This is a genomic window from Bradyrhizobium sp. SZCCHNS1022, assembly GCF_032484835.1.
In the GTDB taxonomy this organism is placed as follows: domain Bacteria; phylum Pseudomonadota; class Alphaproteobacteria; order Rhizobiales; family Xanthobacteraceae; genus Bradyrhizobium.
The window spans coordinates 282,890-744,262 of record NZ_JAUETT010000002.1 but is presented as its reverse complement, the minus strand read 5'-3'; the positions used below and the strand labels follow the sequence as shown (position 1 = coordinate 744,262).

Here is a 461,373-nt window from a genome sequence, read left to right as displayed (position 1 = left end):
TGAGCCGATACCAGGCCGACTTCCGCACCGAACTATTCGATACCGGCCCGGCCGGCTACGACGCGGTGTTCTCGTTGCCGCCCGAGGTCGGCGCGGGTCTGCCGCCGCGCGTCTTCGCCAAGGCGATCGAGGTGCAGATCACCGGCTCGCGCCTCGTCTATGACATTCCCGATCCGCAAGGCGGCAAGGGCGAGCCGGTCAAGGCGCTGGCGGCGCAATATCCCGAACTGCGCCGCTTCATTCGCGAAGGTTACGTCCACTATGCCTTCACGCGTTTCGGCATCGCTTACGTGGTCTCGATCCAATGCCTGGATAGCGTCCCGCGCGCGCGGCGCTTGGCCTGCCGGGAGGCCTACCCGGCCGCCGAGCGCTTTCTGAAGGCGCTGCATGTGGTCGGCGGCCAGCCGATATTGCCACGCCCCGACATCGCGCCGACCGCCGCCGAACATCCAGCAAACCTCTCGGCTGAGTTTACCTACCGTCCGGCGGGAGATCTTCCGGGCCAGCGCAGTCCCACCGGCCCAAGCGGGCCTGCCGATCGCATCGTCTACTCGCAGATCCATTTTCCGCTCGAGGCGCCGGCCTATGTCCATTCGCAATCCTCCGGCAAGGGCCGCTCCGGCGACGCTGCCGACCAACGTCGCGGGCAGTATCCGTGGCGCGACAATTTCTGCGAAGCGCGCAGCTTCAATGTCGGACAATGTGCGAGCGGCTTCGGACATCAGGGCGAAGACATCCGCCCCGGTGCCTGCCCGGCGCGGCGCGACGGCGCAGATGGCTGCGATCCGAAGCGGCAGCGCGTGCTCGCGGTCCGCGACGGCGTCGTGATCCGCAGCCCCAAAGACCAGGCGGCAACGCTGCAGGTCAATAGCGGCGCCGAGCATATCCGTTTTCGCTATATGCACATGCAGCCCACGGCGATGGATGCTGATGGACTGCTGAACGGTCGCGTGTTGCGCGAAGGCCAGCAGATCGGCGTCGTCTCCAACTATCTCGACCATCCCAACGGCACGACGCGCCATCTGCATTTCGACATGCAGGTGTTCACCCGCGACGGCTGGATCTGGGTCAATCCCTACGTCACCTTGATCTCCGCCTATGAGCGCCTGATCGGCGGCCGCGGTCGCGAGATCGGACCTCAGATGGCGTCCTCGCCGGTGATCACAGTCGCACCGGCCGCCGCCGAGCAGGCGGCAAGCGACGCCGGCGCGCATTAGTTCCGCCTCCATGACCTCCGCGGCAGCGGAACCGCAAGCCTGCCGACCTCGTTAACCTCCGAAGGGAGGTGGCGCGAGTGAGCGGCAAACGGCGCGACGGCAAGGCTCCGGTGGCCATTGCATTGGCTGTTGTGATCGTCAGCGTCGCAACATTGACCGTACTCGTACGCGACCGCTGGCAACCGCCCGAAATCAAACCGGCAACTGAGGCGCAGCACTCCGAGACCGGGGACGCGGCGCGGGCCGCCGGCGCGAAGGTGCTTCCGACCGACCGCTCCCTTACCGTCGAGCCTAAGCCGGCCGGTCCGCCACGCGCACAGCCAGCCAATCCTTATTAAGTCTGATCGCCCGGCAGCGGCGAGCGCCCGAACACACCGGACATTCAGGCCGACCATCTGTCTTGTTCACGTAAGGCTTCCTCGGAATTGAGCCGCCCGGCGATGTCGTGGGCCAAGGCGTCGCTGTCGGTCTCTGCGATCGGCGTACCGTCCTGGCGCTTGATCCTGGCCTTGTCGGCCTCGAGCGGGAAATCGTGTGGCTTCAGCTGGTCTGGTGCGCTGGCCATCGTCGCCTCCTCCCCTCGTTCCAAGTTCATCCTCATCAACTCGCGCCCCCGCGCACGCGTTCCCGCCGCCGCGACAGCTACGGCGTCGGATCAAAAGGTGGCCCCGCCCCGGCTCGAAACGCCTTGACCGCGCCCAACTCATCTAGTCATATATATGAGTAGATGACACAGACCAGCTCCGACGCCCGCCTGCCGCTCTATCAACGCCTGCGCGATCACCTCGCCGAGCGCATTGCGAACCATGCCTGGCGTCCGGGCGAAGCGATCCCGACCGAAGCCGAGCTCGCAGCCGCCCATGGGCTCTCCATCGGCACGGTGCGCAAGGCGATCGACTGCCTGGTCGCAGACGGCATTCTGGAGCGCCAGCAGGGCCGCGGCACCTTCGTTCGTCGCGCCCGCTTCAACTCCTCGCTGTTCCGCTTCTTCCGCTTCCAGTCGGAGAGCGGCGAACGGCGGGTGCCGCAGAGCCGCATCATCAGGCGCAAGGAGCTGCCGGCCCCCTCGGCCGCCGCTTCGGCGCTGCGCATTCCGCCGGGCGAGCCGGTGATCCACCTGTCGCGGCTGCGGCTGATCGACGGCGTGCCGCTGCTGGCGGAAGAGATCTGGCTGCAAAAGGCGCGCTTTGCCGCGATCATGGAGATCGAGAGCGGCGAGTTCTCCGACCTGCTCTATCCGCTGTACGAAGAGCGCTGCGGCCAGGTGGTGGTTTCCGCCGACGAGGTGCTCACGGTCGAGACCGCCAACGCGATGCAGGCGCGACTGTTGCGGCTGCAGCCCGGCGCGCCGCTGATCGTGATCGAGCGGCTCGCTTTCGATCTCGAACGGCGGCCGATCGAGTGGCGCCGTTCGCGCGGACCGGCCGACCGCTTCCGTTACCACGCCGAAATCCGCTAGCGCCCAAATTCGCTGCACCAGCGGCGACAACAATAATGACGATCACGAGGGAGGAACAATGTCGAACTGGTATCAGGAATCCACGCCGCTGGAGCGACGCACCTTTTGGGCAAGTTTTGGCGGCTGGGCGCTCGATGCGCTCGACGTCCAGATGTTCAGCCTCGCCATTCCGGCGCTGATCGCGGCATTCAGCATCACCAAGGCGCAAGCCGGCTTTCTCGGATCGATCACGCTGTTCTTCGGCGCGTTCGGCGGCTGGCTCGGCGGCGCGCTGGGCGACCGGTTCGGGCGCGTCAAAGCGCTGCAGATCACGGTGGCGACCTTCGCGCTCGCCACCTTCGCCTGCGCCTTCGTTACCGATTACAACCAGCTGCTCGTGCTGAAGGCGATCCAGGGCCTCGGCTTCGGCGCCGAATGGGCCTGCGGCGCGGTGCTGATGGCCGAGATCATTCGCCCCGATCATCGCGGGCGCGCGCTTGGTACCGTGCAAAGTGCGTGGGCGGTCGGCTGGGGGGCGGCGGTGCTGCTATCGGCCGTCATCTTCACTTACGTCGCGAAGGACATCGCCTGGCGCGTGCTGTTCGCCGCCGGATTGTTGCCGGCGCTGCTGATCCTCTACATCCGCCGCGGCATCGAGGAGCCGAAACGCGCGGTGAAAGCGGCCGATATGCCGTTCCTCGCTACGGTCTCCGGCGTGTTCAAGCCGGAGGTGCTGCGCTCGACCCTGATCGGCGGCTTGTTCGGGATCGGTGCCCATGGCGGCTATGCCGCGCTCACGACCTTCCTGCCGACCTATTTGCGCGAGGTCAGGCAATTGTCGGTGCTGGGCTCGAGCGGCTATCTCGCCGTGATCATCATCGCCTTCTTCTGCGGCTGCATCGCAAGCGGGGTGGTGAGCGACAGAATTGGCCGCCGCGCCAATGTCGCGCTGTTCGCCTCCGCCTGTATCGCCACCGTGCTGGTCTATATCTTCGCGCCGCTGTCCAATTCGCAGATGCTGCTGCTCGGCTTTCCGCTCGGCTTCTTCTCCGCCGGCATTCCCGCTAGCATGGCGGCGCTGTTCAGCGAACTTTATCCGGCCGGCGTGCGCGGCACCGGGGTCGGCTTCTGCTACAATTTCGGCCGCGTCGTCTCGGCCGCCTTCCCGTTCCTCGTCGGCTATCTGTCCGAGCATATCGGCCTCGGACCCGCGATCGGCATCGACGCCGCCTTTGCCTATTCGCTGGTGCTTCTCGCCGTGCTGATGCTGCCCGAGACGCGCGGCAAGGTGTTCGAGCAGCCGATCGACGCACCCTCGCGCGCTTGAGGCATCGATGGTCAGCATCGACGCGCATGCGCATGTCTTTCATCGCGGCCTGGCGCTCGCGGACCTGCGACGCTACGCCCCGGATTATGATGCGCCGGTGGACCAGTATCTCGCGCAGCTCAACGCCGCCGGCATCAGCCATGGCGTGCTGGTGCAGCCGAGCTTTCTCGGCACCGAGAACTGGTATCTGCTCAACTGCATCAGAATTGCTCGGAACCGGCTGCGCGGGATCGCGGTCGTCGATCCCTCCATTTCCAGCGAGGACTTGCAGGCGATGGATCGCGGCGGGATTGCCGGAATCCGGTTGAACCTGGTCGGCTGCCCGCTGCCCGACCTTACGGAGAGCCGTTGGCGGACGTTGCTTGCAGCGGTCGCCGATCTCGGCTGGCAGGTGGAAATCCAGCGGCGCGCCGCTGACTTGCCCGATCTGGTCACGCAGCTCGTCGAATACGATCTCACCGTCGTCATCGACCATTTCGCGCTGCCAGATCCGATCCTCGGGATCGCAGACCCGGCCTTTGCCGCCGTGCTGAAGCTCGGCGGATCGGGCCAAGTCTGGGTCAAACTGTCCGCCCCATATCGGAACGGACCACAGGGCCGCGCCTTCGCCCGGCAGGCCTATCCATTGCTGCGCGATGCGTTCGGCCCCGACCGGCTGATGTGGGGCAGCGACTGGCCCCACACCCAGTTCGAACTCACGCAGGACTACACGACGAACCGCAATTTTCTCGATGAGCTGATCCCGGATGCGAACGAGCGCGCGCGCGTCCTGGCCGCGCCATATGCGCTGTTTCGCTTCTGAGCCGCCATCGCAACCTGTCTAGCGCCCGCGCCTACTGCAGATAGGTCGTGAGCTGCGCCCCCTCGTCGGCGACGAACACGGCGATCAATTCTGCGGGTTCTGTCGCGCTCGCATTGGCCGACACCAGATGCGTCGAGCCCGGCGGCTCGAAGAACGATTGGCCGACCTGGAACACTTCAGGCGGCCCTCCCGCCAGCTGCGAGCGGATCTCGCCCTTGGTGATGTAGGCCGTCACCGAACCGGAATGCCGATGCGCAGGCGAGAAACCGCCCGGGCCATAGGAGACGCGAACGATGGTCACGCGCTTGCCCGGCACATTTGCCAGCGGATAAGAGGCGATCTGTTCGACCTTGTCCTGCGGTGATCCGGCCGCCGCGGTGGTGACACACAGCGGCGCCAGTGCGCCAGAGATCGCGTCCGTCGTCACCGGCAGCGCCCTCGCCGCCGCCAAGGCACAAGCAAGACCCGCCATGAAGGACAACCAAATCGATCGCATGTGCGGCCGCATCGGCCGGAGACAGTGTGCCGTCGCCAGCGAAGTCATGATCGTCCTCCCAAAATTCGCCTTACAGGGGCTCTGTCAGGATCCGGCAATCCGCGCAGCTGGGCGCACCGGCGGCGTCCAGCCATAGGCGACGCCGAAGCGATTCCAGACATTGATCACGCCGATCGCCGAGCTGAGATAGACCAGCTCCTTCTCGGAGAATTCCGCGCTCGCCTGCGCATAAACCGCGTCGCCGACGCCACCGGACAACAAGGTCAGCGCCTCCGTCCACGCCAGCGCAGCGCGCTCGCGGGCCGAGAACTGCGGCGCCTCGCGCCAGACCACGAGGAGATTGAGCTTGTCGGCGGGAACGCCGAGCCGCTCGGCTTCCAGGATGTGGAATTGGACGCAGAACGCGCAGCCGTTGATCTGCGAAGCCCGAACCTTGATCAGCTCCAACAGATCCTTCTCCAGCCCGGCCTTTCCGGCGAGCTGGCTCAGCGCCAGCACCCGCTCGTAGACATCAGGCGCCAGCGCCTTGAAATCCGGATAGTCCTTGCGCGCATGTGGCATCTGTCACTCTCCGTGATATAAGAACACTGTCGAATTATAAGAGCTCTTATATCATGCGCAAGCCGACGCTCAAGCAAACGACCCATGACGAAACCGGGACGCGGCAATCCGGCGGGAAGAGTCGCGGGGCGGCTCCTCGTCCGGCGGTTCCGCCGCTGCCCGGAGAGGGCAAACGCGGCGAACAGGGTTATCTCGCCTATTTGTTGCGGCAGGCGCAGGCGGCGGCGCGGTTGAGCCTCGAACGCGCGCTCGGGGAATTGGGGGTGACGCCACCGCAATTCGTGGTGCTGACGATGCTGAAGGCCTATCCGGGCTTGTCGGGCGCCGACCTCGCGCGCGTCGCGCTGCTGACCCCGCAGACGGTGGGCGTCATCATCCGCAATCTCGAGCGCGACGGCGCGATCGCCAAGACCCCCCACCCGGTCCACGGCCGCATGCTGCAATGGAGCCTGACCGAACGCGGCCTCCATCTGCTGCAGGCCTGCCGGCGGCATGCCATGGCGCTGGAACGGCGTCTGGAGAAGGACATGAATGCTACGGAACTCGCGACCATCCGCCGCTGGCTCGCCAAAATTGCGATCGACCTGCAGGAGGGCTAAAACGCGAGAACTTTCCCGGCACGCCCTCGGAGCGGGGTAAACTCGATCGCATGAGACAGCATGATTCCCTGACCCGCCGCGCGCTGCTTCGCACCGGAGCCGGTGCCGCGGTGCTCCTGGCTGCGCCGCTCACCGCAACCGCCGTCCCTGCGGGCTTCGAGGCCTGGCGCGAGTCGTTCCGCACGCGCGCGCTGGCCAAGGGCATTTCGCCCGCGACCTGGAAGCGCGCAATGGCCGATGTCGAGCCCGACATGAGCGTGTTCAAGGAGCTGCGCAATCAGCCGGAGTTCAAGGAGGAGCTCTGGCAATACATCAACCGCCGCGTCTCCGACTGGCGCATCATCAACGGCAAGATCGCGCTCAAGGAGAACGCGGCGCTATTCGCGCGGATCGAGAAGGATTTCGGCGTCGAGCGCGGCACCTTGCTGGCGCTCTGGGGCGTCGAGTCGGCCTATGGCGATCCCTTGGTGCAGAAGAACCACATGCGCCCGGTGTTTCCTGCACTGGCCGCGCTCGCCTGGAACGAGCCGCGCCGCAAGGCCTATTGGGAAGCCGAACTGATCAATGCGCTGAAAATCGTCGATCGCGGCTGGAGCACGCCGGAGGAGATGCGGGGATCCTGGGCCGGGGCGATGGGCCATACCCAATGGATGCCCGAGGTCTGGCTCAATGTCGGCTTCGACTATGACGGCGACGGCAAGATTTCCCCCTTCGGCAGGCCCGACGATGCCTTGGGCTCGACCGCGCGCTACCTCGTCAATCGCGGCCATTATCGCCGTGGCGAGCACTGGGGCTACGAGGTGCGCGCCCCCGGCAGCATGTCCGGCAGCCGCACCTATGCGGCATGGCAGGCGGCCGGGGTCAGGCGCGCCGATGGCGAAGCCTTCCCGCAGCCGAACGCTTCGGCGCAGCTCTGGAGTCCCGTCGCCGGCGGACCGTCTTTTCTGTTGGGTCCGAACTTCTATTCGGTGAAGAGCTACAATCCGGCGATGAGCTACGCGCTCGCGATCTGCCATCTCGGTGACCGCATCCTCGGCGGACCGCCTTTCATTCAACCGTTCCCGGGATCCGAGCGCGCGCTGACGCTCGCGGAAGTCCAGGAGATGCAGCGGCGCCTTACCCAGGCCGGCTTCGACACCGGCGGCACCGACGGCCGCGTCGGCAACGACACGATGAAGGCCATCCGCGACTTCCAGGTCAAGGCCGGCATTCAGCCGGCCGACGGCTATGGTGGGCTGAAGGTGCTGGCAAAGCTCAGGCAGGGCGGCTGATGCCGACGGCCGGCCGCTACCTCGTCGCCGTGCTTGTGTTCCTATCGGCCTTCGCGCTGGGCGTACTCGGCTTCGCATACCATTTCCACGTCCTGGCAACCCCGGCCGATCTTGCGCAATCGCAGGTCAGGGACGTAGACAACATCATCCTGCCCGCCGACCTCCGCTACAACGCGGCCTTCAAGCTCGCACGCATCGGCCAGGCGCGTCCGGATGTCATCTGTATCGGCACCTCGCGTCCAGGCACGTTCCGCGATTGGATGTTCAAGCCGTACCGCTTCTACAACGCATCCTTCACGGCCTGGACCACGTCTCAGCTCTTGGATGTGTTCGAGCGCTCGACGCGCGAGGTGCGGCCGCGGGTCGTCATCCTCGCAATCGACTATTTCCTGTTCACGGACACCTGGGACAAGGCCAACGGGACCGAACGGACGATGATCTACGAGCCGCTTCGCTACGTCCTGTTCAAGTTCCGCTATCTGACCCATTCGCTGCCCTCGCTCGCCCCATTCCAGGACGATCGGCGCCAGGACGGGTTTCGACGGGACGGGTCCTATGCCTATCCGGCTGGATTCATCGAGGTGGCACGCAAGCAATTTCAGTCGGCCGAGTACTTCCTCAAGTCAACGCCAGGCGCCGCGCATATGTCCGAGCGCCAGATGGCCCCGATCGTCCAGCTTGCATCGCTGGCGCAACAGCGCGGGATCAAGCTGATCGCCATCCAGCTTCCCTATATTCGCAGCGCAGTGGACTACCTGGACTACGAGGAGTCCTATCGGCCCTGGTCCGGCGTCTGGCGCGAGTTCGAGAGCGAGCAGACGGCCAGCTGGCTCCGCGGCCTTGGCATCACCTTCTTCGACATGGCGCATTCGTCGGTCGGGACCGATCCGCTCAACTTCATTGATGCCTACCATCCCTCGGACGACGGCATGGTCAAGATTCTCGATCAATTGTTGGACGAGAAGGAGTTTCGGGCGCAGTTTCCGGACATGAACAAGATCGAATGAGCACGCCGAGCTTGCCCCGGAGGTTGGCGTGCGCTTGCCCTGCGTCCTTTCCTCGCGTCGTTCTCAGGACTCGAGGCTTCGAAGATAAGCGCAGAACATGTCGGCCATCGCTTCGGCATAGGCGTCGATCTCTGCGGGCTTTCGCGGCGCTTGTGAGAAGTGCTCGCCGACCTTGCTGAGCGTGGTCTTGATGAGTTCGCCGGCCAATTTGCGCGTCTGGTCAGAAGCTCTGGGCAGGACCTCCTGCATGAAGGTCCGCATCGTGCGGCCGCTCGAAGCCCGTTGCTGCCGCGCCTCGGGCGCATCACGGTAAAGCGGCGCTGCATCGTGGAGCGCGACGCGTATTGCGGCCTCTTCGCACTCCGAACGGATGAAGGCATGAACGAGCCTGCGCAGCCGCTCCAGCGGCGGTTGCTCCGCGTCCTCGAGAATCTCGCGCAGCAGGTCGCCCGTCTGCCGCCACTCGTCGCTCTGCAGGCGGAACAGGATCGCCGCCTTGTTGGGGAAATACTGATAGAGCGATCCGATGCTGACGCCAGCCTTCTCCGCGACACGCGCGGTGGTGAAACGCTGCGCACCTTCCTTCGCCAAAACCTGAACAGCAGCTTCCAGAATGGCCGTAACGAGCTCGGTCGATCGCGCCTGTTTGGGCTGTTTTCGCGAGGAAACTGAAGCACTTCGGCGAGCGGCCATGATCGCCTCCGGGGAATGCGAATAGGAAACGCGACGAATTAGTCATATTTCTTCTCGCGCGCAACAGCGCCCTCACCTGCCGTGGAGACCTCCATGACCACCCTGACATCACCCCCGCTCGCGCCCCTGTTGGACAGCTTGTTCGAACACGCCGCCCAAAATCGGCCGGAGGCGAGCCCCGTCTTTGCCGATCTCTCCGAGGACGAGGTATCGCAGCTGCTGCAAAGCAGGACCAACTACATCGATCTGTATGCCCGGTTGAAGGATGTTCCGCTGCCGGTTTCGCGTGAGACCGGCGCCCTGCTCTATATGTTGGCGCGGGGCTGCCGCGCGCGCAACATCATCGAGTTCGGGATGTCGTTCGGCATCTCGACCCTCCACCTTGCCGCGGCCTTGCGCGACAATGGCGGCGGCCGCCTGATCACATCCGAGTTCGAGCTGTCCAAAGTGGCGCGGGCGCGCGCCAACCTTGCCGCCGGCGGCGTGATCGATCTTGTCGAGATCCGTCAAGGCGACGCGCTGAAGACGCTGAGCGTCGATCTCCCGGCGATGATCGATCTCGTGCTGCTCGATGGCGCCAAGCCGCTCTATCCTGACATTCTGCGTTTGCTGGAGAACCGCCTGAGACCGGGCGCGTTCATCGTCGCCGACAATGCCGATGACAGTCCCGACTATCTCGCCTACGTGCGTTCGCCGGCGAACGGCTACACATCGGTGCCGTTCGGAGATGACGTCGAGCTGTCGATGCGGATCGGATGAGCACAGCGCGCGGCGCCCGGGTCTCACCAACGATCTCATTCGGTGAGTTGGCGCCAGTCTGGCGGATGGACCCAATGCGGCTCTCAAACGTTGTGTGAGACCCGCACCAGCGAAGACAGGCATGGAGACGATCGAGGCGTACCTCAACCGGAAAGGAGCAGAACTCAGGCTCCTGAATGGCTGCCTGAGAAGCCCTTTGGCGCTGGTGCAGCCGCGCTCCGTGGATCAAGTGATCCTGGACAAGTTCCAGCTTACGGCCAGGCTCAAGGCGGAGCATGCGCTGTCGCATTGGGCGATCACGGAGACGGCTTGGGCGCATCCGGGCCAGCCCCGTAGCGGCCCGTTCGCTTTCGACTACGACTACCAGCGTGCCGATCTCGATGCGCACGGCCCCTCGTTTTACGACCTCGACGCCGATTGCACGAGCGAGACACTCTACACGGCCTCCGGCATGGCCGCGATCTCGGCGCTCCTCTTGGCGGCGGCCAAGGTGATCGGTCAGGCCGACCTCATCGTCCTGCCCGGCACCTATGGTGAGACGCTCGAACTGATTGAAGGCTATGCCCGCCACCTGCATCTGGTGACCGCGAAGCGCTCTCTGGAAGAGACGATTGCTTCGACATCATCTCCCCGCCTGATGTTGCTCGATGCATGCGCCCCGGCAGCCTCGTTCGAAGCAGCGCTTCGTTGCAGGCGTCCTGCCTTCGAGCTCCTGATCTTCGACGGCACCTGTTTTTCCACCGGCTCGGGCCGCATCCGGCGTGTCCTCAATTGGGCTCGTCGGTGGAACATTCCGGTCGTGATGGTGCGAAGCCATACCAAACTGGATTCGCTCGGAGCGGAATATGGCCGTCTCGGCTCTGCCGTTTTCCTTCATCGGAAAAGTGACGGTTCCCTGCCGATCGAATCGAAGCTCGAGCAGCTGAGTGCTGAAATGCGCAATGCTGTTCGGCTCCTAGGTGGTGCGGCGCTGCCGGCGCACTTCCCACCCTATGTCAGCACATCCGCCCACCGCGAACTCACCAACAGGCGGATGGCCGCCATCCTGCGCAACACCCGCCGCGCTGCCCGATATTTCGCCTCGGCACTTCCAGGCTTGACCGAGGAGCTTCGCTTCGCTCACGCTCTTTATGTCACGCTCAGCAGTACGAATCCGCTGGATGAGACGACAGCGCGGCGGGCCGCCGCGTCCATGAGCGATGACTTGACCGCGGCGGGCTTGCCGATTCGCCATGCCGGCAGCTTCGGTTTCGATTTCGCCGCGACGGAATGGTTTCACAGCGCCGCAACCGATCGATACAGCGTCCGTGTCGCCGTTCCCGATCTTCCGACCGCGCTTTGGGATGACCTTACCGAGGCGATCGCGAACTGGTGGTCCGCCCGTCAGGGCACGAAGCGCCCTGCCCGTCGGCCGACTCACGTCGCATGAACTTGCCCGACTGCTCTGATCGCTGGACCGATTTGCGACCGGAAAGGGCATGCGCGCAAACAGTCTTTTCGCGAACCGCTTCAGGCACATCGCTCTCTCGAGGCCGTCCGCCGAAAATTCTTCTCTTTCGTTTTTTCGGAAATCGTGTTCTTATTGCGCCGTCCCGCCCTCATGAGAGGGGCGTATCGCGATCGTCACGACACGTGGAGCGCGGGATGTGGTGGACGTATCGGCTTGCAGCATGACCATTCATGCGGACGAACAGGCTGATGCGTACGGTCAAGTCGCGCGGTCCTGATACCCCGACGCTGGTATCACCGCGCAGCGCGTGTAACGCGTTGTCGCGCAGGCGACGAGGCATTGCCTCGCGCGGAGGTGGCCAAAAAGCCCGGCGCACCGAGGAGAACGCGAAGCAGCCGTTAAGACCATCGCGCAGGGAATGCCGGATGATTTGGCTGATCCTGTGGTGACTGCCGCCTGCTTTTTTTCTGCAGGCGGGCCATGGGTGAGGCCAACACCCGGCCTTCCCCATAGGCGTTAAGTTTATGCTTGAGTGTTGGAATCCGCCGTGATTCGAACAGGGGATGGCAGACGAATCGCTCCTGAACGAGGACTGGACGAGAGTGGTTGCGCAGCTGGGCGGGGCTGCGCAGCTCGAGAAAACTGCGCGCCAGACGAAGGCCTTCGCGCGTCGGCGGCAGATTCCAGATGCGGTGACGTTACTTCGGCTGATGCTGGCCTATTGTTTGGGTGAAAGAGGGCTGAGATCGACAGCCGCATGGGCGGCTTCTGTTGGCCTTGCCGACCTCACCAGCGTGGCGTTGTTCTATCGGCTGCGTCAATGTGGTGATTGGTTTGCGGTGCTGGTGGAGGGCTTGCTCGCTGCGGCAGCTCCGAAGGCGAGCCAAGGCCGCCTGATCCGCATCATCGATGCGACGACAGTGCCTCAGGCGGGACCGGCTGCGCGCAAGAACAGTGAGCTTTGGCGCGTTCATAGCGCATTTGATCTGCCCTATGAGCGCTTTGGTCACTTCGAGCTGACAGATCAGCAAGAGGGCGAAACGTTTGACCGGATACCAGTGGTCAAGAACGAGATCCGCATTGCTGACCGCGCTTATCTGCAACCTGACCGCATTGCGGCCGTCCGCGAAGCCGGGGCCGACGTTTTGATCCGAGCGGGCTGGAAGAACGCACGTTGGCTTGACGCCAAAGGCCTTCCGTTCGATCTGATGGCCCAATTGCGTGCCGCGAAGGCGCGCGGACTGGTCGATCGGGAGATTTGGATCAAGCGCAAGGGCGGCGCGCCTCTGGCTATGCGTCTGGTCGCAATCAAGAAGCCCACCGGTGCGGCTGCTGCTTCTCGGCGTAAAGCCCGGCAAGACGCAAAAGATGAAAACCGCATCATCTCCAAAGAAACTTTGGAGGCTGCGGATTGGGTCATTCTGATCACGTCGCTCGCGCGGGACGAGTTCTCCACCAAAGATGTGCTTGCGCTCTATCGATTGCGATGGCGGATCGAGCTTGGGTTCAAGCGACTGAAGAGTCTGATTGGCCTCAAGACGCCGCCAGGAACCGATCCGCGCTCTGCCAAGCCCTACCTGCTGGCCCACCTCCTGATCATCCTGTTGCTCGAGCCGCTTGCCAGCGACTTCGAGGACTCTCCCCACTGGACGCAGGCCGCTTAACGACGCCTGGCGCTTGGCGGGTCCTGCAGCAGCTCGTTGCATCCTTGCTGCAAGCAATCATTCCACAACCAACCATCCGTTGCTTGCGCCGCAGAAAACGCGCGTTGGGGCGCCACCTTCGCGAGCCTCCTCGAAAACGCAAGTATCAATCGATGCTCGCGCTACCTTAACGCCTATGCGGCATTCCCTGCCCCCTCTTCATTTTAAGAGGGGCACGATCATGGATAGCTCGGACGCAGATGCGCCGCGAGAACACAACGACACGCCATTCAATGAGAGACGCAACGGTCGCCAAACACTCCGCTGTCGTCCCGGCCTCCGAGCCGGGACCCATACGCCGCGGTCGTCGTATGAGGCAAGGTCGGCATCGCATCGTCGCACCATCTGCCTCGGAGTATGGAGCCCGGATCGGCGCATGCCAACCCGCGGCGCGTCGGCAGGCTTGTCCGGGACGACATCAGTGTTGGTCTTGCTACCTGATCACCGCCGGCCCCTGGTCGGGCACCGCGACATCGAGCACGCGCAGCTGCACCCGCTCGACACCCTGGTAGCGATCGACCGCAAGCGTTCCCGCAACATGCAGCACCTGCCCCCGATGCTGCGTCAGGGCGTTGCCGAGCTTCTGCCCGACGGAACGAAAGGCGATGCCGTTCACCGTAGCGCCGTCGCCGGCCTTGAAGCGCAGCCTCAGATGCGCCTGGCCGACTTCATCGGCATAGACCAGCTGATGCGCCGGCAGCGCCACCACCGGCTCGGGATTGCCGCTGCCGAACGGCCCGGCGCGATTGAGCGTCGCAACCAGCTCAGGCGTTGCCGCACGGGCGCTGATCGCGCCGTCGATCAGGATCTCATTGACATGACGCGCATCGGCCACGTCAGGCCCGAGCGTGCTTTCGAGAAAGGCGCGGAACTCCGCGAGCTTCTCCTTGCGCAGGGTGATGCCGGCGGCCATCGCGTGCCCACCACCCTTCATCAGGATGCCCTGCTCCACCGCCTGCCGCACCGCCTTGCCGAGATCGACGCCGAGGATGGAGCGGCCCGAACCGGTGCCGATGCCGCCGGGCTCGAGCGCGATCGCGAAGGCCGGCCGCGCGAACTTCTCTTTCAGCCTGGAAGCGACGAGGCCGACCACGCCGGGATGCCAGCCTTCGGACGCCGTGACGATCACATTGCCCTTGTCCTCGAGGCCGAGCGAGGCCAGCGCCTCGGCCTCGGCTTGCGCCTCCGCCATCTGCTCGATCACGCGCCGTTCGCTGTTGAGCCGGTCGAGTTCGGCCGCGATGCGCGCCGCTTCCGACACGTCGCCTTCGAGCAGCAGTCGCACGCCAAGATCGGCGCGGCCGATGCGGCCGCCGGCGTTGATGCGCGGCCCCAGCATGAAGCCGAGATGCCAGGCCTCCGGCGGACCATTCAGCCGCGCCACGTCCATCAGCGCGGTATGGCCGACATGGTCGCGACGGCGCATTGCGATCAAGCCCTTCGCCACGAAAGCGCGGTTGAGCGCGACCAGCGGCGCGACGTCGGCGACGGTGCCGAGCGCGACGTGATGCAGCATGCCCAGGAGATCAGGCTCCGGCCTTTCGGCCGTCCAGAAGCCGCGCCCGCGCAGCTCGCGATTGACCGCAACCAGCGTCACGAGGGTCAGGCCGACAGCGGCGAGATAGCCGAGGCCGGAGAGATCGTCAGGGCGGTTCGGATTGACCAGCGCATCGACCTCCGGAAGATCTTCGCCGCATTGATGATGGTCGATCACGACCACGGACATGCCGAGCCGCCGCGCTTCGGCCAGCGGCTCCAGGCTGGTGGTGCCGCAATCGACCGTCACCAGCAGCGTGGCCCCCTTGGCGGCGAGCGCCCTGACAGCCTCGACATTGGGGCCGTAGCCTTCGAAAATCCGGTCAGGAATGTGGATCAGCGGATCAAGCCCGCAATGGCGCAGGTGCCAGGCGAGCAGCGCCGCGGATGTCGCGCCGTCGACATCGTAGTCGCCGAAGATCGCGATTTTCTCGCGCTTGACCACGGCATCTGCGATCCGTTTGGCCGCCGCTTCCATCTGCGTGACCGTGAACGGATCGGGCATCAGCTTGCGGATGGTCGGATCGAGGAAATCAGACACCTGGTCGATCTCGACATCGCGGCCGGCCAGCACCCGCGCCAGCATCTCGGGAAGCTGATAGCGCTGCACGATGGCAAGCGCGCGTGCCGCGCCGCGCGCGTCGAGCCGGCTGCGCCAAAGCTTGCCGGTCAACGACAGCCGCACGCCGAGAAATGCCGGCGGGGCTTCGATGGGCAGTGCGGTGGCGGACAGGGGCATGAGGTGCGATTGATTCGATTCGGAAGCCTACCCCGAACCTACACCATCAAGACCGCAGGGGGGCGCACAGGCCGAGATCGCTGTGGGAACTGGCAAAAGATGGGGGGGGGTGCTCAAATTACAGGCAAATCAGCCGCCCTTCCTGCAAGTGGCATTAAGCGCCCGTTAGGCGAAATCCGCGACAAATTTCGTCAAATATTGCTCAATTTCTTTCATCGCGCTCTCCTTGCCGGGATGAGACGCGCGCTGCAACGTGGAGGCTTTTTGCCGATGTTGATTGCGCTTGATTCCAAGAAATCGTCCCCTCTCGCCCCTTCGCAAGCAGCAAACACCGAGGATGAAACCGATATCGCCGCGTTGATCGCGCGGCTGACCGGCGAGGTCAATCAGATCGCCTGCGAGAAGACCAAGTCGATCCAGCAGATCACCAACCAGATGAAGATGCTGGCGCTGAACGCGCTGATCGAGAGTTCGCGGGTCGGCGCGCAAGGCGCGGGCTTTGCCGTCGTCGCACAGGAGGTGCGCGCGGTCGGCCAGCAGGTCGAGACCATCGCACGCGAGCTGGAGAGCCATCTCACCACCCGCACCGGCAACCTGAAAAGCTCGATCGAGCGGATGACCGACCGCGCCCGTGGCGAGCGCATGGTCGATCTGTCGCTGAATGCGATCGAGCTGATCGATCGTAATCTCTATGAGCGCACCTGCGACGTGCGCTGGTGGGCAACGGATTCCGCTGTCGTCGACTGCGCCGCGACCCCGAACGCTGCGACGATGTCCCACGTCTCCGAGCGGCTCGCCGTGATCCTCTCAGCCTACACCGTCTATCTCGATCTCTGGCTGTGCGATCTCGACGGCAAGGTCATCGCCAATGGCCGCGCCGACCGCTTCAAGGTGGTCGGCCAGAGTGTCGCCGACACCAAATGGTATCGCGAAGCACGCGGCCTGCGTTCAGGCGACGACTACGTCGCCGGAGACATCGAATGCCAGCCGCTGCTCGGCAACGCCCAGGTCGCGACCTACTGCGCCAGCGTACGCGAGAACGGCAAGGCGCATGGCAAGCCGCTCGGCGTGCTTGCGATCCATTTCGACTGGGAAGCGCAGGCGCGTGCAATCGTGCAGGGCGTGCGGGTCGGAGCCGACGACAACGCGCGCGTGCTGCTGGTCGATTCGAATTTCCGCATCATCGCCGCATCCGACGGCCAGGGCATCCTGAGCGAGCATCTCGCCCTCAAGCTCGACGGCAAGCCAAGCGGCTTCTATCACGACACCTCTAGCCGGCTGATCGCGTTTCACGCCACACCGGGTTACGAAACGTATAAAGGGCTCGGCTGGTATGGCGTGATCGTATCCGGCGCTTAAGGCTCAGACTCAGCAGCCCAGGCTGTCGGCAAGTTGGCCGAAATCCTTGGCGACGATGTCCCAGGTGCCGGTCGCCTCAAAGTCTCGACTTTGCAGCGGGCCATATTCGGTCGGCCGCGCCACGAACGCCGTCTTCAGGCCGTACCGCTGCGCGGCTTGGAGATCATTGTTGTGCGCGGCCACGATCATCACCTCGCCGGGCGCGAGACCGAGCAGACGCGCGGCACCGAGATAGGTCTCGGGATCCGGCTTGTAGTGGGCGAACAACTCGGCCGACATGATGAGGTCCCAGGGGAGCCCCGCGAACTTCGCCATGTTGGTGAGCAGCGCGACATTGCCGTTCGAGAGCGGCGCGATGATGAACTTGCGCTTCAGCCGCGTCAGCCCGGCGACGCTGTCCGACCACGGGTGCAGCCGGTGCCAGCCCCTGGTGAGATAGTCGAGGTCGGCGTCGGTCAAGCCGACAATGCCGAGCTGTGCGACCAGTTGCTCCAGCGAGCGGCGATGCAGGACATCGAGGATGACGTAGCCACGTTCGGGATGCCTGCGTACCTCGTCCATCGAGCCGACATAGAGGCCACGCCAACCGTCGACCAGCGCCGTCCAGTCGCCCTTGATGCCGCGGCTCTCCGACCATCTGGTGAAATCGGCAATCAGGCTCGTGCGCCAGTCCACGACTGTGCCGAACACGTCGAACACCAGCGCCTTGACGGCGGAGAGATCGGACATCACCGCGCCTCTGGCTTAGTCGAGGTGGAATTTTTCCAGCTGCCGGTGCTCGGCCCTGATATAGCGCACCGTCCCGGTCACCGAGCGCATCACCACGGTCTCGGTTTCGATCACTCCGTCCTTGCGGAATTTGACGCCCGACAGCAGCGAGCCGGTGGTGACGCCGGTTGCCGCGAACAGGCAGTCGCCGCGGGCCATGTCTTCGATGCCGTAGATCATCTTGGGATCCCCGACGCCCATCTTGGCCGCGCGCTCGCGCTTCTCTTCGGTATCGAGGATCAGGCGGCATTGCATCTGGCCGCCGATGCAGCGCAGCGCGACGGCTGCCAGCACGCCTTCCGGCGCGCCACCGGTGCCAAGATACATATCGACGCCGGTATTGTCGGGATCTGCGCAGTGGATCACGCCGGCGACGTCGCCATCGGTGATCAGGCGGACGGCAGCGCCGGTCGAGCGCACGCCTTGAATAATGTCGGCATGGCGCGGACGATCCAGCACCAGCACGGTGATCTGCGAGGGATCGACGCCCTTGGCCTTAGCGAGCCGGCGGACGTTGTCGGCCGGGGTCGCATCGAGGTCGACTACGCCTTTGGCATAGCCCGGGCCCACCGCGAGCTTCTGCATGTAGACGTCGGGCGCATGCAACAGCGTACCGCCGTCGGCCATCGCCATGGTCGCGATCGCGCCCGGCATGTTCTTGGCGCACAGCGTGGTGCCTTCGAGCGGATCGACCGCGATGTCGACCCTTGGCCCTGCGTTCAAGCCGACCTTCTCGCCGATATAGAGCATCGGCGCCTCGTCGCGCTCGCCCTCGCCGATCACGACGGTGCCCTCGATCGGCAGCTTGTTGAGCTCGCGCCGCATCGCATCCACCGCCGCCTGGTCGGCCGGCTTTTCCTGGCCATGGCCGCGCAGACGCGCCGCCGACACCGCGGCACGTTCGGTCACGCGCACGATCTCCAGCGTCAGAATGCGCTCAAGCAACAACTGCTGCGGGACAGAAATCTGCGTCGACATCGGTCAACTCCTCAAGACATCACGGCGGGCACCCAATGCCCGCAAACTCTTCACTTCAACGTCGTCCCCCGGACGCCGCACCCGCTGCGCGATCGGCGCCCGTCGCACCGCCCCGCCCTTCGATCGCCCGGTTTGAGCATGATCTTTCCGCAAACGCCATGTGTTTGTTTAGGCACGGCGAATGCCCTAATTTTTCTCGATCCGGATGACCTGCGGCCGGCCGCTGATCACCTTGTCGTCCTGTACCGCCTGCAGCGCCCGATGCACCGCATCCTCGTGGGTCGCGTAGGTGATCAGAATCACCGGCACCGGCGCGCCCTCACCCGACGAGGCCGGTCCGCCGCCGTCCGGATGGCGCTGCACGATCGATTCGATCGATATCTTCTGCTCGGCCAACCGGGTTGCAATCGCGGCGGCCGTACCGACGTGGTCGCGTGCCATGAGGCGGATGTAGTAGCCGCCCTCGTGGCGCTCCATCGGTGCCTTCTCGGTGGCGCGCAGCGTCTCCACCGGCCGCCCGAAGGGCGCGACCCTTACGCCGCGCGCGACGTCGGCAATATCGGCCACGACCGCAGACGCAGTGGCTGCGCCGCCCGCGCCGGGACCGACCAAGGTGATCGGCGGAATCCCCTCGCCATCGATGGTCACCGCATTGGTCACACCCATCACCTGCGCGATCGAGGACGACTTCGGCACCATGGTCGGGTGCACGCGCTGCTCGATGCCCTTGGCGGTGCGCATGGCGACGCCGAGCAGCTTGACCCGATAGCCGAGTTCGGCTGCGGCACGCAGATCCTCCGGTGCGATCGAGGAGATGCCCTCGACATAGATGGCGTTCTCCGCAACCTCGGTCCCGAAAGCGAGGCTTGCGAGGATGGCGAGTTTCTGCGCGGTATCGTGGCCATCGACGTCGAAGGACGGATCGGCTTCGGCATAGCCGAGGCGCTGCGCATCCTTCAGGCACTCTGCGAAGGAGAGTCCCTCCTGTTCCATGCGGGTCAGGATGTAATTGCAGGTACCGTTGAGGATGCCATAGACGCGATCGATTCCGGTGCCGGTGAGTCCTTCGCGCAAGGTCTTCACCACCGGAATCGCGGCGCCGACGGCCGCCTCGAAATTCAACGCGCCACCATGCGCCTCCGCGGTCCTCGCAAGGCGCAAACCGTGCTTGGCGATCAACGCCTTGTTGGCCGTCACCACCGACTTGCCCGATTTGAGCGCGGTCTCGATCGCCGACAGCGCGGGATCACCGACGCCGCCCATCAATTCGACCAGGCAGTCGACCTCGGGATCACCCGCGAGCGCCACCGGGTCCTCGACCCAGCGGATTCCGGACAGATCGATATCGCGGTTCTTGGCCCTGGAACGCGCGGTCACCGCGACCACGCGAACGCCGCGGCCGGTACGTTCGGCCAGCGCGCGCTCCTGGCGCGCGATCAGGCGGACAACCTCGGCACCCACGGTGCCGAGGCCCGCGATACCCACTCTCAGGGGTGCAACCATCACAAAAAGAACCTGCCGGAAATATTACCGCCGGTTGGCGAGGGGAACCACGTTGTGCAACGTTTCAATGCCGCTTTCAAGGAAGCGACGGACGCCACGAGCGGCTTGCCGGATTCGCTGCTCGTTTTCCACCAGCGCAATACGGACAAAGCCCTCGCCGTACTCGCCGAAGCCGACCCCCGGCGATACCGCAACACCGGACTTCTCGACCATCAAAGTGGCAAACTGCATGCTGCCCAACCCTTTGAAGGCCTCGGGCAACGGCGCCCAGGCGAACATCGAAGCTTCCGGAGCCGGGATCTCCCAGCCGGCGCGACCGAATGCCTCGACCAAGGTGTCGCGGCGCTTGCGGTAGGTTTCGCGCATCTCGCGGATACAGTCGTCAGGCCCGTTCAGGGCGGCGGTCGCCGCCACCTGGATCGGAGTGAATGCACCATAGTCGAGATAGGATTTGACCCGGGCCAGCGCTGCAATGATCCGCTCGTTGCCGACCGCAAAACCCATGCGCCAGCCGGCCATCGAATAGGTTTTCGACATCGAGGTGAACTCGACGGTGACGTCCATCGCGCCCGGCACCTGCAGCACCGATGGCGGCGGGTTCTTGTCGTCGAAATAGACCTCGGCGTAAGCGAGATCGGACAGGATGAAGATCTCATGCTTCTTCGCGAAGGCGACGAGATCGCGATAGAAATCCAGGCTCGCGACATAGGCCGTCGGGTTGGATGGATAGCAGACCACGATCGCCAGCGGCTTCGGGATCGAGTGAACGATCGCCCGTTCGACCGCCTCGAAGAATTGCGGCGTCGGCTCCGACGGCACCGAGCGGATCACGCCGCCCGCCATCAGGAAACCGAAGGCATGGATCGGGTAGCTCGGATTGGGACACAGGATGACGTCGCCCGGCGCGGTGATCGCCTGGGCGACATTGGCAAACCCTTCCTTGGAGCCGAGCGTAGCGACGACCTGGGTCTCCGGATTGAGCTTCACCCCGAAGCGGCGGTCGTAATAGGCCGCTTGCGCCTTACGCAGGCCGCCGATACCGCGGGAGGCCGAATAGCGATCGGTGCGCGGCTTGCCGAGGGTGTCCTTGAGCTTCTCCAGCACATGCGGCGGCGTCGGCAGATCCGGATTGCCCATGCCGAGATCGATGATATCGGCTCCGGCGTTCCGCGCGGCCGCCTTGGCCCGGTTGACCTGTTCGAACACGTAAGGCGGCAGACGGCGGATACGATAGAACTCTTCCATGGGTCTCTAGCTCCGGCAACCGGTGGGCACTCGCCTTCCCTTCGAGGCGGATTTACCTGCGGGCCTGTCTGCCAGAAACACGTGCCAGATCACGATTTTAGCACGGGTTCCGGACCGACGAGCCCGCCTCACCCTCAAAACTTTACGGTTGATTCCAGCCTTTTAGCACGGACACCGCGCCGCGCCAGAAGATTACTGCCCCGGCCAGGGCGATTACTTGCCTGCGTCCTTGGCACTTGCCGAGGCCTGACGGTCGCGCGCCGCCACCAGCTCTTTTTCGATCTTGGCACGTTCTTCCGGGGAGATGATCGCAGTATCCCGCACCGGCGGCGGCTCGTTGACCGGAAGATAGGCGCCCGGCCCACTTGGCCCACTCTGCGGATCGGCAGAGTTGGCCGATGGTTGCATATCGGCGATGGGAGTGGAACAGCCGGAAAGGACGAGCGCGCCGGCGAACAGCGTGACGGCCAGCAACCCATATCTCCGCCTGCCGTAACGCTCCACCGATCTCACCCGCGTTCATCCTCCACGTTCACGATCCCCGCTCTATGCCGCTCCGCAGCGCGGCATATTTTTGCCGCAGCACAACCAAATGTCACCGGAAACATTTACAACCTGAACAGCAATTTTCGCGGGTAGAAGCCCAATATGTCGGAAGCAAGATGCTTTGCGGCAACGCAACAGGGTGCGTTGGAATTAACCGCAAACTCGCGGATTGTTGATCTCGCGCGGTGACGAACCGCGCACGACACGGTAGTGTTGTTGCGCCATGAGCGACGTGCCCACCGAGACCCAGCCGATCAAGACATTCGATTCCGAAGCCTTTGCGAGGAACATCGCAAAGGCACTGGAGAGCAGCGGCAAGGCGCTTGCGGCTTACCTCAAGCCGCGCGAGAGCGGCGAGGTCCAAGACCGGCCGCCGACCGAACTCGCCGAGGTCGTGAGAGCTTTCACCGCGGTGGCCGATTACTGGCTTTCGGACAGCGAGCGCGCCGCGGATATCCAGACCAAGATCGCCAAGGGCTATCTCGATCTGTGGGGTTCTGCATCACGACGGCTCGCCGGCGAAGACGCCCCTCCGGCCATCTCGCCCTCCCCGCGCGACAAGCGGTTTGCCGATCCCGAGTGGAAGTCGAACCAGTTCTTCGATTTCGTGATGCAGGCCTATCTGCTGACGTCGCAATGGGCGCAGGATCTCGTGCACAATGCGGAAGGTCTCGATCCGCAGACCCGCAAGCGGGCCGAGTTCTACGTCAACCAGATCACCAACGCGCTGGCGCCGTCGAACTTTGTCTTCACCAATCCCGAGGTGCTGCGCCACACGGTATCCTCGAGCGGCGAAAATCTGGTACGCGGCATGCAGATGCTGGCCGAGGACATCGAGGCCGGCAAGGGCATGCTGAAGATCCGCCAGTCCGATCCGGCCAATCTCGAGGTCGGCGTCAATATGGCGACCACGCCCGGCAAGGTGGTTTTCGAGAACGACCTGATGCAGCTCATCCAGTATGAGCCGAGCACTGAGAGGGTGCTGCGCACGCCGCTCCTGATCGTGCCGCCCTGGATCAACAAGTTCTACATCCTCGACCTTCGCTCCGAGAAATCCTTCATCAAATGGTGCGTCGATCAGGGCATCACCGTTTTCGTGATCTCCTGGGTCAACCCCGACAAGAAGCTCGGAAGCAAGGGCTGGGAAGACTACATGAAGGAAGGCCCGCTGAAGGCGATGGACGTCATCGAGCGGATCACCGGCGAGATGAAGGTGCACACCCTCGGCTATTGCGTCGGCGGCACCATGCTGGCGACGACGCTTGCCTGGCTTGCGGAGAAGCGGCGACAGCGCGTGACCTCGGCGACCTTCCTCGCCGCACAGGTGGATTTCACCCATGCCGGCGATCTGCTGGTTTTCGTCGACGAGAATCAGATCTCCGCGCTCGAGCGCGACATGCAGGCCTCGGGCGTGCTCGAGGGCAGCAAGATGGCGATGGCCTTCAACATGCTGCGCTCGAACGACCTGATCTGGTCGTATGTCGTCAACAACTACCTGAAGGGCCAGTCGCCGGCGGCCTTCGATCTGTTGCACTGGAATTCCGACGCGACGCGGATGGCGGCCGCCAACCATTCCTACTACTTGCGCAATTGCTATCTCGAGAACCGGCTGACCTCGGGAACCATGGTGCTGGACAACACACTGCTCGATCTCTCCATGGTCAAGGTGCCGGTCTACAATTTGGCGACGCGCGAGGACCACATCGCTCCGGCCGATTCCGTCCTCTACGGCTCGCAATTCTTCGGCGGGCCGGTGAAATACGTGCTGTCCGGCTCCGGCCATATCGCCGGCGTGGTGAATCCGCCCGCGGCGGGCAAATACCAGTATTGGACCAACGATACGATCCGCGACATTTCCCTGAAGGATTGGATCAAGGGCGCGCAGGAGCACAAGGGTTCCTGGTGGCCGGACTGGCGCCAATGGCTCGCCAATCTCGATCCGGAAGAGGTTCCGGCGCGCAGTGTCGGCAGCGAAGGTTTCCCGCCGATCGAGGATGCGCCCGGCTCCTATGTGCGCGTCCGCGCATAGCGCGCTATGCGGCGATCAAATATAACCCTCGGCGTCCCGCCGGGACGGGACGATATCAGTTGAGGGGAAATCGATGACGCGCGAATTGTTCTGGCTGACGCTCACGGTGATTCTGACCGGGCTCTTGTGGATCCCCTACATTCTGAACCGATGCCAGGTGCGCGGGCTCGGCGGAGCCATGGCCAACCCCTCCCGCAACGACAAGCCGCATGCGCCTTGGGCGACGCGGCTGATGTTCGCCCATGACAATGCGGTCGAGAACCTCGTCATCTTCGCGCCCCTGGTCCTGATCCTGAACGCGATCGATTATTCGACCAAATGGACCGTGATCGCCTGTGCGGTCTATTTTTGGACGCGAGTCGCCCACGTCATCGTCTACACGCTGGGCCTGCCAGTGTTCCGGACCATTGCCTTCACGATCGGCTTCCTCGCCCAGGCCGTGCTCGCACTCGCAATCTTCGGCTGGGTGTAAGCCCGCGCCGGACGGTTAGGTGCAACGTGCCTTGAAATTGGCCGCCACCAGCTTTGCCATCACCTCGTCGAGATGCGCCTGGTCACGCGTCTCGATGACGAGCTCGAGCAGCGTTGCCTTCGCCGGCAGATCCGAGAAGGTGCGCTGGTGCGAGACTTCGATGATGTTGGCGCCGGCCTCGGCGAGCAGGGTCGAGACCGCGGCAAGTTGGCCGGGTCGATCGACGATGTCGATCGACAGTTGGGTCAGCCGGCCCTCGCGCGCGAGCTCGCGGGTCAGTACCGAGGCGATCAACCGCGTGTCGATGTTGCCACCGGTGAGGACCAGGCCGACATTGCGGCCGGCACATCGCTCGGGATAAGCAAGCACCGCAGCAAGCCCTGCGGCGCCGGCCCCCTCCACCACCGTCTTCTCGATCGAGATCAGCGTCGCCACTGCGCGCTCGAGCTGCGGCTCGGTAACGAGCACGATGTCGTCGACCAACTGCCGGATGATCTCGGTCGTGATCCTGCCGGGCGCTTTGACCGCGATACCTTCAGCCAGGGTGTCGCCGCGCATCGGCAGATCCTTGCCATAGACTGCATTGTACATCGACGGATACAGTTCGGCCTGCACGCCGATGATGCGCAAGCCCGGTTTTTGCGCGCGCGCGGCGATCGCCATCCCGGAGATCAGGCCGCCACCGCCGATCGGCACCACGAGCGTATCGAGATCCGGGATCGCTTCGAGCATCTCGAGCGCAACCGTGCCCTGGCCGGCGATGATCAACGGATCGTCGTAAGGATGGATCAGGGTCAGCCCCCTTGCCTCGCCATGGCTGCGGGCGAACGCTCCCGCCTCCTCCAGCGTCGCGCCGGAGACCACGACCTCGGCGCCAAGCCTGCGCGTGTTCTCGATCTTCACCATCGGCGTGCCGATCGGCATCACGATCACGGCGGGAATGCCGAGCCGCCTGGCATTGTAGGCGACGCCCTGGGCGTGATTGCCCGCCGACATCGCGATGACACCGCGCTGCCGCTGCTCGGCCGAGAGCGCCTGCAGGCGGTTCAGCGCCCCGCGCTCCTTGAACGAGGCCGTGAACTGCAGGTTCTCGAACTTCAGCCAGATGTTGCAGCCGCAGATGTCGCTGAGTGTCCGGCTTTTGTGGCAGTCGGTCGCCAGCACCGCGCCTTGGATCGCCGCGGCGGCGGCCCTGATGTCTGACGGCTGGACCGGCAGGCGGTTGATATCGAATACGGTGTCATGTCCGCCCATCGGTCGCTCGTATCGTTGATTGGTGACGCATCGCGCTTGCCGGCAGAACCGGCTCGTCCGCGATCGAACGCTCAGCGGCGCTCGCCGCTGAGCGAAGCCGTTTTGTAGTCTCAGCTCGCGAGATCGGGAAGCCCGAGCATCAGCCGCAGGTTCTGGACCGCTGCGCCCGAAGCACCCTTGCCGAGATTGTCGAGGCGGGCCACCAGGACCGCCTGGTGGTGCTTGTCGCTGCCAAACACATAGAGCTCGAGCTGGTTGGTCTCGTTCAGCGCTTCCGGCTCGATCCGACCGCTCTTCGCGGCTTCGTTGTCGAGCGGCACGACAGAGACGTATTTGCTTCCGGCGTAATGCTTGGCGAGCGCTGCCTGCAGGTCGGCTCCGCCAGGCTTGCCCGGCAGCGTGTCCAGTTGCAGCGGCACCGAGACCAGCATGCCCTGCCGGTAGTTGCCGACCGACGGCACGAAGATCGGCCGCCGCGTCAGCTTCGAATAAAGCTGCAGCTCCGGCAGGTGCTTGTGCTCGAAGCCCAGACCGTACAGTTCGAAGGCCGGCGCGGTGCCGTTCTCGAAGGACGCGATCATCGACTTGCCGCCGCCCGAATAGCCGCTGACCGCATTCACAGTCACCGGATAGTCCGCCGGCAGCAGGCCGGCATCGACCAGCGGCCGCAGCAGCGCGATTCCGCCGGTGGGATAGCAGCCGGGATTGGAGACTTTCCGCGCGCTACGGATCTTGTCCGCCTGGTCGGTGGCGAGCTCGGGGAAGCCATAGGTCCAATCGGGCGCGACGCGGAACGCGGTCGAGGCGTCGATCACCTTGGGTGCAGCGTTGCCCATGCTGTCGATCAACGCCGCCGTTTCCTTGGCGGCGTCATCGGGCAGGCAGAGGATGACAAGATCGACCTCCTCCATCAGCGCCCGTTTGGCGCCCGGATCCTTTCGCTTGTCCTCGGCGATGGTCTTCACCGCGATGTCGCTCTGCCGGCTCAGCCGCTCGGCGATGCCGAGGCCTGTCGTCCCCGACCCGCCGTCGACGAAGACGGAGCGCATGGCGGCACCGGCCGCTTGGCCTTTTGGCTGCTTGGTCTCGATCACGGTCATGACACGCTCCTTGTGGACGTCAGAGTTTCACCGGCGAAGGCCTGGGGCCGCGCCTGTCGCATGAGAGTGCAGATGCGTTGCGAACCGATGTCGGGCTGTTCGCCGAGCCTGGCCGCGACCGCCGCGTAGTCAGCTTCGGACTTGTGCTGATTGAGCTTGAAGCTGCCTTCCACCTGCTCGACCGTCATCACCAGGCCAACAATCGCCTTCTTCATCGCCTCGAGCCGTCCTGCCGTCATCTTGTCGGACGTCCACGGCGTCTTCGGCAACAACTGCTGTTCGAACTTTGCGCTCAGGGCATCCACCTGCACAGCGAGTTCGGTCTCCGACAGCAAGCGAACCGGTCCTGTCAGATGCACGGCCTGGTACAGCCAGGTCGGGACTTGATCTGGTGAGACGTACCAGTCGGCGGATACATAGGCATCCGCACCGAGCACCGCGAGCAGCCAGGACGTTGTACTGTCCGCGAACTTCGCGAGCGGATTGCCGCGCGCGACATGGAAGAACGCCTGCGGCGTACCGTCGTCGGTGGAGCTCAGATAGAACGGCAGGGATGATGCGATCGGCTTGTCGCCGTCCCACGCGCAGACCGTGCCGAAGCCGCGCGCATCCGCGAAGCCGAGGCTTGCGGCACGATCAGGCTTGAAGGGCGGTGGCGTGTACATCGAAAGGCTCCTGCGTGGCGAGGAGCCGCCTGATCAGATCACGCTGCATGGAGATTGCCGCGGGATCAGATCCGGCGGCAAGGGCTTTGGTCCAGACTCAGCCGACCGCCCGTACCGCGAATGCGCGACGGCGACGAGCGAACATAATGGTCCGGGCGTTGATCATGGGCGCATGGCTATAAGACCGCCCGGTTCCGCCGTCAAGCGACCGAGCGCAGCTCGCTAAAACGTCGGCCATTATTATTTTGAACGCGCTCAAGCCGACCGCCAGAGCCATTCGACGACGCGTCCGATGCCGTCGCCGAACAGCAGCAGCACCGCGGACCAGACCAGGGCGGAGAGGAAATTGGCGATCTGAAACTGCAGGTACGGCATTTCGAAAATGCCGGCTGCCAGCGGCACCGAAGCACGCAACGGCCCGAAGAAGCGGCCGATGAAGATGCTCGGCACACCCCAGGCGCGGACGAAGGCCTCACCGCGGAGGAGGATATTAGGATAACGGGTCAGCGGCCAAATCTGCGCGACATGGTCCTTGTATCGATAGCCGAACCAATAGGAGACCCAATCACCTAGGGCGGCGCCAAGGCCGCCGGCGAGCCAGACCGGCCAAAAGCTGATTCCGGTCACCCCGATCAGCGCTCCGATCGCGACCAGTGCGCCCCAGGCGGGGATCAGCAGCGAGATGAAGGCCAGCGATTCACCGAAAGCGAGCAGCAGCACGATCGGAGCGGCCCAGGCCTGGTGGTCGCGCACGAAGTCGGCGACCGCGCGCCCAACGTCTTCCATCTCCGATTTGCCTTTCCCGCGCTCCGTAACCTAAGCCATTGAAGGCTATTACGGTTCCCATCGGCGCGACTGGTACGCCGGCAGCCTTCAGGACTTCAAGTCACAAACACCTTCCCGGCGCGTGAAACGAGTTCCAGGGGCGATTTTGGGGTCCGTAGCAGCCCGGAACCTCTGTCCGGTCATTGTTTTACGCCCGTCCATGGCATAGTCAGGCCCAGCGATTCGTTCCGCTTCGCGCACCAAGATTGTCAGATTCCATGGGTAAGCCATTGAAATCCGCTGCAAAACAGAAAGCCAAACCCGCCGACGACATGTTTGCGGCGCAGCAAGCCAAGGGCAAGGCTCCGGCCAAGGCAGCTTCCAAGGCACCTGCCCGCGCGTCGAGCGCGGAGGGCGAATATACCGCCCGTGACATCGAGGTTCTCGAGGGGCTGGAGCCGGTCCGGCGGCGCCCCGGCATGTATATCGGCGGCACCGACGAGAAGGCGTTGCACCACCTGTTCGCCGAGGTCATCGACAACTCGATGGACGAGGCGCTGGCGGGCCATGCCACGTTCATCGAGGTGGAACTGGATACCGACGGATTCCTGACCGTGACCGACAACGGTCGCGGCATCCCGGTCGATCCGCACCCGAAATTCCCGAAGAAGTCCGCGCTCGAGATCATCATGTGCACCCTGCACGCGGGCGGAAAGTTCGACTCGAAGGTCTACGAGACCTCCGGCGGCCTGCACGGCGTCGGCATCTCCGTGGTGAACGCGCTGTCGACCCGGCTCGAGGTCGAGGTCGCCCGCAACCAGAAGCTCTACCGGATGGTGTTCGAGCGCGGTCACCCCAAGGGCAAGCTGGAAGAACTCGGCAAGGTGGCGAACCGCCGTGGCACCAAGGTCCGCTTTCAGCCCGACCCGACCATCTTCGGCGCCAAGGCAGCGTTCAAGCCGCAGCGCCTGTTCAAGATGGCCCGCTCCAAGGCCTACCTGTTCGGTGGCGTCGAGATCCGCTGGAAATGCGATCCGTCGCTGCTCAAGGGCCTCGAGGATGTACCGGCGGAGGCGACCTTCCACTTCCCGGGCGGCCTGAAGGATTATCTGGCCGCCGCGATCCATGCCGACACGCTGGTCCACCCCGACATCTTCGCCGGCAAATCCGGCCGCACCGGCGGCCATGGCGGCTGCGAATGGGCGGTGGCCTGGACCGCGGATGCTGACGGTTTCCTGTCCTCGTACTGCAACACCATTCCGACCCCCGACGGCGGCACCCACGAATCGGGGATCCGCAGCGCCCTGCTGCGTGGCCTGAAGGACCACGCCGAGCGCGCCGGCCAAGGCAAGCGCGCCGCCTCGATCACCTCCGAGGACATCATGGCGGGCGCCGCCATCATGCTGTCGGTGTTCGTGCGCGAACCGGAATTCCAGGGCCAAACCAAGGATCGCCTGGCAACCGCCGAGGCGCAGCGCATCGTCGAGCAGGCCGTGAAGGACCCGTTCGACCATTGGCTGTCCGGCAATCCGCTGCAGGCCAACCGGCTGCTCGATTTCGTGATCGAGCGGGCGGAAGAGCGCATCCGCCGCCGCCAGGAAAAGGAAACACAGCGCAAAACCGCAACCAAGAAGTTGCGGCTGCCGGGCAAGCTGTCCGACTGCTCCGATGCCGGCACTGCCAACTCCGAGCTGTTCATCGTCGAGGGCGATTCGGCCGGCGGCAGCGCCAAGCAGGCGCGCGATCGCAAGACGCAGGCGGTCCTGCCGCTACGCGGCAAGATCCTCAATGTCGCCTCGGCGGGCAAAGACAAGCTGACCGCAAATGCCCAGCTGTCAGACTTGGTCCTAGCGATCGGCGCCGGCACCGGCACCGCCTATCGCGAGGAGGACCTCCGTTATCAGCGCATCATCATCATGACCGACGCCGACGTCGACGGCGCCCATATCGCCTCGCTCCTGATCACCTTCTTCTACCGGCAGATGCGGGGACTGATCGACGAAGGGCATCTCTATCTCGCAGTGCCGCCGCTGTACCGGCTGACGCACGGCAGCAAGACCTTCTACGCCCGCGACGACGCCCATCGGGACGAGCTCTTGAAGCGCGAGTTCAACGCCAACGCCAAGGTCGAGATCGGCCGCTTCAAAGGCCTCGGCGAGATGATGCCGGCGCAGCTCAAGGAAACCACCATGGACCCCGCCAAGCGGACCCTGCTCCGCGTCGTCCTGTTGGCCGACGATCGGGAAGGCACGGCCGATTCGGTGGAGCGGCTGATGGGGACCAAGGCCGAGGCCCGCTTCGCCTTCATTTCGGAAAAGGCGGAATTTGCCAGCGACGAGCTCCTCGACGTCTGACCTCAAAGCGCCTTCGAGCCACAATTGCAAGTTCCACGCAACTCGCCACAGCGGTTTTCTGGCAATTGATTCAATCATTTGCACATTCGACGAACAAGCCGCTCCGTTGTTTTCCGGACGGTGTGCCCGTCAGGCAACAGCTTTTGGGCACCAATCGGCTATAGTTCGGGCACATCAGGCGAGGGAATCGCCGACAGATTGTCTGCCACGGGCGGCACGTCGACTTGGGGATTAGAATTATGAAAAAGCTTTTGCTGGCTTTGACCGCAGTGGTGGCGATGACGGGAGCCGCTTCGGCCGCCGATTTGGCCGCCCGCCCCTATGTGAAGGCCCCGATCGCCCCGGCCGCTCCGAGCTGGACCGGCTTCTACATCTTCGGCGGCGCCGGCGGCGGCATCTGGGATGCCGACTCGCACACCAATTTCCTGGGCGCCCCGGTGACGATCGACCAGCGCGTTGGCGGTGACGGTTGGTTCGGCACCGTCGGTGTCGGCTACGACTGGCAGGTCGCCCCGAGCTGGGTTGTCGGCCTGTTCGGTGACGGCCAGTTCGGCAGCCTCCGCGGCACTGTTCAGGATCAGTTTGCTGCCCTGACCGGCCGGGTCAAGCTGCAGGACTCCTGGGCTGCGGGCGTCCGCGTCGGCTATCTGGTCGCTCCGAATGTGCTGTCCTATGTGAACGGCGGCTACTCTGGATCGCACTGGTCGGGAACGGGTTTGACCACCCTCACCGGCACCGCATCTGGCTTCCACACCGACTCCTTCAATCGTAACGGCTGGTTCATCGGCGGCGGCGTCGAGAACAACCTGAACATCTTCGGCATCACGGCGCCGGGCTGGTTCATGAAGACCGAATATCGCGCTGCCTACTACGACCGGAAGGATATCGCGGTCCGCACCGACGTCGGCAACCTGCTGACCACGGACTCGATCAGCTTCAAGCCTTGGGTGCAGACCATCAGCACCTCGCTGGTCTACCGCTTCAACTGGACCGGCCCGGTGGTTGCGAAGTACTAATCGATCCAAAGGATCGGATGAGAAAAGCCCCGGCTCTGCCGGGGCTTTTTGTTTGTCCGCAGCGTGCCTCCCACGCTGGCCATCATCGCACCCGGCCGCTACGGTCGCGTACCGCGCGTAACAGATCGCGCCAACAAGATGCGGCGGTCGCACATATGGCAGCGTCGGCCGGGAGGGAGGCGGATGCGCAGATTTCTTCTCATCGCGGGCCTGTTGCTGCTCGGCGTCGGCCTGCTCTGGATCGGTCAGGGCACGGGCGTTGTCGCCTGGCCAAGCTCGAGCTTCATGATCAATCAAATTCAATGGGCCGGCTACGGTGCGGGCACCGCTGCGCTTGGCCTGGTCCTGATCTGGCAAGGCAGCTGCTGACAAAAGGGACACGCGCCATGGCTTCACCATTCGATCTCCGCGGCAAGGTCGCGATCGTCACCGGCGGCAACGGCGGCATCGGTCTCGGCATGGCGCGAGGGCTGGCCGATGCGGGCGCCGATATCGCGGTCGTCGGCCGCAATCAGGCCAAGAGCGATGCCGTCGCAGCCGATATGATGGCGCGCGGCGTCCGCGCTGTCGCGGTGACGGCCGATGTCACCGACGAGGCCGCGGTGACGGCAATGATCGCGCGCGTTGGCGACGCGTTCGGCCGCATCGATATTCTCATCAACAACGCCGGCATCAATATCCGCAAACCGCCGCAGGTGTTGGAACTCGATGAATGGAGCGAGGTCATCGAGACCAACCTCACCAGCGCGTTCCTGTGCTCGAAGGCCGCCTACCCTGCGCTCAAGGCGGTAGGCGGCGGCAAGATCATCAATATCGGCTCGATGATGTCGATCTTCGGCGCGAGCTTCGCCCCGGCCTATGCCGCCAGCAAGGGTGGCATCGTGCAATTCACGCGCGCCTGCGCGTGCGCCTGGGCCGTCGACAACATCCAAGTCAATGCGATCCTGCCCGGTTGGATCGATACCGACCTGACCCGCACCGCGCGCCAGCAGGTCGATGGGCTGCATGAACGGGTGCTGGCGCGGACGCCCGCGGCGCGCTGGGGCGAGATCGGCGACTTTGCCGGCATCGCGGTTTTCTTGAGCTCAGCAGCATCCGACTTCTTGACGGGCACGGCCATTCCCGTCGACGGCGGATATTCGGTGTCGGCGTAAGCAATAAGCAATAGGCGATGTTCAGCGCCGAAAGCTCTTGATCTCCGACACGCTGCCGTCGCGATAGGTCAGTTCGACCGACACGAACTGCGTCGAGGGCGGCAGCTTCAGATACGGCGTTGCATTGGAAGGAATCGCGATCGGGTCCTTCATGTCGCAGGCCGGCAGGTTCAGGACCTTGTCAGGCACGGCCGTATCGATGCCGATCCGCACCTGGCGGATCGCACAGCGATACGACATCAGATGCGTGTAGTAGACGAGCAATCCGTTGAACTCGCGAAATGACAACCAGCTCGTCGCAGTCATGTCGAGGATCTTGCGCTGGTCGCGGATCAGCGCAGCTTCCGGCTCGAACCTGATCGGAAACGGGCCCTGCATCTCGCCGCCCGCATCGACATAGCGCACCTGGATCGTCCCGGCCGGCGCGTCAGCGGGCAGTTCGATCGACGGGTTGGGCATGCGCTTGCGGGTGCGCGGATCGAGCACATCCATGAATCCGGTCTCACGAAAGTCGCCGGCGTCTCCCATCCGCCAGGAGATGCCGAGCGTCGGATCGGCAATCGAGAATGTGATGGTCCAGCCGCCATTGTGGCGCGAGAACATCGCGATCGGCGCATTGACGCTCTCATTGGCCGGCGGCAGGTGCGGCGCCGAGACCGGCGGCAGCGCGGCTAGCTTCTGCGGCGGATCGGCAGGTTTGTCCTGTGCTGTGCCCGCGGCAAGGCCGTTGAGGAAGACATCGTCGACCATCTGGTCGAAATAGACCGGGACCTGCTTGTGGTGCACGGTCTCCGCCATCTCGCTGACCACGCGGCGCGTACGTTGCGCGACCTGCACCAGGTTGATGCCGGGCTGGGTCAGCTCCTTGGCAAAGGCGCGTGTGAACACTGAATTCGGATTGGCGTCCTCGTTCGATAATCGATCCAATGCGGTTTGCCGCGGCCCCGCAGAAAAGACCGAGAACACGCCTTCAGGCAGTTGCGTCATCGGTGCCAATCCGCCACCGCCCGCGATGGCGCGTGTCCCTGGCCGTTCGAACGGGTTGTTGCGACAGGCGTCAAACACCAGAATCGAGGTCCGCACCTTCTTGTTCTGCAGCCGCTCGATCACACGGTCCGCCAGAATCGAGGCATCGCGAACCAATTCCTCCTGCCCTTCGGTCGCAGCCGGCACGTCGGTCGGCAGCAGAAAATTCTGGCCGGCAATTTCGAAGCCGTGGCCGGCATAGAAGAAGAACGCAGTGTCGCCGGGCGCGACGGCACTATCGAAGGCAAGCAGCGCCTGGCTGAATTGCTGACGATTCAGATTCTCGGCGACCATGACCTCGAAGCCGAGCTGCTTCAGCGTGTCGCCCATCGTGCGAGCGTCATTGACCGCCTTCTGCAGCTTCGGGACGAATCGGTAGTCGTTGTTACCGATCACCAGCGCGATGCGCTTCTCCGCATGCGCCGGCAGCGCGAGAACCAGAACGGTCGCGGCAAGACTGCAGACCAGAAGGCCCCTCAACAATGTCCGCATCGATCCCCTGTCCCACTTGAGCTGCACCGATCGGCCCAATGCGATCCGCTTCGCCATAGTCGGCCATCGATCGTCACTGGTTCAAGCCCGAGCACCTGCTTCGGGTGGGCCCGGTGCGGCCGTCTTGCGCCCCCCTCCGACCCGAGCAGGGTATCCGGCCACTGCAGGCGAATCTTACCCCAGGGCATAAGCCGATATGCCGCTCAAGGTCGATCGGGGCGGCGACGAAGTGCAACAAGTTTGCGACAGGATGCCTGCAAATAATGCAAAAACATTAGGCTTTTTCGATACTTCGCGCTTCTCCTCCATTGACTTTGGGCAATTTGACCCTATCTTCCCGTGTAACGCGGCTCAGGATCGATCCGATTCCTATATGAGCAACCGCGGGGTCAGCGTAAGTCAGAGAGCCCCCAGCTTATCCAAAGCACGCCGTTTGGGGTTGAACGCGACCACAGCCCGTTCCCCTCGATTCCTAACGGCGGCGTCGAATAGAGGCCTCGTCAGCTAGGGGCCCCGCCAAACAGAGGCTCGATGTCCTTTTCCAATCTCGGTTTATCCGACAAGGTGTTGGCCGCAGTGGCGGCGACCGGTTACACCACACCGACCCCCATTCAAGAACAAGCCATCCCTCACGTCCTGGCCCGCCGCGATGTTCTCGGCATTGCCCAGACCGGCACCGGCAAGACGGCCGCTTTCGTGCTTCCGATGCTGACCATCCTGGAAAAGGGACGCGCCAGGGCACGTATGCCCCGCACCCTGATCCTGGAGCCGACCCGCGAACTCGCCGCACAGGTCAAAGAGAATTTCGATCGCTACGGCGCCGGCCAAAAACTCAACGTCGCGCTTCTGATCGGCGGCGTCTCTTTCGGCGACCAGGACTCCAAGCTGACGCGTGGCGTCGACGTCCTGATCGCAACTCCCGGCCGCCTGCTCGACCATACCGAACGGGGCGGATTGCTGCTCACCGGCGTCGAACTGCTGGTGATCGACGAAGCCGATCGCATGCTCGACATGGGCTTCATCCCGGACATCGAGCGGATCTGCAAGCTGGTCCCCTTCACGCGGCAGACGCTGTTGTTCACTGCCACCATGCCGCCGGAAATCCGGCGCGTCACCGAGGCCTTCCTGCACAATCCGCAGAAGGTCGAAGTCTCCAAGCCTGCTACGACGGCCGTCACGGTGACCCAGTCGCAAGTGCCCTCGGGGCGCGAGGCGCATCAGAAGCGCGAGGTGCTGCGGCGCCTCTTGCGCGAGGCGAAAGACCTCAAGAACGCGATCATCTTCTGCAACCGCAAGCGTGACGTGGCCATCGTCTACAAATCGCTTCAGAAGCACGGGTTCAGCGTTGGCGCGCTGCATGGCGACATGGATCAGTCGGCACGCATGGCCGCGCTCGATCAGTTCCGCAAGGGCGAGTTGCCGCTCCTCGTCGCCTCGGACGTCGCGGCCCGCGGGCTCGACATTCCCGAGGTCAGCCACGTCTTCAATTTCGACGTGCCGCATCATCCCGATGATTATGTCCATCGCATCGGTCGTACGGGACGCGCCGGACGCTCAGGCACTGCGATTTCGATCGTGACGTCACCCGACCAGAAATCCGTCGCGGCCATCGAAAAGCTGATCGGGCAAGGAATCCCCCGCGCTGAAGGCGATTACACCGTTCAGGAGGCTTCGTCGAATCACGAAGACACGCGTGAGCATCGCCCGCGCGACGGCGCTCGGCGCGAGCGCAAGCCTTCACGCGACCGCCACGACCGCAAGCCTCAGCGGGAGCGCGAGACACCGAAGCACGCACATAAAGACGACCGGCCTTCGCACGCTCCCCAACCCCGCGCAGCAACTTCCCAGCCGCGCAGCGAACCGCGGCGCGTGCGCCGCGAGGTCGAGAACGAGCCGGCAGATCATTCTCACCTTCCTGCCTTTCTGCTGCGCCCGGTGCGCGCGCCGGTGGTTTGAGCCGCGCGCGTCCCACATCGACGCATCGCACGCCGACACCGTCCGATGAGACTTGTCCGGATCATCTCCGAGGAGCCAAGCGGCCGAACACCTGAGCGCGTCATCTGACCAGAGGCGCGGACTAACTTATGTTATAGTCGTCAGGTTTCGGCTTCAGCCGCGCTCCGCTCGCTTCCGTTGCAGCTTGAACGTGATAGGCCAACCGCGCTGGCCGCGGCGCCGGTTTGGCGCGCGCCATTCCATCGCGCGATAATGCCTGGAAGCACCCCGGCATCTGTTTACCCCTGATTCACTCTCGTCCACTAACTTGCCTGCATATTTATTGATTGCTCGCGGCAGGCGAATTGTGAGGGACTCGTAGTGGTCAATGTGCTTGACGAATACGAACGCACGCTGGCCTTCGCCGATGTCGCGCTCAGCCAAATCAAGTTGCTGCGCCACACCGCTACGCCGCGCAACTATGAGATCTGGTACGTCTACGCCACCGGCTACAACGCCTCGCTCAACCAGATCATCAACGAGACCTTGGCCCGCAGCGGCAAGCTGGGAGAGCCGGAGCTCGAACAGCTCTACGAGACTTATCTTTCCCAGCAGAAGACCACCGACCGCATCGACAAGGTCGGCGCACGCGTGATCGGTGAGATCGACGATGTGATGAACCTGATCACGGATACGCTCGGGATCACCGCGAGCTATGATGCGAGCCTTGCGGAGGCGGACCAGAAGCTTGCTTCCGTGACCAGTCGCGAGCAGCTGTTCGAGATCGTCGAAGCGCTCGCCCGATCGACGCGCGAAATGCGCGAGACGAACCGGGCGCTCGAACAACGCCTGTCGCTCTCGAAGACCGAGATCAGCGACCTGCAGCAAAGTCTGGAAGCGATCAGGGCCGAGAGCCTGACCGATCCGCTCACCGGTCTCGGCAATCGCAAATATTTCGACCGCATGATCGACATGGCCGTGGAGACGGCGCAGGCGACCTGCCTGCCGCTCTCGCTGCTGATGTTCGACATCGATCATTTCAAGTCGTTCAACGATTCCTACGGCCACCTCACCGGAGATCAGGTGCTTCGCCTGGTCGGCTTGTCGCTGAAACAGGCGATCAAGGGCCAGGACATCACGGCGCGCTATGGCGGCGAGGAATTCGCAGTGGTGCTGCCGAATACAGCCCTCCGGCAGGCCCTCACCGTCGCGGACCAGATTCGCCGCGCGGTCATGGCAAAGGAATTGAAGAAAAAATCGACCGGGGAGGTTCTCGGCCGCGTCACCATCTCGGTCGGCGTGTCCATGCTCAAGCCGGGCGACGACACCGACGCTCTGATCGAACGCGCCGACGCCTGCCTCTATGCCGCCAAGCGCAGTGGCCGCAACCGGGTGATCTGCGAAGTCGATCCGGAATATGTCGCTCAAACGCAGGGCCAAGTCGCCTGTTGAGCAGATGATCGCCTCAAGAAGCGGATTTGCGAGCTCGCTTCGCGGCTTTCGTCGTCGGGGATCGTTTGGCTGACCGCTTTTTTGGTGGCTCGGCCGCCTTTTTCGTCGTGCGTGCCTTGCCGGATCCCGCGCGTCCGGATGCCGCCTTCTTTGCCGGCCGGCTCTTCGCGCTCACCCCATCCTTCTTCGCAGCGGGCCGGCGCGCCCTGCTCCGTTTCTTCAGCGCGGCCCGTTGTGCCGCGGCGAAGGCCGCCTTTGCCCATGTGGCGAATTCCTCGACATCGTCGAACAGATGGGCCGGCACCTCCCAATATGACCCCACGGTCATGGTGCGCGCCCGCGTCTGATATTGGAACGGCTTGGAGCCGGCCGCCTCGAACGCTCCGATGGTCTCTTCGTCCGCGCGCAGATAAAGCCCGCTGCGCAAAGCCAGCGCGAAATTGATGCCATCGGCGGAGATGCCGAAACCTGAAAACATCCGCCGGATCGTCACCGGCCCAAAACTGGCAAACAGATCAGCCAGGAATTCGCGGTCCATCGCGTCCACCGCTCATTGCGCGCCGGGCATGCGATACCGGCCCCTGCTGCGGTTGTCGTCTCCACGATGAGCGATTGTCAATGTCCGAAACACGACAAGGCGGGAATCCGCCCTGACGCGTCACACCTCGGCCGGCTTGAGCTGCACCGACTCGCCGCAGCCGCAGGCGCTGATCTGGTTCGGGTTGTTGAACACGAATTGGGCCTGCATCTTGTCGGCCCTGTAATCCATCTCGGTGCCGAGCAGGAACAGCACCGCCTTCGGATCGACCAGGATCTTGACGCCCTTGTCCTCGACCACCTCGTCGGTGGGCCGGATCTCATGGGCATATTCAACCGTGTAGGACTGTCCGGCGCAGCCGCCGTTCTTGACGCCGACGCGCAGGCCCACGATCTCGGAATCGCTTCGGCTCATCAGTTCGCGAATGCGCGCCGCCGCGGCGTCCGTCAGCCTCATCACCTGCGGGCGGGGCCGCGGCTTCGGCTTCCCGGCAAGGCTCGCTTGTGTGTTCGTCATCGTGTTCATGTGCTCAATCCCGGCGGTCGATCAATCCCGCCTGTTCATTCAAAGTCCGTGCCTGATTACGCCTCACCACATATTGAGGACGAGCCGCGCTTCGTCGCTCATCCGGTCCGGCGTCCATTGCGGCTCCCAGACGATGTTGACGCTCACGATGCCGACCCCCGGCACGCTCGCGATCGCGTTCTCGACCATGGTCGGCAACTCGCCGGCCGCCGGACAATTCGGCGTCGTCAAGGTCATCACCACATCGACGCTGCGGTCGTCCTTGATATCGACCTTGTAGATCAGGCCGAGCTCATAGATGTCGGCCGGAATTTCCGGGTCGAATACCGTCTTCAACGCCGCGATGATCTCGCGCGAGAGCCGCTCGGTCTCTTCCGGCGGCAAGGCCGAATGGGTTTCCACCGACTGGGTTTTGACTTCGGCTGTGTCGCTCATGCAAACAAATCCCGCGCCTTCATCAGGGCCTGCGCCAGTTGATCGACTTCTTCTTTCGTATTGTACATCCCAAACGACGCCCGGCAGGTCGCTGTGACGTTGAATCTCTCCAAAAGCGGCATCACGCAATGCGTGCCCGCACGCACCGCGACGCCCTGGCGGTCGATCACGGTGGCGATGTCGTGCGCATGCGCCCCCTTCATCTCGAACGAGATGACCGGCCCCTTGCCCTTGGCCGTGCCGATCAGCCGCAGCGAATTGATCTCGCGCAGCCGCGCTTCGGCGTAGGTCAACAGATCGTGCTCATGCGCGGCGATGCGGTCCTTACCGATCGAATTGACATAGTCGATCGCAGCGCCCAGCCCGACCGACTCGACGATCGCCGGCGTGCCCGCCTCGAACCTGTGCGGGGGATCGCCATAGGTCACCCAGTCACGCGTGACTTCGCGGATCATCTCGCCGCCGCCGTTATAGGGACGCATCGCGGCGAGCAGATCGTATTTTCCGTACAGCACGCCGATGCCGGTCGGACCGTACAGCTTGTGGCCGGTGAAGACGTAGAAGTCGCAGTCGATGTCCTGTACGTCGATCGCCAGATGCACGGCAGCCTGGCTGCCATCGACCAGCACGGGGATGCCGCGGGCGTGCGCGATTCGGACGACCTCCTTGACCGGCACCAGGGTGCCCAGCATGTTCGACATCTGGGTGATCGCAACCAGCTTGGTGCGATCGGTCAGAAGCTTCTCGAACTCGTCGATCAGGAAATTGCCGTCGTCATCTACAGGTGCCCATTTGATCACCGCCCCCTGCCGCTCCCGCAGGAAGTGCCACGGCACGATATTGGAGTGATGCTCCATGATCGAGAGCACGATCTCGTCGCCTTCGCCGATATTCGGCGCGCCGAAGGACGAGGCGACCAGGTTGATCGCCTCGGTGGCATTGCGGGTGAAGATGATCTCCTCAGGCCGGCGCGAATTGAGGAATTGCGCGACCTTGGCGCGGCCGCCCTCATAGGCTTCGGTCGCCGCATTGGCGAGGTAGTGCAGGCCGCGATGCACATTGGCATATTCGGACGTGTAGGCCTGGGTCATGCGATCGAGCACAGCGGCAGGCTTTTGCGCCGAGGCCGCATTGTCGAGATAGACGAGCTTCTTGCCGTAGACCTGCAGCGACAGCGCCGGGAAATCGGCGCGCACGCGATTCACGTCATAGGCGCCATTGGCGATCGCCGGATGCGTGCTCATGCGCGGGCCTCCAACCAATGTTGCGCGGCATCGATGATACGCTCGCGCAAGCCCTCGTCCTCGATGGCCTCGATCGCCTCGCCGACAAAGGCCTGGACCAGCAGCGCCTGCGCCTGCTTCTCGGGCAGGCCGCGCGCGCGCAAGTAAAACAACAGGCTCTCGTCGAGCGCACCGGAGGTCGCGCCATGGCCGCACGAGACGTCGTCGGCGAAGATCTCGAGCTCCGGCTTGTTGTCGGCCTCGGCTTCGTCGGACAGAAGCAGCGCCCGCGTCATCATCCTGCCGTCGGTCTTCTGCGCATCCGGACGCACGATGATGCGGCCCTGGAACACCGAATGCGCGCGGTCGTCGAGCACGGCGCGGAAGTTCTCCCGGCTGGTGCAGCCGGGCACGGCGTGGTCGACCACGATCGTGGTGTCGCCGTGCTGCTTGTCGCGCAGCAGGTTGACGCCGTTGATCGTGAGCTCGCTGCCCTCGCCTGCCAGCGTGATGAAGGCCTGCAGCCGGCTCACGGCACCGCCGCTGGTCATATTGAACAGGTTCAGCTTGGACTTGGTGCCGACGGTGATCAGTTCCGAACTGATATTGACCGCGTCAGTGGCATCGCGCATCAGCCGGATATGCGACAGCTCCGCCCCGTCGCCGACCCAGATCACGGCCACATCGTTGGCCTGATAGGCGGCGGCGCCTTCGGCCGCCACGCAGGTTTCGACCAGGGTCACGCGTGCGCCCTTGCCGATCTGCAGATGCGAGCGGGTGGAGCGCGACGACTTCGCAGCCGTCGCGACATGGATGATCTGCAACGGCCCCGGCAGCTGTACGCCATCAGCGATTCCAACCACCACGCCGTCGGTCGCCAGCGCCGCATTCAGCGAGATCATCGGATCGGTCGAGGTCGTCAGCAACAGATCGCCGCGGGCCTCGTTGGCTTCGTTCTCCAGCACCTTCTGCAGCGTCCGCAGGCTGACGCCCGCCGCGACGTTGTCGGACAGCTCGGCTGCGAAAACGCCATCGACCAGCACCAACTTGATCGCGCCATCGATCGCAACAGGAGCCAGCGCTGCCTTGGCGCGCGCCAGAGCGGCCGCGTCAGGCGTGGGCGCGAGCGGCAGCAACTCGCGCATCAGCGCGCGCAGATCGGTATATTTCCATTCCTCGACGCGCCGATGCGGCAGGCCCGCGCGTTCGAACGCCGCGAAAGCGTCGCGCCTGAGATCGGCGACCCTGCCCGTCCCGGGCAACCGGCTTTGCGCGGCGGCAAAGATGCCATTCGCCGCACTGCCGGAGTCGTTCTTTACCAAAGCAACGGTCATCACAAACCTATTCGCGCGGTTTACGCCGCGTCCTCGAACTGGGCGTAGCCGGAGGCCTCGAGCTCAAGCGCCAGCTCCTTGCCACCGCTCTTCACCACACGGCCCTTCGACATCACATGCACGACGTCAGGCACGATGTAGTTGAGCAGCCGCTGATAATGCGTGATCACGATCATCGCGCGCTCGGGCGAGCGCAGCGCATTGACGCCGTCGGCGGCGATGCGCAGCGCGTCGATGTCGAGGCCGGAATCCATCTCGTCGAGAATGCAGAGCGAGGGCTGGAACAGCGCCATCTGCAGCACCTCGTTGCGCTTCTTCTCGCCGCCGGAGAAGCCGACATTGACGCCGCGCTTGAGCATGTCCTGCGGAATGCCGAGCGACTTCGCGGTCTCGCGCACCTTCTTCAGGAAATCCGGGGTCGAGAACTCCTCCTCGCCGCGCGCCTTGCGCTGCGCGTTCAGCGCCGTGCGCAGGAAGGTCATGGTGGCAACGCCGGGGATTTCGACCGGGTATTGGAAGGCCAGGAAAACGCCCTTGGCGGCGCGCTCGTCCGGCTCCATCGCAAGCAGATCCTCGCCCTTGAACAGGATCTCGCCGCCGGTAACCTCATAACCGGGCTTACCTGCGATCACATGGCTGAGCGTCGATTTGCCGGAGCCGTTCGGCCCCATGATGGCGTGGATCTCGCCTTCGTTCACGGTCAGCGACAGTCCATGGAGGATTTCACGCTCCTCGACGCGGACTTGCAGGTTCTTGATTTCGAGCAATGGCATCGTTGTCTTCCGTCTGTTCCTCGTCCTGCATGCGCCGGAGGCGGTCTCAAAGGACGAAGGTCGCGAGATCTATGTGAAAGTATGTGCGGGACGGCCGCGCCGTCCTGCAACAAGGTCTATCCGACCGAGCCTTCGAGCGAGATCGAGATCAGCTTCTGCGCCTCGACCGCGAACTCCATCGGGAGCTGCTGCAGCACATCCTTGACGAAGCCGTTGACGACCAGCCCGACCGCCTCCTCCTGGCTCAAGCCGCGCTGGACGCAGTAGAACAGCACGTCCTCGGAGATCTTCGAGGTCGTCGCCTCGTGCTCGAACACGGCAGAGGAGTTCTTGGCTTCGATGTAGGGCACGGTGTGCGCGCCGCATTTGTCGCCGATCAAGAGCGAGTCGCAGGCGGTAAAGTTGCGCGCGCCGCTCGCCTTGCGATGCGCGGTGACGAGGCCGCGATAGGTGTTCTGCGATTTGCCGGCCGCGATGCCCTTGGAGATGATCCGGCTCGTCGTGTTCTTGCCAAGATGGATCATCTTGGTGCCGCTATCGACCTGCTGATAGCCATTGGAGATCGCGATCGAGTAGAATTCACCACGCGAATTATCGCCGCGCAAAATGCAGCTCGGATATTTCCAGGTGATCGCCGATCCCGTCTCGACCTGGGTCCAGGAGATCTTGGAGTTGGCGCCGCGGCAATCGCCACGCTTGGTGACGAAGTTGTAGATGCCGCCCTTGCCTTCCGAATTGCCCGGATACCAGTTCTGCACGGTCGAGTATTTGATCTCGGCGTCATCGAGCGTGACCAGCTCAACCACGGCTGCATGCAGCTGATTCTCGTCGCGCTGCGGCGCGGTGCAACCTTCGAGATAGGAGACGTAGGAGCCCTTGTCGGCGATGATCAGCGTGCGCTCGAACTGGCCGGTGTTGCGCTCGTTGATGCGGAAATAGGTCGACAGCTCCATCGGGCAGCGCACGCCCGGCGGCACGTAGACGAACGAGCCGTCGGAGAACACGGCCGAGTTCAACGTCGCAAAGAAGTTGTCGGAGGTCGGCACCACGCTGCCGAGATATTTCTGCACGAGTTCCGGATGCTCGCGGATCGCCTCGGAGATCGGCATGAAGATCACGCCGGCCTTCTTCAGCTCCTCCTTAAATGTCGTCGCGACCGAGACCGAGTCGAACACGGCATCGACCGCGATCTTGCGACTCTCCGGGCTGCCGGCGCCGGGCACGGGCTCGACCCCCTCGAGGATCGCGACCTCGCGCAGGGGAATGCCGAGCTTCTCATAGGTCTTCAGGATCTCCGGATCGATCTCGTCGATCGAGGAGAGCTGCTTCTTCGGCTTCGGCGCCGAATAATAATAGAGATCCTGGTAATCGATCTTCGGGTAGTCGACGCGCGCCCAGGTCGGCTCGGTCATGGTCAGCCAGCGGCGATACGCCTCCAGCCGCCATTCGAGCATCCAGGCCGGCTCGTTCTTCTTTCCCGAAATGAAGCGGATGGTGTCTTCCGAAAGCCCCTTGGGGGCCTTCTCGGACTCGATCAGGGTCTCAAACCCATAACGATACTGGTCGACGTCGATCCGCCTGACGCGGTCGACCGTCTCTTGCACGGCTGCCATTCATTCCTCCGCTCGCGGTTTCAAGGACCGCGGTGGACATCTTACGGAACCGTCTTACGACGTTTCGCGGGCGAAATCACCTGCCTAGAATCGTTCAAGCTGGGTTTCGCTACTCAGTTTAAGTAAGGTCCCGGCAAGCCTTCGCCAAGCCTCCAGGCACCGATCCACGTCATCGGTTCGCGTGGACCAGCCCAGACTGAGGCGCACCGCTCCCTGTGCCAAAGTGGAACTGATGCCCATGGCTTCCAGGACGTGGGATGGCTGGACCTTGCCGGAGGAGCAGGCCGAGCCGGAAGACACCGCGACGCCGGCGAGGTCGAAGCCAATCACCGCCGTCTCCGCCTTCAGACCAGGGGCCGTGAACAGCGTGGTGTTCGGCAGCCGCGCTGTATCGGACGAAAATACCGTCACGCCAGGCGTCTGCCGCAAGCCGCTTTCGAGGCGATCGCGCAAGGCGCCAATGCGCGCCTGATCCGTTTCGAGCGCCGCCATCGCCGCTTTCGCCGCCGCCCCAAACCCTAAGATTCCACTTACATTTTCGGTTCCGGCCCGGCGCCCGCGCTCCTGGCCGCCGCCGCGCAACAGCGCCGGCGGCCCATCGATCCCGGCCCCCAGCACGAGGGCACCGACGCCCTTCGGCCCGCCGATCTTGTGCGCAGAAACCGTCGCAAGGTCCGCCCCCACATCGTTGATACGAAAAGGAACTTTGCCAAATGCCTGGATCGCATCGACGTGCAGCAGCCCGCCCGCCTCACGAACGAGCTCCGCAACCTGCAAAATCGGTTGAAGCGCGCCGGTCTCGTTGTTGGCGGCCATCACCGAGACCAGAGCCGGCGGCCCATCGGCCAGCATGGCGCGCAGCCGCTCCAGATCGACGACACCGGACGGGACCACCGGGATGGTGCGGATCGCTCCCGGGTCGAACTGGCCGCCAGCCAGGACCGAGGCGTGCTCGATGGCCGACACCAGGAGCCGCTGAACCGGTCCAGCCGGCGCCCGCAAGCCGGGACTGAGCGCCAGCACATTGGCCTCGGTGCCTCCGGAGGTGAAGACCACGTTCCGCGGCAAGCCCCCCACGGCCCGCGCGATCGACTCGCGCGCCTCCTCCACCAGCCGGCGCGCCTGGCGTCCCTCGGCATGCACCGAGGAGGGGTTGCCGACGAGATCGAGCGCCGCCGTGATCGCGGCCCGGGCCTCGGGCCGCAGGGGCGTGGTGGCGTTCCAATCGAAATAGACGCGCTCGGGCATTTCGCATTCCATCTTCCGCTGCGACTCCAACTCACCGGCTCATGCGGCTCGTCGCATTCGACACGCTCTGCCTATTTGGGGAGCTAACGCCTTGAATGCATTGCCGGATGTTGAAAATTCTTGCTTTTGGCCCCTGCCAGCATGCTAGAAGGCGTCCTTCTATTCACGACAGCGCCCTCCGCAATCCGCAACCGGATGGCGCTTCAGTCGCCGCTCTCCTGCAACATTCGTCGGCGGTCGCGCCGGCCGAAGCTAGCACGACGTCGCGCGATATTTGCCAAGGGTTCTCAAGGGTTCACCGATGCCTGAAGTCATCTTTAACGGTCCGGCGGGCCGTCTCGAAGGCCGTTATCATCCGGCCAAGCAGAAGAACGCGCCGATTGCGATGATCCTGCATCCGCATCCGCAGTTCCATGGCACGATGAACCATCAGATCGTGTACCAGTGCTACTACGCCTTCGCTCATCGCGGCTTCTCGGTGCTGCGCTTCAATTTCCGCGGCGTCGGCCGGAGCCAGGGCGCGTTCGACCACGGCACCGGCGAGTTGTCGGATGCCGCCTCGGCGCTGGACTGGGCGCAGACCATCAACCCCGAGGCGCGTGCCTGCTGGGTCGCCGGCTTCTCCTTCGGCGCCTGGATCGGCATGCAGCTTCTGATGCGCCGCCCGGAGGTCGAGGGCTTCATCTCGATCGCCCCGCCCGCCAACCTCTATGACTTCTCCTTCCTGGCGCCCTGCCCCTCGTCGGGCCTGATCGTCCATGGCGAGAAGGACGCCGTGGTGCCGCCGAAGGACGTCAACACGCTGGTGGAGAAGCTGAAGACGCAGAAGGGCATCGTCATCGATCAGCAGATCATTCCCGGCGCCAATCACTTCTTCGACGGCAAGCTCGAGCCGCTGATGGAAACCATCACGGCCTATCTCGACATGCGGCTCGCCAACGTGCGCTGAGCGCGGGCGGAGCGGCGGTCATAATCACGAGCGCCGCATCCTCCGCTCTCATCACCCGCGAAAGCGGTTGATCCAATACGCATCACAGTTGGTCACCGCCGTCTCGGAATAATGGATCGCCTCTGTCAAGCCGGGGATGACAGTTGGGGGTGATCGCCAACACGTCGAGACGCAACGCTGCGTTACGCCGCCCGTTGCAACAGATAGGCGTTGTGGCGAACGAGGAAGGCGCGCAGCAGCGTCGGATAATCGGCGCCGACGGCTGCCTTCACGCTGGGGCGTCGCGCCAGCGCAGCACGCCAAGCCCGCAGCTTCGGCGTATCGGCAAACACGTGAAGATCGCCGAACTCATCGAAGACGTCGAAATAGCGGAAGATCGGCGCGAACACCGCATCGACCAGACTGAAACTTTCACCCGCGAAGAACGGTCCCGCATCTAACGCCGCTTCGACCCGTGCAAATTTCGCAACCAGGGCCTGCCGCTTGGCCTCGAAAATCGCGGCGTCCGTCGTGGTCTCCAATCCCCAGAGATCGGACAGGATCGCCGAGCCGAATTCCATCCAGGCGCGGTGCTGGGCCCGATCGAGTGCGTCAGCCGGGTGCAGCTTCGGTCCCGGCTGCTTCTCCTCGATGTACTCGCAGATCACGTTGCTCTCGAACAGCGCCACCTCGCCAGTCGCGGTCGCCACCGTCAGCACCGGCACCTTGCCGAGCGGCGAGATTTTCAGGAACCAGTCCGGCTTGTCGGCGAGATCGATATCGATCCGCCCGAAGGCGACGCCCTTCTCGGTCAGGGCGATGACCGCCCGTTGCACATAGGGACACAGCTTGTGGCTGATCAGCTTCAGCGCGGCGGCCATTTTGATCCTCGCATTTCATGCAGATGCATCAAATTAAATGCATTCGCATGAAATGGTCAAGAAGGATGCATCGACATCAAAATCACGGCCGTGCGATCACGCCTCCGGTCATCGGCATCGGCACGCCCGTCGTGGCGGGATAGCTGAGCGGCAGGCCTTTCATGCCGCGCGCGGCGAGAAATCCGAAGGCCTGCGCCTCGATCGCATCCGCCGACCAGCCGAACGCGTCGGCGGACTCTACCGTGGCGGGCGCTAGCCGTTCGCGCAGCATCCGCATCATGGTGAAGTTGCGGGCGCCGCCGCCGCAGATGATCCAACTCTGCGGTACCTTCGGCAGCAGCGGCACGACTGCTGCGATCGCCGCGACGGTGAAGGCCGTCAGCGTGGCGGCGCCATCGGCCGGCGACACGTCACCCAGCGTGAGCGCCGCGAAGTCATTGCGGTCGAGCGATTTCGGCGGCGGCAGCCTGAAGAACGGCAGCGCCAGCGCGCGCGCTACCCATGCCTCGTCGGCCGTGCCCTGCGCGGCCATCCGGCCGTCCTGGTCGAAGGCCTGGCTGACGCGCCGGAACATGAAGTCGTCGAGCAGCGCATTGCCCGGCCCCGTATCGCAGGCGATCAGCGTCTGGTCGCCATCGATATAGGTGATGTTGGAGACCCCACCGATATTGACGACGACCGTGGGGCCCTCACGCTGCAGCGACTGCACCAAGGCACGGTGATAGACCGGCACGAATGGTGCGCCCTGCCCGCCCGCCTCGACATCGGCCGCGCGGAAGTCGGACATGACGGGAATATGGATCGCCTTGGCCAGGGCCTGCGCGTCGCCGATCTGCACGGTCAGCCGCCGCTCCGGCCGATGCAGCACGGTCTGGCCATGGAAGCCGACAATGTCGAGGTCCTGGGCGGTCAGGCGGTTCTGCGCAAGGAAGGCGGCCACCGCCTCCGCATGCGCCAGGGTCACGGCATGCTCGGCGGCACGCAGGACACCCGGGCGCGCCTCGCGTCGCTCCAGATGCACGGCCTCGGCCAGCGCCTGCCGCAACAGGCTGCGCTCGCTCCCACTATAGGGCCGGTAGCCGGTTGGGCCGAACGCCTTGATCCGGCGGCCGTCCGTCTCGAGCAGGGCCACGTCGACCCCGTCCAGCGAGGTACCGCTCATCAGACCCAGCGTTGTCAGAATCATCGTCATCAAACCTGAAAAGGCCCACCTTTTGCGCCGAGTACGGCCAAATCGAGGTCGCGGCTTGTGCAAGCCGCCCGCTTCTTATAAGCCCACGGCACGCGCCGCCGCCGCAAATCTCGCCGCGATTTGCGCAGATCAGCGTAAACAACATTCTTCAGAGTCGTCGATAAATGACTGCGTTCAAGTCCGATTTCCTCAACGTGCTGCAGAGCCGCGGCTTCATTCACCAGTGCTCGGATTTCGAGGGCCTCGACGCGCTCGCGGCCAAGGGCGAAGCCACCGCTTACGTCGGCTACGACTGTACCGCGCCGTCGCTGCATATCGGCAACTTCCTGACCATGATGATGCTGTACTGGCTGCAGCAGACCGGGAACAAGCCGATTACCCTGATGGGCGGCGGCACCACCATGGTCGGCGATCCCTCCGGCAAGGACGAGACCCGTGCGATGCGCACAGTCGCGGAGATCGAGGCCAACAAGGCCAGCATCCGCGGCGTGTTCGCCAAGGTGCTGCGCTACGGCGACGGAGCGACCGATGCAGCCATGCTCGACAATGCGGAGTGGCTGACGAAGTTGAATTGGATCGAGATGCTGCGCGACATCGGCCGGCATTTCTCGGTCAACCGCATGCTGACCATGGACTCCGTGCGGCTGCGGCTTGAGCGCGAGCAGGAGATGAGCTTCATCGAGTTCAACTACATGGTCTGCCAGGCCTATGACTTCGTCGAGCTGTCGCGCCGGGTCGGCTGCCGACTGCAGATGGGCGGCTCCGACCAGTGGGGCAACATCGTCAACGGCGTCGAGCTCGGCCGCCGCATGGGCACGCCGCAGCTGTTCGCACTGACCACGCCGCTGCTCACGACGGCCTCGGGCGCCAAGATGGGTAAGACCGCGCAGGGCGCGATCTGGCTGAATGCGGATCAATGCAGCCCGTACGAATTCTGGCAATATTGGCGCAACACCGAGGACGCCGACGTCGCGCGCTTCCTCAAGCTGTTCACGACCTTGCCGCTCGCCGAGATCGACAAGCTCGCCGCGCTGCAGGGCGCCGAGATCAACGAGGCCAAGAAGGCGCTCGCGGACGCCGCCACCGCTCTGCTGCACGGCGAAGAGGCCGCGCGGACCGCGGCGGAGACGGCACGCCGCACCTTCGAGGAAGGCGCGATCGCCGAGAACCTGCCGACGGTCGAGGTTCTGCAAGGCGAATTCGAAGCCGGGCTCGGGGTCCTGGCGGCATTCGTCAAGGCCGGCCTTGTCGCCTCCAACGGCGAAGCGCGGCGCCAAATCAAGGGCGGCGGCCTGCGCGTCAATGACACGCCAGTGACGGACGAGAAGATGGTGCTGACGCCGAAAGAGTTGACCAGCGAGGGCGTGATCAAGCTCTCGCTCGGCAAGAAGCGCCACGTCCTGATCAAGCCTGCATAGGCGCATTCGCTTTTCTCGGCTTGCCAGGGCGCCCAATCTGCGGCCCCCTGGCAGCCATGAAAACAAAAGCTTTTGGGGAGGACGCATCGCCAGCCCCGGCGCAGCCGGCGCGCGTGGGGCTCGTCGTGCTGGCCCTGTGCTTTGCCCTGTCGGTGCTTGGACGTGGGCTCGCCGAGAGCTTCACCGTCTTCCTGAAGCCCATTTCCGAAAGCCTGGGCTGGGACCGCGCCGAAGTGGTCTCGATCTATTCGCTCGCGGCGCTGACCGGCGGGCTGGCTGCGCCGCTGATCGGCCGACTGTTCGATCATTCCGGCCCTCGCGCCGTCTACGCCCTCGGCCTGCTGCTGCTCGGCACGGCCTTCCTGATCGCCGCCTCCGCCTGGCAACTCTGGCAATTCCAGCTCTCGCTCGGCCTCTGCGTCGGCGCCGGTGTCGCGCTGATCGGACTGGTGCCGAACTCGATCCTGCTCGGGCGCTGGTTCGGACCGAAACTGCCGACAGCCATGTCGGTGATCTATTCAGCCACCGGCGCCGGCGTGCTGATCCTGCTGCCTGCGTCGCAGCTCCTGATCGACCACATCGGCTGGCGCAGCGCCTATCACCTGTTTGGCGCCGTCGCGCTCGCCCTGCTCGTGCCGCTGTTGCTGCTGCCGTGGCGAGTGTTCGCCAGGGGCGCCTCGCATATCACGCGTCCGATGAGCATCGAACTGGGCGATGACGGCTGGACCTTGCTGCGGGCGCTGCGTCATCACGCATTCTGGGCGCTGTTCGCGACCTTCTTCTTCACGGCGATCGGAATGTTTTCGATCGCGCCGCAGGTCGTAGCCTATCTGATCGACGCCGGCTTTCCGCCGCTGCACGCCGCGACCGCCTGGGGTTTCTCCGGCGTGGCGCTCTTGTTCGGCATGCTCGGCGTCTCCTGGCTCGACGGCGTGATCGGGCGCAGGCCGTCGGTTCTGTTCTCCTACGCGTTGTCCATCTCCGGCATCCTGATGCTGTGGGCACTGCAATGGGCGCCGAACATCTGGCTGCTGACCGGTTTCGTCATCTGCTTCGGCAGCATGATCGGCTCACGCGGTCCGCTGTTGTCAGCAACTGCAATGAAGATCTTTCGCGGCAAGCGGCTCGGTACGATCTACGGCACCATCACCATCGGTTCGAGTCTCGGTGCAGCACTCGGCTCCTGGGCCGGCGGCGTCATCCACGATGTCACCCACAGCTACAATACGCTGCTCGTGCTCGCATTGGTCAGCGTCGTCATAGGCATGATCCCGTTTCTCGTCGTTCCGGCCTTGCGCAATTAGTTCGGACGACTCACGTGTGAGCCGCACAAGGAATTGCGCGCCGCATCCGCAGTACGGCCCAGCGTCCGTCTAATGGACACGCAAGAAGTGGGCCACATTCACGATTAGTAAGAGGATTGATGGTCGTTCGTTCGTCAAAATAATCTTGACGAGGAAGCCATGGCTCTGCTCAGCCGCATGAAGATCCGCACCAAGCTCGCGAGCATGGTGATCCTCGCTGCCTTGACCGTACTCGCGATCGTTGCCGTCTCGGTCTGGCTCAGCCGCACCCGCATGCTGGAGGATCGCATCACGCAAATGCACACCGCGGTCGGTGCGATCGACGGCATCACCTCGACCATCGAGGAGGTCTCGGCGATCGCCGCCACCATCGGCTCGGCGATCGAGGAACAGGGCGCGGCCACTGCCGAGATCGCCCGCAACGTGACGCAGGCGGCGCAGGCGACGCGCGAGGTCACCGCCAATATCGGCGGCGTTTCGACCGCGGCCAACGAGACCGGCGGTGCCGCCGGTCACGTGCTGAGCGCGGCCACCAATCTGTCCAAACAGGCCGAGCAACTCGCAGCCGAGGTGAACACCTTCCTCGCCGGCGTGCGTGCCGCGTAGCAGCGCGATCAATTGTTCGGCGGGATCTCTGGCGGCGCGTAGGGCTGCTTGCCGGTATCGAACCGGAAGATGTTGCGGAACACGCCGGGGGCGATCGCCGAGATCGGGTTGACGCGCACCACCGGCTTGCCGGGCGTACCGACCACCTCATAGGTCACGCCGAACATACCTTCCCGGTTGCCGTTGCCCAGGAACAACCCGAACAACGGAATCTGGCCGGCGATGTTGTTCAGCCCATAGGCCGGGATGATGGTGCCGTTCATCCGCACCTGGTTGGCGTTGTAGTCGATATTGCCCTCGATCGTGAGGCCGATCGTTGGCCCCTGCACGATGCCGTCCTTGACCAGCAACAGGCCCGGTTGCCGCGTGAACTCGGCACGCGCTGCACTGAAGCCGATGCCCTGCCCGCTGCCGATGCCGCCGCCGGCGACTGCGCGGTCGAGCGCCTGTTCGCCCTTGACGGTGAAGTCGCGCATGTTGATCAGCCCTTCCTTCGGGCTGGTGTCAGCGGTCGGCGGCTCCATCGCGAGCTCCAGCTGTCCACCGATCACTTTGGTATAGGTGTCGGTAAAGTTCAGGAACGCGCCAGCGTCGTTGGTCTGCAGATAGATCACCTCGCGGCCTTGCGCGCGGCCGGCACGCTGACTTGAAACCGGAGCGTCGCGGCCGACGCGCAGATCCGCAGCGACCGGCGTATCGCGCCCGATCTTGCCGGCAAGCGTAAAGCTCTTGAAAGCTCCGCCGCGCCGCGACAGCTTGACGTCGACGCTGCGCAGCGCCTCACCGTTGAAGCCGGCGACCGCGCCGAGCTTCACGTCGGCGTCGATGTCGATGCCCTTGGACTTGGTCTTGTCGGTGTCCTTGCCGGACATGGTCGATTTGATGAAGCCGCGGCCGTCGAACACGTCGCCACGCATCGTCACCTTGAGCACGCCGTCCTGGCCTCGCTCGGCCTTGAGCTGCGCCTTGTCGCCGTCCGAAGGGGCATAGGTCGGGAAATTGGCGTTGGTCACATCGCTGTTCTGGTCGACCTCGATCGAGCCCTTGATCGAGGCGCCACTGCTGTCGATGACGATGTCCTCGAACCGCGTCGATTGCGGCTTGCTCACCACGTTGAAGGTGGCACGGCCGGCCCTGCCCGGCAGCTTCACCCATCCGGGCAGAACGTTGTCGAGCTTGACCTGGGTCAGATCGGCCTCGACAGCGATCTTGCTGTCGTGATCGCTGGAGGAAGCAATCTTGCCATTGAGCTTGAGCGGGATGTTGCCGCTGAGCGCCGATCCGAAATCCATGCCGAGCCGCGCGCGGCCGGCATCGTCGAGCGTCGCCTGCAGCTTGATGTCGGCGTCGCCGTCGGCCGGCTTGCGATAGTCGAGCGAGGCCTGCTGGCCGTTGATCTTGACGTCGCCCTTGACCTGATAGGCCTGGTTGTTGGCGGCGATCTTCAGCGTGCTCGCCTCGAGCTTCTGGCCCATCACCACCTTCTCGGCGGAGAAGTTGGTCAGATCGGCCGTCACCACGTAGCTGGTGTCGGTCTTGGTCAGCTCGCCCTTCACCGGCATCGCGAGATTGATGTTGGCCGAGAAGGTTCCCTTGCTGGTGTTCGGATCGATCGGCGTCGCCGACAAATCGCTCAGCCGGTCGGACGCGAGAATCTCGGCCGCAGCGGCGACCTGGCCGTCGACGCGCATGCGCAGCCGCGACGGCGGCGGCTTCGGCGCCATGTCCGGCACCTCGAACACGACGTCGGAGAAATTGATCTTGCGGCCGGCGGGTGTGTCGGCCACGCCCTGGCCGATAGTGACGGTCGCGGTGCGGCCGGTCACATGCGCCCTCAGATCGGCGTCGTGCACCGGAGGCAGACCGTCGACGGGAAGCACGCTCACGCCGGTGGCGAAGATGTTGATCTCGAGACCGTCGTCGGGAATCGGCGGCCCCTTGCGCGGCAGATTCTTCACCGGCGAGTTGAGGGCGACGTCGATACGTTGCAGCGAGCCGCGCTCGATGCGGTCGATGACCCAGGCCCGAACCTCCGGGACGATCAACGCCGGCCACAGCCGCTTCATCGCGGTCGCCGACATCGGCGTGCCGGCGAAGCCGAGCTTGATCTGCGGCTCGCCCGAATAGTCGATGCTGCCGGTGCCGGCGACCCCGATCTCTCCGTTGGAGATGTCGGCCTGCGTCAGCAATACGCGCTTGCCTTGGGTATCGAAGCGGAAGCCGATCGAGATGCGATTGAAGATCAAAGGCGGCTCGTTCTCGATGCCGCCGAGCAGGATCGTCCCGCCGGAGAGGCCGAGACGCCAGTCGTTGACCGCGCCATCCGGAGGCTCGAGACGGCCGAGCAAGGTGATGCGATTGGCACCGGACACGATCTTGAACGGCGCGACCAGCACCCGGCGGCCAGCATCCCATTCCAGGTTCAGCTCCGCCGAATCGATCGGCATCGGATAATCGGGCGTATCGGTATCGATGACGGTGCCGGCGCCGACCGTCAGCTTGCCGCTCAGATAGGTCGGCAGCCCGTCGCGGCCGAGTTCACCCTTGACCTCGCCGGACAGCGGCAGATCGGCCATGTAGGTGAGGTCCTTCAGCCGCAGCGCCAGCAGGATGTTGCTGCTCGACACCTGGTCGGCTTTGACATCGACCGTGCGCACGCCGTTCGACGGCGCACCGATGGTAACACGCAGCGACCAGGGCTTGGCGCCCTCCTCGCCGACACTGAGCGCGACGCCGCCGCCGGCTGGCCGACGCAGGCTCAGGCTGATGTTCTCGAACGTCCATTTGTTGCCGCGCTGCTGGTCGTCCACGACCAGCACGCCGTTCTTCAGCCCGATCTCGTTGAGGTTCTGCCCGTCGAGCCCGCTGAGACTCAAGCTGTCCAGCCAGTCGAGCCCAGCCAAAATCCCGCTCGGCGCATTGGCCTGCGCAGCGCCTGCCGGTGGCGTGGCGGCCGCCGGTTCGTTCCCGCCTTGCGAGGCCGCCGCAGCCCCGGGTGCGCTCGCCGCGCCGCTGTCCACGCGCGAGAAGGTCGGCGGCAGGCCAGCATCGCGCTTGGAGGCGACGCCGGTCGCCAGCGGCTTGTTGGCGGACCCGGTCGACACCGTAACGGTGCCGTCGGGCGCAATGCGGACCGCCAGCTCGGCGTCGACCAGCTTCAGGCTCTCGGCGCGCAGCTGGCCCATCAGCAGCGCCGCACCGGAGAGCCGCACCTCGGCCTTGGGCGCGCTCGCGACCACGGCATGATCCTGATCGCGCACGACGACATCACGGATCCGCACCGCGATATGGACCCGCCCTGCGCGTTCGATCTGGGTGCCGCCGACTTCGACGGTGTTGCCATGACCGATATTGTCCTCGATCGCGGTTGCGAGCCAGGGCGTGACGATGTCGAGATTGATCGGCCCCATCCCCAAGCGCCACCACAGGCCGGCGAAACTTACGGAGAAAAACACGATCAGCGTGGTGATCGCGGCCAGGAGCCGCCGCCCCCAGCCGCCTTCGCCGGTCCAGCGGCGCAGCGCCGCGGGTCCGCTCGTCAGCAAACGCAGTCGCGAGTTCGAGCCCGCCAGCAGGCGCCGCGCGCGGTGGTGGCGCACGACGTCGTCGTGGTCGCGGTCCTCGACCGGATGATCGTCCGGCGCATGCGCGTGATCCCAGCCGGCATCGTTCCAGTGCCCGGCCTGGGTCTCCGCCTGCAGATGGGGCCGTTGGGGAGACGTATTCCTTGCCATTGCCTCTCGGCGTCGCGTGTCAGTTGAGTCGCAACCAGCCTGGTACGTACCAGATCGGTCGCAGGTTCGGCCTCGCCCGTTGACAGGTAGCGAGGGGTTCTCTGCCGACATCGCCCCCGATCCTTGACTGGTCCTGTTGCTCATTCGCCGGGTGCCGACGGCCCGCTCGACGAGCGCGGCCGGCAAGGCGCCGAAATCCTTGTCACCATACCTCGCCGGCGTCAGATTTGCCCAGCGACTCCTGCCATCGATCCGAAGTTCCCCGGAAGCCCTCACTCGGCTTCACTTGGCTGCGTCGTCCCGGGAACTCCGATCGGTGAGCGGAACGAGATGGTTTAGCGAGACGGTTGTGGGCACCACGACTTAAGGACGACGTTTCTAGGCCGATGTTTTAAGGACGATTTCCAAGGACGACTGTCCCAGGACGACTTTCGAGGGCCACGTTCCAGGTCCACTCTCCGAAGTTCGATTAAAATCCGCGGCAGTGATTCTCGCGAGCTTCGGAAAGCGGGTGCCAATCCGCGCCAGCGCGCCGGACAAGGATTCGCACACGGCCATGATTGATCCGCGGAAAGCGTCGAAAGGAAGGCGTATGTCAAAGCAATCACGTAAGAAATCTTCAAAAACCTCTGGGCCTGCCAGATCCGCCGCCAAGGCGGTTGCCAAGTCCAGCAAGGTCAAGTCCGGCAGCGCTAAGTCCGGAAGCGTCAAGTCTGCCGCGAAGTCCGGCGCATCTTCGAAAACGCCGGCCAAGGCCGGTAACAAGGTCGCCAAGCCGCCCGTCAAGGCCACGGTCAAAAAGACCTCCGCCGCGAAGCCGACCAGCGAATCCGCGCCGAGCACAGCGGGTCTGGCACCCGGCATGAAGGCGCCTGGCTTCAAACTGCCGCGCGATGGCGGCGGAACCGCCTCGCTCGCCGATTATGCCGGCCAGAAGCTGGTGCTGTTCTTCTATCCCAAGGCGAATACGCCCGGCTGTACCAAGGAGGCGATCGACTTCACCCGCCTGGCCCAGGCGTTCGCCGACAGCGGAACAGTGGTGCTTGGCGTCTCCGCCGACAGCGTGAAGGCGCAGGACAATTTCCGCGACAAGCACGCCCTTTCGGTTCCGCTCGTCTCCGACGAACGTCACGAGATGCTCGAGGCCTATGGCGCCTGGGGCGAGAAATCCCTCTACGGCCGCAAATTCCTCGGCATCATCCGGAGCACCGTGCTGATCGGCCGCGACGGCCGCATCGCCAAGGTCTGGCGCAACGTCAAGGTCGACGGCCATGCCGACGCGGTGCTCGCCGCAGCGAAGGAGCTTTAAGACCCGCCCGGTTCCATTGAGATAATATTAACCATGGGTGGGTCAAATCGGCAGCTGTAAAGCCGTAGGACTGCACGATCCGACCGGCGCGGGAGTGCCGATGTCGCATCGTTCCGGCCATCATGCCGAATATCCTCATCATCATGCCCATGATCGCAGTCGCGCCCTGCAAGCGCGGCGCGTTCCGACAAGTCAGCCGGCGTCCGCCCCTGCCGCGTCCAAGAGCGATTACACGCTACTGCATGCTGGCAAGCAGGTTCGCATCGGGCCGGTGGTGTTCTGGATCGTGGTCGGGACCGTCACGCTGCTCGGTCTGTGGTCGGCAGCCACCGCGACCTATTTCGCCTTCCGCGACGACGTGCTGACCCGCCTGATCGCCCGTCAGGCTGAGATGCAATACGCCTATGAGGATCGCATCGCCGACCTGCGCGCCAAGGTCGATCGTGCGACCGGCCGTCAACTGCTCGACCAGGAGCAGTTCGACCAGAAGCTCGACCAGATCCTGAAGCGCCAGGCCGCGCTGGAGAGCCGCGCCGCGACGCTCGGCAGCATTCCCGATATCACCGGCACGATCCGGCCGCAGGCGCGCAGCAGCGCGTCCGAGACGACACCGGCGAACGCGACGCCGAAACCATCGCCGATCAGCGACACCGTGATCTTCAGGGCGCCGCCCGACCGCGAGGCACGGCTCGAATCCCGCACACCATTGATGCCCAACGCGCAGCCGAACCAATTCGCCAAGCTGAACGGCGTCGAGAATGTCCTGACCAAGCTGCAGCGCTCGCTCGACCAGGTCGAGGCGCGGCAGATCGCGATGCTCAACACGGCCGAGGAGAGCATGGAATCGCGGCTGCGACGGATGCGCGGCGTGATCACCGATCTCGGCCTCGACACGGCACAACTCGAAGCCGCCGCTCCCAAGGGCCCACCGATGGGCGGGCCTTTCGTTCCCGTGAAGCTCAACGCAGAGTCCGGCCCGTTCGAGCGCCAGCTCTACCGCATCAACATCACCCGCGCCCAGGTCGAGCGCCTCAACCGCACGCTGTCGCTGGTGCCCTATCGCAAGCCCGTGGTCGGCGAGGTCGAGTTCACTTCGGGCTTCGGCGTTCGCTCAGATCCCTTCCTCGGACGGCCCGCGATGCATACCGGCCTCGACTTCCGCGCCCAGACCGGCGATCCCGTGCGCGTCACCGCCAACGGCAAGGTGGTGTCGGCCGGCTGGGCCGGCGGCTATGGCCGCATGGTCGAGGTCGATCACGGCAACGGCCTGTCCACGCGCTACGGACATCTCTCCGAGATCAACGTGCATATCGGCCAGCAGGTCAGAATCGGCGAAGTGATCGGCGAGGTCGGCTCGACCGGCCGCTCCACCGGCCCGCATCTCCACTACGAGACCCGCATCGACGGCGAGGCGGTCGACCCGCAGAAATTCCTGCGCGCCGGCGTGCGGCTGAGCGCGGGATAGCGGCTCTGCTCCGAACGACCATCCTCAACCATCCAGCTCCGTCTCGTTACGCCGGACTGCACAGCTATACAGCTTTGCGGGGGACGAACGCCTGTGGCGATCCGGCCACAAGCTGCGACCTTCGCCGGTCGAACCTCGCACGCGACGCGTCTCCGCTCCGAGATGTGCTAATCATTCCCGCCAGGGGATTAGGGCTGTGCGTCATCATCATTCACATCAGCGCTTGGGCGCGGGCATCATCGCCTGCGCGATGGCCTATGTGATCGCGCTGCAGCTCACGCTCGCGCTGACCCTGAATGCCTGGCTGCCGCCAGACCTGAACTACGCGTTCGGCGAGATCTGCCACACCCAGGCGCTGGCCGGTGACGGCGCATCCTCCCGCGAACCGGGGCCGGTGAAGGGCGCCGCGCATTGCCCGCTCTGCGTCATGCCGGCCTTTGCGCTGCTGCCACCGCCGGATGCGCCCGCAGTCACGCTCCGCCGCACACTCGGGATCGTCTTCGAGATCGTCGCCGCGCCGCGCATCGAGCTCGCCGAGGTCCACTCCTCGCATCGCGCCCGCGCGCCGCCTGCAAGGGTGCCAGAGCGGGCCTGAGCGGACGGACCGCTCCCGCCATCATCTCACCATCCAGCGTTCGCCTCGCAGCCGACAGCGGCACCCCGCCGGTGCCGCATGCGTCTGCACGCGCCGCAACCCCGTTTCATCCGCCGGACGCGGCCCATCGCGCGCCCGGCCCCGTTCCGATGCGCAAGCACCTTGCGCGACAGGTTTTCAAAGTCCGTCCATGTCACATCCATTTATGTCATATCCATCCACGGGCCATCGCCGCCCGCTCCTGCTCGTCACCGCCGCGCTGTTCGCGCCGGCGCTGCTCACGACCACCGCGCTGGTGCCGCCGCTTGCAATGGCTGCCCGCGCGCAAACCGCCGACCGGTTGCCGACGGTGACCGTCAATGCGCCTCAGCCGCGCCGGGCCAAGCGCAAGCCGCACTCGGCGGCGAACGCGCAGCCCACCACGGCGCCCGCCGCAACCACGGCCACACGGGACGAGCACACCGCGCCGCCGATCGGCGCAACCGCGCTGCCGCCGCAGGCCGGCGTCCAGCGCGCGCTGTCGTCGAGCGATTCCGCGTCCCTGGTCACCGATCTTCCCGGCGGCGCCACCTGGGGCGCCGGCGGTGTCTCCAGCCTGCCCGCGATCAACGGCTTCGGCGCCGACCGTCTGCAGGTCGCGATCAACTCGATGCTGATCAGCCCGGCCTGCCCCAACGAGATGAATCCGCCGCTGTCCTTCGTCAATCCGGCGATGGTCGCGAAGATGCGCGCCTATCTCGGCATCGGTCCGGTCTCGGTCGGTGGCGACTATGTCGGCAGCCGCATCGACGTCACCACAGCGCCACCGGCTTTCGCGCCGGAGACCGCGGGCTGGATCACCAGCACACAGCTGTCGAGCTTCTTCCGTAGCAACGGCAACGCCTACGGCGTCGATGCGAGCGCCACGGTCGCCAACCGCGACACCAGCATCACCTATACCGGCGGCTGGGTCCGCTCCGGCAACTACAAGGCCGGCGACGGTTCGACCATCAAGTCGACGCTGTACGAGACGCAGAACCACGCCATCAGCGTTTCCAAGCAGACCTTCGGCAACCTCTTCACCTTCCAGGTCGGCGGCCAGTTCATCCCGTATCAGGGCTATGTGAACCAGTACATGGACATGGTCTACAACCGAGGCCTGTTCGCCAACGGCCGCTACGAGGGCGTGTTCGACTGGGGCAAGCTCGAGGCCAGCGCCTTCGTGCACCAGATCCGACACACCATGGGCTTCATCGCACCCGACAAGGTGGCGGACATGCCGATGGACACCAAGGGGCTCGACACCGGCTACGCCGTCAAGGTCACGATCCCGGTCTCCGGCCACGACCTGTTGCGGGTCGGCAACGAGCTGGCGCTGAACCGGCTGGATGATTGGTGGAGTCCGGTCGCGGGATCGATGATGATGGGCCCGAACACCTTCATCAACATCAACGGCGGCACCCGTGACCGCGTCGGCACCTTCGTCGAATGGGAGCGGCACTGGGACCGGCAATGGACCTCGATCATCGGCGTGCGCAACGACGTGGTGTGGATGAACACCGGTAACGTGCAGGGCTACAACGCGATGACCTCCGGCGCCGACGCCGCCGCCTTCAACGGCAGCGACCGCGCCCGCACCGACATCCATCTCGACGGCTCCGCGCTGGTCCGTTACGAGCCGAACGACGTCAGCCAGTACGAGCTCGGCTTCGCGCGCAAGACCCGCTCGCCCAACCTCTATGAGCGATACGCTTGGTCGACCGACGCGATGGCGATGCAGATGATCGGCTGGTTCGGCGACGGCAACGGCTATGTCGGCAATCTCGACCTCAAGCCGGAAAAGGCGCACACGGTGAGCTTCACCGCCGGCTGGCACGATCCGGCGCAGAAGATCTGGGACGTCAAGGTGACGCCCTATGCGAGCTACGTGCAGGACTATATCGACGTCGACCGCTGCGGCACCGCAAGCTGTCTTGCCAACAATCCGGCTAATCTGACAGCGAACAACGGCTTCGTCTATCTGCAGTTCGCCAATCATGACGCGACGCTCTATGGCGTCAATGTCGAGGGACGACTGACGGTCTGGGATGACCTCATTTACGGCCAGGGTCAGGTCCGCGGTCTCATCGGCTACGTCCGCGGCAAGCGCACCGACGGCATCGACCTCTATCACATGATGCCGATCAACGCGAAGCTCGCGCTCGACCACCGGCTCGGCAGCTGGACCAGCAGCATCGAGCTGCAGCTCGTCGGCTCCAAGGACGTCGTCAGCCAGGTCCACAATGAGTTGACGACGCCAGGCTACGCCCTGGTCAACCTGCGCACCGGCTACCAGTGGCAGCATGCGCGGATCGACCTCGGCATCGACAACCTGTTCGACCAGAACTACTACCTGCCGCTCGGCGGCGCCGACCTGGTCGACTACAAGGTGGTCTCGATGATGGGCTCGTCGGCGGCCTACGGCTACGCCGTCAAGGGTCCGGGGCGCTCGTTCAATGCCAGGCTGAGCGTGAACTTCTGACAGCCTCCCCGCGGCCCGCGCCGCCGTGATGGCGCGGGCCGCGGGGAGCAGCTCCGTCAGTGGCAAGGAGGTCGGCTCATGCCCTGAAGCTCGGGTCGATCCGGTCGAGTTTGCGCAGCAGAGCGGGCCACACCAGCCGTTCCGCAAGCTGCGACATGCCGCCGGACATGGCGAGCTTGGCATTTTTCTCGATCACCTCCGGCGCGGTCGGATGATCCATGGAGATGTCGCCGAGCATGCGGGTGCGCACTTGCATGGTGCAGGCGCGCTCGAGGAAATACATCCGCAGGAACGCTTCGGCGCACGTGCGCCCGACCGCGAGCGTGCCGTGATTGTGCAGGAGCATCAGGTTCTTGGAGCCGAGATCCCGCTGCAGGCGCGGCCGTTCGTCATGGTCGAGCGCAACCCCCTCGTAGTCGTGATAGGCGAGCTCCGGCAGCACCAGCTGGGCGGTCTGGTTCAGCGGCAGCAGGCGCTCCTTCGAGGTGGAGACCGCCGTGCCATCCGGCGTGTGCAGATGCATGACGCAGCCGGCATCGTCGCGAACTTCGTGGACCGCCGAATGGATCGTGAAGCCCGCGGGATTGACCGGAAACTCGGAATGCCCGACGGGCTTGCCGTCGAGCCCGATCTTCACGAGGCTCGAGGCGGTGATTTCCTCGAACATCATTCCATAGGGGTTGATCAGGAATTGATGATCCGGTCCCGACAGGCGCGCTGAAATATGCGTGAAGATCAGGTCGTCCCAACCGTAGAGGGCAACCAGCCGATAGCAGGCGGCGAGATCGATGCGAATGGCCTTCTCGGCCGCGTATACGGCGTCCTGATTCATTTTCTCTCCCAGGGCAGTCTTGTTGTGCAGTTCGACGAAGCGGCGACTCTAACAGAAAAGCGAGCGGCGTCCCATAGCCCGGAGCTACCGCCATGAGCACGGTCGCGCCGACGCGTTCACCGCATCAGGAAGCGGGTGATCGCTCGACCCAGCTTGGCGCTGTCCAACGGCTCCCTCAGAGACGCCTTTGCCGTCGCGACGACGTCATCGGGCGCGACACCCGCACGCAGTTCACACAGCGCATGAGCATAATCCGCATCGAACTCCGGATGCGGCTGGACGGACAGAGTCGTGCCGCTCTCGTACAGCAGACCGGCATGGGGCGTGAACGGCGATGACAGGATGGTGCGGGCGCTGGATGGCGCCGCGATCACCTGGTCCTGATGCGAGCAAGCGATGGCGAGCTGGGGGTCCGCGACGATCCCGTTCTCCGGAGAGACCTGATAGACGTGCCGACCGAGACCCCAACCTTTGTCCGATTTGCGGACGAGGCCACCCATCGCCTGCGCGATCAGCTGGTGTCCGAAGCAGACGCCGACCATCGGCGTGCCCTTCGCGTCGGCCGCCCGCACGAAATCCTCGAGCGGCGCGATCCAGTCGAGCCCATCGTAGACGCCTGCGGCAGAGCCGGTGATAAGGATCGCCTGCAACGAGCCGGGTTCAGGCAATCGCTCCCCATTCGCGAGACTGACAACCTCGCATTCGATCGAGATATCCTCGGCGCGGAACATCCGTTCGAACATGGCCGGATAAGAGCCGTGGCGCGCGCGATATTGCGCTGGGACCAGCCCGGTTTCGATGATCGTGATGCGAGGCATGAGATTCCCTGAATGGATGGGCAAGGGCCGACAACGTGCAGCATGTGCCCCCCCGCGAGTGACAGCTCCGACGCGATTGAGAGAAGTGATCTTGTCGGCGAACCTGCACCTGAAAACAAGAAGGGCGCGCCGCAGCCCGCCCAATTGATTGCGCATGTCTCACTTGTGACGAGACTGCAATCAGCTGCGCGATTCGCCTCGTTCATGCGCCCCGAAAGCAGGATTCCGGGGGGGGGGGACGCCCCGGAACCCGTGGCTCCGCCCTGACGAGGGCTCACTCCGATAGCGGTGCGTCAGGCAGATGCATCTCATGCCATAGCGCGTTCAGCACGCCGAAACCGACCGCGAGACTGACACCGAGAATCCAGGTGAAGTACCACATCGTGACATCCTCCATCAGTAGAGCTTGTGCCCATCGGCCTCGACCTGCGCGGCCGTCACGGGGCCGCGCAGGACCCGGTAGACGAAGGCCGTGTAGGCCAGAATGATCGGCATGAAGATCAGGGTTGCCAGCAGCATCACGAACAGGGTGAGCTGGCTGGATGACGCATCCCACACCGTGAGACTCGCCTTCGGCTCGATCGAGGACGGCATCAGGAATGGGAACATGCTGACGCCGGCCGTGCTGACGATGCCGAAGATCGAAATCGCGCTGGCGAGAAACGCAGTCAGCCGCAGGCCCGCCCGGCTTGCCACCGCCAAGCCGAGCGCGCCGGCGACGCCGAGCCCCGGCGCTGCCAGCATCCAGGGATGGGCCGCATAGTTCGCCAACCACTGACCGGGTAGCATCACGACGGCCTTGAGCAGCGGATTGGACGGACCTGCGACCGCAGCATCGCCCGTGATGGCAAAGCCGGAAATGCCGAAGGCGATCCACACTCCGGCCAGCACGAACAAGCCGGCAGTCACGATCGGGAGGATCGTTGCGATTCGGCCTGCGCGCGCCGCAACCTCCCCGCTCGTCTTGAGCGCGAGATAGGCGGCCCCATGGGAAGCCAGCATGGACAGCGACACCAGTCCGCACAGTAGCCCGAATGGATTGAGCAGCTCGAACAGCCCTGATCCCTCATAGAAGACCCGGAGATCCTGGTCGATCCTGAACGGCACGCCCTCCAGAAGATTGCCGATGGCGACACCGAACACGAGGCTCGGCACCACCCCACCCGCAAACAGTGCGTAATCCCAGGTCGCGCGCCAGCCTGGGCTTTTCAGCTTGTTGCGGAACTCGAAGCCGACCGGCCGCAGGATCAGCGTTGCCAGCACCAGGAACATCGCGACGTAAAAGCCGGAAAACGCCGTCGCGTAGACCATCGGCCAGGCAGCGAAGATCGCACCGCCGCCGAGGACGAGCCAAACCTGGTTGCCGTCCCAGACCGGCCCGATCGCATTGATCGCGACGCGCCGCTCGGTATCGGTTCGGGCCACGAAGGGCAGCACAGCGGCCGTACCGAGATCGAAGCCATCCATGATGGCAAAGCCGATCAGCAGCACGCCGAGCAGCAACCACCAGATCAAACGGAGATGTTCGTAGTCGAGAGGGATTTGCATGACTCTAGCCTCATTCGGCGGGCGTGGCGGCGGACACTGCGGCGGCGGGATGTTCGGCGGCGGCCGCCGGTGGCGGCGCGAGAGCCTTGACCGGCCCCATGCCGATATATTTGCGCATCAGCATCACATCGATCACGAGCAAGGTTGAATAGAACAGGACGAAGCCTGTCAGCGTGAACAGAACCTGCGGCAGAGATAGCGATGACGACGCCAGGCCGGTCGGCAGCACGCCGTCGATCGCCCAGGGCTGCCGTCCATATTCCGCGACGATCCAGCCGAGTTCTGCGGCGACCCACGGCAACGGCCATGACCACACCGCCGCACGCAAAAGCCAGCGCCGCTCGAAGTTGCGCCCGCTTGCCGACCAGAACGCGGCGCCAAGCAGCGCGATGAAGTAGAAGCCGAGCGCGACCATGACCCGGAACGACCAGAACAGCGGTGCGACATGAGGCACCGTGCTCCAGGCGGCCTTGGCGATGGTGGCCTCGTCGGCCTTGCGAGGATCGCTGACATAGCGCTTCAACAGTAGCGCGTAGCCGAGATCCTTGGCATGCGCCGCAAGCTCCGAGCGCGCGGCCTGGTTGGTCCGGTCAGCGCGCAGGGCATCGAGCGCGTTATAAGCCACGAGCCCGTCGCGAATGCGCCTCTCGTTGTCCCGGACCAGATCGGCGATACCGAGCAGCTTCTGATCGAGCGAACGTGTGGCGATCAGGCCGAGTGCCCACGGCACCTGGATCTCGTAGTGGTTCTGCCTGCTCTCCTGATCGGGAATGGCGAAGACCGTGAAGGCGGCCGGCGTCGGCTCGGTCTGCCACATCGCCTCGATGGCGGCGAGCTTCATGCGCTGGTTCTCACTCACCGTGTAACCGCTTTCGTCGCCGAGCACGACCACCGACAGCGCCGACGCGAGTCCGAAGGAGGCGGCGACGATGAAGGAGCGCCGTGCGAAGGCGATGTGGCGTTTGCGCAGCAGATACCAGGATGAGATCGCCAAAACAAAAATCGAACCGCACACATAACCGGCGCTCACCGTGTGGACGAACTTCGATTGTGCGACCGGATTGAACATCAGATCGTAGAACGATGTCAGCTCCATCCGCATCGTATCGGGATTGAACGCGGCACCGACCGGATTCTGCATCCAGCCATTGGCGATCAAAATCCACAGTGCCGACAGGTTCGACCCGATCGCGACCAGCCAGGTCACTACGAGATGGCCGAGCTTCGACATCCGGTCCCAGCCGAAGAAGAACAGCCCGACAAAGGTGGATTCCAGGAAAAAGGCCATTAGGCCTTCGATCGCCAGCGGCGCGCCGAAGATGTCGCCGACATAATGCGAGTAGTAGGCCCAGTTCGTACCGAACTGGAACTCCATGGTAATTCCGGTCGCAACGCCCATGGCGAAATTGATGCCGAAGAGCTTGCCCCAGAATTTGGTCATGTCGCGCCAGATCTCGCGGCCGGTCATGACATAGCTCGTCTCCATGATCACGAGGATGAAGGACAGGCCGAGCGTGAGAGGAACGAAGAGGAAGTGATAGAGAGCCGTGAGCCCGAACTGAAGTCGGGCGAGACTCGTGGGATCGAGATCCAACATGAGAGCCTTCTCTAGGGTTGAGGTTGCTCGACGCCGATCACGCGCGCGATCGCGCGGTCGGAGCTCGCGGTGCGTGGCCCGTCGAAGGCGACGAAGGCCTGCATCGAGAGCACGACGAGGAGCTTGAGGACGAGCGCGGCAACGATCGTGCGTTGCAGCGGCGTTGTTGGGCGCAGACCCGCGAGTGCGAAGTCGCGCAGGGAGGCGAGCACGGGCCAGGCGCGTGGCGATCGGCGCGACCGGGCCTTCGCTGAGGGTGGAACCCGTCGCCGCTGCCTCACGACAACAGCTTGGGCTTCCGCGTCGGCGCTGGCCGAGATGCGGTTCGATGACATAGACGTGTCTCTTGTCTTTACCGATGGGATGGCGCGGCCCGTCGCACGTGACGTCGCCTCGTCGACGGCGGCAATGCGAGACGGGCTATCCGACAGACAGCTGAGGTGGAGCGCGCGGCCAGGCTGGAGAGGCGGTTGATGTCGCGACGACCACCATCGCGCGAGGCTTCAGATGCAGCGCCAGCGCGTGCCGAAGCGGAGCTGGAAGGCCCGCAGCCGCAGCGAGCGCCGCATGACCGTCGGCGAGCGGAAGACAGAACAGGCAGGAGGGTGCATGTACGGAGGCCTCGCCTGCCCCGTCGTCGGCGATCCGATGGCCGTCGGCATCGACGACGATCGGCCCGGCCGCCGAGCAGATCAGGCTCCAGCCGTTCATCAGCGCGCGAGCCGCGAAGTCCGTGCGCGGACTCCCGAACGGAAGAACGATGCTCAACAGAGTGTTGAACGCCAGGGCGATGGCACAGACAGTCGCCGCCAGTTGCTGGCGCTGCGTCTCGCGGCTCCGATCAATGGATGTGTCGTACCGCCCGCTCAATTCGCGCGCTCCGGAAGCCGCTCGCCCTTGAGCCCGAAACTATAGTTCCCGGCTTTCTTCGGTTTGACAAAGATCAAACCACCTGTGCTGCGAGAGCAGTGCAGATTGTCGTTCAGCGGACGGATCGGTTGCGCGAGCAAAGGTGCAAGTCCCGGTCACGACGATCATGACACCCCGACTCGGGTCTTCTGCACGAGGCGTGACGCGCATACGCCGGCATGCAATCGATGATTGCTCAAACGAGCGCTTGGCTCCAAGGAAAGCCAGTGCCTCACGAAGGCAGGTCAATTCCACAAATTTCTCTTTCGTTTTTTCAGAAATCATGTATACTCTTCCCGTCCCGCCTCACTGAGGGGCGTACGCGTCGTCACGGACGTTGAGCGCGGGATGCGGTGGACGCATTGATGCCGTTGGACGAACGGCTGTCGATGCGGACGGCGAAGTCGCGTGGTCCTGGCATCCCGACGCTGATGCCTGCGCAACGCGCGGAAACGCGCATTGTCGCAATACGGTGGCCAAAAAGCCCGGCGCACCGGGGAGATCGCGTATAAGTCGTAACCCATCGCGCAGGGAATGCCGGATGATCCGGCTGATCCTGTGGTGACTGCCGCCTGCTTTTTTTGCTGCAGGCGGGCCATGGGTGAGGCCTTCACCCGGCATTCCCTGCGCCCTCTCCCCGAGGGCTTCGTTTATAACTCGGGCGCGCGGCGCCGCGGGACGTGTTTTTGCACGCCCATATTGCTCTTGCTCGCCAGTCAAATCGAGTTCCGGCAGATATGCCACGTTTGACCAAGCATGCTCCGATGTCGGCCGCAGCCGTACTCATTCGTCCTTTGAGCTCAGCCCTTAGCCCCGGAGCAAACTCATGAATGGCGCTTCGCAGATCGACCGGAGGCACAGCGTCTCCAGATGCATCAGGGCAAGCGAGGATGCGATCTATGAGGCCTTCATCAAGCCGGAGAGCTTGGTACGCTGGCTTCCGCCCGAGGGGGCAAGAGGCGAGATCAGGCAGTTCGATGTGCGTGAAGGCGGCAGCTTCGAGCTTGTTTTGACCTTTGCTGCCGCTCCGGGCAAATCCTCCTCGCACCAGGACGTCGTCCGGGGTCGTTTCCTGCAGCTCGTGCCGGGAAAGCGGATCGTGCAGGCGATCGATTTTGTCTCCGACCGGCCGGAGTTCGCGGGCACGATGACCATGACCTGGTCGCTTACGCCGGCGGCGGACGGTACGCTCGTCTCGATCCTTGCCGAAAACGTGCCGATCGGAATCGGCCGCACGGACCACGAGCTCGGCATGGCGTCGTCTTTGGAGAATCTGGCGCGTTTCGTCGAATGATGGCTCTGCTCGTCCAAACCGGCTTACCGGCCGCCGCCCACGGTGCGAATCGGGCGGCCCTGGCTGATGAAGGCGTAATGACCGCTGCCGAGGCTGCCGATCATCAAGGCCTCGACCACGGGCTCGGCGATCGGACCGGTCGCAGCCCAGTCGACCACGAAGTTGGCCCCGGTGCCGCCGCGAACGTCCTTGGTGGGGATGAATATCTCGACGGTGGCAAACGGCTTCACTGCAATCGGCTCCTGCAGATAGGCCTGCACCAACGCTCCGGACGTACCGAAATAGCTGATGCGCTTGAGGATGAGCGGCATCGCTTCCGAAGCGTTATGCACGCTCAGGGTCACCGAAAAATCGGCGTTCACCTTGCCCGGCGTCATCGCCACGCTGGAATACACCGGGACATAGAGCGCGCCCGATACGGTCTGCGGCTCCGCTGGAACCTGGGTCAGCGAAGCCGCAAAGGTCTGCTTCAGATCTGCCGTCTGGGCGTGAGCCATCGAAGCCGGCAGCAGAAGCAGGATCAGCCAGAGCTTCATGCGCATGTGACATATTGTCCATTTCAGCGTAATGCGGCCTCGCCTAGTTTGCCGCGGTGAGGCCGGATTCATGCAAGAACTGATTGGGGACATCACGCTCAGCATCCTGTTTGCGTGGGGGCTGGGGCTGGCTGCGCAGTTTTCGCGGCAGCCGTCGATTCTCGCCTATCTGATCGCGGGCTTCGTCATTGGTCCATTTGGAACCGGCTGGGTCAAGTCCCAGGAATCGATCTCCGTCATCTCCGAGCTCGGCCTGATCTTCATGCTGTTCATGATCGGGCTGGAGATCGACCTGAAGAAGATCATCCGCGCCGGCCCGGTGATCCTGCTCGCCGGCGGCGTGCAGATCATCGGCGGCGCCCTGCTTGGACTCCTGTTCTTCATCGCGATCGGCATGGGCCTGGGCGAGGGCCATTACGATGCGCTTTATTTGAGCGTGGCCTGCGCGCTGTCCTCGACGGTGATCATCGTCAAGGTGCTGTACGAGAAGCGTGAGCTCGACACCCTGCCCGGCCGCATCACGCTCGGCGTTCTGGTGCTGCAGGACGTGTTCGCGATCCTGTTCCTGGCGGTGCAGCCGAGCCTCGACAATTTGCAGATCGGCGTGGTCCTGCTGTCATTCGCGCGCGCTGGAACGCTCGTCGCGATCGCGCTGCTGCTCAGCCGCTACGTGCTGCCGCAGCTGTTTCATCGCGTCGCCCGCAGTCCGGAGTTGATCCTGCTTGGCGCGCTGGCCTGGTGCTTCCTGATCGGCGAGATCGCCGAGCGGCTGCACTTGTCGCGCGAGATGGGCTCGCTGGTCGCCGGCGTGTCGCTGTCGACATTCCCTTATGCGCTGGACGTCACCGCCAAAGTGACCACCTTGCGCGACTTCTTCATCACGCTATTCTTTGTCGCGCTCGGCATGACCATCCCCGTTCCCAACATGTCGGTCGTCGGCCTGGCGCTGGTCGTTGCGCTGTTCACTGTCGCAAGTCGGCTGCTCTCGACCTTTGCCCCGCTCTATCTGATGCGCCAGGGCCTGCGCGCGAGCCTGCTGCCGGCGCTCAACCTGGCGCAGATCAGCGAGTTCTCGCTGGTGATCATCCAGACCGGCGTCGCCGCCGGCCATCTGCGCGGCGCGACCTCGAACGCGGCCTCGTTTGCCTTCGTCGTGCTCGCCGTGCTGTCGACCTTCGTGATCGTGCGCTCGGACCCGATCGTCCGCCGGACGATTCCGCTTCTGAAGCGGCTGGGCCTGCGCGATCTGGATCACGCGCAGGATCATGAGACGGGCGACGAAGCCGGCCATGGCAACGGCCGGCCAATCGTGATCCTCGGCTTCTACCGCACGGCCAGCGCGCTCCTGGCCGAGATCGAGCGCAACCAGCCCGCCCTGCTCGAGCAGATCGGCGTGATCGATTTCAATCCCCTGGTCTTCCGGACCTTGTCCGAGCGCGGCATCCAGGTGACCTATGGCGACATCAGCAATGCCGACACGCTGGTTCATGCCGGCGTCGGCAAGGCCGAGCTGATCATCCTGAGCGTGCCGGACTCGCTGCTCAAAGGCGCGAGCAACGAGAAGCTGGTGCGGCACGTCCGCAGCATCAACAGGACCGCCAAGATCGTCGCCACCGCCGACCTGCTCGCCGACGTCAACGACCTCTACGACGCCGGCGCCGATTACGTCGCGCTGCCGCGCCTGAACGACGCGCAGGTGCTGCTCAACCTGATCGAGGCGGCCAGCGCGGGCCTGCTGGCGGATCGCCGCCGCGAGACCGAGGCGCTGCTCGAAGGCCGAAGCGAGGTGCTGCCGTGACGCGGTTGGGCGGGATTTGCCCCGGTAGCGGCACGCTGATTTCAGCCGCAGCCACGCCGCTGGCGCACTTGCGCGAAAGCCGGTAAGTCATATTCCATGACAGCCGCCAATCTCCACGTCGTCGATCACCCGCTGGTCCAGCACAAGCTCTCCTTGATGCGCGAGCGCGACCGCTCGACGAAGGGCTTCCGCGAGCTCCTGAACGAGATCGGCATGCTGCTGGCCTACGAGGTGACGCGCGACCTGCCGCTGGAGCTGGTCGACATCGAAACGCCGCTCGCGCCGATGAAGGCGCCGAAGATCGCGGGCAAGAAATTGACGCTGGCGCCGATCCTGCGCGCCGGGGTCGGCTTCCTCGACGGCATGCTGGCGCTGCTGCCGTCGGCGCGCGTCGCCCATATCGGGCTCTATCGCGATCCCAAGACGCTGGAAGCGGTGGAATACTACTTCAAGGCGCCGCAGGACCTCTCCGACCGCACGGTGATCCTGATGGACCCGATGCTGGCGACCGGCAATTCCGCCTGCGCCGCGGCGGCGCTGCTGAAATCGCGTGGGGCGCGCGACATCCGCTTCGTCTGCCTGCTCGCCGCGCCCGAAGGCATCGCGCAGTTTCAGAGCGAGCACCCGGATATCCCGATCTGGACCGCGGCGATCGACGAGAGACTGAACGACCACGCCTATATCGTGCCCGGTCTCGGCGACGCCGGCGACCGCATGTTCGGCACCAAATGAGCCGACCCGCGTGCCCGTGATGCGGCGGATCGGGCCGAAGCATCCACGGCTCGGTGCCGCTGCGGGACACGCAGCGGAATGGCTGGCCACGAGATTGTTCGCCCGGGCCGGCTTCCACCGGCTCGGCTCGGCCTTCGCGGAGGCCCGTCTTGCCGAGGCGCACGAGCGGCTTACGCGCGGCGAGACGCTTTATCTCGCTGGCCTCGGGCCGGCCGGGACACACAATTCCGGCGTCGCGCTCGTGGAGGTCACACAGGCGAACGGCCCGCGGCTGATCCTCAACAACGAGGAGGAGCGCTTCTCCGGCAACAAGCACACCAGCGAATATCCGCGCGCATCGATCGACGCCATGATCGCGGCGCTGCGCGGCATGGGCCGCGACGTCTCCGACATCTTCGCCTGGCTGACGACGTGGGATTATCCGGCGCTCGCCGGCACCCTGGCCCGCACCATTCTGGAAGAAGCGCCGCAGAGCTTGGGTCTGCTCCGCACCACCGAAGCCGCCGGTTTCGACGCCCGCCGCATGGACCAGATGACACGCACGCCCAAGATCCTGGCCAAGCAGCTCGGCCTTGGCGAACGCGTGCCGCTGATCATGATGCCGCATCATGACAACCACGCCTGGTTCTCCTATGCCGCTTCGCCCTTTGCCGCCGACGACGATCCGGTCGCCATCGCTGTGCTCGACGGCACCGGTGATCGCGGCTCAGTCTCGCTCTATGAGGGGCGGGCCGGCACGATGCGAAAGCTCTATAGCAATGACAGCGTGTTCGACTCGCTCGGCGCCTTCTACAGCGTGATCGCCTCGACCCAGGGCGGCTGGACCTGGCTCTCCTGCGAGGGCCGCTACATGGGCGCTGCCGCCTGGGGCAACATGGATCGCGCCAGCAATCGTTACTATCAGCGGCTCAGGGACGTGCTGGTGCTGGCAGATGGCGGCGAGATCAGGCTCAACCGCGCGCTCGCCAGCTGGTACGCCTCGCCGTTCGAAGCGCCCTATCACCCTGCCCTGACGGAGATCCTCGGTGAGCCGCTGAAGCCGTCGCAGCTGTGGAATCCGGATGCCGTGCTGCGCGTCGAGGACATCCAGCACCGCGCCGATACGCAAGAGCGGCTCGACAAGGCTGCCGCCACGCAGCTCGTGTTCGAGGATGCGATGGTCCACGTCGTGGATCACCTGTTGCGAACGACCGGCGCCCATCGGCTGATCCTGACCGGCGGCGTCGCACTGAACGCGGTCGGCAATATGCGGCTGCTCGAACATTTCGATGCGGTGTGGTTCGCGACGGCACAAGGTCGCGAAGCGCGGCTCCATCTGTGGGTGCCGCCGGTGCCCGGCGATCCCGGCGTGCCGATCGGGGCCGCTTGGCTGTTTGCGCATCTGGCGGGCGCGCCGCGCGGCGCAGCGCTCAGCCATGCTTTCTATTGCGGCCTGCCGCCGGCCCGCGCGGAGATCGAAGCCGCCCTTCGCGCCGATGACGTCACAGCGGAAGAGATCGGCGAAGTCGCAACGCCGGACGGCCGCGCAGCGGTGGCCGACCTCATGGCTTTCGTGGTCGCACAGGGCGGCGTCATCGCGCTCTACCAGGGCGCCGGCGAGACCGGTCCGCGCGCGCTCGGCCACCGCTCGATCCTCGCCAATCCCTGCGATCCCGACGCCCGTGAGCGGCTCAATGCACGGGTCAAGTATCGCGAGGCCATCCGCCCCTTGGCACCGATGGCGACGCTGGAGGCCGCGCGCAACCATTTCGTGCTCGAGGACGGCTGCGCGGACGCCGACTACAATGCCTACAACTACATGGTGCTGACGGCGCATGCGAAACCAAAGGCGCGCGAGAATATCCCGGCTGTGATCCATGCCGACGGTACCGGACGCATCCAGATCGTGCACGAGCGCGACGATCCGCTGACCTACGCCTATCTGAAGGCAATGGGGCGCCATGCCGGCGTCGAGATGTCCGTCAACACGTCTTTCAACGTCGCGGGCCCGATCGCGCAGACGCCGCAACAGGCGGTCGAGACCTTGCGCCGCGCCAAAGGGCTGGATGCCGTGATCATGGTGGCGAGCGATGGCACCACCTTCGCCGTCCGCCACGGCGGCGAACGCGACGGAGGCCGGTTCTCGGATTGGTATGCGCGGTGGAGAGCTCGATGTCCGCGCCGTTAGGCCTTCGGCTGCGAAATGAGTTCGATCATGCGGCCTTCGTCGTCGTCGGGCATCTCCGCAGTCGCGTACGCGTAGGCCTCCACCGCGGCCCGCGTTACGAGTGGCGGTTCGCGCAGCAGCTGCTCGGCGAGCTGCAACGCGTAGGCGGCATCCTTGTGACGAAGCGCAGCGGTGAAGGTCGCGTCGGAAAAGTCCCGCGCTATCATTCGCGGCGCATGGCGGAGGACCTGCGGACTCGCAGTCACGCCGCTCTGAACAGCCTCGAGCACAAGCTTCATGTCGAGGCCGGCCTGTTCGGCGATCGCAAGCCCTTCGGCAAGGCCCGCAATCTGGATCGCCCCCATCAGATTGTTGATGAGCTTGTAGACCGAGCCGGAGCCCACCGGGCCGAAATGCCGGATCGTCGATCCGATCGGCGCGAGAAACGGCCGGGCTCGGTCGAGAGCGACGGCATCGGCGCCCACCAGCAAGGTCAGCTTGCCGCTGGCGGCCGCATCCGGCAGCCCCGTCACCGGGCAGTCGATATAGATTGCACCGCGCCCATTCAGGTCTCGCGACAGCCGCAGGGCATGGTCATAGGAGACCGTGGAGCACTCGATCGCCAGCGTGCCGGGCTTCATCATCGCCGCCGCACCGTTCGGGCCGAGCCAGACCAAGCGCGAAGCCTCGTCATCGGCGACCATGGTCACGACCGCATCGACGTCGGTCGCGGCGTCTGCGGGCGAGCTCGCCCAGCGAGCGCCGCGCGCGATCAGATCCTCTGCCTTGGCCTTGCTGCGATTCCAGACCGCAACATCGAAGCCGGCATCGATGTAACGCCCTGCCATGCCACGACCCATGCGGCCGAGCCCGATGAAGGCGACGCGCGGCATTGCCTAGTCGACGTCCTCGACCGCGGCGCCCGGCGTGGTGCCGAACGCACGTTGCGCCAGGGTCGCGGCCATGAACTCGTCGAGATCGCCGTCGAGCACGCCTGCCGTGTCAGAGGTCTGCACGCCCGTGCGCAGGTCCTTCACCATCTGATAGGGCTGCAGCACGTAGGAGCGGATCTGGTGGCCCCAGCCGATCTCGGTCTTCGCAGCCTGATCGGCCGCGGCCTTCTCTTCGCGCTTCTTCAGCTCGATCTCGTAGAGGCGGGCGCGCAGCATGTCCCACGCCTGGGCGCGGTTCTTGTGCTGGGAACGGCCGGCCTGGCAGACCACCGCGACCCCTGTCGGAATATGAGTCAGCCGCACCGCCGATTCGGTCTTGTTGACGTGCTGGCCACCAGCACCGCCGGACCGCATGGTGTCGGTGCGGACGTCGGATTCCTTGATGTCGATCTTGATGCTGTCATCGATGACCGGAAAGATCTGCACCGACGAGAACGAGGTATGCCGCCGCGCGTTCGAATCGAACGGCGAGATTCGAACCAGCCGATGCACGCCGGCTTCCGTCTTCAACCAGCCATAGGCGTTATGGCCGGAGATCTGGATGGTGGCGGATTTGATTCCGGCCTCTTCACCGGGCGATTCTTCCAGATACTCGATCTTGAAGCCGTGCTTCTCGGCCCAGCGCGCGTACATGCGCAGCAGCATCTGCGCCCAGTCCTGGCTTTCGGTACCGCCGGCGCCGGCATGAACTTCGAGATAGGTGTCGAAGCGGTCGGCCTCGCCGGACAGCAGCGCTTCGAGTTCCCGCCGCGCCACTTCCTTCTTCAGCGCCTTCAACGCCGCCTCGGCCTCCGCGACGACGCCGTCATCATTCTCGGCCTCGCCGAGCTCGATCATGTCGACGTTGTCCTTCAGGTCGCGCTCCACCTTGCCGATACCGTTCAGCGCGTCCTCCAGCGAGGTGCGCTCCTGCATCAGCTTCTGGGCCTTCTGCGGATCGTTCCAGAGATTGGGATCTTCGGCGAGCTTGTTCAGCTCAGCCAGCCTTGCCGTCGATGTTTCGACGTCAAAGATGCCTCCTCAGCAGCCCGACCGACTGCTTGATCTCTTCTACAATTTTCTCGATTTCAGCGCGCATATCGCTCTCTTCAAGCTGCACCTCCACGGGATATCCGAGAGGCGCAGCAACAATTCTTGTGGGGATGTAGCGGTGCGCGGCGCAAAGCGCAATCTCCGTGCGCCGCCGAACGGCGGGTTTCACACGCGCTAATACAGCCCGCCCGTGCCCGGACGCATGAAGAAGTTGCCGGTGTCAGGCTGCCCGCCACTCTGAGACGGCATGCCGCCGCGCTGGTCCGCATCGGCGACGCCGATGACCGAATAGTTATCCGGCGGCGCCGTACCCGGCTTGAACGCTTCCATGATGGTGCGGCCGGTGTCGCCCGGGCCTGCGCGCATACCAGTCTTGGAATCGACGCGGACGAGCTTGATGCCCGCAGGGATCTTGAACGGTGTCGCAGGCTTGTCGGCGAGCGCGAGCTTCATGAAGTCGCGCGCAATCGGTGCCGCCAGATGGCCGCCCGTTGCGGCATTGCCCCGACCGAGCGGGCGCGGCTTGTCGTAGCCCATATAGATTGCGACTGCGAGGTCCGGCGAGAAGCCGACGAACCAGGCATCCTTGGCCTCGTTTGTGGTGCCGGTCTTGCCGGCGATCGGCTTACCGACCTCCTTGAGGGCCGTAGCGGTACCGGCGTTGACCACGCCCTCCAGCATCGAGGTGATCTGGTAGGCGGTCATGGTGTCCAGCACCTGCTCGCGCCGGTCGACGAGCTGCGGCTCGGGCTGATTGTGCCAGCCGTCCGGCGCGTCGCAGCCGCGGCATTCCCGGGTATCGTGCTTGAAGATGGTGTGCCCGTAACGATCCTGGATACGGTCGATCAGGGTCGGCTTCACGCGACGGCCGCCATTGGCGATCATCGAATAGGCCGTCACCATCCGCATCGCGGTCGTCTCGCCCGCGCCGAGCGCATAGGATAGATAGTTCGGCAGCTCGTCATAGACGCCGAAGCGCTTGGCATATTCGGAGATCAGCGGCATGCCGATGTCCTGCGCCAGCCGCACGGTCACCGTGTTCAAGGACAGCCGGAGCGCATTGCGCAGGGTCGTCGGTCCGAGATACTTGCCGGACGAGAAATTCTCCGGCCGCCATATCCCGGCCCCCTGCCCCTGATCGATTTCGATCGGCGCGTCGACCACTTGCGTCGACGGCGTGTAGCCGTTGTCGAGTGCCGCCGAATAGACGATCGGCTTGAACGACGAACCGGGCTGCCGATAGGCCTGGGTCGCACGGTTGAACTGGCTCTGGTCAAAAGAGAAGCCGCCGACCATCGCCAGCACGCGACCGGTGTTCGGATCCATGACGACCATCGCGCCGGATACCTCTGGCAGCTGCTCCAGGCGGTACTGCCCCTCGACCGGATTGCCTTCCTTGTAGAGTGGATCGGCGTAGATCACGTCGCCGGGCTGCAACACCTGCGTGACCGCGGTCGGCGTCCTGCGCGTGCCGGATGCCGCGCGTGCCCACCTCACGCCATCGAGCGTGATCAGCCCGGTCTGCCGTTCCTTGCTGACGGCGCCACCGAGTTCGCGGCCAGGCTGAAAGCCGATTCGCGCCGATTGGTCGCTGGTCTCCAGCACCACCGCCATCCGCCACGGCGAAATATCCGCGAGCGACTTGATGTCGGCGAGCTTCACCCCCCAATCGCCGGAGATGTCGATCTTGCTGACCGGGCCACGCCAGCCCTGCTCCTGGTCATATTTGACGAGGCCTGCGACCATCGCCTTGCGCGCCATGACCTGGACCTTTGGATCCAGCGTGGTGCGCACCGACAGCCCACCCTCGTAGAGCTTCTTCTCGCCATAGCGCTCGAAGATGTCGCGACGGACCTCCTCGGCGAAATATTCGCCGGCAAAGATGTGGGCGCCGGTGTTGCGGCTGGCAATCGTCAGCGGATCCTTGCGCGCCTTGTCGGCGTCGGCCTGTTTGATCCAACCATTCTCGAGGAGGCGATCGATCACGTAGTTGCGACGCTCGATCGCGCGATCATGGTTCCGGATCGGATGCAGGCTGCCCGGCATCTTCGGCAGAGCCGCCAGATAGGCCGCCTCGGCGACGGTGAGTTCGTTGACCGACTTGTCGAAATAGACGAGCGACGCAGCCGCCACGCCATAGGCACCCGACCCCAGGTAGATCTCGTTCAGATACAGCTCGAGGATCTTGTCCTTGGAATAGGTGCGCTCGATGCGCATCGCCAGCAGCGCTTCCTTGATCTTGCGGGTGAACGAGACCTCGTTGGTCAGGAGGAAGTTCTTGGCGACCTGCTGAGTGATGGTGGAGGCGCCCTGGGGACGGCGGTTCGAGCCAAAATTCTGGGCGTAGACGACAGCGGCGCGCGCCATGCCGGTGAAGTCGATGCCGCCATGCTCATAGAAATTCTTGTCCTCGGCGGCGAGGAACGCGTTGATGACCAGCTTGGGAACCGCCTGGATCGGCAGATAGAGCCGGCGCTCCTTCGCGTATTCGCCGACCAGCGAACCATCCACGGCATGGACACGCGTCATGACCGGCGGCTCGTAATCCTGGAGCTGCGAATAATCCGGCAGGTCCTTGGAAAAATGCCAAATCAGTCCGGCGACCGCGGCCACTCCCACCAGAAAAACGACTGTCCCGGCGGCGAACAGGAAGCCCAAAAACCGCACCAGAAAGCGCATCGGCAATATCCGTTTCAACTCTCGTTCGACTCTCGGCTCGAACATGCAGCGCCTCCAAGGGCGCCTTGGTCAGAATCATTCGGCGGCAATGATGCCGCATGAGCCGCGTTCAGGAACCTTGCACGGGCAAGCCTACCATAAGTTCGCCAGCGTGGCGGATCTGGCATTCGCTGCAGTGCTGCCACGCGGCTGAATCTTTCTCGATTCCCACTGCCTCGCGGTACGCTTATAGGGCGGCGGCTGTGGCCAAACTAGGGCTTTGCCCGGGCGGGCGTCTTGGTCTCAGGACGCGGCCCGGCCGCGGTGGCGATGCGCTTGGCCAGGAACGAATCGACCGCGCGGGCCATCGCGTCAGCGGTGCGGGAACGCCAGCTTTCGGAGATCAGATTGCCCATGTCGCTCTTGTTGGAGACATAACCGAGCTCGACCAGCACAGAGGGCACGTCGGGCGCCTTGAGCACTCGGAACCCTGCGGATTTGAGTGGCCTCTTATGCATATGCACCGCAGTTTTCATGTCATTCATCAAAAGGCGGGCGAAACGGTTGGAAAAGGTTCGGGTTTCACGCCGAGCCAGATCTATCAGGATGTCCGCGACATCCGTCGGCTCCTCGGTCAGATTGACGCCGCCGATGGCATCCGCGCGGTTTTCATCTTCCGCCAGCCGCTCGGCTTCGGCGTCCGAGGCCTTGTCGGATAGCGTGTAGATCGTGGCGCCCTGGGCATCACCTTCGCCGCGGGGCAGCGCATCGGCATGAATCGAGACGAACAGGTCGGCCGATTGCTTCTGCGCGATGCGCACCCGGTCCCCTAGCGGAATGAAGGTGTCATCATCGCGGGTCATGACCACGCGGTATTTGCCGGTCTTCTCCAGCCGATCGCGTAGCGCCTGGGCGAAAGCCAGCACCAGGTTCTTCTCCGGGACTTCGCCGGTCTGGGTCCCGTTATCGATGCCGCCGTGGCCGGGATCGATCACGACGACGGGCCTGCCATCGGGCGGCGCGGGAGGTCCGGGCGGCGCGGCCGGCGTCGTGGCCGCAGGGGCCTGAATTGCGGGCGGAGTGCCGGGCGGCAGTGCGGTGGCGGTTGCGCCCGCATCCGCGACATTCGCCCTCGGCTGCGAGCGGCTTTCAGTCCCGATCAACTGTGCGAAACTGGTCTGATCGACTTCCTCCAGTTCCAGCACCAGCCGCGCCGGCTGTCCGTTCGCCGAATCAAGCACGGACGCATTGGCGATTCGGGCCGGACCGGTGAGATCGAAGACGATGCGCGAGCCCCCCGGCAGGACCAAGCCATACCGAAATGCCTTGATCAGACCGCGGCCGGCGGTACCCGAACCGGTCGGAAGATGGAAACTGACCTGAGGGAGATCGACCACGACCCTATAAGGGTCGCCGAGCACAAAGGCTCGAAACGGAACCGCCTTGTCCAAATCGAGCACGAACCGCGTCTGCCGGGAATCGCCCGCCAAACGGGCGTCCGAAACGATCGGAAAGGCCGGAGCCTGGACAGCCGGCAGAGCCGCTTGCATGGGCGGCACAGCCGTCTGCGCCTGTACCCGGGTAGGCACAGCACATAACATTTCCGTGACGCACAGCAATGCGCATCCCAGCCAAAAGGATTGATTTGCCCGGTCAGCCAACGATTCCGTGCCTCCGCGCGATCTCTTTAGCGCAATCAAACCACAGGGTTAAATCGCTACTTCTGTCATTTCCCTTAAATTGAGGCGATTGTTGCGGACCAGCGACGGCTTCCCTTGCACCCACTCGATAATCCACGTAAGAACAAGGGGCTGAAGACCCATATACTTACTGCCGGTTGTGTCGCGTTCAGCCTCCCGGTGCAACGCCGGAGCCTTCGTATTCGACTTGATCGAAATCCGCGAAGCTTCCAGCGACCTTCCGTTCCTCTTCGGAGCCAGCGCGTCCCGCGCGGTTCAGTCGGGGCCGGTGACAAGCCCGAGCGGGGCCGGTTCCCAGGGCCACTCATTCTCGAGCCGCCCGAGGTGCTGCGCCAGACACGGCATAGCCCGATATTGTGCCCCGGACGGGGTCGGTATCGAATTCCAAGGCAAGCGTTTCGGCGCAATCTGGCCTTCAGCAGGAGACCGGCGGCACCCAATGCCGCCCACGTGTTCAGACGGGCCGACGCTTGATGCGCCATACTGTATTGCCGACCAAGACCAGCGGAACAGCCGCTCCGATCCGAGGCCAAGTCCTCGTTCGGCGGACTACTCCGCAGGTTCCGGCTTCGGCACAGCGCAACGTCAGGCGTTTAGGTCTTCCCCTCACCCCCGAATCAGGTGGACCGTCGCGTCATCCGACAGCGCGCCACGCGCTCGCGGCCAACCGCGTCCGTCGCCTTCAAGAGTTCCAATATGCCCAACAAGATGTTGATCGATGCTACCCACCCGGAAGAGACCCGGGTGGTCGTCGTCCGCGGCAACCGCGTCGAGGAGTTTGATTTCGAGACTGCCCAACGCAAGCAGCTGCGCGGCAATATCTATCTCGCCAAGGTCACGCGGGTCGAACCCTCGCTGCAGGCCGCTTTCGTCGAGTATGGCGGCAATCGCCACGGCTTTCTCGCATTCAGCGAAATCCATCCCGATTATTACCAGATCCCGGTCGCCGATCGGCAAGCGCTGATCGAAGCGGAAGAGCGCGCGCATCGCGAGGCCGAGGAGGAAAACGAGAACCGGGCCAGCCGGCGACGCAATCGCCACCGCAGTTCGCGGCGGCGCGGCAGCGGTGAGCGCGTTCAGAGCGAGATCATCGAAGGAGCCGACACCGCGTCAGGGCTGCCGCAGACCGAAGGCCATGATCTCGAATCGCATGCGCACGAGGCCGCGGGATTTGAGCCCGAGGGGTACGAGGCGCAGGGCTCACCTGGCGACTTCGGCACCCATGACGAGAGCTACGGCGACGACGACTCCGATAGCGCGCAGGCTCATGGCTTCAGCGAAGCCCAGCCCCACGAGGCACCCGCGACCGACCATCATGCCGATGACGATCACCATCACGATGATGATCATCCCGATGACGACCGTCATGATGACGATCGTGACGATCTCTCGCCTGTGGCAGCGGCGGACGCCGCCGAACACGCCGAGGCAGAGGCGTCTTCCGAAGTCCCCGTCGTCCCGTCTGAGGACCTTCCGACCGCTCCCGGAACCGAGCATTACGAGGGCGAAACTGAACGCGCGCGCGACGTGGAGCGCACCGACCTTCACGACCATGACGAGCACGCCGATGAGGTCGCTCCGGCCGACGCCGAACTGGTGACCGAGCACGAGGGTAGCGGCGTCACCATCGTTCCGCAGGACGAGAATGGCGCGGCCCATGATCATGACGACGAGGAAGAGGACGGCGAAGAAGCCGAGGAAGAACTCGTCGAGTCCGTCGGCGGCGACGACGTGCTGGAAGAGGTGCCGGAACGCACCTTCCGACCGCGCCGGCAGTACAAGATTCAAGAAGTGATCAAGCGCCGGCAGGTGATGCTGGTCCAGGTGGTCAAGGAAGAGCGTGGCAACAAGGGTGCGGCGCTGACGACATATCTGTCGCTGGCCGGCCGTTACGCGGTGCTGATGCCCAACACCGCGCGGGGCGGCGGCATCAGCCGCAAGATCACCTCGGCGCAGGATCGTTCACGCCTGAAGGAGGTCGTGCAGGATCTCGACGTGCCAGAGGGCATGGGCGTCATCCTGCGCACCGCAGGCGCCAACCGGACCAAGCCGGAGATCAAGCGCGACTTCGAGTACCTGCTGCGGCTATGGGAAACCGTCCGCGACATGACCCTGAAGTCGCAGGCGCCGACGCTGGTCTACGAGGAAGGCTCGCTGATCAAGCGCTCCTTGCGCGATCTCTACAACAAGGACATCGACGACATCCTCGTGGCTGGCGAGGCCGGCTATCACGAGGCGCACGACTTCATGAAGATGCTGATGCCGTCCAATGTGCGGGCGGTGAAGCAGTATCGCGACGGCCAGCCGCTGTTCTCCCGCATGGGAGTCGAAAGCCAGCTGGATGCGATGTTCACGCCGACCGTGCAGCTGCGCTCCGGCGGCTATATCGTCATCAATCAGACCGAGGCGCTGGTCTCGATCGACGTCAACTCCGGCCGCGCCACCCGCGAACATCACATCGAGGATACCGCGCTCAAGACGAATCTCGAGGCCGCCGAGGAAGTCGCCCGGCAGCTGCGGCTGCGCGACCTCGCCGGCCTGATCGTCATCGACTTCATCGACATGGATGAGAAGCGCAACAACCGCGCGGTCGAGCGCAAGCTGTCAGACTGCCTGCGGCAGGACCGAGCGCGAATCCAGGTCGGCCGCATCTCTCATTTCGGCCTGCTGGAAATGTCGCGCCAGCGCATCCGCGCCAGCGTGCTGGAGAGTTCGACCGAGCCCTGCACGCATTGCGGCGGCACCGGCCATGTGCGATCGGTGTCGTCGGTCGCGCTGCAGCTCTTGCGCAGCCTCGAAGAAGCCCTGATGAAGGGCGCGACCCACAATCTGGTGGTCCGCACGCGCACCGAAGTCGCGCTGTATGTGCTGAACCATAAGCGCGGTCATTTGCGCGACCTGGAGAACACCTTCAAGGTCACGCTCTCGATCATCGCGGATCCCACCGTGAGCGGGCAGCAGTCATTCATCATCGATCGTGGCGAGCAGGTGCATACGCTCGAAGCGGCCAAGGCGCTTGTCGCGGCGCAGGCCTCCGCGCCGATGGTCGTGGATGAGGTCTACGATGAGGACGAGCCGTTCGATATCGAGACCGAATCCGAGGTTGAGACGGATGAGACCGAAGGACTGTCCGACGAGGCGGCCGCCGGTGACGCCGCTGCTGGCGAAGGAACGCGGCGCCGTCGGCGCCGGCGCCGGCGTGGCCGCGGAGGCGGCGAGGCGCCGCGCGAAGAGACCCAGTCCGACGAGGGCACCGTCGCGGTGCATCCGCTCGAGGCCGGCCAGACCGCGGAGCTGACGGCCGAAGATTCCGAAGCCGACGACGAGGAAGCCGACGAGCTGCCCGCTTTCGCCCAGGGCGAGGCGCAGGGCGATCAGCCCGGCGGCGAACGTCGGCCGCGGCGCCGCGGACGGCGCGGTGGGCGACGCCGGCGCGGTGGCGACGATGGACTCGCAGCCTCGATTGCCGACGAGCTCAACCCGCCCGTGGCCTCCGAGGTCGAAGGTGCGGTCGCAGATTTCGACGGCAACGGCTCGAGCTTGCCCCAGGGGCCGGGCGCCGAACCGATCTCTGCCGCTGTAACGGCGGAGATCCGCCCGGCCGCGACCGAGCCTGCCGAGCAGCCGGTCGCGTCGGAGCCGGAGAAGGCCGAGCCACAGAAGACCGAATCCGAGAAGGCGCCGCGGCGCTCGACCGTGCGCGAAAAGGTCAGCTTCCTCGCCGAACCGAAGCAGGAGTCCCCTGCTCCGATCGTCGATGCCGGCGCGAGCGCGCCGCCCGAAGCCGCTCCTGCACCTGCCGCGGAGGCGCCGGCACCGGAAGCCGCGACGGAGACACCTGCGCCACGCCGTGTCGGCTGGTGGTCGCGGAGGTTCGGGGGCGGACAGTAACCGAGCGGCCCGACTGAGAATTCCTGACAAGCAAAACGCCCGGCCATTGGCCGGGCGTTTTTTCGTGCAGTCCTGAACAGAGCAGAGTTTAGCCGGTGGTAACCGCAGTCTCGACGTCTGAGGGATCGATCTCCTGGTTCAGACGCTTCAGGAGGCGCTCATGGTCGAGCTCGCCTTCCCACCACGACACGAACACCGCGGCGATGCCGTTGCCGGTGATGTTGGTCAGCGCGCGCACCTCGCTCATGAACTTGTCGATCGAGAACACGATCGCCATGCCCGGAACGAGCGCCGGGCTGACGACGGACAGCGTGGCCGCAAGCGTAATGAACCCCGCACCGGTGACGCCGCTCGCCCCCTTGGACGTGAGCATCGCAACGACCAGGATGGTCAGCTGCTGGCCGAAGCTCAGGTCGACGCCGAGCGCCTGGGCGATGAACAGAGTCGCCAGCGTCATGTAGATGTTGGTGCCGTCGAGGTTGAAGGAATAGCCGGTCGGCACCACCAGGCCGACCACCGGCTTCGAGCAGCCGAGCCGCTCCAGCTTCTCCATCAGCTGCGGCAGCGCGCTTTCGGATGAGCTCGTGCCGAGCACGATCAGGAGCTCGTCCTTGATATAGACGATGAACTTGAAAATGCTGAAACCGATGAAGCGCGCGATCAGCCCAAGCACGATCACCACGAACAAGGCGGCGGTGATATAGAACAGCGCGATCAGGCCGATCAGGTTGCCGAGCGCTGCCGGACCGAATTTGCCGATCGTATAGGCCATCGCACCGAAGGCGCCGAGCGGCGCGGCCTTCATCACGATTGCGATCACGCCGAACACCGCGTGCGCGGCGTCGTCGATCACGTCGCGCAGGCGGTGGCCGCGCTCGCCGAGCGCCATCAGCGCAAAGCCGAATAGGATCGCGAACAACAGCACCTGAAGGATGTCGCCACGGGCAAGCGCGCCGACGACGCTGTCGGGGATGATGTTGAGGATAAAGTCGACGGTCTTCTGGGACTCCGCCTGCGTCACATACTTGGCCACAGCGGCAGCATCCGGCTTGGCGGCAAGGCCGTGCCCGATCGGAGCCAGATTGCCAACGATCAGGCCGAGGACGAGCGCGAAGGTAGAGACGATCTCGAAATAGACCAGCGCCTTGATGCCGACCCGACCGACCTTGCTCGCGCTCTGGATGTGCGCAATACCCGAGACCACCGTACAGAAGATGATCGGCGCGATCACCATCTTGATCAGCTTGATGAAGCCGTCGCCGAGGGCCTTGACCCACTCGTTGGTGGCGACATTAGGCCATAACCAACCGACCACAACACCAATGACAATGGCAATCAAGACCTGGACATAGAGTATCCTGTACCAGGGCTTCTTCGCCGCCAGCTGCGGCGCAGCCTGCGCTGCGGTTCCCGTAACTGCCCCCATAACGCTTCGTTCTCCCTTCCGTGAGCTTCATCCAGGCTGGCTTCCGCCAGCCCTCGTTCATTCCACCTCACGCAAATTGTCAGGCCGGAGTCAATGGCCGAGGAGGTGCAGCGAGCTACCGTCGCTGGAGGGCTAGGCCAGCCAGCGCGCGATCCGCGCCACGGCTTCCCGCATGTCGTCAGCCGATCGTGCATAGGAAAAACGCACGAAGCTGCGGCCATGAATGGGGTCGAAATCGACCCCCGGCGTCGCCGCAACGTGGATTTCCTCCAGCATTCGTTTGGTGAATTCGAAGCTGTCGGAGGTGAAGCCGGAGACGTCGGCATAGAGGTAGAACGCGCCGTCGGCCGGCAGAAACTTCGTCAGTCCCGCCTTCGGAAGCCCCTCGATCAGGATCCGGCGATTCTCCTGATAGCCATGTTTGATGGCGTCCATCTCGGTCCGGCCATCAAACGCGGCTTCGGCCGCGATCTGCGACAGTGTCGGCACGGAAATCGCGAGATTCTGCTGCAACCGCTCGATCGGGCGGACCAGCGTGTCCGGCACCACCATCCAGCCGATCCGCCATCCCGTCATGCAAAAGTACTTCGAGAACGAATTGATGACGAGCGCATCGGGCGAGAGTTCGGCCGCGGTCACCGCGGGAAATGCATAGTCCAACCCGTGATAGATCTCGTCGGAGATGAAGCGGATGCCGGCATCGTGGGCAGCGCCAATCACGCCCCCCAAAGCCTCGCGCGACATCATCGTACCGGTAGGATTGGCCGGACTGGCGACGAGAACGCCTTTCAATGGCGTTTTGCGGTGCGCCGCAAGCAGTGCCTCGCCGGTCAGCGCATGGCGCGTCTCGCTTGTGGTCTCGATCAGCACCGGCTCGCAGCCGAGCGCAGTCAGGATGTGGCGATAGGGCGGATAGCCCGGCACCGTCACCGCGACACGGTCGCCCGGCTCGAACATGGCGAGAAATGCCAGGATGAATGCGGCCGACGATCCCGTGGTGATCACGATCCTGGCCGGATCGACCGCGCAGCCATAGGTCTCGCGATAATGCCGCGCGATCCGCTCCCGCAGCGAACTGATCCCCAGGGCCGAGGTATAGTCGATCCGCGCCGTTTCCAGCGCGGTATGGGCAGCGGCGATCGCTGCCCGGGGCGCCGGTGCGGCCGGCTGGCCGACCTCCATGTGGATGACATGGCCGCCGGCGGCCTCGATCCGCGCGGCCGCCGCCATCACATCCATCACCATGAACGGCGGAACCTCGCTGCGGCGCGAAGGCGTCAGCAAGCCGGCAATCCGCTGTTCCATTTGTCTCGTGAGTGTCGCGTCGCCCATGGATATCTGCTATTGACCCCGGCTGTTCTGACCCGGCTTCTCAACCTGGCGGCGCGTGCCGGGACAGGTGTTTTGCGCCGCAGTTGAGCCGCATTCCGCGGTTTGGTGGGCAATAGCCCGTATCGAGCCCCGCGCCAATTGCAAAGATCGCCTGATGTTGCTCCGTATCGTGCTTCGCAAGAACCTTTCCGGCCTGATCTCCGCCGTGGTCGCCGGCGCGATGGCGCTCGTAACCGTGATGCCTGCCGCCGCCCAGCAGGGCAAGGGCCCGCCGATCCTGCGCGACACCGAGACCGAGGCACTGCTGCGCGAATATACGCGCCCGATTCTTCGCGTTGCGGGGCTTGAGAAGCAGAACATTCAGATGGTCATCATCAACGACGCGTCCTTCAATGCGTTCGTTGCCGACGGCCGCCGCATCTTCGTCAATTACGGCGCGATCATGCAGTCGGAGACGCCGAACCAGCTGATCGGCGTCTTGGCCCACGAAACCGGCCATCTGGCCGGCGGCCATCTTGCCAAGCTGCGCCAGCAACTGGCGAACGCGCAGACCCAGATGATCATCGCCACCGTGCTCGGCGCCGGTGCGCTTGCGATGGGCGCACGCGGCGGTGCCGGCAACGGGCTCGCCAATGCCGGTGCCGCAGCCCTCGCCGGCCCCGGCGAGATGATCCGGCGTTCGCTGCTGTCCTACCAGCGCCAACAGGAGGAAAACGCCGACCGCGCCGGCGTCAAGTTTCTGACCGCGACCGCCCAATCGCCGAAGGGCATGTACGAGACCTTCAAGCGTTTCACCAGCGAGAGCCTGTTCGCAGCGCGAGGCGCCGATCCCTATCTGCAGTCCCACCCGATGCCGGCCGATCGTGTCGAGGCCCTCGAGGGGCTGGCCCGGCAGAGCCCGTATTGGGACAAGAAGGACGATCCCGCGCTCCAGCTCCGCCACGACATGGTCCGCGCCAAGATCTCGGCCTTCATGGAGCGGCCCGACACCGTCGCCCGGCGCTACCCGCAGACCGACAACAGCCTACCGGCGCGCTATGCCCGGGCCATTTCGACCTACCTGCACGGCGACCTGCGCAGCGCCCTCGCCCAGATCGACACCCTGATCCAGGTCCAGCCGAACAATCCCTATTTCTACGAGGTGCGGGGTCAGGCCCTCCTCGAGGGCGGCCGGCCGGCCGAGGCCATCGCGCCGCTGCGCAAGGCGGTCCAGCTCTCGGGCCATGCTCCGCTCATCGAGATGTTACTTGGGCAGGCTTTGGTTGCCACGGATAATAAGGCCTACACCGACGAAGCGATCACGATCCTGCGCGCCGCGGTGTCGCGCGAAACCGAAGCGCCGCTCGGCTACAGCCAGCTCGCGATGGCCTATGGCCGCAAGGGCGATTATGCGGAAGCTGATCTCGCATCGGCACAAGCAGCCTTCCTGCGCGGCGACAACAAGACGGCACGCGAGCTCGCCTCGCGCGCCAAGACGCGGTTTGCAGTCGGCTCGCCCGGCTGGGTGAAGGCCGACGACATCGTTTCGACAAAGCCGCTTCCCGGCCAAAAAGGCGAATAGAAATCTCGGTTACAAATCTCGGTATAGTCTCGCCTTGCAGACCCGACCACGACCAACGATAAGGACACGATCGTTTTGACCCAGAGAGCCACGTACATGTCGTCACTCCGCCCCCTCTTCCCTGCGCTGGTCGCGCTTTCGTTGTGTGCCGCGCCGCAGGCGGTGTCTGCAGAGAGCTTTTCCGACGCTCAGCGCGGCGAGATCGAGACCATCATCAAGAACTATCTGGTTTCGCATCCCGAAGTCCTGGAAGAGTCGATGACCGAACTCGGCAAGCGCCAGGCTGCCGCGGAAGCCGCCAAGCATGAGGCGAGCATCGCCAAGAACGCGGATGCGATCTTCAATTCGCCGCGCGGCGTCGTGCTCGGCAACAAGGACGGCGACGTCACCTTCGTCGAATTCTTCGACTACAATTGCGGCTACTGTAAACGCGCCATGGCCGACATGCTCGACCTCTTGAAGAGCGACAGCAAGTTGAAGGTGGTGCTGAAAGAATTCCCGGTGCTGAGCCAGGGCTCCGTCGAGGCGGCGCAGGTCGCCGTCGCCGTGCGGATGCAGGCGCCGCAGAAATATCTCGACTTCCACCAGAAGCTGTTGGGCGGCCGCGGCCCTGCCGACAAGGCGCACGCGCTCGCGGTGGCCAAGGACCTCGGCCTCGACATGAACAAGATCGAGAAGGACATGGCAGGCCCGGAAGCCAAGGCGACGATCGAGGAGAATTTCAAGCTCGCCGAGGACATGGGGATGAACGGCACGCCGAGCTACGTCATCGGCAACAAGGTCGTGATCGGTGCCGTCGGACTCGAGGGCCTCAAGGAGAAGATCAGCAACGCCCGCTGCGGCAAGGCAACTTGCTGATTGAAGCGCCTGCTATCTCACGTCGAGCCAACTAACACTCGCAAGGGTCGGTTGAAGCAACCGGCCCTTGTTGTTTGTACGGCTGATGATCGTGCGGTCATCTTGTGTTCAGCAAGCTGAGCATCCGTTCAGAAAGCCGCGAGCGACAACAAAATCCTGGAACCAATCGCAGCGTACGGAACATCTCCAATCTCCTGCAGTTGTCGGCGCGGGCAATGCCGATAACACGAGGAGGATTGAGAATGACTAATCGCTTGATGGTATCCGTTGCGGCGATCGCGCTGATCGCCGGTGCCGGATTTGCGCACGCGCAGGGCGCGGGCACCGGTGGCCACGAATCCAGTGGTGCTGCAATGCAGGGCGGCGCGACGGGTGGCACGACGTCGGGCCCCGGCTCGAGTGGCAGCGCTACAATGAACCGCGACGGCACATCCCCGTCCGCGGGCGGCTCCAAGGAGATGAAGTCGAGCCAGTCCGAGCAGAAGGGCAGCGCCAAGGGGCAGCATGCCGAAGACAACATGCGTGGTCAGAAGTCGAAGAGCATGAGCTCGGAGAACGAGACCAAGGGCGGCTCCAAGGAGATGAAGGCTGAAGGCCGCGACAGCAAGACCGGCACCAGCAACGCTGAGAATCGCGAGGGCCGTAGCGGCACCAATATGAACGCGCAAAGCCGAGAGGGCGCCAGCGGCACCAACATGAACGCGCAGAGCCGAGAGGGTGGCAGCGGCGCCAACATGAACGCGCAGACCAAGACCGGCACCGATCGTTCGCAGGTCACCACCGGCCAGGCGGGCGCCGGCGCCAAGCTCTCGACTGAGCAGCGCACCAAGATCTCGAGCGTGATCCGCAGCCAGCACGTCGAGTCGCTGAACAACGTCAACTTCTCGGTCTCCGTCGGCACACGCGTGCCGCGCGACATCCACTTCCGTCCGCTTCCGACGGAAGTCGTGAGCATCTACCCGGAATGGCGCGGATTTGACTTCATCGTGGTCCATGACCGGATCGTCGTCATCGATCCGAACACCTACGAGATCGTCGCGGTTCTGGACGCCTGATTGCGACCCGGCGCGTGAAGAGACAGAGGGCGGGCAGCAATGCCCGCCCATTTTCGTGGCTGGGCTCATCGCTTTTCCGCTGCAGCGCCGTCATGGTGGTTAACCTGCGATTTCCACAGCTTCGGCGCACGTTTTTATAAGCCGGTTGAGCGATCTGGGGTAACATCCTGCCCTGCGAAAGGCTTCCCCTTCGCAGTTTTGTTACATATAACCCCGGCCACCTGCCGCCACATTGCCGGGATTGGGATGGCCGAAGCCCCTCAGCAGACGATCTACGTTCTCAACGGACCCAACCTTAACCTGTTGGGCACCCGCGAGCCGGAAACCTATGGCCATGCAACCCTCGCCGACGTCGAGAAGCTGTGCATCGACACGGCGGCGGCGTACGGCCTGACCGCGGAGTGTCGCCAGTCGAACCATGAGGGTGTGCTGGTCGACTGCATCCACGAGGCCCGGGCCAAGCAGGCGGTCGGCATCATCATCAATGCGGGCGCCTATTCTCACACCTCGATCGCGTTGCACGACGCGTTGATGGCGGTCAAAATCCCCGCCGTGGAGGTGCATATCAGCAACATCCACGCCCGCGAGAGCTTCCGGCACCATTCTTTCACCGCGAAGGCGGCGTTTGCATCCGTTTGCGGGTTCGGCATCGACGGCTATCGATTGGCCATCGCCGGGCTTGCCGAGAGAATTGGCGCCGGAAATACCAACAAGGCAACGGCCTAAGGCCTTTCCGCCCGGCAGAACAGCAAGAAGAGTTTTGGATCACCATCATGGCGCGCCAGCCCAATGACAAGACACCGATGAAATCCGACGACAGCGAGCTGATCCGCGAACTCGCGGCCTTGCTCGACGAAACCAGCCTGACCGAGATCGAGCTTGAACGCGCGGGATTGCGCGTCCGCGTGGCACGCAACGTGACCGTGGCGGCGGCCGTCCCCTCGGCCGTGACCGCCGCTGCGGCCGGCGTGCCGGTCGTCGTCGCGGCGGCTGCGGCCGGCGCCGATCTGTCGAAACATCCCGGTGTGGTTCCGTCGCCGATGGTCGGCACCGCCTATTGGGCACCCGAGCCCGGCGCCAAGCCATTCGTCGAGGTCGGGGCCAAGGTCACGGTCGGCCAGACCTTGATGATCATCGAAGCCATGAAAACGATGAACCAGATCCCCTCCCCGCGCGCGGGGACTGTGACGCAGATCCTGGTCGAGGATGGCCAGCCGGTCGAGTTCGGCGAGCCGCTGGTGATCATTGAATAGGAGCGAAGAGCGAACGGGCGAATAGCGAAGTTGTTCATTCCCTGCTCGCTATTCGCCACTCGCCCATCGAGGCAACATGTTCGACAAGATTCTGATCGCCAATCGCGGCGAAATCGCCCTTCGCATTCTGCGGGCTTGCAAGGAGCTCGGCATCTCCACCGTCGCGGTGCATTCGACCGCCGACGCTGATGCCATGCATGTGCGGCTCGCCGATGAGAGCGTCTGCATCGGACCGCCGCCCTCGAAGGACAGCTATCTCAACGTTCCGGCGCTGCTGGCCGCCTGCGAGATCACCGGCGCCGACGCAGTGCATCCGGGCTACGGCTTCCTGTCCGAAAATGCACGTTTTGCGGAAATTCTCGCCGAGCACAACCTGCACTTCATCGGCCCCAAGGCCGAGCACATCCGCCTGATGGGCGACAAGATCGAGGCCAAGAAGACGGCCAAGCGCCTTGGCATTCCCGTGGTGCCGGGCTCGGACGGCGCGGTCGCGCCCGATCAGGATGCGATGGCGATCGCCAAGGAGATCGGCTTTCCGGTGCTGGTGAAGGCGGCAGCCGGCGGCGGCGGTCGCGGCATGAAGGTCGCGCACACCGAGGCCGATCTTGCGCTCGCGCTGACCACCGCCGCCAACGAGGCCAGATCGGCCTTCGGCGACGCCTCGGTCTATCTGGAAAAATATCTGCAGAAGCCGCGGCATATCGAAATCCAAGTCCTCGGCGATGGCCGCGGTGGTGCCATCCATCTTGGCGAGCGCGACTGCTCGCTGCAGCGCCGCCATCAGAAGGTCTGGGAAGAAGGCCCCTCGCCCGCACTGGACGCGGCAGGCCGAGCCAAGATCGGCGAGACGGTCGCGAAGGCGATGCAGGAGCTGAAATATCTCGGCGTCGGCACCGTCGAATTCCTCTACGAGGACGGCGAATTCTATTTCATCGAGATGAACACCCGCATCCAGGTCGAGCATCCCGTCACCGAGATGATCACCGGAATCGATCTCGTGCTGGAGCAGATTCGCATCGCCGCCGGCGGCGATCTGCCGATGACCCAGGACGAGGTCGTCATCAACGGCCATTCGATCGAATGCCGCGTGAATGCCGAGAACCCGGTCACCTTCCGTCCATCGCCCGGCAAGATCCAGCAATATCACCCACCCGGCGGCCTCGGCGTCCGGATCGATTCCGCCGTCTACCAGGGCTACGTGATCCCGCCCTTCTACGACTCGCTGGTCGGCAAGCTGATCGTGCACGGCAAGACCCGTGTCGAATGCCTGATGCGGTTGCGGCGCGCGCTGGACGAAATGGTCGTCGAAGGCGTCGAGACGACGCTGCCGCTGTTCCGCGCGCTGGTGCGCGAGCCGGCGATCATCGACGGCGACTACCACATCCATTGGCTCGAGCAGTATCTCGCGGGGCAGAAGGCGGATTGAGGCGCTCCGCTCTTTTCTAAAGGCCGCCACGGAACCAAATCAGCACATCAGCGTTTTGGCTCGGGGAACGTTCCCCGCGGGGGCCATCAATTTTTCCGTGGACGATGAGCGTAGATCGTGGCGCCTGAGGTGAGACACAGGCGTACGCTGGGTCAGATCCTGCTGCTGTCGGCGGGCTTCTTGGTGCTGGTCGTGATCAGCACGGCCTCCGTGTTGCTGGTGGACAAGGCCCGCGACGACAGCGGCCGGGTGGTCCACACCATCGAGGTCGAAAACCAGCTGAACACGCTACTGCTCGATGTCCGCCGCGCCGAGAGCAATGCGCGCGGCTACCTTTTGACCCGCGGTGACGAGTTCTTGGCGGCGCACGACGCCGCTGTGGCTGCAATCCACCCCGACCTCGATAAGCTCGCGAGCTTGGTGGCCGACAATCAGCTGCAGGTGACGCATCTGGCTAGGTTGCGGAGGGAGATCGAAACCCGGCTCGGCCAATTCGAGCGTGAGAAGGCGCTGGCTGCACAAGGTGATGCGGCAGGAGCCGCCGCGTTGGTCCGCAGCGCGGCATCGAGCAATACCAACACGAATATCCAAGACACCGCTGGGCAGATGCGCACCGAGGAGGAACGGCTGTTTGCACTGCGGGCGGCCAGCGCCGACTCCAGCCAGAGCCTCGCGACGCTCGTGACCATCACGGGCTCAGGCCTGGTGGTGCTGCTTGCCGGCATTTCGGTTCTCCTGGTCCGCCGTTCCACCCGTGCCCGCGACGAGGCCGAAGCGCGGCTGCGGGAGAACAATCTCAACCTTGAAGCCACCGTCGACGAGCGCACCGCGGACTTGCGCGAGGCCAACGACGAAATCCAGCGCTTTGCCTATATCGTCAGCCACGATTTGCGCTCGCCGCTAGTGAACATCATGGGCTTCACCAGCGAGCTGGAGGAACTGCGCAACGACATCTTCCGGCGGCTCGCCACGCTGGCGCGGGCAGCCTCAGCCTCCCCGCCGCCCCCGGAGGGAGCCGAGCCCGAGCTCGGGGACACCGACAAGCAGCTCTCGGAGGATTTTTCCGAAGCGCTCGGCTTCATCAAATCGTCGATCGCCAAGATGGATCGCCTGATCACGGCGATCCTGAACCTCACCCGCGAAGGCCGCCGCGAATTCGTGCCGACCCGGATCGATCTACGCGAGCTGATAGAGACGATCGTGACGACGCTCGCCCATCAGGCGGCCGAGGCCAATGCGACGATCCGGGTCGAGCCGCTGCCGACCATCGTCAGCGATCGCCTTGCGCTGGAGCAGATCTTCTCCAACCTCATCGACAATGCGATCAAATATCTAAAGCCAGACATGCCCGGCGACATCGCGATCCGGGCGCGCACCAAGCTCGGCTTTGCGATTTTGGAGATCACCGATAACGGCCGGGGGATTGATCCGAAGGATCATCAGCGTATCTTTGAGCTGTTCCGCCGTGCGGGAGCCCAGGACCGGCCTGGACAGGGCATAGGACTTGCCCATGTGCGCGCATTGGTTCGGCGCTTGGGCGGAACCATGTCGGTCGCATCGGACCTCGGGCAAGGCAGCACGTTCACCATCACGCTCCCGATCAACTGGAACGCCAGCAACCGGAACTTAGATCGATGACCATGCCCGTGACGATCATCATGATCGAGGATGACGAGGGACACGCCCGCCTGATCGAGCGGAACATCCGCCGCTCCGGCGTGAACAATGAGATCATCCCGTTCAGCAACGGTACAGATGCCGTGAAGTATCTGTTGGGGGACGACGGCAGCGGTATTGCGCACAAAGGGCGCGCGCTCCTGATCCTGCTCGATCTCAATCTGCCTGATATGACCGGCATCGAGATCCTGCGGACGGTCAAGGAAAACAAGTTCCTGAAGAGCGCGCCGGTCGTGATCCTGACCACGACCGATGACTCGCAGGAGATCAAGCGATGCTACGAACTCGGTTGCAACGTCTACATCACCAAGCCAGTGAACTACGAGAGTTTCGCCAACGCCATTCGCCAGCTCGGCCTGTTCTTCTCGGTCATCCAGGTTCCACCCACGGCATGACGTCACCCTCTCCCACCCTGCTCTACATCGATGACGACGCGGCGCTGGCGCGGCTGGTCGAACGCGGCCTCACGCGCTCGGGCTTCAAGGTGGAACACGCGCCCGGCGGCGCTGAAGGATTGGCGCGCCTCGAACAGGGCGGCATCGACGTGGTGGCGCTGGACCAGTACATGCCAGGGTTCGACGGTTTGGAGACGCTGGAGCGCATTTTGGCGCTGCCCGATCCACCCCCGGTCGTGTTCGTCACCGCCTCGCAAGACTCCAAGATCGCGGTGACGGCGCTGAAGGCCGGCGCCGCCGATTATCTCGTCAAGGACGTTCAGGGCGAGTTCGTTCCGCTCCTGCAGGTGGCTGCCGAAGGCGCGCTGCGCCAAGCGCGCCTGCAGAAGGCTCGCGACGAAGCCGAGGCCGAGGTGCGGGCCTCCCGTGACCGCTATGCCGCGCTCGCTGCCGAGCGCGAGGTGCTGCTCCGCGAGGTCAATCACCGCGTCGGAAACTCGCTGCAGATCATCGCCTCGCTTTTGCATCTGCAGGCCAACAGCAGCGCCCAGGAAGACGTCAAGGCAGCGCTCACCAATGCGATGGGACGCGTCGCGGCCGTGGCACAGGTGCATCGCCGTCTCTACACGTCGCACGACCTGAAGAGCGTGCTACTCAATCAATATCTCGAGGCGTTGCTCGAAGACCTCCGCCGCTCCGCGGAAGGCAACCGGATGTCGCGGCTGACCTTGAAGGCGGAGCCGATCGAGATCGATCCCGATCGCGCGGTCGCGATCGGAATCATTGTCAACGAGTTGGTGATGAACGCGGTCAAATACGCCTATCCGGATTGCCCGGGCCCCATCCATGTGGAGCTGGGCCTCGAAGGCGACGACATCGTCTTGTCGATTGCCGATAACGGCGTGGGCTTGAACGGCGCCGGCAGCGATCCACGCTCGACCGGCATGGGCCAGCGCATCGTCAACGCGATGGCGACCAAGCTCGACGCGACCGTACAGCCCGATCCAAGCCATCAAGGCACCAAGATCGTCGTGCGATTCAGCCGCACCAAGCAGACACCGCGGCCGGCCGCCGCCGCAGTGGGCTGAGAAGCGGCCGGCGCACAAGATGCGGTGATGGCCGGTCGCCTACGCGGCCGCCGCCTGCTATGCTTCAACCATGAATTCGCGCGAGTCTGCTGCGTCCGAAATCACGCCCGAAGTTCTGCTGCGCGCCTATGCCTGCGGCATCTTTCCGATGGCCGAGAGCGCCGACGATCCGAGCCTGTTCTGGGTCGAGCCCGAGCTGCGCGGCATCATCCCGCTCCACGGTTTCCGCGTCGCCTCGCGGCTGGCGCGCACGGTGCGCTCGGACGTCTTCACCGTCACCGTCAACAAGGCGTTCAAGGCGGTAATGGACGGCTGCGCCGAGCCGCAGGTGGGCCGCGAGGACACCTGGATCAACAAGCGCATCCGCGAGCTCTATACCGGCCTCTACGCGATCGGGCACTGCCACAGCGTCGAGTGCTGGCAAAATGACGAATTGGTTGGCGGCCTCTATGGCGTCAGCTTGGGCCGGGCGTTTTTCGGCGAGAGCATGTTTCACCGCGCGCGCGACGCGTCCAAAGTGGCGCTGGTGCACCTGGTGGCCCGGCTGATCGCCGGCGGCTTCGAATTGCTCGACACCCAATATGTCACCGAGCACCTGAAGACCTTTGGCGCGGTCGAGATCCCGCGCCGCCGCTACACCGCGCTGCTCGAGAAGGCGCTGGCGGGACCTGCGGCCAATTTCGCCAGGTTGCCGGTCGACCGCCCCATTTCAGGCGCCGAGGCGCTCGCGATCATCGCCGAGCGTGGATAGCGCGCTTCCATTCGCCGCGATGCAATCGCATCTGGTCGCTTGCGTCCGCAACGACGGCCGAGAACAGAGCTAGCGGAAAATCCCGAACGGGCCGCCGCCCGACTGCGGAGGCGGTGGAGGCGGCGCGGCCTGCTGGGTCTGATATTGCGGCGGCGGAGGCACCGGTGCTTGCGCGCGCGGCTGTGGCTGTCGCTGCGGCCGTCTCTGCGCCGGCTGCGAGGCGGGCGTCGCGGCCGGCTTCGACGGGTCGGGCGCGGCGCTGACCACCGTGGTCTGCGGATCTTTGCAGTCCGTCAGCCAGATATCGTAGATCGGGTGCTCGACGCCGTGGAGGCCCGGGCTCGCCGCGAACATCCAGCCGGAGAAGATCCGCTTCACCTCGCCCTGCAGGGTGATCTCGTCGACCTCGACGAAGGCGTCGGTGTTGGCGGCTTCCGTCGCCGGCCGCGTATAGCAGGCGTCGGTCTTCACCCGCAGCGCACCGAACTGCACGGTCTCGCCGATATCCTCGTCGAAATTGATGATCCGGCCGGTGATCTTGTCGAGCCCCGAGAACGTCGCCTTCTTGTTCACGATCTTCTGTGCCGGCGGCTCGGTCACGACCTCGTCGCCCGGCTGCAGGGTGGCCGGCGTCTGAGGCACGTTGCCGTTCGGCGGCACGGCCGCGTTCTGCGGCGCGCCGGCCGGCGGATTGGCCCTCGGCTGCCGCTGTCCGGGTGGCAGACCCGGCAGGTTCGCGTTGGCGCCCGGAGCCGGCGCAGCACCCGGCTGTCCGTTCGGCGGCACCGCCGCCACGGGCGGGTTAGTCTGCGGCGCGACGGTGCTTCCAGGCGGCGGCGGCAAGGGTTGCGACTGCACCGGACCGGGCAGCGCGGCGCCCTGCCCTGGCGGCAGCCGGGGCGTCGGCGCCGGCAGCACCCGGCCTTGCGGCAGTTCCGGCACCTCTTCCTCCTCGTCCGGAGGCGGCATCGGTTCTCCACGGCGCGGAATATTGCCTGGAGGACGCGGAACAGGGTCAGAAAAGATCGTGCCGATCTGCGCCCGCGCCGGCAGAGGCAGCGCGAGGGAGGTGGCGGCCAGCAAGGCCGCGAGACCGGTGACAGTAATGAATCGATGCATCTCGCGCGGCTTTATCAGGCGAATCGGGGTCTTGGACAGTCTAATGGCGTCATGTCCCATCCGCCGCTCTCGATCGGGTACCCCGTTAACATGCCGAATAAGGCGACGAAAGGGCGACTTCCCGGCGTACCGCGGGCTGGCCGGGCGCCTGCACAGATGAGATAGTCGGCCAAACCGCAAGTTCCACCCGCGGCAACAAGAAGCATCCGGCTCAAGCGGGTGCAGAATGAGGAAACAATGCCCGCTTCCCTTGGCCTTGACGGCAAGGTTGCCGTCGTCACCGGTGCTGCCGGCGTGATCGGCGCCGCAACGATGCGGCTGATGGCCGCGCGCGGCGCCCGCATCGTCGCGGTCGACCGCCGCGAATCCGATCTGCAAGCCGCGATCGCCGAACTGCCGGCGAGCGCCGAAGCTCTCGCGGTCGTCGCCGACGTGACTCGCGAGGAGGATGTAGCCGCTTATGTCCGCGCCGCGTGCGACCGCTTCGGCACGATCGACGTCTTCTACAACAATGCCGGCGTCGAAGGCGAGATCAAGCCGATCACCGACTATCCGCTGGACGCCTTCCGCCGTGTGCTCGACGTCAACGTGGTCGGCGTGTTCCTCGGCTTGAAGCACGTGCTGCCGGTGATGCTGGCGCAGAACCGCGGCGCGATCATAAACACGGCCTCGATTGCGGGGTTGATCGGCTCGCCGCAGATCGCAGTCTACAGCGCCAGCAAACATGCCGTGATCGGCCTGACCAAGAGCGCGGCCTTCGAATGCAGCGGCACCAATGTCCGCGTGAACTGTGTCTGTCCCGGCCTGATCGACAGCCGCATGCTGAGCGCGATCGTCGCAGGCCGCGGTGGCGGATCGGTGCCGCATGACAAGCTCGTCGAGCGAATTCCAGCCCGCCGGCTCGGACAAGCTTCGGAGGTCGCCTCCATCATCGCCTTCCTGGCCTCCGACGAGGCGAGTTACGTCAACGGCTCCGCCTACACTGTCGATGGCGGACGCACCGCCGCGTGACAGCAGCTCATTCAAGAGGTCACTAGCCAATGCCCGTTACGCTCGATGCCGATGCCGCCGCCGTCTACAAGGCCTTCCAGGAGGCTGGCCGGCCCGCATATGAAACGCTCACGCCGGACGAAGCGCGCGCCTATTACTTCGCCGCGCGCGTTGTCACCAATCCGGAACCGCCCGAACTCGCCGAGGTGCAAGAGTTTGCCATCCCTGCTCCCCACGGCGCGATCCCGGCACGGCTGTATCGGCCGATGCGGCTGCCGGATGGGCCCGCGCCAGTCTTGGTGTTCTTCCACGGCGGCGGCTGGGTAATCGGCAATCTCGACACCCACGACATCGTCTGCCGCAAGCTCGCGCATGAAGGCGAACTGATCGTGATCTCGGTCGATTATCGCCTCGCGCCCGAGCACAAATTCCCGGCGGCGGTCGACGATGCGGTGGGAGCCGCGCAGTGGATCGCCGACAACGCAGCTGCAATCGGCATCGACGCGAGGCGGCTCAGCGTCGGTGGCGATTCGGCCGGCGGCAATCTCGCCGCCGTGGTCGCGCTCGCCGCACGCGACGGCAAAGGACCTAAGATTGCGGGCCAGGTGCTGATCTATCCCGCCACCGACTTCACGATGAGCCATCCCTCGCACAGCGAGCCCGAGACCAGCGTGCTGCTGACGCATTCGGTGATCCGCTGGTTTCGCGACCATTATCTCGGCAGCGCCGCCGACGTGCATGATTGGCGCGCATCCCCGGCGCGGGCGGAGACGCTGGTCGGCCTGCCGCCAGCGTATGTACTGACGGCAGGCGCCGATCCCTTGCGGGACGAAGGCAACGATTATGCGTTGCGTTTGCGAGAGGCCGGCGTGGCAGTCACGTACCGGCATTTCCCGGGCCAGTTCCACGGCTTCTTCACCATGGGCAAATTGCTGGATCAGGCGAATGTCGCAGCCGTCGAGATCGGGGCGTGGCTGAGAGCGTTGAACGAGCGGGATGCGTCTTGCCAGACAGGCCGTTCCGTGTGATGTACGCCCTGGTATGCATCATGCCAGAGGCGCAACGACGATCTTTGCGCCGTCCTTTCGGGGCGTCTGACCGAAGACTTCGGGCCGATCCCCGTCGCGGCGTGACTGAAAATTCGAACAAATAGTCTGGGGAAGACCAAGGTATGGCGCGCAACATTCTGATCCTGGGAGCCTCATACGGCTCATTGCTGGCGACCAAGCTCCTGATGGCCGGCCACAACGTCACCCTGGTGTGCCGGAAGAAGACCGCGGATCTCATCAATCGCGACGGCACCGAGGTCCGCATCAAGCTGCGCGACGAGCCGGCCCACCGCTCGATCTTTTCCCGCGACCTGCCGGGGACCTTGGATGCGAAGGCGCCGAACGAGGTCGAGCTCTCCCGCTACGATCTGGTCGCGCTTGCGATGCAGGAGCCGCAATATACCAACCACACGATCCGGGTACTGATGGTCAAGATCGCCGAGGCGAAGCTGCCTTGCCTGTCGATCATGAACATGCCGCCGCTGCCCTACCTCAAGCGCATCCCCGCGCTGGCGAACATGGATTTGGAGGAAGCCTACACCAATGCCCAGGTGTGGGAACGCTTCACCCCGGGCCTGGTGACGCTCTGCTCGCCCGATCCTCAGGCCTTCCGGCCGCCGGAAGAGGGTCCAAACGTGCTGCATGTCGGCCTGCCGACGAACTTCAAGGCCGCGACATTCGCGGATGAGAAACACAACGCACTGCTGCGCGAGCTCGAGGCCGACATCGATGCGGTGACGCTGGAGGGCAAGGACGTTCCGGTCAAGCTCAAGGTGTTCGATTCGCTGTTCGTGCCATTGGCAAAATGGTCGATGCTGCTCACCGGCAATTACCGCTGCATCACGCCGTCTGAGCCGCGGCCGATCCGCGAGGCCGTGCATGGCGACCTGAAGCTCTCGCAATCGATCTATGACCATGTCGACGCGATCGCGCGGCGTCTCGGCGCCGACCCGAAGGATCAGGTGCCGTTCGAGAAATATGCGAAGGCGGCCGAAAGCCTGCTGAAGCCGTCATCGGCGGCTCGCGCCGTCGCCAGCGGCGCGCCCTTCATCGAGCGGGTCGACCTGTTGGTGAAGCTGATCTCGCATCAGCTCGGCATGCCCAGCGCCGAGATCGACCGCACGGTCGAGATCGTCGATCAGAAGCTGAACGAGAAGATCGTGGTGGGCGGCTCCAGCGCCCAGTAGCGCGGGCCACGACGACGTGCGGGCGCGCGCTGAGACCTCGCGCGCCCGGCTAGGCGGACGATCGCTGACATCGTCGGTAACGAGATGTGACTTTGCGCTGAAACCCTGCTGACGCATGGTCGCGCCGTTCCTTCATCTCGTTGCTCCGGACGTTCGAATGTTGTCTCCGCTGTGCGGCGCCCTCGCCCTTCCTCTTCAGGCCCTGACCTGGCTCGGCAACCAGGGCACCCGCGCGATCGCTGCCCTCGTGCTGTTCGGGATCGCGCTGCCGCCGCTTGGCGATCTGCTACGGCCCTACGTCACCAAGGCGATCTTCCTCCTGCTCTGCATCTCCTTCATGCGGGTCGATATCTCGGCTCTGCACGCGCATCTGCGGCGGCCGGCGCTGGTGCTGATGGCGACCGGATGGACGACGGTCGCCGTTCCCGCGCTGGTCGGCCTATCAGCGCATTTCGCCGCAGCCGATACCCACACGCCCGATCTGTTCCTGGCGCTGATGCTGCAGGCCATGGCCTCGCCGATGATGGCATCGCCCGCGCTGGCCGCGCTGATGGGGCTCGATGCGACGCTGGTGCTGATCACGCTCGTAACCTCGACAGCGCTGGTGCCGCTCACCGCTCCGCTGTTCGCCTCCATCTTCCTCCGGCAGATCCTGACCCTGTCACCGCTCGCGCTCGGGCTGAAGCTTGCAGGCATCCTCGCCGGCGCACTTGTCGTCGCCGTCATCATCCGCCTCGTCGCCGGCATCGAGGTGATCCGCCGCCATCGCGCCCCGATCGACGGGCTGAACGTGCTGATCCTGTACGTCTTCGTGGCCGCGGTGATGGGCCATGTCCTCGCCGACGTCATGGCCGATCCCCTACATATGCTGGCACTCGCCGCGCTCGCCTTTGCGATGTTCTTCCTGCTGCTTGGCCTCACCATTCTGCTGTTCCGCACCCGAGGATACGATCGCGCCATGGCGCTGGGGCTGATGGTGTCACAGCGCAACATGGGGCTCATGCTGGCCGCGACCGAAGGCGCGCTGCCCGGCACCACCTGGCTCTATTTCGCGATGAGCCAGTTTCCGATTTATCTGGCACCACAGCTGTTGCAGCCGCTGGCCAATCGGCTGCGCGCCGGCGCGCAGCTGCAGGCCGAAAGCGATCATCGCTTGATCAGCCCTGCATCCGAATGAAGCATCGGCGCGCTACGCGTTACGCTCGCAGGTGGTGACCGATCGCCTCCGCCTTCCTGACGTTGCCGAAACGGCTGACATCCGTGTTGCTGAGGCGCGAGGCCGACGCTAGGCTCCGCTCAGCCGGGGCAGGAGGATTTAAGTGACCACATCCGACGAACAAAAGATTTCCGAAGACCGCCGCGAGGCCTTGCGCTATGCGCTTGCGATCGGCAGCGGCGCAGCGCTTGCGTCCGCGATGACCGCGCCCGCATCGGCGCAGGCCGCAGCCGACAACACGCTCGACCGCGTCCGCGCCAGCAAGGTGCTGCGGATCGCCGTGCTGCCGGGCGAGCTGCCCTACTTCAACAAGGATCTCGCCAGCGGCACCTGGTCGGGCTTCTCGATCGAGATGGCCAACGACATCGCCAAGCTGCTCGACGTCAAGCTCGAATACATCGAGTCGACCTATGGCAATTCGGTGCTCGACCTGCAGGCCAACAAGATCGATCTCGGCTTCGCACTCAATCCGACCCCGCAGCGCGCGCTGGTGGTCGATTTCACCAACACCGTGTTTCCGCATCCGTTCGGCGCCATGCTGAAGAAGGGCATGGAGGCGAAAACCTGGGCCGACATCAACAAGCCGGAGGTGAAAATCGCCGTCGACGTCGGCTCCGCTAACGAGGCGGTGGCCCGGCGCTTTGCGCCCAACGCGACCATCAAATCGTTGAAGTCGCGCGACGAGGTGATGCTGGAGATGTCGTCCGGCCGCGTCGACTGCGTCGTCAATGCGCTGGTGCTGGGACTCACCGCGATCGCCAAGAACCCGAATCTCGGCACCTACAAGATCCTGCAGTCGCCCTCGGTCGCGGTCGCCTCCGCGATGGCGGTGCGACGCGAGCCCGACAAGCGCTGGCGCGACTTCCTCTCGGTGTGGGTGGACTACAATCGCGGCATCGGCCAGATGCGCGAATGGTTCGTCAAAGGCCTGTCACTGTCCGGCGTAAAGCCCGAGGACGTCCCGGTCGAGCTGAGCATCTGATCCCGCTCGCGACCGTCATTGCGAGGAGCGCGAGCAACGAAGCAATCCAGACTATATTCTCGACCCTGGATTGCTTCGCTTCGCTCGCAATGACGCCATGACTAAAGGTGATGTAGCGTGGGCAGAGCGAAGCGTGCCCACCGACAATGCGTCGCCGCTCAACGCGGTGGGCACGGCGCATTCGCGCCTTGCCCACCCTACAAATCCGGGAGTGCGGCTCACGCCTTATCGTACGTCATGCCGCGCTCGAACCGCCGGCCGAGCCAGGTCGCGGGAAACAGGATCGCGAAATAGATCACGGCCACGATCGTGTAGACCTCGAGCGGCCGGTAGGTGTCGGCATTGATCAGGGTCGCGTTGTAGACGAGATCCGGTACGGCGATCACCGACACCAGCGAGGTGTTCTTGAGCTGGGTGACCGACTGGTTGACGTAAGGCGCGAGCATCGGCTTGAGCGCCTGCGGCAGGATGATGAGCCGCATCATGCGCCATGATTTCAGGCCGAGGGCGCGTGCCGCATCCCACTGCCCGCGCGGCACGCTCTCGATGCTGCCGCGTATGATCTCGGCGTAGAAGGCCCCGCCATAGAGCGACAGCACGGAGATCGCCGCGACATGCGCGGGGATGTTGACGCCGATCAGCACCGGGAAAGCATAGTAGAACCAGATGATCTGCACGAGCAGCGGCGTGCAGCGGAACAGCTCGATATAGGCGAGCAGCAACCAGTCGATCACCGGCAGTCGCCGGAGCCTGACCATGCCGACGATCAGCCCGATCATCGTGCCGAGAAAGATCGTGCCGACCGTGTAGGCCATGGTCCAGCCGATTCCGATCCAGAACAGCCGACTATATTTGGTGAGGATCGCGAAATCCCAGACGTAGTTCATGCCCTCTCCGCGGTGGCGCGATCGCGCGCCGATACTGTTTCGGCTCTCACAGGTAGCGGCTCGGGGAAAACGCCGCGGCGTCGATCGCTGGCGTGTCGCCTGCGATCATCGCGGCAATGGCAGCCCCCGTCGCCGGCCCCGTGGTGAAGCCGATATGCTGGTTGCCGAATGCAAACCACAGGCCGGCATGGCGCGGTGCCGGGCCGATCATCGGCAGCGAGTCCGGCAAGGTCGGTCGCGCGCCGCGCCATGGGACGGCCACCGCCTCGCCGAATTCCGCGACGCTACGCGCCAGCGGCACCACCTCTTCGAGCTGGGCAAGGTTCGATGGCGCGTCCCGGTCCGTCAGCTCGACGCCGCTGCTGACGCGGATGCCGTTCTCCATCGGCGTCATCACGAAGCTGCCCTCGGCATCGTGGATCGGACGGCCCAGGCCGCGTGCCGGGTTTGGCTTGAACTCCTGGTGATAGCCGCGCTCGAAGGCCATCGGCACCTTGTAGCCCAGCGGCCTCAGGATATCCGGCGACCACGGTCCGAGCGCGACCACGATGTGGCGGGCCCGGATCGCGCGGTCGGCGAGCACCACGCGCCAGCCCTCGGCATCCGTCAGCAGCGACTTGATCTCGGACATCAGCAATATGCCGCCTCGTCCCTCGTACATCCGCGCATAGGCCTTGGTGACGTTGCCCGGCGAATCGACCGAAGCCGTCTGGCTGTGCAGCAGCCCGACCTTGTAGGCCGGGATGATGCGGGGCTCGAGCGCGGAGATCGCCTGGCGATCCAACAACTCGCTCTTGATGCCGTACTCCGCCAGAAAATCGTGCTCGGCTTTGGCGGCCGCGATGGCATCGCTGCGCCAGACCTTGAGCCAGCCGGTCTCGCGGATGCGCTGCGGCTCCCCCGCTTTCACGATCCAGTCGCGGTGCAGTTTCAGCGAGGCGCCGATCAGGCCATGCAGCGCCGTCGCCCGCGGCTTCACCCGCGACGGCGCCGCGTTGGCGAGGAAGCGCAGCACCCAATCGGGATTGCGCAGCGTCCAGGCCGGATTCCAGCGCAGGGCCGCATTCTGGTTGGTGAGGTAGGACGGCAGCGCCTTGAACAGCGACGGCTTGTTGAGCGGCAGGATCGAGGCGCTCGAGAGGATGCCGGCATTGCCGTAAGAGGTCTCCTCGCCCGGCGGCTTGCGATCGACGAGAACAACGGAGAAGCCGCGTTCGCGGATCGCATAGGCCGTCGATGTGCCGACGATGCCCGCCCCCAATACGACGACATCTGCCGCTTGCTCGTTCGCTTCGCCCGTCATCAGTCCTGCATACCTACATCAAGGTCAGTCCGCCATCGACCGGCAGCACGGCACCGGTGATGTGGCGGGCTTCCGGCGACACCAAGAACGCCACCGTCGCAGCGATATCGACGGGCTCAGCAAGTTGCTGCAGCGGATTGAGCTTGGCCGCTCTCTCCCAGGCGGCCGGATCGAGCGAGCCGAGTCGTCCGGCATCCTTGCGCGTATAGCCGGGTACGACGACATTGGCCGTCGCGCCTGACGGTGCAAGCTCGATGGCGAGGCACTTCACCAGAGCTTCCAGCGCAGCCTTGGCTGCCGCGGAGGCCGGAAAAGTGCCGCCGGGCACGAAACGATGCGCCACGAAACTCGAGATCGCGACGACGCGTCCCTGCGCGCTGCGCGTGAGATCGGGCAATGCGGCGCTCGCAAGTTCATGAAAGGCGCCCGGCATCACGGCAAAGGAGTGATCGAGTCTCTCGCGGGTGAGATCTTGAAAACTGCGGCGATCGGCGAAGCCCGCAGCATGGATGAGCGCGTCGACGGCGCCGAACCTCTCGCGCGTAGCGGCGACCAGTTCGGACGCGGTGCCCGCGACGGCGAGATCCCCGCAGCGCCAGGCAACCTCGGCACCGGCCTGTCGGCATTCGTCGGCCACGGCGGCAAGCCGCTCCAGGCTCGCTTCATCCGCTCCCTGTCCGTGCAGCACGAGATGCTGGCCCGGCGCAGCCAGCCGGCGCGCCACAGCCGCGCCGATGCCGGCACCGCCGCCGGTGACGATGGAAATGCCCATGACCCCCAAATCGCAAACGATCTATCTTGGCCGGACTATAGGTCTCGCGTCCGCGAATGCCAACAATCGCGCCGGCATTGGTCCATGCGCGCCCGGGAAGTTCGAAGAGCGCCCGCACAGCACATCGAAGCACGTGCGGCCTTGAGTTTGAGTGGCGGTCCCGCGGCAAGGAGGAATCCGAACGCCCAATCCGCTGCGCCAGACAGACAGGACTAGACCGACAATCCTCCGCAGGTCACGACGATCCTCGCGGCCTGCCAGAACCAGGTCCCGCCATCATGCGCTGCCTGCAGGCTGAAGAAGCGTTTGTTCCAATGCGGATCATGCGTGAAGCGGATGTTCTCGATCACGAAGGCCTGCTGTTGCCGCTTCCATTCTTTCGCCCAGGCGAAATGCGCTTCGTCCAGTTGCTGCCGCAGCCTGGCGACTTCGACCACATAGGGCGATGGAAACAGAACTCCGAAACTCATGGAGGTGGCCATGTGCGATCTTCTCGACCTCCTGGCGCATCGGCCGCGACTCTATCCCGCCCGCGCGGCGCGGCGCAACGCCTGCGGCGGCTGGCCGAAGGCGCGGATGAAGGCACGGCGCATCCGTTCCGGATCGCGGAAGCCGGTCAATTCGGCCACGCGCTCGATCGGCTCGTGCGAGGCCTGCACGCGCTGTCGCGCCGCCTCGATGCGCAGCCGCTCCACGGCCTTCGACGGCGTGCTGCCGGTCTCCGCGATGAAGGCGCGCGTGAAATGCCGCGCGCTCATCCCGGCGCGCTCGGCGAGATCGTCGACCGTCAGCGGCGCGCCGAGGTTCTCGCGTGCCCAGGTCAGCAACTGACCGAAGCGGCCGTTCGGCGCCTTCAACTCCAGCAGCGATGAGAACTGCGACTGCCCGCCGCTGCGGCGGTGATAGAGCACGAGTTGCCGCGCCGTATCCCGCGCGATGGCATCGCCATGATCCTCCTCGACCATCGCGAGCGCGAGATCGATTCCCGCGGTGATGCCGGCCGATGTCCAGATGTTGCCGTCGCGGATATAGATGCTGTCCGGTTCGAGCTTCACATTGGGGTAAGTGGCCAGGAATTGCCGGGTGCGCTGCCAATGCGTGGTGGCGCGCTTGCCCTCCAGCAGACCGGCTTCGGCGAGGACGAAGGCCCCCGAACAGACGCTGGCGATGCGAACGCCGCGCCTCGCGACCGACTGCACAAAGCGGATCACGCATGGATTGCGGCAGGCGGCATCAACCCCATCGCCGCCCGCAATCAGCAAGGTCGAGAGCGCGGCCGCAGATCCGAACTTGCGCGCCAGCATCTCCACACTCGATGAGGAGCGCACCGGCCCCGGTTGGGCGGCGATCACACGGATCGATGCACGTTTGCGCGCATAGCGTCCGGCGATCTCGAAGGCCGAGATCGGACCAGCCGCGTCCAGCAGTTGGAAATCAGGAAAGATGAGGACGCCGATCATCGGGTCTCCCTCCTATGTCGGAAAACGAGGGATTTTAGACATTTTGGACATCGAGCGGACCACGCATAATTGGCGCGGTCAAGCATCCCGTCGCTCAAATGTCCCGGAGGCCTCTCATGGCTGCGTCGCTTTCGATCGTGTTCGTGCTGTTTCCGCGCGTCACCCAGCTCGACCTCACCGGTCCCCTGCAGGTGTTTTCCAGCATTCCCGGTGCAAGCATCCATCTGGCGTGGAAGCGGATCGAGCCGGTGCCAACGGATTCCGTTCTCACATTGATGCCGACCACGACGTTCGCGGAATGCCCGCAGGCGGACGTCATCTGCGTGCCCGGCGGCTTCGGCGTGGACGAGATCCTCGATGACGCTGAGGTGATCGGCTTCCTGCGCCGGCAGGCCGGCGGCGCCAAATACATTACCTCGGTCTGCACCGGCTCGCTGGCGCTCGGTGCCGCCGGTCTGCTGGACGGCTATCGTGCTGCGACACATTGGAGCGCGCGCGAGTGCCTGCCCCTGTTCGGCGCAACCACCAGCACCGAGCGCGTCTGCATCGACCGCAACCGCGTCACCGGCGGCGGCGTAACCGCAGGCATCGATTTCGCGCTGACCCTGGTCGCGCATCTGGTCGAGCGCCGAATGGCCGAATTGATCCAGCTCCGGCTGGAATATAACCCTGCCCCGCCGTTCAACGCAGGGGGGCCTGATACGGCGCCGGCCGACGTGCTCGCGACGATGCTGGAGCGAATCGCGCCGGCGCGAGAGCGCCGCGTTGCGGTGGCCAGAAGGGCAGCCGAACGGCTGAAGCAGGCCTCGCCGGCCTGATTCGCCGCGTAACGAAAAAGGCCGCCGGATCACCCGAAGGCATCCTGGCGGCCTTTCCTGTTCTTACGGTGGCACCACATCTTGCGGGCGATTGCCGGACGAAGGCGCCGCCGAGGGCTGATCTCCTGGGGGGCGCGAGGTCCTGGCTCGGGTGCCGCTGCATATCGGGGACAGTCGCGATTCTGTGCCCGAACCGACGCAGTGGATGATCCACCTCCGTAAGACGGGAACATTTGGCCACAACTTCAGGTGGTCATCAAGAGATCGCCGGCTCCCGGAGCACACACCATCCCCGTTAGTCCCGCAATTCACAGGCAGGACAACATCCGCGCAAACGGAGAGAGCACCCCGGCGCAAGGTGCCCCGGATCGGACAGGAATCAGTTGCCGGGGGTCCAGGCCTGATAATCGCCGGTCGCTTTCGGCCGGCGGCCGCTGGCGAGCGTCGAACCGGAGGGCCGGTAGGCCAACGGCGTCCCGGTCAGATTCGGCTGATGCGGCTTCTCCCATTCGCGGGGCTGGTAGCCGTCCTGGGTCGGCGGCACGTCGACCGTGTGGTGCATCCAGGCGTGCCAGGACGGCGGAATGCGGCTCGCTTCGGCCAGTCCGTTATAAATCACCCAGCGACGCTCGAAATGCAGCACCGGATCGATCTTGCCACCAGCGGTGCGGTAATAACGGTTGCCCTGCTCGTCCTGCCCGACCAGCTCGCCAAACCGCCAGGTCCACAATTGCGTGCCGAAGGTCTGACCGTTCCACCAGGTGAAGAACTTGAGCAGGAACTGTTTCATGCGCGGGAGCCGAGTTGGGACGGATGGGCCCTGATGCCACCCCGTCACCGACTTGTCCAGTACTGCCCCGCTCGGGAGCCGACGGCGGTTCACTCGCAACGCACGTCAAGGTGTGGGTCCCGATCGGGAACCTCCCTCCCCGGTTGCGGTTAGGTCCTTTTCCCCTGATGGAGTCTCATCAATGACCAGTCTGAAGAAAATGAGCGCCACATTGGCTGTGGCGCTGATTCTGCCGTTGGCGATGTCCACGGCGAGCTTCGCCCAGCGCGGCGCACCTGGGGGTGGCGCTGTTGGGGGTGGTGGCGCAGTCGGTGGCGGTGGAGGCCATGGCGGCGGAATCGGCGGCGGCCCGGGTGTTGGTGGTGGCGGCTTCGCGGGCGGCCATGCTGCTGCGATCGGCGGCGGTGGCTTCGCCGCGCGCGGCGGAATGGGCGGTCCGGGACCGGGCGTTGTGGCAAGCCCCGGCGCCAGGATCGCGGCCGGTCCGACCGTGGGACCTCGCGGCAGCTGGGCCGGTGGCGGCTGGGGCGGCGGTGGTTGGCACGGCGGCCGATGGCACCACCGCGGTGGCGGGTTCTGGCCGGGCGTCGCCGTCGGCGCCGCGCTGGGCTCATATGCCTATTATGGCGGCCCGGACTATTACTGGGATTACGGTCCAGACTATTACACCGACTACTCCTACTATGACGACAGTGCACCGGTTGCGGTGGTCGGCGGCGATGCGAGCTACTGCGCGCGGCGCTATCGCTCCTACGATCCGGCCTCAGGCACCTATCTCGGCTACGACGGTCTGCGGCATCCCTGCCCGTAACCACGCACGCAATACCCGTTCGGTGACCAAAGGCGGCGCCTCCCAGCGCCGCCTTTCTCATGCTGACCTGTCGCGCGCTTTTCGCAGCTGCTCTGATTCACACCGTGCGGGCACGGTCGCTTCCGTCATAGGACGACACCGTGGATACCCGTCCTTGCGGCGCAAGCCGTCTCGGCAGATCATCGATTCATGGACATCGTCTTCCGGATACGCAGCGAGACCAGGGCCGCGGCCGTCGTTCGTCTTGCGATGCGGAATGATCGGGACGGACGATGATCCTACAACGGCTGGGACTCGTATTCGGGCTGGGAACCCTCCTGGCCATCGGAGCTGCATCGACCGCGCTCGACCTGAAGTCGCGGCACGATGCCGAACGGGTCGATCGCACGCTCGAAGTCTTGCAGCAGGCGTCGGATTTGCGTCTGCTCGTCCGTGAAGCCGAAGGCGCCGCGCGCGGCTTCGTGCTGACCGACATCGAGGGCTTTCGCACCGAATTCAGCGAAGCGAGAGCAAAGATCCCCGCGGCGCTTGCCCAACTGAGACGGGCGACCGGCGACAATCCCGGTCAGCTTGCCCTGCTCGGGCAGACCGAACCGCTGATCGCGCATAAGCTGCAGATCAGTGCCCACATGATCGACCTCCACATCGCGCGCGACGATGCAGGGCTCAAGGAGCTGATGAACTCGGCCGAAGGCCGCGCGGCGATGGCGAGGGTTTCGGAGAATCTCGATCGTTTCACCGCGGAGGGACGACGACTGCTCGCATTGCGGTCCGCAACTTCGCAACGGACCGGATCGCTGCTGCTCGGGATCGATCTGGCCGGCGTCGGCCTTGTGCTACTCATCGCCGGCCTGCTGCTGCGCCGCGCCTATGTCACCGACTGCGCCTTGCGCGCCTCGCTGGTTCGTTCCGAGGCCGAAGCGAGCTCGCTGGCCGAGAAGAGCGAACAGCAGCATGCCGATCTCGTTGCGGCGCATGAGAAGCTGCGGCATTCGGCCGAGGTGCTCGCGAACACCTTCAACACGATGGCCGAAGGCGTGCTGGTCGTCGACGCCGCCAACGAGGTGATGTTCTCCAATCCGGCCGTGGAGCACCTGCTCGGTTATCGCCAGGGCAAAAGCCTCGAAGAGGTTCGCAGCCAGATCCAGGTGTTCGAAAGCGACGGGACCACGCCGATCGCGGCCTCGGAGCTGCCGACGCCGCGGGCGCTCCGCGGCGAGTCCTTCGATCGCTGCGAAGTCGTGGTCTATCGCCGCGACAGCCGCGACGCCCTTCGCCTCATGATCAGCGGCCGTCCGTTGCGCAGCGCCGATGGCCGGATCACGGGAGCGGCGATGGTCTATCACGACATCACGGCCGTCCACGAAGCCGAGCGGCTGCTGCACCAGGCGCAGAAGCTGGACGCGATCGGCAAGCTGACCGGCGGCGTCGCGCATGACTTCAACAACATGCTGACCATCATCACCGGCACGATCGAATTGTTGATCGACGAGACCAAGGATCGGCCGGCCGCGGCAGCGACGGCCGGGCTGATCAGCCAGGCGGCCGATCGCTGCACGGAGCTGATCCGCCACCTCCTCGCCTTCGCGCGCAAGCAGCCCCTGCATCCGCGCGACAGCGACGTGAACGTGACCGTGCTCGACATCGCCAAGCTGTTGCGTCCGACGCTCGGCGAGCAGATCGAGATCAACTCCATCATCGAAGACGACGTGCTGCTGGCGCACATCGATTCCGCCCAGCTGGCCAATGCGCTGGTGAATCTCGCGATCAATGCCCGCGACGCGATGCCGAACGGCGGCAAGCTGCTGTTGGAGACGCGAAAGGCGGTGCTCGACGCGGCCTATGCGGCCGCTAATGCCGGCGTCACCGCCGGGCCCTACATCATGGTGGCCGTGAGCGATACCGGGACCGGCATGCCGCCCGAGGTGCGCGACCGCGCCTTCGAGCCCTTCTTCACCACCAAGAAGGCCGGCGAAGGCTCGGGACTGGGCCTCAGCATGGTCTACGGCTTCGTCAAGCAGTCCGGCGGCCACATCAATATCTACAGCGAGGAAGGACGCGGCACGACTGTGCGGATGTATCTGCCGCCGGCCAAGGGCAGCGCGGCGCTCAGCGACGCGATCGAGCCGCCGGTGCCGGGCGGGAGCGAGACCATCCTCGTGGTCGAGGACGACCAGCTGGTGCAGGACTTCGTCGTCGTCCAGCTGAAGACGCTCGGCTATACCACGATCACGGCCTCGACCGGGGCCGAGGCGCTGGCGAAAATCGATTCCGGCGCGCAGTTCGACCTGCTGTTCACCGATATCATCATGCCCGGCGGCATGAACGGCAAGGAGCTCGCCGAGGCGGTCTGCGCCCGCCGGCCGGACACCAAGGTGCTCTACACCTCCGGTTACACCGACAACGTCATGGCCGAACACGGCCGCCTCGAGCATGGCGCCCTGCTCCTGAGCAAGCCCTACCGCAAATCGGAACTGGCGCAGGTGGTGCGGCAGGCGCTGCGCGGGCCCGAGGACGGCGCGGGCAGGACCGCTCCGTGAGTCTCGCCGATGCAAGGGCAAATGCCGTAGTCGGACGGGTGCGGATGGCTGCCCTGTGAACAGCGGGATGAAGGGCTGTGGACGGCGCCCCTCGAAATATTTTCAGGTTTGGAATCCGCTCGGACTCACCGATACTTACCCTGTTCACAAAGCCGGCACGCGGCCTGGTTTTCCCGCACTTTCCCCCATATTTAGTGTTTGATTCAGGAACTCGCACTAGTTCTTGACGGGCGCGACGGAGTCGTCCTAGCTTCCATCCCGTCGGCGCGAGTTCTGTTCGGGTCCCGCCGGCACCTCCCGACGCGTTCCGAGATGATACTCCGCCGGCCATTGGGCTCCGGGTGAAGGGCTTGTCTGCCCTGTTTTCGGGACGGATCTGGAACGCGCTGATGAGGGGCCCGGCACAGGGTCCATGGGGCAGTTGGAGCGTTGAAGAGAGCGGACCGGGTTCACCGGTTCTCACGGTTGCGTTCGCGTCCGGCCCGGCGGGGTGGACAGCGGCGCGGCAAAGGAAAATGATCCGGGTCTCGCGCAAGCGGCAGCCCGGGAACTTGATTGGGGCACGACCGATGCGGATTGAACGGCGACACACCACTGAAGGCCAGTCACCCTATGCCGGGATCGATTTCCGGCTGACCACGTCGGAGATCAAGAATCCCGACGGGTCGGTGGTGTTCCGGCTCGAGAATGTCGAAGTGCCCGAGTTCTGGTCGCAGGTCGCCTCCGATGTGCTGGCGCAGAAATATTTCCGTAAGGCCGGCGTCGCTGCGCGGCTGAAGAAGGTCGAGGAAGAAAGCGTGCCGTCCTGGCTGTGGCGCGCCGTGCCCGACACCGACGCCCTCAATGCGGTCCCCGAGAACGAGCGCTATGGCAGCGAGCGGTCCGCCAAGCAGGTGTTCGACCGCCTCGCCGGCTGCTGGACCTATTGGGGCTGGAAGGGCGGCTACTTCACCGCCGAGGAGGACGCGCAGGCGTTCTATGACGAGCTGCGCTTCATGCTCGCCAGGCAGATGGTGGCGCCGAACTCGCCGCAATGGTTCAACACCGGCCTGCACTGGGCTTACGGCATCGATGGCCCCGGCCAGGGCCACTATTACGTCGACTACAAGACCGGCAAGCTGACCCGCTCGAAATCCTCCTATGAGCATCCGCAGCCGCATGCCTGCTTCATCCAGGGCGTCGACGACGACCTCGTCAACGACGGCGGCATCATGGACCTGTGGGTGCGCGAGGCCCGCCTGTTCAAATACGGCTCCGGCACCGGCTCCAACTTCTCGCGCCTGCGCGGCGAAGGCGAGAGGCTGTCGGGCGGCGGCCGCTCGAGCGGCCTGATGAGCTTTCTCAAGATCGGCGACCGCGCCGCCGGCGCAATCAAGTCGGGCGGCACCACCCGCCGTGCCGCCAAGATGGTCGTGGTCGACGCCGACCATCCGGACATCGAGGCCTATATCGACTGGAAGGTGAAGGAGGAGCAGAAGGTCGCGGCCCTCGTCACCGGCTCCAAGATCAACCAGAAGCACCTCAAGGCGGTGCTGAAGGCCTGCGTCAATTGCGAAGGCTCTGGCGACGACTGCTTCGATCCCGAGAAGAACCCCGCCCTGCGCCGCGAGATCAAGCTGGCGCGCCGCGCGCTGGTGCCCGACAACTTCATCAAGCGCGTCATCCAGTTCGCCAAGCAGGGCTACAAGGACATCGACTTCCCGGTCTACGACACCGACTGGGATTCGGAAGCCTATCTCACCGTCTCCGGCCAGAACTCCAACAACTCGGTGTCGCTGAAGGACGACTTCCTGCGCGCGGTGGAGACCGACGGCGACTGGAACCTCGTGGGCCGCACCACCAAGAAGATCACCAAGACGCTGAAGGCGCGCGACCTCTGGGAGAAGATCGGCTACGCCGCCTGGGCGTCGGCCGATCCCGGCCTGCACTTCAACACCACGATGAACGACTGGCACACCTGCAAGGCGTCCGGCGACATCCGCGCGTCCAATCCGTGCTCGGAATACATGTTCCTGGACGACACGGCGTGCAACCTGGCCTCGGCCAACCTGCTGACGTTCTACAACACCACCACCAAGCATTTCGACGTCGGCGCTTACGAGCATCTGTGCCGGCTCTGGACGCTGGTGCTCGAGATCTCCGTGCTGATGGCGCAGTTCCCGTCCAAGGCGATCGCGGAATTGTCCTACGAGTTCCGCACCCTCGGCCTCGGCTACGCCAATATCGGCGGTCTCTTGATGACCATGGGCCTGCCCTACGACAGCAAGGAAGGCCGCGCGCTGTGCGGCGCGCTGTCGGCCATCATGACCGGCATCGCCTACAAGACCTCGGCGGAGATGGCGGGCGAGCTCGGTACCTTCCCCGGTTACAAGAAGAACACCGCGCACATGCTGCGCGTCATCCGCAACCATCGCCGCGCCGCGCACGGCCAGGCGACCGGCTATGAGGCGCTCTCGGTCAACCCGGTGCCGCTCGACCACGCCTCCTGCCCGCAAGGATCGATCGTCGCCCATGCCACCAAGGCCTGGGACGATGCGCTCGAGCTCGGCGAGAAGAACGGCTTCCGCAACGCCCAGGTCACGGTGGTGGCGCCGACCGGCACCATCGGCCTCGTCATGGATTGCGACACCACCGGCATCGAGCCCGATTTCGCGCTGGTGAAGTTCAAGAAGCTCGCCGGCGGCGGCTACTTCAAGATCATCAACCGCGCCGTGCCGGAGGCGCTGCGCGCGCTCGGCTATCGCGAAAGCGAGATCGCGGAGATCGAGGCCTATGCGGTCGGCCACGGCTCGCTGTCCAACGCGCCCGGCATCAACGCCTCCACCTTGAAGGCCAAGGGCTTCACCGACGAAGCCATTGCAAAAGTCGAGAAGGCGCTGCCGACCGCCTTCGACATCAAGTTCGTCTTCAACAAGTGGACGCTGGGCGAGGACTTCATCCGCGACCAGCTCGGCGTGGCGGCGGAAGCGATCGCAGCCCCTGGATTCGACCTGCTCTCGGCGATCGGCTTCACCAAGCGCGAGATCGAGGCGGCGAACGTCCACATCTGCGGCGCGATGACGGTCGAGGGCGCGCCACACCTCAAGGCCGAGCATTATCCGGTGTTCGATTGTGCCAATCCCTGCGGCAAGGTCGGCAAGCGCTATCTCTCGGTCGAGAGCCACATCCGCATGATGGCGGCGGCGCAGCCCTTCATCTCGGGGGCGATCTCCAAGACCATCAACATGCCGAACGACGCCACGGTCGAGGACTGCAAGGCGGCCTACATGCTGTCCTGGAAGCTGGCGCTGAAGGCCAACGCGCTCTATCGCGACGGCTCCAAGCTGTCGCAGCCGCTGAACTCGCAGCTCATCAGCGACGATGAGGACGAGGACGATGCGGTCGAGGCGCTCTACGAGAAGCCGATGGCGGCGCGCGCGGCGCAGATCTCCGAGCGCGTGGTCGAGAAACTGGTCGAGCGCATCGTGGTGATGCGCGAGCGCGAGAAGATGCCGGACCGCCGCAAGGGCTACACCCAGAAGGCTGTTGTCGGCGGCCACAAGGTCTACTTGCGGACCGGCGAATATGACGACGGCCGTCTCGGCGAGATCTTCATCGACATGCACAAGGAAGGCGCGGCGCTGCGCTCCTTCATCAACAACTTCGCCATCGCGGTGTCGCTGGGCCTCCAGTACGGCGTGCCGCTGGAGGAATATGTCGACGCCTTCACCTTCACCCGCTTCGAGCCGGCGGGCCCCGTGCAGGGCAACGACAGCATCAAGTACGCCACCTCGATCCTGGACTACGTGTTCCGCGAGCTCGCGGTGAGCTACATGTCGCGCTTCGACCTCGCCCATGTCGATCCCTCCGAGAGCAATTTCGACGCCCTCGGCCGCGGTGTCGACGAAGGCAAGCCGTCGGAGGACGGACCGAGCCAGCAGGCCGCGAGATACGTCTCGCGCGGCCTGACCCGCTCCCGCACCGACAACCTCGTCGTCATGCGCGGCGGCACTTCGTCAGGCGGCCACGCTGCCTCCGTCCCCTCCCCCCTTGCGGGGGAGGGTCAGGGAGGGGGGTCCAAGATCACCTCTCTCTCCTCTTCGCGGACCGGCGACACCCTCGAAGGCGCCGTCGCCCTGAAGCAGGACGCGCAACACGACCTCTCCCCCACGGAGAAGCTGGAAGCGCTGCAATGGAGCAAGGCCGGCTCAGCCGCCACGCAGACCGCCACCAAGGCCGAACGCCGCGCCGAAGCCAAGGCCAAAGGCTACGAAGGCGAGATGTGCAGCGAGTGCGGCAACTTCACGCTGGTGCGGAATGGCACGTGTATGAAGTGTGATACGTGCGGAAGCACGACGGGGTGTAGCTAACACTTAACTGTGAGGTGGTGGGAAACTCAAAGTTCTGTACTTATGAGCCAAAGTTCCGAACTAGGTGTCGAGATTTCAATGACTTAGCCCCTGCCGCGACGGGCATAAAACGCCCCCTACTAAAACCTCTACTTTCGTAGCCCCCCAAAACCCCGCCGGCGACGGCGGGGTTTTCGTTTATTGTGGACCGCGTACGTCGCTTACCGGTCGACGGCGGTAGCGAAGGCGACGACACCGGCATTCACCTCGCTGCCGACCGAGAGCAGCGTTGACAGCAAGGCTGCGCCCGCAATCTGCCTCCAATGATTGTCGACCTCGTCCGATAGCCCCGAATGGCCGCCGGCATCGTCGCCCGGCTGCCGTTCGAGCACGATCAAGCGGCCATTTGGCATGATCAGACGGGTCCAGACCAGAAGCACACCCGCGCCGTCGGCGTACAACCCAACAGGACTCTAACTGCGGCTGGATGAAACTTCGGTGGCAGGTCAGGACTCAAATTCAAAATGCCAAGATGAGCTGCTGCTGGTTTGATGAACACCGAGATTAGGTGTTTCATAAAGCCGGAGGTCGGGGATGAAGAGACGGACGTTTAGTCGCGAGTTCAAGGTCGACCGGTCAAGCTGGTCAGGGAGCGCGGGGTATCGGTAGTGCAAGCCGGCCGCGGGGCACCGCTGTTGTCGACGGACCGCGTGCGACCGGCACGATCAGCAGGTTCGCTCTGAATCTGCACCGCGTCCGCGCCGCTCTTGTCGCTCGACGACACATCCTCCAGCGACAGAGTGATGCGATCAACTACGCTTTCGGGCGATCGTCCATACAAGCAAGGCGGTTGTTGATGTCCCAGCGGGCAGATGTCCATCCAGGTCTTGTTGATCCACCAACAATTGCCACACCCAGCGGGCGCGATGTTGATATTCTCGGGGTAGCCAAAATAGTCGATCGGAGTCGGCCCAAACAGCACGGCGGAGGCAGTCCCCACGCTTGCGGCGATGTGCACGAGCCCGCCTTCGTTATCGATGTGCAGAAGCGCCCGCTGCAGAATGGCCACAGCTTCCGGAAGCGTCGTTTTCTCGATCAGGTCGTGGTCTGCTCCAGCAATTGGAACCGAGTTCTTCGAGCCAAGCTGCACGACGGCGATATCCGGAAAGCGGAGTTTGAACAACCGGACCAACTCGTCTCCATGAGGATAGCACTTGGTGGCAGATCGCCCGGTGACGATAAAGCCGGTGTCGAAGCCGTTGTTGATCGTGACAAAACGTGCGGGCAGACCGTGGCGGCTCAAGGCGTCCGGCTCCATCGGCAACGGATAGAGCGCACCGCGATAGGGAATTCTCGCAAGGCTATGAAGGAAGTTATCGCGCCGACGCCCCATGAACACGACTCTGTTGGCAAGATGATGGTCCATGTAGGGATGGCGATCGATGCAAATCTCGAACTCCGCACGCGTTTTCATCAGATGTGCGCATGCCTTTATCAATCGATCGTTGGCGGCCAGCAAGTCCCAACGAGCGACCGAATCGTGGATCCAAACGATCTGGTTCGCCCGCAGGGCCAGGGGATAGTGCGAAAAAAGACGATGAAACAGAAGCTCGTGATAGACCTTGTTCAAGCCTGTCAGCGGAGCGAACGCCCAGCGGCCAATCTCAGGGTTCGGGCAATAGAGGTCAAATCGAAAGTCCTCGACCGCCGCCGCAAGATCGCGCATGAAGCGCGCCACCACGATATAGTCGCCCAGACCGCCTGTAACCAGGACTGCGATGAGCGGCCTCGGAGCAAAGGCGCTCAAATCCGCCGAGATGTGCGGAGCTATCTCGGGTGCTTCCGCTTTCGCTGACGCGCTCGCGCGGAGGCGCCCGTACGCCCGCTTGAGCAACTGCATCGCAAATCTGCCCGTGCGCGGCATGCTTCCGTTCTGCCGGTGAAAAATGCCGATCTGCTGTACTACGCGGACAACCTCTCCGATGAGGCGCGCCCCCGGCATGTACCTCCTCAGCCGCATTGGCATCATGACCTCAACGATCCGTCCCCATTGCCGAGCCGGACCTCGCGTGCATAGCTTTGCGCTCCGGCCCGAATACCCTACCGCCAGCGGGAGGCCGCTCAAGTGCCTCCACAACGTGAGCCACGACGTCTTCCACCGCGTGGGAGCTCATGCATCGAGCTTCTTCGAAGGACCTGACACACTGATCCATCCAGGCCTCACTGATCCACCAGCATCCGCCACAGAAGCGCGGGCGAAGATTGATGTTACTCCTGTAGCCGAAATAGTCGGCATCCGTCGGTCCGAATAGGACAAGCGACTGAACTCCAAAACAAGCGGCGACGTGAACCAGGCCGCTATCTACGTCGATGTGCAGCCGAGAGGCGGAGATGATCGCCGCTGCCTCGGCCAGACTGGTCTTTCCGATCAGGTCAACCTGAGCGCCCGCAATTGCTCTGCTGGTGCGCGGCGATCCGAGCTGAACGAACCTGATTCCTGGGCAGATTTCGGTCAGGCGCGAAACGACGCGATCGAAGCTGCCGTAACATTTTGTGGACGAGTTGCCGCTGACGATGAAGGCCGGATCGAACCCGTTGTGCACCGTTACGAAATTGATTCCACGGAGGCCAAAACGCGTGATGGCATCGGGCTCGGTCCGCAACCTCAACTGATCGCCGCCGTAATCGATGCCCGCCTGTGCATGCAGATAAGTGGCACGCGTCGCGTTGGCGAACACTGCACGCCTGGCGAGATCTCCCCACGTGTAGGGAACTCCTTTCAAGAGCAATTCATTCCGCGTCAACGACGCGGCAATGTTGGCACGGACTTTTCCGAACTTCTCCTCGAACTGCCCGCAACCCACATTTGAAGCAGTCTCCCCCATCACCTGGACCATCTGATCAACCCTGAGCGCATGCGAGAACATATCGACGCTCTTGCCAAACAGACTCGCACTCAAGCACCCCCGAAACCCGGGCACAGCTTCGTATATCCAGGACGATCTCGCTTCGTCATTGCAGGCGATGACGAATTGGAACGCACCGCATGCCGCCCGAAGGTCTCGAACGAACCGCGCCACGACGATGTCGTCCCCGACGCCACCTCCAGCCGTCTGAATTAGCAGCTTCGGCAGCTCCACTGTAAGCCTATTCGTCAGCGCTCGCCGGCTCCCGCGGCGCCTCGCCTTCGCGAAGGCCCACCTTGCGAGCAAGGGCGTTTTACGCAATCCGTATCGCAGCAGGAACCTCGCCGCACGCACGGGACTACCCGACAGTCCGTAAATACCGTTGACGCGCCGCACCAAACGACGGCGCACATCACCAACGAACATTTGCCCATCTCTTGCCGATCCCATTGCTAGCAGCCAACCTTCGCTAGCTGTGAATTGCCCGAATATGCCTCCATGACGGCTTCTGTCGCACCGATCATTCTAACAGCTCCGTTCTCCAGCCAGACGACCTTGTTACAAACACTGCGAATAATGGCTTCGTTGTGCGAGGCGAGAATGAGAAGGTCCGCCTTTCCGAGCAGCTCGGCCATGCGCCTCTGGGCCTTCTCGACAAATGATCGGTCTCCCGTGCCGATCATCTCGTCCATGACAACGACTTCGGGTCGGACCGCGGTTGAGATGGCGAACGCCAGGCGAACAAACATGCCTGCGGAATAGGTACGCACCGGTAGGTGCAAATATTCTCCGAGCTCTGAAAACTCGCCGATGGCCGGGGACAACTCTCTTGCCTCGGCGAACGAAAGACCGAGAAACACGCAGCGAAATATTATGTTCTGCCAGCCGGTCGCCTCCGGCTCCATTCCCAACGTGATATCCGTGAACGACGACACCTTGCCGTTGATCCGGACTTCACCTGACACGGGCGGATAGACTCCCGAGACCACTCGCAAGAACGTCGTCTTCCCAGCTCCGTTGTGGCCAATCACGCCCAGGCGATCGCCATCCGAGAGCTCCAGGGTGACCTGCTGCAATGCCTTGACGACGACCGTATCGTCGTGTGTCGCTAGTCTGCCGCCAAGCCGCGAGAATACAGCGGTTCTGACCGATCTGGTACGCGACGTGAAGACAGGAAAGTCAACGCTCACGTTGTCGAGCCGAACGTTCGCCATCGCTTCAGATCCAAAAGATAATGCGACGCTGAGAGAGCCCTATCAGCGGCAACGCCAGCACAAAGCCGCCGATCGCGAAGACGAGCGCGCCGACCCACTCCGCGGGACCCGGAATATCTCCCATGATCGGATCTCTCACGACCGAGAGGAGATCGGCGAACGGATTGAGAGCCAGAAGGTATTGCGTGTCCGGCGGAAGCTGGCTCGGCTTCCAGAAGATGGGCGTCACGAAGAACGCGATCAACAGCGCGCTTTGAACGACCTGTGTCAGATCGCGAAACCGCACGCATATGATCGCGATCGCGTAGGTCGTCCAGACGAGGCTCAACAGCAGCAGAACAATGCCCGGGATGGCGAGCAGACTGACCATGCCGAATGGCACCGGAAAGGCCACCACCGTCAGGATTGCGATCGGCAGATTGTGGAGAAACACCAGGAAGTGCCGGAACACGAGCGCGTAGATCGCCGTCGAGAAGCTCATTCCCTGGTTGAGGAAGATCGAGCCCGCCGACACAAACGCAGTCGGGGCCTCTCCGATCGCACCTGAGATCAAGGTCCATAGAATCTGCGAGATCGCGATAAATGGCATCAGTTCGCTGATCCGTACTTTCCAGAGCATCGACCACACAACTCCCACCGCGGCCACCAAGACGCCGGTCGAAACCGTCATCCAGAATTGCCCGAGACGCGAGCGCGAGTAACGCCTGCGGATCTCGCCAAGGCCCATCAGATAACTTACGCGCCAATTGGTCAGTCCGGCGCACAAATCCGCGGCTCCAATCAAGCACCAGCGCCACTCTGTGGAAGACCGCGCTATTGCGGATCGTTCAGCAGCACGTGTAGGGACGGGCGAGAAAGTCGGCATGCAAGGTCACCGTGACGCCAGAGGAGCGCGCGAGGGCGCCTCAAGATCAGGCTTCCGCTCGGCCCGCTCGCCGGTCTCAGGCTGCGTTCCCCAGCTTCCGTTCGACATGTCGGTCGCAAGCGAATCCTCTATTCGCTCGCACATATGATGGTAGATGCAGACGTGGAGCTGCTGGACGATGGGGGTCTCCTGTGACGGCATTGCAAGCAGGACGTCGGCCAGGCCCGCAAGTCTGCCGCCGCCGGCGCCCGTCATGGCTATGGTCCCAATGCCTATTTCGCGCGCCATCTCGAAAGCACGCACGACGTTTACAGAATTGCCTGACGTGCTGACGCCAAGAAGCACGCTTCCGGCACTTCCGTAGGCCTCGACCTGCCGCGCGAACACCGTGTCATACGAATAGTCGTTGGCCCAGGCCGTAAGCACCGCGGGATTGGATGCCAAGCAGATGCAGTTGATCGCCCGTCTCTCCCTGAGAAAGCGACCGACGAGTTCGCCGGCGATGTGCATTGCGTCCGCCGCCGATCCGCCGTTGCCGCATACCAGCAGCGCATGACCGCCGCGAAGCGCGGCAGTTATCAATCCGACAGCTCGGCCGACCTCCGACACCACGTCCGAGCTGATGAGGCGATCCATCGCCGCACGTGATGCTTCGAGATGCTGGACAAGCATGTCAGTTCCCTTGATTACGCTATTACGCTGCTCACGCATGCGCGCCGCCTTCTGCAGTGGAGCGACTTTCCGCAGCAATGCGCGTGCTACGTGTCATCCTGGCCCGGTAAGCGCTCGCATACTCGCGCCCCCTTTGACGAAGGGGCATTTCCAGCCAATTATGCGTCATCGCGCCGGCGGCGACCGTGAGTGAATAGGCAAGCGCCAGATAGGCTAGCTTGCCGGGCCACGAATCGTCATAGATATGCAATGCTCGACACAACTCCCGGACTCCCTTGAACACGATCAGGTGTGAGACGTACAGGCTGTATGATCTTTGTCCGGTCCACACGAGGGCCCTGCGCAATCCCGGAGGGCTCGCGATATAGCCCTTGCCGAAAGAGGCTGCCAAGACCAGCAGCGCAGCGATTATCGCCACCAAGCCGAGAAAGAAGCTCTCGCGCCAGAAGTATTGCGCCGTTCCGATCGCAAACAGGCCGCCGAATGTGCAGGCGCATCGCGCAATACCGCCCGAAAGGAAGGTCGGCTCCACGAACCGATAGAACTCGGTGGCGCTCAGTCTCGCAATGAGGATGCCCCATGCGAGTCCGTCCGTTCGGATGAACCAGCCGATGACATCCCCGTTTGCCGGGCGACGCATGGGCAACTGCATTGCGATCAGACCCACCAGGACGCCGACCAGATACTTTCGCGGCAGGACCACGATCAGGGCGGGGAGAATGAGGTAGAACTGCGTCTCGAGCGAGAGGCTCCAATAGTGCGGATACAAAGCTCCGCATTGCCCCTGCCACGCATTGCAAGCGAACCGATGGAAATTCTCAAAATTGAGCAACGAGGCGATCAGGTCACTGATATTCTCATGCCTTGAGCCGATCTCCCGTGGATCGTCAATGACGATGAGAACGATGCCCGCAGCGAGCCAAAACCATCCGGCGGGTGCCAGCCGCCAAAAACGGCGGATCCAGAACATGACCGTCTCCCGCACGGCATCGCGCGCGGGCATGCCATAGCCGACGGTCGAATCGAGCGACCGATAGATGACGAAGCCAGATATCACAAAGAACAGGTCGACACCGGTCCAGCCGCTCCAATGGCTCCTGATCTGCTCGATGTTCGGCAGACCCACAATCGACGTGATATGCTCATACAAAACAGCAAGGACGCTATATGCGCGGAGAAGCTCGATATCCGCGTTCAACTGTTTTGCTGGTGCTTCCACGCTCAACATTGCTATTCCACATGTCAATCTCTGATATGGCGCATCCGAGGCTCAGATAAGTGCGCCGATATACTCCGAGACCCCCCTCTCAAGCGACGTAAGCGACAGCGTGGGTCCGCTCGCGGCCAACTTGGTCATGTCCGCTTCCGTGAAATATTGATACCGCTCGCGAATGGCGGGGGGCATATCGACGTAGCGAATTCGCGGTTCGCGTCCTACCGCTAGACCGACCGCCAGCGCCAGGTCTCGAAATGACCGCGCCCGCCCCGTTCCGACGTTGAACAATCCAGATATCTCGGGATGCTGCAGCAGCCACACGACGATCCTGACGCAATCCTTGACATAGATGAAATCTCGCAATTGGCCGCCGTCCTGATATCGCGGGTCGTGCGACTTGAACAACTCGATCTCCTCGCCAGCCGCGATCTTCGGATAGATCTTATGTACGACTGACCGCATGTCTCCCTTGTGTGCCTCGTTCGGACCGTACACGTTGAAGAACTTCAGCCCGGCCCACTGCGGCGGCCGGAGCCTGCCCGCCTGCGCGTCGGCAACGAACCGCCGATCAATCACATGCTTGCTCCAGCCATATGCATTCAGCGGAACGAGCCGGCTCAGAGCCTCCGGAGATTCGTCGTCAGAGAAGCCTGCAGCTCCATCGCCATAAGTCGCCGCAGAAGACGCGTAAATTAGCGGTACGCCGTACTGGCCAGCAAAATGCCAGAGCCTCAACGACAGCCGGATATTGTTTCGCACGATCTTGTCCACGTCGGACTCGGTGGTGGAGCTTACGGCACCCATGTGCACGATCGCGGCAACGTCTCGTGCGTGATCTCTCATCCAGTAATCGAGCGCTTCCGGAAGAATCAGGTCGTATAGCCGTCCCTTCACGAGATTCCTCCACTTCTCGCCGCTGCGGAGCCGATCGCAGATCACGACGTCGGCCCCTTGCCCAGCCAGTGCCATCGCAATGTTCGAGCCGATGAAGCCGCAACCGCCGGTTACCAGGTACAAGGACTTCATCGGACGACCGCGACGTTCGCACCAATTGCGCTGCGCTGAACCAGACGGGTTGTTGATTGCAGAGGGACGAGCCAGGCACGCACCACCGTGCCACCCCACGACTTGACCATATCGCCCCCCACGATCTCGTGCTCAGGATAATCCGCACCTTTGACGAGCACGTCGGGCTTCAGCATATTTATCAGCTTGGCCGGGGTGTCTTCTCGGAACACAACGACAAGATCGACCTGCCTCATAGAAGCCATTACGGCTGCACGGGCGGCCTCACTCTGCAACGGACGGGACGGACCCTTCAGCCGGCGGACCGACTCGTCACTATTCAATGCGACGACCAGCCGGTCGCAGTTCGCCCTCGCCTGCTGAACCAGCGAAACATGCCCTGGATGGATAAGATCGAAACAGCCATTGGTGAATCCACACGTAAGCCCCTCGTCCCGCCATCTCTCCCGCTGCTCAAGCGCCGCCTCGATATCGACAATGCGACTGTCGCTTCGCCCGAGCGAGACATCCAACGCGCGATCAAGTTCACTCAGTGCAACCGCAGCAGTACCCCTCTTGCCCACCGCGACGCCGGCTGCCACGTTGGCTCGCTTCATCGCGTCAACCACATCGAGGCCCACGGCCAGCGAAACCGCGAGGACGGCCGAGACAGTATCACCGGCGCCAGAGACATCGAACACCTCTTGCGCGGCAGACCGCTGGTGAACCGGCCGTTGACCGGCGCGATAGAGTGACATGCCTTCTTCGGATCGTGTAACGAGTATCATCGCGCCTGTCGATGCAGCCGCCCCATCGGCGGCATGCTCAATTTCCTGATCAGATTCACAGGCCAGCCCAGTTGCAGCTCTTAGTTCATGACGGTTCGGCTTGATGATGGTCGCACCAGCATAGGCCTCCAGGCGGGCCCGTTTCGGGTCGACCAAGACAGTTTTTCCGCTAGCTTTCGTCCGATCGATGACATGCCGCAAGAGCCGATCGGTCAACATGCCCTTTGCATAATCGGAAATGACGACCACGTCGCATCGCGCGATAGTCGCTTCATACGCCTCGATGAGCTTGTTCTCGACGTCGGCGTCGATCGGCGCGCTGCTCTCTCGATCAATACGCACGACTTGTTGGTCGGCACCGAGCACCCGGGTCTTGGTTGTCGTTGGCCGTGTATCATCGACGATGAAATTCGGTGAGATTCCCCCTCCAGCCTTCCGTATGGCAATATCGAGCTCACTGGCTTCGAGATCACGGCCCACAACGCCGATCAAGATCGCCTCGCCTTCCAGCGCCGCAATGTTTGCGGCCACGTTTCCAGCGCATCCAGGCGAGGATCGGAGTTTTAGCTCCCGTACGATCGGGATTGGCGCCTCGGGCGATATCCGGGTCACTTCGCCATAGACATACCGATCGATGGCAACATCCCCGATGACCATCACCCTCGGTACGACCGCCGTTTGTCCGATTGACATTCAGTAGACTCCAGCCATCAATTCAAGAGCCCAGCATGGCGATACGCCGGCACACCAACGCAGGACCAATGTGGAAATTCGGGCAGCTCAACGCGATAACGGTTGAATTTCTCTCTATCGAGTTGATGCCAAAGAGGACCGCTCGGAGACATCGGCTAATGCGGCGGCAGCGAACCGATCGTCATTTTCTCTGGGATACGAGTGCTGTCACGATCATCGCTCCTCCCGAGCGGCACTCGCGCGTACAGCATTTCGAGCTGTGACGCGAATAGCCCTTCATATTTCAGCTGCGTTATCGCTGTCGTACTGGTTTGAAGGACACGCTCGCGAGCACGGCTCCCGAGCGTTCCAAAGCGATGCGGGGCGTTGATCAGGCTTAGGATTGCCTCTTTGAGAGCCGTCTCAGAACCAACGGGCACAGTGTAACCTTCCACGCCGTTCCGTACGAAGTCCTCGCAGCCGGGAACTGCCGTCACGATGGACGCGCGGCCGCATGCGGCCGCCTCCAGGAGCGCTCGCGGCAGACCTTCGCCTCCCCGGCTTGAGAAGATGGCTGCGTGCGAGTTCTCCCAGATCGAGGCGATCTTGTCGCTGAACCCATGGTAATGAATACCGGCAACTCCGCTCAAAGTCTCTGGAGCGAGCGGACGCGGGTTGGCGTAATCCGGCACGCCGTAGATGTGCAGCTCGACTGGATATCCCTCCCGGGCCAATGCCGATACCGCTCCGACGGCGAGATCGACTCCCTTGGACCAGATCAGCCGGGAGACTGTTGCGAACCGAAACGGAGGCGCCCCAGGCAGCTCGCACGCTCGAAATTCGCTCGGATCGACACCGGCGCCCATCAGAATGGATACCTGATGGCCACGACGTGCAATTCCGGTGGATATGGGATCCGACCGGTTCTCGAATACGAAGTGCGTACGCTGACGCGACGTATAGCCCAAGGCACGGAAGACGACCTGTCGCATCAGTCTTGCGCGCAGCCCCCCCGAAATGCCGATGAATCCAATGCCCGTGATCACGAAGATGAACCTGTACGATCGCAACAGCGTCTCGGTGAGAGCAATGACGAGGCACACTCGCAACGAATATGCGACGACGACCGAGGGCCCAATTTTTCTCAATACTGCAGCGAACCACAGAGCTTCCCTGATCATGGACAACAGCGAATTGTCGCCACGACTTGTCGGGCTTGCTATGATTTTGATACCGTCCGCTTGAGAGGCTCGGCCTCTCAGTTGGCTGGGGATGATCGCATAAACTTGCGCGTTCGCGGCCTTCGCCGCCCTGATGGCAGGCGAAAAATGCCTGAACAGGAACTCCGAATCGCTTGCGACGAAACAGATGGTCTTCGTCAGTCCAGCTTCAGTCTTGAGTTCGACGTCCACCACGCGAGATACCTCCAACGCGCGCCCGGTCTCAACCACCTCCGAAAAGGCGGATGACGCCAAAGATGCCGGCGAGAACAAAGGGCCTCACCGCCATGGAGATCGTCGGACTGACTGATCTCCGCGCTCCCTGATTATTCGGTAGAAAATCACAGGTTGCGCGCCGCGCATTGACAGTGCCGGAACAACAATTGGACGAAGGCGCACGTTCCGAACGTCAGGAATGAGTTCTGCCAGCCGGAAGTGCTCGCCGGACCTGAGATCGCGAAAGAGGTGAGTCGGTCCAACACGCAACGCAGGCGCATGCACCTCCATTTGACGGGAGACACTAGGTTAATGCAGCTACTCTCTTTGCCTCGCTCGATGCTGCGCGTCCGAGGATACGGAAACTCACGAACTCTGAATTCGAAACTGCGCACGCACGCCTTTCGCGCTCGCAACCATGGAGACCCATGGTGCGACGACGCGTCTAAACTCTGGTTTAGGCAACTAAAATGTCGTACCCCATGGTCAGGTTTACGGACCGACGCCGGAACTGAGCTGCTGATCGATAAAGATGCCGTTTTCGCCCATTTGAATAATCTTCCTGAACCCACGAGCGTCCAATAGACCTGAAATCCGGTCTTCGTCTCGCCCTGCCGAGCTATATGTCTCGACGCAGATGACGCGCGGGCGCGTTACGAAGCTTGCCGCATGCAAGATATCGTGGTCGAGACCCTCGGCATCCAGGCTGAGCAGGTCGGGACAACGGCCATTGCAATAGGCATCTACAATCTGGTCGAGTGTCATGACTTTGACCAGGATTTGGTCCGTGATGCGGAATCTCGAATCGCTCGCGACGAATTCTTCGGCAGCCTGTCTGGAGAATGTATTTCGACCCGACTGAGCGTCAATCCGGTAAAACGTCATTGTCGAGGCGCTTCCACCGACGCCCGCATTCACGTTAACATCCTCAGGACGCTCTCTGAAGAATGCAGGCATCAAGTCGGGATTTGCGTCCACGTTGACGCCGCGAGAACCGCGTTTATGGAGCAAAGCAGTATTGCTGCAGTCGATGGGATGATGCGCACCGATGTCCAAATAGGTCGGCCTGCCAATGCCCAACTGCTCGAAAAGCGCAACGAGCACGAGATCCTCGCCATGTTGCGAGTAGGTCAGGTGGCCGTACCTCTGATCGGGATGCCCCCGAAACTCCTCTCGGTTGCAGGGCTCTCGTTGGCTGATTGCGTCAATCTTGGATTCGATGTGAATGAGCCGGTCCCGCAGTTCGGAGATCATTTACTGTTTCCTCCATCTCGATGACCGAGCTTCACGCCTGACGCCGATGAAATCCGCTCTATATGAGATCGCGCACGTCATCAAGAGATGGCCCGCAGCAAGAGGAGCTGTGTGGGCGCGGGAGCAGCGAAGCACGCTGCAGTCTTGCTCCCTAACCACAGCTCAACAGGCGCATCAAGGTGACATCTTGATGACTCCTACCCGCCTTCAGCTTCCACAACGCCTCGGTGCGACTTGGTTTATTGATCGTGGGGTCAGCAGATCTCGCGTCCTTCGTCGTCCTAGCATGGACCAGGATCGATCGGCCGGGTCCGGTGCGGGACTACGACACTTGAAGCGACTCCGCGCACAAGGCTGATGATGGGAAGTAACCGGCAGCTTCGCCACTAGAGATAATGTCGCAGACCGAAGATATCGCGGAACTTCCGCCACCGATCGGCGTTAGCGACCTTGGGGATCGCGATCTGATCGCGAACCGTCTCGGTGCCGTTCACGGATTTGCCTGGCTCATGATCCAAGGCAATCGTCACGTCACTTTTCGGGGTGAATGCGACGGCAATGTTGAAGGCAAAGGTGATGCTTCTCGGAGACATGGGTGTCGGGAAGACGTCAATCATGTACCGCCTTGTCTATGATCGGTTTTCAGGAGATTACCGAACGATGTTCGGGGTCGAGATATTGACCCATGATGTGGCGTTGGACATAGATAATTGTCGCAAGATCATGCGATTCGCGCTTTGGGATACCGACGGGGATTTCAGCACGCAGATCTTCGACAGCGTGTACTTGGTTGGCGCCATGTCAGCTATCATCGTCTCGGATGCAACACGGCCGCAGACGATCACCCGCATGATCGAGCTTGCGACAGCCTTCGACACGAAATTTCCGGGCAAACCGTTCAAGGCGGTGATCAACAAGGCTGACCTGCTTCAACCCAGTCGACAGATGTATGGCCTTGCCGATCTGCAGAATGTCAGCTTTGTCAGTGCAAAGACCGGCTGGGGTCTCGCCGAGACCGCCGCGGATCTCGCGGGCGAGCTTTACCGCAAATCACTCTCGTCAACGCCATAGACCTATCGAGGCTGCCCGGCGATTGCCTCTCCGAGATGCCCATCCCCCGGTAACGTTGTCGCGCTCTATTGCGCTGGACCTGGCGAGCGAGTTGAACCGCCAAATGCATGACCCGAAGGCGCTCATCTCATTGGGCGCTCATCTCATTGGGCGGTCGACGACAACTCGCGTGCGTCTGCGTCGATTGATTGACCCATTCCGGAGTGGCTAATGCAGATGTCGACGCGTCAGCCCGCGCATGGGCGAAGGGTAACGGGCCATGAGTGCGAAGCAAGACGGATATCAGGAGACCTCTTTGCGAGCTCTGCTCACGGATGTCCCGGTCGGCGAAGACAATGCCCAATCCTCGCGCGAGATCTGGTTGAAGCACGACTGCTGGACTCAGCCGTCCGTTCGCCGCATGTTGAAATATCTGGCGTGTCGCGGCGCGGTTTCGATCAAAACGGAGACGCATTCCGCAACAGGCTGGCGTTATATGTTCTGGCGAGAGACACCTCACTTCGAGTGAGCCAAAATTGACCCTGGCCTTCAGAGCAGGCCGAACCTCTGGTCGAGTGGTTCGTCCGTCCTTCCGGTCGACGGATATGTCGCCTAGGGAGCCATCAATCTGGCAATGAGACCTGCACGATTCTTGACTTGGCACTTGCTGAGGATGACGCTGACGTAGTTCTTGACCGTTCCCTCGGCAAGGTTGAGACTCAGGCCTATCTCGGCGTTACTCTTACCCTCGACAATTAGATTGAGAATCTCATTTTCACGATCTGTGAGTTCTTCTCGCGTTGAGAGACCGCGTCGAACGCTGGACCGCAGGCGCTTGAACTCCTCTAAAATCCGCGTCGCGATAACCGGCGAGAGCTGCGCTTGACCGGCAAGAACAGCTCTAATAGTCCTCGCGATTTCGTGTATCGGGCTTTCCTTGAGCAGATAGGCGCTTGCCCCGGCGCTGATGGACTCGAAGATCAGATCGTCCAAGGCAAACGTGGTCAGGACGATGACCTTCGTGCCCGGAAGCTCCTGAACGATTTTGCGAATGGCATCGATCCCCGGGGAGCGCGGCATTTCCAGATCCATAAGGACAACGTCCGGGCGATAGTCGCGGGCGAGCTGAACCGCACGCTGTCCGTCCGCCGCCCGATCGACGATCTCGAACCGGGAGTCGTGCTGCGCCAGGAGGATGCCGAGACCATCCCGGAAAATCGGTTGATCGTCGGCAATGAGGATTCTCACGTTGGTCGCTTCCGCTGGATCTATCTCGAACACGGACTGTCCTCGGTCATAGCGCACCAATGCTACCGCAAGGGAATCGTCGGTGTCGGACCTGGAGACCGCTTTATCGGCAGGGACAACCGCACTGATGTGCCCTCGCCCGGCCCGCTATCGATCGAGCAGACGCCACCCGCCAATATCGCGATCTCTTTCATGCCAATCAACCCGTAGTGAAAAGCTGGTAGCGATGTAGCGTCGAAACCGCGACCATCGTCTCGTATCTCGATTTCGAGCATGCCCGAACTTCGGTCGCGGGTCGCTCTTATCCAGACCCGCCCCGCAGCGGAGTGACGTTCGATATTTCTCAGAGCCTCGGTGACGATTCTGTCTATGGTGCTCCCGTGACGGGCGACGTCGTCGCGCAGAGCCCGATCGACGTCAACCTCTATTTCGACCTCGATCCGCCTCGCAAATTCTGCAACGATCAACTCCAGACCGAGCACCTCGTCCGCATCCTTCGTCAGCCGCAGGCCGTCGATTGCCCGGCGCGCCCGCGCGAGGCCCGAAGCTGCCGCTTCCTCGGCAGCCGCCAGGCTGTCGGCCAGCGCGCTTGGGTCTGTCTCAAGAAAGTGACGACTCAACCGGATCTGCATCAGAAGCCCGACGATCGAATGCACCAACGTATCATGCAGGTCCCGGGCCAGCCGCATGCGTTCGCGCGCCAACGAAGCAATCCGCACCTCGATGCTCGCTGCCTCGAGTTGCTGCTCGGCCAGTCGCCGAGCGCGCCGCTCGCTGCCGAGCAGCAACTCCACCTGCCGCGCGGAAAAATCCGGCATCGCGATCAAGAGATAGTGAAGCTTGTCCTCGATCCAGATGATCACAACCGTAACTGGCTCGCTGAGGCCGAGCGAAAGCCCGCGGAGGCCCGGCAGAGCAATGTTACGCCTGCGTCCCTGCGCCAGTGATGCAAGCTCCGCCTCCATTCCCGCGAGCGGCATACTGTTGCAGCAATCTGCACCAAGCGCGGGCAACCACTCTAGAAGCGGTCCAAACTTGCGACTGACAGCCCTATCCGCCTCGATGACTGCGATGCTGATTACGTCGGTTTCGGCTGCGCCGCGCAATTCGGAGTTGAAGTCGATCATTGCGCCTTTCTCATGCAAGCCAAGATCGAATAGGCCGGCGCGCCCTTCGATTGAGCCGCAGGTCGCGCCAGTTCCAGTTCGCTCGCCCGTCACCGGACGAACGGATCTCTGTCGCTTAGTTGTATAACTCGTAATATTCGCCTGTGCTGTCAATCCTAACTTTGGCAAAATCCAGTGGAGCAGATCACCGTCCCTCCACCCGACCGCGAGCGGGCCTGCCGCTGGTCTGAAGATGTGAAAGCGTCGATCGGCACGCGGACAAAACCACTAGGTACCCGGTATCCCACCGGCCGGCGTACGCGGTCCAACCCAGGCGAACACCAGGGGCTTCCTAGACCAAGTGTCAGTCCGGACAAGATCGCGAAGAGGATCACAGCGACCATGACGGCCATCTGCCACGATCGGAGAGGTGCGTCCGTCGTTGGGCTCGCGCGCTCCAGCCGCGTCTCATCGTGTACGGGCGGCATAAAGGTATAGCTGAACACGGGTTGATATCGGCCGACGGGCAACTCGACGCGCACAGGATCGTGTCGCCCGGGACCGAGATAGTATGTGTGCAGGAGCGCTCGGAGGCGCTTCGCCTGAACCCGGACGACGGAGTTTATCTGAGGATCAAAATCGGTGCTTCGTCCCAGCGCCATCGTCGCAATCGTATAGCTCTTCAGGCGCTCGGCCCGACCATCCAGCGCTTCGACAACCACATATTTGAGAAACTGGGACGCGGCTTTGCTCTTCCGAAACTCGCCGTTGTCCAGCAAGCGCGACAATTGCATCTCGATCTCTTGCCTGTCCGGCCCATTCCAAGTGGTCGCGGCAGGGACCTTCCTATGACCTCCCGCCAACTCTTGCCGCGCGTCAATCTCCAACTGACCTTCGAGCATCATCGCTTCGAACTCCACAACCGACGCACCCGATGACCCAAGACGCTCGTTTTGACGGTCGCGGGTATTGGGCACCTCGGGCTAGAGGCTCGGTACACGTACGAGAACCTCGTCATAATTCATCCATCCCTGTTCGTTGACGTGTCGCCCGCCCCCAGCCCTTGCGATGCGAGCGCGTCCACAAAACGGAGCAGATTTTTTGAATCCTGACACGTGGACAAAGTCACGAGACTTCCTGACAAAAGTCATATGACCAAGCCCGATCAGGGATCGAAGCCGCCGCCGAGACAATGCAACTTATGCGCGCAATCAACAACTTCACAGTTCGAAGGCATCGGGACTCCCGACGCGAACCGGGCGCTGCAACGGCAGAATGCGGTTGCTTCCCTCCGGACGAGCCGACTGAACAGACCTCGGAATCTCGTCACCTTCAGTATCGCCAGTGAGATCAAACCGGCGAAGTATCTCCCGCGGGCTCATGCCGAAACGCCGCTTGAACGCCCGATTGAAGTAGGGCTGGTCGGTGAAGCCCGCGTCGTAGGCAATCTTGCCGATCTTGCGGCCCGTGTGCGGGCTATAACTCAGCTCCTGATAAGCCCATCGAAGCCGCGCATCCAATATCCGTTCCGAGAACGAGGCGCCGCTTTCTTGGAATATCGCGTTGACGTACCGGTTGCTCAATCCCGAAAGAGCGCTCAAGCGACGGAGTGAGAACGACGGATCCCGGAAGCGTTCTCGAACGATCTGCAGGAGCAACCTCAAATGCCGCCCCTTGGCGCCGGCTACACGGCGCGCCTCCGCACAGTCGCCCAGCTCGTCGCACGCGGCAACCAGCAATGGGATGGCTGCGCGCGTTAGGACCTTGTTAACCAAATTGAGATGAGAGAGCTCCTTGGTAGATTCGCTCGACGTGCTGAGCTCGCCAACCACGTAACTCGCCATTGTCCCGAGCAGCTCGATCGCCCTCCACGACCTGTTATTGGCGTCGATTCTATGTGGAACATCATCGACGCCCCGGTAGAATGAGCGACACGGAATGGCAACGCAGAGATGTTTTTGCTCCTCTACCCCATTATATCGCGGACGGCCCTTGCCCCCCAGGAGTCCATGAAGAGAATTCGAGACGTAACAGCTGCTGATCCCGTTCTCGAAAACAGCCCATACCATCGGAGCGGAGGTCTTCCGGTCCAGCTCTTTCAAGAAGCCGGCAAATCCCCACGCCCACAAGATGCTGCCACCATCGGCGGCATCGCAAGTCGTCACCGCGACGCCTTCCGGCTCGGTCACGTGAAGCGCCACGCGGATCGACCGATTCCCGGTCTGTTGGAGCTCGCCGCGATGACTGATACCGACCTGGCCAAGAATGCTCATGCTTTCCCCCTGTTTTCAGGAACGAACGGCAACGCCATCGCTTCCAGGTAGAAAGAGAGCCACCTTTGTCGATTTTTGCAGCGTGGTAACGGTTACTTCAGGAAGGGTGAACGCCGCGCGTAACGCCGAATCGGGGAACCTCGCCTTCGCTCGGTCTACCCGACAGGCTCAGGACAACTGCCCCCAATTGGGACGGATGGGCGCTCTGTCATCCACCCGAGTGTACTAAATCGCTGGAATTGAACCGAATGGGTCGCACCAACTCGGGCAGGCCGATGCACACCAGGGTCGATTTCGCTCATTCCTTATAGCCAGACGGCTAGCGTGCGGTCACCTTTCGTGTCGGCATCGCCGAGAGCTCTTCACCCCCCGTACATGCCGATGTAACGTAGTATGCATATCTTCCAAACGTAACCCGTTATCGAAGTTGAGGGCAACGCACGCAAACCCTCCTGCGCTCGGTGGCCAACGCCTGTGTGTTAGGGCTTGTTGATCGAGGCTCTGACCGCTTCAGAGAAGCCGAGACCAGAGATGACCATCTCGCGATCGGCGGCGCCGACCAGAATAGGCGTCGGGCCGGCCATGTTCGCCACCGTCATCGATTTGAACCGTACAATGAGCATTCCACCGGTGATCAAGGCGTTGAGCTGCGCAGTCGTGAGCGGCCAAAGCGTCATGCACCCCTGGGCGTCGCACGTGACGAAAGCCAGCTTGGTGACACGACTGGTCTTTTCACGCCGTGAGCCAGCGATCGCGCCTCCGGAGGCTGCCGCGACCGTGAGTCCCGACCGCAGCGACACGCCGTAAGGAAGATGGAGCATGGCGGCAGGCTGCCCCTCGCGGGTGGTCGTCACCACGATGTCACCAAGCATCTTGCCTTCCGTTTGACCCGCCCCGAACAAGCTGCAGAATCGGCGCCGTTCGGCAGTGACTTCATCGCACACGACACGCCAATTCTGAAAGCTTGCCTCGATCCGCCGTATCGCGCCTTCCTTGAAGACATCGCGATTGATTGCCGGTCCGACGTACAGGGACTCGCGGTCGGTCGTCCCGGCAAGGGACGTCGATACAGGCGGCAGGACGAAGAGCAAGGCTAAGGCCGCGCCGATGAACGCCAAGCTTCTGGACCACACGACGCGATCTCCTTCCCAACGCGGCACTCGTCCACCTGCCGACAACGTCGGTTCACGCCGCTGTCTCGGCGGCGGCCACGATCATTCGCCGAAGGATAGGCCAACTGAGGCGAATCTCTTGTCAGGTGCGGCACCCAGATTGTCATTCCTCGCAGACCTGAATCGACGATCACCCCCATTCCGGTCGACGACCCGTACTGCCCTCGAGCCGCACCTGCGCGAACGGCGTCTGCCCAGGCATCTCGCTCAACGTGGCATCCAGCGCAGCCTTCAGGCTCGACATCCGGAATGGCTTCACGAGGAAGAAGGTGGCGCCCGCCTCGATCGCGAGACGCGGATATTGTTCCGATGTATTGGCGGTCATCATGATAAACCCGAGGAGCGCAAGGCGGCGACTTCTGCGCACCATCCTCAGGAGTTGATAGCCATCGGCAGGCTCCATATTCCAGTCGGAGATGACGACATCAACGGGCGTCGCGTTCAAAAAGGACCAGGCCGACCCGACTTCATGCAGGACCCCAATCTGGCCAACGCCAATGCGGCTGAGCAGGAAGGCAACTGTGGTCGCAAACGTCGGATCATCATCCACGACCAGGACAGATAGCTTCTCGTAAAGCGAATGCATCCACAGCCTCCAATGAACAACGAAGACACCTTGGAGCATCGTGGCGAAGGCCGCCACATCATCGAGAAAGTGATATGAATCGTTCAAGTTTGTTCGACTTGGAATTGTCGAGATCGGTCACTTCATCGTCGCGGACGTCCCTCGCTGCTAATTGCCGTCTCCGTTCGCGACGTCATATTCGCCGGCCTGCATGGCCCTGCTTTCCACGACAAGATCGGCCGGCCCGCCGATCAGCAACAGATGCTCCATGTCTCGGTGGCGAATGAGGACGAGGCGACGGCCGCTTGCGAGCCTCACGACCTGGATCGGTGCAACGCGCCATGGCTGGCCCATCCGAGCCTTCAGCCGGCGTTCCGCAGCGTAGTCGCGAAGCAGCCAGAAGGCGAGACCGACCAGTGCCAGCACCGATGCCAGCATGAGAACGATTGCGAGTTGAACCTGCACCGCTTCCTCCAATCCAATCATGCCGGTACCCGTACAGATCGTCATCTTCCGTGGCCCGGTAGCTTGTTTGTCTACGGCACGATTGTGCGGTCAGGTCCAATTTGCGCACCTTTGGATCCATTTGCTTACCGGCACGCTCTCGTGACAATGGCTTCACGCGAATCGGCATTCAGCATCGGCACAGACGGATGAAGCACGTCAGCGCGAACAGGGACCATTATAGGACGAGCGTCGCGCGCGGCATCATCTATGGACTCGCCTTTTCGGCTGTGCTGTTCACGTTCCTCTTCTGCGTCGCTCGGGCGCTTGATCCACCGGTCTGACAACCAGACATCATGCGTGACATCAGTTGCAGCGGGCAGTCCCGACGATGCGAATTCCGTGTCTCGGCTCAGCAGCCGTCCTCAGCCAAAGACTTTGTCAGCCGGAGCACGATTTCCTGATTCAGCGAGCGCCCCCTCTCCTTAGCGCACTTCTTGAGCTGGTCGCGGAGCTGCTCCGGCACGCTCGGATGGATCTGCACCTTTCGCAGGCGTTGCTTTATCGCGCTCGGCTGATCTACCATTTACTTCCCTGCCGCTACAGCTGACCATCCCATTTGCCCGCGTAAACCATAGTGGCCTCGTACGGCCAGGTATTTTCTCGCAGCGAACCTCGCTTGTCGCCCAACGCGCGATCGGTACCAAGCGCGCTCCGCCCCTGCATAGACGCGCCGCCGCGGCCGTTCAGCCCTCGACCGACGAACGACTCGAAGTGCGAAGGCGGCGGGACAATTGAACGTGCGCATGCAGCGGTAGCGGATCGCGTGTCATCGCACGACACGCGATGCCGACCGATCGCGGGATCCGGGCCTGCGCCCTGTAGGAGCGCCACGTCCGGCTGGAGATGCCGAACAGCTGCGCCACCTCAGAGTTGGTCAGCCGCGTGGCCGCCTGCCAGGCACGCGCATCTTCGTTGGTGAAGGGCCGCTGTTCCTCCGCGAGTTGCCATAGCACGAGCGCGGTCAGCACCGCGCCTTCACAGCAGTCCCAGAACACCGCGTCGCCGGATTGCGAGACGCGCAACAACCGGAGGGACTCCGGCGGGAGCAAGACTGCGCGGCGCGAGCCTCCCGAGCGGATCCACCCGTCCAGTCGTACGGAAGTTGATGAGCTCTGGTGTCTCCAGCGCACCATGATCAGTGCGGAAGCGATCACGTCGATCGTTTCGATGACCGGCCGCATGCTCGTGAGAGACATTCCGTAAGGAGCCAACTCGTCCTGCTGACCGGGTCCGCCAGATTCCTCGGTCGAGTGAGCCGCCTCCGGCCGGAGATCAGTTCGACCGGGGCTCATTGCTCTTCTGCTGCGGCTTGCGCGATGTCTGTGGCGGATTGGACTGGTCGGGCCGGGCAAGGAGCAGCTGCGGCTGACCAGATCTCACAACCGGCCTCGGAGGCGTCGGAGCCGCCGGCGGCGCAGCGCTCGCGGCTGCGCCGGATTCCGGGCCTTCCTTTGGCTTGTCCTGGCCTCCTTGCGAGCCGGCGGAGATCGCCTCCAGCAGCCAGCGCCCACCCACCGACTGATACATCAGATCGAAATGGAACGGGCTCGGCCGTCCCGCGAAGTCGCCCGCGATGTGCAACAGACCGTTGGCCTCGATCCTCGGCTCAAATGCGAACTGCGGCTCGAGAATAGCACCCGGCGAGAGGTCAAACTTCTCGCGACGGAAGTTCGCAAACAGGTCGGTGAGCTGCGCCGGTGTATTCACCTGCTGGAAGCTGGGAGAGGCCAGCGCGTGCAGGACCGTGTAGTTTCCGGATTTGTTGGCCTGATCGAGCGCAATGACGGTCGAGCGGACGAGCAGCAGCGCGAGCATCCGGTCGACTTGCCAAGGCTTGGTGGAAAGCGCGGGCGGCACCGGCGCAGGTGGCGTCGGCGCAGACGGCGTCGGGGTTTGTCCAGCAGCTGCCGGCACAACCTCTGCCCGGGCCCCGGTCGGCGCCAGACAACAGATGAGCAACAGGATCGCTCGGACCTGCGGATTCATGCTCACAACCTTCTCTTAATTGTCATCGAGTCGACCGATGCTGTTCGATCCGGTCGCTTCAGTCGAGCTCGTAAGGGACGTCGCAGGCCATCAGCTCATGTCCGTCCGAGCTCAGCGCGAAGGTGCCATGCAGCGTGCAGGCCTGCTTGTAGGCGAGCAGCACCCGCCCGCTGCCGCCGCGGTCGAATTGCACGATCCGCACCGGACAGACCGTTGCGCTGCTGCATTGCCGATTGATGATCTGCGAGACGACGATGCGTTCACCCCGGCAGCCCCGGTACGCGCCCTCCCAAATGTCGGTCTTGTGCGGGCTATTGACGTTCCACAGCTCGAAGTCTGTCCAGAGGCCGGACGGATCGTGCTCGGTCCGCTGCGCGATGCGGCTCATGGGGATACGCTGGTACTTTCCGCCTTCGTGGCAGGTTGACGCCGGAACGGACATATCAGCCGCCGGTGACGGCCGGGACGTGAACGCAAGCGACAGCAGCAAGCCTGCGGCGCAGATCGTGATCTTGGATGTCATCTGACGATTCCCGATGTTGGTAGCCACGGACGCGCCGGTGGGTCGGCGCGCGATCTAGTTCCAGGTATAGGTGGCGCTCGCGCCGACCGTGAGATCGTCCATGCTCCTACTGGTCGGCGAGAACGCGAGTCCCGCCGAGACCCGCCACAGGCGATCCTCGGTCGTGTAACCCGCACCCATCGCGAAGCCCGCCTGATTGTGATGGTAGGTGACGGCAGCGCCGGTCGACAGCTTGCCCGGGCGATCGTCGTAGCGGACCATGCCCAGAGCGGCCGCCGTGGCGATGCCCGCGTCGGCGCGGCGGGCGTTGGTGTCGATCTGGCTTTGCAGATTGCCGAAGCCCGTGGCGATGTTGTTGATCGCCTGGTTGGTGGCATAAAGCTGCGAGCCGTTCACCGCCTCGGTCGACGTCGGCGAGAGCGTTCCTGGAGCAACATTGCTCAGGGTCACCGGGCCGCCGCCGCCCGCCGGATTGCTCAGCACATACGTATTCGAGGTCGGCGCCTGCCACGAACCCGGCACGTTCGCCTGGGTCGCATAGAGCTGCTTGCCGTTGACCGCGTCGGTCGAGGTCGACGAGACGGCTCCGTCCCCGACGTTGTGCAGCACGACGGGCCCGCTGGAGCCGCCGACCAGGGTGAGGTCGTTGGTCGGCGTGCCGCCGTTTGGCGTCGTCGGCGTCGAGGAGTTCGAGTACTGCACCGGGCCGGCCCCACCCTTGTAGAGCACGTCCACCGCCTGATTGGTGGTGTAAAGCTGGCTGCCGTTGATCGCATCGGTCGAGGTTGCACTGAGCCGGCCCGCGGCGACGTTGGTGATGGTCCGCTCGGCGCCAACCGCCCCGACGCTCACCGTGCTCGTGGGGGATGTTCCCGCAAAGGTGTAGGCTTTGCCGCCGATCTCGGTCCCGGTCGTGGCGACGGCCGCCGATGTTGTCGAGCCCTGACCGAGAGCGACAGCGCCGGCGTTGGATGCGGTCGCGCCGTAGCCGATGGCGGTCGATCCGGCACCTGAGGCGGAGGCGGCAACACCCGCGGCCATCGAATTGGCGCCGGTGGCGCCATCGTTGGCGTAGTTCGCCTGCTGGGCGCCGTTGTCATTGACGCTATAATAACGGGTCTTCGCGCCGGCGACCACGGTGTTCATTTGCGAGACATTGACCGCATCCGTCGCATTGGTACCGGCGGCGACGTTGGTGATCTTGGTTCCTCCAGCGTCGATTCCGGCTGACGTCACGCTCGGTCCGCCGGCAATGGTCAAGCCATTGGTGTCGATCTTGGTGTTGCCGGTGGTGACCGAGGTGAAGCTCGGAGTCATGCTGGTGGCGATCTGGATCTCCGACCCGACCTGGGTGATCGCGATATTGTTGCCGGCGGTGAAGGTCGCGGTCGAGCCGGGCGCGATGTTCTGCACAGTGGTGCCGCTGACCGTGCCGGTGCCGGTGGCCTTGGTGGTGACGTTCCAGCCGGCGCCTGCGAGCTGCTGCACCGCATAGAGCTGCGAGCCGTTCACCGCATCGGTGGAGGTTGAACTCACCGCTCCCGGGGCGACGTTGGTGATCGTGGTGCCGCCGGATCCGGCGAGTGTGATCTTGTTGTAGTTCACCGTGCCGCCGGAGGTATCGTACTTGACGGCGCCCTGACTGAGCGTGTCGATGGCCTGATTGGTCGCATAAAGCTGCGAGCCGTTGATGGCATCGGTGGACGTCGCGCTGATCCGCCCGGCGGCGACGTTGGTGATCTGCCGCTCGGAGCCGGCAGCACCGATGCTGACCACGCTGGTCGGCGAAGCGCCGGCGAAGTTGTAGGTGGTGCCGTTGATCGTGGCGCTCGCGGTCGGATTGGGCGCGGCGGTAGTGCTGCCGGAGCCAAGCGCGACGTCGTTGGCATTGTTCGCTGTCGCGCCGAAGCCGAGTGCGGTCGAGCCGGCACCGGCGGCGGAGGCGGCAACGCCCGCGGCCAGCGAATTGGTGCCGGTCGCGCCATTGTTGGCGTAGTTCGCCTGCTGGGTGCCGCCGTCGTTGACACTGTAATAGTGCGTCTGGACGTTCGTCACCGCCGTCTGCATCTGCGTCAGGTTCACCGCATCTGTCGGATTGGTCGCCGCCGCCACGTTGGTGATCTTGGTGCCGCCCGCATCGATGCCGCTCGAAGTGACGCTCGGCCCGCCATTGATGGTCAGGCCGCTGGAGTTCATCGTGGTGTTGCCGGTCGTCACCGAGGTGAAGCTCGGCGTCATGCTGGTGGCGATCTGCACCTCCGCGCCGTTCTGCGTCACCGCGATGTTGTTGCCCGCGGTGAAGGTCGCGGTCGCCCCCGGCGCGATTTTCTGCACCGTCGTGCCGCTGACCGTACCTGTCCCGGTCGATGACGTCGTGACGTTCCAGCCGGCGTTCGCCACCTGCTGCACGGCCGTGACGGCCTGATTGGTCGCATAAAGCTGCGAGCCGTTGATGGCATCGGTGGACGTCGCGCTGATCCGCCCGGCCGCGACGTTGGTGATCTGGCGCTCGGAGCCCGAGGCGCCGACGCTGACGACGCTGGTCGGCGAGGTGCCGGCAAACGAGTAGAATGTCCCTGCGATCGTGGCTCCACTTGTCGCGTTCGGAGTCGCGGTTACGGAGCCCGCGCCCAGTGCGACATCGTTCTGGTTGGTCGCGGTTGCTCCTGAACCGAGCGCCAGAGCCTTGGTTGTGTTGGCCGCAGCCGTATCACCGAGAGCAATCGCACCGCCGCCGCCCGCGGTCGAGCTGTTGCCCAACGCCACCGCCCCTTGGCCCGTCGCGGTGTTCGCATTGCCCAATGCGACGGCGCCCTGGCCGTTCGAGCTGTTATTGGCGCCCATGGCGACGGCGCCGGTTCCGGCCGCGGTGTTGGGATCGCCGATCGCGACCGCACCATTCCCATTGGCGGTGTTTCCGGCGCCGATCGAGACCGCTTTGCCGCCCAGTGCGGTGGCGCCCGCTCCGATCGCCACCGCACTGGCCGTCTGCGCGCTGGCGCCGTCGCCGACAGCGACTGCGGAAGCCGCGGCGGCCACAGCACGCCGGCCGAGCGCAGTCGAGCCGACGCCCGATGCACTGGCCGAATTACCGAGCGCAGCTGAACCCTCAGCAGATGCGGACGCGGCGCTGCCCAGCGCGATCGAGTTGAGTCCCGCGGCATTGGCCTTAACCCCGATGGCGGTGGCGCTGTTGCCGGACGCGACCGTCGCTCCAGAGCTAGCGCCGTCCGAGGTGCTGGTCTGGGCCGAGCCGATGGCGATGGAATTGGCGCCCGCGGCCGCGTTCATCGTGGCGACACTGCCCATCCTCATAGAGTAGGTGCCGGTGGCGACGTCGGTGACACCAATTTTGCCCGCATTGACAAACAGCAGCCCGCCAAGCGTCAGATTTACTTCTTGTTGGAAAGTTGCGCCTGCGTAGAAAAGACTGCGATTCGTTTGCGTCGAGGCATCTGCAGCACTGCAACCGGACTGATACCCCCCGCCAGCATCCGTGGTAGTGAACGAGCTGGCCATCGTACCTGCGTCTTCAATCCAGGCGCAGGACCTGTCATTGCTATTGCCCGTGTTATTTACGAAAACCTTCGCGCTCGCCGGCCCGGCGAAGCTCAGACCTGCGACCAGCGACAGCCCCGCGATGCGCGGGGCGTGCAGCCCCAGCAGCCCCATACCAAGTCTCTTGCGCCGGATGCCGAGCACGCGGTGAGCCCGCCGCAACACGGCGATCAGCCTGCGCCGGAGCGATCGGCAGTCGCCTGCCGCATGATCAACCCAGTTGGCGACAAAGGCTGCGGCGCTCGATTGCGAATTCATGATCATGGCGATCTTCTCCCAGTTCAACTGCATGCGACCAGTCCAAGGGACCGGAGCAACGCTCCAAGACAGCCATCTTGCCCCTCGCGCGAGACGGCTCCGACACTGCGCCCACGGCGCAAAAGCATCCGCCGCCGTCCTGGCAACGCTGCGCATCCGTCGCCTGCCTTCGCGTGCAGACGACACTCCCTCACGATCAATCCGAACTCACTACGAACGCCAATGTCCGATCTCTCGGCCGCTCGCCCCACAATGCGCGTTCGCGTTCTGCGACACGACCTATGATTGAAATACATCCTTCGATTCACCATGCAGGGAGCCTAGACAGGCGCCGGAGTCGTCGTATTGCTCGTAGCGGCATCAACATTGACTGGCACGGTACGACCGACCAGCAAACCGAACGATCGCGCCAGATCGCGAGCGCAGCGCATGCCGATCAATGTCCGCGGGTTGCCACAGCAAAGCACGGTCGGGATTGCAGCCACCTGCAAGCCGAAGCGTCATCTCGAGAGCGCGGCCGCTTTCACTTGCGGCGAGCGCCGCGCCTGCGTAGCTTTTGAAGCTGTGTCGTCTTCAGTCCAGCATAGCCGAACTCCGCGAACGCGCGCCGCCAGGAGTTGAACTCCGTTTCGCTGATCCGAAGCTTTTCCCAGAGATCGCGCTCCGCGAGCGCGCCGGACTGCACGGCCAGCAGAACCCGTAGCTTCTTCAGCGGCGTCCAGCGGCGGCGCATCCGGTCAGGGGAGCCGGGATCGGCAGCCTCGCCGCCACGGTGCGGCCTCTCCTGATCGCTTGCAAAGGCCTTGGACTGCTGCGACGGCGAACGACACGTTTCTCTGGTCATTGGTTCCTTGGGCTCGACACGAAAGGGCGCGGCGGAGCGTGGTCCTTCGGCTTCGCCAAGCTCAGCTTTGAGCAAGTCGGTCTCCGCCGCCATCGAGCGCCGGCACGACCTGCGTCTCTCGTTGGAGAGGCGCGAAACCCTAAGTAGGAAAGCACGCGCAATCTAGGACCGAACGGAAGTGAACTTGTCCGAAACCGCATTCAGTGCCGACCGGCGCGCAATCGGACAAGCCGTGGGTACCCGACGACAATATTTGCCTCGCGGAGCAGACTAGGTTCGACGCATTCCGGTATTCGAATCGCTGTCTCGCCGTCGTCGAGACAGCCGGCCGATGGCCGGGCATTCCTCGGAGAGGCAAGATGTCATCATTGTCGTATGTCCCCGCACGCTCGTCGTGGCTGATCGCCGTCCTTGCTGTCTTGTTCGCCTTCGCCGCGGCAGCGGTCCTCACCTTCACCTCGTTGGGTGAGCATGTCATGTCCCTCCTTGCCGGGACCAGCGCCGCAGAACCGATCCAGCCGGACGGGAGTCAGCCGGACAAGAGCAAGGTTGCCGCGCTGCAGATCGCGGACAAGGCCGGCGTGCGTGCCTGTGCGCCGCTGCTCGGCCTGGTATCCTCGCAGATCGCCACCGGCCGTCATGTGGCGACTGCGCTCTGGAACAAGGAGGCAGCCGACAAGCACATCTTCTCGGTGACGAATGCGGTTGCCAGCGGCGATCCGGCCTCGCCGCTGCTGCTCAGCTTCGCCGGCGTGACGCCCCTGGCGAGTACGAGTTGCGATGCGAGCTCGCTGGTCGTGCAGCCTTACCCGGTGAGCTGCGACACGGTCGGCGCGGCCCTGGAAACGAAAGGTGCGGCGAAGGGCGATTTCGCCGACAACGTCAAGATGTACAATTACCGCGAGCCCGGTGCGCGGTCTTTCCTGCTCCCCGCCTCCACGTCAATCTGCATCGTGATCACAGCCCAGACGTGGTTCGGCAAATGAGGGCCGGCAGTCCGGTGTGGCGGCTGTGCGCTTGTCGCCCTCGGCTTCTTTTTGTCGCAGACAGCACAATCGCCGAGCCCGGTATTGCATCCGAGAAGCGTTCGGATCAACCTTGGTGACGCAGTGGAATTTGAAGTGACGCAATGAGGCGCGGCAGTAATCGAACCGGTCTGGGAGCACGGATATCCCTCGCCAAGCGCGCGCTGACAAGCGTACCTGATGGTCGGAGAAGGCTGAGCCAACCATATCGCGACGCGCGGGAACCTTGCGCGAGGGCGTCGAGTTCCCACGGATCCTGCGTCGATCGACCGATATGAATGCAGACATCCAAAGCGGCTCCTCGCCGGTCCCGAGCGAGCCCGTCGACGTCGGGGCTGAGCTCGATCGAATTCTACGGGATCCAAGCTTTCGCCGTAATCCTGCTGCGATGCAGTTCCTGCGCTTTGTGGTGCAGGAGACTCTCGAAGGCCGCGGTGACCGGCTGAAGGCCTTCACCATCGCCACCTCCGTCCTCGGACGCGGCAGCGATTTCGATCCGCAGGTCAATTCCGTCGTGCGCGTCCAGGCCAAGCGCCTGCGCGAGCTCTTGGAGAACTACTACAGGGGAACCGGGGCGAAGAATCCGATGCATATCGTGCTGCCCGTCGGCTCGTATCAGCCGCAGTTCCTGCGAGCTGTGCCGGTCGAGGAGGAGGTGCCACCACCTAGGTCCGAAGAAAGCAACGTCGCGCCGAAGTTGCCGCGTCTGCTCTATCCGGGTCATGTCGTGATCTTGCTGGTGACGCTGGTGCTTGGAACGGCCCTGCTCTCGCGCGACGTCGCGCGCCTGTTCGGCGCACAGGTGAGCACACCGGTGCTCGGCCTTCCGAGCGTCCTCGTGCAAACCGATCCTCCGACATCCGACGAACAGACGGGGCTGATCGCCACGTCACTCGAGAGCGCGTTGACCCACTACGACCTGACCGTCATGCACAATCGTGCGGACGCAGACCATCAGAGCGCCGTGGATTATGTCCTTCTGGTCCGGGCCGGAGCGTCGGACAGGTCGCGGCGGGACTTCGTATTCCGGCTGCTCAGCGCGCGCTCCAACGAGATCATCTGGTCTCGCGCATTCCAGGGCATTGACGTGAGCGTCCAGAGCACGGCCGACGACCGCATGGTGAGCACGGTCGCCGCGGACGTCGGCGAACTCTGGATCGGCGCGATCATGACGGATGCACTCCGCCGCTCCAGTTCGACTGCTGCCCGGAACCTTCAGGGCAGGGCCTGCGTTCTGCGGGCGCTCGATACCATCCTTCACTACGCCTATGACCTGCCGGAGTCGCTCGCCTGCCTCGAAGCAGAGGTCAGCCGGCAGCCTGACGATCCACGGCTGCTGTCGCTGCTCTCGGCGGTACTGGTTTCCGAGTATCTCGACGGGACGCCGGGCCGAAACCCCGAGTCAGACATCGCGCGGGCTCGGGAGCTCGCAGAGCGAGCCGCAAGCCGCTCGCCCAAGCTCGGGATCGGTCTTCTCGCGCTGTTCGCAGCGCGTTTTTTTGGAGGCGATCCCGAAAGCGCCTTCGAGCTGACGCCGCAGATCCTCGATGGTCCACCCGTATCCGGCCTCAGCCAGTCCTTGCTGGCGGCAACCAATATCGCACGCGGCCACCACGACGAGGACGTGGCGTTCGGAGCGCAACTACAGGCCGGCGCCATCCAGCCGACTGTTTTCATGCCGCCCTACGCGGCGCTGGCGGCCTACATGCGCAACGATGCCGTCAATGCCCGGCGTATCGTCTTCCGATCGGAGGCCTCGCCGGTGCCGCTCACCTTGCTGCTTCGGATTGCGCTATGCGCAACCAAGCAGGACGAGGAGTGTGCCGTGCGGGCGGCCGAGCGGCTCGCGCACTGCTATCCCGGGGTGGCCAGCGATATTCCCGCAGCACTGGACCGTTATGGCTTAGGCGACGAGCTCAAGAGGAAACTTCTCGCCGATCTCAGACGGGGACGTCCGTTGAACGATGTCGCCGCCCCGTAACATTGTGGAACGTTGCGCGGAACGCCACCGCATCGACGGCCGACGGCAGCGCAGGACGATGCGCAAGTGATGCTGTAGGCGACAACACTCGCGCGCTCCCATCCGTAGACACCGCGGCTCATTCCCAGCATCATCTCGGCACAAAGGCGGATGTATAACCGCTTCCTCCTACCCAGATCCCCAATCCCCACCGGACTTTGCCGCATCGAGGCTTCACTGCTTCGATGCGGCTCTTGTCGGTTCATTGGCGGGCACCGCAGTCGGTTGCGGCCCTTGCAGACGCCCTCAGTGCCGCGGCTGGCAGCGGATTAGGGGAAGCGGGCTGTTCTCCGGACCGAGCGCGCCAAGCAACTGCTCGCGACCGCCGATGGAGAAATAGCGTACGATCTCGGGCAGGAAGCCGAGGTCCAGGTAATAGTGTTCGCTTGACGAGCGCCACCAGGAGACCGACAACCTGCAGCGCGCTAGGGCCTCGTCATCCAACAAGTCCGCCAGACTATCCACCCGTTGCCGGCCTTGCCCGACAATGATTCCGAACTCAGCGAAGTGAGCTCGAACGGCACAAGCCGTCATGGTTCTCTGGCGGACCAGCAAGCCTCTTGCGCGATGAAGCATCAAAAAGCCCTGGCTCTCGACGCTCTTGATTGGGACGAACCTCATATTGGGGCGGGTGACCGCTTCGCAGATCGCGGCCGCATCAGCGGCGTCGTTCTTGGCTCCTCGCCGCACGTAAGGTTTTACATAGGCCGGCGGAATCAATCTCACTTCGTGTCCGAACCGCCGGATCTCGCGTGCCCAGTAGTGAGCAGTAGCGCAGGCCTCGATGCCGACCAGGCACGGCTCGAGTGACGAGAAGAACGACGCGATCTCGCCTCGCCGGAGGCGTTGGCGATTGATCACTTGGCCTTTTCTGTCAACCGCATGGACGTGGAAGACGTGCTTCGAAATGTCCAACCCAATCGTCGCGACTTCCATTGGTGAACTCCTCCTGTTAGCGGGTCCTGTACATCGACAGTATATCCCGGGCTGCGAAAGAGCGGGGCCGTCTTCCCCATCAACGGCCGCATGCGCGACGAGTTCTTGAACGAGACGCTGTTCTTCGGTCTCGACGACGCCAGGCGCAAGCTCGCTTCTTGGGTCGCCGATTACAACGGCGAGCGGCCGCACTCCTCGCTGAAATACGAAACCCCGGTGGCTTACGCTGCCATCCTCACCGCAACGGGCGATCGGCTGCGCAACCCCGACCAACTCCGCCAATCGCCCGTTGCTCCACCCGCGCCAGTCGGCGTACAACCCAACAGGACTCTAACCGCGGCTGGATGAAACTTCGGTGGCAGGTCAATGGGTCGCTCGGGCAGGCCGCTTCTGCGGTCCGGACCCTCAAGCTGACGTTGAAGTAGGCGTTTGGCGAGTCCCAACCGGGCAATGGCGGTCAGAAATGCAGCTGCTTTGAAAAGCGAAGCCGACCGATCATACTCGCATCGCACTGGCATTATGCGGGTAGAACACATTGCGATCGCTTTCCCCGCATCTCTTCAGAAACTTACATAATCTGGGTGGCTGGCGGATCAGCGGTTCAGACGCCGCGTGCTAAGGTTTTCGTGAGGCAACCCGCCGTCCGATCCGCGCCCTCGTCTGCCGGCGCAATCTCAATGACAAGCCAGTCCAAGACCGGGCGCTTAAGTTCGGCCAGACCACGTGGACTTCTCGGCTTTCGTGGTTCCGGATTGCCGGTCCTGCAGTGGCATGATGAAGCCCGATGTAGTGTTCTTCGGCGAAACAGTCCCCCGAGACCGGGTCGCCTTCGGCATCGTCGGCGACGAAATCCTCAAAGCGGATCGGCGGCGTGCGTTTCCAACTTCCGTTGGCAACTCGACATTTCGCCCAGGCATTATTTGTCGTCGTCCTTGGTAGATTTCCGTTCGCAGGGAGAAGCGTGGGCGACGATCTAAAGGATCTCGAGACCGCCCTCGCCTGCGTCGAAGTTTTCGCGTCGGGTGGACGAGTAGGCTTCGCCGTGCTCGCTGCCCTTCCTTGGTTCAATTGGCCGGGGCTCGATTAGACACCTTGCAGTAATTCCGACAAAGTCGTGGTAAGCTTAGATTATGCAGGCGGGATGATCGGGATGAAAGAGATTCTTATTGCAATTCTCGGCGTAGCTTCAGCCATCTTCGGGGCCAAATGGTTCAACCCGGACTTCGACCAATTCCCCTACTTCTGGAGGAATACTGATATAAGGATTTCCAGCGACTTCGTTTACGTGCATTTCGATTTTTTCGCCGATCAGCGGAAAGATCAGCCCGTCGACAGCTTCAACGGCACACCAGTTTTCGACAAAGCTACGTACGTTGAGAACGTCGATATGCACCGGACGAGCGCCGCGTACGCCATACGCCTCACCAGCAGCGGGATCGAGCCCGAAATCAAGGCGATTGAGCCACAGGTCCGGCTCAAGACGAAGCGTGCGCCGACCGAAGACAAGAACACGATTGAGTACACGGTCGAATCAGAGGCGGACCTCGACCAGAATACGGAGTACGCGTTGACCGGCGTGTCCCCCAGCCCGCGCATGATCTACGTTTTCCGAAACGGCTTTCAGGGCGGCAACTCGTTGGGAGGAAAGGACATCAAGTACCCAACAGAGAAACTCACCCTAGTTTACGATTTCACATCGATCCGATGGTCCGAATACGCCGAAACGCCTGCGCCCTCCGCTTGCCTCAAACACGCGAAAGAAGACGATTCACGCACGGTGCCTGTCAATTGGCAGAACGGAATCGCGATCGTGGAAGCGATCAAGCTTCAGCCGGGCGACAAAGTTCGAATCTTTTGGACCTGGCGCGGACAAAACTCGGCCGTTTCCTGCGGCGACGCTCTTTAAGCAATTCCGAGAAGCCTAATGATTTCGACCTGCATCAAGGACGCCAACCGCCTACTTGCTATGCCCCTCCCCGACATCGATCGCATCATGCCGATGATCGCCAAGCAAGTACGGCAGGCGCTGGCTTTACCTACCAAGCGATCACGACCGAGCCGTTCGGCACAGGAATGGCTACCGAGCGCCGCAGCAGCTGCCCGTTCCGCAAACAAGCGCAAGTTGACGATCACCTAAGCAAGGCTTGGCGTATGCTTGAGCGCGAAGGGTTCATCGAGATCTCTCCCGGCATCAATGGCACCCTCGCCGACGGCCAACTCCGATAAAAATGACAGTCCATCGCAGAACGCCTCTCCGAGCACGTCCAAAACGGCCGAACCTGAAGGCTACGAAACCGGTCGCGACGATTTCGCGAAGGCCGAAGGAGAGCTATCCGTCACTGCGCTCGTGGACGATGGCGCAAGTCTTCGAACACTGATCCGCTTGGCAAAAACGACAGCATGGCCGCTGTGGGTATGACTTCCACACTGCCGAATTCCGTTGACTGGATGCGGGATACCCGCAGCGTCCACGTCCGACCGTATCCAGGCTGGCCGGATACGGTCGGAATGCGGACGAACTCAAACCACTCTCTGATGAAGCTGTCCTGCCCGGCGTCGAGGTGGTCGCCACAAATCATAGCTACGTCACCGATGTCGCGTAGCCTGCAGTTGTGCCAAAATGCGACACCTATTTGAAGGTCAGAAGTCTCCGCGGTGTATCTACCATCATCGAACGAATCTGTTCATCCGAGATACCGCGCCTACGCATGAAGGGCAGAATATTGGCATAGATATGCTGATAGCCATGCCCGCCGTATCGCAACAATCTCGTCTTTGAGAAAATGTCGTGGCTGATCACCAACTGGTCGCCATATCCACGGTCGAGGAGGACCTTGATCCACTTTACGCGGAGATTGTCATTTGGCATGTCGATGTCGGCCGGACCGTAGGCGGACTGTTCCCAACCAAAAAGATCGAACTCTAGAATCGCTCCCGTATCCGCTAGGCGCAGCAGCCGCTCTTCATCGAAAATGGTGCGTTCGATGTGACTGACAATCAGCCTCTCTACGATCCCGCCCGTGCTCCGAACGAAATCGGCGACCTTCTTTGGTTGATCGGGATGTCGGCCAGGGTGAACGTTCAGCGAAGCTCCGGTTTCCATTTGTGCGAGAACGGCGCCTTCGAGCACCCGCCTCTCAGCGGCATCCCAAGGCTCCTCGCATCCGATTTCGCCGATGATCCCTGCGCGGATGTTTGTACCCCATGCGCCCTCGCGAATCGCGGCGATCATCTCGGACGCGAAGCTATCAACGCTTCGATCTTTGTTTTCGGGAAAATGGTAGCCGTGAACGTAGTGGCCGCAGCCCATAACTATGTTGATACCAGACTCGCGCGAGATCCGAGCAAGCGTCTCCGGTTCGGGGCCTATTCCGCCGATGGTCAGTTCGACTAGGCTATTTCCTCCCGCGGCCTTCAGTTCCTTCAGTTCGGCAATCGCGACGTCGGGCTCGTCCAGGCGAAAATTGTTCGCAGAGGACAACTGCCCATAGCGGATCTTAAAGGAATTCTCCAAGGTAATGATGTCGTCAGGGGGCAACGGCTTTGCGCGCTGGCTCAGCGGATTGAGATCTACAATGAGATGCTCATGCATCAAAGTGGAGCCGAGCTCCTCTGGGTCGATGAGCCCAGTCACCGTTTGGATCTTACCGCTGAGTTTGGTGTGGTTAGACATGGGTAATCCGCTTCTTGAGCCCTCAAGGCCCCGTGCTACGTAAGAAGCAAGGCATCGTCATCAATGCTCTCGGCCCGGACATCAGAGAATTTCTGGAGAAGGTCTTCGACCGTGAGGCCTTTGCGATCATCTCCGCTGAAATCCAGCACAATGCGCCCTTCGTGCATCATGATGGTGCGAGTGCCGTGATCGAGCGCCTGCCGCATCGAATGCGTGACCATGAGCGTGGTCAAATTACCCCTCCGAACGAGGTCGTCCGTGAGCCGCATGATCGATGCAGCCGTTCTTGGATCGAGTGCGGCCGTGTGTTCGTCCAAGAGAAGCAATTTCATTCCAACAAGCGCCGCCATCAGAAGGCTGACGGTCTGCCGCTGCCCTCCCGAAAGCTGCGACATTTTCTCATGGAGGCGGTTCTCCAGCCCGAGGCCGAGTACGGACAACTCATCCTTGAAACGGGAAACGAGCTGCCGGTTGCTTGCGAGCGCTAAGCCTCGCCGCGTACCTCGTGCCGCCGCTAGCGCCATGTTTTCTTCGATCGTCAACGAACCGCATGTACCGACAAGCGGATCCTGGAACACGCGTCCGACATAGGAAGCACGTCGATTGAGCGGCAAGAACGTTACATCCTGTTCGTCGAACAGGATGCGGCCCTGAGACAGCTTGTTTTCCCCGCTGAGCGTATTGAGCAGGGTGGACTTTCCAGCGCCGTTGCTCCCGATGACAGTGACAAACTCACCGGGCTTCAGCGTAAGCGACACGCCTCGCAACGCGACACGTTCCAAGGGCGTTCCCACGCCGAAGATGACGGTAGCTTTGTCCAGCGCAATCATAGCTCACCTCGTACGGCGCGGGCGTCACGGGTTGTCTGGGACTTCCGTGCGATTCTTTTACGTACCCTTGGCATCAGCAACGCGAATATGACCAGGAGTGCGGTGATCAAGTTCAAATCCTGCGATTGCAGACCGATAGCGTTGAGATTGAGCGCTAAGGCGACGACAACACGGAATACGAGCGCACCCAAAATTGCCCCGAGAACGGAGGGCAGGACCTTAGAGCTCGAGATAAAGCTCTCGCCAAGAATGACGGCCGCGAGCCCAACGACAATCGTTCCGATGCCCATCGCGACATCGGCCGACCCTTGGCTCTGGGCGAATAGCGACCCTGCGAGGCCAACTAGGCCATTGCTGATCGCGAGCCCGACGAAAACGGCAAGCTTGGTATCGACGCCGTTGGCGGCTGCCATGCGGCTGTTGATCCCCGTCGCGCGAATGGCAAGACCGATCTGCGAGGAAAGGAACCGTGAGACGATGGCAATGGATGCGAAAGCGAAGATCAGGAGGGTAGCAACGACAGCCTGCGAGTCAGGCAGCCCAAAGTCTTGAAGGTATGAAAAAATTGTCCGTTCTTGAAGCAGGGCGATGTTGGGTTGCCCCATGATGCGGAGATTGATCGAGTATAGCGCGATCGAAACAAGAATACCCGACAACAGGTGCAAAAAGCCGAGGCTGACGGTCAGCAAAGCGGTAATGCACCCGGCCGCGGCGCCAACGAGTGCGCCAAGCGCCGTAGCGACCAATGGATCTATTCCGTTGACCAGGGAGACCGCCGTCGTCGCTGCGCCGAGAGGAAAGCTCCCTTCGACGGTCAGGTCGGGAAAATCCAAAACGCGAAACGAGATGTAGACCGCGATCGCCACCAAGCCGAAAATCAGACCTGCCTCGATGGCTCCCATCCATGCGAAATATGACATGGCGTGCGCCTCCTCATTTCACGGTCGTCTTGACGGTCTCACGAAACGACGCCGGCGCGGATACACCGAGCTGGCTTGCGATCTTCGCGTTGAAGCCGAGGTCAAGAGAGGAAGGAAGGTCGACGGCGATTTCACCCGGCTTTTCGCCTTTGAGAACCCGCACCACGATTGCGGCAGTCCGCACACCGATCTGCTCGTAGTCGACTCCGGTCGCGGCAAGCGCACCCCTCGGGACACTGCCCAGGTCGGAAGCGAAGATCGGAATTTTCGATTCCAGGCTTACCCGCGTAAGCGCCTCGAAGTTCGACGTGAGCGTTCCATCGTTGGGGGCATAGAAGACGTCTGCTTTCCCCACCAGACTCTGCGCAGCCGGAAGCACATCGCTCGCCTTGGCGATTGATGCCTCCACAGTCGCAAAACCTAGGCTAGCGGCTTCAGTCTTGAAGCGATCGACCGACGCGCGCGAGTTGGCTTCCCCCGCGTTGTAGACGATGCCTATGTTCTTTGCAGCCGGAACGAGTTGTTTGATGGTTGCGAGCAGTTGGCCAAAGGGCGCGCGGTCACTGGTCCCGGTGATGTTGCCGCCGGGATGTTGAAGATCATGGACGACCTTTGCTCCCAGTGGATCAGCGAGCCCGGCGAAGACGATTGGCAGGTCCTTGATCGTCTGGGCCATCGGCTGCGCGACTGGAGTGCCCGTCGCCACGATTACCTCCGGACGGTCACCGGCGAACTTCTTCGCGATCTGGACAGCGGTAACCGTGCTTCCTTGGGCGCTCTGCAGTTCGATCCGGTAGCCGTTCTCCGATGTGATCCCGCCCTTATCCAAACCTTCGCGCAAGCCTTTCAAGAGTAGCTGTACCGAGGGATGCTCGACGAAGGTTGCGACCGCGACAACCTTCTCGGCAGCTTGCGTAGATGTTGCGAGGCCAAATTGCAGTAGCATGCTGGCGGCAAGAAGCATTTTCTTCACGTTCCCACTCCTTTTCTGTTCTTTCGATAGGTATTTGTGCGTCAAGAACCCACTCGGCTCGCCGTTCGCGGCGCCCTCTTTAGCGTCGCTCTGGGATGAGCCCCCCTGGCTTGAAGCGCAACGTCGCGAGGAGGATTACCCCCATAACGATGAGACGCATCTGCGAGGCGTTTCTGATGAGCTGTTCGCGAACCGGATTTCCATCCGAGAGCCACCCAACCGTGTTTTGCAGAAGCCATGTCCCGATGGGGTCGGCTTCGATCCAACAGGTCCAGATGATCAGCGCGCCGAGCACCGCGCCCCAGTTGGTTCCAGCGCCCCCGACGATCACCATCACCCATATGAGGAAGGTGAAACGCAATGGCTGGTACGATCCAGGCGTGAATTGACCATCCAAAGTAACAAGCATGGCTCCGGCTAGCCCGACGACAGCCGCGCCCAGCATGAAAACGCTCAGATGCAAATTTTCGACGTTCTTACCCATCGCGCTCGCGGCAACCTCATTGTCACGAACTGCGTAGATCATTCGGCCCCAAGGGGAATGAAGCGCTCTTTCTGACAACCACAGAAGCACGCCGAGCACGACCGTAAACAGTCCGGCATATCCGAGTTTGACCGCCAGCGACGCGCCGTCCTGCGGAAGAAGGCCGAGATAGTTGCTCAACGTCTGAAGCCACGGTGTCTGCGCGAGCTCGAGTTCGTCCGGCAATGGTCTGGGGAGGCCGACAACGTTCTTGACGCCGCGGCTCAGCCAGTCTTCGTTTTTGAGGATCGCAACGACAATCTCCGATATTCCCAAGCTTGCGATCGCCAAGTAGTCGCCTCGAAGGCCGAGCGCGATCTTGCCGACGAGCCAGGCCGCGGCCGCAGCGAAGACCGCGCCAACGGGCCAGGACAGAAGCACTGGCAATCCGAGACCACCAAGATAACCCTTTGCCGAGGGATCTATCGCCTCAATCGCCTCCTTGGCTGGAACGAAGAAGTGCTCGAGTAGGGCGTAGCCCAGCACGATCAAAACAACGATCACTGCTGATTTAATCCGCCGTGAAAGCGACGACAGCCGAACCGCTCCAAGCACGGCGACGACGACTAGAACGGCGACGACCAATGATGCGATGAGGCCAGCCCCGCCAGCCGTGACGGCCGCAGGGACGCCGGCGGCTGATACCACGACAACAGCTAGGCCGCCGAGCGCAGCGAAGCCCATTACGCCAAGGTTGGGAAGCCCCGCATAACCCCACTGCATGTTGAGCCCGAGAGACATCACTGCGGAAACGAGACAAAGATTTAGGATCGTCAGCGCGACAGAAGCGCTTTGGATTGCCGCGATTATCAAAAGAATAGCGGCGACGGCAGCGAAGAGAGCGATGTTTCTGATAGAGAAGCTCACGCTGACCTCCTGTTGAGAAAACCGGAAGGCCGGACGATTAGAACTACGACGAGAATAACGAAAGAAACGGCATACTTATAGTCGGTCGAAATCAACTGATAGAGGCTGTCAGACGTCCAATCTGCCGGAACTACGTAGCCTAAGAACCTCTTGAACGAGTAGGTAAGCGCCACTTCGGAAAATGCGACTATGAACCCTCCGATAATCGCACCGACAGGGTTGCCAAAGCCCCCGACGATCGCCGCCGCAAAGATTGGCAAGACGAGCTGTTGATACACAAAGGGCCGAAAGCTCTTGTCCAGGCCGTACAAAACTCCCGCAAGAGTCGCCAGCGTCGCAGCCAGGATCCATGTGATGGTCACAACACGCTGCGCACTGATGCCCGAAAGGCCCGCAAGGTCTTCATTGTCAGCGTAGGCACGCATTGCCTTACCAGTCTTCGTATAGTGAAGAAACCAGAAGAGCAGCGCGACGCTTGCGGCTGCTAACACGATTGTCATGATCTGTGTCGCCCGGATGGCAAGTCCTTCCTGCAACCCTGTCAGATCCCTGAAGCCTTTTGCAGAAACGACGAAGCGCACACCGTCATCAAGGGTGCGATCATCGGTTCCGATGATGAACCGGACGATGCCGCTCATAACCAGCATGACGCCGATCGAAACGATCAGCAGAACGATCGGATCGGAGCGCTTCGCCCGGTAGTATCGGTACACACACCGATCTGTCCCGAGCGACACCAAGACTGTGACGAAGATACCGACCGGCAACGCGAGCAATGCCGTCGCCAATGGCTGTATTGTGAGCCCTCTCGCCTGGAGCCACCAAGTCACCAGAAGGGTCGTCATCGTGCCGAACGACATGAGTTCCCCGTGGGCGAAGTTGGAAAACCGCAGAACGCTGAAGAGCAGGCTGACCCCCAAAGCACCCAGTGCAAGCTGGCAGCCATACGTCGTCGCGGGAACGATCAAATAGTTAAGCAAAAGGACGAAAGCATTTGCGAGATCATGCATTGCTCAGCCCCCCAGAAACGTCATGCGTACTTCGTCGTTGGCGAGTAGCGCTGCCCCTGTATCGGTGAATTTGTTTTCTCCCTGCACAAGGACATAACCGACGTCGGCTATCTCGAGTGCGGGCTTGGCATTCTGTTCGACCATCAGAATCGCGATTCCGGTACGAGCAACCTCGATGATGCGGTCGAAGAGTTCGTCCATCACGATGGGCGAAACCCCGGCGGTCGGTTCATCAAGCATGAGTACCTTTGGTTGGGTCATGAGGGCGCGACCAACCGCGACCTGCTGGCGCTGACCACCCGAAAGCTCCCCGGCGAGCTGGCGCCGCTTGGGCTTGAGTGCCGGAAAAAGCTCGAATATTTCTTCGATCGTTCCCCGAATATCGTCTTTGCGCAGGTAACCCCCCATCTCGAGGTTTTCCTGTACCGTCATGGACGGAAACACATTGTTGACTTGCGGGACAAAGCTCATCCCTCGTTCAACGCGGCGCTGAGGTGACAGTGACGTAATATCCTCATCTTCGAGACGCACTGATCCCGAGCGGATCGGCAGCATTCCGAACAAGGCTTTCATCGCTGTTGATTTTCCAGCGCCATTCGGGCCGACGATTACGGTCACCTGCCCCTTTTGCGCGGTGATCGAGCAGGAGCGGAGAATATCGACAGCGCCATAGCCGCCGGTCATGCTGTTTCCTGAGAGGAAAGTCATGAATGAACCTCCCTTTTGTGTTTCGGTCCGTGCCCCAGATAGGCTTCGACCACGTCTTGATTGGCCTTGATCTCCGCCACAGTCCCCTGCGCCATGACGGATCCCTCCGCCATGACGATGACGGGATTACAGAGCTGAGCGATAAAATCCATGTCGTGTTCGACGAGGCAGAACGTATAGCCGCGCTCTTTGTTGAGCCGGATTATTGCATCGCCGATTTCATAGAGGAGTGTCCTGTTGACGCCCGCGCCAACCTCGTCGAGGAAAACGATCTTCGGATCGGCCATCATAGTCCGACCAAGTTCGAGAAGCTTTTTCTGCCCGCCCGAAATGTTGCCGGCCGGCAGATCGGCGACGTGGCTCAACTTCAAAAAGTCCAGCACTTCATCTGCTTTTCGTCGGGCCTGATGATCGAACTGTTGAACCAAGCCGGGCCGCAGCCAGACGTTCACGAGGCGCTCGCCGGGATGACCGGGAGCGACAACCATGAGGTTCTCGCGAACGGTCAACGTCGAAAACTCGTGTGCGACTTGAAAAGTACGAAGTAGCCCTCTCGCAAATAGTTGATGCGGGGGCATGCCGGTGATATCCAAGCCATCCAACAGGACGCGGCCAGATGTTGGCTGGTAACGCCCAGCAATAAGATTAAACAACGTCGACTTTCCGGCGCCATTCGGACCGATCAGTCCCGTTATCTTTCCCGATTGAATGGTAAGCGACACATCGTTTACGGCCACAAGACCGCCGAAGCGCTTAAACAGCTTCTCCACTGTGATCATACTGACGTCTCTTGTGAAGGGGACGGCCGGCCTCAGGGCCGAGCGTCCGTCCGCGGGAATTAGCGGTAGCCGACCGTGGTGATCGCCCCATCCTTGATTAGGATTTCCCGGAAATTGCCCGCGCTTTCACCGGGTGGGACAAGCTTCACGTTAGATGCGCCGACGTAGTCGATCTTTCCGCCTTGGGAGAGAATCTTCAGGCCCTTTGCCAACTCGCCGGGCAGGATCTTCTCTCCAGGGCCGTTGGCGATCTCCATGACCTTGTCTTTGAAAAGCTTACCGTCGCTCGATTTCGCGGCCTGCATTGCCAGCAAAATGATCGCGGCAGCGTCGTATGACTCGGCTGCATATGGGCCAACCTTGAAGCCCGCCTTCGCCGCCATCGCCTTGTAGAGTTCCGTCCCGTTGGAATCGGAGCCGGGGACGTCACCGAACGAGCCATTCAGCTCCGGCCCGATCGCCTTGATGAGGCTGTCGCCGATCATGCCGTCCGGCAACACGAACTTTCCGAATGCACCAGCATCGAGGGCGGCGCGAACGATCCCCTTGCCGCCCTGGTCGAGATAGCCGGCAACAACGAGAACGTCCCCTCCGGCCGAAGCCAATGACGCGACCTCTGCACTGTAGTCGGCCTTTCCGTCTTCATGCGAAGCCGTGATCGTGACCTTTCCACCGAGTTTCTCGAAGTTGGTCTTGATGCTGTCGGCGAGGCCTTTTCCGTAGTCGTTGTTGGTGTACGTGATCGCCGCGGTCTTGATCCCACGATCCTTCATGATCGCCGCGAGAACTTCGCCTTGGCGCGCGTCCGAGGACGCTGTCCGGTAGAAAAAGCCGTTGCTCTTCAGCGTCGAGAGAGCCGGCGAGCTTGCCGAGGGTGACACCATGACAACGCCCTTCGGCATGGCAACATTTGTCAGAACCGCCGCCGATTCTCCCGAGCAGGTAGCGCCGACGATCGCATTCACCTTGTCTGACGAGACAAGGCGTTCCGCCGCCGCGGTTGCTGCGCCAGCGTCAATACAGGTCGAGTCCGCGCGAACGGCCACGACTTTGCTCGCGCCCAGGAAGAGACCACTGTCGCTGACTTCCTTGATCGCGAGCTCGGCACCAGCCGCCATGTCGGGAGCGGTCGATTCAAGCGGGCCTGTGAATCCGAGCAGCACACCGAGTTTGACGTCATTCGCAAATGCCGGGAAGGAAAGGGCCGCCGATACTGCGAGGCATATAAGAGGGCGTTTCATTGCGGGTTCCCCTTGTGTATTTAACGCCGTACAGGAACGGCGTACAAGAGAAACCGGAGATTTGCAATAGCCCGTGCCGGCTGGAGGGGTTTCACGGCGATTGCGAGTTGTTTGGCTGGACAGAGAGAGGCAAAACCTCCGCCGCTATGACGCGCGACAGAACACATGCGCCGCAAACATGTGGCGTCGAATGGCGGGACAGATTTGGGCCTTCGGCCGAGGCAGATTTCTGGCGCCTTCAGAAGCTGATGGATCCCATAGGCGGCTCAGTTGTTGAAACCAGAGGGCGCGTATCGATTGTACTTGTGCAGCAAACTGACCAGGCGGTCATGTGGCAAGGCGTAGATCGTTGAGCCATTGGCGCCGGACATCGTCTCTGATGCGACGAGTTGATTGACGAGGGCCTCCTCTACCGCCTCAACCGTTCCTTTAAACAAAGCATCGAGAACCTGATGCTCGTTGTCGCTGACGAAGACCTTGCCGTTTGGCTTTCCTTTTAGCGGTGTCGTGTTGGTCGTCGAAAAGGCCAGACTGAATTCTCCGGAATTCGTCGCCGCCGTGCTACCTTCGCGGCCGACGCCCAATGCGGCTCGTCGCGCAAGCCGCTGCAATTGATGGGGCTGCAAAGGCGCGTCCGTTGCGATGACAATGAGCAACGAATTCTTGACCTCGCCGTCCGCTGCAGGCCCTTCTCGCAGGAGGGGATTCATATTGGGCATCAGGTCTGTAATTTCGTGGCCTATCGGCATTCCAGCGATCCGCAGATCAGATCGGCGGCCATGGTTTGCCTGCACGAGAACGCCAACTGTATAGCGTTGTCGCTTTACGGCAACCACCCGCGAGGAGGTCCCGGTCCCCCCCTTAAACTGATAGGCCGTCATACCCGTGCCGCCGCCGACATTTCCCTCCGGCACTGGACCGCCACCCGCGTTGTCCATGGCTGCGAAGACATGCTCGAGCTTCAGCGACCGGCCGTGGACGTCGTTGAGCCTGCTATCGAGGGTTTCTCCCACAACTGGAAGCAGCCTTGTGATCAGGTGATCGTCGGCGAGAAATCCCGGCCGGGACGACCAATCAATAAGGCCCTGGTGAACGACACTCAGGTTGCCGGTTCCGGTCAATGCGATCGGGCCAAAGAGCAGGCCGACTTCGTCCACCACATGCAAACCGGTAAATTCTCCGGTGCCATTGATAACGGCACGGCCGGCCGCGACCGCATCTTTGCCGTGCTTGCCCAGCGGAAAGATGATCGTGACGCCGGTACGTACCGGACCTCGCCCTCGCACCAGGAGGCCGTCACCCTGGATAAGGGTAGTCATGCCAACTTCGATCCCAGCAACGTCTGTTATCGTGTTGTTCGGTCCCGGAGTGCCGTCGAAGGGAACGCCCAGTTCGCGAGCTCGCGGTTTCCCTTCACTTGCGAGGTCACAGGCTTTCGAAATTTCCATGGTGTTGTATCCGCTGCACATTGAAATCGCGGGACGCAGCGCAAGCGCATTCGCGACTACGCTGCCTCCGGGCCGTTAAGACAGATATCGCTTGCAATAATGAAGCGCGATCAAGCTGATCAATGCTGCCGCGGCGACGTAGAAGCCAGGCGCCAACAATGACCCGGTCGCACTCAGGAGCCAGGCAATGATGAAAGGAGCAAAGCCCCCGAATATCGCCACGCCGAAGGAGTAGCCCACTGATAGGCCGGTTCCCCGTATTTTTGCAGGGAGGCACATCCACTGTGAAGAACAGCGATGGTATGTGTTGAGAGAATTGTGCGAAATCGTCGAGGGCGAATGGCGGCGCGACGGCAACCACGCCATCAGGTCCGGCGGCGCGCTCGAGGCTGCTGGCGGCAATAGCGCAGAGCTCGATGTCATTTGTCAGTTGTGGATCATAGTGACCCCACTCTACCCGCCCCAGCGCCCCTACTGCGCTCGCCATGCCTTCCACCAGCGAACTCAGCCGGCGTTCCATTTCAGGCATACTGGCTGCGTCCGTCACACGCAGCGCTCCTTCCATGACAGCGACATCGGGGATGACGTTGAACTTTTCGCCACCGCGAAAGCTCCCGATCGAAAGGGTTGCCTGGTTGCGGTAGACGTCTGTGTTCCGGCTGATGATCGTCTGAAGTCCCAGCAAGATTTGCGCCCCGACCACGAGCGGATCGATCGTGCGCCAGGGCATCGACGCATGCCCTCCCTTACCCTCAACAACAATTTTGAACTGCCGCATGGCGTAGCCACCGCAGCCTACATGGTAGTGGATGTGACCGGCGGTGCCTGGCGGTTTTCCTCCGACGACATGGATGCCGTACATCGCCTCCGGTTTTGGACTACTCAAAGCCCCTTCGGCCAACAGGAGCTTGGCCCCATGTAAACCCACCCAACCGGGTGGGGGCCCTTCTTCGGCGGGCTGAAACACAAACAGGACCGTGCCTGGGAGATCGTCTCGTAGAGCCGCCAGGACTTCGGCCGCACCCATCAGAACTGCCGTATGCGCATCGTGCCCGCACGCGTGCATGACAGGGACCTCGACGCCTCCCCAGTCAGCGGTTACTTTCGATGCAAACGGCAGCCCGGTCTCCTCGCGCACAGGAAGCGCGTCCATATCGGCGCGCAGAGCGATGACGGGACCGTCCATTGAACCTCGGAGCACGCCGATCACGCCCGTGCCTCCGCCGAGCCCAGTACGCACCTCATCAAAGCGAAGCGCTCGAAGATGCGCGGCCACTAATGAACTTGTCCGGAACTCCTTGCAGGCAAGTTCAGGGCGCGCATGTATTTCGCGCCGCCACTCGATGACCTTGCTCTCAACAGCCAGCGCCAATTGATCGACAAGGTCGAGCAAATCACTTCGTGGAGCCGGTGGCTCCAAAGTTTCAGGCTGAATTGCCGTCATTGAACCTCCGCTGGGTCGCCGTCATGGCTTTCTGCGTTTATTATGCAGCGTACAAGAACACTGTACATTAATCAGCCCATGTGGCAAGCTCCATCCGGCGCTGCAGCTCTGGCCGACAACAGCCGTTCGAGGGTGTCATCCGTAGATGTCTTCCAACGTCGGAACTGGGTCAGCGTGGGTCGTCGGAGGGGCTTCAACGTTGGAGCGCAGGGCTGCTCAAACCTTGGGCAGGGGTACCACGGAGGAAGCAATAACACTGTACAATGAACCTTGTGCCACCTGTGTTTCTTGAGATACGCCGAGGGTGGTTTTCCCGTACGGCATTCAAACAAGGTCATTCGTTTCGGTCGTAGTTTGGGAGTCGGCCCGAATCACCAACCGATTCTGCCCTGCGAGGCACGGACGACCAGAAATGGAGATCTGAAAATGAGCCACGCAGTGGTGGGTCGACAGAGGCGAGCTCCGCGAAAGTCAACACCTCAGCCGGATCAGCCGGGCCTCACCAGGGAGGCAATCGTCGCGGCCGCCATCAGGCTCATCGACGCCACGGAGCTCGAAAGCTTCAGCATGCGCAATTTGGCGAAGGAACTGGGAGTTTATCCGACCGCGATCTACTGGCATATTCCAAGCCGCAGTGCAGTCATCGCCGAAGTGATCTCAGAAGTGTTGCGAGACATCGCGCCCGCGCTTCCGCTGGATTGGAAGACGTGGCTGAAGTGCCTGTTTCGGAACTTTCGTGAGGCCATCCGTCAGCATCCAAACGTCGCACCGCTTATTGGTGTCCAACTTATCTCCAATGCGAGTGTTGACCTGGATATGATCGAGCGGATCCTCGCTGTCCTGACCCAGGCAGGATGCCCGCCCGAGCAATTGCGCTCGGCGTGCAACGCCGTCATCGTGACCGCCGTGGGTTTGACAACCCAGGAATTTACAGTGGCGCCGAAGGAGGAAGCCGCCGAGTGGGCAATTGGGATGCGTCGGATCCTGACTGTGTTGACCCAAGCGGGTTGTCCGCCCGAACGGTTGCGCGCGGCTTACAACGCCGTTGTCGCGGCCATGGTGGGCTTCACAACCCAGGAATTCGCAATGGTGCCGAAGGAGAAAGCCGCCGAGTGGGCAATCGGAATGCATAGTGTCGTTGCTTCGGTGGAAGCTGACCACCATCCAATCCTCGCGCGTAATATTGACGGCCTCGCCAACAAGAGCTTCATTCTGCGATGGCAAAATGGCGCTGAGACACCGATGGACGATAGCTTCGAGCTGTTTATCGATGCCTTCATCACAGGCCTCGAGACAGTTATAGACAGGCCGCGTCAGACATCGTCCTGAGATTGGTTGCCATCGGACAGCCCCGCGGCGAAACAACTCGACCAGAGCGGGAAATCTAGTGCGTCAGGCCCGGCACATTTTGCCACGTGACGGTCGTAGTCCTTCGCCGTCGTCAAGGGTGGCATGAAGACCGAAAGCAAAATCGCCGGCCCGGACGAGGCTGGCCCGGCGAGATCGCATAGTGCAACTTCCAAGCTGTCTATTTACCTGGGCCGTTCCTCAGCACCGAATGGCTCCGGCCATAGACAAAATAGACCGCGAGTCCGATCGCCAGCCAGACGAAGAGGCGCAGCCAGGTTTCCCAGGGCAGGAAGACCATCAGGCCAAGGCAGCACAGCATTCCCCCGACCGGGACAACCGGCACTGCCGGCGTCCGGAATGGGCGCGGCACATGAGGATCCGTGCGACGCAAATAGACAACGGCACCGCAGACCAGGATGAACGCGAATAGCGTGCCGATGCTCACCATCTCACCGAGGATGTCTATCGGGGTGAGAGCGGCGACCACGGCCACGACGACGCCAATTATCGCAATGCTGAGATGCGGAGTGCCAAGAGTCGGATGTACGCGGGCGAAGAGCGGCGGCAGTAGGCCGTCCTTCGCGATCTGGAAGAAGATGCGGCTCTGGCCGTAGAGCACAACCAGGATCACTGTGGTGATGCCGGCCAGGGCCCCAATTTTGATCAGTATTGAGATCAAGGGCATGCCGATTATATCGACGGCTTTGGCGATTGGATCGGAGACGCCGACGAGGTCGGTATAGTGCACCAAGCCAGTGAGCACGGCCGAGACTAGGATATAGAGGATGGTGCAGATCAGCAGCGAGCCGAGGATACCGACCGGCATGTCGCGCTGCGGGTCTCTCGCCTCCTGAGCCGCGGTGGAGACGGCGTCGAATCCGATGAAGGCGAAGAACACGACGGAGGCGCCGCGCATAATGCCGGACCAGCCGAAATGGCCGAATTCCCCGGTATTGTCTGGAATGAAGGGATGCCAGTTGGCCGGATTCACGAAACCGGAGCCTATGGCAATGAATGCTAGCACCACGGTAAGCTTCACCGCGACCATGATGTTGTTAAGCCGCGCCGATTCCTTTGTGCCTCCGATCAGCACGAAGGTGAGCAGCAGAACAATGAAAGCAGCAGGGAGGTTAACGATACCCGCCACTGTAGTGCCATCGGGCAACTTTGTCTGGGTGTAGGGCGCGGCTGCAAGGGCGGGTGGGATGTCGATGCCAAAATTGTGCAGTAGGCTGACGACATAACTCGACCACCCGACCGCCACGGTAGCGGCGCCCATGGCATATTCGAGCACGAGATCCCAGCCGATGATCCAGGCGAACAATTCGCCAAGTGTGGCGTAGGTGTAGGTGTAGGTGTAGGTGTAGGTGTACGTTAAACCCGAAACGGGTAGGAGGGAAGAGAGTTCGGCATAACATAGGCCAACGAAGGCGCACGCGATGCCACCGACCACGAAGGATAGCATGATGCTGGGACCGGCATAATTTGCAGCAGCCGTTCCCGTGAGAATGAAGATACCGGCGCCGATGATGCAACCGATACCCAAGGCCGTGATGCTCCAGACGCCGAGCGTCTTGGACAGGGCGTGCTTTTCCCCTTCGGCAATGATGTCCGCCACTGGCTTGCGCGACATGAGTCCTTGGTCAGCCATTGTTGATTTCTCCCTCTTCGATGGCGAACTGAGGGTCGGCCGTCAGGTTGAGAGTGGTCGGCGCAAATGGGCTGGTTGAGCCCTGCCAAAGCGAACAGGACAGTCGACATCGCAATGCACACATAGAATGCTTTTCATTCCGGCTTCCCCTTGTTGTACAGTGTACTTGTACACCGTACAACAAGGGTGTGGGATTTGCAAGGCCCCCCTTCCTCCAGCCGCGGCCCGGGCACACATGACAGATATTTCAGACAAATTTCGTGGAAAGGCTGGTCGCAATGATTTCCAATTGTACGATGGACAGTGTACAATCCGAAGGGAGCCTCTGGTCAGCAGTTGGCTTGGCCGGCCGAACAATTGCGGAATGTATGGAGAATTGAAATGAACCAGGCCGTTGTAGGTCGACAGAGGCGAGCGCCGCGAAAGTCGAAACCTCAGCCCGATCAGCCGGGTCTCACCAGGGAGGCAATCGTCGCGGCCGCTATCAAGCTCATCGACGCCACGGAGCTCGAAAGCTTCAGCATGCGCAATTTGGCGAAGGAACTGGGCGTCTATCCCACGGCGATCTACTGGCATATCCCAAGCCGTAACGCAGTCATTGCCGAAGTCATTTCGGAAGTGTTGCGCGGCATCGCACCCGCTCTTCCGCTGGATTGGAAGACGTGGCTGAAGTCCTTGTTTTGGAACTATCGTGAGGCCATCCGCCAACATCCGAACGTTGCGCCGCTCATTGGTGTCCAGCTCGTATCCAACGCCAGTGTGGACCTCGACATGATCGAGCGCATCCTGACTGTCCTGACCCAGGCTGGGTGCCCTCCCGAGCGGTTGCGCGCGGCTTACAACGCCGTGATCGCGGCCATGGTGGGCTTCACAACCCAAGAATTCGCAATGGTGCCGAAGGAAGAAGCCGCCGAGTGGGCGATCGGGATGCGTAGCGTCGTTGCTTCCGTGGAAGCTGACCACCATCCAATCCTCGCGCGCAATATTGAAGGCCTGGCCAACAAGAGCTTCATTTTGCGATGGCAAAATGGCGCTGAGGCCCCAATGGACGACAGCTTCGAGCTGTTTGTTGATGCCTTCATCGCAGGCCTGGAGGCAGTTATGGACAGGCAGCCACAGAGATCATCCTGAGACCGGTTTCCATTGGAGAGGCTGGTGGCTTGTCGTCGGCATAAAATTGCGCCCCAACCGTACTGGTGCCATCAAGAAAATCCCGAATGACGTCATGCACGAATGGGTTCTCCGCGCAGATTGCGTGGAAAAGATCGTCCGAATCGCGGCGAAGCAAGTCGACCATGGCCTTCAAATGGTCAAAGGCGGTGGTGGTCAATGACAGGGTGGGGGAAGGCATCGACAGAAGAATGCGGGAAATCAAATGCGTCAGGCCCTGTACATAGGCCATCTGGCGGTCGTGATCTTCCGCCGTCGTCACCGCGACCTTGAGCTTCAGCCGACTGCGAAGAAAGGCAGCCACCATTCGCCAGGCCGTCCCACGTATCGGGACGATGGCGAGCGGCAGACCGTCTATTCCTGCCTTCCCGCTCTGAGGGCCGAAAAGGGGATGGGTGCCAATAACCTGCACATGGCTCGGCAGCTCCGCCAGAATTGCGGCCGGCTCTGTTTTGACTGAGCAGACGTCAAGGACGATACTTCCCTTTCGCAAGTGCGGCGCGATATCGCGGACGACCTTCTCAAGCATCTGGACGGGCATCGACAACACGACGATGTCGCAACTCGCCGCGTCCCGCAACGTCGCCGAATGGAGTCCGTATTTTGCCGCGAGCGGTCTGAGATCAGCAACCGGATCGAAGCCGACGACACGAAAATATGGCGCGAGATGCTTGACGGCGAAGGCGCCAAAAGCGCCTACGCCGATCATGCCGAGGGACAACTGCCGCGGTTTCCTGTGAACGGGGACAACGGACGCGATCATGGTCTTCCAGCTTTTTCGGCCTTGAACGCGGCAAATGTCGCCTCGAGTAGGCCGACGATCTCGTGCACTTGTTCTCTCGTGACGATCAGAGGCGGGGCGATCATCAGCCACTCGCCGTAGCGACCATATGCGGTACGGCGCGTGTAAAGCAGAAGGCCTCGCTCGATCCCGAGCTGAACCAGGCGGCCGACCGATGGTTCTCCAGATGCGAAAACCGATTTCCGCTCTTTGTTTGACACAACCTCGATCGCGGTAAGCAGACCCTTGCCGCGCACGTCGCCAATGAAATCGCAGCGATCCATCAGCGCAATCAGCTCCGCTTTCAGAAGCTCGCCCATTTCGGCCGCATTGCTCATCAGGTCCCGCTCGACGAGTTCGGTGAGCGCGGCATGAGCGATGGCGCAGGACAGCGGATTGGCGGAATAGGTGTGGCCGTGGACGAACCCCCCCGCGTTGCGCAGGATGTCCGTCATTTCAGCGCTGACCATGACAACGCCGAGGGGCGTGTAGCCCGCAGAAACGCCCTTGGCGAGGGTGCACATGTCGGGCTTAGCGAGCGGCCAATGCTCCGCTGAGAGGAACTTGCCCGTGCGCCCGGCGCCGCTCATCACCTCGTCGTAAATGAGCAGGACGCCATGGCGCGTGCAGATGTCGCGAACAAGGCTGTAGTAGACGTCGTGTGCTACGAGCGCGCCTGTCGCGAGCCCCCCGACTGGCTCCATGATAAAGGCGAGCACGGTCTCGGGTCCTTCCGCAAGAATGGCCTCTTCCAGTGCTCTGGCTGCCGCCTCGGCCGCACCCTTTGCGTCTTGACCTTCGGCAAGCCGATAGGTGAAGGGCGCTGGCACCTTCGGCATGATGCGAGTGACCTCGCCATAGAGGTATTCGCTTTCAGGATCGCCCGTTACCGACACGGCTCCCAATGAAGCGCCGTGGTAGCTCGGCATTCTGGCGAGCGCTTTCCATTTCGTGTCCCGGCCCGTGACGACAGCGTATTGCCGAGCGAACTTGAGCGCCGCCTCCGTGGCTTCGGAACCGCCGGAAACGATAAACGCTCGCTCGAAACCCGGTCCGGACAGCGTCGCCAGCAATTCAGCCAGTTGGATGTTCGGTTCGTTTTCGAAGAGATTCCTGCTCGCGAAGGACACCTTCGACATCTGCGAGACGCCCGCCTCTATCACACGGCGGTTGCCGTGCCCGAGATTGCAGCAAATCGGCCCGGAGGAGGCATCAACGTAACGCTTCCCGGCAGTATCCCACATGTAGATGCCTTCGGCGCGCGAGATGGTTGGAAGTCGTTTCGCGCCGATCGGGGTGTAAAAGAGCTGGATTGGTCCGCCAACTGGCGGGAAACTATCGATCATCTTAGAAATACTCGTCAGCTGTTGAGTTGAGCCAATAGCGGCCGGCGGCGTTCGACGAAGCGCGTGACTGCGCTCTTCAATCGTTCGGTCTCCGCGTCACCGATGGGCAAGGACAGCGCAATCAGGCCACGACGAGCCAGGTAGATGCCTTCCTCGAGCATGTCGAAGAAGAACAACTCCTTAAGCCTCTCATTCTGCCCCCTGAGGTCCCCAGCGTTACGGATTTCCGCCTTGGTGCCATGAACATTCATGACGGATCCAAGCCCCGTGAGGCTCATCGGAAACTCCGCTTTTCGAAGGATCGCGTTCAGGTCGTCCCGGAGGCCGCTTCCCCGATCATTGAATCGCGACACCGCCTCCCGATCGAGTCTTTCTCGCAGGCCGGCCAGCCCCGCCGCCATGGTCAGAGTGTTATTGTTGAAGGTCCCCGGATGCGAAAGGCTGCTCGGTCGCCGCGGATCAAACCGTTCAAGGAGATCAGCACGACCACCATAGGCGCCGAACGAGAGTCCACCGCCAAAGTATTTGCCGATCACAGTAATATCTGGAAGAATCTTCAATTGCGACTGGCGACCTCCGAATGCGAGCCGGGAAGTCATCACCTCATCAAAAATAAGAAGCGCGCCGACTGCATCAGTCGCGTGGCGCAATGCGCCGAGAAACTCCACGTCGCCCGGGATACAACCGCCGGCGCCAAGCATCGGTTCGACAAGCACGGCGGCCAGATCTGGTCCATGCTTCCTGACCAGAGCCGTCGCGGCTTCGGGATCGTTATAAGGGCATATGATAAAGTCGTGTGGCACGTTGATCGGTGACGAGACGCCGCCAAAAAAGCTAATTGCGCTTCCGTGATACGCGCCGTCGAAAACAAGAATTTTGGAGCGTCCGGTCGCGACTTTCGCCAGCGCGATGGCCATCAGATTGGCTTCTGTTCCTGAATTCGTGAATCGCACGAGATCGATCGACGGAATGCGATTGCAGATTTCCGCTGCGAGCTCGGATTCGAGTCTGTTGTGTCCCGAAAGGCTTAGCCCGTCATCCATCGCTTTCTTGATCGCCTGCAGGATGCATTCATCCGAATGCCCATAGAGGCCGGCGGTGTACTCGCCGAGAAAGTCATCGTAGCGATGGCCGTCCATGTCCCACAGAGTGCATCCTTCTCCGCGCACCATGGTGACGGGGAACGGCTTGTAAAAAAGCACCGTACGCGTGTTGCCGCCGGGCATGGAGAGACTGGCTCGCTCGAATTGCTCGGCGCTCGCTGAATTGCGTTGCGCGAATGTGTCCGTAGCCTCGGCCAATGCCAGCGCAAGCGCGTCGCTCGCCGGTTGTTGCAGTGCGCTCTGTCCCATCGTGCCTCTCAATGATATCGTCCTGATAAAATTCTTGGACATCGTACAGGACTTATTGTACGCTGTCTAGGTGAGGACCGCTGGAAGATCAAATGATTCTGGGTTCCGGAGCGACCGGCCGATGCCCCATCGCTACGAGCAGTAACTTAATGTGGGAGGACGAGGCGATATGACTCAACAGGGAGAATTGCTTTGGGAGGGCACCGACGAGTATGTCGCCAGTTCAAACATCTCAAAATTCGTGGATTGGCTCAAAGCGGAGCGCGGCCTTCATTTCGGCGCTTACAATGAGCTCTGGCAGTGGTCGGCCACCGAAGTCGAGGATTTCTGGCAGGCGATATGGGACTATTTTAGAATCCACTCGATCACGCCCCCCGGGGCTTCGCTGGTCAAGCGCACGATGCCGGGAGCCGAATGGTTCCCTGGCGCCCTCGTAAATTTTACGGAGCATGTCCTACGCCACGCGAATGACGGCGACCCCGACCGTCCCTTTCTGTTTCACAAGTCCGAGCTGCGTCCCCTCCAGACCTTGAGCTGGGCGGAAGTTGTGCGCGATGTGCAGAAACTCGCGACCGAGCTGCGCCGTTTGGGCGTTCGTCCGGGCGATCGGGTGGCTGCCTACATGCCGAACATCGCCGAGACCGTGCTCGCCATGCTGGCTACGGCCGCGGTCGGAGGCATTTGGTCGACCGCCGCGCCGGAATTTGGCGCAAGCACGGTGATCGATCGATTCACTCAGACCCGCCCTAAGGTCCTTTTCGTCGCGGATGGCTATCGTTACGGCGGGAAGGATTTCGACCGGACAGAGCAAATTCGCGCGATCGTCGCCTCGCTCGAAAGTGTTGAGACCGTCGTTTGGCTTGACTACCTCACCAGGAAGGAAGAGCTGCCGAACTGTGGACGGCGCCTCGTCCGCTGGCCATCCCTCTTCGCCGGCGAGCCCGTTGCCTCGGGAGAGTTCGAGTACCAATACGTCCCTGGCGATCATCCGTTGTGGATACTTTTCTCTTCGGGCACGACCGGCCTTCCGAAACCCATCGTGCATGGACATCTCGGCATTCTTCTAGAGCACTATAAGTCTGCGGCCTTTCATCTCAACCTGAAACCCGGAAGCGTGATGTGCTTCTACACCACCACTGGCTGGATGATGTGGAACACGTTGATGTGGGCACCTCTCATGAACGGTGCTGCCGTGCTCTATGACGGCCATCCGACCTTCCCCGACGCCGGGATGCTGTTGGGGCTCGCAGCAGAAACGGGCGCGCAGTCGCTGGGAACCAGCCCGACGTCCGTGCAGCTCATGGCAGCCCAGCACATCGTTCCCAAAGACAAGGGCGACTTTAGCCCCTTGGAGAACATCTTCCTTGTCGGATCTCCCGCGACGCCTGAAACGTTTGCCTGGCTCTATGAGCACGTCAAACCGAATCTGTGGGTGACCTCTCAGTCCGGGGGCACGGAGTTCTGCTCAGGGCTCGTTGCCGGCGTGCCGTCACTGCCAGTCTATGCAGGTGAAATCCAGGCGCGCGCACTCGGCGTCGATCTGCACGCTTACGGTGAGAATGGGGAGCCTTTGATAGGGACCCCAGGCGAACTCGTTATCAGGAAACCGATGCCCTCCATGCCCCTTTTCCTGTGGGGTGATGTGGATTCTGAGCGATATCGCGCCTCCTATTTCGACGTCTATCCGGGCGTCTGGTGTCATGGCGACCGCATCACGATCACCGAGAGGGGTAGCTGCATCGTGCATGGCCGGTCGGATGCGACCCTCAATCGATTCGGCGTTCGGATCGGATCGGCCGAGATCTATCGCACGCTTGAACAGATTGAAGGGGTTGCCGATAGCCTCGTGGTCTGCATCGAAGAAGAAAATGGCGGCTACTTCATGCCCCTTTTCGTCCGCCTTGTTGAGCGCCAGGGGCTCGACGAAAAGCTGATCGCACGGATCAAGGCCCGACTGAGGGAGGAGCGAAGCCCTCGTCATGTACCGGACGTGGTGATCGAGGCGCCTGACATCCCTTACACACTTACCGGAAAGAAAATGGAAATCCCCGTTCGCAAGCTGCTGATGGGGCAGTCGGTCGAAGCCTCCGTCAACCTCGGCTCGATGCGAAACCCTGAAGCGATCGACTGGTACGCAAGCTTCTCGAATTCGCGCCGCGAAGCCAAATCCAAGGAGTCTAAGGCATGATCGATCTCACCAAAATCCGGGCAATCGATATTCATACTCATGCGGAAGAACCTTGCGGTTGCCACGCGAACGATGGCTATGACGCGTTGCAAGGGGCACTCACTTCACGTTGCGTGATAATTCCAAGTTGAAGGGAGTACTGGATGTCGGGATGGGAGAGCTCCAAAAGAGCGCCCTTCCCGTAACTATTCTCGACATCCTCACCCCAAGCAGCGAACTTTTGAAGTCGCGCAAATAGCGAGCGCGTTTTATCGTCGTTTTCGTTCTCGATGTTTGACTTGAACTTGCTCAGAAATCGCTTCAGCAGCGAGATGCTGCGTGTCTCTGCACAATTGAGCATCGACAATATCGCATCCGGCGCGATCACTCGCAAAGATTGGCAAGATTGGTCTTCTGCTGATCGTGCCTTGCTTTCCATGACTGGTCTCGATTGAGGTTGGACTAAGAGATCACTCGGATCGGATTGAGGGTATGCACAGCTAATTCTGATATGAAAATCCGCCGGCGGCTAGTGCTGCTGGCGGACAGTTGCTAGTTCACCCAAGTACAGCTTTCTTACGCAGCGAGCGACGTAAGCTCCCGGTAATGGCCGCCTGTCGTACAGGTAGTTCGGCGGGAACAGCCAAGCATTGCCTCGGCTGGCGTGTGGCCTGCACTGCGCGGGGCGATCAAGGACCTGGCGCGAAAGCGATCAAGGAATCGTTATCCCCTTCGGGACAAGTCCGTCGAACAGAAATTCGATGCCTTCTGCCTCGATCGTTCGCTGCAGACTAGCCAGCGTCCCTGAGTATGGCAGGGACTTCCCTGTCTCATAATCCGCAATTGAACTCTTCGAGACCCCAGCTCGCGCAGATAAGTCGTCTTGGCTCCATCTGAGCCATGCCCGCGCCGCTCGCAGTTGCGCCGGTGAGATCTTCCGAACGTCCGCGTTAACCATAACCCCAACCCGATCTACCGGATTTCGCTGATGTGTGGTATATTAACCGTTAAGTTGTTCTCGAATTCAGCCGATACGGCGCTCGCCTACAAGGCGAGTCGTGTCGAAGCTTAGCTTGCAATCCTTGCAAAGGATTTAGTTCATTCTCCGCGCGTCGTCGCAACAGATCTGACAGTAGGATTCGCACATCGACTCCTGCTCCGCCGTGCTTTGGCTTGATGTCGTTCGTCTCGTACATGCTCTCGGGGGAAACAACACATGTCGGCAATCGCTCACAAAATCGCCTCTTCGGAAAACATCCGCCAGCATACAGCGCAACAACAGCAGACGCTAGTAATCCTTCCGCTGCCGACCGAGTCCTTCGGCTCACCCACGAAGTGGTGGCGAACTCGCGAGCCCGGTTCGTACTCATGTGGCGACCTCCGGCACCTAAGAAGAACGTTGATCCGGATCCAAACGATCTCCGACAAGGAATGGTCGGCTGCTATCCGAGGCTACGCGGCCGCCAGCATTGCGGTCTCCATCCGGCAACTCAACAAGCATGTGATCAGCGCTATCGAAGTCGACGTTGCTCTTTCCGCTGTGCTGGCTTGCGCAATCGAGGGTGATATCACCTCGCCGGTCATGCTCTCATCTGCATTGCGCCGCCGGTCCAAGATTGATCCAAAATGCCATCGCCTCGTTGAACTCTGGCTTAACGCAAGACGGTGATGCAAGCGACATCCACTGCAACAGCCTTATTGCGCGGCCTTCGGGAGAGCTCAATGGACACGACACTGCCCCGCGGCTTACCTGATCGGCACTGTATATCAGCGTCCACCCCTGGACGCTCCGAGACATCCACACCTCGGAATTGGTACTGAGCAATCCGAAAAGTAGTCGGCTCGTCCGCGATCGACCGTCTACATCTGGCAAGCGGATGACATCAGGGATAGGCACGTCCGTCCCGAAAACAACTGTCTCGCCGTCTCGTCGACAAAAGCGCGAGGCGCTCATTGCCTCGCACTTACAAGACTAGCAGCGACTTCTTCGCTCCAGTTCTTCCATCCATCGGCATCTGAGCAAGTGCCGAGAACACGAGCCATGTCATGTTCATTGTCAATGATAACACCCCCATTCCGGAGATCTCCTTGGAGATCGAACGGCTGCAGCGGCTCCTGACCGATCTGAACCGCGCACGGGTCGGACAACATCCCGATCGGCAGACGATCGCCAATGCCCCGGTGCTCGACCAGTGGCAAATAGCCTTCCGCCCCGAGCTCTGCATCGTCGGCACGATGGGCGGACACCCGCATGTGCAGGATGGCCATCGCGGAATGACAAGCGGCTTATGGTTACTGGCTCCGGCCCTCGGCTATGCGCGAACGCTGTCTCGCATCTACGCGCTTGGTCGCCCAGCCCTCGAAGGCAGCGTTAATCACTGAATAGTTGCTTCCACATCGCTTCAGCACCGCAGTGGATCCGTCATGCGAAACCGAACGCACATTCGCGAATATGTACAACATGGCACGCCTCCTCGCCATGCCGCAAACCTCATCATCCGAATCTCGATCGTTCGCGCGCTCCGCCGGAGTGGCCTTCACCATGTCCTGCGTGGAAAACCTGCTTTCGTCGCCTTTACCGGTGCGCAACCGGAACTTCTCGAAGTGTACGCCCGGGAAGCTTTGGCACTTCTGGGGGCGGTGGTCGACCATGAAACGACCTACCACGCCTTGTTCTGGCACAGGGAGGATGCAGGGAAATCTCCGGCTGATCGCGATTCGCTCCGCTTGTTGTCGAACCACAGCATCGTGCTCGGATTCGCCTCAGACAAAGAGGACGTGCCAGTTGCGTTTCAACGGATCGCAGACCAAATCGTAGCACTCGACCGAACTGATGAACGCGTGTTGGCAGCGGCCTTCAGGGCAATCTTTCGCGACGTCCCTCCTCCTCAAACTCTTTCTGCGGCGGCCGATGTTCCCATCGAAGTCTTGAACGTCTACCTCAGCAGCGGCCGCACACTGCGCCAGGCGATCGACCTTATCGAGCGGTATCGTTCCGTTTCCCCGGAGGCTCGGAAGGCCGACCTGACGCCACACCCTCGCCTCCAGGAATTGACCGGATTGGGAGATGTCGCAGATTGGGGGATGTCGCTGGCAAGGGATCTTCAGGAGTATCGCGACCAGCGGCTGTCGTGGGCCGACGTTGACCGCGGGGCTCTGGTTAGCGGGCCATCAGGGACCGGCAAGACGCTGTTCGCAAGAGCTTTGGGGAACACTTGCGGCGTTCCGGTGCACGTACACTCGCTCGCCAGGTGGCAAGCGAAGGGACATCTCGGCGAGCTCCTGAAAGCCATGCGCCGCGCTTTCGACGAATCCATCAAGTCCGCCCCTTGCATCCTGTTCATCGATGAAATCGACGCTGTCGGAAATCGGGAAAATTTTCAGGGGGCAAACGAGCAGTACTGCAGGGAGGTGGTAGACGCGCTGCTGGAGTGCCTTGACGGCCTGGAAGGCCGAGAAGGCGTTGTCGTCGTCGCCGCGACAAACTACCCCGAAAAGGTCGACCCCGCCCTCCTCCGACCTGGACGTCTCGACAGGCATTTCTCAATCGCCCCGCCTGATCTGGCCGCACGCTCGAAGATCCTGCGATATCACCTCGGTGACCACCTTGCCGGGTTCGATCTGACCGACATTGCCCGCCGCCTCGAGGGCGCGACGGGCGCCTTGATCGAGAGGGTTGTCCGTGACGCACGCCGACGCGCCCGACGTTCCGGACAGCCGATGCTGCTCGAGGACTTGGAACGGGGTTTCCCGCGTATCCGGCTGTCCGAGGCCGCATTCCAGCGGGCTTGCGTTCACGAAGCCGGGCACGTTCTGGTTGGCCACCTTTTGAGCGCGGAATCCGGCAGCATTCCGACCGCTGCCCGGGTCCTGCGGGAAACCGTCCATTCACAAAGCGACGCCGGCCAGACGGAATTTTATCGAATTCCAGGCTTCGACCGCTCGATCACCGGCCATCTCGCCGAAATGACGACCTTGCTGGCTGGACTTGCGGCCGAAGATGTTGTCCTGGGTGGCCATGCTGGTGGCAGCGGCGGCGCGGAAAACTCAGATCTTCATCTCGCGACCGTCCTCGCAGCGGGCCTGGAATCATCGTTCGGCCTCGGCAACAGCCTCGTGTACCTCGTTCCCAACGATCCCGTCGAAATTCTAGCATTAGTTCGCAGCGATTCCCGCCTGCGTCGACAGGTCCATGCGAAGCTCAAAGCCTGCGCGCAACGCGCTCGTGTGCTGATAGGCCAACATCGCGGCAAGCTGGTCTTGATCGCTGACGCCCTCGCCCAGCACAGCCAACTTACGTCCTCCGATATCACCCGCCTCGTACGAGGAGAGGATTCAAATGATGTTTCTTCAAATTGTGAGGACCGCAATAGGGATCTCGTAACCTCACTCCTACCCGAGCAATAAAAGGTCTCACGGGAGACAATGGCAGGGCGCGCCGGGGAAACCAGCTTCCATCGCACTCCAGGGTTTGACAAGATAAAGGCTAGATACATCGCGAAGGTCACGACCCTACTCGCCGAACTGGCGGCCGAACCGGTCGTGTTGGGCGAATATGCGGACGACGGCAGCGGATCAATCGATTCCGATTTATATCAGGCAACGCTTGTCGCCGCTGCAGTTGAGGCATCCCTCGGATTGGGGCAGACTTTGACCTGCATGACCTCCACTGATCCGGACCAACCGATTGAACGCCTCAAGAATGATCCGGCGCTCGTCAGCGATTGAGAGTCTCCTCGGCGACGTATGAAGGGCGCCCGAGCGCTGGCCCGAGCAGAACCGTCGAGTGCTTCATCTCTTGGCGCGTGAATTCGTCGCTCAGACCGGTATCGATCGGGAGCATTTCTCGGCATCATCTTAAAAATGGCCGCAAGATCGATCCCACCTGGATGAAGTCGCTCCTATCCGGCGACGATCGATTCGAGCCGCCGCGGCTGCTTCACGATCCAGTTACACTTTTCTCGATTTTTGACGCTCAACGTTCAATACGCCATTAAGGCAACGCCAAAAGTGGAGCCATCGAGATGAAGTCGGATCTTGTGGACGACGCGTTGCAACTGTATGCAGCACGTCCTTTCGCATTAGCGAAAGCCCGCAGCCTGATCGTCTTCGCAGATGATCCCAACCAGAGGAGGCTCAAATGTTGAACGCATTCACGCAAGCCTCCGGCTGCATCTCCGCACGCAAATCCTCGGTGCTCGTCAACATATCGGCGTGATCGTTGGCGGCTTGCCGCTTGCACTGTCGCACGCCGATGCGGGCATCGCATGTCCCGAACGACAACGTTCCGACGCATTCTGGCGTCGCCGTGGGGAGATCACGTCCATGATCCCGCTCGCCACACTGACTGACGGCCTGAAAACGCGCTGACCTAGCAGACACGTCCGCAACGTCGCCGCCGAACGCTCGGTATCGCGATCCAACTCGCTCGTCAAAGGCGGTGCGAGGCGCCGGAATCCGCTTGCCGAACGCCATGTTTACCGGAGACCCCACATGTACTCGCACCACACCCTCTACCGCGAAATCATTTCCGCCAACCCCCACGTCATTGCGGGAGCATCGCGCCGGTCTGCGAGGTTTGGTGGCACTGACACCTATAGGGGCTGCCTCATAACACGCCTGTTTGCGAACCGTGCCCTCAAGGCCATGGGCGCGCGGTGGTGATCGAACCCAGCGTCGCTGATCGCATCCCCGTTCCGAAGAGGCTTGGATCGAAGATCGTGGTGCTTATCGACCCGTTCCGGAGGCGCGAAATCTACGCCGAAAGCGGCCTCGAATCCAAGCACGTCACTTCGTTCATTGCCCGATCGGACGTGATCGCGATTCACGAGCAGTTTCTCGTCTCCTACACCCGCGACGGAACGACACACATCCACTACGTGGATGCGGTCGTTGATTTCGCCGATGGAAAGCGCATTGCGCATTTTATCAAGTATGCCGCAGAGGCACACAAGGTGGCGCTTGAGGACCTCGTCCGGATGATCGCCGCAACCGGCGACCACAAATTCGATGAATATCGTGTCTTGACGGAGTTCGACATCAGCCCGACGACAATCGCAAACGCCGAGCTCATCGTTCGATGCGGACGCAACTTCGACATCGACGCCATCGACCTGGTCCGTAATCATCTTCGATCGGCGCCGCCCGTCGTCACGCCTCGAACGATCGCCGGTCAAACCGAACTAGGATCGCGCGGTTCAGACGCCTTGATCGCCATGCTCCAGTCAGAGGATGTGAGCCTTGTGCGCCCATATTCCACAATCACACCCGATACACGGTTCAATAACTTTATTGGCCGTCGCCCATCGTGATCTAGCAAATAACTCTGGATTTTCCGTCCTCGCTTCAGTCATGTCCACGATCAAAGGTGTGCCAATTCGCATTTACGCGTCATTATCTACGTTGCTTCGAAATGAGTGATCGACGTGAGCGCAGCAACAGGTTCGGTCGTCACGACCGCCTGACTCTGGATGGTCAGACCTATCGCGTCTTCCAGAAAGAACGAGATCGCTTCACTCTTCAGCTGGTATCGGACAGCCTGCTCCAGGACTACTTCATCACAAAGTCGGATGCGGAGATAAACGCCCTCAGGCGAACGGGACGGCTGAAGTACGAACGCGATTTTTACTCCAAGACGCTCGCCTACCTCCGTCAACGCAACGACAGCTCTGATCTTTCGGACCTTCCGGAAGATGCACTGCGCACCATCGCCTGGAAGACGGAGTGGTGCGTGCGTTTCCATCGTCGACGGATCGATACGAACTCAGCATGGAGGCCGAGACAGTCCCCAACCGACTTAAAGCGATTCATTGATTCCGAAAAACACGTGATGGACCGATGGTACTTCGACCTGTACGGCGAACGCCGGCGGCCCGGTCGTCGGATCGCGGGACAGCCTCGAAAGGAATTCGATTATCCCGGCCCCTCTGCCCTTCGCGAATGGTTGACTCTGTTTCGAAAACACGACGAGCGGATGGAGGCATTCCGCCCCGGCTACGAGCGTTCCGGAAATCGAAATCAGATCAATCCTCTCGCGCTTCCGATAATCGACCAATGCGTGCCGCGTTACGCGACGAACACCAGACCCTTGATGCGCGACATCTACGAGGACGTCGAGCTCGCATTGGAGGATTTGAACGCCACTCTTCCTGAACGGCAAAAGGTTTACGTAAGCGAGACGGCCGTTCGTCGTCGAATACATAAAATTGACCCGTTCCTGCTCGAAGCGGGGCGGTTCAGTCTCGACCGGGCAATCCGCAAATACACGCCAGTTGGACTCGGCCTATCAGTCCACATGCCCATGGAACGGGTGGAAATGGATGATTGGGAGTTCGACCTCATGAGCCTGGTCATCCGGACAGACACCTGGCGTAAGTTATCCGAGGAACAGAAGGCTGACATTCCTCGAGCGCGATGTACCGCTACCGTAGCCATCGATGTCGCAACCCGGTGCATCGTGGGCTTTCACTTGACTCCCTTGCCGCCAAGCACGCAAGGCGCAAAATCCGCGTTACGCACCGTCATGACCGACAAGTCCGCGATCGCTGGTTTTGCAAACTGCATAAGCGATTGGCCGATGTTCGGCAGACCTGGAGCCATCGTTACGGATGGAGGCCCTGCGTTCAAAGGGGACTTTAGCGACTCCGTTCGATTGAGCGCAACCAACCGCGTGATGCCCGATATGGATCCTCAAATGCGAGGAACCATCGAGGCATTCTTCCGGCTATTCAAGCGCGTGTGTCGGTACTTTGCGGGGCAGACATTCGCAAATGTCGTTGAGAAGGATGACTACCCTGCAAAGGAAATGGCAAGCGCGACGTTCGAAAAGACTTTCCAGGCCGCCGTGCGATACATCGTCGACCGCTATCATCACCGCGGCCATCGCGGCCTCGAGGGACGCACTCCCTATGGCGAATGGACCCGCCTCACCCGGAAGTACGGCCTCGATCAGCCTCCAACACCGCATCAGCTTTTCGTGGCGTTTGGGTATAAGGACGAAAGAGTTATCGATAAGCACGGGATTCAGATCTTCGGCTTGAGTTACAACAGCGACACCCTGGCGCTGCTGCGCGCAAGGCTTGGACGCGGGAAGGTCGATTTCTTCGTCGACCCACGTGACCTCGGCTCCATTCTTGTCGTCGTTCCGCGTGCCTTCCGCGAGGTGCGCGAGATAAAAGCCCAGCTCGACGGCGACTGCCTTCTCGTCGCGTCGGTCGGGGGCATCGCATCCGGCGTGACTTTGGAACAGCATCTGTGGGCACGCAAGGAAGTCCGCGAATTTGCCAAAGCCGAGCAAGCTGCTGGCCGTCCGTTTCGGCTCGGAGCCCATCGCGATCTGTTGTCGGCCGGTGAACAGGCGCGACGAGATGCAGGTCTGGATTTCTTCGGCCTCTCGCAAAAGCAATACAGTTTTCTATCGGCGGCCTTCCGCCAAAAGACCCGGGCGGCGTTCTCGACACCGCAACACCCCGAGTCTCCCCAGCAGGTCGATGAGAAACCCGGCAAGGTAGTCGTAACCATGCCCAGACGACCACCAACGCGGTCGTCGTCCAAACCGAGACCGAAGAAATCGTCCGCCAACTCGTCCGCGACGCCTGCAACCGACCAGCCGTTTAGCAGCAGCATCAATCTGTATGGAGAAGATGAATGACGTCCAGTTCACCGCGGCGCACTAAGAGCGCCCCTCCCCCTGCGCTACCTGAACCACCCAAGGCGGACGACTTCGAGTCCAGGATGCTAGCTAAGCTCTCGAGTAACAGCCGCCGTACCGTGGAGATTCTTCGTCGGGTAAAAGGGGTATACGTTGCGTGTGGTCGCGACGCCGCATTGAGAAATAAGCTTGACCTGTTTCTGGAGCATATCCTCTCGTACAATGGAACCCGCCGCGACGATGGCCGCATTTTCTTCATCACGGGAGAAAGCGGCGCGGGCAAGTCGACAATCGTCAGGCAATTGATCGCAGAGACCCCAGTACTGCAGCCGGAACGACGACTATACGGACTGGTCAGTCCGATCGTATCGGTTTCGTTGACCGGCCCATGCACCTTGAACACTCTCGGGGAAAAAATCCTGGAAAAGGCCGGGTATCCGATAGTTCAGAAAATTGGGCCTAGCCAATTATGGATGTCCCTTCCGGAGCGGCTCGGCCACCGCGAGATCATGCTCGTCCACATCGACGAAACGCAGAACATGCTGAAGAAGACACGACAGAACAAGGATCGCAAAGACCTGGCCAATGCGTTGAAGGGCGCAATGAACGATCAGGACTGGCCGATTAGTTTCATTATGAGCGGGCTACCTCTAACGACCGATCTTGCCCGTCTCGATGAGCAGTTCGAACGTCGCGGCTTTTTTCAAGAGTTGCCTGATATCGATATGGAGAACGAGTCCGAGCGGAAACTCGTCTTAAAGATCATCAAGGACATGACGAGCGCAGCTGATATCAAATGCGATGACGTCTTGAAAACCGACATTCCGGACCGGGTCGCCCATGCCGCCAACTACAGATATGGACGAACAACGCAGGTCGTTCTCGCTACGATCCACGACGCTGTGCGACACAATGCATCATCTCTTCATCGGAACCATTTCGCCAGCGCATATCTGGCTCATTCGAACGCTCAAGGGCATGACGAGATGAACCCGTTCCTCGCCGATGACTGGCGAACGCTCCCTCCGGGATCCTTTATATTTGAAAGCGAGGAGGAGTGACGATGATACGGCGCGCGGTCAGTTGGCGCCATTCTCTTGAGCAGAGAGAGCCAGCGGTCGGCTTCGCGTCGCGATTGGCCGGACTAAATGGCCGATCCATGCGCGTCTTCTTGCGCGAAGTGTGCATCTCGGCCCACGATCTCGATAAGAGCCGGCAAGGCGCCCTTGATGCCGTTGCCGCGCTCGGCAATCTCGATCCGGTACAGCTCACGCAGTTTACGCCGTTTCCCGTCGGGGACGGAAACTACGTCACGATCGGGGCAGAAGCACTCCACCGCCTTTCGGTTCGGCGGACCTACTTTTGCATCTGCCCGCATTGCGTTCGAGACGACATCTTCAGATATGAAGGTCCGATCGCGGCCCGCCCCTGGCTTCGTCTCGAATGGATCGTAACGCACTTCCGATCTTGCGACCGGCACAACGTCCTGTTGATGCCCCAAACCCCTGTCCGACGCCGCTACGAGCCGTTCGACTTTACGGAGTGGATTGGTCGCATCATTCCTGAGCTCGATGGCTTGGCTTCGGACGCCATCCCAACCCGTCCATCCCCGTTTCAGCGATGGCTGACGGACCGTCTTGAAGGGAAGCGCAATTCGGGCAACTGGCTGGATGACATGCAGCTGTACGCGGCCGTGGATTTCTGCGAGATGCTCGGGCTGTCCGCTCTGCACGCTCCCAAGGTTCGCGTGGGATCGCTGACGGAATCGGAACATGCGGCAGCAGCCGACGAAGGATTCAGAATAGCCAACCAAGGCGAGGAAGAGATCGAACGACTATTGGTCCGCCTGGCCGACGCCCAGTCCACGACGCGCGGCTTCTGGGGACTACGGGATACCTTCGGGCACGCCTACGGCCTTCTGAACAAGACGAAAACCAATCCGGATTTCGCCAAGCCGAGAGCCGTATTTCGACGTGTCGCTATCGCAAAAGTCCCGATCGAGGCCGGGACCGACGTCCTCGGGGAGACCCTGGAGAAGCAGGTGGTCCATACAATCCGGTCCGCGTCCAAGGTGTCGGGCGCACACAGCCTTACCATCCGACGCCTGTTCGAAAGGAAACGTCTCCGGGACGAGCAGACCCTCCAACTCATGGATCATCGAGTGACCATCAATTCGGACGAAGTCGAAGAGATGCTGATGGCCCTCAAGACTGCATTGACCACAACACAGGTCCAGAAGACGACCGGCATTCCGCGCAATCATCTATTCTACATGATCAACGCCGGACACCTGCCGACCGTCACGGCCTCCAACGAGAAGGCCTACGCAAAGCACAGATTTACCCAGGCCGCGGTCGACGATACGCTCGAACGCCTGTTTTCCGGCACCGTGCCAGTGGCGAAGCCAACCGGGCGCCAGATGTCCATTCTCAGGGCCCGGCAAGCTTCCGTGTCGGGACTCAACGAAATCATCGACTTTCTGTTCTCTGGCCAAATCTGGAAAGGTCTGCTGGCCAGACGACGCGAATACGGAGCTCTTCTAGTCGATGCGGACGAGATCATTGCCGCAATCCGTCGCGGTCGCTCGAAATCGGGCTTCAGCAAACCTGAGGCGGCCAAGTTCATTGTCGGCATGGCGCGCGATTCCGTGGGAAAATTCGTTGCCTCGGGTCACCTTGAGCTCGTGGAGGAGTTCAGCCCAGAAGCGCGGAGAAACGTTCAGGTCGTGTCCCGGGAGAGCGCGGATGCGTTTCTCCAGAACTACGTTTCGTTGGGTGAGCTATCGCATACTGCTGGCCTTCATCACAAGCAGGTGCGATCGGCCCTTCGAACGGTTGGGATCGAGGCCCACTTTGATCCGGATGACTTCCTAAGCTTCTTCTATGTGAGAGCTGACGTGAATGGTGCACTTCAACGCAATCCTGACCTTTGGTCTTCGGGAGTCAAATGAGGTGGTCCCGGTTGTCTGAACAGGTTTTCCGCGTCGATAAGTAGAGCCTCTGCCGTGGTTAGGCCGCCGCGCGGAGCGGAGGAAGATCGAAGTAGGCTTGATCCGGGGTGCGGTCGTCAAGGCTCGAATGCGGACGGCGGCCATTGTAAAAGTCGAGATACCGGCCGATCGAGTTCCGGGCATCACCGACAGTTTCGTAGGCTCGCAGATAGACCTCCTCGTATTTGATGCTCTTCCACAGCCTCTCGTCCTGTCCAGATTTCCGGGACCAACTCAGAGCACGCTCTTGGTGAGGTCGACACACTCCCCGAATGTCGCTTTCGACACGCAATAGTCCGGCATTAGGTAGCAAACGCCACCAGACGAAAATCTCACTGCTTGTCATAGTAGCCCCATCGATATCGGGGGTTTTGATGGATGTGGTTCGCGAACTGCGTCGCAAGCAGGATGCTTTAAGGAGTGATCGTCCGTTGCTATTCGAGCGTCTGGCAGAGGTCGACAAGCAAGTTGCGGCGCTCGATACGGTTATCCAGATTTGGGAGCCGGATCATTTTCCGACGAAGGCAGTCGCTCGGCGTCGTGGAAAGAGCGAGAAGTTTCTCGACGGACTTTTCGAAGGCGAGAACTTCGCGGCGTTGATTCTCGACACGCTGCGCCTGCGGCTCTATGTGCCGGAGACCGGCCGCATCATGATCGATGGCGTCGACCTCGCTATGGTCGATGTTAGCTGGCTGCGGCGGCAGCTCGGGGTGGTGCTGCAGGAGAACGTACTGTTCAACCGCTCGATCCGCGACAACATTGCGCTGGCAGATTCCGGCATGCCAATGGAGAGTGTCATTGCCGCTGCGCAGCTTGCTGGCGCGCATGACTTCATCCTGGACCAGAATCCGCGCCATGCAGCCGCGCGGCGTATCGAACGAATGCCGTACATGAGATCGACGATCTGAAACCGCTTACGGTTCGTCCAAGAATGAGGATGCCAAAGATCTCGCCGGTACGTAGACATCTGGCGATAGCCTTTCGCAGTTGGGAGGATTGCGCCGAATGACTTCCGGATTCAACATTGTTGATGATGGGGCGCGTCGGTCTTCCCGTCGGGGCGATCGGTGTTGACGGGGAGCGTATGGATGACTTCAAGGATAGCGGCCAAGCAGGTTGCGGATCAAACCGATGAAATCGAATCATCGGGGCGATCACTGACTGCCCAAGCAAAAGTGCTTGTGACCGAGTGGAAGGCAGCCAGGGCATCTAGGGGCCGATTTGCCAGTACCCTCATGCAGAGTCCGCCCGCTTCTGATGATGTTTTGATGGAACGAGCCTTCACGCTCATGACGAAATCCAACACAGAGCAAGTTCGCCTAAAATTCCTTCGCACGTCGATGGAAATCGGTTCTGTGAGATCATTGCGCGCGCGAGTTGCCAGATGGGACGCTTTTTTCTCCGCGTCGCCGAGTGACGCAGTCTTGGAAGAATTCCAAGCCATCAAGGCGACGCTCGACGAGATGTCGGAAGTTGAACGAACTCATGGCATCGGCGCATTGCTCAATCTGAATCACCCGGTCGTCATTGGGCTTTCACAGAGGCCAGGTTCGTGGATAGGCCCTCAAGAAATACAAAATGCTCGTTCCTATCAGCGCTTAAGCGGCGGCGTATCGCTGGGCGTACATTCTTCGACCAATTCATCTATCGAAGCAAACGGTTGACCTTTTTGAACGCCATGTTTATCGAAGTATAGATATCGTTTCTTCACTTTCGCCTTAGTCGAGATCACGACAGACGAGCCGTCCTTTATTAGATTCTCGATGTTCTCGAGAAACTCTTGATATAGCAGATCCTTCAATATTTCTGCATTTTCAATCGCCCCGGCGTCTGCAAGAGCGGATTTGAAAGCATCTGGTCCTGCATGTCCCGGGAAAGATCGGCCGTTCACGACAGCGTAGTAGATCAGTATTCCTTCTACGAACGTCATGCCAATTGCTTTAGTCATTGATTCTCCGATACCGAGGTTGTGAGCGTCACTCGTTTGCTCAGACGACAAGAGAGGTTGCGATTAAGCAGGCGGTTGCTGATCAATTTCAATCTCTCAGCCCCGGTCTATCGCCTAGCAGAGGATTCGCCTACCCGCCCCCTCCCGAGGCGCTGCGTGGCCTGGTATCGGACCTCCGCGCCGGTGGAGGATATTTCGTGATGACCGTGCAATATCGACGCGCCGGGAGATCAGCGCCTCGCCCCGGGTCGGTCTAGTGGATGATACACCTTGGGCTCTTCTTCCAGGGAGCGGCTGGCCTTCACCACCCTGCCCGGACCGCCCCGGGTCGTCCACGGGCACGCGCCTCGTCCACGCGACGATGACGAAGGTCTGCCTATTGTCGCCGTGATGCCTCGATTTTGGTACTTCCAGCTTGTCCTGATGAACAACCGCGATCCAAGCAAGAACGAACGCTTCTTTGACGGCGGTGGTTTTTTCGATTCAAGTCGATACAACTCGACAGGTCAGTTGGTTCATCGTCAGATGATCCGATTGTGGTGGAAAGTTGTGGCGTGGGCTGTGGGATGGGCGCTGGTGCTTGGAGCCGCAGAACCCCACCTGCGCTAGAACAGTCGTCAATGAACAGCTCAGCAGTGGAACGTTGGCTTTCGGTCAAAAATGCACCTCAACTTCGCCGATCGAGAACGTCGGCTTAGGGCCACAAGCGGTCGTCCGCCGCACTATCGAGAATTGCTGTCGATTACGTCCCGGCTTGCTGAAGTGATCGACAACCATCGACGAAGCTCAGGCGTGGGCCGACGAATGCCCTGCTTTCCGCGTCGGCCAATCGCCCTGGCATGCCGAAAGAAGCCATATGCGGAGAGCAGGATTAGAGCGGTCGCGGTGACGATGTTACCAGTCGCGAAAAAGGCAATACAAACGATCCACACGCCAAAAAAGATGGCGTGCCATAGCGCGGCGAACCCGAGATAGGTTTTGCCTGTTGGGATGCCTCTGCTCATGCTGATCACTTATGCATCCTTGCAGCCCGCCGCACCTCCATGTTGATCTTTTCGGCTTGCCGACGACCTCATGGTAAAGACTGCGTTGCGTGTTATCGAAACGGGCGACATCCGCTTGGGTCAAAAGCCGCCTTACAGTCCCGCTGTGGGTTACTTCCGGTTGTGCCCGCGAGCAGACATCGCCTGCGCCGACCGCAAGGGGCGACGCGAGTTCGCCGAACCGCAGTGTTTTTCCGCGTCCGTCGGCGAGCTTTTCGACCGCGTGGTTCCGCACCTCGGGCTATCCGGAGGCGTCTAGTTCACATCTTTGGGTCGCCGGAGACCACAACTTTGGGTCTCTCGATTTGGGACAGTTAGAAAACCCTTATGGATCAGTGACTTCAGGATGACCTAGTTCGGAACTTTGGGTTTCCCACCAAATGGCCCAACGACGATCTTACCTTGAAGATGAAGATATCGAGCTAGTGGCACGAGATGCACGCCGGGTCCTCGGGATAGAATACATCCCGAGGCCTGACATGGTGACCGCCCTCTTTAAGGCGCAGCACCTTGGCATCATTCATAGCTATGTCCGCGTTCCCGATGCGGACATGCACGAAGATCTTGCGGCGTATGACCCCGATCAGCGAATGCTGAAACTACAAGAAAGCACTTTCGTTGCCGCAAACGAAGTGCTCGGACATCCGCCCGAACGGGCTCGCGCCCGCTTCACAATAGCCCACGAATTTGGCCACGTTTTTCTCGGCCACACGAAGACCCGTCATCGCAATATATCAGGCCGACGGATCGAGCAGATCGCACCATCTATCATTAAGGATGAAAAGGATGCAGATCGCTTTGCCGCAGCTTTCTTGGCCCCCTCTCATTTGCTTGAAAATCCACTACTCTCTTCTGCGAAAGAGGTCCGAGATAGATTCGGAATTAGCCTCTCTGCGTCTACTATTCGACTAGAATCACTCCAACGAATGTATCGTCGAGCACACGGAATCCCGCGACCAATTCCGCCGAGCATCTATGAATTCCTATCTGATGCAGCAAAGCGTGGCGCAAAAGTCACTAGCCTGGAAGCCGAGCGTAGCCGCAGGGTTGCGGAAGCTAGGGTACGGGGCTACGAAGGCGAGGCGTGCTCTGAGTGTGGCAACTTCACCCTGGTGCGCAATGGCACTTGTACGAAATGTGATACTTGCGGAAGCAAGACGGGGTGTTCGTGAGGCACCAGCAATTTACCACCGGAAATTGTAATCAGCAAAGGGTGGCTCCGAGCCACCTATTTTTTGAGATTGGTCATATGTCATCGCTTAAGGTCAACCAAATCAAAGCTCGACTTCGAACCCTCTTTGAACCTCATCTCGACCTAAGCGATCTCTCCGAAAAAGACACCGAGAGAGACCAAAAAATTCTAACACGATGCCTGGCTGCTTTTGGCGTATATGCCATAGCGGCATGCAGTCCAGAGCAGGCCGCTGCCGCCGTATGGGACGGTTCCGGCGACAACGGAATAGATGCCGCCTATTTCGATCAATCAGATCTATGCGTCGTATTCGTCCAATCAAAATGGATCAACAAGGGCTCAGGCGAACCAGAAGCCAAGGATCTGGGTCCCTTCATAAATGGAGTAAAAGATGCAATCGAACAGAACCAAGCCAATTTCGGCGCACGGGTTCAAGCTCGATTGGCCGACATCCTCGTCAGAATAAATACGCCAGGAACTTCGATCCATTTAGCACTCGTCACTACGGGAGCGAGCACACTAGCAGCGCCCGGTCAGAGCCTAATCGATAAGTTATTGAAGGAGCTGAATGGTGAAGATCCAGACGAGATCGCTTCCAGCGAGCTGATGGGCCTTTCCGAAGTATACTCTCGGCTGGCGAATGATCCGCTTCAAGGCAACCTGACGCTTGACGCGCAGATTCTTGATTGGTCTCGCGTCAACTCTCCGTATGCAGCTTACTTCGGATTAATCGACGGTTTGCAGCTGAAGACATGGTGGAGAAAACATGGAAAAGGTCTGGTCGCAGCCAACATCCGTCAATCCTTAGGTACCACCGAAGTAAACAACGAGATTCGTCAAACTGCGATAAGTGCGCCAGAGCACTTCTGGTACTTCAACAACGGAATCACCTTGACCGCTGACGAAGCGCTCAAGGCACCTGCTAACGCTGCATCACAATCCGCCGGCCAATTCAAATTTCGTGGAGCATCCATTGTAAATGGCGCCCAGACAGTTAGCTCCCTCAGCAAGGTAGACAACGATGCAAATCTTGGCAAGGTCCGCGTCCCGATACGGGTTATATTGCTAAAATCGACACCAGCAGGATTCGGCAACGCCGTAACACGGACAAACAACCTTCAAAATCGCATAGAGTCCCGAGACTTCGTTGCCCAAGACCCTCAACAAAGAAGAATACGTGAAGAAATGGCGGTCGAGGGTATCGACTATCAGTTTCTCCGAAGCGAAGACGTCGTCGCGACGTCCACTTCTTGTGAATTGATCGAAGTGACGACAGCGCTAGCTTGCGCCTCTGGCGATCCGAATTTAGCCGTACAAGTTAAGACTGGTATAGGCCGCTTCTTCAACGACCTCGCCAAGCCCCCGTATAAGGCGGTATTCAACCCCGCGGTCAGCGGTGCGCACGCCTTCAACGCCACGATTGTCAGCAGAAAAATTGACGACTGGATAGAGAAAAAGAAAAAGACTATTGCAAAAAAGAGCGGCACTCGGTGGGGAGTCCTCATTCATGGAAATCGAATTCTGGCATCAGTGGCGTTTCGAAAGCTGGGCATCCAAAAGCTATCGCAACCGATAAAAGACTTTGGCGCCGATCTTAACACCAAAGTGCTCGAGGCAATCTGCGAAGATACCTACCAGGAGATCGTCAAATCTGTAGACAAGAAGTTTCCTGGAAAATTTCTCGCTGTTCTTTTCAAGAACCCGTCCGCGAGCAAGCAAGTATTTGATGATGCCAGCAATCCTCCCGTAAAAGGCTCAACCAAGAGCCCCTCGTCGACAAAAAGGTCGTAGCAATCGGAGGGCGCAATAACGGAGCCTAATCCGCCGCTTGACCCGATCGGCGGTTTACGTTTGGCCACCACGAAGCTTGGACGCGTTACGGTGATAGTGCACTGATCTCTCGCTCACCCAACACGCTCACGACCTCATACACCAGCACCGCCGCCGCAGGCGTGGGCCGCCACGGATTGGCACCGCCAAGGAGTTCATCAAGGGCGCAGACGATCAGGTTACTCCAATCGCGCCTAACGATAACACTGCCCTTTTCTTCCGACGCCCTACTGCTCCGCCGCCAGCCGCACGACCTGCCGGCCGCCGTTCAGCTCGCGGAGCTTGTTGACGTACTCCTCGGGCCGGGTCCAGCGGACCGGGGTGTCCAGGCCCATGAAGCTGGCGATGCTGCCGATGAATGAGGTGCAGTTCGCCGTTTCGGCGTTCCACACCGGCGAGTCCGCCTGCAGCTTCTTGATGTAGGCGAACACGCGCTTGGCGTCGGCTTCGTTCAGATAGACGCGGTAGCTCGCGGTCACATAGTCCGGATCGAGATCGCCATAGCTCGCGCCGGTCTCGGACGGCACGAAGGTGAAATAGCCGAGCACGTAGGCGAGCTCGTCGCCGGCCGGGGTCAGGCCAGCGACGTCGACCGCCTTCTCGCTGCTCTTGCCATACCAGACGAAGGCGTGGCCCCAGCTCGCGGCGGTGCGCGCCCGGAAGTCGACATAGTATGGCCCTTTAACCTCGGAGACGCGCCGGGCGGGCGCGGTCCGTGCGACCTCATGAGCCATGCGGGCGACTGCCGGCCGCGCGGAGGCGGCCTGCGCGACGCAGGGCAGCAGCAAAGCTGACAACGAAAGTGCGACCCAGCCGAAACGCCGCATGACAAGCACGCCCCCGGGGATGATGACGTCTGGTGAAAGAGCTGACCGGGCTCAGTAGCCGCGGCGATACCCCGGCGCGGGGACGACCACCGGCGCCTTGCCGACCGGAGACTTGCCAATCGGAGCTTTGCCGATCGGCATCTTGCCGAACGCGGGCTGCTCGTAGACCGGCTGCGGACGCGGCAGATCGGCGGCATGGGCCATCGTCACCAGCGCGAGCATCGCGCCTGCTGAAATCACGAATGTCTTCACTCGAACTCTCCCCGAGTCTGAACAGCACCCCAAGCCCTCAGCACCACGACCATGAACGACGGATTGCGTCGAGAGTGGGGCAGCCGGTCATAACATTGGGGCCGCGGTCACTGTCTTCCGCGTGATCTCGACGGCACCAGAACACGTGTTGCGAGGCCCTTTGATCGGTTGTGGCCGAAACAGCGCGTAAGGGTGGATTAGCGGAGCGTCATCCGCCGTTTCGCCCCTTAAGGGGTGCAGTCCAGCACACTTTATCGTGACGGCGGTATAGTCCGCTTTTTGCTTGCTGCCTTCGTCTCCCCACGCGCGGTCAAGGACGACAGCGCTCCTCTTGCTGCACGTTCCATTCTCAAACACAATTGGGCGGTTCCTTCCTGAGCTCGGCATGACCGTTTCGGCAACCAGCGTCCGTTTTGACGAACACACCATGTCGGTCGAATTGACCGATGGTCGAACGCTCAGGGTGCCCTTGGCTCGGTTTCCTCGCCTGCTGCACGCCACTCCGGCCGAGCGTCAACAGGTCGAGATAAAATTACGGTGACGCTGCATTTTACTCGCCTCGCTAAGTCCGTGCGGCTATCCGCACTTGCATAAGTCGGCATTCTTGCCGACGATCAGGTCACCTATACTGAGCCCGCCATAACCGTCTCAGTGACCAGCGTCCGGTTTCAAGCGAGCTGCGTAGCCCGGATGAGCGTCAACGACATCCGGGGCTCACGCGCTTTTCCCGGATATCAGCTTCGCTGATGCCGACTACTAGTCTAGATTATAATGCAGGAAGTAGTGCGCCAGACGACGTATTTAACAACGTTCAGCGCTTTCAGTTGGAGTTGCGAGCTCGAGACACACCAACGGTCGTTTCTGACTTTGAGTATGATCGCAACCAGAGGCCCATGATCCGATTGATGTCGGAGCGCGCCTGATAACCAGCAAGCGTAGGGCGGATTAGTTAGTTAGACAGCGGCTCGTCCATCAGAAACACTGCGGGGTGCCGCACCATCGCGCGGCCGAGCGCAACACACTGGCATTGACCGCCCGAAAGTTGGCCCGGCTTGCGGCGTAGCAGATGGGCGATGTCGAGCATGGAAGCAGCCTGCTGGATCTCACTGCGGATCGCCTTTTCAATGCCGGCACGTCCCGGCCATGCACGGCCCACACGCGGCAGCCGCTGGGCAAAGGTCAGGCGGCGGGTCCGCAATGGCAGCGCGAGATTATCGAACACGCTAAGATGTGGATAGAGCGCGTAAGACTGAAACACCATGGCGACGTCGCGCTCCTTGGGGCGCTTGTCGTTCACGCAGCGGCCGCCCACCACGACCTCGCCGCGATCCTGCGCCTCCAGCCCAGCGATGATCCGCAGCAAAGTCGACTTTCCGCATCCCGAGGGCCCTACCAAGGTAAGGAACTCCCCATCGCGAATGCTCAGCGAAACTCCTTTCACGACGGCGGTTTGGCCATAGCTCTTCTCGATGTGGCGTAGCTCGATCTCAGCCATCCTGGCCTCCCCGCGCGGCCTGAAGCGGACGCCCATCCATTCCAGAACCAGGAAGCCCAAGATGGGCAAGAATGGTTGGCGCGATGTCGACGACACAGGAAGGCTCTTGCCTCACCGCGCCACGGCTGAAGCCGGCGCCCTCGATCATGAGAAAGGGCGCCTGCTCGCCTGCGCCGAGGCCGCCGTGCTGGCCGCTGCCGAGAATATCTGCCTTGCCGCCGGCGCGCTCCGCAACGAGGCTGGTGCCAGCTACGCCATAGGCGTTGGCTTCCTGGCTCGCGCGCATTGAGACCGCAAAAGCAAGGCCATGATCCCGGGACTGCCCCACCGACCCCAGAGCGCTGCCATCGAGAACAGTGCCCGTCCATTCCTGATTGGCAAGGAAGTCGCCAAGCGAGGGCGTGCGTGCGACGAAATCGGGATGGACATAGAGCAGCGCGGAGGTGCCATTGGAGGCGACGACCACGTCGGATGAATCAGCGCTCTCCTTCAATCCGGCGGCGATCAGTTCTTCATCAATGTCGACGACGCCTGCGACCGTCTGATGACCGTGATCCGATCCTATCAGCAATAGAATATCGTCCCGGTCCGCGAGCCTAGCCACCGCGTCCATGACCCGCCCCGCATTGCGGTCGGCCTCTTCCAGCACCGCAAGATGACCGGGTGATCCCATCGGCAAGACATGCTGCGTGGCGTCCGGCTCGCCGAGCCATAGCACCGCAAGAGCAGGAGGATCGGACTGGGGCAACACCGCTTCGCGGATGAAGCGCTCGGTCATCGCCCGGTCACCCTCTACATCCAGCGTGACGCGGAGCTGTTCGTCTTGCGGCAGCGGGACCCGGCCGCGGCCGTACGATCCGGCCCGATGATAGACCCGTCCAAATCCATCCGGATCGTGCGCATAGGCCGCTCCTGGCGATACGTTGCTGAAGATGACAGCACCGCCGCTGTCCGTTACGTACTCCGCCAAGGTTGGCACCGCCAATGCGCGACCGGTGACGCGTCGCTTATGCTGGAGAAAGTCGGGCCGGCCCGCGTCGTGCCGAACGAGTCGCCCGTTCTCCATTAGCGCCATGGTGTTGCCCTGCAAGCCGTGGCGCGCCGGATGGCAACCGGTTGCCAGGCTCGCCGAAACCACCCGCGTGCAAGACGGAAACACCGTGCGATGGGCGGCGAACTGCTCGGAGCGCCCAGCGAAGGCCGCCAGACGAGGCGTGGTCTGGGCCGTCACGAGATCACGGCGTAGACCATCGAGGATGACGAGGACCGCGCGACGCATGGTCAGACTTCCACATCATTGAGCAGTGCAGAAAAAACGTCGTAGTTGCGGAGCCGTTGCCCTGCCCTGCCCTCCGCCAGCCCAGGCCGCAGCGGGTGAGAGAGGATGAACGGAACCACCTGCTCAGCGAGGCCGCCATGAGAACGCAGCCGCTCGCCCGCGAGCTGCGAAACGTCGTGGTCGCGGGCACGAGCGCCGAGGGCGACGCCCGACCTGGCGACCACGGCGATGTCGCCTTCACGATCCTCCGGCAGATCGAAGCGCAGGCACGCTTCCTCACGCGACGCGGCCAAACAGACGCCAGGAATCTGGCGAATGAACTCCAGCACCGCGCCGCTCGAAATCCCGGTCCGTTGAAGATGGACACGGACGAAGCCGCCGAGAGCGCCATGGTGACGTACGAAGGGATCCGTGATCGGGCAGATAACGCGGGTTGAACCGGCCCCGAAGGCGGCATCCAGCAGGTCGCCAAGATAGATGACGTTGGGCTCACCGTTCGGGTGGGCCATGTCGTTCATGCCATGGTCGGCGACAATTCCGAGGCGGGCGCCGAGCGCGATCAATGTTGCGAACCGCTGGTCCACCTCGTGCATAAAGGCGATCGCTTCGGGAGCATCCGGCCCATGCTTGTGCTGCACGTAGTCGGATAGCGACAGGTAAATCAGGTCCGGCCGACGCGCCTCAAGCAGGCGAATTCCCGCATCGAGCACGAACAAGGAAAGATCGGCAGAATACAGATCTGGCGCTCCACGCCCCACCAGCGCGCCGATTGCGGAGATTCCGTTCTCCGCTTCGGTTGCATCGTCGGCTTTCTCGGCAGAGAACGCGATGCCGTCGAGCCCATGGCCGAGCGCTCTGCGCAGCTTGTCCTTGGCAGTAACCGCAACAACCCTGGCTCCTGCCTGCGAGAAGGCTGCCAGGATCGTCGGCGCGCGCACGGGAGTCGCATCCACCATCATAATTTCTGCGCCGGTATCACGGTCGAGATAGAAATTGCCGGAGACACCGTGAACGGCGGGTGACACACCGCATACGATGGACACGTTGTTGGGGTTGGTGAATGTCGGCATTGCCGCAAGCGCCGAGGCGCTGAAGCCTTCGCGCCGCATCCGATCGATGGCGGGGATGGCTCCGGCGGCGCTGGCAGATTCGATATAGGCCGGATCGCAGCCGTCGAAGCAGACGACCACAGCCGGACGTTTCGGCCAGGCGTAGGCGCGCCCGTTCACTCGGAGTAGAGCTCTCTCCGCGCGATTTGGCGTGGCATCGGTCAATATCCAATCAGACTTGTTCATGAAAAGACTTACCGTTGAGGGTTACAGCATCCGTGAGCCATGCCGCCACACGCAGAAGATCGTGGTCGCCCCCTTGACAGCCAACGAGTTGGACACCGATCGGCATGTCATTTATTCCGCGCAGCAGCGGCAGGGACACGGTCGGTAGTCCGCACAGGCTCCAGGGCATGGACATGACGCCGGAGCCCGGCCCCTCCTCGAGGCGCGTCGCCTCACCCGGTGCGGAAAGTGTGAGCAAGGCGTCATGATCAGACAACAATGCCGCGGCCAGAGCGCCGAGCCGGTCGGCCATGGCTTCGAGTTCGAGATAACGTACAGCACTTAACGCGCGCCCGGCAACGATCCCCTCCTGCAGCGGCGGACAGAAGCTGCGGAAGGTGTTCTCCGGCAGGGCACCGAAACGATTTGCCAGATGAGCGTTCAGAAGGCCCAGCACGACCTCAAGCGCCATGTCGAATTCGCCAGGCAGATCGACTGCGGCTACGGCCACAGGCAGTCCGGCAACCAAACGATCAAGAGCTTGTCGCGCGTCGGGACTGACGCGGTCCCAGCCCGGTCCACGGACAAAGCCGAGCCTCGGCGGATGCCGCAGTGGTTCGACCTCCGTAAGTCTGCGATCGAATGCTCCGGCGAATAGCGTGAGATCGTCGACGGACCGGGCCAGCAGACCGATATGCGCCACGCGCGGGACCAGCACGTTCGATCCCCGCATGCTCGTGAACCCGAATGACGGCTTGAAGGCGAACGCACCGCAGAACGAAGCTGGCAGCGTCGTGGATGCCGTGTGCTGGGTACCGAGCGCCAGCGGAACCATATGATCGACCACGGCCGCCGCAGAGCCCGCCGACGACACGCCGGGGGACCGCGACAGATCCAGGGGATTGTGGGTCGGACTGGGATGATACATGCCGAATTCGGAGGTGCTGGTCTTACCGACGATGAGCGCCCCGGCCTGATGCAGCACGCTGACGGCATCAGCGTCTTCGGTCGGCCGGCGCCCACGCAAGCTTGCGCTGCCGTATTCGGATGGCATGTTGCTGGTGTCGAACACGTCCTTTACACCGACTGGCAGGCCGTGCAGTGGGCCGAGCGGCAATCCCGCGGCCTGACATTCATCTGCCAGCCGCGCCCGTTCCCGCGCCGCATCCGCATCCAAAAAGCTCCAGGCCTTCACCTGCGGTTCGCGAGTGGCGATCCGCTCGAGGCAGGCTTCCATCACGGATGCCGCTGTCAGCCGACGATCGCGGATCGCATTGACGATCGTACGAGCTGACAATTCATTCAATCGCCTGCAGTCCGAAACGAGCGCGAGCCTCTGGGTGCCTGATGCGTCATTCATTGACCGACGGCCTCCGCCACCCGCGGGACCGCGGCGTTGTCCGAGGTCGCATGTTGCCGACGAAGATTTGCGGTGAGTGCAAGGGCCTGGGGCAATAGCCCGTCGCGAAACAGCAGGACGCAAAGAATGAAGACGGCCCCCTGAACAGCCAGGATCCAGGAACCGAACGGCGACAGGAAATGCTGCATCGTTACCAAGACAGCGGCGCCGATGAGAGGGCCCCCAAATGTCCCGATACCGCCGATCAATGCCATCAGCACGGCTTCACCCGAGAGATGCCAATGCGCGTCAGACAAGGTCGCCAATTGGAAGACGATGGCACTGAGGGAGCCGGCCACGCCAGCGCAGAAAGCCGCGATGCCGAATGCAGCGACTTTGTATGCGTCGACATGATGCCCCAGCGACAGAGCCCTGCGTTCATTGTCGCGAATGGCGATCAGCATCATCCCGAACGGGGAACTCATCAAACGACGTAGGCCGAACAGCACGCCGAGCATGGCAGCGGCGCTGAGCCAATAGACATTGGCGTCCTCGCGCAGATCGATCAGTCCCAGCAACATGCCGCGGGGGACTGACTGAATGCCGTCCTCGCCATGGGTGAAGCTGGCCTGCAGATAGACAAAATAGATCATCTGCGCGATCGCCAGCGTGATCATGGCCTGATAGATGCCACGGCGCCTGATCGCGAAGATGCCCATCACAAGTCCAAGACCGAGCGCGGCCGCGATCCCGATGCCGATTGCCGTTTCCGGTGGGAGGGCCCACTCCTTCGCCGCATGAGCAGTGAGATAGGCCGCCGTGCCGAACAAGGCCGCCTGGCCGAAGGACATGATACCGGCGAACCCGAGCAGGAAGTTGAATGACGCGGCAAAGATTGTGAAACAGAAGACCTTCATCAGATAAACGGGATAGAGCAGCACCGGCAGCGCCACGAGAGCGGCCGCGGCAGCGAGCGCCGGCACCATGCCGTTCGTGCGTTTGGCGGCGGCATCCTTTCCGGCGGGCTCGATCCAGGAAAGCCGGGCCGCCATGAATTCATGGGACCGGACGACCGGAATGCCGAAGAGCCCCTGCGGGCGAAGCAGAAGCACGATGCACATGAAGGCGAACACGACGAAGCTCGCTGCCTGCGGGACCAGCGCCTGCGTCAGGCTCTCGATCAGCGCGAGCGCATAGCTCGAGACGATGGTTCCCGCGATCGAACCCATGCCGCCGATAACGATGATCGCAAACACGACAAGCAGGATGTCCGAACCCATCAACGGGCTGACCTGGTAGATCGGCGCGGCCAGCGCGCCTGCCAGTCCCGCCAGGCCCGAGCCCAAGGCAAAAGTAGCGGCGAAGACACGAGGCACGCCAACGCCGAGGGCTTCAGCAGCGGCTGCATTTTCAGACGAGGCGCGCAGTATCGAGCCCAGACGCGTGCGAGCAATGGCGATCCAGACGATCACACATGTGACGAGCGCCACAGCAACGACCCAAAGCCGGTATACGGGGAAATAGAGAAAGCCGAAATCAACCCCACCGGCTAACCAATCCGGCGCGACGTAGGGCAGTCCGGTTGAACCGAATTGGGCCTGGAAAGCGCCCTGAACGACCATCGCCGCGCCGAAGGTCAGCATGAAGCCGTAGAGCGGATCGAGGCCGTAGGTTCGACGCAGCAGCCAGCGTTCGAGCATCATGCCGAAAGCGGCTACGCACACCGGCGCGAAAGCCACCCCCCCGAAATAGTCCAATCCGAGATATCGAGAACCGGCCCATGCAGCAAAAGCGCCCATCATATAGAGCACGCCATGCGTCATGTTGAGAACGTTGAGAAGGCCGAAGATGAGCGCCAGCCCGAGACTGAGCAGCGCGTAGAACGAACCATTGACGAGGCCGATCGTCAGATAGCCGAGGATGAGGTCCATCATGCAGGACTCACAGCGCAAGACGTTGGAGAAGCCGAGCCTTGACGTGCTCGCCACCTCGGGTTTCGAGATCGTCCGCAACCTCACCGTTTTCGATCGCCACCACGCGATCGGCGAGATGCAGGACGAAATCGAGGTTCTGTTCCACAAGCAGGATCGTGTAGCCGCGGCGCTTGAGCTCGATCAGCACCTGCTCGATCTGTCTCACGATGACCGGCGCCAGTCCTTCGGTGGGCTCGTCCAGTAGAAGCGTCTGCGCGCCCGTGCGCAAAATCCGGGCGATCGCGAGCATTTGCTGCTCACCGCCGCTGAGCTGATCGCCGTAGTGGCGTCCCCTGGTGCGAAGATTCGGAAACAGCGCGAAGATATCGGCTTTGACCATGCCTGTGGCGCAAACCGCTGGAGGAAGGGCGAGATTCTCCTCGACGGTCAGGCCGGAGAAGATCGCCCGCTCCTCGGGGCAATAACCGATGCCGAACCTTGTGCGCTCATATGGGCGCAGTCCGCTTGCGTCGCACCCGGACAGGACAATGCTGCCGGTTTGTCGCGGCAGCAACCCCATGATGGCGCGAAGGATGGTTGTCTTGCCTGCGCCGTTGCGACCGACCAGACAAGTGACCTCGCCGGGCCGAACCGTGAATCCGACGCCGAACAGCACCTGGGAATCGCCATACCAAGCTTCCACGTCCGAGAGGCGCAGCGAAACGGCGTCAGGCACAGCGGTCGGCTCCGATATAGGCGTTGATCACGCGAGGGTCCCGCGCGACGTCGTCGTAAGTCCCCTCGCAGAGGACCGCGCCTTCCGCGAGCACCGTGACCTTCGTCGCCAGACTCTTCACGACTTGCAGATTGTGCTCCACCAGAAGGACGCCGCAGGTGGCAGCGACCGTCTTGATCAGAGCTGCAACGGGCGCGATGTCCTCTCGGGCCAGGCCAGCGGTCGGCTCGTCGAGCAGCAGAAATTTCGGTCCAATCGCGATCGTCGTGACGATCTCAAGCAGTCGCCGGCGGCCATAGGGCAGATCCGCAGCCCGGCGTTTGCTTTCGTCCGCGAGCCCGGCCTGATCGAGAAGATGCCGGACCCTTGCTTCATTTTCGTCTCGTCTCGAGCGACCGCACAGGAGCTGCAGACCCCGCACGTTCAGCGCGAGTGCCGTACCGACATTGTCGGCGACGGAGAGATTGGGGAAGATCGAGCAAATCTGAAACGATCTGGCGAGCCCGAGCCGCGCAAGTCGGTTCGGCGAAACTGACGTCACATCCACACCGTTGAGACGAACTTGGCCAGCGCTCGGTTTCGTAAAGCCGCTGATCACGTTGAACAGCGTGGTCTTGCCTGCCCCGTTGGGCCCGATCACCGCATGAATTGCCCTTGCATCGAGATCGAGCGAGACCCCACGAAGCGCCTCGAAATCACCGAACCGAACAGCCAGGTTGCGAGCGGTCAGCATCGAAGCTGCAGCTCGCCCTGCGACGGCCGAGGCAATCGGTGCGGCTGCCAGCCGCGGACGATCAAGAAGGATGGTCGTCATCGAACGCTCGCAGCGGCGCAGCCCGCCGTCTCATTCGAGCGAAAGGCGGTATCGGCCGGGACCGTGGCAATCCGCTCATAATAGTCCCACGGGCCCTTGCTCTCGGCCGGGGTCTTCACGCGATAAACCCCAAGATCGTAGATGACCCGTCCGTTTTCCTGGATGCGGACCTGTTGACCGAATTTATCGACCGGCAGCTTTCGCATTTCCGCGTTCACGAGCGCGGCATCGTCGGTCTTCGCTTTGTCGGCGGCCTTGAGATAGTGCAGCACGCTCGTATAGACGCCAGCCTGCTCTCGGGTCGGCATGCGTCCATGAACCTTGAAAAAGCGCTCCGAAAAGGCGCGAGTGCCGTCCGTGTCATTCCAATAGAAGCCGGTCGTGATGATTAGGCCCTGGGCCGCTTCGAGCCCGACGCTGTTGATGTCGGTGACAAACGCGTGGAGAGCCGCGACATGCTGCCCCCCACGGATGATACCGAACTGACCGGCCTGTTTGATGGCATTGACGGTATCGGCACCAGCGCTCGCCAGCGCCACGACCTGGGCCTGCGAGGATTTCGCGCGCAGCAGAAGGGCAGAGAAGTCGGCCGTGCTCAGAGGGTGCCGCGCACTTCCGATCACCTTGCCCCCACGTTCCTCGACCAAGCGCGTGGCGTCCTTTTCGAGATCGTGGCCGAATGCATAGTCCGCAGTCAGAAAATACCAGGACTTCAGATCCTGCTGCACCAGAGCGGCGGCGGTCCCGCGCGCGAGCGAATAGGTGTCGTCAGTCCAGTGCGTGACAAACGGCGAGCAACGCGCTCCGGTGATCTCAACGCTTGCGGCACCAGATATCATCAAGGAACGTCTTTTTTCGGTGGCAATGGCCATCAACCCGAAGACCACGCCTGAATGCGGCAGGTCGACGATCACGTCGACACCGCGCCGGTCGAACCATTCGCGGGCAATCGCAGAGGCAACCTCGGGCTTATTCTGGTGGTCCGCAGCAATGATCTCGATGGGGACGCCGCCAGCGATTCCACCAGAATCCTCGACCGCCATACGGGCCGCCACGATCGATCCGGGTCCGCCGACGTCCGCAACGACTCCGCTTTGATCACCCATCACACCGATAATGATCTTGTTGTCGGAAAATTCCGCGACGGCGGACGTCGCCCCGCCGCACAACAGCAATGTTGCGATGATCAGCCGACGCATGGACCGTCTCCTGTTTCCAAGCTCGGCGGACAGATAGAGGCAACCCATAACACATTTGTGACGAACTAGGTACATTTGGGTCACAACATATGAGCTGTGGAAAAGCCTGATGGGTTGCCATTCCGCCCCCGGAACAGGCAAACAGCAGATTCCTGAAGCCGAATCGGAGGGCCCGGGCGTGTTGATTAGAGGCCCGCAAGCGGCACCAGGCGAAGGCGAAGCCGGCGATGGTCGGACCGAGGCCGCACTGGTAGCAAAGATCTGCTGGTACTACTTCAGAGAGGGGCAAACCCAGGACGCGATCGCGCAGCGGCTGAAGATGACCCGCAAGCGGGTCAACCGCATCCTTGGCGAGGCACGGGAAAGCGGCTTCGTGCAAATCACGATCGCCGACCCCGCGGGCCTGCGGACCGAGCTCGAAGAAGAACTCATCCGCAAATTCAATCTGCGTCACGCGATCGTGGTGCCGGTCCCTATGGGCGGCACCGATGTGCGCTCTTTCGTCGGAGCTGCCGCCGCGCGATACGTCGCCGAATGCCTCCCGCCGTCGGGTTCACTGGGAATCACCTGGGGAGGCACCATCAATGCCGCCGCTCAAAACCTGCCGCAGCGATCGGGAGACGGCACCCGCGTCGTCCTGATGTCCGGCGGGCTTGCCGAAAGCGCGCCGATCAATCCGTATGACAACGCAACCATGATCGCCCGAGCGCTTGGCGCGCGATGCTATTATCTGACCGCGCCGATGTTCGCCGAGACCGCGGAGCTGAGAGACATTCTGGTCGCGAGCGAACCTGTTCGTTCGGTGCTCGCGATGGTGCCCTCTCTCGACGTTGCGCTCTTGAGCGCGATCGACCTGTCTCCGAAATCGAAGGCACTCGAATATGACGTCATTTCTCGCGAGACCTGGGCTTCGCTGCTTGACGCCGGCGCCGTCGGAGATATTTGCGGCCACTACCTCGATTCAGCCGGTAAGCCCCTTCGCCATCCCCTGGTACAGCGGACGATCAACCCACCGATCGAGCATGTGCTTCAGATCAGACATCGGATCCTCGCCGCCGGAGGTGAGCACAAGGTCGACATTATTCGCGCTGGCCTGCTGGCTGGCTTCTGCCAGGTCCTAGTCACCGATGAAGCGGCTGCGTCCAAACTCCTGGATTGAAGCTTATCTCACCACGGCAGTGAGTAGGTCTTGATGTTGGTAAAGCTCTTCATGGCCTCCAGCACGCCCTCTTTATGGCCGAGACCGGAATCCTTGATGCCGCCGAACGGCGTCAGCTCCGTCCGGTATCCAGGGACTTCCCACACGTTGACGCACCCCACGTCCAAGGCATCCACAAAGCGGGTGATGTGGTCGAGCCTGTTTGTGCACAGTCCCGCCGAAAGACCGAAGGCCGATGAGTTTGCGATGGCGATGATGTGATCGACATCCTCCGGGCAGCGAATGATCGGCAGAACAGGACCAAAGGTCTCTTCGTGCACCAACTCGCATTCAGGCGGGACATGGTCCAGCATCGTCGGCGGGTACAGCGCGCCCTGCGGAGTATTGCCGAGCAGCAGACGGGCGCCCTCGCGAATTGCCGCCTCGACGCGCCCGGCAATCGTTGACGCCGCTTTCGCGTTGATGACCGTCCCCACATCCGTGTTGGGATCCATGGGATCTCCTGCTGCGAGCCGCTTCATCAGAGGGAGGGTCGCTTCGACAAAGCGGTCCGCGATGCCCTCGACGACAAGTGCTCGCTTGACGGCAGTACAGCGTTGCCCGGAATTTCTCGTCGCGCCCTCCACCGCCAATCTGGCGGCGCGATCGGGGTCGGCGTCACTCATGACAATCAGAGGATCATTGCCGCCGAGCTCGAGCACCAGCCTTCTGTATCCCACCCGCTCGGCAATTCTCTTTCCGGTGCTCACCGATCCGGTAAACGTCACCAAGTCGATGTCCGGGTCATTAATCATCGCCTCTCCTATCGAACGCGGATCCCCGGTGATCACCGACAACATTTCCGGTGGCAGTCCCGCCTCATAAAGCAGCTCGGCAAGAGCGAGCGCGGTCAAAGGCGTCGTCTCCGCTGGCTTGAGGACGACCCTGTTGTTGGTCGCGATCGCCGGAGCGAGCTTGTGGCTCACGAGATTCAGGGGATGATTGAAGGGTGTGATCGCTGAGATCACCCCAAGAAGAGGCGTCCTGGTCGCAAATATGCGCCGGCTCTGCGCTGCCCCTCCGATATCGCCCGCGTAAATCGCCCCATCGTCCTGGATTACTGCGTGCGCCGCAAATGACCAGACATCTCTGGCTCGCACGGTTTCGCGCAGCGAATCCTTCAAGCACAGGCCGCTTTCTGATGTAATGAGCTGTGCAAGCCGGTCCTGGTTTGCCTCGATCGCCTCAGCCGTGGCGAGCAGGATCCGCGCCCGCTCACGCCTTGTGAGCCTGGGACGGAATGCCCGGGCGATCGCGAAGGCGCGCCGAACATGCTCGGGACTCGCCTGCGGCACCGCCGCTATCACCTGATCGGTAAACGGATTCCGAACGTCGATGGACAAATCCGTCAGGACATCCTCTCCCGCGACCTTCATTGGCTGAAGAAGACGTGTCGAGTTAAACATCGCCGGACTCCATATGGTGTTCGCTGCCGATCGTTGCCGTTCACGTGCGTGGCATCATGCTCAAGAGGGTTGGGTCCTTTGACCGCCAGCATGCCAGATCACGATCGTGACACCGACCACGATAAGGACACAGGCGACCACGACACGGGTCGTGGGGGTCTCCCGTTGCAAGACGGCGGCTGCAACCAAGGCAACGACCGGAATAAGCACGAGGCTCTGAGATGCGATCTGTGCGGAAATGAAGCTCAGCGCACGATACCAAGCGACGAATGCTAGCCCGGTCGCCACGATACAGTTGAACGCGATGGGCCAGACAAGGTCCGGCAATTGGTTCCAGTCCGGACGACGTTCCAATAGAACCGAGGCAACGATCACAACTGCGCCTGAGATCGCCAATTGAAAGATGGTACGGCTCCACACGTCGCCGCCGCCGGGCGCGCGTTTATGGATCCAGGTTCCCAGTGCCCAGCTGAAAGCCGCCGTCGAAAGCAGCGCAATGCCCAGGATACCATGAGGTGTCGCCGCTGGATTGGCGCCGGAGGCGAGCAGCCCGAGACCAAGCATGCCGCAGGTCAGCGCGATGACGTCGAGGAGCGATTGCCGCTGGCGATCGACAGCCCATTCGATCGCGACGAGCCACAAGGGCATCGTATAAAAGATCAGGGCACTGGTCCCGACATCGAGATACTGCAAGCCGGCCAGGCTCAGCCCGAGGCCTCCGGCCATTTGAAGGAGACCCACGGCGACTAGTCTGCCCTTTCCAACACCACCGAGCCGGAGTGGATATCCAAGACACAGTCGCGCCGCTCCGATGGCAATGGCCCCACCGAGCAAACGGATGCCGGTGAAAAGCAGCGGTGGCGAAGACTGCAGGGCCTCCTTGATCACAAGCCAATTCGTGCCCCAAATAATGACGACGAAGGAGAGGCAGAGAAAGCTGGTCAGCGTATTGACCGCCTGGTGCTTCACCGGGCCGCTCCCGCCGATGACGCCTGGACATGCAGGGCCCGCGGCTGACTCAGCGCAATCTGGAACGCCTGTTTATTCTCCTCCGGGCTGTGAAGCGATGTCACGCGCGGCAGCGAGCGCGAATGCGATCGATTGACCTTGCACAGCACGAAGTGCGGACCTTCCGTGGACAGGCTTCGAGCAACCGCCTCGCCCAATTCGGCGCCGGTCAGACAGCGGGTGGCCGCGCTGTACCCGCAGGCCAAAGCAACCGCTTCGAGCGAGGAAGTGACCGAGGTTGATTCCTGCCCTCCAGTCGAAACGTAACCTTCGTTGTCGAGCACGATATGAACGAAATTTCGAGGAGATGCGTATCCGATCGTCGACAACACCCCCATATGCATCAGCACGGCGCCATCGCCATCCAGCGCGACCACCCGACGCGATGGATGCGCGAGCGCGACCCCCGCGGCCACCGCGCTGCAATGGCCGAGCGACCCCTGCATGTAGAAATTCTCCCGGCGGTCGCTTAGACGAAATAGCTCGCGCGAAATGAAGCCGGTCGTTGAAACCACGAGATCCGTGGGTTGGAGGGCTTCGCCAACGATTTCCAGAGCGCACCCGACGCTGAGCGGATAATCGCTTACTGGTTGTTTGCCGTTGACGACGCCGCCTGGGCCCGCCGACAGCTGACCTTTCCGAACCAAAATCGCAAACGAGACCGAGCGCTCAAATGCCTCTTCGGCCTTCAGGAGGACCGCCATGAACCCCTGTGGCGTCCCGTCGAACTCGCTCCATGGGATGGCCAATTGATCGAGCAATGCGTGGGTATTGGCCCCCATTATACGATGCTGCGGTTCGTCCTCGGGCTCGTCGGCGTGTCCCCGCACAGAGATCAGAAGTAGTGTCGGAATGCAATTGACCTGGACCAGCGATGTCAGCGGATTGATGATGTTTCCCAGACCCGAATTCTGGAGAGCAACGACGCTTCGTCGCCCCGCCAGGGTCGCGCCGACGGCAAATGATAACGCGCTGCCTTCGCTCGCCGCCGGGACTGACACGATATCGTCGTCCACGGACACTTGCTGGAACAGATCAGCGAAATTCGAGCAGGGTACGCCGGAAAAGAACTCGTACTTCTGCTGCTTTAGAAGGCCCAAGAGTATCGTTGTCGACAAAGTCATTGAGACTTCCCTCCCGAGGGGCCGACTTTTCTCCGACGTCAGCCGGAGCGCAGCGCTTGGTGTCGTCGGCATCGACGACACCAAGATCGGACGAAACGCCTTCAGACAGCGATCTCGTCCAGACCGAGCTCTCGTTCAGCTGGAGCTGTTGGCGAGCTTTCGCGCCGTGATGAGACTTCGATTGCAGATCGACTTTCGATAGTCGACGGTATGAAAGCCGGCGTCTTCCATAAGGGAGCGCATATCCTCGAAACTGTAGCAGCAGCCCTCATAGCCGGTCGTCAGCAGAACCGAGTATTCCGCCTCCGCAATCGGCGCAGGGCGACCGCCTCGGTCGTCCGGGTGACAGCTGTAGACGGCCACCCGTCCGCCAGACGGCAGGCTTTGAAAGGATTTTTCCAGCAGCAGTCGGACCTTTTCCGGCCCCCAATTGTGCAGGACATGTGAATATAGATGGAGCGAAGCGGTCGTGGGAAACGGATCGACGAACATATCTCCGGCAACCACACGCGCTCTTGGCGCCGTCAGCTTGCGCTCGGCCAGACATTGCATGGCGAGCTGGTCGACGGGAGGACGCTCAAATATCGTCGTCGACAGGTTGGGATACCGGTTGAGCAGGTGCGCCGAATAGACACCCGATCCTCCTCCCACGTCCAGAAGTGCCGTGTCCTGTGAACAATCAAGCAGTCGCGCGAGATCAGGCGCAAAGATCCGGCCGCGCTCCTCCATTCCGCGCGTATTCAGGTCGGCAAAATCGTCGGTTTGCATCAGCGCGTCCCAATTGGTCGTGTCGCCACGATCAACATGCCAGGTGTCAGGCGCGCCCAGGCGCAGCACGTCGTAAATCTCCCGGACCGATGATTTGTACTTCATGGTCGCGATGTAGGAGGAAATATTCTCGCTTGAGTTTCGGCTCAAATACCGCCGCGCGGAAGACGTCGCGAACAGCTTGCCGTCGACATTGGTGAGCAGCCCCCAGGATTCAAAGAGCCTGATCATCGTTCGCGTCGGCCGCTCCTTGAGCTGGAAATGCCCGCGCAGCGCGGCTTCGTTCACAGGGTTTTCCTCGATATAGGTGAAGAGGTCGAGCCATGAGACAGCTGCAATATAGAGATCAGACGCGTAGGAACTATCGCGCCATCGGATCACCTCCGCGATATCCGGCTCTGGCAGCTGATTTGGTCTCGGGGCCTCTAGCGTTGAATGAAGCATGGCACGATCTCCGCGTTGGGAAGGTTTCTATGCTGGGGATGAAGCCCGGGAATCACGCTTTCGCGCGATCACTTCCGTTGCATGTCGGCAGATATCGCTCCTCGGCCGCAGCGAGCTCGCCGTAACGCATCAGACCAAAGACCTCGTCAAGCGAGGCGACTTCGCCTTCGATGCCGGCGATGCTCTCCTCGGCGACAATGCGGCCGCAGATGTCTCTCATCCCGGCGAACGCCGCTCGCATCGAGTGATTGGCCCAGATCACCGTCGAGATACCGGCTTCACGATAGGCCGCGACGGGCGTTCGGTAGTATTTGGTGGGGACGATCACGACGGGAAGCCTGTTTTGCCAGGCGCCGGCGAAGGAGAGGATCTCATCCGCAACGTTCTTGCGTGAATGAATGAGAATGGCATCAGCTCCGGCCTCGGCATAGGCATGGGCACGGGTGAGCGCCTCGTCCATTCCGTGGCCAGCAATCAGCGCCTCGATACGCGCGACGAGGACCAAGTCGTCGCCTACCGTATCTCTTACAGCACGCAGTCTGCCCGAAAACTCGCCGGTATCGGCAAGCGGATGCCTATCACCGACGAACGAATTCATCTTGGGAAAGCCCTTATCCTCCAGCGCAAGGCCGGCAGCGCCGCGTTGCTGAAGCTTGCGCGCCAGAAGGCGTGCATTGTTGAAATTGCCGAAGCCGCTGTCGCCATCGACAAGCACTGGAAGGTCCGTCGAGTCCACCATGCGCTCGACGACGTCAACGAGCTGGGTCCAGGATGCTTCGTTGGCGTCGCGGTAGCCGAGCGCGCATGAAATCGACAGGCCGGATGCCCAGAGTCCCTTGAAACCTGCACGCTCGGCTATCGCGCCCGATAGACCGTCATGAGCTTCCATCAGGAAGGTCAGGTCACGATTGGAGCAAATCTGATCGCGAAGCTTGTCCGCCACTCGCGTTGCAGCGTGGTGATCATGGCCGTTGGCGACGACGGACTGTTTTTGCGGTTGCATGCCGAACTCCTTAACGCCCCATCTGCATCGTCATCTTTATGACTATCTATAGTTGTCATAATTCCGCGCTTGGCGTCAATATCTAATTCTAGTTGATATGGAAAAAATCTAATTCTAGTTGCCAACAAGGAACTCATGCTGGAGAGGAGCAGTTCGTCCTCCCGCGCCGGGCCCTGGACGGCAACGACAGACGAAGTGCGAAAATCGCAGGAAAAGACGCCGTCGCCAAAGCGCGTAGCCGATCACCCTTCGGATTTTTGTATCCAGCAAAACGAGTGAAAACGAGTTGACACAACTTCGCCAAAAAATGCTCGCCAGATGGACGACTTTGCTTCGGGGTGACGATGAGGGTCACATGCAAACGATCGTACTGGATGACCAGGGTCGCGCATGGGACGCGCGGTCACCGACCTTGAAAAGCTTCCTGCATTGCTCGCTTCCCGACTTCGATTTTCTGGCCTACTTGATCGAAAATCTGGGATTTGTGGCGATCACGAAAATCGCTCCCGATGCTGCGCGCATCCGATTTCGGCCCGAAACGGTGTCGCAGACGAGCATCGCCGCGGCGCTATATTGCCTTGCCGATATGGGAATCGAGCGCACAATCATTTCCCACCCGGACCAGTTCGCCGAAAAGCTGGCCCCTAGCCTGGCGCAGACGATCGCCTACATCGCCGAGCGGGTCGCTGCCAGCCATCAGCCGCCCCCTACCGCATTCACGAGCAGAGAGCAGCCGCTCGACATCCTCGCGAACAGGGACGAAGCACTTTCATCCCTTTTTGCGCAATGGATTGATTCGAAACAGGTCTACGATTCAGCGGCGCTGGCCGACCGGTTACCTGAAACGCTGCGTGCGCGCTTCATGCTCGTCGAGCCGGTCGAGGGGCGGCTGACGATTACCGAGGTCGGATCTGGCTTTGAAATATACGGCGAGACCTGGCGAAGGAATGCGAGGGGCCTGCCCATGGAAGAACAACCGGATTACGATTACGGCCGATGGGTGCAGGGCATCTACCGCCGCGTCCTGGAGACGCGACTGCCGCGCCTCGACGAGGTCGACGCCGTGATCAGACGGCCGGACAGGAACGATCGCATTCACTGCCATTATCGGCGTCTGATCTTGCCGTTCACCTACAAGGTAAACGGAGAAACATGCCTTCTGGGGGCGTCGGTCTTTGACGTCAGGGAGCAACGATCCGCCCTAGATCGCCGGGCTGTCGAAGAATGTCCGGCGTAGATCAATCCGCCCTTCCCTGATGCGGTAGACATCTGCAAAACGAATGCTGAGATTGCGCCCATTCTTGGCAACACCGGAAAAGTTGCCCCAGCACGCAATGTTGGCACCGTCGCTCAGCACTCGCTCGACGCGGTGCTCGCCGAGCGAAATAATCCGTTTCGTCAGGTAGAAGTCCAGGATAGCCATCCTTCCGACGAATGGCTCGTAACCCGGTCGCTCATAGATCGCCTCGTCGTGGAGAAATTCGCAAAGCCCAGCCCAGTCCCGGCCGTCGATGCAATCGAACAATTCCTTGACAAGCCGTTCTGAATCCTCAGGACGAAAGGTCTGGATATTCATACCGCCTCGCCTTACGATATCAGTGGTTTGCTTCCTCGGTAGTGCTGGGTCCAGTGACCGGGACGCTCGCCCAAGCCATGACCGCTGAAAGATCGGCGAGCAGTTCGTCAGACTGCATCCAAGCCAACCCGCAGCGCATTTCGCCGAGCGGCGCCGCCACCAGTCTGATACAGCTGCGCTCAACTTTCGTGTATCCGGCGCGCTCTGCGAGGCCGCCGGCGATGACGGCATCGCCCAACATGCCAATCGTGAAATCGCTCTGCCAGCGCGTGAAGGCGTATGCCCGTGAAATGCGCGGCAGGATGGTTCCAAGGTCCTTGCCTCTGAAATCGCGCCGATACCAGATGGCACCGGAAAAGACGACACGCCCGGTGATTGTCTCGGCAATTGGCGCGGTGATCTCGCAGCGATCGTTGCGCGCGAAAGCGGCGCCAGGATCGGCATAGAACATTCGCAGCGAAGTGGCCTCCTCCTTCAGAGAAGTTTCCGGCCACTCATAGAGGCGCGCCGCTTGCGTTGCGACGACCTCTCCATCCTTGCACCGCCCGATCAGCACAAAGGCTGTCTCGGGCGTGACGCCGCCCAGGGCCTGGTCAAAAACCGGTACAAGCGGACGCCAACTGTCGGAATTGGCCCTGTTGACGTCGATGAGATCCTGCAGGCTGCCAAATGACAGCGTTACTCCGCGATCCTTTGCAGCGCTATCGGCCCAAAGGAAGAACCGTCCGAGCAGACCTACCGGCCCATGCTTGATCTTGAGACGAGCAGGTAGGCGCCCCGATGTCGGAAGAGGCTCTTGCATGGATTGGACGTCCCGCAATTCTCGTGTCCCTACCGCCAATAATCCGTGCGTTTGTAACCTGCATGACATAATTCTAGTTGATAGTGCCACCTAGAAGTTGATATGCCCTATTAACTACCCCTCGTTGAGTGTGCGGAACAAGAATTCAACCGCGGTGCTTGATGCCTTCGGAACCTTCCCAGAAAAAATCGAAATCCCGCACGCCGAACCGGCGCGGCAGCAAGATCAGGGTTTCGTCGAAAAAGCCGACCCAGGTCGATCAGCACGTGGGCAAGCGACTGCGTCTCAGGCGCAACCTCCTCGGCTTGAGTCAAGACGAATTGGCAAGGCGCCTTGGCCTGACGTCTCAGCTCATTCAGAAATATGAGGCGGGGGAAACCCGGATCAGCGCATCGAGACTCTACGGCATTGCCACGCAGCTCGCCGTCCCAATCACTTGGTTCTTCGATGAGTTAGAGGACAAGAAACGGACGTCCGCCGAGTCGAAGCAAGCCTCCGAAGCGCAGGACTGGAGTGAACTCGTTACAAAGCGGGAGTCGCGTCAGCTGCTCGAGCTCTACTTCGGCATTACTGATGAACGTCTTCGCCGAAAGGTCATGGAGGTCGCACAGCTTTTGAAGAGTAGCGGCACGGAATAGCGACGGCCAACGATGAGTACTTGACGCCAACTTCTGATTAGAAATCGACTCGTTCGCCTGTGATCCGAAACATCTAGTACCTCGACACAGAGGTCTTGACCGGTTGATCCGGGTCCAGCAAGATCGGTCGGTCTTCGGGCGCGACGAGGACTTCGATGCTACGTGGACCGCGCGCTCCTTGAGGTCCCGAGCAACAAACTCCGTGAGCGCTTGCGTCTTGAAGACAAGCGGACAGAAGTCTGGTGTGCCTGGCAGGTTGTTGCGGACGCGGTTCCGCGCCGAATTCTGCCCGGAGCTTCCATATTGGAGTTCGGTATCCACAGCATCGACATAGGAGACCTTGTCCGCCGTAGGCAGATTGAGCTGGCACTGCAACAGCCATTCATAGAGAAACCAGTTGCGACGGGTGTAGAGCCCGGTTGGCTTCTGCTTCACAAGCTCCGCGATCTCGTCGTCCTTCGCAGCAAGGAAGAGCCGCTTCAGGATGGCGAGGTCGAGGCCTTCGTTCTTGAGTGCGAAGGTGAGATGTCCCTCAAGCGTCGCCACCGGCGCATGACGTGGCGTGTAGATGCGCCATCCCCTTGATCGATGATGCGGTGCTTTGTTCCGATGGCGGAGAGGACGCGTGGGACCGGGACGGACAAGTGGTAGGCGTCAATCAGCGCCGCATAGCCGGCCGGGATCGCTGCCTCTGGCAGCCTTCGATCGTGAAAAACGCTCACTTGGCCTGAAAACTTCATCTACATTGGCCAAATTTATGAAGAATGTTCTCGGCCGTGAATTTCCCCCGCGATCTCTCCTCCATGCCGAAATTACATCTTATGCCACGAAAAACCTTCCCAGATGATTCAGACACGTCAAAACTCTTCACGAACTCGCGTAAGGCGCCCCCAACGGCGGTAAGTCGAAGCGCAGCCCTCGTTCAACCGGCCAACACGCGAGGCCGAGCCCACAATTCCAAGAGGAAACCCAACAAAATACCAAGTTCTTAACGGGATGCGGCCCAGCTGGAGCCAAAAGCCAAGCGAACCGCGCCCGGCACTTTCCACCGAGTATATCCCCCTGCCGTTGCATGTGATCTGCATGACGGCCGCAACAAGTTCGTGATCCCAGATGCGGCCGTAGTCCGGCCCGGTGACGGCCCAAAGCTCGACTTGGCCGCTGTCGACAGTCAACCTGTCTCAGAGGTTGTGCGCAGCAAGAAATCCCTCCCTGCAGCAGCTTTCTTGGATGATGGTCAACGTGAGACAGTTACGATTGTGACCTGCCACCGAAGGTCGGGCCGACTGTGCCTGGGACAAAGCCCCTTACCGAATGATGCCTTAGACATCAATATAGCTATACAGAACGCCTTCATTGGTATAATTAATCGGGCTACTAGCATTTGAGTACGCAGCATTGATGCGCCAAATGTCAGAACTGACATCTCGACGATGATTACCGCTGCGCAGCTCCGCGCGGCCAGGGCGCTTCTTGGCATCGACCAGCGCCAGCTTGCAGAACTGTCCGGTCTTTCGGTCCCCACGATTCAGCGCATGGAAGCGAGCGAAGGGGTCGTGCGCGGCAACGTCGATTCCTTGATGAAATTGATCGAGGCACTGAACCAGAGTGGCATCGAACTGATCGGCGACGGAGCAACCAGTCAGACCGGAGGCCGCGGAGTCCGGCTCAAGCAGCCCGCACTCTCCGACGCGCGCCACGTGAAGGACATGGCGAAAAGGGCATAGGATGCATTTCCGATGAGTATCATTGCATTCCTCATGCTCTGCGCGGCAGCGATGTTGGGGGTTGCGCTGTTGGCGGTAGCCATCGCGCGCGGGCATGCGGCGACCCGCATCATCTACGGCGCCATGCTGGCGCTGTGCAGCGCGGCGACGGTTTCTTCGCTCACCGCGCTTGCCGACCAGGCCGGCGGTCCGACCGACCTGATTCTGCCGCTCGGCCTGCCCTGGATCGGCGCGCACTTCGCGATCGATGCGCTCGCGGCCTTTTTTCTCGTGGTCGTGAATATCGGCGGCACCGCGGCGAGCCTCTACGCACTCGGCTACGGCGTGCACGAGGAAGAGCCGCATCGCGTGCTGCCGTTCTTTCCGGCCTTCCTCGCCGGAATGAATCTGGTCGTGCTGGCGGCTGATGCTTTCAGCTATCTGTTGTCCTGGGAGTTCATGTCGCTGGCCTCCTGGGCGCTCGTGATCGCGCATCATCGCGATCCCGAGAACAGGCGCGCCGGCTACGTGTATCTGATCATGGCGAGCCTCGGCACGCTCGCGCTCCTGCTCGCTCTCGGCCTGCTCGCCGGACCGGACGGCAATTACAGCTTCGAGGCGATCAGGCATGGCGCGCGAACGCCGCTGACGTCGGCGATGGTGCTCGTGCTGGTCCTGATCGGTGCAGGATCCAAGGCTGGGCTGGTGCCGCTACATGCCTGGCTGCCGCTGGCGCATCCAGCGGCGCCAAGTCACGTTTCGGCGCTGATGAGCGGCGTGATGACCAAGGTCGCGATCTACGCCTTCATCCGCATCGTGTTCGACCTTGCCGGCGGCCTGCCCTGGTGGTCGGGCGCGCTGCTGCTCGCGATCGGCAGCCTGAGCGCAGTGCTGGGCGTGTTGCAGGCCCTGATGCAGGACGACGCCAAGCGGCTGCTCGCCTATTCGACCATTGAAAATATCGGCATCGTCTTCATCGGGCTCGGCCTTGCGCTGGCGTTCCGCGCCGACGCCATGAATGCGGCGGCTGCGCTGGCGATGACGGCGGCCCTGTTGCACGTACTCAACCATTCCTTCTTCAAGAGCCTGCTCTTCTTCGGCGCCGGCGCAGTGCTGACCGCGACCGGCGAGCGCGACATGGATCGCCTCGGCGGATTGATCCACCGCATGCCGACGACGAGCTTCCTGTTCCTGGTCGGTTGCATGGCGATCTCGGCGCTGCCGCCGCTGAACGGCTTCGTGTCGGAATGGCTCACCTTTCAGGCCGTGCTTCAAAGCCCCGATCTGCCGCAATGGGTGCTGAAGGTCATGGTCCCGGCGGCCGGCGGCCTGCTTGCGCTCGCAGCAGCGCTCGCGGGTGCGACGTTCGTCAAGGCCTTCGGCATCACCTTCCTCGGCCGCCCGCGCAGCACGGAAGCGGCGAACGCAACGGAAGTGGACCGCTTTTCGCTCTGGGCCATGGCGATACTCGCCCTGCTCTGCCTGATCGCGGGCATCGTTCCGGGCTCCATTATGGATGCCATAGCCCCGATCACGCGCCAGTTTGCCGGCGCGGCGCTGACGCCCCAGGCAAGCCGGCCCTGGCTCACGATCGTGCCGGAGGCCGAAACCGGCAGTTCGTATAACGGCCTGCTCGTCTTTCTCTTCATCGCCACGTCCGCGCTCCTCGCAGTGTGGGCGATCCACCGCTTCGCCTCGCACGCGATCCGCCGCGGCCCGGCCTGGGATTGCGGCTTTCCCGATACCAGTCCGCTCACGCAATATTCCGGCTCGAGTTTTGCCCAGCCTATCCGCCGCGTGTTCCTGGCGCGGACGCCCGTCACGAGCGAAAAGGTCAGCATGCCCGCTCCCGGTGATACACGTGCCGCCCGCTTCACGCTGACGATCACCGATCCGGTGTGGGAATGGCTGTACAAGCCCGTCGCCCGCGCCGTGGAGGGCGCCGCCCTCCAACTCAACAAGCTGCAATTCCTCACCATCCGCCGCTACCTCAGCCTCGTCTTCCTCTCCCTCGTGCTGCTTTTGCTGGTGCTCGCCATATGGAGCTGATGTCTGCCCTTCTCGTTCAGGTCTCCCAGATGATGCTGGTGCTGCTGGCAGCACCGCTCCTGACCGGCTTCGTACGCAAGGTGAAGGCGCGCATCCAGCGCCGCCGCGGCCCGCCGATCGTGCAGCCCTATCGCGACATTCTCCGACTCCTGAAGAAGGAAGTCGTGGTTGCCGAAAATGCTTCGTGGATATTCCGCGTCGCGCCCTATCTGATCTTCGCAGCGACTTGGGTCGCCGCCGCGCTGGTGCCGACCTTCGCGACGGGACTGCTGTTCAGCTGGTCCGCCGACCTCATCGCCATCATTGCGCTGCTCGCCAGCGCACGGTTCTTCCTGGCGCTGGCCGGCATGGATATCGGCACTGCCTTCGGCGGCATCGGGGCGAGCCGGGAAATGATGATCGCCTCGCTCGCCGAGCCGGCCATGCTCCTGATCATCTTCACCATGGCACTGGTCGCGCGCTCGACGCAGCTATCGGCCGTGGCCGATCTGATGGCCTCGGGCGTCGGCCTGCGCGTCTCGCTCGGCCTGGCGCTGATAGGACTGATCATCATCGCCATCGCGGAAAACGGGCGCATTCCGGTCGACAACCCGGCCACGCATCTCGAGCTCACCATGGTGCATGAAGCCATGGTGCTGGAATATTCCGGTCGCCATCTCGCGATGATCGAACTCGCCGCCGCGGTCAAGCTGCTTCTCTACATCTCGCTGATCGGCTGCATCTTCATACCGTGGACGCTCACCGAGCCCGGCGCCTCCCCTGTGAGCTATCTGGCCGGATCCGCAGGCTTTCTCGCCAAGCTGGCCATCTTCGGCTTCCTGCTCGGCGTGTTCGAGACGGCCATCGCCAAGATGCGCGTCTTCCGGTTGCCGGACTTCATCGGCGGAGCCCTGATGCTCGGCCTGCTCGGCACGCTGCTGTTGTTCGTATCGAGGAGCCTCTAGCAATGGCGCACGGACTGACATTCGATGTCGCGCACCTGCTGGCGGGGGGCTTGCTGCTGGTCAGCTTCCTGATGATCACGCAGCACAGGCTCTATTCGCTGCTGAACGCCTTTGCGCTCCAGGCACTTCTGCTGGCGATGTCGGTCGCCTGGCAGGCCAACGTCCAGCACGCGCCGCATCTCTATGTCACTGCTCTGATCGCGCTGGTCTTCAAGGCCGTGGTCGTGCCGGTCGGGCTGCATCGCATCATCCAGAGGCTCGGCATTCATCGCGAGATCGAAACCGTGATCGGTTCCGGAACGACCATGCTGGCCGGCATGGGACTGGTCGCGCTCTCGATGACGGTCATGCTGAAGGTCACCCCCACCGCCGATCCGCTCGCACGCGAGGACCTCGCCTTCGCGCTGTCGGTCGTGCTGCTCGGTCTGTTGATGATGGTGAGCCGGCGCAACGCCGTGAGCCAGGTGGTCGGCTTCATGTCGCTGGAGAACGGGCTGGTACTCGCCGGCACCGGCGCGCGCGGCATGCCGCTGGTCGTCGAGATCAGCGTCGCCTTCTCGATCCTGATCGCCTTCTTCGTGATCGGCGTCTTCCTGTTCCGAATCCGCGAGCGCTTCGACACCGTCGATGTGCAGGCGCTGGATCGCTTTCGCGGAGAGCGCCGATGACTTTCTCCGACAGCAGCGGCGTCATCTTCGTCCTCATCATCCCGGTCGTCTCGGCCGCGGTGCTGGCCCTGCTTCCCGACTATCGACTTTCGGCGCGCCTCAACGTGCTGGCGTCGGGGTCGACCTTCGTGGCGTCACTGTCGTTGTTCTTTGCCGATCGCAGCCAGGCTGGACATTATCTGTTCGTCGACGACCTCAACATCGCGTTCATCGTGCTCAACACCTTCGTCGGCTTCACCACCAGCGTGTTTTCGGCAAGCTATATCGGGCACGAGCTCGAGACCGGACGGCTGACGCCGGTACACCTGCGTTTTTACCACGCCATGTACCAAGTCATGATGGGCGGAATGAATCTCGCACTGACCGCCAACAATATCGGCCTGATGTGGGTCGGCATCGAGCTGGCGACGCTGACGACCGTGCTGATGGTCGGCATCTACCGCACCCATGAGGCGCTGGAAGCGGCCTGGAAGTATTTCATTCTCGGCAGCGTGGGCATCGGGCTCGCGCTGTTCGGCACCATCCTGGTCTACATGGCAGCGCTTCCCGTGGTGGGCGAAGGCATCAACGGCATGGTCTGGACGGTGCTGGTCGCGCGGGCCGCGCAATTCGATCCGGAGCTGATCAACGTCGCCTTCATCTTCCTGCTGCTCGGCTACGGCACCAAGGTGGGGCTGGCGCCGCTGCACGCCTGGCTGCCGGATGCGCATGCGGAAGGGCCGACGCCGATCTCCGCGGTGTTGTCGGGCCTCCTGCTCAACGTCGCACTCTATGCAGTGCTTCGCTTCAAGATCGTGCTGGCCGCCAATCCGAGTGCGGTGGCTCCCGGACAACTGATGGTGACACTCGGTCTGGTGTCGCTGGTGTTCGCCGCCTTCATGCTCTACCGGAGGCGCGACATCAAACGCCTGTTCGCCTATTCGTCGATCGAGCACATGGGCATCATCACTTTTGCCTTCGGGATGGGCGGCCCGGTCGCGAATTTTGCCGGTCTCCTGCACATGGCGATGCACAGCCTCACCAAATCGGGGATCTTCTTTGCCGTCGGCCATGTCGCGCAGATCAAGGGCACTCAGAAGATCGCCGACATCCGCGGCCTGACCGTGACCCACCCGGCGCTCGGCTGGAGTCTTGTGATCGGCGTGGTGGCCATCGCCGGATTGCCGCCGTTCGGCGTCTTCATGAGCGAATTCCTGGTCGTCAGCTCGACCTTCGCGCGCGAGCCGCTGCTTGCCATCCCGCTCGTGCTGGGCATCGTGCTCGCGCTCGGCGCGCTGTTCTACCATCTCAACGGCATCGCTTTTGGCGAGCCGACCGGAAGCACCGCGCCGTCGGATGCGTCCTACACGCCGATGATCCTGCATTTCGGTCTCGTGCTCATCGCCGGAATCTTCCTTCCGCCTACGCTGGTCACGTGGTTTCGGCACGTCGCCGATATTCTGGGGTGATTGCAATGAGCCTCGACGAAATCTTGCGAAAAGGCGAGCCTGCATCGAGCCACCGTCCCTGGCCGCGCGCCGTCGTCAGCGTCGCGACCTGGAACGAAGCGATCGCGGGACTTGCCGGCGGCGACTGGCAACTGCTGGGCCTTTGGGGCGAGGCGGATCGCGTTCACATGGCGCTGCTCGATGCGCCGAAGGCGGCGGTCGGCATCGTCACGCTCGATTGCCCGGAGCGCCGCTATCCGTCGGTGAGCCTGCATCACCCGCCGGCGCTTCGGCTGGAGCGGACCATCCGCGACATCCACGGCTTGCAGCCGGAGGCCTTGCCGGACCCTCGGGCTTGGCTCGATCACGGCAATTGGGACCTGCGGCATCCGTTGGCTGCGAAACCGGAGCCAACGCCGATCGACAAAGCCTATGCATTCCTTCCCGCCGAAGGCGACGGCCTGCACCAGATCCCGGTCGGCCCGGTCCATGCCGGCATCATCGAGCCTGGGCACTTCCGCTTTACCGCCAACGGCGAGACGGTGGTGCGGCTCGAACCCCGGCTTGGCTATGTGCACAAGGGCATCGAGGGCCTAATGGTGGGCGCGAACCTTGCGAAGGCGGCTCAGCTCGCGGCGCGCGCGTCCGGTGACAGCACGGTCGCTTACGGACTGGCCTTCGCGCGCGCGGTGGAAGCCGCGCTGGGGGCGGAAGCTCCGCCGCGAGCGAACCATCTGCGCGCGCTGATGGCAGAGCTGGAGCGTCTCGCCAATCACCTCGGTGATTTCGGCGCGATCTGCAACGACGCTTCCTTCACCCTGATGCTAGCCCATTGCGGCATATTGCGCGAGAAGGTGCTGCGGGCCGCGGGTGACGTTTTCGGCCACCGCTTGATGCGCGACTTGATCCTGCCCGGCGGAGCGGGTGCCGATATCAACCAGAATGGCGTCCATGCGATCCGATCGCTGGTGGGCGAGATCCAGGCCCGCTTCCCTGCCCTTGTCGAGCTCTACGACAACACTGCCTCGCTCCAGGATCGCACCGTCACAACGGGCACAGTGAAGCCAGATCTCGCCCGCCAATACGCGCCTGGCGGCTTCATCGGCCGCGCGTCAGGCCGCGCCTTCGACGCGCGCAAGCATCTTGCCTATGCACCCTATGACGAGCTCGCCTTCGAGGTTGCCGTGCTCGAGGCTGGCGACGTCAATGCGCGTGTGTGGATTCGCATTCGCGAGATCGAGCAAAGTCTAAGGCTCGTCATCCAATTGCTGGAACGGATGCCGCAAGGCGAAGTGCGGATCAATCTCCCCGTTGTCGGCCACGCTTGCGAGGGCATAGCGCTGGTGGAGGGTTTTCGCGGCGACATCCTGGTCTGGCTCAGGCTCAATGCCGACAACAGCATTGCGCGTTGCCATTTACGCGACCCCTCCTGGTTCCAATGGCCGCTGCTGGAGGCCGCGATCCAAGACAACATCGTTGCCGATTTCCCGCTCTGCAACAAATCGTTCAACTGCTCCTATGCGGGCCACGACCTCTAAAGCGCGATGAGATTGGGATGAATAGTCATCGCGCTTCGGGGTTATGTTTGAGCATGACCGCAAACGCGTTCCGCAAAGACGGCTGCGCACTTTTCCGGATCATGCTTTAAGGACATCCAGATGAGAAAACTGCTGTTCCAGAGTCTCGTGCAGATGCCGTTGACGGAGCCGGCGCCGTCGGCCGACGATCGGGCACTTGCAGAAGTGGGCGCTGCGCTGGAGCGGGCGGCCCGGCGGCGCCTTGGCCGGTCGCTGTCAATCCGCGAGGTCGATGCCGGCTCCTGCAACGGCTGCGAGCTGGAAATTCATGCGCTCAACAACTCTTATTACGATCTCGAACGCTTCGGCCTGCGCTTCGTCGCGTCACCGCGCCACGCGGACGTGCTGCTGGTGACCGGGCCGGTGACGAAGAACATGCGCATGGCGCTGGAGCGGACCTGCAACGCAACGCCCAATCCGAAGTGGGTCGTGGCCGTGGGCGACTGCGCCCGCGACGGCGGGTGCTTCGCCGGCAGCTATGCCGTGGTTGGGGGCGTGGGAGAGGTCGTGCCGGTCGATCTGCATGTCCCGGGGTGCCCGCCCGCTCCGCGCGAAATTCTCCGCGGGTTGTTGGCCCTTCTCGAACGCGTGGCTTCTGCGCCGACAGCCACCACGCCATAGCTATACCGATCGCATCCAGCCTGGCTGAGGCTGCCTGCTGGCACCGACACGAACATTGCGGGTTGATCGTTGCAGATTTGACCTACCCCTTAAAAAAAAATCCTCCAGATGGAGTTAGAGTCCGCCCTGACGAAGGACGGACAGATGAAGCGAAAGCGGTTTACGGAAGAGCAGATCATAGCGGTGCTGAAGGAGCACGAGGCTGGGGCGAAGACGGCGGACTTGGCCCGCAAGCACGGGATATCCGAGGCGACGTTCTACAATTGGAAGGCCAAATTCGGGGGCATGGACGTGTCCGAGGCCAAGCGCCTCAAGGTCCTTGAGGATGAGAATGCCAAGCTGAAGAAGCTTCTGGCCGAGCAGATGCTAGATGCGGCGGCATTGCGGGAGTTGCTCTCAAAAAAATGGTAGGGCCCGCTGCCAAGCGCGCCGCATCTACCGGCTCTATCGGGAGGAAGGGCTCACCGTGCGCAAGCGTCGTGCCCACCGCAAGGCCTGTGGTGTCCGCGTGCCGATCCTGGTGGAAGCCAAGCCGAACGCACGCTGGTCTCTGGACTTTGTGTCGGACCAGTTCGCAGGCGGACGGCGCTTCCGTATCCTCAACATCATCGATGACGTCACCAAGGAGTGCCTGGGCGCGATCGCCGACACCTCGATCTCGGGCCGGCGGGTGGCGCGGGAGCTGAGCTCGATCGTCAGCAAGCGTGGCAAGCCGGGGTCGATCGTCTCGGACAACGGCACCGAGTTCACCTGCAACGCGATGCTGGCCTGGTGCAAGGACAACGCCATCGACTGGCACTTCATCGCGCCGGGCAAGCCGATCCAGAACGCGTTTGTCGAGAGCTTCAACGGCCGCATGCGCGACGAGTTCTTGAACGAGACGCTGTTCTTCGGCCTCGACGACGCCAGGCGCAAGCTCGCTTCTTGGGTCGCCGATTACAACGGCGAGCGGCCGCACTCCTCGCTGAAATACGAAACCCCGGTGGCTTACGCTGCCATCCTCACCGCAACGGGCGATCGGCTGCGCAACCCCGACCAACTCCGCCAATCGCCCGTTGCTCCACCCGCGCCAGTCGGCGTACAACCCAACAGGACTCTAACCGCGGCTGGATGAAACTTCGGTGGCAGGTCAAGGTCTATTCGGTCACGGCGTATCTGCTGTTCCTGAACGGGATCGTGCCCGAGGACACGACTCTCGATGCCGCGTCCCTGGCAAAGGTCGAGATGCCGAACCGCAACGGCTTCACCCGGGATCCGCGGCCAGACGTGGCGCCGAAATGACGCTGGCCTGATCAGGGATTGGCCAGCGGAAATAGATTTCCAAACTGTCGAGCGACGCCTCTCCATCATATCCGCCCTTCGGCAGCCATTGCGTGGGGCTGAACGCGATCTCGAATCCCAGCTCGTCGGCCTTGCGCACGATCTCGGCATTGTAGTCGTAGGTCCAGGTCGAGCTCGATGGAAAGGTCGAAAGCCGGTCTTCGGAGAGCCTTCGGCAAATTGAGCATCGCCGCCAATGGCGCGCCATGCAGAACAAAACTGCGAACTCGTATGTTATTGAGATAACAATTATAACCAACACACGCGGAAACGAGCCCTTGCTCTCCCTGCAAGCCCTGAACACAACGACTTCGCAAGTTCGAGCCGCGTAGTTCGCGACTTTGACATGGCCGGCTGCCGGAAAGAAAGACGAAACGACGGCTCCCCTTGGTCAAAGCTCGCCGACCCGGCGAGGATGCGCCTTCGTATGCCATGCCCAGGCTGACCTGATGATCGTACGCAGGTCCGATCGCAATGGACGGAACTGGAGATCGTCGTTGGCAGCTGTGGGGTCCGCCACCAACGTGGAGGGGTCACCGGGGCGACGATCCTTCATCGTTGCGGGCGGCGCAGAACCGGTTTCACGCTCAATGGCGTGCAACACCTCTTTGACAGAATAACCCTTGCCAGTTCCGAGATTGAACGCTCGTCCGACAATTTTCCTTTCGTTTCTCATCAAGGCATGGATCGCCCTCACATGCGCATCTGCCAAATCGCTGACATGAATGTAGTCCCGGACTGCCGATCCATCGGGAGTGTCGTAATCATCCCCGTAGACGGCGAACTCATCCAGGTGCCCCTGCATGGCCATCAGCGCCCGCGGAATCAGATGAGTTTCGGGGTCCCGAAGTTCGCCGATAAGCCCGCAATCATCCGCCCCGCAAGCATTGAAATAGCGCAACCGAATCGCGTTGAATCCATATGAAGCCTCGAAGTCCCCGATGATCTGTTCCGCCATCCATTTCGATCTGCCGTATGGATTTACGGCACGACCTGCCTGGGCTTCTCTGATGGGCATCCCCGATACTTCGCCATAGACTGCACCGGTGCTCGAAAAAACAATGTTGGAGCATCCGGCCTTGCGCATGGAGTCGAGCAGCGTCAGCGTGCCGACCACGTTGTTACGATAATAAATGTGAGGATGCGATACAGACTCACCCACGAGGCTCGATGCCGCCAGATGAATAACGGCCTGGATCTCAAATTCCTTCAGCGCCGCAACGAGGCTCCGTTCGTCCAGGATGTCCCCTGTAACAAGAGGGCCCCAGTTCACAAACGATCGATGGCCGATTGTAAGGTTGTCGTAGCAGACAGGCTCAAATCCAGCTTCCTTAACTGCCTTGCAACAATGTGACCCGATGTATCCGGCTCCGCCCGTAACAAGAATCCGCCGCCCAGCACCCATGCAAGAACTCGCTTTCTTCAGCCGCAACCTTCCCGCGCCGCAACCTCAACCACTGCGATCAAATATCGACACGACACCTTTCGACCGATACCATGGGCTGTCGTTGTGGTCGACCGGCTTGCTCAATCCCGCTCATTCGGGTGAAGGCTTCCAACGTGCTGCAGTCGTCGTGGCGATCCATGCAAGGCAGCGATCCGGCCAGTTTGCGACCTCGCCGCCATGAATTCCAAGGCCAAAGCCATGGCCGCCGTGATCACAGATCATGGCCTCCACAGGCACGGTCGCGGCGCGCAGCGCCTCAAGGTAGACGAAGCTATTCTCTGGCTTGGCGACGGTGTCGTCCCGAGCGTGAACGACAAATGTCGGACAGACGTCTGGCGTGACGGCCCGCTCAAAGGAGTAACGTCCGGCCATGGCATCGGATGGAGACTTCCCGAGCAGGGCCTTGCGTGATCCAGCATGGGTAATGGCCCGATCCATTGAGATTACGGGGTAGACCAGGATGGCAAAGGCCGGCGATCCCGCCGACCGCGAGGCCCATGCCACCATATGCCCGCCGGCCGAGAAGCCCATGGCGCCGATCCGATCCGAGCGGATCCCCCACACCGTCGCATGGGCGCGCGTTACCGCCAGCGCTTCGTCGAGATCGGCCATCGGCAAAGGCGGGGCGGCGCCCCCCCGATCCGATTGCGGCAGCCGATATTTCAGGACAAGGCCGGCAATGCCCCGCGCAGCCAGCCAGCGCGCCACGTCATGACCTTCCTTATCGATGGTGACGCCGGCATAGCCGCCGCCCGGACAGATGACGATCGCCGTTCCGGTCGCGATCCGTCGCTCTGGGAGGAACACCGTCAAGGTCGGCCGGCCGACGAGGCGCACCGAGCGGTCGGGACGACTGACGCCACGCTCCTCGACCCGGTCGGCCATCGCCGACCCGCCGGACCCGGTGCCCAGCGCCAACTCGATCGGCAGCCGCCCGTCGCCCGTCGTCGTCCACGACGATCCCATCTGCAGGACCTCACGCAGGATATGCTCGACGCCCTCGATGGCAGGCAGCGCCAACGTCATGGCTGAAGATGTCTTGGCTGAAGACGCCGCTGCATCCAAGCCCACAGCGGCATAGCGGCCGCGAACCAGCCGCGCGAGGCGTGCAATGCCGGGTCGGGGACTGTCCGTCACGACGGGAATGCCGAACAGGACGCCCAAAATGGCGCCCCAGTTCGCACCGCGCGACGACGGCGCGTAGAGAGCCGCGGGCCGACGGCCACGCAACTGCCAAGCCAGCCGCATCAGGCCGGAGAACCGCGTGAGTCCGGCCGGCCAGAGTTCCGGCGCAAACCAAGTGGGATCGAAGCCGTCGCGCAAGGTAGCGGCTCGCGCCAGCGATGCCGCGTCGGCATCGTCGAACAGAATTGCCAATCGGAACGGTGTGGGCGCTTTCATCGCCCCGGCCGAAGCGCACGTTGTGCTGTTCATCGCGTCCGCACGCCGTCAGACCACGTCGGCAAAGCCGCGCTTCGTGCGCATGAAGAAAGCATAGCCAGCGACAGCGACAACGACGCCAGCGGCGAACATCGCGCCCAGCCTCCCCCATTCCGGCGCAAGCCCCAGCACGGCGACCTTGCGCGCATCATCGACCAGCGCGGCAATCGGATTGAGATCGAACAGCCATCGGAATTCCGAGGGGACACTGCTCAGCGAATAGAAGATCGCGCTGGCAAACATGAGCACTGTCAGCAACAATGGCACCATCGCGTTGAGATCCCTGACAAACACGCCGAGACTGGACAGCAGCCAGCTAAAGCCCAATGCAAAGCAGATCAATGGCGCGACCACGAGCGGAAGCAGCGCCGCCGTAGCCGGAACCGTACCGTGCGCCAGCAGGACGCCGCAGAAGAATGGGACGAAGCTGACGATCATCTGCACGAGCGCGGCCGCCACGGCCGACAGCGACAGGATCTCCAGCGGGAAAACCACCTTGGTGACGAAGTTAGGTTTCGAGACGATCAGAGCGGGCGAGCGTCCGACCGCCTCGGCGAAGAAATCGAATAGGATCAGCCCGCAGAACATCGAGAGCACGAAGTCCAGCTTGCCCGCGCCACCGCCGAGTTGCGGCTGCAGGATGAAGCCAAAGACGACCACATAGACCGTCAGCATACCCAGCGGCCGCAACAGCGACCAGATAACGCCCAGATACGAGCCGCGGTAGCGCGCCAGAATATCCCGCAAGGTGAACTGCCGAAGCAGCGTACCGTGCGCGACCAGTCTGCGCACGATTTCCCACGGCAACAGCAGTTGCGGCCAGGAAAAATGATCGCGCGATTGCTGCATGGCCGCCATGTTACGTCACCACCCGATGCGAAACTATAGGTATTAACAAGTTTGACAGTAGCGCCAAGCGAGTGCAAGCAAATAGCCGGATTCCGCACCGACAGCGACGACTCCGCATCTTCTCAGGCACAGCGCTCATGACAACCGGGCATCAGGATCGCTTTCCGCCGTGGGCTCTGGCGCTCTTGACCTTAGTCGGGTCCGCTCTGATCGCGCTGCCCTCGTTTCCCGGACGGATGAATGCCGATGCGCTCGACCTCTATGGCCAGGCACTCGGCGCCCCCCTTCACGACTGGCACGCTCCTCTCGTGGCCTGGCTGTGGAGAATGATCGGCGCCTCTCCGGCCCTGGTCGCGGTGCATACCACGCTGATCGTCTTCGCGATCGTTTACGCGGTCGTCCTCACCTTACGCGCCCATGGCCTTTCGTCGCCGGCGGCGTTGCTGGCCGCGTTCGGCTTCGCGCTGTTCCCGCCCGTGCTCGGTTACCTCGCCGCAGTTTCGAAGGACACCTGGGTGGCCGCGCTATTCGTCGCGACCTTCGCGATGTCCTCAGCGGCCGCGCCGGCCAGGCTCGTCCATACGCGCGCAACCCTGATTGCGCTCGCGCCATCGATACGCCCGGAGACCGTTCTTCTGCTGCCGCTGTTCATTTGGGGCGAGTACGTCCTGGCCGGACGAAAATTGCTCCCCGCCGCCCGCTTCGCCGGGGTCTTGCTCCTCACCGCCGCCGCGCTAGGCCTGTTCGTCGCAAAAGTCGTCAAGCCTGAAGCCCGGCATGCCGAGGGCGGGATCTTTCTGTTCGACCTCGCCGGCATTTCGATCCGGACCGATCAGCTTTTGCTGACTCCTGCGAGCTTTCCCGCCAACGATCTTGCTGTGCTGCAGCGGCACTACTGGAGCGACAGCCTGTCTCCGATCGCATGGGCGAATCCCGAAAGTGAAATGGTGCGGTTCGTCGTCGGCGACGACTTGGCAGAACTGCGTCGCCGCTGGGAGAGCGCCATTGTTGCCTATCCGCTCGCATATCTCGACACCCGCAGCGTCATCGTGCGCAAGTACCTGCGCGGGCATTGGACGTACCATCCCGGCATCGATTCAAATCCTCGTATTCACCTCTTTTGGCCGAAGGCGAACGGAATGGTGAATGCCTATCTCGATGCCGCGCCTCAATGGCTCTCCAGCCATTGGCTGCCGATGATCGGAGCCGTCGTCCTTCTGGCGGCCATAGTGCGGCTGAAACTGCATCGGCGTCGACCGGAGTGGATGGCCTATCTGGTCGTGGCTATCGCCTATCAGGTCATGCTGCTTCCCCTCATCGTCGTGCCGGATTATCGGTTCGGATATGCGGGCGTGATCCTGTTCTTCCTGATCCTTGGGTTGACGTCGCGCGATCTCGCGCTGATGGAACGAGCGCGGACAGCGGGCGATGACCCTGGGACCAAGGCGGAGGGCATCGCCGGCGGGCTGGTCGCGCCGGTGTCGGCGTCCGCGGGATTACCGGGTCAGAAGCCAATAGACCGCGCGCTGCACCGGTGAGCCCCGACGATTGCGGCCGGCATGCCAATAATCGTGCCGGAGCACCCATCGAAACGACTGCGGTCGCGCCAGCATCCGCAGGCTGTGCGGATAGGCCAGCAGTCGTCTCGCGTATATGGCACCGAATCCTTCTCCGTGCGGGATATCGCCGACATATCGCGCCTCCGCTTCGGTCGGATACTGCAGGAAGCGCTTCAATTGCGCCGCCGCCGCGTCCTTGGACAAGGCCAGGTCCGGAAACCGGACCTTCAGCGCCAGATAATCGTCGACGAATTGCATCGCCCCTTGTTGCATGCGCGCGATACTCTCGACCCTGTAGGGCTCGAGATCGGTGGACGCCCTAACCGGAAAATAGTTGCCGTCGGCGTCGCGCTCCATACGAACGATCGTGCCCTCCGTCGCCGAAAACAACAATTCGACGACTTCGACCCCCTCCCAGATCAGGCGGCGGTAGTCGTCCGGTTCGCCCCGCCGGAAAAGGTAGGCGTCGTGGGGATATTTCTCGTCGGGCAAAACGATCTCGTGCGCGAACCCATATGTGCCGAGATAGAGTCCGGTAATCTCCGGGCAATCCCCCCTCTCGCGCAGCATATCGGTGATCGACCGCTGCATCGTACCATGCCAACCGACGTCGATCAGGCCAACGCGGCGGCCCCCCACCAGACCGGAAGCGCTCAAATAGTCCAGCAGAACCTCACGTTCCTCGCGCGCGTTCTCGCAGATCGGTCCTGCAAGCCCGAGGAACAATTGTCGCAGGCGTCCATAGTCCGCTTCCGTCTTGACCTCGTGGTCGGGGCCGCTAAATCCAGCCGCACCGAAAGCTCCCTGATGTTTGCGCCAGTCGACGCCAGCGCGCTCGATGAATTGCGCCGCCGTAAGCACCGATGTCCCACCCGACAGAAACCGGATGACATCCTCATTGAGGTCCTTGATCGCCGCCACGTTAAGCGCACGCCTCGAACCATAAAGATAGTGAGTCTCTTTGACCGCTCCATCTGCCGCGGCGGCCAGCTTGTCATAGACCTGCTGCATAACGAGGCCTTCGCGGGCCAGGAAATACAGGGCGTCCAACTGGCGCGCCTTAGCCTGCTCAATCAACCATTCCGTGAAGCCGACAAACAGCGGACCGGCCGTTACATAGCCGAAATCCTCCCAAAAGCTCTCCTCGCGCGAGACCGGCACGGCGTCCCGCCTTGCATGGGTGATCCGGTTGGCGATCAGCCCCTGCGCGACCGACCTTGCCGCAGATACAGGCTCCGATGTCTTCCACACCTTCGAGACGCGGTGAGAGCTCATATACGCGTCCATGCAGCGCCGGTAATGCCAAGTCGACATTCCATGCTTCCGTCCCATCTCGATGTCCGCGCGGATGTTGTCGCCGAGGTGCAGCCAGCGCTGACCTTCACCGGGCAGGCGCGCTCGCGCTTCGGCATGGAGCTCGCCGGTTGACTTTGTCTTCTTCGAGACCGACGAAACCAGCAAGGCTTCATAGCCGTCGTAGCCGGCATTCCGCAGCAGGTCGGCGATCACCTGCTCCGGAAGGTACGAATCGGAGATGAAGGCGATTGGCTTGCCGCGATCGCGGCACCAGCGATAGGCATCATGAATGAACGGATTGCGCCGGCAGACATCGAGCTCCGCCTCGATTTCCATTTGCGCAACGGCCCTAGCCAAATCCGAATCGATAGCCAGGGACTCAGAAAGGGTGCCGTAGATTTCGTCCAACGTGACTTCCCGGGCACGCTGGTTTTGCCAGGCGCGTTCGCGCGCCAACCGCTCCGCATCGCGCCGCGCCGCCGCGAACTGTATTGAATCTGCGCCGAGCCTGCGGCGCACGGCCGGCTCCATCAACAGAAAGAGATCATCAGGCTCCGCCAACGCGCGAAGAATCGACGTATCGAAGACGTCGAATGAAACGACGTCGGCATCATCAAGTCTGGATTGGAGTTCCGCGTCCATGTAGCTTTGCATGCTCAATCGTATTTTTTTCGACGAAAAACGCGGTGAAGAAAACCCTTGTCCTGGCGCCGTTTTCGAAGCCACGCCTCCAATAGAAACATCTGCCACGAAATATTGGCCAGGGTGCCGATCCCGGTGCGGCCGCTATTCAGTTCCTGACGAAGCCATTCGTTGCGGAGGAAGGCGCTGTAGTTCTCATGCTGGTGGCTCTGATCGACGACCGAGTTGCTGTATTCGACCGCGCCTGCCGGCAAACGATGGTGATAATAGGCCAGGCATTCGCACAGCACTCCGATCTCGAAGGATTGCAGGAATCGGACATTAAATTCCCAGTCACCCAGAACCGGAAGATCCTCCCGGAAGGGGCCGATCTTCGCCAGCGCATCTCTCCTGAACAGGAACGAGATCGGCGGGAACATGTTTTGCGCCAGCATGCGAAACAGATGCACCCCCTTCACCCAGGAATTGAAATCGTGTCGGAGCACGGTCTCGATCCGGTCCTCTCTTATGGTTTCGACGACTCTCTCCGTGTGGGTGATCACGCCGGCCAGTTTCGGAAACGTCGCATTCGCCTCCATATAGGCCACAGTCTTACTGAGGAAGTCCGGTCGCCACGCGTCATCATCGTCGTGAATAACGATATAGCGGCTGGATGACGCTTCAACGCCTTGATTTGACGCGGCTTCCATGCCGCGCGATGTATTGTTGTGGATGACGTGGCAACGACCAGCATAACGGCCCGCGCGCTGGGCGATCAGTCCGTCGACCGTGGCAGGATCGCCGCCGTCGTTGACCACGACGTGAATCCAATCCTCGAAGCTCTGGCCCAACACGCTGTCCAGGGCGCGCGGCAGCAGCAACGGACGGTTCCTGGTCCGCGTGATCACCGCAACAGTGTCATCCATCTGCCGATATCCCCAATCCATCCCGTCAATCACCGTCGGAGCGGCGAACGATGCCGAACGCACGCAACCAGCCGGAAGGCTGCCGTCTTTCCAGCTCGCCGACGCGCTGCTTGAATCTCTCGCTTTCCTGCCACCAGCGGTCGGTCTGCCCCCTCTGCCATTGCAAGTCGATGGAGGCGCGGTAGCGGTCGACGAGCCATTCGCCGCGGTAGAGATAGCCGCGGATCTTGTCCGGCACGCCTTCCGCGAGCCCGGCGCGGTACCAGCGCTCGCCCTTGGGAAAGAGGATGCCGAGCCCCCACCGGTTCAGGAATTCGAAGTGCGGATGGCGCTGCTTGATCTCTGCCCAGAAGCGGGCGGACTCGTAACCCGATGACGACGCAATGTCGTGCATCAGGATGATTCCGTCCCGGGCAAGCTTCGGCAACCAGGTGGTGAAATCGCTGCGAACAGCGTCATAGGTGTGCAGGCCGTCGATATGCAGCAGATCGATCGAATCGTCGTCGAACGCTTCCGTCGCCTGGTCGAAGCGGGCGCGATGCAGCACAAAGCGATCGTCGGCGAACGAGGCGGCCATCGTCTTCGCGACCGTCTCGTACGCTTCGCCGCCATAGTGGCCGCAGTGCTCGTCGCCTTCCCACGTATCGATGCCGACGACCCGGCTCGGCAGATCGCGATCTTTGACCGCCTGGCAGAAGGCAAAATAGGAGCAGCCGTAGTGAACGCCGAGTTCGACGATCAGGCGCGGCCGCGCAAAGCCGACCAGGTCGTACGCGAAGTCGCGGTGCCCCTGCCAGGGGGATATCGCGAGCTGGGGGTTCAGGACATCCGACTCGTAAGCTGGTTCGCTGACGACCCAGGCTGGTTGCTGCGACAGGTCGGCGGAGCGCGCGGGCTCGGCCATACGCCACCGGATTGATGGAGGCGCTGCCGAACCGGGGGCTGGCCGGGCCGCGGAACCGCCAAGCGGCGCGATGTCGAGCTTCGTTATGGGGTTGTTGAAGATGCCGTGGATCGCCCGACCAGGACTGATGGCGTTGAGCTTGACGACGCTATGAGCCCAGCATTGGACGACGTGCCGCAGCGGATCCGTCCCCTCGCCAATGCCGACCGTGAGGGTGTAGTCGCCCGGCTGGATTTCCGGCCAGACGAATTCGAGCCGCACCAGGTGTTCGCCGGGATCGAGTGCGACGAGGCCGCGGGCGAGGCTACAACTGTTCTCGCCGCAGATCTGATTGCCGAGACGGTCGCTGAGCAGATAGCCGACGATCACGTGCGTCTTCGTTGCGGCGCACCCCAACAACAGGTCGACGCTGATCCGGTCCCCCGCCTGAACCGTACCGGCCGGAGCAAGATCAGGTTTGGTGACGGCGACCCGCCTGATCAGAACGTCCCCCGCCCCGCTCAATTGCGACGATTTGAGATCAATCCATGGCAGCCGCTTGAACCTGTCCGCGTCCATGTCCGCGCCCGGCGCAGAGCGCCTGCCGAGCGCCGCGGAGCCGGCGTCCGCCACGGAACGGTCGCGCCCGTCGGAGACGCGGTGCGACATCCTGATGTAGAAATCGACTGCATCCCTTGAGTTTCCGGCGAAGACGATTTCGCCTCGGTCGAGCACATAGGCGTATTCGGTCACGCTGCGAATCGCCTGGAGGTCGTGCGTGACGAAGACCTTGGTGACATCAGCCATCGCCTCCCTCATGTGGCGGATGCATTTCTGCTGGAAGAAGATGTCGCCGACGCTCAGCGCCTCGTCGACCAGCAGCACCTCCGGCTTGAGACAGGCGGAGGTGGCGAACGCCAGACGGACGATCATGCCGCTGGAATAGGTCTTGGTCGGTTGGTCGATGAAATCGCCGATGTCCGCAAACGCGGCGATTTCGTCGAATTTCGCGTCGGTCTGCCGCCGGCTCATACCGCGGATGGCCGCATTCAGATAGACGTTCTCACGCCCCGAAAAGTCCGGATCGAAGCCGCTGCCAAGCTCGAGCATGGCGGCAATGCTGCCGACGACGGCGATCTCGCCCTGACTCGGCGTCAGCGTCCCAGCGAGCAGCTGCAAGAGCGTGCTCTTGCCTGAACCATTGCGGCCGATGATACCGACACTGGCGCCGCGCCGCACCTCGAGCGAGACGTCATGCAGGGCGTAGTAGTTGCGAACGGCGCCATGCGACAATCGCTCGCAGGTATCTCGCGCCGCGGCCGGCAGGAACGGCAGTTGGCCAAGTCGCCCGAGCAGCGGCCCATGTAGGCGCGCCGCCGGCGACGACCAGACCGTGTAGGCTTTGGAGACGTTCTCGACTTTGATGGCGGGTGATGGCATCTGCGCAGACTGCGGACGAAGGCCATGCCATCAAATATCAACGAGCAGGCTCTGGCAATTGCAACCTTGAAGAGGTCCGATATCTATCAATCCGGGGCGAAGAACGGTAGAGAAGAACAACAGAATCGTTGAATACAGTTCGTACCGGTATTCTTTCTTGATCTGGGACAACACATTGCCCCGCTGGGCGCCGCTTCTGCCAGCCAAGCTTCGCTTTCGGCAAATGCTGGCGGCGCATCACGGCGGACGGACGAAGGGCCAGTTCGTGGCTGTCCCGGAGGAACCGCCGCCCGACCCGCTCCGCGCGCCACTCCGCATTCACTTCTGGACACCCAATCCGTGGCCCAGTACCGCCATCCATGTCGATCGGGTCGTACCGGAGTTGCGCCGTCAAGTCGCAGCTCTCGGCCTGCCTTGGCAAATCGATGCCGGATACCTCCCCGCCGCGCCGGTGGATTGGCTGCTCTGCCTCAAGGCCGTCCCGCCGCGTGGCCTGTGCTCACCGCATCGTACCGTCCTGCTGCAGCCCGACGACGCGGACCGGGTCTGGGCGGATCTCGACCGCTTCGCTCATGTCGTCTCGGTTTCCTCTCCGGTATTCGCATCGTTCTTAGGGACTGCCCATCCCCGCGCCTGGTTCATCGAGGAGACCGAAACGATCGATCTCATCGAAAGCGGCGGCGCCGCGCTCGACGCTGCGGCACCGTCGCAACGGCCGCCACTCTTGTTGTGGCATGGCACGCGGGAAAGCCTCGATGGTCTCGTCGCCCTGAAGGACGCGCTCGCTTCGCTCGGCCGCGACACCGATGCCGAACTCGTCATCCTCACGAACCTTCCGGACCGGAGCGAACAGTGGGGCGCACTGCCAGTCCGCTACGCCGCCTGGTCGCCCAAAGCGCTGTGCGCGCTGGCAGCCCAGGCCCGGCTGGGCATCGTCCCGGCGCGGCCGTCAGTTCCCGATTCTTATCTCAAGTCTGCCGGCCGCATGCGTGGCCTGTTCGCCCGGGGATGTCCGGCCATCGGCGACGCCCGGTCGCCGGATGTTGTCGCCTTCAGCGAGATCTGCGGCGTGCCGTCGGCGCAGACCGCGGATCAATGGCGCGACGCGATTCGGCAGATCTGGAACGACGATGTGCAGCTGGATCGCGTTGCGCGTCAGGGACATGCCCAGATGCGCGCACATTATAATACGGCTCGAACCGCGGCCCAGTGGCTTTGGTTCCTCGGCGGTGGCGCTGAAGGGCCCGACCGCCACGGCAGCCCCCCTCCCGCTGCCTTGCCCCGAGACCGCACATGACCGCAATCGGCGGGAACAGCCACTCCTCTTCCGCCGTGGTGCATCGCCGCACGACCTCGTCGCCGCTGACGGTCGAGCAGGTCCACACCCGCGCGCAACTGCACGATTTCATCGTCCTGCCGCGAGTGATCTACAACGGGATGCCGGGTTTCGTCGCTCCGCTCGACTACGAACGGCGGCAGATGCTCGATCCCCGCCACAACTCATTCTTCACGCACGGGCAGGCAGCCTATTGGATCGCCATGCGGAATGGTCGGCCGCAGGGACGCATCTCAGCCCAGATCGATCATGCTGCCGTCGGGCCGGAGGCGGCCGACATCGGACTGTTCGGCTGTCTCGACGCGATCGACGACGGCGACGTCGTCAACGCGCTGTTCGTGGCCGCGGAGGCTTGGCTGCGTCAGCAGCGGCGCAAGGTGGCTCGGGGACCATTCCTGCTGTCGATCAATGGCGAATCTGGCCTCCTCCTGGAAGGGCAACAGGAGCCGCCGATGACGCTGTTCCCATGGCATCCCGACTATCTCGATGGTCGCGTTCGCGACGCCGGATACGCGCTCGTCCGATCGTTGCTCTGCTTCCAGTACAATAGAATGGACGTCGGCACCGAGAGTCGTTTCGAACGATTCTCCTCCATGCGACGTCACGCCGGCATCACCACGCGCGACATTCACCTCGACGCCCTCGAGGCCGACATGGAGCTGGCGAGGCAGATCTTCAATGATGGTTGGCAGGACAATTGGGGCTTCACCCCGACCACGCAGTCCGATGTTCACGCACTGACTGCCCAGTTCAAGCCGATGCTGTTTTCCGACGCTGGATTCTTCATCGAGGTCGATGGCGAGCCCGCAGCCTTCATGCTGGCGATTCCCAATTTGTTCGATGTCGCCGCCGGGCTCGGGCCTGCCCCGAGCCTCGTCGGCTGGCTCAAGCTGTTGATCCGCATCAGACGCGCAAAATATCGTTCCTTCAGAATTGTGCTGCTCGGCATGGCCTCGAAATACCGCAGCAGCGCTCTCCGCGCGGCGATTGCGGCCGTCATGGTCGAGGAGCTCTGGAAGCGCGGATCGACGCTGGGCATCGACCGGGCAATAGCCGGGTGGGTTCTCGACGACAACCCTCTGGCGCAATCCCTGACGCGGATCGGATTGCGACAATCGCACACCTATGGAGTCTACGAGAAGAGCATTGTAGACTGACTTGAAATTGCTGCAACCAGGCAGCACAACCGGACACGCGATCGGAGGCACGATTGACTCAATCGAATGTGGAAAAGGCCGCTCTTACCGCCTCCCTGGCCGACCAGATCCTTGAAGTCATCATCAGCGAAGGGAAGATCGACCCGGCCAAGACGACCCCCGATGCGACGCTGGAGAGTCTCGAGATCCAATCCATCGACGTCGTCATGATCCTGATGGCGATCGAGGAGAAGTTCGGCGTCTATGTGCCGATCGACGGCGGCATCGCTGACGTCAAGGACCTGAGCGGATTCGTGCAACAGATCGAAGCCCGCATTCTGGTGGAGCGCAGCTGACGTGTCGCGCCCTCGCGTCGTCGTCACTGGCATGGGCGCGGCTTGCGCGACCGGCAAGGGCATTGACGCCCTCTGGCGGGCAGCCCGCGACGGACAGAGCGCCGTGCGACCGCTCGAATTCGAGCGCCCGGGCTCGAACCAGATCAAGCTCGCAGCGCAGATCAAATCCTTCGCCCCGGAGAGCTATGTCGAGGCCAAGGTTCTGCCGTTCTGCGACCGATACGCGCAGCTTGCCATCGTCGCTGCGGACGAAGCCCTGTCCCAGGCTGGCCTTGCGCGCGAGGAGCGCCAGGGTCCGACGACCGCCGTGATTCTCGGAACCGGCGTCGGCGGCATCACCACCATCGACGAGCAGTGCTACAGCGCCTACGCGACGAAGTCCCGTCTCAATCCGCTGGCCATTCCGCGCATCATGAGCAGCGCCGCCACCTCGCACCTGAGCATACGCTACGGCTGCACCGGCCCGACCTTCACCATCACAAGCGCCTGCGCCTCATCGGCCCAGGCGATCGGAATAGGTACCTCGCTGGTCCGGTCCGGCGCGGTGGAGCGGGCGATCGTTGGCGGCAGCGAATCGTCGATGACCGCGCTGAATATCCGCACCTGGGAATTGCTGCGAGTGCTGACCCCGGATGCCTGTCGGCCCTTCTCCACGGGCCGCAACGGCATGGTGCTCGGCGAGGGCGCCGCCATCATGGTGATCGAAAAACTCGAGACCGCGCGCCGACGCAACGTCGAACCGCTGGCCGAGATCGTCGGCTATGGCACGTCGAGCGATGCTTTCGACATCGTTCGTCCCGACCCCAATGGCGCTCGGTCCGCGATGGAACAGGCCATCGCCGACGCCGGGCTGACGCCCGGCGATATCGACTATGTCAACGCCCATGGCACCGGCACCGTCGCCAACGATATCGCCGAGGCCGAGGCGCTGCAGCGCGTGTTCAGCGAACGGCTGCCACGCCTCGCAGTGTCGTCCACAAAGCCGATCCACGGCCACGCACTGGGCGCCGGCGGGGCGATCGAGCTGGCGATCACCATCATGGCGATGCGCGACAACGTTGCGCCGCCGACCATCAACTGGCTTGGTGCCGATGCGAAATGCGGCATCGACCCGGTCGCCAACGCGGCGCGCGCGATGCCGATCCGCGTCGCCATCTCGAACTCCTTCGCCTTCGGAGGCGTCAACGCATGCCTCGCCGTCGCGCGGGCGGATTGACCCTGAGGGATCTGATGTGAGCGGGCCGGGCAGCGCGCAGGACCAGATCAGCATCGGTCCGATTGCGGTCCGCACGGACACGGCGGACGTCGCTGCCTTCGTGTCCGCGCTGGGGCTGCGGCGCGGCTTCGGCCCCGTACCGTTTGCCTTTCCGATCCGCTGGCTCAGCCTTCCCGCAATCCGACCAACCGTGATCGGCAGGCTCGGGCTCACCGATGAAATCGTCGTGCAGCAATCGCAGACCTTCACCTATCATGAAGGCCTCGGCGCCGATCGCGACTACGGCTTCGCAGTCGAAGCCCGTCGCGAGCGGACCCCAACGGACCGGACGCTCTTGCGCGGGACCGTGTGCGATTCCGAAGGGAGAATCGTCACAACGCTCGACACGCTGTTGCGCACGTTTCGTCCCGACGCAGCACGCGACGCAGCACTCCGTTCGCGCCCGATGCCGGACTCGAGCTTTCCGGTGATCGAGACCGGGCCGATCGACATCGCGCAGACCGAGAGCTATGCGGCGGCATCGCTCGACGACAATCCGCTCCACAGCGATCCCGCGACGGCTCGCGCCGCAGGTCTCGACGGCCTGATTATCCACGGCATGCTGGCGATGGGGCAGATCGAAGGCGCGCTCCGCGACTGGATACCGGCACTGCGGATCAATCGCATCCATGGCAATTTCCTGTTGCCCGTTCCAGTTGGCAGCCGCCTGCTCTTCTCTGGCCGTGTTGTGCGAATGCCATCGGACGTGCCGGGTAGCGGTCGCGCCGAGCAGTTGATCCTGCGCGTCATCGTCTCGACCGATGCGGGGTACGCAGCATGCGTCGCTGAAATCGCGGCGCGCCACGACGGCTGAGGATCGCACATCATGTCCGCCCCCCGCTCGATCGTCATCACCGGAGCCAGCAGCGGCATCGGCCGCGCGCTCGCGATGAGCTATGCCGCGCCAGGCATTCACATGGCGCTGTCCGGCCGGGACGAGGGCCGCCTGGAAGAAACGGCAGCACTGTGCCGGGCCAAAGGCGCAGCCGTCTCGACCGCGTCGATCGATGTCCGGGATCGCAATCGAATGGCGGGATGGATCCGCGCCATCGACGACGCCGCCCCGATCGGGCTTGCGATCGCCGGCGCCGGGGTCGCCGCTGGGCTCGGCATCGGCCGGCTGCGGGAAGATCCGGCCGTCGTGCGCAACGTGATCGCAATCAACCTGATCGGCGCCATCAACACCATCGATCCCCTGGCGGAGCGGATGTGCATGCGCGGGCGCGGGACGATCGCCGTCATCGGGTCGATCGGCGCCTTGCGCGGCCTGCCCTCCTGTCCGGCATACAGCGCCAGCAAGGCCGGCCTTCACGCCTATGCCGAGTCGCTTCGTCCTACTCTTGCCGCCCAGGGCGTCACCATCAGCACCATTGCGCCTGGATTCGTCGACACGGCACTCAACCGCGACACCGTCTGTCCGAAGCCCCTCATCATGAGCGCCGACCGTGCGGCCGCCATCATACGGCGGCGGCTGGAGCGCGGCGATGCGGTCATCGCATTCCCCCGCCTGCTGGCCTTCGGTCTGCATTTGACCCGCCTGTTGCCGCGGCGCTTGACCGACCTTGCGTTCGCCGCAGTCCATGTCGACGTGCCCGAGCGCACCGAACTCTACAACGAGTGACAGGCGCCGGCGATGGACGCGCTCTCGATGCTCCCAGTCGCCGCAGCTGCATGGTGGGCGATCTCCTGCGCTCTTCGCATCACGACCATCTCTGCCGCATTGGCGCACCCTCGCTTACGGCGCAAATTGGCTACGCGACATGATCGACCACCGGTCTCGATCGTGATCCCAATCCGCCGGCTGGAATTCGACGCCGAAGCGGCCTTCGCATCCGCCTTCGCGCAAGTCTATCCGCAAAGCGAGGTTCTGGTCTCGGCCGCGGAAGACCGCTCGCCGATGATCGAGATCGCCCGGCAGGTCGCTGCGCAATTCCCGGCGGTCGGCGCGCGGATCCTGACCGGAAACGAGCGCATCACTCCGAACCCGAAAGTCAGCAATCTCGCGCCGGCGATCGCAGCGGCGCAGCACGACCTGATCCTGATCAAGGATTCGAACATTCTCCTGAGCCCCGACCAACTCGCCGATCTGATGACGAACCTGACCGCCGGCGTCGGCCTCGTCTGCGCGATCCCAGTTGCCGTCGCCCCGACCGGATTCGCCGCCGAACTCGAGCGGGCATTCCTCAATGGGCAGGCCGCTCCGCTGACGCTGGCACTGTCCGTCGCCGGCGCAGACGTCGGCTTCGGCAAGGTCATGCTGTTCGACCGCCGAGATCTGGCGCGGGCGGGCGGCATCGGATTGATGGCTTCGGCCTTCGGCGACGATCACGCGCTGTCGCAAGGGCTGGCACGCCTCGGCTTGCGAACGGTGTTCGCCGCCAAGGAGATCCATCAGCCGATCGGCCGGCGGCCGTTCAGCGAAGTCTGGGACCGCCACCAGCGCTGGATGGTCATTCGTCGAATCCAGGCGCCGCTGGCCTTCTGCGCCGAACCGCTGGTCAGCGGCGCTTTCACGGCCCTGTGCGGTGCCGTGGGCGCTACAGCCTTCGGAATGCCATGGTGGCTGATGGCGGGCGCGACCCTGCTCGGCTGGGTCTTGCTCGACGTCATCTTCTTCGCGGCTAAAGGCTGGGGCTGGTCCTGGATGTCCCCACTCTCTGGATTGTGCCGGGAAGTCCTCATTCCCGTAATGTGGCTGAAGGCGCTGGTCGACCGCCGCGTGACCTGGGCCGGACTGCCGTTCGACGTTCCCGCCAAGACCACCTGATCAGAGGCCCGATCGGACCGGCGCCTGACCGATCGCCGCCGGCGGTTCATGCCGCCGCGCAAGGCCGGCATCGATTGATCCGATCTGCCGGTTCAGGCTTGCGATCACCTCTTTGGAGAACGGCCCGACATGGAGGTAGAGCAGAAATAGCGAGACCACCTGTTTGAGCGCCCTCGGATTGCGGATTGCGCATTCGGCGATGGTCGCAAGGAATCCGCCCAGGAGTTCCGGCCGCCGCGCGGCCAGGAACCAGAGCAGGCGTATGACCGTCGCCGCATCGTTCAAAACCACCCGCCAGGGCACCGAGGCATTGATGCGAGCCGGGACCAGCAGGCGGGCGACCGCCCGGATCCGCCCGAAGAAGGCCGCAGGCCGATTGACCCGTTCCAATATCGAGCGGTAGTCGCCCAACACGTCGCGCCGCGCCCGGGCGGTTCGGAAATTGAGGCCCTCGGTGCATTGATCGCCGCCATCGGCGCTGCTGACGAAGCTGAAATCGACCTCAGGGTTCAGCCGCCCCTCGCGTTCGAGTCGTCGCGAGAGCTGGGTCTGCGGCAGCGCGGTCAGCAGGCCGACCATACAGATCGGCAGCCCGGCCGTTTCGATGCAGGAGACCATCTCGTCGGCGATCCGCTCGCGTTCGTCGTCGAACCCAACCACGAAACCTGCGGTCACGAACATTCCGGCACGGTAGACCTTGTGGATGCAGTCGGCGAGATTGCGCCGCGTATTCTGCTTCTTCTGGGCGGACAGCAGCGCGTCCTCGTTGGGGCTTTCGATCCCAATGAAGACCGCCCCGAAATTGGCGTCGCGCATCAGGTGCAGCAGGACATCGTCGTCGGCGAGGTTGATCGAGGCCTGCGTGCTGAACGTGAAGGGATAGCCGTGCGCTTTTTGCCAGGCGCATAGATGCGGCAGAAACTGTTTCACCGCCTTCTTGTTGCCGATCAGATTGTCGTCGACGAAATCGACATGGCCGCGATAACCGAGCCGGTAGAGGCTCTCCAGCTCCCCGAGCAGCTGTTCGACGGTCTTCGCGCGCGGCACCCGTCCGTAGAGCTCGATGATGTCGCAGAACTCGCAGATGAACGGACAACCCCGCGAAAACTGGACGGACAAAGCCAGATAGTGGTCGAGCTTGAGAAGGTCGAAACGCGGGGGCGGACTCCTGGTCACATCGACGGTGAATTTCTCCGCCTCGAACAGCCCGCGGCGCTCGCCCGCATTCCAGGACTCTATGAAAGCGGCCATCGTCGCTTCGACCTCACCCGGCATGCGAAAGTCCGCATGACTGTAGGCATCCGGACTGGAGGTGATGTCCGGCCCGCCGACGACGACCGGCTTGCCGCGGGACTGACCGAGTTCGATCAGGCGCAGCGTATCGGCTCGCTGCGGGATCATGCCGCCCGTCATGACCATGTCGGCCCAGGCGAGATCGGATTCGCCGACCTCCTCCGCATTGCGGTCGATGAGGCGGACCGACCATTCCTTCGGCAGCATCGCCGCGACGGTGATCAGGCCGAGCGGCGGCTCCATGCGCCGCTTGCCCGCGATCCGGCAGGTCGTCGTCAGGCTCCAGAACGACGTCAGATCGAAGCGAGGATAGACGAGGAGGACGTTGCATCGTGTCGCTGCCATGAACTCCCTCCCGCTCCTGCCGACCGCCGCCGCTCAGTACCCCATCAGACCGCAACAGCGGGCGCAGACCGGCATGAGCCCGTCGCGACCGATGCTCGCCCGAAACTGCCTGTATGGCTCGGAATTCCATAATTCCGTGATCGTCGACGTCTTGACGTTGCCGACGACGTAGTCGTGGTAGTCGCGGCACGGCGAGACATCGCCGTTGCTGTTGATCTCGACCGCCTGGAAGATCGCCGCACATTCGTCATAGCCGAAGTGCTCCTGATGGTCGGTGTAATACGTCGTCAGCTTGTCCGAGCCGGAGATCGGCGGAATCAACGCGACCGCGGGCGATGACCAGCCGGACGATCGTTCCATCACCGCCCGTAGCTGATCGTCCAGCGCCTCCGTGCTGCTGGGCTTCCAGCTTCCGACCCAGCCGCGATGGCGGGTCGGATAGAAGCCGAAGCGGCGGAAGAAATCCTTCTCGTGCGCCTCCGCGTTACCTTGGTCGATCCACCAGGACAGATAGAAGACAAAAAGATCGACCTTGTCCCGAAAGGCATCGTAGATGTCGACCAGATGCTTGCAGTTGGCCTGCGAAATCACGGTCAAGGCGGCGATGAAGGGCAGCCCGCGGCCATGCTTCGCCCGTGCCTCGGCGACCGCATCCAGCCCGCGGCAAAGCTCGTGGAAATTGTCGCCGCCGCCCCCCGCGGCCGGTCGCAGCGCATTGTGCAGGTCAGCGCGATGACCGTCGACCGACACCTGCAACAGGAAGAGCGGCGCCTTGGCCAGCCGTTCGGCGGAGGCAGCCACCCGCGTACCGTTGGTCGCGATGCTCACCGGCAGCCCGAGTTCGGTAGCCCCCTCGATCAGGTCGAGGATGCCGTCATAGAGCATCGGCTCGCCGCCCCAGAAATAGACCAGCGGACCATGACCATGGTCGACGAGGTCGTGCAGCAACTCGAGATAGCGACCGGTCGGGATCTCGCGCTCCTTCAGATTCCGGAGGCTGGAGTTGAGCAGATAGCCATTGTCGCCCCACTGGCCGCAGGTATGGCAGCGCAGATTGCAGCGGTCGGTCAGACGGAAGCTCGCCTGACGAATCCTACCGGCCTCGCCTTCCGTACGACTGATCCGGAACTTGCTGAAAATCCGCTTGTCTGCTTCCATCTGGATCAGCTTGGTTGCGATCCATGGATGCGGAAGGACTCGTCGCGCGTAGCGCGCCGCAGTTAGTATCCCCAGGCTGCTCGTCTTTGCCATGACTTCCCGACCGTCGTCGTCCCATCAAGCCCGATCCGAAGCCGCGACGCCGTGCGGCGCCAGCATCATCTTCCAATCACGCCAGCTTCACCAACTTCGACACCTCGGCCACGGCGTTGACCGCCGCCCGGATCTGGTCCGGCGTGTGGGCAGCGGAGACGCTGAAGCGCAACACCACGTCTCCGTCGGGTGTCGCTGGCGGCACCAGCAGATTGACGTAGATGCCGCGGTCGAGCAGCGCCTTCCAGAATTCATAGCCGGCGGCCAACCCGGGCATCCGGATGCTCCCCACGGGGCCAGGGTCCGCGCAAGGCCGGACGCCGATCCTGGCGAGGCCGTCATGCATGGCTCGCGCGTTGCGCCAGAGGTCGTCTCGCAATTTCGGTTCCGCGCCGATCAGGTGAAGCGCCCGCCGCGCCGCCGCCACGATCGGAGGTGGGAGCGATGCGGTGTAGAGATACGGCCTGCTCATGAAGCGCAGCGCGCGCAACGCGCTCGAATCGCTCACGGCGTAACCACCGATTCCGCCAAGGCTCTTGCTGAAGGTGCCTACGATTACGTCGACATTGGCTTCGACGCCGAGATGTTCGGCGATGCCGCGGCCGTAGCGCCCGTAGATGCCGAGCGAATGGGCCTCGTCGACGATGACCACCGCTCCATGGCGCCGCGCGACGGTCGTCAGGCCCTTGAGCTCGCCAAGGTCGCCTCGAACGCTGTAGAGCCCCTCGCAGATCACCAACGTCTGCGGTCCGGGAACGTTGCTGCGTGCAAATCGGCTATCGAGATCGCTGCGGTCATTGTGAGCGAAGCTCTCCACCTGGGCGCCACTCAATCGACAGGCATCGAATATGCTGGCGTGGCAATGGGCATCGACGAAGATCATGTCGCCCTTGCGGGCGAGCGCCGAAATCACGCCCAGATTGGCCATGAACCCCGTGCTGAAGATCACCGCATCGCGCCGACCATAGAGGGTCGCGATGTCCTCCTCGAGCATCACGTGGAGACGGTGATTGCCTGCAGCGACCCGAGAAGCCGTGGAGCCCGTCCCGTAATGTCGCGCTGCCTCGACCGAAGCCTCGATGCACGCCGGATTGAAGTTGAGCCCAAGATAGCTGTTGGTACCGAACATCAAGGTTCGGCGGCCTGCGACCACAGCGGTGACGGTGTCCACGACATCATCGACGACAATGCTCAGCGGGTTGGTTCGCGAATCGGCCAACCTCTCCAGCGAGTTGCCGAGGCGATCTGCACGCGCCAATATTCCGTTTCCACCGTTATCCATAAGCCGATCCGTCTAAGTAATCCGATGAGTCATCCGAACTAACCGTCAAGGACATGGCGGCGCGATCGCGTTCGACAATTCATCGTGCGGTCCATTGACGAGAGCGGCGGCGCCCCCGTCCCACAAAGCTAGTCCGGCGTGCAGTGCCGGCACGCCGGTCATTCCGAGCCGCATCGAAACGGCAGGCGCGGCGGACGGTGCGGCCATCGCCCCGCCGCGGCGCCTGAGGGCGAGGATGAGTGCCAGCGCCAGCTCGGCCAGAAGGAGCCCGCCGACCGCCCATGTCGTCCGCAAGTCCACCAGCGTCTGCTCGATGGTGAGCACCATGAAGAAATGCAGCGCCCCGATCGCGGCGCAGACGAGCCAGGCACGCGGCCCTCGGCGATCGCCGAGGCTGCGCCAGACGGGAAGCAGTTCGAGGCCGAGCCAGGTATGGAGGAGTGCGAGAAGCGGGATTCCCAGGCGGTTGAGAGCCTCATGAATCCATTCGCGCGCCGTCCCCGGATCGGCCATGGCCTTGGAGCGGCCGTCGAGGAAGTCCTGCAGGGGCACTTCGTCGATGATCGTATAGTCACGCTTGACCCCTCCAAAGCCATATTCGTTCAGCGGGACGAATATGCGAGTATAGGCGACGCTCCTGACCTCGGACCGTCCGCTCCGCAAGCTCTGAACGGTCCCGTCGAGCAGCACTATGCCGCTTTCGTCCCCTTGCCTTTCGAACACCGCGTAACGCGCTTTGTAGACCCGCTCCTCGTCGTCGGACATCGCCTGCCGGACGAAGACATCGGCCAGCTCGTTGCCCTTGATGTAGTTCCTGAAATAGAAGACTTGGCGACCATGATCGAACTGATTGAAAACGCCGACCTTGAGCAGCGCCGGGTTTACCCCGCGCCGCAGCGAGAACAGCACGTCGTGGAGGTGCCCTGAGGTTAGCGGAACGACCCAACAGGTCAGCAAATAGCCAAGCACCACCGCGGCGAATGCGACGGCAAAGCCGGGCAACCGCGCAGCGAAGGTCGAGCGACCGCTCGAATAGATCACAATCAAGATCCCATCTGCGGCAAACCTGCCGTAGGACCAGACGATCGCGATCGCAACCAACGCCGGGAGGACATGGAAGAGGATCATCGGCCCGGTGCTGGCGAGCGCGGGCCACACCAAGCTGGTATAAAGCGCGTCTTCGCCCAGATGGCTGATCAGAGAGATCAGGATCACCGGTCCGACGACAACCGCGACGGCGACTACCGAAGCGAGCAAAATCTGCCGTGTCAGATATCTGTCAATGACCCCAACTACCACGCTTCGCCCCTGGCAGCAGTTCCACTCGGGAGGACGGTCCTTCCTAGGAATCGTTCTCACCACAGTCCCCGAAGCCGTAATGCCGGCAGCCGCCCCTTACCGCCAACACTCGACATACGAAAACTATACTATCTTGGCGAGCATGTCCTGAAAACGCCCCCGGCCATCCACATTTCGCGACGCTCTTGCGGGCCACGGCCGAATACGGTCAAGGTTCGCAGCAATGACCGTTTCGGACAATGCCGTGTGGATGCCCTGACCGGCCGACGCGGTACTATCGTCACGAAGCGTAGACTCACTGAGCCGCAATGCAGAAGCTCATCAATCTCGCGATTTTCATCGACGATCTTGGGGTCGGCGGGACCCAGAACTGGCTGACTCTTCTGGTGCCGGCACTGGCCGCGCGCGGTTTCGCGGTGCGCGTCTACGGCATGCGTGCGATTGCGCATCCCGAAATCCTTGAACGTCTGGCGCCTTACGCCGAAGTTCAAATCATCGGCGAAGGCCGCCTGTGGGCAGGACCCGGACTGCTGCGCCTGACGCAGGAACTCCGGACCTGGCCGGCCCAGGTCGTGCAGACGGCGCTGCCGACCTCCGACATGATCGGCCGCTCGCTGGCATGGCTGACGGGGGTACCGGCGATCTTTTCCACCATCCGCGGCCGGAACGTCGACAAGCCAAGCTGGCAGAGGTGGCTTGATCGCCGCACCGCACATCTGGCCAGGGCGGTCGTCTTCAATGACCGCGAGGCGGTGCCGTTTGCGATCCGCCACGAGGGCATACGCGCAGGCCAGGTCGTCTACATTCCCAATGGCGTTTCGATCACGACGGCGCGCCGGCCACCCGGCGACGTGCGCAGGGAACTGCAGACATCCCCGGAAGCGACCGTGCTCGCGACCGTCGCCCGCCTCCATCCGTCCAAGGGACAAAAATATCTGTTGCGCGCCTTCCGTCTCGTTCGCGAGCGCTACCCCGGCGCGGTTCTGTGGCTCGTCGGCGACGGTGAGTGTCGAGCGGCGTTGGAGCGCGAAGCTGGCGAACTTGGTATAACGGCGTCCGTCCGCTTCGCGGGCACCCGGCGCGATGTGCGCGACATCCTCGCCGCCGTCGATCTCTTCGCGCTTCCCTCGTTGTGGGAAGGCATGCCCAATGCGCTGATGGAAGCCATGGCCGCGAGCCGACCGGTGGTCGCTTCCGACGTCGACGCCATCCGCGAACTGGTGATCCACGGCAAGACCGGTTGGATGGTCAGGCCGGGCGACGCCGACGCTCTTGCACGCTGCATGATGGATATCCTGGCGGATCCCGCCCGGGCAGCCGACATCGGCCAGGCAGGCTTGCGGCACGTTCGCAAGCATTTCTCACTGGATGGCATGGCGGATGCCTACGCGACATTGTATCGCAACGGCCTGAAGGACGCGGCACTACGCGTGGGAGCCCCGTTGCGATGAAGATCGTTCATATCCTCGATAATCTCGATCGCGGCGGAGCTCAAACCATGCTGCGGAGCGTGGTGGCCGGCCTCACGGCGCGCGGCCACATCCAGCACATCATTTGCCTCAACGAGATATTCAACGAAGAGGTCGTTGCTGCCATGCGCGCCGCCGGAGCCAGCGTCGAGATCATCGGGCGGCCGCGCCTGTACGGCCTGATCGGCCTTTGGCACCTCGCCGCGGAATTGCGGCGGCGCCGGCCGGATCTCGTCCACACCGAACTCCCGTGGGGCGATCTGATCGGACGCACCGCCGCCCGCGTCGCCGGCATCGCCCCGATCGTCTCGACCGTGACCGCCCGCTACGCGGACAAGCCACGGCTGCAATTGTGGTTCGATCGCAAGACCGCGGCCTGGGCCGACCGCGTAGCCTTCCAGAGCGCCGAAATCGTCCCCTTCTCGCTCGCGCATGAAGGTGTCCGGCGCGACCAGGTTCAGGTCATTCCGAACGGGGTCGATGCGGACGACCGTGACCGTTCCGTTGCAGCATCCGCCCTGCGCCGGGACCATGGCGGCGGCGCCGCCACCATCCTCGGCATGGTCGCACGGTTGCACCCACAGAAGGCCCACCCCGATCTCCTCGAAGCGTTCGCAAAGCTGGCTGGTTCGGACATTTGCCTCTGGCTGGTCGGCGACGGACCTGATCGCGCGCAACTCACGGAGCAGGCGCGCGCGCTCGGCATCGCCGATCGCGTGGTCTTCGCCGGTGACCGCGGCGACGTTCGCGACTGGATCGCCGCGATGGATATCTTCGTTCATCCGACTTATTTCGAGGGCCTGCCGCTCGCAGTCCTCGAGGCCATGGCCATGGGCAAACCGGTCATTACCTCGCCGGTCGACGGGCTTCGCAGCCTGATCACCTCCGGCGTCGACGGCTGGCTGGTGCCGCCCGGCAATCCCGACGCTCTCGCCGAGATCATCGGCCATGTCGTCGCCCATCCCGAGGAACGGGCCCGCGTTGCCGCGAGGGGCGCGATCCGCGCGCTGTCGCAATACGGCTCGGATCGCGTGGTCGAAGCCTATGAAACGCTGTTCAAGTCCGTGCTCGAGGCCCGGAGCGCGGGGAGCGGCGCCAACGGCCGTCGATGAACGCATCGATCGCGGCAAAGGCCGCATCGTTGCCGCAGAAATCTCCGCAACCGATCCGATCGCGGTAGCTCTCCAGCCGCACCTCGAATTCGCGCAGGATCCGCGACGAGAAAGTCGCCAGATCGGCACGCATGCCGTAACCGAGCCGCTCCAGATAGTACGCGTTGAGAAACTGCTCGAAGGCGCCGCTGACCGGAATCGACAGCACCGGCTTGCCGAGATGCAGCGCCTCGGAGATGAGCGTATGGCCACCGCCGCAGACAACGAAGGCGCAGGACGCCAAATCATCGAGAAACGATTGCTCGTCGAATGCCCTGAAGACGACGCGGCCCAGGCTGCAGCGCTCGCCCAGGCCGTAGACACGGACCGGCCGATCAAGCGTGGCGAGATGCTCGACGAAGGCCGGGAACGTCGGATAGCCCTGATAGGCGACGACGTGGTCACCCGCCGTCGGCCGGCGCGCAACGACGTCGCGCCGCAGCAGCGGCGGCAGTTGTCGAAGCCAGGGGCTCGCCGCCCGCGCGGGAACGTCGAAAAAGTTGCAGACGAGGTACTGGTCCGCCGAACTGAACAGAAGCCGGACCGCCGCCGCCGTCGCTAGCCAGCTCGACATTTGGCCCAGAGGGCATGCGATCCGTCCCATGGTGATGACATGCTGGTTGTCGAGCGACAGGCAGGCCACTCCCATCCTGCGCGCCACCCTCGGCACGAAGAACTCGTAGTCAGTCATGGCAAAGTCCGGGGCGAAGGCCTCGGCCGCCTGCTCGACCCGGCGGCGCCAGTGCGCGCCATTGCTGAGTGTCGTGGCGGTACGCAGCAACGCCGCCGGAGCATCGACCCGATGCGAGCCCACGGGCGTGACCGGATTGGGACACTCGAACACCAGGAATTGGCTCCCGAGCAGGCGCGCTGCTTCTCCGTGACAGACGAACAGGAAGTCGTGCTGGGAATAATGCTGCGCCAAGGTCAAGGCGCGGATCGCGTGGCCCCGGCCGGTCCCGTGCACGCCATAGAGAATGCGCGCCATGGAATCAGACCGGCGCGCCGGCAGGCGGATGAAACGGCGGCCAGCATCGCGAAAGATAATTCACCATCGGCCGGTTCATTCCTTGTGCCGACGATCCGCAGGACCGTCGCCTTGCCCTTCGACTCATCTTATGGTTGTTATTGGGTACAGAACATTCTAACGAGCAAGGATCGTGTCGAGAAGAGCGTCCGGGCGCATTAGCGAGAACAGTTTGGTCACGGGCGGCGCCGGCTTCATCGGTTCGCATCTGTGCGAGCGACTGATTTCTGACGGCCACCAGGTCGTCTGCGTCGACAATTTCTTCACCGGCACACGCCGCAATATCGAGCCCCTTCTCGACGATAGGAATTTCGAGCTGCTTCGGCACGACGTGACGTTTCCTCTCTATGTCGAGGTCGACAGCATCTACAACCTCGCCTGCCCGGCCTCGCCGGTCCATTACCAGCACGATCCCGTGCAGACGACCAAGACCAGCGTTCACGGCGCCATCAACATGCTAGGGCTGGCGAAACGGCTCAAGGCCATGATCCTTCAGGCGTCGACCTCGGAAGTCTACGGCGACCCGGAGAAGCACCCGCAGACGGAGGATTATTGGGGCAACGTCAATCCGATCGGTCCGCGGTCCTGTTACGATGAAGGTAAGCGCTGCGCCGAGACGCTGTTCTTCGATTATTGGCGCCAGCACCGCTTACAGATCAAGGTGGCCAGAATCTTCAATACCTACGGGCCTCGCATGCACCCCCACGACGGGCGCGTCGTCTCGAACTTCATCGTCCAGGCGCTGCTCGGCAAGCCGATCACCCTGTATGGCAACGGATCGCAGACGCGATCGTTCTGCTATGTCGACGACATGGTCGATGCGCTCGTCCGCCTCGCCGCGACACCCGACGATGTGACCGGACCGGTCAATCTCGGCAATCCCGCCGAGATCTCGATCCAGGAACTCGCCAGGACCATCATCGAGTTGTGCAATTCGCGGTCTGCTATCGTATGCGGGGAGCGACCGGTAGATGATCCATGTCGGCGACGGCCCGACATAACGCGCGCCGAAGCTGTCCTGTCATGGCAGCCAAGGATTGGCCTTACCGAAGGCCTGACCAGGACGATCGCCTATTTCGACCGGCTCCTCTCCGAGGATGCTGTCCGCAGATCCCTGCTGGACGATCCGAATTGAGGTGACTGGCCTCGGTGTGGACCGGTCGACGGAATCTCGCTCGCCGGCGTCTGATGCCTGCGCGAGAATCGGCAAGACGACCTGTTGCTGCGTCTCCGGCTCTATGGTCGCCACAGTCCGACATCGACGGGCCTCTCGTTGCGATCGAGCTTCATCTTGCAATGCCATGGCCATTGCGCTGCAGTTGCAACATGATCGGCCAGCCCCTTTTACAAATTGGGCATGCCGCACCGCAACGACGATTGCATCGGCGGGGTTCTCGATGACCTTCGCCGACTGGACGACCTTGATCGATGGCGCATGATGGATGCCGGCCGCGAGGACATATCCATAGACATCCGCTACTGACCTCCGCGGCGCCATCTTCGTTTGTGGAATGACAAATCCGCCTTTGGTCGACGCGTTCAAAGGTCGGACTGCTAGCTTGGATGCCAAACCGCCATTGGCCGTCTCGCCCTCGTAGAAGACGATTTGCTGAGACTTCACACCTGCCCCGTTGAGTTAGACCAGATCAGAACCTTCCCAGTTCTTCACGGGCGATTACTTTCGGCGATCAGGATCTTGCAATGAGCATCGCGGCGCGCCTGCTCTTTCTTTTGATGTGGAGTAGCGGCGCGATCTTCGTGCCCTGCATTCTCAGGGGTCTGGCACGTAGTCCGCATCGATTTGCGTTTCGCGCCATTCTCGAAGCATGATCGCACCGCGCTTTGGATAGCGCTCTGCAAGATTCTTGAGAGCCATTATTCTGTCTGTCCGAAAATGCCGGAAGTCTGCTCGTTTCTCGCACCACCCGACCAGGATCCGAACCTTTTGGAAATAACCCAAAGCGAAAGGCCATATAGTTCTGTCGGACTGGTTTCCTGCCGCGTCAACATAGGCTATTTGGAGCTTCTGTTCATTGCGGATCGCTGTCCGCACGATCTTGAGCTCGATCGCTTCGACATCTTCGATCGTTCTTGGCCCGACGAGAAGGGCCGAACTCTCCAGTTCATCCTTCAAACTCTCCGGAAGTACCTCCGTGATCTTTGCCAAGGCATTTGATGCGGCTTTTGTTATCGGTTCATCGGCAAACTTGGCCACCCAAGAAAATCCAAGCATCAGGGCTTCCAGTTCCTCCTGCGAAAACATCAGCGGCGGCAACATGAAGCCCGGTCGAAGGATATAGCCGACGCCCGGCTCGCCTTCGATGTTCGCTCCTTGTGCCTGTAGGGATGCGATATCCCGATAAAGCGTACGAATGCTGATGCCGAGGTCTTGGGCTAATCGTGCTCCGCTCACCGGGCGGCTGTGTCGCCGGAGCACTTGTAGGAGAGACAGCAATCGTTCGGATCTGGCCATGACGCATGCTGCCAGTTTTTGGCACCGGCGTCGCATATATTCGTCCTGCAACATCGCAGCAGGACAACTTTCGATGGCAACTCCGAACCTCATCCTTCTCTACGTTGAAGACCCGGCACGCAGCCGTGCGTTCTATGAAAAGCTGCTGGGTAGAGCGCCTGCAGCATCATTTCCGACCTATGTCGCCTTCGAGTTTACCAATGGCCTATATCTTGGCCTCTGGTCCACGAAGGCGGCGAACTTCGTATCGTCCGGAACGGGCCATCGCTCTGAACTTGCATTCATGGTGGACGATGACGCTGCGGTAGACCGTCTATACGCCGCTTGGCGCGACGCTGGCGTATCCATCGAGCAGGAACCGAGCGTGGCGGTTTTCGGACGCACATTCGTTGCGGTCGATCCCGATGGGCATCGTCTGCGCGTCTGCACGCCCGACGACTAGGATCGGGTAGGCAAAGGAATGAGAGTTACGTTGACAGTGCACTTAACTTCGGTGCATGCGGACGCGCGACGACGGCCGCCTATCCCCCGCAACGGCTTCGATTGCCGTTGCTTCACGCTTTCTTCTCGCACGCCAACGCTATGTCTCCGGCATAACGAGAGCTGAAAATATCGAAAAGGCAGTCGAACAGCTTCCTCCGCGTGAGCTCGCGCGGTTACGCCCGTGGCTCCAGCCGGTTCGTCCAATCAACCTGTGGCGGACCCTTCCCTCATTGGATGTTGAATCGCGCGCCCGGGCATTCGTTGGTGACGGTCGTTCCGACGAGCTGCGCGGCGACCGACGTCGGCTTCGGGATCGCGACGATCATCCAACGCCCTTTCTTGTTCAGCCAGAACCGACCCGTCGTCGTGGCGATGCGACGCTCGGTGTATTTTTTCGTCGCGATCAAGGGCACCTTGGACTTCGGCATGGGGACTTCCTTCCAGGGGTCGAACGAATAGAAGTCCAGGAAGAAAAAGTGCCATTCGATTTTTTGGAATTCATGGTGCGAGACGACGACCTTGACCATCGAGCTTCCCGTAAGCCATGCCGCGCCCATCGGGTCGGGTTCGACCTGCAGGCATTTTGTGTGTAGCGGCTCCTGGACATAGAGAAAATTCGTTCTCTGACTTTGCGAAAGCATCGCCGAGGTCACTGGCTGCCCCACATTTGCATCGCCGGCCGGCCCCGAACAGATCGGCACTGTGGGCGGGCCTTGTCCGGTCCATGGGTTGTTGCTGCAATAGATGTAACGCGACCATGACGACCAACCGGTGGACGCCGTTTCCTCCGCCTTGCCCGTCTCGCGGTCCCAAATGCCGGTGAACTTGACCGTCTTGCTCGGCGGGCAAGCCGTCTGAGGAGGCCCGGTCCACCAATGGGTGGTTTCGAACTCATAGATCGATTGCTTCGGGTACGGGTACATGACCACCTTGGCGCTGGTCAGCGCGTGGTGCGCCGAACACCCTTCCCCCTTCGTATCGAGCCAGCAGAAGATCGGAAAGGTTTCGCTCGGCCAGCAGCCCGCGCGCGCCGAGGACGACCCCAGAAGAGCGATCACGACAGCCAACCCAAAGAGACAAGCACGCACTGGCGTTCTCCCGCATGCATCTTCCAGTTGAGATTGCCCCGCTTCCTCGCCGCGACCTTTGATCGAGATCAACCACATTGATCCCATCGACCACGGGCGAGCTGCGGACGTTCGCTCCACCTTGCGAGCCCGTGGCAGTCAGTGTGCTAAGGTCGGCGGTCGGCCGGCCGCCGTCCTCATCCTGCGCCATTTCGCCCAGGTGAAGTACGACCCGCGCCAGACAATCCGGAGCCGGCAAGCAAGCCTGGATTGCTTCGTCGCCTGCGCTCCTCGCAATGACAGACCACCGGCATCGCGCCGGTTGGGAGATGCCGGTCCGCACCGCAGACGCGGCCGTCCAACTGATTTGCGCCGGGGATTGCGGGTGACAGTGCACTTTATCAGTAGGACCGCCGGACCCGGCCCGCATTGCGAGCTCCATCCCACGATCAAACGCAAGCGGCGACACCGCGCTTGCATGCCTTCGCCAAATTCCGTACGCGATGAAGGTCGTCTATACCGACGAAGCCCTCAACGACCTCGCCGCAATCGCCGATTGGCTCATGCTCCACCATCCGACCGTCGCGCTGGCTGTCGAGCGGCGCATCTGACGTGTCGTTGCCCACATTGCACGCTGGTCCACGAGCGCAAGGCGGCTCCCGGCCCGCCCCGATGTTCGCGTTATTCCGCTTGGACGCTCCCCTTACGAAATCTTCTATCGCGCGACCGACGACACGATCGAGATACTTCATATCCATCATGCCGCACGGCAGCCTTGGGACCCGAAGCCATAGAGCGCAGCATGAACTTGGACCATTGGACCAGAGGCTATACGCAGGCCGAACTCGACGATGCGCAGGCGAAATTCGGCCTGGTCTTCCCACCCGATCTCGTCGCGCTATTGAGAGAGCGCCGACCGGTGCGCGGCCATGACTGGGCCGACGAAGCCGCCATTCGCAGCATGCTGGAGTGGCCCCTCGAGGGGCTGCTCTTCGATATCGAGCATAACGCGCTATGGTGGTCCGAATGGGGAGAGAGGCCTGACCACCCGGAGGCACGCGCCGAAGTGCTCCGCTCCGTTCTCTCGCGCGCGCCCAAGCTGATCCCCTTGCTCAGCCACCGCTATCTTCCGGAGCAGCCACACGAGTCCGGCAATCCCGTGTTCTCTGTCTACCAGGCCGACGTGATTCATTACGGCGCGAACCTGGAGGACTATTTCGAGCGGGAGTTCAACGGCTGGGGACATCGGCCGTGGCCGGATCAGATCAGGTACGTTCCGTTCTGGTCCGATCTCGTCGAGCGCAACTGTTAGCGAGCTGCGTAGCCCGGGTGAGCATTAGCAACATCGGGGGTCTCACGCGTTTTCCCGGATATCGCTTCGCTCATCCGAGCTTCTTGCCAATGGCCGTCAACGCAGTTTGCGCCGCCGATTGAAACCGACAAAGCTTGCGCCCAACAGTCATTTTCGGCAGCCTTTTCAAGCTGATTTGGCCTGTCCAGTCCCTCGCGCAAAAATATCCTTCTTTCGCTTTTTCGGAAATCATGATCTTATCCGCTCGTCCCGCCTCGGCACGAGGGGCGTATCGCGATCGTCACGACACGCGGGGTGGGATGCGGTGGGCGGATCGGGTTGCAGCGTGATCATTCATGCCGACGAACAACCTGATGCGCACGGCGAAATCGTGTGGTCCTGGCATCCCGGTGCTGATGCCCAGCGCAACGCGCTTAGTGCGTTGCGCTGACGTGACGAGGCTTCGCCTCGCGCGGACGGGGGCAAGAAAGCCGGTCCCCGGGGAGAGCGCGTATAAGCGTTAAAACCATCGCGCAGGGAAGGCCGGTTGTAGGCCGTACCTGTGGTGACTGCCGCCTGCTTTTCTTCTGCAGGCGGGCCATGGGTGCTGGCCTTGCATCCGGCCTTCCCTGCGCCCTCGATTTCGAGAGCGTGAAGCTACCCGTGCATCTCTCGGGCACCTCGTGCCGCGAGAACGTATCATCATATCTGCTGTCGGGAGATCTGCGGTTTGACAGTGTGGAACGAGTCGAAGCCGCTCCGTCGGCAAAGGACGGGAGGCCCGTGTTGGGCAGCGAAGGCCAGGCGCAGCGAGGCTGCACGCTCCGCGTCGATCGATCCGCGCCGCCGGATGGTCGCGGCCCTACTCTCCGCCGACGCCAATCCGGTTCGGCAGCCGCTTCTCCAGCGCATATTTGAAGAGCGCGACCGTACGGAATACCGCATGCGCAAACTTGCCATAGGGCAAGGTCAGGAACAGCGCCATCACGGTGCCGAGATGGATCGCAAGCCACAGCGCCATGAACCGGGTGTCGCGGAGCACGAGCAGAGCAAGCCCGGTGAGGCTGACGATGAAGAGCAGCGCGATGAAGCCGCGGTCCATCGGCCGCTGCGCGGCATCGCCCCGCTCGGGACTACGGTGCAGGTTGAGCCAGAGCAGGCCCGCAGGGCCGACCAACAGGCCGATGCCTCCGACCGTGCCGAGCATCACGGGAAGGCTGAGCCAGGGATATGGCGCCTCATAGGCCAGGACGTAGTGGTCAAGCGTCGCCACGCTGGTGGCGGCGAAGCACAACAGGAAGCCGTACATCGTCAGTTGGTGAAACCAGCGCCGCGACAGCGTGAAGCGATCGTCGTCCTCGTTGCAGCCCTCGCCATGGCCACCGCCGAGATAGCGCAGCCGGGCAACGTCGCTTGCCGCTTCCACCGCGGCCGGACCGCGCGCCTTGGCCAGCTCGGCCGCCCCCGGCGGGATCGCTTCGCGCGCCGGCGAGATGTCGCGCCAGAACCTGACGACGCCGACCGCGAAAGCCACCATGGCGAACACGAACACGGCGCCGAACAGGCTCGCCAGAAGATTGTGCGGGAAGATCGCATAGAAATTCCCGCCGAGCGGCTTGTCGGTCAGCCCGCCGGCGATGGCGGTCGCGAGCACGAGAAACAACGCAAGCCCGCCGGCCAGCGCGAGCGCAAGCGTCAGGCCTTGACGCTGATAGAGCTGTCCGAAGCTGGAAGGCCACGCATAGTGCCGATATGTCCGCCCCCTCACCTTCGCCATTGCCTTGGGCACGTTGACGACGAATTCGTGCGGCGGCGCATATTGGCAGGCGTAGAGGCACGCCCCGCAATTGTGGCAGAGATTGGCGAGGTAATGCGTGTCGGCCCCCGTGAACTCGAGCCGGCGCGTCATCGCCGGAAACACGGCGCAGAAGCCCTCGCAATAGCGGCAGGCGTTGCAGATCTGCATGACCCGCGCGATCTCCTGCTCGTCCTTGCCGAGTAACGCGCTCAGGTCCGGCATGGTGGAGCCGGCCGCGGCCGCGATCGTCTCAGTGAGCGGCGGCATAGGCCAGCTCCTCCTTGAACTCGGGATGATGGAATCCGGCGCTCGCGGCGGCATTGACGCCGGCGATGCGGCCGAACGCGGTGCCGATGCTCATGCCGACCCCCGCGGTGTAGCCCTTGCCCAGCACATTGCCGGCCATCATCTCGCCGGCCGCAAACAGGTTGGCGCTTGGCACGCCGGCAAAACGCACGGCGGCGCTCTCGTCGGTCTTCATCCCGAGATAGGTGAAGGTGATGCCGGGCTTCAGCGGATAGGCGAAGAACGGCGCCGCATCGATCGGCTGGGCCCAATGGGTCTTCGGCGGGGTCAGCCCCTCGGTGCGGCAGTCATCGAGCACGGTGTGATCGAAGCTGCCGGGGCGGCAGGCGGCATTGTAGGCGTTCAGGGTTGCGGTGAAGCTCGCGACATCGAGACCGATCTTCTGCGCCAGCTCCTCCAGCGTCTCGGCCCGCGTGCCCGGAAACACCGGCGGCATGAAGCGGCCGACCGCCTTGCGATCGATGATCGACCATGCGGTCTGCCCGGGCTGTTGCGCCACGAGCCGTCCCCAGATGGCGTAGCGCTTGGGCCAGAAATCCTCGCCCTCGTCGTAGAAGCGCTGCGCCTCCCGGTTCACCACGACACCGAGCGAGACGCAGTCGATGCGGGTGCAGATGCCGCCGTCGTAGAGCGGCGCGCGGGCGTCGATCGCGACGCAGTGCGCCTGGGTCGGATCGCCGATCGCGTCGGCACCGGCGTCCAGCATGAACTTCAGCAGCACACCCTGGTTGAAGCGCGTGCCGCGGATCAGGAAATTCTCCGCCGGCCATTCGCCGCGCTCGTTGCGGCCCCAGGCTTCGCGCTGCCATGCGAGATTGGATTCGAAGCCGCCGCAGGCGAGCACGCAAGCTTTGGCGGCGATGCGCTCACCCTGCTCGGTGATCGCGGCGACGAAGCGCCCGTCCTTGAGCTCGAGGCTCTTCACCGGCGTGTCGTAGCGCACGGCAATGCCGAGCCCGGCGGCGCTGCGGTAATACGCATTCACCAGCGCCTTGCCGCCGCCCATGAAGAAGGCGTTGGTGCGCGCCACATGCAGTGCGCCGGAGAGCGGCGGCTGGAAGTGCACGCCGTGGCGGCGCATCCAGGGCCGGCAGCGCGAGGAATGCCGGATCACCAGCCGGGCCAGCCGCTCATCCGTCAAGCCGCCAGTGACCTTGAGCAGGTCCTGCCAGTATTCCTCTTCCCTGTAGGCATCGACCAGCACGTCCTGCGGCGCATCGTGCATGCAGCGCAGGTTGCGCACATGCATCGAGTTGCCGCCACGCCAGCTTTGCGGCGCGGATTCCAGCAGCAGCACCGAGGCGCCCGCCTCGCGCGCCATCAGCGCCGCGCACAGCGCGGCGTTGCCGCCGCCAATGACGAGAACGTCCGGCTCTCCTGCCATCAGATGATTGCTCCCGCAGCCGTTGGTCCGGCGGAACCGCCGAAGGAAAGTGCCGGCCCCAATGTGATCGTGAGCCCTGGATAGGCGCCTTCCATGACCAAGGCCATATGGTTGCTGCAAGCGAACCAGCCCAGGAGCGGCAAGCCATGCGCGCGGAGCGGTGCTTCGATCGGTGCGATGCAAGGGCCGGTGTTTTGACTGGCACCGCCCAGCGAGCGCTGCCAGACGTTGCCGCCGCGCGCGGCTTGGCTGTTGAATTCGGACACGGTCTCGACAAAAGCGGTTTCGGGAATATCGATCATGCGTGCCAGACTGATCGCACGATCAGCGCGCTTCGGATAGCCGGATGCGATATCCTGCACATCCGAGCGCGAGAACGGCTTAACCTTGCCCCACCCGCATTTCCACAAAAAGCGACGATCGCAGATCAGCCACGCGGGAATCGCAACCTCGGCATGGGCAAGCTGAGCGTGGCCGAATTCATGACTGTATCCCGCCACTGCCCCCCGATGCGACCCCGGCCGGAGCGCTCGCGACGAGCTAACGCAATTTTGCGTGGCTTTAGCTTCCTGACTGAAACAAAGTTCCCGTTCGGTCGTTCCTGTAAACCTTCCCGCCAAACCAACGCCGCGACGAGCGTAGCCTTGAGGGTAGCACCATCATGATCAAATCCCGATTGCTGATCGCCGGTCTCATTGCAGGCGCAAGCGCGATCGCAGTCCCCCTCGTCACCGCCGTCGCTGTCCAGGACACCGGGCTCGCGCCTCAGGATCTCGCCGTGCTCGCCGGCGTGATCCAACTCGTCCGCCAGGATTACGTTCATCCCGTGGGCTCGGACGAACTGGTCAAGGACGCGCTCAAGGGGATGCTCCGTCGCCTCGACCCGCATTCCGATTACATGGACGAACAGGAGTTCAAGGATTCCAAGGCCGACATGGCCGGGAAATTCGGCGGGCTTGGCATGCAGATTTCGCAGCAGGAGGGCGTGGTGAAGATCATCGCGCCGATCGATGGGACCCCGGCCGCGTGCGCCAAGCTCGAACCGGGCGATGCCATCGTCATGGTCGACCACACCAGCACGCAAGGGGTCAGCCTGCAGAAGGTGGTCGACGAATTGCGCGGCGATCCCGGCTCGAAGGTGACGGTCACCATTCTCCGCGGCAAGCAGGAGCCGTTCGACGTCACGCTGACGCGGGAGATCATCAAGGTCGCATCCGTCAAGTCCGAGCTCGAGCCCGGCGGCATCGGCTATATCAGGATCACCCAGTTCGGCGGCGACACGGCGGATGGCTTCAAGAAGGCGATCACGGATTTCAAGCAGGGCCCTGACGGCGGCGTGAAGGGCCTCGTGATCGATCTGCGCAACGATCCCGGCGGGCTTTTGACCGCGGCCGTCGACGTCGCCGGCGATCTGCTCGACGGCGGACCCGTGGTCAGCATTCATGGCCGACAGGCAGACGATCAGCAGAGCTTCGCTGCGCCGGCGCATGGCGACATGTTGCCCGGCGTCCCCGTCGTGGTTCTGATCAATGGCGCCTCGGCGTCGGCCTCGGAGATCGTCGCCGGCGCCCTGCAGGACCGGCACCGCGCCACCATCATGGGAACGCAAAGCTTCGGCAAAGGCTCGGTACAGACCATTGTCCCCCTGAAAGGACACGGCGCGGTACGGCTGACGACCGCGCTCTACTACACGCCCTCGGGCCGCTCCATTCAGGATGACGGCATCGCCCCTAACGTCGTGGTCGAAGCGCCCAAGGACCAGCAGATCAGCGGCGGCCCCCTGCTGCGCGAAGCCGCGCTGCAGGGCGCGTTCAAGAATCCGGGACCGCTCGGGCCGACGCCCGGCGCGAACACGACGCAGGCCGCACTGTCGCATGAAAAAACCACGTCTTCGGCCCCGATCAAGGCCGACCTGATCGGCAAGCCTGGCGATGCGCAGCTGAAGGCGGCCCTCGCCTATCTGGATGCGAATGCGGGCGAGCAGGCGAAATCGACCGGCGCGCCCCAGACGAGTCCCGACGTCAAGTGACCACCCCTCTTCGGTGCGGCGCGAGGTGATCGATGACAAAGTTTGCGAAGGGTGATCACGTCTCCTGGAACTCGGAGGCCGGCCATGTCACCGGCCGCATCATCGCGGTTCACGTGCGCGACTTCGACTACAAGGGGCACCGCCATCACGCCTCCAAGGCGTCGCCACAATACGAGATCAAGAGCGACAAGAGCGACCACATCGCGGCGCACAAGGAGAGCGCATTGACGAAGCTGAGCGGCAAATAAGACAGCGGTTCGGATGGGTGAAGCAGCGCACCGCTCCGAGAACGCGACGGCGCCCAGCGCTCCTCCCGTCTTCACCATCGGCCATTCCACCCGCTCCATTGCCGAGTTCGTCACCTTGCTGCAGGCCGGCCGCGTTCAGCTCGTCGTCGATATCAGGCGCATCCCGCGCTCGCGGACCAACCCGCAGTACAATGCCGATGTGCTGCCTGCCGCGCTTGCGCACTATCAGATCAACCACACGCGCATTGCCGAGCTCGGCGGCCTGCGCAAGGCGAGCGGCATCGCGCCGGAGACCAACGGCTTCTGGACCAACCAAAGCTTCCATCATTATGCGGACTACGCCCTCACGGACGACTTTCGGCGCGGCTTCGATCGTCTTCTGCAAGTATCAGCCGAGCAGCGCACGGCCATCATGTGCGCGGAGGCCGTGTGGTGGCGCTGTCATCGGCGCATCGTGGCCGACTATCTGATCAATGCCGGTCGCACCGTCTACCATTTGATGGACACCGATCAGGTACAGGCAGCGACCTTGTCGCAAGGCGCCGTGCGCGCCGGAGACGCGTTGATCTATCCGGCGTCGGCGGACCGGGCGTAGAATGGGTTGAGCATCGCAATCCCGCCGACCACGACGTCAGACTTGGTGGGTATGGCTCCGCTCAACTCGGTCCATGGCTGCTGGGACAAATCGGGCTGCCAGCATCCGTCATGGCGAGCCGAGCGAACCAGTCCCCGCGAATGGCCAAGGCATATTCAAGATTGCGACCAATCGGCCCACCTTCCTGAATAATGCGGCGCTAGAATGCGGCCCCGGCTATCTCCGAGATGAATCGTCCGCAGCGCTCGACGATCAGATCCTTGTCGTTGTCCAGAGTCGCCACATGGTAGGAGTTGTCGAGCCAGAGCAGGCGCACATCGCTTGAACTCACCTCCTGCGCGATTCGCTTGCCATTCGTCGACGGCACGATGTGATCCTCTTTGGAATGAATCGCGAGCGTGGGACAGGTGACCTTGCGCAGCAAGCTTTCGGTTGCCGCAATCAGGACGTGGACCTGCCGGAGGCAGGCGACCGGTACCTCCTGATAAGCGAGCTCTTTGACGCCTGCAGCCTTGATGTCCGAGCCGATGCCCGGGACACGCTTCGGCGCTGCGCCGTCCGATATGAGTTCGGCCATTGCGCCGTCAAAGATTCCGACCGCGCCGTTAATCGGGATGGCGCCGGCCACGATGTTCGGAAATCGCGCGGCAAGATTGAGGGTAATCGTGCCCCCCATGGAGAGGCCGGTAACGAATACTCTTTTGCCCTGACCTGCCAGTTCATGAAGAGCCTGCTCCGCCGACGCCAGCCAATCGAGATAGCCGGTCGTCTCCATATCGTCCGGCGAGGTGCCGTGGCCCTTCAGGCGCGGGCCGCTCACGGTAAAGCCGAAGCGTCGGTGGAGCTCTTCGCCGAGATACCGCATGCTTTGCGTCGATCCAGTGAAACCGTGGAGCACGAGGACCGCGGGTCCCTTGCCCTGCATGAAGAACGGTTCGGCTCCAGCCATCACCTCAGTCATGTCATCTCTCTCCTGTTGTCATCCTGCGGCCGCAGCCGTTCTCGCTTGGTTATCGAATGCCTCAGGACTGACGCCTCGCTGAATAGGCGGCCGCCGCGACGCCGATAATCGTCCCCTGCAGCATCAGCTTGGCAGGCTCGCCGAGCCCGAGGCTCGTCAGCAGGTTGAAGCTGAACGTCAACATCAAGGCGGCGACGGTTGGGCCGAGCACGCCCCCCCTGCCCGAGCCGAAGGTAACGCCGCCGAGAATGACCGCCGCGAGCGAATTCAGCGCCAGGTCGCGGCCGATATCCATGCTGCCGACACCGACAAAGCCAATGAGCAGGAACCCGGAAAACACGGCGAACAGGCTCGACAGGACGTGGACGATCGTCACCACTCGAACGTAGGGAATGCCCGAAACCCAGGCGGCCTGCGGATTGGCGCCGATGGCATCGATATAGCGGCCCAACACCGAAACCCGCAGAAAAATTGCAGCGGGCATCAAGAGGCCGAGCCAGACCAGCAGCGCGACCGGGAAGACGCCCACTCGCAGCTGCCCGATCTGGCGCAACAGCACGGGCGCGTCCCCTGGCGACCTTAACTGGCTGAACGAGACGACTACGCCGCTGATGATCATGGTCATGGCCAGTGTCACGATCACCGAGGACGCACGCAGGCGCGTGATGAAGAACGCGTTGATCAATCCGACCGAAGCACCGAAGGCCAGGCAGATCAGGAGCAAGACCGGTTCGGAAAACGGCAGCAAGCCGCTCGTAAGAATATAGCTCACGCCGACAATAACGCCGCCGATAGAAAGGTCGAGCGACAGGACGCGCATGCAGAGCGACTGGCCTATGACTGCGATTCCGAGCGGAGCCGCCTGACGCGCGATCAGGAACAAGAGCAGCGGGGACAGCAACGCTGGACGGACCAGGTAGGAGGTGCACAGCAAAATCACGAGGGCGGCATAGGCGAATGGAAGCTCCCGAACGGCACTTGCCGCCGAGCGCAGCCTTTGCCCCCACATGAGCGGTCTACCCATCGTCACCTCGGTCATGCGCCGATCACCTTCCGCCTCTGCAGGCCGATCGCCAGCAGCAGCAGGCAGCCCGTGGCCGCGGTTCGGAGGAACGGCGAGATACCGACCAGATTCATTCCGTTGGTCATGAAGCCGAGCGTAAGGACGCCCGCAACGACACCGGTAACGCTGCCGGCACCGCCGGCCAGTTGAACCCCACCCAAGGCGATGGCGGTGACGGAGTCGAGCGAATAGGACGCACCGATCGTTGCGTCACCTCCGGCGACCCGTGCTGTCAGAAAGGTGCCCGCCAACACCGCACTGAGAGAGCAGATCACGTAGCAAGCGATCCTGTGCAAGGTGACGGGAACCCCATTGCGAGCCGCGCTGGTCGGATTGGCGCCGATCGCAAAAATGCGGAGCCCGAAGCGGGTGAGGTGCAGCATCGCGGCAGTCAGACCCACCGCCGCCACGCACCAGAAGAACGCGGCCGGGATACCGTCGACTTCCGAGACTGCAAGCGTCCTCAGATATTCCGGAACCACCCCACCCGGTACGGGATGGATCAGTAAAGCCAAGCCTTGCAAGAAGGTCATGGTCGCAAGCGACATGACGAGCGGATGGACGCTGAACAAGGTCACGCCGATTCCATTGACAAGCCCGGCAGCAATGCCGACCGCTAATACAGCAGGCATTGCCAACTGGGGATCCAGCGCGACTAGCATCGCGCTCGTCAGGCTCATGACCGAGCCGACGGAAAGGTCGATGCCCCCGGAAATGGCCACGATCATCTGTCCCAGCGAAACGATCAGAAGTCCCGCGATCTGGCTGTTGACGTTGGCAAGATTCTGAAAGCTGAGAAAAGTTGAGGATGAAAGACAGAGGATAAGGAAGAGGGCTAACGGCAGCACGAGCGTCATTGCCTTGATGCCGGAGCGGCCCGGTGTGCGCAAAAGCCTAAGCATTGGCGCTCCCGGCCTGGGATCCGTCGGCGGACGATTGTTCGGTCAAGGCAAAGCGCATAACCTCCTCCTCGCTGGTCATAGCGCCGTCGAGTTCTGCGGTGATGGCGCCACCACGTACGACCACAACCCGGTCACAGAGCCCCAATACTTCCTGCAATTCGCTCGAGGTCAGCACGACCGCGCCGCCGCCATCCGCGAAATCTCGCAACAATGCATAGATCTCGGCTTTGGCGCCGATATCGACGCCGCGGGTCGGCTCCTCCAGAAGAAGCACATCGACGCCGGACGCCAGCCAACGTCCGATCATGACCTTCTGCTGATTGCCACCTGACAGCATTCCTACGAGCTGTTTGGGACTCGTCGCGCGAACTCGCATGCGCTCCATGAGGCTGGCGACGAGGTCCGTCCTGACCTTTGCGCGCTGCCAGACCGAGAAACGGCGAAGCATGCCGAGCACGATGTTTTCCGAGATCGACAGCGAGAGATAGAGCCCTTCAGACTTCCGGTCTTCAGGCACGAAACCGATACCCGCGAGCGCGGTGGCGACCACGGTGAGATCGAGTGGATGCGAGCCGTCCCCAGCGGCGCTCGACTTTGCCACTTGTCCCTGGACCGCCGGCTGCAATCCGGCGAGCGCACGGATGATATCGCGCTGGCCCTGCCCCTCGAGTCCCGCGAGGCCAAGGATTTCTCCGCGCCGCACCGCGAATGAAACCGAAGGACCGCCCTCCGCTGCAACCAAGCCGGACACATCGAGCGCGGAATTCGAAGATCTCTGCAGCGGCTTGCGAGCGGGATAGAATTGCGTAAGCACGCGCCCAACCATGAGCGAGATAAGTTCGTCGTGGGTGAGATCTCGCGCGGCCCGCGTCGCGACATGCTGGCCATCCTTGAGCACCGACACCTGGTCACAGAACTTGAATATCTCGTCGAGCCGGTGGCTGACGTAGAAGATCAGCTTGCCTTCCGACTTGAGTGAAGCGATCAATTCCCCAAGCTTCTCGACCTCGGGCGCATTCAGCGCGGCCGTCGGTTCATCGAAGATGAAGATGTCTGCGTCGGCCGAGATTCCCTTGGCGATCTCCACGAGCTGCTGATCAGCAACGGAGAGCTCGCGGCAATATTCGTCAACACCGATCCGGCTGCCGAGGCGCTTCAAGGCGACCTCCGCCCTCGCGCGCATGACTCTGCGGTCGACCATCCCGCGGCGCGTAGGCTCTCGACCGAGGAAAAGATTCTCCGCCACAGTAAGGTTTGGCAGCAGCGTCAATTCCTGGAAGATCGTCGAGATGCCGGAACGCTGCGCATCGTGGGGGCTGTCGAGCCAAGCGGCCTCGCCGCGCAGCAAGATCCTTCCTTCGTCCGGCCGATGCACACCAGCAAGCAGGTTCATCAGCGTGGATTTGCCGGCGCCATTTTCGCCCGTAATCGCATGAACGGAGCCGGCCGCGCAATCGACAGACACCTCACTAAGCGCCACGTTCGATCCGAAGCGCTTGACGACCTTATCGAACGAAACCAAAGGAACGGAATCGTCCCGCCGCGACGTTCCACCCGCCGGGTGAGCTTCAGCCAGAGGAGGCACCACGTCCGCTCCGCGCTGGTGTCTAGCGCTTGAACATTTTCTGGATCTCCGCTTCCGGCAACGTCGACGTCACCCAGAAGGAGTCATTGAGATCCGGCCGGTAGTAGGATTTCAGATTGGCATTATCGATTGGCGCCGGCGAAGAATAATAGGATTTGTGCAGCGACTTACCCTCAAGAAGAGCAACCGCCGCCCTCAGCACGGCCGGGCCTAGTCCCGGCGTGAAGATCGGGGAAACGGCCTCGACCTTTGCATCTGTCCACGCGCGCAAGAAGCCGTTATTGGCTTCCCCCGTCATTGGGACCAGGGGCTTGCCGGCCTCTTTGAATACGTCGATGCAGGCTCGCGTCATATCCGCGCCCGAGAACCAAATGCCATCGACAGGCTGACCGGACAGCACGAGGTTCTCGCAAAGCTGCTTGCCCTTGGTATAATTCCAGTCGCCGTAAACCTCGGTGCCGATCTTGAGGTTCGTTCCCTCGATGGCCTTGCGAAATCCATTGTAGCGCAAGATCTCCTCGCCGACGCCGGCAACGCCGCGAAACGCCCAGATCGTCCCCTTGCCGCCCAGCTTCTGGACCAGAAATTTACCTCCGACCTCGCCGAAGCGTTCACCTCCGCCCATGATCTCGACCGTCGAAGCCAATTCACCATTGCTGCTGCCGAAGTTGATCACTGGAATGCCCGCTGCTACCGCAGCATCAACCTGCTTCTTGACGAGAGGCGGCGCGAGGGGAGCAACGATCAACACGTCAACTTTTTGAGCGATCAAGTCCTCCATGTCGGCGACCTGCTTGGCCGGTTGCCAGTTCGCCTCGGTAAAGATGAATTGCTTGATGTTCGGGTTGTGCGCCGCCTCGTATTTCGTTTCCTCAGCCATCTGGACGATCCAGGTGTTGCCGACGCCTGGAAACGACATGCCGATCTTCCACGGCCCGTCCTTCTTGAATTTCCCGGGCGGAGTCATGTCCGGCGAGGTCGCTTCGAGCAAGTTCGGCGGCAGCAGCTGCACCTCATCCTGTGCAAGTGCTGGGACTGGCGACGCCGCGACCGTTCCGAGAAGCAGCAGAAGTCCTGACATCCGCGCGATGTGCGTCATTCGTCCCCCCTTTTTATTCAGCGACAATTTGATCTTCAGCGACGCGTCAGTGGCGCGAGCTATTTTCGTATCGCCTTTCATTCGAAAGAAACACGCCGCGAATCGAAAATCAAGACGCTTGGCTCATGGCGGAGGTCAGAACCCGCTTGCGCCGTTGTCGCGCCGCATGCGGCTCGAGCCGCGATGCCTTCTTGAGAATCTTGCTTGAAGAATCTTGGTTGCGCCGCAACACCGCATCCTGCACCTTTTCAGGCTTCCACCGATACGTTTGCAACAGTTGAGGGCAACCTTTTCGTCCGGCGATATCCAGTCCGGCTAAATCGCGAGAAGCCGCAAGGTGAGCAGCCCCTCCAGCCGCAGAGGCGCAGTTCTTACGAGTTCGCTCGCAATCGAATGGTGGACGCTGCGGTTGCGGTCATGTCACACAGCGGCATCGAACGGATTTTCGATGCGCTGATCAGCCAAAGCCATGCTGCGGCCTTGCGCCGAGTCACATTCGGCGGCTTCTCATGCACATGATGTGCGCCACCCGCTTGATCGTCTTGGGCGGCAACGGCTTCACCCGCGGCGGCCGGGCCGCGTCCTTAACAGCCCCTCGCCTCTTGGGCGTGCAGCGCGCCGACCGCGCGGTCATCGTTTGATGGACGCGGATCAGGTTCGGGCAGCGATCTTGTCGCAGGGCTTCGTGCGCGCCGGCGACAGACTGATCTACCCGGCTTCGGACGGCAAATGAGAGAGCAAGATACTGGATTGCGTGATCGCTCTGCTCCTCGCAATGACGAACCACTGAATTCGCATCGCGGTGGATCTTGCGGTTGATGGCGTGGACCGAACTGCGCTAACTGATTTGGCTCGTTTGTCCAGCCTCTCGTATCAAAATATTCTTATTTCGTTTTTTCAGAATTCATGCTCTTATCTTGCCGTCCCGCCTCGACACGAGGGGCGTATCGCGATCGTCACGACACGCGGGGTGGGATGCGGTGGGCGTGCCGGGTTGACCGTGATCTTCACGTGGACGAACGACCTGACACGCACGGCGAAATCGTGTGGTCCTGGCATCCCGGTGCTGGTGTCAAGCTGCGTGGAAGATGATCCGCGAGGCGACGGGGGCAATCAAGCCGGTCCCCGAGGAGAGCGCGTATAAGCCGTAAAGCCATCCGCGCAGGGAAGGCCGGTTGTAGCGGCCCACCCGTGGTGACTGCCGCCTGCTTTTCTTCTGCAGGCGGGCCATGGGTGCTGGCCTTGCATCCGGCCTTCCCTGCGCCCTCGATATCGAGAGCGTGTAGCCATTGAACATCACTCGGGCATTCGTGCCGCGAGAACGCGGAATCGTATCTGCTGGCTGGCAACGTTCAACTGGGCGCCCCCTGTGATCGAAGAAGGCGGATTGCGTTGATTGCTGCTGGCGTTGGGTGATCAAGAAACGACCTTGCAGCGCGACGATGCAACCTGCATGAAGCTCATTCGGTCGCTGGTGAATAGAGGGCATGGTCGTGGACAAACTGACCTTGGAGGGATCCGGCGGGGCCGCGTCCGAGGCATTGGACGTGCCGGCGGCGAGGCGAGGCGGCCGTTCCCTTCCCTATCTGGCCGGGCTGATCGCCGTCCTGTTCTGGGGCGCCACGCCGGCCGCCACCGTGCTGGTTGCGCGCGAGATGTCCTCGTCGCTGATCGGACCGTCGCGACTGCTGATGGCGGCGGCCTTTCTCGTACCGATTGTTCTCGTCTGTCGGCCACCGTTCCCGACCGACAAAGGAGCCTGGATTGCCCTCGCCGTCAACGGCGTGATCGGGTTCGGCGGCTCATTCTTCCTGCAGGGCCTCGGCTTTTCACGAACCTCGACGTCGCATGCGGCCCTCATCCTGGCTTGTGCGCCGGTGATCACCGCACTGATCCAACATCTGCTCTTGCGCTCGTTTCCACGGCCGCTTTGGCTGGTCGGAAGCGCGATCGCCTTGTGCGGCGAGGCGCTGCTGATCCTCATGCGTTTCAATGGGGACGTCGGCAGCAGCGGAACCATGCTCGGCGACCTCATCGTTCTCCTGGGAACGGTCACGGTGAGCATCGGCTATCTGGCCGGCGCGAGATTATCGGCTCGCATCGGGCTGTTCGGCGCCACTGCATGGTCGATCATCTTCGGCGCGGTTTTCATGCTGCCCCTGTCGCGATCCCTCGCGCAGCCGCTCGCGGCTTTGACGGCCTTGGCCGGCGGTTCGCTGCTGTTCCTGGCGGTGTTCTGCACGCTGATCGGTTTCGCGGCCTGGTTCTGGGCCCTGCAGCGCGGCGGCGTGTCGGCGATCGCGCCTCTCCAGTTCGCCCAGCCGATCGTATCGCTGGTAATCGCGACGATGTTTCTCGGCGAGCATTTTTCGCTGGCGATGCTGGTGTCGGTCGGGCTTGTGCTCGCGGGTGTCTATATCTGCCGGCGATCGGTGATGGCGAAGGGCTGACCGGATACATGGTCCGCAAGCCCCGATCTCGCAAGAAGCGCTGGACCGCCCTGCTCCGCCGGATCAGACGCGGCGCGCGCTGGACGCGGCGGAGGCTGAGCGCAACGCCGCGGCCGGTCCGGATCGCGGGGCTCGCCGTGATCCTGCTCGCGGCGTTCTTTCTGGTGAACATCATGTATCAGGTGATCCGCAAGCCGAGCGAGCTGTTCGTCTTTGTCGGCCACCGGCTCGACAAGGAGCCGCCCGAGACCTGGCGGCAGTATGGATCGCTGTTTCGCGCCTACGCCACCGCCACGATCACGCCCGAACTGCTGGCTGCACTGGCGCAGACCGAGAGCTCCGGCAATCCTGTGACGCGCACCTATTGGCGCTGGCAGCTCGCGCTCAATCCGTTCAGCGTCTACAAGCCGGCTTCCAGCGCGGTCGGCCTGTTCCAGATGACCGACGCCGCCTTTGCGGAATCCGCGCGCTATTGCATCCGCGACCACGCCGTCACCGACGATGGCTGCGGCTCGCTTCTCCCCTACATCCGTGCGCTGCCGCGCCATGCGGTCGAACTGACGGCGATCTATCTCGACCGTCAGGTCGCCGCCGTGCTCGCCCGCGCATCCGACGCAAAGCCGAACGCGCTCCAGCGGCAGGATCTCGCCGCCTTGATCCATCTGTGCGGCGCCGGCCCTGCCGCCGCCTTCATGCGCCGCGGCTTTCGACCGGCCGACGGCGAGCGTTGCGGCGATCACCTCGCTGCCGGCTATCTCGCCCGGGTCAATGCGATGAAGCGGGAGTTCAAACGCCTTGCGGCCGAGGAGAGAGATTAGCGGTGCTTCAACACGACGCGAGCGGCGCGTCTTAACCATCATCCTTAACGCATTGGCAACATCTTGGCTCGCATTTTCACCGTCTCATTCAGCAAGGAGACACCATGTCAGACATCGGCATTCCCGGCGGCCGGATCAGGTCTTTCGTCGAACGGATCGAAAATCTGGACGCCGAACTGCAGGAGATCAGCGAGCAGAAGAAGGAGGTCTTTGCTGAAGCCAAGGGCGAAGGTTTCGACGTCAAAATCCTCAAAGAGATCATCAAGCTCAGGAAGCAGGACCAGGAGGAGCGCGACGAGCACGAGACGCTGCTCGACATGTATCTGCGTGCGATGGAATCCGCCGAAAGCGAACCCACCGCCAAGGCTGCTTGAGACCCGTATCCACGCGCTTGGTCACGCGACGGGCGCGCACCTCGCGATGGACACATCGGGGGAACAACAACTGAGCCAGGCGGTATCCGCCGCCTTGCTGCCGCCGCTCGTCGAGCCGGGCACTCACATCGGCTCCATCATGGGAATGCTGCGACATGAAGACAACAAGGCTGACCGAAGTCCTGAAACGCATCGAGGCATGGCCGGCGGACGCTCAGGACGACCTGGCCGAGTTCGTGCTCGTGCTCGACGCCGGGGTCAAGAGGGCCAATACCAGCCGCACGCGCAGCGATTGGCCGGCATCGCTCGCGGCCTGTGCGCCGTCACCGAAGGCACCGACCCAGAGGGTGTAGGATCGGTTGAGCGACCGGCAAGTCCATCACATCGAAATCGGCCGCCGCCACTCACCGCGGCCAGTGGCGATAATAGGCGCCGAAGCCCGGGCTGCACCAGAAGCTCGGATAGCCGGCATAGGCGCTTGCCCAGGGCGGATGATCGCCGGAGCAGGCCTCGTCATCGGCGTTGCGCCAGGCATACGGGCCCCAGCGCCAGCCGCTATGCCAGCCTGGCCCGTGGCGCCAGCCGACGAATTGCACCGGCACGGCAGCGATGAGCCGAGCGCCGGCCGAAAGCGCCGCCACCGGCGCAGCCGATGCCGGCGCAATTGCACTTGCCGCCACGACGCCGGCGACACACAGCGCGCCTGCGACATCCAAGATCCGCATGGCCAGCTCCTCTCGCACTTTCCGTTACGCTTGCCGTTGCGCCTTCCGGCGGAGACGCTGGCCTCCGCCGTGATGCTGAACGTGCGCCTATTTCTCGTCTTCCAACGTGACCGCCACGGCGCCAATCGCCGAGAGCCGCACCTTGTCGCCTTCCACGTCGGCGACCAGACCCTTGTCGATGTAGTGATGATGACCCTGGTGGCTGCCCTGGCCGCTGTCCTTCCGGGTCAACTTGATGCGATTGCCTTCGACGCGGTCCACGGTGCCGACGTGCACGCCGTCGGCGCCGATCACATCCATGTGCTCCCTGATCTCCTTCATAGCCAGCCTCCTCTGCGGCAAATCGCGCGGCGCGATGCGGGGCCATCGCAATCGCGCGGTACGCCGCCTCTTGGTGAAAGATGCATCTTTCAACCGGCTGTCGTACCCGACGTTCCCGACGCCCGCCGCACGCACGCATCAATTGATTTTGCTTCAAATGATCTTGCTCAAGTTGATAGCGATTCACCTGAGCCTCGCCACCCGTCTGGCTCGGTACGCAGGCCGGCGCGAGCAGCAACTGCCAATCACTCGCATCAATGGAGACGGCAGCTTCACTCCTTGGGGCGACGCGCGACGCCGCGCTTGACTTCCCCGGCTCCGCTCCTATCGGTTTGCCTCACTGCAACAGATGAGGTCACCATGGACGCGATGACATGCCCGCAATGCCGATCCGAACACGCCTATCAGGACGGCGCGCTGTGGGTCTGCCCGGAATGCGGCCATGAATGGAGCGGCGAAGCCGGCGCGGCGGCCGAGGCCGCGGACGATGCGAGCATTCGCGATGCCAACGGCAACGTACTGGCCGATGGCGACAGCGTCATCGTGATCAAGGATCTGAAGGTCAAGGGTTCGTCCTCGGTGGTCAAAGGCGGCACCAAGGTGCGCAACATCCGGTTGCAGGAAGCAAGCGACGGCCACAACATCGCCTGCAAGATCGACGGCATCGGCCAGATGAATTTGAAATCCGAGTTCGTCCGCAAGGCCTGAGCGCACGCTGCGCCAGGATGAGATGCGAGGAGACCATGAACGGCAATCGCACCTACGGCATCCGCATCGAGGGCGCCAAATACGGCGTCGGATTCGGCTCGGCGCTGGCCATCGCGATCTCCTACACCAACAATCATTCCATCCTGTGGGCGATCATCCACGGCATTCTCGGCTGGCTCTACGTGATCTATGTGGCGCTGTTCCGCTGAGCCGCGCACCCACATGCTCCGCACACCAGCAAAAAATGGCTCCCTTTCGGGGAGCCATTTCAATCGATCCCTGCTCGATCGGTATCCTGCAATTCGTTAGTCGTCCCAATCGTGATAGTGGTGACGCCGGATGATCACGGTCCGATCGGCGTCGCGATCGTACCAGCCGCGGTGGAAGCCGCGATCGTGGTAGTAGACCCGCGGGCCATAGTCGCGGCCGTAATAATGGTCGCGGTCCACGCCGACGCGGACCCCGACCCCCTCGGCGCTGGCGATGGTCGGCGCTGCTACGGCGATGGTCGCAAGCGCTGCGAAAACGTAGGAAAGTTTCTGCATGTCCTCTCTCCTCTCGTTACCCTGGGGAGAAAACGAAGCCACCAGAACGCCGTTCCGGTTTCGGCGGCGAAACTTTCTTGAACAGCCATTCAGTCTGTTCCCAACTTAGCAAGCCGAGCCCCGCGTGCGTGCTGACCGAGCTCAGCTCATTCAATGTGCAAAGCTCGATGCTGCCTCGCCCAGGAGAACGCAGGCGCCTGCTAGGCCAAGCGGCGCCACGCCTGGGGATATTGCGGGCCCATGCTGGTGATTCAGCGCCTCAAGTCGACTGAGGCGAGCAAGCGCGGAACCCTTCGGACTGCCCACGATCGAATGGCAGAAGGCGCCCGTAGAATCACGGCCGGGATTCACCACTTGGCATGAACCCTGCTTTCGTAAATCCAACCGGGTTCACTCTTTGAAGGCAGGAATACCGTGCTGGTCACTCTCGTCGCACTGCTCTGCAATGGCCAAGTCTGCATGGAGAAGGTGGTCACCAACAGCGAGATGTCAGGAATCACGATGACCTCGTGTGCCGTGAACGCGCAGATCGGCATCGCCGACTGGCTCTCCAAAGGGCCGTATCAAGCCTGGCATTTGCAGAGCTACAAATGCATCGCCGGCAAATATACGCCGAAGAGCAGCGCGTAGGACGCTGACGTCAGGGTTGACCGAGCTGTCGGCTCCGCAACGCGGGCCTCGTCATTTCCAGGACAAACTGCGCGCAGATCGGGCCCAAACAGCCGCTCTTCGAGGCAATCGCGATGGAAATTGACTTGGCCCGGTTTCTGCAGAGTGGTCGCGTCCAACAGGAGACGCGGCATGCCGCTCTATAGCTTCCATTGCGCCAAATGCGCCGACGACATCGAGTTGCTGATCGGAGTGGCGGAAACACCGGTTTGCCCGACCTGCGGCGGCAAGAAACTGACCCGGCTGCCGTCGCTGGTGGCAGCTCCTGGGAAGAGTGCGGGCATCATAAAGGCGGCACGCGCCCAGGCGGCGCGCGAAGGGCATTTGAGCAATTTCAGCCGCAGCGAGCGCAAACGCTGAGGCGCTTGCGCTCGGTTGAGCCAATCTCGCCGATCGCTCACACCAGTGGCATTCCGATCCGGCCGAGGCCGGGAAACTTCAGCGCCGGCCTGCGGAGATCGACGCCGAGCACGCCGCCGAAAAAGTTCAGTTCGAGGCCTTCGATCCAGCCGACGGTGAGCCCAAGATAACCGCCCAGCGAAGCGAACACGCCCGTGCCGGATGGGGTGAGGCCCCACCAGCCCGCGACCGGAAAATCCTTGCCAATGGCCGTCGGTGGCAACACCGCCTTGAGCTCCGGGACCGCGTTGAGCGAGGCCTGCACGAAGGTGTTGGAGTTCGGCCCGGGCCAGGCATTGTAGTCGCCATAGGCCCGAAACCTGTAGCTCTCGATCACGCTGCGGATCCTGGGAATGACGTCCCGAGCCGCTTCGCCGTCGACCGCGAGCACCACCTCAGGCACCGCGCCGAACCAGCGGCCATCGGGTGCGAAGCCGTCGACCCGGATCGGTTCGCCCCAGGCCGTGTAGTCGTAGCGCGTGTAGCGCGGCGCCCCTTTTTCCTTCACCACGATCCAGGTGTGGACGGCGAAGATGCCGCGCCAGCGTACCGTGCGCGCGGCGAAGACGCGGACCACAGCATCCGGTTGCGCAGACGGAGGCGGCAACAGCCCTGCGCTCGAACGCTCCGCGGCTTGCCAACTGCCACGCCGGTCGTCGCGCAGGTAATTTACGGCCGATACGGAGATCGGCACGACGAGGAGCAGCAGAAAGACCAGCACGAGCTTCTTCAATGGGCAACGGATCGGGCGAGACGTTAGCGAGGACCTTGGAGGTAGTCATTGAGGCCATGTTGCCAGTCCACCACACGCATGGAAAGACGCCGGGCACGAGGCCAGGCATCCCGCAGTCGCCCTCAATCAATGCGGCTCAATGCGGATGGCCGGGTCCGCCGCCTCGCGGGCCACCTACGCTGCCGATATGGGGTGCAACCCCCAGGGCCGCGCCGCCGCCGATGCGCGGCACGCCACCGATCTGAGGAACTCCACCGATCGGAGCACGCGGAGCATTGATCTGGGCGCGAGCCGCCAGCGGAGCCGCGCTTGGTCGCGCGATGTTGGGCTGCGCAAAATGCGGCGTGACCGTCGGGCGAACGATCGGGCCGGGCGCGAAGCGCGCGCCGAGAGGCGTCCCCGGCTGTGCACCGCCGAATTGCTGCGGAGCGACCCGATGCCCGATGCCCACGGTGCCTCCTGCTCCATACCCGCGCTGCGCAAAGCCGCCCGGCGGGAACGGATGCGCTCCGGGACCAGCGACGTTCGGCTGAGGCGTCACGCCTGCCCCCGTCTGTCCGGCGAAATCAGGATGCTGGCGCGGTCCATATGCCACCAATGGCGGATGATGATGCCAGTAGCGGTTCCAATAGGAATGGCGGTGATACCAGGGTCGACCGATATAATAGCTGCCCCAGTAGCTCGGCACGACAAACGGCACGATCGGCACGTCATCGACGTAGTCGGGCAGATAGACGTATTGCCGTCCGTAGAGGTAGGCGAGTGAAGTCGCGGCGACCCAACCGCGCTCGCCAGCATAGCTCACGTCGCACCAGGCGCCGCCGCGGATGCAGCCATGGATGTTCACGCGAGCGCCGGCGGGGATGCGATCGACAGCAGGGAATCCGGTGCCGGGTCCGGCGCGCAGAGTGACCATGTTGCGCACGACGCCCGGCGCCGCGATTGCGGAGACCGGCGCGGTCGCCAACAACGCAGCCGCGATCCATGTCCTGAGTGTCATGATGATAGCCTCCTATTTGAAGAAGGAACCCAGGAACGAACTCGCCGTTCCGTGCACGCAATGTCGCACCGGAAGCAGCCGAAATAGCGGCCGAAATGAAGGCTAATGCGGCTCGCCGTTGCCGGACAGGATCTGCGCGGCGCCGCCGAGACCTCGCCGGAATGCTTCATCGAAAGTGACCCCACCGAAGCGCCACCGGTGCGACTGACCATTGAGGTCCAGACGCCACTCGGTGCTCCAGCCGAGCGCATTGTCGTCCCAACTAAGCTGCCCGATGAGGATCGCCTCTGCGCCGCGCCGGGTCAGCGCTGGCGCAAAATCCGCGGGAGCAGCGGCGGCGAGGCCGGTCGGCTCGCTCCTTGCTTGCGACAAGGCTGCATCGTCCGGTAACACGATCGTAAGGCCGCGCTTGACTGCCGCCGCAGCCAACGCCTCGCGCTGCAGCTCCGACTGACGGCCATCGGACATCACGACATAGCTGCGCCCGCCCGGCACCATGACGACGCCGACGCCGAGCACCGGACGATGCGAGAGCCAGGGCTTGAGCCCGAAGGTTGCAAGCAGATCGTCGATCTTCGCTTTGTCGAAATCGACGATGAGATCAAACGGGCGGTCGCGGGTGCCCTGCTCGTCGCGCTTCGGCGTGCCCGACATCTGATCGTGATAGTCGAAGCCGGTCACGAATTCGGCGGCGTGCGCCTTGTAGGACAAAAGTCGAGGATCTCCGGCGAGCTGCAGCCCGCCGGAGACCTTGATCAGCACGTCCTCGAGGCAGGCGGCAAAGCCGACGCCGCGGTTCGGCTCGCCCTGGCCAGTGACGATGGTTTGGGCGCGATAGAGTTCATCGGCGTGTGCCGATTGCGAAAGCACCAGCAATGCGGTGATCAGCTGGATGGCGAGGATGAACGTCACGCCGCGACGCACCGATTCCGTCGCCTCATTGGCTGATCGCCGCGACATCATCTCCGCTCGACGTCCGTTCGCTCCCCACGTGATCGAACGCATCGCTACCGCTGCCCCTCGGTTGGATCGAACTATTTCTGCCGATCGAGCTTGGTGATCGTCTTGCTGCCACCGTTGTCGGAGGTCGCAAAGGTCACGCGATCGCCGGCATGGACGTTCTCGACCATCGCATTGTCCTTGATCTTGAATTCCTCCGCGGCGCCGGAGCCGTTGGCGCCCACGGTCCCGGTTTGAATGCGTTGAATCGAGATCGTGCCGTTCAGCCGGTTGATCCCGGTCACCAGGCCGGTCGCACCTTGCTCGGCAGCGATTGCCGGCACACCGATCGCGACAGCCGCGATCCCTGCCAGAATTATCGTTGCTGCTCTCATCGGCCTTCTCCTGACTGTTGATCCCGGGAACAAGACGCCGCGAATCCATTGGTTCCCGGGAACCTGCATTTCAATACTCTGCAAACGCGGCAGTATGACGAATGCCGATCGGATGAAGACTTCCGTTTCACTCATACGATCGCGCAATCTCTCCTTTGCGCAATTGCTAATGACATTCCGACTCGCAAGTCAGACGTCAGCACCTCCAACTATCTAGTTTATCGTCAGAAGCGAACAAGCATCGTCGCGGCACTTACGCACACACAATCACATCAAGAGCGCCTCGCGATGCGTGGCACCGCCGGCGGCAAGCCTCCATTCATCATTGCGTCACAAAGCGCCTTGACAGCGCACCGCCAGAGGAGGAGCATCGATTTCGTTAGTGCTTCGATTGCAGTCACATAAGCGACAGCAACCGCAACACTGACAACCGCAACAGCAAAGGGAGGTTTGATGACGCCCCCTCCGTATCAGATCCGCTGAGTGCGTCGGTATTCCTTCGGACCTGCGCATAGCGGCAAAAACCACGAACGGCACGCCGGGTCGAGGATTAGTGGGCCGCATCAGTGAGGCATGGCCCCTACCCGCCCGGCGCTGTGCCGTTTGAAGCGTGACATCCCAGTTCTTGATGCGGCAGCCGTCGAAGACTCCATTGCGGCGATCGAGCGCAGTCCGCACCATCATGCAACGATCCTGACGCAACGGCGATTGCGCCAAATTGATTGTTGATGTCGGAAAACCGGTTTGAAACGATGATTGCCGGTCTCGTCATCGCGCGGCGGGCGCCTTCAATGCCGCCCGCCGCGGCGAGAACCTGCCGCTACTTACTGTAATCGTAGAAGCCCTTGCCGGTCTTACGACCGAGCTGGCCTGCGGCCACCATTTCCTTCAGCAGCGGCGCGGGGCGATATTTCGGGTCGTTGAAGCCATTGTAGAACACTTCCATCACCGACAGCATCGTGTCGAGGCCGATGAGATCTGCAAGAGCAAGCGGGCCGATCGGGTGATTGCAACCGAGCTTCATGCCTTCGTCGATGTCTTCGGCCGTTGCGATGCCTTCCGAGAAGGCGAAGATAGCTTCGTTGATCATCGGGCAGAGAATGCGATTGACCGCAAAGCCCGGGCTGTTCCTGGCGGTGATCGCAACCTTACCGATCCGCTTGGCGAAGGCTTCGGCTATGGCAAGCGTCGCATCCGAGGTCTGCAGGCCGCGGATCAGCTCAAGCAGCGCCATCATCGGCACCGGATTGAAGAAGTGCATGCCGATGAAACGGTCCGGCCGGTCCGTCGCGGTCGCCAGCTTGGTGATCGAGATCGACGAGGTGTTGGTCGCGATCAACGCCTCCGGCTTCAAGATCGCACAAACGTCCTTGAGGATCTTGAGCTTCAGCTCCTCATTCTCGGTCGCAGCTTCGATGACGAGATCGCATGCGGAAAGCTTGCTCCTGTCGGTGGTGGCGGTGATGCGCGAGAGCGCCGCCTCCTTGTCGGCCGCCGTCAGCTTGTCCTTTTTCAAGAGCCGATCGAGGCTTGAGCTGACGGCAGAAAGCCCGCGCTGGACTGCTGCATCTGAAATGTCGATCATGATCACGGGTACGCCGGCGACAGCGCAGACCTGCGCGATGCCGTTGCCCATGGTGCCCGCTCCGATGATGCCAACCGTCCCAATCATGCTCGTACCCTCTTCGTCTTTTTCGTCTTCGTCCTGCGCCAAGGTCTTGCGCTAAAGTCCTGCACCAAGGTCCTGCGCCAAGCGCGATGCAGGCTGCTTAGCAGGCAATCCCCGCAACCGATAGGTCCCGTATCCGGGCTGTCAAGCCGCACCGCTGACGCGTGGCGGGCTGGTCGCGGCGACAGCATGGAAAGCGTCGCGAATCGCCGTCAGCAGGGCTTGCACGCGTGCGAGGCTGGCGCGCGTCGCCGGCACCAGCGCCTTGACCCAGAGATCCGGAATCGGAATCTCAGGCAGCACTTCGACCAGCGCGCCCGTGCGCAACGGCACGGCAACCGCCGCCCGGGACACCACCGCGATCCCGCTGCCGGCGCGTAGCGCATCGATCAGAAGCGCGTTGTTGTTGCTGACAAAGCGTGGGCGCACCGCGACCGTGATCACGCCGGTCTTGCCTTCGAAGGTCCACACCGGTCCCATCGGCGTAAACACAAGGCAATCGTGGTTGACGAGATCACGGACGTGATGCGGAGAGCCTCGCCGGGCCAAGTATGAGGGAGAGGCGCAGAGCACGCGCGGAAACGCAAGCAACGGCTCCTCGAGCACGCCGTGGAAGGACGATGGCATCATCGTCAGCACGATATCGAATCCTTCCTCCACCGGATTCACGGTCCGATCGACCAGAACGGCCTCCAGTGTGACGCGCGGATATTCGATCTGAAACGAGGACAGGATTTCAGCAAGGTCGATGGCCATCGGCGAAGCCGGTGCCTTGATCCGCACCTGTCCCTCAAGCTCCTGTGGCGATCGCATGATGCCTGCGACCATCTCGTCATATTCGCGCACGATGGCGCGGATAACCTCGAGATAGCGCTCGCCGACTTCGGTGAGTTGCAGGCGCCGGGTGCTCCGTCGCAGGAGTGTGCAGCGCAGCGACCATTCGAGCTGCCCGACCCGCTTGGTCAAGACCGATGGTGCAATCCCGAGCTGCCGGCCGGCCTCGGAGAAGCTCCCGGCACGGACCGTCGCCACAAAAGCCTTCATATTCAAAAGGCTATCAGTCATTTCATCCAATCAGGAAAAGATATCACGCCAAAATAGCCTATTCTCCCTCGATCTCGAAGCAAATAGCCTTCTCCTGCAAACTGCTTTGGCAGCGGGCGCGACCGTCGGTTGCGCTTCGCGATCGGTCGCTCCGCCCAGAACCGCCGATCAGTTGCCGACGTGGTTTGCAGCAAGCCGTCAAAAACAAAACAACGGCCATGGGGAAGGAACGACAATGAGCGCATCCGCAATCATTGATGTCAGCGCTGTGATCGAGCGCCAGCGCCGCAATGGCCTGGTGCTGACCGTCATGATGCTGTCGACGGCCATGATGTTTCTCGATGGATACGACCTGCATGCAATGGCGTTTGCCGCGCCCGCGATTATCCGCAACTGGGGTATCGACAAGGGATCGCTGGGCATCGTTTTCAGTGCCGGCGTGTTCGGTATCCTCGTCGGCGGTCTCGTCTTCGGCTATCTCGGCGACCGCATTGGCCGCCGCCCGTCGATCGTGGCCGCGACGATCACCTTCGGCGGCTTCAGCCTGCTGACCGTCTGGGCCGGCGATCTGCCTGCGCTGATCGCGCTCCGGTTCCTCGCAGGCCTCGGCATCGGCGGCCTCGCGCCTTTGTGCTATTCCCTCAACCTCGAATATGTTCCGGCCAAATACCGCGGCACGGTCGTTGCGATCATCATGCTGGGCTATGTCGCCGGAGGCAGCGCCGGCGGCGTGATCGCGGCCTGGCTGGTGCCGCATCTCGGCTGGCAGATCGTGTTCTGGATCGGAGGCGTGCTGCCCTTGGCCGCGGCCGCGCTCTGTTTCTTCACCCTTCCCGAGTCGATCAAATTCCTGGTCGTGCACGGCAGGCGGCCAGACGAAGTCGCCCGCATCCTCAACCGGATCGAACGTGATCTTGGGGCCCAACCGCGCGCGCGCTTCATCATCGACGAGGAGCAGCAGCCCGGCCAGTCGGGCCGCGGCCTGAGTTCGAAGCTCGCCGCCTTGTTCGATGGGCAACTCGCGCTGATCACGCCCCTGTTGTGGCTGGCCTACATCGCAAGCTCGATGACGATGTTCTTCCTCGGCAGCTGGACACCGATCCTGGCCGAAGCGTCGGGACACACGCCGGCGCAGGCCGCGTTCGCACTCTCGATGTTCAGCCTCGGCGGCGCGATCGGCGCGCTGATCGCGGGCTGGATGCTGGACAAGTTCGGCGTGCTGGCCATCGCCATCGTGCCGATGATCGCATCGCCCCTGGTCGCTTCGGTTGGCCTGGCCGGCTTCAGTGACGGCGCATTCCTCGGGGCCATGGCCTGCGTCGGCTTCTTCGTCATCGGAGGACATCAGGGGCTGAACAGCGCCGTCGGCCAATTCTATCCCAGCGCCAACCGATCCACCGCAGTCGGTTGGGCATTATCCGTTGCCAAGATCGGCTCGATCACCGGCCCCTTGATCGCGGGCTTGCTGCTCGCCCGGCACCTGCCCGTCTCCAATCTGTTCCTGCTCGCGGCGCTGCCACCCCTGGTGATGGCTGGCTGCGTGCTTGCGCTTGGACTGTCGCAGCGCCGGCATGCCGCCGCCGTTTCCTCCGAAGCAAGCCCAGCAAAGATGGACCAGGCCGCGCCGGCGTGATGCGCGGATGCGGACCATGAACCGCCTCTAAAGGGAGCAAACCGATGAAGATGCCTTACGCAGGAGCGATCGATTGCGATCTGCACATACCCGCGCCCAGCATGGCGCAGCTCCTGCCCTATCTCAACGACTACTGGCGCGATCAGATCGTCAATCGCGCGATCGACCGCATGCCATTTGCGATGACGAGCTACCCGCCGAACGCGCCGATCAGCATGCGCGCCGACTGGCGACTGCCGGCAACGGCCGATCCGCTCGAAGCGCTGCGCGCGCATGTGCTCGACGCATTCGGACTCGATCTCGCCATCGCCAATGTGATCCATGGCTGCGTGGCGCTCCACAATGACGATATGGCCGCAGCCTTGTGTCGCGGCGTCAACGACTGGCTGCGGGCCGAGTGGCTCGATCGCGAGCCGCGGCTGCGCGGCTCGATCCTGATCCATCCGCAAGACATCCAGCAGGCGGTCACGGAGATCGAACGGCTCGCGCCGGACGATCGCTTCGTCCAGGTGCTGCTGCTGGCGATGGGCGAGCGGCTGCTCGGCCGGCGCGAGTTCTTCCCGCTCTATGAGGCGGCAGAGCGGCACGGGCTCGTCATTGCCGCGCATGCCGGCAGCACCTATCGCTATGCGCCGACCATCATCGGCTGGCCCTGTTATCAGTTCGAGGATTATGTCGCCCAGGCGCAGGCGTTCGAGAACCAGACGGTGAGCCTGATCGCCGAAGGCGTATTCCAGCGCTTCCCCAGGCTCAAATTCGCCTTCCTGGAATCCGGCGTGAGCTGGCTGCCGGTGACGATGTGGCGCACGGACAAGACCTGGCGCGGCGCCCGCCCCGAGACGCCCTGGGTCGACCGCTGGCCGTCCGAGATCATCCGCGAGCATATCCGGCTGACCATCCAGCCGTTCGACGCCGCGGACGCCACGGCCGTTGCGCAAACGCTCGACCGCATCGGCTCGGACGAGATGCTGCTGTTTGCGACCGACTATCCACATTGGCAGTTCGACGGCGACGACGTGCTGCCCGACGGACTGCCCGAGACTGCCCTGAGCAGGATCCTCGCCGGCAATGCGCGCGCGACCTATCCGCGCCTCGCCCAGCGCGCAGCCGGCGGGACGACCCAAGCGATCAAGGAGGACGTGCGATGAACGCTCCATTTCTCGAACAGAAGGCGCGCCAGACACTGTCGGTCGTCGACTGCGACATCCATCCGGCGCATCGCACGCCGGGCGAATTGCTCCCTTATCTCGAGCCTCGCTGGCGCGAGCACTATCAGACCTATGGCGTGCATGTGCGACAGGCGCTCTCGAATTCGCTGATGTTCCCGCGCATGATGGCGGCAGGCATGCGCAGCGACGCGTTGCCCCAGAGCGGGCCCGCGGGCTCAGACCTCGACATGCTGCGCAGGCAGCATCTCGATCCGGTCAATGTCGAGTTCGGCCTGTTGATGGCGCTGAGCAAGGGCGGGATGGAGGAGCGCAATCCCGGCTTTGCCGCCGCGATGTCGCGCGCCACCAACGACTGGCAGATCGACCGCTGGGTCCGCGAGGAGCCGCGGCTGCGCGCCGGCATCGTGGTGCCCCAGGAATTCCCCGAGGCGGCGGTTGCCGAGATCGAGCGCTGTGCCGGCGATCGCCGCTATGTGCAGATCATGATGTCGTCGCGGCCCTCCGACCCGCTCGGTCATCCCCGCTACTGGCCGATCTATGAGGCCGCCGAGCGCGCCGGCCTGCCGATCGGCCTTCATCCCGTCGGCTACAATGGCGGCCATCCGTCCACCGGTTCGGGCTGGCCAACCTATTATCTGCAGGAGCACTATGTGTTCGTCGCCTGCATGGAGTCGCTGGCCGCGAGCTTCATTCTGGGCGGCGTGTTCGAACGCTTTCCGAAACTCAGGATCGTTCTCGTCGAAGGCGGCTTTGCCTGGGCGCCAACGCTGGCCTGGCGCATGGACAAGCACTTCGAGAAATTCCGCAAGGAGGTGCCGCATCTGAAACGGCGGCCATCGGAATATCTGCGTGAGCACATCTGGTGGACGACGCAACCGATCGAGGAGCCGGACCACGCGCGCCATCTGATCGAGATCATCGACTGGATCGGCTGGGACCATCTGCTCTATTCATCGGACTATCCGCACTGGGACTACGACAATCCGAGCTTCTCGTTCAAATTCCCGATGACGGAGGAGCAGCGCCGCAAGATCTTCAGGGACAATGCCGTCGCATTGTATCGCCTGTCATGAGCCGGCACGTGATTTGTGCGGCGGACCAGCTGCCTCCGGGTGCGCGGAAGGTCGCGGTCGTCGACGGCCGCGAGATCGCGCTGTTCAATGTCGAGGGGCGGCTGCATGCCCTGCTCAATCGCTGCCCGCATGGCGGCGCGCAGATCTGCAACGGCGTGGTCACCGGCATCGCGCGCTCCTCCGGCCCGGGTGACTACCGCCTGGAACGCCAGGGCGAGTTCCTGCGCTGTCCCTGGCACGGTTGGGAATTCGAGCTCGCCACCGGCCAATCCTGGTGCGATCCGGGTTCGACCCGGTTGCGCAACTATGAAGTCAAGCTCGAGGCCGGCGCCGAATTGGTGAAAGGGCCCTATGTTGCGGAGCGCTATCCGGTGACCATCGAGGGCGCCTATGTCGTCGTCGAACTCTGATTAGCCTACTTCAGCTCAACGGCACCGCCGGAACGATTTCGCCGGCCCGCTCGTTCGCATGGTTCGGACCGGACCGAGGTCGGTCACGGATGAACCAGGTGGAGCGGCTTCCATGGGCGGCGGAACGGGCGGCGCTGAAACGTTTTGGGGCTGGGGGATCGGCATTCTGATCCTCGGTCTGGTCCTCGCTTATGCCGCGATACGCGCCGGCCGGCTGCGACCCGCCGAACGCGCCCGCCTTGATCAGAACACCAGGGACACTCTGCGGGCGCAGGACAAGATGGAGCGCAACGGCCCGGCAGGCGGTGACGCGCCGATCCGCAGCGGCATGCCCTATGGCGTCATCATTCCGATCGCCTTGGTCGCCTTCGCGATCGTGCTGATGATCTGGTCGTTCGCAGGCGACCGCGTGCCGCGACAGGACGCCCAGACCGCGAACCAGCAGACCACCGGCAGCGCCGTGCCGAAGAAAAGCGAGCCTTCCGCCCCCGCGCCGGCAATGCCGCGCAACGACGCCGGAAGCGATAGCGCACGCGGCACGCAGGGACCGCTGAACAAGAGCCAGTGAGCGGAAGGACCGTTTCACGCCCCTCTTGCCTGGAACGTGCCGCGCGCATCCACTTCGGCGGCACTGAGACGGTGGAATGCCGGACGGCAACCAAGAAAGGAACCGGTACGGCGCAGTCAAGTTGGCGCAGCATCCTTCTTGTCCTGCTGAGGAGCTGTGCTGTGACGATCGCCGACACCCCACCCCCCATCCGCCTCGAACCGACCGTTCAGGTCGCGCGGCACCCGATCCATCCCATGCTGGTGCCGTTTCCGATCGTCTGTTTCATCGGCGCGCTCATCACCGACATCGTCTAGTGGCGGACCGCCGAAATGATGTGGACCGACATTTCAGCCTGGCTGCTGCTGGTCGGCCTGATCATGGGCGTGCTGGCTGGAATTGCCGGACTGATCGACTTCCTCGGCAATCCCCTGATCCGGGCACAGACGCCGGCCTGGCCCCATATGCTCGGCAATCTCCTGGTGCTGGTGCTGGTGTTCTTCAACAACATGGTCCACACGCGCGATGCCTGGACATCGGTCGTGCTGACCGGCCTCATCCTCTCACTGATCACGGTTCTGATCCTGCCGGTCACCGGCTGGCTCGGCTAGTCGATGGTTTATCGTCACGGCGTGGGAGTGGTCCGACGACAGGCTTCAGGACGTTCCGCGTGGCGCCGCTGTTCACCACGCTGCTGCTCGGCAGCGCAGCGTTCGGCCTGGCCGGATGCGATAATGGCGGCGATCCCAAGGCCGAGGTCGGCGCCAATCCACCGCTGCCGGCGCTCCAGCAGTTCCTGCTGCCGCCGATGAAACTGGCGACCGTGGTGGACTGGAAGGAGGGCGAGATGCCGACGGTGGCGCCGGGCCTGAAGATCGAGGCTCTGGCGACCGGCCTGCAGCACCCCCGCTCCCTCTACACGCTCCCGAATGGCGACATCCTTGTCGTGGAGTCCAAGGCTCCGCCGCCGCCCCCGCCGAAGCGCCCGAAGGACTTCGTGATGGCCTGGGTCGAAGCCTGGGTGACCTCCGGCGGCAACACCGGGCCGAGCAACCGCATCACGCTCCTTCATGATGCCAATGGCGACGGTGTGCCCAAAGCCAAGAGCGTGTTCCTCGACCACCTCCATTCACCGTTCGGCGTCGCGCTCGTCGGCAACGACCTCTACGTCGCCAACACCGATGCCATCGTTCGTTATCCCTACACGCCGGGCGCGACGCAGATGACCGCACCCGGAACCACCTTGATGCCGCTCCCGGGCGGTCCGATCGACCACCACTGGACCAAGAGCCTGACCGCAAGCCCCGACGGCAACCTGCTCTATGTCGGCGTCGGCTCGAACAGCAACATTACCGAGAACGGCATCGAAGCCGAGAAGAACCGCGCCGATATTCTCGAGGTCAACCGCGCCAACGGCCGCTGGCGCATCTTCGCCAGCGGCCTGCGCAATCCGAACGGATTGACGTTCGAGCCGCAAAGCCACGCGCTCTGGACGGTCGTCAACGAACGCGACGAGATCGGCCCCGACCTCGTCCCGGACTACATGACTTCGGTGAAGGACGGCGGCTTCTATGGCTGGCCTTATAGCTATTACGGCCAGCATCTGGACCCACGTGTCATGCCGCAACGGCCCGATCTGGTCGAAAAAGCCATCGTACCGGACTACGCCCTGAGCTCGCATGTCGCGCCGCTCGGCCTCGTCTTCTACACCGGGACCGCCCTGCCGCAGGCCTATCGTGGCGGCGCCTTCGTTGGCGAGCACGGCAGCTGGAACCGGACCCCGCTCAACGGCTACAAGGTCGTCTACGTCCCGTTTGCGGATGGCAAGCCGAGCGGTCCGGCGCAGGACGTGGTGACGGGATTCTTGAACGGCGACAACCAGGCGCGCGGCCGGCCGTCGGGCTTGCGGTCGACAAGACCGGAGCGCTGCTGATCGCCGACGACGTCGGCAACACGGTATGGCGCGTGACCGCCGCGGGAGGGTGAACAAAGGAGCGCCGCGAGCCCTGAAGCCGCGGCGCTCTCACTTTAGTACCAAGCCGATTCAGTTCGAACGAAGCGCGTTTTCGAGCTGGCGCTTGCTCATCTTCGAGCGGCCTGCGATCCCGCGCTTCTTCGCCTTGGCATAGAGCTCCTGCCGCGTCGCTCCGCCCGAGCTCCGCGTGCGCGATCGCGCGGCTTTCTGTCCCTGTGCGATCGGCTTGCGCGCATTGCGCCCGCGCATCGCCGGCGTGCTTTCGCGACGTCCCCTGGCGCCGACCCGCGACTTGCCTTCGCGCTCCTGCTGCGCGGTGCGCCCTTCAGCTTCCTTGCGCTCGGTGCGCTGCAGATTGCGCTTGTTTCGGCGAGGGCTCTCATAGTTGGATGCCCCCGCCTCCTCCAACGCGATGGCGATCGCCTGCCGCCGGTTCTTGACCTTGCCGCCGCGGCCGCTTCGCAGTTCGCCGTGCTTGAACTCATGCATCACCCGACCGGTGATGCGCCTTTGCCGTGCAGATTCCTTTACCATCGCAACTCTCCCGTCATGGCGCAGAAACACGTCGACGCAGGTCAGTGTTCCGTGGTGCTAGCTGATGCAATGCTGAACACCCCCGACGGTTTCGAACAGAGATCGAAGAACGAGCGGGCAGCGCACGCAAAAAGTTCCGCCGCTACAATCATTTTTTGATCCGCATGCCATAACGTGCGTTAGCGACTGCCCAGCGGCATGGTTGGACACTGTCGGTCACAGATGATGGAGACCGTGCAGATGACCACAACGACGATCACGCGCAATCGGCGCAAGCAAGCGATGTCTTTCGACCACCGCCTGCGGCAGGTCGCAATCGACGCGCGCGAGGCGGCACGAGTGCTGCCCGAAGGAGAGGAACGGAACACACTCCTGAAAAAGGCACTTCAGGCGGAAACGGCTGCGCACATCAATGCATGGCTGGGCTTGCCCAATCTGCGCGGACGGTCGGGCTAAGCGTCCGACCTGGTGAGTTCGGCCGGAACCGCAACCAACCTGATCGCTTGAGAGTGAGGAGAGCTCGGTACAATCAAGAGCGGACCATGGCGCGCATTCTCATCGGCACGTCGGGCTGGCACTATGTCTCCTGGCGCGGGGTGTTCTTCCCCAAGGAATTGCTGATCAAGCATCAGCTTGCCTATTATGCGAGCCAGTTTCAGACGGCCGAGCTGAACGGCGTGTTCTACCGCACCCCGACCGAAAATGCGGTGCGCAGTTGGCGCGAGCAGACCGGTCCGGATTTCGTCTTTGCCTGGAAGGCCTCCAAATTCATCACGCATTGGAAGCGCCTGTCGGACCGCTCCGTGAACAGCCTGGAACTGATGGAGAGCCGGCTTGCGCTGCTCGGCGACAAGGCCGGCCCGGTGCTGTTTCAGTTGCCGCCGCAGTTCGAGGCCGATCCCGAACGTCTCGGCGCCTTCTTCAAGCTGCTGTCGAACAAACGCCGCTGCAGTTTCGAGTTCCGGCATCCGAGCTGGTACTGCCCGCGCATCATGCGCATGCTCGCGGACGAGAACATCTCGCTCTGCCTGTCCGACCATCACGACGCGCCGGCGCCGTGGAAGCGCACCGCCGATTTCGTCTATGTGCGCGGGCACGGGCCCAGCGGGGATTACAAGGACAACTATCCGCCCGCCGCGCTCGGCGCCTGGGCGAAGCGCATCCGCTCGTGGAAGGCCCAGGGCTGCGATGTCTTCGTCTATTTCGACAACGACCAGAAGAGCGCAGCGCCCGCCGATGCCCTGAAGCTGCGCGGTCTGCTCGAACCGGGAATGCGCGCCCCGCACACACGTCGTGCCGCATAGCTCGCCGATCCGGCGCCCCGTCCGGCCCGAGGGGCCGACATCGCCTGACGGGCGCCTACAGATCGTGCTGCGCCGCGGGTCGGCGGCAAGGAGCAAGCGATTTTCGGTTGGCAAGGTCCATCTGGCATTGCAAAATAACGCTGGACGGTGCCCGGGCGAACGCAAAGCGGTCCCAGATTTACCAAGCAATTGCCTTGGTTTGGACAAATCCGGCTGGACTGTGGGGCGTGGCAGGGATGGTCCAGCAATGCGCCCCGGCAAGGTTGGGACGCCGGCGCGCTGGCTGACGTTGGAATTGAACTTCGAGCTGGAAGTGAACGGCGCCGCCGCAGACCATGCTGGCGCGAGGACAACCGGTACCAGTTTGCGTCGACGCCGCCTGTAAGGCTTTATGATACACGCAAAGGCCGCAACCCTGCTGATGCGGGCGGCCAAAGAGGACGGATCGCCAATGCTTTCCACGCCACCTGTCGCCGACCCCAATCAGCAACCTAAGGGTGTGATCGATCCGGAGATCATTCTGGCCGCTCGGGCCGACCGCGTAGCAGCTCCTCAAGGCGCGGACGCCGCGCGGCGCTCCGAACGCCAGGGGCCGCGGCCGGCCGACATTCCCGTTCCGGCGGTCGATACCAGCCTGCGCGTCGCCGACACCGGCGCGGAGGACGAACCGGCCGAACGCACCTCGATCGCCACCTGGGCGGTCCGGACCGTGGTGGCCATCCTGTTTGCGGTCGTCAGCGCCGTCGGGGCCGCGGCTTGGCAGACCTACGGCGACCAGGCGCAGGAGATGGCCGCGCGCTGGATTCCGCATATCTCGCTGTCGTCGACCTTTACAGGGAAAACACCTGCCGAGCCCACCCAGGCAAGTACCGACAGCCCAACGAAGGATAGTCAAAGCACGACCGCTGACGCTGCGCCGGCGCAGCCCACCCCGGCCGCTGCGTCCGCGCCCACTGCAACGGCAGCAGCCGTGCCCCCCTCGGATCAGACCCAGCTGCTGCAGTCCATGGCCCATGACCTTGCGGCGATGGGGCAGCAGATCACCGATCTCAAAGCCAGCATTGCCCAGCTCAAGACCGGGCAGGACCAGATGGCGCGCGAGATCGCGCGCCTGTCGGAGAAGGCGGAGCGCACCAGCGAGGCGAGATCGTTCGATCCCAGGGCGATCGAGCAGACGCTGCGTCCGCGACCTGCGCCGCGGCCAGCGACCGCTGCGACAGGCGCCGCCCCTGCTGCAGCCCCCGTACATCGGCCGCGACCCGCTGCGCCGCCCGCACAGAGCGTCTCGGCCCCGCCGACCGGGGCTGCGCCGATGCCGCTGCAATCGGCTCCTGCCCCGCAGGCGACAGCCGATTCCGACGGCAATAGCGTGGTGCGGCCGCCGATGCCGGTGCGTTAACGCGGCGAATTTGAAGCTCTGATCGATTTCTTCGTGCGCTCTTTGCCGCAACCGTCGGCTGTCGCCAACAGGCGGCCGCAGCGGACGCTGCGAAATGCTTGAAGGCACGCGGGTGTTCACGTTATGGAACTACACCTGCAAGCGCAGCCCGCGATCGAGGCCCCGTTCGCCGCAAGGCTGTCGATAGCAAAGCATTGGCGAGGAGCCCATGAGCCTGACCGACCCGACCGTCCTGAGTGCGTCTGAGCTCGCCGAGCGCATCGCACTCCTGCGCGACAATATCCGCCAGATCACTGAGCAGGCAGCATCTCAATCGGGAGCCGCCGACGAGGAGCGCAATGCCGACCGCCTCGCGCAGCAGAGTGATGAACTCGATCTGCTGCTCAAGGAGCAGGAACGCCGTCTGAACAAATAGGCGGCAGCATTCCCGGGAGGGAGCACGACGGCGGTTTTGCTGCAGCGCGCTCGGTGTTGATCACGACTCATTGGCGCGCTAGCCTTGGAAAAAACAGCGGGAGGTTTCCAAGGATGCGTTATGTGTTGTCGATGGCGGCGTTGCTGATGATCGCGGCGCCGGCACAGGCCGAGCCCCGGTCCACCTATGTGACTTTCGTGCTGCAGGCCTTTGCCGCCAAGGTCGAGTGCCCTGGCACCGAGCTGGTCTACCAGGACCTCGTGCAGAAGGCGCAGGAGATGCACATGCCCGATGGCACCACTGAACAGGTGCGCAAGGCCATCGCCTATTTGCATACCGGCGGCAAGATGGGTGAGCGCCAGGACGATACGCTGATGTCCGAGGTGGCGCTGGCGACCCAAACGACCGATCTGGACCAGCGCCGGCTCGGCATGACCGCATGGTGCGCAGACCAGAAGACGCGTCTGGCCGGCTTTATCCGAGCGAAGAACTAGTTGCTGCGGGTAGCCATCCTCGCCCTCACTCACACGTGACGGGGCCGGGGCCGGCAAGCGATCGAACCGTTGGAGATCTCTGCTAGGCAGGAACGCGCCGTCTTGCGCATTGCATCACGGCGCCCCCTGATAAGGAGACCTGCCATGCGCATGGAAACCGCCTTTCTGTTCGATCTCGACGGCACGCTGGTCGACAGCGTCTACCAGCACGTCCTCGCCTGGAAGCGCGCACTCGACGCCGAGAACATCGAGCTCTCGGTGTGGCGCATCCACCGCAAGATCGGCATGAGCGGCGGCCTCTTCACCAACCAGCTGCTCCGCGAGACCGGGGTAGCCATCGAGCCGGATCGGATCGAACGGCTGCGGCGGGCCCATGCCGAGGCCTATCGGCAACTTGGCGACAAGGTGCGGCCCCTGCCCGGTGCGCGCGAACTGCTCACATTCCTCACCGATTCCAACATTCCCTGGGCGATCGCGACCAGCGGTCGCATGGAAACCGCAGCGATCAATCTCGCGGCGCTGGGCGTCGATCCGCACCAATGCCCCGTGGTGACCCGTGACCAGGTGCGCTACGCCAAGCCCGATCCCGACCTGTTCCTGGCCGCGGCGGCACGCCTCGACGTGGCGATCGAACGCTGCATCGTCGTCGGCGACAGCATCTGGGACATGCTCGCAGCCACCCGCTGCCGCGCGCTCGGGGTCGGCCTGCTCAGCGGCGGCTATGGCTCGGAAGAGCTGCGGCAATCCGGGGCCATTCGCGTCTACGAGGACCCGGCCGATCTGCTCGGCCATATCGACGAAGTCGGCGGCAGGCGCTAACGCCCTGACCTGAGGCCGAAGGCGCGGCGGGCTCGCGACTCAGGTCTGCGGCCCCGACAGCGAGATCTCGCGCTCGGCGCGAAACACGTTGGCATAGAGGTTGGCGATCCACTGCCGTCCGGTCGAGGTCATGTTGAGGTAGCGGATCTCGGTCTGGATATGCGGGGCAACGCTGTTCCAGTAGAACTGAGGATAACGATCCACGATATCGGCGGGCGACTCGTAACCGAGCTGCCGGTTGATCCCAACCTCCTCGAACTCGTGATAGAGCGCGTTGGCCTTGCGGATGTAGTTGGGGTCGCCAAGCTGTCCGATCAGGTCTGCGGCGCGCACGATCGACTGCTCCTCGTCGAACTGCTGCCCGGCCAGGGGCGGAAAGCGTGTGCCCTCGATCGCGCGCGCGATGCGCTCCTTGTCGAGCGGCGCCACACCTTCGATCCGCTTCATGACGTACAGCTTGGAACGGTCGACGTGGTACGGCATCAGCCCCGCATCCGAGGAGCCGCGCGGCAGCCGGACCTTGCGGCCGGGCTCGTCCATCACGTAGCCGTCCTCGTCATCGTCCGCGAACAAGCCGCGGACATAGCCTATGTCGTGCAACAGGCAGGCGATGATGACATGCGCATAGTCGTCCGCGGTGAAATGGCTATGCAGCGCACGTCCGCGCAGGATCTCATGTCCGGCGAGCGTCACCAGAAGCGTATGCTCGACGTTGTGATAGAGCGCATCGCTGTTGCCGATGCATTCGAGAGCTATCCGCGCCGCGGCCGGCACGACTTCGGAGAGTTGCGTGTTCGACGAACCGAAACGACGCCGCATATAGGAGCCGAGAAACTGCTCCAATGCCGTGGCCGCGAGCTCCGGTAACGTCATCATTGGGTATTGCCCCGCTTCAGCCAGCCTGACGCGTTCGCTCCCGCCCCTTCGTCCACCGCCTACGGAACATAGCCGAGATTGGTCCCTCCGGCCACAACCTGGATGATGCCGCCGGGAGTCTACGGAGATCTCGTTGCTAAAAGAGCTAACGGCCGGTCACCGGGTTAGCGGATGCAACGGCTGGTCCGGGTAGCCCCGCCGGCTGCGGCTTTGTGCCGCTGGCACTTGGGGGAGAGCCCCGAGACATTCCCGAGCGAATGGCGCTTGCGCCATTGAGACTCCCGGCAAGCGCCGTCATGCCACCAGCAGCAGCACGGACGCGCCGCAGCGCTCAAGCCAGCCTTCAGGCGACGTCGGCCTGCGGCGCGGCCTGCCCGGCGACAGCCAACGCGTCCAGATCAACCAGGGCTGGATCGTCCGCGCCCGGTTCGACCTGCTGCTGCCCGCTGCCATGGACATGCATCAGCGTTTGCACCCGCCGTGCGTTGAGATAATCGACATGCTGATGCTGCAGCGCCGCCGTGAGCAACGTCTTGGGCAATGCCGCCATCGTGAAGGCCGCCACGCGCCGGACCTCCTCGCCTTCCCGCCAGCTGAGCGGGCTCAGCGTATAGATCATCTGCCGGTCGCTCTCGGGCGGCGGAAGCTGCTTGGTCTCAGGTGGCGCCAGCAAGGCGACGTTGGCATTGCCGACGCGCGTGCGCACCGCGGCCGAGCGCAATTCCCAACAGATCAGTTCGGCCGCGGCCAGCACTTCCCGCCTGATCTCGTCCACGTCAGCCGCAAAGCGCGTCGCCTCGCTCAGCGCCGCCTTGCTGCGGGTGACGGCGTCGATCAGCGCGGCGGCCCCGATCTCGAACCGCGGCACGGCCTGCTCGATCGCCCCCGCCACCGCTTCGATCTCGTTCGCGGCCCGGTCGCGATCGCGCTGCGCGATCGCATCGGCCAGCGCGCGCTCGGCGAGCACGATCTGCTCGTCGCAATCGGCCACTGCGGCGCGCAGCGCTTTCGCCTTGTCCTCGACCACCTGCATCTTGGCCTCGGCGCGATCGAGTTGGCCATTGCTCGCGCCTGCCTTGGCCAGCCGTTCGGCCACGAGGCGCTTTTCGTCCAGCGCCTTCTCGGCCAGGAGCAACCGCTCCTTCAGCTTGTGGCGCGCCGCGTGCTTGTCCTTCAACGCTCGCTCGAAAATCTCGACCGGGCTGAGCTCACGCCTGAAAAAGACCATCGAATATCCCTTTGGCGACATCTCGCCGCGATCGCGTCAGGCCGCGGCGAATCCGCTGCCGAATCATTTCGGTGGGATTCTTGCGTTGAAATTGGGTCGGAAACCAGGATGAGATTGTCCGCGGCGTTCGATCATCGCGCTTGACGGTGGAGAACGCGCCACGCCGAATCTCGGCCGAGGCAGAATGTTCCGCCTCGGCTCGCGTCATGCGGTCCTACGTCCAGACCTCGTTGCTAACTTTGGTGCGGCCCCCGCATCATCTTCATGGCATCTGCGATGTGGCGCCATTCCTTGGCCTCGTCGGCCTCGCCTTTGCTCTCACAGGCTTGTGCCTGCTGCGCTGCCTGCGCGATCGCCTGAGGGCCGTGCTGTTCCATCATTCGCCGCGCGATTGTATGGATTTGCGTTTCCGACATCATGGCGCTGCTCCATAGTTCCAACAGCAGCGATTCGGCTGTTGATCGCTTCTAACTGGCAGACGCGAGATCAGGTTCCCTTCCGTCGCGACATCCCGAATCGGTTCCGCTGATGGTATGCGGTCCGTAATTCACCTTACGTGGTGGCACCGAATTTCGCTGATCGCACGGCGCTGCTAATTCTGCACTGATGATTCGCTTGGCGAGCAGGAGACGGATATGGCGCAGGTCTTCTTCCATTGCTCCAATGACGACGAGGTCCTGATTGATCGGCAGGGAGCTGCTGTCCTCGATCTCACCGAGGCGCGCGATCACGCCGCGCGCGTGATGCGCTCTCTGATCACGACCGAAGGCGACGAAGATTGGCGTGAATGGGTGGTTCACGTCTCCGACGATCTCGGCGAGGAAATTTTCGCAGTTCCCTTCGCCTCGGTGCTCGGCCGCATGCAGTGAGGCCGCCATGCTGACCCGCTCGCCATTGGCTCATCGCTTGCGCATTCTGACCGCACGCTGGCAGAAGCTGGTCGCGCTGGCGCGGGACCCTTACCGGCCGGAACGCCACTACATGCGCGGGCCGGGCCCGAAATGGCGCGCGAAGCACGGCACCGAGACGGGCGCCGGCTGCTAGCCCCACACTGGGCGCTTTTCGAACCCTCGATCCTGCACTCTTCTCGCCACATTTCTGCGTATTGCTCGCCGCCGATAAGGACGGGGAGACTTTCATGATCATGAGCGGGATGCGGATGATGGCCGCAGCGACACTGGCGCTTGCACTGACGGCGCCGGTCGCGATGGCAGATGAGCACCGCGGCGGTGACGCCGCGCTCGGCGCTCTGTCCGGAGCCGTGGTGTTCGGTCCCGTCGGCGCGGTCGCGGGTGCCGTAGTCGGTTATACCGCAGGCCCGTCGATTGCCCGCTCCTGGGGTTTCCGCCGCTCGCATGCCAGCAGGCAGCAGCCACGGCGACCAGCGCGCGAGGCGCGCGCCGAGGCCCGCACAGAGGCTCCAGTGTCCGCTCCGGTCGCAGCAGCTCGGCCGCCGGTCGCCGCAGCCCCCTCGGCCGCTCCGGCTCAGGCTCAGGGCCCGAGCGCGCCACCGGTGCAGACCTTCGAATAGACTGCGAACGGACGCCGCCGCTGACACTTGGCCGCGGCGCCCACGTTCGGCTCAGTAGCCGCGAGCGCGATCGACCGCGTTAAGCAGGGGCTCGCCGCGCTTGAGCCGGCGGACATTCTCCGCGATCTGCTGAGCAATCACCGTCCACGAGGCGATCGCGGCCATGTGCGGCGTCACCAGTACGCCTGGTTCGCGCCACAATGGATGATCTGCAGGCAGCGGCTCGCGCTCGAACACGTCGAGCACGGCCCCGCGCAGGTGACCCGTCCGCAGCAGCGCAACCAGGTCGTCGGCAATGAGATGCTCGCCCCGGCTGCACAGGACGAGCGCGGCCCCCTTCGGCAACCGGCTCAGGCGCTCGGCGTTGAGCAGCCCCAGGGTCGACGGCGTCAGCGGCAGCAGCGACACCAGTATGTCGACCTCGCCGAGGAACGCATCGAGCGCCGCAGCACCGCTGAAGGTCCTGATGCCATCGGCTGTCTTGGCCGAGCGCGACCAGGCGCTGACCGAAAAGCCGAGATCGACCAGCCGGCGCGCCGCATCGGTGCCGAGCGTACCGAGCCCGAGAATGCCGACACGCGTATCCTGCGGCGCCCGCTGCGCATAGCGATGCCAGGCACCGGTCCGCGCATTATCAATCACCCGGTCGAAATCGCGGTGGAAATACAGCGTGCTCCACAGCACGAATTCGGTCATCGCAACGCTGATGTCGGGATCGACGATACGACAGACCGGCCGGTCCGGCACACTCGGATCGGCGAGGATGTTGTCGACGCCGGCCGCGATCGAATGGATCAGCTTCAGATTGGGCATCGCGGCGAGCGCGCCGGCTTGCGGCTTCCAGCACACCGCAAGCTCGGCCTCGCGCGAGGCTTCTTCCGGCCAGGATGCGCAGGTAAGGCCGGGCAGCTCGCGCCGAAGCAATGGCTCCAGCGGATCCATCAGACCCGGCGTACTGAGAAAAGCGACGGAAATCATGCGACCGGCGACCAATCGCTCGATGCCGCCGCACGCAGACCGCACCATTGGGCGATGAACAGCGCGATGCTCAAGGTGGTCTTGCGCACGCTGTCGAGTTCGACGCGCTCGTCAAAGGCATGCGGACCTATGCCGTACGGCCCATAGCATAGCGCCGGAATGCCGTAATCGACCGTGTAGTACCGGGTATCGTTGACCGCAGTGGACAGCCGGTCTTCCAGCGGTCGCTCGAACACGCGCTCATGCACGGCGGCGAGCGCGGCTTCCGCCGCGCTGCCGGGCTCGCATACGGCAGGATCGGCCTGAAAGCCGCTCCAGATCAATTCGGCCGGATTGCTCGACAGGAAGCTGTCGCCCGCCTGTGCCTCGGCCAGGCAACGCTCGACGCCGGCCATTGCCTGCTGAGGCGTCTCGCCGGGCAGGATGCCGAGCCGGCAGTCGAGCTCGCACCACGCCGCCGTCGAACTCGCCCAATCGCCGCCCTTGATGATGCCGACGTTGAACTTGATGGGATTCTTGACCGCACCAAACCACTTGTTCGCAGCGGCCCTGGCGTTGATCCCGGCGGTGTAGTCCTGAAACGCGCGCACCAGGTGCATCGCCGAGAGGATCGCGCTGGTGCCGGTTTCGGAATAGGCGACATGCACCGGCGCGCCGCGCACCCGCAGCCGGAACCAGACCGCGCCGACCTGGGCGCGCGTCAGCGTATGACCGGTCGGCTCCGGGATCAGGCAGGCATCGGCGGAGTAACCGCGCATCAGCGTCGCGAGCGCGCCATTGCCGGTGCTCTCCTCTTCCGTGACGGTCTCGAGATGAATGCGCCCGTCCGGCAGGAAGCCGGCCGACCTGATCGCATCGAGCGCGAAGATCATCGCGGAGACGCCGCCCTTCATGTCCTGCGCGCCACGGCCGATCATCCAGCCATCGCGAACGATGGCCTCATAGGGCGGATCGGCCCAGAGGTCCGCTGGACCTTCCGGCACCACATCGACGTGCCCTTGCAGGATCAGGCTGCGGCCCTTGCCATCGCTCTCGAGTGTCGCCACGACCTGCTTGGAGCCTTCGAGCGCAATGGCGTCCATCGGTGCGGCTTTCGGATGGCGCGCCAGATCGACATCGGCGAGGCTGAACCGATCGACCTTGTAGCCGCGCGCCTCGAACTGCTTGGCGAGCCAATCCTGCGCCGGCGCCTCCTCGCCGCGCAGGCTCCTGAACTGCACGAGCTTCTGCAGGAATGCGACCTGATCCTGAAAATTCCGATCGATCGCGGCACGCAGCCGCTCCATCACGTCGTTCGGCACCGCTGCCGTCTTGTCCGTCACAGTCCTCGCCCCTCGCCGCTCGCTTCAACTCTGCCATCAGCATGACACAGCAGGGCACTTATCCAGCATCGTTGGCCCGGCGTCCACCAGTGCCCGGCTTCGTTGGCGATGATCGGGGCGCGCTCGACCGCCGGCCGGCGTCGAGGCGCTCAGCGCTTACGCAAAGGCTGTGCACGCCTTGAGCGGCGTGACCAATATCCGCTCATCGGAGGCGGCTGCGCGAGCTGCGAATTGCGCAGCGCGCATTCACCCATGCGTCGCCAGCGCGGCTGGTGCTTCGCTTCGCCGCACGCGCCAAAGCTATTCCGCGAGAACCGTCTTCAGCCACAGCCGCAGCGCGACGATCGTAGGTTCATCCCAGCGCTCCTTGAGCGCAACGAGCTGATAGGAGCCCATATAGATTGAAGATGGAATAACCTCGACCAATGCTCCGGAGCGCAGATCGTCGTCGACGAGAATGTCGTTGGCGAGCGCCACACCGTGCCCGAACCGAGCCGCTTCGATCGCAAGATGGGTGTGCCACAGCGTCTGCCCCTGCAACGAGCCCGACTCGGAATGACCGGCCAGGGTAAACCAGCGTTCCCATTGCTCGGTGGTTTCCTCGTAGTTCAGTGCGGCCGCCGCAAGGCCTGCCAATGTCGAGATGTCGGGATGGCGCGCGAGGTAAGCAGGGCTTGCCACCGGAAACACGCGCGGGCGCAGCAGCGCTTCCGCCATCAGCGCACCATTGGTGTCGACCTTGTCGGCATACACGATCTCGGCATCGGCCTCGCCGCGCGCCAAGTCGGGGCGCGAAAGCGTCGGCTGCAGATTGATGTCCCAATGGTGCGGTGGTCCCGTCAGTTCCGGCAGTCGCGGCAACAGGCGCCGGGTGACGATGCCTGGAATGCACCAAATCTTCAGGGTCGGTCGCGACGCAGGCCGCACCATCAACGTGGCGCGCGCGATGATGTCGAAGCCCTGTTTCACCTGCGCATGAAACAATTGGCCGACACCGGTGAGCGCGATGCCTCGCCCGACCGGCCGGACGAGCCCCACGCCAAGGCTTCGCTGCAGGTTCTGCAGGTGCCGTGAGATGACGGTATGGCTGACTGCGAGTTCGTCTCCGGCTGAGCGCACGCTGCCGGTACGCCCCACCGCCTCGAAAGCACGCAAAGCAATGAGAGAAGGCAATCGGGATGTGGTCATTGGGTTAATACTCGACACGCGACGACTTGTTCGAACGCTGCTGCCGAGCCGCCGGGACATCCGCTCCACACCCCTTCCCTGCGGGGCAGCGAAACCAGCCCACACCGGCTTTTGAGCGAGTCTAAGCCGGCTTCATGGCCGCGACGGTTCCCTTTTCAGGCCTCGGTAATCCCGGCCCCATTCACCAGACTGCGGCGCCAAGCCGGCATTGCCTAAAATTTTCCATAATCCTCTTCTGAAATCGTGACCGCTTCGAGCAGGAGAACCCGGAAGATGCGGATCACCGACGTGATCTTCGCCGGTTCGCTGGCGGCCCTCGTTGCGGCGGCGCCAGCGCTGGCGAAGAATTCCCCGACACCAAAGACCGACGATCAACAGGCGATGTCATCGCCCTGCCGTGCCTATCAGCAGGCGCCGGACGGGACCTGGACCGAGCTGCCATGCCAGGAGCCCGGTGCCAGCGCGCCAGCGCGGCAGAAATCGGTCAGCAGCGGCGCCGCGGAGCCGTCGCGCTGACACAGATTGCCTAGTCGGATGAGGTCCGGTGCAGGAAGGCGCGCAGGCCTCGTGCGCCTTCAGCGCCGTGCCTGAACAACATGCCGAGATGATCGCCTTCAGTCGACAGGTCGTGCAGGCCGTGTGCTTTGGCAAAGGCCTGCATTGGATCATGCGCCGGGTCATGGCGGCCGTTCCACAACATCACCGGCTGCGTAAGACCGAGCACGGCCTGTTCCGCGCCTTCCAGCTCGTAGAGTGCCTCGAAGCAGGCACGCACGCCCGCCTCGTGCTCGGACGTCACCCATTCCGTCAGCTTAGGTGCCGTCGCTCGGGCGAATTTCATGAAGCCGTCGAAAGTGACCGGCCCGTTCGTGCCCGGCGCCAATCCGCTCATCAGGTTCCAGCCAGCCACCACGAGTGACGACAACCGGCTGGCGTAATCCTTGGCGACGCCGACCGCGAGCCAGCCGCCCATGGAATGGCCAATGACATGCGCGCGTTCACAGCCGAGATCATCGATCACGGCGACAATGTCTCCCGCGCGCTGATCCTGCGCGTAGAGCGCAGGATCAGCCGGCTTATCACTGCGGCCATGGCCGAGAGAATCCACGCAAACAACGCGGAAGTCCTGCGCCAGCACGTCGACGATGCCGCACCGTCGCCAGCTCGCGCCGTCGAGCAACAGGCCATGCTGCAGAACGACGAGCGGTCCAGCACCATCCACGGTGTAGTGAAGGCGCTGTCCGCGATGAGTGGCGAACGGCATACGAATTTCTCCTGCTCCCCTTACGTGGCAAAATGGGGATGAAGACAGGCGGCGCAACAAGTTTGCGTTCCTCGGCGAAACGAATCTGGATTGCCTCGATCACAATGACGGAGCTCGAAACGCCGATCTAATTCTCAATAAGGCGGCGGCTTTCGCTCGCGCTGGGCTGTCGCAGCCTCCGCCCACCACAACAGATCGTCGGCGAAGCGCGGAAACGCGTGCGCCAGCGCCTTGCCCGCCTCGCCGGTCGGCTCACCATCCGCCGACAGCGTCTGCGCAATCGGCCCGACGGCGAGCGTGCTCGACACCACCACCATGCCCATCTCCGAGAGCGTCCCGTGCCAGGCCGTGGCGGCGCGGGCGCCCGACAGACGGCCGGCGGAATAGCTTGCGATTGCCGCCGGACGCCAGAACCACTCCTCCAGGAAATGGTCGGTGAGGTTCTTCAGCCCCGGCTGCAGGCCCCAATTATATTCGCCGGTGACGAAGACGAAGCCGTCGGCCGCGCGGATCTTCCCCGCCAGCTCTTCCATCGGCGCAGGCGCCTCGCCCTTTTTGTATTCCTTGTACATGCGGTCGAGCATGGGAAGGCCGACCGCCTTGGCATCGATCAGTTCGACATCCACGCCCTTGGCGCGCAGGCCTTCGACGACGAAATGGGCAAGGCGGATGCCCATCCGATCGGAGCGATAGGAGCCGTACAGCACCAGGATACGGAAACTCATGGCAGGTCACCTCCGGATGGCATGTTCGAGCCAGAGTAGCATGCCCGCCTCTGTCTTCCGAACGGCCCTCGCTCCTGCAGCGCGCAGACTTCCCGCCCGCGGCGCGAGGGGCGAGCGCAAACGGCGGGACGTCGGCACGCGACCACCGCGCCGAGGCGTTTAGGGATCGACTATCGCATCACCGAGACCGAAGCCGAGCGCTCGGTCGGTTTGCCGAACACGCTGCGGCAGCCGGCACTGAGGCTCGCGCGCTGGCGCTGCATGCAGGCCACGATGCGGTCGCGGTCGGGAATTTCCGACGAGCACAGCCGGAAGACGTCGCCGGTGCAGAGCCGGCGCTGATCGTCTTCCGTGAAGGCGCTGCTCGCCGATGGCAGCATTGCGACACAGGCCGCCAAGCCTGCGGCCGCAAGAGTCAAGTTCGGTATCCTGAACAGATCAGTCCGCATCGTCGCCCCCACATTGCCTGCTGTTTGCCTCGATCCACCCCCGCTGCCCGCTCCCCGCGAAGCAGCGCCGCCGCCGCAGAATCAAATCATGACACGTCGATACGCGCCTTCAACACGCGCGTTTCTCCGTGCACCAGAATTTTGCCGGCTGTTGCAGCTGCGACTCTCAGCGCGAGGCATGTGCGGACAAATCCGTCACGGCAGGAACTTGTGCGCGCCGCCAAATCGTCACGACCGGACCGCATTGCGGCCCCGCCCCGCGCACAGTCTGGCGGCGTATTAGCGGCGGTTCCGAGTGTGGGCGTGAGGGAGGCAGGTCATGGCGTACACGATGATCGCGGAGCGCGATAACCAAAAAGTTCGCAAACAGCGCGAGAGTGCCCTGATCGTCCTCGCCAACGCGCGCGTCCTGGAAAGCCAGGGCTGGCAGGTCGTCATCGTGAACGATGACGGCAAGGATTTCAATCTCGCCGCATTCGAGGCGGGCCTGGCGCAGAAATTCTCGTCCTGGTTCCAGGCAACGACGCGGGAGGTCTCATCCCCCGCTGATGGAGACGAGGCCGCGGCGGAGGCCACGGAGGCGCTGGTCGCGGCAGAGCTGGTCGCCGAAGCCATGGAAGCCGAGGAGCACGAACTCCAGGAGGTTGACGAAAGCGATTTCGACGACCTCGAAGGCGAAGATGCCGAGCGCGAGAGCGTCCGGACCGAGCCTGTCGATGCCGAGCAGGCCGTCCTCGACGAGATCGCGCTCGAGATCGCAACGGTCGACTGACCGCGGCGGCGCGCCGTCACTCTCCTCCTTCGTAGAACAGCTCCAGCGGCAGGCCGACCAGCGCCTTGCCGATCCATTCGCGTGCGATGATGTTGGACGGCCCCATCGCGATCGCGGCGCGTGCATCGCGGAAAGCGCGCTCGATCGGGCCGCGGTGGTAGCCATAGCCGCCGGTGACGGTCAGCGCTGACGAGGCCACCTTGTTGGCGACCTCGGCGGCATGGACCTTGAACTCGGTCAGCGGGATCAGGATCTCGCTCTGCGGCCGTCCCGCCCGCCACAGCTCGTCGAGCTTTTCGGCCAGCTCGATCCGCCACGGCCGCAGGCTCTCCACCAGCACCTTGGCCGCGCCGAGTTCCTGACGGATCGCCTGATAGTCCGACAGGCTCTTGTTCCTGTCCTTGTGCACGAAACCGGTCGTATGCGCGACCGCGGCATTGAGCACACCGCGCGCCAGGCCTTCCCACACCGCGCCGAGCCCGATCAGGTAGACCGGCGACACGCCGTCATAGATGATCTCCTTGCCCTGCCCTTCGGCGCCGAGCCGGTCGCGCTGCGGTATCAGCACATTGGCGTAGCGGATCGGGCCGGAATGGTTGGCGCGGACGCCGAGCGCCTCCCATGGCCGCGACTCGATGCCATCGGCCTTGCCGTCGACGATGAAGAAGATGATGTCGGCCTGGTCCTCGGCGCCGGGCGTGCGCGTCTGCGCGACGTAGAAGTCGGCCTGCCCCGAGCTCGTCGTGAACGACTTCTCGGCATTGAGCCTGTAATTGTCGCCGTCGCGCGAGGCCTCCGACAGGTTGTACCACCAGTGCCCGCCGGTGGCGCGCTCGCTGGTCGAATAGGTGCCGAGCAGCGTGCCGTTGTTCGCCTTCAGCCAGCGCTCCTTCTGGTCGTCGGAGCCGAACAGGTTGATGGTCTGGGCCGCGCCGACATGCATGACATAGACGAGGCCGGTCGAGGCATCGGCCTGGCCGATCCGATAGGCAGCTTCCGCGAAATCGACATGGCCGAGCCCGAGCCCGCCGAAGCGCGGCGCGTTCAGCACGCCGGTCCAGCCGGCCTCGGCGAGCGCCAGCAGGTTCTCGCGCGGAAAGCGGCCTTCGCGATCGTTGCGGTCGGCATTGGCCCTGACCACCTGCTCGATCACGGTGTCGAGCTGCGGATACGGACCTTCCTCGAGCTTGCGTACGGCGGTGCTGGTCGGCATGCGGGGTCTCCTCTTTTCCCTGAAGTCAGGCCACGGCCTGGGTTGAATGCGCCGGCGCCGCAGCGCCGCCGAGATAGAGATGCTTGATGTCGGCGCGCCGCCGCAGCTCGCGCGCGGGGCCGGACAGCACGCTGCGGCCGCCCTCCAGCACGATCGCGCGGTCCGCGAAGCGCAGCGCCACGGTCGAATTCTGCTCGGCGACCAGGAGCGACAATCCCTGCTCGGCGTTCAGCGTCTTGAGCGCGCGGAAGATGGCTTCGACCACCAGCGGCGCCAGCCCCATCGAGGGCTCGTCGAGCACGAGAAGCCGCGGGCGCGACATCAGCGCGCGGCCGATCGCCGTCATCTGCTGCTCGCCACCGGAGGTCAGGCCCGCCACCGACCGGCGGTGCCGCGCAAGCTGCGGAAACAGCGCATACACACGATCGAGGCCGTCGCGGATGTCTCCCCGCCTGGCGTCGCGGCCGATCGCGCCGGTGATCAGGTTCTCCTCCACGGTCAGCGAGGCGAAGCAATGGCGCCCCTCGAGCACCGGCACGAGGCCGCCGCGCACCAGCTCCGCGGCTGCGACGGAGGTGACGTCACGTCCATCAAAGGCGATGCGGCCGGCGGTGATCTGGCCGCGCCGCGCCGGCAGCAGCGCCGAGACCGCTTGCAGCGTCGTCGACTTGCCGGCGCCGTTGGCGCCGAGCAGCGCGACGATCTCGCCGCGCTTGACCGCGACCGACACGTCGCTGACCGCGCGAATCGCCTGGTCGTAGGTCGCCGCCAGATGTTCGACCGACAGCAGCACGTCACTCATGATGGACCGTCCTTGGATGGCGATGCGCGGCAGGCCTGCTCCCGCGCATCGGGCCTGCCGTCATTGTCCGACCGGCTCGTCGCCGGAGCTGCGGATCTTGATGCCGTGCTCCTGCGCATAGGCGGTCGAGGATTTCTCGATGATCGGCCGCAGCGCCGCCCAGTCCGGCGAGATCCAGTCGGACACCACCTTCCACTTGGCGCCGTCCCATTGCTGGAAGGTCACACGGCCATCGCCCTCGTGATTATCCCAGGTGACGTGGATCGAATGAAATAGACCCTTGGCGCCGAGTGCCTCGACCCGCGCTGGGTCGAGCTGCAGATGTTCGAAGCCCCAGCGCACCTCGTCGCCGGTCAAAGTGCGCTTACCGAACTTCTCCTGCGCGATCCTGACCGCCTCCACGTTGAGGATGCCGTTCACGATGCCGAGATTGTGGTAGACGCTGCCGATCCGCTTCTTGTCGTCGAGATTGCCCTTGCCGCCGCCGTACACGGTCTTGATGATCTCCTGCAGGACCGGATATTCCGCGCCGGAGGCCTGCGTCGTGATCGCGACGTAGCCCTTGGCGGCATCGCCGGCCGGGATCACGTCTTCCTCGGAGTTGGACCAGACGTTCCCGATGATGTGGTCGACCGGGAAGCCGACCTTCTGCGCCGTCTTCAGCGCCACCGGGTTCATCACGCCCCAGCCACGCAGCACGACGTAGTCGGCCTTGGCGCGCCGGATCGACAGCCATTGCGACTGCTGCTCATTGCCGGGATGCGGCACCTCAATCTGCTCGAGCGCGAAGCCGTATTTGTCCGCGAGCAGCTTGTAGATCGGGATCGTCTCCTTGCCATAGGGCGAGCCGTGATAGAGCACGATGATCTTCTTGCCCTTCAGTTTCTCCGGCCCGCCCTCGCGCGAGGCGATGTAGTTCACGATGCCCGAGGTCTCGCTGTAGGGATTGAGCAGCAGCGGAAACACGTAAGGGAACACGCGGCCATCGGTGGAATCGGTGCGGCCGTGGTTGATCGTGATCAGCGGCACCTTGTCCTTGGTGATGCGGTCGATCATCGCGTAGGCGATGCCGACCGAGAGCGGATTCCAGGCCGCCACGCCCGGCCGGCTCTTCAGCCGCTCATAGACCTCGACGCCGCGCTCGACCTCGTACTGGGTCTCGCCCTCGTCCCAGGTCAACTTGACGCCGCCAACGCCGCCGTCGCGGATGTTGATCAGGTTGAGATAGTCGATGAAGCCGCCGAAGAAACCGGTGCCACCTGCTGCGTAAGGCCCGACGCGATAGCTCTGCAGCGGGAAGAACTGCTCGTCCGCCTTGACCGATACCGTCGTGGCGAGGCCGAGCGCGAACGCCGCCCCCATCGCCATTTTCACTCGTCTGAACACGGTCATCATAACTCCTTTTCTCGTGAGGCTGTCTCAGGTCTGTCGTCAGGTTGCGGTGGTCTGCGGCTTGGCGCGACGCAGCGAGGCCCAGGCCCGATCGAGCAACGCGATCAGCCCGCGCGGCTCGGCGATCAGGAAGACGATGATCAGCGCACCGATTACGATGCGCTGGCTCATTTCGAGCACGCCGGAGTCGAACAGGCCGCCGAGCAGCGCAGCTCCGAGCCGCGACAGCAGCAGCGGAAACGCGACGATGAAGGCCGCGCCCACGAAGGCGCCACGCAGCGAGGCGAGCCCGCCGATGATGATGATGAACAGGATCTGAAACGAGCGATCGAGGTTGAAGCCGGCCGGCTCGACCGTGCGCAGATACGCGAAGGCCCACAGCACCCCCGCGACGCCGATCAGGAACGAGGACACCGCAAAGGCCAGCAGCTTGGTGCGCAACAGCGGCACCCCGATCACCTTCGCCGCCACCTCATGGTCACGCACCGCGATGAAGTTGCGGCCGGTCTGCGAGGCCAGGAGCCTGGCGGTCAGTGCGGTCGCGAACGCGACGACGGTCAACGTAAAGACGTAGCGTCCGATCGCGCTTGTGAAGGTGAGACGACCGATGCGGATTACCGGCGCGTCGATCACGCCCGATGGATTGTCGTTTGAGAACCAGCCGAACTTGGTCAGCGCCCACTGCACGAAGAACTGCGCGGCCAAGGTCGAGACGGCCAGGTAGAAGCCGCGCAGCCGCAGGCTGGGCAGGCCGAAGATGATGCCGAACAGGGCGGCGACCACTCCCGCCAGCACGATGTCGGCGAGCAGCGGCAGCTCCGGCACGCGAAGATTGAGATTGTAGGCAGCATAAGCCCCGACAGCGAGGAACGCCGCGGAGCCCAGTGACACCTGCCCGGCATAGCCGGTCAGCACGTTGAGCCCGACCGCCGCGAGCGCCAGCGCCAGGAACGGCGTCAGCACCGCATCCATCAGATAGTCCGAGCCGATCAGCGGCACGAGGCCGTAAGCCAGCACGAGCAGGATCACCACGCCGAGCAAATTGGCCTTGAGCAGCGACGGTTTCGTCGGGGTCACGGTCGCATCGAGGATCATCGTCACGGCTACACCCTTTCGACCAGCTTCTGGCCGAACAGGCCGGACGGGCGCACCAGGAGCAGCGCCAGCGCCACCACATAGGCCGCCCAAGCCTCGATGCCGCCGCCGAAGAACGGCCCGACATAGACCTCCGCGAGCTTCTCGATGGCGCCGATCAGGAGCCCGCCAATAATCGCGCCGGCGATCGAGTCGAAGCCGCCGAGCACCAGCACCGGCAGGGCCTTGAGCACGACCAGCGACAGCGAGAACTGCACGCCGAGCCGCGCCCCCCACAACAAGCCGGCGACCAGCGCGACGATCCCGGCCGCCGTCCACACTGCGGCCCAGACCCGTGGCAGCCGCAGCCCCACTGCGAGCGCAGCAAACTGATCGTCGGCCACGGCGCGAAAGGCGAGCCCGGTGCGCGTGTAGCGGAAGAACAGCGTGAACAGCGCGACGAGACTGCCGGCGACTGCGGCCGCGAACAGGTCGAAGCGGCTGATGAAAACCCCGCCGACGTCAAAGGGAGTGTCGCTGACCCCGATATCGAGCCCGTGCACCTGAGTGCCCCACACCAGTTGCGCGGCCCCCTCGATCACATAGGACAGACCAAGCGTCGCCATGAACAGCGTGATCGGCGGCTGGTTGATCAGCGGCCGCAACACGGCGCGTTCGACCGCAACACCGAGCCCGACCATGATCGCGAGCGTCGCCAAGAGCGCCAACGGGAACGACGTGCCGCGCTCGACCAGGCTGACGAAGGTCAAGGCGGCGAACAGGAGCATCGCGCCTTGCGCAAAATTGAGCACGCCCGAGGTCTTGTAGATCAGCACGAAGCCGATCGCGACCAGCGAATACATCACGCCGGAGAGCAGCCCGCCGATCAGGACTTCGATCAGGAATTGATAGTCGAACATCAGATCGCAAGCTCCGCTTCGTCCTCATGAGCGACGCCGAGATAGGCGTCCACGACGGCCTGATCGGCGCGGATCTCCTCCGGCCGCCCATCTGCGATCTTGCGGCCATAGTCGAGCACCGCGATGTGATCGGAGAGCTCCATCACGATGCCGATGTCGTGCTCGATCAGCACGATCGTGGTGCCGTAGCTGTCGCGCGCATTGCGGACGTGCTGCGCCAGCTCCTGCTTCTCGCTCAGGGTCACTCCGGCAAAGGGTTCATCGAGCAGCAGCAGGCGTGGACGAGCCACCAGCGCGCGCGCCAGCTCGACCCGCTTCTGCAGGCCGTAAGGCAGCGTGCCGGCGATCCGGCGCCGCACATCGGCGAGATGCAGGAAACCGATCACCGCGTCGGCGGCGACGCGATTCTCTGCTTCGATGCGCCGCGCCAGCGGCGAACCGATGATCTGGCGGACAAAGCCGGCGCGGACGCGATGCGCGAGGCCCATCAGCACGTTGTCGAAGACGGACAATCCCTTGAACAGCGCGAGATTCTGGAAGGTGCGGGCAACGCCATGGCTCGCCAGCCTCGCCGTCGGCACCTGACGGAACTCACGATCGCCAAGCCACACGGCGCCGGCATCCGGCCGGTAGAGCCCGCTGACGACATTCAGCAGCGAGCTCTTGCCGGCGCCATTCGGGCCGATTATGGCCCTGATCTCGCCCTCCGCGACGTCGAGATCGATGTCCCGGAGGGCGCTGACGCCGCCGAACGACAGCGAGATATTGGCGAGCCGCAGCACCGGACGCGGGCTGCGGACGTCCGCACGAGCCGGCAGTTCGGCCGCCTCCGCCGCGAGCAGCTGACGCGCTGTCCCCGGGGCATACGTCTCGAGGGCCAGCACATCCATCCATGTCGCCAATCCCGACAAAGCGGCTCTCCCTCGCCTACTCGGCGGCCTGGGCGCGCGCGCCCGCCTTGGAGCTCTCCTTGGCTTCGAGCTCGCGCACCAGCGGGATCACGTGCTTGCCGAAATACTCGACCTCCTCCTGGAAATGCAGGAAGCCGAGCAGGATCAGATCGGCGCCGACCTCCTTGAGCGCGACGATGCGTTCGGCAATCTGCTGTGGCGTGCCGATCAGGTTGGTCTTGAAGCCGTCGTTGTACTGAACGAGATCTTCGAAGGTCGATTTGGCCCAGTTGCCCTCGCGTTCCGGTGAGGCCTTGCCCGCGTTGGCCACCTCATGTGCGAAGGCGTTGACGGCCTCCGGATCGGCATGATCGAGAATCTCCTTCAGCACGGCCTGCGCTTCGGCCTCGGTATCGCGCGCGATCGCGAATGCGTTGACGCCGATCTTGACCGAATGGTTGTTGGCCTTCGCCTTGGCCCTGATGTCGTCGACCTGCGCCTTGATGCCCTCGACCGTATTGCCGTTGGTGAAGTACCAGTCGGACACCCGCGAGGCCATGTCGCGCGCCGCCCGCGAGCTGCCGCCCTGGAAGATTTCCGGCTGCGGATCGATCGGCTTCGGCTTCAGCGAATAATTCGTGAAGCGATAGAAGTCGCCGCGGAAATTGAAATTGTCCTCGGTCCAGATGCCGCGCAGCACGCGGATGAACTCCTCGGAGCGGCGGTAGCGCTCGTCATGGTCGAGCCAGGGCTCGCCGATCGCGGCGAACTCGCCACGGAACCAGCCGCTGACGATGTTCACCGCCACGCGGCCTTCGGTGAGATGGTTGATGGTCGCGATCTGCTTGGCGACCACCGCCGGATGCCAGGGTCCCGGCAGGATCGCCGCGATCACCTTCAGCCGCGTGGTCGCTCCGAGCAGCGCATGGCTGAACGAGACCGATTCATGCTGATACTCCGCGCCGTAGCCGGCGGTGAAGCGGATCTGGCTCAACGCGTAATCGAATCCGCTCTCTTCGGCGATCTGCGCCAAGCGCTTGTTGTAGCCAATGTCCCAGCTCGTCCGCTGCGGAATCTTGGAGATCACCAGGCCGCCCGAAACGTTGGGCACCCAATAGGCAAACTTGATCGCTGACTCTTTGGCCGTCATTGTTTCCTCGCTTTGTCCTCATCAGCACACGCCGGCACCGCCTGGATGCCGGCACCGCCTGGATAAGGACGACAACCGGCATTCGCGCCGCCAGCCGGCAGTGCGCGTGTGTTGGATTGCACCAAATATCGAGATGAGCAGGCATCGCCTGCCGATGCCGCGACGCGCCGGCGTCGCGACCGCCGTATCAAACCGTCAACAGAGCCACGCGCAGACCGTGCGCAACAGGCTGCCATTCATGAGTGGAGCCGCATCGCTATCGTGGCGATCATCATCGACGATCATGCATGTTCCCTCTGTCAACCAACGTCGACCGACGTTCGAAGTGTCTCAGAGAAGACCGCATCGAGCGAGTCCAAGACCGTCTATATTTGATTGCAGAAGCAAAAGCGGGTTTCTTAGATTCCCGCCGGACGGATCATTTGTCCTGTCCCATCTCCGGCGATGCCTCCGCGTTGTTTGACAACGAGGGCGCGGACTCATTAACGCGCAACCATGGCCTGATTGACGCAAGCTGGACGAAGGCGAGGCAACTAAGGGCAGACGCGACGCATGTTGGCCGGTGTGATCAACAAAACAAAAGTGATCGCGTCATCCGAGACTAACGGCCGCCAGATCCAAAATCGCTGATGTGATCCGCCCCACCCACCTCCTTGATGAAGGCGAGCAGGAGCGTGCTGAGCCGAGCCGGCTGCTCCTGTTGGATCCAGTGACCGGCGCCGTCGATCAGCTCGATGCCGCTCATCCTCGTCGCCGCCTTCGTCCTCATGAGATCGACCGCGCCCGGCGCCGAATAGGTGCCCCAATCGCTCTTTCCGCCGATGAAGAGCGACGGGACATCGATCGTCTTGCCCGAAAACAGGCGCAACTCAGCGTTCAGGTCAGGATCGGAATAGACCCGGTAAGCCTGCAGGGCGCCTTGAAACCCGGTGCGGCCATACTCCTCCGTGTACACTCCGAGTTCCGGCTCAGTCAGCCATTTGCAGGCCTGGACCTCAGCTGCGGAAGGGTGGAATGGAGCGACGGTCTGGGGCATCGTCTTGCCAAGATCCATGACGTAATAGGTGGGCATCTTTGCAAGTTCTGTGGCGGTTCGCGCCTTCAACGGATGCGGCTTGTTTCCCGGCCAATCGGCGCTCTTGACGTAGAAAAATGCACGAAGAAACGCATGTAGACCTTGAGGGGGGTGCCACATGTCATCGTTCGCTCCCCGTGTGCTCAAATATTGTTGGTAATACTCTCTCGGCGGATCGAGCGCCGCCAGCGCGGCCGCCAGCTTTTGATTTTCGGTGTTCGGTTGGACCGACGATGCCTCGCTTTCCGCAGTGTTGAAAGGAAACGCCGGCGGACCGGGAAACGGTGCGCTCATCAGCACCACGGAGGGAAAGACGTCAGGGCGCGCCAGCGAACAATAAGCGGCCACGGGTGAGCCGAAGTCGTGCCCGACGAGCATTGCCGTGCGCCGATACCCCAACGCCGAAACCAGTCCGAGGGCGTCGCGCGTCATGTTCAAAAGGCTGTAGGGTTCAAGCGGAGTGTCATAGCTGTTCACCCAACCGGTGGTGCGGCCAAAGCCCCGCTGGTCGGGCGCCACCACATGGTACCCGGCGTCAGCCAATAGCGGGAGCAGGTGTCGCCAGCCATAAGCCAGATCCGGAAAGCCGTGCAGAAGCAGCACGAGCGGCCGGCCGCGGCTTTCGTAACCAGCCTCGAGAATATGGACATCGAGGCCGTTGATCCCATGGATCATGCGCGAGCGAACCCCCTTGGGAAGCGTACCCTCGCCATATGTTGCTGTGGCCAAATCGGTTTCTCCTATGGGATTTGCGCGGCCCGGTCGAAGGGAAGCCGCGACCAGACCGGCCGCGCCCATCGCTAAGAGGGCTCGTCGGGACGCCGATGACTTGAGACCAACTGGATGACTCATCACGGCGCGCACTGTCCGCGTGCAGGCGCTTGGTCCGGGCATTGGTAGAGGAGCATCACGAGATTCTTTCTATGGTGATCACCATAGTATGGCAATCGCCATAGTACCGTCAAGCGGAAGGTGCTACGTTCACGGCATGCCACGTAAGACTGACGCCCGCGCTCGCGCGATTGCCACAGCTGAACGACTGTTTCGCATCCAAGGCTACACAGCGACTGGATTGACCCAGATCATTGAAGAAAGCGGTGCACCGAAAGGGTCGTTCTACTTTCATTTTCCGCGCGGCAAGGCACAGCTCGCAGAAGAAGCAATCGATCATTACGTCGCGAGCAGGATTGCGGTATTGCGGAATATCTCCGCGAATACGACGGGCGACGCTCTGACCTTTGTTCATCAGATTTTCAGCACATTCGCGGCTGAAATGGTCGCCTCCGATTTCCGTTATGGATGCCTGATGCAAAATCTGGCGAATGAGCTGCCCGCGCTCGATGCTGAGCTGACCAAGCGGGTCGCGCGCGGATTTGTCGATTCGACCGAGATAATCGCTGAGCATTTTAGAGGGTGCGGTTTCGCTCCCACGCGCGCGTCCTCTACCGCAACCGCGTTGGTAGCCGCCCTCGAAGGCGCCCGAACAATCGCCCGCTTGGAGCGATCACCGGCTGTATTCGAGGCGCTCGCGGATGTCAGTTGCCAACGGTGCCAGTTACCAAAATGACCGGGAGATTCGCCGCCGGGATATCCTCGTGTCGGCTCTTGGGCCCAGAGCGGACCATTGTCGAAATCCGGATGAACAGCTAGTCCTGTTCGCGTCCCCTTGAGCTTGGCCGCTTCGACGAGTGGAAACATACTGGATGCCGATTGGCGAATACGTCAGCCCAGATGGTCAGCTGAAATTTCTTGTAACCTGTCCCGACGGCGATTGGACGCTGGGCTTCGACGGATGTCCCACTCACACGCATGGGAGCATCCTTGCTGGTTTGTCGGGCATTGACGAAGTCACCGCCGTCGAACGCTATCTCGCTGATCTCATCGGAAATCTCAGCGTCATTAATATCATACGGATTTCGGGTGTTCTAAGCGATGCTTGGATAACCGATGATCCTGCCGAAGAAGTGCTTAGCTGGCAGAAATACGGCGCTCCGGACGAGACGGTTGAATTTCGGCTATGGAATGGGACCGCCGTGCAGCCCTGAGTTACGGACTCCTGCATATATGACGAGTGTGCTTCGTTGCCTTTTGGCCCATTTGCGACTTCCCGGTCGGGCGCGGCGGCAGTCCGCACCCCGGACATGACCGGAAGCAATCGATCACGAGACCGACAGGCGGCTGTTGACCCGAAGCGGACCTCCGCAATGGGCTTGGTCTGTAGTGGGACCAGCGCTAGATTGAGCGTGAACGGTCTAAAGGGAGATGACAGTGAATTTCTCACGCGACGAACTCGTTGCCCGGTTGGTCAAGGCGGGTGAACTTGAAGTCATCGGTGGGGATCAGTCAGAGACTGACAGCTACTTTGACACGGAGCATTTCCGCTTCCACGGACCTGGCGGCTTCGAGACGGACTACGGCGGGCTCACCAACTACTTCAAGTCCGTACGCGCAGCGTTTGATGATCGCTCAATCCGTCGGGGTATCATCGTCGTCGAGGGCAACTACGTAGCCTGCCAGACGTGGATCGAGGGAAGATTTGTCCATGAGTTTACACATTCACCGGCCGGCCCTCTGCCTCCGAACGGCGAACGGGTAATTTGGGATTTGTCAAACATCTTCCGGTTTGACGATAAAGGTCGTCTTCTCGAAGAGTGGGTGCGGACTGATTACCGCAGCTTTCTTCGCCAGCTTGGAGCGGAAGGTCGTTAAGGCGCGGGTTGAAACGAGATTGGAAATACCAGCTGCTACGCGCTGGTCGATAAATAGAGCCACTTCCGCGTTTGGCCTTAAGCGGCGGTCGGAGGATGTCTGGTCTTCTGCCGCTGTCGGTGAACAAGCCGACATCCCGGCGAACGGGTTCGACGGCTGCATGAGGCCCGTGCAGCGGGCATCCGATGGAATGAGCCGTTCCTCTAGATTGAGTTAGGGGCTGTCCTAATTCGATGGTCACCGAGCGTTCCGGTTAGCCTTATCGGCTCAGCTGGCGCGAGCCGCCTTCTCACGAGCCTGACAGCGTCGATGTAGGGATTTGACGCGCGATGCCGCTCTAGATCAGAGCAAAGCGCATCGACTGCTGCCTTGTCAAAATCGATTTCGGGAGGGTCTAGCTGCAAGTCGGTCTCGACCACCAGAACCGTTTTCGTGCCATTCGCGTCAATGACGTATTCGACATTAACGGACAGCACGTTTCGGTCGGTTATCATATGAATCTCATTGACTGGGGCCGTTGGCGTCCTCCCCATATCATGACACGCCTGCGATGTCGTCGCTTGGCCCGTCCCGGACCTTCCGGTCTGCGCCCGCGATGTCGGCTTTCGGACCTCGACCAGAAGTAAGCAGGTCGGGACCGATGGCCGCTTTGATCCGCAGCGGTCATAGTCGTTCGTGAATTTTATGGCTATCCCGGTCAGATCGCATATCAAAACCGCCCGCGCCGAAACACGAAGTTCGCCAGCGATTTCAACGCAAATCGGCCTGTCCAGTCTGGCCGCGAAAAATTTTCCTGTTTCGTATTTTCGGAAATCATGTTTTTCTATCGCCATCCTGCCTCACCACGGAGGGGCGTTGCGCGCGATCGTCACGACACGCGAGGCAGGGAGGCGGTGGCCGCGAGACATCGGCAGCGCTCATTGAGCGCGGACGAACGATGCTTTGCGGACGTCGAAATCGTGTGGTCCTGGCGCCCCGGTGCTGGCGTCCTGCACAACGCGTTCACGCGTTGTCGCAGCGCGATGATGCTCCGCATCACGTGGACAGGGGCAAGAGAGCCGGTCCCTGAGGAGAGCGCGTATAAGACGTAAAGCCATCGCGCAGGGAATGCCGGATGTTCGGCTTAACCTGTGGTGACTGCCGCCTGCTTTCTTTGTTGCAGGCGGGCCATGGGTGAGGCCTTCACCCGGCATTCCCTGCGCCCTCCATCTTGTGAGGGTCCCGGCTTCGATAACTCGGGCGTATCAGCGCCGCGAGACGGTGACGGTCATGAGTAGCGCCGCGAACGGCGGACAGCCCCCGCTCCGGACTTTCCCGCGCTCACAACATCTTCGCGTGGACGAACAGCGTGCGCACGGCATTGGTCGCTTGCACTGTCATGATCGCGTTGTCAGCGGCAGCCTCGAGCGCGGACACCGCCTGACCGTGCAGCGATCTGAACTCCATCCATTCGACCGCATTGAGGCTGGCCAGGAACTGATAGGCCTGTCCCACCGTCGAAATCGCGACCGACTTGCCGTTGACCTTGATGTTGAAGGTGGTGCGCAGCCGTGTCTCAGAGCTTGCAGGATCGCTCATCGGCCAGCTCCGGGACGGGCGACGAGATTGGGCGCTGCGATCGCGCAGGGGCGCAGCAAGGTATCACTACTCCGATTTCAGCGCGGTCCTGGTGAACGCAGCGCTGTCGAGCCTGGTGACGACCACGAGCCGATTGAACTCGCCGTCGTCGTAGGCCTTCAGGAAGCGATCATAGTTCCGGATCGACACGCAGCCGTTGGAATCGCCATCGGGACCGAGCATGTAGCTATGGGTGAGCAGGCCGACGCGCCCAAGCGCCGAGCCTTCTACAGCGGTCATGCGGAGGGCCCGAACGCCGTGAAACAGCTTCTCACGCGGCTTGAGCTCGTAGGTAGCAGGCGGCGTTGCGCCGACCATGCGCTGATTGACGTGCTCGGGGTCGTCCCGCAGCCCCCCCATGCCGGAATGGGCTTCAAGGCCGATGCCGGACGGCAAATAGACCATCTTTGCCGTGATGTCATAGACCGCCGTCTGGCGGTCATAGCCGAGGGCCGCGAGATCCACGCCGGGGCGGATGCCGCTGTCCGGCGTCAGGGAGGCGAGCTTGGCCGGGCTCGGCAAGAGATCCGAGAGCTTTTGCAGGAAGGAGCGGTCATCGCCCGGCATCCCGACGTCGCCCGGCACGGCCGAAGCCAGCAGGCTCGTCGGCTGATTGGCCGCTACAGGTCGCGGTCGTGGCAGAGGCACCCCGGGCGCCGGCATCGTGACGCCGGTGCCTTCCGTCAGGGCGGGCCGCCAATCGCCGGCGGCCGTGTCGCCGGAGCCGCTGTTGCGCGATCCCATGCCGATCACCAACGCGGCGCGCGCATCGAGGAGCTGCCGGTCGAAGCCGCGCGAGGCAAAGCGATCAAGCGCCCGAATGGCGTCTTTCTCGGAATAGGCGGTGGCCGAGGCAGCTGCCGGCGCGAAACGCGTTTCGAAGGAGATCTGAGGGGCCGTCGGAATCGCAGCGGCGGCCAACGGCGCCCGATCGGCATCGGCGCCGATCCAGGCGGCGGCCCCCGCAGAAATGGCAAGCCCGGCCAGCAACAGCGCGACGACCTCGGACCGTCCGAAGCGGTCACGCGTCAGCAGCATGTCTACGCTTGCTTCGGTAGAAGCCATCGCAACCCCAGTATGCCCCCATCGGTTCACCTGGCGAAGGCGACCGACCCCAGGGGGATTCGACTCGTCGTGACATAGGAAGGACAAGAGTGCGGCATAATCTAGACCAAGGTCGCCCGATGACAGCAAAACTTGCCGCCCCTCAAGAGGAGGCGCATGGCCGGGCTTTCAGCCCCGTCCACTTGAAATTCAATTTTGAAACAAGGGGTTAGACCCGTCATGACCACATCCGCCTTCGATCTGGACCGCTTCGTCGCAGCCCAGGACCCACTCTATTCACATGTCGTCGCCGAGCTTGCCGCGGGCCGTAAGCAGAGCCACTGGATGTGGTTCATCTTCCCGCAGGTTGCCGGCCTCGGCTTTTCCGCCATGGCCCAACGCTACGCCATCCGCTCGCGCGCGGAGGCTGAGGCGTATCTCGCCCATCCCATCCTTGGTTCGCGGCTCCTCGAATGCACGCGCCTCGTGCTCGAGGTGAGCGGCAAGACCATTCACGCCATTCTTGGCTCGCCCGACGACATCAAATTCCGCTCGTCGATGACGTTGTTCGACGCGGTGGCGAATCAGCCGATCTTCGCCCAGGCGATCGACAAATATTACGGAGGCGAGAAGGACCAGGCGACGCTCGATCTTCTGGACCGGCTGCGAACCTAGTCCGCTGATTCCGCCGGACGGGAGACGTGGGGAGAAAGGCTCCCTACCACTGCGCGTTATGGTCGCAGAACTCGGCAAGGATAACCGGCGATTAATACCCGCAACTTACGGTTCCGCCTTAACGCGTCTTTTACCGTGGTGGTCCAGTCGCATGAAGCTCGGCACTTTGCTCACGATTTCCGTCGTTTCGCTCTCGGCGGTCGGCGGCGGCCTCGCGCTTTACGTCGCGACCGCGAAATATCAGACCATGCAGCAGGTCTCGGTTGCGCAAGAACGGCTCGCGATCGTCAGGGCGGTCGGAGACATTCCGCGCTATCTCAATTCCGAGCGCGGCTTCACCACCAACATCCTGTTTGGGCCGCCCGCCATCGATCCCAAGATGCGAAGCGATCTGGAGACCTATCGGAAGAACACCGATGGCGCGGTCACCAAGATGCTTGAGCTCCGCAGATCGCTGTCCAGCGCTCTTGACGAAAGCGCCGCGCTCGGCGGCGACATCGATGCGTTGAAGACCCGGTTTTCGTCGCTGCGCGACATGATGGATCGCGCCATGGCTGGCGCCGCCGAAACCCGCCGCGATGCGGCCAAGGCCGTCGTTGCCGAGAATTCCAAGTTCAACGCCGCCGTCACCGCCCTGCTCGACGGCCAGGTTCGCAAGCTCGCGCTGCTCGACGGCGACGCCTACCGGCAGGCCACCTACGCGAATGTCGCCTGGACGTTGCGCGACATCGGCGGCCTCAATGCGAGCACCCACAAGGCGCTGGTCGGGGCCAAGCGCAGTGCCACTGAGGCCGAGATCAAGGACTTGTACCGGACGCAAGGCCGGACCGATCAGATCCTGCTGACGCTCGATCAGTTGCGGACCAGTCCGGGAACCCCTCCCAACGTCGTCGCGGCACTGGAGCGGATGAACGAAGCCTACACGCAGCGCTTCGGCCAGGAATTGAAGATGGTGAAGGATGGCGCCGCGACCGGAAAGTATGAGCACGACGCGGACGCCTTCTTCGTCGAATCGCAACGCGGGTTGAACGCGATCATCGCAGTGCGCGATGCGTTTTACGATCATGCCGAACAGATCCTGTCGACCGCCTATTCTGCGGCACGGGTGAGTTTCACGCTCGCTCTCATCGTGCTTGTTGCCTTTGTCGCGGCCAGCGCGGCCTTGATCGGCATGATCCGCCGCCGCATCAGCCGCCCCATCGTCGACCTGACCGTCTCGATGTCACGTATCGCCGGAGGCGACATCAGTGCCGAGATTTCCGGTCTGGCGCGCAAAGACGAGATCGGCGCGATGGCTGCGGCCGTCGGCGTCTTCAAGAACAACATGATCACCGCGGATCGGCTTGCGGCCGAGAAGGCATCCGAGAGCGACGTCAAGATGCGGCGCGCACAGATGATGGACGAGCTCGCCCGCAAGTTCGAGGCGAAGGTCAGCGAACTGATCAGCGGCCTCACCCGCGCGTCCGGGGCGATGGAAAATACCGCAAAATCGATGTCCTCGACCGCGGCCTCGACCAATCGGCAGGCCGGCCTCGTCGCGGCGGCGTCGGACCAGACGTCAGGCAACGTCCAGACGGTGGCCAGCGCCACCGAAGAACTGACCTCTTCGATCTCGGAGATCAGCCGCCAAGTCGCTCAGTCCACCCAGATCGCGGCGCGCGCGGTCGACAACGCCCGTCGCACCGGCGACACCGCGCGATCGCTCGCGGAGGGCGCGCAGAAGATCGGCGACGTCGTCACCCTGATTCAGAACATCGCCGAACAGACCAATCTGTTGGCCCTGAATGCGACCATCGAAGCTGCCCGCGCCGGCGAGGCCGGACGCGGCTTTGCCGTCGTCGCCTCGGAGGTCAAATCGCTGGCCGAACAGACCGCCAAGGCAACCACCGAGATTTCGGAGCAGATCGCAGCGATCCAGACCGCGAGCGACGAGACCGTGACCGCGATCCAGGATGTCGTTCACGTCATCACCGAGATCGACCAGATCGGCATGGCCATCGCCTCGGCGATCGAGGAGCAGGGTTCGGCGACCAAGGAAATCTCGCGCAGCGTCCAGGACGCCGCACGCGGCACTCAGGACGTCAATGCCAACATCGCCGGCGTGCAGCAGGCGGCCGACCAGACTGGCAACGCCGCCCAGGAGGTGTTGTCCGCCGCCGGGGAATTGTCCTCGCAATCCCGCGATCTCGCCGACGAGGTCACGCTCTTCCTGTCGGAGGTGCGCGCGGCATAAGCAGCATGAGACGTCGCCGGGGCATACGCAGCTACCGCCCTCGTCGTTTTTTTGCGACACGGCAGCGACCGCAGCGCGACAAGCGCAGGAGGTAACGCGATATTTCAGGTGATAGCAGCGACAGGAAACTTGATCGGGCCAAGATTTAAGGGTCCGATCCGCCGCGTTATTTGTCCCAAGGAGAGATGACGATGAGGAAATTGTTTCTGATTGCCGCGCTCGCCACCTTCGCCGCCGGTTCTGCCTTTGCTCAGGATGCCTGCGAGACCAAGGCGGTCGGCAAGGACGGCAAGCCGCTCGCCGGTGCGGCCAAGACCTCGTTCATGAAGAAGTGCACGGCCGATGCTTGTGCGGCCAAGGCCGTCGGCTCCGACGGCAAGAAGCTCGCGGGCGCCGCCAAGACCTCGTTCATGAAGAAGTGCGAAGCCGGCGGCTGATCCGGACGCAGATCACGGTGACCAATGGTCCCCGCCCTTTGCGGCGGGGTCCGTTGCAACGAAGAGCATACGAAGGAGACTAAGCGTTCTCGCGCATCAGCTCCGCAAGCCCGGCGCCTCTTGGCCGCTCCGCGCGACATATTCGGTGTAGCCACCGCCATATTGGTGGATGCCCTCGGGCGTCAGCTCGAGCACGCGGTTCGACAGCGCGGCGAGAAAATGCCGGTCGTGGGAGACGAACAGCATGGTGCCTTCGAACTCGGCCAGCGCTGTGATCAGCATCTCCTTGGTCGCCATGTCCAGGTGGTTGGTCGGCTCGTCCAGGACCAGGAAGTTCGGCGGGTCGTAGAGCATCTTTGCCATCACCAGCCGCGCCTTCTCGCCGCCCGACAGCACCCGGCATTTCTTCTCGACGTCGTCGCCGGAGAAGCCGAAGCAGCCGGCGAGCGCGCGCAGCGAGCCCTGCCCCGCCTGCGGAAAGGCATCCTCCAGCGACTGGAACACGGTGCGGTCGCCCTCGAGCAGATCCATCGCGTGCTGTGCGAAGTAGCCCATCTTGACGCTGCCGCCGATCGTCACCGCACCGTCATCGGGCTCCGCCGCGCCGGCGATGAGCTTCAGCAGCGTCGACTTGCCGGCGCCGTTGACGCCCATCACGCACCAGCGCTCCTTGCGGCGGATCATGAAGTCGAGCCCCTCATAGATCCGCCGGCTGCCGTAGCGCTTGTGCACGTTCTTGAGCGCGGCCACGTCCTCGCCCGAGCGTGGCGCCGGCTGGAATTCGAATGCCACCGTCTGGCGGCGCTTCGGCGGCTCGACCCGCTCGATCTTGTCGAGCTTCTTGACGCGGCTCTGCACCTGGGCGGCATGCGAGGCCCGCGCCTTGAAGCGCTCGATGAACTTGATCTCCTTGGCGAGCATCGCCTGCTGACGCTCGTACTGCGCCTGCTGCTGCTTCTCGTTCAGCGCGCGCTGCTGCTCGTAGAACTCGTAATTGCCCGAATAGGAGGTGAGCTGGCCGGCATCGATCTCGACCACCTTGTCGATGATACGGTTGATGAACTCGCGATCGTGCGAGGTCATCAGCAGCGCGCCTTCATAACCCTTGAGAAAGTGCTCGAGCCAGATCAGGCTTTCGAGATCGAGATGGTTGCTCGGCTCGTCGAGCAGCATCACATCGGGACGCATCAGGAGAATGCGCGCCAGCGCCACCCGCATCTTCCAGCCGCCGGACAGGACGCCGACGTCCTTGTCCATCATCTCCTCGGAAAAGCCGAGGCCGGCCAGCGCCTCGCGCGCGCGGCTCTCCAGCGCATAGCCATCGAGTTCCTCGAACCGCGCCAGCACCTCGCCATAGCGGGCGATGATCTCGTCCATGTCTGCGGCGCGGTCGGGATCTGCCATCGCCGCTTCGAGCTGCTTCAGCTCGCTCGCCACCGCGGAGACCGGACCCACACCATCCATCACCTCGGCCACCGCGCTGCGGCCGGACATCTCGCCGACGTCCTGGCTGAAATAGCCGATGGAGATGCCGCGATCGACCGCGACCTGCCCCTCGTCGGGATGCTCCTGGCCCGCGATCATGCGGAACAATGTGGTCTTGCCCGCACCGTTCGGTCCGACCAAGCCGATCTTCTCGCCCCTTTGCAGGGCGGCGGAGGCTTCGATGAAGAGGATCTGGTGGCCGACTTGCTTGCTGACGTTGTCGAGGCGGATCATGCGGGCTCGGAGCGTGGACGTGTTGCCGCCGCTCTTAGTTCATGCTGCACCGCGTTGGAAGGCGCAATTTCGAAAAATACAGGCCTCGGGCCGGAGCCTCGGCTCGGTCCGGACGGGCTCTTCTCCGCTCGCCGGCCGATCACCTGCGGTGAACCGAGCGGGCTATTTTTTGCCGCCCGGCAACCGGAATATCTGGTTGCTGAACGGATTTTCAGTCGGAAGGCGGATCAGGATGAAGCTCCGTCCGATGGTACCGTGACAAGCGTTGCAGCCGTCCGTCAGCGTATTCATCGCCTTGACAAAGCTCTTTCCGTCCTTTGCATCGATCGCTCCGGAGATCGACTGGATCGGCCCCATCATGGTGGTGACGTTGTCGACCGGAATGCCCGTGTAGAGCACGGCCGCATCGGCCAGCCCGGTCCGCAGCTGGCCCAGCTCATAGGCGGCGAGCTCCCAGTTCTGCGCCTGGCCAGCAAACCACAATTTGGCGTGCCGGACCTGAATGCGAGTCATGATGTCACCGAGCCGCGGTGTATTGCGGTCGTTACCGGGTGCATCGAGCCCCGATTGCGCAACTGCAAGCGGGATTGCGCCACACGCGACCAGCAGCACTGCAACCAAACCACGCCATTTCATGTCGAACTCCATTTCCCCGCCCACCGGGACACGCCACCCGAAGATCGGTCGTGGGTCCGCGACGCAGGACGTTATTACCGTCCCAGATTGAACCCGTGCTTGCGCTCGATCAAGGTTGCGGGGCCCCCTCTCGACCGTCAGACGATCCACGAAGACCGGACATGCGTCCTTCGTCAGAAACACAGATTGCTGACGAGATTGCCGCGCTTGTCCTTCAAGACGAATGGACATTCCAGGCGCTTCAACGCCTTTTTGGCATCCTGATCGCCAAGGTCGGCCGCACGCTGGTAATAGCTCTTGGCGAGGTCGCGATCCTTTGTGCCGCCACGTCCCTGCTCGGCGAAGGCCCCCATTCGCTCCAGTGCACCCGGATGATTTTGTCCTGCCGCCTTCTCGAACATCGCGCGCGCCGCGACGTCATCCTGCGGACCGCCCTTGCCTTCCGCAAGCATCAGACCAAGCTGGTACTGGGCCTCCGGGTTGGTCTCGGCAGCCTTGGCGAGAAGGTCGCGCGCACGGGCCGGATCGGCGGACGAGGTGCCGCTCCCGCCGAGCGCCGCGAGGTTGCTGACTCCGCGCGGATTGCCGGCCTCGGCCGCACGTTCGAACAGCTTCCGGGCCTGCGCCTCGTCCTTGGTCATGCCGGCGCCGGTTGCATACAGAACGCCGAGCTCCACCATGGCTGAGGTCGAACCTTTATCGGCAGCCCTGCGCCAAGCCGCAATTGCCTCCGCCATCTGCTTGTTGGCGGCGTAGGCGCGACCGAGCTCGAACAGCGCACGACGGGCGGCGCTGGCGGCCTGTTTGCAGAACCTGATCGCGGTCGGAATATCTGCGGGCGCAATTTCGGTCACGCCTTTGATGTCCGACGGCTTGTCCGGGTCGGAAGGATCGGCCGCGATGCGATCGCACAGGACGAGATCGGCGGATTGCGCATGTGCGCCGGACGGTCCGGATGCGAGCGCCAGCAGAGCAAGGCCGAGGACGGGAAGCAGCTTTGGCATGCGACAAGGGTGCGGCGGCGCGCCGGTAAATTCAAGCGCCATCGTAGCATCGAGAGCTGGACGATGCCGGACCAACGCTCTGTCTCAAGTCCCAAAGCGAATGATCCGCCAGAGCGATCAGCTCTGGCGGATCATCGCAGTGAGCCCCCTGCCCCGGGGGTCGTAACGTCGAACTTACGCCGCCGCTTTCGCGCCGGTCGGAACGGAGGAGATCGTCTTCAGCACCTGAGACGCGATCTGGTAGGGGTCGCCTTGCGAGTTCGGACGGCGGTCTTCCAGATAGCCCTTGTAGCCGTTGTTGACGAAGGAATGCGGCACGCGGATCGACGCGCCGCGGTCGGCAACACCCCAGCTGAAGGTATCGATCGAGGCGGTCTCGTGCTTGCCGGTCAGGCGCATGTGGTTGTCCGGACCATACACGGCGATGTGGTCGGCGCGGGCCTCCTTGAAAGCGTCCATCAGCTTCTCGAAGTAGTCCTTGCCGCCGACTTCGCGCATGTGCTTGGTCGAGAAGTTGCAGTGCATGCCCGAGCCGTTCCAGTCGGTGTCGCCGAGCGGCTTGCAGTGGAATTCGATGTCGACGCCGTACTTCTCTGCCAGACGCAGCATCAGGTAGCGGGCAATCCACATCTGGTCAGCCGCGGTGCGCGAGCCCTTGCCGAAGATCTGGAATTCCCACTGGCCCTTCGCCACCTCGGCATTGATGCCTTCGTGATTGATGCCGGCCGCGAGGCAGAGGTCGAGATGCTCTTCGACCATCTTGCGGGCGATGTCGCCGACGAACTTGTAGCCGACGCCGGTGTAATACGGGCCCTGCGGGGCCGGATAACCGTACTCCGGGAAGCCGAGCGGACGGCCGTCCTTATAGAAGAAGTACTCCTGCTCGAAGCCGAACCACGCGTCAGGATCGTCCAAAATCGTCGCACGCGAGTTCGACGGATGCGGGGTCACGCCATCCGGCATCATCACTTCGCACATGACGAGCACGCCATTCGTGCGAGCGGCATCCGGGAACACGGCCACGGGCTTCAGCACGCAGTCGGAGCTATGGCCTTCGGCCTGCATCGTCGACGAGCCGTCAAAGCCCCAAAGAGGCAGCTGTTCCAGGGTCGGAAAGGACGAAAATTCCTTAATCTGAGTCTTGCCGCGCAAATTCGGCACCGGCTTGTATCCGTCGAGCCAGATGTACTCGAGCTTGTACTTTGTCATTGAGCCTCTCTGTCTAATCGAAAGGTGGGGGCGCTGTATCGAGCGCACCCCGCTTACCCGGCCACGATCGGCCAGCGCAGTCTTAAGCATGGAGCATGCCAACCCGCGACGTCCCGCCGCAGTCGGCTGAAGACAGCCCCTTCAGCTCAGCCTTGCGATCACTCCGCGGCTTGGTGCGGCAAACCAGCGCAGGACATGAGACGGCGCACGCGGCGTCGCGAAGGTTTCATGACGGAATCCCGCTTGATTCAGGGGCATTTGCCGCAGCGCCACAAGCCTGACGATCACGGCATTGGCAGCTGATGGAAATTTTCGGAAAGCCGCGGCGTCCGGCCAGCAACCTTCGATCCGGCTCAAGCGTTAGTCAGTTGCCCGCTGCCTTAGGGAAAGCAAAGCCAAAACTGCCTTCAAATTACGCAACGGCTGATTTTGTTTTGATCAGATTGCATTTCTGAAGGCAGGACCGATATCGACCCAGTACCCCCAAGAGAACGAGTCGGGCGCACCATCAGGTTGTGTTCCGATGGAAGGGAGAACGACAATGAACTCAGCCTCCGACACGAAGGGATCCGCCAGGATCTACCAATTCCCGCGTGGAGGCCGCGCCGCTCTTGGCGGCCGATCCTATGGCGAAGGTCAGAGCTCGCCCAACACTTCGCCCAAGTCAATCGCGCAGCCAGCCGCTCAAACCGGACAACCGACAATCTATTCGGGCAGCTGGTATCACGACGAGGCGATCCAAGAAGCCAAGCCGGCGTGGGACCGCTGATGCCGTCGAGAGGTGAAAGGGCCATCGCGGATTGGTGCAGATACTGAAGGGTCGAACGACATCGTTCCGGCCCTTTTCATTTGACGGCTTCAATCGCAAGGCGATCTTCAGCTTACGGATGCAGTCTGAAATGCGGCGCGCCGGCAGACGCTCCCGCTCAGTCATTCTACGAACCGCCCGCCCTGCCGGGATCAGGCAGCCTCGTTCGACTCCGTCTCTGCCGCTTCCATCGCGTCCAGATCGGCGATTACTTCTTCGAACGCCGAAATGGCCTGCTGAACGGCGGCGATCTGCATCAATTCCCAGCCGCTGACCGGACCGGTGCGGTTCTGCAAGGCGACGACGAGATCGCGCCGCTGCTCCTTGAGCTGCACCAGCGGCAAACCATGGTCCGGCAGATGTCTCATCATGGCAATGCTCCAACACCCCTCAATTACAGGCGCTGAAGCTAATCTGCGGTCCGTCGCGATCCGCTTACGAAAGTACGGCAAATTTTAGCAATTATACTTCCGGATTCACGGCGGACATGATCGAGCGCCCGAGCGCCGCGGTGGTGTATGCGGTGGCCCACTCGCTCATATGAAGATGGTCATCACCACCGTCATCCATCGCGGCAAGCGGAATCTGCGCTTCGGTGCACCAACGCTTCATCAGCGCCCAACGCTTGAACAAATTCACCTTGGCCGCGGCACAGACCTTCTCGATCCTTTGCTCAATATCCTCGGCGATTGCGAGCTTCTCTGCGAGATTCACCAATGCCGCCGTGTATTGCAGGTCCATGACCACGACATCCACTGGCTGTTCGGCCAACAAATCAAGCCCGACCGCAATCGCGGCCTCCACGGCAGCCGGATTGTAGCTGATGCTCCGATAGACCGCATTGGTCCCGACCTGCCAGATCACCAGCGCCGGCTGCTCGGCAAGCACGTCGCATTCGAAGCGCGACAACTCTTCCGGAGCCTCCTGCCCGCCAATGCCGCGATTGACGACATCGATCATGCGCCCATAGTTGTTCTGCCGCAGCAGCCATTCGAGCCGGGCGGGAAAAGCCAAGATCCCATTTGCGCCCGCGGTCGACGATGAACCGAGCGCCACAATTCTCGTTTTGCGCCGCCGCTTGAGGCTTTCGGATAGGTGCTTGAGTGGATGCTCAAATCTGACCGGATCAAGATCGGGATTGCGGATTGGTGCGTCCGTCATCTGCGTCTCCGACCGCCATCGCCATCGCGAGTACAAGCTGTGCCGTGAAGCCGCGACCATTGCAAGTCATGGCGCGCTTGCCGATATTAGGACCTTGCCGATATTAGGACTATGGCGCCGATCGGCGTGAGTTGGGATTGATGGGCAATGAACGGAACGGTCGTCGTCATTACGGGAGCACTGGGCGCGCTCGGCAGGAGCGTCGCTGAACTCGCGTTGGCCCGGGGTGCTCGCGTGGCAGGGATCGATCACGCTCAAGCCGAAATTCCGGCGAGCGATGACCGCATCGAACTCGGCGGCGTCGACCTCTCCGACGCTGAGCAAGCCAAAACGGCGCTCGACTCCGTCGCCGCACATTTCGGATCGCTCGACGCACTGATCAACATCGCCGGCGCCTTCGCATTCGAGACGGTCGCCGATGGCGACGACGCCGCCTGGCAGAAAATGCATGCGCTCAACGTGCTGACCGCGCTCCATGCCTCGCGCGCCGCAATTCCGCATCTTGTTCGATCGAAGACAGGCCGCATCGTCAATATCGGTGCGATGGGCGCGCTGCAGGCCGGCGCAGGCATGGGCCCCTATGCCGCGTCAAAGTCCGGCGTCCACCGCCTGACGGAGGCGCTGGCTGCCGAGTGGAAAGGCAAGATCACGGTCAATGCGGTGCTGCCTTCGACAATCGATACGGCCGCCAACCGCGCGGCGATGCCCAAGGCAGAATTCGATAAATGGGTGACGCCGCCGGAGATCGCCGAAGTCATCCTGTTTCTGGCGAGCGAGGCGGCAAGCGGCGTCACCGGTGCGTTGATCCCGGTCGCAGGTCGCGTCTAGCCAGAGCCGACACCTCCCCTGCCCGCTCCGGCCAAGAAATCGCCGGCCGCGCGCTGATTTTGGTCTGGCATTTTTGATCTGCCATTTTTGATCTGCCCTGGGTCGGGACATGAGGCTAGATTTGGCCGTCCTGATTCGCTTGCTCTGGATCGGCCTTGGAAACCGCGCTGTACCTGCCCGTAAAACGCTTCCTCGAGACCCTTGGCCTCTCCGTCAAGGGAGAGATTGGCGGCTGTGACGTGGTTGCGCTGAAGGGCGACGAGCCGCCGATCGTGGTGATCTGCGAACTCAAGCAAGCCTTCAATCTGGAACTGCTGCTGCAGGCCGTCGACCGGGCCGGCGCCTGTGACGAGGTCTGGGTTGCGGCGAGGTTGTCGACCCGCGGCAAGGGCCGCGAGAGCGATGCACGCTATCGCAATCTCTGCCGCAGGCTTGGTTTCGGCATGCTCGGGGTGACGGCCGGAGACGATGTCGAAGTCCTCGTGTCTCCGCCGACCAGCGCACCGCGCCGTAACCCCAAGAAGCGTTCGCGCCTGGTCGCGGAGCATCAGCGCCGCAAGGGCGATCCGGTGCTGGGTGGTTCGACCCGCGCCCCGATCATGACGGCCTATCGTCAGCAGGCGCTGGCCTGTGCGTCGGCGCTGGCGGCCGGACCGCTGCGCGTGCGTGATCTCCGTCCGGAGATTCCGGATGCAGCCAAAATTTTGTTGCGCAATGTCTATGGCTGGTTCGACCGTACCGAGCGCGGCGTCTACGCGTTGACGGAATCCGGCCGCGCCGCCTTGCGCCGCTGGCCGCAGCACACCCACATGCAGGGCACAGAAGTCGGAAATCGCGACGTGGTGAACGCATAACAGGCTTGCCGCGTCGATTTTATATTGCAATGCAACATTCGCCCTTCTAGGTATCCCGGATCATTCACGAGGCCCCAATGAGCGAAGACTGGAATACCAAATATGGCCCCCGGCGCGTCCGGCGTGACCCGCCGACCCTCGAAGAGGCGATTTTCGCTGCATCCGGCATCACCGACGATGTGCAGGCTCAGGCTGAGATCGCGTCGGCGCTGATGGGCCTTCCGCTTGAGCAGGTGCTGCCGGAAGTGAAGAAGGCCAGCCGAGTCGCCGCCCGGACGGCAACCCGCTTCATCACCGCGGACCAAGGCACGCAGCAGCGCGCCGTGGTGGTCGAACGCCGCACTGTCCGGCGCTTCAGCATCGACAAGCGCACGGGCACCTGAGGCCACGCCTTTCCGGTAAGGCTTCGCCGCAAGCGAGCGCATGGCACGCTCCAGCCCAAGCGCCCCTTCCTCGACGAAACAGCGCGTGGCGATCGACCGCCACGCGCTGTTCTTTATAGTCGTCGAATGTTGCCGGGCTCAGGCGGCGTGTTTGGTGCCGTACATGCGCGTCACCAGCTTCCAGCAAGCCCGATTCAAGTTGTAGATGGCACGCGCCGCAGCGATCGGAGTCTCGATCACGAGCTTTGCCAATTCGTCCTGCGGCTGTTGAGCGAGATCGATCGTACCGGTCGATTCGCCGTGGCTGAACACCAGGTGCGCACCGTACTTCGCAGCGAGGGCGCGCATGGCATGGTTCTGTGCACCAGTGGTAACCCGCAGCTTGCCATATCCCTTCCAGCGCGCTTCCGAAATCACCCTTTGAAATAACAGGCTGCCGACGCCGCGCCGACGCACGCAAGCCTCCACGCTGAATGCGACCTCCGGCAGGCCATCCTCGGACTGCTCCGGCGGATGCAGCTCGGCGGCGCCGCGCACGACCCCATTCTCCATGTACGCAACGATGACCGTCCCGTCCGCAGCACATTTCGCGGCATAGCGCTCAATGAAACTGTCATCCAGGAAGCCGTTGAATCGATCGTGACGGCTTTCCGGATCGAGTCGCAGCAGATGGTCACGCAGCAGCGGCAGCTCTTCGTGCTGGCTGAGCGTCCGCACATAGCCGAAGCCCGGCCGCGGACGGAAAACATCTACCTGTGGCAAAGCAAAATCTCCTCTTGGCAACCCTCGAGGAGGCGTCGATCCCTAGACAGACGCTATATTGTGCATCGCAACATGTATTTCAAGCCCGAAAATCTACTGAAAGATCATGAAACCCATGCGACATCGCTTGGCCGCCCGTGATCTCGGCGGAGTTCCTCAAAGCACGAGCTGAGTCTGCGTCACGACAGCGACCAGCCTACCGTCGTCCGTCTCGATCCGAGTCTGCCACACCTGGGTACGGCGCCCTCGATGAATGGGGCTGGCTGTTGCGATCACGGTCGCGCCTTCCTTGGCGCCGCCGATGAAGTTGGTCTTGCTCTCGATCGTGGTCGTGCCCTTGGCGTCTTCCGGCAAATTGACGACGGTCGCGGCTGCACCGACCGAATCAGCCAGTGCCATCACGGCGCCGCCGTGGATCGTGTGGTTCAGCGTGCAGAGATCGGAACGCACCAGCATGCGAGCGACGACCCGATCCGGATGGGCCTCGGTAAACGTGACACCCTTCAGTTCCGCAAAGGGCATTTTGAGCGCGTTGATCTTTTCAAGAGGCGTCATGTTTCAAGAGGCGTCATGCCCTCCCCCCATCCCCCGCTGAGCGGAGGACGCTGCGGAGATTGGCCTACGCCGTGGGCCCAGGCAACGACGTGCGAGGTCATTGCCCGGGACGGCTCGTTCCTAGCCGGCATTTTCCACGCCGCACCATTCGGCGACGAAGAGCGCAGTCGCCTTGGTCGATTTGCGCAGCGATTCGAGGTCGACGAATTCGTTGAAGCCGTGCATGGCGGCACCGCTCGCACCGAAGCAAAGGCTCGGGATGTCGTAGTTCAGTCCATAGAACCGCGTGTCGGTCAGCGCAGTGAAGACGAGATCCTCCACGTCACCGCCGAACACGGCATCGTAGGCGCGGCCGAAGGCAGCCTCCGGCTCCGCCGCGCCAGTGAGTTCGTAGCCCTCCGAGAGGAAGCCCGACCATTCCACGACCGGCGGATTGTTGGAGAGGAAGCGATGATGACGCGCGGCCGCCGCAACGCAGGCCAGAATCTCGTTCTGACATTCAGACACTGACCACCCCGGCAGGATGGCGATGCGACAGTCGACGTCGCACCAAGCGGGCACGCTGGAGGCCCAATCCCCGCCCTTGATGATGCCGGGATTGAAGTTGATCGGGTGCTGGAGCGTCTTGAAGTACTGATCGCTCTGGGCGCGGCCGTTCCATTCGGCCTCGAGTTGCTCGAGTGCCTGGATCAGGTGGTAGGCCGCCGTGATCGCGTTGGCGCCGGATCCGGCCTCGAAGACATGGACCGGGAAGCCGCGAACCTTTAGGCGAAACCAGATCACGCCGACCTGGGAACGCACCATTTTGCAGTCGGTCGGCTCGGGAATGAAGCAGGCGTCGGCCCGATAACCCCGGTGCAAGGTGGAGAGCGCACCGATCCCCGTGCTTTCCTCCTCGATCACCGACTGGAAATGAATTCGTCCCGTCGGCTTCAGCCCCGCGGACTTGATTGCGTCCAACGCATAGAGCGCACCGATGGTGCCGGACTTCATGTCACAGGCACCGCGCCCGTACATCTTGCCGTCCTTGACTACCGGGGAGAACGGCGGGGTCTCCCACATCTCGAGCGGGCCGGCGGGCACCACGTCGCAATGCCCCTGGAGAATGAGCGATTTGCCGGCGCTACTGGACGGACGATAGGTTCCGACCACGGTGCGGGCCTTGGAGAAATCGGTCTCGACCGGACCGTAGCCGCGCAAATCCTTCAACTCGTCGAGGTCGATGTGCCAATCGTCGACCTCGTAGCCGCGCTCGCGCAACAGATCGCCAATCATGTCCTGGCAAGGCCCTTCCGCACCGCGCGTGGAAGGGATCGCGACGAAGTCGCGGGTCGTCGCCAATTGTCGGTCAAAGCTCTCGTCGACCGCATCGACGATGCGGTGCGCAATATCTTTTGTGATCATCGCATTAAACATTCCCGTTACTCAGAGCGATCAAATCACAGTTTTGCATCCGATGGCACGCTTTTTGGGCGCGCTTTCAGAATCGCAGATGTCCCCCTACATTGGCGCATGCGGTCGTCCTTCGGGATGTCCGTCAAACGCAATATTCCGTCGGATGATCGGCGTACTGGGCTATGTCTCGATTTAGCCTCGAAGCGGTCGGCTGTCGTAGATCAGATGGCGGGGCCAATGGCAGAAGATCGAGAGCAAGTAATGGGCGCGGAACTATCAACGATTCGCCACGGTCGGCCGTCGTCCCGGCTGATCGGGGGCCTGATACTTGCGGTGATCCTCATCGCACCCGCCAAAGCCCAATATATCGGCCGCGAGCAGGACATCACCGATCTCCGACTCGGACAACGCGTGATGGTCGATGACGGAACTTGCCCGGCGGGTCAGGTCAAAGAGGTGTCCGGCGCCAAGATGACGTCGGCCGGTGTCGAACGAGCGAGGCAGTGCATCCCGCGTTTCGGACCCAAGAGATAGCCTCGCCAGAGTGCCTCGCTCCGCGCGCAGCAGCGATCGCGGCTATTTGGCAGGATCGAACATGCACTGAAGAACGGGCTTGGCGATCTTGGTAAAGGTTGGCCCGATTTCCGATCGCTTCGCCGGGGGGACCCAATCGGTCTCGATAGTCGGAACACCGGTTTCGCTGATGCCGCGCAACAAGGCTTCGCGCAGGTCGTTGTCCTCAACGAGGGCTGCAGCGTGGTCGTGAAGACACGAACACACTTCCTCCGGGTGCGCCCACCGGCCCAGCATGTGCGGCGCACATTGGCGCACGAAATCTCCCGGGGGATCCGGCAGTTTCGCGCTCGGACGCGCGTGGACCGAAGGCTGAAGGCTGAAGCAGACGGCGAGGGCCGCAAGACCAAGACGGAGCAGCATGGTGAGCCGTTGTTCCTCAGGTTCTTTCAGGGGCGACATGCGATGGCAAGTGGGCTGATCTGACCGTCCGACCGCCTCCCTCTGCCCTCAACCGGGTATCACCACTGAGGTGGATAACCGTCGCGGGTTTCGTCAGTTCTGCGCGACAAGCGGAAAATGGTTTCATCCCCGACAGAATTGTTTCATCCCCAAGCTTCCGACGAAACAAACCCAGGTCCTTGAGCTTTCAAATGCTTACGTCCGGATCTTAACCTCGGAACTCAGTCCGCCGAGCCCCGCTCCATTGCGAAGCATCCGCGCCCTCTCATTGAATGCTCTCTTATTGAATATAGTCGCCACACTTCTGAACCACGCCGTTATCGGCATTGCCCCAGGGCATGATCGGTACAGTGGACGTGGAGTTCTTCGGCGATCCCTCGATCAGCTTGTCCGAGTAGACCATATAGACCAGCGTGTTGCGCTTGGCGTCGCAGCCGCGAACGATCTGCATCTTTTTAAAGAAGAGCGAGCGGCGCTGACGGAACATATCATCGGCCTGCTCAAGCTTGCGCTTGAACTTGATTGGGCCAATCTGCCGGCAAGCCAATGAAATGTCTGACACCTGCTCGGCCAGCCCGAGCCAGCCCGTATAACCGCCCTTTTCCGGCACGGTAAAGTGACAGGCCACGCCGTCCACCTCCGGATCGTCGACCCCATAGGTCGCGAGCTTGTCGTTGGGGCTGAGCAGCTTGAAGACGGTGGAGCGACGGAAGATGAGATCGGGCTCGTCGGCTGCCGAGGCGGATAGGATGGGTGAGAATAGTCCCACAAGCAGCAGCAAAGTGAGGCTTTTCAGTCCCCGATTACGCAGATCGACGGAGCCAAACGTCATCTTAATCTCCCATTTTAGGCGACGCCAAGGCGCCACCCGACTTCCGCCCATGTAGGAACACAAAAGGCTGTGAGGAAGGGATCCGACAGCGCCTGATCGCGAGCTCGTTTAACGTGATGTGAGGCTTTTTTGCTACGCTGACGCCGAATCGCAGAGGGTAGAAGCCCCAAGCTGGTGAACGTGGACTCCCGTCCGCGACACTAAGACACCATATGGTTGTTGAGGATCCGTGAGAATGCTCTGCGTTCGTTCGGCCATCAGGCGCAGGTTTTATTGTGCTGCAGTGATTTCAGCATCAGTTGCGATCACTGCCAGCTCACAGGCCAACGCTGCGGGTTTTTCCTACTGGACGGATTCCGATTCCAGTTTCTACCGCCCGGCGCCGCTGATCATTCACCGGTCGCCGGTCAGAGCGCGCCACCATCAGGCCAAGCCCGCGGTCGTAGAGAAGGATGCAGCCAAGCCGCAAGGTCCCCTCATCGTCGCGATCTCGATCAACAAGCAGCAGGTCAAAATCTACGACAGCAACGGGTTGTTCGCCGAGGCACCGGTCTCCACCGGCATGAAAGGTCACCCCACCCCGACTGGGGTATTCAGTATCATCCAGAAGCAGAAATACCATCGGTCCAATATCTATAGCGGCGCGCCGATGCCCTTCATGCAGCGCATCACGTGGTCGGGTGTCGCGCTGCACGCCGGCGTGTTGCCGGGATACCCGGCCTCCCATGGCTGCATCCGCATACCTCCAGCCTTCGCCGTGAAGATGTACGGCTGGACCAGAATCGGCGCCCGGGTGTTGGTGACCTCCGGTGAGGTCGAGCCGTCGAATTTCACCCATCCGCTGCTCGCAGCGTTGAAAGCGCCGCAGCCAAGCGCGTCGGCTCAGCCGGACACCAATGCTCCGGCCGCTCCGAAAGCCGACAAGGGCGCCGCCCTGAGCCCGCCCGTGACCGTGGGCAGTGACATCGATCTGCGCTCCACGATCGGTCATGATAATGGCGCCAAATCCACGGACGCAGCAGTGCTGCTGCGCGGGCAGACCCGCACGGCTGATGCGGGCAGTTTGAACACGCCAGCCACCGTGACCGACGTCTCCGCCGTGCAAGTCACGCCGCATCCGGCTTCCGTGACGAGCACGACGGCAGGCGAGGCTGCGCTCGACGCCCCGAGCCGGCCGACAAGCGCCGCGCCCGCCGCCGCTCAAACGTCGCCGAGCGGAATCGACGCAGGAACGGGAGACATCCCGACCAAGCCGGGTGTCGCCACGATGGCGCAGACCGGTACGGTGCAGGAGAACAGGCTGGTCAACGAGACGGCCAAACGCGATGATCCCGAGGCCGTCGGCCAGACTGCCGAGAAGCCTGCTGATGCGGCCGCGACGAAAGATCCGACGACAAGTGCTGTACAGCAGGCGGTCTCAGGCGGACAGCCCGAAGCCCAACCAATCGATAAATCCACCGAGCCCGCCGGGACGACCGCGGACAGCCCAGCGAAGCCAGCCGACAAGGATCAGACCCGGGTGTCCGAAGGCGACAAGCCGCTCCCGGTCAAGCCCGAGTTGAAGCGCAACAGCGCGATTGCAATCTTCATCAGCCGGAAAGATTCCAAGCTCTACGTCCGGCAGAATTTTTCGCCGGTATTCAAGGTTGAGGTCACGATCGCGCCAAGTGATCGGCCGCTTGGCACTCATGTGTTCACGGCCTCGACCGACAAGGCTGACGCCGACGTCATGCATTGGTCGGTGGTGTCGCTTCCGGTCTCTCCGCGCAGTATGGCGCGCAATGACGATGGCGGGCAGACGCGCCACGGCAAGAAGCGCGGCGAAATACCGCTCGAAGCCAAAGACGCCTCGCAGCCGGACAGCCCGGCCGAGGCTCTCGACCGCATCGCCATTCCCGCTGACGTCCTGGCCTGGCTCGGCGCAGCGCTGTCGAACGGCAGCTCGCTGATCGTGTCCGACCAGGGCATCAACCAGGGCGAGACAGGAGAGGGCACCGAATTTATCCTCTCGTTGCGCTGACCGCCTTTGTCCTTTCCTGACGTGAGCCAGCTGGGTTAAGTGCGCGGCATGACCGAGCTCGCCGCCCCTGCTCGCCTGGGCACGCCGCAATCTGACGGCGCGCAAAACGCACTCGACCGCCTGACGTCGCTCGGCTGGCGCGGGGGCTTGGCCGCCATTCTGGGCGGCCTCGTACTCTCCTTCCTCCTATTCGGATTTGCCGTCGTCTACTTCCGCAACGCGGATATGGACTTCATGGTGATCTACAACGCGCTGGTCATGAACGATGGCAAGCCGCAGGCGTTTTTCGATCACCCGGCCTACCTCACCATTATCGGCGTGAAGTCCTGGTTTCGACTTCTGCACGCGACTGGCCTGCTCGATGCCTGGACCTTATCCGCCATTCCACCCGCGTCCGATGCGGCAGCATTTGACGCCGCGATGACGCACGCCGTTCGTGCCGGCCGAATGTTTGCACTTCTGATTGCGCTCGGCTGCGTGGTGGTCTTCGCATTCCTCATTCGCCGCATCGTCCGGGATTGGCGGGTGGCGCTGCTCGCCACCATGGCTTTCGCGCTCTCCGGCGGGATCGCGGTGCATTCGCGTATCCTCCGCAGCGAACTGATCGCGGCCATGCCCGTGATATCAGCGTTGATGATCCTCATCGTGGTGAGCCGCCGCGGCTGCACCGCGCGCCCGCTGGCCTTGGCGCTCGCATCGGCTTTGTGCGTGATCGGGCTCGAGAACAAGGTACAGGCCATCCTGTTGATCGGCGCCCTCCCCGTTCTGATCCTGCCGTTCGGCAGTGGCGCCGGCGGCAGCGCCCAATTCTGGAACCGCAACTCCGGATGGATCGCCGTCATCGCGGCAACGATCGCCGCCGCAGTCGCAACCTGGATGGCTTGGCCGCTGCTCGTCGTCGGATTCGATCGCGCCCTGCTCGACGCCACGCAGCTTCGTCCCATCCTGTTCAACGGCTTCGGTTACTATCAAGCTGCGCTTTTGCTTTTCGTTCTGAGTTGCATAATCATCTACGCCCGGATCTGGCGCACCAGCGCCGCTGAGACCACGGCGGCGATCGCAGCCGTGGTCGCCGGGGCGGCGCTGGCACTGCTGTTGCTCGACCGGGACTATGACAGCGGAAATGTCGTTGCCGTCCTCAATCCGCTGGAGAAGATGTTGAGCTTCGCCGACGCCAGCACCTCCGACGCTGCGCACGCCTCGAGCCCAGGCGCCGCATTGTTGTTGCTGCTGCAAGGCCTGGGATCAGTGCTGGCTCGCTATACTTTTGTGCTCCATTCCTCGGCTCGGCCGACCGTGTTCCTGACCTGGCTGATCGTTCCGGGTCTCGTGGTGGCATGGCGCCGCGGCGAGCGGGTCGTGGCCCTGCAAGCGCTCCTGCTCTTGCTCGCTGCCGTCGCGATCGACACGCTCGGTGTCCGCCGCGGCCTGAAAACGGAATATTTCATTTTCACCGACCCCCTGATCGTCCTCGCCGGCGCGCTCCTGCTCGACCGCCTGACGGACCTCGGCCAGTACCGCTTCGCCACAGCGATCGGCTATACGCTGGTCGCACTTCACATCGTGATCGGACAGGCCGAGCCGGTGAAATATGCGACCAGGCGGACCGGTCCTGAATCTGTCTGCGAATGGCGCGGCTACTACCTGCCCCTGCTCCAGCTGCCCTGGTGTTCGCCCTCGAAGAGCTGATCGGTTGGAACCAACGCACATTTATTTTACCGGGGGCCATAAACCACACTTCCGAAGAATGCTGCGGATGACGGCAATTTGGGCGTGTTTCGCTGATCGTTTCCTTTGCCGCCGCTCGAAGGTCTGGGCTAATATCCTCAACCGGATGGGGCCTGGATGAAACCCCGGCACGGGTACCGTGCAGCGCGGACAATTCGAGGGAACAAAATGCGTGTTGCAGCAGGACTGATCGTCGCAGGTTCCTTGGCAGTGTCGATGCTTGCCTCTGGAACGGCATGGGCCCAGGCGCAGAGGACAGCTGCAGCTGCCCCCGCTCCTGCAGCGCCAGCAGCGCAGCCCGCTGCGCAACAACAGCCGCCCCGTCCGCCTTGCATGAATCCGGATGCGCTGGGCGTCGGCCGCACGGTCGAGATCGATACCACCGGGGGGCCCGGCTTCGGCTTCGAGCACTTCAAGGAACTGGATTTCCTCCGCGACCACGAGGTGGTGCTCACCTTCGATGACGGTCCGTGGCCGGAGAACACCCCCGCTGTCCTGAAGGCGCTGGCTGATCAGTGCACGACCGGCATCTTCTTCTCGATCGGCAAGCACGCGACCTATTATCCGGAGATCCTCAAGCAAGTGTACAATGCCGGGCATACGATCGGCACCCACACTTGGTCGCATGCAACGCTCACCAACAAGAAGCTGACGGAGGACCAGCGCAAGGAGGAAATCGAGAAGGGCATCAGCGCGGTGAAATGGGCCCTTGGCGGTGTTTCGCCAGCGCCGTTCTTCCGTTTCCCGGCCCTGCAGCACCCGCCGGAGATCGTGACCTACCTCGGCACCCGCAACATCGGCATTTTCTCCTGCGACCTCGATTCCTTCGACTTCAAGGCGCGCAACGCCCAGCAGGTCATCGACGTCACCTTCAAGAAGCTAGACAAGCTCGGCAAGGGCATCATCCTGATGCACGACTTCCACAAGCACACCGCCGAAGCGCTTCCCGAGTTGCTGCGCCGGCTCAAGGCTGAAGGCTACAAGGTCGTCGCGATGCGCGCCAAGGCACCGGTGCAGTCGCTGCCGCAGTATGACGAGGAACTGCTGAAGGATGCGAAGCTGCCGACGGTGAGCCAGCGTCCGGTGTCGAGCGTCGTGACCACGGTCTCGGAATAACGCGGTCGCGTTGCATCGCTCGTGGCTGCGCTCCGGATCGAGGGCTATGTCATCGTCTCGGCCGAAGGCATGCTTGCGGACGCCCGCAATGTCATGCCCGACGCTTTGAAGTTCGAGGGCGATGCCAAGTTCTTCTCCGCCGCCCTCGACCGTGCCGATCTGATCGTGCACGGCCGCAATTCCTACGAAGACCAGCCGAACTCGCCGAAGCGCAAACGTATCGTCCTGACCCGCGGCGTCAAAGCGCTGGCGACGGATCCCGCCAATCCCAAGGCGACCTTGTGGAACCCCGCCGGCGCTTCGTTCGAAGGCGCTTGTGCGGCCGCCGGCATCGAGAGCGGCACGGTGGCGATCATCGGCGGCCCCGGCGTGTTCGCCATGTTCCTGGACCGCTACGACACCTTTTATCTCTCGCAGGCCCCGCATGTGCGCCTGCCGGGCGGCGAGCCCTGCTTCCCCGAGGTGACTGCCGAGTGCTCGCCGCAGCGGGTGCTGGCGGACCATGGCCTGCAACCCGGCACGACCACGATGCTCGACCCGGCCTTCGATGTCGAAGTCACCGCCTGGGAGCGCCGCCGCTAGGCCATGGCCGTGCGGACATTGAAGAGGAGCCTACGCGTCAAATGTCTCCATAGGCCGTCTCGGCCGGCTTTGCCGGTCCGCGGCCATAGCCGAAGATCATGAAGAGTGCGCCGATGATCGAAAGATTCTTCAGCGCGTCGATCAGGGTTTTCGCGTTGTCGGGCGGCGTCTGGTTCCAGAAATCGTGGAAGTAATAGATCGTCGCACCCACGAAGATGATCATCAGCAGCGAGAACAGCCGCGGCAGGAAATTGATCGCGATCATCAGCCCCGCAACGATCTCGAACACGCCGACCCCGATCGCCAGCATCTGCGCCGTCGGCATCTTGGTCATCGCCTCGAGCTGTGCGGTGTAGGGCGCCACGATCTCCGGGAGCGTCACCTTGCTGGCGATGAAATCGGCCGTCGCCTGAATGCCGAACAGCTTGGTCGCGCCCGTGTAGATAAACAGCACGGCGAACAGAACGCGCCCGAACGTAATGAATGCTGGCATGCTTGGCCTCACAGTGAGCTTGTTTGGCGGGGAACCGGCGAAAGTATGGAGCTTCTCCTCGATCCTTTCAAACAATCAAATCGCGGGCGGAATACGGCCGAACTCGGACGAATTCCGCCACACGCCGGTCAAATCACGCAAACAGCGTCGGCTGCGCCCGCCCGGCCCGCTCCTGAGCCTCGACGGCCGCCACCGCCGTCATGTTGAGGATGCCGCGCGCGGTCACCGACGGCGTCAGAATATGCGCCGGCCGCGCCGGGCCGATCAGGATCGGGCCGACTGGAACCGCGTCCGCGAGCACCTTGATCATCTGATAGGCGACGTTGGCGGCATCCAGGTTCGGCATGATCAGCACATTCGCCACGCCGTCGAGATCGGAATGCGGCAGGATCAGCTTGCGCGCCGTCGCCGACAGCGCAGTGTCGCCCTGCATCTCGCCGTCCGCCTCCAGGTCTGGCCGATGCTGTTTCAAGAGCGCGGTCGCCTGCCGCATCTTGCGCGATGATTCGGTGTCGTAGCCGCCGAAATCGGAATGCGACACGAAGGCGATCTTCGGCTTGATGTTGAAGCGCGTGACGTGATTGGCCGCGAGCGAAGCCATTTCCGCCAGTTCCTCGGCGGTCGGGTTCGGCCGCACCTGGGTGTCGGCGATGAAATAGGCGCCCTTGCTGGTGATGGTCAAAGCCAGCGCCGCGAAATCGCTCACCCCCGGCATGAAGCCGATGATCTCGCGCACATGACGCAGATGGCTCATATAGCGGCCCTCGACGCCGCAGATCATCGCGTCCGCCTCGCCCCGGATCACCGCAAGCGCCGCGATCACGGTCGCGTTGGTGCGCACCACCGTGCGCGCCGCGTCCGGCGTCACGCCGCGACGGCCGGCGACGTCGATATAGGTCTGCACATAGGAGCGATAGCGCGGATCATCCTCAGGATTGATGAGATCGAAATCCTTGCCCGCCTTGATCGACAGGCCGAAACGGTTGATGCGCGCCTCGACCACCGAGGGGCGTCCGACCAGGATCGGCCGCGCCAGCTTCTCCTCGAGCACGACCTGCGTCGCCCGCAGCACGCGCTCGTCCTCGCCCTCGGCGTAAATCACCCGCACCGGCTGGGTCTTCGCCTTGGCGAAGACCGGCTTCATGATCAGGCCGGAGCGGAAGGCAAAGCGCTCGAGCAGCGCGGTGTATTCGTCGAAATTCTTGATCGGCCGGGTGGCGACGCCCGAGTCCATCGCGGCTTTCGCGACGGCAGGAGCGATGCGCAGGATGAGGCGCGGATCGAACGGCGACGGGATCAGCGAGCCCGGGCCAAACCCTTGCGTCTCCCCGTTGTCGAAGCCGCGCGAGACGGCATCCGACGGCGGGTCCTGCGCGAGCTGGGCAATCGCGTCCACCGCGGCCTGCTTCATCGCCTCGTTGATCGCGGTGGCGCCAACATCGAGCGCGCCGCGGAAGATGAAGGGAAAGCAGAGGACGTTGTTGACCTGGTTCGGGAAGTCGGAACGCCCGGTGCAGATCATCGCGTCTGGCCGCGCGGCGCGTGCCTCCTCCGGCATGATCTCGGGGTTCGGATTGGCGAGCGCCATCACCAGCGGCTTGTCGGCCATCTGCTTGACCATGTCAGGCTTCAGAACGCCGCCGGCGGAGACGCCGAGGAAGATGTCGGCGCCGCCGATCACTTCGCTGAGCGTGCGCTTGTCGGTCTTCTGCGCGTAGACCGCCTTCCAGGGGTCCATCAGCGTGTTGCGGCCCTCATGCACGACGCCGTCGATGTCGGTGACCCAGATGTTCTTGCGCTGCGCGCCCATCGAGACCAGGAGATTGAGACAGGCGATCGCGGCAGCACCCGCGCCCGAGGTGACGATCTTGACCTCCGAGAGCTTCTTGCCGGCGAGCGAGAGCGCGTTCTTGATCGCCGCGCCCACGATGATCGCGGTGCCGTGCTGGTCGTCATGAAAGACCGGGATCTTCATGCGCTCCTTCAGGCGCGCCTCGATCTCGAAGCATTCCGGGCCTTTGATGTCCTCCAGATTGATGCCGCCGAAGGTCGGCTCCAGCGCCGCCACCGTCTCGACCACGCGATCGATGGTGTCGGCATTGATCTCGATGTCGAACACGTCGATGCCGGCGAATTTCTTGAACAGCACCGCCTTGCCTTCCATCACCGGCTTGGAGGCCAGCGGGCCGATATTGCCGAGGCCGAGCACCGCGGTGCCGTTGGAGACCACCGCGACCAGGTTGGCGCGGGTGGTCAGCGTGGCCGCCTCCGCCGGATTGTTGGCGATCTCGGTGCAGGCCGCGGCCACGCCCGGCGTATAGGCCAGCGCCAGGTCGCGCTGGTTCGCAAGCGGCTTGGAGGCCTGGATCTCCAGCTTGCCCGGGCGAGGCAGCCGATGGTACGCCAGTGCTGCGGAATGGAGATCTTCAGAATAGGACGACATAGGTGCTCCAGCGTTTCCGGCCCGGACTGTTGCTTTCGTGAACCTGGTTCAGGAGGGCGTTTTTCCGGCAAATGGGAAACGCATGTGAAGCACGCGAAACAGCTTTCGTGCAACATCCGAAACCATGCCGATCAACAGGCGGGGGCGGCAAATTCTCAAGGCTACAGAAGGACATCCCTACCCGATCCATTCTGCCAAGACTATGACCATTGCTTTGACCATTGCCTAAACCGTGAGCGGGGCATCGAATGAAACGGATTCTGGCGGGCATTCTCGCTGCGGTTGCAATTGCAGTCGCGGGCTTTTTCGGCTTTGGCTGGTACGCTCAGCATCGCGCCACCGCGGAGGTCGACGCGGCGTTCGACCAGATTCGCGCCGGCGGCGGCAAGGCCAGTCACGGCAAGGTCGCGTTCGACTGGCGGGCGCGGACGCTGGCGATCGCAGACATCACCACGGAGACGGCGAGCGATCCGCCCGTGCGGGTGAAGATCGGAAGCCTGACGGCGGCAGATGTGAGCCAGCCTGACGCCGCCAGTGTCGCCGCGGCCAGCATCGAGCTGAAAGACCTCGAGCTCGGCGCTCAGCTCCCGGCCCCCTCGGCGGCACAAATCACCTACAAGGTACCCGAGCTGCTCTTGAAGGATTACTCCGGCCCGACGCACCTGCAGCGGCCGCCGGCGGGCACGTCGATCCTCGATGTCTATCGCGCCGTGCTCGAACAGTTCGTCGCCCTCAGCGCCTCCTCCGCCTCCATCCCTCGCGTCGACGCCACCATCGTGTCGGGCCCCGGGACGACCGACGTCAGCTATACCGGGCTGACGATCGAGGGCATCAAGAACGGCCGGATCGCGCGCCAGAAGATCGAGAAGGTGACGTTCACGGCCAGCCTGCCCCAGCCGGACGGCAAGACCGACACGACGCCAGGCAAGATGCGCGGCCACATTGCCGATATCGCCCAGATCGACTTCGATGCGAATGTGGCCCTCGCGGCGCTGGACCCTGACAAGGCCAATGACGACCACATCTACCCCGTCTCGGGTCGGGTCTCGACCGGCGCCTATGAGATCGCCACCGACCAGGGCATCCGGATGCGGATCGAGGGGATCAGCGCGGAAGCCATGAGCTTGCGGCCTGCGAAACTGCAATTGCCCGCGCTCCTCACGGCGCTTCCGCCGGCTGGGGCGCAGCCGACTCCCGAACAGGCCCGCGAGTTGCTGACGAAAGTTGCGGGCATCTATGACGGTCTTCAGATCGATCGGGTCGAACTGCGCGGCCTCTCGGCCGAGACCCCGGAAGGTCCGGTCAAGCTCGCCACCGTCAGCCTCGACCTGCGGGACGGCAAGGCCGATATCGCCGCCGAGGGGCTGGATGCCCGATCGCCGCAGGGACCCGTCAAGCTCGGACGCTTCGCGCTGAAAGCGTTCGACGTCGCGGGGATGATGCGGCTCAGCGCGCAATTCGCCGATAAATCCGTGCCGCAACAGCGCGGCGCGGCCTTGGCGATGCTGAAACTCGTCGAAGGCATCGAGCTGAAGGGGCTCGAAGCCCCGTTCAAGTCCAGCAAGAAGCAGGTCCGGATCGATAATGTCGCGCTGAACTGGGGCCAGTTCATAGGGCCGTTCCCGACCCAGGCCCACCTGACGGCCAAGCTGGCGGGGCCGATCGATCCGTCCAATCCGGCCCTGCTGCCGCTGCTCGCAGCCGGCATCGACCAACTGGCGCTGGATGCCGATCTCGGCGCCGCCTGGACCGAGACTTCCAGCAGCTTTGCGCTCTCGCCGGTGAAGCTCGATCTCGCCAACCTGCTCGGCGCCTCCGCGAACCTGTCGCTCGCGCATGTGCCGCGCGGGCTGTTCACGCCAGATCCGCAGGCCGCGGCTGCGATGGCCGCGCAGATCGAGGCCAATGGGCTCGAGCTGTCGTTGCGCGATCTCGGTGCGATCGATCTTCTGGTCGCGCAATATGCGCGCACGCACACGATGACGCGAGAGGATGCCAGACAAGCCCTGGTTGCCAGCTTCAAGGACAGCAGCCAACAATTTGCCGTCGACAACCCTGACGTCGCGGCCGCCGTGGAGGCCATCAGCCGCTTCATCGAGACGCCGCGCCAGACGCTGACGCTCAAGCTGACGCCGCGCGCCAAGGTGCCGGCGCTGCAGCTGGTCCAGTTGCTGAAAACCGATCCGTCGATGGCGCTCACGCAGTTCAAGATCGAGGCCTCGACGGGGCTGTGAGACCAATGAAACACATCTCTCGTACCGAGGTGAAATGACGGATTGAGAGCGAGCGAACTCGGTCATCGCTTGAATGCCTTCGTGACGCGGCGCTCGATCGAGCGTCGCCAAGAGAAGTGAGCTGACGCGCTGACGCCGTCCCGCGGCGCAATCACACCCGGGTTGTGCGTGTCAGGTCGCCCCTTCGAAAGCGAAGAGAGCGCAGGGAATGCCGGGTGAAGGCCTCACCCATGGCCCGCCTGCAACGAGAAAAGCAGGCGGCAGTTACCACAGGTGCAGCCGATCAACCGGCATTCCCTGCGCGATGGTTTTAACGGCTGCTTCGCGATCTCCCTGGTGCGCCGGGCTTGTTGGCCACCATGTGCGACGACGCGTGAAACGCGTTGCGCAGGGCATCAGCGTCGGGATGCCAGGACCACGCGACTTGACCGTCCGTCTCGGCGCTCATCGTCTGTTGGCGCCTCCACGTCCACCGCTCCCCGCCTCACCGTTCGTGACGATCGGCCGAAACGTCCCTCTTCATCGAGGCGGGATGCGCGGAAAGATCGTCCTGATTTGCCCGACACGGCAAGCGCGCAAGCCTGCGACAGAGTGGCACGACAGGCAGTTGGTGCAGAAGGGGCATGCGAAGATCGCCCGTCGGGCGACTGTGCTGTGATCGGCAGCGGCGCCGTGTCCATTCACGCTGGTGCCGTACACCTCTGCTATTCGGCAGACCGACCGGGCCTCGAATCGACGCTGCCTCCGCCAAATGCCAATCCTTACGGCTGCTGTCCTTGGGGCCGCGACGGTCACTTTTCGTCATGTTGCGTGTGGGGACGACGTGAACCAATCGAGGACCACTTACTACGCCGAGCTGTACATCTATCCGATCGTTGTCGCCGGACTGCTGCTCTATGAACTTGCGGACAGCGGCTTGGCATTGCACCCGCGCTGGTTCGTCGCAGCCGCCTGCGGAGCGATACTCTGGACGCTCGCCGAATATCTGGTGCACCGGTTCCTGTACCATGAAGCGCCTGTTCTCAAGGATCTCCACGGGATGCATCACGCCCGTCCATCCGACCTCGTCGGAGCGCCGATCGGGGTCAGCGCCGTCATTTTTTGTTCATGGTTCTTCCTGGTCGCACGCGTCTCGGACGTCGAGATCGCAAGCGGAAGCGCGAGCGGCCTGATCCTCGGTTACGTTCTGTATCTGACGGTCCACGACGCGGTACATCGTTGGCCGCTGAGCGAAGACTCATGGCTGCGCAAGCATCGACTCCGGCATCTGCGCCATCATCGCGATCCCAAGCCGGGTAATTTCGGCGTCACGACGAGCTTCTGGGATCATGTGTTTGGCACTGCCATCGTGCCAAAACGCGCGCGCCCGCAAGACGCCTGACGGCGGCAAACGCTTCAATATGCCCGCGAGCCGTCCAAGCGAATGCCATGCGCGCCTTCCGAACGCTCGCTCAGTGTGCGCGATCGATCGATATCCGGTCCCCGATAGAGATGCTCGGGGACCGTTCCAAGCGTCGATTCATGCACCTGTTCCGGCGCAAGGCCGTAGAACCTTTGAAAACTCATGATCAGCGGCCGCCACCGGTCGGGATCGACCTTGTTCGGATCCGCCGGGTTGAGGATACGTTGCTCACAATAGACCCGTTGGACCCGAACCTCGAAGATCTGGACACGGCCACGCAACGCTGCATCGTTGCCGGCAAGATCGTGATGGGCCTCAACCACACACTCCATCTGCACGGGGCATTGCTTCACCCGCGGCGGGGCCACCGTCTCGGACGGCACCGGCGTGAACTCCGAGATGCCGAACTTGTCCTTCTCGCAACGATAGCCGCGCGCTCTCTTGCTATCCGGCACCGGATCGGAGCCGGTGGTGAGGGCGAGCTTGTCCACCAACGAAGCGCAGCCGACATCCGGCAGGTTGAGCACGCACTCCCGCGTGCGCAGCATGTTTTGCGGCGTCTTCGAGTGGGCCGCCAGTCCCAGAATGCAACGCCACCCCAGCCAGAATGCCGACGACATCGGCGCCAGATTGTAACTGCCATCCGCATTGGCCGTACTGATGAGGACCACCGGGGTTCCAAAGTAAAGGATCGATGGTTCCGTTCGTATATGCATGATGCTCGGCTCCGGGGTGAACTGCTCGGTGCAGCAGATATCGGCAAATGGAGCGCGCATTCCCACCCGAAAGCTGACAGCGAATGTCCGCCTTCTCTGCTGCTGACGTCTTACAGCACAGTGGCTAGAACGTGAGCCGGCAGATATGCCACGATCGGGTCATCGTCGCCCGATGATCGACGACTTTCGGATTCCAGCCAGGCCAGCACAATGAACACCCCCGCAAATCTCGCCGAGAAGCTCGCAACGTTCACCGACCGCTTCTCGCCGCGCACGGTCGCGACCTACAACGACAATGACATCATGGTGGCCAAGCTCGAAGGGCCATTCCACTGGCACAAGCATGACGACACCGACGATTTCTTCCTGGTGCTGAAGGGCACGCTCGACATCGAGCTGCGGGATCGCACCGTCACCCTCAATCCCGGCGAGGTCTTCGTGGTGCCAAGAGGGATCGAACACCGGCCGGTAGCCCGCGGCGAAGTGCACATCCTGCTGATCGAGCCGACCGGCACACCCAATAGCGGGGATAAGGCAACTGCCGCACCGCGCATCCTCGCCTGATCGAACACGGGGATCTGATAACGACGAATTGAGATCGGTTTGATGGGAAAAGCCGCGTTGCGGCCTCCCTCTTCAACAAAGCGTCAGTCGCGTCGGCTATAGCTGCACGCCAGATACGCGCCCATGGTCCTCCCCTGTATCGGGCTCGCTGCGCAGCGGTCCAGAGTTCGTCGTCCAATGACGACAGCGGAGAATGGCCGTGCAATCTTGAAAGACACACGTCATGCGATGGAAGAATACGAAATTCGAGTTCGGTGCCTTGGCCAAGCTGTTTCATTGGACCAGCGCCGCCGCTTTCATCGCCGCCTATATCGTCGTCTACTACGTCATCTGGTTCATGGACGATAGTTCGGATGAATCCCTGCCGGTTCTCAACATCCATTGGGTGCTTGGACTCTTCGTGGGCTTCTCGGTTCTGCCGCGCCTGTTCTGGCGGCTGATCAATGTGCAGCCGGAGCCGCCGCACGGCTCTGCGGTCGAACACCGGCTCGCTCAGCTGGCGCATGCGGGACTGTATGGCTTGCTGATCCTGCTGCCGCTGACCGGCTATATCGGCACCGACGCCAGCACCGATTTCGGCCTGTTCAAGGTGGCAAGCTTCCGCGAAACCATGTTGTTCGGCTGGATCGAAGACGGGCTGGGGATCAGTTGGGAGACCTTCGAGCCGCCGGTCGATGCCATCCACCATTTCGTCGGCAAATGGATCGCGTGGCCTGTCGTCGGGCTGCATGTCGCCGCCGCGCTGTTTCATCACGTAGTCCGCCGCGACGACGTTTTGACTCGCATGCTGCCGCATCGCCGGCCGGCCGCGGGCAGCCCAGCCTAGGCCCCTAAAATCCTACCAATCCGTTTTAGACTCCCTTAACAACGGTCGTCCGCCTGGCCCAACGACATCTCAGCGGACCGATATTCCCAAAACGCAAGTAAGCATTGCTTAATGGCGCATCCTCATAGTTCCGCTTTGCCGCGAGGTGAGCGGCGGCGGAAGCTTGTTTGCTTTCTCCGATCCGCAATCGGGACCGTGCCACAGACGAGTGTCTCCCGCGGGAACGGCAATGAGGGTGACAGCAATGCTACGCGGCTTGGTGCTGCGCTTCGCAAGACATCGTGAGGCCAACGTCGCCATCACATTCGCGCTGATGATGGTGCCGACGATCTATTTGTTGGGCATGGCGCTCGATTACACCCAGGCTGTGCGCAAGCAGGGCCAATTGGACGCGGCCGCCGATGCTGCGGCGATCGCCGCCGTCAGGCCGGCAATGTTGAATCAGACAAACGCCACCGTCGTCCAGCAGACAGCAGCGGCCGTCTTTGCGGCGAAGGCGAATCTTCCCGGTCTGGTCTCCGTGCCGGCGCCCACGATCACGGTCACCGATTCCGGCCTGCAGCGCACCATCACCGTTGCCTATACCGCGCAATCCATCAACAATTTCCCGTCCCTCCTCGGGACTCCGGCGTGGCAGCTCAAGGGCTCCGCTGTGGCTAAAGCCTCGAGCGCGCCCAACATGAATTTCTACCTGCTGCTGGATGACTCGCCGTCGATGGGGATCGGCGCGACTGCGACCGACATCAGCAACCTTATCGCCTACACCGCACCCAAATACCAGAAAGCGACATCGTCGCAGAATTGCGGCTTCGCCTGTCATGAAACCAATATCGCTCACGACGGCGGGACCAAGGATAACCTCGCGATCGCACGAGCTAACAATATCACCTTGCGGATCGATCTCGTGACGAGCGCCGTCAACCAGTTGCTCAATTCGTGGTCGAACTGTCCGCAGCCAGGCGTATCGGGGGGCGTCATGCAGTGCATGTCAGCCCTGAACAACACCACCTATAAAGCGGCCCTCTATACGTTCGACTTGGGTTTGAACACACTGGCCTCGTTGACCACCCCGACGGCGGCAGGAACCTCAGTTTCAAACATTGCGCTGATGCCGGTCGTCTACCAGAACTGCGTCGTCACGACGAGCAACTGTAAGACCGACAACGGGACCAACATCGCCGGCGCGCTCACCAGCCTCAACAACAGCATGCCTACTCCCGGTCTTGGCAGCAACACGTCTGGAGATACGCCCCAGGAGGTGATCTTCCTGGTCACCGACGGCTTCGAAGACAAAATCTCCGCAACTTGCCCCAACGGCACCTTCGCCTCCAACAGTCGATGCCAGCAGCCGCTCGACACCTCGATCTGCACGACCATCAAGAACCGAGGCATCAAGATCGCGATCCTCTACACCGAGTACCTGCAACTCAAGACCCCCAATATCCCGGTGACCGACAACTGGTATATGACTTGGGTAGACCCGTACGACGAGCCTTCGTCCTCAACCGGCACCATCGCGAAAAACCTGCAATCATGCGCCTCGCCCGGTTTCTTCGCCGACGTTCAGACCGGCGGCGACATCTCGACCGCGCTGACGAACCTCTTCCTCAAGGTCGCATCAAGCACGGCCAGCCTCGTGCAGTAGGATCAGCCCATGACTGCACCGGACCTCACATCGGCGAAGGCGCGCAGCAAGAGCTGCACCGCCTTCGTCAAGGACAGCAAGGGTGCGACGGCCGTCGAATTCGCCCTGGTTGCCGCACCGTTCCTTGCCCTCATCATCGCACTCTTTCAAACCTTCCTGGTTTTCTTCGCTCAGCAGCTGCTGGAGACGGTCGCGAGTCAATCCGCGCGCCTTGTCATGACCGGACAGGTGCAGACGCAGAACATGGATCAGGCAACCTTCAAGCAGCAGGTCTGCGGCAATATCCGCATCTTCTTCGACTGCAACAGCTTGATGGTCGACTTGCAAGTCGCCAATTCGTGGTCGTCAACCAACACGGGCATGCCCACGCTGACCTATGACAGCAACGGAAACGTCAGCAACAGCTGGCAATTCAACGCCGGCCACGCCGGCGATATCGTCGTTCTCCGGGTGATGTACGTCTGGCCGGTCATGCTGGGGCCACTTGGTTTCAATCTCTCGAATCTGTCGACCGGCAACAGGCTGCTCATGGCCTCCGCTGCGTTCCAGAATGAGCCGTCCTCTTAAGGAGTCAGATATGCTCGCCGGCCTGTCATTCCGAGTGCGGGGGCTATGGACCGACGCCAAAGCCGTGGCGGCGACGGAGTTCGCCATCGTGCTGCCGCTCATGCTGCTGCTGTATCTCGGCGGCATCGAACTCGGGAACGGGCTGGCCATCAATGTCAAGGTCAGCGAGACCTCGCACAGCGTCGCCGACATGATTTCGCAGAACACGCAGGTCACTGCGACTCAGATGCAAGCCATTCTTCAGGCTTCGTCCTCGATCATGGCGCCATATCCCGTGACGGACAGCAACGGCCCGCTCATCACGGTCACGGTGTCCGAGGTCTCCACCGACGGCAACGGCAATGCAACCGTGCAATGGAGCCAGTCGACCAATTCGACCGCGGCGAGGCCCGTCGGCCAGCCGATGACACTGTCCGCCTTCACCTCGAACACCACGCCAACCAACGCCAACATCTCCCTGATCCTGGGCGAGGTTTCCTATACCTATAAACCCAATCTCGGCTCCGGGGTCGTGGGCAACGTGACGCTGTCCGACAGCTACTATCTGTTTCCACGCTGCTCGACCAACGGTCCCACCACGTCGAACTATCCTTATTACGACGTCAAATACCCCGCGACCGCGACGTGTACCTGCATCCAGCATGTGCAGCAGAAGAGCTGCTGACAGGGGCCGCCCGCCCTGCTCCGTTTAGAACTGGAAGTACAAGAACTCCAGTCGCTGCCACATGCCGAACAAAGAAACCGTCAGCGCCGCCGCAACCAGCGCCGCCCAACCGGCTGAGGGGCGCCAGCGGAGCGTGCCGACATGCTCGGGCGGACGGCGATATTCCCGGTAACCCAGAATCTGCAGCGCGTTCGGCAGCCCAATCGCGATGACGAACGCAGACGTCATCATGGTAGCGCCGAGCCAGAAGAAGCCGTCCGAGCCGACCCAGATGGGCAGGCCAAAGGTGGTGAACACGCCGGACGGAACGTAGGCAGGCCCCTCCAGCGGATACCCGAACATCCCGCTAAACATCCGAAGTGCGCCGCCCAGCGTTGCCGCCCGAAAGAATACCCAGGCAAGCACGACGCTTCCGAAAGTGACGGACCAGCTCAGCACGCGCGTGGCTGCTGCTTTGGGCTTGCCATCCGTTCCGCGCAGCTTCCGCCAAAGATGGTTGGTGACGAGGTAGGCACCATGCAGCCCGCCCCAGATCACAAAATTCCACCCCGCCCCATGCCAGAGGCCGCCGAGCAGCATTGTCGTCATCAGATTGAGATACCGGCGCCCGCTGCCTTGCCGATTCCCGCCGAGCGGGATGTAAAGGTAGTCGCGCAAGAAGCGCGACAACGTAATGTGCCAGCACCGCCAGAACTCGATGATGGAGAGGCAACGGTAGGGAGAGCGGAAATTCACCGGCAGGCGGACGCCGAACAGCAACGCGAGCCCGATGGCCATATCGGAATAGCCGGAGAAATCGAAATAGATCTGCAAGGTGTAGGCGAGTGTCGCAAGCCAGGCGAAATGTGACGGCACCGTACCGCCCGCATCCAGATGAGTGAAGATCGGACTCACGAATTGTGACAGCTCATCTGCAATCATCACCTTCTTGAACAATCCGGCGGAGAAGATCGCCACGGCCCGAGCAGCCAGCACCGCCGCACGGTGGCTCGACGTTCGCTTGAACTGCGGGATCATCTCCGCGTGGTGAACCAGCGGACCCGCGATCAGATGCGGGAAGAAGCTGACGAACAACGCGTAGCTCACCACGTCGCGCTCCACCTTCGCGCCGCGCATGACGTCGACCAGATACGCGATCTGCTGGAAGGTGAAGAAGGAAATGCCGAGCGGCAGGACGACGTTTGCCGGCGCGAATTGCGCGCCTGTCACTGCACCCAGGCTGTCGAGCAGGAAATTGGAATATTTGAAATATGCGAGCAGTGCGAGATCGATGGTGACACCGAAGATGCCGACGACCCGGCGTCGCTTGCGGTCCTCCATGAGCAGGCCGAGCGTAAAATTCATGGCCATCGAACCCGCGAGCAGCAGCAGATATGCCGGATTCCAGGCGCCATAGAATATCAGCGATGCGGTCAGCAGAACGAGGATGCCCGCGCGTTGCGAGTGGCGGCGCGCCGCGGCAAAGGCCAGCAACGTGGCCGGCAGGAACTGAAAAAGGAATGTGAACGAGGAGAACAGCATTGTGCTAGTGAGCGAGCCGGGCGATCAGGCCGCGGGTATAGATCGGCATCCCGTCTTTATTCACGTGCATCTCGTCACTGAACTTGGCCGCGGTCAGTCCGTCTATGGCAGGGATATGGATGAGCGCAAAGCCGCAGCGATCGGCAGCATGCCGGAGTAGCTGCAGAGTCTCTGCTTCGTAACGGAGCCATTCGACATCGGCGCTGCGATCGCCCGGAATCCAAGGCGGCTCCACGACGGTGAGCTTGCGCGACAGGCGAGCAATCTCACACATGGCCTCGACGGCGGCGCGGGACTTCGGCCCCGAAATGTCCCAGTGCTCGTAGTGTGGATGCCGCCCGAGATTTGGATAATCCGGGGCTCTTCCGCTCAGCATCAGGACGCCGCCGCCCGGCGGTACCGTCCCATGCCTCGCCACTTCCTGGACCTCGGCGAGGCGTGCCGAAAAGGAGGCACGAATGTAGCGGACCAAGGTCCCGACCCGCAGCGGCAGAAATGTCGCCAGTTGCTGGAAGACATTCATCCGCGCGGCGACATCGAGCGGATAGACTGATGCCGAACGCACGCCCTCGTTAAAGATGAAAGGCGCGACGCTGAGCACAACATGCGCGTCACCAAATACGTCAGGGAAGGCTCGCGCCGCACCGAGCACAGCGAGAGGCTCACCAGCCTCATAGGCGATGTTGACCGCAAATCCCGGCTGCTGCCCCAGGAGCTTCGCCGCAAGGAGCGGGTCGACCCCGAACTCGGTCCGGCTTTCGCCCGCAAAGATCAGATGTGGGCGCGATTGCAACAGCGGCAATTTTCGGGCGAGCTCTTGCGGAATGTCGACATGGACCAGATCGGCCAGTGCGAGCAGGCCCGTAAACGCGGCCAGCCACAGGCAACACGTGCCGACGAGCACGCTCGCAATCCAAGTCAGGCAGGTGCCAGAGGCGCCCGCGGGAGCGAACGGAACTTGAAGCGACCCGACCTCGACCATCGTATCCTAGGAGCCGACCAACGCAGGGGGCAACTTGCGTCATCGGGGACCGTCATTGCAAGCCCAACGAATACGGACCCGCGGGCATGAGGCGGTAGGCTCGCTTCGCCGCTGCGGCCTGCTGCTGAGACCTCAGCAGCAGGCCGCAGCGGAAAAAGATCGTCCCTACTTGTTCGGCAGGTTGGTCCTGATGTGCAGCTCGCGCAGCTGCTTCACCGTCGCTTCCGACGGCGCGCCCATCAGCAGATCCATGGCCTGCTGGTTCATCGGGAACAGCGAGATCTCGCGCAGGTTCGTGGTGCCACAGAGCAGCATCACGATGCGATCGACGCCGGCCGCCATGCCGCCATGCGGCGGGGCGCCGTATTGGAACGCGCGGTACATGCCGCCGAAGCGCTCGACCACGTCCTGCTCGCCATAGCCCGCGATCTCGAACGCCTTCACCATCGCTTCCGGCTTGTGATTGCGGATGCCGCCGGAGGCGATCTCATAGCCGTTGCAGGTGATGTCGTACTGGAACGCCTTGATGGTCAGCGGATCCTGCGTCTGCAGCGCTTCGAGGCCGCCCTGCGGCATCGAGAACGGGTTATGCGAGAAGTCGACCTTCTTGTCGTCCTCGTTGTACTCGTACATCGGGAAATCGACGATCCAGGCCAGCTTGAACTGATCCTTGTCGGCGAGGTTCAGCTCATCTGAGACCTTGTTGCGCGCAAGGCCTGCGAACTTCCAGAATTTGTCCGGATCGCCAGCGACGAAGAAGGCGGCGTCGCCGTCCTTGGTGCCGAGCTGTTCGCGGATCGCCGCGGTGCGCTCCGGCCCGATATTGTTGGCAAGCGGGCCGGCGCCTTCATTGCCCTCGCGCCACATGATGTAGCCGAGGCCCGGCTGGCCTTCACCCTGCGCCCACGAGTTCATGCGGTCGCAGAAGGCACGGCTGCCGCCACCCGGCGCCGGGATCGCCCAGACCTGGTTCTTCGGGTCCTCCAGCATGCGCGCGAACACCTTGAAGCCGGAGCCGCGGAAGTGCTCGGAGACATCCTGCATCTCGATCGGATTGCGCAGGTCGGGCTTGTCGCTGCCGTATTTGCGGATCGCCTCCGCGAACGGAATGCGCGGAAACACCTCGGTGACCGGCTTGCCCTCGGCGAATTCGGCGAACACCCCGCGGACCACGGGCTCCATGGCCGCGAACACGTCCTCCTGGGTGACGAAGCTCATCTCGATGTCGAGCTGATAGAACTCGCCCGGCAGGCGGTCGGCGCGCGGGTCCTCGTCGCGGAAGCACGGCGCGATCTGGAAGTAGCGGTCGAAGCCGCTCATCATCAGCAGCTGCTTGTATTGCTGCGGCGCCTGCGGCAGCGCGTAGAATTTGCCGGGATGAATGCGCGACGGCACCAGGAAGTCGCGCGCCCCCTCGGGCGAAGACGCGGTCAGGATCGGGGTCTGGAATTCGAAGAAGCCCTGCTCCTTCATCCGGCGGCGCATGGAATCGATGATCGCCATGCGGCGCATGATGTTATTGTGCAGCTTCTCGCGGCGCAGGTCGAGGAAGCGGTATTTCAGGCGAATATCCTCGGGATATTCCTGCTCGCCGAACACCGGCAGCGGCAGCTCGCCGGCCGGCCCCAGCACCTCGATGTCGGCAACGTAAAGCTCGACCTGGCCCGTGGGTAGCTCCGGATTGTCGGTGCCCTCCGGACGGTGGCGCACCCTGCCCTCCATCCGCACCACCCATTCCGAGCGCAGCTTCTCGGCCGCGGAGAACGCCGGCGAATCCGGGTCCACCACGCATTGCGTGATGCCGTAATGGTCGCGCAGGTCGACGAATAGCACGCCGCCATGGTCGCGGATGCGATGGCACCAGCCGGACAGGCGGACGGTCTCTCCGATGTTGCTCTCGCGGAGCGCGCCGCAGGTATGGGTCCGGTAGCGATGCATGGTCGTCCTGAATTCGATCGTCTGAGGAGAGGGAATCGGCCGCGCCTTCAGGCGCCAGCCGATGCGCGGCCGGTTTAGCCGAGCGAACCCCGCGCGGCAACCGAATGCGCTCATCCTTTTTCGGCCGAGCCGCGGGAGACAGGCGCGGTTCGCCGGGCCGGGATGCCGCCGCCGGGCCTGCCGCCGAATTGAGCTGCCGCAGGATAGCTCAACTGACGGCCGTTTGGGCTCGAAAAGCCGGCGCGCCACGCCTATCTTTACCGCTATGACCGTGCATTTCCCCTTCCAGAACTCCTATGCCGCGCTGCCGGACAATTTCTTCGCCCGCGTCGCGCCAACGCCCGTCGCCGCCCCGCGACTGATCAAGCTGAACCGGCCGCTGGCCGAGGAGCTGGGGCTCGACCCAAAAGAGCTGGAGACGGCCGAGGGCGCCGATATCCTGGCCGGCAAGACCGTGCCCGCAGGCGCCGAGCCGATCGCGATGGCCTATGCCGGCCACCAGTTCGGGCATTTTGTTCCCCAGCTCGGCGACGGCCGCGCCATCCTGCTCGGCGAGGTCGTGGACCGGAACGGTATCCGCCGCGACATCCAGCTCAAGGGCTCCGGTCCGACGCCATTTTCACGCCGTGGCGACGGCCGCGCCGCACTCGGGCCGGTCTTACGCGAATACATCGTCAGCGAGGCGATGCATGCGATGGGCATCCCGACCACCCGTTCGCTGGCCGCGGTCGTGACCGGCGAGCCGGTCTACCGCGAAGGCGCCCTGCCCGGCGCGGTGCTGACGCGTATCGCATCCAGCCACATCCGGGTCGGCACGTTCCAATATTTTGCCGCTCGGGGCAACGTTGAGGCCGTCCGCCAGCTCGCCGATCATGTCATCGCCCGGCACTACCCTGAGATCATCGGCTCGGAACGGCCCTATCACGCCCTGCTCGATGCCGTGATCGCCCGGCAGGCTCGGCTGATCGCGCAATGGCTCCTGATCGGCTTCATCCACGGCGTGATGAACACCGACAACACCTCGGTCGCCGGCGAAACCATCGACTATGGCCCCTGTGCTTTCATGGACGCCTACGATCCCAAGCAGGTGTTCTCCTCGATCGACGAGTTCGGCCGTTACGCGTTTGCCAATCAGCCGCGGATCGGGCTCTGGAACCTGACCCGGCTGGCCGAGTGCCTGCTGCCGCTGCTCGACGAGGACAAGGAGACCGCGATCAAGCAGGCGGAAGCCGCACTCGACGGCTTTGCCGAGCAGTTCACGTCGGCCCATCAGGCCGGCCTGCGGCGCAAGCTCGGGCTGGCCACCGAGCGCGAGGGCGATCGCGAGCTGGCCCAGGCGCTGTTCGACGTCATGACCGCCGGCCAGGCCGATTTCACCCGCACCTTCCGCCGCCTGAGTGACGCCGCGGGCAGCGGTGACACCTCCGAGGTCCGGGCCATGTTCGCGGAGCCGGCCGGGTTCGACGAATGGGCCCCGCGCTGGCGCCAGCGCCTCGCGGAGGAACGCGAGACGTCCCCCGCGGCACGGCAGGCCGCGATGTGCGCGGTCAATCCGGCCTTCATCCCGCGCAACCACCGTATCGAGGCGGTGATCGCGGCCGCAGTCCGAGACGACGATTTCGCGCCGTTCGAAGAGCTGATCACCGTGTTGGCCAAGCCTTATGAGGACCAGCCGGCATTCGCCGCCTATGCCGAACCGCCGCAGCCCGAGGAGCGGGTGCTGCAGACATTCTGCGGCACGTAGCGACCGGTCCGGGCGTCAATCCGCTCCACGGAGCTATTAACCGCGCGTCCACCATCGCGACGCGCGGGATCGTGCGTTTAAGAAATGGTCAACGCAGCCCCGACAATTCTCGCGATCTGTCGGGAGATCGGCTGGTGGACGCTCTGGTTTTCGAATTCATGGGATTGGCGATGATCGCGCTGTGCGTCATCGCACTCGCCGTGCCCTGCGGCCGCCGGCGATCAGGCCGCGTGCGCAATCAGTAACGATCAAGCGGGAGCCGGTTCAACCTGCGGGCGCTTCCCACGAGCACTTCCCGGCCGCTTGGCCCTGATCCAGCCGAAATGCAAGCCCCGAATTCGTCCCAAGACCCTTGACATATCAGCGCTTTCGGACGACGGCGTAAGTCAGCGCGTCATGGATCATTCATGGACTTGATCACCACTACCGCGGACCTTGCGGCCGCCTGTACCCGCCTCGCCCGGCATCCCGTCATCACCGTGGATACCGAGTTCCTGCGCGAGACCACCTATTATCCCCTACTCTGCGTGGTGCAGATGGCGAGCCCGGAAGAGGCGCTCGTCATCGACGCACTCGCCGATGGCATTGATCTGAAGCCATTCTTCGCGCTGATGGCCAATGAGAACGTGCTGAAGGTCTTCCACGCCGCGCGCCAGGATATCGAGATCATCTGGCACCGCGCCGGCATCGTGCCGCACCCGATCTTCGACACCCAGGTCGCCGCCATGGTGCTCGGCTACGGCGACAGCATCGCCTATGACCAGCTGGTCGAGCGCATCACCGGCCATCGCCCGGACAAGACCCACCGCTTCACCGACTGGTCACGCCGGCCGCTGACCAAGGAGCAGATCCACTACGCCGAGGCCGACGTCACGCATCTGCGCGATGTCTTTGCCGCGCTCGATGCCGACCTGAAGCGACGGCAACGGAGCGACTGGGTCAGCGAGGAGATGGAGGTGCTGACCTCGCCGCGCACCTACGACTTCCACCCCGAGCGGGCCTGGGAGCGACTGAAGACCCGGGTGCGCAAGCCGAAGGAATTGGCGGTCCTGATGGAGATCGCCGCCTGGCGCGAGCAGGAAGCACAGAGCCGCGACGTGCCGCGCAGCCGCGTGCTGAAGGACGATGCGATCGGCGACATCGCTACGCACGCGCCGACCTCGATCGAGAAGCTCGGCAATCTGCGTTCGCTGCCGAAGGGCTTCGAGCGCTCGAAATGGGGCGCGGACATCGTCGCCGCCGTGCAGCGCGGAGTGGCGCGCGATCCGGCCAGCCTGCCCAAGATCGAGAAGCCGCGCAACAACTCCAATGGAGCTGCGATCGTCGAATTGCTGAAGGTGTTGCTGCGGATGACTTCGGAGCGGCACGCCGTCGCCAGCAAGGTCATCGCGACCGTCGACGATCTCGAGCAGATCGCCCTCGACGACAACGCCGATGTCGCCGCATTGCACGGCTGGCGTCGCGACTTGTTCGGCGAGGCCGCATTGGCGTTGAAGCATGGCCGCCTGGCGCTCGCGATCGAAAAAGGTCGCGTTGTGCGGGTCGATCGCGGCAGTTAACACCAAAGGATGTAAATTCGCTGGTTTATTGCAGAATGCAAAGGGTCAATACAGATCCATTACAAATCATGTCTACTGGTTCAGATCGGATGACGGCCCACTCCCGCCGGTAAGGCCTCCCGCTCAGATATTGATGCTCATATTTCGGAACTAACGCTCGCATTTCGGAGCCAAACCACACTGGAATCAAAGACTTTTTTGTCCAATTCCGGACTTCGCGTTGCGAAGCCGCTAAGTCCGGAATTTGGACATTGCGTTCTCATATATTCTAGCGTTTCTCAAAATACGACGTACGCAAATGAGTTCGCTGTGATCCCAATATCGGCTGCCCACTAATCTGTCCCATTTTCCGGGCCCTGTTTGGCGGCCAATGCCTGCGAAACTTCGATAACAGCCATTGACAGAATATAGGCGCTAGTAGGTAAGTTGAGCTCACGCGCTTTTTCAACGGCCGCCTGGAGAGTGCGGGCCAATTCCTTGAGCTCTTCCTCTCGGGTCGCCATGACCTTCTCGTTTCTGGAGCTTATGCGTGAGCACGGACGATTGCGAATCGCGGGGAGAGAGGCTGCTGCGCCTGCTGCACGAACATCAATTGGATCTGAACGTCGTCGAGGGTCTGCGGCTCATCATTGCGTTCAACAAAATTAAAGAATCCTCCGATCGGCGCGTTCTGATCGAACTCGCCGAACGCCTGTCGAAGTAACTGCGCCATCGGCTGTCCGCTTACACCGCGACCTGACCGCTTGCGTCGGTCAGGTCGGCACATTTCACGACGCCTGCGAAATTGCCGATGACCTTGGTGACGACGAGCTTGTAGGACGCGACGTCGTCGATGCCCGGCCGGCGGCAGGCCACGGCATCCCCCACCACCTGATAACGATGGCTGCGATGAAAGCCGTCGACCACGGTCGACAGGATGGTTTCGTCGAGCGAGAAGCCGAGCACGACGCAGCGGATGCTGCGCATATTGGCCATGTACTCGGCAAAGCGCGAGGAGCTGTAGGCCGATGGGAGCGGATGCTCAAAGGCGAGTTCGCCGGGATTCGGCTTCAACTCCGTAATCCAATTGGTCAGGTTCGAGGCGGGATTGAACCAGGCCGCCTGCGCGATCCGCTTCAGATGGATCACCGGCCAGAGATTGTCGCGCCACAACGTCATGAGTTCGAGGCAGCGCGGCATGACCCGGTCACCATCGGCGATCAGATGCTTGCGCCCTTCCGCGAGATATTCGCATTGCAGGTCGGCGCAGATGAGCACCGGCGGATCATGCTCGATGGTGTCGACCATATCGCGGGGCTGGCTCATTGTCGTGCTGCCGCAACGCCGCGCAAGGGGGAAGATGGCGGCCGGCCCGCCGACAGGTCGAGCACGCCAGGCCGATCCCAATCGCCTTCAGGGCGGATGATCACATAGGGATCGCTGTCGAGCGTGATCGCGTCATCGCTCGGCTCGAGCTCCAGCACCATCTCGGTGTAGGAAAAGTCCGAGAAGGTCAGCTTGCGATTTTGCCCGATCGGCTTGGCGCCGAAATGCGCCCAGAAGTCGACCAGCCGGTCCTGCGCCTGACCGTAGATCTTGCGAAAACCCTTGCGTCTCACATAGTCGACGCTGGCCTGCACCAGCTTGAAGGACAGCCGCGAGCGGCGATATTGGTGACGCACGGCAAGCCGTTCGACCTTGGCAAATTCGCCGAAGAAGCGCACCCGCAGGCAGCCCGCCGGCTCTTTGCCGATGAAGCCGATGAAATGCGCGGCAACCAGGTCGTTGCCGTCGAACTCCTCTTCCATCGGGCAGTCCTGCTCGGCGAGGTAGACTGCAGAACGGATGGCCGTCACGAGCATGAGGTCGTTCGCATCGCGCGCGATGCGAACCGATATCGCCCGTGGGTTCGCCTTGTTGGTTGCAACGGAGCTAATGGCGTGCATCCGCGACACTCCTCGTCAACGATCGCTGTACTGAAACATGGGTGGACTGCATTGCCGACGGCACTCGATTCCAGGGCCGCTGATAGCACCACAGATCCGGCTGGAAGCTGGCGATGGGTTTGAAGCCCAGCGTCACCAGGAGCGCGCGCCCGTCTCGGCTTGATGGTTGCGCATAGTAATCCGCGCTGACAAATCGCGGCCCGCGAAGGAACCGAGCAACATTGGCGATTGCAACCGCCCCGCGACCGCGGGCGGCAAGCGCCCATACATAGATCGCCTCAACTTCTTCACCGGCGCCCGCGAGATATTCGCGCGAAGGCTGCGTCAGATCGATCTCATCCAATAGTAGCGCATCCATCCCGCTACTATTCAAATAGAGAAAGGCTATGCCCCCGAGCAGATTTGCGCCACTACGAAAGGCGAATATGGAGTGCTGATCATGCTTCCAGAACTGCTCGAGAGCCGTTTCCGAAATACGAACTCCCGGAATCTCTTTCTTGGCTATGGCCGCCAGCTCACCCAACTCGCCCAACTGCGCTGGGGCTGCGACAGCTGCTCGTGTCGGCGCAAGCGCGTCCAGCTCATGGCGACGCGCAAATTCCCTACTTCCTTGGAATATGTTCTGCATCTATGGTTCCCGCTGGTCTTGATCACTCATCATACCTGACGGGGCTCGAGGGTATGCGGCAACGTTTGCATCGGGGTGCTGCATCCACGCAGCACAAAAAATTTGACGAAACACTTAAGGCTTCGTGGGAAGACTTGAGAGCTTTTCTTCTATGCACCCGCCACCAGAGCTTCAGGAATGCCGCCGAAGTTCTCGGCCTGACCGGCACGACGTTGATGCGGAAGATCGATCGGCTCGAGCATGAGCTCGGCTGCAAGCTGTTTATCCGCGATCAGTCAGGTCTGTCGCTCAGCGATGAGGGACATGCTCTTCTATTTGACGTGGAGCAGATGGAGCGACTTAGTTTCAACATCTTCCGCAGGGCCTCGATGTCAACTGACACTCACGGCTCAGTCCGCGTCGCAGTGACGGAAGGTCCTGGCAATTTCTGGATTTTGCCCCGATTGATCGACTTTCAGAAAACCTATCGCAAGATTATGGTCGACCTGAACTGCGCAATGGAGCAGGCGGACGTATCACGTCTCGAGGCCGACATTTCCATTCAATTGGAACGACCAACAGATCCAGACCTCATCGTCACTAAATTGGGAAGGCTTCACATCTATACGTTCGTCTCGGAAGCCTATCGAGATGCGTATGGCGTGCCCACGTCGCTTGCAGACCTTCGAAATCACCGCATCGTCAAGCAGCATGGCGTTCAGCTCGACGAGACCGGTTATGCGCGAGTACTCGGTCTTGAGTCCTTGGAGGGAATTGTCGGCATTTCGACCAATTCAAGCGTTGCTGTACTTTATGCGATTGAGCGCGGCGCAGGCGTCGGCTTTCTGCCGACATCGGCGATTGCCTTGGGCGCGCCACTCGTACCGGTTGATCTTGGGATCAATTACCACATGGATCTGTGGCTCACCTACCACAAGGAGTTCCGTCACTCCGACCGACATAAGCTGGTCATCGACTGGCTCAAAAGCATCTTCGATCCGAAGGTCTACGCCTGCTTCCGAGACGAGTTCATCCACCCGACAGCCCTGATCCCGCTCATGACAGCATCACGGGAGAATTTCGGGCTACAGGGTTATATCGCCCCCAAGCCTGTGTAGGCCTGCCACTCGCAGCCTCCTTCGCCGCAACACCAGCGGTATATCGATACTCCTCCGGCTCCGAACGGCCGCCACATCCCCTCCAGCCGCGACCGCGGGCCGATCCCCGTCCGGTAGGTCGCAAGAGTGGTACGGGCGCTTGGAACCAGAACGGGCCCACGGAGACGGAGCCTCCAAATTGGAGCCGCCGACTGCGGCGATCCGTCCGCAGTTCCACCCAAAGTCACTCGTTCGGCCGGACGCCGACCGGCACATCGGCAACCCATGTGGTTCCGCAGCCACAACTCTCGGAATTGAGACGCAGGCGCAGCCCTCGTCCTACGCCCGCCCCAATCTTGCTATCCGGCGCAAATCGTGTTGCAATCTCAGGTGCAATCGGATCCGGCCGTTCGACTGTGCGTTTCGCGACTTCGGAAATTGAACAGACTTCGGGAAGCCCGTTTGTGGCGTGGCACGCAATTCGCGTGGCCGCGTCTTTTTTTCGTCTAGACGAGGAGACAACGATGCCGATGCACAAAGGCACCGTCAAATGGTTCAACCCGACCAAGGGTTATGGGTTCATCAAACCGGCAGGGGGCGACAAGGACGTCTTCGTCCACATCTCCGCTGTGGAGCGCGCAGGCTTGTCCACGCTCAACGAAAACCAGGCGGTCGAATATGACCTTGTGGAGAGTCGCGGCAAGACGTCGGCCGAGAATCTGAAAGTGTCCTGAACCAAGCTCAGCACACTATTCTCTTACCGCCATTCGCCTGGACGGATCGCGACACCCGTCGCGTTCCGAAATACACCTCAACACCGGATCTGCCGATCTTCGCATCTGGCCGATCGGTCAAACTTCGTCATGGCTGGCACAGGCGGCCATGACCCCCACCCCCGGCCCTCGCCGGGGGAATTTGCCCGATCAGCGCGCTCAACCGGCCGGTGCTGGCCAAACCAGCGCCTGACCTTGCGGACCGGCTGTCGTGGTCTTGCACAGATCGCCTTCCAAACGCACCTGTCCTGCGGCAAGCAGCCGCAAAGCGGCAGGATAGATGCGATGCTCGATCTCGAGAATCCGCGTCGAGAGCGTCTCCGCCGTGTCGTCATCGCCGACCGGGACCGCCCCCTGCATCACGATCGGCCCGGCATCGGTTTCGGGGATGACGAAATGCACGGTCGCCCCCGAGATCTTCACCCCAGCGCGCAAGGCCTGGCCGTGCGGGTCGAGCCCCGGAAATGACGGCAGCAGCGAGGGATGGATATTCAGCATCCTGCCGTGCCAGCGCAGCACGAACTCGGCCGTGAACAGGCGCATGAAACCGGCGAGGCAAATCAGCTCGATGCCGTGCCGATCGAGCGCCTGCTGCAACACCGCCTCGAAACCGGCGCGGTCCTTGCCGAACGGCTTGCTCTCGATCACCAGGGTCGGGACGTTCTGGTCGGTCGCCCATTGCAGACCGGCGGCATCGGCGCGGTTCGAGATCACGACCGCGATCTCGGCCGGAAAATCGCTTGCTGCCGCTGCGCGGACCAAGGCCGCCATGTTCGACCCGCGGCCGGAAATCAGAATGGCGACACGTCGCTTCATGTTGTCACCGCGCCAAGTCGAGATGACCGTTATAGACGACGCGCTGTTCGCCGTGCTGACCGTCCTGGACCGGGATCACCTCACCCAAGAGCGTGACGCTCTCGCCGTTCGCAGTGAGGACCTCGCTGACCTTGTCCACGGCATCGGCCTGCACGATCGCGATCATGCCGATGCCGCAGTTGAAGGTGCGCAGCAACTCCAGCTCGGCGATGCCGCCCTGCTCCGCCAGCCATTTGAACACCGGCAGCACCGGCAGGCGGGCGAGGTCGATGGAGACGCCAAGCTGCTTCGGCAGCACGCGCGGGATGTTGTCGGTGAAGCCGCCGCCGGTGATGTGGGCGAGGCCCTTCACGGCGCCGGTCTCGCGGATCGCCCGCAGGCATGATTTGACGTAGAGCCGCGTCGGCGCCAGCAGCGCGCCGCCCAGCGTCATGACAGGCGCGAACGGCGCCTGGGCATCGAAACCGAGGCCGGATTGCGCGACGATCTTGCGGACCAGCGAGAAGCCGTTGGAGTGCACGCCCGACGAGGCGAGCCCGATCACCGCATCGCCGGCCGCGATGTCGCCCCGCGGCAGCAGCGTGCCGCGCTCGGCCGCCCCAACCGCAAAGCCGGCCAGATCGTAGTCGCCATCCTTGTACAGGCCGGGCATTTCGGCGGTCTCGCCGCCGATCAGCGCGCAGCCTGACTCGCGGCACCCTTCCGCGATGCTGGCCACGATGGAGGCCGTCGTCTCCGGATCGAGCTTGCCGCAGGCGAAGTAATCCAGGAAGAACAAGGGCTCGGCCCCCTGCACCACGAGGTCGTTGACCGACATCGCCACGAGATCGATGCCGATCCCGGCATGCAGCCCGGTCTCGATCGCGATCTTCACCTTGGTGCCGACGCCATCGGTCGCCGCGACCAGCACAGGGTCCTTGAAGCCGGCCGCCTTCAAGTCGAACAGGCCACCGAAGCCGCCGATCTCGGCGTCGGCGCCGGCGCGCGCGGTGGCGCGAACCATCGGCTTGATCAGATCGACCAGGCGGTTCCCGGCATCGATATCGACCCCCGAATCCGCGTAAGTGAGCCCGTTTTTGCGCTCGGCCATGGTAAAACCCTTAATTTCGTCCGCTGGTTACGTCGAATTCTCGCTGCGCGCAATGGCTCGCAAGGGATCGATCCCCATACTATGTTGGAGCTGGCTGGTTCTCCCCGCCTGATGAATCGGGCATTGCGATCTTTTCGGCAGCCGGGACGTGTTGCGTGACCATTCCCCACTCTATTCCAAATCTGATTACCCTGGGACGCATCCTGCTGGTCCCGATCGTGGTGTGGGCCATCGCCTCCAACCAGATGGAGATCGCCTTCGCGGTGTTCGTGGTGGCCGGGATCAGCGATGCGGTCGACGGCTTTCTGGCCAAGCGCTTCAATCTGCGATCCGAACTCGGCGCGCTGCTCGACCCACTTGCCGACAAGGCGCTCCTGGTCTCGATCTTCATCACGCTCGGCGTCTGGGGCGCGATCCCGCGCTGGATCGTGATCCTGGTGGTCTCGCGCGACATCATGATCGTGTCGGCGGTGATCGTGTCGTGGCTGTTCGATCGGCCGGTCGCGATGCGGCCATTGATGGTATCGAAGCTGAACACGGCGGCCCAGGTTGCGTTCGCTGCGCTGGTGCTCGCCTCGCTCGGTTTCCGCTTCGACCCCAGCCCGTACGATGGCGTCCTGATGGCCCTGGTGACCGTCTTTACGCTCGTCTCTGTCGCGCTTTATCTGGTGGAGTGGGTGCGTCACATGAACACCATCGAACCCAGATGAGCCACCGGCTCCACAACGACCGATCCAAGATGGAGCAGACCTGACGTGGCCAGCCACACGCCTCCTCGCCAACTGGCGCTTGCGCTGCCGCATGCCGAAAGCCTCTCGCGCGACAATTTTTTCGAAGGCCCGTGCAACGCCGCAGGCCTCGCGCTGATCGAGGCCTGGCCGGAATGGCCCGCGAAGACCATGTTCCTGGCGGGACCGGAGGGATCGGGCAAAAGCCATCTCGCCGCAATCTGGGCCCAGCAGGCCGGCGCGCGCTCGCTCTCGGCCCATGCGCTCGAAGCAGCCGCCGTGCCCAGCGCGCTCGTCACCGGCGCCCTGGTGCTGGAGGATCTCAAGGCCGGCGACATCGACGAACGCGCCCTGTTCCATCTGCTCAATCTGGCGCGCCAGGACGGCGCCTACGTCCTGATCACCACCTGCCAGACACCGGCGTCGCTGCCGATCGCGCTGAACGATTTGCGCTCGCGGCTGCGCGCCATTCCGGTGGTCGAGTTGCTGCCGCCGGACGACCAGTTGTTTCGGGCCCTGATCGTGAAATTGTGCGCCGACCGCCAGTTGACGATCGACGAGGCCGTCGTGAGCTATCTGGCCACTCGGATCGAACGCTCCTACGCGGCCGCCCGGGAGGTGGTCGCCCTGCTGGATGCCGAATCCTTGCGGCTCGGCCGGCCGGTGACGCGAGCGCTCGCCGTAGAACTGTTGCGAAAACATGATCAATCACCTCCCGCGTCTTGACGTTCTCCCTGGCGGGAACATCAATGGGCGCGGATGCGTCAACCGATGATCGGCCCGCATCGCAACGCGCGGCCAGCCCCGGCTTTCACTCACGATGGACCGACTTCTCATGGACTCTGCGCAAGCTACTGAAATCAATGAGAAACAGGCGGCAACGCCCGCGCCGCCGTCGATCGCCACGAGCCCCGAGCGCTTCATCAATCGCGAGCTCTCCTGGCTGCATTTCAACCGCCGCGTCCTGGAGGAATCGGTCAATCCGCGCCATCCGGCATTGGAACGGGTGCGGTTCCTGTCGATTTCCGCCAACAACCTTGATGAATTCTTCATGGTCCGGGTCGCCGGCATCCGCGCCCAGGTGCGCGAGGGCATCGCCGAGCGCAGCCCGGACGGCCTGACCCCGCTCGAACAGCTCAAGGTCATCAACGAAAGCGTATCGCAGCTTGCGATCGACCAGCAGGCGATCTGGCGCGACCTGCGCCGCGTGCTCGCCGAAGTCGGGGTGGTTTTGGTGGATGGCCAGGATCTCACCAAGGCCGAGCGCAACTGGATCGAGGATCACTTCCTCGCCAACATCTTCCCGCTGCTGACGCCGCTCGCGATCGATCCCGCGCATCCCTTCCCGTTCATTCCGAGCCTCGGCTTCACGGTGGCGCTGCAGCTGACGCGTGTCTCCGACGGCCGGCCGATGAATGCGCTGATCCGCATGCCCGGCAAGCTCGACCGCTTCATTCGCTTCCCCGGTGCCAAGGACGGCGTGGTGCGCCTGATCACCCTGGAACAGGCCACCGGCCTGTTCATCGGCCGTCTGTTCCCCGGCTACACGGTCAAGGGACAGGGCGCCTTCCGTATCATCCGGGACTCCGAAATCGAAATCGAGGAAGAAGCGGAAGACCTGGTTCGGCTGTTCGAGACGGCGCTGAAGCGGCGTCGCCGCGGTTCGGTGATCCGGCTCGAGATCGAGGCCAACATGCCGGCGGAGCTGCGTCTCTTCGTGCAGGAGGCGCTGTCGACGACGGGCGACGAAGTGTTCCTGGTCGACGGCGTGCTCGCCATGAACGAGCTGTCGCAGCTGACGCGGGTCGATCGTCCCGATCTCGAATTTCAGCCCTATGTGCCGCGTCATCCCGAGCGGGTGCGCGAGCATGGCGGCGACATTTTCGCCGCGATCCGCCAGAAGGACCTGATCGTCCATCATCCTTACGAATCCTTCGACGTCGTCGTGCAGTTCCTGCAGCAGGCCGCGCGCGACCCCGACGTGGTCGCGATCAAGCAGACGCTGTACCGCACCTCGAACAACTCGCCGATCGTGCGCACGCTGGCGGAAGCCGCCGAGGCCGGCAAATCGGTGACCGCGCTGATCGAGCTGAAGGCCCGGTTCGACGAGGAAGCCAATATCCGCTGGGCGCGCGACCTCGAACGCGCGGGCGTGCAGGTGGTCTACGGCTTCCTGCAGCTCAAGACCCACGCCAAGCTGTCGATGGTCGTGCGCCGCGAGGGCGGCAGCCTCACCACCTATGTCCACACCGGGACCGGCAACTATCATCCGGTGACCGCGCGCATCTACACCGACCTCTCCTATTTCACCTCCGATCCCGTGATCGGCCGCGACGTCACGCGTGTGTTCAACTACATCACCGGCTATGCCGAGCCGATCGACATCGAGAAGATGGCGGTGTCGCCCCTGACCTTGCGCAAGCGAATGATCGAGCACATCCACGGCGAGATCAATTTCGCTCGACAGGGCAAGCCGGCCGCGATCTGGATGAAGATGAACTCGCTGGTCGACCCCGACATCATCGATGCGCTCTACGAGGCCTCCCAGGCCGGTGTCGTGATCGAGCTGGTGGTGCGCGGCATCTGCTGCCTGCGCCCGGGCATTCCCGGGCTGTCGGAGAACATCCGCGTCAAGTCCATCATCGGCCGCTTCCTGGAGCATGGCCGCATCTACTGCTTCGGCATGGGCCACGGCCTGCCGAGCGCCAAAGCGGCCGTGTACATCTCCTCGGCCGACATGATGCCGCGCAATCTCGACCGTCGCGTCGAGGTGCTCTGCCCCATGCAAAATCCGACGGTGCATCAGCAGGTCATGGAGCAGATCATGGTCGCAAACCTCATCGATACCGAGCAGAGCTGGCAGTTGTTGCCGGACGGATCGTCGAAGCGTATGAAGGCCGCACCCGGCGAGGAGCCGTTCAATTTGCACAACTACTTCATGACCAATCCGAGTCTGTCCGGCCGTGGAAAGTCGCTCAAGGAATCATCGCCGCGCCGCCTCACACGCCGCAAGTGACGTGACAGTCTTGTATTGCGGAATCCTGCCGTGAAGCGGCCGCGCAAGCGGGGGCCGACGCGACCTCAAAGCGTCGGCGTCATCGACATCGGCTCGAACTCGGTCCGTCTCGTCGTGTATCAGGCGCTGGAGCGCAGCCTCCTCACCGTCTTCAACGAGAAGGCGCTGTGCGGGCTCGGGCGCGAGGTCCAGACCACCGGCCTCTTGGCAGCTGATGCCGTCGACAAGGCGCTCACGGCGCTGACGCGCTTTCGCGCCCTGTGCAAGGTGCAGCAGGTCGGGCGCGTGCATGCGATCGCCACCGCCGCCTGCCGCGACGCCTCCAACGGCCCCGACTTCATCGCACGCGCCGAGAAGATCTGCGGCGCCAAGATCCAGATCCTGTCGGGCACCGAGGAAGCGCGCTATTCCGCGCTCGGGGTCGTCTCCGGCGTTCACAAGCCGGACGGCATCGTCGGCGATCTCGGCGGCGGCTCGCTCGAACTGATCGATGTCCGCGGCCACCAGGTCCATAGCGGCGTGACGCTGCCGCTCGGCGGGCTCGCGCTGCAGGACCTCGCCGAAAAATCGCTGAAGAAGGCGGAGCGGATCGTGCGCGACGCACTGACCGATCTGCCGCAGCTCGTGGCCGGGCCCGGCCGCACCTTCTACGCCGTCGGCGGCACCTGGCGCGCGCTGGCGAAGATCCACATCATCCAGAGCGGCTATCCGCTCAGCGTGATGCACGGCTATGCCATTCCGGCTGCGTCGGCGCTCGATTTTGCCCGCCGCCTGCGCGAGCTCGCAGCAGCCGACATGCTCGCCGACATCGAGGCCGTGGCCGAGGCGCGGCGGCCGCTGCTCACCTATGCGGCCTTGGTGCTGGAATACGTCATCCGCGTCGCCAGGCCGAAGACCATCGTGTTCTCGACCTATGGCGTGCGCGAGGGCCTGCTCTACGCCAAGCTCTCCGAGAGGGAGCGCGCCGAGGACGGGCTGCTCAGCGCCGCGCAAAGCCTGAACGAACTGCTGTCGCGGTCGGCCCGCCATGCCCGCGAGCTGATGGACTGGACCGATCGGCTGGTTCGGGTCGCCCATCTCGAGGAGACCGAGGAGGAGCGCCGCCTGCGTCATGCGGCCTGCCTGCTGTCCGACATCGGCTGGCGGATGCATCCGGACCACCGAGGCGAGGAGACCTATGGCCTCATTCTCAACGGCAATTTCGGCTCGATCAGCCATGAGGGCCGTATCTTCGTCGCGTTGTCGGTGTTCTTCCGTTACGAGGGCTTTCGCGACGAAGCGGCCCCGCCGGCTCTGATGCGGCGCCTGCCGAAGGCCCAGATCGAGCGCGCCAGGATCCTCGGCGCGGCGTTCCGCGTCGCGCACCTCATCTCGGCCGCCCGCCCCGGGGTGCTGCCGGCGACCCATTTCCGCAGCCGCGACGACCAGCTGATGCTGGTGTTCGAACATCGCATGGTCGATCTCGTCGCCGACCGCGTCGGCGGCCGCTTCAAGCAGCTGGCCCGGCTGATCGGCCGTACCGGATCGGTGGTGCTGAGTTAGCTCGCCTGCTGCCATTCGCACACGACCTCTCCTTCCCGCCGCACGTTAGTGCCCGAGGTGTGCTGTTCGAGCTCCCTCTTGATACAGAGGGCGCGGGGAACGCCGGGTGAAGGCCTCACCCATGGCCCGCCTGCAAAAAGAAAGCAGGCGGCAGTCACCACAGGTTCAGCCGAACATCCGGCATTCCCCGCGCGATGGGCTTACGGCTTATACGTGCTCTCCCCAGGGACCGGCTGTTTTGTCCCTGTCGTCAGCGCGACGCGAAAGCGTCGTCACGAACTTGACCTCAGCACCGGGAGGCCAGGACCACACGACTTCACCGTCCGCAGAGCACCGTTCGTCCGCGCCCAAACGAGCGCCTTCCGATGCTTCGCGGCCACCGCCTCCCCGCCTCGCGTGTCGTGACGATCGCGCGCAACGCCCCTCCGTGGTGAGGCGGGATGGCGTCAGAGAAACATGATTTCCGAAAATACGAAACAAGAAAATTTTTCACGCGAGGACTGGACAGGCTGATTTGCGTTGAAATCGCTGGCGAACTTCGTGTTTCGGCGCAGCGGCTTGAAAGCGAATTTTGCGGCTGCATGCGATCTCGCTCCCGGCAAGACCGATCGGCCCGTCCGGTTCGCCTCCCCCAAGCGTCGCCCGCCAACGGGCCGCACCGTCGCCTCAAGGCAGCAGCTATCGATCTAGCCCGGACCGGAGTCCGCGTGAACCTCACCTGCAGACATCGGCGCTTTCAAGCGTGTGGTCAGCTTAGGGCCGATTCCGTTGAAAAAGTCGGCAGTAGTTTCGTCGTGAACGCCAGCTGTTTCGAGGACGAATTGGCGCGGTGTGGTTCACGCGGGCGTCGGTGTGGACATCGGGATCAGCTTGGCCATCTTACGAAGATTTTGAGCGGCTGCAGCCAGGGTGAACTCGTCGCGTGCGCCGTTCGGCCCTCTTAGTCGCAGCCGATCCAGCTTGAGGATGCGCTTGAGATGCGCGAACAGCATCTCAATCTTCTTGCGGAGCCGGCGTGAAGTGCGGCCTTCCCATGAGCTTGCGATCTCGCGTGCCATGTCGCGAGCGCCCTCGTAGATCGAGCGCGGCACTTTTCGGGCCGGGGTGTTGGGGCAACACCTGCTTCTTAGAGAGCATGCTTGACAATCGTGCTTGCTCGCACGGTAGAGGACCGTCGTATCGTTGTTCACCAGCGTCCCTGTAGTGGTGAGGGGTTTGCCAGCGGGGCAGCGATAGACGTCCCTGGTATGGTCGTAGGTGAAGGCCTCACGCGAGAAGGTCCCGTCGGTGCGGGCCGACTTGTCGAAGACGGTCACGTGCGGCTCGATCCCCTGCTCGTAGACTAGCCAGCCAAGCATCTCAGCTGAGCCATAGGCGCTGTCGCCGAGAAGCCGGCTTGGATAAAGATCGAACCTTTCGATTGAACGCTCAATCATGCGCTTGGCGGCCAATACTTCTGCCTGGCGGATCGCCGTGGTCGCTTCGACATCGACGATGATCGCATTCTCGATGTCGACCAGATAGTTCGTCGAGTAGGCGAAGAAGGCTTGGCCGCCGTGCGCTCCCGTCCAGCGCGCCGCCGGGTCGGAGGGCGACACAAACTTGGGCGTGACCTCCGTCGCGGCACCGAACGCGGCATCATCAAGAACGGCAAGGTACTCGTCGATCGCTCGACCCGCAGCCTCCGGCGGAAGCCCCTTATCGCCTTCGATTCCCTTCTGCCGATTGGCATCCGCCTTGATCAGGCTCGCGTCGACTGCGAACCCTTCGCCGCCGACCAGGCGCTCCCGGATGCAGCGGCGCAAGACGGTCTCGAACACGCGACGGAAGAGATCGCTCTCACGGAAGCGGCCGTGCCTGTTCTTCGAGAACGTCGAGTGATCGGGGACAGTTCCATCCAGACCCAACCGGCAAAACCAGCGGTATGCCAGATTGAGGTGGACTTCATCACAGAGGCGCCGTTCCGATCGTATGCCGAAGCAATAGCCGATCAGGAGCATCCTGATCATCAGCTCCGGATCGATCGAGGGCCGCCCGATGTTGCTGTAGAACGGCGCCAGCTCCCGCCGTAAGTCCTCAAGGTCGACGAACCTATCGATCGACCGCAGGAGGTGGTCGGCGGGGATGTGCCTTTCCAGCGAGAACTCATAGAACAACGCAGCCTGTTCGACTTGCCGATGCCCCATCATGACCTTCAGTCCTGCCCACTAGACAGACTGAATCACCGATATCTCTGCGTCGCAACCGCTGACTTTTTCAACGAAATCGGCCACAAGCAGACGTGCACTTACATCCAACCATTGCTCGCGCCCAGTTCATTGAGCGGTCGCGACGAGCCTCTCGCTCGGGGGGGGGGCGGCCAAGAGATGACTGGCTCCCGGGTGCGGCTATGCCGCCGTATCCTGGGTTTTCAATGTGCTGGCCAGAAAATACGTCTCGCGCACGATCTGGTTGGTGGGCACTCTTGCATAGTCGGAGAGGATTTCAACCAATACTCTCCACATATGGCTGTCCCGCGCGTCTGCCCCTTGTTTGACAAGACGGCCGTAGCTTAAGTTTGCTGTCTTTGCGGCGAGAGTTCCGAGCGTGCGGCAGGTCTTCGGCAGGCGACCGGCATCGCCCCGCACAAGGACTAAACCGGCGACCAACCCTCCAACAAGCAAAGGACCGGCGGCACTGGATAACGGCTTTGGGAGTGGTACAGAAAAGATCGCCGAACACAGCGCCAAAAGGAGCGCCGCCACGGCACCAAAAATCACGAGCGCGATGAGGGTGACACCGAACCTGCCCACTAAGCTCAAGTCTGGCCGGGGCAGCCTTAGGCCTGACTTCTCCTCTAGTGACTTCACAAATGACTTTGTGTAAACGCGGTGAAGCGGCGACAGGTTCGATGATGGCGATTGTCCGATGTCCACCGGCAGATCGTTCAGCGCGCGCCGGATTCGATAAAAGGCCATCGCACTTGCACATTTTCGATCTGCGTCGCCGCAGTGCACCTTGCTCCGCAAGAGATCAAACATCTGGCCAACGCTGAAAATGTTTTCGGCCTCAGCGTCTAATATCTTGATGTCGAATGCGCGTTCGATCTCGATCACGACCTCGGCCGGATCAAGTTCATCATCCAATCCCAACGTCTTCAGCACGCCAGCACCTCACGCGCAAAGGTTCACGACAATAGTGTCAGCGAGCTATTCGTTCGCCATGACCGGAAGCATGCCGCCTTGCGGTGATTTCCGCAACGGGTCAAATGCGCTCCTTCGGTCACATCATTGCCTGCTTCCGGTTGAACTCCGGAAGCGGAAATCGCCGGCGCGGGTCTAGGTGATGGACGACATCGCAAGCTTAATCCGGATGACGAAGCCGCCGAATCTGCGCGGCCCTTGCAAAGGGATGAGATGAGAGGGGCGCGAGAAATCACCGGGGCGATCTTCGCCGGTTTGGGAATAGCGCATGCTGCCATGCGCACCTTCACAACCGATTGGTCGAATGTATTTCAACCTGCTGATGTTACAATCCGCTTGATCGACAACGCCAGTTGGCTTGCCTTTATAGCTTTTGCCGCCGTCGCATTCAGACGATTTTCCTACAGATGGTTGCGGACGATCGCCGCATTCCTTGCGCTTCTTCTTCTGCCGATCGTTGCTTTGCTGTTGTTTGGCCGGTACGGAGGACCCATCCTCGAAGTTATTCCTATTGATTGGATGGCGACACTGCCCGCCATTATGCAAATCGCTGTTCCTGCGATGCAGCTGGGCATTGCCGGTTTTGTCTATCGTTGGAGCGTACGCCGGGAACGGGGCGCGCTTGCGGCCGCCAGCACGAATCTCGTCATCTAAATAGATGAGGACACTGGCAAGAGAACGGTTTGCCAATTTATCCTCTGAAATTGACCACGATCTTGCTCGACCAGTTGCAAGAATAGCATCAAACACTTTTCGGCCGGCCCTAAGATGAGATTACAAACAGGCAGCGGGGCCGACAGCCATGAGTGTTCGATCTGGCTTGATTGAAGCTATCGGCAACACGCCATTGATCAGGTTGCGCGCGGCCTCGGAGGCCACCGGTTGCGACATCTACGGCAAGGCCGAATTTCTCAATCCGGGCGGCTCGATCAAGGATCGTGCGGCCCTCGCCATGATCAACGACGCCGAACAACGTGGCCAACTCAAGCCGGGCGGCGTTATCGTGGAAGGCACGGCCGGCAATGTCGGCATCGGCATTGCGCTCGTGGCCAATGTGCGTGGCTATCGTTCCGTGATCGTGATGCCCGACACGCAAAGCCAGGAGAAGAAGGACATGCTGCGGCTATGCGGCGCCGATCTGCGCCTGATACCCGCCGTGCCCTATTCCGATCCGGGCCACTATGCCCGCTATTCCGGTCGCCTCGCCGAGGAACTGGGCGGATTCTGGGCCAATCAGTTCGACAACGTCGCCAACCGCGACGGACATTATCGGACGACCGGTCCCGAGATTTGGGAGCAAACGAAAGGCAAAGTGGACGGCTTCACCTGTGCCGTCGGCAGCGGCGGGACTTTGGGTGGAGTCGCACGCGCGCTCAAGGAGCGAAATCCGGGCGTGACGATTGCGCTCAGCGATCCAATGGGCGCCGCCCTCTACAATTGGTTTACCAGGGGTGAGCTGACGACAGAGGGCGACTCGATCACTGAGGGTATCGGCCAAGTCCGGGTGACGAAGAACCTTGAAGGCACGCCGATCGACATGGCCTACCGGATCGCCGATGAGGAGGCATTGCCCGTTTTGTTCGACCTGATCGAGCACGAGGGGCTGGTCCTGGGCGGTTCAAGCGCAATCAACATTGTCGGCGCGATGCGCCTTGCACGCGACCTTGGTCCGGGCAAAACCATTGTCACCATCCTCGCGGATGGCGGCCAGCGCTACCAGTCCAAGCTCTTCAATCCCGACTTCCTGCGCAAGAAGAACCTGCCGCTACCGTCTTGGATGAACTGAGACGGTGATCTTGTTCATTTCGCCGAGCAAACGCTCTCCGGCCCTGGTCCTGCGTCGAAGCGATCTTCAGCTTCGCACGATCCTCATGCGAACATTCCCGGTCGCAGGCCACGGTCCGCGCGTAGTTGGCTTAAGGCGAGAAACGGACTTCAACCCGCCTCACTCCGCTACTTAGCGACGAACCAAAACACCCAAGCCACGAGGCAGGCGAACACCAGCCAAGCGAGCATGCCCCAAGCCTCTCGGGAAGTATCTATTGAGTTCCAAGCCAGTACCCAAAGAATTAGATACGCTAGAGTGACGGCCCAGAGGCGCCAGACCCCGATGCGAGTGAGTAGCAGATAAACCAGGCCGCCGTAGACTAACTGGAGGGCCAAGGCGCTGCCAATTGTCACCCCCGCCAGACGAGAAATTCCTTTCAGACCCGGATAGACACCGTCTAGTCCTGCCCAAAATATCATGAACGCGACAAAAGCGATCGAGAAGGCAGCACTGGATGCAAGCCACGCGATCAAAAAATCGCTCATAATAGCCTCAACGTGCAGCGCCGGTCCTTTATCGCAATTCCCCTCTTCCGCTTAGCCAAGCACGGCGGAATCAGTGCTCCGCCTTAGCTAGGTCAATCGCGTCGACTCGTCTGCAGGGTGACGATATCGATCCGGCCAAACTAACTGACATTCCAGCAGCACATATGTCTGCTGCCCCGAGGACAGAATGACGTAGAGTTTGGTCGCGAGACGAGGCCGCTCAGCTTCTGCCTTGACCTGCAAACACACCCATTCGTACGATCATTGTCCCGCTTCTTCATCTGCCGGCGCGGCTTGCGGCGGCACGATCAGCGCGACCACCCTTCTCGATACGCCGGGCATGCCCAGCAGATGGGCCTGCGCGACGAACTCGTGCCGGACGACGTTCCCGGCGCGCGCGGCGCTGCAAAATGCGGGGCAGCGAAGCCGCAAAATTTCAATGACCGCGCAAGATCGTTTCTGTGTCACGCAGTGTGCGTGTGCCCGATCTAGCGCGGTGGCTTGTTGATGAGCAGCCCAAACAGGCCAAGCTGCGCCACCTCGGCGGCGAACTCCTCGAATTCGACTGGTTTGCTGACGAAGGCGTTCGCGCCGAGCTGTAGGCTTCCGCGACGTCGCGATCTTCCTTCGAAGAGGTCAGAACGACGATAGGAAGCAGCTTCAGCGCATCATCGGCCCAGACCTTGCGGATGACCTCAAGCCCGCCGACCTTGGGCAGCTTGAGATCGAGCAATACAACCTTAGGATGCATCTAGGCCGCATTGCGGGCGGAGACCGCACGGTCGGCATAGGCGCCCCTGGCGAACAGGAAGTCGAGCGCCTCAGCGCCGTCCTTCACCCACACGAGCCGGTTGGCCAGATTGTTCTTCTTGAGCGTGCGGATGCAAAGCTCCGCATCGGCTGCATTGTCCTCGACCAGAAGGATTTCGACCTGGGTGTTTGCATTAGGCATGTGAGTCCTCCCGGACAGGCAGAGTAAAATAGAACGTCGCGCCCTCGTTCACCCTGCCTTCGGCCCACACCTGCCCGCCATGCCGCACGACGATGCGCTTGACGATAGCGAGCCCGATGCCGGTGCCAGCGAATTCGGAACCATGCAGCCGCTGGAACACGCCGAACAGTTTGGCGGCGTATTGCATGTCGAAGCCCGCGCCGTTGTCCTTGACGTAGTAGGTGGTTTCGTCTTTGCCGGCTGTCGATCCGATCTCGATGACGGCGTCGGGCTTGGGCGCGGTGAACTTGATGGCGTTGTCGATCAGATTGGTCCAGACCCGCCGGACCATGGCCGGGTCGCCCTGCGCCGGCGCCAGCGGCTTGATGTCGAAAGTCAGTCTGCGCCCCGCGACGGCCGGCGCCAATTCCTCGATCACGGCGCGAACCGCCCCATCCATATCGATCCGCGCCGGCGCGATCTCGCTGCGGCCTGCCCGCGAAAACGCAAGGATGTCGTCGATCAGCCGGGCCATCTTGACCGCGTTGTCGCGCACGACGTTCAGCACCCGCTGGCCCTCGGCGTCGAGCTTGCCGGAATAATCCTCCAGCAGGATGCGGGAGAACCCGTCGATCGCCCGGAGCGGCACTCTGAGGTCGTGCGAGACCGAATAGGCAAATGCCTCCAGCTCCCTGTTGGTCGCTTCGAGATCATCGTTCGCCGTGGTCAGTTCCGCCGTGCGCATCGCGACCACCTCTTCGAGGTGTTGGCGCTCTTTGCGCAATTCCTCCTCGGCCTGCTTCAGCTCGGTGACGTCGCGCTCGATCGCCGATGCGCCGATGATATGCCCCGCGTCATCCTTCACCGGAGACATCGTCAGCGACACGTAAATTTCCTTCCCGTCTTTCTTGCGTCGCGGTGTCTCGAAATGCAGGATATGGCGTCCTTCCCGGATCAAGGCGAGATTGCTTGACATCTCCTGCCTGCGCCCGGGCGGCATCAGGACCGAGACCGACCTGCCGACCACTTCCTGCGCGGTGTAGCCGTAAATCAGCTCTGCGCCCTTGTTCCAGCTGGTGATGACGCCCTCCAGCGTCTTGCCGAAGATCGCATCGTCGCTGGACTCCACGATCGCCGCAAGCTGCGCGTTCCGCTGCTCGATCCGCTCGCGCTCGGTGATGTCCCGGAACGTCACCACTGCCCCGGTGACTTTGCCCGCATCCAGGATCGGAGTGCTGATGAATTCCGCCCGGAAGCTGCTGCCATCCTTGCGCCAGAACAGCTCTGTCCCGCGAGTGACCATCCCCCGTTTGAACGCTGAATGGACCGGACATTCCTCCTCCAGGTAGGGGCGGCCATCCGCCCTGGTGTGATGGAATTTGCTATGACCGTCTTGGCCAACGAGTTCCTCGATGGTGAAGCCAAGCAATTGCGATGCCGCAGGATTCACAAATGCGCATCGGCCGTCACTGTCCAGACCGCAGACGCCTTCTCCCACAGAATCCAGGATCAGCCTGTTCTGCGCGGCCAATTGCGCCATCCGCAGTTCCGCCTTTTTGCGCTCGGTAATGTCCTCGGATATGCCGAGAAGGTACAGTGGCTTTCCTTCGTTGCCCTCGATCGAGATTTTCTTGGTATGCAGGATGATCCGGTCGCCTTGGCCCCTGCTCTTGATCGTCTCTTCCGGGATATCAACGGGTCCTTTCTTGCCAAGCACTTCACGATCCTTTGACGTGAAAAAGTCCGCTTCCTGCTTCGGAAAGAAGTCATAATCGTTCTTCCCGAGCAGTTCTTCCCGTGAACATCCCAGAAGTTGCTCGCCGGCCTTGTTGATTCTCAGGAATCTCAGCGTCTGCGCATCCTTTATGAAAATCATGTTCGGGACGTTCTCCACGATGTCATCGAGGAATTTCTCGCTCCTTCGCAGGTCGCGATTCAGAAGGACCAGCGCCTCGTGATTTTTGGCGATCTCCTTAGCCATCCGATCAAAGCCCGCCCCGATCTGAGCAAGCTCATCCTTCCCCACGAATCCTGTCCGAGCAGCGAGGTCTCCGGCGGCAAAGCGCGTGCTCGCCGAGACGAGCTGACCGACTCTTTTGGTGAGCACCAGGTGCAGGAAAACAACGAGCAGCAGGAAGCCGCCGCCATAAAACCCCGTCACGACAAGTGCCTGTCGCCCCAACTCATAGCGCCGGATTCCCTTGGCGTAGGTGAGGTCATAGCGCAGATACACCAATCCCACCCGGTTCGGCCGGATCTCCCCCTCCTTTGCGCCGAGGATGACCGGATAGTAGGCAGAGATGAACTGGCGGTCGTCAGATAGGGAAACCCGTGCGTTCAGGGTCGCACCGATGTCCCTCGAAAATGCTGCATCCACGTTGGGCAGGGCCCGACCGATGGGGACCCCAATGAGCTTCAGGCTGGTGGAGCCGACGATGGTCCCCGCATCATCAACCAATACAAGGACCGCAACGTTCGGGTTTGATCCCCTAAGCGCAATCGCCGACTGGACCCCCTCCCAATCTCCCTTGCGCAGGCTGTTGTCGATGCTTGCCTGCAGTTGGCTCATGTCCTGTGTCACGAGGGCAAGCGCCTCTTTCTCTTCCTCAGCATCGGCCACTTCCTGAGTGTGCTTCATGGTGAGTGTTTCAGCCGACAGGGCTAGCAGGAAAAGAAACGTTGGAATGGTCAGGCGTAGCGGAAACCCAGTGAATAGGTTCATGGCCTGGCATCCTCGACAAAGCTGCCGTCGAGCAACCCCTTCAAATCCGGCGGTCGCACGATCAGCCGGCTGGTCAACATCACTTCGCCCAGCTGCCGCGTTGTGCGGACGAGGGTCGGTGTTGAACCTGCGAGCATCGAGCGGTTCTCCTCGATATTGGGGAGGTGCAAACCCTGAATCGCTTTTTGAAAATCGTCGGCGCTAATCCGTTCTCTTGGAGCCATTAGGGAAGCAGCTTGGTTCCGATCTTTCCGGATGAAGTCCAGAGCCCTGAACCAGCCGCGCACGAGTTGGTTGACTTGCGCGCCATACCTTGCCGAATACGTCCGCCTGACAACAATGACGTCGACGATTTCGCCTGGGATTTGGCTGCTGTCGAACAGCTTCCGTGCGCCAGCTTCCAGGAGCCTTGTCCGCGTCGGCTCGAAGGTTACCACGGCATCCACGCGCCCCTCCTTGAACGCCCGCTCATGTTCAGAGACTTCTAAGGAAACCGTACGTACATCGCCCAACGTCATTTCTGCGGTCTGGAGTGCCCGGGTCAGCATATAGGCGCCGAGGGCGGACGCCTCCACGCCCACCCGTTTCCCCTTCAGGTCGCGGAGGCTTGATAGCGCCGGTTGCGCGAGAATCACGTCGCCGCCCTCGGAGATGTCGAGGACAAGGACAATGCTCAAGTCAGATGTCATCTCACCCAATAGCAGCACCTCGTCGAGTGTCAGGGCCGCTGCGTCTATCGCCCCGTTGCGGAACGCCCGGATGGATTCGGAACTCGACGTGTATTCCACCAGCCTGATGCTTTCGGGTGAAAAATAACCCTGCTGGCGGGCTAGGTAGAGCGGCTCGTAACCCGGCCAGATGTTGGTGCCAACCCGGAGCGGCGCTTGTGGCTCCGGGGTGCAGCCGGCGCCTGCCAGGGTAACGAGAACGACCAGCAACATCTTCAGCCATAAAACCGGAGCAGTTGCACGCCAATTGCAAACAATTGTCATTGCAGCCCGAGATAGTCGTTTGCCAGCCCTCTCCATGTATCCTAAATCAGCTTCGAGATTGTCCCGCTGCCAGCTACTTTCGTCTGATTTCATTTTCGTTCTCCCAAAGCCTTCTCCAGTTCCTTCAGGCTCCTGTGCATCCACGTAGGTAAGTCGGGGAGTGCGGAAGGCATTTTCAGCGGCGGTTTTTGAACCGCCAGTGTCTGCCAAGCAGAAATTCTGAACGGACGGTGGCCCCGGTGGCTGACGGCCCGGCAGCTCTCGATGGCTCGATATCAATGTTGAGCCAGATCAACGCCCTTCCCCCAAAAACCACAATGAATAGACCAAAGTTGCAGTCGACGACACCTTCTATTTCAGATGGCAGCGGCGACGCCGCGAGCCACTTTGCCCGGACTGCCAAGCTCTTTGGCGAATCCACGCACGCAACCCGGCACACCGCTCTCGCTCGGCGCAGGCATCCAACGGATGAGTTCGGCAATGAGCGACGAAGACGCAAAACTGTTGAAGGAACGTTCAGCCGCGTCCGTGCAGAGCGATGAATCCTTTCGTCTGCTGGTCGAGCAGGCGCCGGACGCCATTATCGTTCTCGATCTGGATACGAACCGCATCGTCGAAGCCAACCCTAGCGCTGAAAAGCTGTTCGGATGCGCGTTGGATGAACTGCTGAAGCACGATCTGCGGGAGTTCTTCACGCCGTCTCAGCCGGACGGGCTTCCGGTCGCGCAGAGTTTCCAGTCGCACGTTGCGCAGGCCGTTGCCGGCGAGGCAATGACGTTCGAGCGCGCCATCCGCAACGCCCAGGGGCAGGAGTTCATCTGCGAAGTACGGGTGAACACGTTGCCTTGGGCTGGCCGGAATTTGCTGCGTACCAGTTTCGTCGATATTTCCGAGCGCAAGGCCGCGGACAAGCATCTGGCGCAGATGGAGAGCAAGTACCGCGGGCTGCTGGAGGCGGCTCCAGACGCGATGGTGGTGGTGAACACGGGCGGAGACATCGTCCTGCTGAACGTTCAGGCGGAGAGGCAGTTCGGGTACCACCGCGATGAACTCCTCGGGCAAAAGGTGAGGAACATCATTCCGGAGGGCTTCGTGGAACGGCTGATCGCGGACAGTCTTCGCCCCGTGGCAGAGGCGCTGGCGCAGCAGATCGGCATGGGGATCGAGCTCTGCGCACGGCGCAAGGACGGAAGCGAGTTTCCGATCGAGCTCATGCTGAGCCCGCTGGAAAGCGCCGAAGGTGTCCTGGTGACGGCGGCGATCCGCGACATCAGCAAGCGCAAGGCGGCGGAAGAATCGCTGCGGCTCTCCGAGCGCGCGCTGAAGGCCTTGAGCCGGGGAAATGAGGCGCTGGTGCGCGCGGCCGACGAGGGCCGATTGCTGAGGGAAATGTGCCGCGTCATCGTGGAGACCGGCGGTTACGTGATGGCATCGATCGGCTTCGCCGAACACGACGAAGCGAAGACGGTTCGCCCGGTTGCGTGGGCGGGGCAGGAAGCCGGATATCTGAAGGCGGCGCGGATCAGCTGGGCCGACACCGAGCACGGCCTGGGGCCGACTGGTTCGGCGATCCGAACCGGCGAGCCGCAGGTCAATCGGAGTTTCGCGACGAGTTCGCAAATGGTGCCGTGGCGGGCGGAAGCGCTGGAGCACGGCTACGCATCGAGCCTGGCGCTGCCGCTCAAGGTCGATTCCAAAATCATCGGGGCTCTCACGATCTACGCTGCGGAGGCGGACGCCTTCGACGGCGACGAGTTGCGGCTGCTCGGCGAATTGGCCGATGATCTCGCTTACGGCATCGCCGCCTTGCGTGCCCGGGCCGACGGCGAAGCGGCCACACAGGCGCTTCGCAAGAGCATGGAAGCGACCATTACGGCGCTCGCCAGCACGGTGGAGTTGCGCGACCCGTATACCGCAGGCCACCAGTATAATGTATCGCTGCTCGCGGCTGCGATCGCCCGCGACATGAAGTTATCGGAGCACGATATCGAGGGCATCCGTCTCGCCGGGGTGGTGCACGATGTCGGCAAGATCAGTGTGCCGGCCGAAATTCTCAGCAAACCGGGAAAGCTCAACAAGGCTGAGTTCGAACTCGTCAAGATGCACGCGCAGGCCGGGTGCGACATCATCAAGGGCGTGGCCTTCCCCTGGCCGGTGGCGCAGATGATCCTGCAGCATCATGAGCGGCTGGACGGTTCGGGCTACCCGCACGGGCTCAGAAACGATGAGATTAACCTCGGCGCCAGGATTCTCGCCGTGGCCGACGTCGTGGAGGCCATGACGGCGCGCCGTCCCTACCGCGAGGCGCTTGGTCTCGACGTGGCCTTGGCCGAAGTCGAGGCGGGAAAAGGAACACGTTACGATCCGGTCGCCGTGGACGCCTGCCGGGCCTTGTTCAGGGACGGCCGATTCAGCTTCCCATCATGAGCGTAGTGTTGTGACTCCAACGCTTATTTCGCTTTGGCGACTTTCTCGAGGATTTGGCTGGCTGACTTGGTGCGGCCCGCAATTCGGCGACGCTTTTGAAGGCGCCACGCCGGATGCGTTTTCGGGTGATTTCGGCGAAGAAGCGTTCGACCATGTTGAGCCAGGATGCCGAGGTGGGCGTGAAGTGCAGGTGGAAGCGCGGATGCGCCTTGAGCCAGCGCTGGACGCCCAGCGTCTTGTGTGTCGCATATTGTCAACGATGAGATGCAGGTCGAGACCGGCGGGAGTTCTTTGATCGATCAGCTTGAGAAAGCGCAAGAATTCGCGATGCCGGTGGCGCGGCATGCAAGCTCCGATGACGCTGCCGTCCAGCATGCTCAAAGCCGCGAACAGCGTCGTGGTGCCGTTACGCTTATAGTCATGGGTCATCGTGCCGGCGCGGCCCTTCTTCATCGGCAGGCCGGGCTGGGTACGGTCGAGAGCTTGGATTTGGCTTTTTTCATCGACGCACAAGACCAGCGCTTTGTGCGGGGGATGGAGATAGAGCCCGACGACGTCCTCGACTTTGGCGGAGAAGTTCTTGTCGCGCGAGACCTTGAACGTCTTAATGATATGCGGCTTCAGCCCATGCGCATTCCAGATCCGCTGGACGCTACTCAAGGAGATGCCGGCGGCTGCCGCCATGCTGCGGCCGCTCCAGTGGGTCGCATTCGGCGGCTTCTCGTGCAGAGTCATGTGCGCCACGCGCTTGATCAACTCGGGCGACAGCGGTTTTACCCGCGACGGACGGGTCGCGTCCTTCAAGAGCCCCTCGGCCCCTTCGGCCGTATAGCGTTGGCGCCACCGACGCACCGTCAACAGGCTCTTGCCTACCGTCGCCGCGATCGCCTCTGCCGTCATCCCTTCGCTTGCAGAAAGCACGATCTGCGCTCTCCAAACAACTTTTTGCGGCGTATTCCGGTCTCGGACCAGCCGCTCCAATCGCTCACGATCGGCGGCGCCGATCGAAATCTGTTCGATTTTCCTCATCGGCACAGATTCGCAAGTCTGAGCCGATTTGTGAATCATACGTCAGCATCGGAACACTAGAAAACCGATAACCTCGATCACGGTTGCGGTCGGGGCGTGCTCACCACGCTTGGCGGAAGGATGGGGTACGTCACTTTCGGTTGTTCACCAGTCAGGCTGTCGAGGAAGGTGGTTATCTTGCTAATTTCATCGTCGGTCAGCTGAATGCCTAACTGACTGGTTCCCATCACGGCCACCGCCTGGCGCAGATCCCATGCTTTCCCGGTGTGAAAATAAGGCGCCGTCAGAGCTATGTTCCGGAGCGTTGGGACCTTGAAGACGTACTCATCACCCGGAGTTTTGCTAACCATGAAACGGCCCTTATCGGCCGGTGGCAGAAACTCGGCGCCCGGCTTCTCGACCACGCCGAACGGGGCGTACATGCCGCCTCCAACGTTGATGCCGCTGTGGCAGGCCGAGCATCCCTTGTCCATGAAGACGGCTAGGCCCGCCTTCTGCGTCGGCGAAAGCGCGTCCTGCTCCCCCCTCAGGAAGCGGTCGAACGGCCCGTTTGGCGTGATCAGCGTCGCCTCGAATACGGCGATGGCTTTTTGCGCATTAGCAAGCGTGATGGGGTCCGCCTCGCCCGGGAAAGCCTTGGCGAATAGATCGCCATAGCCCGGAATGCCTTTCAGCTGCTCGGCCACATGCGTCTTGGGCGACGCCATCTCAACCGGGTTGGCCATCGGCCCGCCGGCCTGCTGTTCGAGGTCTTTGGCTCGGCCGTCCCAGAACTGGACTTTGTTGAATACCGCATTGAGGACCGTGGGAGCATTGCGCTCGCCATGCTGCCAGCGATGACCAATTGAGGTGGGTTCGGCGTCAGCACCGCCGAGCCCGATGCTATGACACGAGCTACAGCTGATGGCGTGACTCGCGGAGAGCCGCGGGTCGAAGTATAACATCTTGCCGAGTTCGACCTTCTCGGGAGTCGCCACGTTGTCGGGCAGCACTGGTGGAGCTGTCGGGATCGGCTCGAATTGCTGCTTCGCCTTCGCCAGCAGGTCATCTTGTGCCAGAGCGGAGGATGCAAAAAGGCAGCTGAGGGATACCAACGTGACGGCTTGTCTGATCATGGCGACTGCTCCTCTGTTGTTCGCCAACAACTGCCCAAGAAAGGTGTGACTACTGGCGTTCGGCCGTCCTGCCGGACAGCGCCTTCGGCGCGAACGGCCATACTTCAAACACCCACAGGCGCCGGACTTCTTTCGAGCCTAAACGTCTTGCGGGGGACGGTTGAGAATTTTTCGGCCGGTAAACATGGCCGACGTGATGCTTCCACCCTCGTGAATTTCGGTCACGATCACCGCTATCAGATGCAGCAGAACGACGCCTGCGAGTACATAAAACGCATAGAGATGGATCGTCACGACCGGGCTTCGAAACGCACGCATGGCCTTGTAGGCGGTCTGGTCCAACGTCTCCGCGGCGAGGGGCGAGACCGTTGCCGGATCAATCCCGGCTGCGGCAACCCAACCGGCGAACCATGTTCCGAACGGCGGCCAGAATAGATCGGTGCCCGCGAGAATCGTGCCGGTCGCGGCTTGCAGCACGAGCAGCAGCAGGAGAACTGCAATTGCGAGACGTGCCGCGGGATTATGCCCGACATATTCTTGCGGCTCGCCGCTGAGAAAGGCGCTGCCGTAAGCGCGCAGTTTGCCCCAAAACCCTGAACCATAAGGCAGGATGGCGCTCCATCTGGCATAGCGGTTGCCGAAGAATGCCCAAACGAAGCGCCAGATCAAATTCAGCCCCATCACGTAGCCGAGCACGACGTGGATTTCCTTGAGCAGGATCTTGCCGTTGGCGGCGAGCCCCAACGCGTCGTCGTTCAGCAGGATAACTCCGACGATCATCAGACCGAGCACGGTGAGCGCGTTGATCCAATGGAACCACCGCGTCGGGACATCCCATACGTCGTAGGCGTGAAGGTGCTCGGCTGACGTGGACGTGGGGAGCTGCGGCATTTGCCGGACACCTGTCTCAATAAGAACGCCGCACGACTATTTGCGGGCCGCCGCCATAACCATGCGGCCTCCTTCGGTGCCATTGCGAATGGCATCGCTCGCGCGTCGGAGAAATAACATCACAAAAATCGACGAGCGCCGTGATGCAGATCAATGGGTCACTAGTGCTGGTCGAATGTTGCAACCTGGACGTGCCTCTCTCGTCTGCTTTGGGGTCAATCGCGTCGGCCCGCGTGCAGGATGACGATGTCCGATCCGGCCTAACCAGCTGAATTCCAGCAGCTCATATGTCTGCGTCGGGGAAAGAATGACGTAAGCTTCGGTCGCGAAACGAGGCCGCTCGGCTTCTGCCTGATGCAGCCTTCAGCCTCCGGCTTGCGCGATCATTTGCCGGGTTCTTCGTCTGCCTGCGCGGCCTGCGGCGGCACGATGAGCGCGACCACCCTTCTCGATACGCCGGGCATGCCCAGCAGATGGGCCTGCGCGACGAACTCGTGCCGGACGACGTTCCCGGCGCGCGCGGCGGTCTGGTCCATCCAGGCGAGGCACTCCGGCTGGTCGTGAAAGCAAAGCCCGGCCCAGCCATGCTCCAGCGTCGTCTTGCGCGGGACGGGCCAAGTGTATTGCTTGGCGAACGGTCGCGCATAATAGGGATGATCGGGACTGTAGAAGGCAGTCGCAAATGCGAGCGCATCGTCGCCGCTGACCCTGGCGAACGGAATGCCGGTGAGCTCGTGCCACAGGCGCGTGACTTCGCCGGCGATCTGAGGATAGAGATTGCGCCCTTCCTCATAGCCGTGGCTGTTGCGATAAAGCGCATGCAGCGGCGCGGCGATGACGACCGCCGCGAGCGCGATGCCTACAACGAGGACCGTCGCATTCACCGTATGGAAGCGCTCGATCGGATAGCTGGTCCCGCACACGATCAGAACGGCGAACAGGAACACGCCCTGCAGTGCCCACATGGATGGCAGATCGGTGCCCACGGTCAGCGAGGTCGCGACCGGCAAGACGATCGTGCCGATCGCGATATAAAAAAGCAGCCGCAAGCCCGGGACCATGGCCACAAAATCGCTCGGCAGCCGCCGCAATCGCGGACCGGCAATCAAAACCCAGGTGAGCGCGGGAGGGCTCATCGTCGCCGCAAGGCCCGCCACGAAGGACGTTGAATCCTGGAGTGACGTCGGCAGATCAACTCCCCCGTGCGCCGCCATCGCATAGCCGAAGGGAGCAGCTCCCGTGGTCGCGAGCCAGTAGAGATGAGGCGCAAGGGCCAGGAGGCCTGCGGCTATCGAGATCCACGGCGAGGCGGAGGTGAAATAGGCGCGTCTCGACGGATGAGCGAGGGCAGCAAGAGCGAAGCTCGCCAAAAGGAATACCGAGTAATATTTGCCGAGCATCGCGACCGCGGCCGCCAGTCCGGCCGCGATGGCCCAGATCGCGGTCCTGGTTTCGAACGCGCGCAGAAAGCAATAAGTCGCAAGCGGCCATACCGCCAGCAGCACCGCGTTGGCGTTGAAGCGTTGGGCGTGAAACTGATAGGCGGGCGTGAGCATCAGCAACAGCAGCACCAGCAGGCGCTTGTGCCCGGTCACGAACTGCCTGGAGATCAGGTCGACGGCCCACAGCGCCAGCGCCGCGTTGGTCATCGCCATCAGTTGCAGCGACCAGTCGGTGGACGGGAAGACCTGTGTCCAGGCACCGGTGACCCAGCCCATCAGCGGCGGATGCTTGGGGTTGCCCCAGGCGAAGTGCCGCCCCAGGGTCCAGGTCTCGAGAAAATCGGGATGGAGACCCGAGCCCGCATACGCGATCCACAGGTAAGCCGTCCAAACGGCTGCGAAACTGACAAGCAATAGCGGGACGGACCACCCGGCTTCGACGCCATCAAGCCAGCGGATGAAGGGACGGCGCCATGGCGCGGGGTTGAGATCTGACCGTGCGGCCATCTCTGAGAAAGTGAAATCCACGAATATACAGGCCTTAATTAGACAAAGTCCGATCGGTCCCAAACCGACCCGCAAGCGAGAGGCGAGATCGACAACAAATAGACAACAGAAGCAACATGTCCGTTGCGGATCATTCGCGTCGATCTTGGCGCTGCGACATCACGCCACATCCGGTTTGGGCCCTGCGGCCGAGCTGACTCACACACTCTGGTCGCTCGGTATATACGAAAAGCGCCATCTTGGCGGCTATGAGAAGGCCGGCTTTGGTGAATTGCTCTTGTAATTCACCGAGCCTCGATCACGGGCTATCAGTCATCACGCTGTCTCCCTGCATTGAGCGAGTGCGAACGATGCCGCCAAACGTCCCACCCGAGCCCGCCGACGCAGCCGCACGCCGTTCGGCAAGGCCGACGATCGTCTATCCTGCCGGGTCGATGCCGCGGCCCGACATGGCCGTGCTGGAAGCCACGCGCAAGACACTGGTCAAGACCGGTGAGATCGTGGTGCCGCCGCGCGATGCGCGGACGTTTCGCGTCACGCGCGGGCGGTTCTTCCGCATCGTCAGCATCGACGGCCCGCAGGTCGGCGATCTCAATCTCTGGAACGCCGACGATCTCGCCGAGCGCTTCTTCAGCGGCAAGACCCGCGCGCTGCACGCCACGCATGTCAGCACCGGCGACCGGCTCTGGAGCAGCATGCCTTATCTGAGGCCGATGGCGACCATCAGCCATGACACGCTCGGCTGGTACGGCTGGGATGCGGATGGCGCCGGTGTGCACGACGTCATCGGCACACGCTGCGATCCCTACACCAACCTGCGGTTGAACGGCCGCGTTTACGACTTCTGCTGCCATTCCAACCTGGCGCGCGCGCTCGGCGCCGAATTGAAGTCCGAGCCCGATACGGTCGAGCACCACGTGCACGACGTGCTCAACGTCTTCATGTGCACCGGCTTCACCAAGGATACGCAGCAATATTTCATGAAGGCGAGCCCGGTCCGTCCCGGCGACTTCATCGAGTTCTTCGCCGAGATCGATCTGCTCGGCGCGCTGTCGGCCTGTCCCGGCGGCGATTGCAGCGCGACCCATTCGAGCGATGCCGCCGCGTGCTATCCGCTCAAGATCGAGATCTTCGAGCCGGATCGATCAACGCTTGCCAGCTGGACGTGGCCAGCGCCGAGCGGCTACCATCGCCGCCATGGCGCGCCCGCTTAGCATCGGCGACTGCACAGCCGCACTTCCAGGATCGAAGTCGATGAGCGCACCCCGTCAAATCATCACAGGCCGCGCGCGGCTTGCTACCGATGTCGTCGGTCACGGCCAACCGGTCGTCTTTCTGCATGCTGCGGTTTTCGACCGCATGATGTGGCGCGCGCAAGTGGATGCCATCAGTGCGACGCATATGGCGATCGCCTATGACCGTCGCGGCTTTGGCGGGACTGCCGCGGAGAAGGAAGGCCATTCTCAAGTGGCGGATTTGCTGGCGGTGATAGACACCGTCGCAAGCGGCACGCCTGCGATCCTTGTCGCCTGCTCACAAGGCGGACGAATCGCGCTCGACTTCGCGCTTCGTTATCCATCCCACGTCCGGGCGCTGGTGCTGGTCGCGCCATCGGTCAGCGGCGCGCCCGAACCGGTCTATCTACCCGCAATCGCGGATCTGATGACACAGCTTGCGGAAGCCGAGGCGGCCTGCGATTGGGATCGAGTCTGCGCGATCAAGGCCCACATGTGGCTGGACGGTCCACTCCAAGCCGAAGGCCGCGTTGCCGGTGAGCTGCGCCGGCTGTTCATCGACAAGAATGCCATTGCGCTGCGGTCGCCGCCGATCGGTGCGAACCTCGATGCGACGCCCGCCTTCCCGTGCCTCGGCGAAATCTCCTCGCCCTCGCTCGTGATCTGGGGCGACCTTGATTTCCCTCATATTCAAGAGCGAAGCCGCCTGATGGCAGCGACGATGCCGAACGGATCGGGACGCGAATTGACCGGCACGGCGCACCTGCCGAGCCTGGAGCGGCCAGCCGAGGTGACCGTCCTGCTCACGGAGTTTCTCGCGCGACTGTGAGTGAGCATCTGCAGACAACGTCTGACGATACCTGGAGGGCGAAGCAGCGGCGTATCTGGGCGGCCACCGATCGACTGTCCTGACGGCCCTGCCGCCGAAGCGCTTGGCCTTGCATCGAAGCTTCGATTAGAAGGCGGAATCGGTCGGCGCTGCGCCGGCCTGTTCGGAAGGAACTCTTCATGGCCCTGATGCCGGTCTCTGATGCCTTGGCCTTGGTGCTCGACGGCGCCGCGCCGCTGCCGGAGGAAAAGGTCGCGCTGGACCAGGCCTATCACCGGGTGCTGGCGCGGGACGTCGCGGCGCTGCGGACCCAGCCGCCGCAGCCGATGTCGGCGATGGACGGCTATGCGGTCCGCGCCGCGGATGCCGACCGCGCCCGCGCCACGCTCAAGGTCATCGGCGAGATCGCGGCCGGCCGGCCGTTCGATCGCACGCTCGGGCCCGGCGAGGCCGCGCGCATCTTCACCGGCGGCGTCGTTCCCGACGGCGCCGACGCCATCGTGATCCAGGAGGACACGATCGCGGATGGCGACCACGTCACCATCACCGAAGCGGCCAGGAAGGGCCGGCATATTCGCCCGGCCGGCGCGGATTTCCACGAAGGCGACGTGCTGCTCAAAGCCGGCCGACGCCTGAGCGATCGCGACCTGTCGCTCGCCGCCAGCATGAACTATCCCGAGCTCCCGGTGCACCGCCGCCCCAAGGTAGCGCTGCTTGCCACCGGCGACGAGCTGGTGATGCCGGGGTCGAATCCCGGTCCCGGCCAGATCGTCTATTCCAACGGCTACGCGCTGCGCGCCCTGGCGCGCGCCGAGGGCGCAGATCCCATCGACCTCGGCATCGCCGCCGACACGCTGGACTCGACGGTCGCAGGCATCCGCCGCGCGCGCGAGGCGAAAGCCGACATCCTGATCACGACCGGCGGCGCCTCGGTCGGCGATCATGATCTGGTCAAGCAGGCGCTGGACGCCGAGGGCGTGGACATGGCGTTCTGGAAGATCGCGATGCGCCCGGGCAAACCGATGATGCATGGACGGTTGGGCCAGATGCGCGTGATCGGCCTGCCCGGCAATCCCGTCTCCTCCTATGTCTGCAGCCTGTTGTTTCTGGTGCCGCTGATTCGGAAGCTCGTGGGCTTGGCTCAAATCCACCCTGCCCGCGAGACTGCGCTGCTCGGCCGCGACCTCGCCGCCAACGACGTCCGCGAGGACTATCTGCGCGCGCGGCTCGAGGTGCGCGCCGACGGCGCGCTGGTCGCAACGCCGGTGACGCATCAGGATTCCTCGCTGCTCGGCAACCTCGCGCTATCGCAGGCCCTGGTGATCCGCCCGGCTTTTGCGCCCGCGGCAAGTGCCGGCTCCGTCTGCGAGATTCTGAGGCTGCCAGACTAAACAGGGTGCAGCTGCCAAATATACCGCCAGGGATCTCGCAGCTATTTTGCGGGCATCGAGCAGGCATCTTGCGCACCACCTTCATTGCAAATTAATGATTGCAGAACACATATCGAACAGATAGTGTCCGTTCATGATTTGTTTCGAAGATGTTGCGGGCGCCGCGAACTGAGGACGTTTCGAACGAGAACGCTTCAAACGAGAACGTCTTGAACGAGAGCGTCTTGAACAAGAACGTCTCGGGCGAGAACGACACATCAACCTGGGGATCTGGTCGAGATGCTGACGCGCAAACAGTACGAACTTCTGCGGTTCATCAACGAACGTCTGAGGGAAGCTGGCGTGCCGCCCTCCTTCGATGAGATGAAGGACGCACTCGATCTGCGCTCGAAGTCGGGCATCCATCGTCTGATCACCGCGCTGGAAGAGCGCGGCTTCATCCGCCGCCTGCCCAATCGCGCGCGCGCCATCGAGGTGATCAAGCTGCCCGAACTGTCCCAGGCGGCGAACAACCGGCGTGGCTTCACGCCGTCTGTCATCGAAGGTAATCTCGGCAAGGTGCGCACCAGCACGCCGGCGATCGACGAGGGCGATCGTCCCGTCGCCGTCCCGGTGATGGGCCGCATCGCTGCGGGCACGCCGATCGAGGCGCTGCAGACGCGCAGCCACACCATCAGCGTCCCGGCCGACATGCTCGGCTCCGGCGAGCATTATGCGCTGGAAGTCCGCGGCGACTCGATGGTCGATGCCGGCATCCTCGATGGCGACATGGCGCTGATCCAGCGCAACGACTCCGCCGACACCGGCGACATCGTCGTCGCGCTGATCGACGATGAGGAAGCCACCTTGAAACGTTTCCGCCGGCGCGGCGCCTCGATCGCACTGGAGCCGGCCAACACCGCTTATGAAGTCCGCATCCTGCCGCCCAACCGCGTCAAGATCCAGGGCAAGCTGATCGGGCTGTACCGCAAGTACTGATCGTCACGCGCGCGAACTGGATCGCGCGCAATTTGATCTGACGCGTTGGAGGTCTCTTCCGACGGCGCTGATGATGATTGCACTTCGATCGCGATGCAACACGCTCAAACGCTTGTGATCGCGAAGCGCCGTACGGGGTGCAGATCAGCGCAGAATTGCCGTCAAGCACGCGCTAACATCGTTCCTGATGTCCACTCTGATAGAGGCCTGCGCCTGTCCGGGGGGAGCGTGGGTTGCTATCTCGAACGAGGAGCGATCCGATGTGTGACTATAGCCTGCATGCTGTTGCGTCCCGCCCGGCGAAAGTCGGGGAAACGCTGATCTCGACGACGTTCCGCGGAACCTCGACCCGCGGCTTCGCCTCCGAGAGCGAGCCGAATGTCGCCGTGTGTATGCTGCCCGGGACGGAATTGGCGTTTGCCGACGACGTTCGCTACGACAGCCGCTGGATCTGGACCCGCACGATCCGCGACCGCGTGGCCAAGTTCAACACGATCGAGAAGCATGTGCCCGATCGCCACCATGATGCGATCGAGTTCGCAGATGGTCGGCATGTGCTGGTGACCCAGCTCTGCGAGGGACAACGCGTCACCGTGCTGCAATTGCCCGCGACCAAGCAGCCGGCCGAGCGCAGGCCGCTGGGCACCGAGGCTTCGAGCAGCAGCGAAACGACGCCGGTGCGGCGGATCTCGATCACCTGAACTGAGAAGCGCAACGGATGCGAAGACAAATGGGAACATTCGGCCCTCGGCGGAAGTTATGGTTCGCCGGGGGGAGAATGGCCCGTGGTCAACAAGATCAATTGGCAAAAGGCCGGGCGCATCACTGAGCCCGGTCGTTACATATTCACGTTCGGATGGCTGACCGTGACGGCCGACGATATCGCGGTCTGGCAGCAACATCCCGATGCGCTGTTCACCCTGGTGGAGCTTCCACCGCCATCGCGAAGCCCGTCGGATGGCGACGAGGACGACGACGCATCCGAATATCATCTCGGCACGTTCGAACTGCCGGATTGCTAATCCACCGCCCCCTGCTCCGCCTCCGGCGGCGTCGCGTCCTGGGATCTTGGCGCCGGCGAGCGCGGCGCCAGCGTTGCCTGGAAATCGCCCGCATCGGGAGCAGCCGGCCACCACGGCCGCTGCGTGCCGTTGGGCCGGACGGCCTCGACCGCAAAGCCGTCGCCGCGCCGCGTGAGGGCCAGTCCACCCTGATGCTGCAGCCGGTCGCGATCTACCACTAAGGCCGTGCAATCGGGCGGCGCTTGCCTGACTGTCACGACCAGTGCGGCCCGCGCGCAATCGTCCTCCAGGGCCTCGGCGCGCAGCGCGAGCGAGACGAAGCGGCCATCGGCAAGCGGCACCACGCAGCCGGCGTCATCGCAGGACACGCCGTCGCCGAGCGAGCTATCGGCCGGCGTTCGCGCATCGGCATCGGCGGCGAGCCATTCCTGAGCAAGGAAGGCGTCCTTACCCGTCCGGATGAGATGCAGCCGGCCCTCGCGGCCGCGCACCGCGACGTTGCGGCCATCGGCGGAGATCAGCATGTCCGGCTGCGGCGTCATCAGCGCCCAGAGAATCGAAGCCGCAAGCAGACCCGCGCCGCTCCAACGCAGCGGCGTGCGCAGCAGACCCATCAGGATGAGGCCAAGACTTGCGGCGATCACGGGACCGATGCCGAACGCATGGATGCGACCGACCGCGCCGGGCAGGTTTGCCACCCAGCGCGTCACCGCGATCATCCAGTCGATGCCCCATCCCATCAGCGACCAGAACGGACCGTCGAGCCCGAGCGGCGCCGCGAGCAGTCCCAGCAATCCGGCCGGCATGACCAGAGCGGAGACCACCGGCATCGCCGCGAGATTGGCGAGCACGCCGTAGGGTGTCACGCGATGAAAATGAAACGCGGCATAAGGCGTGGTCGCGAGCCCCGCGATCAGCGAGGCCAGCAGCAGCATGGCCAGTTCGCGGCCGCCCCATAGTGCGATGCGCGCTGTCGTCGAACTGTCGGGCGTCGCGAACAGATGCGGCAGCCCGAGTTGTACCAACGCCACCAGGCCTAAGGTCGCGGCGAACGACATCTGGAAACTGGGGTGCACCAGCGCCTCCGGCGCGATCGCTAGCACGATCATCGCGGCGACAGCGAGCGTGCGGAAGGTGATGGCGCGGCGATCGACCAGCACGGCGATCAGCACGACGGCGGTCATGTAGAAGGACCTTTGGGTCGCGACTTCCGCGCCCGACAGCAACAGATAGAAGGCCGCGGCGACAAGCGCGGCGGCAGCCGCCCACTTCTTGATGGGGTGGCTGACATGAAGCCCCGGGATCAGCGCCAGCAGCGCGCGCACGGCAAAGAACACCACGCCGGCAACGACGGCCATGTGATAGCCGGAGATCGACAGCACATGGCCGAGCCCGGAGATGAACATGGCGTCGTTGACCGGCGTCGTAATGGCGTCGCGGCGGCCGGTCAGTAGCGCGGTTGCGATCGCGCGCTCGTCGCCGTCGAGCCGGGCGCGGATGCGCGCATCGATGGTGTCGCGCAGGCCCTGCATGAAGGCGGCATAATGCAGGCCGAAGCCGCCATCCTGCGGCGGGGCAACCGTCTTGATCGCGCCCATCACGAAGCCGGAGGCACCGATGCTCTGGAAAAACATGTCGCGCGAAAAGTCGTAAGAGCCCGGCCGAAGCGGCGCGAGCGGTGGCAACAGGCGCGCTTTGAGCTGCACGAAGCTGCCGACGTCGGGCGCCATGCCCTTCCGTACGGATAGCCGCACCCGCGCCAGCGTGATCTCACCACGCGCGGTTTCCATCTCGGTCACGCGCAGCACGAAACGATCGGTGCGCTCGCGGATGTCGCGGGTCTCGACGAAGCCGGACAGCGTGACCGAAAACAGCGGTCGGGCCAGCACGGTGTGCGCGAGCCGCGCCGTCCGGGCTGTCGCGACGGCAAAACCCGCGGCGACCGCAGCGATCATCACCGCAGCCGGAAACAGCCGGTGACGCCGCAAGACAAACGCTCCGGCAGAGATCATCAGCGCGAGCACTGCAGCAACCCACAGCACCGGCTCGTGATCGGCAGCGAAATACAGCGCGATCCCGGCGCCAAAGGCGACCGGCACCCACGGCAGCAGCCGCCCTGCCGCGGCCTCGGCGTGCGCCCAGGCCTTCAGTCTGGCGAGCAGCGACGACCATGTCGGGGTATCGGCAAGATAGCCGCCGGCCTGCGCCGCCCGTCGCGGCGGCCAGACATCCGCAATGCTGCCGGCAAAGCCGCGCCCCCGGCTTGGCGGCCGGTCCGGCTCCGCCATCGCACTCGCACTCCCTGAACGGGCGAAAGGCTACTGGAAGCTGCAAGTCGACGGCTAGCAGAACAGAACGAGAATCTCCGAAATGGCACCACCACCTCAAGAAAGGGTGGAACTTTCTCCTCGCTCGGCAGTTGTTGGCGCCATGATCGACCAAGCCAATCCGTTCGCCGATCTCGGGCTCGAGCAGGCGATCCATCTGCGCTGGGCCCTGCGCGACATCAGGGCGCGGCGCCTGTCGCTGTCACCGGTCAATGACGACGATCTGCGGCTCTTGACCGAACGCGGCCTCGTCGAGGTCGAAGATGGCGTCCCCGTGCTCACCCAAGCCGGGCAGGATACGCTCGAATGAGCGCGAGCGTCTGATTCCGGCCGCTGCGCGCAACCGGCCACGCGATCTCGGGCCACGCGATCTTGGGCCGAGCCATTCGTCACATGCAACCGCCGCGAAATGACGGCGGCGATCAGTGTCGGCGATAAGTCTCGTCTTCAGCCCTTCGCGACTTCCTTGGCAAAGGTGTCGCGCAAGCCGATCGTGCGATTGAACACGAGCTTGTCCGGCGTCGAGTCGGGATCGCGCACGAAATAACCCTGCCGCTCGAACTGCATCACCGCGTCCGAATTGGTCTCCGCGATCGCCGGCTCGATCCGCGCATCCTTGAGGATCTCGAGCGAGTTCGGGTTGAGGTCGGCGGCGAAGTTCGCCGCGTCGGGCGCGGGATTAGCGAACAGCTGATTGTAGATGCGGATCTCAGCGGTGCGCGACTGCGCCGCCGGCAGCCAGTGCATGGTCGCCTTCACCTTGCGGCCATCGGGGGCGTTGCCGCCACGCGTTGCAGGATCGTAGGTGCAACGGAGTTCGACGATCTCGCCGGCGGCGTTCTTGATCACCTCGCGGCACTTGATGAAATAGGCGTAGCGCAGCCGCACTTCCGTGCCGGGCGAGAGGCGGAAGAACTTCTTCGGCGGGTTCTCCATGAAATCGTCCTGCTCGATATAGAGCTCGCGGCCGAAGGCGATCTTGCGCGTGCCGGCGGAGGGATCATCGGGGTGATTGATCGCCTCGATCTCCTCCACCTGGCCTTCCGGATAGTTCTCGATCACCACCTTCAACGGCCGCAGCACGGCCATGCGACGCAGCGCCGTGCGGTTGAGCTCCTCACGGATGCAGAATTCCAGCATGCCGACATCGACGATGCTGTTCGACTTGGCGACCCCAATACGCTTGACGAATTCGCGCACCGCGGCCGGCGGCACGCCGCGACGTTTCAGCCCCGCGATCGTCGGCATGCGCGGATCGTTCCAGCCGGCGACATGCCCCTCCTGCACCAGCCGCGTCAGCACGCGCTTCGACAGCAGCGTATAGGTCAGGTTGAGGCGCGCGAACTCGTACTGGTGCGGATGCGAGGGCACCGGCAGCTTGTCCAGGAACCAATCGTAGAGCGGCCGGTGGTCCTCGAATTCCAGCGTGCAGATCGAATGGCTGATGCCCTCGATCGCGTCGGACTGGCCATGGGCGTAATCATAGCTCGGATAGATCGACCATTTGTCGCCGGTGCGCGGGTGGTGCGCGTGCAGGATGCGATAGAGCACGGGATCGCGCAGATTGATGTTGCCGGCGGCCATGTCGATCTTGGCGCGCAGCACGCGCGCGCCATTGGGGAATTCCCCCGCCTTCATGCGCCGGAACAGGTCCAGATTCTCCTCGACCGTGCGGTCGCGGAACGGGCTGTTCTTGCCGGCCTCGGTCAAGGTGCCGCGGGACAGCCGAATTTCCTCCTGCGACTGATCGTCGACATAGGCGAGGCCGGCCTCGATCAGCCCTTCCGCCCAGCCATAGAGCCGCTCGAAATAGTCGGAGGCATAGAACAGGTTCTGGCCCCAGTCGTAGCCGAGCCAGTGCACGTCGGCCTGGATGGAATCGATAAATTCCTGCTCCTCCTTGGCCGGGTTGGTGTCGTCGAAACGGAGATGGCAGCGGCCACCGAACTCCTGGGCGATGCCGAAGTTGAGAGCAATCGACTTGGCATGGCCGATATGCAGATAGCCGTTCGGCTCCGGCGGGAACCGGGTCACGACCGTCTTGTGCTTGCCGCTGTCGAGATCGGCCTGGACGATGTCGCGGATGAAGTCGCGCCCTGTCTCAGCCGTCGTGTCTGTCGTCGTCATCAAACCCTGTCCTGCTTCGGATGTCGCGAGACTATGTGCCAAATCCGCAATCCCCAAGGAAGGCTTTAGTTATGCGCGGGTCCTGCTATACACCCCCCGCCTCTACGCCACCGCCCGGAAACTGCTGTCGCTGCCGCCCATGACCCAACCCATCGTCACGCGCTTTGCCCCCTCCCCGACCGGTTTTCTCCACATCGGAGGCGCCCGGACGGCCCTGTTCAACTGGCTGTATGCGCGCGGTCGCGGCGGCAAGATGCTGCTTCGAATCGAGGACACCGACCGCGAGCGTTCGACCAAGGAGGCGATCGACGCCATCCTGGACGGGTTAACCTGGCTCGGGCTCGATTGGGACGGCGAGGTCATCTACCAATATAGTCGCGCCGCGCGGCATCGCGAGGTCGCCGAGCAGCTGCTCGCCAGCGGCATGGCTTACCGCTGCTATGCCACCCCCGAGGAGCTCGCCGCCATGCGCGAGAAGGCCCGCGCGGAAGGCCGCACGCGCCTCTATGACGGCATGTGGCGCGATCGTGATCCGAAGGATGCGCCGGCAGGCCTCAAGCCGACGATCCGGCTGCGCGCGCCCCTGACCGGCGAGACCGTGATCGAAGACCAGGTGCAGGGCCGCGTGGTCTGGCAGAACGAGAATCTCGACGATCTCGTGCTGCTCCGGGGCGACGGCAATCCGACCTATATGCTGGCGGTTGTCGTCGACGACCACGACATGGGCGTCACCCACATCATCCGCGGCGACGATCATCTGATCAATGCTGCGCGCCAGAAGCAGATCTACGATGCGCTGGGATGGGACGTGCCGTCGATGTCGCACATCCCGCTGATCCACGGGCCGGATGGCTCGAAGCTCTCCAAGCGCCACGGCGCACTCGGCGTGGACGCCTACCGCGCCATGGGATATCTGCCGGCAGCGCTGCGCAATTACCTGGTGCGGCTCGGCTGGAGCCATGGCGACCAGGAGATCTTCTCCACCGAGGAGATGATCAAGGCATTCGACCTTCCCGCGATCGGCCGCTCCGCCGCGCGCTTCGATTTTGCCAAGCTCGAAAACCTCAATGGGCATTACATTCGCCACACCGACGATCAGGCGTTGGTGGGCATGTTCGAAGACGTCCTGAACTATGCGCCGCAGGGCGCGGCGCTGAAGCCCAAGCTCAACGACACGACACGCGCCCAGCTCATGGCGGCCATGCCGAGCCTGAAGGAGCGCGCCAAAACGCTTTTGGAGCTCATCGACGCCGCGGCCTTTATCTTCGCGGAACGGCCGCTCCCGGTCGATGCCAAGGCCGCGGCACTGTTAACACCTGATAACCGGGCCCTGATCGGACGGCTCTGCCTGGCGCTTTCCGCCGTCGAGCCCTGGAGCGGCCCGGCCACGGAAGCCGCATTGCGCCAGTTCGCCGAGGCCAACGATCTCAAGCTGGGCGCCGTCGCGCAGCCACTGCGCGCCGCGTTGACCGGACGGACCACCTCGCCCGGCATTTTCGAGGTGCTGGCGGTGCTCGGACGTGATGAATCCTTAGGCCGACTTAAGGACCAGGTTACCTCATAAGGTCGCATTTACCCCCATCTTGCAGCGCACAGGGCAATACGATACGCATTTGCGCGGCATGCACTAGAAAAGCTCACTCGCCCTGCCATCTAGATGAAAAGGGCGCTCAACGATCTCATCGGGGACAACACGATGGACGCAAAATCCAGCACGAAAACCGCCACGCTCACCGTCGGCAACAAGACCTATGATCTTCCGATCCTGAGCGGCAGCGTGGGCCCCGATGTCGTCGATATCGGCAAACTCTATGCCCAGACCGGCATGTTCACTTACGATCCGGGCTTCACCTCGACGGCGAGCTGCCAGTCCAAGATCACCTATATCGACGGCGACGCCGGCGTGCTGCAATATCGCGGCTACCCGATCGAGCAGCTGGCCGAGAAGGGCGATTTCCTCGAGACCTGCTATCTGCTGCTGTACGGGGAACTGCCGACCAAGGCGCAGAAGCAGGATTTCGACCACCGCGTCACGCACCACACGATGGTGCACGAACAGATGGCCCGCTTTTTCCAGGGCTTCCGCCGCGACGCCCATCCGATGGCGGTGATGGTGGCCTCCGTCGGCGCGCTGGCTGCGTTCTATCACGACTCCACCGACATCAACGATCCGCAGCAACGCATGATCGCCTCGATGCGGATGATCGCGAAGATCCCGACGCTGGCGGCGATGGCCTACAAATACACGATCGGCCAGCCCTTCATGTATCCGAAGAACTCGCTCTCCTTTGCCGAGAACTTCCTCTACATGTGCTTCGGCGTTCCTTGCGAGGAGTACAAGCCGAACCCGGTGCTCGCCGACGCGCTGGACAAGATCTTCATCCTGCACGCCGACCACGAGCAGAACGCATCGACCTCCACGGTGCGCATCGCCGGTTCCTCGGGCGCCAACCCGTTTGCCTGCATCGCGGCCGGCATCGCCTGCCTGTGGGGCCCGGCGCATGGCGGCGCCAACGAGGCCGCGCTGAACATGCTGGCCCAGATCGGCACCGTCGATAAGATTCCGGACTTCATCGCCAAGGTGAAGGACAAGAACAGCGACGTGCGCCTGATGGGCTTCGGCCACCGCGTCTACAAGAACTACGATCCGCGCGCCAAGATCATGCAGAAGATGTGTCACGCGGTGCTGAAGGAGACCGGCCACGCCGACGATCAGATGCTGAAGGTCGCGATCGAGCTGGAAAAGATCGCGCTGAGCGACCCCTACTTCATCGAGCGCAAGCTTTACCCGAACGTCGACTTCTATTCGGGCATCACGCTGAAGGCGATGGGCTTCCCGGTGTCGATGTTCACGGTGCTGTTCGCGGTCGCCCGCACCGTGGGCTGGATCAGCCAGTGGAGCGAGATGATCGAGGATCCGCAGCAGAAGATCGGCCGTCCGCGTCAGCTCTTCACCGGCGTCACCACCCGCGATTACGTCGAGATCGAGAAGCGCAAGTAAGCCTCCCGCAAGACTCCATTCGCAACGGCGCCGTCAGTCCTGACGGCGCCGTTTTCGTTTGCCCCGCGCGACCTCGGTCGCGAGCGCATCGAGCTTGGGCAACCAGAACGTCCGGAAACGGTCGAGCCATTCGTCGACCTCCTTGAGCCGGCCGGGCTCGACGGTGTAGATGCGCCGCGCCCCCTCGGCGCGCACCGAGGCAAAACCGGCATCCCGCAGCACCCGGAGTTGCTGCGACACCGCCGACTGGGTGATGCCGAATTCGCGCTCGATCACCCTGACGATATCGCCCGAACTGTGCTCGCCGCTCGCGAGCAGCTCGAGGATGCGGCGCCGGACCGGATCGCCCAGAATATCGAATGCGTGCATTGCTTTACGGACCTGATGGCTCCGGCTCGCCGCAATAGAAGGCGCTTGTCCGCGCTGCAGCCGCCTTTGCGGCATCCGCATGCGTACCGGCTCTGATCGATGCCTCCCCCCACGCTTCGCTGCTCGCTCGCATGTAGGCCTTGCCCTCGTCCGAGGTGGACCAGGTCATCGCCTCGGCGCGATCGAAAGCTGCGCCGGCCGCGAGGTACAACGCCAATCCCAGCAAACCAAGATCCCATCCCACGCCGACCGCACCGGGGCCGAAGCGATCCCACATGGCCTGGTCAAGCGGAGAAATATGCTCAAGCTTGAGCCTGGTGCCGGCAACGCCATCGTCCGACAAGGCCACAGTGAGCCAGCTCGTGCCACCGCCATATTCCCAGGTCACCGATAAGAGCCGCGGCGGCTCGCAGCGCGTGATCTCACCGCCGGCATTGCCCTCGAACTGATAGCGGCCACCGAGACGCAAATCGCCGGAAACCGGTAAGAACCAGCGCGGAATGCGTTCCGCGTTGGTCAGGGCGTCCCACAAGTCCTCGATCGTGGTGTCGTAGTTCCGCGTCGCGACCACGACGCGAGCCGGCCGGCCCTGGTGCTCGCGGCTTGAGACCTCGCGCACCACGGCTCCGACGTAGGCGACAGGATCGATCTTCATGACAACCTCCCGGGAGATATTAGACATGAGTCATATTAGACCAATCTAATATGTTTTGCCAGCAGAGTCGTCTCCGGTCCGATGCCGCTGCCCTCCAAGAAAGACCTAAGTGACCCGCCGGCCCTGGTGCATCACCTGCAGCACGATGTCGGCGGCGCGCACGCTCGGTGATGCCGCACCCGTGGCCATGATCTGATCGAGCCGGGCGAACGCTTCGGTCTGGCGCATGCGCGCCGGACCATCTGCCAGCACCTCCGCCAGCGCCGGCGCGAGATTGTCGGCCGTGCAGGCCTCCTGCAGATATTCCGGGATCACGTTGTCGCCGATTACGAGATTGGCGAGGATGACGGACCGGACTCGGATCACGCGGCGCAGGATGAAGGCCTCGACCTCGCCGACGCGATAGGCGGTCACCATCGGCACGCCCGCGACCGCGAGCTCCAAGGTCACGGTGCCGGATTTCGCAAGCGCCGCGCGCGCGCTTCTGAAGGCGGCGCGCTTCTCGGCCTCGCCGGTGACGATCTGCGGCGCGACCGGCCAGTCCGCCAGCCCCGCCCGCACCGTGGCTTCGAGATGCGGCGTGGTCGGCAACAGCGCCTCGAAGGCCACGCCGCGCGCGCGCAGCGCTTCGAGCGTCCGGCCGAACACGGGGAGATGGCGTGCCACCTCGCTGCGGCGGCTGCCCGGCAGCACCAACAGCACCGGCGGCTGCGCTGCGCGTCGTGCCTGCTCGTCCGCATTCGGCCGCAGCACCGCAAGCTGCTCGATCAGGGGATGGCCGACATAGCTGCACGGCGGACCATTGAGCGTCCGATAGGCGTCCGGCTCGAACGGCAACAACGCCAGCACGTGATCGACATAGCCGCGCATTGCGCGCGCCCGGCCGGGCCGCCACGCCCACACGGTCGGCGAGACATAATCGACGATCGGGATCGCAGGATTGCGGGTGCGGACGCGCCGCGCCACGCGATGGGTGAAATCGGGGCTGTCGACGATGACGAGGACGTCAGGCGATGCCGCGAGGACCGCATCGACCGTCCGATCGATCAGCCGCAGGATCTTCGGCAACTGTTTCAGAACCCCCGAGAAGCCGACGATCGACAGCTCCTCGATCGCAAACCACGACGCCAATCCTTCCCGCGCCATGCCATGGCCGCCGACGCCGGAGAATTCGACGGCATCGCCAAGACGCTGACGCAGCACCTTCATCAGGCTGGCGCCGAGCCGGTCGCCGGATTCTTCCGTTGCGATCAGGCAGATCTTACGCAAGGCCGGCCCCGCGGATGCCCGCGTCATCATGCCACCACACCGGTCACGAACAGCCCGGCGCGATCGGCGGCTGCAAGCATCTGCTCAGGCTCGGCAAGCAGCGTGTTTTTCGCGGCGACCGCTATGCCGGCAAGCCCCGCGGCTGCGGCACCTTCCACCGTTGCGGGGCCGATGGTCGGCAGGTCGAAGCGCAGATCCTGGCCGCTCTTCGGCGCCTTCACCAGCACACCGCGCTTGAGCCCGGCACGAATGCGTCCCTGCGCGCGCAGCCGCGCCACCCGCGCCAACAGCCCATCGGTGCCCTCGATATCCTCGACCGCCACGACATGGCGATCGATCACGACCACAGCTTGCCCGATATCGAAGGCGCCGAGTGCCTGCAGGACGGCGCGGCCCCGGGCGATATCGGCCGCAGCGGCCTGGTCAGGCGCAGCGCGCGTCAGGCAGCCCTCCGGAACGAGCAGCTCGGGCGCGACATCCTTGATGCCGAGCATGCGAAGGCCGTGGCGCTCGAAGATGCGGCCGATGCCCGACAGCAGATGATCGTCGCCGCCACGAAACGAGCCCAGGATACGCGGCAGCTCGCGCAGGGTGCCGAGGTCGATCCGGATTTCGGAGAGCGAGGGACGGACCAGGCTGCCGATGAACAAGAGGTCGCGGCAGCCTTCCGCGTGGAGCAGCTTCACCACGCGGCCGATCTGGCCGAGCGCGATCCAGTGATGGCGGAAGCGCGACAGCGGCGCCGGATCGCACACCCCTTTCAACGCGAACAGGACGGGCGTCAATCCGCGCGCGACCATCGCATCGGCGACCGCGAACGGCATGACGCCGCCCGCGGCAATCAAACCGACCGGCGAGGCAATCTGCACGGTCCCGTCGGTCATCAGCCGCCTTAAGCCTCAGCTGGGGATGCACCGACTTCGGGAAGGCAGAGCGGACGGTGCTTGCCGCCGTCGATGAAGGCGAGGATCTCCGCAATGGCCGGATCTTCGCCGGCCAGCGGGCGCACGCTCGCGAGGCGTTCGGCGAACACGCCCGGACCGTGGAAGAGCTTCTGATAGAAGGCGCGGACCGTGGCCAGCCGCTCGCGGGTGAACTTGCGGCGCCTCATGCCGATGATGTTCAGCCCTTCCAGCGCGGCATATTGGCCGTTGACGAGGCCGTACGGAATGACGTCGCCGCGCACGCCGCAGACGCCGCCGACCATGACGCCGTGGCCGATCCGGGTGAACTGGTGCACCGCCGACAGGCCGCCGATATAGACGGCGTCGCCGACTTCGACGTGGCCGCCGAGCGTCGCCGAGGTCGCGAAGATCGCATCGTTGCCGACCATGCAGTCGTGGGCGACATGGGCGTTGTTCATGAAGAAGCCGCGGTCGCCGATCTTCGTCAATCCACCGCCCTTGGTGGTGCCGATGTTCATCGTCACGCCTTCGCGGATGGTGCAGCCGGAGCCGATCACGAGCCGGTGCGGCTCGCCGCGATAGCTCAGATCCTGCGGCGCGCCGCCGAGCACGGCGAAAGGCGAGATCACGTTGGCGTCGCCAAGTGTCGTATGGCCCATGATCTGGACATGGGAGATCAGCTTGCAGTTGGCGCCGATCACGACGTTCGGCCCAATCACGCAATAGGGCCCGATCACCGTGCCGTCGCCAATGATGGCGCCGTCTTCGACGCGCGCGGTGGGATCGATCTTGCTCATGGGAACTCAACCAAGCCTTGTCGGACCATCAGTCGGTCAGCATCGCGCCGACGTCGGCTTCCGCCACCGTGACGCCGTCGACCTTCGCGTCGCCGTGGAACCACCACATGGTCTTCCGGCGGCCGATTGAACGCATGTGATATTCGATGGTCTGGCCCGGCAGCACCGGTTTGCGGAACTTGCACTTGTCGATGGTGAGGAAGTAGACCGCACGCGGCTTCTCGGTGCCCTCGACGGACTTGATGCCGATCACACCTGCGGTCTGCGCCATGCCCTCGATCATCAACACGCCCGGATAGACTGGCCGCTCGGGAAAATGGCCCTGGAAACAGGGCTCGCCGATCGAGACGTTCTTGACCCCGATGCCGCTATAATCGGCGCGGATGTTCTTCACGCCATCAATCAGGAGAAACGGATAGCGGTGCGGAAGCGTCTTGAGGATCTCATTGATGTCCACTTCCGCAAACCTGATGGGTGACTCCTCCATCACTCCTGTCCTTCGTCCTTCGGATTCGTCGCAGTCATATCCCGCACCAGCCGTTCCACCGCAACGATCTCGCGGAACCATTGCTTGGTCGGCTTGGCGAAATGGCCACCCCAGCGCCCGTTCGGCGGGATATCGTCCTTGACCGCACTCATCGCGGTCACCTGGGCTCCATCGCCGATCTTGAGGTGATTGTTGATTCCGACCTTGGCCCCAAGCGCAACGTTGTCTCCGATCGTGAGGCTTCCCGCCAGCCCGATCTGGGCGGCCAGCAGGCAATGCCGGCCGATCGTCACATTGTGGCCGATCTGGACCTGGTTGTCGATTTTGGTGCCCTCGCCGATCACCGTGTCGCGCAGGCTGCCGCGGTCGATGGTCGTGCCCGCGCCGATCTCGACATTGTTCTGGATCAGCACCCGCCCGGTCTGCGGCACCTTGAGATGGCCGTCCGGGCCGAAGAAGAGAAAGCCATAGCCGTCCTGTCCGATGCTGCAGGCGGGATGGATCAGCACGTCGTTGCCGATCAGCGCGCATTGGATGGCTGTCCGCGCCCCGACATTGCAGTCGCGCCCGATCTTCACGTGCGGCCCGATCACGGCGCCAGCCCCGACAATGGTGCCCGCCCCAATCTCGGCATGAGCCCCGATCACCGCCAGCGGCTCGACGACGACGCCGTCTTCCAGCCGTGCGGTCGGATCGATGATGGCGGACGGCGCGATCCCGTCGTAGCCGAACCAGTTTTGCGGCCGCAGCGCATCCTGATGCAGCTGCCGGGCGAGCTGCACGAACGCCCGGAACGGCTGGGCGATCCGCAGCACCGCGACATGCGCGGGCACGCTCGCCTCGAAACGCGGGCTGACCAGGCAGGCTCCAGCCTTGGTTGCCGTCAGCTGATCGACGTATTTGAGATTGTCGAAGAAGGCCAGGTGCATGGGACCGGCCTCGTCGAGCGAGGCAAGGCCGCTGACGACCTGCTCCCCTCGCGACGAATCGACGAGCGTGGCCTTGGTCGCGGCCGCAATCGCGGCCAGCGTCATCGGCGGTGGTTTTTGAAAGAAGCTCGGCTGGGCCATTCCATCCGTCACGGTACGATAACAGCCAAAAAAGATCAGAGCTCGGCCCCGGTGTCCCGAAGCCGAGCTCAATCTACACCATCGGCGCGTTATTCACGCGAAAGCGTATCGGGTCAACCCACCCGGGGTCAGAAGGTGGTACCGCCGCCGAACCGGAATTCCTGCACGCGGTCAAACTTGCCCTTGGTGAGCGGGACGGCGTAGTCGAAGCGCAGCGGACCGAACGGCGACTGCCACACCAGACCGACACCGACCGAGCTTCTGACCGTGTTCTGGTCGTCATACACGAGGCCAAGGCAGGTTCCCGGATTGGCTGGGACCGTCCCGGTCGCCGGCGTCGGCCGAATACAGCCGGACACGTTGACTTCGCCGGTCTGCGCCCAGGAGGTCGGTCCCTGATAGCCCCACAGACCGCCGGCGTCAGCATAGACCGCGCCCTTCAGGCCCACTTCCTTGGGAAGGAACCAGAATGGCATCTGCAATTCGAGCGAAGCGCCCCAGTACTTGGTGCCGCCGATCGCATCCTGGGTTCCGAAGGGGTTGATGTCACGCGGGCCGATGCCGTTCGGGGCGAAGCCGCGGACCAGGTTCGGGCCCATCTGGAAGTGATCGAGCATGCGAAGCTCGGTGTTGCCGATCTTGTTCAGAATACCGCCCTGGAGATGGACGATACCGACAATGTCGGACACCAGCGGCGTGAAGTACTTCGCATCAAGCGCGGTCTTCAAATAGGAGACGTCGCCGCCGACGCCCGCGAAGTCCTGCTTGAAGTCGACCAGCAGGCCGTCGGTCGGGTTCTTGTTGTTGTCGAGGGTGTTGTAGGAGAGCGTGTAGCCCAGCGCCGAGGTCAGCGTGCGGCCGTTCGCCAGCTCCTTACGCACCGGCAGCGAAGCTTCGCCGTCCAGGAAGCAGCCCAGACCATTGCTTCCGGCCAAGCTGATTCCGTTGAGGTTGGCGAAGGCCGGGGTCGGGTTGAAGGGAATCTGGCCGCTGCCACCGTTGATGTCGCTTCTGTTGTTACAGTTCGCGAGCGTCGTCGGCAGTGTGATCTCCTGCTGGTAGATCGAGTAACGTACCTGCAGCGAGAGATCTTCGCGGAGCTGGAACCCGAGCCGCGGACTGAAGCCCAGCGTCTTGGTGCCGTAAGAGATGAAGTTGTTGGCGAGCTGCTGGCGCTGATAGAAGTCGAGGCCGAGCGCCACTCGATAATCGAGCAGATAGGGCTCGACGAACGACAGCGAATAGCCGCGGGCGAACTGACCATAGGTCACGGCCGCCTTGGCGAACAGGCCACGGCCGAGCAGGTTACGCTCGGAGATCGAGACCTCGGCAAGTGCGCCGTCGGTCGTCGAATAGCCGCCCGAGACCGAGAAGTCGCCGGTGGACTTCTCCTCGAGATCGACCACCAGGATCACGCGGTCGCTGGAGGAGCCGGGCTCGGTCGTGATCTTCACGCTCTTGAAGAAGTCGAGGTTCTTCAACCGCCGCTCGGCGCGATCGACCAGCGCACGGTTGTAGGCATCGCCCTCGGAGATGTCGAACTCGCGGCGGATCACGTAATCGCGGGTGCGGGTGTTACCGCGGATGTTGATCCGCTCGATATAGGTGCGCGGGCCCTCATCGATCGCGAACACCACCGACACCGTATGGGCCTCGAAATTGCGGTCGCCACGCGGACGCACGACGGCAAAGGCATACCCCCGCCGCGACGCCTCGATCTGCATCTCCTCGACCGACTTTTCGACGTTCTCGACGTTGTAGAGCGAACCGACATTGACGCGCGAAAACGAACGCAGCGAGTTGGGATCGAGCGTCGAGATGGACGACTGGAAGTCGACCGACGCAACCCGGTACTGCTGGCCTTCCTCGATCTTGAAGGTGACCAGGAAGCCCTTCTTCTCCGGATCATATTCGGTGAGCGCCGCGACGACCTGCACGTCGGCATAGCCGTGCTTCAGGTAGAAGCGGCGAATCAGGTCACGGTCGGCCTCGACGCGATCTGGATCGTAGACGTCGTTGCCGCCCAGGAAGCTCAGGATGTTGGTTTCATGCGTCTTGATCACGTCCTTGAGGCGATAGGACGAGAACGCGTTGTTGCCGACGAATTCGACCGCCTTGACCCCGGTCTTCGGGCCTTCCTCGATCGTGAAGATCAGGTCGACGCGGTTGTTCGGCTGCTCGATGATTTCGGGGGTGACGTGGACGTCATAGCGGCCCGAACGGCGATAAATCTCGGCGATTCGGGAAGCGTCCGACTGCACCATGGGGCGCGAAAAGGTGCCGCGCGGCTTCGACTGCACCTCGGCCGAGAGCTGTTCGTCCTTGATCTTCTTGTTGCCCTCGAAGGCAACGCGACCGATCACCGGGTTTTCCACCACGGTCACGACGATACGACCGCCCTGCCGGTTGATCTGCACGTCCTGGAACAGGCCGGTCTCGATCAAGGCCTTGAGGCCGTCATCGATTCGTCCCGCATCCAGCGTGCCGCCCGGTCCAGGCTTGAAATAAGAGCGAATGGTCTCGACCTCGACGCGGCGATTGCCGACGACTTCAATCGAATTCACCGTCTGTGCGGCTGCCGGCGACGATACGACCACGTTCGCCAGCGGAATAGCCACCGGCACGGCGAACATGATCAGAGCGGCCAGCATGCCCCCCCGCACTCGCAATCCAAACTTCATGCGCAACGCGCCCTTATCATTCCGTTGTCGGCCCCATACCCCTACAGAACCGACAGATTCCCATTTTTGGTCGTTTCGCTTGTAGCCAATTTCACCTAGGCGGCAAACGCTCCATGTCTCCGTATTTTCATTTTCGTTTCAAAACGTTGCTCATCCGCCACGTCATAAAAAAGCCGCGGTCAGGACCCCGCGAGGTGCAGGATGTCGTTATACGTTGCAAACACCATCAGCATCAGTACAAGGCCCAACCCGATTCGGAAGCCCATCTCCTGAGCCCGCTCCGAGAGCGGCCGGCCCCGGGCGGCCTCGACCGCATAGAACAGAAGGTGGCCGCCATCGAGCAGCGGAACCGGGAACAGGTTCAAAAGCCCGATCGAGACCGACAGCGTTGCACATAATTGCACAACAAATTGGAAACCGAGGCTCGCCGCCTGGCCGGAGAGCTGGGCGATCCGAATCGGGCCGCCGACGTCCCCCGCGCTCCCCGCCCCGGCGAACAGGGAAGCGACGAACTTGAAGGTGGTGGCGATGATGAACCAGACCTGCTCGAAGCCGATCTTCACCGCCTCGCCGAGGCCGACCGGGGTCGAGCGCGCTTCGTCCGGCCGCGCGTTGTACTGAATGCCGAGCACACCGATCCGGTGCGCATTGCCGAACAGGTCCTTGACCTCCTTCAGCGCCGGCGCCGCCTTCAGCGTGACCTCACTCCCGTCCCGCTTGAGGTGGAAGGTGAGCTCAGAGCCGGCATTGACCGACACGATTCGCTGCATGTCGGCGAAGCTGTCGATCTCGTGACCATCGATCGAGGCGACGATGTCGCCGACCTTGAAGCCGGCCGCCGCCGCCACGCTGTCGGCCTGCACCGCATCGACCCGCGGGGTCGAGCTCGGCTTGCCGAAATAAAGCGCCATGCCGGCGAAGATGACCACCGCCAAGATGAAGTTGGCGATCGGGCCGGCCGCAACGATCGCGGCACGCGGACCGACCTTCTTGTGGTGGAAGCTGCCGGCGCGCTCCTCAGGGGTCATTTTCGCCAGCGCCTCGGCCGAGGGCGTCGAGGCCTCGCTGTCGTCGCCGAAGAACTTGACGTAGCCGCCCAGCGGAATCGCGGAGATCTTCCAGCGGGTGTTGTGCCGATCGTTGAAACCGATCAACTCAGGGCCAAATCCGAGCGAAAACGTTAACACCTTCACGCCCGCCCAGCGGGCGACCAGGAAATGGCCGAGCTCGTGGAAAAAGACGACGATCGTCAGCACGAACAGGAAGGGGACGATATAGCCCAACAGGCCATGGCTTAACGTATTGAAGATATGTTGGAAAAATTCGGACATCCGTTTCCCTTCCGGTGGGCCGGCGCGCCCCGAACGCTCTAAGATGCCTTTAGGGCAATTTCAGGCAAGAGGGCTGCGGCCTTTTTTCGCGCAGTTTGGTCAATGGCGATGGCGTCATCGGCCGAGGTGAGAGGTGCTAAATTACCCGATCTAATCCAATTCTCCAGGGTTGCCTCGACCAGGCGCGCGATCGCGCCGAACCGGATCTGACCGGCAATGAAGGCTGCCACCGCGACCTCGTTGGCGGCATTGAATACCGTGGTCGCGCCATTCCCGGTCCGCAAGGACTCATATGCCAGACGCAGACCAGGGAAACGCGCGAAATCCGGCGCCTCGAACGTCAGCGTGCCGATCTTGGCGAGATCGAGCTTGGCCGCCGGCCCCTTGATCCGGTCCGGCCAGCCCAGGCAATGCGCGATCGGGGTGCGCATGTCGGGCGTGCCGAGCTGGGCGACCACCGAGCAATCCGAAAACTCGACCATTCCGTGGATGATCGATTGCGGGTGCACCAGCACATCGATCTCGTCCGGCGACAACGCGAACAGATAGGACGCCTCGATCACCTCGAGGCCCTTGTTCATCATCGAGGCCGAATCGATCGTGATCTTCTGCCCCATGCTCCAGTTAGGATGTTTCAGCGCCTGCGCCAGGGTCGCCTGCTCGATATCGGCGGCGGCCCAGGTGCGGAACGGTCCGCCGGAGGCGGTGATGATGACCCGCACCAGTTCCTCGCGGTTGCCCGATGACAGCGCTTGGAACAATGCGTTGTGCTCGGAATCGGCGGGCAGGATGCAGGCGCCGGCCTGGGCGGCGCGCTGCATGAACATGTCGCCCGCACAGACCAGGCATTCCTTGTTGGCGAGCGCGACGGTCGCGCCGCGGTCGACCGCGGCGAGCGCCGGCTTCAATCCGGCCGCGCCCGAAACCGCCGCCATCACCCAGTCGGCCGGACGTGCGCCGGCCTCGATGATGGCGCTCTCCCCTGCCCCCGATTCGATGCCCGTGCCGGACAGCGCCTCGCGCAATTCGGACAGCCGCGATGGATCGGCCACCGCGACAAAGCCGGCGTTAAATTCCTTGGCGAGCTTGGCGAGCCCCTGCACGTTGCTGTTGCCGGTCAACGCCTCGACCCGATAGCGCTCGGGAGACGCCCGCAGCAGATCCATCGTGCTGTCGCCGATCGACCCGGTCGCGCCCAGCACGGTGATGCTGCGCACCGCCGCTGCGCTCGCCTTGTTATTCCGTAAAGGAACTGCGCTCATCGCTTCACCATATCAAAAGGCCGCGGCCGACGCCGTCGAGGCCGCCCCGCACCAAACCTAAGACTGCCGCGAACACGACCGCGGCGACGTAACCGTCGAGCCGATCCAACAGGCCGCCGTGGCCCGGGATGATGTGACTGGAGTCCTTGACCCCGAAACGCCGCTTCACGGCGGACTCGAACAGATCGCCAAGCTGCGAGACGATCGACAGCACGGCCGCAACGGCGAGGAACGGCACCAAGCGGCCGGCCCCGAGGGCCGACCATCCGGCAGCCACGAGCAGGCTGCCGACGAATCCGCCGATCGCGCCGGCCCAGGTCTTGTTCGGACTGATGTGCGGCGCAAGCTTCGGCCCGCCGATGCCGCGTCCGGCGACATAGCCGCCGATATCGCTCGCCCACACCACCAGCAGCACGAGCACCAGGGCAAACCAGCCATGCTCAGAGTCGAGGCGCACCAGCACAGAGGCCAATTGCGCCGCGGCCGTATAGACGAAGCCTGCGGCGGCCCAGCTGCGGTGACCGGCTGCGAGCGCGACGACCACGACAAGCCCAAGCCCAAGGACGATGACGGCGATATCGACCAGGCCGAACGCAAGACATACGCCGGCGACGGCCAGCAGCAGCGCCCCGGTCACGGTGACACTGACCGCGCGGACTTCGCCGACCACCATCAGCCATTCGACGTAAAGACCGATCGCCGCCACCGTGACGAGCACGGTCCAGAACACGCCGCCGGCATAGGCAGCCGCCAACGCGAGCGGCGCCAGCACGAGAGCCGCGGCAACGCGCAACAGGAAATTGTGCTGCGGCCCCTTGGCGTCGGCAGCGCTTGCGATGTCGGTTTTGCTCACGATGCGGTTTTCGTAACGAGGCCGCCGAAGCGACGTTCCCGCCGGCCGAATTCGGCGATCGCGCCCTCGAGCGCGGCCTTGTCGAAATCCGGCCAGTGAATGGGCACGAAAACCAGTTCGCTATAGGCGGCCTGCCACATCAGGAAGTTCGACAGGCGCTGCTCGCCGCTGGTGCGGATGATGAGATCGGGATCGGGAATATCGGGCGCGTCGAGATGGCGACCGATCGCATCGGCATCGATGGATGCCGGATCGCGCTTGCCCTCCGCGACTTCACGCGCCAGCTGCTGGACGGCCCGCGCGATTTCCTGGCGCGAGCCATAATTGAACGCGACCACCAGCGTCAGCTTGCTGTTGTTGCGGGTCAGCTCTTCGGCCTCGCTCAACAGCGCGCAGATGTCAGGCTCGAGGCCCGCGCGCTCGCCGATGACCCGCACCCTTACGCCGTCCCGATGCAGCGTCGCGAGATCGTTGCGGATGAAGCGGCGCAACAAGCCGAACAGATCGCCGATCTCGCTCGCCGGACGCGACCAGTTTTCCGAGCTGAAGGAAAAGATCGTGAGATAGCGGATGCCGAGCTCCGGCGCGGCGCGCACCACGCGCCGCAGCGCATCGACGCCACGACGATGGCCTTCCGCGCGCGGCAGGCCGCGTGCAGACGCCCAGCGGCCATTGCCATCCATGATGATGGCGACATGAGCCGGACCATCGGATCGGTCCGGCTCGTCCGTCATCGGGGCCGCGTTCGACATCGCAAATTCCCTTCAGACGGTCAGGATTTCCTTTTCCTTCGCCGCCAGCATCTGGTCGATCTCGGCAATGACGCCGTCAGTCGCCTTCTGCACGTCGGCGGCGAAACGCTCTTGATCGTCCTCGGAGATCTCGTGGTTCTTTTCGAGCTTCTTGACGGTGTCGAGTCCGTCGCGACGGACGTGGCGCACGGCCACGCGCGCAGCTTCCGCATATTTATGCGCGACCTTAACGAGCTCCTTGCGCCGCTCCTGGTTCAGTTCGGGAACGCGCAGGCGCAGCACCTGGCCCTCGGTCGCAGGCGTCAGCCCGAGATTGGAGTCGACGATCGCCTTCTCGACCGCCTTCACCATGGTCTTGTCCCAGACCTGGACCGACAACAGCCGCGGCTCCGGCACCGAGATGGTGGCGACCTGGTTCAAGGGCATGTGCGAGCCATAGGCGTCCACCTGGACCGGCTCGAGCATCGAGGCCGAGGCACGGCCGGTGCGCAGACCGCTGAGTTCGTGCTTGAGCGCCTGGGTCGCGCCCTGCATGCGGCGCTTCAATTCGTTGAGGTCGAACGCTCCGGTGGACATCACGCTTTCCTTTCTGCAACCCGTCGCTTCGCATCCGACTTGCGCGTCGTAAGCCTCAGTCGCGCTCAGTTCGGATCACGGAAGGACTATCAGCAAATCCCTGTTCGCTTCCGGTTTTTTACGCTCGCTTCCGAGCGTTCAACCGGTCCGCTGCCACCCGGCTGGTCAGCCGGCAACGATGGTGCCGCGGCCTGCGCCCTGCAACATCGCACCGATCGATCCGGGTTCGGCGATCGAGAACACAATGATAGGCAGCGACGTCTCGCGGGCAAGCGCGAATGCGGTCGCGTCCATCACCTTGTAACCGCCTTCGATCGCCTGAGAATGGGTCAGGCGGTCAAATCGCTGCGCCGACGGATCCTTCTTCGGATCGGCGCTATAGACGCCATCGACATTGGTGGCCTTGAACACCGCCTGGGCGTCGATCTCGGCAGCCCGCAGCACCGCAGTGGTATCGGTCGTGAAGAACGGATTACCGGTGCCGCCACCGAGCAGCAAGATGCGGCCCTCGGCAAGGTGCCTGTGCGCTGCAGCGCGGGTAAACAGCTCGCAGATCTCCGGCATCACGAAGGCCGACAATGCCTTGGCCGGCGTGCCCTTGCGCTCGATCGCGGCCTCAAGAGCGAGGCAGTTCATGATCGTGGCCAGCATGCCCATGGTGTCGCCGGTCGGCCGCGAAACGCCGTGGGCGGAGACCTCGACACCGCGGACCATGTTGCCGCCGCCGACGACGACAGCAATCTCGACCCCGAGCTGTTGGGCTGCGATCAGGTCACCGGCGATCCGGTCGACGGTCGGCTGGTCGATGCCGACGGAATGGGGGCCGGCGAGATATTCGCCGGACAACTTGACCACGACGCGACGATAGACCGGCTCAGCCATGTGCTATGCTTCCCTATCCCGCGCGAGCCGGCGTCGCGAAAACGATGCCGGCCCTTCGATTCGGCCGTTACTTCTTGCCGCTGGCGGCGGCGACTTCGGCTGCGAAGTCGGTCTCTTCCTTCTCGATGCCTTCGCCGAGCGCATAGCGGACGAAGCCGGCAATCTTGATCGGACCACCGACCTTACCCTCGGCTTCCTTCAGCGCCTGCGCCACCGACTTGCCGCTGTCGTGGATGAAGGCCTGCTCGAGCAGACAGACCTCCTTGTAGAAGGTCTTCAGGCCCGATTCGACGATCTTCTCGATCACGTTTTCCGGCTTGCCCTGCTGACGGTACTTGTCGGCGAGCACGTCCTTCTCGCGCTTGACGAGCTCGGGATCCAGGCCCGTGGGATCGATCGCCTGCGGGTTGGCGGCTGCGACATGCATCGCGAGCTGGCGGCCGAGATGCGCGAGTTCATCGGTCTTGCCGGACGATTCCAGCGCGACGATAACGCCCATCTTGCCGGCGCCTTCGATCACGGCACCATGAACGTAGCTCGACACCACGCCCTGATTGACCGTAAGCGTGGCGGCACGGCGCAGCGTCTGGTTCTCGCCGATAGTGGCGATCGAGTCCGCGATCGCGGCTTCCACCGTGATGCTGCCGACCTTGGCGGCCTTGATCTTCTCGATGTCGGCGCCGGCGTCGAGCGCGACTTGCGCGATCATCTTGACCAGGCCCTGGAAGTGCTCGTTGCGGGCGACGAAATCGGTCTCGGAATTGACCTCGACCAGCACGCCCTTATTGCCCGCCGTCAGCGCACCGATCAGGCCCTCGGCCGCGACGCGGCCGGCCTTCTTCGCCGCCTTCGAGAGGCCCTTCTTGCGCAGCCAATCCTGCGCAGCCTGCAGGTCGCCACCGGTCTCAGTGAGAGCGGCCTTGCAATCCATCATGCCTGCGCCGGTCGACTCGCGCAGGTCCTTGACCATCGCTGCGGTGATAGTAGCCATTATGAGCGTCCTTTTGCCTGTGCAGATCGCGGCGCGCCACCGGGTGCGCGCCGTCCGCCGTCAGGAAATGCGTAGATCGATCGTCATGGCCGGCGTATGACGCCGGCCACCATTTTAAGCCCGCGAGCTTAAGCGTCCGCGAGAGACTTCGCCTGGGCGACCCAGGCGTCGGCCCGGCTCGGCAGACCGACTTCTTCGCCGATCTGATGTGCGGTGTCGTGGTCGAGCTCGGCGAGCTGCCAGTAATGGAAGATGCCGAGATCGTTCAGCTTCTTCTCGATCGTGCCGGACACGCCGGTGAGCTTCTTGAGATCGTCGGCGGTGCCGCGCGGTCCAGGCAGGCCCTGGAACTTCGAGGCGGTCGGCGCGGTCGGCAGATCTTCCTGCATCGGGGTCGCGGAGGCACCGACATCGATGCCGAGCTCACCCTGTGCCCGCGAAATGCCGTCGATCGCGGCGCGCGCGACCAGGTCGCAATACAGCGAAATGGCGCGGCCGGCGTCGTCATTGCCCGGCACCACATAGGTGATGCCCTTCGGGTCGCAATTGGTATCGACGATCGCGGCGACCGGGATATTGAGGCGCTGGGCCTCCTGGATCGCGATGTCTTCCTTGTTGGTGTCGATCACGAAGATCAGGTCGGGCAGACCGCCCATGTCCTTGATGCCGCCGAGCGAACGATCGAGCTTATCGCGCTCACGCTGCAGGGTCAGCCGCTCCTTCTTGGTGTAGGAATTGGCTTCGCCCGAGGACAGCACCTCGTCGAGATGACGCAGGCGCTTGATCGAGGCCGAGATCGTCTTCCAGTTGGTCAGCGTGCCGCCGAGCCAGCGCGAATTGACGAAATACTGCGCGGAGCGCTTGGCGGCGTCGGCGACATTGTCCTGCGCCTGGCGCTTGGTGCCGACGAACAGGATGCGGCCGCCCTTGGCGACGGTGTCGCTGACGGCCTGCAGCGCAGTATGCAGCAGCGGCACGGTCTGAGCGAGGTCGATGATATGGATGTTGTTGCGGGCCCCGAAAATGAAATCGGCCATTTTCGGATTCCAGCGGTGAGACTGGTGACCAAAGTGCACGCCAGCTTCAAGCAGCTGGCGCATGGTGAAATCGGGCAGCGCCATTGGTTCTATTCTCCGGTTGGTTCCTCCGGAAACGCGTGAGCAAATGCGAGCCTTGCGGCCCGGTTTGCCACCGGACGGCCTCTCAAGAGAGCCATGTTTCCGTGTGAGATGGCGCGCTATATAGCCGGATTTTCGCGTAACGCAAGGAAATTGGAGGCTATTCGGCCTGCAGAAGCTCCGCGAGGGCCGGTCTCGCCTGCTGTTCCTGGAGCGGAACGAAGTCGACCGGGCCCTTGTTGTCCGCTCCCGACGACGCCGCCGCCATCACCCCGACGCCGACGAGACCGAAAACCATCCCACCGCCCTGCATCGCCCTGGACCGCTCGCTCGGCCGGATCGAAAAGAAATAGGTCCGACCCGGCTCGGTATCGAAATCGAGGGTGGAATCGCCGGGAAACAGCGTCTGGGTGGCGACGAGATGGTGGTGGCCGGCGGGCCGGTCGACATAGGCATAGGTTCCGGGCAGCACCCGGCTCAGCAAAACCCCATCGACCTTGGCGTCGCAGCTCGTGGCATCGAGCCAGGATTCCTTCTGGCTGAGAATGACGACACGGGATTGCCCGGCTTTGGGGGGCCCTACCTTCTGCGCCACGACGGCAAATTCCGTCCCCTCCTTGCCGGTGACACAACCAGATACCAGCAGGGCCAAACTCAGCCCCGCAACCGCACGCCATTCCATTGCCGCCCCCGTAATTCCCCGGACACGGTATGACGGTGGCGGAACCTCTGCAACCTGTGGCGACGTCGGAGTCTGAATTGCGCTTGAAGGTGTGGCTTCAGAGTTCCAAGGCTGCTGCCGACGGGCCGCAGCTCAAAAGAGCGCGGCTTAATGGTCGCGGCTGGCCTTGCTCGCCTCGGAACGATCGGCGTCCAGTTTGAGCTTCAGCTTTTCGATGTCGCCCATGAGCGCCCCCTCGTCCCGCAGCGGAACCAGCCGCAGCGACGGCGGCAGGATGACATGGGAAACGGTCTGCCGGCCCGAATTGGCAAAGGCCTCGGAGCGCTGCAAGGTCTGTACGGCGATCGCGGTCACGAGCAGCAGCCCCACGACGACGCCTTTTGCCACCAGGTGGGTGCGGCCGACCTCGCGCAGATGCAGGAAACAGACTGCCGCGATCACCAGCCAGGATGCGACATATTGGTAGGTGAATGCGCCCGGCCAGGTCAGGGCGAATGAGGACACCTGCGCGAACTCGCTGTAGAGCCAGAACGCCAGCAGCCCCGCCTCCGCGATCAGGACATGATGCAGAAACATCGAGCGGCCAGCAAACAGGCGCGACAGCAAGGACCACATACCCACCCAGGCCGCGGCGGTGCCGAACAAAGCGAGTGACGGCAGCAGATAGTTCGACGCATGCGACTCGGAGGTCTCGCCGATCCAGATGAGCAGCGCGTCGATGCCGAGCAGCAGGACACCGAGGCCCAGCGCAGCGCCGATTTGCAGCGACCTGCGCTCCGATCCTGCGAGCCGCTCAGGTTCGACGGCGTGGCTGATCTCGCGGATCCGCAGCAGACTCTGTCCGATCCGGATCGGCTGGATGCCGTCCAGCGTCACGCGCGCGCACCGGCTCTTGTTCTTCTCCAGATAAAGACCGTTGGCGCTGCCGAGATCCTCGGCGACAAGCCGTCCGGATTCGTCGCGGAAGATCCGGACGTGCTGTGCAGCGACATAGGGGTCATCGACGACGACGTCGTTGTCGTAGCCGCGGCCGATGGTGATCTCGGGACGGTCGATGCGAAAGCGCCCGACGACGTCGCGATGCCTGGAGAGAATCTCGACCCAGATCATCGGACGACCTGCAACCCGTTGATGAAGCTCCGGCCGAGATGCATCGCATCTTCATAAGCGACCGCCTGCAGGCTGAGGCGCGAGACCAGCGCTTCGTCACCATGATCCTGCGTCACGGCCACGAGCACGACATCGTACAGGCCGGCGAATTCCCGATAGCCCTGGGCGCACCAAATGACCCGCAGCGGCGGATGAGCAGAGGCTGGCGCCAGACCGACGAAATCCTCCAGACATCGCTGCGGCGTGTACCATTTGCGGAACGAGCCGCCGGGCGTCAGCCGCGGCTGCGCCAGTTGCGTCAGCACGGTGGCGAACTGGAATTCGTTCAGGTCGATCGACTTGGCGTATGAATTGCTCATCTGGACCGTGCCGGTGTTCAGATCAGAGGCGATGAACACGCTGGCATCGGCGGTGCAGGTGGTCGAATTGATGTTGGTGCGCGGCTTCGGCGAGGCGCTGGCATTGGTCTGGCTCCAGCACTCGAACCAGGGCGCACGGGTTTCCGGGGCCTGATACGGCCCGAGCGAGGCCGCGCGAAACCCCTGCTGGGCAAACGACCGGTACAGCGCCGAGCGCCACGCCGCCAACTGCTCGGTGACGTCGTTGCGCAGGTCCGCGGGCGAGGGCCGCCGCTCGCGCGATCGCTCCAGCAAGGCGGCTGCAAACCGCGCCGGCACCAGGAAGCTGATGAGCTGGCCGCCGCGGCGGGTGGCGACGTTGATGCCGACCACCTGCCCCTGTGTATTGACCGACGGTCCGCCGCTCATGCCGGGATTGAGCGCACCGGTGAAATGGATGTGTTCGTTGTAGCTGTGCTCGACCAGGCCGTTATAGGTGCCCTCGACGATGGTGAACCCGAGGTCGAGCGGATTGCCCAGCGAATAGAGCCGCTCGCCCTTTTGCAGACTGCCGTCCAGCGCCGCCTTGTCGAAGCTGAAGAACGGCGCGTCGTGCTTGTCGACGCGAATGAGCGCGAGGTCGTTCGGCAGATCGACAGCAAGCAGACTGACCTCGCCGTGGGTTCCGTCCGCCGCGGTGTATTCGAGCCGGTAGGTCTTGGGCTCGAGCGCCACATCCGAGACGACATGATAGTTGGTGATGGCAAGCCCGTCCGCGGAGACCAGAAATCCGGAGCCGGTCGAGGTCTGCCGGCCGGCATCCGCAACCAGCGTGCGGATCTGCAACAGCCGCGGCGGTGCCGAGGCATAGACCCCCTCGGCGCCCGACGGCGTCTGGGCCGCCGCCGGCATGATGCTGCAAAGGCTGAGCGCGACGGCGCCAAGCCGCAGCAACGCGCGCAAAATGCTGGCAGTCAGTTTCAAAGAGGCCCCCGCAACGCACCCTCGCCCGAGGCGTTTCACGCCAGAGATCGAGGACGCATGACCCGGCGGCCCGCCAATAACGAAAACGCCGGGCAGTTGCAACCGCGGCCGCCGTCACCGAATCGGTGCGCGCCGATGGCCGCTCCACCGCTCGCGATCGCCGCGCGAGCTCAGCAATGCTGCACGTTCGGCGGGCACTTCTTCTGTTGCGGCGGCGGCCCAGGTCTCGCCGCCTGCGGAGGCGGCGCAGGCCGTGCCATCTGCTGCGGGGGCGGTGCAGGCCTCGCCATCGGCGGCGGCGGAGGCGCCGGCCTCGCCATTTGCGGCGGCGGTGCGGCCGGGCGCGGCGGCGGTGGCGGCGGTGCGGGCCTCGCCATCGGCGGGGGAGCCGCAGGCCGTGGCGGCGGCGGCGCAGAGGGCCGGACCATCGCCGCAGCCGGCGGCCGCGGAGCCTGCGGTGGCGGAGCGGCATGAACCGTCGGTGGCGGTGCCGGCCGGGCAGCCGGGGGCGGCGCGGAAAGACGTGCCGCAGGCGGCGACGGATGCGCAGGTGGCGGGGCTGCGCGTTCGATCCGAGGATGCGCCTCCGGCCTTGCCGGCGGTGCCGCGGCCGGCATGGTCTGGGGCTGGGCGCCGGACGGCGGCGGCTTGGTGGATGGCGCGGCGGTCGCACCCGGCGGGGTGCGGTTGACCTGCAGATTCGATGGCGTCGGCGGCTGTCCTGGCGACAGCGGCGAAGACGTCCGTGGATTCGGCGCGGTGGTGACAGCTGCCGGTGCCGGCGGCGCGCCATGACTGCCGGGCACCGGCAGTGCGTTGGGATGCGGCAGGTTTGCCGCCGGTGCAGCTGGTGGCGACGGTGCCGCGCTTGGCGTCACGTTGGCCGGAGCCGGCTGCGGCGTACCGGGAGTGCGCCCGATCGGACTGATCGCAGCGCTTGGCGGCACCGGGGCCTTGCCCTGCTGGATCAGCGTGGCCCGTTGCGCCACCGCGGGCGGCAAGGCCGGGGCGGCGGCAGGCACCGGATGCGGACCAGCGGCGACAGGTGCGCCCGGCGCGGGTGCCGGAGGCGGCGGCTGGTTGATCACCGTGTTGATGACGTTCGTATTGTGGATGTTGTTGAAGATGATGTTGTTCGGTGGCGGCGCCACATAGACCGGCGCCCGGACATAGACCGGTATCGGCACGAACACCGGCTGCGGCAACACGAACAGCCCGACCGGCTCGATCGGCGGCGACAGCACCACGAAATCCGGCGGCGGCGGCGGCAGCACGAACACCGGCGGCGGTGGCGGCGGCGCGAAGGCAAATTCGGGATCGGAGAACATCAGCACCGGACGGTCGACATAGATGACCTCGTCCGGCGGGGGCGGCGGCACGTCGTAATCCATCATCGCAAAGGACGGCGGCGGCTCCAGCGGCGCGGTCAGGATCGCCAGCCGCCGCCGCGCGTCCTCGGCGTGCGGGCCGTGCGGGTAGCGTCTGAGATAGGACCAATACGCATCCGGCGTGTCGGCACGGTAGGTGCGGCGCCACGTGATGGCCTCGCGCCTGATCGCGACCAGCGCCCTCACCCGCTTCGCCAGCGGATCGCTTGGAAACGCGGCCAGGAACTCCTCATAGCCCTGCAGCGAGTCGCGCTCCAGCGCGGCCGTATAGGCCTCCTGAACCGACAACTCGCGCAGCGGCCGCTCGCGCATGGCGACGACCTGCGCCGGCTGCGCCTGCGCTGCGGGTGCATCCGGCGCGCGATCGAAGAAGCTGAAGGTGGCCTGGATCTTCTGTGCGTCCCACGGCACCTGCGCGCCCTTGGTGGCCTCGTTGACGCGGAGCCGGACCCGATCGAACACGTCCGGCAGCGACAAGCCGCCGGTACGGATCATTTCGGCGAGCGATTGCGCATAGATCCCATAAGTGCCGCTCTCGCTCGGCGCGACCGTGCCGGGCGCCGCGCTGAAGGCGATCAGCATGTTGTTGTCCGGTTCGACCAGTGCGAGACCACCGGCGAGCTGTCCGCCCTGGACGAATGGCTGCTGGCGCGCGGCATCGAGCACGACAATGCTCGCCTTGAGCGGGATTGCCGCGAGCTGCCGCAGATAGTCGCCGATCCGCAAGCCCTCGGTCGGGATGTCGGTGTCGCGATTGATCGTGGAATCGACCGGGATGAAATAGTTCTCGCCCGCCATCTGCACGCCGTAGCCGGCGAGATAGATCATCGCGACCGTATTGTTGTCCGACGACTGCACCTTCTGCATGAAGTCGCGAAAGCTCTTGCGCAGGCTGTCGCCGTCGAGGTCGCGGGCACCGATCACGTCGAAACCGGCCGCCTGCAGGGTCTGCGCGATCAGCCCGGCATCGTTGGCCGTCGTGGCGAGCGGTCCCTTGGCATAGGCGCCGTTACCGATCACGAGCGCGATGCGCTTTTCCTGACCGGGCTGCTGCTGTGCGGCCGCCGGCGGCGCCAGCCGCAGCGCGAGGCCTATGAGAAGCAGGCAGATGAAAAGAAAACACGACCTCCCGGCCAATCGCATTGGAGCCTCCGGCACTCGCAGACAATCACCTGGATTCAGCGATCCATCAGCTGAACCGCAGTTGAACGGCGCAGTTCCTCGCCATCAGAGCGTCTGGACCTCGACGACACCGGTCACCGCTTTGATCGCGCCCGCAATTTGTGGCGAAACCTTGAAGCGGCCCGGCAGCTTCATCTCGACCTCAGTCTCGACGTCCAGCATCATGACCAGCGAGACCTCACCCTCGCCGGCCGCCGCACGCGGCACCAGCGGGGACGCCGTTCCCTTCGCAAGTGCACCATTGCCGGTACCATTGCCGTTGACGGGCTGGGCTTCCGGCCCCTGCAGCCGCTTGACGATCGAGTCGAGCGGCTTGGTGTCGCGCAGGAAGATCCGCAAGCCGCGCTGCGTCTTGGCGGCGGCGTCATCGAGCGGTTCGGCATGCAGCACCCGGGCGCGGACGTCCTCGCCCTGCAGCTCGGCCCCGAGCTGCAGCAGCACGGCGGCACCTGGCTCCAGCACGTCGCGATATTGCGCCAACCCTTCGGAGAACAGCACGGCCTCGAAATGTCCGGTGGGGTCGGACAGGCCGATGATTCCCATCTTGTTGCCGGTCTTGGTGCGGCGCTCCATACGCGACACCACGGTGGCGGCCACCTTGCCGGCGGTCGCGCCGGTCTTCACCGCGCGCGAGAACTCCGCCCAGCTCTGCACCCGCAGCCGCTTCAGCGCCGTCGCATAATCGTCGAGCGGATGGCCGGACAGAAAGAAGCCGATCGCATCATATTCGCGCCGCAGGCGCTCGGCCGGCAGCCAGTTCTCGATGTTCGGAAGCACGATGGTCGGCGCGTCCGCCGCATTGCCGAACATGTCGTTCTGGCCTGAGGTTTCGGCTTCATGCGCGCGCTGGCAGGCCGCGACGATCGCATCCGCGCCGGCGAACACCCGCGCCCGGTTCGTGTCGACCACATCGAAGGCGCCGGCCGCAGCGAGGCTTTCGATGATTCGCTTGTTGATGGCCCGCGGATTGACGCGGGCGGCAAAGTCCGCAAGCGACTTGAACGGCCCGCTTTTGTTACGGGCCTCCACGATGAGCTCGATCGCCTGCGGGCCGACGCCCTTGAGCGCTGCGAGCGCGTAATAGATCGTGTTGCCGCTGACCTCGAAGGTCGGCCCGGACTTGTTGATCGAGGGCGGCTCGACCTTGATGCCGAGGCGCTGAGCTTCGGAGCGGAATTCCGAGAGCTTGTCGGTATTGTTGAGATCGAGCGTCATCGACGCCGCGATGAACTCGACCGGATAATGCGCCTTCATATAGGCGGTGTGGTAGGACACCAGCGCATAGGCCGCGGCGTGCGACTTGTTGAAGCCGTAGTCGGCGAACTTGGCAAGCAGGTCGAAGATGGTATCGGCCTGATCCTTCGGCACGCCGTTCTTGATCGCGCCGTCGACGAAGCGGACGCGCTGCTTGTCCATCTCGGCGCGGATCTTCTTGCCCATGGCGCGGCGCAACAGGTCGGCTTCGCCGAGCGAATAGCCGGACATCTGCTGCGCGACCTGCATCACCTGCTCCTGATAGATGATGACGCCGAACGTCTCTTTCAGGATCGGCTCCAGGATCGGATGCAGATATTCCGGCTCCTCCTCGCCATGCTTGCGGGCGCAATAGGTCGGGATGTTCGCCATCGGGCCCGGCCGGTACAGCGCGACCAGCGCGATGATGTCCTCGAAACGGTCCGGGCGCATATCGATCAGCGCCCGCCGCATGCCCTGACTTTCAACTTGGAACACGCCGACCACATCACCGCGCGCCAGCATCTGATAGCTCGTGGCATCGTCGATCGGCAGCGTCGGAAGATCGACATGAACGTCGCGCTGCTTCAGCAGCTTCACCGCGACGTCGAGCACGGTGAGCGTCTTGAGGCCCAAGAAGTCGAATTTGACGAGGCCGGCCGGCTCGACCCATTTCATGTTGAACTGGGTGACCGGCATGTCGGATTTCGGATCGCGATAGAGCGGTACGAGCTCGCTCAACGGACGGTCGCCGATCACGATGCCGGCCGCGTGGGTGGAAGCGTGGCGCGTCAGGCCTTCGAGCCGCATCGCGATGTCGAAGGCGCGCGCCACCACCGGATCCTCGTCGCGGAAGGCCTGCAGCTTCGGCTCGCCCTCGATCGCGGCCGCCAAGGTGACGGGCGCGGCCGGATTCTGCGGCACCAGCTTGGTCAGCTTGTCGACCTGGCCGTAGGGCATCTGCAGCACGCGGCCGACGTCACGCAACACGCCGCGCGCCTGCAACGTACCGAAGGTGATGATTTGCGCCACCTGGTCGCGCCCGTAGCGCTGCTGCACGTAGGAGATCACTTCGCCGCGGCGGTCCTGGCAGAAGTCGATGTCGAAGTCCGGCATCGAGACGCGCTCGGGATTGAGGAAGCGCTCGAACAGCAGTGCGAACCGCATCGGGTCGAGATCGGTGATCGTGAGCACCCAGGCGACCAGCGAGCCTGCGCCGGAGCCACGGCCTGGTCCGACCGGAATGCCGTGCGCCTTGGCCCATTTGATGAAGTCGGACACGATCAGGAAGTAGCCCGCATATTTCATGCGGGTGATGACGTCGAGCTCGAAGGCGAGCCGCTTCTGATAGTCCTCCTCTGTCATGCCCGGCGCGAGGCCGTGCACGCGCAGCCGCCGCTCCAACCCCTCTTCCGCCTGGCGCTTCAATTCGGCGGCCTCGGCACTGGCGGCATCGGCAGCGTCGGTGCCGGCGCCGACCGTGAACAGCGGCAGGATCGGCTTGCGCGTCCTGGGCCGGAACGAACAACGTTGGGCGATCTCGACGGTCGACGCCAACGCCTCCGGAATATCCGCGAACAGTACCGCCATTTCCGCGCGGGTCTTGAAGCGGTGGTCGGGCGTCAACTGCGCGCGCTCGGTGTCGGCGATCAGATGCCCGCCGGCGATGCAGAGCAGTGCGTCATGGGCTTCGTAATCGTCGCTTGCGGCGAAATACGGCTCGTTGGTCGCGACCAGGGGCAGGCCCTGCGCATAGGCGATATCGATCAGGCCGCTCTCAACGCGGCGCTCCTTGTCCATGCCGTGGCGTTGCAGTTCGACATAGAGGCGATCGCCAAATACGCTCGCCAGTCGCTCGCAGCGCTGCCCGGCGAGCGCGGCATGATCGTGCTGGATCGCGAGCGAGATCGGCCCATCGGGCCCGCCGGTCAGCGCGATCAGCCCATCGGCGCCCTCCTTCAGCCAGTCATACTTGATGTGCGGCGCCTGGTGGGTTGGCGTCTCCAGAAATGCGCGCGAGTTCAGCCGCATCAGGTGGCGGTAGCCCTCCTCGCGCGCCGCCAGCAGAACGATTCGGGCAGGGGTTGCGATCGCTCCGGCGCTGCGGGCGTTCGGATCGACGTCGCCGAAATCGATCGCGAGCTCGCAGCCGATGATCGGCTGGATGCCATAGCCCGCCATCTTCTCGGAAAATTCCAGCGCACCGAACATGTTGTCGGTGTCGGTCAGCGCCAGCGCCGGCTGCCGGTCCGCCTTGGCAAGCTCGCTGAGCTTGCCAATCTTGATCGAACCTTTCAGCAGCGAATAGGCGGAATGGACGTGGAGATGGATGAATCCAGCGCTGGACATGCTCGCCTTTGATTTCAGAAGTCTGTCTTCCCGGAATCTTGGTTTTCCGGGATCACGACGTAGGACGCGGCTGCCGGCAGGTTTGGTCGTCGCCTCTCCTCAACCGACTCGGCGCGGGCATACTATCGGATGACTCCGGGCCGGAGTCTCGGCGCCGGCCGCTCCATCCCAATTTTCCCCAGCCACCCAGGCGCATTCCAAAAATCAAAGCTGCGGAATGATTTGCGCCCAGAGCGCGACCATCCCGACGAACAATGTGATCGACGCCAGTGCGGCGGCTTCTTCGACGAAAACCTTCAGCATGGGAGCCTCCCTGACAGAGAACATAGGAAGAACAATGTTCCTTTTTTGTTCTAAGGTCAAGCGATGCGCGCCCGCAGCCGGCCAGCTCTCCGGCTCGTGGTTAATCCGTGTCATGCGCAACGAAAAACCCCGGCGCTCGCGCGCCGGGGCCATTCCGATCCGCCGTTCGACTGCGGAGAATCAGTACCTCGAGAGCACCGGGCCGCCGAACTTGTAGTTGACGCGGGCGGTGAACAGGTCGACGTCCTGCTTGATGCTGTCGGTCTGCGTGAACGCAGCGCCGGTGAAGCCGACGTCCTCGCGGCCCATGAACAAGTGGTCGTACTCGAAGCCGAGCGACCAGTTCGGAGCAAACGCGTATTCGACGCCGGCGCCGATCGTGCCACCCCAACGAGTCTTGGTGGTCGAGGCCAGAACACCACCGGTGAAGCCGGAGAGGATCTCGTACTTGCTGTCGGTCACAGCAGCACCGCCCTTGGCGTAGAGCAGCACGTTGTTGAAGGCATAGCCGATCTGGCCGGTGAACAGGCCAAACGCGTCGATCTTGGAGCGGTTCGAATCGGGAGCGAACACGTTGCTGACATTGCTGCCGCTGATGTCGGCCCAGTTGCCCTGCGCTTCGATACCGAACACGACCGGACCGGTCTGCCAACGGTAGCCAATCTGGCCACCGACGGTGCCGCCGGACGCGTCGTGGGAGCCCTCAGCTCCGCCGGCCGGAAGGCCGCCGAAGCTGGTCAGATTCCAGCTGTTGTGGCTCCAGCCGCCGCCGCCATTGATACCGATGTAGAAGCCGCTCCAGTCGTAGATCGCAGCAGCGACCGCCGGCGGCGCCTTGGTGTACGGACGCGCGGCGAGGTCCGCGGCCATCGCCGGCGAGCCGAGCGCCACAAGCGCCGTCGTAATCAACAGAAGTTTCTTCATCACTTAGTCCAGTTTTCGTCTCGAGGCCCCCAGGCCATCGCCACGTCTTAGCAAGGTCGGCCACAATTGCTGTAGCCGGAAGGCCACAGCCGGGGACGAAAGCCGGCTCGGCATTACCGGAAATTAACCTGATATCACAAGTAGTTGATGACACTTTCCGCGACGGTAAAGACACGCTGCGCGCCGATCGGATCTCTGCATCCGTTTTGTCCTTGCATCTTGTACGAACATCCAGTTCCAAGGCACCGAAGCGAGGTCCTGGAAGGAGATTCTCTCGATGCGTGACGTGCTTTTCGCAGCTTTGGCTGCCAGCGGCTTACTCATGGCGGCCAACGCGCCGGCCCAGGCCGTCGGCATCCGCCATCCGTTCTGTATTCAGGGCGACGAATTTCCGGGCTTGAGCAACTGCAGTTTCGATACCTACGACCAGTGCTTGGCCACCGCTTCCGGCCGCCGGCTGTACTGCATCGCCAATCCCTATTTCGCCGGCGTCAGCGACGATCCGCGCGCGACGCCCTACCCGTATCCGCAGAGGCAGCGGATTCGGCCGCGTCCACCCCGGCCGAATCCATACGCGCCGCTGCCAAATCCTTTCGTCTTCGAAGAGGACTGAGCGAATCAGGACGGATGGCCCCAGCCGGAGTTGGCGATCCAACGATGCGGAAGTTTGCGCCGACAGTACTGGTCTCGGCAGCGCTGCTCGCAAGCGGCGCAGCGCATGCGCAGACCTATGATCCGAACTTCCCGGTCTGCCTGCACACGTATGGCCCCAACGGCTATATCGATTGCCGTTATCAATCGATCGAGGCCTGCAAGTTCAATGCAGCCGGCCGCTCGGCCGGCTGCGAGATCAATCCCTATTTTACCGCGACCGAGCGCGCCCCGCGCCCTGGTCCTCGACGACCGCGCTGACATCGGCATCCCTGGCCCTGCGACCGGGAATGCTGTCGCTACGGCTATCGGAACATGCCGAAGCCGCCAGGCCCGAACTTGTAGTTCACGCGCACCAGCCCGATATCGGTATCCCCACTGATGCGGCGCTGCATCTGCACGATGTTGGCCGCGTTGGTGAAGTTCAGGTTCTTGGTGCCGAGGAAGATGTGGTCGTATTCGACGCCCACCGTCCAGTTCGGCGCAAAGCCATACTCGACGCCGGCGCCGACCGTCCCGCCCCAACGCGTGGTGTTGGCCTTGTCGAGCATCACGCCGGTCGCCGTGTTGAACGTATCGTATTTGTCGCCGACAACGGCCGCACCGCCCTTGAAATAGGCGAGCACGTTGTTGAAGGCGTAACCGACTTGGCCGGTGAACAGGCCGAAACCGTTGGTTCGGGAGCGGTCGCTGACGTTCGGAAGTATCAAGTTGCGGTTGGTGCCCTTGAAGTCGGCCCAGTCACCTTGCGCCTCGACGCCGAACACCCAGTTCCCCGTCTGATAGCGATAGCCGATCTGGCCACCGACGGCAGCACCGCCGCCGCCGCTGCACCCCTCGCGGTTCATTGCCGGATTGACGATGACGCCGGCATTCTGCACCAGATTCCAGCAATTGCGGCTCGAGCCGCCGCCGGCGTTGATACCGCCATAGAACCCGCTCCAGTCGTAGACCGCCTCCATGACGGCAGCAGGAGCCTTGGTGTAAGCGCGCCCCTTGACTGGAAGATCGGCAGCGACCGCGGAAGCCGACGCCGCTACGACGCCGGGCAACACGGTTGCGAGGAAGAGCTTCTTCATTGTCGAACTCCGTATATTCGATCCAAGGTCCCCAAACCTTAGGTTCTCAACTATCAGCGCTCCCGTAATGCCGGCCCAGGCAGGCTCACGCGATCAGCACTCAGCACAACAATTGATTTCCGTTTCCGGCTTTTCTGGGATTCGCAAAATCCCCTATATTTGCAGGGGTTACGCACGCTGTTACGCAAATGCCGCACTCATGTGTGAAGGACTCGAGGCGCGCGCCTCTTGCTGGTCACATTGAGCCAGGACGACGCTCCGCTTTGCTCCACGATGTCGACGCGATCGCGTCTCAATGATGCGACGCTGCGTGCCGCAATTACACCTGCGTGGTGTAGATGGTGAGCTTGAGTGCGGGATCGTCATTGGCCTGGAAGCTTGCATATTGCAGCTTCAGTCGCCCCTTGCTCGGGTGCTCCAGCAGTTTCTGCCCCGCCGCGGGACCGCGGATGTCGTGCGCGGCCCACCAGATCTTGAATTCGCGGCTGCCGCAGCTGAGCCGCTCGATGAGAGCGACGAATGCCGGATCGCCGGCCCACAGATCATGCGTGGCGCGGAATTGCGCGACCATCCGCCTGGCTTGATCCTTCCATCCCGCGCCGAACAGCTTTCGCGCGCGCGACGAGCAGAGCATCAGGATCAAGGTGTTGCGCTCGTCCTCGCCGAGGCCAGAGAAACCGAAGATCTCGTCAGCCGCCGGATTCCACGCCAGCACGTCCCAACGGCGTCCGGTGATGTAGGCGGGCTGGTTGAGACCTTCGACCAGATTACGCAAATGCGCCGGCACCTCCTCGCGCACGAACGGCTTGCGGTCGGCGTCGCGCGCCAAGGCCTTGAGATGCGCATGTTCGGCCTTCGAGAGCCGCAACGCTCGCGCCAAAGCGTCCACAGTCGATGCCGACGGGTTCACGGCGCGGCCCTGCTCGAGGCGGATGTACCAATCGACGCCGATGCCTGCGAGTTCGGCGACCTCCTCGCGGCGCAGACCCGCGGTACGGCGCCGCCGTCCGGCTGCAAGTCCGACCGCCTTCGGCGTCAGCTTTTCACGCCGCGAGCGCAGAAAATTGCCGAATTCGGCCCGACGCAGATCGCTCATCTCTGCTTCTCCATGTCGGCTTTTCCTCACGGCCCGGAGGCGACCGGGCCAACAACCGGATCATAGGCTGGGTCCCTCTAATCCCAGGATAATACCAGGTCTTTTTGGACCCAATATATCCCGGCATGCTGGTCCTGGTCACCGCCCGGCATGGAGAAAATGATGAAAGCTGCTGTTTTGAAATCCTTCGGATCACCGCTCGCGATCGAGACCGTTCCCGATCCCGTGCTTGGCACCGGCGAAGTCGTCGTCGACGTCGTCGCGGCGGGCGTGCTGTCCTACGCCAATGAGGTCTTCAGCGGCGAGCGTCGATATCAGCTTGAGTTGCCGGTTATTCCAGGCCCCGGCTGTATCGGCCGCGTGGATGCGACCGGCCCCGACGCCACGCATCTGAAGGTTGGCGATTGGGTGTTCTGCGATCCAACCATCCGCTCGCGCGATGACGCCCTCGCGCCCGACATCACGTTGCAGGGCTGGAGTGCACGCGGGCCAGCTGCATTGAAGCTGCAGCGCCATTTCGGCCACGGCGCATTCGCGGAAAAAATGCTGGTACCAACCGAGAATGCCAAGCCCATCGGCGCGATCAGCGAGAGCGATGCCGCACGTTGGTGCGCACTCACCACATTGCTTGTACCCTATGGCGGCTTCCTCGCCGCCAAGCTGCAAGCGGGCGAAACTGTGCTGGTCAGCGGCGCCACCGGCCATTTCGGCAGCGCTGCGGTAGCGGTTGCGCTCGCGATGGGCGCTGCTTGCGTCGTCGCGCCCGGCCGCAACCTTGCCGTCCTCGCCGATCTGGAACGCCGTTTTGGCGATCGCGTCCGCACAGTCAAGCTCATGGGGAATGAGGATGAGGATCGCGAGCGGATGAAACGGGCGGCTCCTGGACCGATCGATTGCGTGATGGACATCATGCCGCCGTCGGTCTCAACCACCGTCGTGGGCGCCGCACTGATGACGGTGCGGCCCTATGGGCGCGTCGTCCTGATGGGTGGCGTGGGAATGCTCGGCGGCGCCGGGCTCGAGCTGCCCTACCCCTGGATCATGCGCAACTGCATCACCATCCACGGCGTCTGGATGTGCCCGCCGGATGCGACGGTGCGGCTGGTCGGGCTGATCCGTGCCGGCCTGTTGCGGCTCGATCAGTTCGAGACCACCAGCTTCGAGCTCGACCACGCCAATGACGCGGTGGCGCACGCTGCCGCGAACGCAGCTCCGTTCAAGATGACGGTTATCCGCCCTTGAGCTAGTCTAGTTCGACCACCTTGCCGCCGACCAGCGAAACGCGGCGGTCCATCCGGCCGGCGAGCTCCATATTGTGGGTCGCGATCAGCATCGCGACCCGGGTCGCCTTGATCAGCTGCATCAGGGCTTTGAAGACGTGATCGGCGGTGGCGGGATCGAGATTGCCGGTCGGCTCGTCCGCGAGCAGGACGCGCGGCGCGTTTGCGACCGCACGCGCAATCGCGACGCGCTGCTGCTCACCGCCCGACAGCTCGGCCGGACGATGCTTGATGCGATCGCCAAGCCCGAGATAAGCGAGAATTTCCGTGGCGCGCTTCACCGTCTCGGCCCGCTTCAGGCCGCGGATCATCTGCGGCAGCATCACGTTCTCGAGCGCCGAGAACTCCGGCAACAGCCGATGCGACTGATAGACGAAGCCGATATCGGTGCGGCGAAGCTGCGTCCGCTCGACGTCGGTGAGCTGCGAGGTCGGCGTGCCCGCGACGTAGACCTCGCCTTCGTCGGGACTCTCGAGCAGGCCGGCGATATGGAGTAGCGTCGACTTGCCCGAGCCGGATGGCGCCACCAGCGCCACCGATTGTCCGGCCCAGAGCGCGAGCTTGGCGCCGTCGAGAATGGTCAGCGGCACCTCTCCCTGCATGTACCGACGCTTGATCTCATGCAGATAGATGACCGGAACATCCTGCGCCCCCTCTTCAGCCATCGGCGCCTCACTCGTAGCGGAGCGCTTCGACCGGGTCTAACCGTGCGGCGCGCCAAGAGGGATAAAGTGTCGCCAGAAAAGACAAGGTCAGCGCCATGATGACGACGGCCGCGGTCTCGCCGAAATCCACCTCGGCCGGCAGCTTGGAAAGAAAATAGAGCGTGGGATCGAACAGTTCGGTGGCGGTGATCCAGGACAGGAACTGCCGGATCGACTCGATATTCGCGCAGATCACCAATCCCACCGCAAACCCCGTCAGGGTACCGACCACGCCGATCGAGGCGCCCGTGATCAGGAAGATGCGCATGATCGCGCCTTGCGAGGCGCCCATCGTACGCAGGATGGCGATATCCTGGCCCTTGTCCTTCACCAGCATGATCAGGCCGGAGACGATGTTGAGCGCGGCGACCAGCACGATCAAGGTGAGGATCAAAAACATCACATTGCGTTCGACCTGCAGCGCATTGAAGAAGGTCGAATTACGCTGCCGCCAGTCGACCAGGAACACCGGCCGGCCGGCGGCTTCGGTGACGGTCTTGCGAAACGCTTCGATGCGATCGGGGTTGCTGGTGAACACCTCGATCGCCGTGACGTCGCTGTTGCGGTTGAAATACGCCTGCGCTTCGGTGAGCGGCATGAACACGAAACCGGAGTCGTATTCGGACATGCCGATCTCGAACACGGCCGCGATCCGGTAGGGCTTGATGCGCGGCGTCGTCCCCATCGGGGTCACGGCGCCCTTCGGCGACACCAGCGTGATCATGTCGCCGGCATGCAACGAGAGCTGGTCGGCAAGGCGCCGGCCGATCGCAACCCCCTGCCCCTCGTCAAAACCTTCCAGCGAGCCCTGCTTGATGTTCTTGGCGATGGAAGGAAGATTGGCGAGGTCCTGGGCGCGGATGCCCCGGATGAACACCCCGGCGGCGTTGAACGGCGAGGAGCCGAGCCCTTGCCCGTCCACCACGGGCACGGCGAGGCGCACGCCCTGAACTTGGCTGATGCGGTCGGACACGTCCTTCCAGTCGGTGAGCGGCGACTCCAAGGGCTGCACCAGAAGATGCCCGTTGAGCCCAAGGATCTTGTCCAGCAGCTCCTTGCGGAAGCCGTTCATGACCGCCATGACGATGATCAGCGTTGCGACCCCCAGCATGATGCCGAGGAACGAGAAGCCCGCGATCACGGAGATGAAGCCTTCGCGCCGCCGCGCGCGCAAGTATCGCCCCGACAGCATCCATTCGAATGGCGCAAAGGGCGGCGTTTGCGAGAGTTGGGTCATGGTCTCATCCATCGCTCGATAATCCCATGATTCGGGCCAATTGTGGCTGGATTGGCCTGAGGTTTGGCGGCACCCTGGTGGATATCTCCGAGCCTCGGATCCAGCCCGCTCAGCCGGCCAACCGCCCCACCAGCTCGGCTGGCGACATCATCTCGCGCGATCCGTCGCTGCGCTTCTTGACCTCGACCTTGCCCTCGGCGAGGCTTTTCGGCCCAACCATGATCTGCCAGGGAATGCCGATCAGATCGGCGGTCGCGAATTTCGCGCCGGCGCGCTGCTCGGTGTCGTCGTAGAGCACGTCAACCCCCTTGGCCGAAAGTTCCCGATAGAGCTGCTCGCAGGCCGCATCGGTATCGGTGCCACCTTGCTTCAGATTCAGGATCACCGCCCGGAACGGCGCCACCGCCTCCGGCCATTTGATGCCGGCCTCGTCATGGCAGGCCTCGATGATCGCACCCACGAGGCGCGACACGCCAACCCCGTACGAGCCGCCATGGATCGGCACCTCGGCGCCATCGGGTCCGGCCACGAGCGCCTGCATCGCTTCCGAATATTTGGTGCCGAAATAGAAGATCTGGCCGACCTCGATGCCGCGGGTGTGCACGCGGCGCTCGGCCGGCACCTCGCTCTCGAACCGCGCCCCGTCGTGCACGTCTTCGGTGGCCGCATAAAGCGAGGTCCACTCCTTGATGATCGGCGTCAGGTCGCCTTCGTAGTCCACGTCCTCGGGCGGGATCGGCAGGTCGAGCACGTTGCGGTCGCAATAGACCCCGGACTCCCCGGTCTCGGCGAGCACGATGAACTCATGGCTGAGATCGCCGCCGATCGGCCCGGTCTCAGCGCGCATCGGAATGCCCTTCAGGCCCATCCGCGCAAAGGTGCGCAAATAGGCGACGAACATCTTGTTGTAAGCCCGCCGCGCGCCCGCCTCGTCGAGATCGAACGAATAGGCATCCTTCATCAAAAATTCGCGGCCCCGCATCACGCCGAAGCGCGGACGCTGCTCGTCGCGGAATTTCCATTGAATGTGATAGAGATTGAGCGGCAGGTTACGGTAAGACTTCACATAGGCACGGAAGATCTCCGTGATCATTTCCTCGTTGGTCGGCCCGTACAGAAGCTCGCGCTTGTGCCGGTCGCTGATGCGCAGCATCTCCGGACCGTAGGCGTCGTAGCGGCCGCTCTCCCGCCAGAGGTCGGCGAGTTGCAGCGTGGGCATCAACAGTTCCAGCGCACCGGCGCGGTTCTGCTCCTCGCGCACGATCTGCTCGATCTTCTTCAGCACCCGAAAGCCAAGCGGCAGCCACGCATAGATGCCGGCCGCCTCCTGCCGCAACATGCCGGCGCGCAGCATCAGCCGGTGCGAGACGATCTCCGCTTCCTTCGGATTCTCTTTCAGGATGGGCAGGAAGAACCGCGTCAGACGCATGGGATCAAGCCTTGAAGATTCGCTTTGGGCCCGCGCAGTCAAACCGGATCACGCGGCAAAACACAAGGCCACACCCGAGAAAATCCGGCTAAGACACCGGATTTTCAATCATTTTACCGGTTTGCCTGAGGCGAAGGTTCAGCTCCCGTTCAGGACCCCGCGCTGCCGCAATGCCACCCGGCTCACGCTAATGGCGCGAGGCGGCCGTCGATTGCTCCGCCGACCACTGGTCCAATTCTGCGACGTCCGCAGCCCCCTCGATCGTGGAAATCTTGCCGTCGCGGCCGATCAACATCGTGCGCGGAATGTCGCCCTGCCAGGAGGGATCGATCTCGAAGCGCAGGCGCTCGGCATAGCCATCGTTGAAGATGAAATTCTCGGCCGCCGCCAGGCCGGCTTTGTCGAGCATGGCTTCCGTTGCCGCCGGCAGGTTGGGAACAAGGTCGGCGCTGACCGTCACCACGTCGATCCCTGGATGCGCCTTCATGAACTCGCCGAGTTGCGGCAGCTCCACCTTGCAGGGGCCGCAGGTGACGCCCCAGAAATGAACCAGCGTCGGGCGGCCGGCATGTGCGCGCAACATCTCCCGCCAGCTGCCGCGCTCGAACGGCTTCAACGGGGATGGTGCGGCGATGATTGCGGACAGGCCGAGCAGCGTGCCGCCCAGCACGAGAAGTCCCACAATGATGCGCTTCATGACTGATCTCCGATCGCCTGAAAGCGATAGCCGTCCGCCTTCGTCATCCAGGACAGAAAGACGTGCTCGCCGTCGGCGACGAGCAGCGGATGATCCGACGTATCCTTGGTGCTGGCGATGGCGCTCGGCTTCGACCACGTCTCACCGTCATCCCGGGACTGCATGACCATCACCGTCGTGGTCTCGCCGTCGAACTCCTTCCAGACCAGCGTCGTCGCGGCCCTTGTCGCCAGGACGTAGGGGCGCGTCGGACTTCTGTCCGCCTGCCCGACCGGCATCGGGTCGGAGAAGGTGCGGCCGCCATCGCGCGAATGGGCGTAGAACAATCCTTTGCGCGCCTTGCCGTTCGTGTACCAGGCGACGTGATAGGCGCCGGCCGGCGAGACCGACAGGCTCGGGCCGTGATGCGGGCAGGCCTTGATCTGCCAGTCGTCGTTGCTGACGCGGTAGACCTCCCCGGGCGTCGAAAGATCGTTGAAGGTCACGATCGCATGGTCGCGGACGCCGCCATCGAAGATGTTGCGGAACACCACCACCGGCCGGCCCGGGCCGGCAAAGGCGAGGCCGAGCCGGCAGCATTCGCAGGTGTTGTCCTGGGCGAGCTTGGCTTCGCTGTAGCTCGCACCGCCGTCGCGCGAGGATGCGAAGAACAGCCCTGCCCCGTCATAGCTCTTGCCGGCCTCCTTGGCGGGGACGCGGTTGCGCTTGTCGAGCCAGGCCGCGAACACCGTCCCGTCCTGGTCGAGCGCCAGCGCTTCGAAACGCTGGCTCTCTTGGTTGGAGGTGATCGGCTTCACCGGCGCAAATGTCTTCCCGCCGTCGTCGGAGCGCGTATAAAACACCTCGCCGTTGAAGGCCTGGTCGCGGAAAGTCGCGAACGCGACTGCGATCCCGCCCTTGCGGTCGACGACCAGCGCCGGGCGAGCATCCGGCCCCCAGTCGAGGTTGAGCTGCTGCGTCGTTACCGGCACCGGCGGAGAGAGCGTGCGGCCGGCATCCTTGGAGTTCGCGACGGAGACGAGCCCGCCCGCCATCCAGGTCAGCCACAGCGTCCCGTCGGCCGCGAAGAACGGCGTCACCTTGGTGGCGCATCGCAGCTCGGTCCCCTCGCAGGCGGCTTCGGAGGCATGCTGGTGGCTCATCTGTGCCGAAGCCGGCGATGGCCACGTCGCGGCAGTGATGGCGCCAGCGAATCCTGCAGCAAGGATCGTTCGGATCATGGGAAGCGTCCTCATCTGAATGCCACCTTCATGCCCGCTACGAAGGCGCGCGGCGAGCCTGCGTAGATCGACCCCGTCGTGTAGGCGAGAACGCTTGCGGAGTTCTGCACGCCGGCCTTGGCGACGGAGTCCGTGATGTTGTTCGCTGAAGCGATGTAGGTGCGGTCGAACAAATTCCTGACCTCGAAGAATAGGTCGAGCGACCTGAACGTGTCGGACGCGAGCTCGGTCTTGTAGTGAACATTGAGATTGACCAGTTCGTAACCCGGTGCCTTCAGCAAATTCGCGTTATCCATGTAGAAGGCGTCCTTCCACTGAACCTCGACAAAGCCGCCGAGGCCGGCGAATGGACCGCCCTCCTGATCATAACCTGCACGTGCGGTCAGCTCGTTCGGCGAGATGCCGGGAATCTTGTTGCCGGCGCGGTTGAAGTTGGACAGCGTCGCACCGCTGCCAAGGCTCTCAGTGTATTCCGTATAGACCTCATCCAGATAGGTGTAGGCGGCCGTGAAGCGCCAGCCGGGCAGGAAATTCCAATCCGCCGCCAATTCAACACCACGATGCTCGGAGCGAGGAGCATTGAACCAATAGGTCACGCCGGCGATCGGGGTTGCCTGGGTGAGCAGCTCATTACGGAAGAACTCGTAGAAGCCGGTGGCGCTCAGGGTCAGCGTGCGGTTCGGAGTCCAGTCGACTCCGAGGTCGTAGCCGAGGTTGGTCTGGCTCTGCAGCTGAGTGTTGTTGCCCGACAAGCCGGTCGGCAGGACGAACAGGTTGGAGACCTGCGGCGTGCCGTAGCCGGTGGCGACGCGGGCATGCAACAGCCAATCGCTGTTCACCTTGTAGAGCAGCGCCAGCTCGGGTGCGGTGTTCTGGAATTCGCGGTCGGCCGACGTCAGCGCGGTCGTGGTGATCCCGGCCAGCCCGGTATAGGTGTAGGCCGTGTTGGTCCCGCGCAGATGCGTGGTTTCCCAGCCGATGCCAGCAACGGCGGTCAGCGCCTCCGTCAGCTTGAGCTCCTCGCGGGCGCGCAGGCCGTAATTCGTGGTCACGCTGAACAGGTTGCTAGACAGGCTTCCGAGCGTGGCGTTGCCGCCTGGCATCACGTTGCGGGTGTCGCCGGATGACGTCAGCGTATTGTAGAAGGCGCCGAACAACGCCGTCGACTCCAGGCCGAATATCTCGCCGCGCTTGGTGATGTCACTCATGTAGTTGTAGGATGGATAATCGCCGATCGAACTGACCGACCCGGTCGGCTGGCTGATATTGCGATCGTCGAATACGAACTGGTTGCGCCAGGTCATGTTGTTGTCGAAATCGTGCTCCCAGCGCCCCCCGACGATGGTGCGGCGATCGTTGCGGCCAAGCCCCGCTTGCAGCGCGGTCTCCGTGTCGGTGCCGGCGGATGCGTTGAATCCGTTGTTGAACAGCTTGACGGTGCCGCAGCCGGCTGCGAGCGACGTTCCGGTCGTACAGCCCTGCTGATAGGGATTCTGATAATATTGATTTAGTGACACGCGGAGCGGCAACCGTGAGACCAGATCATTGTTGATGATCTTCACGGTGAAGCGGTCGTCCGGCGTCGCCTTGTAGGTCCCGAGGAAATTGACCGTCTGGGTGTTGAACCAGCTGTTGCCGAGAAATCCGTCGCCCCGGGCGTCGCTGGCGAACAGCGAGGCCTCGAAATTGCCGATCTTCTTGCCGGCTGTGAGGTAATTGGTGAGATAGCCGAAGCTGCCGCCCTCGCTGCCGATCTCGACACCGTCGATGCTGCCGCCCGGCCGGGTGCGGAAATTGATCGCGCCCCCGGTGGCATAGTTGCCGTACAGCGCCGAGGACGGCCCCCTGATCACGTCGATCGCGCCATAAGCGTGCGGGTCGATCAGGTCGGTCCGCGACAGGCCGTCGGGCTGGGTGACAGGAAAGCCGTCGTCGAACACGACGATGTTGCGGATGGCAAATCCGTTGCGCGCATTGGAGCCGCGGATCGAGATGCCGAAGTCGCGCGGGCCATTGCCCTGCTTCAACGAGACGCCGGGGCTGTCGCGCAGGATATCGTTCACCGAGAACACCGGCCTGTCCTCGAAACGGCTGCGGTCGATCGTGGTCGCGGTCTGGCCGGAGGGAGCCTGATCGAGCCTGGCACGCGCGGCACTCGCCGTTTCCGGCTCGCCACGGCTCGAAGCCCCAGCATTGGAGGCGGCAACGGCCGGCTGTGCCGGTCGGCGGCCGGCGCTTGCTTGCAGCCGCGGTTGCGCCGGCTTGCGCGCGGCACGCTGCGATGCCGCGCGCGGCGCATCGACGGTGACCGCCGGCAGCTCCCTATTGTCCTGAGCGAACACCGCGGCCGACGGCAGGAGCACGAGCTCCATGGCAATGACGCTCGCGCCACCGAGCGCATGACGACGAAACATAATAGAACCTTCCCCGATGCCGGCACGACGGCCGGTCTTCCTGTTCAACGATTGATGAGAGTGACAGCGCGGGCCGAGCCTGCGCCGCCGACAACGATCAAATCAGGAAGGGGATTGGAGGCCCGCGTGCCTGGGCACCCGAGCCGGGCTTGCCAAGGACGAGACCGAGATCGGCGTCATGCCATAAGACAGGGATCGTCTGCCGCCACGGTGCAGCGACAGCAGCCGTGCCCGGCATGTCGATGGCGCTGCCGGCGTGCAGCACGCAACACAACAAACAACTGATGCCGCAGGCATCACGGTCGCTACCCTGACCGGGCGCGACAGGACCAGCGTCGGAATGGCAGATTTCCACGCCGACGAGTGGATCAGCAGCGGCGGCTGCCGCCATCCAGGATGCCCCGACGGGCGCGAGCAGTTGCAGCAGGAGCGCAAGCAACGCAACCGGCAGCAGGCGCTCGGCATATCGGCGCATCGTGGCAACGCCGCCCACGCGACGACGACTGCCATGGGCAGCATCGGCAGTACGCGCGGCGACGTTGAGTTTCATGGAGCCCTCGGTTCTCGAGGAGAGAACGGACGAGCTACATTTTCATTCCCGAATGGTCCGGCATTTTCTTCATCATGCTGCCGCCCTCGCCGCCCGGGCCCTTCGCTCCCACACCCTGAACATCGAGCGTGACCGCGACCTTGCCGGCCTTCTCGAATTGCAGCGTGAGCGGCACCGTGTCGCCCTGCTTCAGCGGCTTTTTGAGCTCCATCAGCATGAGGTGATAGCCTCCGGGCGCCAGCATTACCGTCTTGCCGGGCTCGATCGTGAGCCCCTGATCCAGCGGTCGCATCGTCATGACGCCGTTGGTGACGGCCATCTCGTGGACTTCGATCTTGCCGGCGATATCGCCCGAGACTGCGACCAGCCGATCGGGCGCGCTGCCCTTGTTCTCGATGGTGAGATAGCCGCCGCCGATCTTGGCGCCGCCGGGTGTCGCCCGGCTCCACGCCTGGCTGATCACGAGATCGCCGGCCTTCACCTCGGCGGCGAAGCAACCCGATGCACTACTGATGGCGACAACGACGGCAAGCAGCGCCTGCTTGAAAACGGTCATAAGTGATTCCTTTCAATGATGGTTGCGCCAGCAACAGGTCTGGCGTGTTCGCGAGATGAAGCGGCGGCAGCGGTCGGCCATCCGGCAATTCGATCAGGAGATTTGCAAAGGCGTCTTGCGCCGGTGCAATCAGATTGCTGACGGCGGCGCGCGGGCCTGCGTGTTCGAGCCTGCGCGCAGCACGGCCAGGACGAGCGCAGGCCGGTGCCACGTCACGCTCGCGGCTGGACGACACGGCAGATCGAGCAGCATGGGCTGCGGCGTATCGAGCGCCGCAGCGGCCTGCCCCACGCAGCAGAGTGTACAGGCGTCGTGAACGCCCTGGCCGGTCGAATCATCTTGTTGGGAGGGGAAGCCCGCCGGGGCGCTGTGGCAGATCTCGACCGAACGCAACGGGTCCGATGCGGCAATGGCGGCCGCCCAGCTCGCACCAATGGGTGCCAGGATCTGCACCGTCAATGCGATCAGCAGAATCGGAACATACGCCTGCAGCCGCTGCCGCATCAAAGCCCACCAAATCAACGCCGGGACTATCCCGCAGCAGCGGCCGGAAGTCGAGGTCACAGCGCCGCGACAGCGCACATTTCATTGGCGACGAAACGGCCCGCCCGGTCTCGACCGGCCGGGAATGCACCATCCGGCCCAGCACAAATCTGGCATCTAAATACCACCAATTGAAATTTATGCTTGCATCTGCAGGAAGATGCAGAAGTTCTCAATCGTTTCGCCAAGTGCGTGAAATTTGAACAATCGTTGCCGAAAAGGGTGACAAAGGCTCAAAGATCGTCTACGAATTTGGGCTCAGGCTGACGGTTACGGAAGTCTGGTGGTCCAAGTCTCGGGAGGAGCCCTGGCGCGCAACAAGCTGCGTCAACCCGCCAATAAGATCAAATCTGAGTTTGCGGGATACGAAAGGGTCGACACAATTCCGAGCAGGGCCCGTGCCCTGCTCATTTTTTTGAGCAGACGTAAGCCACACGGCATGAACGCAGTCTGAACGAGCTATCCTCTCGTTCCCGCTCTTGCATTCTCAGGTCGGTGCCAAGGCCGCTGATTAGCCCTTCACCACTACGATCATTCTCTCACCGTCCATCCAGGAAACATTGATCTCGATCATATCCTTGATCTTGATCTCATCGGGCAGCTCTGGCGCCATGAATAGAGATGCATGATCGAGATGAGGGTCTCAACGCGATCTCGCTTTTGACGACCATGCTGATTGAACACCGCCTCGACACGGCCGGCATTGCCGTACGTGCATTGCGGCGAACTCACGAATGCACCGCACAACATCCGGCTGTAGCGGGATGCTCTCGGTTGTGAAACACTCCCCATCCTGGCAGCGCGATCAATGACGCTGCCGAGCAAACAATGGGACAGGGAGTGAGTGATGTCCGGGACTACAAAATCCTCCACGACCAGACGCGATCTCCTGCAGACGGCAGCCGCTGCGGGCTCGGCGGCGGCGTTGCTCGCCGGCTTCGGCATCGACCCGGCCATGGCCGCGGAAATGGGACGTTCGGAGAAGCCGCTGAAAGCGGCCTTCTCCAATGCCGGCCTGCAGGCCACCTGGTGCGCGCAAGGCAAGCAGGCCGCGGAATGGTGGGGCAAGCTGTTCAACGTCGAAGTCACCTGGTTCGATGGTCAGCTCGATGCGGTGAAACAGCGCGCGGCCATCGACAACATGGCATCGCAAAAATGGGACTTCGTCGCGATCCAGGCGTTTGGCATCGGCACCTTGACCCAGCCGGTGCAGAAGATGATCGACGCGGGCATCCCCGTGATCGACATGGACACGCTGATCGCGCCGCTCGATCAGATCAACGTGCACTCCTTCCTTGCGCCCGACAATGAGTTCATGGGCGCCTCCGTCACGCAGGCGCTGGTGAATGCGCTGGGCGGCAAGGGCAAGATCATCATGACCCAGGGCGCGCTCGGCCATACCGGTGCGCAAGGCCGCGCCAAGGGCTTCAACTCCGTGATCAAGCAGTATCCGAACATCGAAGTGCTCGACACCCAGCCCGCGGACTGGGACGTCTCAAAGACCGCACGGTTGTGGGAGACCTATCTCACCAAATATCCGCAGATCGATGCGGCGTTCTTCCACAATGACGATATGGCGCTCGCCGCCTACAACATCATGAAGGCGCGCAACCGCACCAACATCCTGATCGGCGGGGTCGACGCGATGCCGCCGGCGATCCAGGCCGTCAGCGAGGGGCGGATGTTCGCCACCGTCCGCAATCCGTCCTGCCGCATCCATGGCGGCGCCATCGTGGCCGGTGTCGCCGCCGTGACCGCGGGTGAGAAGAGCGGCAAGGGCATTCCAAAAAGCGTTGTGACCGACGGCCCTGTCGTGACGAAGAATAATGCCGCGGGCATGCAGTGGATGGAGGATCACTTCCTGATCTGAGTCTGCTCCAATGTCGGACAGCCGCCGTCCCCTTCTCGAATTGCAGGACATCACTAAGTCGTTCGGCGGCGTCACCGCGCTGCGCGGCGTCGACTTCACGCTTCTCCCCGGCGAGATCCACGGTCTCGTCGGGGAGAACGGCGCCGGCAAGAGCACGCTGATGAAGATCATCGCCGGCGTACACCCGGAGTTCTGCGGCCGTTTCCTGCTCGACGGACACGAGGTGCACTTCCGCTCCGCGCGTGATGCACGGGCCGCCGGCATCGCCATGGTGCATCAGGAGCTCAGTGTCGCGCCGGACCTCACGGTCGCGGAGAACGTGTTCTTCGGCACCCAGCCGACCAACCGCTTTGGCCTGGTGCAATGGCGGCGTATGGCACGCGATGCCGCCGAGCAACTCAGGAAGCTCGGCATCCATGCCGACCCGATGGCACGGCTCGGAGACCTGCCGATCGGCCTGCAGCAGCTGATCGAGATTGCCCGCGTCCTGTTCTCCGGGGCGCGCATCATCATCCTGGACGAGCCGACCTCGGCGCTGTCGCCGCCCGAGGTCGAGCGCCTGTTTGCGACCCTGCGCCGGCTCCGCAGCCAGGGCACGGGCATCATCTTCATTTCGCATTTCATCGAGGACATTCTCCTGATCTCCGACGAGGTCACCGTGTTCCGCAACGGCCGCAAGGTCATGCAGACGAGTGCCGCCGAGACCGACAAGGCCGCGCTGATCGAGGCCATGATCGGAAAAGGACTCGGCAAGGGACGCGAGGCGTTGGAAGAGACCTACATACACGACATCACCCTTCCGGCGCCGGCACTGGAAAATCCGGTCGTGGTCGAAGCCGATGGCCTCTCTCTGGCGCGCAGCCTGACCCGCGTGTCGTTCGCGGTGCGCGCCGGCGAAGTGCTCGGCGTGTACGGCTTCATGGGGTGCGGACAATTGGAGCTGGCGCGGATCCTGTTCGGCAAGCTCGCGCCCGACGCCGGCGAACTGCGCGTGGCGGGACATCGCAAGACGTTCGGCAACACCGCCGATGCCCGCCGGGCCGGCATCGCTTTCGTGCCCGAGAGCCGCCGCGACATGCTGTTCCACCAGGAGCCGGTCTACAAGAATGTCTCGGTCAGCATTCTCGACCGCATCGGCGCCGTGCTCTTGAAGCCCGCGCGTGAACGCATCCTGGCCCAGCGCCAGGTCGAGCAGCTGCAGATTCGCCCCGCTGACGTCGAGATCGATCTCGGTCTCTTATCCGGCGGCAACCAGCAAAAGGTGGCGCTGGCGAAATGGCTCAGCCATCCGCCCCGGCTGCTCGTGCTGTGCGAGCCGACCCGCGGCATGGATGTGGGCGCCAAGAGCGACGTGATCCAGATCGTCCGTCAGCTACGCGAGCGCGGCATCGCCGTGATCGTGCTCTCGACCGAGCCCGAAACCGTGCTGTCGCTCGCCGACCGCATCATCGTGCTCAAGCGCGGCGAAGTCGTGCGCGAATTCGCCGGTGAAACCATCAGCAAGGACCGCCTGCTCGAAGCGGCTTAAGGAGACGGCGATGGCGAGTGAAGGCGTCCCGATGTCCGAGACCCATGTGCGCCATGGCGGCGGCACTGTCGCGCTGCTGCGCTCACAGATGCGCAACATTGCACCGTTCCTGACCCTGATCTTCCTCACCGTCTTCTTCGCCGTCGCAAGCCCGTCATTTGCGACCATCGACAATCTCGGCAACATCCTGACCCAGGTCTCGGTCACCGGGATCATCGCTGTCGGGCTGACCTTCGTGATCCTGTGCGCCGAGATCGATCTGTCGATCGCCAGCATCGCCAATGTGACGGGCATCGCGGTCGCCTATTTCACGATGCAGGAGTCCTACGTCAACATCGCCAATCTGCCCTTGCCGGGATGGGCGGCGATCCTGCTTGCGCTCGCGCTGTGCGCGCTGCTCGGCCTGGTCAACGCCTTCGGCCTGACGGTGATCGGCATCCCCTCGTTCATCATGACCTTGGCGATGATGCAGATCGCGGCCGGCATCTCAGCGCTCCTGGTGCGCGGCCAAATCGCCTACAAGGTGCCGGACCTCATTGCGACGCTCGGCTCGAATTCGGTGGCTGGCGTGCCCTGGATCGTGATCGTGGCCGCCCTGATGCTGCTCGCCGGTCATCTGGTGCTGACCTACACGCGGTTCGGCCGCTACGTCTATATGGTCGGCGGCAACCGCGAGGCGGCGGAATATTCCGGACTGAACGTCAAGCTGATCCTCGGCAGCGTCATGGTGATCTCGGCCGTATGTTCGGGAATCGGCGGCATGCTCGGCGTGGCGCATTTCGGCAGCGCGCAGCAGAACGAGTTCGATACCTATCTGCTCGACTCGATCGCCGCCGTCGTGGTCGGCGGCACCAGCCTGTTCGGCGGCCGCGGCGGCATCGGCAACACCATCATCGGCCTGTTCGTGCTCGGCGTCCTCAACAACGGCCTCGATCACGTCAACATCGACAGCTTCCTGAAGATCCTGATCCGCGGCCTGATCCTGCTCGCCGCGCTGGTCATCAATGTCTACGCGCAGCGGTTGCGCGCCAAGGCGGCGGATTGAGGACGCCGCCGTAGGGAAAGCAAAGCGCCGCCGCAGGCGGCGCGTGCCCACCATGGTCGACGCAGTCCATATCGGTGGGCACGGCGCATCTGCCAGCGTGAACGCAGAAGCAGCCTTGGACGCGCCTCTGCCCCTACGCTCGTCGCGGCGGCTTCAAAACTCCGGCTGCCAGTCGCGGAAGCGCCGCGCAGCTTCCGTGACTGCGGCGATCGACCGAAACGACTCTGTCTCCACCATCATTGCTCGCGCCAGCCGCAGGCTGCGTGCCTCGCAGGTCGCCCGCACTCTGGAATCCTCGATCAGCTCGAAATCGATATTGTGGGCGAGCCCGAGGATGCGGCGGATGATCTTCGCGGCCGTAAAGCCGATCGTATCCTGAAACAGCCGGGCCATGTAGGCTTGGCGCTCCGCCTCGAGCCGCGCCGCGCCCGCCTGCCCCTCGAACAACGCGAGCGGATAGGCATCGCCCGTCGCGTTCTCCCGCCACAGATCTACGAACTTGCGCGCGAACTCGGTCCACACCTGCTCGACGGTCGCCAGCACCCAGGCCTCGAAATCGCGCCGCTCGCCAGGCGTCCGTTCATGGCCGGCTGACGCCAGATAGGCCATCAGGAGGTTGGCGATGACAGCGCCGATATCGAACCCCATCGGACCGTAGAAGGCGAATTCGGGATCGATCACCTTGGTGTCGTCAGCAGTCACCATGATCGATCCGGTATGCAGGTCACCATGGATCAGCGCCTCGGCGCTGCTCAGGAACTCCAGCTTGAGCCTGGAGATCGCAACATGCAAATCGAGATCGGCGCGGATGTCGGCCGCTGTCAGGTCCAGCCATGGGGTGGTCCAACGGTTCTGCTCGGCAACGCGATAGGGATCGGTGAAGATCAGGTCCTCGGTGATCTTGCAGAGCGCATGATTGCCGGCGAATGCGGCAATCCGCTCCTTCTTCTCGGCGGCCGTCAGCGCCAGGTCGGAGGAGAAGAACAGGGTGCGCGCCAGGAAGGTCGTGATGTGATCGACGAAGCCGGGATAGATGGTCCCGGCCACCAGCCCCTTGCGCATGATGATATGCGGCTCGAGCAGATCCATCGCTGTCAGCGCAAGCTGCTCGTCGTGATGCAGCACCGCAGGCACCAGCTCCGGCGCGAGGCGCGCCTGATGGGTTAGCGCCAGATATTCGTAATGGGCGCGCGACAACGGCAGCGGCCAGCTCTCGCCGACCAGCCGCACGTAAGGCAGGGCCTGCTTCACCGCGAGGCCACCGGTCGCGCCGCGCACGATGAAGACCAGGTTGAGATTGCCGTCGCCGACCTCGTCGATCGTCCATGATTGCGGCGAACCGCCGAGCCGAGCCGCAACGGCAGGTACGCCGGCGAGATAATCGCGCAGATCGGCTTCCCTCAAGATCCGGTAGCCTGACGACGCCTGCTGCGGCGTCTGGAGCGCGGTCATGCGCAACCTCCCCTGCTGATTTTGTTTATGATCCTCTCATAGCAAAAAAGCCGATGCACGTCCGCGCATCGGCTCGAAAGTCAGCGCTGCAGCGCAAACTAGAACGGCACGCCCATCAGCTTGGACAGCCGCTCGATGCTGAAATAGCCGGCGTGGTACGCGGCCAGCCCAGCCACGAAGATCACCGCCGACAGCAGCGTATTCCAGAGCAGCCGGCGCCCCATCAGGCTCACGGTGGGGGCACCGGGATCGGTGCCGGGCGGGCCGCCACCGTCCTCATGCTGGCTGCGCACGCCGAACGGGAGCGTCACGAACAGCGTGACCCACCACAACACGAAATAGATCGCAAGCCAGGTCGAGATTATATAGGCCATCGCCTGCCCGCCCTTACGCCTGCTCGATCTCGACCAGCGCGCCCGAAAAATCCTTCGGATGCAGGAACAGCACCGGCTTGCCGTGCGCGCCGATCTTGGGCTGGCCATCGCCAAGCACGCGCGCGCCTTCCTTGATCAGGGTGTCGCGAGAGGCGATGATGTCGGGCACTTCATAGCAGACGTGATGGATGCCGCCGTCGGCATTGCGCTCGAGGAATTTGGCGATCGGCGAGGCGTCGCCGATCGGCTGGATGAACTCGATCTTGGTGTTCGGCAAGGTGACGAACACGGTGATGACGCCGTGGTCGGGCAGCGCCACCGGGGAGGAGATCTCGGCACCGAAGGCGGCACCGTAGATCTTGGCCGCCTTCTCGGCATCCTTGACGGCGATGGCGACGTGATTGAGCCGGCCAAGCATTGCGTCCTCCAGATCTTATCTATTACGGCGTCTCGTCTATCGCCGCGACTTATCTAATTCGGCGTCTTGTCGCTTCCGCCGCGACCGCGTCGGGCCGCGCTACACTTCCAACACGTGCACGATGCAAATCGGCTTCTTGCCCCAATGCTCGTTAACGACAGCGCGCACCGCGCGCCGCACCGACTCCGCTGCGGCATCCGGATCGCGCCGGCGCGCGCGCGGCAGGCTTTCGAACGTCGACATCACCGTGTCGAACACGATGTCGTCGATCTCCTCGCCGGCCGCATTCTTTTCGGGGATGCCGACCATCTCGACGTCCGGATCGTCGGCGAGCTCGCCTTTTTCGGTCATCGCGAGCGCGACGAAGACACAGCCCGCAAAGGCCAGCTTGCGCCGCTCCACCACCGCGCGCGACTTGGCCTCCTCGATGATGGTGCCGTCCTTGTAGAAGCGGCCCGTAGGCAGCTCGTCGATGATGCCGGGCTCGCCGGGCCCAAGCTTGACGAGGTCGCCATTGCGGCAGGTGATCACCTTCGGCACGCCGCAGGCCCGCGCCAGCCTGGCATGCTCATGCAGGTGCAGCGCCTCGCCATGGACCGGAATCAACAGCTGCGGCCGGGTCCACGCGATCATGTCGCGCAGCTCGTCGCGGCGTGGGTGGCCGGAGACATGGACGAGATGGGTGCGGTCGGTGATGATCTCGACGCCCTGGTCGACCAGCCCGTTGATGATCGCGCCGACCGCCTTTTCGTTGCCCGGAATGGTGCGGGAGGAAAAGATCACGGTGTCACCGCGGTTCAACGTCACCAGCGGATGGTCATCATTGGCGATGCGCGCGAGCGCGGCGCGCTGCTCGCCCTGGCTGCCGGTACACAGCGCCAGCACCTTGTCCGGCGGGAAATGGCCGTAAAGGTCCATGCCGCGAAAATTCTGCACGCCGTCGAGATAGCCGGTCTCGCGCGCCACCTGCACCACGCGGTCCATCGCGCGGCCAACGACGACCACCTCGCGATCGGCCTCGCGCGCGGCGTCCGCGACTGCGCGAATGCGCGCGACGTTGGAGGCAAAGGTTGTCACCGCGACACGGCCCCTCGCGCCCTTGACCAGTTCGGCGATGGTCTTGGCGACCTCGGCTTCGGAGGGCGAGCGCCCCTCGCGCACTGCGTTGGTGGAATCGCCGATCAGCGCCAGCAGGCCGGCATCGCCGAGCTCACGCAGGCGGCGCTCATCGGTCGGCGCACCGAGGATCGGGGTGGTGTCGATCTTCCAGTCGCCGGTATGCAGGACCGTGCCGACCTCGGTGTGGATGGCCAGCGCATGCGATTCCGGAATCGAATGCGCCACCGGGATGAATTCGACGTTGAACGGTCCGATATCGACGCGGCCGCCCGATGGGATCACCGTGACCGGGATTTTCGGCGGGTTGCGCTCGGCTTCGCATTTGGCTTCGAACAGTGCAGCGCTGAACTTGGTGGCGTAGATCGGGCATTTGAGCCGCGGCCACAGATCGATGATGGCCCCGAAGTGGTCTTCGTGGGCATGGGTCAGCACCAGGCCGACCAGATTGTGGCGTTCCTTCTCCAGGAAGCTGATATCCGGCATAATCAGATCGATGCCCGGCAGATGCTCCTCGTCTCCGAAGGAGACGCCGAGATCGACCGCGAGCCAGGAGCGCTGGTGCCGGTTGCCGAGCCCATAGATCGACAGGTTCATGCCGATCTCGCCGACGCCGCCGAGCGGCGCAAAGGTCAGTTCATCGGGGCGCGCCATCTACACCGCCCCCGCCGAGGCGGTCGCGCCGAAATGAACGTCACCCGCCGTGATCGGCACCAATTGCCCTTCCGTGGTCCGGACTACCATGCACCCCTGCTCGTCGATGGTATCAAAAGTTCCCTCGATCATAGCATGTCCGGACCTGATGGCGACCGCTTGGCCGAGGCCGGCAGCCCGCTCGAGCCAGAGCTTGCGGATCTCGGCAAAACCACGGCCATTGTTCCAGATGCCGCGGAATTCGACCCAGCCATCCGACAACGCTGTGAACAGGTCTTCCGCAGCGATCTCGATCCCCATCGCTCTGAGCGAGGTTGCAGGGGTCGGCGTTCCCGTGGGAGCCGCAATCACATTGGTGCCGATGCCCACGACGACTGCAAGGCCGGCTGGCACCTGCTCGGCCTCCAACAGGATCCCGCACAGCTTCTGGCCGTTGGCCAGCACGTCATTGGGCCATTTCAAGGCGAAGTTGAACTGGCCGCCGCCAGACCGAAGTACCGCCTCCAGGCTCACCCGGCGGAGCGCATGTTCGATCGCGAGCCCTGCGGCAAAACCGAGCGTCGCCGCGACCGCCGGCGCCGCATCCATCACCTCGATCACGCTCGAGGCGAGATTGCCTTTAGGTGCGACCCATGGCCGGCTGCGGCGGCCGCGGCCGGCGGTCTGTTCGGATGTGACGAACCAGCACGGTCGGCGCTCGCCTCGACGGGCGTACGCGAGTGCCTCCGCGTTGGTCGAGCCGACCTGCTCGAATACGACGAGCCCGTAACCTGCCTGTGCTGCGCGCGATCCGAGAGCAAACGTCATCTAGAACAGCGACTTCGCCGCAGCCGCGGCCGCGCTCACCAGCGGGCCGGGATAGGCGAAGAACAGGATGTTGAAGAGGCCGGACACCGCGAGCACGGTGCGCAGCTCGACCCTGACGGGATCGAGCGCCGGCAGCGGCTCGTCGAAATACATCGTCTTGACGATCAGCAGATAATAATAGGCGCCGACCACGCTGGTCAGCACGCCGATCACCGACAGCGCGAACAGCCCGGCCTTGATCGCGGCAACGAACACGTACCACTTGGCGAAGAAGCCGGCGAGCGGCGGAACGCCGGCGAGCGAGAACAGCAGCATCGCGAAGAAGAAGGCGAGCAGCGGGTTGGTGCGCGACAGGCCGGCGAAATCGCTGATCTTCTCGAACGGCTGGCCGTTGCGCTTGATCGCTATGATCACGGCGAACGAGCCCAGCGTCATCGCCACATAGATCGCGATGTACATCAGCACGCCCTGCGCGCCCTCGACCGTGCCGGCTGCGAGCCCGACCAGCGCAAAGCCCATATGACCGATCGAGGAATAGGCCATCAGGCGCTTGATGTTGGTCTGGCCGATCGCAGCGAACGAACCCAGCGCCATCGAGGCGATCGACACGAACACCACGATCTGCTGCCACTGGAAGGTGATGCCGGGGAACGCGGTCAGCGCGACGCGCGTGAACACCGCAAGCGCGGCGACCTTCGGCGCGGAGGCGAAGAACGCGGTCACCGGCGTCGGCGCGCCCTCATAGACGTCAGGCGTCCACATGTGGAACGGCACCGCCGATATCTTAAAGCAGAGGCCGGCGAACAGGAACACGAGGCCGAAGATCACGCCGACGCTGCCAGCCTTGGTCGCCGTCGCAATGCCGGCGAAGGCGACCGTGCCGGTGAAGCCATAGATCAGCGAGGCGCCATAGAGCAGCATGCCCGACGACAGCGCACCGAGAACGAAATATTTCAGGCCGGCTTCGGTCGACTTGACGTTATCGCGATGGCTCGCCGCTACGACATAGAGCGCGAGCGACATCAGTTCGAGGCCGAGATAGAGCAAGATCAGGTCGCCGGCCGAGATCAGCACCATCATGCCAAGCGTCGAGAGCAGGACCAGAATAGCGTATTCGAAGATCCGCCGGTCGGGCGAAGACAGGAACTCCGCCGACATGATCAGGGTCGCGAGCGAGCCGATCAGCGCCAGGATCTTCAAAAAGCGGGCGTAATCATCGACAATGAAGCTGCCGCCGAAAGCCTGGCCGGTCGGCTGGCGCAGCTCCAACAGACCGACGACGACCAGCAGGCACGCCGCCAGCCCGGTGACGATCGCCGTCGTCCCCTGCCCACGGAATGCGCCCAGCATCAACAGCGCCATCGCCCCCAAGGCCAGCACCAGCTCCGGCAGCACCACCCCAAGCTGAGCCCCAAGATTCTCGATCATCGTCTTTGTCCCGACCGCCTGAGGGTCATTTCATGGCAGCAGCGCGGCCGCTTTCACGGCCGTCACTGCTGTGTTGTAGTTGTTGACGAGCTGCTGCACCGAGGCCGCCGACATGTCGAGGATCGGCTTCGGATAGACACCGAACAGGATGGTCAACGCGAGCAGCGGAAACAGCGTCAGGCACTCGCGCGCCGTCAGATCCTTGATGGTCATCAGCGACGGCTTGACCAGCGCACCGAACACCACCTTGCGGTACAACCACAGCGCATAGGCCGCCGACAGAATCACGCCGAAGGTGGCGAAGAAGGTCGTCGACGTCGACACCTTGAAGGTGCCGAGCAGCGTCATGAACTCGCCGACGAAGCCGGAGGTGCCGGGCAGACCGACATTGGCCATCGTGAACACCATGAACACGAAGGCATAGAGCGGCATCCGATTGACCAGACCGCCATAGGCCGCGATCTCGCGGGTGTGCATGCGATCGTAGACGATGCCGACGCAAAGGAACAGCGCGCCCGAGACGATGCCGTGCGAGATCATCTGGAATACGCCGCCGGCCACACCCTGCAGGGTGCCGGCGAAGATGCCCATGGTGACGAAGCCCATATGCGCGACCGAGGAGTACGCAATCAGCTTCTTCATGTCCTCCTGCATCAGCGCGACCAGCGAGGTGTAGATGATCGCGATCGCCGACAGCGTCCAGACCAAGGGGGCGAAGTCATGCGAGGCCAGCGGGAACATCGGCAGCGAGAAGCGCAGGAAGCCGTAGCCGCCCATCTTCAGCAGGATCGCCGCCAGGATCACCGAACCGGCTGTGGGCGCCTCCACGTGAGCGTCCGGCAGCCAGGTATGCACCGGCCACATCGGCATCTTCACCGCGAAGGAAGCGAAGAAGGCGAGCCAGGCCCAGGTCTGCAAGGAGCGCGGCACGGCGGTGTGCATCAACGTCGCGATGTCGGTGGTGCCGCCGTTCCAATACAGCGCCATGATGGCGAGCAGCATCAGCACCGAGCCGAGCAGCGTGTAGAGGAAGAACTTGAACGAGGCGTAGACCCGCCGCGGACCGCCCCAGACACCGATGATCAGGAACATCGGGATCAGGCCGCCCTCGAAGAACAGGTAGAACAGCACGAGGTCGAGCGCGGAGAAGGTGCCGACCATCAGCGTTTCCAGGACCAGGAAGGCCATCATGTATTCGCGGACCCGGACCGTCACCGACTTCCAGCTGGCGATGATGCAGAACGGCATCAGGGCCGTGGTCAGGATCACGAACGGAAGCGAGATGCCGTCGACGCCCATGTGGTAGCTGATTCCGCTCGCGAGCCAGTTCGCCTTCTCGACGAATTGGAAATCCGTCTGCGCGGGATCGAAGCGCAGCACCAGGATCACCGACACCGCGAAGGTGATCAGCGTGGTCCACAGCGCGATCCAGCGCGCGTTACGGCGCGCGGCTTCGTCCTCCCCCGGGACGAGATAGATCATGAGCGCCCCGACGAGGGGCAGGAAAGTGACGACCGACAGAATTGGCCAGGTGGTCATTGCTGGCCCCCCATGAACATGAACCAGGTGATCAGGCCGGCAACGCCGATCAGCATGGCAAAGGCATAATGATAGAGATAACCGGTCTGGATCTTGACGACGTTGCGCGTGATGTCGAGCACCCGCGCCGAGACGCCGTCCGGCCCGAAACCGTCGATGACGAAACCATCGCCCTTCTTCCAGAGGAAGCGGCCGAGCCACTTCGCCGGACGGACGAAGATGAAGTCATAGAGCTCGTCGAAGTACCACTTGTTGAGCAGGAAGTTGTAGAGCAGCCGCTGCTGGCTGGCCAACTCCTCCGGCAGATACGGCCGGCTGATGTAGAAGACGTAGGACACGGCGAAGCCCCCGATCATCATCACCAGCGGCAGCTGACCCAGCCAGAACGGCATGTGCTCCATGTCCGCCAGGATGTGCGGGTTCATCTTCAGCGACTCGCGGAAGAACTCCTCGACGCCGTGCTCGCCGACGAACAGCTCCTTGAACGGGAAGCCCGCCAGGATCGAGCCCGCCGCCAGGACGCCGATCGGGATCAGCATCCAGACCGGACTCTCATGCGCAGCCTCATAATGGTGCTGATCATGCGGCGTACCGAAGAAGGTCTTCCAGATCAGGCGCCAGGAATAGAACGAGGTCAGGCCCGCTGCGACGACCGTCAGGAAATAGGCGTAGGTCGCGAACGGATTATGCGAGGCGTAAGCCGACTCGATGATGGCGTCCTTGGAGAAGAAGCCGGCAAAGCCGGGAACGCCGGTCAGCGCCATCGTGCCCACGCACATCACCGCGAAGGTGTAGGGGATCTTGCGCCACAGCCCACCCATGTTGCGGATGTCCTGCTCGTGGTGCATCGCGTAGATCACCGAGCCCGCGCCCAAGAACAGCAGCGCCTTGAAGAATGCGTGGGTGAACAGGTGGAACATGCCGACCGAATAGGCCCCTGCTCCCATCGCCACGAACATGTAGCCGAGCTGCGAACAGGTCGAATAGGCCACGATGCGCTTGATGTCGTTCTGCACGAGGCCGACGGTGGCGGCGAAGAAGGCGGTGGTGGCGCCGACGAACATCACCACGGCCTGCGCATTCGGCGCCAGCTCGAACAGCGGCGACAGCCGCGCCACCATGAACACGCCGGCGGTCACCATGGTCGCGGCGTGGATCAGCGCCGAGACCGGGGTCGGGCCTTCCATCGCATCCGGCAGCCAGGTGTGCAGCAGGAACTGTGCCGACTTGCCCATCGCGCCCATGAACAGCAGCAGGCAGGTGAGCGTCAGCGCGTCGGCGTGCCAGCCGAGCAGGTTGATGGTCTGGCCCGTCAAGCTCGGTGCGGCATGGAAGACGGCTTCGAAATCCGTTGACTTGGTCAGCCAGAAAACCGCGAAGATGCCGAGCGAAAACCCGAAATCGCCGACGCGATTGACCACGAACGCCTTGATCGCCGCGGCGTTGGCCGATGGCTTCTGGAACCAGAAGCCGATCAGCAGGTAGCTGGCGAGACCCACGCCTTCCCAGCCGAAGAACAGCTGGACCAAATTGTTGGCGGTGACCAGCATCAGCATCGCGAAGGTGAACAGGCTGAGATAGGCGAAGAACCGCGGCTGGTTCGGATCCTCGTCCATGTAGCCGATCGAATAGAGGTGCACGAGCGAGGACACGCTGGTGACCACCACCAGCATGACCGCTGTCAGCGTATCCACCCGCAGCGACCAGGACAGCTGCAGCTCGCCGGAATTGATCCAGGGCAGCAATTCCTGAACGCCGCCCTCATGGTGCATGAAGCCGACATTGATCAGCGTGGCCCAGGACAGCGCCGCTGACACGAACAGCAGCGCGGTCGTGATGAGCTCTGCGGCGCGCGAGCCCGCCGCCGGCGGCTCGGTGACGTGATGGTCGTCATGGCCGTGGCCATGGTCATCATGCGCGAGCGGCTCGTCGTGGCTGACATGCACCACGGCCGCATCGCCATGGACATGGGCCGCTCCGCCGTGGTGGTGGCCCTCGTCATGATGCTCGACCGTGTCGCCGCTCGGATTACGCGCATGCGCCCCGAACAACGCGATCAGGCCGGCGAGGATCGCGCCGATCAGCGGCAGAAAGACAATGGCCTGGATCATTCGCCCGTTCCCTTACGCATGACCATGCCGGCAAGCCGGCCCCCACTCTTGCGGACCATGCGCTTAGCCCTTCATCAGATTGACGTCTTCGACCGCGATCGAGCCGCGGTTGCGGAAATAGACCACCAGCACCGCAAGGCCGATCGCGGCTTCCGCCGCCGCGACGGTGAGCACCAGCAACGCGAACACCTGCCCGACGATGTCGCCGAGGAAGGTCGAGAACGCCACCAGGTTGATGTTGACCGCGAGCAGGATCAGCTCGATCGACATCAGGATGACGATGATGTTCTTGCGGTTCAGGAAGATGCCGAGGATGCCAAGCGTGAACAGCATCGCCGCGACCGAGAGATAATGTCCGAGCCCGATGGTCATTTCACCCACTCCGCCGCGTCAGCGTCCTGCAGCCCCTGCCCGACCGCGACCTTGCGTATCGCCATCGCCATCTCAGGCGTGCGCGCATTCTGCGCCTCGATGCTCTGCCGCTTGACGTTCGCCTTGTGGCGCAGCGTCAGCACGATCGCGCCGATCATCGCCACCAGAAGCACCATGCCCGCAAGCTGGAAGTACTGGATATACTTCGTATAGAGCACGAGCCCGAGCGCCTCGGTATTGCTCACATTGGTCGGGATCGCGGCCGTGATGGCCCTGGGCTTGGCGGGATCGATCACCCAGTACGAGACGGTCAGCAGCAGTTCGAACAGGAAGATGCCGCCGATCACGAGCCCGATCGGCATGTACTGCAGGAAGCCCTCACGCAGTTCGGTGAAGTCGACGTCGAGCATCATGATCACGAACAGGAACAACACCGCGACCGCGCCGACATAGACCACGACCAGGATCATCGCCAGGAACTCGGCCCCCATCAGCACGAACAGGCCGGAGGCGTTGACGAAGGTAAGGATGAGGTAGAGCACCGAGTGCACGGGGTTCTTCGAGACGATCACCATCACGGCGGACGCCACGCAGACCGCCGCGAACAGGTAGAAGAAAAGCGCTGGCAGGATCATCGAACGACCTCAGCGATACGGCGCGTCGAGCGCGATGGCTTTGGAGATTTCGCGCTCCCAGCGGTCGCCATTGGCGAGCAGCTTGGCCTTGTCATAATAGAGCTCCTCGCGGGTCTCGGTCGCGAATTCGAAGTTCGGCCCTTCGACGATCGCATCCACCGGGCAGGCCTCCTGGCACAGGCCGCAATAGATGCACTTCACCATGTCGATGTCGTAGCGCACGGTGCGGCGGGTGCCGTCGTTGCGGCGGGGACCGGCCTCGATGGTGATCGCCTGTGCGGGACAGACCGCCTCGCAGAGCTTGCAGGCGATGCAGCGCTCCTCGCCGTTCGGATAGCGGCGCAGCGCGTGCTCGCCGCGGAAGCGCGGGGAGATCGGATTCTTCTCGAACGGATAGTTGATGGTCGGCTTCGGCTGGAAGAAGTAGCGCATGGCGAGGAAGAACGCCGAAACGAACTCCGACAGCAGCAGCGAGCGGGCGGTGGCGTTGATGTTCATGAAAGCCTCATTGTGGGGCGATGCCGGCGAAATGCAGCACGCCCGCCACCAGCACCACCATCGCCAGGGAGAGCGGCAGGAACACTTTCCAGCCAAGCCGCATCAACTGGTCGTAGCGGTAGCGCGGCACGATCGCTTTCGCCATCGCGAACAGGAAGAACATGAAGAAGAGTTTCAGCGCGAACCAGATCACGCCGGGAATCCAGGTGAAGGGCGGCAGCGCCACCGGCGGCAGCCAGCCCCCTAAGAAGAGGATCGTCGCCAACGCGCACATCGTTGTGATCGCGACATACTCGCCGAGCATGAACAGCAGATACGGCGTCGAGCCGTATTCGACCATGAAGCCGGCGACCAGTTCCGATTCCGCCTCGACCAGATCGAACGGCGGCCGGTTGGTCTCGGCCAGCGCCGAGACATAGAACACCACGAACATCGGAAACAGCGGCCAGACATACCAGTTCAGGATGGTCAGCTGCGGCAGGCCGATCAGGCTGGCGAGCCCGCGGGTGTTCTGCGCTTCGACCACGGCCGAGAGGTTCAAGGTGCCGGCGCAGAGCAGCACGGTGATGATGACGAAGCCGATCGAGACCTCATAGGACACCATCTGCGCCGCCGAGCGCAGCGCGGCCAGGAACGGGTATTTCGAGTTCGACGACCAGCCGGCCATGATGATGCCGTAGATCGACAGCGACGAGATCGCGAAGATGAAGAGAATGCCGACATTGATGTCGGCGATCGCCCAACCGAGATTGGTCGGGATCACCGCCCAGGCGGCCAGCGCCAGCACGCAGGAGACCAGCGGCGCCAGCAGGAAAACACCCTTGTTGGCGCCGGCCGGGATGATCGGCTCCTTCAGCACGAACTTGAGCAGGTCGGCGAAAGACTGCAGCAGTCCCCACGGCCCGACCACGTTGGGACCGCGCCGGATCTGCACCGCCGCCCAGATCTTGCGGTCGGCCAGCAGGATGTAGGCGATCGCGATCAGGAGCACGACGAGCAGCAGCACGCTCTCGGCGACCATGATGATCAAGGGCCAGAGAAAGCCGGTCCAGAACGCGCTTGCAAAGAAATCAGCCATCAGGTCACGCTCACTCCGCTGCTTGGGCGGTGGGGACGACGCCGAGTGCGACGTCGACCGCGGCATCGGCATGGATCAGGGTGGTGTCGAATACCGGAAGCGGCGTGTTGCGCTCGTCGAGCAGCATACCGACCTCCGTGCAGCCAAGGATCAAGCAATCGGCGCCCTTGTCCTTTAGCCGGCGGGCGACGTCAACGTAAGCCTGCCGCGAAGTCTCGCAGACTCGGCCGACGCACAGTTCATCATAGATGATCCGATGGACCTGCGCCCGATCGGCCTCATCGGGGATAACGCTATCCAGACCAAACTTGTCGCGCAGCCGGCCGGTGTAAAAATCCTGCTCCATCGTGAAGCGCGTCGCCATGATCGCAGGCCGGCGCAGGCCGATCTCGCGGATCTTCTGCCCCGTCGCGTCGGCGATGTGCAGGAACGGCACGTTGGTCGCAGCCTCGATCGCGTCCGCCACCTTGTGCATGGTATTGGTCGCGAGAACCAGCACCTCCGCGCCGGCCGCTTCGAGACGCCTGGCGACCCCGGCGAGGCGGGCGCCCGCCTCGTCCCAGCGCCCCTCCGCCTGCATCTGGGCGATCGGGGCGAAATCGACCGACCACATCAGGATCTCGGCCGAATGCAATCCGCCCAGCACGGCACGCACGCGCGCGTTCAACCGCGCATAATAATGCGCAGTCGATTCGCAGCTCATGCCGCCGATCAGGCCGATCACCTTCACGAACTTACTCCGCTGCCACGAGCACGCGCCCCGCGGCGAGACGGGAGCATTCCGCCATCACCGCCGAAGCCCGCGCGATCGGGTTGGTCAGATAGAAGTCTTGGACCAGAGGCTTGAACGCCGCCTTTTCCAGGCTGCCGCCCTTGCCTGCCAGGGTCTTGATATCAGCAATCAGGCCCGATTCGATCTGATCGATGCGAGCGAGACGGGGCACCGCCTTGAAGATCGCAGCGCGCAGCGCCGCCAGCGAGTCGTAAGGCAGCTTCTTGGCCAGCGCGTCCGACAGCGCGCGGATGATCGCCCAGTCCTCGCGCGCCTCACCCGGCGGAAATGACGCCCGGCCCGTCATCTGGACCCGGCCTTCCGTGTTGACGTAGATGGCGGATTTCTCGGTGTAGGCCGCGCCAGGCAGGATGACGTCGGCGCGATGCGCCCCGCGGTCGCCATGCGTTCCGACATAGACCGTGAACACGCCTTCGGGCACATCGACCTCATCGGCCCCGAGCAGGAACAGCACGTCCATCGTGCCGAAAGTCGTCATCTGGGCCACCGTCAGGCCGGTGCCGACGAAGCCGATGTCGAGCGCGCCGACGCGCGAAGCGGTGTCGTGCAGCACCGCGAACCCATTCCAATCGTCCCGCACGGCATTGGCATCGAGCGCCAGCTTCGCCGCCTGCGCCAGAATCGCTGCGCCGTCATGGCGCGCGGCAGCGCCGGCGCCGACCAGCACGATCGGGTTCTTGGCGTTCTTGAGGACGGAGGCAAAGGAGTGCTTGCCGGAGATGACACTGCTCAAGGAATCGGTGCCGGCGCCGATATGCTCGTAAGGATAGGTGAGATCGGCCTGCGGGCCGATCAGGCCGACCTTGAGCTGGCCGGAACGCCAGCGCTTGCGGATGCGCGCATTGAGCACTGCGGCTTCCTTGCGCGGGTTGGCGCCGACGATCAGGATCGCATCGGCCTGCTCGATGCCGGCGATGGTCGGATTGAAAATATAGGACGCGCGGCCCGCTTTCGGATCGAAGCTGTCGCCGCCCTGCACGGCGACGTTGGTCGAACCGAGCTTGGCAAGCAGCTCCTTCAGCGCGAACATCTCTTCGACCGCGGCAAGATCGCCGGCGATGGCGCCGATCCGCTTGCCGTCGATACGCGCAAGCTTGCTGGCGATCGCGTTGAAGGCCTCCGGCCAGGTCGCCGCGCGCAGCTTGCCGCCCTCGCGGACATAGGGCCGATCGAGACGCTGGGTGCGCAGCCCGTCGACGACATGGCGCGCCTTGTCGGAGATCCACTCCTCGTTCACGGCATCGTTGATACGCGGCAGGATCCGCATCACCTCGCGGCCGCGGGTGTCGACGCGGATCGCCGAGCCGAGCCCGTCCATCACGTCGATCGACTGGGTCTTGCCGAGCTCCCAGGGACGCGCCGCAAAAGCATAGGGCTTCGACGTCAGCGCGCCGACCGGGCAAATGTCGACCAGATTGCCCTGCAGCTCGGAGCTCAGCGCCTGCTCCAGATAGGTCGTGATCTCCATGTCCTCGCCACGGCCGATCGCGCCCATCTCCGGCACGCCGCACACTTCCGCCGAGAAGCGGACGCAGCGCGTGCACTGGATGCAGCGGTTCATCGAGGTCTTGACCAGCGCGCCGAGATATTTGTCCTCGACTGCGCGCTTGTTCTCGGCGAAGCGGCTGGTGTCGACACCATAGCCCATCGCTTGGTCCTGCAGGTCGCACTCGCCGCCCTGGTCGCAGATCGGACAGTCCAGCGGATGGTTGATGAGAAGGAACTCCATCACGCCTTCGCGCGCCTTCTTCACCATCGGCGAACGGGTGGAAACCTCCGGCGGCTCGCCGTTTGGCCCTGGACGGCAGTCGCGCACGCCCCAGGCGCAGCTCGCGACCGGCTTCGGGCCGCCCTTCACCTCGACCAGGCACATGCGGCAATTGCCGGCGATCGACAGCCGCTCGTGGTAACAGAAGCGCGGGATTTCAGCGCCAGCCGCCTCGCATGCCTGAAGCAACGTGTACTCCGGCGGAACATCGATCTCTTTGCCGTCGATGATGATCTTGGTCATCGCCTCACATCTCTCTCAATGCGTGTACGCGCGGGCCGCGCGCCTGTGCGGCGCGGTGCGCGTACGAATGTTCTGCTGCGGCTCCGCGTACATCGCCTACTCCGCAGCGACCATCTGCTCGGGGTCGCGCACGCCGACGTCGTCGATATCAGCCTTATGCGAATACTGGTCGATCCGCGCCTCGATCTCGTGCCGGAAATGGGCGATCAGGCCCTGGATCGGCCAGGCCGCGGCATCGCCGAGCGCGCAGATGGTGTGGCCCTCGATCTGCTTGGTGACCTCCAGCAGCATGTCGATCTCGCGCTTGTGCGCGCGGCCCTCGGCCATGCGCGTCAGCACCCGCCACATCCAGCCTGTGCCTTCGCGGCACGGCGTGCACTGGCCGCAGCTCTCATGCTTGTAGAAATAGGAGATGCGCGCGATCGCGCGGATCAGGTCGGTCGACTTGTCCATCACGATCACGGCGGCGGTGCCGAGGCCCGAGCGCAGCTTGGAGAGGCTGTCGAAGTCCATCGGCGTGTCGATGATCTGCTCGGCCGGCACCATGCGCACCGACGAGCCGCCGGGAATGACGGCCTTCAGATTGTCCCAGCCGCCGCGGATGCCGCCGCAATGCTTCTCGATCAGCTCGCGGAACGGAATGCCCATCGCCTCTTCGACGTTGCAGGGGCGCTCGACATGGCCGGAGATGCAGAACAGCTTGGTGCCGACATTGTTCGGGCGGCCGATCCCGGCGAACCAAGCTGCGCCGCGGCGCAGGATGGTCGGCGCCACCGCGATCGACTCGACATTATTCACCGTGGTCGGGCAGCCATAGAGGCCGACATTGGCCGGGAATGGCGGCTTCAGCCGCGGCTGTCCCTTCTTACCCTCCAGGCTTTCCAGCAGCGCCGTCTCCTCGCCGCAGATATAGGCGCCGGCGCCGTGCGCGACGTAGAGATCGAACGGCCAGCCATGGATGTTGTTCTTGCCGATCAGGTTGGCCTCATAGGCCTGGTCGATCGCCGCCTGCAGCCGCTCGCGCTCGCGAATGAATTCGCCGCGCACATAGATGTAGCAGGCATGCGCGCCCATCGCGAAGCTCGCGATCAGGCAGCCCTCCACCAGATGATGCGGATCGTGCCGCATGATCTCGCGGTCCTTGCAGGTGCCCGGCTCGGACTCGTCGGCGTTGACCACCAGATAGCTCGGCCGGCCGTCCTTCGATTCCTTCGGCATGAAGGACCACTTCAAGCCGGTCGGGAAGCCGGCGCCGCCGCGTCCGCGCAGGCCGGAGGCTTTCATCTCGTTGATGATCCAATCGCGGCCCTTCTCGATCAGCGCCTTGGTGCCGTCCCAGCTGCCGCGTCGGCGTGCGCCTTCGAGCCCCCAGTCCTGGAGGCCGTAGAGGTTGGTGAAGATGCGGTCCTTGTCGGCGAGCATGATCAGACAGCTTCCTCAAATATCAGCGGTTGGATTGCATGTAGGCGAGGCCGGCGGCGCAGCCGCCGAACACAACAACCCACAGCAGGCTGGTTTCAAGCGATGCGTTGAGCACGAAGCGCTGCAGCGCGAACATGAAGACGGCGGCGGTCCCCGTGTGCAGGGCAATGGTGCGCCAGCTCTTCATCGCGCCGTTCCCCGCTTCGGCTGAGCGTGATGTCGGAAGACGGCTCATGTCGTCTCCTTCAGCGTGGTCGGACCGCCCGCCGGGGCCGAGAACTGCCGCCCGTTCTGCGGTCCTGGCTGCGGCGGATTGCCGGTCGCGAAGCCGTCCAGCACCTTGCCGAAGCTCTCGGGCGTCAGATCCTCGTAGGTATCCTTCCAGATCTGCACCATCGGCGCGTTCACGCAGGCACCGAGGCACTCGACCTCCTCCCAGCTGAAGTCGCCGTCCTTGGAGACGTGGAAAGGATCGTGATGGATGCGGTGCTTGCAGACTTCGATCAGCTCTTCGGCGCCGCGCAGCCGGCACGGCGTGGTACCGCAGACCTGAACGTGCGCCTTCTTGCCGACCGGCTGCAGCTGGAACATCGTGTAGAAGGTCGCGATCTCCAGCATGCGGATGTAGGGCATGTCGAGCATGTCGGCGACGGCGCGGATCGCCGCTTCCGAGACCCAGCCCTCGTTCTGCTCCTGCGCCCGCCACAGGATCGCGATCGCAGCCGAAGCCTGCCGGCCTTCGGGATATTTCGCGATCTGGGCCTTGGCGAATGCAAGGTTCTCGTCCGTGAACGTGAAGCTCTCGGGCTGCAATTCCTTGGGGGCAAGACGGCGGACGGACATGGCGCTTCAGTCTTTCATTGCATGCGGCGCGCAGCACCGGCATTGAGCGCATCGATGCGCTCCTGCCAGAAGGCGCTCGCGGTGCCGAACACGTTGTAGCCAACGTGGGTGGAAACCTTGATGCGGTCGAGAATCGAGAGCTCCCTGACCGTCTCGAGCCGGCCGCTATCGGGATCATAGACGATCAGCTGCAGCGGCGTCTGATCGAGGATGTAGCGCGACACCGTGTGGTTGCGGTCTTGGCCGTGCTCCTCGCACAGAATCATGCTGTCGGTGGCGAGCAGCCGCGCGCCGCCCTTGATCGCCTCGATCTCGACGCCCTCGACGTCGAGCTTGATCAGGTACTTGCCCGAGGCTGCGATCTTGCCGTCGTCGATGAGATCATCGAGCGCGATCACCGGTACCTGCTCGCCGCCGCCGGCATGGCCGGCGATGCTGAACGCCTCGTGCTTGGTGCCGGTGAGGTTTGCCGTCCCGCGCGCGGCGCCGATCGCACACGGCATCACCTCGAAACGGTCGCCGTTGACGCGGGCATTGTTGGCGAGCTTGGCGAAGTTCTTAGACGATGGCTCGATCGCGATCACCCGATGAGACCCGAACGGCGCGCTCGACACCAGGACCGACCAGTAGCCGTAATTGGCGCCGCAATCGATGAAGGTGTAGTCGACGTCGACAGCGCCTAGAAACAACAGTTCGAGCTCGTCCTCGTAAGTGTAGGACCGGTTGAGCAGCTTGCTCCAATAGCCATCGCCATAGGGAAACTCGAACACCGCGTCCGAGTTGAGCTTCATGGCGATGTTGCGCTCGGGCAGCGTCTTGCGCAGGAGATTGGCGCAGGAATTGTAGCCGCGATGCGAGAAATGCGAGGAGATCTTCGAGCCGGTCGCCAGCGCCAGCGCAGCCGTGCGTTCCCACAGATTCGCTCCATCGAGCGCTCCTGAGGCACGATCGAACTGGATCGGCGCAGGACCCATCACCGATCGACCTCTCCGAACACGATGTCGAGCGAGCCGAGAATGGCCGAGACGTCGGCGAGCAGATGCCCGCGGCAGATGAAATCCATCGCCTGCAGATGGGCAAAGCCCGGCGCGCGGATCTTGCACTTGTAGGGCTTGTTGCTGCCGTCCGAGACCAGGAACACGCCGAACTCGCCCTTCGGCGCTTCGACCGCGACATAGACCTCGCCGGCCGGCACGTGCACGCCCTCGGTGTAGAGCTTGAAATGATGGATCAGCGCTTCCATCGACCGCTTCATCTCGCCGCGGCGCGGCGGCGAGATCTTGTTGTCGGTGATCAGCACCGGCCCCTGCCCGTCCGGCGCGCGCAATTTCGCGATGCACTGCTTCATGATGCGCACGGACTGCCGCATCTCTTCCATGCGGATCAGATAGCGGTCGTAGCAGTCGCCGTTCTTGCCGATCGGGATGTCGAAATCCATCTCGGCATAGCATTCATAGGGCTGCGCCTTGCGCAGGTCCCAGGCCGCGCCCGAACCTCGCACCATGACGCCGGAGAAGCCCCATTCCCAGGCCTGCTTCAGGCTCACCACGCCGATATCGACGTTGCGCTGCTTGAAGATGCGGTTGCCAGTGAGCAGACGGTCGAGATCGTCGACCACCTTGAGGAACGGATCGCACCAGGCATCGATGTCGTCGATCAGCTTCGGCGGCAGGTCCTGATGCACGCCGCCGATGCGGAAATAGGCCGCGTGCATGCGCGAGCCGGAGGCGCGCTCATAGAACACCATCAGCTTCTCGCGCTCTTCGAACCCCCACAGCGGCGGGGTCAGCGCGCCGACGTCCATCGCCTGGGTCGTGACGTTCAACAGGTGCGACAGGATACGGCCGATCTCGCAATAGAGCACGCGGATCAATTGCCCGCGGCGCGGCACCTCGATGCCGAGCAACTTCTCCGCCGCAAGGCAGAAGGCATGCTCCTGATTCATCGGCGCGACGTAGTCGAGCCGGTCGAAATAGGGAATCGCCTGCAGGTAGGTCTTGGCCTCGATCAGCTTCTCGGTGCCGCGGTGCAGAAGGCCGATATGCGGATCGACGCGCTCGACCACCTCGCCGTCGAGTTCGAGCACCAAGCGCAGCACGCCGTGCGCGGCCGGATGCTGCGGCCCGAAATTGATGGTGAAGTTGCGAAGGGCGGGGCTCTGCTCATTCATGCTCGCACTCCCACTCACTTCGTTGCCTTCTCGTCGCCCGGCAGCGGATAGTCCGCACCTTCCCAGGGCGACAGGAAATCGAACTTGCGGAATTCCTGATTGAGCCGCACCGGCTCGTAGATCACCCGCTTCTCCGCGTCGTCGTAGCGGACCTCGACGAAGCCGGTCATCGGGAAGTCCTTGCGCAGCGGATGGCCGTCGAAGCCGTAATCCGTCAGCAGCCGGCGCATGTCGGGATGGCCGATGAAGATCACGCCGTAGAGG

General features: G+C 63.0%; 420 protein-coding genes and 18 pseudogenes (2 of these 438 only partly in view). 183 read left to right on the top strand and 255 right to left on the bottom strand.

Features of this window, described 5'->3' with window-relative positions; translation table 11 throughout:
* Positions 1-1,217: the 3' portion of a M23 family peptidase gene (locus tag QX071_RS17000; RefSeq protein ID WP_409997841.1), read on the top strand. Its footprint begins 370 nt before the window's first position; only the last 1,217 of its 1,587 coding nucleotides appear in the window; the start codon falls outside the window, past its left edge; it ends in the stop codon at positions 1,215-1,217.
* Between the two features lie 77 nt (positions 1,218-1,294).
* On the top strand, positions 1,295-1,555 hold the full coding sequence (locus QX071_RS16995) for a hypothetical protein (protein ID WP_315703792.1): 261 nt from the start codon (positions 1,295-1,297) through the stop codon (positions 1,553-1,555).
* 44 nt (positions 1,556-1,599) lie between these two features.
* On the opposite strand, the gene QX071_RS16990 is transcribed toward QX071_RS16995, so the two are convergent.
* Positions 1,600-1,782: a hypothetical protein gene (locus QX071_RS16990; protein WP_315703791.1), complete on the bottom strand. Its 183-nt coding sequence runs from the start codon at positions 1,780-1,782 to the stop codon at positions 1,600-1,602.
* A 162-nt stretch (positions 1,783-1,944) separates the two neighbouring features.
* Here QX071_RS16990 and QX071_RS16985 point away from each other — a divergent pair, with 162 nt between their 5' ends.
* From QX071_RS16985 to QX071_RS16975, 3 genes are read left to right on the top strand one after another with little or no spacing between them, the layout of a single operon-like run.
* Positions 1,945-2,676 (top strand): GntR family transcriptional regulator, encoded by a 732-nt coding sequence (locus QX071_RS16985; protein ID WP_315703790.1) that lies wholly within the window; start codon positions 1,945-1,947, stop codon positions 2,674-2,676.
* Positions 2,677-2,734: 58 nt separating this feature from the next.
* Positions 2,735-3,982 carry an MFS transporter gene (locus QX071_RS16980; protein ID WP_315703789.1) on the top strand — a complete coding sequence of 416 codons (1,248 nt, stop codon included), beginning with the start codon at positions 2,735-2,737 and terminating at the stop codon, positions 3,980-3,982.
* 7 nt (positions 3,983-3,989) lie between these two features.
* Positions 3,990-4,784: an amidohydrolase family protein gene (locus tag QX071_RS16975; protein WP_315703788.1), complete on the top strand. Its 795-nt coding sequence runs from the start codon at positions 3,990-3,992 to the stop codon at positions 4,782-4,784.
* A gap of 31 nt (positions 4,785-4,815) precedes the next feature.
* Here QX071_RS16975 and QX071_RS16970 read toward each other — a convergent pair whose 3' ends face one another.
* Positions 4,816-5,328 carry a cupin domain-containing protein gene (locus tag QX071_RS16970; protein ID WP_315703787.1) on the bottom strand — a complete coding sequence of 171 codons (513 nt, stop codon included), beginning with the start codon at positions 5,326-5,328 and terminating at the stop codon, positions 4,816-4,818.
* A 36-nt stretch (positions 5,329-5,364) separates the two neighbouring features.
* Entirely contained in the window at positions 5,365-5,841 is a 477-nt protein-coding gene (locus tag QX071_RS16965; protein ID WP_315703786.1) for a carboxymuconolactone decarboxylase family protein, read from the bottom strand.
* A 53-nt stretch (positions 5,842-5,894) separates the two neighbouring features.
* Between QX071_RS16965 and QX071_RS16960 the strand changes: the two genes are divergently transcribed.
* From QX071_RS16960 to QX071_RS16950, 3 genes are read left to right on the top strand one after another with little or no spacing between them, the layout of a single operon-like run.
* On the top strand, positions 5,895-6,440 hold the full coding sequence (locus QX071_RS16960) for a MarR family winged helix-turn-helix transcriptional regulator (protein WP_315703785.1): 546 nt from the start codon (positions 5,895-5,897) through the stop codon (positions 6,438-6,440).
* A gap of 50 nt (positions 6,441-6,490) precedes the next feature.
* Positions 6,491-7,711, top strand: a complete 1,221-nt coding sequence (locus QX071_RS16955) for a lytic murein transglycosylase (protein ID WP_315703784.1) — start codon at positions 6,491-6,493, stop codon at positions 7,709-7,711.
* The gene (locus tag QX071_RS16950) at positions 7,711-8,718 is read left to right on the top strand and encodes a hydrolase (protein ID WP_315703783.1); all 1,008 of its coding nucleotides are present in this window, start codon (positions 7,711-7,713) and stop codon (positions 8,716-8,718) included. The genes QX071_RS16955 and QX071_RS16950 overlap by 1 nt, the downstream gene beginning before the upstream one ends.
* Before the next feature lie 63 nt (positions 8,719-8,781).
* On the opposite strand, the gene QX071_RS16945 is transcribed toward QX071_RS16950, so the two are convergent.
* Positions 8,782-9,411, bottom strand: coding sequence for a TetR family transcriptional regulator (locus QX071_RS16945; RefSeq protein ID WP_315703782.1), 630 nt, complete (start codon positions 9,409-9,411; stop codon positions 8,782-8,784).
* A gap of 93 nt (positions 9,412-9,504) precedes the next feature.
* Between QX071_RS16945 and QX071_RS16940 the strand changes: the two genes are divergently transcribed.
* From QX071_RS16940 to QX071_RS16930, 3 genes are all read left to right on the top strand, one after another.
* Positions 9,505-10,170, top strand: a complete 666-nt coding sequence (locus tag QX071_RS16940; RefSeq protein ID WP_315703781.1) for an O-methyltransferase — start codon at positions 9,505-9,507, stop codon at positions 10,168-10,170.
* A gap of 121 nt (positions 10,171-10,291) precedes the next feature.
* Positions 10,292-11,599 (top strand): hypothetical protein, encoded by a 1,308-nt coding sequence (locus QX071_RS16935; protein WP_315703780.1) that lies wholly within the window; start codon positions 10,292-10,294, stop codon positions 11,597-11,599.
* A gap of 584 nt (positions 11,600-12,183) precedes the next feature.
* Positions 12,184-13,284: an IS4 family transposase gene (locus QX071_RS16930; RefSeq protein ID WP_315701243.1), complete on the top strand. Its 1,101-nt coding sequence runs from the start codon at positions 12,184-12,186 to the stop codon at positions 13,282-13,284.
* Positions 13,285-13,756: 472 nt separating this feature from the next.
* On the opposite strand, the gene recJ is transcribed toward QX071_RS16930, so the two are convergent.
* The gene (recJ, locus tag QX071_RS16925; RefSeq protein ID WP_315703779.1) at positions 13,757-15,598 is read right to left on the bottom strand and encodes a single-stranded-DNA-specific exonuclease RecJ; all 1,842 of its coding nucleotides are present in this window, start codon (positions 15,596-15,598) and stop codon (positions 13,757-13,759) included.
* Between the two features lie 270 nt (positions 15,599-15,868).
* Here recJ and QX071_RS16920 point away from each other — a divergent pair, with 270 nt between their 5' ends.
* On the top strand, positions 15,869-16,957 hold the full coding sequence (locus QX071_RS16920) for a methyl-accepting chemotaxis protein (protein ID WP_315703778.1): 1,089 nt from the start codon (positions 15,869-15,871) through the stop codon (positions 16,955-16,957).
* A 9-nt stretch (positions 16,958-16,966) separates the two neighbouring features.
* Here the strand turns inward: QX071_RS16920 and QX071_RS16915 are convergent, their stop codons facing one another.
* The 5 genes from QX071_RS16915 to QX071_RS16895 form a co-directional block, all read right to left on the bottom strand.
* On the bottom strand, positions 16,967-17,686 hold the full coding sequence (locus QX071_RS16915) for a haloacid dehalogenase type II (RefSeq protein ID WP_315703777.1): 720 nt from the start codon (positions 17,684-17,686) through the stop codon (positions 16,967-16,969).
* Positions 17,687-17,701: 15 nt separating this feature from the next.
* On the bottom strand, positions 17,702-18,703 hold the full coding sequence (glpX, locus tag QX071_RS16910) for a class II fructose-bisphosphatase (protein WP_315703776.1): 1,002 nt from the start codon (positions 18,701-18,703) through the stop codon (positions 17,702-17,704).
* Between the two features lie 186 nt (positions 18,704-18,889).
* A complete protein-coding gene (locus QX071_RS16905) occupies positions 18,890-20,206 on the bottom strand; it encodes a homoserine dehydrogenase (protein ID WP_315703775.1) in 1,317 nt (438 codons plus the stop codon).
* Positions 20,207-20,230: 24 nt separating this feature from the next.
* On the bottom strand, positions 20,231-21,451 hold the full coding sequence (locus QX071_RS16900) for an LL-diaminopimelate aminotransferase (RefSeq protein WP_315703774.1): 1,221 nt from the start codon (positions 21,449-21,451) through the stop codon (positions 20,231-20,233).
* Between the two features lie 213 nt (positions 21,452-21,664).
* Positions 21,665-21,925, bottom strand: coding sequence for a hypothetical protein (locus QX071_RS16895; RefSeq protein ID WP_315703773.1), 261 nt, complete (start codon positions 21,923-21,925; stop codon positions 21,665-21,667).
* Positions 21,926-22,220: 295 nt separating this feature from the next.
* On the opposite strand from QX071_RS16895, the gene QX071_RS16890 reads away from it, so the two are divergent.
* Positions 22,221-24,026: a class I poly(R)-hydroxyalkanoic acid synthase gene (locus QX071_RS16890; RefSeq protein WP_315703772.1), complete on the top strand. Its 1,806-nt coding sequence runs from the start codon at positions 22,221-22,223 to the stop codon at positions 24,024-24,026.
* A 73-nt stretch (positions 24,027-24,099) separates the two neighbouring features.
* A complete protein-coding gene (locus QX071_RS16885; RefSeq protein WP_315703771.1) occupies positions 24,100-24,498 on the top strand; it encodes an MAPEG family protein in 399 nt (132 codons plus the stop codon).
* Positions 24,499-24,513: 15 nt separating this feature from the next.
* Here QX071_RS16885 and QX071_RS16880 read toward each other — a convergent pair whose 3' ends face one another.
* The 4 genes from QX071_RS16880 to QX071_RS16865 all read right to left on the bottom strand — a co-directional run bounded on the left by QX071_RS16880 (position 24,514) and on the right by QX071_RS16865 (position 28,303).
* A complete protein-coding gene (locus QX071_RS16880) occupies positions 24,514-25,752 on the bottom strand; it encodes a threonine ammonia-lyase (protein ID WP_315703770.1) in 1,239 nt (412 codons plus the stop codon).
* A 110-nt stretch (positions 25,753-25,862) separates the two neighbouring features.
* Positions 25,863-26,852, bottom strand: coding sequence for an N-acetyl-gamma-glutamyl-phosphate reductase (gene argC, locus QX071_RS16875; protein ID WP_315703769.1), 990 nt, complete (start codon positions 26,850-26,852; stop codon positions 25,863-25,865).
* Positions 26,849-27,517 (bottom strand): FMN-binding negative transcriptional regulator, encoded by a 669-nt coding sequence (locus QX071_RS16870; protein WP_315703768.1) that lies wholly within the window; start codon positions 27,515-27,517, stop codon positions 26,849-26,851. Before QX071_RS16870 ends, argC begins: the two co-directional genes overlap by 4 nt.
* Positions 27,518-27,772: 255 nt before the next feature.
* Positions 27,773-28,303, bottom strand: a complete 531-nt coding sequence (locus QX071_RS16865; protein ID WP_315703767.1) for a DedA family protein — start codon at positions 28,301-28,303, stop codon at positions 27,773-27,775.
* A gap of 257 nt (positions 28,304-28,560) precedes the next feature.
* Here QX071_RS16865 and parE point away from each other — a divergent pair, with 257 nt between their 5' ends.
* The 4 genes from parE to QX071_RS16845 all read left to right on the top strand — a co-directional run bounded on the left by parE (position 28,561) and on the right by QX071_RS16845 (position 32,806).
* Positions 28,561-30,636, top strand: coding sequence for a DNA topoisomerase IV subunit B (parE, locus tag QX071_RS16860; protein WP_315703766.1), 2,076 nt, complete (start codon positions 28,561-28,563; stop codon positions 30,634-30,636).
* A gap of 239 nt (positions 30,637-30,875) precedes the next feature.
* Complete coding sequence (locus tag QX071_RS16855) at positions 30,876-31,652, top strand: outer membrane protein (protein WP_315703765.1); 777 nt, start codon at positions 30,876-30,878, stop codon at positions 31,650-31,652.
* 183 nt (positions 31,653-31,835) lie between these two features.
* Positions 31,836-32,021, top strand: a complete 186-nt coding sequence (locus QX071_RS16850) for a hypothetical protein (protein ID WP_315703764.1) — start codon at positions 31,836-31,838, stop codon at positions 32,019-32,021.
* A 17-nt stretch (positions 32,022-32,038) separates the two neighbouring features.
* Positions 32,039-32,806, top strand: a complete 768-nt coding sequence (locus QX071_RS16845; RefSeq protein WP_315729153.1) for an SDR family NAD(P)-dependent oxidoreductase — start codon at positions 32,039-32,041, stop codon at positions 32,804-32,806.
* Positions 32,807-32,827: 21 nt separating this feature from the next.
* Here the strand turns inward: QX071_RS16845 and QX071_RS16840 are convergent, their stop codons facing one another.
* Entirely contained in the window at positions 32,828-34,324 is a 1,497-nt protein-coding gene (locus QX071_RS16840) for a caspase family protein (protein WP_315729154.1), read from the bottom strand.
* A 531-nt stretch (positions 34,325-34,855) separates the two neighbouring features.
* Between QX071_RS16840 and QX071_RS16835 the strand changes: the two genes are divergently transcribed.
* Positions 34,856-36,280 carry a DEAD/DEAH box helicase gene (locus tag QX071_RS16835; protein ID WP_315703761.1) on the top strand — a complete coding sequence of 475 codons (1,425 nt, stop codon included), beginning with the start codon at positions 34,856-34,858 and terminating at the stop codon, positions 36,278-36,280.
* A gap of 360 nt (positions 36,281-36,640) precedes the next feature.
* Positions 36,641-37,711 (top strand): diguanylate cyclase, encoded by a 1,071-nt coding sequence (locus QX071_RS16830; RefSeq protein WP_315703760.1) that lies wholly within the window; start codon positions 36,641-36,643, stop codon positions 37,709-37,711.
* 13 nt (positions 37,712-37,724) lie between these two features.
* Here QX071_RS16830 and QX071_RS16825 read toward each other — a convergent pair whose 3' ends face one another.
* From QX071_RS16825 to QX071_RS16790, 8 genes are all read right to left on the bottom strand, one after another.
* Positions 37,725-38,249 (bottom strand): TfoX/Sxy family protein, encoded by a 525-nt coding sequence (locus QX071_RS16825; protein WP_315703759.1) that lies wholly within the window; start codon positions 38,247-38,249, stop codon positions 37,725-37,727.
* A gap of 120 nt (positions 38,250-38,369) precedes the next feature.
* A complete protein-coding gene (locus QX071_RS16820; RefSeq protein ID WP_409977488.1) occupies positions 38,370-38,774 on the bottom strand; it encodes a HesB/IscA family protein in 405 nt (134 codons plus the stop codon).
* Positions 38,775-38,837: 63 nt separating this feature from the next.
* Entirely contained in the window at positions 38,838-39,209 is a 372-nt protein-coding gene (locus QX071_RS16815; protein ID WP_315703758.1) for an SUF system Fe-S cluster assembly protein, read from the bottom strand.
* The gene (locus QX071_RS16810; RefSeq protein ID WP_315703757.1) at positions 39,206-40,453 is read right to left on the bottom strand and encodes a cysteine desulfurase; all 1,248 of its coding nucleotides are present in this window, start codon (positions 40,451-40,453) and stop codon (positions 39,206-39,208) included. The genes QX071_RS16815 and QX071_RS16810 overlap by 4 nt, the downstream gene beginning before the upstream one ends.
* A complete protein-coding gene (gene sufD / locus QX071_RS16805) occupies positions 40,450-41,766 on the bottom strand; it encodes a Fe-S cluster assembly protein SufD (protein ID WP_315703756.1) in 1,317 nt (438 codons plus the stop codon). Before sufD ends, QX071_RS16810 begins: the two co-directional genes overlap by 4 nt.
* 20 nt (positions 41,767-41,786) lie before the next feature.
* A complete protein-coding gene (sufC, locus tag QX071_RS16800) occupies positions 41,787-42,539 on the bottom strand; it encodes a Fe-S cluster assembly ATPase SufC (RefSeq protein ID WP_315703755.1) in 753 nt (250 codons plus the stop codon).
* 116 nt (positions 42,540-42,655) lie between these two features.
* Complete coding sequence (gene sufB / locus QX071_RS16795) at positions 42,656-44,152, bottom strand: Fe-S cluster assembly protein SufB (RefSeq protein ID WP_315703754.1); 1,497 nt, start codon at positions 44,150-44,152, stop codon at positions 42,656-42,658.
* Positions 44,153-44,236: 84 nt separating this feature from the next.
* Positions 44,237-45,400, bottom strand: coding sequence for a cysteine desulfurase family protein (locus QX071_RS16790; protein ID WP_315703753.1), 1,164 nt, complete (start codon positions 45,398-45,400; stop codon positions 44,237-44,239).
* Between the two features lie 301 nt (positions 45,401-45,701).
* On the opposite strand from QX071_RS16790, the gene QX071_RS16785 reads away from it, so the two are divergent.
* A complete protein-coding gene (locus tag QX071_RS16785) occupies positions 45,702-46,349 on the top strand; it encodes an alpha/beta hydrolase (protein WP_315703752.1) in 648 nt (215 codons plus the stop codon).
* 182 nt (positions 46,350-46,531) lie between these two features.
* Here QX071_RS16785 and QX071_RS16780 read toward each other — a convergent pair whose 3' ends face one another.
* Together QX071_RS16780 and QX071_RS16775 are read right to left on the bottom strand one after the other, a co-directional pair.
* The gene (locus QX071_RS16780; protein ID WP_315703751.1) at positions 46,532-47,209 is read right to left on the bottom strand and encodes a glutathione S-transferase family protein; all 678 of its coding nucleotides are present in this window, start codon (positions 47,207-47,209) and stop codon (positions 46,532-46,534) included.
* Positions 47,210-47,291: 82 nt separating this feature from the next.
* A complete protein-coding gene (locus tag QX071_RS16775) occupies positions 47,292-48,395 on the bottom strand; it encodes an anhydro-N-acetylmuramic acid kinase (protein WP_315704275.1) in 1,104 nt (367 codons plus the stop codon).
* Between the two features lie 170 nt (positions 48,396-48,565).
* Here QX071_RS16775 and tyrS point away from each other — a divergent pair, with 170 nt between their 5' ends.
* From tyrS to QX071_RS16760, 3 genes and pseudogenes are all read left to right on the top strand, one after another.
* Positions 48,566-49,819 (top strand): tyrosine--tRNA ligase, encoded by a 1,254-nt coding sequence (gene tyrS / locus QX071_RS16770; protein WP_315703750.1) that lies wholly within the window; start codon positions 48,566-48,568, stop codon positions 49,817-49,819.
* Positions 49,820-49,875: 56 nt separating this feature from the next.
* Positions 49,876-51,123 (top strand): MFS transporter, encoded by a 1,248-nt coding sequence (locus tag QX071_RS16765; RefSeq protein WP_315703749.1) that lies wholly within the window; start codon positions 49,876-49,878, stop codon positions 51,121-51,123.
* Positions 51,124-51,429: 306 nt separating this feature from the next.
* Positions 51,430-51,729: pseudogene (locus tag QX071_RS16760) on the top strand (chemotaxis protein); the annotation flags it as partial.
* A gap of 8 nt (positions 51,730-51,737) precedes the next feature.
* Here the strand turns inward: QX071_RS16760 and QX071_RS16755 are convergent.
* Positions 51,738-55,463 carry a DUF3971 domain-containing protein gene (locus QX071_RS16755; protein WP_315703748.1) on the bottom strand — a complete coding sequence of 1,242 codons (3,726 nt, stop codon included), beginning with the start codon at positions 55,461-55,463 and terminating at the stop codon, positions 51,738-51,740.
* A gap of 592 nt (positions 55,464-56,055) precedes the next feature.
* Between QX071_RS16755 and QX071_RS16750 the strand changes: the two genes are divergently transcribed.
* From QX071_RS16750 to QX071_RS16735, 4 genes are all read left to right on the top strand, one after another.
* A complete protein-coding gene (locus tag QX071_RS16750) occupies positions 56,056-56,772 on the top strand; it encodes a redoxin domain-containing protein (protein WP_315703747.1) in 717 nt (238 codons plus the stop codon).
* Between the two features lie 100 nt (positions 56,773-56,872).
* Positions 56,873-58,237, top strand: a complete 1,365-nt coding sequence (locus QX071_RS16745; RefSeq protein WP_315703746.1) for a M23 family metallopeptidase — start codon at positions 56,873-56,875, stop codon at positions 58,235-58,237.
* Between the two features lie 196 nt (positions 58,238-58,433).
* The gene (locus QX071_RS16740; protein ID WP_315703745.1) at positions 58,434-58,832 is read left to right on the top strand and encodes a hypothetical protein; all 399 of its coding nucleotides are present in this window, start codon (positions 58,434-58,436) and stop codon (positions 58,830-58,832) included.
* Between the two features lie 205 nt (positions 58,833-59,037).
* The gene (locus QX071_RS16735; protein ID WP_315703744.1) at positions 59,038-61,332 is read left to right on the top strand and encodes a TonB-dependent receptor; all 2,295 of its coding nucleotides are present in this window, start codon (positions 59,038-59,040) and stop codon (positions 61,330-61,332) included.
* Positions 61,333-61,408: 76 nt separating this feature from the next.
* On the opposite strand, the gene QX071_RS16730 is transcribed toward QX071_RS16735, so the two are convergent.
* The 8 genes from QX071_RS16730 to QX071_RS16695 form a co-directional block, all read right to left on the bottom strand.
* On the bottom strand, positions 61,409-62,164 hold the full coding sequence (locus QX071_RS16730; protein WP_315703743.1) for a class II aldolase/adducin family protein: 756 nt from the start codon (positions 62,162-62,164) through the stop codon (positions 61,409-61,411).
* A gap of 116 nt (positions 62,165-62,280) precedes the next feature.
* Complete coding sequence (locus tag QX071_RS16725; protein WP_315703742.1) at positions 62,281-62,982, bottom strand: glutamine amidotransferase-related protein; 702 nt, start codon at positions 62,980-62,982, stop codon at positions 62,281-62,283.
* Between the two features lie 274 nt (positions 62,983-63,256).
* Positions 63,257-63,379: a cytochrome bd-I oxidase subunit CydX gene (gene cydX, locus QX071_RS16720; protein ID WP_409977487.1), complete on the bottom strand. Its 123-nt coding sequence runs from the start codon at positions 63,377-63,379 to the stop codon at positions 63,257-63,259.
* Positions 63,379-64,530, bottom strand: coding sequence for a cytochrome d ubiquinol oxidase subunit II (cydB, locus tag QX071_RS16715; RefSeq protein ID WP_315703741.1), 1,152 nt, complete (start codon positions 64,528-64,530; stop codon positions 63,379-63,381). Before cydB ends, cydX begins: the two co-directional genes overlap by 1 nt.
* A gap of 10 nt (positions 64,531-64,540) precedes the next feature.
* The gene (locus QX071_RS16710) at positions 64,541-66,124 is read right to left on the bottom strand and encodes a cytochrome ubiquinol oxidase subunit I (protein WP_315704273.1); all 1,584 of its coding nucleotides are present in this window, start codon (positions 66,122-66,124) and stop codon (positions 64,541-64,543) included.
* A gap of 14 nt (positions 66,125-66,138) precedes the next feature.
* The gene (locus QX071_RS16705) at positions 66,139-66,339 is read right to left on the bottom strand and encodes a hypothetical protein (RefSeq protein ID WP_315703740.1); all 201 of its coding nucleotides are present in this window, start codon (positions 66,337-66,339) and stop codon (positions 66,139-66,141) included.
* Positions 66,340-66,547: 208 nt separating this feature from the next.
* Entirely contained in the window at positions 66,548-66,895 is a 348-nt protein-coding gene (locus QX071_RS16700) for a DUF2946 family protein (protein WP_315703739.1), read from the bottom strand.
* Positions 66,896-67,036: 141 nt separating this feature from the next.
* Positions 67,037-67,321 carry a hypothetical protein gene (locus QX071_RS16695; protein WP_315703738.1) on the bottom strand — a complete coding sequence of 95 codons (285 nt, stop codon included), beginning with the start codon at positions 67,319-67,321 and terminating at the stop codon, positions 67,037-67,039.
* Between the two features lie 541 nt (positions 67,322-67,862).
* Between QX071_RS16695 and QX071_RS16690 the strand changes: the two genes are divergently transcribed.
* The gene (locus QX071_RS16690; RefSeq protein ID WP_315703737.1) at positions 67,863-68,330 is read left to right on the top strand and encodes an SRPBCC domain-containing protein; all 468 of its coding nucleotides are present in this window, start codon (positions 67,863-67,865) and stop codon (positions 68,328-68,330) included.
* A gap of 23 nt (positions 68,331-68,353) precedes the next feature.
* Here the strand turns inward: QX071_RS16690 and QX071_RS16685 are convergent, their stop codons facing one another.
* The gene (locus QX071_RS16685; RefSeq protein WP_315703736.1) at positions 68,354-68,872 is read right to left on the bottom strand and encodes a DUF3124 domain-containing protein; all 519 of its coding nucleotides are present in this window, start codon (positions 68,870-68,872) and stop codon (positions 68,354-68,356) included.
* Between the two features lie 64 nt (positions 68,873-68,936).
* Between QX071_RS16685 and QX071_RS16680 the strand changes: the two genes are divergently transcribed.
* The 3 genes from QX071_RS16680 to QX071_RS16670 all read left to right on the top strand — a co-directional run bounded on the left by QX071_RS16680 (position 68,937) and on the right by QX071_RS16670 (position 73,563).
* Positions 68,937-70,664, top strand: coding sequence for a cation:proton antiporter (locus QX071_RS16680; protein WP_315703735.1), 1,728 nt, complete (start codon positions 68,937-68,939; stop codon positions 70,662-70,664).
* 96 nt (positions 70,665-70,760) lie between these two features.
* Positions 70,761-71,396, top strand: coding sequence for a uracil phosphoribosyltransferase (gene upp / locus QX071_RS16675; RefSeq protein WP_315703734.1), 636 nt, complete (start codon positions 70,761-70,763; stop codon positions 71,394-71,396).
* Between the two features lie 19 nt (positions 71,397-71,415).
* Positions 71,416-73,563, top strand: coding sequence for a carbamoyltransferase C-terminal domain-containing protein (locus QX071_RS16670; protein ID WP_315704272.1), 2,148 nt, complete (start codon positions 71,416-71,418; stop codon positions 73,561-73,563).
* Here the strand turns inward: QX071_RS16670 and QX071_RS16665 are convergent.
* From QX071_RS16665 to QX071_RS16650, 4 genes are all read right to left on the bottom strand, one after another.
* Positions 73,560-74,435 carry an NAD(P)-dependent oxidoreductase gene (locus tag QX071_RS16665; RefSeq protein WP_315703733.1) on the bottom strand — a complete coding sequence of 292 codons (876 nt, stop codon included), beginning with the start codon at positions 74,433-74,435 and terminating at the stop codon, positions 73,560-73,562. The genes QX071_RS16670 and QX071_RS16665 overlap by 4 nt on opposite strands.
* A gap of 3 nt (positions 74,436-74,438) precedes the next feature.
* A protein-coding gene (prfB, locus tag QX071_RS16660; protein WP_315703732.1) for a peptide chain release factor 2 occupies positions 74,439-75,573 on the bottom strand; the annotation gives its coding sequence in 2 pieces (ribosomal slippage) (positions 74,439-75,503 and positions 75,505-75,573; 1,134 coding nt in all).
* A 128-nt stretch (positions 75,574-75,701) separates the two neighbouring features.
* A complete protein-coding gene (locus QX071_RS16655) occupies positions 75,702-78,206 on the bottom strand; it encodes a penicillin-binding protein 1A (protein WP_315704271.1) in 2,505 nt (834 codons plus the stop codon).
* 251 nt (positions 78,207-78,457) lie between these two features.
* On the bottom strand, positions 78,458-79,846 hold the full coding sequence (locus QX071_RS16650; protein WP_315703731.1) for an N-acetylmuramoyl-L-alanine amidase: 1,389 nt from the start codon (positions 79,844-79,846) through the stop codon (positions 78,458-78,460).
* 735 nt (positions 79,847-80,581) lie between these two features.
* Here QX071_RS16650 and QX071_RS16645 point away from each other — a divergent pair.
* Positions 80,582-83,776, top strand: a complete 3,195-nt coding sequence (locus QX071_RS16645) for an Rne/Rng family ribonuclease (RefSeq protein ID WP_315703730.1) — start codon at positions 80,582-80,584, stop codon at positions 83,774-83,776.
* An 88-nt stretch (positions 83,777-83,864) separates the two neighbouring features.
* On the opposite strand, the gene dctA is transcribed toward QX071_RS16645, so the two are convergent.
* The gene (gene dctA, locus QX071_RS16640; protein ID WP_315703729.1) at positions 83,865-85,202 is read right to left on the bottom strand and encodes a C4-dicarboxylate transporter DctA; all 1,338 of its coding nucleotides are present in this window, start codon (positions 85,200-85,202) and stop codon (positions 83,865-83,867) included.
* A gap of 132 nt (positions 85,203-85,334) precedes the next feature.
* On the bottom strand, positions 85,335-86,534 hold the full coding sequence (locus QX071_RS16635; protein ID WP_315703728.1) for a pyridoxal phosphate-dependent aminotransferase: 1,200 nt from the start codon (positions 86,532-86,534) through the stop codon (positions 85,335-85,337).
* 154 nt (positions 86,535-86,688) lie between these two features.
* Here QX071_RS16635 and QX071_RS16630 point away from each other — a divergent pair, with 154 nt between their 5' ends.
* From QX071_RS16630 to aat, 10 genes are all read left to right on the top strand, one after another.
* Entirely contained in the window at positions 86,689-88,095 is a 1,407-nt protein-coding gene (locus QX071_RS16630; protein WP_315703727.1) for a M48 family metalloprotease, read from the top strand.
* 96 nt (positions 88,096-88,191) lie between these two features.
* Positions 88,192-88,953: a DsbA family protein gene (locus QX071_RS16625; protein ID WP_315703726.1), complete on the top strand. Its 762-nt coding sequence runs from the start codon at positions 88,192-88,194 to the stop codon at positions 88,951-88,953.
* A gap of 242 nt (positions 88,954-89,195) precedes the next feature.
* A complete protein-coding gene (locus tag QX071_RS16620; RefSeq protein ID WP_315703725.1) occupies positions 89,196-90,008 on the top strand; it encodes a DUF1236 domain-containing protein in 813 nt (270 codons plus the stop codon).
* 246 nt (positions 90,009-90,254) lie between these two features.
* On the top strand, positions 90,255-90,734 hold the full coding sequence (gene aroQ, locus QX071_RS16615) for a type II 3-dehydroquinate dehydratase (RefSeq protein ID WP_315704270.1): 480 nt from the start codon (positions 90,255-90,257) through the stop codon (positions 90,732-90,734).
* A 47-nt stretch (positions 90,735-90,781) separates the two neighbouring features.
* The gene (accB, locus tag QX071_RS16610) at positions 90,782-91,261 is read left to right on the top strand and encodes an acetyl-CoA carboxylase biotin carboxyl carrier protein (protein ID WP_315703724.1); all 480 of its coding nucleotides are present in this window, start codon (positions 90,782-90,784) and stop codon (positions 91,259-91,261) included.
* Between the two features lie 76 nt (positions 91,262-91,337).
* Complete coding sequence (gene accC / locus QX071_RS16605; RefSeq protein ID WP_315703723.1) at positions 91,338-92,687, top strand: acetyl-CoA carboxylase biotin carboxylase subunit; 1,350 nt, start codon at positions 91,338-91,340, stop codon at positions 92,685-92,687.
* 117 nt (positions 92,688-92,804) lie between these two features.
* Complete coding sequence (locus QX071_RS16600; RefSeq protein WP_315703722.1) at positions 92,805-94,325, top strand: sensor histidine kinase; 1,521 nt, start codon at positions 92,805-92,807, stop codon at positions 94,323-94,325.
* Positions 94,322-94,759, top strand: coding sequence for a response regulator (locus tag QX071_RS16595; protein WP_315703721.1), 438 nt, complete (start codon positions 94,322-94,324; stop codon positions 94,757-94,759). Before QX071_RS16600 ends, QX071_RS16595 begins: the two co-directional genes overlap by 4 nt.
* Positions 94,756-95,847, top strand: a complete 1,092-nt coding sequence (locus QX071_RS16590) for a sensor histidine kinase (RefSeq protein WP_315703720.1) — start codon at positions 94,756-94,758, stop codon at positions 95,845-95,847. Before QX071_RS16595 ends, QX071_RS16590 begins: the two co-directional genes overlap by 4 nt.
* 70 nt (positions 95,848-95,917) lie before the next feature.
* A complete protein-coding gene (aat, locus tag QX071_RS16585) occupies positions 95,918-96,598 on the top strand; it encodes a leucyl/phenylalanyl-tRNA--protein transferase (RefSeq protein WP_315703719.1) in 681 nt (226 codons plus the stop codon).
* 69 nt (positions 96,599-96,667) lie between these two features.
* Here aat and QX071_RS16580 read toward each other — a convergent pair whose 3' ends face one another.
* A complete protein-coding gene (locus tag QX071_RS16580) occupies positions 96,668-97,717 on the bottom strand; it encodes a DUF2155 domain-containing protein (RefSeq protein WP_315703718.1) in 1,050 nt (349 codons plus the stop codon).
* Between the two features lie 237 nt (positions 97,718-97,954).
* Here QX071_RS16580 and QX071_RS16575 point away from each other — a divergent pair, with 237 nt between their 5' ends.
* The 5 genes from QX071_RS16575 to QX071_RS16555 all read left to right on the top strand — a co-directional run bounded on the left by QX071_RS16575 (position 97,955) and on the right by QX071_RS16555 (position 103,141).
* Positions 97,955-98,728 (top strand): SDR family oxidoreductase, encoded by a 774-nt coding sequence (locus tag QX071_RS16575; protein WP_315703717.1) that lies wholly within the window; start codon positions 97,955-97,957, stop codon positions 98,726-98,728.
* A gap of 29 nt (positions 98,729-98,757) precedes the next feature.
* The gene (locus tag QX071_RS16570; protein ID WP_315703716.1) at positions 98,758-99,735 is read left to right on the top strand and encodes an alpha/beta hydrolase; all 978 of its coding nucleotides are present in this window, start codon (positions 98,758-98,760) and stop codon (positions 99,733-99,735) included.
* A gap of 143 nt (positions 99,736-99,878) precedes the next feature.
* Positions 99,879-100,943 carry a hypothetical protein gene (locus QX071_RS16565; RefSeq protein ID WP_315703715.1) on the top strand — a complete coding sequence of 355 codons (1,065 nt, stop codon included), beginning with the start codon at positions 99,879-99,881 and terminating at the stop codon, positions 100,941-100,943.
* Positions 100,944-101,100: 157 nt separating this feature from the next.
* Positions 101,101-102,120 (top strand): Na+-dependent transporter, encoded by a 1,020-nt coding sequence (locus tag QX071_RS16560; RefSeq protein ID WP_315703714.1) that lies wholly within the window; start codon positions 101,101-101,103, stop codon positions 102,118-102,120.
* A 142-nt stretch (positions 102,121-102,262) separates the two neighbouring features.
* A complete protein-coding gene (locus QX071_RS16555; RefSeq protein WP_315703713.1) occupies positions 102,263-103,141 on the top strand; it encodes a transporter substrate-binding domain-containing protein in 879 nt (292 codons plus the stop codon).
* Between the two features lie 218 nt (positions 103,142-103,359).
* Here the strand turns inward: QX071_RS16555 and QX071_RS16550 are convergent, their stop codons facing one another.
* The 5 genes from QX071_RS16550 to QX071_RS16530 all read right to left on the bottom strand — a co-directional run bounded on the left by QX071_RS16550 (position 103,360) and on the right by QX071_RS16530 (position 107,563).
* Positions 103,360-104,028, bottom strand: coding sequence for an amino acid ABC transporter permease (locus QX071_RS16550; RefSeq protein ID WP_315703712.1), 669 nt, complete (start codon positions 104,026-104,028; stop codon positions 103,360-103,362).
* Between the two features lie 46 nt (positions 104,029-104,074).
* Positions 104,075-105,331 (bottom strand): FAD-dependent oxidoreductase, encoded by a 1,257-nt coding sequence (locus tag QX071_RS16545; RefSeq protein ID WP_315703711.1) that lies wholly within the window; start codon positions 105,329-105,331, stop codon positions 104,075-104,077.
* A gap of 13 nt (positions 105,332-105,344) precedes the next feature.
* Complete coding sequence (locus tag QX071_RS16540; RefSeq protein WP_315703710.1) at positions 105,345-106,103, bottom strand: SDR family NAD(P)-dependent oxidoreductase; 759 nt, start codon at positions 106,101-106,103, stop codon at positions 105,345-105,347.
* A gap of 212 nt (positions 106,104-106,315) precedes the next feature.
* A complete protein-coding gene (locus tag QX071_RS16535; protein ID WP_315703709.1) occupies positions 106,316-106,585 on the bottom strand; it encodes a hypothetical protein in 270 nt (89 codons plus the stop codon).
* A 39-nt stretch (positions 106,586-106,624) separates the two neighbouring features.
* The gene (locus QX071_RS16530; RefSeq protein WP_315703708.1) at positions 106,625-107,563 is read right to left on the bottom strand and encodes a GlxA family transcriptional regulator; all 939 of its coding nucleotides are present in this window, start codon (positions 107,561-107,563) and stop codon (positions 106,625-106,627) included.
* 116 nt (positions 107,564-107,679) lie between these two features.
* On the opposite strand from QX071_RS16530, the gene QX071_RS16525 reads away from it, so the two are divergent.
* On the top strand, positions 107,680-108,381 hold the full coding sequence (locus QX071_RS16525) for a DJ-1/PfpI family protein (RefSeq protein WP_315703707.1): 702 nt from the start codon (positions 107,680-107,682) through the stop codon (positions 108,379-108,381).
* A gap of 379 nt (positions 108,382-108,760) precedes the next feature.
* On the opposite strand, the gene QX071_RS16520 is transcribed toward QX071_RS16525, so the two are convergent.
* Positions 108,761-109,171 carry an NADH:ubiquinone oxidoreductase subunit NDUFA12 gene (locus QX071_RS16520; RefSeq protein WP_315703706.1) on the bottom strand — a complete coding sequence of 137 codons (411 nt, stop codon included), beginning with the start codon at positions 109,169-109,171 and terminating at the stop codon, positions 108,761-108,763.
* A gap of 181 nt (positions 109,172-109,352) precedes the next feature.
* Here QX071_RS16520 and QX071_RS16515 point away from each other — a divergent pair, with 181 nt between their 5' ends.
* From QX071_RS16515 to QX071_RS16505, 3 genes are all read left to right on the top strand, one after another.
* On the top strand, positions 109,353-109,982 hold the full coding sequence (locus QX071_RS16515) for a BA14K family protein (protein WP_315703705.1): 630 nt from the start codon (positions 109,353-109,355) through the stop codon (positions 109,980-109,982).
* A 272-nt stretch (positions 109,983-110,254) separates the two neighbouring features.
* The gene (locus tag QX071_RS16510) at positions 110,255-112,522 is read left to right on the top strand and encodes a CHASE3 domain-containing protein (RefSeq protein ID WP_315703704.1); all 2,268 of its coding nucleotides are present in this window, start codon (positions 110,255-110,257) and stop codon (positions 112,520-112,522) included.
* 569 nt (positions 112,523-113,091) lie between these two features.
* Positions 113,092-116,871, top strand: coding sequence for a vitamin B12-dependent ribonucleotide reductase (locus QX071_RS16505; protein ID WP_315703703.1), 3,780 nt, complete (start codon positions 113,092-113,094; stop codon positions 116,869-116,871).
* A gap of 233 nt (positions 116,872-117,104) precedes the next feature.
* Here QX071_RS16505 and QX071_RS16500 read toward each other — a convergent pair.
* The 12 genes and pseudogenes from QX071_RS16500 to QX071_RS16445 all read right to left on the bottom strand — a co-directional run.
* Positions 117,105-117,290 (bottom strand): annotated as a pseudogene (locus QX071_RS16500) (TrbI/VirB10 family protein); the annotation flags it as partial.
* Between the two features lie 182 nt (positions 117,291-117,472).
* A complete protein-coding gene (locus tag QX071_RS16495; protein ID WP_315703702.1) occupies positions 117,473-118,852 on the bottom strand; it encodes a glycosyltransferase family 9 protein in 1,380 nt (459 codons plus the stop codon).
* 31 nt (positions 118,853-118,883) lie between these two features.
* Entirely contained in the window at positions 118,884-119,990 is a 1,107-nt protein-coding gene (locus QX071_RS16490) for a glycosyltransferase family 9 protein (RefSeq protein ID WP_315730004.1), read from the bottom strand.
* 218 nt (positions 119,991-120,208) lie between these two features.
* Positions 120,209-120,970, bottom strand: a complete 762-nt coding sequence (locus QX071_RS16485; protein WP_315703700.1) for an ABC transporter ATP-binding protein — start codon at positions 120,968-120,970, stop codon at positions 120,209-120,211.
* A gap of 4 nt (positions 120,971-120,974) precedes the next feature.
* Positions 120,975-121,640 carry an ABC transporter permease gene (locus tag QX071_RS16480; RefSeq protein ID WP_409977486.1) on the bottom strand — a complete coding sequence of 222 codons (666 nt, stop codon included), beginning with the start codon at positions 121,638-121,640 and terminating at the stop codon, positions 120,975-120,977.
* Positions 121,641-121,841: 201 nt separating this feature from the next.
* Positions 121,842-122,507 carry an SIS domain-containing protein gene (locus tag QX071_RS16475; protein WP_315703699.1) on the bottom strand — a complete coding sequence of 222 codons (666 nt, stop codon included), beginning with the start codon at positions 122,505-122,507 and terminating at the stop codon, positions 121,842-121,844.
* Between the two features lie 31 nt (positions 122,508-122,538).
* Positions 122,539-123,735: an acyltransferase gene (locus QX071_RS16470; RefSeq protein ID WP_315703698.1), complete on the bottom strand. Its 1,197-nt coding sequence runs from the start codon at positions 123,733-123,735 to the stop codon at positions 122,539-122,541.
* Positions 123,736-123,777: 42 nt separating this feature from the next.
* Complete coding sequence (gene rfaD / locus QX071_RS16465) at positions 123,778-124,740, bottom strand: ADP-glyceromanno-heptose 6-epimerase (RefSeq protein WP_409977499.1); 963 nt, start codon at positions 124,738-124,740, stop codon at positions 123,778-123,780.
* 5 nt (positions 124,741-124,745) lie between these two features.
* Positions 124,746-126,209, bottom strand: a complete 1,464-nt coding sequence (rfaE1, locus tag QX071_RS16460; RefSeq protein ID WP_315703696.1) for a D-glycero-beta-D-manno-heptose-7-phosphate kinase — start codon at positions 126,207-126,209, stop codon at positions 124,746-124,748.
* A gap of 155 nt (positions 126,210-126,364) precedes the next feature.
* Positions 126,365-127,603, bottom strand: coding sequence for a glycosyltransferase (locus QX071_RS16455; RefSeq protein WP_315703695.1), 1,239 nt, complete (start codon positions 127,601-127,603; stop codon positions 126,365-126,367).
* Between the two features lie 513 nt (positions 127,604-128,116).
* On the bottom strand, positions 128,117-128,878 hold the full coding sequence (locus tag QX071_RS16450; protein ID WP_315703694.1) for an FkbM family methyltransferase: 762 nt from the start codon (positions 128,876-128,878) through the stop codon (positions 128,117-128,119).
* A gap of 386 nt (positions 128,879-129,264) precedes the next feature.
* Positions 129,265-129,495: a hypothetical protein gene (locus QX071_RS16445; protein WP_315703693.1), complete on the bottom strand. Its 231-nt coding sequence runs from the start codon at positions 129,493-129,495 to the stop codon at positions 129,265-129,267.
* Here QX071_RS16445 and QX071_RS16440 point away from each other — a divergent pair.
* Positions 129,494-129,949, top strand: coding sequence for a hypothetical protein (locus QX071_RS16440; RefSeq protein WP_315703692.1), 456 nt, complete (start codon positions 129,494-129,496; stop codon positions 129,947-129,949). The genes QX071_RS16445 and QX071_RS16440 overlap by 2 nt on opposite strands.
* Before the next feature lie 591 nt (positions 129,950-130,540).
* Here the strand turns inward: QX071_RS16440 and QX071_RS16435 are convergent.
* From QX071_RS16435 to QX071_RS16380, 13 genes are all read right to left on the bottom strand, one after another.
* A complete protein-coding gene (locus QX071_RS16435) occupies positions 130,541-131,209 on the bottom strand; it encodes a response regulator transcription factor (RefSeq protein ID WP_315703691.1) in 669 nt (222 codons plus the stop codon).
* A 29-nt stretch (positions 131,210-131,238) separates the two neighbouring features.
* Positions 131,239-132,303 carry a sensor histidine kinase gene (locus tag QX071_RS16430; RefSeq protein ID WP_315703690.1) on the bottom strand — a complete coding sequence of 355 codons (1,065 nt, stop codon included), beginning with the start codon at positions 132,301-132,303 and terminating at the stop codon, positions 131,239-131,241.
* A 155-nt stretch (positions 132,304-132,458) separates the two neighbouring features.
* A complete protein-coding gene (locus tag QX071_RS16425; RefSeq protein WP_315703689.1) occupies positions 132,459-133,187 on the bottom strand; it encodes a hypothetical protein in 729 nt (242 codons plus the stop codon).
* 315 nt (positions 133,188-133,502) lie between these two features.
* Positions 133,503-134,555 carry an AraC family transcriptional regulator gene (locus QX071_RS16420; protein WP_315703688.1) on the bottom strand — a complete coding sequence of 351 codons (1,053 nt, stop codon included), beginning with the start codon at positions 134,553-134,555 and terminating at the stop codon, positions 133,503-133,505.
* A 479-nt stretch (positions 134,556-135,034) separates the two neighbouring features.
* Positions 135,035-135,688, bottom strand: coding sequence for an invasion associated locus B family protein (locus tag QX071_RS16415; RefSeq protein WP_316201063.1), 654 nt, complete (start codon positions 135,686-135,688; stop codon positions 135,035-135,037).
* Between the two features lie 169 nt (positions 135,689-135,857).
* Positions 135,858-136,400: a response regulator gene (locus tag QX071_RS16410; protein WP_315729161.1), complete on the bottom strand. Its 543-nt coding sequence runs from the start codon at positions 136,398-136,400 to the stop codon at positions 135,858-135,860.
* Positions 136,401-136,460: 60 nt separating this feature from the next.
* On the bottom strand, positions 136,461-136,802 hold the full coding sequence (locus tag QX071_RS16405; protein ID WP_315729162.1) for a hypothetical protein: 342 nt from the start codon (positions 136,800-136,802) through the stop codon (positions 136,461-136,463).
* Positions 136,803-137,148: 346 nt separating this feature from the next.
* Entirely contained in the window at positions 137,149-137,322 is a 174-nt protein-coding gene (locus tag QX071_RS34090; RefSeq protein WP_315703684.1) for an Arc family DNA-binding protein, read from the bottom strand.
* 160 nt (positions 137,323-137,482) lie between these two features.
* The gene (locus QX071_RS16400) at positions 137,483-137,995 is read right to left on the bottom strand and encodes a hypothetical protein (RefSeq protein ID WP_315729163.1); all 513 of its coding nucleotides are present in this window, start codon (positions 137,993-137,995) and stop codon (positions 137,483-137,485) included.
* Between the two features lie 76 nt (positions 137,996-138,071).
* Positions 138,072-138,785 carry a hypothetical protein gene (locus QX071_RS16395; protein WP_315729164.1) on the bottom strand — a complete coding sequence of 238 codons (714 nt, stop codon included), beginning with the start codon at positions 138,783-138,785 and terminating at the stop codon, positions 138,072-138,074.
* 58 nt (positions 138,786-138,843) lie between these two features.
* Complete coding sequence (locus tag QX071_RS16390; protein WP_315729165.1) at positions 138,844-139,308, bottom strand: hypothetical protein; 465 nt, start codon at positions 139,306-139,308, stop codon at positions 138,844-138,846.
* 54 nt (positions 139,309-139,362) lie between these two features.
* Positions 139,363-142,599: a YadA-like family protein gene (locus QX071_RS16385; protein WP_315729166.1), complete on the bottom strand. Its 3,237-nt coding sequence runs from the start codon at positions 142,597-142,599 to the stop codon at positions 139,363-139,365.
* Between the two features lie 1,048 nt (positions 142,600-143,647).
* The gene (locus tag QX071_RS16380) at positions 143,648-143,968 is read right to left on the bottom strand and encodes a DUF1153 domain-containing protein (RefSeq protein WP_315703679.1); all 321 of its coding nucleotides are present in this window, start codon (positions 143,966-143,968) and stop codon (positions 143,648-143,650) included.
* A 359-nt stretch (positions 143,969-144,327) separates the two neighbouring features.
* Here QX071_RS16380 and QX071_RS16375 point away from each other — a divergent pair, with 359 nt between their 5' ends.
* Together QX071_RS16375 and QX071_RS16370 are read left to right on the top strand one after the other, a co-directional pair.
* Entirely contained in the window at positions 144,328-144,954 is a 627-nt protein-coding gene (locus QX071_RS16375) for a hypothetical protein (protein WP_315703678.1), read from the top strand.
* 313 nt (positions 144,955-145,267) lie between these two features.
* Entirely contained in the window at positions 145,268-146,974 is a 1,707-nt protein-coding gene (locus QX071_RS16370; protein ID WP_315703677.1) for a hypothetical protein, read from the top strand.
* Positions 146,975-147,454: 480 nt separating this feature from the next.
* Here QX071_RS16370 and QX071_RS16365 read toward each other — a convergent pair.
* Positions 147,455-147,949: pseudogene (locus tag QX071_RS16365) on the bottom strand (IS110 family transposase); the annotation flags it as partial.
* A 57-nt stretch (positions 147,950-148,006) separates the two neighbouring features.
* On the opposite strand from QX071_RS16365, the pseudogene QX071_RS16360 reads away from it, so the two are divergent.
* From QX071_RS16360 to QX071_RS16345, 4 genes and pseudogenes are all read left to right on the top strand, one after another.
* Positions 148,007-148,297, top strand: a pseudogene (locus QX071_RS16360) (integrase core domain-containing protein); the annotation flags it as partial.
* Between the two features lie 375 nt (positions 148,298-148,672).
* Positions 148,673-148,888 carry a Sir2 family NAD-dependent protein deacetylase gene (locus QX071_RS34085; protein ID WP_409997619.1) on the top strand — a complete coding sequence of 72 codons (216 nt, stop codon included), beginning with the start codon at positions 148,673-148,675 and terminating at the stop codon, positions 148,886-148,888.
* 211 nt (positions 148,889-149,099) lie between these two features.
* Positions 149,100-149,855 (top strand): hypothetical protein, encoded by a 756-nt coding sequence (locus QX071_RS16350; RefSeq protein ID WP_315707252.1) that lies wholly within the window; start codon positions 149,100-149,102, stop codon positions 149,853-149,855.
* A gap of 18 nt (positions 149,856-149,873) precedes the next feature.
* Complete coding sequence (locus QX071_RS16345) at positions 149,874-150,086, top strand: hypothetical protein (RefSeq protein WP_315707251.1); 213 nt, start codon at positions 149,874-149,876, stop codon at positions 150,084-150,086.
* A 492-nt stretch (positions 150,087-150,578) separates the two neighbouring features.
* Here QX071_RS16345 and QX071_RS16340 read toward each other — a convergent pair whose 3' ends face one another.
* The 11 genes from QX071_RS16340 to QX071_RS16290 form a co-directional block, all read right to left on the bottom strand.
* Positions 150,579-151,622 (bottom strand): hypothetical protein, encoded by a 1,044-nt coding sequence (locus tag QX071_RS16340; RefSeq protein WP_315707250.1) that lies wholly within the window; start codon positions 151,620-151,622, stop codon positions 150,579-150,581.
* Positions 151,623-151,657: 35 nt separating this feature from the next.
* Positions 151,658-152,452: an ABC transporter ATP-binding protein gene (locus QX071_RS16335; protein WP_315707249.1), complete on the bottom strand. Its 795-nt coding sequence runs from the start codon at positions 152,450-152,452 to the stop codon at positions 151,658-151,660.
* Positions 152,449-153,372: an ABC transporter permease subunit gene (locus QX071_RS16330; protein WP_315707248.1), complete on the bottom strand. Its 924-nt coding sequence runs from the start codon at positions 153,370-153,372 to the stop codon at positions 152,449-152,451. Before QX071_RS16330 ends, QX071_RS16335 begins: the two co-directional genes overlap by 4 nt.
* 13 nt (positions 153,373-153,385) lie before the next feature.
* A complete protein-coding gene (locus tag QX071_RS16325; RefSeq protein ID WP_315707255.1) occupies positions 153,386-154,336 on the bottom strand; it encodes an ABC transporter substrate-binding protein in 951 nt (316 codons plus the stop codon).
* Between the two features lie 88 nt (positions 154,337-154,424).
* Positions 154,425-155,735: a branched-chain amino acid ABC transporter permease gene (locus QX071_RS16320; protein WP_315707247.1), complete on the bottom strand. Its 1,311-nt coding sequence runs from the start codon at positions 155,733-155,735 to the stop codon at positions 154,425-154,427.
* On the bottom strand, positions 155,732-156,745 hold the full coding sequence (locus QX071_RS16315; protein ID WP_315707246.1) for a branched-chain amino acid ABC transporter permease: 1,014 nt from the start codon (positions 156,743-156,745) through the stop codon (positions 155,732-155,734). Before QX071_RS16315 ends, QX071_RS16320 begins: the two co-directional genes overlap by 4 nt.
* 3 nt (positions 156,746-156,748) lie before the next feature.
* Complete coding sequence (locus tag QX071_RS16310; protein WP_315707245.1) at positions 156,749-157,453, bottom strand: ABC transporter ATP-binding protein; 705 nt, start codon at positions 157,451-157,453, stop codon at positions 156,749-156,751.
* Positions 157,450-158,232, bottom strand: coding sequence for an ABC transporter ATP-binding protein (locus tag QX071_RS16305; RefSeq protein ID WP_315707244.1), 783 nt, complete (start codon positions 158,230-158,232; stop codon positions 157,450-157,452). The genes QX071_RS16310 and QX071_RS16305 overlap by 4 nt, the downstream gene beginning before the upstream one ends.
* 59 nt (positions 158,233-158,291) lie before the next feature.
* A complete protein-coding gene (locus QX071_RS16300) occupies positions 158,292-159,473 on the bottom strand; it encodes an ABC transporter substrate-binding protein (RefSeq protein ID WP_315707243.1) in 1,182 nt (393 codons plus the stop codon).
* A gap of 266 nt (positions 159,474-159,739) precedes the next feature.
* Complete coding sequence (locus tag QX071_RS16295) at positions 159,740-160,921, bottom strand: P1 family peptidase (protein ID WP_315707242.1); 1,182 nt, start codon at positions 160,919-160,921, stop codon at positions 159,740-159,742.
* Positions 160,899-162,365 (bottom strand): amidohydrolase, encoded by a 1,467-nt coding sequence (locus tag QX071_RS16290; protein ID WP_315707241.1) that lies wholly within the window; start codon positions 162,363-162,365, stop codon positions 160,899-160,901. Before QX071_RS16290 ends, QX071_RS16295 begins: the two co-directional genes overlap by 23 nt.
* 426 nt (positions 162,366-162,791) lie before the next feature.
* Here QX071_RS16290 and QX071_RS16285 point away from each other — a divergent pair, with 426 nt between their 5' ends.
* Entirely contained in the window at positions 162,792-163,694 is a 903-nt protein-coding gene (locus tag QX071_RS16285) for a TetR/AcrR family transcriptional regulator (RefSeq protein WP_315707240.1), read from the top strand.
* 199 nt (positions 163,695-163,893) lie between these two features.
* On the opposite strand, the gene QX071_RS16280 is transcribed toward QX071_RS16285, so the two are convergent.
* Positions 163,894-165,366, bottom strand: a complete 1,473-nt coding sequence (locus tag QX071_RS16280; protein ID WP_315752459.1) for an amino acid permease — start codon at positions 165,364-165,366, stop codon at positions 163,894-163,896.
* Positions 165,367-165,747: 381 nt separating this feature from the next.
* Between QX071_RS16280 and QX071_RS16275 the strand changes: the two genes are divergently transcribed.
* Positions 165,748-166,497 carry a TetR/AcrR family transcriptional regulator gene (locus tag QX071_RS16275; protein WP_315707238.1) on the top strand — a complete coding sequence of 250 codons (750 nt, stop codon included), beginning with the start codon at positions 165,748-165,750 and terminating at the stop codon, positions 166,495-166,497.
* Here the strand turns inward: QX071_RS16275 and QX071_RS16270 are convergent.
* From QX071_RS16270 to QX071_RS16260, 3 genes are read right to left on the bottom strand one after another with little or no spacing between them, the layout of a single operon-like run.
* On the bottom strand, positions 166,466-167,257 hold the full coding sequence (locus QX071_RS16270; protein WP_315707237.1) for a prephenate dehydrogenase: 792 nt from the start codon (positions 167,255-167,257) through the stop codon (positions 166,466-166,468). The two genes, QX071_RS16275 and QX071_RS16270, sit on opposite strands and share 32 nt — an antisense overlap.
* A gap of 38 nt (positions 167,258-167,295) precedes the next feature.
* Complete coding sequence (locus QX071_RS16265; protein WP_315707236.1) at positions 167,296-168,663, bottom strand: aspartate aminotransferase family protein; 1,368 nt, start codon at positions 168,661-168,663, stop codon at positions 167,296-167,298.
* Between the two features lie 14 nt (positions 168,664-168,677).
* Positions 168,678-170,015, bottom strand: coding sequence for an aspartate aminotransferase family protein (locus tag QX071_RS16260; protein WP_315707235.1), 1,338 nt, complete (start codon positions 170,013-170,015; stop codon positions 168,678-168,680).
* 169 nt (positions 170,016-170,184) lie between these two features.
* Between QX071_RS16260 and QX071_RS16255 the strand changes: the two genes are divergently transcribed.
* Entirely contained in the window at positions 170,185-172,203 is a 2,019-nt protein-coding gene (locus QX071_RS16255; protein ID WP_315707234.1) for an acetoacetate--CoA ligase, read from the top strand.
* Positions 172,200-172,304, top strand: a pseudogene (locus QX071_RS34080) (4-hydroxyphenyl-beta-ketoacyl-CoA hydrolase); the annotation flags it as partial. The gene QX071_RS16255 and the pseudogene QX071_RS34080, both read left to right, overlap by 4 nt.
* Here the strand turns inward: QX071_RS34080 and QX071_RS16250 are convergent.
* Together QX071_RS16250 and QX071_RS16245 are read right to left on the bottom strand one after the other, a co-directional pair.
* A complete protein-coding gene (locus QX071_RS16250) occupies positions 172,280-172,621 on the bottom strand; it encodes a hypothetical protein (protein ID WP_315707233.1) in 342 nt (113 codons plus the stop codon). The pseudogene QX071_RS34080 and the gene QX071_RS16250 overlap by 25 nt on opposite strands.
* Before the next feature lie 273 nt (positions 172,622-172,894).
* Positions 172,895-173,140: a helix-turn-helix transcriptional regulator gene (locus tag QX071_RS16245; RefSeq protein WP_315707232.1), complete on the bottom strand. Its 246-nt coding sequence runs from the start codon at positions 173,138-173,140 to the stop codon at positions 172,895-172,897.
* 258 nt (positions 173,141-173,398) lie between these two features.
* On the opposite strand from QX071_RS16245, the gene QX071_RS16240 reads away from it, so the two are divergent.
* From QX071_RS16240 to QX071_RS16205, 8 genes are all read left to right on the top strand, one after another.
* Positions 173,399-173,851 carry a hypothetical protein gene (locus QX071_RS16240; protein ID WP_315707231.1) on the top strand — a complete coding sequence of 151 codons (453 nt, stop codon included), beginning with the start codon at positions 173,399-173,401 and terminating at the stop codon, positions 173,849-173,851.
* A gap of 377 nt (positions 173,852-174,228) precedes the next feature.
* Positions 174,229-174,564 carry a DUF6634 family protein gene (locus QX071_RS16235; RefSeq protein ID WP_315707230.1) on the top strand — a complete coding sequence of 112 codons (336 nt, stop codon included), beginning with the start codon at positions 174,229-174,231 and terminating at the stop codon, positions 174,562-174,564.
* A gap of 42 nt (positions 174,565-174,606) precedes the next feature.
* Positions 174,607-176,589 (top strand): AAA family ATPase, encoded by a 1,983-nt coding sequence (locus tag QX071_RS16230; RefSeq protein ID WP_315707229.1) that lies wholly within the window; start codon positions 174,607-174,609, stop codon positions 176,587-176,589.
* Between the two features lie 18 nt (positions 176,590-176,607).
* Entirely contained in the window at positions 176,608-176,910 is a 303-nt protein-coding gene (locus QX071_RS16225; RefSeq protein ID WP_315707228.1) for a hypothetical protein, read from the top strand.
* Positions 176,911-177,842: 932 nt separating this feature from the next.
* Positions 177,843-178,493: a hypothetical protein gene (locus tag QX071_RS16220; protein ID WP_315707227.1), complete on the top strand. Its 651-nt coding sequence runs from the start codon at positions 177,843-177,845 to the stop codon at positions 178,491-178,493.
* 101 nt (positions 178,494-178,594) lie between these two features.
* A complete protein-coding gene (locus tag QX071_RS16215) occupies positions 178,595-180,832 on the top strand; it encodes a Mu transposase C-terminal domain-containing protein (RefSeq protein ID WP_315707226.1) in 2,238 nt (745 codons plus the stop codon).
* An 83-nt stretch (positions 180,833-180,915) separates the two neighbouring features.
* Entirely contained in the window at positions 180,916-181,893 is a 978-nt protein-coding gene (locus tag QX071_RS16210) for an ATP-binding protein (RefSeq protein WP_315707225.1), read from the top strand.
* A 2-nt stretch (positions 181,894-181,895) separates the two neighbouring features.
* On the top strand, positions 181,896-183,782 hold the full coding sequence (locus tag QX071_RS16205; RefSeq protein WP_315707224.1) for a TniQ family protein: 1,887 nt from the start codon (positions 181,896-181,898) through the stop codon (positions 183,780-183,782).
* Between the two features lie 58 nt (positions 183,783-183,840).
* On the opposite strand, the pseudogene QX071_RS16200 reads toward QX071_RS16205, so the two are convergent.
* Positions 183,841-184,029: pseudogene (locus tag QX071_RS16200) on the bottom strand (integrase core domain-containing protein); the annotation flags it as partial.
* Positions 184,030-184,432: 403 nt separating this feature from the next.
* On the opposite strand from QX071_RS16200, the pseudogene QX071_RS16195 reads away from it, so the two are divergent.
* Positions 184,433-184,660, top strand: a pseudogene (locus QX071_RS16195) (type I secretion system permease/ATPase); the annotation flags it as partial.
* Between the two features lie 752 nt (positions 184,661-185,412).
* Here the strand turns inward: QX071_RS16195 and QX071_RS16190 are convergent.
* The gene (locus QX071_RS16190; protein ID WP_315707223.1) at positions 185,413-185,769 is read right to left on the bottom strand and encodes a hypothetical protein; all 357 of its coding nucleotides are present in this window, start codon (positions 185,767-185,769) and stop codon (positions 185,413-185,415) included.
* Between the two features lie 270 nt (positions 185,770-186,039).
* Here QX071_RS16190 and QX071_RS16185 point away from each other — a divergent pair, with 270 nt between their 5' ends.
* From QX071_RS16185 to QX071_RS16175, 3 genes and pseudogenes are all read left to right on the top strand, one after another.
* Entirely contained in the window at positions 186,040-186,378 is a 339-nt protein-coding gene (locus QX071_RS16185) for a hypothetical protein (protein WP_315707222.1), read from the top strand.
* A gap of 814 nt (positions 186,379-187,192) precedes the next feature.
* Positions 187,193-187,711, top strand: a pseudogene (locus QX071_RS34075) (ImmA/IrrE family metallo-endopeptidase); the annotation flags it as partial.
* A 350-nt stretch (positions 187,712-188,061) separates the two neighbouring features.
* Positions 188,062-189,795 carry an AIPR family protein gene (locus QX071_RS16175; RefSeq protein WP_315707220.1) on the top strand — a complete coding sequence of 578 codons (1,734 nt, stop codon included), beginning with the start codon at positions 188,062-188,064 and terminating at the stop codon, positions 189,793-189,795.
* Positions 189,796-190,061: 266 nt separating this feature from the next.
* Here the strand turns inward: QX071_RS16175 and QX071_RS16170 are convergent, their stop codons facing one another.
* Positions 190,062-190,661, bottom strand: a complete 600-nt coding sequence (locus tag QX071_RS16170; protein WP_315707219.1) for a hypothetical protein — start codon at positions 190,659-190,661, stop codon at positions 190,062-190,064.
* 51 nt (positions 190,662-190,712) lie between these two features.
* The gene (locus QX071_RS16165; RefSeq protein ID WP_315707218.1) at positions 190,713-190,913 is read right to left on the bottom strand and encodes a hypothetical protein; all 201 of its coding nucleotides are present in this window, start codon (positions 190,911-190,913) and stop codon (positions 190,713-190,715) included.
* A 385-nt stretch (positions 190,914-191,298) separates the two neighbouring features.
* Here QX071_RS16165 and QX071_RS16160 point away from each other — a divergent pair.
* Positions 191,299-191,442: pseudogene (locus QX071_RS16160) on the top strand (DUF2442 domain-containing protein); the annotation flags it as partial.
* Positions 191,443-191,865: 423 nt separating this feature from the next.
* Here QX071_RS16160 and QX071_RS16155 read toward each other — a convergent pair.
* From QX071_RS16155 to QX071_RS16120, 8 genes and pseudogenes are all read right to left on the bottom strand, one after another.
* Positions 191,866-192,408: pseudogene (locus QX071_RS16155) on the bottom strand (ABC transporter ATP-binding protein); the annotation flags it as partial.
* Positions 192,401-193,687 (bottom strand): alkaline phosphatase family protein, encoded by a 1,287-nt coding sequence (locus QX071_RS16150; RefSeq protein ID WP_315707217.1) that lies wholly within the window; start codon positions 193,685-193,687, stop codon positions 192,401-192,403. The pseudogene QX071_RS16155 and the gene QX071_RS16150, both read right to left, overlap by 8 nt.
* Before the next feature lie 2 nt (positions 193,688-193,689).
* Positions 193,690-194,982, bottom strand: a complete 1,293-nt coding sequence (gene phnA / locus QX071_RS16145; RefSeq protein ID WP_315707216.1) for a phosphonoacetate hydrolase — start codon at positions 194,980-194,982, stop codon at positions 193,690-193,692.
* Positions 194,969-196,198, bottom strand: coding sequence for an amidase (locus QX071_RS16140; protein WP_315729496.1), 1,230 nt, complete (start codon positions 196,196-196,198; stop codon positions 194,969-194,971). The genes phnA and QX071_RS16140 overlap by 14 nt, the downstream gene beginning before the upstream one ends.
* 119 nt (positions 196,199-196,317) lie before the next feature.
* On the bottom strand, positions 196,318-198,231 hold the full coding sequence (locus QX071_RS16135) for an ABC transporter permease (RefSeq protein WP_316201065.1): 1,914 nt from the start codon (positions 198,229-198,231) through the stop codon (positions 196,318-196,320).
* Positions 198,232-198,241: 10 nt separating this feature from the next.
* The gene (locus QX071_RS16130) at positions 198,242-198,889 is read right to left on the bottom strand and encodes an ABC transporter ATP-binding protein (RefSeq protein ID WP_315707214.1); all 648 of its coding nucleotides are present in this window, start codon (positions 198,887-198,889) and stop codon (positions 198,242-198,244) included.
* Positions 198,890-198,941: 52 nt separating this feature from the next.
* The gene (locus tag QX071_RS16125) at positions 198,942-199,763 is read right to left on the bottom strand and encodes an ABC transporter ATP-binding protein (RefSeq protein ID WP_315707213.1); all 822 of its coding nucleotides are present in this window, start codon (positions 199,761-199,763) and stop codon (positions 198,942-198,944) included.
* A complete protein-coding gene (locus QX071_RS16120) occupies positions 199,760-200,962 on the bottom strand; it encodes an ABC transporter substrate-binding protein (protein WP_315743463.1) in 1,203 nt (400 codons plus the stop codon). Before QX071_RS16120 ends, QX071_RS16125 begins: the two co-directional genes overlap by 4 nt.
* A 109-nt stretch (positions 200,963-201,071) precedes the next feature.
* On the opposite strand from QX071_RS16120, the gene QX071_RS16115 reads away from it, so the two are divergent.
* Entirely contained in the window at positions 201,072-202,121 is a 1,050-nt protein-coding gene (locus QX071_RS16115) for a sugar-binding transcriptional regulator (protein ID WP_316171988.1), read from the top strand.
* A gap of 8 nt (positions 202,122-202,129) precedes the next feature.
* On the opposite strand, the gene phnY is transcribed toward QX071_RS16115, so the two are convergent.
* The 5 genes from phnY to aepX form a co-directional block, all read right to left on the bottom strand.
* Positions 202,130-203,566 (bottom strand): phosphonoacetaldehyde dehydrogenase, encoded by a 1,437-nt coding sequence (gene phnY, locus QX071_RS16110; RefSeq protein ID WP_315707211.1) that lies wholly within the window; start codon positions 203,564-203,566, stop codon positions 202,130-202,132.
* Positions 203,567-203,626: 60 nt separating this feature from the next.
* Complete coding sequence (locus tag QX071_RS16105; RefSeq protein WP_315707210.1) at positions 203,627-204,535, bottom strand: DMT family transporter; 909 nt, start codon at positions 204,533-204,535, stop codon at positions 203,627-203,629.
* Positions 204,532-205,698, bottom strand: coding sequence for a phosphonopyruvate decarboxylase (aepY, locus tag QX071_RS16100; RefSeq protein WP_315707209.1), 1,167 nt, complete (start codon positions 205,696-205,698; stop codon positions 204,532-204,534). Before aepY ends, QX071_RS16105 begins: the two co-directional genes overlap by 4 nt.
* A gap of 135 nt (positions 205,699-205,833) precedes the next feature.
* Positions 205,834-206,910: a methyltransferase gene (locus QX071_RS16095; protein ID WP_315707208.1), complete on the bottom strand. Its 1,077-nt coding sequence runs from the start codon at positions 206,908-206,910 to the stop codon at positions 205,834-205,836.
* Between the two features lie 52 nt (positions 206,911-206,962).
* Positions 206,963-207,913, bottom strand: a complete 951-nt coding sequence (gene aepX / locus QX071_RS16090; protein ID WP_315766432.1) for a phosphoenolpyruvate mutase — start codon at positions 207,911-207,913, stop codon at positions 206,963-206,965.
* A 355-nt stretch (positions 207,914-208,268) separates the two neighbouring features.
* Here aepX and QX071_RS16085 point away from each other — a divergent pair, with 355 nt between their 5' ends.
* A complete protein-coding gene (locus QX071_RS16085; protein WP_315707206.1) occupies positions 208,269-209,150 on the top strand; it encodes a hypothetical protein in 882 nt (293 codons plus the stop codon).
* On the opposite strand, the gene QX071_RS16080 is transcribed toward QX071_RS16085, so the two are convergent.
* On the bottom strand, positions 209,115-209,489 hold the full coding sequence (locus QX071_RS16080) for a nuclear transport factor 2 family protein (protein ID WP_315707205.1): 375 nt from the start codon (positions 209,487-209,489) through the stop codon (positions 209,115-209,117). The genes QX071_RS16085 and QX071_RS16080 overlap by 36 nt on opposite strands.
* Positions 209,490-209,508: 19 nt before the next feature.
* Positions 209,509-210,291 carry a hypothetical protein gene (locus QX071_RS16075; protein WP_315707204.1) on the bottom strand — a complete coding sequence of 261 codons (783 nt, stop codon included), beginning with the start codon at positions 210,289-210,291 and terminating at the stop codon, positions 209,509-209,511.
* A 161-nt stretch (positions 210,292-210,452) separates the two neighbouring features.
* Between QX071_RS16075 and QX071_RS16070 the strand changes: the two genes are divergently transcribed.
* Complete coding sequence (locus tag QX071_RS16070; protein WP_315707203.1) at positions 210,453-210,929, top strand: helix-turn-helix transcriptional regulator; 477 nt, start codon at positions 210,453-210,455, stop codon at positions 210,927-210,929.
* A 162-nt stretch (positions 210,930-211,091) separates the two neighbouring features.
* On the top strand, positions 211,092-211,514 hold the full coding sequence (locus tag QX071_RS16065) for a hypothetical protein (protein ID WP_315707202.1): 423 nt from the start codon (positions 211,092-211,094) through the stop codon (positions 211,512-211,514).
* A gap of 442 nt (positions 211,515-211,956) precedes the next feature.
* Here QX071_RS16065 and QX071_RS16060 read toward each other — a convergent pair.
* Positions 211,957-212,104: pseudogene (locus QX071_RS16060) on the bottom strand (DUF932 domain-containing protein); the annotation flags it as partial.
* A gap of 258 nt (positions 212,105-212,362) precedes the next feature.
* On the opposite strand from QX071_RS16060, the gene QX071_RS16055 reads away from it, so the two are divergent.
* The 9 genes and pseudogenes from QX071_RS16055 to QX071_RS16015 all read left to right on the top strand — a co-directional run.
* Entirely contained in the window at positions 212,363-212,656 is a 294-nt protein-coding gene (locus tag QX071_RS16055; RefSeq protein WP_315707201.1) for a helix-turn-helix transcriptional regulator, read from the top strand.
* Positions 212,657-212,668: 12 nt separating this feature from the next.
* A complete protein-coding gene (gene hyfB, locus QX071_RS16050) occupies positions 212,669-214,684 on the top strand; it encodes a hydrogenase 4 subunit B (RefSeq protein ID WP_315707200.1) in 2,016 nt (671 codons plus the stop codon).
* Positions 214,675-215,628 (top strand): respiratory chain complex I subunit 1 family protein, encoded by a 954-nt coding sequence (locus tag QX071_RS16045; protein WP_315707199.1) that lies wholly within the window; start codon positions 214,675-214,677, stop codon positions 215,626-215,628. The genes hyfB and QX071_RS16045 overlap by 10 nt, the downstream gene beginning before the upstream one ends.
* Before the next feature lie 2 nt (positions 215,629-215,630).
* Entirely contained in the window at positions 215,631-216,296 is a 666-nt protein-coding gene (locus QX071_RS16040) for a hydrogenase-4 component E (RefSeq protein WP_315707198.1), read from the top strand.
* The gene (locus QX071_RS16035; RefSeq protein WP_315707197.1) at positions 216,293-217,744 is read left to right on the top strand and encodes a hydrogenase 4 subunit F; all 1,452 of its coding nucleotides are present in this window, start codon (positions 216,293-216,295) and stop codon (positions 217,742-217,744) included. The genes QX071_RS16040 and QX071_RS16035 overlap by 4 nt, the downstream gene beginning before the upstream one ends.
* Positions 217,745-217,749: 5 nt before the next feature.
* The gene (locus QX071_RS16030; protein WP_315707196.1) at positions 217,750-219,261 is read left to right on the top strand and encodes a hydrogenase expression protein HypE; all 1,512 of its coding nucleotides are present in this window, start codon (positions 217,750-217,752) and stop codon (positions 219,259-219,261) included.
* Between the two features lie 120 nt (positions 219,262-219,381).
* A complete protein-coding gene (locus QX071_RS16025) occupies positions 219,382-219,921 on the top strand; it encodes an NADH-quinone oxidoreductase subunit NuoB (RefSeq protein ID WP_315707195.1) in 540 nt (179 codons plus the stop codon).
* A 144-nt stretch (positions 219,922-220,065) separates the two neighbouring features.
* A pseudogene (locus tag QX071_RS16020) lies at positions 220,066-221,035 on the top strand (IS3 family transposase).
* Between the two features lie 17 nt (positions 221,036-221,052).
* Positions 221,053-221,202: pseudogene (locus QX071_RS16015) on the top strand (cytochrome c); the annotation flags it as partial.
* 43 nt (positions 221,203-221,245) lie between these two features.
* On the opposite strand, the pseudogene QX071_RS16010 reads toward QX071_RS16015, so the two are convergent.
* The 4 genes and pseudogenes from QX071_RS16010 to QX071_RS15995 all read right to left on the bottom strand — a co-directional run.
* Positions 221,246-221,377 (bottom strand): annotated as a pseudogene (locus QX071_RS16010) (LLM class flavin-dependent oxidoreductase); the annotation flags it as partial.
* A 255-nt stretch (positions 221,378-221,632) separates the two neighbouring features.
* Positions 221,633-222,646 carry a UDP-glucose 4-epimerase GalE gene (galE, locus tag QX071_RS16005; RefSeq protein WP_315703676.1) on the bottom strand — a complete coding sequence of 338 codons (1,014 nt, stop codon included), beginning with the start codon at positions 222,644-222,646 and terminating at the stop codon, positions 221,633-221,635.
* Between the two features lie 132 nt (positions 222,647-222,778).
* Positions 222,779-224,089, bottom strand: coding sequence for an alpha/beta hydrolase (locus QX071_RS16000; RefSeq protein WP_315729200.1), 1,311 nt, complete (start codon positions 224,087-224,089; stop codon positions 222,779-222,781).
* A gap of 48 nt (positions 224,090-224,137) precedes the next feature.
* Positions 224,138-224,986 (bottom strand): ABC transporter permease, encoded by an 849-nt coding sequence (locus tag QX071_RS15995; RefSeq protein ID WP_315743438.1) that lies wholly within the window; start codon positions 224,984-224,986, stop codon positions 224,138-224,140.
* 431 nt (positions 224,987-225,417) lie between these two features.
* On the opposite strand from QX071_RS15995, the gene QX071_RS15990 reads away from it, so the two are divergent.
* Positions 225,418-226,515 (top strand): hypothetical protein, encoded by a 1,098-nt coding sequence (locus QX071_RS15990; RefSeq protein WP_315768902.1) that lies wholly within the window; start codon positions 225,418-225,420, stop codon positions 226,513-226,515.
* Here QX071_RS15990 and QX071_RS15985 read toward each other — a convergent pair.
* The 4 genes and pseudogenes from QX071_RS15985 to QX071_RS34070 all read right to left on the bottom strand — a co-directional run.
* On the bottom strand, positions 226,474-228,486 hold the full coding sequence (locus QX071_RS15985; protein WP_315703672.1) for a hypothetical protein: 2,013 nt from the start codon (positions 228,484-228,486) through the stop codon (positions 226,474-226,476). The two genes, QX071_RS15990 and QX071_RS15985, sit on opposite strands and share 42 nt — an antisense overlap.
* A gap of 2 nt (positions 228,487-228,488) precedes the next feature.
* The gene (locus tag QX071_RS15980; RefSeq protein WP_315703671.1) at positions 228,489-229,379 is read right to left on the bottom strand and encodes a glycosyltransferase family 2 protein; all 891 of its coding nucleotides are present in this window, start codon (positions 229,377-229,379) and stop codon (positions 228,489-228,491) included.
* Positions 229,380-229,404: 25 nt separating this feature from the next.
* Positions 229,405-231,069 (bottom strand): class I SAM-dependent methyltransferase, encoded by a 1,665-nt coding sequence (locus QX071_RS15975; protein WP_316171994.1) that lies wholly within the window; start codon positions 231,067-231,069, stop codon positions 229,405-229,407.
* A 114-nt stretch (positions 231,070-231,183) separates the two neighbouring features.
* A pseudogene (locus QX071_RS34070) lies at positions 231,184-231,702 on the bottom strand (ABC transporter ATP-binding protein); the annotation flags it as partial.
* Between the two features lie 223 nt (positions 231,703-231,925).
* On the opposite strand from QX071_RS34070, the gene QX071_RS15965 reads away from it, so the two are divergent.
* The 7 genes from QX071_RS15965 to QX071_RS15935 all read left to right on the top strand — a co-directional run bounded on the left by QX071_RS15965 (position 231,926) and on the right by QX071_RS15935 (position 238,552).
* On the top strand, positions 231,926-232,999 hold the full coding sequence (locus QX071_RS15965) for a hypothetical protein (protein WP_316171996.1): 1,074 nt from the start codon (positions 231,926-231,928) through the stop codon (positions 232,997-232,999).
* Complete coding sequence (locus tag QX071_RS15960) at positions 232,996-234,195, top strand: hypothetical protein (protein ID WP_315768898.1); 1,200 nt, start codon at positions 232,996-232,998, stop codon at positions 234,193-234,195. The genes QX071_RS15965 and QX071_RS15960 overlap by 4 nt, the downstream gene beginning before the upstream one ends.
* A 53-nt stretch (positions 234,196-234,248) precedes the next feature.
* The gene (locus QX071_RS15955) at positions 234,249-234,530 is read left to right on the top strand and encodes an acyl carrier protein (RefSeq protein ID WP_315703667.1); all 282 of its coding nucleotides are present in this window, start codon (positions 234,249-234,251) and stop codon (positions 234,528-234,530) included.
* Between the two features lies 1 nt (position 234,531).
* Positions 234,532-235,746: a beta-ketoacyl-[acyl-carrier-protein] synthase family protein gene (locus QX071_RS15950; protein WP_315703666.1), complete on the top strand. Its 1,215-nt coding sequence runs from the start codon at positions 234,532-234,534 to the stop codon at positions 235,744-235,746.
* Between the two features lie 16 nt (positions 235,747-235,762).
* Positions 235,763-236,599, top strand: coding sequence for a MaoC family dehydratase (locus QX071_RS15945; RefSeq protein ID WP_316171998.1), 837 nt, complete (start codon positions 235,763-235,765; stop codon positions 236,597-236,599).
* Positions 236,600-236,611: 12 nt separating this feature from the next.
* Positions 236,612-237,406, top strand: coding sequence for an SDR family NAD(P)-dependent oxidoreductase (locus tag QX071_RS15940; protein WP_315703664.1), 795 nt, complete (start codon positions 236,612-236,614; stop codon positions 237,404-237,406).
* A 162-nt stretch (positions 237,407-237,568) separates the two neighbouring features.
* Complete coding sequence (locus tag QX071_RS15935; RefSeq protein WP_409977504.1) at positions 237,569-238,552, top strand: glycosyltransferase family 21 protein; 984 nt, start codon at positions 237,569-237,571, stop codon at positions 238,550-238,552.
* Here the strand turns inward: QX071_RS15935 and QX071_RS15930 are convergent, their stop codons facing one another.
* The 4 genes from QX071_RS15930 to QX071_RS15915 form a co-directional block, all read right to left on the bottom strand.
* The gene (locus QX071_RS15930) at positions 238,553-240,190 is read right to left on the bottom strand and encodes a B12-binding domain-containing radical SAM protein (RefSeq protein ID WP_315703662.1); all 1,638 of its coding nucleotides are present in this window, start codon (positions 240,188-240,190) and stop codon (positions 238,553-238,555) included.
* A 33-nt stretch (positions 240,191-240,223) separates the two neighbouring features.
* Positions 240,224-241,441 carry a radical SAM protein gene (locus tag QX071_RS15925; RefSeq protein WP_315703661.1) on the bottom strand — a complete coding sequence of 406 codons (1,218 nt, stop codon included), beginning with the start codon at positions 241,439-241,441 and terminating at the stop codon, positions 240,224-240,226.
* Between the two features lie 76 nt (positions 241,442-241,517).
* A complete protein-coding gene (locus QX071_RS15920) occupies positions 241,518-242,723 on the bottom strand; it encodes a pyridoxal phosphate-dependent aminotransferase family protein (protein WP_315703660.1) in 1,206 nt (401 codons plus the stop codon).
* Between the two features lie 45 nt (positions 242,724-242,768).
* A complete protein-coding gene (locus tag QX071_RS15915) occupies positions 242,769-244,022 on the bottom strand; it encodes an LptF/LptG family permease (RefSeq protein ID WP_315703659.1) in 1,254 nt (417 codons plus the stop codon).
* 308 nt (positions 244,023-244,330) lie between these two features.
* On the opposite strand from QX071_RS15915, the gene QX071_RS15910 reads away from it, so the two are divergent.
* Both QX071_RS15910 and QX071_RS15905 read left to right on the top strand, forming a co-directional pair.
* Positions 244,331-245,473, top strand: a complete 1,143-nt coding sequence (locus QX071_RS15910) for a glycosyltransferase (RefSeq protein ID WP_315703658.1) — start codon at positions 244,331-244,333, stop codon at positions 245,471-245,473.
* Positions 245,470-246,603 (top strand): glycosyltransferase, encoded by a 1,134-nt coding sequence (locus QX071_RS15905; RefSeq protein ID WP_315729192.1) that lies wholly within the window; start codon positions 245,470-245,472, stop codon positions 246,601-246,603. Before QX071_RS15910 ends, QX071_RS15905 begins: the two co-directional genes overlap by 4 nt.
* On the opposite strand, the gene QX071_RS15900 is transcribed toward QX071_RS15905, so the two are convergent.
* Positions 246,548-247,630 (bottom strand): glycosyltransferase family protein, encoded by a 1,083-nt coding sequence (locus QX071_RS15900; RefSeq protein WP_316172002.1) that lies wholly within the window; start codon positions 247,628-247,630, stop codon positions 246,548-246,550. The two genes, QX071_RS15905 and QX071_RS15900, sit on opposite strands and share 56 nt — an antisense overlap.
* Positions 247,631-247,841: 211 nt before the next feature.
* Between QX071_RS15900 and QX071_RS15895 the strand changes: the two genes are divergently transcribed.
* A complete protein-coding gene (locus QX071_RS15895) occupies positions 247,842-248,804 on the top strand; it encodes a UDP-glucuronic acid decarboxylase family protein (protein WP_315729190.1) in 963 nt (320 codons plus the stop codon).
* A gap of 636 nt (positions 248,805-249,440) precedes the next feature.
* Here QX071_RS15895 and QX071_RS15890 read toward each other — a convergent pair.
* Complete coding sequence (locus QX071_RS15890; protein WP_315703654.1) at positions 249,441-250,142, bottom strand: YafY family protein; 702 nt, start codon at positions 250,140-250,142, stop codon at positions 249,441-249,443.
* Positions 250,143-250,215: 73 nt separating this feature from the next.
* On the opposite strand from QX071_RS15890, the gene QX071_RS15885 reads away from it, so the two are divergent.
* Positions 250,216-250,584 (top strand): VOC family protein, encoded by a 369-nt coding sequence (locus QX071_RS15885; RefSeq protein ID WP_315704268.1) that lies wholly within the window; start codon positions 250,216-250,218, stop codon positions 250,582-250,584.
* 268 nt (positions 250,585-250,852) lie between these two features.
* Here QX071_RS15885 and QX071_RS15880 read toward each other — a convergent pair whose 3' ends face one another.
* Positions 250,853-251,785 carry a hypothetical protein gene (locus tag QX071_RS15880; RefSeq protein ID WP_315703653.1) on the bottom strand — a complete coding sequence of 311 codons (933 nt, stop codon included), beginning with the start codon at positions 251,783-251,785 and terminating at the stop codon, positions 250,853-250,855.
* 533 nt (positions 251,786-252,318) lie between these two features.
* On the opposite strand from QX071_RS15880, the gene QX071_RS34065 reads away from it, so the two are divergent.
* Positions 252,319-252,486: a type II toxin-antitoxin system RelE/ParE family toxin gene (locus QX071_RS34065; RefSeq protein WP_410052189.1), complete on the top strand. Its 168-nt coding sequence runs from the start codon at positions 252,319-252,321 to the stop codon at positions 252,484-252,486.
* Positions 252,487-252,494: 8 nt separating this feature from the next.
* Positions 252,495-253,004 carry a hypothetical protein gene (locus QX071_RS15875; RefSeq protein ID WP_315729189.1) on the top strand — a complete coding sequence of 170 codons (510 nt, stop codon included), beginning with the start codon at positions 252,495-252,497 and terminating at the stop codon, positions 253,002-253,004.
* A 70-nt stretch (positions 253,005-253,074) separates the two neighbouring features.
* On the opposite strand, the gene QX071_RS15870 is transcribed toward QX071_RS15875, so the two are convergent.
* The 4 genes from QX071_RS15870 to QX071_RS15855 form a co-directional block, all read right to left on the bottom strand.
* Complete coding sequence (locus tag QX071_RS15870) at positions 253,075-253,236, bottom strand: hypothetical protein (protein ID WP_315703651.1); 162 nt, start codon at positions 253,234-253,236, stop codon at positions 253,075-253,077.
* A gap of 609 nt (positions 253,237-253,845) precedes the next feature.
* Positions 253,846-255,048: a tricarballylate utilization 4Fe-4S protein TcuB gene (tcuB, locus tag QX071_RS15865; protein ID WP_315729188.1), complete on the bottom strand. Its 1,203-nt coding sequence runs from the start codon at positions 255,046-255,048 to the stop codon at positions 253,846-253,848.
* Positions 255,032-256,471 (bottom strand): FAD-dependent tricarballylate dehydrogenase TcuA, encoded by a 1,440-nt coding sequence (tcuA, locus tag QX071_RS15860; RefSeq protein ID WP_315703649.1) that lies wholly within the window; start codon positions 256,469-256,471, stop codon positions 255,032-255,034. Before tcuA ends, tcuB begins: the two co-directional genes overlap by 17 nt.
* A complete protein-coding gene (locus QX071_RS15855) occupies positions 256,471-257,091 on the bottom strand; it encodes a hypothetical protein (RefSeq protein WP_315729187.1) in 621 nt (206 codons plus the stop codon). The genes tcuA and QX071_RS15855 overlap by 1 nt, the downstream gene beginning before the upstream one ends.
* Before the next feature lie 41 nt (positions 257,092-257,132).
* On the opposite strand from QX071_RS15855, the gene QX071_RS15850 reads away from it, so the two are divergent.
* Genes QX071_RS15850 through QX071_RS15840 form a run of 3 tightly spaced genes read left to right on the top strand, consistent with a single transcriptional unit; the run spans position 257,133 to position 259,343 of the window.
* Positions 257,133-258,500 carry a S41 family peptidase gene (locus QX071_RS15850; RefSeq protein WP_315729186.1) on the top strand — a complete coding sequence of 456 codons (1,368 nt, stop codon included), beginning with the start codon at positions 257,133-257,135 and terminating at the stop codon, positions 258,498-258,500.
* A gap of 32 nt (positions 258,501-258,532) precedes the next feature.
* Positions 258,533-258,748 (top strand): DUF2945 domain-containing protein, encoded by a 216-nt coding sequence (locus tag QX071_RS15845; protein WP_315729185.1) that lies wholly within the window; start codon positions 258,533-258,535, stop codon positions 258,746-258,748.
* Between the two features lie 13 nt (positions 258,749-258,761).
* Positions 258,762-259,343: a DUF488 domain-containing protein gene (locus QX071_RS15840; RefSeq protein WP_315729184.1), complete on the top strand. Its 582-nt coding sequence runs from the start codon at positions 258,762-258,764 to the stop codon at positions 259,341-259,343.
* 199 nt (positions 259,344-259,542) lie between these two features.
* Here QX071_RS15840 and QX071_RS15835 read toward each other — a convergent pair whose 3' ends face one another.
* From QX071_RS15835 to QX071_RS15815, 5 genes are all read right to left on the bottom strand, one after another.
* Positions 259,543-260,304 (bottom strand): alpha/beta hydrolase, encoded by a 762-nt coding sequence (locus tag QX071_RS15835; protein ID WP_315703644.1) that lies wholly within the window; start codon positions 260,302-260,304, stop codon positions 259,543-259,545.
* 61 nt (positions 260,305-260,365) lie between these two features.
* On the bottom strand, positions 260,366-261,343 hold the full coding sequence (locus tag QX071_RS15830; protein ID WP_315703643.1) for an ABC transporter permease: 978 nt from the start codon (positions 261,341-261,343) through the stop codon (positions 260,366-260,368).
* Positions 261,340-262,269, bottom strand: a complete 930-nt coding sequence (locus QX071_RS15825) for an ABC transporter permease (protein ID WP_315703642.1) — start codon at positions 262,267-262,269, stop codon at positions 261,340-261,342. Before QX071_RS15825 ends, QX071_RS15830 begins: the two co-directional genes overlap by 4 nt.
* The gene (locus tag QX071_RS15820) at positions 262,262-263,749 is read right to left on the bottom strand and encodes a sugar ABC transporter ATP-binding protein (protein WP_315703641.1); all 1,488 of its coding nucleotides are present in this window, start codon (positions 263,747-263,749) and stop codon (positions 262,262-262,264) included. Before QX071_RS15820 ends, QX071_RS15825 begins: the two co-directional genes overlap by 8 nt.
* Positions 263,750-263,876: 127 nt before the next feature.
* On the bottom strand, positions 263,877-265,034 hold the full coding sequence (locus QX071_RS15815; protein ID WP_315703640.1) for an ABC transporter substrate-binding protein: 1,158 nt from the start codon (positions 265,032-265,034) through the stop codon (positions 263,877-263,879).
* A 123-nt stretch (positions 265,035-265,157) separates the two neighbouring features.
* Between QX071_RS15815 and QX071_RS15810 the strand changes: the two genes are divergently transcribed.
* From QX071_RS15810 to QX071_RS15790, 5 genes are all read left to right on the top strand, one after another.
* The gene (locus tag QX071_RS15810) at positions 265,158-265,472 is read left to right on the top strand and encodes a hypothetical protein (RefSeq protein WP_315703639.1); all 315 of its coding nucleotides are present in this window, start codon (positions 265,158-265,160) and stop codon (positions 265,470-265,472) included.
* A 968-nt stretch (positions 265,473-266,440) separates the two neighbouring features.
* Complete coding sequence (locus tag QX071_RS15805) at positions 266,441-267,403, top strand: DMT family transporter (protein ID WP_315703638.1); 963 nt, start codon at positions 266,441-266,443, stop codon at positions 267,401-267,403.
* 8 nt (positions 267,404-267,411) lie between these two features.
* Positions 267,412-268,221, top strand: coding sequence for a transglycosylase SLT domain-containing protein (locus QX071_RS15800; protein WP_315703637.1), 810 nt, complete (start codon positions 267,412-267,414; stop codon positions 268,219-268,221).
* Positions 268,222-268,325: 104 nt separating this feature from the next.
* Entirely contained in the window at positions 268,326-268,595 is a 270-nt protein-coding gene (locus tag QX071_RS15795) for a DUF2312 domain-containing protein (RefSeq protein WP_315703636.1), read from the top strand.
* A gap of 155 nt (positions 268,596-268,750) precedes the next feature.
* Entirely contained in the window at positions 268,751-268,948 is a 198-nt protein-coding gene (locus tag QX071_RS15790; RefSeq protein WP_315703635.1) for a hypothetical protein, read from the top strand.
* A 51-nt stretch (positions 268,949-268,999) separates the two neighbouring features.
* Here the strand turns inward: QX071_RS15790 and QX071_RS15785 are convergent, their stop codons facing one another.
* Positions 269,000-269,320 carry a hypothetical protein gene (locus QX071_RS15785; protein WP_315703634.1) on the bottom strand — a complete coding sequence of 107 codons (321 nt, stop codon included), beginning with the start codon at positions 269,318-269,320 and terminating at the stop codon, positions 269,000-269,002.
* Between the two features lie 87 nt (positions 269,321-269,407).
* The gene (locus QX071_RS15780; protein ID WP_315703633.1) at positions 269,408-269,641 is read right to left on the bottom strand and encodes a DUF2171 domain-containing protein; all 234 of its coding nucleotides are present in this window, start codon (positions 269,639-269,641) and stop codon (positions 269,408-269,410) included.
* On the opposite strand from QX071_RS15780, the gene QX071_RS15775 reads away from it, so the two are divergent.
* From QX071_RS15775 to QX071_RS15765, 3 genes are read left to right on the top strand one after another with little or no spacing between them, the layout of a single operon-like run.
* Positions 269,619-269,948 (top strand): hypothetical protein, encoded by a 330-nt coding sequence (locus tag QX071_RS15775; RefSeq protein ID WP_315703632.1) that lies wholly within the window; start codon positions 269,619-269,621, stop codon positions 269,946-269,948. The genes QX071_RS15780 and QX071_RS15775 overlap by 23 nt on opposite strands.
* Positions 269,949-270,001: 53 nt before the next feature.
* The gene (locus QX071_RS15770; RefSeq protein WP_315703631.1) at positions 270,002-270,349 is read left to right on the top strand and encodes a zinc ribbon domain-containing protein YjdM; all 348 of its coding nucleotides are present in this window, start codon (positions 270,002-270,004) and stop codon (positions 270,347-270,349) included.
* A gap of 35 nt (positions 270,350-270,384) precedes the next feature.
* The gene (locus QX071_RS15765) at positions 270,385-270,558 is read left to right on the top strand and encodes a hypothetical protein (RefSeq protein ID WP_315703630.1); all 174 of its coding nucleotides are present in this window, start codon (positions 270,385-270,387) and stop codon (positions 270,556-270,558) included.
* Between the two features lie 96 nt (positions 270,559-270,654).
* Here the strand turns inward: QX071_RS15765 and QX071_RS15760 are convergent, their stop codons facing one another.
* A complete protein-coding gene (locus QX071_RS15760) occupies positions 270,655-270,894 on the bottom strand; it encodes a hypothetical protein (RefSeq protein ID WP_315703629.1) in 240 nt (79 codons plus the stop codon).
* 414 nt (positions 270,895-271,308) lie between these two features.
* Between QX071_RS15760 and QX071_RS15755 the strand changes: the two genes are divergently transcribed.
* Both QX071_RS15755 and QX071_RS15750 read left to right on the top strand, forming a co-directional pair.
* Entirely contained in the window at positions 271,309-271,524 is a 216-nt protein-coding gene (locus tag QX071_RS15755; RefSeq protein ID WP_315703628.1) for a hypothetical protein, read from the top strand.
* 171 nt (positions 271,525-271,695) lie between these two features.
* Positions 271,696-271,923, top strand: a complete 228-nt coding sequence (locus QX071_RS15750; protein WP_315703627.1) for a zinc ribbon domain-containing protein — start codon at positions 271,696-271,698, stop codon at positions 271,921-271,923.
* Between the two features lie 37 nt (positions 271,924-271,960).
* Here QX071_RS15750 and QX071_RS15745 read toward each other — a convergent pair whose 3' ends face one another.
* The 6 genes from QX071_RS15745 to QX071_RS15720 form a co-directional block, all read right to left on the bottom strand.
* The gene (locus QX071_RS15745) at positions 271,961-272,683 is read right to left on the bottom strand and encodes a DUF3750 domain-containing protein (protein ID WP_315703626.1); all 723 of its coding nucleotides are present in this window, start codon (positions 272,681-272,683) and stop codon (positions 271,961-271,963) included.
* 148 nt (positions 272,684-272,831) lie between these two features.
* Positions 272,832-273,695, bottom strand: a complete 864-nt coding sequence (locus QX071_RS15740) for an SH3 domain-containing protein (protein ID WP_315703625.1) — start codon at positions 273,693-273,695, stop codon at positions 272,832-272,834.
* Between the two features lie 102 nt (positions 273,696-273,797).
* On the bottom strand, positions 273,798-274,655 hold the full coding sequence (locus tag QX071_RS15735; RefSeq protein WP_315703624.1) for a DUF2066 domain-containing protein: 858 nt from the start codon (positions 274,653-274,655) through the stop codon (positions 273,798-273,800).
* 74 nt (positions 274,656-274,729) lie between these two features.
* Positions 274,730-275,029, bottom strand: coding sequence for a copper-binding protein (locus QX071_RS15730; RefSeq protein ID WP_315703623.1), 300 nt, complete (start codon positions 275,027-275,029; stop codon positions 274,730-274,732).
* Positions 275,030-275,849: 820 nt separating this feature from the next.
* Positions 275,850-276,701: a 3-hydroxybutyryl-CoA dehydrogenase gene (locus tag QX071_RS15725; RefSeq protein ID WP_315703622.1), complete on the bottom strand. Its 852-nt coding sequence runs from the start codon at positions 276,699-276,701 to the stop codon at positions 275,850-275,852.
* A gap of 141 nt (positions 276,702-276,842) precedes the next feature.
* On the bottom strand, positions 276,843-277,742 hold the full coding sequence (locus QX071_RS15720; RefSeq protein ID WP_315703621.1) for a LysR family transcriptional regulator: 900 nt from the start codon (positions 277,740-277,742) through the stop codon (positions 276,843-276,845).
* Positions 277,743-277,977: 235 nt separating this feature from the next.
* Between QX071_RS15720 and QX071_RS15715 the strand changes: the two genes are divergently transcribed.
* From QX071_RS15715 to QX071_RS15685, 7 genes and pseudogenes are all read left to right on the top strand, one after another.
* Positions 277,978-279,375 (top strand): MFS transporter, encoded by a 1,398-nt coding sequence (locus QX071_RS15715; RefSeq protein WP_315703620.1) that lies wholly within the window; start codon positions 277,978-277,980, stop codon positions 279,373-279,375.
* A 44-nt stretch (positions 279,376-279,419) separates the two neighbouring features.
* Positions 279,420-280,523 (top strand): amidohydrolase family protein, encoded by a 1,104-nt coding sequence (locus tag QX071_RS15710; protein ID WP_315703619.1) that lies wholly within the window; start codon positions 279,420-279,422, stop codon positions 280,521-280,523.
* Positions 280,520-281,617 carry an amidohydrolase family protein gene (locus QX071_RS15705; RefSeq protein ID WP_315703618.1) on the top strand — a complete coding sequence of 366 codons (1,098 nt, stop codon included), beginning with the start codon at positions 280,520-280,522 and terminating at the stop codon, positions 281,615-281,617. The genes QX071_RS15710 and QX071_RS15705 overlap by 4 nt, the downstream gene beginning before the upstream one ends.
* Positions 281,614-282,027 (top strand): Rieske (2Fe-2S) protein, encoded by a 414-nt coding sequence (locus QX071_RS15700; protein ID WP_315703617.1) that lies wholly within the window; start codon positions 281,614-281,616, stop codon positions 282,025-282,027. Before QX071_RS15705 ends, QX071_RS15700 begins: the two co-directional genes overlap by 4 nt.
* 112 nt (positions 282,028-282,139) lie before the next feature.
* Positions 282,140-282,595 (top strand): hypothetical protein, encoded by a 456-nt coding sequence (locus QX071_RS15695; RefSeq protein WP_315703616.1) that lies wholly within the window; start codon positions 282,140-282,142, stop codon positions 282,593-282,595.
* Between the two features lie 161 nt (positions 282,596-282,756).
* Positions 282,757-283,185, top strand: a pseudogene (locus QX071_RS15690) (DUF2231 domain-containing protein).
* Between the two features lie 59 nt (positions 283,186-283,244).
* A pseudogene (locus QX071_RS15685) lies at positions 283,245-284,560 on the top strand (PQQ-dependent sugar dehydrogenase).
* 58 nt (positions 284,561-284,618) lie between these two features.
* On the opposite strand, the gene QX071_RS15680 reads toward QX071_RS15685, so the two are convergent.
* Positions 284,619-285,083, bottom strand: a complete 465-nt coding sequence (locus QX071_RS15680; protein WP_315703615.1) for a DUF6496 domain-containing protein — start codon at positions 285,081-285,083, stop codon at positions 284,619-284,621.
* A gap of 240 nt (positions 285,084-285,323) precedes the next feature.
* Here QX071_RS15680 and QX071_RS15675 point away from each other — a divergent pair, with 240 nt between their 5' ends.
* From QX071_RS15675 to QX071_RS15650, 6 genes are all read left to right on the top strand, one after another.
* The gene (locus QX071_RS15675; protein WP_315703614.1) at positions 285,324-285,539 is read left to right on the top strand and encodes a hypothetical protein; all 216 of its coding nucleotides are present in this window, start codon (positions 285,324-285,326) and stop codon (positions 285,537-285,539) included.
* Positions 285,540-285,625: 86 nt separating this feature from the next.
* The gene (locus QX071_RS15670) at positions 285,626-286,387 is read left to right on the top strand and encodes a DUF72 domain-containing protein (protein WP_315703613.1); all 762 of its coding nucleotides are present in this window, start codon (positions 285,626-285,628) and stop codon (positions 286,385-286,387) included.
* Between the two features lie 451 nt (positions 286,388-286,838).
* The gene (locus tag QX071_RS15665) at positions 286,839-287,786 is read left to right on the top strand and encodes a hypothetical protein (protein WP_315703612.1); all 948 of its coding nucleotides are present in this window, start codon (positions 286,839-286,841) and stop codon (positions 287,784-287,786) included.
* 208 nt (positions 287,787-287,994) lie between these two features.
* Entirely contained in the window at positions 287,995-288,201 is a 207-nt protein-coding gene (locus QX071_RS15660) for a hypothetical protein (protein ID WP_315703611.1), read from the top strand.
* A 113-nt stretch (positions 288,202-288,314) separates the two neighbouring features.
* Positions 288,315-288,695 carry a hypothetical protein gene (locus QX071_RS15655; protein WP_315703610.1) on the top strand — a complete coding sequence of 127 codons (381 nt, stop codon included), beginning with the start codon at positions 288,315-288,317 and terminating at the stop codon, positions 288,693-288,695.
* 144 nt (positions 288,696-288,839) lie between these two features.
* Positions 288,840-289,514 (top strand): HAD family hydrolase, encoded by a 675-nt coding sequence (locus QX071_RS15650; RefSeq protein WP_315703609.1) that lies wholly within the window; start codon positions 288,840-288,842, stop codon positions 289,512-289,514.
* A gap of 39 nt (positions 289,515-289,553) precedes the next feature.
* Here the strand turns inward: QX071_RS15650 and QX071_RS15645 are convergent, their stop codons facing one another.
* The 3 genes from QX071_RS15645 to QX071_RS15635 form a co-directional block, all read right to left on the bottom strand.
* Positions 289,554-290,390 carry an HD domain-containing protein gene (locus tag QX071_RS15645; RefSeq protein ID WP_315703608.1) on the bottom strand — a complete coding sequence of 279 codons (837 nt, stop codon included), beginning with the start codon at positions 290,388-290,390 and terminating at the stop codon, positions 289,554-289,556.
* 343 nt (positions 290,391-290,733) lie between these two features.
* A complete protein-coding gene (locus tag QX071_RS15640; protein ID WP_315703607.1) occupies positions 290,734-291,618 on the bottom strand; it encodes a hypothetical protein in 885 nt (294 codons plus the stop codon).
* 233 nt (positions 291,619-291,851) lie between these two features.
* Positions 291,852-292,037: a hypothetical protein gene (locus tag QX071_RS15635; protein WP_315703606.1), complete on the bottom strand. Its 186-nt coding sequence runs from the start codon at positions 292,035-292,037 to the stop codon at positions 291,852-291,854.
* Positions 292,038-292,253: 216 nt separating this feature from the next.
* Between QX071_RS15635 and QX071_RS15630 the strand changes: the two genes are divergently transcribed.
* From QX071_RS15630 to QX071_RS15620, 3 genes are all read left to right on the top strand, one after another.
* Positions 292,254-292,487: a DUF6894 family protein gene (locus tag QX071_RS15630; protein WP_315703605.1), complete on the top strand. Its 234-nt coding sequence runs from the start codon at positions 292,254-292,256 to the stop codon at positions 292,485-292,487.
* Positions 292,488-292,494: 7 nt separating this feature from the next.
* Positions 292,495-292,662 (top strand): hypothetical protein, encoded by a 168-nt coding sequence (locus QX071_RS15625; RefSeq protein ID WP_315703604.1) that lies wholly within the window; start codon positions 292,495-292,497, stop codon positions 292,660-292,662.
* 94 nt (positions 292,663-292,756) lie between these two features.
* The gene (locus QX071_RS15620) at positions 292,757-293,149 is read left to right on the top strand and encodes a hypothetical protein (protein ID WP_409977703.1); all 393 of its coding nucleotides are present in this window, start codon (positions 292,757-292,759) and stop codon (positions 293,147-293,149) included.
* A gap of 51 nt (positions 293,150-293,200) precedes the next feature.
* Here QX071_RS15620 and QX071_RS15615 read toward each other — a convergent pair whose 3' ends face one another.
* The 3 genes from QX071_RS15615 to QX071_RS15605 all read right to left on the bottom strand — a co-directional run bounded on the left by QX071_RS15615 (position 293,201) and on the right by QX071_RS15605 (position 296,637).
* Positions 293,201-294,127 (bottom strand): glyoxylate/hydroxypyruvate reductase A, encoded by a 927-nt coding sequence (locus tag QX071_RS15615; protein WP_315703603.1) that lies wholly within the window; start codon positions 294,125-294,127, stop codon positions 293,201-293,203.
* Positions 294,124-295,449 carry an ArgE/DapE family deacylase gene (locus QX071_RS15610; protein WP_315703602.1) on the bottom strand — a complete coding sequence of 442 codons (1,326 nt, stop codon included), beginning with the start codon at positions 295,447-295,449 and terminating at the stop codon, positions 294,124-294,126. The genes QX071_RS15615 and QX071_RS15610 overlap by 4 nt, the downstream gene beginning before the upstream one ends.
* 300 nt (positions 295,450-295,749) lie before the next feature.
* Positions 295,750-296,637: a LysR substrate-binding domain-containing protein gene (locus QX071_RS15605; protein ID WP_315703601.1), complete on the bottom strand. Its 888-nt coding sequence runs from the start codon at positions 296,635-296,637 to the stop codon at positions 295,750-295,752.
* A gap of 273 nt (positions 296,638-296,910) precedes the next feature.
* On the opposite strand from QX071_RS15605, the gene QX071_RS15600 reads away from it, so the two are divergent.
* Entirely contained in the window at positions 296,911-297,153 is a 243-nt protein-coding gene (locus QX071_RS15600) for a hypothetical protein (protein WP_315703600.1), read from the top strand.
* A gap of 10 nt (positions 297,154-297,163) precedes the next feature.
* Here QX071_RS15600 and QX071_RS15595 read toward each other — a convergent pair whose 3' ends face one another.
* The 3 genes from QX071_RS15595 to QX071_RS15585 all read right to left on the bottom strand — a co-directional run bounded on the left by QX071_RS15595 (position 297,164) and on the right by QX071_RS15585 (position 299,045).
* Positions 297,164-297,961, bottom strand: a complete 798-nt coding sequence (locus QX071_RS15595) for an alpha/beta hydrolase (protein WP_315729499.1) — start codon at positions 297,959-297,961, stop codon at positions 297,164-297,166.
* Positions 297,962-298,035: 74 nt separating this feature from the next.
* Complete coding sequence (locus tag QX071_RS15590) at positions 298,036-298,626, bottom strand: NAD(P)H-dependent oxidoreductase (RefSeq protein ID WP_315703598.1); 591 nt, start codon at positions 298,624-298,626, stop codon at positions 298,036-298,038.
* A gap of 170 nt (positions 298,627-298,796) precedes the next feature.
* Positions 298,797-299,045 carry a hypothetical protein gene (locus QX071_RS15585; RefSeq protein ID WP_315703597.1) on the bottom strand — a complete coding sequence of 83 codons (249 nt, stop codon included), beginning with the start codon at positions 299,043-299,045 and terminating at the stop codon, positions 298,797-298,799.
* Between the two features lie 349 nt (positions 299,046-299,394).
* Here QX071_RS15585 and QX071_RS15580 point away from each other — a divergent pair, with 349 nt between their 5' ends.
* The gene (locus QX071_RS15580) at positions 299,395-299,847 is read left to right on the top strand and encodes a hypothetical protein (RefSeq protein ID WP_315703596.1); all 453 of its coding nucleotides are present in this window, start codon (positions 299,395-299,397) and stop codon (positions 299,845-299,847) included.
* 16 nt (positions 299,848-299,863) lie between these two features.
* Here QX071_RS15580 and QX071_RS15575 read toward each other — a convergent pair whose 3' ends face one another.
* The 8 genes from QX071_RS15575 to QX071_RS15540 form a co-directional block, all read right to left on the bottom strand.
* A complete protein-coding gene (locus QX071_RS15575; protein ID WP_315703595.1) occupies positions 299,864-301,060 on the bottom strand; it encodes an acyl-CoA dehydrogenase family protein in 1,197 nt (398 codons plus the stop codon).
* A gap of 25 nt (positions 301,061-301,085) precedes the next feature.
* Complete coding sequence (locus QX071_RS15570; RefSeq protein WP_315703594.1) at positions 301,086-301,862, bottom strand: ABC transporter ATP-binding protein; 777 nt, start codon at positions 301,860-301,862, stop codon at positions 301,086-301,088.
* Between the two features lie 60 nt (positions 301,863-301,922).
* Positions 301,923-303,254 (bottom strand): ABC transporter substrate-binding protein, encoded by a 1,332-nt coding sequence (locus tag QX071_RS15565; RefSeq protein ID WP_315703593.1) that lies wholly within the window; start codon positions 303,252-303,254, stop codon positions 301,923-301,925.
* A gap of 39 nt (positions 303,255-303,293) precedes the next feature.
* Positions 303,294-304,349, bottom strand: a complete 1,056-nt coding sequence (locus tag QX071_RS15560) for a branched-chain amino acid ABC transporter permease (protein ID WP_315704266.1) — start codon at positions 304,347-304,349, stop codon at positions 303,294-303,296.
* 8 nt (positions 304,350-304,357) lie between these two features.
* The gene (locus QX071_RS15555) at positions 304,358-305,248 is read right to left on the bottom strand and encodes a branched-chain amino acid ABC transporter permease (RefSeq protein WP_315703592.1); all 891 of its coding nucleotides are present in this window, start codon (positions 305,246-305,248) and stop codon (positions 304,358-304,360) included.
* The gene (locus QX071_RS15550; RefSeq protein ID WP_315703591.1) at positions 305,248-306,138 is read right to left on the bottom strand and encodes an ABC transporter ATP-binding protein; all 891 of its coding nucleotides are present in this window, start codon (positions 306,136-306,138) and stop codon (positions 305,248-305,250) included. Before QX071_RS15550 ends, QX071_RS15555 begins: the two co-directional genes overlap by 1 nt.
* A gap of 37 nt (positions 306,139-306,175) precedes the next feature.
* Positions 306,176-307,288 carry a dimethylsulfone monooxygenase SfnG gene (gene sfnG / locus QX071_RS15545; RefSeq protein WP_315703590.1) on the bottom strand — a complete coding sequence of 371 codons (1,113 nt, stop codon included), beginning with the start codon at positions 307,286-307,288 and terminating at the stop codon, positions 306,176-306,178.
* 601 nt (positions 307,289-307,889) lie between these two features.
* Positions 307,890-309,092, bottom strand: a complete 1,203-nt coding sequence (locus tag QX071_RS15540; RefSeq protein ID WP_315703589.1) for an alpha/beta hydrolase — start codon at positions 309,090-309,092, stop codon at positions 307,890-307,892.
* A gap of 259 nt (positions 309,093-309,351) precedes the next feature.
* On the opposite strand from QX071_RS15540, the gene QX071_RS15535 reads away from it, so the two are divergent.
* The 3 genes from QX071_RS15535 (at position 309,352) to QX071_RS15525 (ending at position 311,072) form a co-directional block, all read left to right on the top strand.
* The gene (locus QX071_RS15535; RefSeq protein WP_315703588.1) at positions 309,352-309,930 is read left to right on the top strand and encodes a TetR/AcrR family transcriptional regulator; all 579 of its coding nucleotides are present in this window, start codon (positions 309,352-309,354) and stop codon (positions 309,928-309,930) included.
* 136 nt (positions 309,931-310,066) lie between these two features.
* Positions 310,067-310,408 carry a hypothetical protein gene (locus tag QX071_RS15530; protein WP_315703587.1) on the top strand — a complete coding sequence of 114 codons (342 nt, stop codon included), beginning with the start codon at positions 310,067-310,069 and terminating at the stop codon, positions 310,406-310,408.
* Between the two features lie 223 nt (positions 310,409-310,631).
* Complete coding sequence (locus tag QX071_RS15525) at positions 310,632-311,072, top strand: ester cyclase (protein WP_315703586.1); 441 nt, start codon at positions 310,632-310,634, stop codon at positions 311,070-311,072.
* Positions 311,073-312,392: 1,320 nt separating this feature from the next.
* On the opposite strand, the gene QX071_RS15520 is transcribed toward QX071_RS15525, so the two are convergent.
* The gene (locus tag QX071_RS15520) at positions 312,393-312,650 is read right to left on the bottom strand and encodes a hypothetical protein (protein WP_315703585.1); all 258 of its coding nucleotides are present in this window, start codon (positions 312,648-312,650) and stop codon (positions 312,393-312,395) included.
* Positions 312,651-312,716: 66 nt separating this feature from the next.
* Complete coding sequence (locus tag QX071_RS15515) at positions 312,717-313,754, bottom strand: DUF2778 domain-containing protein (RefSeq protein ID WP_315703584.1); 1,038 nt, start codon at positions 313,752-313,754, stop codon at positions 312,717-312,719.
* Positions 313,755-313,973: 219 nt separating this feature from the next.
* On the opposite strand from QX071_RS15515, the gene QX071_RS15510 reads away from it, so the two are divergent.
* The 3 genes from QX071_RS15510 to QX071_RS15500 all read left to right on the top strand — a co-directional run bounded on the left by QX071_RS15510 (position 313,974) and on the right by QX071_RS15500 (position 317,078).
* Positions 313,974-314,408, top strand: a complete 435-nt coding sequence (locus tag QX071_RS15510; protein ID WP_315703583.1) for a DUF1810 domain-containing protein — start codon at positions 313,974-313,976, stop codon at positions 314,406-314,408.
* Between the two features lie 151 nt (positions 314,409-314,559).
* Positions 314,560-316,641 carry a methyl-accepting chemotaxis protein gene (locus tag QX071_RS15505; protein WP_315703582.1) on the top strand — a complete coding sequence of 694 codons (2,082 nt, stop codon included), beginning with the start codon at positions 314,560-314,562 and terminating at the stop codon, positions 316,639-316,641.
* Positions 316,642-316,832: 191 nt separating this feature from the next.
* The gene (locus tag QX071_RS15500) at positions 316,833-317,078 is read left to right on the top strand and encodes a hypothetical protein (RefSeq protein WP_315703581.1); all 246 of its coding nucleotides are present in this window, start codon (positions 316,833-316,835) and stop codon (positions 317,076-317,078) included.
* 96 nt (positions 317,079-317,174) lie between these two features.
* Here the strand turns inward: QX071_RS15500 and QX071_RS15495 are convergent, their stop codons facing one another.
* The 4 genes from QX071_RS15495 to QX071_RS15480 form a co-directional block, all read right to left on the bottom strand.
* Positions 317,175-318,797: an ABC-F family ATP-binding cassette domain-containing protein gene (locus tag QX071_RS15495; protein ID WP_315703580.1), complete on the bottom strand. Its 1,623-nt coding sequence runs from the start codon at positions 318,795-318,797 to the stop codon at positions 317,175-317,177.
* Positions 318,798-318,959: 162 nt separating this feature from the next.
* Positions 318,960-319,433, bottom strand: coding sequence for a hypothetical protein (locus tag QX071_RS15490; protein ID WP_315703578.1), 474 nt, complete (start codon positions 319,431-319,433; stop codon positions 318,960-318,962).
* A gap of 173 nt (positions 319,434-319,606) precedes the next feature.
* On the bottom strand, positions 319,607-320,437 hold the full coding sequence (locus QX071_RS15485; protein WP_315704265.1) for a tetratricopeptide repeat protein: 831 nt from the start codon (positions 320,435-320,437) through the stop codon (positions 319,607-319,609).
* 174 nt (positions 320,438-320,611) lie between these two features.
* Positions 320,612-321,646 (bottom strand): glutamine synthetase beta-grasp domain-containing protein, encoded by a 1,035-nt coding sequence (locus tag QX071_RS15480; RefSeq protein ID WP_315703577.1) that lies wholly within the window; start codon positions 321,644-321,646, stop codon positions 320,612-320,614.
* A gap of 541 nt (positions 321,647-322,187) precedes the next feature.
* Here QX071_RS15480 and QX071_RS15475 point away from each other — a divergent pair.
* On the top strand, positions 322,188-322,415 hold the full coding sequence (locus QX071_RS15475) for a DUF2735 domain-containing protein (RefSeq protein WP_315703576.1): 228 nt from the start codon (positions 322,188-322,190) through the stop codon (positions 322,413-322,415).
* A gap of 191 nt (positions 322,416-322,606) precedes the next feature.
* Here QX071_RS15475 and QX071_RS15470 read toward each other — a convergent pair whose 3' ends face one another.
* Both QX071_RS15470 and QX071_RS15465 read right to left on the bottom strand, forming a co-directional pair.
* Positions 322,607-322,825, bottom strand: coding sequence for a hypothetical protein (locus QX071_RS15470; RefSeq protein WP_315703575.1), 219 nt, complete (start codon positions 322,823-322,825; stop codon positions 322,607-322,609).
* 91 nt (positions 322,826-322,916) lie between these two features.
* A complete protein-coding gene (locus QX071_RS15465) occupies positions 322,917-323,615 on the bottom strand; it encodes an SGNH/GDSL hydrolase family protein (RefSeq protein ID WP_315703574.1) in 699 nt (232 codons plus the stop codon).
* A gap of 147 nt (positions 323,616-323,762) precedes the next feature.
* On the opposite strand from QX071_RS15465, the gene QX071_RS15460 reads away from it, so the two are divergent.
* The 3 genes from QX071_RS15460 to QX071_RS15450 all read left to right on the top strand — a co-directional run bounded on the left by QX071_RS15460 (position 323,763) and on the right by QX071_RS15450 (position 325,680).
* Entirely contained in the window at positions 323,763-324,443 is a 681-nt protein-coding gene (locus tag QX071_RS15460) for an SDR family oxidoreductase (protein WP_315703573.1), read from the top strand.
* 155 nt (positions 324,444-324,598) lie between these two features.
* Positions 324,599-325,297: a DUF2161 domain-containing phosphodiesterase gene (locus tag QX071_RS15455; protein WP_315703572.1), complete on the top strand. Its 699-nt coding sequence runs from the start codon at positions 324,599-324,601 to the stop codon at positions 325,295-325,297.
* Between the two features lie 77 nt (positions 325,298-325,374).
* Positions 325,375-325,680 carry a hypothetical protein gene (locus QX071_RS15450; RefSeq protein ID WP_315703571.1) on the top strand — a complete coding sequence of 102 codons (306 nt, stop codon included), beginning with the start codon at positions 325,375-325,377 and terminating at the stop codon, positions 325,678-325,680.
* Between the two features lie 138 nt (positions 325,681-325,818).
* On the opposite strand, the gene QX071_RS15445 is transcribed toward QX071_RS15450, so the two are convergent.
* The 3 genes from QX071_RS15445 to QX071_RS15435 form a co-directional block, all read right to left on the bottom strand.
* Positions 325,819-326,442 carry a GNAT family N-acetyltransferase gene (locus QX071_RS15445; protein WP_315704264.1) on the bottom strand — a complete coding sequence of 208 codons (624 nt, stop codon included), beginning with the start codon at positions 326,440-326,442 and terminating at the stop codon, positions 325,819-325,821.
* Positions 326,443-326,598: 156 nt separating this feature from the next.
* The gene (locus tag QX071_RS15440) at positions 326,599-326,997 is read right to left on the bottom strand and encodes a PaaI family thioesterase (RefSeq protein ID WP_315703570.1); all 399 of its coding nucleotides are present in this window, start codon (positions 326,995-326,997) and stop codon (positions 326,599-326,601) included.
* Between the two features lie 120 nt (positions 326,998-327,117).
* Positions 327,118-328,401 carry an ArgE/DapE family deacylase gene (locus QX071_RS15435; protein WP_315703569.1) on the bottom strand — a complete coding sequence of 428 codons (1,284 nt, stop codon included), beginning with the start codon at positions 328,399-328,401 and terminating at the stop codon, positions 327,118-327,120.
* 252 nt (positions 328,402-328,653) lie between these two features.
* Here QX071_RS15435 and QX071_RS15430 point away from each other — a divergent pair, with 252 nt between their 5' ends.
* On the top strand, positions 328,654-328,926 hold the full coding sequence (locus tag QX071_RS15430; RefSeq protein WP_315729504.1) for a DUF6719 family protein: 273 nt from the start codon (positions 328,654-328,656) through the stop codon (positions 328,924-328,926).
* A gap of 42 nt (positions 328,927-328,968) precedes the next feature.
* Here QX071_RS15430 and QX071_RS15425 read toward each other — a convergent pair whose 3' ends face one another.
* Together QX071_RS15425 and QX071_RS15420 are read right to left on the bottom strand one after the other, a co-directional pair.
* Positions 328,969-329,328 carry a hypothetical protein gene (locus QX071_RS15425; protein WP_315703567.1) on the bottom strand — a complete coding sequence of 120 codons (360 nt, stop codon included), beginning with the start codon at positions 329,326-329,328 and terminating at the stop codon, positions 328,969-328,971.
* Positions 329,329-329,647: 319 nt separating this feature from the next.
* Complete coding sequence (locus QX071_RS15420; RefSeq protein WP_315703566.1) at positions 329,648-330,199, bottom strand: CreA family protein; 552 nt, start codon at positions 330,197-330,199, stop codon at positions 329,648-329,650.
* Positions 330,200-330,434: 235 nt separating this feature from the next.
* On the opposite strand from QX071_RS15420, the gene QX071_RS15415 reads away from it, so the two are divergent.
* The 4 genes from QX071_RS15415 to QX071_RS15400 all read left to right on the top strand — a co-directional run bounded on the left by QX071_RS15415 (position 330,435) and on the right by QX071_RS15400 (position 335,645).
* On the top strand, positions 330,435-332,219 hold the full coding sequence (locus QX071_RS15415) for a L,D-transpeptidase family protein (RefSeq protein WP_315703565.1): 1,785 nt from the start codon (positions 330,435-330,437) through the stop codon (positions 332,217-332,219).
* A 48-nt stretch (positions 332,220-332,267) separates the two neighbouring features.
* A complete protein-coding gene (locus tag QX071_RS15410) occupies positions 332,268-333,908 on the top strand; it encodes a hypothetical protein (protein WP_315703564.1) in 1,641 nt (546 codons plus the stop codon).
* 207 nt (positions 333,909-334,115) lie between these two features.
* Positions 334,116-335,063, top strand: a complete 948-nt coding sequence (locus tag QX071_RS15405; protein ID WP_315703563.1) for a polysaccharide deacetylase family protein — start codon at positions 334,116-334,118, stop codon at positions 335,061-335,063.
* 21 nt (positions 335,064-335,084) lie between these two features.
* Positions 335,085-335,645 carry a dihydrofolate reductase family protein gene (locus tag QX071_RS15400; RefSeq protein ID WP_315703562.1) on the top strand — a complete coding sequence of 187 codons (561 nt, stop codon included), beginning with the start codon at positions 335,085-335,087 and terminating at the stop codon, positions 335,643-335,645.
* A gap of 37 nt (positions 335,646-335,682) precedes the next feature.
* On the opposite strand, the gene QX071_RS15395 is transcribed toward QX071_RS15400, so the two are convergent.
* Positions 335,683-336,138, bottom strand: a complete 456-nt coding sequence (locus tag QX071_RS15395) for a DoxX family protein (protein WP_315703561.1) — start codon at positions 336,136-336,138, stop codon at positions 335,683-335,685.
* 133 nt (positions 336,139-336,271) lie between these two features.
* Complete coding sequence (locus tag QX071_RS15390; RefSeq protein WP_315703560.1) at positions 336,272-338,581, bottom strand: NADP-dependent malic enzyme; 2,310 nt, start codon at positions 338,579-338,581, stop codon at positions 336,272-336,274.
* A 248-nt stretch (positions 338,582-338,829) separates the two neighbouring features.
* Here QX071_RS15390 and QX071_RS15385 point away from each other — a divergent pair, with 248 nt between their 5' ends.
* Together QX071_RS15385 and QX071_RS15380 are read left to right on the top strand one after the other, a co-directional pair.
* On the top strand, positions 338,830-340,815 hold the full coding sequence (locus QX071_RS15385; protein ID WP_315703559.1) for a hypothetical protein: 1,986 nt from the start codon (positions 338,830-338,832) through the stop codon (positions 340,813-340,815).
* 688 nt (positions 340,816-341,503) lie between these two features.
* On the top strand, positions 341,504-342,196 hold the full coding sequence (locus QX071_RS15380; protein WP_315703558.1) for a sterol desaturase family protein: 693 nt from the start codon (positions 341,504-341,506) through the stop codon (positions 342,194-342,196).
* Positions 342,197-342,210: 14 nt separating this feature from the next.
* On the opposite strand, the gene QX071_RS15375 is transcribed toward QX071_RS15380, so the two are convergent.
* Complete coding sequence (locus QX071_RS15375; RefSeq protein WP_315703557.1) at positions 342,211-342,993, bottom strand: flavin reductase family protein; 783 nt, start codon at positions 342,991-342,993, stop codon at positions 342,211-342,213.
* A gap of 150 nt (positions 342,994-343,143) precedes the next feature.
* On the opposite strand from QX071_RS15375, the gene QX071_RS15370 reads away from it, so the two are divergent.
* The 5 genes from QX071_RS15370 (at position 343,144) to QX071_RS15350 (ending at position 347,199) form a co-directional block, all read left to right on the top strand.
* Positions 343,144-343,497: a cupin domain-containing protein gene (locus QX071_RS15370; RefSeq protein WP_315703556.1), complete on the top strand. Its 354-nt coding sequence runs from the start codon at positions 343,144-343,146 to the stop codon at positions 343,495-343,497.
* A 223-nt stretch (positions 343,498-343,720) separates the two neighbouring features.
* Positions 343,721-344,323 (top strand): cytochrome b, encoded by a 603-nt coding sequence (locus QX071_RS15365; RefSeq protein ID WP_315703555.1) that lies wholly within the window; start codon positions 343,721-343,723, stop codon positions 344,321-344,323.
* Positions 344,324-344,567: 244 nt separating this feature from the next.
* Positions 344,568-345,968 (top strand): pilus assembly protein TadG-related protein, encoded by a 1,401-nt coding sequence (locus QX071_RS15360; RefSeq protein ID WP_315704262.1) that lies wholly within the window; start codon positions 344,568-344,570, stop codon positions 345,966-345,968.
* Between the two features lie 9 nt (positions 345,969-345,977).
* A complete protein-coding gene (locus tag QX071_RS15355; protein ID WP_315703554.1) occupies positions 345,978-346,535 on the top strand; it encodes a TadE/TadG family type IV pilus assembly protein in 558 nt (185 codons plus the stop codon).
* Positions 346,536-346,545: 10 nt separating this feature from the next.
* Positions 346,546-347,199 (top strand): TadE/TadG family type IV pilus assembly protein, encoded by a 654-nt coding sequence (locus tag QX071_RS15350; RefSeq protein ID WP_315703553.1) that lies wholly within the window; start codon positions 346,546-346,548, stop codon positions 347,197-347,199.
* A gap of 24 nt (positions 347,200-347,223) precedes the next feature.
* Here QX071_RS15350 and QX071_RS15345 read toward each other — a convergent pair whose 3' ends face one another.
* From QX071_RS15345 to aspS, 3 genes are all read right to left on the bottom strand, one after another.
* Positions 347,224-348,720: an MBOAT family protein gene (locus QX071_RS15345; RefSeq protein WP_315703552.1), complete on the bottom strand. Its 1,497-nt coding sequence runs from the start codon at positions 348,718-348,720 to the stop codon at positions 347,224-347,226.
* A 4-nt stretch (positions 348,721-348,724) separates the two neighbouring features.
* Complete coding sequence (locus QX071_RS15340; protein ID WP_315703551.1) at positions 348,725-349,624, bottom strand: hypothetical protein; 900 nt, start codon at positions 349,622-349,624, stop codon at positions 348,725-348,727.
* A gap of 243 nt (positions 349,625-349,867) precedes the next feature.
* Positions 349,868-351,640, bottom strand: coding sequence for an aspartate--tRNA ligase (gene aspS, locus QX071_RS15335; RefSeq protein WP_315703550.1), 1,773 nt, complete (start codon positions 351,638-351,640; stop codon positions 349,868-349,870).
* Between the two features lie 265 nt (positions 351,641-351,905).
* Here aspS and QX071_RS15330 point away from each other — a divergent pair, with 265 nt between their 5' ends.
* Both QX071_RS15330 and rnd read left to right on the top strand, forming a co-directional pair.
* Positions 351,906-353,384, top strand: a complete 1,479-nt coding sequence (locus QX071_RS15330) for a protein adenylyltransferase SelO (protein WP_315729169.1) — start codon at positions 351,906-351,908, stop codon at positions 353,382-353,384.
* A 407-nt stretch (positions 353,385-353,791) separates the two neighbouring features.
* Entirely contained in the window at positions 353,792-354,943 is a 1,152-nt protein-coding gene (gene rnd / locus QX071_RS15325) for a ribonuclease D (protein ID WP_315703548.1), read from the top strand.
* A 332-nt stretch (positions 354,944-355,275) separates the two neighbouring features.
* Here rnd and QX071_RS15320 read toward each other — a convergent pair whose 3' ends face one another.
* Positions 355,276-355,446 carry a hypothetical protein gene (locus QX071_RS15320; protein ID WP_315703547.1) on the bottom strand — a complete coding sequence of 57 codons (171 nt, stop codon included), beginning with the start codon at positions 355,444-355,446 and terminating at the stop codon, positions 355,276-355,278.
* Positions 355,447-355,472: 26 nt separating this feature from the next.
* Between QX071_RS15320 and QX071_RS15315 the strand changes: the two genes are divergently transcribed.
* The gene (locus QX071_RS15315) at positions 355,473-355,646 is read left to right on the top strand and encodes a hypothetical protein (protein WP_315703546.1); all 174 of its coding nucleotides are present in this window, start codon (positions 355,473-355,475) and stop codon (positions 355,644-355,646) included.
* 20 nt (positions 355,647-355,666) lie between these two features.
* Here QX071_RS15315 and QX071_RS15310 read toward each other — a convergent pair whose 3' ends face one another.
* Genes QX071_RS15310 through QX071_RS15300 form a run of 3 tightly spaced genes read right to left on the bottom strand, consistent with a single transcriptional unit; the run spans position 355,667 to position 357,496 of the window.
* The gene (locus QX071_RS15310; protein ID WP_409977507.1) at positions 355,667-356,248 is read right to left on the bottom strand and encodes an isochorismatase family protein; all 582 of its coding nucleotides are present in this window, start codon (positions 356,246-356,248) and stop codon (positions 355,667-355,669) included.
* Complete coding sequence (locus QX071_RS15305) at positions 356,245-356,868, bottom strand: GNAT family N-acetyltransferase (protein ID WP_315703545.1); 624 nt, start codon at positions 356,866-356,868, stop codon at positions 356,245-356,247. Before QX071_RS15305 ends, QX071_RS15310 begins: the two co-directional genes overlap by 4 nt.
* Positions 356,855-357,496 (bottom strand): hypothetical protein, encoded by a 642-nt coding sequence (locus tag QX071_RS15300; RefSeq protein WP_315703544.1) that lies wholly within the window; start codon positions 357,494-357,496, stop codon positions 356,855-356,857. The genes QX071_RS15305 and QX071_RS15300 overlap by 14 nt, the downstream gene beginning before the upstream one ends.
* A gap of 53 nt (positions 357,497-357,549) precedes the next feature.
* On the opposite strand from QX071_RS15300, the gene QX071_RS15295 reads away from it, so the two are divergent.
* Together QX071_RS15295 and QX071_RS15290 are read left to right on the top strand one after the other, a co-directional pair.
* On the top strand, positions 357,550-358,593 hold the full coding sequence (locus QX071_RS15295; protein ID WP_315703543.1) for a LysR family transcriptional regulator: 1,044 nt from the start codon (positions 357,550-357,552) through the stop codon (positions 358,591-358,593).
* A 509-nt stretch (positions 358,594-359,102) separates the two neighbouring features.
* Positions 359,103-359,306, top strand: a complete 204-nt coding sequence (locus QX071_RS15290) for a cold-shock protein (RefSeq protein WP_409977513.1) — start codon at positions 359,103-359,105, stop codon at positions 359,304-359,306.
* A gap of 198 nt (positions 359,307-359,504) precedes the next feature.
* Here the strand turns inward: QX071_RS15290 and purN are convergent, their stop codons facing one another.
* Positions 359,505-360,161 carry a phosphoribosylglycinamide formyltransferase gene (gene purN / locus QX071_RS15285; protein WP_315729168.1) on the bottom strand — a complete coding sequence of 219 codons (657 nt, stop codon included), beginning with the start codon at positions 360,159-360,161 and terminating at the stop codon, positions 359,505-359,507.
* A 4-nt stretch (positions 360,162-360,165) separates the two neighbouring features.
* Entirely contained in the window at positions 360,166-361,251 is a 1,086-nt protein-coding gene (purM, locus tag QX071_RS15280; RefSeq protein WP_315703540.1) for a phosphoribosylformylglycinamidine cyclo-ligase, read from the bottom strand.
* Between the two features lie 155 nt (positions 361,252-361,406).
* On the opposite strand from purM, the gene QX071_RS15275 reads away from it, so the two are divergent.
* From QX071_RS15275 to ppx, 4 genes are all read left to right on the top strand, one after another.
* Positions 361,407-361,961 carry a CDP-alcohol phosphatidyltransferase family protein gene (locus tag QX071_RS15275; RefSeq protein ID WP_315703539.1) on the top strand — a complete coding sequence of 185 codons (555 nt, stop codon included), beginning with the start codon at positions 361,407-361,409 and terminating at the stop codon, positions 361,959-361,961.
* A 45-nt stretch (positions 361,962-362,006) separates the two neighbouring features.
* Positions 362,007-362,705 carry a DnaA ATPase domain-containing protein gene (locus QX071_RS15270; RefSeq protein WP_315703538.1) on the top strand — a complete coding sequence of 233 codons (699 nt, stop codon included), beginning with the start codon at positions 362,007-362,009 and terminating at the stop codon, positions 362,703-362,705.
* Between the two features lie 109 nt (positions 362,706-362,814).
* Complete coding sequence (locus tag QX071_RS15265; protein ID WP_315703537.1) at positions 362,815-364,995, top strand: RNA degradosome polyphosphate kinase; 2,181 nt, start codon at positions 362,815-362,817, stop codon at positions 364,993-364,995.
* A 30-nt stretch (positions 364,996-365,025) separates the two neighbouring features.
* Positions 365,026-366,537 carry an exopolyphosphatase gene (gene ppx / locus QX071_RS15260; protein WP_315703536.1) on the top strand — a complete coding sequence of 504 codons (1,512 nt, stop codon included), beginning with the start codon at positions 365,026-365,028 and terminating at the stop codon, positions 366,535-366,537.
* 836 nt (positions 366,538-367,373) lie between these two features.
* Here ppx and QX071_RS15255 read toward each other — a convergent pair.
* The 3 genes from QX071_RS15255 to QX071_RS15245 all read right to left on the bottom strand — a co-directional run bounded on the left by QX071_RS15255 (position 367,374) and on the right by QX071_RS15245 (position 370,409).
* Positions 367,374-368,726, bottom strand: coding sequence for an IS1182 family transposase (locus QX071_RS15255; protein WP_315703535.1), 1,353 nt, complete (start codon positions 368,724-368,726; stop codon positions 367,374-367,376).
* Positions 368,727-368,924: 198 nt separating this feature from the next.
* Positions 368,925-369,680: a hypothetical protein gene (locus QX071_RS15250; protein ID WP_315703534.1), complete on the bottom strand. Its 756-nt coding sequence runs from the start codon at positions 369,678-369,680 to the stop codon at positions 368,925-368,927.
* A 174-nt stretch (positions 369,681-369,854) separates the two neighbouring features.
* The gene (locus QX071_RS15245; RefSeq protein WP_315703533.1) at positions 369,855-370,409 is read right to left on the bottom strand and encodes a hypothetical protein; all 555 of its coding nucleotides are present in this window, start codon (positions 370,407-370,409) and stop codon (positions 369,855-369,857) included.
* A 112-nt stretch (positions 370,410-370,521) separates the two neighbouring features.
* Here QX071_RS15245 and QX071_RS15240 point away from each other — a divergent pair, with 112 nt between their 5' ends.
* Complete coding sequence (locus tag QX071_RS15240) at positions 370,522-371,505, top strand: cysteine synthase A (protein WP_315703532.1); 984 nt, start codon at positions 370,522-370,524, stop codon at positions 371,503-371,505.
* A gap of 167 nt (positions 371,506-371,672) precedes the next feature.
* Here the strand turns inward: QX071_RS15240 and QX071_RS15235 are convergent, their stop codons facing one another.
* Together QX071_RS15235 and QX071_RS15230 are read right to left on the bottom strand one after the other, a co-directional pair.
* Positions 371,673-372,032: a hypothetical protein gene (locus tag QX071_RS15235; protein WP_315703531.1), complete on the bottom strand. Its 360-nt coding sequence runs from the start codon at positions 372,030-372,032 to the stop codon at positions 371,673-371,675.
* Between the two features lie 261 nt (positions 372,033-372,293).
* Positions 372,294-372,500 carry a hypothetical protein gene (locus tag QX071_RS15230; RefSeq protein ID WP_315703530.1) on the bottom strand — a complete coding sequence of 69 codons (207 nt, stop codon included), beginning with the start codon at positions 372,498-372,500 and terminating at the stop codon, positions 372,294-372,296.
* Positions 372,501-372,511: 11 nt separating this feature from the next.
* Between QX071_RS15230 and QX071_RS15225 the strand changes: the two genes are divergently transcribed.
* Positions 372,512-372,634, top strand: a complete 123-nt coding sequence (locus tag QX071_RS15225) for a hypothetical protein (RefSeq protein WP_315703529.1) — start codon at positions 372,512-372,514, stop codon at positions 372,632-372,634.
* 149 nt (positions 372,635-372,783) lie between these two features.
* Here the strand turns inward: QX071_RS15225 and QX071_RS15220 are convergent, their stop codons facing one another.
* The 3 genes from QX071_RS15220 to QX071_RS15210 are packed head-to-tail and all read right to left on the bottom strand — an operon-like array spanning position 372,784 to position 376,887.
* On the bottom strand, positions 372,784-372,984 hold the full coding sequence (locus QX071_RS15220; protein WP_315703528.1) for a hypothetical protein: 201 nt from the start codon (positions 372,982-372,984) through the stop codon (positions 372,784-372,786).
* Positions 372,977-375,685 (bottom strand): PAS domain S-box protein, encoded by a 2,709-nt coding sequence (locus tag QX071_RS15215; protein WP_315703527.1) that lies wholly within the window; start codon positions 375,683-375,685, stop codon positions 372,977-372,979. Before QX071_RS15215 ends, QX071_RS15220 begins: the two co-directional genes overlap by 8 nt.
* Positions 375,682-376,887 carry an ABC transporter substrate-binding protein gene (locus QX071_RS15210; protein ID WP_315703526.1) on the bottom strand — a complete coding sequence of 402 codons (1,206 nt, stop codon included), beginning with the start codon at positions 376,885-376,887 and terminating at the stop codon, positions 375,682-375,684. The genes QX071_RS15215 and QX071_RS15210 overlap by 4 nt, the downstream gene beginning before the upstream one ends.
* Positions 376,888-377,037: 150 nt before the next feature.
* Between QX071_RS15210 and QX071_RS15205 the strand changes: the two genes are divergently transcribed.
* The gene (locus QX071_RS15205; protein WP_315703525.1) at positions 377,038-379,104 is read left to right on the top strand and encodes a PAS domain S-box protein; all 2,067 of its coding nucleotides are present in this window, start codon (positions 377,038-377,040) and stop codon (positions 379,102-379,104) included.
* On the opposite strand, the pseudogene QX071_RS15200 reads toward QX071_RS15205, so the two are convergent.
* The 4 genes and pseudogenes from QX071_RS15200 to QX071_RS15185 form a co-directional block, all read right to left on the bottom strand.
* Positions 379,088-380,133 (bottom strand): annotated as a pseudogene (locus QX071_RS15200) (IS630 family transposase). The gene QX071_RS15205 and the pseudogene QX071_RS15200 overlap by 17 nt on opposite strands.
* A gap of 77 nt (positions 380,134-380,210) precedes the next feature.
* Complete coding sequence (locus QX071_RS15195; protein WP_315703524.1) at positions 380,211-381,248, bottom strand: cytochrome-c peroxidase; 1,038 nt, start codon at positions 381,246-381,248, stop codon at positions 380,211-380,213.
* A 138-nt stretch (positions 381,249-381,386) separates the two neighbouring features.
* Positions 381,387-382,139: a cytochrome b/b6 domain-containing protein gene (locus QX071_RS15190; RefSeq protein WP_315703523.1), complete on the bottom strand. Its 753-nt coding sequence runs from the start codon at positions 382,137-382,139 to the stop codon at positions 381,387-381,389.
* A gap of 383 nt (positions 382,140-382,522) precedes the next feature.
* Positions 382,523-384,088 carry a glycosyltransferase family 39 protein gene (locus QX071_RS15185; protein ID WP_315703522.1) on the bottom strand — a complete coding sequence of 522 codons (1,566 nt, stop codon included), beginning with the start codon at positions 384,086-384,088 and terminating at the stop codon, positions 382,523-382,525.
* A 350-nt stretch (positions 384,089-384,438) separates the two neighbouring features.
* Between QX071_RS15185 and QX071_RS15180 the strand changes: the two genes are divergently transcribed.
* The 6 genes from QX071_RS15180 (at position 384,439) to QX071_RS15155 (ending at position 389,543) form a co-directional block, all read left to right on the top strand.
* Entirely contained in the window at positions 384,439-385,302 is an 864-nt protein-coding gene (locus QX071_RS15180) for an urea carboxylase-associated family protein (RefSeq protein WP_315703521.1), read from the top strand.
* Positions 385,303-385,342: 40 nt separating this feature from the next.
* Positions 385,343-386,152, top strand: coding sequence for an alpha/beta hydrolase (locus QX071_RS15175; protein WP_315703520.1), 810 nt, complete (start codon positions 385,343-385,345; stop codon positions 386,150-386,152).
* A 179-nt stretch (positions 386,153-386,331) separates the two neighbouring features.
* Positions 386,332-387,543, top strand: a complete 1,212-nt coding sequence (glp, locus tag QX071_RS15170) for a gephyrin-like molybdotransferase Glp (protein WP_315703519.1) — start codon at positions 386,332-386,334, stop codon at positions 387,541-387,543.
* Positions 387,544-387,822: 279 nt separating this feature from the next.
* Positions 387,823-388,521 (top strand): transcriptional repressor LexA, encoded by a 699-nt coding sequence (gene lexA, locus QX071_RS15165; protein WP_315703518.1) that lies wholly within the window; start codon positions 387,823-387,825, stop codon positions 388,519-388,521.
* Between the two features lie 260 nt (positions 388,522-388,781).
* Positions 388,782-389,222, top strand: a complete 441-nt coding sequence (locus QX071_RS15160) for a hypothetical protein (RefSeq protein WP_315703517.1) — start codon at positions 388,782-388,784, stop codon at positions 389,220-389,222.
* A gap of 84 nt (positions 389,223-389,306) precedes the next feature.
* Entirely contained in the window at positions 389,307-389,543 is a 237-nt protein-coding gene (locus QX071_RS15155) for a hypothetical protein (protein ID WP_315703516.1), read from the top strand.
* On the opposite strand, the gene QX071_RS15150 is transcribed toward QX071_RS15155, so the two are convergent.
* Positions 389,540-391,831: a ComEC/Rec2 family competence protein gene (locus tag QX071_RS15150; protein WP_315703515.1), complete on the bottom strand. Its 2,292-nt coding sequence runs from the start codon at positions 391,829-391,831 to the stop codon at positions 389,540-389,542. The two genes, QX071_RS15155 and QX071_RS15150, sit on opposite strands and share 4 nt — an antisense overlap.
* Positions 391,832-391,973: 142 nt before the next feature.
* Here QX071_RS15150 and QX071_RS15145 point away from each other — a divergent pair, with 142 nt between their 5' ends.
* Positions 391,974-392,180 carry a hypothetical protein gene (locus tag QX071_RS15145; RefSeq protein WP_315703514.1) on the top strand — a complete coding sequence of 69 codons (207 nt, stop codon included), beginning with the start codon at positions 391,974-391,976 and terminating at the stop codon, positions 392,178-392,180.
* A 137-nt stretch (positions 392,181-392,317) separates the two neighbouring features.
* On the opposite strand, the gene QX071_RS15140 is transcribed toward QX071_RS15145, so the two are convergent.
* Positions 392,318-393,997: a glutamine--tRNA ligase/YqeY domain fusion protein gene (locus QX071_RS15140; protein WP_315703513.1), complete on the bottom strand. Its 1,680-nt coding sequence runs from the start codon at positions 393,995-393,997 to the stop codon at positions 392,318-392,320.
* A gap of 139 nt (positions 393,998-394,136) precedes the next feature.
* Between QX071_RS15140 and gltX the strand changes: the two genes are divergently transcribed.
* Complete coding sequence (gene gltX / locus QX071_RS15135; RefSeq protein ID WP_315703512.1) at positions 394,137-395,561, top strand: glutamate--tRNA ligase; 1,425 nt, start codon at positions 394,137-394,139, stop codon at positions 395,559-395,561.
* 132 nt (positions 395,562-395,693) lie between these two features.
* Positions 395,694-396,998 (top strand): citrate synthase, encoded by a 1,305-nt coding sequence (gene gltA, locus QX071_RS15130; protein ID WP_315703511.1) that lies wholly within the window; start codon positions 395,694-395,696, stop codon positions 396,996-396,998.
* A 33-nt stretch (positions 396,999-397,031) separates the two neighbouring features.
* On the opposite strand, the gene QX071_RS15125 is transcribed toward gltA, so the two are convergent.
* From QX071_RS15125 to QX071_RS15015, 23 genes are all read right to left on the bottom strand, one after another.
* Positions 397,032-397,367, bottom strand: coding sequence for a metalloregulator ArsR/SmtB family transcription factor (locus QX071_RS15125; protein ID WP_315703510.1), 336 nt, complete (start codon positions 397,365-397,367; stop codon positions 397,032-397,034).
* Positions 397,368-397,371: 4 nt separating this feature from the next.
* Positions 397,372-398,022: an SRPBCC family protein gene (locus QX071_RS15120; RefSeq protein ID WP_315703509.1), complete on the bottom strand. Its 651-nt coding sequence runs from the start codon at positions 398,020-398,022 to the stop codon at positions 397,372-397,374.
* A gap of 105 nt (positions 398,023-398,127) precedes the next feature.
* Positions 398,128-399,321 (bottom strand): lipid-A-disaccharide synthase, encoded by a 1,194-nt coding sequence (gene lpxB, locus QX071_RS15115; RefSeq protein WP_315703508.1) that lies wholly within the window; start codon positions 399,319-399,321, stop codon positions 398,128-398,130.
* Positions 399,318-400,175 (bottom strand): LpxI family protein, encoded by an 858-nt coding sequence (locus QX071_RS15110; protein ID WP_315703507.1) that lies wholly within the window; start codon positions 400,173-400,175, stop codon positions 399,318-399,320. Before QX071_RS15110 ends, lpxB begins: the two co-directional genes overlap by 4 nt.
* 8 nt (positions 400,176-400,183) lie before the next feature.
* The gene (gene lpxA / locus QX071_RS15105) at positions 400,184-400,993 is read right to left on the bottom strand and encodes an acyl-ACP--UDP-N-acetylglucosamine O-acyltransferase (RefSeq protein WP_315703506.1); all 810 of its coding nucleotides are present in this window, start codon (positions 400,991-400,993) and stop codon (positions 400,184-400,186) included.
* A gap of 28 nt (positions 400,994-401,021) precedes the next feature.
* Positions 401,022-401,480, bottom strand: coding sequence for a 3-hydroxyacyl-ACP dehydratase FabZ (gene fabZ, locus QX071_RS15100; RefSeq protein WP_315703505.1), 459 nt, complete (start codon positions 401,478-401,480; stop codon positions 401,022-401,024).
* Positions 401,480-402,550, bottom strand: coding sequence for a UDP-3-O-(3-hydroxymyristoyl)glucosamine N-acyltransferase (lpxD, locus tag QX071_RS15095; RefSeq protein ID WP_315703504.1), 1,071 nt, complete (start codon positions 402,548-402,550; stop codon positions 401,480-401,482). Before lpxD ends, fabZ begins: the two co-directional genes overlap by 1 nt.
* Positions 402,551-402,678: 128 nt before the next feature.
* Complete coding sequence (gene bamA / locus QX071_RS15090) at positions 402,679-405,231, bottom strand: outer membrane protein assembly factor BamA (RefSeq protein WP_316172016.1); 2,553 nt, start codon at positions 405,229-405,231, stop codon at positions 402,679-402,681.
* 179 nt (positions 405,232-405,410) lie between these two features.
* Entirely contained in the window at positions 405,411-406,562 is a 1,152-nt protein-coding gene (locus QX071_RS15085; protein ID WP_316172018.1) for an RIP metalloprotease, read from the bottom strand.
* Between the two features lie 38 nt (positions 406,563-406,600).
* Positions 406,601-407,824 (bottom strand): 1-deoxy-D-xylulose-5-phosphate reductoisomerase, encoded by a 1,224-nt coding sequence (gene dxr / locus QX071_RS15080; RefSeq protein WP_315743350.1) that lies wholly within the window; start codon positions 407,822-407,824, stop codon positions 406,601-406,603.
* 4 nt (positions 407,825-407,828) lie between these two features.
* Positions 407,829-408,677 carry a phosphatidate cytidylyltransferase gene (locus QX071_RS15075; RefSeq protein ID WP_315743348.1) on the bottom strand — a complete coding sequence of 283 codons (849 nt, stop codon included), beginning with the start codon at positions 408,675-408,677 and terminating at the stop codon, positions 407,829-407,831.
* Entirely contained in the window at positions 408,674-409,429 is a 756-nt protein-coding gene (locus QX071_RS15070; RefSeq protein ID WP_315703499.1) for an isoprenyl transferase, read from the bottom strand. The genes QX071_RS15075 and QX071_RS15070 overlap by 4 nt, the downstream gene beginning before the upstream one ends.
* A gap of 12 nt (positions 409,430-409,441) precedes the next feature.
* Positions 409,442-410,005, bottom strand: coding sequence for a ribosome recycling factor (gene frr, locus QX071_RS15065; RefSeq protein ID WP_315703498.1), 564 nt, complete (start codon positions 410,003-410,005; stop codon positions 409,442-409,444).
* Positions 410,006-410,170: 165 nt separating this feature from the next.
* Positions 410,171-410,887, bottom strand: a complete 717-nt coding sequence (gene pyrH / locus QX071_RS15060; RefSeq protein WP_315703497.1) for a UMP kinase — start codon at positions 410,885-410,887, stop codon at positions 410,171-410,173.
* A gap of 67 nt (positions 410,888-410,954) precedes the next feature.
* Positions 410,955-411,878, bottom strand: coding sequence for a translation elongation factor Ts (tsf, locus tag QX071_RS15055; RefSeq protein WP_315703496.1), 924 nt, complete (start codon positions 411,876-411,878; stop codon positions 410,955-410,957).
* A gap of 128 nt (positions 411,879-412,006) precedes the next feature.
* Positions 412,007-412,999 (bottom strand): 30S ribosomal protein S2, encoded by a 993-nt coding sequence (locus tag QX071_RS15050; RefSeq protein ID WP_315762937.1) that lies wholly within the window; start codon positions 412,997-412,999, stop codon positions 412,007-412,009.
* 157 nt (positions 413,000-413,156) lie between these two features.
* Positions 413,157-413,678, bottom strand: a complete 522-nt coding sequence (locus QX071_RS15045; protein ID WP_315806589.1) for a DUF2846 domain-containing protein — start codon at positions 413,676-413,678, stop codon at positions 413,157-413,159.
* Between the two features lie 147 nt (positions 413,679-413,825).
* Complete coding sequence (locus QX071_RS15040) at positions 413,826-414,788, bottom strand: FHA domain-containing protein (protein ID WP_315768847.1); 963 nt, start codon at positions 414,786-414,788, stop codon at positions 413,826-413,828.
* Positions 414,785-416,038, bottom strand: coding sequence for a S1C family serine protease (locus tag QX071_RS15035; protein ID WP_409977514.1), 1,254 nt, complete (start codon positions 416,036-416,038; stop codon positions 414,785-414,787). Before QX071_RS15035 ends, QX071_RS15040 begins: the two co-directional genes overlap by 4 nt.
* 242 nt (positions 416,039-416,280) lie before the next feature.
* Positions 416,281-418,641: a caspase domain-containing protein gene (locus QX071_RS15030; RefSeq protein ID WP_316172021.1), complete on the bottom strand. Its 2,361-nt coding sequence runs from the start codon at positions 418,639-418,641 to the stop codon at positions 416,281-416,283.
* A gap of 84 nt (positions 418,642-418,725) precedes the next feature.
* Complete coding sequence (dnaE, locus tag QX071_RS15025) at positions 418,726-422,262, bottom strand: DNA polymerase III subunit alpha (protein ID WP_315703490.1); 3,537 nt, start codon at positions 422,260-422,262, stop codon at positions 418,726-418,728.
* A 204-nt stretch (positions 422,263-422,466) separates the two neighbouring features.
* A complete protein-coding gene (locus tag QX071_RS15020; RefSeq protein WP_315704305.1) occupies positions 422,467-422,718 on the bottom strand; it encodes a hypothetical protein in 252 nt (83 codons plus the stop codon).
* Between the two features lie 27 nt (positions 422,719-422,745).
* On the bottom strand, positions 422,746-423,489 hold the full coding sequence (locus tag QX071_RS15015; RefSeq protein WP_315703489.1) for an outer membrane protein: 744 nt from the start codon (positions 423,487-423,489) through the stop codon (positions 422,746-422,748).
* Between the two features lie 277 nt (positions 423,490-423,766).
* Between QX071_RS15015 and QX071_RS15010 the strand changes: the two genes are divergently transcribed.
* Complete coding sequence (locus QX071_RS15010) at positions 423,767-424,102, top strand: DUF3551 domain-containing protein (RefSeq protein WP_315703488.1); 336 nt, start codon at positions 423,767-423,769, stop codon at positions 424,100-424,102.
* Between the two features lie 44 nt (positions 424,103-424,146).
* On the top strand, positions 424,147-424,401 hold the full coding sequence (locus tag QX071_RS15005) for a DUF3551 domain-containing protein (RefSeq protein ID WP_315703487.1): 255 nt from the start codon (positions 424,147-424,149) through the stop codon (positions 424,399-424,401).
* A gap of 44 nt (positions 424,402-424,445) precedes the next feature.
* On the opposite strand, the gene QX071_RS15000 is transcribed toward QX071_RS15005, so the two are convergent.
* The gene (locus tag QX071_RS15000; RefSeq protein WP_315703486.1) at positions 424,446-425,219 is read right to left on the bottom strand and encodes an outer membrane protein; all 774 of its coding nucleotides are present in this window, start codon (positions 425,217-425,219) and stop codon (positions 424,446-424,448) included.
* Positions 425,220-425,538: 319 nt separating this feature from the next.
* Positions 425,539-426,315 carry a helix-turn-helix transcriptional regulator gene (locus QX071_RS14995; protein ID WP_315703485.1) on the bottom strand — a complete coding sequence of 259 codons (777 nt, stop codon included), beginning with the start codon at positions 426,313-426,315 and terminating at the stop codon, positions 425,539-425,541.
* Positions 426,316-426,477: 162 nt separating this feature from the next.
* Between QX071_RS14995 and QX071_RS14990 the strand changes: the two genes are divergently transcribed.
* The gene (locus QX071_RS14990; RefSeq protein WP_315703484.1) at positions 426,478-427,557 is read left to right on the top strand and encodes a medium chain dehydrogenase/reductase family protein; all 1,080 of its coding nucleotides are present in this window, start codon (positions 426,478-426,480) and stop codon (positions 427,555-427,557) included.
* 1 nt (position 427,558) lies between these two features.
* Here the strand turns inward: QX071_RS14990 and QX071_RS14985 are convergent, their stop codons facing one another.
* From QX071_RS14985 to QX071_RS14945, 9 genes are all read right to left on the bottom strand, one after another.
* Positions 427,559-428,260 (bottom strand): ABC transporter ATP-binding protein, encoded by a 702-nt coding sequence (locus QX071_RS14985; protein ID WP_315703483.1) that lies wholly within the window; start codon positions 428,258-428,260, stop codon positions 427,559-427,561.
* Between the two features lie 7 nt (positions 428,261-428,267).
* On the bottom strand, positions 428,268-429,548 hold the full coding sequence (locus QX071_RS14980; protein WP_315703482.1) for a lipoprotein-releasing ABC transporter permease subunit: 1,281 nt from the start codon (positions 429,546-429,548) through the stop codon (positions 428,268-428,270).
* A 97-nt stretch (positions 429,549-429,645) separates the two neighbouring features.
* Entirely contained in the window at positions 429,646-430,965 is a 1,320-nt protein-coding gene (gene proS, locus QX071_RS14975; protein WP_315703481.1) for a proline--tRNA ligase, read from the bottom strand.
* 187 nt (positions 430,966-431,152) lie between these two features.
* Positions 431,153-431,662, bottom strand: coding sequence for a TlpA disulfide reductase family protein (locus QX071_RS14970; protein WP_315703480.1), 510 nt, complete (start codon positions 431,660-431,662; stop codon positions 431,153-431,155).
* Positions 431,659-432,882 carry a sialidase family protein gene (locus tag QX071_RS14965; protein ID WP_315703479.1) on the bottom strand — a complete coding sequence of 408 codons (1,224 nt, stop codon included), beginning with the start codon at positions 432,880-432,882 and terminating at the stop codon, positions 431,659-431,661. Before QX071_RS14965 ends, QX071_RS14970 begins: the two co-directional genes overlap by 4 nt.
* Before the next feature lie 11 nt (positions 432,883-432,893).
* Positions 432,894-435,296, bottom strand: coding sequence for a TonB-dependent receptor (locus QX071_RS14960; RefSeq protein WP_315703478.1), 2,403 nt, complete (start codon positions 435,294-435,296; stop codon positions 432,894-432,896).
* A 97-nt stretch (positions 435,297-435,393) separates the two neighbouring features.
* Positions 435,394-435,846, bottom strand: a complete 453-nt coding sequence (locus QX071_RS14955) for a DUF2946 family protein (RefSeq protein WP_315703477.1) — start codon at positions 435,844-435,846, stop codon at positions 435,394-435,396.
* 34 nt (positions 435,847-435,880) lie between these two features.
* Positions 435,881-436,402, bottom strand: a complete 522-nt coding sequence (locus tag QX071_RS14950; RefSeq protein WP_315703476.1) for a copper chaperone PCu(A)C — start codon at positions 436,400-436,402, stop codon at positions 435,881-435,883.
* Between the two features lie 129 nt (positions 436,403-436,531).
* Positions 436,532-436,906: a DUF2946 family protein gene (locus QX071_RS14945; protein WP_315703475.1), complete on the bottom strand. Its 375-nt coding sequence runs from the start codon at positions 436,904-436,906 to the stop codon at positions 436,532-436,534.
* Positions 436,907-437,792: 886 nt separating this feature from the next.
* On the opposite strand from QX071_RS14945, the gene QX071_RS14940 reads away from it, so the two are divergent.
* Genes QX071_RS14940 through QX071_RS14930 form a run of 3 tightly spaced genes read left to right on the top strand, consistent with a single transcriptional unit; the run spans position 437,793 to position 441,388 of the window.
* Positions 437,793-438,815 (top strand): sugar ABC transporter substrate-binding protein, encoded by a 1,023-nt coding sequence (locus QX071_RS14940; RefSeq protein ID WP_315703474.1) that lies wholly within the window; start codon positions 437,793-437,795, stop codon positions 438,813-438,815.
* Between the two features lie 10 nt (positions 438,816-438,825).
* Complete coding sequence (locus tag QX071_RS14935; protein WP_315703473.1) at positions 438,826-440,343, top strand: sugar ABC transporter ATP-binding protein; 1,518 nt, start codon at positions 438,826-438,828, stop codon at positions 440,341-440,343.
* 10 nt (positions 440,344-440,353) lie between these two features.
* Positions 440,354-441,388, top strand: coding sequence for an ABC transporter permease (locus tag QX071_RS14930; protein WP_409977508.1), 1,035 nt, complete (start codon positions 440,354-440,356; stop codon positions 441,386-441,388).
* 153 nt (positions 441,389-441,541) lie between these two features.
* Here the strand turns inward: QX071_RS14930 and mtnK are convergent, their stop codons facing one another.
* The 20 genes from mtnK to QX071_RS14830 all read right to left on the bottom strand — a co-directional run.
* Positions 441,542-442,840, bottom strand: a complete 1,299-nt coding sequence (gene mtnK / locus QX071_RS14925) for an S-methyl-5-thioribose kinase (protein ID WP_315703472.1) — start codon at positions 442,838-442,840, stop codon at positions 441,542-441,544.
* A gap of 98 nt (positions 442,841-442,938) precedes the next feature.
* Positions 442,939-443,214 (bottom strand): DUF1467 family protein, encoded by a 276-nt coding sequence (locus QX071_RS14920; RefSeq protein ID WP_315703471.1) that lies wholly within the window; start codon positions 443,212-443,214, stop codon positions 442,939-442,941.
* Positions 443,215-443,227: 13 nt separating this feature from the next.
* A complete protein-coding gene (gene mce, locus QX071_RS14915; protein WP_315703470.1) occupies positions 443,228-443,632 on the bottom strand; it encodes a methylmalonyl-CoA epimerase in 405 nt (134 codons plus the stop codon).
* 99 nt (positions 443,633-443,731) lie between these two features.
* On the bottom strand, positions 443,732-445,402 hold the full coding sequence (locus QX071_RS14910; protein ID WP_315703469.1) for a ribonuclease J: 1,671 nt from the start codon (positions 445,400-445,402) through the stop codon (positions 443,732-443,734).
* Positions 445,403-446,209: a biotin--[acetyl-CoA-carboxylase] ligase gene (locus QX071_RS14905; RefSeq protein ID WP_315703468.1), complete on the bottom strand. Its 807-nt coding sequence runs from the start codon at positions 446,207-446,209 to the stop codon at positions 445,403-445,405.
* Positions 446,210-447,637: an NADH-quinone oxidoreductase subunit NuoN gene (nuoN, locus tag QX071_RS14900; RefSeq protein WP_315703467.1), complete on the bottom strand. Its 1,428-nt coding sequence runs from the start codon at positions 447,635-447,637 to the stop codon at positions 446,210-446,212. It lies immediately after the preceding gene.
* Between the two features lie 30 nt (positions 447,638-447,667).
* The gene (locus QX071_RS14895; RefSeq protein WP_315703466.1) at positions 447,668-449,176 is read right to left on the bottom strand and encodes an NADH-quinone oxidoreductase subunit M; all 1,509 of its coding nucleotides are present in this window, start codon (positions 449,174-449,176) and stop codon (positions 447,668-447,670) included.
* Positions 449,173-451,287: an NADH-quinone oxidoreductase subunit L gene (nuoL, locus tag QX071_RS14890; RefSeq protein ID WP_315703465.1), complete on the bottom strand. Its 2,115-nt coding sequence runs from the start codon at positions 451,285-451,287 to the stop codon at positions 449,173-449,175. Before nuoL ends, QX071_RS14895 begins: the two co-directional genes overlap by 4 nt.
* Before the next feature lie 63 nt (positions 451,288-451,350).
* Positions 451,351-451,659 (bottom strand): NADH-quinone oxidoreductase subunit NuoK, encoded by a 309-nt coding sequence (gene nuoK, locus QX071_RS14885; protein WP_231324758.1) that lies wholly within the window; start codon positions 451,657-451,659, stop codon positions 451,351-451,353.
* Entirely contained in the window at positions 451,656-452,294 is a 639-nt protein-coding gene (locus QX071_RS14880) for an NADH-quinone oxidoreductase subunit J (protein WP_315703464.1), read from the bottom strand. The genes nuoK and QX071_RS14880 overlap by 4 nt, the downstream gene beginning before the upstream one ends.
* A 9-nt stretch (positions 452,295-452,303) precedes the next feature.
* The gene (gene nuoI, locus QX071_RS14875) at positions 452,304-452,792 is read right to left on the bottom strand and encodes an NADH-quinone oxidoreductase subunit NuoI (RefSeq protein ID WP_315703463.1); all 489 of its coding nucleotides are present in this window, start codon (positions 452,790-452,792) and stop codon (positions 452,304-452,306) included.
* Positions 452,793-452,799: 7 nt separating this feature from the next.
* Positions 452,800-453,870, bottom strand: coding sequence for an NADH-quinone oxidoreductase subunit NuoH (nuoH, locus tag QX071_RS14870; protein WP_315703462.1), 1,071 nt, complete (start codon positions 453,868-453,870; stop codon positions 452,800-452,802).
* Positions 453,871-453,880: 10 nt separating this feature from the next.
* Positions 453,881-454,600 (bottom strand): aspartate/glutamate racemase family protein, encoded by a 720-nt coding sequence (locus tag QX071_RS14865; RefSeq protein ID WP_315703461.1) that lies wholly within the window; start codon positions 454,598-454,600, stop codon positions 453,881-453,883.
* Positions 454,601-454,604: 4 nt separating this feature from the next.
* Positions 454,605-456,674, bottom strand: coding sequence for an NADH-quinone oxidoreductase subunit NuoG (gene nuoG, locus QX071_RS14860; protein WP_315703460.1), 2,070 nt, complete (start codon positions 456,672-456,674; stop codon positions 454,605-454,607).
* Between the two features lie 96 nt (positions 456,675-456,770).
* Complete coding sequence (nuoF, locus tag QX071_RS14855) at positions 456,771-458,096, bottom strand: NADH-quinone oxidoreductase subunit NuoF (RefSeq protein WP_315703459.1); 1,326 nt, start codon at positions 458,094-458,096, stop codon at positions 456,771-456,773.
* 22 nt (positions 458,097-458,118) lie between these two features.
* Positions 458,119-458,331 (bottom strand): hypothetical protein, encoded by a 213-nt coding sequence (locus tag QX071_RS14850; protein ID WP_315703458.1) that lies wholly within the window; start codon positions 458,329-458,331, stop codon positions 458,119-458,121.
* Complete coding sequence (gene nuoE / locus QX071_RS14845; RefSeq protein WP_315703457.1) at positions 458,328-458,939, bottom strand: NADH-quinone oxidoreductase subunit NuoE; 612 nt, start codon at positions 458,937-458,939, stop codon at positions 458,328-458,330. The genes QX071_RS14850 and nuoE overlap by 4 nt, the downstream gene beginning before the upstream one ends.
* A 14-nt stretch (positions 458,940-458,953) precedes the next feature.
* Positions 458,954-459,913: an FkbM family methyltransferase gene (locus QX071_RS14840; protein ID WP_315704259.1), complete on the bottom strand. Its 960-nt coding sequence runs from the start codon at positions 459,911-459,913 to the stop codon at positions 458,954-458,956.
* A complete protein-coding gene (locus QX071_RS14835; protein WP_315703456.1) occupies positions 459,913-461,109 on the bottom strand; it encodes an NADH-quinone oxidoreductase subunit D in 1,197 nt (398 codons plus the stop codon). The genes QX071_RS14840 and QX071_RS14835 overlap by 1 nt, the downstream gene beginning before the upstream one ends.
* 14 nt (positions 461,110-461,123) lie before the next feature.
* A protein-coding gene (locus tag QX071_RS14830; protein ID WP_315703455.1) for an NADH-quinone oxidoreductase subunit C crosses the window boundary here: on the bottom strand, positions 461,124-461,373 show its final stretch. Its footprint extends 356 nt past the window's final position; only the last 250 of its 606 coding nucleotides appear in the window; its start codon lies off the right edge, out of view — the gene reads right to left on this strand; the stop codon is at positions 461,124-461,126.

Bases quoted from the DNA above. Each gene is read 5' to 3' on its own strand.
- QX071_RS16990 (WP_315703791.1), bottom strand. From the start codon at position 1,782: ATGGCCAGCGCACCAGACCAGCTGAAGCCACACGATTTCCCGCTCGAG.
- QX071_RS16985 (WP_315703790.1), top strand. From the start codon at position 1,945: ATGACACAGACCAGCTCCGACGCCCGCCTGCCGCTCTATCAACGCCTG.
- QX071_RS16980 (WP_315703789.1), top strand. From the start codon at position 2,735: ATGTCGAACTGGTATCAGGAATCCACGCCGCTGGAGCGACGCACCTTT.
- QX071_RS16975 (WP_315703788.1), top strand. From the start codon at position 3,990: ATGGTCAGCATCGACGCGCATGCGCATGTCTTTCATCGCGGCCTGGCG.
- QX071_RS16970 (WP_315703787.1), bottom strand. From the start codon at position 5,328: ATGACTTCGCTGGCGACGGCACACTGTCTCCGGCCGATGCGGCCGCAC.
- QX071_RS16965 (WP_315703786.1), bottom strand. From the start codon at position 5,841: ATGCCACATGCGCGCAAGGACTATCCGGATTTCAAGGCGCTGGCGCCT.
- QX071_RS16960 (WP_315703785.1), top strand. From the start codon at position 5,895: ATGCGCAAGCCGACGCTCAAGCAAACGACCCATGACGAAACCGGGACG.
- QX071_RS16955 (WP_315703784.1), top strand. From the start codon at position 6,491: ATGAGACAGCATGATTCCCTGACCCGCCGCGCGCTGCTTCGCACCGGA.
- QX071_RS16950 (WP_315703783.1), top strand. From the start codon at position 7,711: ATGCCGACGGCCGGCCGCTACCTCGTCGCCGTGCTTGTGTTCCTATCG.
- QX071_RS16945 (WP_315703782.1), bottom strand. From the start codon at position 9,411: ATGGCCGCTCGCCGAAGTGCTTCAGTTTCCTCGCGAAAACAGCCCAAA.
- QX071_RS16940 (WP_315703781.1), top strand. From the start codon at position 9,505: ATGACCACCCTGACATCACCCCCGCTCGCGCCCCTGTTGGACAGCTTG.
- QX071_RS16935 (WP_315703780.1), top strand. From the start codon at position 10,292: ATGGAGACGATCGAGGCGTACCTCAACCGGAAAGGAGCAGAACTCAGG.
- QX071_RS16930 (WP_315701243.1), top strand. From the start codon at position 12,184: ATGGCAGACGAATCGCTCCTGAACGAGGACTGGACGAGAGTGGTTGCG.
- recJ (WP_315703779.1), bottom strand. From the start codon at position 15,598: ATGCCCCTGTCCGCCACCGCACTGCCCATCGAAGCCCCGCCGGCATTT.
- QX071_RS16920 (WP_315703778.1), top strand. From the start codon at position 15,869: ATGTTGATTGCGCTTGATTCCAAGAAATCGTCCCCTCTCGCCCCTTCG.
- QX071_RS16915 (WP_315703777.1), bottom strand. From the start codon at position 17,686: ATGTCCGATCTCTCCGCCGTCAAGGCGCTGGTGTTCGACGTGTTCGGC.
- glpX (WP_315703776.1), bottom strand. From the start codon at position 18,703: ATGTCGACGCAGATTTCTGTCCCGCAGCAGTTGTTGCTTGAGCGCATT.
- QX071_RS16905 (WP_315703775.1), bottom strand. From the start codon at position 20,206: ATGGTTGCACCCCTGAGAGTGGGTATCGCGGGCCTCGGCACCGTGGGT.
- QX071_RS16900 (WP_315703774.1), bottom strand. From the start codon at position 21,451: ATGGAAGAGTTCTATCGTATCCGCCGTCTGCCGCCTTACGTGTTCGAA.
- QX071_RS16890 (WP_315703772.1), top strand. From the start codon at position 22,221: ATGAGCGACGTGCCCACCGAGACCCAGCCGATCAAGACATTCGATTCC.
- QX071_RS16885 (WP_315703771.1), top strand. From the start codon at position 24,100: ATGACGCGCGAATTGTTCTGGCTGACGCTCACGGTGATTCTGACCGGG.
- QX071_RS16880 (WP_315703770.1), bottom strand. From the start codon at position 25,752: ATGGGCGGACATGACACCGTATTCGATATCAACCGCCTGCCGGTCCAG.
- argC (WP_315703769.1), bottom strand. From the start codon at position 26,852: ATGACCGTGATCGAGACCAAGCAGCCAAAAGGCCAAGCGGCCGGTGCC.
- QX071_RS16870 (WP_315703768.1), bottom strand. From the start codon at position 27,517: ATGTACACGCCACCGCCCTTCAAGCCTGATCGTGCCGCAAGCCTCGGC.
- QX071_RS16865 (WP_315703767.1), bottom strand. From the start codon at position 28,303: ATGGAAGACGTTGGGCGCGCGGTCGCCGACTTCGTGCGCGACCACCAG.
- parE (WP_315703766.1), top strand. From the start codon at position 28,561: ATGGGTAAGCCATTGAAATCCGCTGCAAAACAGAAAGCCAAACCCGCC.
- QX071_RS16855 (WP_315703765.1), top strand. From the start codon at position 30,876: ATGAAAAAGCTTTTGCTGGCTTTGACCGCAGTGGTGGCGATGACGGGA.
- QX071_RS16850 (WP_315703764.1), top strand. From the start codon at position 31,836: ATGCGCAGATTTCTTCTCATCGCGGGCCTGTTGCTGCTCGGCGTCGGC.
- QX071_RS16845 (WP_315729153.1), top strand. From the start codon at position 32,039: ATGGCTTCACCATTCGATCTCCGCGGCAAGGTCGCGATCGTCACCGGC.
- QX071_RS16840 (WP_315729154.1), bottom strand. From the start codon at position 34,324: ATGCGGACATTGTTGAGGGGCCTTCTGGTCTGCAGTCTTGCCGCGACC.
- QX071_RS16835 (WP_315703761.1), top strand. From the start codon at position 34,856: ATGTCCTTTTCCAATCTCGGTTTATCCGACAAGGTGTTGGCCGCAGTG.
- QX071_RS16825 (WP_315703759.1), bottom strand. From the start codon at position 38,249: ATGGACCGCGAATTCCTGGCTGATCTGTTTGCCAGTTTTGGGCCGGTG.
- QX071_RS16820 (WP_409977488.1), bottom strand. From the start codon at position 38,774: ATGAACACGATGACGAACACACAAGCGAGCCTTGCCGGGAAGCCGAAG.
- QX071_RS16815 (WP_315703758.1), bottom strand. From the start codon at position 39,209: ATGAGCGACACAGCCGAAGTCAAAACCCAGTCGGTGGAAACCCATTCG.
- QX071_RS16810 (WP_315703757.1), bottom strand. From the start codon at position 40,453: ATGAGCACGCATCCGGCGATCGCCAATGGCGCCTATGACGTGAATCGC.
- sufD (WP_315703756.1), bottom strand. From the start codon at position 41,766: ATGACCGTTGCTTTGGTAAAGAACGACTCCGGCAGTGCGGCGAATGGC.
- sufC (WP_315703755.1), bottom strand. From the start codon at position 42,539: ATGCCATTGCTCGAAATCAAGAACCTGCAAGTCCGCGTCGAGGAGCGT.
- sufB (WP_315703754.1), bottom strand. From the start codon at position 44,152: ATGGCAGCCGTGCAAGAGACGGTCGACCGCGTCAGGCGGATCGACGTC.
- QX071_RS16790 (WP_315703753.1), bottom strand. From the start codon at position 45,400: ATGCCCGAGCGCGTCTATTTCGATTGGAACGCCACCACGCCCCTGCGG.
- QX071_RS16785 (WP_315703752.1), top strand. From the start codon at position 45,702: ATGCCTGAAGTCATCTTTAACGGTCCGGCGGGCCGTCTCGAAGGCCGT.
- QX071_RS16780 (WP_315703751.1), bottom strand. From the start codon at position 47,209: ATGGCCGCCGCGCTGAAGCTGATCAGCCACAAGCTGTGTCCCTATGTG.
- QX071_RS16775 (WP_315704275.1), bottom strand. From the start codon at position 48,395: ATGATTCTGACAACGCTGGGTCTGATGAGCGGTACCTCGCTGGACGGG.
- tyrS (WP_315703750.1), top strand. From the start codon at position 48,566: ATGACTGCGTTCAAGTCCGATTTCCTCAACGTGCTGCAGAGCCGCGGC.
- QX071_RS16765 (WP_315703749.1), top strand. From the start codon at position 49,876: ATGAAAACAAAAGCTTTTGGGGAGGACGCATCGCCAGCCCCGGCGCAG.
- QX071_RS16755 (WP_315703748.1), bottom strand. From the start codon at position 55,463: ATGGCAAGGAATACGTCTCCCCAACGGCCCCATCTGCAGGCGGAGACC.
- QX071_RS16750 (WP_315703747.1), top strand. From the start codon at position 56,056: ATGTCAAAGCAATCACGTAAGAAATCTTCAAAAACCTCTGGGCCTGCC.
- QX071_RS16745 (WP_315703746.1), top strand. From the start codon at position 56,873: ATGTCGCATCGTTCCGGCCATCATGCCGAATATCCTCATCATCATGCC.
- QX071_RS16735 (WP_315703744.1), top strand. From the start codon at position 59,038: ATGTCATATCCATCCACGGGCCATCGCCGCCCGCTCCTGCTCGTCACC.
- QX071_RS16730 (WP_315703743.1), bottom strand. From the start codon at position 62,164: ATGAATCAGGACGCCGTATACGCGGCCGAGAAGGCCATTCGCATCGAT.
- QX071_RS16725 (WP_315703742.1), bottom strand. From the start codon at position 62,982: ATGCCTCGCATCACGATCATCGAAACCGGGCTGGTCCCAGCGCAATAT.
- cydX (WP_409977487.1), bottom strand. From the start codon at position 63,379: ATGGAGGATGTCACGATGTGGTACTTCACCTGGATTCTCGGTGTCAGT.
- cydB (WP_315703741.1), bottom strand. From the start codon at position 64,530: ATGCAAATCCCTCTCGACTACGAACATCTCCGTTTGATCTGGTGGTTG.
- QX071_RS16695 (WP_315703738.1), bottom strand. From the start codon at position 67,321: ATGATTTCTGAAAAAACGAAAGAGAAATTTGTGGAATTGACCTGCCTT.
- QX071_RS16690 (WP_315703737.1), top strand. From the start codon at position 67,863: ATGAATGGCGCTTCGCAGATCGACCGGAGGCACAGCGTCTCCAGATGC.
- QX071_RS16685 (WP_315703736.1), bottom strand. From the start codon at position 68,872: ATGCGCATGAAGCTCTGGCTGATCCTGCTTCTGCTGCCGGCTTCGATG.
- QX071_RS16680 (WP_315703735.1), top strand. From the start codon at position 68,937: ATGCAAGAACTGATTGGGGACATCACGCTCAGCATCCTGTTTGCGTGG.
- upp (WP_315703734.1), top strand. From the start codon at position 70,761: ATGACAGCCGCCAATCTCCACGTCGTCGATCACCCGCTGGTCCAGCAC.
- QX071_RS16670 (WP_315704272.1), top strand. From the start codon at position 71,416: ATGCGGCGGATCGGGCCGAAGCATCCACGGCTCGGTGCCGCTGCGGGA.
- QX071_RS16665 (WP_315703733.1), bottom strand. From the start codon at position 74,435: ATGCCGCGCGTCGCCTTCATCGGGCTCGGCCGCATGGGTCGTGGCATG.
- QX071_RS16655 (WP_315704271.1), bottom strand. From the start codon at position 78,206: ATGCGCTTTCTGGTGCGGTTTTTGGGCTTCCTGTTCGCCGCCGGGACA.
- QX071_RS16645 (WP_315703730.1), top strand. From the start codon at position 80,582: ATGCCCAACAAGATGTTGATCGATGCTACCCACCCGGAAGAGACCCGG.
- dctA (WP_315703729.1), bottom strand. From the start codon at position 85,202: ATGGGGGCAGTTACGGGAACCGCAGCGCAGGCTGCGCCGCAGCTGGCG.
- QX071_RS16635 (WP_315703728.1), bottom strand. From the start codon at position 86,534: ATGGGCGACGCGACACTCACGAGACAAATGGAACAGCGGATTGCCGGC.
- QX071_RS16630 (WP_315703727.1), top strand. From the start codon at position 86,689: ATGTTGCTCCGTATCGTGCTTCGCAAGAACCTTTCCGGCCTGATCTCC.
- QX071_RS16625 (WP_315703726.1), top strand. From the start codon at position 88,192: ATGTCGTCACTCCGCCCCCTCTTCCCTGCGCTGGTCGCGCTTTCGTTG.
- QX071_RS16620 (WP_315703725.1), top strand. From the start codon at position 89,196: ATGACTAATCGCTTGATGGTATCCGTTGCGGCGATCGCGCTGATCGCC.
- aroQ (WP_315704270.1), top strand. From the start codon at position 90,255: ATGGCCGAAGCCCCTCAGCAGACGATCTACGTTCTCAACGGACCCAAC.
- accB (WP_315703724.1), top strand. From the start codon at position 90,782: ATGGCGCGCCAGCCCAATGACAAGACACCGATGAAATCCGACGACAGC.
- accC (WP_315703723.1), top strand. From the start codon at position 91,338: ATGTTCGACAAGATTCTGATCGCCAATCGCGGCGAAATCGCCCTTCGC.
- QX071_RS16595 (WP_315703721.1), top strand. From the start codon at position 94,322: ATGACCATGCCCGTGACGATCATCATGATCGAGGATGACGAGGGACAC.
- QX071_RS16590 (WP_315703720.1), top strand. From the start codon at position 94,756: ATGACGTCACCCTCTCCCACCCTGCTCTACATCGATGACGACGCGGCG.
- aat (WP_315703719.1), top strand. From the start codon at position 95,918: ATGAATTCGCGCGAGTCTGCTGCGTCCGAAATCACGCCCGAAGTTCTG.
- QX071_RS16580 (WP_315703718.1), bottom strand. From the start codon at position 97,717: ATGCATCGATTCATTACTGTCACCGGTCTCGCGGCCTTGCTGGCCGCC.
- QX071_RS16575 (WP_315703717.1), top strand. From the start codon at position 97,955: ATGCCCGCTTCCCTTGGCCTTGACGGCAAGGTTGCCGTCGTCACCGGT.
- QX071_RS16570 (WP_315703716.1), top strand. From the start codon at position 98,758: ATGCCCGTTACGCTCGATGCCGATGCCGCCGCCGTCTACAAGGCCTTC.
- QX071_RS16565 (WP_315703715.1), top strand. From the start codon at position 99,879: ATGGCGCGCAACATTCTGATCCTGGGAGCCTCATACGGCTCATTGCTG.
- QX071_RS16560 (WP_315703714.1), top strand. From the start codon at position 101,101: ATGTTGTCTCCGCTGTGCGGCGCCCTCGCCCTTCCTCTTCAGGCCCTG.
- QX071_RS16550 (WP_315703712.1), bottom strand. From the start codon at position 104,028: ATGAACTACGTCTGGGATTTCGCGATCCTCACCAAATATAGTCGGCTG.
- QX071_RS16545 (WP_315703711.1), bottom strand. From the start codon at position 105,331: ATGACGGGCGAAGCGAACGAGCAAGCGGCAGATGTCGTCGTATTGGGG.
- QX071_RS16540 (WP_315703710.1), bottom strand. From the start codon at position 106,103: ATGGGCATTTCCATCGTCACCGGCGGCGGTGCCGGCATCGGCGCGGCT.
- QX071_RS16535 (WP_315703709.1), bottom strand. From the start codon at position 106,585: ATGGCCACCTCCATGAGTTTCGGAGTTCTGTTTCCATCGCCCTATGTG.
- QX071_RS16530 (WP_315703708.1), bottom strand. From the start codon at position 107,563: ATGATCGGCGTCCTCATCTTTCCTGATTTCCAACTGCTGGACGCGGCT.
- QX071_RS16525 (WP_315703707.1), top strand. From the start codon at position 107,680: ATGGCTGCGTCGCTTTCGATCGTGTTCGTGCTGTTTCCGCGCGTCACC.
- QX071_RS16520 (WP_315703706.1), bottom strand. From the start codon at position 109,171: ATGAAACAGTTCCTGCTCAAGTTCTTCACCTGGTGGAACGGTCAGACC.
- QX071_RS16515 (WP_315703705.1), top strand. From the start codon at position 109,353: ATGACCAGTCTGAAGAAAATGAGCGCCACATTGGCTGTGGCGCTGATT.
- QX071_RS16510 (WP_315703704.1), top strand. From the start codon at position 110,255: ATGATCCTACAACGGCTGGGACTCGTATTCGGGCTGGGAACCCTCCTG.
- QX071_RS16505 (WP_315703703.1), top strand. From the start codon at position 113,092: ATGCGGATTGAACGGCGACACACCACTGAAGGCCAGTCACCCTATGCC.
- QX071_RS16495 (WP_315703702.1), bottom strand. From the start codon at position 118,852: ATGCCGGGGGCGCGCCTCATCGGAGAGGTTGTCCGCGTAGTACAGCAG.
- QX071_RS16485 (WP_315703700.1), bottom strand. From the start codon at position 120,970: ATGGCGAACGTTCGGCTCGACAACGTGAGCGTTGACTTTCCTGTCTTC.
- QX071_RS16480 (WP_409977486.1), bottom strand. From the start codon at position 121,640: ATGACGGTTTCGACCGGCGTCTTGGTGGCCGCGGTGGGAGTTGTGTGG.
- QX071_RS16475 (WP_315703699.1), bottom strand. From the start codon at position 122,507: ATGCTTGTCCAGCATCTCGAAGCATCACGTGCGGCGATGGATCGCCTC.
- QX071_RS16470 (WP_315703698.1), bottom strand. From the start codon at position 123,735: ATGTTGAGCGTGGAAGCACCAGCAAAACAGTTGAACGCGGATATCGAG.
- rfaE1 (WP_315703696.1), bottom strand. From the start codon at position 126,209: ATGTCAATCGGACAAACGGCGGTCGTACCGAGGGTGATGGTCATCGGG.
- QX071_RS16450 (WP_315703694.1), bottom strand. From the start codon at position 128,878: ATGATCTCCGAACTGCGGGACCGGCTCATTCACATCGAATCCAAGATT.
- QX071_RS16440 (WP_315703692.1), top strand. From the start codon at position 129,494: ATGTACCGCCTTGTCTATGATCGGTTTTCAGGAGATTACCGAACGATG.
- QX071_RS16445 (WP_315703693.1), bottom strand. From the start codon at position 129,495: ATGATTGACGTCTTCCCGACACCCATGTCTCCGAGAAGCATCACCTTT.
- QX071_RS16430 (WP_315703690.1), bottom strand. From the start codon at position 132,303: ATGATCGACTTCAACTCCGAATTGCGCGGCGCAGCCGAAACCGACGTA.
- QX071_RS16425 (WP_315703689.1), bottom strand. From the start codon at position 133,187: ATGATGCTCGAAGGTCAGTTGGAGATTGACGCGCGGCAAGAGTTGGCG.
- QX071_RS16420 (WP_315703688.1), bottom strand. From the start codon at position 134,555: ATGAGCATTCTTGGCCAGGTCGGTATCAGTCATCGCGGCGAGCTCCAA.
- QX071_RS16405 (WP_315729162.1), bottom strand. From the start codon at position 136,802: ATGACGATCTGTACGGGTACCGGCATGATTGGATTGGAGGAAGCGGTG.
- QX071_RS34090 (WP_315703684.1), bottom strand. From the start codon at position 137,322: ATGGTAGATCAGCCGAGCGCGATAAAGCAACGCCTGCGAAAGGTGCAG.
- QX071_RS16400 (WP_315729163.1), bottom strand. From the start codon at position 137,995: ATGTCTCTCACGAGCATGCGGCCGGTCATCGAAACGATCGACGTGATC.
- QX071_RS16395 (WP_315729164.1), bottom strand. From the start codon at position 138,785: ATGAATCCGCAGGTCCGAGCGATCCTGTTGCTCATCTGTTGTCTGGCG.
- QX071_RS16390 (WP_315729165.1), bottom strand. From the start codon at position 139,308: ATGACATCCAAGATCACGATCTGCGCCGCAGGCTTGCTGCTGTCGCTT.
- QX071_RS16385 (WP_315729166.1), bottom strand. From the start codon at position 142,599: ATGAACGCGGCCGCGGGCGCCAATTCCATCGCCATCGGCTCGGCCCAG.
- QX071_RS16380 (WP_315703679.1), bottom strand. From the start codon at position 143,968: ATGACCAGAGAAACGTGTCGTTCGCCGTCGCAGCAGTCCAAGGCCTTT.
- QX071_RS16375 (WP_315703678.1), top strand. From the start codon at position 144,328: ATGTCATCATTGTCGTATGTCCCCGCACGCTCGTCGTGGCTGATCGCC.
- QX071_RS16370 (WP_315703677.1), top strand. From the start codon at position 145,268: ATGAATGCAGACATCCAAAGCGGCTCCTCGCCGGTCCCGAGCGAGCCC.
- QX071_RS16350 (WP_315707252.1), top strand. From the start codon at position 149,100: ATGAAAGAGATTCTTATTGCAATTCTCGGCGTAGCTTCAGCCATCTTC.
- QX071_RS16345 (WP_315707251.1), top strand. From the start codon at position 149,874: ATGATTTCGACCTGCATCAAGGACGCCAACCGCCTACTTGCTATGCCC.
- QX071_RS16340 (WP_315707250.1), bottom strand. From the start codon at position 151,622: ATGTCTAACCACACCAAACTCAGCGGTAAGATCCAAACGGTGACTGGG.
- QX071_RS16335 (WP_315707249.1), bottom strand. From the start codon at position 152,452: ATGATTGCGCTGGACAAAGCTACCGTCATCTTCGGCGTGGGAACGCCC.
- QX071_RS16330 (WP_315707248.1), bottom strand. From the start codon at position 153,372: ATGTCATATTTCGCATGGATGGGAGCCATCGAGGCAGGTCTGATTTTC.
- QX071_RS16325 (WP_315707255.1), bottom strand. From the start codon at position 154,336: ATGCTTCTTGCCGCCAGCATGCTACTGCAATTTGGCCTCGCAACATCT.
- QX071_RS16315 (WP_315707246.1), bottom strand. From the start codon at position 156,745: ATGCATGATCTCGCAAATGCTTTCGTCCTTTTGCTTAACTATTTGATC.
- QX071_RS16310 (WP_315707245.1), bottom strand. From the start codon at position 157,453: ATGACTTTCCTCTCAGGAAACAGCATGACCGGCGGCTATGGCGCTGTC.
- QX071_RS16305 (WP_315707244.1), bottom strand. From the start codon at position 158,232: ATGATCACAGTGGAGAAGCTGTTTAAGCGCTTCGGCGGTCTTGTGGCC.
- QX071_RS16300 (WP_315707243.1), bottom strand. From the start codon at position 159,473: ATGAAACGCCCTCTTATATGCCTCGCAGTATCGGCGGCCCTTTCCTTC.
- QX071_RS16295 (WP_315707242.1), bottom strand. From the start codon at position 160,921: ATGGAAATTTCGAAAGCCTGTGACCTCGCAAGTGAAGGGAAACCGCGA.
- QX071_RS16290 (WP_315707241.1), bottom strand. From the start codon at position 162,365: ATGACGGCAATTCAGCCTGAAACTTTGGAGCCACCGGCTCCACGAAGT.
- QX071_RS16285 (WP_315707240.1), top strand. From the start codon at position 162,792: ATGAGCCACGCAGTGGTGGGTCGACAGAGGCGAGCTCCGCGAAAGTCA.
- QX071_RS16280 (WP_315752459.1), bottom strand. From the start codon at position 165,366: ATGGCTGACCAAGGACTCATGTCGCGCAAGCCAGTGGCGGACATCATT.
- QX071_RS16275 (WP_315707238.1), top strand. From the start codon at position 165,748: ATGAACCAGGCCGTTGTAGGTCGACAGAGGCGAGCGCCGCGAAAGTCG.
- QX071_RS16265 (WP_315707236.1), bottom strand. From the start codon at position 168,663: ATGATCGATAGTTTCCCGCCAGTTGGCGGACCAATCCAGCTCTTTTAC.
- QX071_RS16260 (WP_315707235.1), bottom strand. From the start codon at position 170,015: ATGGGACAGAGCGCACTGCAACAACCGGCGAGCGACGCGCTTGCGCTG.
- QX071_RS16255 (WP_315707234.1), top strand. From the start codon at position 170,185: ATGACTCAACAGGGAGAATTGCTTTGGGAGGGCACCGACGAGTATGTC.
- QX071_RS16250 (WP_315707233.1), bottom strand. From the start codon at position 172,621: ATGGAAAGCAAGGCACGATCAGCAGAAGACCAATCTTGCCAATCTTTG.
- QX071_RS16245 (WP_315707232.1), bottom strand. From the start codon at position 173,140: ATGGTTAACGCGGACGTTCGGAAGATCTCACCGGCGCAACTGCGAGCG.
- QX071_RS16240 (WP_315707231.1), top strand. From the start codon at position 173,399: ATGTCGGCAATCGCTCACAAAATCGCCTCTTCGGAAAACATCCGCCAG.
- QX071_RS16235 (WP_315707230.1), top strand. From the start codon at position 174,229: ATGTTCATTGTCAATGATAACACCCCCATTCCGGAGATCTCCTTGGAG.
- QX071_RS16230 (WP_315707229.1), top strand. From the start codon at position 174,607: ATGCGAAACCGAACGCACATTCGCGAATATGTACAACATGGCACGCCT.
- QX071_RS16225 (WP_315707228.1), top strand. From the start codon at position 176,608: ATGGCAGGGCGCGCCGGGGAAACCAGCTTCCATCGCACTCCAGGGTTT.
- QX071_RS16215 (WP_315707226.1), top strand. From the start codon at position 178,595: ATGAGTGATCGACGTGAGCGCAGCAACAGGTTCGGTCGTCACGACCGC.
- QX071_RS16210 (WP_315707225.1), top strand. From the start codon at position 180,916: ATGCTAGCTAAGCTCTCGAGTAACAGCCGCCGTACCGTGGAGATTCTT.
- QX071_RS16205 (WP_315707224.1), top strand. From the start codon at position 181,896: ATGATACGGCGCGCGGTCAGTTGGCGCCATTCTCTTGAGCAGAGAGAG.
- QX071_RS16190 (WP_315707223.1), bottom strand. From the start codon at position 185,769: ATGACTAAAGCAATTGGCATGACGTTCGTAGAAGGAATACTGATCTAC.
- QX071_RS16175 (WP_315707220.1), top strand. From the start codon at position 188,062: ATGTCATCGCTTAAGGTCAACCAAATCAAAGCTCGACTTCGAACCCTC.
- QX071_RS16170 (WP_315707219.1), bottom strand. From the start codon at position 190,661: ATGCGGCGTTTCGGCTGGGTCGCACTTTCGTTGTCAGCTTTGCTGCTG.
- QX071_RS16150 (WP_315707217.1), bottom strand. From the start codon at position 193,687: ATGCGTCGCGCGGTCCTCGTCATCCTCGATGGTCTACGCCGTGATCTC.
- phnA (WP_315707216.1), bottom strand. From the start codon at position 194,982: ATGAACAAGTCTGATTGGATATTGACCGATGCCACGCCAAATCGCGCG.
- QX071_RS16140 (WP_315729496.1), bottom strand. From the start codon at position 196,198: ATGGAAGCCTGCCTCGAGCGGATCGCCACTCGCGAACCGCAGGTGAAG.
- QX071_RS16135 (WP_316201065.1), bottom strand. From the start codon at position 198,231: ATGGACCTCATCCTCGGCTATCTGACGATCGGCCTCGTCAATGGTTCG.
- QX071_RS16125 (WP_315707213.1), bottom strand. From the start codon at position 199,763: ATGACGACCATCCTTCTTGATCGTCCGCGGCTGGCAGCCGCACCGATT.
- QX071_RS16120 (WP_315743463.1), bottom strand. From the start codon at position 200,962: ATGCGTCGGCTGATCATCGCAACATTGCTGTTGTGCGGCGGGGCGACG.
- QX071_RS16115 (WP_316171988.1), top strand. From the start codon at position 201,072: ATGGGTTGCCATTCCGCCCCCGGAACAGGCAAACAGCAGATTCCTGAA.
- phnY (WP_315707211.1), bottom strand. From the start codon at position 203,566: ATGTTTAACTCGACACGTCTTCTTCAGCCAATGAAGGTCGCGGGAGAG.
- aepY (WP_315707209.1), bottom strand. From the start codon at position 205,698: ATGACTTTGTCGACAACGATACTCTTGGGCCTTCTAAAGCAGCAGAAG.
- QX071_RS16095 (WP_315707208.1), bottom strand. From the start codon at position 206,910: ATGCTTCATTCAACGCTAGAGGCCCCGAGACCAAATCAGCTGCCAGAG.
- aepX (WP_315766432.1), bottom strand. From the start codon at position 207,913: ATGCAACCGCAAAAACAGTCCGTCGTCGCCAACGGCCATGATCACCAC.
- QX071_RS16085 (WP_315707206.1), top strand. From the start codon at position 208,269: ATGCAAACGATCGTACTGGATGACCAGGGTCGCGCATGGGACGCGCGG.
- QX071_RS16080 (WP_315707205.1), bottom strand. From the start codon at position 209,489: ATGAATATCCAGACCTTTCGTCCTGAGGATTCAGAACGGCTTGTCAAG.
- QX071_RS16075 (WP_315707204.1), bottom strand. From the start codon at position 210,291: ATGCAAGAGCCTCTTCCGACATCGGGGCGCCTACCTGCTCGTCTCAAG.
- QX071_RS16070 (WP_315707203.1), top strand. From the start codon at position 210,453: ATGCCTTCGGAACCTTCCCAGAAAAAATCGAAATCCCGCACGCCGAAC.
- QX071_RS16055 (WP_315707201.1), top strand. From the start codon at position 212,363: ATGATTACCGCTGCGCAGCTCCGCGCGGCCAGGGCGCTTCTTGGCATC.
- hyfB (WP_315707200.1), top strand. From the start codon at position 212,669: ATGAGTATCATTGCATTCCTCATGCTCTGCGCGGCAGCGATGTTGGGG.
- QX071_RS16045 (WP_315707199.1), top strand. From the start codon at position 214,675: ATGGAGCTGATGTCTGCCCTTCTCGTTCAGGTCTCCCAGATGATGCTG.
- QX071_RS16040 (WP_315707198.1), top strand. From the start codon at position 215,631: ATGGCGCACGGACTGACATTCGATGTCGCGCACCTGCTGGCGGGGGGC.
- QX071_RS16035 (WP_315707197.1), top strand. From the start codon at position 216,293: ATGACTTTCTCCGACAGCAGCGGCGTCATCTTCGTCCTCATCATCCCG.
- QX071_RS16030 (WP_315707196.1), top strand. From the start codon at position 217,750: ATGAGCCTCGACGAAATCTTGCGAAAAGGCGAGCCTGCATCGAGCCAC.
- QX071_RS16025 (WP_315707195.1), top strand. From the start codon at position 219,382: ATGAGAAAACTGCTGTTCCAGAGTCTCGTGCAGATGCCGTTGACGGAG.
- galE (WP_315703676.1), bottom strand. From the start codon at position 222,646: ATGGGTGCTGGGCGGCGGATTCTTGTTACGGGCGGAGCCGGATACATC.
- QX071_RS16000 (WP_315729200.1), bottom strand. From the start codon at position 224,089: ATGAAAGCGCCCACACCGTTCCGATTGGCAATTCTGTTCGACGATGCC.
- QX071_RS15995 (WP_315743438.1), bottom strand. From the start codon at position 224,986: ATGGCGGCCATGCAGCAATCGCGCGATCATTTTTCCTGGCCGCAACTG.
- QX071_RS15985 (WP_315703672.1), bottom strand. From the start codon at position 228,486: ATGCAAAGCTACATGGACGCGGAACTCCAATCCAGACTTGATGATGCC.
- QX071_RS15980 (WP_315703671.1), bottom strand. From the start codon at position 229,379: ATGGATGACACTGTTGCGGTGATCACGCGGACCAGGAACCGTCCGTTG.
- QX071_RS15975 (WP_316171994.1), bottom strand. From the start codon at position 231,069: ATGGCTGATGTCACCAAGGTCTTCGTCACGCACGACCTCCAGGCGATT.
- QX071_RS15965 (WP_316171996.1), top strand. From the start codon at position 231,926: ATGCTGGCGGCGCATCACGGCGGACGGACGAAGGGCCAGTTCGTGGCT.
- QX071_RS15960 (WP_315768898.1), top strand. From the start codon at position 232,996: ATGACCGCAATCGGCGGGAACAGCCACTCCTCTTCCGCCGTGGTGCAT.
- QX071_RS15940 (WP_315703664.1), top strand. From the start codon at position 236,612: ATGTCCGCCCCCCGCTCGATCGTCATCACCGGAGCCAGCAGCGGCATC.
- QX071_RS15930 (WP_315703662.1), bottom strand. From the start codon at position 240,190: ATGGCAGCGACACGATGCAACGTCCTCCTCGTCTATCCTCGCTTCGAT.
- QX071_RS15925 (WP_315703661.1), bottom strand. From the start codon at position 241,441: ATGGCAAAGACGAGCAGCCTGGGGATACTAACTGCGGCGCGCTACGCG.
- QX071_RS15920 (WP_315703660.1), bottom strand. From the start codon at position 242,723: ATGGATAACGGTGGAAACGGAATATTGGCGCGTGCAGATCGCCTCGGC.
- QX071_RS15910 (WP_315703658.1), top strand. From the start codon at position 244,331: ATGCAGAAGCTCATCAATCTCGCGATTTTCATCGACGATCTTGGGGTC.
- QX071_RS15905 (WP_315729192.1), top strand. From the start codon at position 245,470: ATGAAGATCGTTCATATCCTCGATAATCTCGATCGCGGCGGAGCTCAA.
- QX071_RS15900 (WP_316172002.1), bottom strand. From the start codon at position 247,630: ATGGCGCGCATTCTCTATGGCGTGCACGGGACCGGCCGGGGCCACGCG.
- QX071_RS15890 (WP_315703654.1), bottom strand. From the start codon at position 250,142: ATGGCCAGATCCGAACGATTGCTGTCTCTCCTACAAGTGCTCCGGCGA.
- QX071_RS15885 (WP_315704268.1), top strand. From the start codon at position 250,216: ATGGCAACTCCGAACCTCATCCTTCTCTACGTTGAAGACCCGGCACGC.
- QX071_RS15875 (WP_315729189.1), top strand. From the start codon at position 252,495: ATGAACTTGGACCATTGGACCAGAGGCTATACGCAGGCCGAACTCGAC.
- QX071_RS15870 (WP_315703651.1), bottom strand. From the start codon at position 253,236: ATGATTTCCGAAAAAGCGAAAGAAGGATATTTTTGCGCGAGGGACTGG.
- tcuB (WP_315729188.1), bottom strand. From the start codon at position 255,048: ATGCCGCCGCTCACTGAGACGATCGCGGCCGCGGCCGGCTCCACCATG.
- tcuA (WP_315703649.1), bottom strand. From the start codon at position 256,471: ATGGCAGGAGAGCCGGACGTTCTCGTCATTGGCGGCGGCAACGCCGCG.
- QX071_RS15850 (WP_315729186.1), top strand. From the start codon at position 257,133: ATGATCAAATCCCGATTGCTGATCGCCGGTCTCATTGCAGGCGCAAGC.
- QX071_RS15845 (WP_315729185.1), top strand. From the start codon at position 258,533: ATGACAAAGTTTGCGAAGGGTGATCACGTCTCCTGGAACTCGGAGGCC.
- QX071_RS15840 (WP_315729184.1), top strand. From the start codon at position 258,762: ATGGGTGAAGCAGCGCACCGCTCCGAGAACGCGACGGCGCCCAGCGCT.
- QX071_RS15835 (WP_315703644.1), bottom strand. From the start codon at position 260,304: ATGACTGAGGTGATGGCTGGAGCCGAACCGTTCTTCATGCAGGGCAAG.
- QX071_RS15830 (WP_315703643.1), bottom strand. From the start codon at position 261,343: ATGACCGAGGTGACGATGGGTAGACCGCTCATGTGGGGGCAAAGGCTG.
- QX071_RS15825 (WP_315703642.1), bottom strand. From the start codon at position 262,269: ATGCTTAGGCTTTTGCGCACACCGGGCCGCTCCGGCATCAAGGCAATG.
- QX071_RS15815 (WP_315703640.1), bottom strand. From the start codon at position 265,034: ATGAAAGGCGATACGAAAATAGCTCGCGCCACTGACGCGTCGCTGAAG.
- QX071_RS15805 (WP_315703638.1), top strand. From the start codon at position 266,441: ATGGTCGTGGACAAACTGACCTTGGAGGGATCCGGCGGGGCCGCGTCC.
- QX071_RS15800 (WP_315703637.1), top strand. From the start codon at position 267,412: ATGGTCCGCAAGCCCCGATCTCGCAAGAAGCGCTGGACCGCCCTGCTC.
- QX071_RS15795 (WP_315703636.1), top strand. From the start codon at position 268,326: ATGTCAGACATCGGCATTCCCGGCGGCCGGATCAGGTCTTTCGTCGAA.
- QX071_RS15790 (WP_315703635.1), top strand. From the start codon at position 268,751: ATGAAGACAACAAGGCTGACCGAAGTCCTGAAACGCATCGAGGCATGG.
- QX071_RS15785 (WP_315703634.1), bottom strand. From the start codon at position 269,320: ATGCGGATCTTGGATGTCGCAGGCGCGCTGTGTGTCGCCGGCGTCGTG.
- QX071_RS15775 (WP_315703632.1), top strand. From the start codon at position 269,619: ATGTGCTCCCTGATCTCCTTCATAGCCAGCCTCCTCTGCGGCAAATCG.
- QX071_RS15780 (WP_315703633.1), bottom strand. From the start codon at position 269,641: ATGAAGGAGATCAGGGAGCACATGGATGTGATCGGCGCCGACGGCGTG.
- QX071_RS15770 (WP_315703631.1), top strand. From the start codon at position 270,002: ATGGACGCGATGACATGCCCGCAATGCCGATCCGAACACGCCTATCAG.
- QX071_RS15765 (WP_315703630.1), top strand. From the start codon at position 270,385: ATGAACGGCAATCGCACCTACGGCATCCGCATCGAGGGCGCCAAATAC.
- QX071_RS15760 (WP_315703629.1), bottom strand. From the start codon at position 270,894: ATGCAGAAACTTTCCTACGTTTTCGCAGCGCTTGCGACCATCGCCGTA.
- QX071_RS15750 (WP_315703627.1), top strand. From the start codon at position 271,696: ATGCCGCTCTATAGCTTCCATTGCGCCAAATGCGCCGACGACATCGAG.
- QX071_RS15740 (WP_315703625.1), bottom strand. From the start codon at position 273,695: ATGACACTCAGGACATGGATCGCGGCTGCGTTGTTGGCGACCGCGCCG.
- QX071_RS15735 (WP_315703624.1), bottom strand. From the start codon at position 274,655: ATGTCGCGGCGATCAGCCAATGAGGCGACGGAATCGGTGCGTCGCGGC.
- QX071_RS15730 (WP_315703623.1), bottom strand. From the start codon at position 275,029: ATGAGAGCAGCAACGATAATTCTGGCAGGGATCGCGGCTGTCGCGATC.
- QX071_RS15725 (WP_315703622.1), bottom strand. From the start codon at position 276,701: ATGATTGGGACGGTTGGCATCATCGGAGCGGGCACCATGGGCAACGGC.
- QX071_RS15720 (WP_315703621.1), bottom strand. From the start codon at position 277,742: ATGAAGGCTTTTGTGGCGACGGTCCGTGCCGGGAGCTTCTCCGAGGCC.
- QX071_RS15715 (WP_315703620.1), top strand. From the start codon at position 277,978: ATGAGCGCATCCGCAATCATTGATGTCAGCGCTGTGATCGAGCGCCAG.
- QX071_RS15710 (WP_315703619.1), top strand. From the start codon at position 279,420: ATGAAGATGCCTTACGCAGGAGCGATCGATTGCGATCTGCACATACCC.
- QX071_RS15705 (WP_315703618.1), top strand. From the start codon at position 280,520: ATGAACGCTCCATTTCTCGAACAGAAGGCGCGCCAGACACTGTCGGTC.
- QX071_RS15700 (WP_315703617.1), top strand. From the start codon at position 281,614: ATGAGCCGGCACGTGATTTGTGCGGCGGACCAGCTGCCTCCGGGTGCG.
- QX071_RS15695 (WP_315703616.1), top strand. From the start codon at position 282,140: ATGGGCGGCGGAACGGGCGGCGCTGAAACGTTTTGGGGCTGGGGGATC.
- QX071_RS15680 (WP_315703615.1), bottom strand. From the start codon at position 285,083: ATGGTAAAGGAATCTGCACGGCAAAGGCGCATCACCGGTCGGGTGATG.
- QX071_RS15675 (WP_315703614.1), top strand. From the start codon at position 285,324: ATGACCACAACGACGATCACGCGCAATCGGCGCAAGCAAGCGATGTCT.
- QX071_RS15670 (WP_315703613.1), top strand. From the start codon at position 285,626: ATGGCGCGCATTCTCATCGGCACGTCGGGCTGGCACTATGTCTCCTGG.
- QX071_RS15665 (WP_315703612.1), top strand. From the start codon at position 286,839: ATGCTTTCCACGCCACCTGTCGCCGACCCCAATCAGCAACCTAAGGGT.
- QX071_RS15660 (WP_315703611.1), top strand. From the start codon at position 287,995: ATGAGCCTGACCGACCCGACCGTCCTGAGTGCGTCTGAGCTCGCCGAG.
- QX071_RS15655 (WP_315703610.1), top strand. From the start codon at position 288,315: ATGCGTTATGTGTTGTCGATGGCGGCGTTGCTGATGATCGCGGCGCCG.
- QX071_RS15650 (WP_315703609.1), top strand. From the start codon at position 288,840: ATGCGCATGGAAACCGCCTTTCTGTTCGATCTCGACGGCACGCTGGTC.
- QX071_RS15645 (WP_315703608.1), bottom strand. From the start codon at position 290,390: ATGATGACGTTACCGGAGCTCGCGGCCACGGCATTGGAGCAGTTTCTC.
- QX071_RS15640 (WP_315703607.1), bottom strand. From the start codon at position 291,618: ATGGTCTTTTTCAGGCGTGAGCTCAGCCCGGTCGAGATTTTCGAGCGA.
- QX071_RS15635 (WP_315703606.1), bottom strand. From the start codon at position 292,037: ATGATGTCGGAAACGCAAATCCATACAATCGCGCGGCGAATGATGGAA.
- QX071_RS15630 (WP_315703605.1), top strand. From the start codon at position 292,254: ATGGCGCAGGTCTTCTTCCATTGCTCCAATGACGACGAGGTCCTGATT.
- QX071_RS15625 (WP_315703604.1), top strand. From the start codon at position 292,495: ATGCTGACCCGCTCGCCATTGGCTCATCGCTTGCGCATTCTGACCGCA.
- QX071_RS15620 (WP_409977703.1), top strand. From the start codon at position 292,757: ATGATCATGAGCGGGATGCGGATGATGGCCGCAGCGACACTGGCGCTT.
- QX071_RS15615 (WP_315703603.1), bottom strand. From the start codon at position 294,127: ATGATTTCCGTCGCTTTTCTCAGTACGCCGGGTCTGATGGATCCGCTG.
- QX071_RS15605 (WP_315703601.1), bottom strand. From the start codon at position 296,637: ATGACCACATCCCGATTGCCTTCTCTCATTGCTTTGCGTGCTTTCGAG.
- QX071_RS15600 (WP_315703600.1), top strand. From the start codon at position 296,911: ATGCGGATCACCGACGTGATCTTCGCCGGTTCGCTGGCGGCCCTCGTT.
- QX071_RS15590 (WP_315703598.1), bottom strand. From the start codon at position 298,626: ATGAGTTTCCGTATCCTGGTGCTGTACGGCTCCTATCGCTCCGATCGG.
- QX071_RS15580 (WP_315703596.1), top strand. From the start codon at position 299,395: ATGGCGTACACGATGATCGCGGAGCGCGATAACCAAAAAGTTCGCAAA.
- QX071_RS15575 (WP_315703595.1), bottom strand. From the start codon at position 301,060: ATGCCGACCAGCACCGCCGTACGCAAGCTCGAGGAAGGTCCGTATCCG.
- QX071_RS15570 (WP_315703594.1), bottom strand. From the start codon at position 301,862: ATGAGTGACGTGCTGCTGTCGGTCGAACATCTGGCGGCGACCTACGAC.
- QX071_RS15565 (WP_315703593.1), bottom strand. From the start codon at position 303,254: ATGACCGTGTTCAGACGAGTGAAAATGGCGATGGGGGCGGCGTTCGCG.
- QX071_RS15560 (WP_315704266.1), bottom strand. From the start codon at position 304,349: ATGATCCTCGATGCGACCGTGACCCCGACGAAACCGTCGCTGCTCAAG.
- QX071_RS15555 (WP_315703592.1), bottom strand. From the start codon at position 305,248: ATGTTCGACTATCAATTCCTGATCGAAGTCCTGATCGGCGGGCTGCTC.
- QX071_RS15550 (WP_315703591.1), bottom strand. From the start codon at position 306,138: ATGGATGTGCTGGCCCTCGAGACGTATGCCCCGGGGACAGCGCGTCAG.
- sfnG (WP_315703590.1), bottom strand. From the start codon at position 307,288: ATGACGGCCAAAGAGTCAGCGATCAAGTTTGCCTATTGGGTGCCCAAC.
- QX071_RS15535 (WP_315703588.1), top strand. From the start codon at position 309,352: ATGCCACGTAAGACTGACGCCCGCGCTCGCGCGATTGCCACAGCTGAA.
- QX071_RS15530 (WP_315703587.1), top strand. From the start codon at position 310,067: ATGCCGATTGGCGAATACGTCAGCCCAGATGGTCAGCTGAAATTTCTT.
- QX071_RS15520 (WP_315703585.1), bottom strand. From the start codon at position 312,650: ATGAGCGATCCTGCAAGCTCTGAGACACGGCTGCGCACCACCTTCAAC.
- QX071_RS15515 (WP_315703584.1), bottom strand. From the start codon at position 313,754: ATGGCTTCTACCGAAGCAAGCGTAGACATGCTGCTGACGCGTGACCGC.
- QX071_RS15510 (WP_315703583.1), top strand. From the start codon at position 313,974: ATGACCACATCCGCCTTCGATCTGGACCGCTTCGTCGCAGCCCAGGAC.
- QX071_RS15505 (WP_315703582.1), top strand. From the start codon at position 314,560: ATGAAGCTCGGCACTTTGCTCACGATTTCCGTCGTTTCGCTCTCGGCG.
- QX071_RS15500 (WP_315703581.1), top strand. From the start codon at position 316,833: ATGAGGAAATTGTTTCTGATTGCCGCGCTCGCCACCTTCGCCGCCGGT.
- QX071_RS15495 (WP_315703580.1), bottom strand. From the start codon at position 318,797: ATGATCCGCCTCGACAACGTCAGCAAGCAAGTCGGCCACCAGATCCTC.
- QX071_RS15490 (WP_315703578.1), bottom strand. From the start codon at position 319,433: ATGAAATGGCGTGGTTTGGTTGCAGTGCTGCTGGTCGCGTGTGGCGCA.
- QX071_RS15485 (WP_315704265.1), bottom strand. From the start codon at position 320,437: ATGCCAAAGCTGCTTCCCGTCCTCGGCCTTGCTCTGCTGGCGCTCGCA.
- QX071_RS15480 (WP_315703577.1), bottom strand. From the start codon at position 321,646: ATGACAAAGTACAAGCTCGAGTACATCTGGCTCGACGGATACAAGCCG.
- QX071_RS15475 (WP_315703576.1), top strand. From the start codon at position 322,188: ATGAACTCAGCCTCCGACACGAAGGGATCCGCCAGGATCTACCAATTC.
- QX071_RS15470 (WP_315703575.1), bottom strand. From the start codon at position 322,825: ATGATGAGACATCTGCCGGACCATGGTTTGCCGCTGGTGCAGCTCAAG.
- QX071_RS15465 (WP_315703574.1), bottom strand. From the start codon at position 323,615: ATGACGGACGCACCAATCCGCAATCCCGATCTTGATCCGGTCAGATTT.
- QX071_RS15460 (WP_315703573.1), top strand. From the start codon at position 323,763: ATGAACGGAACGGTCGTCGTCATTACGGGAGCACTGGGCGCGCTCGGC.
- QX071_RS15450 (WP_315703571.1), top strand. From the start codon at position 325,375: ATGAGCGAAGACTGGAATACCAAATATGGCCCCCGGCGCGTCCGGCGT.
- QX071_RS15440 (WP_315703570.1), bottom strand. From the start codon at position 326,997: ATGACGCCTCTTGAAAAGATCAACGCGCTCAAAATGCCCTTTGCGGAA.
- QX071_RS15435 (WP_315703569.1), bottom strand. From the start codon at position 328,401: ATGATCACAAAAGATATTGCGCACCGCATCGTCGATGCGGTCGACGAG.
- QX071_RS15430 (WP_315729504.1), top strand. From the start codon at position 328,654: ATGGGCGCGGAACTATCAACGATTCGCCACGGTCGGCCGTCGTCCCGG.
- QX071_RS15425 (WP_315703567.1), bottom strand. From the start codon at position 329,328: ATGCTGCTCCGTCTTGGTCTTGCGGCCCTCGCCGTCTGCTTCAGCCTT.
- QX071_RS15420 (WP_315703566.1), bottom strand. From the start codon at position 330,199: ATGACGTTTGGCTCCGTCGATCTGCGTAATCGGGGACTGAAAAGCCTC.
- QX071_RS15415 (WP_315703565.1), top strand. From the start codon at position 330,435: ATGCTCTGCGTTCGTTCGGCCATCAGGCGCAGGTTTTATTGTGCTGCA.
- QX071_RS15410 (WP_315703564.1), top strand. From the start codon at position 332,268: ATGACCGAGCTCGCCGCCCCTGCTCGCCTGGGCACGCCGCAATCTGAC.
- QX071_RS15405 (WP_315703563.1), top strand. From the start codon at position 334,116: ATGCGTGTTGCAGCAGGACTGATCGTCGCAGGTTCCTTGGCAGTGTCG.
- QX071_RS15395 (WP_315703561.1), bottom strand. From the start codon at position 336,138: ATGCCAGCATTCATTACGTTCGGGCGCGTTCTGTTCGCCGTGCTGTTT.
- QX071_RS15390 (WP_315703560.1), bottom strand. From the start codon at position 338,581: ATGTCGTCCTATTCTGAAGATCTCCATTCCGCAGCACTGGCGTACCAT.
- QX071_RS15385 (WP_315703559.1), top strand. From the start codon at position 338,830: ATGAAACGGATTCTGGCGGGCATTCTCGCTGCGGTTGCAATTGCAGTC.
- QX071_RS15375 (WP_315703557.1), bottom strand. From the start codon at position 342,993: ATGCGCGCTCCATTTGCCGATATCTGCTGCACCGAGCAGTTCACCCCG.
- QX071_RS15370 (WP_315703556.1), top strand. From the start codon at position 343,144: ATGAACACCCCCGCAAATCTCGCCGAGAAGCTCGCAACGTTCACCGAC.
- QX071_RS15365 (WP_315703555.1), top strand. From the start codon at position 343,721: ATGCGATGGAAGAATACGAAATTCGAGTTCGGTGCCTTGGCCAAGCTG.
- QX071_RS15360 (WP_315704262.1), top strand. From the start codon at position 344,568: ATGCTACGCGGCTTGGTGCTGCGCTTCGCAAGACATCGTGAGGCCAAC.
- QX071_RS15355 (WP_315703554.1), top strand. From the start codon at position 345,978: ATGACTGCACCGGACCTCACATCGGCGAAGGCGCGCAGCAAGAGCTGC.
- QX071_RS15350 (WP_315703553.1), top strand. From the start codon at position 346,546: ATGCTCGCCGGCCTGTCATTCCGAGTGCGGGGGCTATGGACCGACGCC.
- QX071_RS15345 (WP_315703552.1), bottom strand. From the start codon at position 348,720: ATGCTGTTCTCCTCGTTCACATTCCTTTTTCAGTTCCTGCCGGCCACG.
- aspS (WP_315703550.1), bottom strand. From the start codon at position 351,640: ATGCATCGCTACCGGACCCATACCTGCGGCGCGCTCCGCGAGAGCAAC.
- QX071_RS15330 (WP_315729169.1), top strand. From the start codon at position 351,906: ATGACCGTGCATTTCCCCTTCCAGAACTCCTATGCCGCGCTGCCGGAC.
- rnd (WP_315703548.1), top strand. From the start codon at position 353,792: ATGGACTTGATCACCACTACCGCGGACCTTGCGGCCGCCTGTACCCGC.
- QX071_RS15320 (WP_315703547.1), bottom strand. From the start codon at position 355,446: ATGGCGACCCGAGAGGAAGAGCTCAAGGAATTGGCCCGCACTCTCCAG.
- QX071_RS15310 (WP_409977507.1), bottom strand. From the start codon at position 356,248: ATGAGCCAGCCCCGCGATATGGTCGACACCATCGAGCATGATCCGCCG.
- QX071_RS15305 (WP_315703545.1), bottom strand. From the start codon at position 356,868: ATGCACGCCATTAGCTCCGTTGCAACCAACAAGGCGAACCCACGGGCG.
- QX071_RS15300 (WP_315703544.1), bottom strand. From the start codon at position 357,496: ATGCAGAACATATTCCAAGGAAGTAGGGAATTTGCGCGTCGCCATGAG.
- QX071_RS15295 (WP_315703543.1), top strand. From the start codon at position 357,550: ATGCGGCAACGTTTGCATCGGGGTGCTGCATCCACGCAGCACAAAAAA.
- QX071_RS15290 (WP_409977513.1), top strand. From the start codon at position 359,103: ATGCACAAAGGCACCGTCAAATGGTTCAACCCGACCAAGGGTTATGGG.
- purN (WP_315729168.1), bottom strand. From the start codon at position 360,161: ATGAAGCGACGTGTCGCCATTCTGATTTCCGGCCGCGGGTCGAACATG.
- purM (WP_315703540.1), bottom strand. From the start codon at position 361,251: ATGGCCGAGCGCAAAAACGGGCTCACTTACGCGGATTCGGGGGTCGAT.
- QX071_RS15265 (WP_315703537.1), top strand. From the start codon at position 362,815: ATGGACTCTGCGCAAGCTACTGAAATCAATGAGAAACAGGCGGCAACG.
- QX071_RS15255 (WP_315703535.1), bottom strand. From the start codon at position 368,726: ATGATGGGGCATCGGCAAGTCGAACAGGCTGCGTTGTTCTATGAGTTC.
- QX071_RS15240 (WP_315703532.1), top strand. From the start codon at position 370,522: ATGAGTGTTCGATCTGGCTTGATTGAAGCTATCGGCAACACGCCATTG.
- QX071_RS15235 (WP_315703531.1), bottom strand. From the start codon at position 372,032: ATGAGCGATTTTTTGATCGCGTGGCTTGCATCCAGTGCTGCCTTCTCG.
- QX071_RS15220 (WP_315703528.1), bottom strand. From the start codon at position 372,984: ATGCCTAATGCAAACACCCAGGTCGAAATCCTTCTGGTCGAGGACAAT.
- QX071_RS15215 (WP_315703527.1), bottom strand. From the start codon at position 375,685: ATGAACCTATTCACTGGGTTTCCGCTACGCCTGACCATTCCAACGTTT.
- QX071_RS15205 (WP_315703525.1), top strand. From the start codon at position 377,038: ATGGCAGCGGCGACGCCGCGAGCCACTTTGCCCGGACTGCCAAGCTCT.
- QX071_RS15195 (WP_315703524.1), bottom strand. From the start codon at position 381,248: ATGATCAGACAAGCCGTCACGTTGGTATCCCTCAGCTGCCTTTTTGCA.
- QX071_RS15190 (WP_315703523.1), bottom strand. From the start codon at position 382,139: ATGCCGCAGCTCCCCACGTCCACGTCAGCCGAGCACCTTCACGCCTAC.
- QX071_RS15185 (WP_315703522.1), bottom strand. From the start codon at position 384,088: ATGGCCGCACGGTCAGATCTCAACCCCGCGCCATGGCGCCGTCCCTTC.
- QX071_RS15180 (WP_315703521.1), top strand. From the start codon at position 384,439: ATGCCGCCAAACGTCCCACCCGAGCCCGCCGACGCAGCCGCACGCCGT.
- QX071_RS15175 (WP_315703520.1), top strand. From the start codon at position 385,343: ATGAGCGCACCCCGTCAAATCATCACAGGCCGCGCGCGGCTTGCTACC.
- glp (WP_315703519.1), top strand. From the start codon at position 386,332: ATGGCCCTGATGCCGGTCTCTGATGCCTTGGCCTTGGTGCTCGACGGC.
- lexA (WP_315703518.1), top strand. From the start codon at position 387,823: ATGCTGACGCGCAAACAGTACGAACTTCTGCGGTTCATCAACGAACGT.
- QX071_RS15160 (WP_315703517.1), top strand. From the start codon at position 388,782: ATGTGTGACTATAGCCTGCATGCTGTTGCGTCCCGCCCGGCGAAAGTC.
- QX071_RS15150 (WP_315703515.1), bottom strand. From the start codon at position 391,831: ATGGCGGAGCCGGACCGGCCGCCAAGCCGGGGGCGCGGCTTTGCCGGC.
- QX071_RS15145 (WP_315703514.1), top strand. From the start codon at position 391,974: ATGATCGACCAAGCCAATCCGTTCGCCGATCTCGGGCTCGAGCAGGCG.
- QX071_RS15140 (WP_315703513.1), bottom strand. From the start codon at position 393,997: ATGACGACGACAGACACGACGGCTGAGACAGGGCGCGACTTCATCCGC.
- gltX (WP_315703512.1), top strand. From the start codon at position 394,137: ATGACCCAACCCATCGTCACGCGCTTTGCCCCCTCCCCGACCGGTTTT.
- gltA (WP_315703511.1), top strand. From the start codon at position 395,694: ATGGACGCAAAATCCAGCACGAAAACCGCCACGCTCACCGTCGGCAAC.
- QX071_RS15125 (WP_315703510.1), bottom strand. From the start codon at position 397,367: ATGCACGCATTCGATATTCTGGGCGATCCGGTCCGGCGCCGCATCCTC.
- QX071_RS15120 (WP_315703509.1), bottom strand. From the start codon at position 398,022: ATGAAGATCGATCCTGTCGCCTACGTCGGAGCCGTGGTGCGCGAGGTC.
- lpxB (WP_315703508.1), bottom strand. From the start codon at position 399,321: ATGATGACGCGGGCATCCGCGGGGCCGGCCTTGCGTAAGATCTGCCTG.
- QX071_RS15110 (WP_315703507.1), bottom strand. From the start codon at position 400,175: ATGACCGACGGGACCGTGCAGATTGCCTCGCCGGTCGGTTTGATTGCC.
- lpxA (WP_315703506.1), bottom strand. From the start codon at position 400,993: ATGAGCAAGATCGATCCCACCGCGCGCGTCGAAGACGGCGCCATCATT.
- fabZ (WP_315703505.1), bottom strand. From the start codon at position 401,480: ATGGAGGAGTCACCCATCAGGTTTGCGGAAGTGGACATCAATGAGATC.
- lpxD (WP_315703504.1), bottom strand. From the start codon at position 402,550: ATGGCCCAGCCGAGCTTCTTTCAAAAACCACCGCCGATGACGCTGGCC.
- bamA (WP_316172016.1), bottom strand. From the start codon at position 405,231: ATGAAGTTTGGATTGCGAGTGCGGGGGGGCATGCTGGCCGCTCTGATC.
- QX071_RS15085 (WP_316172018.1), bottom strand. From the start codon at position 406,562: ATGTCCGAATTTTTCCAACATATCTTCAATACGTTAAGCCATGGCCTG.
- dxr (WP_315743350.1), bottom strand. From the start codon at position 407,824: ATGAGCGCAGTTCCTTTACGGAATAACAAGGCGAGCGCAGCGGCGGTG.
- QX071_RS15070 (WP_315703499.1), bottom strand. From the start codon at position 409,429: ATGTCGAACGCGGCCCCGATGACGGACGAGCCGGACCGATCCGATGGT.
- frr (WP_315703498.1), bottom strand. From the start codon at position 410,005: ATGTCCACCGGAGCGTTCGACCTCAACGAATTGAAGCGCCGCATGCAG.
- pyrH (WP_315703497.1), bottom strand. From the start codon at position 410,887: ATGGCTGAGCCGGTCTATCGTCGCGTCGTGGTCAAGTTGTCCGGCGAA.
- tsf (WP_315703496.1), bottom strand. From the start codon at position 411,878: ATGGCTACTATCACCGCAGCGATGGTCAAGGACCTGCGCGAGTCGACC.
- QX071_RS15050 (WP_315762937.1), bottom strand. From the start codon at position 412,999: ATGGCGCTGCCCGATTTCACCATGCGCCAGCTGCTTGAAGCTGGCGTG.
- QX071_RS15045 (WP_315806589.1), bottom strand. From the start codon at position 413,678: ATGGAATGGCGTGCGGTTGCGGGGCTGAGTTTGGCCCTGCTGGTATCT.
- QX071_RS15040 (WP_315768847.1), bottom strand. From the start codon at position 414,788: ATGATCTGGGTCGAGATTCTCTCCAGGCATCGCGACGTCGTCGGGCGC.
- QX071_RS15035 (WP_409977514.1), bottom strand. From the start codon at position 416,038: ATGCCGGCGGCGGCCCAGACGCCGTCGGGCGCCGAGGGGGTCTATGCC.
- QX071_RS15030 (WP_316172021.1), bottom strand. From the start codon at position 418,641: ATGCGATTGGCCGGGAGGTCGTGTTTTCTTTTCATCTGCCTGCTTCTC.
- dnaE (WP_315703490.1), bottom strand. From the start codon at position 422,262: ATGTCCAGCGCTGGATTCATCCATCTCCACGTCCATTCCGCCTATTCG.
- QX071_RS15020 (WP_315704305.1), bottom strand. From the start codon at position 422,718: ATGGCCCCGGCGCGCGAGCGCCGGGGTTTTTCGTTGCGCATGACACGG.
- QX071_RS15015 (WP_315703489.1), bottom strand. From the start codon at position 423,489: ATGAAGAAACTTCTGTTGATTACGACGGCGCTTGTGGCGCTCGGCTCG.
- QX071_RS15010 (WP_315703488.1), top strand. From the start codon at position 423,767: ATGCGTGACGTGCTTTTCGCAGCTTTGGCTGCCAGCGGCTTACTCATG.
- QX071_RS15005 (WP_315703487.1), top strand. From the start codon at position 424,147: ATGCGGAAGTTTGCGCCGACAGTACTGGTCTCGGCAGCGCTGCTCGCA.
- QX071_RS15000 (WP_315703486.1), bottom strand. From the start codon at position 425,219: ATGAAGAAGCTCTTCCTCGCAACCGTGTTGCCCGGCGTCGTAGCGGCG.
- QX071_RS14995 (WP_315703485.1), bottom strand. From the start codon at position 426,315: ATGAGCGATCTGCGTCGGGCCGAATTCGGCAATTTTCTGCGCTCGCGG.
- QX071_RS14990 (WP_315703484.1), top strand. From the start codon at position 426,478: ATGAAAGCTGCTGTTTTGAAATCCTTCGGATCACCGCTCGCGATCGAG.
- QX071_RS14985 (WP_315703483.1), bottom strand. From the start codon at position 428,260: ATGGCTGAAGAGGGGGCGCAGGATGTTCCGGTCATCTATCTGCATGAG.
- QX071_RS14980 (WP_315703482.1), bottom strand. From the start codon at position 429,548: ATGGATGAGACCATGACCCAACTCTCGCAAACGCCGCCCTTTGCGCCA.
- proS (WP_315703481.1), bottom strand. From the start codon at position 430,965: ATGCGTCTGACGCGGTTCTTCCTGCCCATCCTGAAAGAGAATCCGAAG.
- QX071_RS14970 (WP_315703480.1), bottom strand. From the start codon at position 431,662: ATGAAGCGCATCATTGTGGGACTTCTCGTGCTGGGCGGCACGCTGCTC.
- QX071_RS14965 (WP_315703479.1), bottom strand. From the start codon at position 432,882: ATGATCCGAACGATCCTTGCTGCAGGATTCGCTGGCGCCATCACTGCC.
- QX071_RS14960 (WP_315703478.1), bottom strand. From the start codon at position 435,296: ATGTTTCGTCGTCATGCGCTCGGTGGCGCGAGCGTCATTGCCATGGAG.
- QX071_RS14955 (WP_315703477.1), bottom strand. From the start codon at position 435,846: ATGAAACTCAACGTCGCCGCGCGTACTGCCGATGCTGCCCATGGCAGT.
- QX071_RS14950 (WP_315703476.1), bottom strand. From the start codon at position 436,402: ATGACCGTTTTCAAGCAGGCGCTGCTTGCCGTCGTTGTCGCCATCAGT.
- QX071_RS14945 (WP_315703475.1), bottom strand. From the start codon at position 436,906: ATGCGGCAGCGGCTGCAGGCGTATGTTCCGATTCTGCTGATCGCATTG.
- QX071_RS14940 (WP_315703474.1), top strand. From the start codon at position 437,793: ATGTCCGGGACTACAAAATCCTCCACGACCAGACGCGATCTCCTGCAG.
- QX071_RS14935 (WP_315703473.1), top strand. From the start codon at position 438,826: ATGTCGGACAGCCGCCGTCCCCTTCTCGAATTGCAGGACATCACTAAG.
- QX071_RS14930 (WP_409977508.1), top strand. From the start codon at position 440,354: ATGGCGAGTGAAGGCGTCCCGATGTCCGAGACCCATGTGCGCCATGGC.
- mtnK (WP_315703472.1), bottom strand. From the start codon at position 442,840: ATGACCGCGCTCCAGACGCCGCAGCAGGCGTCGTCAGGCTACCGGATC.
- QX071_RS14920 (WP_315703471.1), bottom strand. From the start codon at position 443,214: ATGGCCTATATAATCTCGACCTGGCTTGCGATCTATTTCGTGTTGTGG.
- mce (WP_315703470.1), bottom strand. From the start codon at position 443,632: ATGCTTGGCCGGCTCAATCACGTCGCCATCGCCGTCAAGGATGCCGAG.
- QX071_RS14910 (WP_315703469.1), bottom strand. From the start codon at position 445,402: ATGGCGCGCCCCGATGAACTGACCTTTGCGCCGCTCGGCGGCGTCGGC.
- QX071_RS14905 (WP_315703468.1), bottom strand. From the start codon at position 446,209: ATGACGTTTGCTCTCGGATCGCGCGCAGCACAGGCAGGTTACGGGCTC.
- nuoN (WP_315703467.1), bottom strand. From the start codon at position 447,637: ATGATCGAGAATCTTGGGGCTCAGCTTGGGGTGGTGCTGCCGGAGCTG.
- QX071_RS14895 (WP_315703466.1), bottom strand. From the start codon at position 449,176: ATGACCACCTGGCCAATTCTGTCGGTCGTCACTTTCCTGCCCCTCGTC.
- nuoL (WP_315703465.1), bottom strand. From the start codon at position 451,287: ATGATCCAGGCCATTGTCTTTCTGCCGCTGATCGGCGCGATCCTCGCC.
- nuoK (WP_231324758.1), bottom strand. From the start codon at position 451,659: ATGACCATCGGGCTCGGACATTATCTCTCGGTCGCGGCGATGCTGTTC.
- QX071_RS14880 (WP_315703464.1), bottom strand. From the start codon at position 452,294: ATGATCCTGCCAGCGCTTTTCTTCTACCTGTTCGCGGCGGTCTGCGTG.
- nuoI (WP_315703463.1), bottom strand. From the start codon at position 452,792: ATGAACATCAACGCCACCGCCCGCTCGCTGCTGCTGTCGGAGTTCGTT.
- nuoH (WP_315703462.1), bottom strand. From the start codon at position 453,870: ATGGCTGATTTCTTTGCAAGCGCGTTCTGGACCGGCTTTCTCTGGCCC.
- nuoG (WP_315703460.1), bottom strand. From the start codon at position 456,674: ATGACCAAGATCATCATCGACGGCAAAGAGATCGATGTTCCGCCGGAG.
- nuoF (WP_315703459.1), bottom strand. From the start codon at position 458,096: ATGCTCGCCGACAAGGACCGCATCTTCACCAACCTCTACGGCCTCCAG.
- QX071_RS14850 (WP_315703458.1), bottom strand. From the start codon at position 458,331: ATGAGCCGTCTTCCGACATCACGCTCAGCCGAAGCGGGGAACGGCGCG.
- nuoE (WP_315703457.1), bottom strand. From the start codon at position 458,939: ATGTCCGTCCGCCGTCTTGCCCCCAAGGAATTGCAGCCCGAGAGCTTC.
- QX071_RS14840 (WP_315704259.1), bottom strand. From the start codon at position 459,913: ATGGGTCCTGCGCCGATCCAGTTCGATCGTGCCTCAGGAGCGCTCGAT.
- QX071_RS14835 (WP_315703456.1), bottom strand. From the start codon at position 461,109: ATGAATGAGCAGAGCCCCGCCCTTCGCAACTTCACCATCAATTTCGGG.